At 42.8% G+C, this 461,373-nt stretch carries 385 protein-coding genes, 1 tRNA gene, 1 other RNA gene, 2 pseudogenes and 3 riboswitches (2 of these 392 only partly in view); of the genes and pseudogenes, 205 read left to right on the top strand and 184 right to left on the bottom strand.

The features are described 5' to 3' along the window. Positions 1-1,210: the 5' portion of an outer membrane beta-barrel protein gene (locus INP83_RS13470; RefSeq protein ID WP_370630620.1), read on the bottom strand. It extends 989 nt beyond the left edge of the window; 1,210 of the gene's 2,199 nt are visible here — the first part of the coding sequence; it begins with the start codon at positions 1,208-1,210; its stop codon lies beyond the left edge, outside the window. 178 nt (positions 1,211-1,388) lie between these two features. Here INP83_RS13470 and INP83_RS21410 point away from each other — a divergent pair, with 178 nt between their 5' ends. Then, positions 1,389-1,517, top strand: coding sequence for a hypothetical protein (locus INP83_RS21410; RefSeq protein WP_370630621.1), 129 nt, complete (start codon positions 1,389-1,391; stop codon positions 1,515-1,517). Here the strand turns inward: INP83_RS21410 and INP83_RS21415 are convergent. Further along, a pseudogene (locus INP83_RS21415) lies at positions 1,484-1,759 on the bottom strand (carboxypeptidase regulatory-like domain-containing protein); the annotation flags it as partial. The gene INP83_RS21410 and the pseudogene INP83_RS21415 sit on opposite strands and share 34 nt — an antisense overlap. 209 nt (positions 1,760-1,968) lie before the next feature. Between INP83_RS21415 and INP83_RS13475 the strand changes: the two are divergent. The 18 genes from INP83_RS13475 (at position 1,969) to INP83_RS13560 (ending at position 21,704) form a co-directional block, all read left to right on the top strand. Beyond that, positions 1,969-3,048, top strand: coding sequence for a fatty acid desaturase (locus INP83_RS13475; RefSeq protein ID WP_146272112.1), 1,080 nt, complete (start codon positions 1,969-1,971; stop codon positions 3,046-3,048). Positions 3,049-3,181: 133 nt separating this feature from the next. After that, positions 3,182-4,717: a DUF5050 domain-containing protein gene (locus INP83_RS13480; protein ID WP_219124652.1), complete on the top strand. Its 1,536-nt coding sequence runs from the start codon at positions 3,182-3,184 to the stop codon at positions 4,715-4,717. Positions 4,718-4,740: 23 nt separating this feature from the next. Continuing rightward, positions 4,741-5,655: a TIM barrel protein gene (locus INP83_RS13485; protein WP_219124653.1), complete on the top strand. Its 915-nt coding sequence runs from the start codon at positions 4,741-4,743 to the stop codon at positions 5,653-5,655. Between the two features lie 74 nt (positions 5,656-5,729). After that, entirely contained in the window at positions 5,730-6,284 is a 555-nt protein-coding gene (locus INP83_RS13490) for a gluconate 2-dehydrogenase subunit 3 family protein (protein ID WP_146272115.1), read from the top strand. A 2-nt stretch (positions 6,285-6,286) separates the two neighbouring features. Then, the gene (locus tag INP83_RS13495) at positions 6,287-8,005 is read left to right on the top strand and encodes a GMC oxidoreductase (protein WP_219124654.1); all 1,719 of its coding nucleotides are present in this window, start codon (positions 6,287-6,289) and stop codon (positions 8,003-8,005) included. Between the two features lie 185 nt (positions 8,006-8,190). Next, entirely contained in the window at positions 8,191-9,870 is a 1,680-nt protein-coding gene (locus INP83_RS13500) for a GMC oxidoreductase (protein ID WP_146272117.1), read from the top strand. Between the two features lie 24 nt (positions 9,871-9,894). After that, a complete protein-coding gene (locus INP83_RS13505) occupies positions 9,895-11,325 on the top strand; it encodes a Gfo/Idh/MocA family protein (protein WP_146272118.1) in 1,431 nt (476 codons plus the stop codon). Positions 11,326-11,370: 45 nt separating this feature from the next. After that, positions 11,371-11,943, top strand: coding sequence for a gluconate 2-dehydrogenase subunit 3 family protein (locus tag INP83_RS13510; RefSeq protein WP_219124655.1), 573 nt, complete (start codon positions 11,371-11,373; stop codon positions 11,941-11,943). A 123-nt stretch (positions 11,944-12,066) separates the two neighbouring features. Then, positions 12,067-13,233: a Gfo/Idh/MocA family protein gene (locus INP83_RS13515; protein ID WP_219124656.1), complete on the top strand. Its 1,167-nt coding sequence runs from the start codon at positions 12,067-12,069 to the stop codon at positions 13,231-13,233. A 4-nt stretch (positions 13,234-13,237) separates the two neighbouring features. After that, positions 13,238-14,290, top strand: coding sequence for a sugar phosphate isomerase/epimerase (locus tag INP83_RS13520; RefSeq protein ID WP_219124657.1), 1,053 nt, complete (start codon positions 13,238-13,240; stop codon positions 14,288-14,290). Between the two features lie 31 nt (positions 14,291-14,321). Next, the gene (locus tag INP83_RS13525) at positions 14,322-14,759 is read left to right on the top strand and encodes a c-type cytochrome (RefSeq protein ID WP_219124658.1); all 438 of its coding nucleotides are present in this window, start codon (positions 14,322-14,324) and stop codon (positions 14,757-14,759) included. 40 nt (positions 14,760-14,799) lie between these two features. After that, positions 14,800-16,053 carry a nucleoside permease gene (locus INP83_RS13530; protein ID WP_146272121.1) on the top strand — a complete coding sequence of 418 codons (1,254 nt, stop codon included), beginning with the start codon at positions 14,800-14,802 and terminating at the stop codon, positions 16,051-16,053. Positions 16,054-16,057: 4 nt separating this feature from the next. Next, positions 16,058-16,942, top strand: a complete 885-nt coding sequence (locus INP83_RS13535; RefSeq protein ID WP_219124659.1) for a hydroxypyruvate isomerase family protein — start codon at positions 16,058-16,060, stop codon at positions 16,940-16,942. Positions 16,943-16,996: 54 nt separating this feature from the next. Beyond that, complete coding sequence (locus INP83_RS13540) at positions 16,997-17,875, top strand: sugar phosphate isomerase/epimerase (protein WP_219124660.1); 879 nt, start codon at positions 16,997-16,999, stop codon at positions 17,873-17,875. 20 nt (positions 17,876-17,895) lie between these two features. Then, positions 17,896-18,666, top strand: a complete 771-nt coding sequence (locus INP83_RS13545; RefSeq protein WP_219124661.1) for a DUF1080 domain-containing protein — start codon at positions 17,896-17,898, stop codon at positions 18,664-18,666. 190 nt (positions 18,667-18,856) lie between these two features. Next, entirely contained in the window at positions 18,857-19,594 is a 738-nt protein-coding gene (locus INP83_RS13550; protein ID WP_255563155.1) for an NIPSNAP family protein, read from the top strand. A 12-nt stretch (positions 19,595-19,606) separates the two neighbouring features. Then, the gene (locus INP83_RS13555; protein WP_146272126.1) at positions 19,607-21,052 is read left to right on the top strand and encodes an NAD(P)/FAD-dependent oxidoreductase; all 1,446 of its coding nucleotides are present in this window, start codon (positions 19,607-19,609) and stop codon (positions 21,050-21,052) included. Between the two features lie 61 nt (positions 21,053-21,113). Further along, positions 21,114-21,704 carry a TMEM175 family protein gene (locus tag INP83_RS13560; protein ID WP_219124662.1) on the top strand — a complete coding sequence of 197 codons (591 nt, stop codon included), beginning with the start codon at positions 21,114-21,116 and terminating at the stop codon, positions 21,702-21,704. On the opposite strand, the gene INP83_RS13565 is transcribed toward INP83_RS13560, so the two are convergent. Further along, positions 21,701-22,348 carry a YceH family protein gene (locus tag INP83_RS13565; RefSeq protein WP_219124663.1) on the bottom strand — a complete coding sequence of 216 codons (648 nt, stop codon included), beginning with the start codon at positions 22,346-22,348 and terminating at the stop codon, positions 21,701-21,703. The genes INP83_RS13560 and INP83_RS13565 overlap by 4 nt on opposite strands. A gap of 46 nt (positions 22,349-22,394) precedes the next feature. On the opposite strand from INP83_RS13565, the gene INP83_RS13570 reads away from it, so the two are divergent. Both INP83_RS13570 and INP83_RS13575 read left to right on the top strand, forming a co-directional pair. Next, the gene (locus INP83_RS13570) at positions 22,395-23,210 is read left to right on the top strand and encodes an SDR family oxidoreductase (RefSeq protein ID WP_146272129.1); all 816 of its coding nucleotides are present in this window, start codon (positions 22,395-22,397) and stop codon (positions 23,208-23,210) included. 22 nt (positions 23,211-23,232) lie between these two features. Beyond that, positions 23,233-23,622, top strand: coding sequence for a hypothetical protein (locus INP83_RS13575; RefSeq protein WP_219124664.1), 390 nt, complete (start codon positions 23,233-23,235; stop codon positions 23,620-23,622). Between the two features lie 57 nt (positions 23,623-23,679). Here INP83_RS13575 and INP83_RS13580 read toward each other — a convergent pair whose 3' ends face one another. From INP83_RS13580 to INP83_RS13605, 6 genes are all read right to left on the bottom strand, one after another. Further along, positions 23,680-24,072, bottom strand: a complete 393-nt coding sequence (locus INP83_RS13580) for a group III truncated hemoglobin (protein WP_219124665.1) — start codon at positions 24,070-24,072, stop codon at positions 23,680-23,682. 72 nt (positions 24,073-24,144) lie between these two features. Next, positions 24,145-24,888, bottom strand: a complete 744-nt coding sequence (locus INP83_RS13585) for a DUF1080 domain-containing protein (protein ID WP_219124666.1) — start codon at positions 24,886-24,888, stop codon at positions 24,145-24,147. A 12-nt stretch (positions 24,889-24,900) separates the two neighbouring features. Continuing rightward, a complete protein-coding gene (locus tag INP83_RS13590; protein ID WP_219124667.1) occupies positions 24,901-26,625 on the bottom strand; it encodes a GMC oxidoreductase in 1,725 nt (574 codons plus the stop codon). 416 nt (positions 26,626-27,041) lie between these two features. Beyond that, on the bottom strand, positions 27,042-27,773 hold the full coding sequence (locus INP83_RS13595) for a 6-phosphogluconolactonase (protein WP_219124668.1): 732 nt from the start codon (positions 27,771-27,773) through the stop codon (positions 27,042-27,044). A gap of 4 nt (positions 27,774-27,777) precedes the next feature. Further along, on the bottom strand, positions 27,778-28,869 hold the full coding sequence (locus INP83_RS13600) for a Gfo/Idh/MocA family protein (RefSeq protein WP_219124669.1): 1,092 nt from the start codon (positions 28,867-28,869) through the stop codon (positions 27,778-27,780). A gap of 10 nt (positions 28,870-28,879) precedes the next feature. Then, positions 28,880-29,566, bottom strand: coding sequence for a GDSL-type esterase/lipase family protein (locus tag INP83_RS13605; RefSeq protein WP_219124670.1), 687 nt, complete (start codon positions 29,564-29,566; stop codon positions 28,880-28,882). A gap of 502 nt (positions 29,567-30,068) precedes the next feature. Here INP83_RS13605 and INP83_RS13610 point away from each other — a divergent pair. From INP83_RS13610 to INP83_RS13675, 14 genes are all read left to right on the top strand, one after another. After that, positions 30,069-30,506, top strand: a complete 438-nt coding sequence (locus INP83_RS13610; RefSeq protein WP_146272136.1) for a MerC domain-containing protein — start codon at positions 30,069-30,071, stop codon at positions 30,504-30,506. A gap of 25 nt (positions 30,507-30,531) precedes the next feature. After that, positions 30,532-30,981, top strand: a complete 450-nt coding sequence (locus tag INP83_RS13615; RefSeq protein WP_219124671.1) for a Fur family transcriptional regulator — start codon at positions 30,532-30,534, stop codon at positions 30,979-30,981. Positions 30,982-31,108: 127 nt separating this feature from the next. Then, the gene (locus INP83_RS13620) at positions 31,109-31,927 is read left to right on the top strand and encodes an N-acetylmuramoyl-L-alanine amidase (RefSeq protein ID WP_219124672.1); all 819 of its coding nucleotides are present in this window, start codon (positions 31,109-31,111) and stop codon (positions 31,925-31,927) included. A gap of 110 nt (positions 31,928-32,037) precedes the next feature. Next, entirely contained in the window at positions 32,038-32,736 is a 699-nt protein-coding gene (locus INP83_RS13625) for an HAD family hydrolase (protein WP_219124673.1), read from the top strand. 14 nt (positions 32,737-32,750) lie between these two features. Next, a complete protein-coding gene (locus INP83_RS13630; protein ID WP_146272140.1) occupies positions 32,751-33,599 on the top strand; it encodes a phosphoribosyltransferase family protein in 849 nt (282 codons plus the stop codon). Further along, entirely contained in the window at positions 33,589-34,143 is a 555-nt protein-coding gene (locus INP83_RS13635; RefSeq protein ID WP_146272141.1) for a TerD family protein, read from the top strand. Before INP83_RS13630 ends, INP83_RS13635 begins: the two co-directional genes overlap by 11 nt. A gap of 19 nt (positions 34,144-34,162) precedes the next feature. After that, positions 34,163-34,777 carry a TerD family protein gene (locus INP83_RS13640; protein ID WP_146272142.1) on the top strand — a complete coding sequence of 205 codons (615 nt, stop codon included), beginning with the start codon at positions 34,163-34,165 and terminating at the stop codon, positions 34,775-34,777. Positions 34,778-34,889: 112 nt separating this feature from the next. Continuing rightward, entirely contained in the window at positions 34,890-36,029 is a 1,140-nt protein-coding gene (locus INP83_RS13645; protein ID WP_146272143.1) for a toxic anion resistance protein, read from the top strand. A 7-nt stretch (positions 36,030-36,036) separates the two neighbouring features. Further along, entirely contained in the window at positions 36,037-36,999 is a 963-nt protein-coding gene (locus INP83_RS13650) for a hypothetical protein (protein ID WP_219124674.1), read from the top strand. Positions 37,000-37,007: 8 nt separating this feature from the next. Continuing rightward, positions 37,008-37,835 (top strand): DUF475 domain-containing protein, encoded by an 828-nt coding sequence (locus tag INP83_RS13655; RefSeq protein ID WP_219124675.1) that lies wholly within the window; start codon positions 37,008-37,010, stop codon positions 37,833-37,835. Positions 37,836-37,839: 4 nt separating this feature from the next. Beyond that, a complete protein-coding gene (locus INP83_RS13660; RefSeq protein ID WP_219124676.1) occupies positions 37,840-38,322 on the top strand; it encodes a phosphatidylglycerophosphatase A in 483 nt (160 codons plus the stop codon). Between the two features lie 82 nt (positions 38,323-38,404). Beyond that, on the top strand, positions 38,405-39,682 hold the full coding sequence (locus INP83_RS13665; protein ID WP_255563156.1) for a sensor histidine kinase: 1,278 nt from the start codon (positions 38,405-38,407) through the stop codon (positions 39,680-39,682). Between the two features lie 64 nt (positions 39,683-39,746). Continuing rightward, positions 39,747-40,127 (top strand): response regulator, encoded by a 381-nt coding sequence (locus INP83_RS13670; RefSeq protein WP_219124678.1) that lies wholly within the window; start codon positions 39,747-39,749, stop codon positions 40,125-40,127. Further along, complete coding sequence (locus tag INP83_RS13675) at positions 40,127-41,173, top strand: adenylate/guanylate cyclase domain-containing protein (protein ID WP_219124679.1); 1,047 nt, start codon at positions 40,127-40,129, stop codon at positions 41,171-41,173. Before INP83_RS13670 ends, INP83_RS13675 begins: the two co-directional genes overlap by 1 nt. Before the next feature lie 104 nt (positions 41,174-41,277). On the opposite strand, the gene INP83_RS13680 is transcribed toward INP83_RS13675, so the two are convergent. Next, the gene (locus INP83_RS13680) at positions 41,278-42,738 is read right to left on the bottom strand and encodes a YitT family protein (RefSeq protein ID WP_219124680.1); all 1,461 of its coding nucleotides are present in this window, start codon (positions 42,736-42,738) and stop codon (positions 41,278-41,280) included. Between the two features lie 171 nt (positions 42,739-42,909). Between INP83_RS13680 and INP83_RS13685 the strand changes: the two genes are divergently transcribed. The 8 genes from INP83_RS13685 to INP83_RS13720 all read left to right on the top strand — a co-directional run bounded on the left by INP83_RS13685 (position 42,910) and on the right by INP83_RS13720 (position 55,273). Next, positions 42,910-43,941: an LLM class flavin-dependent oxidoreductase gene (locus INP83_RS13685; RefSeq protein ID WP_219124681.1), complete on the top strand. Its 1,032-nt coding sequence runs from the start codon at positions 42,910-42,912 to the stop codon at positions 43,939-43,941. Positions 43,942-44,094: 153 nt separating this feature from the next. Next, positions 44,095-45,471 (top strand): serine/threonine-protein kinase, encoded by a 1,377-nt coding sequence (locus INP83_RS13690; RefSeq protein ID WP_219124682.1) that lies wholly within the window; start codon positions 44,095-44,097, stop codon positions 45,469-45,471. A 118-nt stretch (positions 45,472-45,589) separates the two neighbouring features. Beyond that, the gene (locus INP83_RS13695; protein ID WP_146272153.1) at positions 45,590-46,552 is read left to right on the top strand and encodes a hypothetical protein; all 963 of its coding nucleotides are present in this window, start codon (positions 45,590-45,592) and stop codon (positions 46,550-46,552) included. 94 nt (positions 46,553-46,646) lie between these two features. Further along, complete coding sequence (locus INP83_RS13700) at positions 46,647-48,107, top strand: PP2C family serine/threonine-protein phosphatase (RefSeq protein WP_219124683.1); 1,461 nt, start codon at positions 46,647-46,649, stop codon at positions 48,105-48,107. Continuing rightward, positions 48,094-52,164: an FtsW/RodA/SpoVE family cell cycle protein gene (locus INP83_RS13705; RefSeq protein ID WP_219124684.1), complete on the top strand. Its 4,071-nt coding sequence runs from the start codon at positions 48,094-48,096 to the stop codon at positions 52,162-52,164. Before INP83_RS13700 ends, INP83_RS13705 begins: the two co-directional genes overlap by 14 nt. A gap of 154 nt (positions 52,165-52,318) precedes the next feature. Further along, the gene (locus INP83_RS13710) at positions 52,319-53,110 is read left to right on the top strand and encodes an FHA domain-containing protein (RefSeq protein WP_219124685.1); all 792 of its coding nucleotides are present in this window, start codon (positions 52,319-52,321) and stop codon (positions 53,108-53,110) included. After that, entirely contained in the window at positions 53,103-54,503 is a 1,401-nt protein-coding gene (locus INP83_RS13715; protein ID WP_219124686.1) for a serine/threonine-protein kinase, read from the top strand. Before INP83_RS13710 ends, INP83_RS13715 begins: the two co-directional genes overlap by 8 nt. A 17-nt stretch (positions 54,504-54,520) precedes the next feature. Beyond that, a complete protein-coding gene (locus INP83_RS13720) occupies positions 54,521-55,273 on the top strand; it encodes a ThuA domain-containing protein (protein ID WP_219124687.1) in 753 nt (250 codons plus the stop codon). A gap of 81 nt (positions 55,274-55,354) precedes the next feature. Here the strand turns inward: INP83_RS13720 and INP83_RS13725 are convergent, their stop codons facing one another. After that, positions 55,355-56,509: a hypothetical protein gene (locus tag INP83_RS13725; RefSeq protein WP_219124688.1), complete on the bottom strand. Its 1,155-nt coding sequence runs from the start codon at positions 56,507-56,509 to the stop codon at positions 55,355-55,357. Positions 56,510-56,818: 309 nt separating this feature from the next. Between INP83_RS13725 and INP83_RS13730 the strand changes: the two genes are divergently transcribed. Further along, positions 56,819-57,262, top strand: coding sequence for a hypothetical protein (locus INP83_RS13730; protein ID WP_219124689.1), 444 nt, complete (start codon positions 56,819-56,821; stop codon positions 57,260-57,262). Positions 57,263-57,340: 78 nt separating this feature from the next. Here INP83_RS13730 and INP83_RS13735 read toward each other — a convergent pair whose 3' ends face one another. From INP83_RS13735 to INP83_RS13750, 4 genes are read right to left on the bottom strand one after another with little or no spacing between them, the layout of a single operon-like run. Continuing rightward, positions 57,341-58,642: an MFS transporter gene (locus INP83_RS13735; RefSeq protein ID WP_219124690.1), complete on the bottom strand. Its 1,302-nt coding sequence runs from the start codon at positions 58,640-58,642 to the stop codon at positions 57,341-57,343. Between the two features lie 14 nt (positions 58,643-58,656). Beyond that, complete coding sequence (locus INP83_RS13740; protein ID WP_219124691.1) at positions 58,657-59,319, bottom strand: bifunctional 4-hydroxy-2-oxoglutarate aldolase/2-dehydro-3-deoxy-phosphogluconate aldolase; 663 nt, start codon at positions 59,317-59,319, stop codon at positions 58,657-58,659. Then, positions 59,309-60,328: a sugar kinase gene (locus tag INP83_RS13745; RefSeq protein WP_219124692.1), complete on the bottom strand. Its 1,020-nt coding sequence runs from the start codon at positions 60,326-60,328 to the stop codon at positions 59,309-59,311. Before INP83_RS13745 ends, INP83_RS13740 begins: the two co-directional genes overlap by 11 nt. An 11-nt stretch (positions 60,329-60,339) precedes the next feature. Next, positions 60,340-61,155, bottom strand: a complete 816-nt coding sequence (locus tag INP83_RS13750) for an SDR family oxidoreductase (RefSeq protein ID WP_219124693.1) — start codon at positions 61,153-61,155, stop codon at positions 60,340-60,342. Between the two features lie 156 nt (positions 61,156-61,311). On the opposite strand from INP83_RS13750, the gene uxuA reads away from it, so the two are divergent. Beyond that, positions 61,312-62,499 (top strand): mannonate dehydratase, encoded by a 1,188-nt coding sequence (gene uxuA / locus INP83_RS13755; RefSeq protein ID WP_219124694.1) that lies wholly within the window; start codon positions 61,312-61,314, stop codon positions 62,497-62,499. Positions 62,500-62,638: 139 nt separating this feature from the next. Here uxuA and INP83_RS13760 read toward each other — a convergent pair whose 3' ends face one another. After that, positions 62,639-62,830, bottom strand: coding sequence for a hypothetical protein (locus tag INP83_RS13760; protein WP_146272166.1), 192 nt, complete (start codon positions 62,828-62,830; stop codon positions 62,639-62,641). An 80-nt stretch (positions 62,831-62,910) separates the two neighbouring features. Between INP83_RS13760 and INP83_RS13765 the strand changes: the two genes are divergently transcribed. Beyond that, the gene (locus INP83_RS13765; protein ID WP_146272167.1) at positions 62,911-65,058 is read left to right on the top strand and encodes a GH92 family glycosyl hydrolase; all 2,148 of its coding nucleotides are present in this window, start codon (positions 62,911-62,913) and stop codon (positions 65,056-65,058) included. Positions 65,059-65,487: 429 nt separating this feature from the next. Further along, positions 65,488-66,381 (top strand): glycoside hydrolase family 25 protein, encoded by an 894-nt coding sequence (locus INP83_RS13770; protein WP_219124695.1) that lies wholly within the window; start codon positions 65,488-65,490, stop codon positions 66,379-66,381. Between the two features lie 20 nt (positions 66,382-66,401). On the opposite strand, the gene INP83_RS13775 is transcribed toward INP83_RS13770, so the two are convergent. Further along, complete coding sequence (locus INP83_RS13775) at positions 66,402-66,674, bottom strand: CHC2 zinc finger domain-containing protein (RefSeq protein WP_219124696.1); 273 nt, start codon at positions 66,672-66,674, stop codon at positions 66,402-66,404. Positions 66,675-66,991: 317 nt separating this feature from the next. Between INP83_RS13775 and INP83_RS13780 the strand changes: the two genes are divergently transcribed. Next, positions 66,992-67,393, top strand: coding sequence for a response regulator (locus INP83_RS13780; protein WP_219124697.1), 402 nt, complete (start codon positions 66,992-66,994; stop codon positions 67,391-67,393). A 103-nt stretch (positions 67,394-67,496) separates the two neighbouring features. Here INP83_RS13780 and INP83_RS13785 read toward each other — a convergent pair whose 3' ends face one another. Together INP83_RS13785 and INP83_RS13790 are read right to left on the bottom strand one after the other, a co-directional pair. After that, entirely contained in the window at positions 67,497-68,072 is a 576-nt protein-coding gene (locus tag INP83_RS13785) for a TlpA disulfide reductase family protein (protein WP_219124698.1), read from the bottom strand. Positions 68,073-68,117: 45 nt separating this feature from the next. Continuing rightward, entirely contained in the window at positions 68,118-69,020 is a 903-nt protein-coding gene (locus INP83_RS13790; RefSeq protein WP_219124699.1) for a metallophosphoesterase, read from the bottom strand. 105 nt (positions 69,021-69,125) lie between these two features. Between INP83_RS13790 and INP83_RS13795 the strand changes: the two genes are divergently transcribed. The 4 genes from INP83_RS13795 (at position 69,126) to INP83_RS13810 (ending at position 73,902) form a co-directional block, all read left to right on the top strand. Beyond that, positions 69,126-69,623: a DUF4385 domain-containing protein gene (locus tag INP83_RS13795; RefSeq protein ID WP_255563157.1), complete on the top strand. Its 498-nt coding sequence runs from the start codon at positions 69,126-69,128 to the stop codon at positions 69,621-69,623. Positions 69,624-69,735: 112 nt separating this feature from the next. Then, positions 69,736-71,049, top strand: coding sequence for a paraquat-inducible protein A (locus INP83_RS13800; protein WP_255563158.1), 1,314 nt, complete (start codon positions 69,736-69,738; stop codon positions 71,047-71,049). Between the two features lie 16 nt (positions 71,050-71,065). Next, complete coding sequence (locus INP83_RS13805) at positions 71,066-72,406, top strand: paraquat-inducible protein A (RefSeq protein WP_219124700.1); 1,341 nt, start codon at positions 71,066-71,068, stop codon at positions 72,404-72,406. A 161-nt stretch (positions 72,407-72,567) separates the two neighbouring features. Next, a complete protein-coding gene (locus INP83_RS13810) occupies positions 72,568-73,902 on the top strand; it encodes a putative sensor domain DACNV-containing protein (RefSeq protein ID WP_219124701.1) in 1,335 nt (444 codons plus the stop codon). 11 nt (positions 73,903-73,913) lie between these two features. Here the strand turns inward: INP83_RS13810 and INP83_RS13815 are convergent, their stop codons facing one another. Together INP83_RS13815 and INP83_RS13820 are read right to left on the bottom strand one after the other, a co-directional pair. After that, positions 73,914-75,167, bottom strand: coding sequence for an arsenic transporter (locus tag INP83_RS13815; protein ID WP_219124702.1), 1,254 nt, complete (start codon positions 75,165-75,167; stop codon positions 73,914-73,916). Positions 75,168-75,169: 2 nt separating this feature from the next. Next, entirely contained in the window at positions 75,170-76,414 is a 1,245-nt protein-coding gene (locus INP83_RS13820) for an MFS transporter (protein ID WP_219124703.1), read from the bottom strand. Between the two features lie 311 nt (positions 76,415-76,725). Between INP83_RS13820 and INP83_RS13825 the strand changes: the two genes are divergently transcribed. From INP83_RS13825 to INP83_RS13835, 3 genes are all read left to right on the top strand, one after another. Next, on the top strand, positions 76,726-77,442 hold the full coding sequence (locus INP83_RS13825) for a LytTR family DNA-binding domain-containing protein (RefSeq protein ID WP_219124704.1): 717 nt from the start codon (positions 76,726-76,728) through the stop codon (positions 77,440-77,442). Positions 77,443-77,547: 105 nt separating this feature from the next. Next, positions 77,548-78,003 (top strand): hypothetical protein, encoded by a 456-nt coding sequence (locus tag INP83_RS13830; RefSeq protein WP_219124705.1) that lies wholly within the window; start codon positions 77,548-77,550, stop codon positions 78,001-78,003. Between the two features lie 28 nt (positions 78,004-78,031). Beyond that, on the top strand, positions 78,032-79,684 hold the full coding sequence (locus INP83_RS13835) for a HAMP domain-containing sensor histidine kinase (RefSeq protein WP_219124706.1): 1,653 nt from the start codon (positions 78,032-78,034) through the stop codon (positions 79,682-79,684). Positions 79,685-79,703: 19 nt separating this feature from the next. On the opposite strand, the gene INP83_RS13840 is transcribed toward INP83_RS13835, so the two are convergent. From INP83_RS13840 to INP83_RS13850, 3 genes are all read right to left on the bottom strand, one after another. Beyond that, positions 79,704-80,468, bottom strand: coding sequence for a copper homeostasis protein CutC (locus INP83_RS13840; protein WP_219124707.1), 765 nt, complete (start codon positions 80,466-80,468; stop codon positions 79,704-79,706). A 67-nt stretch (positions 80,469-80,535) separates the two neighbouring features. After that, a complete protein-coding gene (locus INP83_RS13845; RefSeq protein ID WP_219124708.1) occupies positions 80,536-81,555 on the bottom strand; it encodes a N(4)-(beta-N-acetylglucosaminyl)-L-asparaginase in 1,020 nt (339 codons plus the stop codon). A 100-nt stretch (positions 81,556-81,655) separates the two neighbouring features. Beyond that, positions 81,656-82,090 (bottom strand): DUF2007 domain-containing protein, encoded by a 435-nt coding sequence (locus INP83_RS13850; RefSeq protein WP_219124709.1) that lies wholly within the window; start codon positions 82,088-82,090, stop codon positions 81,656-81,658. A 51-nt stretch (positions 82,091-82,141) separates the two neighbouring features. On the opposite strand from INP83_RS13850, the gene INP83_RS13855 reads away from it, so the two are divergent. Together INP83_RS13855 and INP83_RS13860 are read left to right on the top strand one after the other, a co-directional pair. Continuing rightward, on the top strand, positions 82,142-83,098 hold the full coding sequence (locus INP83_RS13855) for a YafY family protein (RefSeq protein WP_146272184.1): 957 nt from the start codon (positions 82,142-82,144) through the stop codon (positions 83,096-83,098). A gap of 266 nt (positions 83,099-83,364) precedes the next feature. Further along, the gene (locus INP83_RS13860) at positions 83,365-83,790 is read left to right on the top strand and encodes an SRPBCC domain-containing protein (protein WP_219124710.1); all 426 of its coding nucleotides are present in this window, start codon (positions 83,365-83,367) and stop codon (positions 83,788-83,790) included. 11 nt (positions 83,791-83,801) lie between these two features. On the opposite strand, the gene INP83_RS13865 is transcribed toward INP83_RS13860, so the two are convergent. Then, positions 83,802-85,136 (bottom strand): dihydroorotase, encoded by a 1,335-nt coding sequence (locus INP83_RS13865; RefSeq protein WP_219124711.1) that lies wholly within the window; start codon positions 85,134-85,136, stop codon positions 83,802-83,804. 145 nt (positions 85,137-85,281) lie between these two features. Here INP83_RS13865 and INP83_RS13870 point away from each other — a divergent pair, with 145 nt between their 5' ends. From INP83_RS13870 to INP83_RS13905, 8 genes are all read left to right on the top strand, one after another. Further along, positions 85,282-86,643 carry a DEAD/DEAH box helicase gene (locus INP83_RS13870; RefSeq protein ID WP_219124712.1) on the top strand — a complete coding sequence of 454 codons (1,362 nt, stop codon included), beginning with the start codon at positions 85,282-85,284 and terminating at the stop codon, positions 86,641-86,643. Beyond that, positions 86,609-86,917 carry a hypothetical protein gene (locus INP83_RS13875; RefSeq protein ID WP_146272188.1) on the top strand — a complete coding sequence of 103 codons (309 nt, stop codon included), beginning with the start codon at positions 86,609-86,611 and terminating at the stop codon, positions 86,915-86,917. The genes INP83_RS13870 and INP83_RS13875 overlap by 35 nt, the downstream gene beginning before the upstream one ends. A 10-nt stretch (positions 86,918-86,927) precedes the next feature. Continuing rightward, positions 86,928-87,257 (top strand): gliding motility protein GldC, encoded by a 330-nt coding sequence (gene gldC / locus INP83_RS13880; protein WP_146272189.1) that lies wholly within the window; start codon positions 86,928-86,930, stop codon positions 87,255-87,257. 22 nt (positions 87,258-87,279) lie between these two features. Next, a complete protein-coding gene (locus INP83_RS13885) occupies positions 87,280-87,702 on the top strand; it encodes a hypothetical protein (protein ID WP_219124713.1) in 423 nt (140 codons plus the stop codon). A gap of 88 nt (positions 87,703-87,790) precedes the next feature. Next, a complete protein-coding gene (locus INP83_RS13890; RefSeq protein WP_219124714.1) occupies positions 87,791-91,231 on the top strand; it encodes a response regulator in 3,441 nt (1,146 codons plus the stop codon). 2 nt (positions 91,232-91,233) lie between these two features. Beyond that, positions 91,234-92,070, top strand: coding sequence for a protein-glutamate O-methyltransferase CheR (locus tag INP83_RS13895; RefSeq protein WP_146272192.1), 837 nt, complete (start codon positions 91,234-91,236; stop codon positions 92,068-92,070). Continuing rightward, positions 92,060-92,668, top strand: coding sequence for a chemotaxis protein CheB (locus INP83_RS13900; protein WP_219124715.1), 609 nt, complete (start codon positions 92,060-92,062; stop codon positions 92,666-92,668). Before INP83_RS13895 ends, INP83_RS13900 begins: the two co-directional genes overlap by 11 nt. Next, on the top strand, positions 92,669-94,618 hold the full coding sequence (locus INP83_RS13905) for a response regulator (RefSeq protein WP_219124716.1): 1,950 nt from the start codon (positions 92,669-92,671) through the stop codon (positions 94,616-94,618). On the opposite strand, the gene INP83_RS13910 is transcribed toward INP83_RS13905, so the two are convergent. Beyond that, entirely contained in the window at positions 94,602-95,090 is a 489-nt protein-coding gene (locus INP83_RS13910) for a methylated-DNA--[protein]-cysteine S-methyltransferase (RefSeq protein WP_219124717.1), read from the bottom strand. The two genes, INP83_RS13905 and INP83_RS13910, sit on opposite strands and share 17 nt — an antisense overlap. Positions 95,091-95,094: 4 nt before the next feature. Continuing rightward, the gene (locus INP83_RS13915; protein ID WP_219124718.1) at positions 95,095-95,904 is read right to left on the bottom strand and encodes an SDR family oxidoreductase; all 810 of its coding nucleotides are present in this window, start codon (positions 95,902-95,904) and stop codon (positions 95,095-95,097) included. Positions 95,905-96,016: 112 nt separating this feature from the next. On the opposite strand from INP83_RS13915, the gene INP83_RS13920 reads away from it, so the two are divergent. The 13 genes from INP83_RS13920 (at position 96,017) to INP83_RS13980 (ending at position 113,120) form a co-directional block, all read left to right on the top strand. Beyond that, positions 96,017-96,700 carry a heme exporter protein CcmB gene (locus tag INP83_RS13920; RefSeq protein WP_219124719.1) on the top strand — a complete coding sequence of 228 codons (684 nt, stop codon included), beginning with the start codon at positions 96,017-96,019 and terminating at the stop codon, positions 96,698-96,700. Between the two features lie 32 nt (positions 96,701-96,732). After that, positions 96,733-97,881: a carboxypeptidase-like regulatory domain-containing protein gene (locus tag INP83_RS13925; RefSeq protein WP_219124720.1), complete on the top strand. Its 1,149-nt coding sequence runs from the start codon at positions 96,733-96,735 to the stop codon at positions 97,879-97,881. 229 nt (positions 97,882-98,110) lie between these two features. Next, positions 98,111-98,788, top strand: a complete 678-nt coding sequence (locus INP83_RS13930; protein ID WP_219124721.1) for a cytochrome c biogenesis protein — start codon at positions 98,111-98,113, stop codon at positions 98,786-98,788. Position 98,789: 1 nt separating this feature from the next. Further along, complete coding sequence (locus INP83_RS13935) at positions 98,790-98,999, top strand: CcmD family protein (protein ID WP_219124722.1); 210 nt, start codon at positions 98,790-98,792, stop codon at positions 98,997-98,999. A 159-nt stretch (positions 99,000-99,158) separates the two neighbouring features. Next, entirely contained in the window at positions 99,159-100,595 is a 1,437-nt protein-coding gene (locus tag INP83_RS13940; RefSeq protein WP_146272200.1) for a Glu/Leu/Phe/Val dehydrogenase, read from the top strand. Between the two features lie 190 nt (positions 100,596-100,785). Beyond that, positions 100,786-102,420 carry a cell wall metabolism sensor histidine kinase WalK gene (locus tag INP83_RS13945; protein WP_219124723.1) on the top strand — a complete coding sequence of 545 codons (1,635 nt, stop codon included), beginning with the start codon at positions 100,786-100,788 and terminating at the stop codon, positions 102,418-102,420. Continuing rightward, a complete protein-coding gene (locus tag INP83_RS13950) occupies positions 102,413-103,102 on the top strand; it encodes a response regulator transcription factor (RefSeq protein ID WP_219124724.1) in 690 nt (229 codons plus the stop codon). The genes INP83_RS13945 and INP83_RS13950 overlap by 8 nt, the downstream gene beginning before the upstream one ends. Before the next feature lie 152 nt (positions 103,103-103,254). Next, positions 103,255-103,665: a cytochrome c maturation protein CcmE gene (locus INP83_RS13955; RefSeq protein WP_146272203.1), complete on the top strand. Its 411-nt coding sequence runs from the start codon at positions 103,255-103,257 to the stop codon at positions 103,663-103,665. Between the two features lie 10 nt (positions 103,666-103,675). Continuing rightward, complete coding sequence (ccsA, locus tag INP83_RS13960) at positions 103,676-106,174, top strand: cytochrome c biogenesis protein CcsA (RefSeq protein ID WP_219124725.1); 2,499 nt, start codon at positions 103,676-103,678, stop codon at positions 106,172-106,174. A gap of 250 nt (positions 106,175-106,424) precedes the next feature. Continuing rightward, on the top strand, positions 106,425-107,846 hold the full coding sequence (locus INP83_RS13965; RefSeq protein ID WP_219124726.1) for a hypothetical protein: 1,422 nt from the start codon (positions 106,425-106,427) through the stop codon (positions 107,844-107,846). A 440-nt stretch (positions 107,847-108,286) separates the two neighbouring features. Continuing rightward, positions 108,287-109,276: an IS110 family transposase gene (locus INP83_RS13970; protein ID WP_219124727.1), complete on the top strand. Its 990-nt coding sequence runs from the start codon at positions 108,287-108,289 to the stop codon at positions 109,274-109,276. 190 nt (positions 109,277-109,466) lie between these two features. Next, a complete protein-coding gene (gene mutS / locus INP83_RS13975) occupies positions 109,467-112,076 on the top strand; it encodes a DNA mismatch repair protein MutS (RefSeq protein ID WP_219124728.1) in 2,610 nt (869 codons plus the stop codon). Between the two features lie 72 nt (positions 112,077-112,148). Next, positions 112,149-113,120, top strand: coding sequence for a DUF1080 domain-containing protein (locus INP83_RS13980; protein WP_219124729.1), 972 nt, complete (start codon positions 112,149-112,151; stop codon positions 113,118-113,120). Positions 113,121-113,233: 113 nt separating this feature from the next. Here the strand turns inward: INP83_RS13980 and INP83_RS13985 are convergent, their stop codons facing one another. Both INP83_RS13985 and INP83_RS13990 read right to left on the bottom strand, forming a co-directional pair. Beyond that, positions 113,234-113,425 (bottom strand): hypothetical protein, encoded by a 192-nt coding sequence (locus INP83_RS13985; RefSeq protein ID WP_255563159.1) that lies wholly within the window; start codon positions 113,423-113,425, stop codon positions 113,234-113,236. Between the two features lie 214 nt (positions 113,426-113,639). After that, the gene (locus INP83_RS13990) at positions 113,640-119,261 is read right to left on the bottom strand and encodes an alpha-2-macroglobulin (protein ID WP_219124730.1); all 5,622 of its coding nucleotides are present in this window, start codon (positions 119,259-119,261) and stop codon (positions 113,640-113,642) included. 97 nt (positions 119,262-119,358) lie between these two features. Between INP83_RS13990 and INP83_RS13995 the strand changes: the two genes are divergently transcribed. Further along, positions 119,359-119,751 carry a VOC family protein gene (locus tag INP83_RS13995; RefSeq protein ID WP_219124731.1) on the top strand — a complete coding sequence of 131 codons (393 nt, stop codon included), beginning with the start codon at positions 119,359-119,361 and terminating at the stop codon, positions 119,749-119,751. On the opposite strand, the gene INP83_RS14000 is transcribed toward INP83_RS13995, so the two are convergent. The 10 genes from INP83_RS14000 to INP83_RS14045 all read right to left on the bottom strand — a co-directional run bounded on the left by INP83_RS14000 (position 119,748) and on the right by INP83_RS14045 (position 131,669). Beyond that, positions 119,748-122,390: an amino acid adenylation domain-containing protein gene (locus tag INP83_RS14000; RefSeq protein ID WP_219124732.1), complete on the bottom strand. Its 2,643-nt coding sequence runs from the start codon at positions 122,388-122,390 to the stop codon at positions 119,748-119,750. The two genes, INP83_RS13995 and INP83_RS14000, sit on opposite strands and share 4 nt — an antisense overlap. 94 nt (positions 122,391-122,484) lie before the next feature. Further along, positions 122,485-123,672, bottom strand: coding sequence for a glycosyltransferase family 2 protein (locus INP83_RS14005; protein WP_219124733.1), 1,188 nt, complete (start codon positions 123,670-123,672; stop codon positions 122,485-122,487). 11 nt (positions 123,673-123,683) lie between these two features. Beyond that, positions 123,684-125,030 (bottom strand): lipopolysaccharide biosynthesis protein, encoded by a 1,347-nt coding sequence (locus INP83_RS14010; RefSeq protein WP_219124734.1) that lies wholly within the window; start codon positions 125,028-125,030, stop codon positions 123,684-123,686. Positions 125,031-125,045: 15 nt separating this feature from the next. Further along, complete coding sequence (locus INP83_RS21295) at positions 125,046-125,660, bottom strand: DapH/DapD/GlmU-related protein (RefSeq protein WP_146272214.1); 615 nt, start codon at positions 125,658-125,660, stop codon at positions 125,046-125,048. Positions 125,661-125,672: 12 nt separating this feature from the next. After that, the gene (locus tag INP83_RS14020; protein ID WP_219124735.1) at positions 125,673-127,172 is read right to left on the bottom strand and encodes an O-antigen ligase; all 1,500 of its coding nucleotides are present in this window, start codon (positions 127,170-127,172) and stop codon (positions 125,673-125,675) included. Positions 127,173-127,183: 11 nt separating this feature from the next. Next, positions 127,184-127,333 carry a hypothetical protein gene (locus INP83_RS14025; protein ID WP_219124736.1) on the bottom strand — a complete coding sequence of 50 codons (150 nt, stop codon included), beginning with the start codon at positions 127,331-127,333 and terminating at the stop codon, positions 127,184-127,186. A gap of 36 nt (positions 127,334-127,369) precedes the next feature. After that, positions 127,370-129,520: a Wzz/FepE/Etk N-terminal domain-containing protein gene (locus INP83_RS14030; protein WP_219124737.1), complete on the bottom strand. Its 2,151-nt coding sequence runs from the start codon at positions 129,518-129,520 to the stop codon at positions 127,370-127,372. Continuing rightward, positions 129,520-130,203: a TolC family protein gene (locus INP83_RS14035; RefSeq protein ID WP_219124738.1), complete on the bottom strand. Its 684-nt coding sequence runs from the start codon at positions 130,201-130,203 to the stop codon at positions 129,520-129,522. Before INP83_RS14035 ends, INP83_RS14030 begins: the two co-directional genes overlap by 1 nt. A 4-nt stretch (positions 130,204-130,207) precedes the next feature. Further along, entirely contained in the window at positions 130,208-131,302 is a 1,095-nt protein-coding gene (locus INP83_RS14040; RefSeq protein ID WP_219124739.1) for a sugar transferase, read from the bottom strand. Beyond that, complete coding sequence (locus INP83_RS14045) at positions 131,280-131,669, bottom strand: two-component system response regulator (RefSeq protein WP_146272219.1); 390 nt, start codon at positions 131,667-131,669, stop codon at positions 131,280-131,282. The genes INP83_RS14040 and INP83_RS14045 overlap by 23 nt, the downstream gene beginning before the upstream one ends. A 295-nt stretch (positions 131,670-131,964) precedes the next feature. Between INP83_RS14045 and INP83_RS14050 the strand changes: the two genes are divergently transcribed. Beyond that, complete coding sequence (locus INP83_RS14050) at positions 131,965-133,458, top strand: gluconokinase (protein ID WP_219124740.1); 1,494 nt, start codon at positions 131,965-131,967, stop codon at positions 133,456-133,458. Here the strand turns inward: INP83_RS14050 and INP83_RS14055 are convergent. From INP83_RS14055 to INP83_RS14075, 5 genes are all read right to left on the bottom strand, one after another. Further along, positions 133,453-133,857 carry a hypothetical protein gene (locus INP83_RS14055; protein WP_219124741.1) on the bottom strand — a complete coding sequence of 135 codons (405 nt, stop codon included), beginning with the start codon at positions 133,855-133,857 and terminating at the stop codon, positions 133,453-133,455. The genes INP83_RS14050 and INP83_RS14055 overlap by 6 nt on opposite strands. A 71-nt stretch (positions 133,858-133,928) precedes the next feature. After that, positions 133,929-136,319 (bottom strand): type I DNA topoisomerase, encoded by a 2,391-nt coding sequence (gene topA, locus INP83_RS14060; RefSeq protein ID WP_219124742.1) that lies wholly within the window; start codon positions 136,317-136,319, stop codon positions 133,929-133,931. 253 nt (positions 136,320-136,572) lie between these two features. Further along, positions 136,573-137,661, bottom strand: a complete 1,089-nt coding sequence (mnmA, locus tag INP83_RS14065) for a tRNA 2-thiouridine(34) synthase MnmA (RefSeq protein ID WP_219124743.1) — start codon at positions 137,659-137,661, stop codon at positions 136,573-136,575. Positions 137,662-137,770: 109 nt separating this feature from the next. Continuing rightward, entirely contained in the window at positions 137,771-138,427 is a 657-nt protein-coding gene (locus tag INP83_RS14070) for a TIGR02117 family protein (protein WP_219127690.1), read from the bottom strand. 68 nt (positions 138,428-138,495) lie between these two features. After that, a complete protein-coding gene (locus tag INP83_RS14075) occupies positions 138,496-138,876 on the bottom strand; it encodes a helix-turn-helix domain-containing protein (RefSeq protein ID WP_219124744.1) in 381 nt (126 codons plus the stop codon). Positions 138,877-138,985: 109 nt separating this feature from the next. Here INP83_RS14075 and INP83_RS14080 point away from each other — a divergent pair, with 109 nt between their 5' ends. Continuing rightward, positions 138,986-139,582: an FMN-dependent NADH-azoreductase gene (locus INP83_RS14080; protein ID WP_219124745.1), complete on the top strand. Its 597-nt coding sequence runs from the start codon at positions 138,986-138,988 to the stop codon at positions 139,580-139,582. Positions 139,583-139,614: 32 nt separating this feature from the next. Here INP83_RS14080 and INP83_RS14085 read toward each other — a convergent pair whose 3' ends face one another. After that, positions 139,615-140,862, bottom strand: coding sequence for a glutamate-5-semialdehyde dehydrogenase (locus tag INP83_RS14085; protein ID WP_219124746.1), 1,248 nt, complete (start codon positions 140,860-140,862; stop codon positions 139,615-139,617). Between the two features lie 3 nt (positions 140,863-140,865). Beyond that, positions 140,866-141,945, bottom strand: a complete 1,080-nt coding sequence (proB, locus tag INP83_RS14090; protein WP_219124747.1) for a glutamate 5-kinase — start codon at positions 141,943-141,945, stop codon at positions 140,866-140,868. A gap of 296 nt (positions 141,946-142,241) precedes the next feature. Here proB and INP83_RS14095 point away from each other — a divergent pair, with 296 nt between their 5' ends. Further along, positions 142,242-145,187: a TonB-dependent receptor gene (locus INP83_RS14095; RefSeq protein ID WP_219124748.1), complete on the top strand. Its 2,946-nt coding sequence runs from the start codon at positions 142,242-142,244 to the stop codon at positions 145,185-145,187. 192 nt (positions 145,188-145,379) lie between these two features. Next, the gene (locus INP83_RS14100; RefSeq protein WP_219124749.1) at positions 145,380-145,961 is read left to right on the top strand and encodes a hypothetical protein; all 582 of its coding nucleotides are present in this window, start codon (positions 145,380-145,382) and stop codon (positions 145,959-145,961) included. Between the two features lie 99 nt (positions 145,962-146,060). Here the strand turns inward: INP83_RS14100 and INP83_RS14105 are convergent, their stop codons facing one another. The 11 genes from INP83_RS14105 to INP83_RS14155 all read right to left on the bottom strand — a co-directional run bounded on the left by INP83_RS14105 (position 146,061) and on the right by INP83_RS14155 (position 156,267). Next, the gene (locus tag INP83_RS14105) at positions 146,061-147,311 is read right to left on the bottom strand and encodes a sulfate adenylyltransferase subunit 1 (protein ID WP_219124750.1); all 1,251 of its coding nucleotides are present in this window, start codon (positions 147,309-147,311) and stop codon (positions 146,061-146,063) included. A gap of 164 nt (positions 147,312-147,475) precedes the next feature. Beyond that, positions 147,476-148,381 (bottom strand): sulfate adenylyltransferase subunit CysD, encoded by a 906-nt coding sequence (gene cysD, locus INP83_RS14110; RefSeq protein WP_146272231.1) that lies wholly within the window; start codon positions 148,379-148,381, stop codon positions 147,476-147,478. Further along, positions 148,378-149,097 carry a phosphoadenylyl-sulfate reductase gene (locus INP83_RS14115; protein ID WP_255563160.1) on the bottom strand — a complete coding sequence of 240 codons (720 nt, stop codon included), beginning with the start codon at positions 149,095-149,097 and terminating at the stop codon, positions 148,378-148,380. Before INP83_RS14115 ends, cysD begins: the two co-directional genes overlap by 4 nt. A gap of 2 nt (positions 149,098-149,099) precedes the next feature. Next, positions 149,100-150,611: a TSUP family transporter gene (locus INP83_RS14120; RefSeq protein ID WP_146272232.1), complete on the bottom strand. Its 1,512-nt coding sequence runs from the start codon at positions 150,609-150,611 to the stop codon at positions 149,100-149,102. Further along, complete coding sequence (gene cobA / locus INP83_RS14125) at positions 150,589-151,374, bottom strand: uroporphyrinogen-III C-methyltransferase (RefSeq protein ID WP_146272233.1); 786 nt, start codon at positions 151,372-151,374, stop codon at positions 150,589-150,591. Before cobA ends, INP83_RS14120 begins: the two co-directional genes overlap by 23 nt. Beyond that, entirely contained in the window at positions 151,371-153,464 is a 2,094-nt protein-coding gene (locus INP83_RS14130) for a HEPN domain-containing protein (protein ID WP_146272234.1), read from the bottom strand. Before INP83_RS14130 ends, cobA begins: the two co-directional genes overlap by 4 nt. Before the next feature lie 400 nt (positions 153,465-153,864). Further along, positions 153,865-154,253: RNase P RNA component class A (gene rnpB / locus INP83_RS14135), an RNA gene on the bottom strand. A 55-nt stretch (positions 154,254-154,308) separates the two neighbouring features. Next, positions 154,309-154,731 carry a cytochrome c gene (locus tag INP83_RS14140; RefSeq protein WP_219124751.1) on the bottom strand — a complete coding sequence of 141 codons (423 nt, stop codon included), beginning with the start codon at positions 154,729-154,731 and terminating at the stop codon, positions 154,309-154,311. Further along, entirely contained in the window at positions 154,728-155,384 is a 657-nt protein-coding gene (locus tag INP83_RS14145) for an SCO family protein (RefSeq protein ID WP_219124752.1), read from the bottom strand. The genes INP83_RS14140 and INP83_RS14145 overlap by 4 nt, the downstream gene beginning before the upstream one ends. After that, a complete protein-coding gene (locus INP83_RS14150; RefSeq protein ID WP_219124753.1) occupies positions 155,381-155,791 on the bottom strand; it encodes a hypothetical protein in 411 nt (136 codons plus the stop codon). The genes INP83_RS14145 and INP83_RS14150 overlap by 4 nt, the downstream gene beginning before the upstream one ends. Next, on the bottom strand, positions 155,788-156,267 hold the full coding sequence (locus INP83_RS14155; protein WP_219124754.1) for a DinB family protein: 480 nt from the start codon (positions 156,265-156,267) through the stop codon (positions 155,788-155,790). Before INP83_RS14155 ends, INP83_RS14150 begins: the two co-directional genes overlap by 4 nt. 323 nt (positions 156,268-156,590) lie before the next feature. On the opposite strand from INP83_RS14155, the gene INP83_RS14160 reads away from it, so the two are divergent. Then, positions 156,591-157,946 carry a GH1 family beta-glucosidase gene (locus INP83_RS14160; RefSeq protein ID WP_219124755.1) on the top strand — a complete coding sequence of 452 codons (1,356 nt, stop codon included), beginning with the start codon at positions 156,591-156,593 and terminating at the stop codon, positions 157,944-157,946. Here the strand turns inward: INP83_RS14160 and INP83_RS14165 are convergent. Together INP83_RS14165 and INP83_RS14170 are read right to left on the bottom strand one after the other, a co-directional pair. Next, positions 157,914-160,055: an ATP-binding protein gene (locus INP83_RS14165; protein ID WP_219124756.1), complete on the bottom strand. Its 2,142-nt coding sequence runs from the start codon at positions 160,053-160,055 to the stop codon at positions 157,914-157,916. The genes INP83_RS14160 and INP83_RS14165 overlap by 33 nt on opposite strands. Before the next feature lie 85 nt (positions 160,056-160,140). Continuing rightward, positions 160,141-161,322, bottom strand: a complete 1,182-nt coding sequence (locus INP83_RS14170; protein WP_219124757.1) for an acyl-CoA dehydrogenase family protein — start codon at positions 161,320-161,322, stop codon at positions 160,141-160,143. Positions 161,323-161,506: 184 nt separating this feature from the next. Here INP83_RS14170 and folB point away from each other — a divergent pair, with 184 nt between their 5' ends. Both folB and INP83_RS14180 read left to right on the top strand, forming a co-directional pair. Then, positions 161,507-161,863 carry a dihydroneopterin aldolase gene (gene folB / locus INP83_RS14175; protein WP_219124758.1) on the top strand — a complete coding sequence of 119 codons (357 nt, stop codon included), beginning with the start codon at positions 161,507-161,509 and terminating at the stop codon, positions 161,861-161,863. Positions 161,864-161,869: 6 nt separating this feature from the next. After that, entirely contained in the window at positions 161,870-163,267 is a 1,398-nt protein-coding gene (locus INP83_RS14180; RefSeq protein WP_219124759.1) for an FAD-binding oxidoreductase, read from the top strand. Positions 163,268-163,295: 28 nt separating this feature from the next. Here the strand turns inward: INP83_RS14180 and INP83_RS14185 are convergent, their stop codons facing one another. Next, the gene (locus INP83_RS14185; protein WP_219124760.1) at positions 163,296-163,742 is read right to left on the bottom strand and encodes a thioesterase family protein; all 447 of its coding nucleotides are present in this window, start codon (positions 163,740-163,742) and stop codon (positions 163,296-163,298) included. A gap of 137 nt (positions 163,743-163,879) precedes the next feature. Between INP83_RS14185 and INP83_RS14190 the strand changes: the two genes are divergently transcribed. Both INP83_RS14190 and INP83_RS14195 read left to right on the top strand, forming a co-directional pair. Further along, positions 163,880-164,305 (top strand): Hsp20/alpha crystallin family protein, encoded by a 426-nt coding sequence (locus INP83_RS14190; RefSeq protein ID WP_219124761.1) that lies wholly within the window; start codon positions 163,880-163,882, stop codon positions 164,303-164,305. A gap of 130 nt (positions 164,306-164,435) precedes the next feature. Then, positions 164,436-165,152, top strand: a complete 717-nt coding sequence (locus INP83_RS14195) for a hypothetical protein (protein WP_219124762.1) — start codon at positions 164,436-164,438, stop codon at positions 165,150-165,152. A gap of 21 nt (positions 165,153-165,173) precedes the next feature. On the opposite strand, the gene INP83_RS14200 is transcribed toward INP83_RS14195, so the two are convergent. After that, positions 165,174-165,665 (bottom strand): YajQ family cyclic di-GMP-binding protein, encoded by a 492-nt coding sequence (locus tag INP83_RS14200; RefSeq protein ID WP_146271542.1) that lies wholly within the window; start codon positions 165,663-165,665, stop codon positions 165,174-165,176. A gap of 142 nt (positions 165,666-165,807) precedes the next feature. Between INP83_RS14200 and ppk1 the strand changes: the two genes are divergently transcribed. The 3 genes from ppk1 to INP83_RS14215 all read left to right on the top strand — a co-directional run bounded on the left by ppk1 (position 165,808) and on the right by INP83_RS14215 (position 169,474). Further along, a complete protein-coding gene (gene ppk1 / locus INP83_RS14205; RefSeq protein ID WP_146271540.1) occupies positions 165,808-167,862 on the top strand; it encodes a polyphosphate kinase 1 in 2,055 nt (684 codons plus the stop codon). Continuing rightward, the gene (locus INP83_RS14210; RefSeq protein WP_219124763.1) at positions 167,859-168,746 is read left to right on the top strand and encodes a rod shape-determining protein; all 888 of its coding nucleotides are present in this window, start codon (positions 167,859-167,861) and stop codon (positions 168,744-168,746) included. The genes ppk1 and INP83_RS14210 overlap by 4 nt, the downstream gene beginning before the upstream one ends. A gap of 164 nt (positions 168,747-168,910) precedes the next feature. Next, a complete protein-coding gene (locus INP83_RS14215; RefSeq protein ID WP_186458752.1) occupies positions 168,911-169,474 on the top strand; it encodes a UbiX family flavin prenyltransferase in 564 nt (187 codons plus the stop codon). A gap of 15 nt (positions 169,475-169,489) precedes the next feature. Here INP83_RS14215 and INP83_RS14220 read toward each other — a convergent pair whose 3' ends face one another. Together INP83_RS14220 and arr are read right to left on the bottom strand one after the other, a co-directional pair. Continuing rightward, entirely contained in the window at positions 169,490-171,934 is a 2,445-nt protein-coding gene (locus INP83_RS14220) for a bifunctional YncE family protein/alkaline phosphatase family protein (protein WP_219124764.1), read from the bottom strand. A gap of 112 nt (positions 171,935-172,046) precedes the next feature. Further along, complete coding sequence (arr, locus tag INP83_RS21420) at positions 172,047-172,445, bottom strand: NAD(+)--rifampin ADP-ribosyltransferase (RefSeq protein WP_370630622.1); 399 nt, start codon at positions 172,443-172,445, stop codon at positions 172,047-172,049. A 767-nt stretch (positions 172,446-173,212) separates the two neighbouring features. Here arr and INP83_RS14230 point away from each other — a divergent pair. Next, entirely contained in the window at positions 173,213-175,867 is a 2,655-nt protein-coding gene (locus INP83_RS14230; RefSeq protein WP_219124766.1) for a DUF5695 domain-containing protein, read from the top strand. Between the two features lie 69 nt (positions 175,868-175,936). On the opposite strand, the gene INP83_RS14235 is transcribed toward INP83_RS14230, so the two are convergent. The 6 genes from INP83_RS14235 to INP83_RS14260 all read right to left on the bottom strand — a co-directional run bounded on the left by INP83_RS14235 (position 175,937) and on the right by INP83_RS14260 (position 181,618). Continuing rightward, the gene (locus INP83_RS14235; RefSeq protein WP_219124767.1) at positions 175,937-176,563 is read right to left on the bottom strand and encodes a carbonic anhydrase; all 627 of its coding nucleotides are present in this window, start codon (positions 176,561-176,563) and stop codon (positions 175,937-175,939) included. Positions 176,564-176,724: 161 nt separating this feature from the next. After that, positions 176,725-177,837, bottom strand: a complete 1,113-nt coding sequence (locus INP83_RS14240; RefSeq protein ID WP_219124768.1) for a metallophosphoesterase — start codon at positions 177,835-177,837, stop codon at positions 176,725-176,727. A gap of 173 nt (positions 177,838-178,010) precedes the next feature. Continuing rightward, positions 178,011-179,333 (bottom strand): ATP-binding protein, encoded by a 1,323-nt coding sequence (locus INP83_RS14245; RefSeq protein WP_219124769.1) that lies wholly within the window; start codon positions 179,331-179,333, stop codon positions 178,011-178,013. Positions 179,334-179,345: 12 nt separating this feature from the next. After that, a complete protein-coding gene (locus tag INP83_RS14250) occupies positions 179,346-180,029 on the bottom strand; it encodes a response regulator transcription factor (protein ID WP_219124770.1) in 684 nt (227 codons plus the stop codon). Beyond that, positions 180,026-180,766: a hypothetical protein gene (locus INP83_RS14255; RefSeq protein WP_219124771.1), complete on the bottom strand. Its 741-nt coding sequence runs from the start codon at positions 180,764-180,766 to the stop codon at positions 180,026-180,028. Before INP83_RS14255 ends, INP83_RS14250 begins: the two co-directional genes overlap by 4 nt. A gap of 108 nt (positions 180,767-180,874) precedes the next feature. Further along, positions 180,875-181,618: a hypothetical protein gene (locus tag INP83_RS14260; RefSeq protein WP_219124772.1), complete on the bottom strand. Its 744-nt coding sequence runs from the start codon at positions 181,616-181,618 to the stop codon at positions 180,875-180,877. A gap of 198 nt (positions 181,619-181,816) precedes the next feature. Between INP83_RS14260 and INP83_RS14265 the strand changes: the two genes are divergently transcribed. From INP83_RS14265 to INP83_RS14295, 7 genes are all read left to right on the top strand, one after another. Beyond that, positions 181,817-182,830: a mechanosensitive ion channel family protein gene (locus tag INP83_RS14265; protein ID WP_219124773.1), complete on the top strand. Its 1,014-nt coding sequence runs from the start codon at positions 181,817-181,819 to the stop codon at positions 182,828-182,830. A gap of 75 nt (positions 182,831-182,905) precedes the next feature. Then, positions 182,906-183,637, top strand: a complete 732-nt coding sequence (locus tag INP83_RS14270; protein WP_219124774.1) for a response regulator transcription factor — start codon at positions 182,906-182,908, stop codon at positions 183,635-183,637. Between the two features lie 219 nt (positions 183,638-183,856). Continuing rightward, a complete protein-coding gene (locus INP83_RS14275; RefSeq protein WP_219124775.1) occupies positions 183,857-185,152 on the top strand; it encodes a TolC family protein in 1,296 nt (431 codons plus the stop codon). Between the two features lie 26 nt (positions 185,153-185,178). Next, positions 185,179-186,279, top strand: a complete 1,101-nt coding sequence (locus INP83_RS14280; RefSeq protein ID WP_219124776.1) for an efflux RND transporter periplasmic adaptor subunit — start codon at positions 185,179-185,181, stop codon at positions 186,277-186,279. Positions 186,280-186,301: 22 nt separating this feature from the next. After that, positions 186,302-189,454 (top strand): efflux RND transporter permease subunit, encoded by a 3,153-nt coding sequence (locus INP83_RS14285; protein WP_219124777.1) that lies wholly within the window; start codon positions 186,302-186,304, stop codon positions 189,452-189,454. A 156-nt stretch (positions 189,455-189,610) separates the two neighbouring features. After that, the gene (locus INP83_RS14290; protein ID WP_219124778.1) at positions 189,611-190,495 is read left to right on the top strand and encodes a bestrophin family protein; all 885 of its coding nucleotides are present in this window, start codon (positions 189,611-189,613) and stop codon (positions 190,493-190,495) included. 156 nt (positions 190,496-190,651) lie between these two features. Continuing rightward, on the top strand, positions 190,652-192,835 hold the full coding sequence (locus INP83_RS14295; RefSeq protein WP_219124779.1) for an alpha-galactosidase: 2,184 nt from the start codon (positions 190,652-190,654) through the stop codon (positions 192,833-192,835). Positions 192,836-192,957: 122 nt separating this feature from the next. On the opposite strand, the gene INP83_RS14300 is transcribed toward INP83_RS14295, so the two are convergent. From INP83_RS14300 to INP83_RS14315, 4 genes are read right to left on the bottom strand one after another with little or no spacing between them, the layout of a single operon-like run. Further along, positions 192,958-193,923, bottom strand: a complete 966-nt coding sequence (locus INP83_RS14300) for a DUF5007 domain-containing protein (RefSeq protein ID WP_219127692.1) — start codon at positions 193,921-193,923, stop codon at positions 192,958-192,960. A 37-nt stretch (positions 193,924-193,960) separates the two neighbouring features. Then, positions 193,961-194,659, bottom strand: a complete 699-nt coding sequence (locus INP83_RS14305; protein WP_219124780.1) for a hypothetical protein — start codon at positions 194,657-194,659, stop codon at positions 193,961-193,963. Positions 194,660-194,709: 50 nt separating this feature from the next. Continuing rightward, positions 194,710-196,233: a RagB/SusD family nutrient uptake outer membrane protein gene (locus tag INP83_RS14310; RefSeq protein ID WP_219124781.1), complete on the bottom strand. Its 1,524-nt coding sequence runs from the start codon at positions 196,231-196,233 to the stop codon at positions 194,710-194,712. A gap of 57 nt (positions 196,234-196,290) precedes the next feature. Further along, positions 196,291-199,488: a SusC/RagA family TonB-linked outer membrane protein gene (locus tag INP83_RS14315; RefSeq protein ID WP_219124782.1), complete on the bottom strand. Its 3,198-nt coding sequence runs from the start codon at positions 199,486-199,488 to the stop codon at positions 196,291-196,293. Between the two features lie 262 nt (positions 199,489-199,750). On the opposite strand from INP83_RS14315, the gene INP83_RS14320 reads away from it, so the two are divergent. From INP83_RS14320 to INP83_RS14375, 12 genes are all read left to right on the top strand, one after another. Beyond that, positions 199,751-202,090, top strand: a complete 2,340-nt coding sequence (locus tag INP83_RS14320; protein ID WP_219124783.1) for a TIM-barrel domain-containing protein — start codon at positions 199,751-199,753, stop codon at positions 202,088-202,090. Further along, entirely contained in the window at positions 202,090-203,142 is a 1,053-nt protein-coding gene (locus tag INP83_RS14325) for a glycoside hydrolase family 43 protein (RefSeq protein WP_219124784.1), read from the top strand. Before INP83_RS14320 ends, INP83_RS14325 begins: the two co-directional genes overlap by 1 nt. 2 nt (positions 203,143-203,144) lie before the next feature. After that, on the top strand, positions 203,145-204,143 hold the full coding sequence (locus INP83_RS14330; protein WP_219124785.1) for a glycoside hydrolase family 43 protein: 999 nt from the start codon (positions 203,145-203,147) through the stop codon (positions 204,141-204,143). Between the two features lie 77 nt (positions 204,144-204,220). Next, a complete protein-coding gene (locus INP83_RS14335) occupies positions 204,221-206,041 on the top strand; it encodes a sensor histidine kinase KdpD (protein ID WP_219124786.1) in 1,821 nt (606 codons plus the stop codon). A gap of 139 nt (positions 206,042-206,180) precedes the next feature. Further along, the gene (galA, locus tag INP83_RS14340) at positions 206,181-208,598 is read left to right on the top strand and encodes a beta-galactosidase GalA (protein ID WP_219124787.1); all 2,418 of its coding nucleotides are present in this window, start codon (positions 206,181-206,183) and stop codon (positions 208,596-208,598) included. Positions 208,599-208,609: 11 nt separating this feature from the next. After that, complete coding sequence (locus INP83_RS14345) at positions 208,610-210,127, top strand: glycoside hydrolase (protein WP_219124788.1); 1,518 nt, start codon at positions 208,610-208,612, stop codon at positions 210,125-210,127. Between the two features lie 433 nt (positions 210,128-210,560). Next, positions 210,561-214,532 (top strand): hybrid sensor histidine kinase/response regulator transcription factor, encoded by a 3,972-nt coding sequence (locus tag INP83_RS14350; protein ID WP_219124789.1) that lies wholly within the window; start codon positions 210,561-210,563, stop codon positions 214,530-214,532. A 44-nt stretch (positions 214,533-214,576) separates the two neighbouring features. After that, positions 214,577-215,407, top strand: a complete 831-nt coding sequence (locus INP83_RS14355) for a family 16 glycosylhydrolase (protein ID WP_219124790.1) — start codon at positions 214,577-214,579, stop codon at positions 215,405-215,407. Between the two features lie 421 nt (positions 215,408-215,828). Further along, positions 215,829-219,017 carry a TonB-dependent receptor gene (locus tag INP83_RS14360; protein ID WP_219124791.1) on the top strand — a complete coding sequence of 1,063 codons (3,189 nt, stop codon included), beginning with the start codon at positions 215,829-215,831 and terminating at the stop codon, positions 219,015-219,017. 8 nt (positions 219,018-219,025) lie between these two features. Next, on the top strand, positions 219,026-220,723 hold the full coding sequence (locus tag INP83_RS14365) for a RagB/SusD family nutrient uptake outer membrane protein (RefSeq protein ID WP_219124792.1): 1,698 nt from the start codon (positions 219,026-219,028) through the stop codon (positions 220,721-220,723). Positions 220,724-220,893: 170 nt separating this feature from the next. Further along, positions 220,894-224,232, top strand: a complete 3,339-nt coding sequence (locus tag INP83_RS14370) for a VCBS repeat-containing protein (RefSeq protein ID WP_219124793.1) — start codon at positions 220,894-220,896, stop codon at positions 224,230-224,232. Then, complete coding sequence (locus INP83_RS14375) at positions 224,233-225,546, top strand: vanadium-dependent haloperoxidase (RefSeq protein WP_219124794.1); 1,314 nt, start codon at positions 224,233-224,235, stop codon at positions 225,544-225,546. A gap of 16 nt (positions 225,547-225,562) precedes the next feature. On the opposite strand, the gene INP83_RS14380 is transcribed toward INP83_RS14375, so the two are convergent. Beyond that, positions 225,563-226,444, bottom strand: coding sequence for an AraC family transcriptional regulator (locus tag INP83_RS14380; RefSeq protein ID WP_219124795.1), 882 nt, complete (start codon positions 226,442-226,444; stop codon positions 225,563-225,565). 218 nt (positions 226,445-226,662) lie between these two features. On the opposite strand from INP83_RS14380, the gene INP83_RS14385 reads away from it, so the two are divergent. From INP83_RS14385 to INP83_RS14395, 3 genes are all read left to right on the top strand, one after another. Further along, positions 226,663-228,297 (top strand): alpha-L-fucosidase, encoded by a 1,635-nt coding sequence (locus INP83_RS14385; RefSeq protein ID WP_219124796.1) that lies wholly within the window; start codon positions 226,663-226,665, stop codon positions 228,295-228,297. 75 nt (positions 228,298-228,372) lie between these two features. After that, positions 228,373-229,389: a zinc-binding alcohol dehydrogenase family protein gene (locus INP83_RS14390; protein ID WP_219124797.1), complete on the top strand. Its 1,017-nt coding sequence runs from the start codon at positions 228,373-228,375 to the stop codon at positions 229,387-229,389. Between the two features lie 53 nt (positions 229,390-229,442). After that, entirely contained in the window at positions 229,443-231,905 is a 2,463-nt protein-coding gene (locus INP83_RS14395) for a glycoside hydrolase N-terminal domain-containing protein (protein WP_255563161.1), read from the top strand. A gap of 5 nt (positions 231,906-231,910) precedes the next feature. Here the strand turns inward: INP83_RS14395 and INP83_RS14400 are convergent, their stop codons facing one another. Together INP83_RS14400 and fbp are read right to left on the bottom strand one after the other, a co-directional pair. Continuing rightward, positions 231,911-232,252, bottom strand: a complete 342-nt coding sequence (locus tag INP83_RS14400; RefSeq protein ID WP_219124798.1) for a nuclear transport factor 2 family protein — start codon at positions 232,250-232,252, stop codon at positions 231,911-231,913. A gap of 82 nt (positions 232,253-232,334) precedes the next feature. Continuing rightward, complete coding sequence (gene fbp, locus INP83_RS14405; RefSeq protein ID WP_219124799.1) at positions 232,335-233,402, bottom strand: class 1 fructose-bisphosphatase; 1,068 nt, start codon at positions 233,400-233,402, stop codon at positions 232,335-232,337. A 173-nt stretch (positions 233,403-233,575) separates the two neighbouring features. Between fbp and INP83_RS14410 the strand changes: the two genes are divergently transcribed. Further along, positions 233,576-237,277, top strand: coding sequence for an ATP-binding protein (locus INP83_RS14410; RefSeq protein WP_219124800.1), 3,702 nt, complete (start codon positions 233,576-233,578; stop codon positions 237,275-237,277). Between the two features lie 267 nt (positions 237,278-237,544). Here the strand turns inward: INP83_RS14410 and INP83_RS14415 are convergent, their stop codons facing one another. After that, positions 237,545-238,666 carry a PAS domain-containing protein gene (locus tag INP83_RS14415; protein ID WP_219124801.1) on the bottom strand — a complete coding sequence of 374 codons (1,122 nt, stop codon included), beginning with the start codon at positions 238,664-238,666 and terminating at the stop codon, positions 237,545-237,547. Positions 238,667-238,771: 105 nt separating this feature from the next. On the opposite strand from INP83_RS14415, the gene INP83_RS14420 reads away from it, so the two are divergent. Continuing rightward, positions 238,772-240,868: a HAMP domain-containing sensor histidine kinase gene (locus tag INP83_RS14420; protein WP_219124802.1), complete on the top strand. Its 2,097-nt coding sequence runs from the start codon at positions 238,772-238,774 to the stop codon at positions 240,866-240,868. A 104-nt stretch (positions 240,869-240,972) separates the two neighbouring features. On the opposite strand, the gene INP83_RS14425 is transcribed toward INP83_RS14420, so the two are convergent. Further along, positions 240,973-241,524, bottom strand: a complete 552-nt coding sequence (locus tag INP83_RS14425) for a ferritin-like domain-containing protein (RefSeq protein WP_219124803.1) — start codon at positions 241,522-241,524, stop codon at positions 240,973-240,975. Between the two features lie 191 nt (positions 241,525-241,715). Further along, the gene (locus tag INP83_RS14430; protein WP_219124804.1) at positions 241,716-242,192 is read right to left on the bottom strand and encodes a hypothetical protein; all 477 of its coding nucleotides are present in this window, start codon (positions 242,190-242,192) and stop codon (positions 241,716-241,718) included. 157 nt (positions 242,193-242,349) lie between these two features. On the opposite strand from INP83_RS14430, the gene INP83_RS14435 reads away from it, so the two are divergent. Beyond that, positions 242,350-243,972 carry a PAS domain S-box protein gene (locus INP83_RS14435; protein WP_146271472.1) on the top strand — a complete coding sequence of 541 codons (1,623 nt, stop codon included), beginning with the start codon at positions 242,350-242,352 and terminating at the stop codon, positions 243,970-243,972. 13 nt (positions 243,973-243,985) lie between these two features. On the opposite strand, the gene INP83_RS14440 is transcribed toward INP83_RS14435, so the two are convergent. After that, positions 243,986-244,285 (bottom strand): hypothetical protein, encoded by a 300-nt coding sequence (locus INP83_RS14440; RefSeq protein ID WP_146271470.1) that lies wholly within the window; start codon positions 244,283-244,285, stop codon positions 243,986-243,988. Positions 244,286-244,926: 641 nt separating this feature from the next. Here INP83_RS14440 and INP83_RS14445 point away from each other — a divergent pair. From INP83_RS14445 to INP83_RS14460, 4 genes are read left to right on the top strand one after another with little or no spacing between them, the layout of a single operon-like run. Continuing rightward, positions 244,927-245,901, top strand: a complete 975-nt coding sequence (locus INP83_RS14445; protein WP_146271468.1) for a glycosyltransferase — start codon at positions 244,927-244,929, stop codon at positions 245,899-245,901. Further along, the gene (locus tag INP83_RS14450) at positions 245,898-247,172 is read left to right on the top strand and encodes a glycosyltransferase family 1 protein (protein ID WP_146271466.1); all 1,275 of its coding nucleotides are present in this window, start codon (positions 245,898-245,900) and stop codon (positions 247,170-247,172) included. Before INP83_RS14445 ends, INP83_RS14450 begins: the two co-directional genes overlap by 4 nt. After that, the gene (locus tag INP83_RS14455) at positions 247,172-247,753 is read left to right on the top strand and encodes an HAD-IIIA family hydrolase (protein WP_219124805.1); all 582 of its coding nucleotides are present in this window, start codon (positions 247,172-247,174) and stop codon (positions 247,751-247,753) included. Before INP83_RS14450 ends, INP83_RS14455 begins: the two co-directional genes overlap by 1 nt. Beyond that, positions 247,734-248,864, top strand: coding sequence for a glycosyltransferase family 9 protein (locus tag INP83_RS14460; RefSeq protein WP_219124806.1), 1,131 nt, complete (start codon positions 247,734-247,736; stop codon positions 248,862-248,864). The genes INP83_RS14455 and INP83_RS14460 overlap by 20 nt, the downstream gene beginning before the upstream one ends. Here INP83_RS14460 and INP83_RS14465 read toward each other — a convergent pair. Genes INP83_RS14465 through INP83_RS14475 form a run of 3 tightly spaced genes read right to left on the bottom strand, consistent with a single transcriptional unit; the run spans position 248,791 to position 252,477 of the window. Continuing rightward, positions 248,791-249,783, bottom strand: a complete 993-nt coding sequence (locus INP83_RS14465) for a glycosyltransferase family 9 protein (protein ID WP_219124807.1) — start codon at positions 249,781-249,783, stop codon at positions 248,791-248,793. The two genes, INP83_RS14460 and INP83_RS14465, sit on opposite strands and share 74 nt — an antisense overlap. A gap of 5 nt (positions 249,784-249,788) precedes the next feature. Then, positions 249,789-250,697, bottom strand: a complete 909-nt coding sequence (locus tag INP83_RS14470; RefSeq protein ID WP_255563162.1) for a glycosyltransferase family 2 protein — start codon at positions 250,695-250,697, stop codon at positions 249,789-249,791. Between the two features lie 4 nt (positions 250,698-250,701). After that, positions 250,702-252,477: a carbamoyltransferase C-terminal domain-containing protein gene (locus INP83_RS14475; RefSeq protein ID WP_219124809.1), complete on the bottom strand. Its 1,776-nt coding sequence runs from the start codon at positions 252,475-252,477 to the stop codon at positions 250,702-250,704. Positions 252,478-252,657: 180 nt separating this feature from the next. Between INP83_RS14475 and INP83_RS14480 the strand changes: the two genes are divergently transcribed. Continuing rightward, positions 252,658-253,821 carry a zinc-dependent alcohol dehydrogenase gene (locus INP83_RS14480; RefSeq protein ID WP_219124810.1) on the top strand — a complete coding sequence of 388 codons (1,164 nt, stop codon included), beginning with the start codon at positions 252,658-252,660 and terminating at the stop codon, positions 253,819-253,821. 30 nt (positions 253,822-253,851) lie between these two features. After that, a complete protein-coding gene (locus INP83_RS14485; protein WP_219124811.1) occupies positions 253,852-254,850 on the top strand; it encodes an SDR family oxidoreductase in 999 nt (332 codons plus the stop codon). Positions 254,851-254,922: 72 nt separating this feature from the next. Here INP83_RS14485 and metE read toward each other — a convergent pair whose 3' ends face one another. Continuing rightward, the gene (metE, locus tag INP83_RS14490; RefSeq protein WP_219124812.1) at positions 254,923-257,229 is read right to left on the bottom strand and encodes a 5-methyltetrahydropteroyltriglutamate--homocysteine S-methyltransferase; all 2,307 of its coding nucleotides are present in this window, start codon (positions 257,227-257,229) and stop codon (positions 254,923-254,925) included. Between the two features lie 150 nt (positions 257,230-257,379). Further along, positions 257,380-257,572: riboswitch (cobalamin riboswitch) on the bottom strand. Positions 257,573-257,718: 146 nt separating this feature from the next. Between metE and INP83_RS14495 the strand changes: the two genes are divergently transcribed. Then, complete coding sequence (locus INP83_RS14495) at positions 257,719-258,195, top strand: Lrp/AsnC family transcriptional regulator (protein WP_219124813.1); 477 nt, start codon at positions 257,719-257,721, stop codon at positions 258,193-258,195. Between the two features lies 1 nt (position 258,196). Further along, the gene (locus INP83_RS14500) at positions 258,197-258,634 is read left to right on the top strand and encodes a DUF4395 domain-containing protein (RefSeq protein ID WP_219124814.1); all 438 of its coding nucleotides are present in this window, start codon (positions 258,197-258,199) and stop codon (positions 258,632-258,634) included. A 9-nt stretch (positions 258,635-258,643) separates the two neighbouring features. Here the strand turns inward: INP83_RS14500 and xrtY are convergent, their stop codons facing one another. Continuing rightward, entirely contained in the window at positions 258,644-259,240 is a 597-nt protein-coding gene (xrtY, locus tag INP83_RS14505) for an exosortase Y (protein ID WP_370630571.1), read from the bottom strand. 185 nt (positions 259,241-259,425) lie between these two features. Here xrtY and INP83_RS14510 point away from each other — a divergent pair, with 185 nt between their 5' ends. From INP83_RS14510 to INP83_RS14535, 6 genes are all read left to right on the top strand, one after another. Beyond that, positions 259,426-260,019: a TetR/AcrR family transcriptional regulator gene (locus INP83_RS14510; protein ID WP_219124816.1), complete on the top strand. Its 594-nt coding sequence runs from the start codon at positions 259,426-259,428 to the stop codon at positions 260,017-260,019. 67 nt (positions 260,020-260,086) lie between these two features. Next, complete coding sequence (locus tag INP83_RS14515) at positions 260,087-261,250, top strand: efflux RND transporter periplasmic adaptor subunit (protein WP_255563163.1); 1,164 nt, start codon at positions 260,087-260,089, stop codon at positions 261,248-261,250. 45 nt (positions 261,251-261,295) lie between these two features. Next, entirely contained in the window at positions 261,296-264,448 is a 3,153-nt protein-coding gene (locus INP83_RS14520; protein ID WP_146271437.1) for an efflux RND transporter permease subunit, read from the top strand. 33 nt (positions 264,449-264,481) lie between these two features. Then, entirely contained in the window at positions 264,482-265,894 is a 1,413-nt protein-coding gene (locus INP83_RS14525; protein ID WP_219124818.1) for an efflux transporter outer membrane subunit, read from the top strand. A gap of 135 nt (positions 265,895-266,029) precedes the next feature. Next, positions 266,030-267,463, top strand: coding sequence for an amino acid permease (locus tag INP83_RS14530; RefSeq protein ID WP_219124819.1), 1,434 nt, complete (start codon positions 266,030-266,032; stop codon positions 267,461-267,463). A 118-nt stretch (positions 267,464-267,581) separates the two neighbouring features. Then, on the top strand, positions 267,582-268,028 hold the full coding sequence (locus INP83_RS14535; protein ID WP_219124820.1) for a BLUF domain-containing protein: 447 nt from the start codon (positions 267,582-267,584) through the stop codon (positions 268,026-268,028). Between the two features lie 6 nt (positions 268,029-268,034). Here INP83_RS14535 and msrA read toward each other — a convergent pair whose 3' ends face one another. Then, entirely contained in the window at positions 268,035-268,529 is a 495-nt protein-coding gene (msrA, locus tag INP83_RS14540) for a peptide-methionine (S)-S-oxide reductase MsrA (protein WP_219124821.1), read from the bottom strand. A gap of 135 nt (positions 268,530-268,664) precedes the next feature. Further along, positions 268,665-269,195: an ankyrin repeat domain-containing protein gene (locus tag INP83_RS14545; RefSeq protein ID WP_219124822.1), complete on the bottom strand. Its 531-nt coding sequence runs from the start codon at positions 269,193-269,195 to the stop codon at positions 268,665-268,667. A gap of 360 nt (positions 269,196-269,555) precedes the next feature. Here INP83_RS14545 and INP83_RS14550 point away from each other — a divergent pair, with 360 nt between their 5' ends. Next, positions 269,556-270,017 carry a hypothetical protein gene (locus tag INP83_RS14550; RefSeq protein WP_219124823.1) on the top strand — a complete coding sequence of 154 codons (462 nt, stop codon included), beginning with the start codon at positions 269,556-269,558 and terminating at the stop codon, positions 270,015-270,017. 7 nt (positions 270,018-270,024) lie between these two features. On the opposite strand, the gene INP83_RS14555 is transcribed toward INP83_RS14550, so the two are convergent. Genes INP83_RS14555 through INP83_RS14565 form a run of 3 tightly spaced genes read right to left on the bottom strand, consistent with a single transcriptional unit; the run spans position 270,025 to position 273,483 of the window. Beyond that, entirely contained in the window at positions 270,025-271,557 is a 1,533-nt protein-coding gene (locus INP83_RS14555; protein ID WP_219124824.1) for an FAD-dependent oxidoreductase, read from the bottom strand. A gap of 41 nt (positions 271,558-271,598) precedes the next feature. Then, complete coding sequence (locus tag INP83_RS14560; protein ID WP_219124825.1) at positions 271,599-272,420, bottom strand: helix-turn-helix domain-containing protein; 822 nt, start codon at positions 272,418-272,420, stop codon at positions 271,599-271,601. Between the two features lie 37 nt (positions 272,421-272,457). Beyond that, the gene (locus INP83_RS14565) at positions 272,458-273,483 is read right to left on the bottom strand and encodes an LLM class flavin-dependent oxidoreductase (RefSeq protein ID WP_219124826.1); all 1,026 of its coding nucleotides are present in this window, start codon (positions 273,481-273,483) and stop codon (positions 272,458-272,460) included. 128 nt (positions 273,484-273,611) lie between these two features. On the opposite strand from INP83_RS14565, the gene INP83_RS14570 reads away from it, so the two are divergent. Further along, complete coding sequence (locus INP83_RS14570) at positions 273,612-274,082, top strand: nucleoside triphosphate pyrophosphohydrolase family protein (RefSeq protein WP_219124827.1); 471 nt, start codon at positions 273,612-273,614, stop codon at positions 274,080-274,082. On the opposite strand, the gene INP83_RS14575 is transcribed toward INP83_RS14570, so the two are convergent. Both INP83_RS14575 and INP83_RS14580 read right to left on the bottom strand, forming a co-directional pair. Further along, complete coding sequence (locus INP83_RS14575) at positions 274,069-274,668, bottom strand: DUF1543 domain-containing protein (protein ID WP_219124828.1); 600 nt, start codon at positions 274,666-274,668, stop codon at positions 274,069-274,071. The genes INP83_RS14570 and INP83_RS14575 overlap by 14 nt on opposite strands. Next, positions 274,646-276,373, bottom strand: coding sequence for an FAD/NAD(P)-binding protein (locus INP83_RS14580; protein WP_219124829.1), 1,728 nt, complete (start codon positions 276,371-276,373; stop codon positions 274,646-274,648). The genes INP83_RS14575 and INP83_RS14580 overlap by 23 nt, the downstream gene beginning before the upstream one ends. A gap of 60 nt (positions 276,374-276,433) precedes the next feature. Between INP83_RS14580 and INP83_RS14585 the strand changes: the two genes are divergently transcribed. Continuing rightward, a complete protein-coding gene (locus tag INP83_RS14585) occupies positions 276,434-276,850 on the top strand; it encodes a DUF1801 domain-containing protein (RefSeq protein ID WP_219124830.1) in 417 nt (138 codons plus the stop codon). A 312-nt stretch (positions 276,851-277,162) separates the two neighbouring features. Then, positions 277,163-277,236, top strand: a tRNA-Pro gene (locus tag INP83_RS14590). Positions 277,237-277,305: 69 nt separating this feature from the next. Here INP83_RS14590 and INP83_RS14595 read toward each other — a convergent pair. The 7 genes from INP83_RS14595 to INP83_RS14625 all read right to left on the bottom strand — a co-directional run bounded on the left by INP83_RS14595 (position 277,306) and on the right by INP83_RS14625 (position 287,733). Then, positions 277,306-279,729, bottom strand: coding sequence for an ABC transporter permease (locus tag INP83_RS14595; protein ID WP_219124831.1), 2,424 nt, complete (start codon positions 279,727-279,729; stop codon positions 277,306-277,308). A gap of 74 nt (positions 279,730-279,803) precedes the next feature. Beyond that, a complete protein-coding gene (locus INP83_RS14600) occupies positions 279,804-280,418 on the bottom strand; it encodes an SOS response-associated peptidase (protein ID WP_219124832.1) in 615 nt (204 codons plus the stop codon). Positions 280,419-280,486: 68 nt separating this feature from the next. Further along, positions 280,487-281,755: a Y-family DNA polymerase gene (locus INP83_RS14605; protein WP_219124833.1), complete on the bottom strand. Its 1,269-nt coding sequence runs from the start codon at positions 281,753-281,755 to the stop codon at positions 280,487-280,489. Further along, on the bottom strand, positions 281,724-282,158 hold the full coding sequence (locus INP83_RS14610; RefSeq protein ID WP_146271405.1) for a LexA family transcriptional regulator: 435 nt from the start codon (positions 282,156-282,158) through the stop codon (positions 281,724-281,726). The genes INP83_RS14605 and INP83_RS14610 overlap by 32 nt, the downstream gene beginning before the upstream one ends. A 100-nt stretch (positions 282,159-282,258) precedes the next feature. Further along, positions 282,259-285,477, bottom strand: coding sequence for an error-prone DNA polymerase (locus tag INP83_RS14615; RefSeq protein ID WP_219124834.1), 3,219 nt, complete (start codon positions 285,475-285,477; stop codon positions 282,259-282,261). 10 nt (positions 285,478-285,487) lie between these two features. Continuing rightward, positions 285,488-286,993 carry a DNA polymerase Y family protein gene (locus tag INP83_RS14620; RefSeq protein WP_219124835.1) on the bottom strand — a complete coding sequence of 502 codons (1,506 nt, stop codon included), beginning with the start codon at positions 286,991-286,993 and terminating at the stop codon, positions 285,488-285,490. 2 nt (positions 286,994-286,995) lie between these two features. After that, complete coding sequence (locus INP83_RS14625; RefSeq protein WP_219124836.1) at positions 286,996-287,733, bottom strand: ImuA family protein; 738 nt, start codon at positions 287,731-287,733, stop codon at positions 286,996-286,998. Positions 287,734-287,799: 66 nt separating this feature from the next. On the opposite strand from INP83_RS14625, the gene INP83_RS14630 reads away from it, so the two are divergent. Next, positions 287,800-288,072: a hypothetical protein gene (locus INP83_RS14630; RefSeq protein WP_219124837.1), complete on the top strand. Its 273-nt coding sequence runs from the start codon at positions 287,800-287,802 to the stop codon at positions 288,070-288,072. A gap of 121 nt (positions 288,073-288,193) precedes the next feature. After that, a complete protein-coding gene (locus INP83_RS14635; RefSeq protein WP_219124838.1) occupies positions 288,194-288,511 on the top strand; it encodes a hypothetical protein in 318 nt (105 codons plus the stop codon). 1 nt (position 288,512) lies between these two features. Here INP83_RS14635 and INP83_RS14640 read toward each other — a convergent pair whose 3' ends face one another. From INP83_RS14640 to tam, 6 genes are all read right to left on the bottom strand, one after another. Then, positions 288,513-289,166: a response regulator transcription factor gene (locus tag INP83_RS14640; RefSeq protein ID WP_146271394.1), complete on the bottom strand. Its 654-nt coding sequence runs from the start codon at positions 289,164-289,166 to the stop codon at positions 288,513-288,515. Then, entirely contained in the window at positions 289,147-289,824 is a 678-nt protein-coding gene (locus INP83_RS14645; protein WP_219124839.1) for a sensor histidine kinase, read from the bottom strand. The genes INP83_RS14640 and INP83_RS14645 overlap by 20 nt, the downstream gene beginning before the upstream one ends. A 101-nt stretch (positions 289,825-289,925) precedes the next feature. Continuing rightward, on the bottom strand, positions 289,926-290,585 hold the full coding sequence (locus INP83_RS14650; RefSeq protein WP_219124840.1) for a hypothetical protein: 660 nt from the start codon (positions 290,583-290,585) through the stop codon (positions 289,926-289,928). Between the two features lie 8 nt (positions 290,586-290,593). Continuing rightward, the gene (locus INP83_RS14655; protein WP_219124841.1) at positions 290,594-291,181 is read right to left on the bottom strand and encodes a hypothetical protein; all 588 of its coding nucleotides are present in this window, start codon (positions 291,179-291,181) and stop codon (positions 290,594-290,596) included. Positions 291,182-291,293: 112 nt separating this feature from the next. After that, complete coding sequence (locus INP83_RS14660; RefSeq protein WP_219124842.1) at positions 291,294-292,496, bottom strand: MFS transporter; 1,203 nt, start codon at positions 292,494-292,496, stop codon at positions 291,294-291,296. An 82-nt stretch (positions 292,497-292,578) separates the two neighbouring features. After that, complete coding sequence (gene tam / locus INP83_RS14665) at positions 292,579-293,364, bottom strand: trans-aconitate 2-methyltransferase (protein ID WP_219124843.1); 786 nt, start codon at positions 293,362-293,364, stop codon at positions 292,579-292,581. A gap of 96 nt (positions 293,365-293,460) precedes the next feature. On the opposite strand from tam, the gene INP83_RS14670 reads away from it, so the two are divergent. Continuing rightward, positions 293,461-293,691, top strand: coding sequence for a hypothetical protein (locus tag INP83_RS14670; protein ID WP_219124844.1), 231 nt, complete (start codon positions 293,461-293,463; stop codon positions 293,689-293,691). 11 nt (positions 293,692-293,702) lie between these two features. On the opposite strand, the gene INP83_RS14675 is transcribed toward INP83_RS14670, so the two are convergent. Continuing rightward, on the bottom strand, positions 293,703-294,404 hold the full coding sequence (locus INP83_RS14675) for an SGNH/GDSL hydrolase family protein (protein WP_219124845.1): 702 nt from the start codon (positions 294,402-294,404) through the stop codon (positions 293,703-293,705). Here INP83_RS14675 and INP83_RS14680 point away from each other — a divergent pair. Further along, complete coding sequence (locus INP83_RS14680; protein WP_219124846.1) at positions 294,403-294,717, top strand: hypothetical protein; 315 nt, start codon at positions 294,403-294,405, stop codon at positions 294,715-294,717. The genes INP83_RS14675 and INP83_RS14680 overlap by 2 nt on opposite strands. A 124-nt stretch (positions 294,718-294,841) precedes the next feature. After that, positions 294,842-296,752 (top strand): glycoside hydrolase family 127 protein, encoded by a 1,911-nt coding sequence (locus tag INP83_RS14685; protein ID WP_219124847.1) that lies wholly within the window; start codon positions 294,842-294,844, stop codon positions 296,750-296,752. Between the two features lie 6 nt (positions 296,753-296,758). Here the strand turns inward: INP83_RS14685 and INP83_RS14690 are convergent, their stop codons facing one another. Beyond that, positions 296,759-297,169 carry a thioesterase family protein gene (locus INP83_RS14690; protein ID WP_146271370.1) on the bottom strand — a complete coding sequence of 137 codons (411 nt, stop codon included), beginning with the start codon at positions 297,167-297,169 and terminating at the stop codon, positions 296,759-296,761. An 86-nt stretch (positions 297,170-297,255) separates the two neighbouring features. Further along, positions 297,256-298,680, bottom strand: a complete 1,425-nt coding sequence (locus INP83_RS14695; protein WP_219124848.1) for an MATE family efflux transporter — start codon at positions 298,678-298,680, stop codon at positions 297,256-297,258. Positions 298,681-298,982: 302 nt separating this feature from the next. Between INP83_RS14695 and rpsO the strand changes: the two genes are divergently transcribed. The 3 genes from rpsO (at position 298,983) to INP83_RS14710 (ending at position 301,948) form a co-directional block, all read left to right on the top strand. Continuing rightward, positions 298,983-299,261: a 30S ribosomal protein S15 gene (gene rpsO, locus INP83_RS14700; RefSeq protein WP_146271366.1), complete on the top strand. Its 279-nt coding sequence runs from the start codon at positions 298,983-298,985 to the stop codon at positions 299,259-299,261. A gap of 128 nt (positions 299,262-299,389) precedes the next feature. Further along, the gene (pnp, locus tag INP83_RS14705) at positions 299,390-301,531 is read left to right on the top strand and encodes a polyribonucleotide nucleotidyltransferase (protein ID WP_219124849.1); all 2,142 of its coding nucleotides are present in this window, start codon (positions 299,390-299,392) and stop codon (positions 301,529-301,531) included. A 147-nt stretch (positions 301,532-301,678) separates the two neighbouring features. Further along, a complete protein-coding gene (locus INP83_RS14710) occupies positions 301,679-301,948 on the top strand; it encodes a hypothetical protein (RefSeq protein WP_146271362.1) in 270 nt (89 codons plus the stop codon). Positions 301,949-302,011: 63 nt separating this feature from the next. On the opposite strand, the gene INP83_RS14715 is transcribed toward INP83_RS14710, so the two are convergent. The 3 genes from INP83_RS14715 to INP83_RS14725 are packed head-to-tail and all read right to left on the bottom strand — an operon-like array spanning position 302,012 to position 304,459. Further along, the gene (locus tag INP83_RS14715) at positions 302,012-302,653 is read right to left on the bottom strand and encodes a uridine kinase (protein WP_219124850.1); all 642 of its coding nucleotides are present in this window, start codon (positions 302,651-302,653) and stop codon (positions 302,012-302,014) included. After that, positions 302,646-303,677 (bottom strand): LysM peptidoglycan-binding domain-containing protein, encoded by a 1,032-nt coding sequence (locus tag INP83_RS14720; RefSeq protein ID WP_219124851.1) that lies wholly within the window; start codon positions 303,675-303,677, stop codon positions 302,646-302,648. Before INP83_RS14720 ends, INP83_RS14715 begins: the two co-directional genes overlap by 8 nt. A gap of 20 nt (positions 303,678-303,697) precedes the next feature. Beyond that, positions 303,698-304,459 carry a DUF4905 domain-containing protein gene (locus tag INP83_RS14725; RefSeq protein WP_219124852.1) on the bottom strand — a complete coding sequence of 254 codons (762 nt, stop codon included), beginning with the start codon at positions 304,457-304,459 and terminating at the stop codon, positions 303,698-303,700. Positions 304,460-304,556: 97 nt separating this feature from the next. On the opposite strand from INP83_RS14725, the gene INP83_RS14730 reads away from it, so the two are divergent. Continuing rightward, a complete protein-coding gene (locus tag INP83_RS14730; RefSeq protein WP_219124853.1) occupies positions 304,557-305,036 on the top strand; it encodes a Dps family protein in 480 nt (159 codons plus the stop codon). A gap of 130 nt (positions 305,037-305,166) precedes the next feature. Here the strand turns inward: INP83_RS14730 and INP83_RS14735 are convergent, their stop codons facing one another. Further along, positions 305,167-306,624 carry an OmpP1/FadL family transporter gene (locus INP83_RS14735; RefSeq protein WP_219124854.1) on the bottom strand — a complete coding sequence of 486 codons (1,458 nt, stop codon included), beginning with the start codon at positions 306,622-306,624 and terminating at the stop codon, positions 305,167-305,169. Positions 306,625-306,648: 24 nt separating this feature from the next. Next, complete coding sequence (locus INP83_RS21300) at positions 306,649-307,557, bottom strand: hypothetical protein (RefSeq protein ID WP_146271350.1); 909 nt, start codon at positions 307,555-307,557, stop codon at positions 306,649-306,651. Between the two features lie 103 nt (positions 307,558-307,660). Between INP83_RS21300 and proS the strand changes: the two genes are divergently transcribed. The 5 genes from proS (at position 307,661) to INP83_RS14765 (ending at position 312,097) form a co-directional block, all read left to right on the top strand. Next, positions 307,661-309,133: a proline--tRNA ligase gene (gene proS, locus INP83_RS14745; RefSeq protein WP_146271348.1), complete on the top strand. Its 1,473-nt coding sequence runs from the start codon at positions 307,661-307,663 to the stop codon at positions 309,131-309,133. Positions 309,134-309,214: 81 nt separating this feature from the next. After that, positions 309,215-310,354: a cystathionine gamma-synthase gene (locus INP83_RS14750; protein WP_219124855.1), complete on the top strand. Its 1,140-nt coding sequence runs from the start codon at positions 309,215-309,217 to the stop codon at positions 310,352-310,354. 86 nt (positions 310,355-310,440) lie between these two features. After that, positions 310,441-310,761, top strand: coding sequence for a hypothetical protein (locus INP83_RS14755; RefSeq protein WP_219124856.1), 321 nt, complete (start codon positions 310,441-310,443; stop codon positions 310,759-310,761). A gap of 83 nt (positions 310,762-310,844) precedes the next feature. Beyond that, positions 310,845-311,705, top strand: a complete 861-nt coding sequence (locus tag INP83_RS14760) for a TIGR02757 family protein (RefSeq protein WP_219124857.1) — start codon at positions 310,845-310,847, stop codon at positions 311,703-311,705. A gap of 32 nt (positions 311,706-311,737) precedes the next feature. Continuing rightward, the gene (locus INP83_RS14765) at positions 311,738-312,097 is read left to right on the top strand and encodes a DUF5655 domain-containing protein (protein WP_219124858.1); all 360 of its coding nucleotides are present in this window, start codon (positions 311,738-311,740) and stop codon (positions 312,095-312,097) included. A gap of 61 nt (positions 312,098-312,158) precedes the next feature. Here INP83_RS14765 and INP83_RS14770 read toward each other — a convergent pair whose 3' ends face one another. From INP83_RS14770 to INP83_RS14780, 3 genes are all read right to left on the bottom strand, one after another. Next, positions 312,159-313,694 carry a DUF4394 domain-containing protein gene (locus tag INP83_RS14770; RefSeq protein ID WP_219124859.1) on the bottom strand — a complete coding sequence of 512 codons (1,536 nt, stop codon included), beginning with the start codon at positions 313,692-313,694 and terminating at the stop codon, positions 312,159-312,161. Between the two features lie 65 nt (positions 313,695-313,759). Next, positions 313,760-314,089, bottom strand: coding sequence for a hypothetical protein (locus INP83_RS14775; RefSeq protein WP_219124860.1), 330 nt, complete (start codon positions 314,087-314,089; stop codon positions 313,760-313,762). A gap of 98 nt (positions 314,090-314,187) precedes the next feature. Further along, a complete protein-coding gene (locus INP83_RS14780; protein WP_219127695.1) occupies positions 314,188-315,246 on the bottom strand; it encodes a nucleoid-associated protein in 1,059 nt (352 codons plus the stop codon). A gap of 155 nt (positions 315,247-315,401) precedes the next feature. On the opposite strand from INP83_RS14780, the gene mnmE reads away from it, so the two are divergent. Next, positions 315,402-316,766 (top strand): tRNA uridine-5-carboxymethylaminomethyl(34) synthesis GTPase MnmE, encoded by a 1,365-nt coding sequence (gene mnmE / locus INP83_RS14785; RefSeq protein ID WP_219124861.1) that lies wholly within the window; start codon positions 315,402-315,404, stop codon positions 316,764-316,766. Positions 316,767-316,907: 141 nt separating this feature from the next. On the opposite strand, the gene INP83_RS14790 is transcribed toward mnmE, so the two are convergent. Beyond that, positions 316,908-317,459, bottom strand: coding sequence for a NifU family protein (locus tag INP83_RS14790; RefSeq protein ID WP_146271332.1), 552 nt, complete (start codon positions 317,457-317,459; stop codon positions 316,908-316,910). A gap of 172 nt (positions 317,460-317,631) precedes the next feature. Then, the gene (gene purB / locus INP83_RS14795) at positions 317,632-318,975 is read right to left on the bottom strand and encodes an adenylosuccinate lyase (protein ID WP_219124862.1); all 1,344 of its coding nucleotides are present in this window, start codon (positions 318,973-318,975) and stop codon (positions 317,632-317,634) included. A gap of 114 nt (positions 318,976-319,089) precedes the next feature. Between purB and INP83_RS14800 the strand changes: the two genes are divergently transcribed. From INP83_RS14800 to INP83_RS14815, 4 genes are all read left to right on the top strand, one after another. Next, complete coding sequence (locus tag INP83_RS14800; RefSeq protein WP_219124863.1) at positions 319,090-319,719, top strand: TetR/AcrR family transcriptional regulator; 630 nt, start codon at positions 319,090-319,092, stop codon at positions 319,717-319,719. A gap of 84 nt (positions 319,720-319,803) precedes the next feature. Further along, a complete protein-coding gene (locus INP83_RS14805) occupies positions 319,804-321,150 on the top strand; it encodes a TolC family protein (protein ID WP_219124864.1) in 1,347 nt (448 codons plus the stop codon). Between the two features lie 32 nt (positions 321,151-321,182). Continuing rightward, entirely contained in the window at positions 321,183-322,286 is a 1,104-nt protein-coding gene (locus INP83_RS14810) for an efflux RND transporter periplasmic adaptor subunit (protein WP_219124865.1), read from the top strand. Positions 322,287-322,309: 23 nt separating this feature from the next. After that, the gene (locus tag INP83_RS14815; RefSeq protein ID WP_219124866.1) at positions 322,310-325,720 is read left to right on the top strand and encodes an efflux RND transporter permease subunit; all 3,411 of its coding nucleotides are present in this window, start codon (positions 322,310-322,312) and stop codon (positions 325,718-325,720) included. A gap of 70 nt (positions 325,721-325,790) precedes the next feature. Here the strand turns inward: INP83_RS14815 and INP83_RS14820 are convergent, their stop codons facing one another. Then, positions 325,791-326,327: a hypothetical protein gene (locus INP83_RS14820; protein WP_219124867.1), complete on the bottom strand. Its 537-nt coding sequence runs from the start codon at positions 326,325-326,327 to the stop codon at positions 325,791-325,793. A gap of 100 nt (positions 326,328-326,427) precedes the next feature. Here INP83_RS14820 and INP83_RS14825 point away from each other — a divergent pair, with 100 nt between their 5' ends. Next, entirely contained in the window at positions 326,428-326,913 is a 486-nt protein-coding gene (locus INP83_RS14825; protein ID WP_219124868.1) for a DUF4126 family protein, read from the top strand. Between the two features lie 107 nt (positions 326,914-327,020). After that, on the top strand, positions 327,021-327,641 hold the full coding sequence (locus INP83_RS14830) for a TetR/AcrR family transcriptional regulator (RefSeq protein ID WP_219124869.1): 621 nt from the start codon (positions 327,021-327,023) through the stop codon (positions 327,639-327,641). Here INP83_RS14830 and INP83_RS14835 read toward each other — a convergent pair. From INP83_RS14835 to INP83_RS14855, 5 genes are all read right to left on the bottom strand, one after another. Next, positions 327,638-328,048 carry an OsmC family protein gene (locus INP83_RS14835; protein WP_219124870.1) on the bottom strand — a complete coding sequence of 137 codons (411 nt, stop codon included), beginning with the start codon at positions 328,046-328,048 and terminating at the stop codon, positions 327,638-327,640. The genes INP83_RS14830 and INP83_RS14835 overlap by 4 nt on opposite strands. Before the next feature lie 5 nt (positions 328,049-328,053). Then, on the bottom strand, positions 328,054-328,515 hold the full coding sequence (locus INP83_RS14840) for a hypothetical protein (protein ID WP_219124871.1): 462 nt from the start codon (positions 328,513-328,515) through the stop codon (positions 328,054-328,056). A 26-nt stretch (positions 328,516-328,541) separates the two neighbouring features. Next, positions 328,542-329,585 (bottom strand): PorP/SprF family type IX secretion system membrane protein, encoded by a 1,044-nt coding sequence (locus tag INP83_RS14845; RefSeq protein WP_219124872.1) that lies wholly within the window; start codon positions 329,583-329,585, stop codon positions 328,542-328,544. Beyond that, positions 329,585-333,970 (bottom strand): PKD domain-containing protein, encoded by a 4,386-nt coding sequence (locus INP83_RS14850; protein ID WP_219124873.1) that lies wholly within the window; start codon positions 333,968-333,970, stop codon positions 329,585-329,587. The genes INP83_RS14845 and INP83_RS14850 overlap by 1 nt, the downstream gene beginning before the upstream one ends. 209 nt (positions 333,971-334,179) lie before the next feature. Next, complete coding sequence (locus tag INP83_RS14855; RefSeq protein WP_146271306.1) at positions 334,180-335,418, bottom strand: nucleoside recognition domain-containing protein; 1,239 nt, start codon at positions 335,416-335,418, stop codon at positions 334,180-334,182. Between the two features lie 77 nt (positions 335,419-335,495). Here INP83_RS14855 and INP83_RS14860 point away from each other — a divergent pair, with 77 nt between their 5' ends. The 3 genes from INP83_RS14860 to INP83_RS14870 all read left to right on the top strand — a co-directional run bounded on the left by INP83_RS14860 (position 335,496) and on the right by INP83_RS14870 (position 338,116). Further along, positions 335,496-335,930 (top strand): DinB family protein, encoded by a 435-nt coding sequence (locus INP83_RS14860; RefSeq protein WP_146271304.1) that lies wholly within the window; start codon positions 335,496-335,498, stop codon positions 335,928-335,930. Positions 335,931-335,992: 62 nt separating this feature from the next. Continuing rightward, on the top strand, positions 335,993-336,421 hold the full coding sequence (locus INP83_RS14865; protein WP_146271301.1) for an OsmC family protein: 429 nt from the start codon (positions 335,993-335,995) through the stop codon (positions 336,419-336,421). A gap of 336 nt (positions 336,422-336,757) precedes the next feature. Continuing rightward, on the top strand, positions 336,758-338,116 hold the full coding sequence (locus INP83_RS14870; RefSeq protein WP_146271299.1) for an OmpA family protein: 1,359 nt from the start codon (positions 336,758-336,760) through the stop codon (positions 338,114-338,116). Positions 338,117-338,188: 72 nt separating this feature from the next. Here INP83_RS14870 and INP83_RS14875 read toward each other — a convergent pair whose 3' ends face one another. Then, the gene (locus INP83_RS14875) at positions 338,189-338,569 is read right to left on the bottom strand and encodes an SRPBCC domain-containing protein (RefSeq protein ID WP_219124874.1); all 381 of its coding nucleotides are present in this window, start codon (positions 338,567-338,569) and stop codon (positions 338,189-338,191) included. Between the two features lie 34 nt (positions 338,570-338,603). Next, complete coding sequence (locus INP83_RS14880; protein WP_219124875.1) at positions 338,604-339,188, bottom strand: acetate uptake transporter; 585 nt, start codon at positions 339,186-339,188, stop codon at positions 338,604-338,606. Positions 339,189-339,286: 98 nt separating this feature from the next. Here INP83_RS14880 and gpmA point away from each other — a divergent pair. Continuing rightward, positions 339,287-339,999, top strand: a pseudogene (gene gpmA, locus INP83_RS14885) (2,3-diphosphoglycerate-dependent phosphoglycerate mutase). 83 nt (positions 340,000-340,082) lie between these two features. Here gpmA and INP83_RS14890 read toward each other — a convergent pair. Further along, on the bottom strand, positions 340,083-342,878 hold the full coding sequence (locus tag INP83_RS14890) for a prolyl oligopeptidase family serine peptidase (RefSeq protein ID WP_219124876.1): 2,796 nt from the start codon (positions 342,876-342,878) through the stop codon (positions 340,083-340,085). 141 nt (positions 342,879-343,019) lie between these two features. Between INP83_RS14890 and INP83_RS14895 the strand changes: the two genes are divergently transcribed. Further along, the gene (locus INP83_RS14895; protein ID WP_219124877.1) at positions 343,020-344,585 is read left to right on the top strand and encodes a PAS domain-containing sensor histidine kinase; all 1,566 of its coding nucleotides are present in this window, start codon (positions 343,020-343,022) and stop codon (positions 344,583-344,585) included. Here the strand turns inward: INP83_RS14895 and INP83_RS14900 are convergent. Next, positions 344,582-344,932 carry a hypothetical protein gene (locus INP83_RS14900; protein WP_219124878.1) on the bottom strand — a complete coding sequence of 117 codons (351 nt, stop codon included), beginning with the start codon at positions 344,930-344,932 and terminating at the stop codon, positions 344,582-344,584. The genes INP83_RS14895 and INP83_RS14900 overlap by 4 nt on opposite strands. A 171-nt stretch (positions 344,933-345,103) precedes the next feature. After that, positions 345,104-346,207, bottom strand: a complete 1,104-nt coding sequence (lepB, locus tag INP83_RS14905; protein WP_219124879.1) for a signal peptidase I — start codon at positions 346,205-346,207, stop codon at positions 345,104-345,106. A gap of 116 nt (positions 346,208-346,323) precedes the next feature. Here lepB and INP83_RS14910 point away from each other — a divergent pair, with 116 nt between their 5' ends. Further along, entirely contained in the window at positions 346,324-347,952 is a 1,629-nt protein-coding gene (locus INP83_RS14910) for a hypothetical protein (protein ID WP_219124880.1), read from the top strand. Between the two features lie 5 nt (positions 347,953-347,957). Here INP83_RS14910 and INP83_RS14915 read toward each other — a convergent pair whose 3' ends face one another. Both INP83_RS14915 and INP83_RS14920 read right to left on the bottom strand, forming a co-directional pair. After that, complete coding sequence (locus INP83_RS14915; protein ID WP_219124881.1) at positions 347,958-348,698, bottom strand: heavy-metal-associated domain-containing protein; 741 nt, start codon at positions 348,696-348,698, stop codon at positions 347,958-347,960. A 78-nt stretch (positions 348,699-348,776) separates the two neighbouring features. After that, positions 348,777-349,337 carry an AraC family transcriptional regulator gene (locus INP83_RS14920; protein WP_219124882.1) on the bottom strand — a complete coding sequence of 187 codons (561 nt, stop codon included), beginning with the start codon at positions 349,335-349,337 and terminating at the stop codon, positions 348,777-348,779. Between the two features lie 89 nt (positions 349,338-349,426). On the opposite strand from INP83_RS14920, the gene INP83_RS14925 reads away from it, so the two are divergent. Next, the gene (locus tag INP83_RS14925) at positions 349,427-350,272 is read left to right on the top strand and encodes a phytanoyl-CoA dioxygenase family protein (RefSeq protein WP_219124883.1); all 846 of its coding nucleotides are present in this window, start codon (positions 349,427-349,429) and stop codon (positions 350,270-350,272) included. Positions 350,273-350,314: 42 nt separating this feature from the next. On the opposite strand, the gene INP83_RS14930 is transcribed toward INP83_RS14925, so the two are convergent. The 4 genes from INP83_RS14930 to INP83_RS14945 form a co-directional block, all read right to left on the bottom strand. Continuing rightward, positions 350,315-350,626, bottom strand: a complete 312-nt coding sequence (locus INP83_RS14930; RefSeq protein WP_219124884.1) for a TfoX/Sxy family protein — start codon at positions 350,624-350,626, stop codon at positions 350,315-350,317. A gap of 1 nt (position 350,627) precedes the next feature. Next, positions 350,628-353,663, bottom strand: a complete 3,036-nt coding sequence (locus INP83_RS14935) for a GH92 family glycosyl hydrolase (RefSeq protein ID WP_219124885.1) — start codon at positions 353,661-353,663, stop codon at positions 350,628-350,630. 71 nt (positions 353,664-353,734) lie between these two features. Continuing rightward, positions 353,735-354,514 (bottom strand): amidohydrolase, encoded by a 780-nt coding sequence (locus INP83_RS14940; protein WP_219124886.1) that lies wholly within the window; start codon positions 354,512-354,514, stop codon positions 353,735-353,737. A gap of 47 nt (positions 354,515-354,561) precedes the next feature. Next, positions 354,562-355,707: a methionine aminotransferase gene (locus INP83_RS14945; RefSeq protein ID WP_219124887.1), complete on the bottom strand. Its 1,146-nt coding sequence runs from the start codon at positions 355,705-355,707 to the stop codon at positions 354,562-354,564. A 209-nt stretch (positions 355,708-355,916) separates the two neighbouring features. Between INP83_RS14945 and INP83_RS14950 the strand changes: the two genes are divergently transcribed. Beyond that, positions 355,917-356,477, top strand: a complete 561-nt coding sequence (locus INP83_RS14950; RefSeq protein WP_219124888.1) for a DUF6252 family protein — start codon at positions 355,917-355,919, stop codon at positions 356,475-356,477. Here INP83_RS14950 and INP83_RS14955 read toward each other — a convergent pair whose 3' ends face one another. Beyond that, positions 356,478-357,281, bottom strand: coding sequence for a helix-turn-helix transcriptional regulator (locus INP83_RS14955; protein ID WP_219124889.1), 804 nt, complete (start codon positions 357,279-357,281; stop codon positions 356,478-356,480). It lies immediately after the preceding gene. 261 nt (positions 357,282-357,542) lie between these two features. Between INP83_RS14955 and INP83_RS14960 the strand changes: the two genes are divergently transcribed. From INP83_RS14960 to INP83_RS14980, 5 genes are all read left to right on the top strand, one after another. Next, positions 357,543-359,624 carry a TonB-dependent siderophore receptor gene (locus INP83_RS14960; protein ID WP_219124890.1) on the top strand — a complete coding sequence of 694 codons (2,082 nt, stop codon included), beginning with the start codon at positions 357,543-357,545 and terminating at the stop codon, positions 359,622-359,624. Between the two features lie 19 nt (positions 359,625-359,643). Beyond that, positions 359,644-360,267, top strand: a complete 624-nt coding sequence (locus INP83_RS14965; protein ID WP_219124891.1) for an HmuY family protein — start codon at positions 359,644-359,646, stop codon at positions 360,265-360,267. A gap of 157 nt (positions 360,268-360,424) precedes the next feature. Further along, positions 360,425-360,676, top strand: coding sequence for a hypothetical protein (locus tag INP83_RS14970; protein ID WP_146271585.1), 252 nt, complete (start codon positions 360,425-360,427; stop codon positions 360,674-360,676). A 152-nt stretch (positions 360,677-360,828) separates the two neighbouring features. Beyond that, positions 360,829-361,011 carry a hypothetical protein gene (locus INP83_RS14975; RefSeq protein ID WP_219124892.1) on the top strand — a complete coding sequence of 61 codons (183 nt, stop codon included), beginning with the start codon at positions 360,829-360,831 and terminating at the stop codon, positions 361,009-361,011. Between the two features lie 82 nt (positions 361,012-361,093). Beyond that, complete coding sequence (locus INP83_RS14980) at positions 361,094-361,801, top strand: DUF92 domain-containing protein (protein ID WP_219124893.1); 708 nt, start codon at positions 361,094-361,096, stop codon at positions 361,799-361,801. Here the strand turns inward: INP83_RS14980 and INP83_RS14985 are convergent, their stop codons facing one another. The 4 genes from INP83_RS14985 to INP83_RS15000 form a co-directional block, all read right to left on the bottom strand. Continuing rightward, the gene (locus INP83_RS14985; protein WP_219124894.1) at positions 361,802-363,058 is read right to left on the bottom strand and encodes an aspartate kinase; all 1,257 of its coding nucleotides are present in this window, start codon (positions 363,056-363,058) and stop codon (positions 361,802-361,804) included. Further along, positions 363,059-363,871: a DUF3298 and DUF4163 domain-containing protein gene (locus INP83_RS14990; RefSeq protein WP_219124895.1), complete on the bottom strand. Its 813-nt coding sequence runs from the start codon at positions 363,869-363,871 to the stop codon at positions 363,059-363,061. Continuing rightward, positions 363,868-364,338 (bottom strand): GNAT family N-acetyltransferase, encoded by a 471-nt coding sequence (locus INP83_RS14995; protein ID WP_219124896.1) that lies wholly within the window; start codon positions 364,336-364,338, stop codon positions 363,868-363,870. Before INP83_RS14995 ends, INP83_RS14990 begins: the two co-directional genes overlap by 4 nt. 91 nt (positions 364,339-364,429) lie before the next feature. Further along, positions 364,430-365,110 carry a YggS family pyridoxal phosphate-dependent enzyme gene (locus tag INP83_RS15000; RefSeq protein ID WP_219124897.1) on the bottom strand — a complete coding sequence of 227 codons (681 nt, stop codon included), beginning with the start codon at positions 365,108-365,110 and terminating at the stop codon, positions 364,430-364,432. Between the two features lie 41 nt (positions 365,111-365,151). Between INP83_RS15000 and INP83_RS15005 the strand changes: the two genes are divergently transcribed. Genes INP83_RS15005 through INP83_RS15015 form a run of 3 tightly spaced genes read left to right on the top strand, consistent with a single transcriptional unit; the run spans position 365,152 to position 368,968 of the window. Then, complete coding sequence (locus INP83_RS15005) at positions 365,152-365,553, top strand: DUF4296 domain-containing protein (protein ID WP_219124898.1); 402 nt, start codon at positions 365,152-365,154, stop codon at positions 365,551-365,553. Beyond that, positions 365,534-367,894 carry an endonuclease MutS2 gene (locus INP83_RS15010; RefSeq protein ID WP_219124899.1) on the top strand — a complete coding sequence of 787 codons (2,361 nt, stop codon included), beginning with the start codon at positions 365,534-365,536 and terminating at the stop codon, positions 367,892-367,894. Before INP83_RS15005 ends, INP83_RS15010 begins: the two co-directional genes overlap by 20 nt. Before the next feature lie 6 nt (positions 367,895-367,900). After that, positions 367,901-368,968, top strand: coding sequence for a GDSL-type esterase/lipase family protein (locus tag INP83_RS15015; protein ID WP_219124900.1), 1,068 nt, complete (start codon positions 367,901-367,903; stop codon positions 368,966-368,968). A 124-nt stretch (positions 368,969-369,092) separates the two neighbouring features. On the opposite strand, the gene INP83_RS15020 is transcribed toward INP83_RS15015, so the two are convergent. After that, positions 369,093-369,647 (bottom strand): hypothetical protein, encoded by a 555-nt coding sequence (locus INP83_RS15020; RefSeq protein WP_219124901.1) that lies wholly within the window; start codon positions 369,645-369,647, stop codon positions 369,093-369,095. 224 nt (positions 369,648-369,871) lie between these two features. Here INP83_RS15020 and INP83_RS15025 point away from each other — a divergent pair, with 224 nt between their 5' ends. The 9 genes from INP83_RS15025 to rplT all read left to right on the top strand — a co-directional run bounded on the left by INP83_RS15025 (position 369,872) and on the right by rplT (position 377,787). Beyond that, a complete protein-coding gene (locus tag INP83_RS15025) occupies positions 369,872-370,567 on the top strand; it encodes a CoA transferase subunit A (protein ID WP_219124902.1) in 696 nt (231 codons plus the stop codon). A gap of 128 nt (positions 370,568-370,695) precedes the next feature. Then, positions 370,696-371,352 (top strand): 3-oxoacid CoA-transferase subunit B, encoded by a 657-nt coding sequence (locus tag INP83_RS15030; RefSeq protein ID WP_219124903.1) that lies wholly within the window; start codon positions 370,696-370,698, stop codon positions 371,350-371,352. A gap of 82 nt (positions 371,353-371,434) precedes the next feature. Then, positions 371,435-372,085, top strand: a complete 651-nt coding sequence (rpe, locus tag INP83_RS15035; protein WP_219124904.1) for a ribulose-phosphate 3-epimerase — start codon at positions 371,435-371,437, stop codon at positions 372,083-372,085. 176 nt (positions 372,086-372,261) lie between these two features. After that, on the top strand, positions 372,262-373,329 hold the full coding sequence (gene serC / locus INP83_RS15040; RefSeq protein WP_219124905.1) for a 3-phosphoserine/phosphohydroxythreonine transaminase: 1,068 nt from the start codon (positions 372,262-372,264) through the stop codon (positions 373,327-373,329). Positions 373,330-373,419: 90 nt separating this feature from the next. After that, a complete protein-coding gene (locus INP83_RS15045; protein WP_219124906.1) occupies positions 373,420-374,370 on the top strand; it encodes a D-2-hydroxyacid dehydrogenase in 951 nt (316 codons plus the stop codon). A gap of 205 nt (positions 374,371-374,575) precedes the next feature. Continuing rightward, complete coding sequence (gene thrS, locus INP83_RS15050) at positions 374,576-376,501, top strand: threonine--tRNA ligase (RefSeq protein ID WP_219124907.1); 1,926 nt, start codon at positions 374,576-374,578, stop codon at positions 376,499-376,501. Between the two features lies 1 nt (position 376,502). After that, a complete protein-coding gene (infC, locus tag INP83_RS15055; RefSeq protein WP_146271231.1) occupies positions 376,503-377,069 on the top strand; it encodes a translation initiation factor IF-3 in 567 nt (188 codons plus the stop codon). Positions 377,070-377,164: 95 nt separating this feature from the next. After that, positions 377,165-377,365: a 50S ribosomal protein L35 gene (gene rpmI, locus INP83_RS15060; RefSeq protein ID WP_090525627.1), complete on the top strand. Its 201-nt coding sequence runs from the start codon at positions 377,165-377,167 to the stop codon at positions 377,363-377,365. Between the two features lie 77 nt (positions 377,366-377,442). Continuing rightward, the gene (gene rplT, locus INP83_RS15065; protein WP_117381412.1) at positions 377,443-377,787 is read left to right on the top strand and encodes a 50S ribosomal protein L20; all 345 of its coding nucleotides are present in this window, start codon (positions 377,443-377,445) and stop codon (positions 377,785-377,787) included. 61 nt (positions 377,788-377,848) lie between these two features. On the opposite strand, the gene INP83_RS15070 is transcribed toward rplT, so the two are convergent. After that, positions 377,849-378,727, bottom strand: coding sequence for an SRPBCC family protein (locus INP83_RS15070; protein ID WP_219124908.1), 879 nt, complete (start codon positions 378,725-378,727; stop codon positions 377,849-377,851). Between the two features lie 110 nt (positions 378,728-378,837). Next, positions 378,838-379,039, top strand: a riboswitch (cobalamin riboswitch). Between the two features lie 94 nt (positions 379,040-379,133). On the opposite strand from INP83_RS15070, the gene INP83_RS15075 reads away from it, so the two are divergent. The 4 genes from INP83_RS15075 to INP83_RS15090 all read left to right on the top strand — a co-directional run bounded on the left by INP83_RS15075 (position 379,134) and on the right by INP83_RS15090 (position 383,717). After that, the gene (locus INP83_RS15075; RefSeq protein ID WP_219124909.1) at positions 379,134-381,146 is read left to right on the top strand and encodes a TonB-dependent siderophore receptor; all 2,013 of its coding nucleotides are present in this window, start codon (positions 379,134-379,136) and stop codon (positions 381,144-381,146) included. 10 nt (positions 381,147-381,156) lie between these two features. After that, the gene (locus INP83_RS15080; RefSeq protein WP_219124910.1) at positions 381,157-382,254 is read left to right on the top strand and encodes a DUF5074 domain-containing protein; all 1,098 of its coding nucleotides are present in this window, start codon (positions 381,157-381,159) and stop codon (positions 382,252-382,254) included. 51 nt (positions 382,255-382,305) lie between these two features. Next, a complete protein-coding gene (locus INP83_RS15085; protein WP_219124911.1) occupies positions 382,306-382,872 on the top strand; it encodes a DUF6580 family putative transport protein in 567 nt (188 codons plus the stop codon). A 155-nt stretch (positions 382,873-383,027) separates the two neighbouring features. Then, complete coding sequence (locus INP83_RS15090; RefSeq protein WP_219124912.1) at positions 383,028-383,717, top strand: NAD-dependent deacylase; 690 nt, start codon at positions 383,028-383,030, stop codon at positions 383,715-383,717. Between the two features lie 242 nt (positions 383,718-383,959). Here the strand turns inward: INP83_RS15090 and INP83_RS15095 are convergent, their stop codons facing one another. Both INP83_RS15095 and INP83_RS15100 read right to left on the bottom strand, forming a co-directional pair. Then, entirely contained in the window at positions 383,960-384,208 is a 249-nt protein-coding gene (locus INP83_RS15095; protein WP_219124913.1) for a hypothetical protein, read from the bottom strand. Continuing rightward, the gene (locus INP83_RS15100; protein ID WP_219124914.1) at positions 384,205-384,915 is read right to left on the bottom strand and encodes a DUF3291 domain-containing protein; all 711 of its coding nucleotides are present in this window, start codon (positions 384,913-384,915) and stop codon (positions 384,205-384,207) included. The genes INP83_RS15095 and INP83_RS15100 overlap by 4 nt, the downstream gene beginning before the upstream one ends. Positions 384,916-384,989: 74 nt before the next feature. Here INP83_RS15100 and INP83_RS15105 point away from each other — a divergent pair, with 74 nt between their 5' ends. The 6 genes from INP83_RS15105 to INP83_RS15130 all read left to right on the top strand — a co-directional run bounded on the left by INP83_RS15105 (position 384,990) and on the right by INP83_RS15130 (position 389,614). Then, complete coding sequence (locus INP83_RS15105; RefSeq protein WP_219124915.1) at positions 384,990-385,472, top strand: GAF domain-containing protein; 483 nt, start codon at positions 384,990-384,992, stop codon at positions 385,470-385,472. Beyond that, positions 385,465-386,118, top strand: coding sequence for an alpha/beta hydrolase (locus tag INP83_RS15110; protein WP_219124916.1), 654 nt, complete (start codon positions 385,465-385,467; stop codon positions 386,116-386,118). Before INP83_RS15105 ends, INP83_RS15110 begins: the two co-directional genes overlap by 8 nt. Beyond that, positions 386,115-386,717 (top strand): DNA-3-methyladenine glycosylase, encoded by a 603-nt coding sequence (locus INP83_RS15115; RefSeq protein WP_219124917.1) that lies wholly within the window; start codon positions 386,115-386,117, stop codon positions 386,715-386,717. Before INP83_RS15110 ends, INP83_RS15115 begins: the two co-directional genes overlap by 4 nt. A gap of 46 nt (positions 386,718-386,763) precedes the next feature. Next, positions 386,764-387,267, top strand: a complete 504-nt coding sequence (locus tag INP83_RS15120; RefSeq protein WP_146271210.1) for a pyridoxamine 5'-phosphate oxidase family protein — start codon at positions 386,764-386,766, stop codon at positions 387,265-387,267. 97 nt (positions 387,268-387,364) lie between these two features. Next, the gene (gene kynU / locus INP83_RS15125; RefSeq protein WP_219124918.1) at positions 387,365-388,654 is read left to right on the top strand and encodes a kynureninase; all 1,290 of its coding nucleotides are present in this window, start codon (positions 387,365-387,367) and stop codon (positions 388,652-388,654) included. A 57-nt stretch (positions 388,655-388,711) separates the two neighbouring features. Next, on the top strand, positions 388,712-389,614 hold the full coding sequence (locus INP83_RS15130) for a histone deacetylase (RefSeq protein ID WP_219124919.1): 903 nt from the start codon (positions 388,712-388,714) through the stop codon (positions 389,612-389,614). Here the strand turns inward: INP83_RS15130 and INP83_RS15135 are convergent. From INP83_RS15135 to INP83_RS15150, 4 genes are read right to left on the bottom strand one after another with little or no spacing between them, the layout of a single operon-like run. Further along, on the bottom strand, positions 389,603-390,979 hold the full coding sequence (locus tag INP83_RS15135; protein ID WP_219124920.1) for an MATE family efflux transporter: 1,377 nt from the start codon (positions 390,977-390,979) through the stop codon (positions 389,603-389,605). The genes INP83_RS15130 and INP83_RS15135 overlap by 12 nt on opposite strands. A 46-nt stretch (positions 390,980-391,025) precedes the next feature. Beyond that, complete coding sequence (locus INP83_RS15140) at positions 391,026-391,649, bottom strand: helix-turn-helix domain-containing protein (RefSeq protein ID WP_219124921.1); 624 nt, start codon at positions 391,647-391,649, stop codon at positions 391,026-391,028. A gap of 14 nt (positions 391,650-391,663) precedes the next feature. Beyond that, a complete protein-coding gene (locus INP83_RS15145) occupies positions 391,664-392,110 on the bottom strand; it encodes a GNAT family N-acetyltransferase (protein WP_219124922.1) in 447 nt (148 codons plus the stop codon). After that, a complete protein-coding gene (locus INP83_RS15150; RefSeq protein ID WP_255563164.1) occupies positions 392,110-392,553 on the bottom strand; it encodes a DUF4442 domain-containing protein in 444 nt (147 codons plus the stop codon). Before INP83_RS15150 ends, INP83_RS15145 begins: the two co-directional genes overlap by 1 nt. A gap of 103 nt (positions 392,554-392,656) precedes the next feature. Between INP83_RS15150 and INP83_RS15155 the strand changes: the two genes are divergently transcribed. Continuing rightward, the gene (locus tag INP83_RS15155) at positions 392,657-392,974 is read left to right on the top strand and encodes a hypothetical protein (RefSeq protein ID WP_146271196.1); all 318 of its coding nucleotides are present in this window, start codon (positions 392,657-392,659) and stop codon (positions 392,972-392,974) included. 92 nt (positions 392,975-393,066) lie between these two features. On the opposite strand, the gene INP83_RS15160 is transcribed toward INP83_RS15155, so the two are convergent. The 3 genes from INP83_RS15160 to gyrA are packed head-to-tail and all read right to left on the bottom strand — an operon-like array spanning position 393,067 to position 398,208. Beyond that, positions 393,067-394,395: a lipopolysaccharide assembly protein LapB gene (locus INP83_RS15160; protein ID WP_219124924.1), complete on the bottom strand. Its 1,329-nt coding sequence runs from the start codon at positions 394,393-394,395 to the stop codon at positions 393,067-393,069. A 60-nt stretch (positions 394,396-394,455) separates the two neighbouring features. Beyond that, positions 394,456-395,562 carry a lipopolysaccharide assembly protein LapB gene (locus tag INP83_RS15165; protein ID WP_219124925.1) on the bottom strand — a complete coding sequence of 369 codons (1,107 nt, stop codon included), beginning with the start codon at positions 395,560-395,562 and terminating at the stop codon, positions 394,456-394,458. A 3-nt stretch (positions 395,563-395,565) separates the two neighbouring features. Beyond that, a complete protein-coding gene (gene gyrA, locus INP83_RS15170) occupies positions 395,566-398,208 on the bottom strand; it encodes a DNA gyrase subunit A (RefSeq protein WP_219124926.1) in 2,643 nt (880 codons plus the stop codon). A 175-nt stretch (positions 398,209-398,383) separates the two neighbouring features. On the opposite strand from gyrA, the gene INP83_RS15175 reads away from it, so the two are divergent. Then, positions 398,384-399,403 carry a TlpA disulfide reductase family protein gene (locus tag INP83_RS15175; protein WP_219124927.1) on the top strand — a complete coding sequence of 340 codons (1,020 nt, stop codon included), beginning with the start codon at positions 398,384-398,386 and terminating at the stop codon, positions 399,401-399,403. A gap of 101 nt (positions 399,404-399,504) precedes the next feature. On the opposite strand, the gene INP83_RS15180 is transcribed toward INP83_RS15175, so the two are convergent. The 9 genes from INP83_RS15180 to mqnE form a co-directional block, all read right to left on the bottom strand. Continuing rightward, entirely contained in the window at positions 399,505-399,900 is a 396-nt protein-coding gene (locus tag INP83_RS15180; protein ID WP_219124928.1) for a hypothetical protein, read from the bottom strand. After that, complete coding sequence (hemF, locus tag INP83_RS15185) at positions 399,901-400,812, bottom strand: oxygen-dependent coproporphyrinogen oxidase (RefSeq protein WP_219124929.1); 912 nt, start codon at positions 400,810-400,812, stop codon at positions 399,901-399,903. It lies immediately after the preceding gene. Positions 400,813-400,944: 132 nt separating this feature from the next. Continuing rightward, a complete protein-coding gene (locus INP83_RS15190; RefSeq protein ID WP_219124930.1) occupies positions 400,945-402,189 on the bottom strand; it encodes an MFS transporter in 1,245 nt (414 codons plus the stop codon). Between the two features lie 111 nt (positions 402,190-402,300). After that, positions 402,301-402,498, bottom strand: a complete 198-nt coding sequence (locus INP83_RS15195) for a cold-shock protein (protein ID WP_146271183.1) — start codon at positions 402,496-402,498, stop codon at positions 402,301-402,303. 197 nt (positions 402,499-402,695) lie between these two features. Continuing rightward, the gene (locus tag INP83_RS15200) at positions 402,696-403,166 is read right to left on the bottom strand and encodes a hypothetical protein (protein ID WP_146271181.1); all 471 of its coding nucleotides are present in this window, start codon (positions 403,164-403,166) and stop codon (positions 402,696-402,698) included. Positions 403,167-403,416: 250 nt separating this feature from the next. After that, positions 403,417-404,223, bottom strand: coding sequence for an SDR family oxidoreductase (locus INP83_RS15205; RefSeq protein ID WP_219124931.1), 807 nt, complete (start codon positions 404,221-404,223; stop codon positions 403,417-403,419). Between the two features lie 50 nt (positions 404,224-404,273). Continuing rightward, positions 404,274-405,017 carry a menaquinone biosynthetic enzyme MqnA/MqnD family protein gene (locus INP83_RS15210; RefSeq protein ID WP_219124932.1) on the bottom strand — a complete coding sequence of 248 codons (744 nt, stop codon included), beginning with the start codon at positions 405,015-405,017 and terminating at the stop codon, positions 404,274-404,276. 10 nt (positions 405,018-405,027) lie between these two features. After that, the gene (locus tag INP83_RS15215; protein WP_219124933.1) at positions 405,028-405,654 is read right to left on the bottom strand and encodes a histidine phosphatase family protein; all 627 of its coding nucleotides are present in this window, start codon (positions 405,652-405,654) and stop codon (positions 405,028-405,030) included. Positions 405,655-405,738: 84 nt separating this feature from the next. After that, complete coding sequence (gene mqnE / locus INP83_RS15220; protein WP_219124934.1) at positions 405,739-406,932, bottom strand: aminofutalosine synthase MqnE; 1,194 nt, start codon at positions 406,930-406,932, stop codon at positions 405,739-405,741. Between the two features lie 193 nt (positions 406,933-407,125). Between mqnE and INP83_RS15225 the strand changes: the two genes are divergently transcribed. The 5 genes from INP83_RS15225 (at position 407,126) to INP83_RS15245 (ending at position 413,733) form a co-directional block, all read left to right on the top strand. Further along, positions 407,126-408,241 carry a PLP-dependent aspartate aminotransferase family protein gene (locus INP83_RS15225; RefSeq protein ID WP_219124935.1) on the top strand — a complete coding sequence of 372 codons (1,116 nt, stop codon included), beginning with the start codon at positions 407,126-407,128 and terminating at the stop codon, positions 408,239-408,241. Between the two features lie 131 nt (positions 408,242-408,372). After that, positions 408,373-408,485, top strand: a riboswitch (SAM riboswitch). 234 nt (positions 408,486-408,719) lie between these two features. Then, on the top strand, positions 408,720-410,033 hold the full coding sequence (locus INP83_RS15230) for an O-acetylhomoserine aminocarboxypropyltransferase/cysteine synthase family protein (protein ID WP_219124936.1): 1,314 nt from the start codon (positions 408,720-408,722) through the stop codon (positions 410,031-410,033). A gap of 88 nt (positions 410,034-410,121) precedes the next feature. Further along, positions 410,122-411,177 (top strand): homoserine O-acetyltransferase, encoded by a 1,056-nt coding sequence (metX, locus tag INP83_RS15235; RefSeq protein ID WP_219124937.1) that lies wholly within the window; start codon positions 410,122-410,124, stop codon positions 411,175-411,177. Then, entirely contained in the window at positions 411,177-412,412 is a 1,236-nt protein-coding gene (locus tag INP83_RS15240) for a homoserine dehydrogenase (protein ID WP_219124938.1), read from the top strand. The genes metX and INP83_RS15240 overlap by 1 nt, the downstream gene beginning before the upstream one ends. A 109-nt stretch (positions 412,413-412,521) precedes the next feature. Then, on the top strand, positions 412,522-413,733 hold the full coding sequence (locus INP83_RS15245) for a glycosyltransferase family 87 protein (RefSeq protein ID WP_219124939.1): 1,212 nt from the start codon (positions 412,522-412,524) through the stop codon (positions 413,731-413,733). A 70-nt stretch (positions 413,734-413,803) separates the two neighbouring features. On the opposite strand, the gene INP83_RS15250 is transcribed toward INP83_RS15245, so the two are convergent. From INP83_RS15250 to INP83_RS15260, 3 genes are read right to left on the bottom strand one after another with little or no spacing between them, the layout of a single operon-like run. Beyond that, positions 413,804-415,342 (bottom strand): dihydrolipoamide acetyltransferase family protein, encoded by a 1,539-nt coding sequence (locus tag INP83_RS15250; protein WP_219124940.1) that lies wholly within the window; start codon positions 415,340-415,342, stop codon positions 413,804-413,806. 44 nt (positions 415,343-415,386) lie between these two features. Then, positions 415,387-416,634 (bottom strand): competence/damage-inducible protein A, encoded by a 1,248-nt coding sequence (locus INP83_RS15255; protein ID WP_146271161.1) that lies wholly within the window; start codon positions 416,632-416,634, stop codon positions 415,387-415,389. 1 nt (position 416,635) lies between these two features. Further along, positions 416,636-419,326, bottom strand: a complete 2,691-nt coding sequence (locus tag INP83_RS15260; protein ID WP_255563165.1) for a putative LPS assembly protein LptD — start codon at positions 419,324-419,326, stop codon at positions 416,636-416,638. Positions 419,327-419,429: 103 nt separating this feature from the next. On the opposite strand from INP83_RS15260, the gene INP83_RS15265 reads away from it, so the two are divergent. Next, positions 419,430-420,356, top strand: coding sequence for an N-acetylmuramoyl-L-alanine amidase (locus INP83_RS15265; protein WP_219124942.1), 927 nt, complete (start codon positions 419,430-419,432; stop codon positions 420,354-420,356). Positions 420,357-420,379: 23 nt separating this feature from the next. Further along, positions 420,380-421,324 carry an MlaD family protein gene (locus tag INP83_RS15270; protein WP_219124943.1) on the top strand — a complete coding sequence of 315 codons (945 nt, stop codon included), beginning with the start codon at positions 420,380-420,382 and terminating at the stop codon, positions 421,322-421,324. Positions 421,325-421,431: 107 nt separating this feature from the next. On the opposite strand, the gene INP83_RS15275 is transcribed toward INP83_RS15270, so the two are convergent. The 4 genes from INP83_RS15275 to INP83_RS15290 all read right to left on the bottom strand — a co-directional run bounded on the left by INP83_RS15275 (position 421,432) and on the right by INP83_RS15290 (position 424,798). Then, positions 421,432-422,349: a ribonuclease Z gene (locus INP83_RS15275; RefSeq protein WP_219124944.1), complete on the bottom strand. Its 918-nt coding sequence runs from the start codon at positions 422,347-422,349 to the stop codon at positions 421,432-421,434. A gap of 19 nt (positions 422,350-422,368) precedes the next feature. Continuing rightward, the gene (locus INP83_RS15280; RefSeq protein WP_146271151.1) at positions 422,369-422,746 is read right to left on the bottom strand and encodes an STAS domain-containing protein; all 378 of its coding nucleotides are present in this window, start codon (positions 422,744-422,746) and stop codon (positions 422,369-422,371) included. 54 nt (positions 422,747-422,800) lie between these two features. Further along, positions 422,801-423,745 carry a phosphoribosylaminoimidazolesuccinocarboxamide synthase gene (locus INP83_RS15285; RefSeq protein ID WP_146271149.1) on the bottom strand — a complete coding sequence of 315 codons (945 nt, stop codon included), beginning with the start codon at positions 423,743-423,745 and terminating at the stop codon, positions 422,801-422,803. A gap of 87 nt (positions 423,746-423,832) precedes the next feature. Then, on the bottom strand, positions 423,833-424,798 hold the full coding sequence (locus INP83_RS15290; RefSeq protein WP_219124945.1) for a PhoH family protein: 966 nt from the start codon (positions 424,796-424,798) through the stop codon (positions 423,833-423,835). 103 nt (positions 424,799-424,901) lie between these two features. Between INP83_RS15290 and INP83_RS15295 the strand changes: the two genes are divergently transcribed. After that, positions 424,902-425,678 (top strand): S-adenosyl-l-methionine hydroxide adenosyltransferase family protein, encoded by a 777-nt coding sequence (locus INP83_RS15295; RefSeq protein ID WP_146271145.1) that lies wholly within the window; start codon positions 424,902-424,904, stop codon positions 425,676-425,678. On the opposite strand, the gene INP83_RS15300 is transcribed toward INP83_RS15295, so the two are convergent. Continuing rightward, on the bottom strand, positions 425,662-425,871 hold the full coding sequence (locus tag INP83_RS15300) for a hypothetical protein (protein ID WP_219124946.1): 210 nt from the start codon (positions 425,869-425,871) through the stop codon (positions 425,662-425,664). The genes INP83_RS15295 and INP83_RS15300 overlap by 17 nt on opposite strands. 161 nt (positions 425,872-426,032) lie before the next feature. Between INP83_RS15300 and INP83_RS15305 the strand changes: the two genes are divergently transcribed. The 3 genes from INP83_RS15305 to INP83_RS15315 all read left to right on the top strand — a co-directional run bounded on the left by INP83_RS15305 (position 426,033) and on the right by INP83_RS15315 (position 430,014). Further along, positions 426,033-426,572, top strand: coding sequence for a hypothetical protein (locus INP83_RS15305; RefSeq protein WP_219124947.1), 540 nt, complete (start codon positions 426,033-426,035; stop codon positions 426,570-426,572). Between the two features lie 31 nt (positions 426,573-426,603). Further along, positions 426,604-428,436 (top strand): ABC transporter ATP-binding protein, encoded by a 1,833-nt coding sequence (locus INP83_RS15310; protein WP_219124948.1) that lies wholly within the window; start codon positions 426,604-426,606, stop codon positions 428,434-428,436. Positions 428,437-428,616: 180 nt separating this feature from the next. Then, positions 428,617-430,014 carry an MBL fold metallo-hydrolase gene (locus tag INP83_RS15315; protein WP_219124949.1) on the top strand — a complete coding sequence of 466 codons (1,398 nt, stop codon included), beginning with the start codon at positions 428,617-428,619 and terminating at the stop codon, positions 430,012-430,014. Positions 430,015-430,022: 8 nt separating this feature from the next. Here INP83_RS15315 and INP83_RS15320 read toward each other — a convergent pair whose 3' ends face one another. The 16 genes from INP83_RS15320 to INP83_RS15395 form a co-directional block, all read right to left on the bottom strand. Further along, entirely contained in the window at positions 430,023-430,838 is an 816-nt protein-coding gene (locus tag INP83_RS15320; protein ID WP_219124950.1) for an SDR family oxidoreductase, read from the bottom strand. Then, the gene (locus tag INP83_RS15325) at positions 430,822-431,661 is read right to left on the bottom strand and encodes a glycosyltransferase family 2 protein (RefSeq protein ID WP_219124951.1); all 840 of its coding nucleotides are present in this window, start codon (positions 431,659-431,661) and stop codon (positions 430,822-430,824) included. The genes INP83_RS15320 and INP83_RS15325 overlap by 17 nt, the downstream gene beginning before the upstream one ends. A 5-nt stretch (positions 431,662-431,666) precedes the next feature. Continuing rightward, on the bottom strand, positions 431,667-432,281 hold the full coding sequence (gene recR / locus INP83_RS15330; RefSeq protein ID WP_219124952.1) for a recombination mediator RecR: 615 nt from the start codon (positions 432,279-432,281) through the stop codon (positions 431,667-431,669). A gap of 41 nt (positions 432,282-432,322) precedes the next feature. Continuing rightward, a complete protein-coding gene (locus tag INP83_RS15335) occupies positions 432,323-434,686 on the bottom strand; it encodes an ABC transporter permease (protein ID WP_219124953.1) in 2,364 nt (787 codons plus the stop codon). A 123-nt stretch (positions 434,687-434,809) separates the two neighbouring features. After that, the gene (locus INP83_RS15340) at positions 434,810-437,266 is read right to left on the bottom strand and encodes an ABC transporter permease (RefSeq protein ID WP_219124954.1); all 2,457 of its coding nucleotides are present in this window, start codon (positions 437,264-437,266) and stop codon (positions 434,810-434,812) included. A 28-nt stretch (positions 437,267-437,294) separates the two neighbouring features. Beyond that, positions 437,295-439,715 carry an ABC transporter permease gene (locus INP83_RS15345; RefSeq protein WP_219124955.1) on the bottom strand — a complete coding sequence of 807 codons (2,421 nt, stop codon included), beginning with the start codon at positions 439,713-439,715 and terminating at the stop codon, positions 437,295-437,297. A 39-nt stretch (positions 439,716-439,754) separates the two neighbouring features. After that, the gene (locus INP83_RS15350; RefSeq protein WP_219124956.1) at positions 439,755-442,169 is read right to left on the bottom strand and encodes an ABC transporter permease; all 2,415 of its coding nucleotides are present in this window, start codon (positions 442,167-442,169) and stop codon (positions 439,755-439,757) included. A gap of 205 nt (positions 442,170-442,374) precedes the next feature. Further along, positions 442,375-444,744 carry an ABC transporter permease gene (locus INP83_RS15355; RefSeq protein ID WP_219124957.1) on the bottom strand — a complete coding sequence of 790 codons (2,370 nt, stop codon included), beginning with the start codon at positions 444,742-444,744 and terminating at the stop codon, positions 442,375-442,377. 36 nt (positions 444,745-444,780) lie between these two features. Then, positions 444,781-445,809, bottom strand: coding sequence for a DUF4097 domain-containing protein (locus INP83_RS15360; RefSeq protein ID WP_219124958.1), 1,029 nt, complete (start codon positions 445,807-445,809; stop codon positions 444,781-444,783). Positions 445,810-445,879: 70 nt separating this feature from the next. Then, positions 445,880-448,270 carry an ABC transporter permease gene (locus INP83_RS15365; protein WP_219124959.1) on the bottom strand — a complete coding sequence of 797 codons (2,391 nt, stop codon included), beginning with the start codon at positions 448,268-448,270 and terminating at the stop codon, positions 445,880-445,882. A gap of 189 nt (positions 448,271-448,459) precedes the next feature. After that, positions 448,460-450,865, bottom strand: coding sequence for an ABC transporter permease (locus INP83_RS15370; protein WP_219124960.1), 2,406 nt, complete (start codon positions 450,863-450,865; stop codon positions 448,460-448,462). Between the two features lie 55 nt (positions 450,866-450,920). Continuing rightward, positions 450,921-453,311: an ABC transporter permease gene (locus tag INP83_RS15375; protein WP_219124961.1), complete on the bottom strand. Its 2,391-nt coding sequence runs from the start codon at positions 453,309-453,311 to the stop codon at positions 450,921-450,923. A 67-nt stretch (positions 453,312-453,378) separates the two neighbouring features. After that, positions 453,379-455,745, bottom strand: a complete 2,367-nt coding sequence (locus INP83_RS15380; protein ID WP_219124962.1) for an ABC transporter permease — start codon at positions 455,743-455,745, stop codon at positions 453,379-453,381. Positions 455,746-455,812: 67 nt separating this feature from the next. Continuing rightward, positions 455,813-458,245: an ABC transporter permease gene (locus INP83_RS15385; protein WP_219124963.1), complete on the bottom strand. Its 2,433-nt coding sequence runs from the start codon at positions 458,243-458,245 to the stop codon at positions 455,813-455,815. 184 nt (positions 458,246-458,429) lie between these two features. After that, positions 458,430-459,107 carry an ABC transporter ATP-binding protein gene (locus INP83_RS15390; RefSeq protein WP_219124964.1) on the bottom strand — a complete coding sequence of 226 codons (678 nt, stop codon included), beginning with the start codon at positions 459,105-459,107 and terminating at the stop codon, positions 458,430-458,432. Positions 459,108-459,234: 127 nt separating this feature from the next. After that, positions 459,235-460,488: an efflux RND transporter periplasmic adaptor subunit gene (locus INP83_RS15395; protein WP_146271105.1), complete on the bottom strand. Its 1,254-nt coding sequence runs from the start codon at positions 460,486-460,488 to the stop codon at positions 459,235-459,237. Positions 460,489-460,766: 278 nt separating this feature from the next. Between INP83_RS15395 and INP83_RS15400 the strand changes: the two genes are divergently transcribed. Next, a protein-coding gene (locus tag INP83_RS15400; RefSeq protein ID WP_219124965.1) for a sigma-54 dependent transcriptional regulator crosses the window boundary here: on the top strand, positions 460,767-461,373 show its 5' portion. The gene runs 749 nt beyond the window's last position; 607 of the gene's 1,356 nt are visible here — the first part of the coding sequence; it begins with the start codon at positions 460,767-460,769; its stop codon lies beyond the right edge, outside the window.

A 461,373-nucleotide genomic window follows, 5' to 3' on the forward strand; every position in this document is an offset into this window, starting at 1 on the left:
ACGTGTTGGTTGTAGTAGTGAAATTATGTGACTCGCCTGTAAGTGTAGCGGGTTGTACCGCCATCCCTATGGTATAATTATACTTAGTTTTTACACCTCGTAAATTAAGCCCAAATTTATTAGTAGTGAATTGGTAATTGTAAAGCGTGCTTAAACTATCTACGTAAGTTTGCGTACCGGTTTGCGGGTCTATGCGATAGTTATAGCGGTTATTATCTGTATTGTTGCGGCTAAAAGCATAATTGCCTTCTAAAAAAGTAGTTTTACCCAACGGCTCAATGTAGCTTAAATTAACAACCACCCTTGAGCTTTGATTATCAGTATTTATCTGCTGAAACAACGGTGTTACAATAGTATCCTGCCTGGTGGTATACTGGTCACTAAGGCCCTGGTCTGTTTTAGAAAAACTTAGACTGGTGTTGATGCTGAAGTTGCGGCCCTTCTTTTTAAACTTGTGATTATACAAAACGCTAACACCGCCATTGGGCGATTTAGCATTGGTGAGTGCAAGTTCATTACCGTTTATTACCCTGCCATTACGGGTGTTGGTAAATACATCGGTAGTATTATCGTTAGAGCTGCTGTAAAAGAAATTTGGATTTATCTTTAGGTAGTTGGCTGTATCAATCCGATATTCGATATTGAAATCAAACCTGTGGTTAACGGTGTTGTTGCGGCCAATAGTGTTATCATCGTTTAACAAGGCACCACTCTGAAAAAGGTTTTGCGTTTGCGAAGTGTTGGTGATCAGCCTGTCGCGGTCAGAAAAACTGTAGCTACCATAAGCGGTAACTTTTTTGCCCCACTCATCGCGGTAATTAAAGCCTAAAGAGCGGTTTGTAGTAACACCGTTTGCTGTGCTAACGCCGCCTGAAGAACCGCCGCCGCCTGCACGACCACCGCTGCCGCCCTGCGCACCTAAATTAAATGAATTGGTATTGGTGTTATTCCAGGTACCAATTACCGATACTTGTCGATCTTCCTTAAAAGCGTTGGCTGATAATCGGGCAAGATAGCGGTCATCATTACCCGCACCAACCGTGGCCTGGCCAAACTTGCCGGTTCGCTTGCCTTTTTGGATAGTGATGTTCAATATTTTATCAGGGTCTCCTGTTTTAATGCCGGTTAAATTTGCCTGGTCACCGTAATCATCAATAACCTGTATGTTCTCAACAATATTGGCAGGCAGGTTTTGCGTTGCCGTTTGCACATCTCCACTAAAATAATCTTTACCGTTTACCCGTACTTTGGTTACTTGCTTGCCATGCGCCGTAACATTTCCATCTTTATCTACTGAAACGCCCGGCAATTTTTTCAAAACATCCTCAACCGGCGAACCTTCACGTACCTTGTAAGCCGACGCTTTGTATTCAACTGTATCTTCTTTAATGGTGATCGGGTTTACAGCTACAATATTAACCGCCTGCAAAAAGTTAAGCTGTACTTTAAGTTTGATGGGGTCCAACACCACCGGTCCTGTAGCGTTATCCATTACATACTTACGAGTAATTGTTTGATAACCAATTCCACTAATAGTTACACTGAAGTTTTTGCTGCCAACCGTAGGGAAATTAAATTTGCCATTTACATCACTTACCGTCGCTACGCTGTCTTTACCTGCTTTTAACTTAACAGTGACACCGGGTACTGCACCCAAACTATCTATAACGCCACCCATCACTGCACGCGGAACTTCCTTCTGGGCAAAGGTTTTTGTAGTAATAAAACATATTGCCAACAGCAGTAGGTATTTGAACATAGTAATAATTGTAGGTTTTGATTTTACATGACATAATAGATTTGCGGAAGTTTAACAGATCGCGCAATGTCATACAATTGTTGCAATTAGGTAGACATTTTTATGACAATTTAATTATTTATTAAAAATTTTAAAGCTATTTGAAAACTAAACCATATCTTCCATCCGTATATCCCTATAACCCCAATTAATTAACTAATCCCAATTTAATGGCTTTTATACATGATGTGCTCGAAGCACCATCTTACGGTTGGAAAAACGCTGATGGCGAATTGTCAAAACCCACTCAGAAACAACTCCTCCGGGAATTTTTATCGCGGATAAACATTTTTAAGGATAAAAAAAATTGGTTGTCGTTCACCGCGTGGATGATGGTTGTCGCATTATCACCTTTTTTATACTTCTTCATATTCGAGTATTTTAGTGTATCCAGATTGATCATTGCTTTTGTATACAGCATGATGGTGATGGGTACACATGGCACCATTTGGTACCACCGGTACTGTACGCATGGCGCTTATAAATTTCGCAACAATTTCTGGCGTTTTGTTACGCAAAACTTAACGCTTAAGATTATTCCTGAGGAGATCTATGCCATTTCTCACCATGTGCATCACGCCCTTTCAGATACTCCCGGTGATCCTTATAACGCACAAGGTGGTTTTTTATATTGCTTTCTGGCTGATGCAAATCACCAACCCGTAAATCGCAACCTTACAGAGAAGCATTTTGAGCGTTGTATCAAATTAATGAAACACACCGGTGTAACAACCAATACCTACAAGCAGTACCAAAAATGGGGCTCTATAGCTAATCCGCTACATATGATAGTTGGCGTAATAGCCAATTGGGCATTTTGGTTTGCAGTGTTTTATTTGTTAGGAGGTATCGGTTTGGTTTGTGCGATATTTGGTGCAGCAGGTGTTTGGGCAGTAGGTGTACGTACATTTAATTACGAAGGCCACGGCAAAGGCGATGATAAACGCCGCGAAGGTGTAGACTATAACACGAAGGATATGTCTATTAACCAGGTATGGCCTGGTATTGTAGCTGGCGAATGGCACAATAACCATCATTTATACCCTAAGAGCGCACGTTCTGGTTTCAAACCGTACCAGGTAGATAGCGCGTGGTATTATATTAAATTTATGAGCCTTATAGGCGCTGTAACTCATTACCATGATGCTAAGGCCCAATTTTATAAAGATTATGTCAGGCCTGATATAAAGGCTATTGTTGAGCCTGCTTATTGTCCCCTTACCGGTGAGAAGTTACTGCTGACTGAATAGACACTTAATCTGAAATATTATACAAAAAAGCACGCCTTTAAAGCGTGCTTTTTTGTATAAAAAAATGTTTAAGCGCTTTTTTATCAAATGAAATGATAACTTAGTAAATCCAATTTATTAAGCCCAATAGCTAATGTCATCTTCAAAGGTTTACTTACTTGCGGTAACGCTGGTGAACATACTTGTTGCTACAAGTGTTTTTGCACAGCCGGCACCTGGTGTTTTCCAGGGAAGTACAAACGTTGGCTCGCCTAAACGTAAAGGTACTGTTGTTTATCAAACTGCCTTACAGCAATATAAAGTAAGCGGTGCGGGTGACAATATGTGGTTTGGTAAAGATGAATTACATTTTGTTTGGAGACAGGTAAAGGGAGATTTTATCCTCAGAACAAACGTCTCATTCTTAGGCAAAGGAGCCGAAGCTCATCGTAAAATGGGTTTAATGGTTCGTAGTTCGCTTAAGCCTGCTTCCGCACATGCAAGTGCGGTAGTGCATGGCGATGGTCTCACCTCACTTCAGTATCGAAAATTAGATGGCGATAGCACCCGCGAACAGAAACTAACGGTGACTGGCGCAGATGTTATACAATTAGAGAGAAGAGGCAACACCTACACCATGTCGGCCACCCGTAATGGCAATGTATTTGGTGCCGATGAAAAGGTTGAACTTAACCTTGGCGATGAGGTTTATGTGGGGCTGTTTGTATGCTCGCATAATGCAAACGTAACAGAAACGGCAGTTTTTAATAATGTGAGAATTGTTAAGCCGGCACCGGCTGATATGGTGGCATACAAGCAATATCTGGGCAGCAACATCGAGGTCTTAGATCTCAACACCAAAAATAGCCGCGTGGTTTATCAATCGCCAAAATCGCTGCAGGCACCTAACTGGACAGTAGATAACAAGTCGCTAATTTATAACAGTGAGGGCACGCTTTACAAATTTGATATTGCAACAAGTACCCCCAGGGCGCTGAACACCGATCCTGCCAAAAATAACAACAACGATCATGTGCTATCTTTCGACGGGAAGTGGCTAACTATCAGTAGTAACGATGGTGCCTCATCAATAGGTTATGTGGTGCCCACTAATGGGGGCAAGGCCCGCCGAGTAACACAGTTGGGCAAGGGAGCATCATACATGCATGGCTGGTCGCCCGATGGTAAATACCTGGTTTTTTGCGGCGAACGTAATAAAGAATTTGACGTGTACCGCATACCTGTTACCGGCGGCACAGAAGAGCGGCTCACCACCACACCAGGATTGGACGATGGCCCCGAGTATACTCCGGATGGCAAATACATCTACTTTAACTCCGTGCGAAGCGGCCAGATGCAGATATGGCGAATGAAAGCTGATGGCTCAGAGCAAACACAGATAACTAATGACGATTACAATAACTGGTTCCCGCATGTTTCGCCAGACGGGAAATGGATCGTATTTATTACCTTCCTTAAAAATGAAGTTGCACCCGGCGACCATCCATTTTACAAACACGTTTACATCCGTAAAATGCCTGTAAGCGGTGGCCCGGTTACAGTGATGGCCTATTTGTACGGCGGGCAGGGCACAATCAATACGCCTTCATGGTCTCCTGATAGCAAGCGGATAGCTTTTGTAAGCAATACCGATCTGCTGTTCCCAGTTTATCCCATCAGTAAAAATTGAACAATCAACTAATCTCTAATAACATGACATCATCCAGAAGGACTTTCTTAAAAAACAGCGCCGTAGCCGTAGCAGCAACAGCACTGATGCCGAAAAACCTTTTTGCCGAACCCGCAAAAATGCAGCGGGTAGGTTTACAGCTTTATTCTGTTCGCGATGCAATGAGCAAGGAACCGCTGCCAACGTTAAAAAAACTGGCGGATATGGGTTACACGCAAGTGGAACATGCCAATTACATAGATCGTAAGTTTTACGGCTGGAGTGCCAAGGATTTTAAAAAAGTGCTGGACGATCTTGGCCTGCAAATGCCAAGCGGCCACACGGTAATGTTGCCGAGCCACTGGGATCCTGCTACCAATGATTTTACCGATGCGTGGAAAGCAACTGTTGAAGATGCAGCCTACATGGGCCAAAAGTTTGTGATAAGCCCATGGATGGACGAGAAGGTAAGGCATGATACAGAGCTGTTAAAACGTACCATGGATCAGTTTAACAAAAGCGGTGAACTGTGCCAGAAGTACAACATGAAGTTTGGTTATCATAATCATGATTTTGAGTTTACCACCATGGTAGGTGATATACGCTTGTTCGATTACATTATGCAAAACACCGATCCGGATAAGGTTTCGCAACAATTAGATATTGGTAACATGTATGGCCGTGAGAATAATGCAATCTCCCTGCTTCAAAAATATCCCGGCCGCTTCGTTTCTATGCACGTTAAGGACGAGATCAAAAGCGCCACCAAAACAGAAGGAACAGGTTATGAAAGCACCATTTTAGGTAAGGGCGTATTACCGGTAAAGGAAACTTTGAAGGTAGCCAAAAACATAGGCGGAACGGTTTATCTGATCATTGAGCAGGAGAGCTATCAGGGTATCGATCCGTTAGAGTGTGTAAAAATTGATTTACAAACCATGAAAAAATGGGGATATTAAGGAGTAAACGCTACCTTAAAGCCCTGAAACCATATCAGTCACAATTATAAACGCTAATTACATTGAACTTAGATATGAACCGGCGCGCGGCTATCCGTAATATGGCTCTGATATTAGGAGGTGCCATTGTATTGCCATCATGTTTGCATGATGACAAAGGGAAAGCGATAGTTGAACTCGAACGCCTTAAAATAGATGCTGAGCAGGAAAAGCTGGTTAACAGCCTTACCCAAACCATTTTACCAAAAACAGATACCCCCGGCGCTGCCGAATTGGGCATTAACCTGTTTGTATTTAAAATGATGGATGATTGCGCAAGCAAAGAGCAGCAGGCAGATTTTATAACAGGCCTTAAAACCTTTGCTGATGAGGCTAAAAACCAAATGAACAAAGCTTTCGCCGATGGTACCGACCAGGAGCGCACTGCTTTTGTACAATCGGTTGAAAAGCAAAGCACAGACAAAAACTTTAAGGACGATGGCAAACTGATGGCCTTTTATCAAATGGTAAAGGGGCAAACCATATTTGGCTACACCACCTCAAAGTTTTTTATGACCAAGCAAGTGGTTTATGAACTGGTACCCGGCAGGTACAACGCAATGTACCCTGCAAGCAAAGCAACAGCATAGTAATGGCAAACTTAAATATAGATACCATAAAAGAGCGTACGTTCGATGCCATTGTTATAGGCTCGGGTATGAGTGGCGGTTGGGCTGCCAAAGAGTTTACTGGTAAAGGCCTTAAAACTTTGGTTTTAGAACGTGGCCGCGATGTAAAGCATTTAAAGGATTATCCAACCACTAATCTGTACCCATGGGAGTTTCCGCACCATGGCGTTGTACCAAACGAAATACAAAAAGCTAACCCCATAGTTAACCGTTGTTATGCTTTTGGTGAGGATGCTATGCATTTTTTTGTAAAGGATGCCGAGCACCCTTATGTGCAGGAAAAACCCTTCGATTGGATCCGCGGGTATCAAACCGGTGGTAAATCACTATTGTGGGCACGCCAAACCCAGCGCTGGAGTGATTTTGACTTTGAAGGCCCTGCGCGCGATGGTTTTGCTGTAGACTGGCCTATTCGTTACGCGGATATTGCGCCATGGTATAGCTACGTAGAAAAGTTTGCAGGCATATCAGGTAACCGCGATGGCCTGGCAGAATTACCTGATGGTGAATTTTTGCCGGCTTTCCCGTTAAATGCGGTTGAAACCTATTTTAGCAATCACCTTAAAAAGAACTACAAAGGCAGGCACGTAATAAGTGCACGATGTGCGCATTTATCAAAACCCAACCAGATCCACTTGGATCAGGGTCGTGGTCAATGCCAGGAGCGTACACTTTGCCAGCGCGGTTGCCCGTTCGGTGGATATTTCAGTGCAAATTCATCAACCATACCCTGGGCATTAAAAACCGGCTTGTGTACGTTAAGGCCGCATTCTGTTGTTGAGTCTATCATTTATGATGACAAGAAAGGCAAAGCTACGGGTGTGCGTGTTATTGATGCGCAAACCAAAGAAGCCATAGAGTACTATGCACCGGTAATATTTGTAAATGCCGCAGCATTAAATAGTAACCTGATATTGCTTAATTCCAGATCAAGCCGTTTCCCTAACGGTTTGGGAAATGATAGTGGTACGCTGGGTAAATATGTGGCATTCCACAACTATTCGGCACACATTAATGCAGAATATGATGGTGCTAAGGAATGGACCACAGATGGTCGTAACCCCGCTGGTGGTGGTTACATACCACGCTTCAGGAATCTGCATAAACAAGAAACAAATTATCTAAGAGGTTATGCGGCCGGCTTTTATGCTTACCGCGGCCGCCTGCAGAGCGGTGAAGGCATAGGTGAGGACTTAAAGAAAAACCTGGTTAACAAAGAACTTGGCGGCTGGCAGGTTGGTTCGCACATGATGGGCGAGACCATCCCTAAAGAAAGTAATTACGTTGCGTTAGATAAAAGCCTTAAAGATCCGTGGGGAATCCCGCAATTGAAGATCTCGGTAGATTACGACGACAACGACGAAAAAATGAAGAAGGACTACATCGAGCAGATGACAGAAATGTTTACCTCGGCAGGGTTCAAAAATATAAGACCCGGGACGGATCATCGCGCGCCTGGTTTAGATATCCACGAAATGGGAGGGGTACGTATGGGTAAAGACCCTAAAACGTCAATGCTTGATAAATGGCATCGTTTGCATGCTTGCCCTAACGTATACGTAACAGATGGTGCCAGCATGACCTCAACATCATGCCAGAATCCGTCTCTTACTTATATGGCTTTTACCGCACGCGCAGTAGACCATGCAGTAGGAGAGATGAAGAAGGGAAATCTTTCTTAGTCAGCAGTTGCCAGCAGGCAGTTTACAGGGTTAAAATGACTGCTGCAAACTGCAAACCAAAAACTGCAAACTAACAGATGTAATGTGTGAAAAAAACACAATGGATAATGCTTGTAAAATTAATTTTATTCATACATTAGGCGAGACAACCAATTGTTAAAACTAAAATAAACGCTATACTTATTATGTCTAATAACACTTATGACGCGATAGTCATTGGTTCAGGTATCTCCGGCGGCTGGGCCGCCAAGGAACTGACTGAGAAGGGTTTAAAAACCATCATGTTGGAGCGTGGTAAAAACATAGAACACATTAAAGACTATGTTAATGCCAATAAGGCACCATGGGAATTTGAACACCGTGGCGGTCGCACGCAAAAAATGATAGAGGATTATCCCGTACTAAAACGCGATTACCCTCTGAATGAAACCAACCTTGACTATTGGACCAACGAGAAAGAAAGCCCGTACGTTGAAATCAAGCGTTTCGACTGGTTCCGTGGCTATCACGTAGGTGGTCGTTCGTTAATGTGGGGCAGGCAATCATACCGCTGGCACGATACCGACTTTGAAGCAAACGCAAAAGATGGTATCGGTACAGACTGGCCTATCCGTTACAAAGACCTGCATGACTGGTATGGTTACGCAGAGCGTTTTGCCGGTATCTCTGGTAATAAAGATGGCGTTCCAATTCTTCCGGATGGTGATTTTATGCCGCCCATGGAGATGAATGTTATTGAGAAAGACGTTCAAAAACGTTTCAAGGATTTTTATAAAGACGCAAGGCACTTCATCATTGGCCGTACAGCCAATATCACCGTGCCGCATAATAACCGTACAAATTGCCAGTACCGTAACAAATGCTGGTTAGGTTGTCCGTTTGGTGCGTACTTCAGCACGCAATCTGCTACTTTACCTGCAGCTATGGCAACCGGTAATTTAACCGTACGCCCATGGTCAATTGTAACTAAGATCCTTTATGATAAAGACACCAAAAAAGCTAAAGGTGTTGAGATATTGGATGCTGAAACCAATAAAACTTACCAGTACTTCGCTAAGATCGTTTTCGTTAACGCATCTGCACTAAACAGTGCATGGGTGTTAATGAACTCTGCTACCGATGTTTGGGAAGGTGGTTTGGGCAGCAGCAGCGGCCAGCTTGGTCATAACCTGATGGATCACCACTTAGGTGTTGGTGCGGGTGGCCGTATCGAAGGCTTTGAAGACAAATACTACTTTGGCCGTCGTGCTAATGGTATCTATATCCCTCGTTACCGTAACTTAAACGGCGAGAAACGCGATTATATCCGCGGATTTGGTTACCAGGGTGGCGGCAGTCGCCAAAACTGGAGCCGCGACATTGCAGAGCTCAATATCGGTGGTGCATTTAAAGATGCATTATCAGAACCAGGCAGCTGGAACTTTGGTATGGGTGGTTTCGGTGAAACGCTTCCTTATCACGAGAACCGCGTATTCCTGGACAAAGAGAAAAAAGACAAGTGGGGTTTACCTGTATTGGCAATTGACGCTGAGTGTAAGGATAACGAGCGCAAAATGCGCATCGATATGATGAACGATGCGAAAGAGATGCTTGAGAACGCAGGTGTTAAAGACGTACAGACTTATACAACTGAGCCGGTATTAGGCCGTGGTATCCACGAAATGGGTACCGCACGTATGGGCCGCGATCCAAAATCATCGGTTCTTAACGAATGGAACCAGGTTTGGGATGCCAAAAACGTATTTGTTACAGATGGTGCTGCAATGGCATCAGCTGCTTGCCAAAACCCATCGCTTACATACATGGCACTTACAGCACGCGCTGCAAACCATGCCGTTGAAGAGCTTAAAAAGGGTAATATTTAATACAGTATTGAAATTCGACTACCAATGACTGAAAAAAAAGAAACAACTACGAACAGCGCCTCGAGAAGGGATTTCCTTAAATCCACATCAGTGGCTGCTGCCGGTTTAATGATCGTACCACGCCACGTGCTGGGCGGCAAAGGCTTTACCGCACCAAGCGATATGCTCAATGTTGCCGGTATTGGTGCTGGCGGTAAAGGTGAAAGTGACATTGCTAATTTTGCAAAAAGCGGTAAAGCAAATATTGCTTATCTGTGTGACGTCGACGACCGCCAGGCTGCAAAGTCAAGGGCATCGTTCCCTAAAGCCAAATACGTTAAAGACTGGCGCGAGCTTTTAGAAAAAGATCATAAGAATTTCGATGCTGTATCAGTATCTACCCCAGATCACAATCATGCTATCATAGCATACCATGCCATGCAATTGGGTAAACACGTTTACGTGCAAAAACCACTAACGCATGATATCTGGGAAGCACGTTTGCTGACCGAGGCTGCTAAAAAATTTAAGGTAGTTACTCAAATGGGTAACCAGGGTGCATCAAACGATGGTACCCGCTTAATGGCAGAGTGGTATGATGCAGGACTTATTGGTGATGTAGATACTATTTACTGCTGGACAAACCGCCCAGTATGGCCACAAGGTATTAAATGGCCTGATCCAAGCCAGAACATCCCTAAAGAGCTTGACTGGAATCTTTGGTTAGGTACTGCACCTCACAAAGATTATGTTGAGAAATTGGTTCCGTTCAACTGGCGCGGCTGGTGGGATTACGGCACAGGTGCATTAGGCGATATGGGTTGCCACCTTGTTGAAGCTCCGTTCCGCGTATTAGGTTTACAGTATGTTAAAGACGTACAGGCCAGCGTGGGTAGCGTTTATGTAGATTCCTTTAGAAAAGGTAGCTTCCCTGAGAGCTGCCCGCCATCAAGCCATATTACGTTAACTTTCCCTAAAACTGCCAAAACCAAAGGTGATGTTACGCTTCACTGGATGGACGGCGGTATACAGCCGGAGCGACCTGACGAGCTTGGCCCTAACGAAAAATGGGGTGGCGAAGAAGGTAACGGTACCTTGTTCATTGGTAGTAAAGGTAAAATGTACGCAAGCACTTATTCTGATGCGGCTACCCTGCTACCAAAAGAACGCACCAAGGATGCGAAAGCGCCTCAGAAATACAAACGTGTTCCTGGTGGTGCAAATGGTCACTATGCACAGTGGGTAGAGGCAGCTATAGCCGGTTATGGTAAAATGGAAGTAAGTTCTCCATTTGAAGTTGCAGGCCCGCTTACCGAGGCTTTGCTGATGGCTAACCTTGCGGTTCGTGGTCATGACCTTAAAGGTGGCGCGTTCAAATACACATGGGATAACAAAGCCATGAAGGTTACCAACTTTGACGATGTTAACCAGTACGTTAAACGCCAGTACCCTGCGGGTTTTGAGCTAAAAGCGTAATAATTAATACAATTAAAAACATTAACTCATTAATTCTATAAAACAATGAATAGAAGAGACGCGATAAGCAGAGTGGGTTTGATACTGGGCGGTGCCGTTATCGGAGCCGAGTTCTTCGTGTCAGGCTGTAAGTCAGGCGGATCGGTAAATACCGACGACCTGTTTAATGCAGATACTACGGCCTACATGGATGAAATAGCAGAAACCATTTTGCCTGAAACCTCAACCCCGGGTGCTAAAGCAGCAAAAGTGGGTGCATTTATGGCCGTTATGGTACGCGATTGTTATACCGATGACGACCAAAAGATCTTCAAAAAAGGTTTAAAAGACCTTAATGATGCATCAAGCAAAAAGTACAACAAAAGCTTCATGGAGGCCGATGCAAAACAACGTACAGAATTGCTTACCCAGTTAGACAAAGAGGCTAAGGATTACAACAAAAATAAAAAGCCTGAAGATCCTAACCATTACTTCAGCATGATCAAACAGCTTACACTGTTGGGTTACTTTACCTCAGAGCCGGGCGCAACAAAGGCGCTTAGATATGTACCTGTACCGGGCAAATACATTGGCGATTATCCATACAAAAAAGGTGATAAGGCCTGGGCTTTATCATAAAAAATACGTTTACATTTGAACATCAACCGCTCCGTAAAAAATACGGAGCGGTTTTTACACATTTATCTAATCTTAAAACAAAGGTAAATCCGGGCTTGTTCCGATTTATACTTTACAGCTATTATGAGTAACAGAAAATTACGCATGGGCATGATAGGCGGTGGCAAGGATGCATTTATAGGTGCTATCCACCGTATAGCTGCCAACATGGATGGTCAGGTTGAGCTGGTTTGTGGTGCCTTAAGTATGCACCCAGATGTTGCGCAGGAAAGTGGCCGTATGCTTTTTTTACCCGAAGAACGCACTTATAACACTTACGATGAAATGTTCAAAGCCGAAGCACAACGCCCGGCCGATGATCGTATGGATTTTGTAACCATTGTTACGCCAAACTTTGCACACTTTGCTCCGGCAATGCAGGCTTTAGAAAATGGCTTTAACGTGGTGATCGAAAAACCTATCACTTTTACGCTTGAGGAAGCTAAACAACTTAAAGCAAAAGTAGAGGAAACAGGATTGATGCTATTGCTTACCCACACCTATGCCGGATACCCGATGGTGAAGGAAGCCCGCGAAATTGTAAAAAGCGGCGCTTTAGGTAAAGTAAGAAAAATATATGTTGAGTATTTGCAAGGCTGGTTAAGCCGCCTTTCAGAACGTGAAGGTAACGCTCAGGCTTCGTGGCGCACCGACCCATCTAAATCTGGTAAAGCCGGCGCAATGGGTGATATTGGTACACACGCAGCTCACCTGGCAGAGTTTATTTCCGGCCAAAAGATCAGTGAACTTAGTGCAGCACTAAACATCGTGGTTGATGGCCGTATGCTTGATGATGACGGCGCAGTGTTGCTTCGTTTTGACGGGGGCGCTACAGGCACACTTACTGCATCTCAAATTGCAGCAGGTGAGGAAAACGCTTTAAAGATCCGTGTGTACGGAGAAAATGGCGGCCTTGAGTGGAACCAGATGGAGCCAAACACATTAATTGTTAGATGGCTGGATAAACCTGCTGAAATATTACGTGCAGGTGCCGGTTACACTGGTCATTTATCAGCTTCGGCTACTTCAAACTGCCGTACTCCCGGAGGTCATCCGGAAGGATACCTTGAAGCATTTGGTAACCTTTATCGCAACTTCGCTTCGGCGCTAAGCGCTAAGATAGAAGGCCGCCAAGTTCCTGAGTGGATCGATTTCCCATCTGTAGATGATGGTATCCGCGGTATGGCATTTATAAATAATGTGGTTGCCTCAAACGAGAGCAACGAAAAATGGACCAAATACACAATCTAAAGGCATGAATACCATTAAAGGACCGGCTATTTTCTTAGCCCAGTTTATTGGTGATACCGCACCTTTTAATGATCTGAAATCTATTTGCCGATGGGCTGCCGGATTGGGTTACAAAGGTGTACAATTGCCAACAAACGACCTTCGTTTTATAGATGTACAAAAAGCGGCAGATAGTAAAACTTATGCCGACGAGATAAAAGGCATTGTTGCAGAAGCCGGCTTGGAGATAACCGAGCTTTCTACGCACTTGCAAGGACAGTTGGTAGCCGTTAATCCGGCTTACGACACGCTGTTCGATGCATTTGCACCCGATGCTTACAAAAACAATCCTGCTAAAAGGCAGGAGTGGGCGGTATCGCAGGTTAAGGCTGCCGCAAAGGCTTCACAAAACCTGGGCTTAAATGCATCAGTAACCTTTAGTGGCGCATTAATATGGCATATGGTTTACCCTTGGCCGCAACGCCCGGCAGGATTGGTAGAGACAGCCTTTGCTGAGCTTGCTAAACGTTGGGAACCTATCCTTAATTATTACGATGAGCATGGAATCGATCTTTGCTACGAGATACATCCCGGAGAAGACCTGCACGATGGTGTAAGCTACGAGCGTTTCTTGGAGAATGTGAATAATCACAAACGTGCCTGCTTGCTTTACGATCCATCGCACTTCGTATTACAGGCAATGGATTACCTGGAGTATATCGATATATACCACGAACGCATTAAAATGTTCCACGTTAAGGATGCTGAATTTAACCCGACAGGCCGCCAGGGAGTTTATGGTGGTTATTCCAACTGGGTTGAGCGTGCAGGTCGTTTCCGCTCACTTGGAGACGGACAAGTTGATTTTAAATCAGTATTCAGCAAATTAACACAATACGATTACAAAGGATGGGCTGTTTTAGAGTGGGAGTGTGCCCTGAAACATCCTGAAGATGGTGCAAGAGAAGGTGCACAGTTCATCAAAGACCATATCATCCGGGTAACCGATAAAGCTTTCGATGATTTTGCAGCATCCGGCAGCGACGAAGCTTTTAACAAATCACTAATTGGACTATAACACATATTAACTAATAACATAAAAACGCATCATGAAAAAAGTATTCTTTATATTAGGTATCAGCGTAGCTTTCTTAACAGCTTGCGGTGGTAGCAGCAACAAACCGGCAGACACAGACAGCGCTTCGTCAAGCAATAACAGCGCTGTAGCGCAACAATCAAATGCCGCTAATGACACATCGGTAAATAAAATAGGTACTGATAAAAACAGCGGTACCACAGGCAATAAAGGCGAAGAGCTTATGGCCGCTGCAGACTGTAACACCTGCCATAACGCGCAAAGCAAAGTTATTGGCCCTGCATTGGTTGATATCGCCAAAAAGTACAAAGAAAGCGACGTTGATATGCTTGCAAAAAAAGTAATATCAGGCGGTAGTGGTAACTGGGGTACAGTACCAATGACAGCTCACCCTGACCTTTCTTTAGATGATGCTAAGGCAATGGTTAAATACATTTTAACAGTAAAATAAGTACTGACTAAAACCTAACTAATTTAAATCAATACTAATTATGACCGTAACTACACGTGTTAAGTTATCAACCATGATGTTCCTGGAGTTTTTCATCTGGGGAGCATGGTTTGTAACAATGGGAACGTACCTTGGCAAAACCTTAAACGCCACGGGCGTGCAAAATGGTAATGCTTATGCAACACAATCATGGGGCGCTATTATTGCACCGTTCGTGATTGGGCTAATTGCTGACAGATTTTTTTCTGCGCAAAAAGTTTTGGGTATACTGCATTTAACCGGTGCAGCCTTGTTGTACTACATTACCACCCAAACAAATTTTGAGGGCTTTTTCCCAATAATTTTTGCTTACATGGTTGTGTATATGCCTACACTGGCATTGGTTAACTCGGTATCGTTCAGGCAAATGCAAAATCCAAGTAAAGAGTTTCCACCGATACGTGTGTTTGGTACTTTAGGTTGGATCATCGCCGGTTTGGTTATTGGATGGTTGGGCTGGGAGCAAAGCAACTCGCTTGTCCTTACCTTTAAAATGGCTGCTGCGGCATCGTTGATTTTAGGTTTATTGAGCTTTACGTTGCCTGCAACTCCGCCTGCTAAAAAAGGACAAAAAGCAAGCCTTGGCGATATATTGGGTTTAGATTCTTTAGGTTTATTAAAGAACCGGTCATACTTAACATTCTTCCTGGCATCTGTTGCTATATGTGTGCCTTTGGCATTTTACTATAACTTCACCAATCCGTTCTTAAATGAGGTTGGCATGAAAGCGGCGGCAGGTGTGCAGTCGCTGGGCCAGGTGTCAGAGTTCTTGTTTATGGCTTTGATGCCGTTGTTCTTCGTACGCCTTGGCGTTAAAAAAATGCTTGCGGTGGGTATGCTGGCATGGGTTATCCGATACATCTTCTTTGCTTACGGCAATGTAGAATCTAATTACTGGATGCTGATTGCAGGTATAGTAATGCATGGTATCTGTTATGATTTCTTCTTTGTAACGGGTCAGATTTATACTGATAATCTTGCCGGTGAGAAATTTAAAAGCGCGGCACAAGGCTTTATAACACTTGCAACTTATGGTGTGGGTATGTTAATGGGATCTTACATTTCGGGCCCGGTTGTTGACAAATACAAATTAACAGAAACATCACACAACTGGACAAGCATCTGGCTAATTCCGGCTGCTATTGCGGGGGTGGTATTCCTGCTGTTTATCATATTCTTTAAGGATACTAATCAAATACAAACCAAACCGGGTTTGGATATTGAAGAGCCGGGACTTGGCCGTGCAGATATATAATACAATGGCAGGTACAAACAGAAGAACAGCTATTAAGGGCATACTTGCCGGTACAGCTGCAATAGGAGTGGGCGGTGTATTATCGTCATACAAACCCGATAGTAAAGAATATATGAGCGATAAACTCAAAGGCAACATTAACCACGCGGTTTGCCGCTGGTGTTATGATGGCATATCTGTTGAGGATCTTTGCAAAGCAGCTAAAGATATCGGCATAAAAGGTATTGACCTGGTTGGCCCATCTGATTGGCCGACGCTTAAAAAATATGGTCTTACTTCATCAATGTGTAATGGGGCTGAGATAAACCTTACTGATGGTTTTGGTGATACGCAATTTCATGCACAGCTTCATAAGCAATACAGTGAAATGATACCTAAGGTGGCAGCCGCAGGATATAAAAACCTGATTTGCTTTAGCGGTAGCCGTCGCGGAAAAACAGATGAAGAAGGGTGGAAAAATTGTGTTGAAGGCCTTAAGCCGATGGTAAAACTTGCCGAGCAACACGGTGTAGTTTTAGTGATGGAATTGCTGAACAGCAAGATAGATCATAAAGATTACCAGTGCGACCATACCGCATGGGGGGCTGAACTTTGCAAACGCTTAGGATCAGAGAACTTTAAACTGCTATATGATATTTACCATATGCAGATAGATGAAGGCGATGTTATCCGCACCATTCGTCAATATCATCAGTACATTGCGCATTACCACACCGGTGGCGTTCCCGGCCGTAACGAGATAGACGAAACACAGGAATTATACTATCCGGCAATTATGCGGGCTGTGCTTGAAGTAGGCCACAAAGGCTTTGTAGCACAAGAGTTTATCCCTAAACAAAAAGACAAAATTGCATCGCTTAGAAAAGCTGTGCACATTTGCGATGTTTAAACTATTGCCGTTGTAGAGCGTCTATAACGGCAATTTTACTTTTATAAATACATTATGACTACTACCAGAAGAACTTTCTTAGCGCAAGCCGGTTTGGCTGCGGCAGGCATTATGCTTGCACCAAAACTGGCTTCGGCAAAAAGCCCAAACGGCATAGGCATACAGCTTTATTCCCTGCGCGACCAATTACCTAAAGATGTTAAAGGCGTTATTGTTGCTGTAGCAAAAGCCGGATATAAAGAGGTTGAAACCTTTGGTTACTCTAAACAAAATGGCTTTTGGGGATTAACCGCAAAAGAGTTTTCCGCATTGTTGAAACAGAACGGTTTGAAAAGCCCAAGCGGTCACTATGGCCTTGATGAGTACTTTAGTACCGGTAAAATGGATGAATTTGACAGCTACATTGAAGCTGCAAAAATTTTAGGCCAGACTTACATTGTGGTGCCAAGCCTTAACGGAGACCTCATTAAAACTGCAGCCGATTTTAAATCAATTGCAGCCAAAATGAATCAAGCCGCTACCATCTGCAAAAAACACGGTTTAAAACTGGGTTACCATAACCACAACTTTGAGTGGAAGGAAGTAGAAGGAACTACTTTTTATGATACAATATTGAAGTATACCGACCCAAAATTGGTAGCCATGGAAATGGATATTTATTGGGTGGTTCGTGCCGGTAAAGATCCTATCGAGATATTCAAAAAACATCCGGGACGTTTTGCAATGGTGCACATCAAGGATATGGACAAATCTAATCATGATCTGAATACGGAAATAGGCACTGGCGCAATTGATTTTAAAAAGATCCTTGGTCAGGCAAAATTAGCCGGTATAAAACATTACATTGTTGAGCAGGAAAACTTTACCAACATTGACCCTTATGTAAGTATTGCCAAAAGTGCATCTTACCTTAAAACTAAACTCTATTTGTAACGGCACCAATTAACTAAAAAATGAAACATAAACTGATTTTAACTGCTTTGCTTTGCGGAGGCTTTTATATGGCTAACGCGCAAAACGCAAAACCCGAGGATACTGAAAAATGGGAACCTGTACCACCGGTTGTAAAGCCTGGTAAAGTTGCAGGAGAGGCACCATCAGATGCCATTATACTTTTCAACGGCAAAACCGGGCTTTCTGAATGGGTAGACGTAGCCAGCGGAGATGCTGCCAAATGGGATGTAAAAGGTGATGTATTAACCGTTAACAAGAAATACGGCAACATCGAAACCAAAAAGAAATTTGGTAACTATCAGTTACACATAGAGTGGAAAGTACCTTCAAATATTGAAGGTACCGGCCAGGCACGTGGTAACAGCGGCGTATTCCTTGCATCAATAGGCAAAGGCGATGACGGTTACGAGTTGCAGGTGTTAGATTCTTACAATAACAAAACCTACGTTAACGGTATGGCTGGCAGTATATACAAGCAATTTATCCCGTTAGCTAACCCAACAACCCCCCCGGGCACCTGGAACGTTTATGACGTGATCTGGACTGCTCCAACCTTTGACGGTGACCAATTAAAAACGCCTGCGCGTGTTACTGTTATATTCAACGGTGTTTTGGTGGAGAATAACGTTGAATTAATGGGCCCTACACAATACATCGGCAAGCCTGGTTACAGAAAACCACATGGCGATAGCCCAATTAAATTACAAGCTCACGGCGACAAAAGCGAACCGCTTAGCTTCCGTAATATTTGGGTGAGAGAAATTAAATAAGCCATTTAAGAATACGTAAAAAGCTTGCCTTAGGCAGGCTTTTTTTGTTTATGGAGCGTTGCATCAATTTACCGCTTATACGTGCCTCTGCGATGGGATTATTTGCGTAATTTAGCATAACCACAATTTTATGTATAACATTCAATCTATATCACAGCGGTTGTTGTGCTTTCTATCACTCATCGTTTTTATGGTTATTATCAAGCCGTCACAAGCCCAAACCATCAAAGGCGATTACTACCAGATAAAGATATATCACTATAAGTCGCCACAGCAAGAAGCGGTACTCGATGCTTATCTGCAAAAGAGCTTTCTGCCAGTGATGCACAAAAAGGGCATTAAAAATATCGGCATCTTTAAGCCTGTTGAAAAAGATACTGCTGACAGGAAGATTTACATACTTGTGCCGTATGCTTCATGGAAGGATGTTGAGCCGGATAATGTATCGGCAAGCAAACCTGCTATTTCATCGACTGATAACAAAGAATACGTTACCGCAGCGTATAACAACGCACCGTACTCGCGTATCGAAACTATTTTGCTTAGTCCGTTTATTACACGCCCGCATTTGATGTTGCCCAAATTAACCGGAGAACGTTCAAAACGGGTGTATGAGCTGCGCAGTTACGAAAGCCCAACAGAAGCTTACCACCATAACAAAGTTAAGATGTTCAACAGTGGCGAAACAGACATTTTTGAGCGCTTAGGCTTTAATCCGGTTTTTTACGGCAGTGTTATTGCAGGCAGTAGAATGCCTAACCTGATGTATTTAACAACATTTGATGATAAACAAAGTAGGGACGAGCATTGGAAAGCTTTTGATGCAGATGCGCAATGGAAAGGGCTGATAAGTGATGCTCAGTATAAGAACAATGTATCAAAGGCAGACATTATTTTTCTTTATCCTACCGCTTACTCCGACTATTGATAACAACAGCCTATGGCGCTTGAGAAACGCGATTACGATGCAATTGTAGTGGGCAGTGGCCCGAACGGCCTTGCGGCTGCCATACTGATGCAGCAGCAAGGGTTATCGGTATTACTGCTTGAAGCGAAGGACACCATTGGTGGCGGCCTGCGTACAAAAGAGCTTACGTTGCCGGGCTTTAAGCACGATGTATGCTCTGCAATTCATCCGCTTGCGGTCGCCTCCCCGTTTTTTAAAACGCTGCCTTTGGCAGATCATGGCCTGGAATATATCTACCCGGAGATAGATGCCGCTCACCCGCTGGAGCAACACAACACAGCAATTTTATGTCGCGACATTGAGCGTACAGCCAAGCAATTGGGAGCTGATGAAAATGCCTATTTAAAGCTCGTGAAGCCTGTGACTAAGAACTGGCCACTGATAGATGCTGATGTACTTGGTCCGTTGCACATGCCTAAGCATCCGCTGGCATTGGCGTCTTTCGGGTTAGATGCGCTTAAACCGGTCACTATGCTGGCAAAGCAATTTAAAACTAAACAAGCTAAAGCATTATTGGCCGGCATGGCCGCTCATAGCATGCAACCGCTAACCAACGCGGCTACTGCTGCCATAACACTTGTGCTAATGGCCACCGGGCATTTGCAAGGCTGGCCGCTACCTAAGGGTGGATCACAAAGTATAGCTGATGCCTTGGCAGGATATTTTACTTCGATAGGCGGTAAGATAGAGACCAATACTTACATTACATCTTTAGACCAACTACCCTCAGCGCATGCTGTATTATTTGATGTAACACCGAAGCAATTACTGCAGATAGCCGGGCATAAATTTTCCGCGCTATATAAATGGCAACTTAAGCGATATCGTTATGGTATGGGTGCTTTTAAAGTTGATTTTGCCTTAAGTGAACAAATTCCATTTATTCCTGAAGCCTGCCTTAAGGCCGGAACGGTACACCTCGGCAACACGCTTAACGAGATACGTGACGCCGAGCAGCAAACCTGGAACGGCAAACATCCCGATAAACCCTTCGTATTGCTGGCCCAACAAAGCCTATTCGATAATACCCGCGCCCCCGACGGCAAGCACACCGCCTGGGCCTATTGCCACGTTCCCAACGGCTCAACCAAAAATATGACGGACGCAATTGAGAAGCAGATAGAGCGCTATGCGCCGGGCTTTAGGGATACCATCCTTGCTAAGCATACCTTCAACACTGTCGAACTGGAAGAATACAATCCCAACTATATTGGCGGTGATATTAATGGGGGAGTTATCGATCTTGGTCAGTTGTTTACACGGCCTGCCATACGTTTGTCGCCCTACAGAACTTCTGAGAAAGGATTATACATCTGCTCTGCCTCAACACCTCCGGGTGGAGGGGTGCATGGCATGTGCGGTTATAATGCCGCCAAAAAAGCGCTTAAAGATGTGTTCGGCATAGCGGTAACGCTTTAGAGTTTTTTGCCTTTGCAAAGCACTCTGCCTAAACGTATATTTAACTTCAATTGATCACAGTATGGGTAAAGGTCGTTTAGAGGCATTTAGCGATGGCGTTTTTGCTATTATCATCACCATTATGGTGCTTGAACTTAAAGTGCCGCATCACGCGGAGTGGAGCGATATGATACATTTATCGCCAGTGTTTCTAAGCTACGTTCTTAGTTTTGTGTATGTTGGTATTTATTGGAACAACCATCACCATCTTTTACACGCAACAAAATCAGTGACCGGTGGCATCTTATGGGCTAATCTTTTCCTGTTGTTTTGGTTGTCACTTGTTCCGTTTGTTACAGATTGGATGGGCGAAAACCACTTTGCACAGGTACCGGTAATATGCTACGGCATTGTACTTATTATGTGCGGCGTGGCTTACAGCATATTGGTGCGTTTGCTTATCAAACATCATGGTGAGGAATCATTACTGGGACATGCCATGGGCAGTGATATGAAAGGTAAACTATCCGTAGGCATATACGGAGTGGCTATCGCATTGTCATTCGTCCATCCATGGTGGGCGGCTGGCCTGTATGGTGCGGTTGCGCTTATTTGGTTGATTCCTGATAGAAGGATCGAGCGTAAATTGAGCCGTAGTGAAACTTCCGTTTAAGATAGTTCCTTCATTAATTTATCAAAGGCTTCTTTCAGTTCGGCGAAATCAGTTTCCAGCTTACTTAAGCGTTCTTCGAGATCGTTGTTCGATGTGCGGCGCTGAGGCTCGTCGAATGCATCATCTTCAGGAACGGATCCGCCTAAAAGGTGTCGGTAACGCACTTCCTTTTGCCCCGGTCGTTTTGGCATCTGCTCTATAAACGGGAGGTCGCCTCCGGCTAATTTCTCCAGCATTTCCGTTACTTCATCCAGATTTTCAAACTCATACAAACGTCCAGAATTGGTATTGATCTCGCCGGGTGTTTGCGGTCCGCGAAGGATAAGCAAACAGATAACAGCCACTTCTGATGGGACAACCGGGAAAACGATACCAAAATTATGTTTGTACTTAATTACCCTACTTGAGCCACCAGTAGCGGTAGATACCAGGCCTTTACGTTTCGATGTGTCTAAAGCCAAAGCAACGGTTTGTTCGTCATACTCTACTACAGGCTTGCGTGCAGTTTTTTGGTTGCAGGCTGCAGTTAAGCCGTTGATGGTCATGGGGTAATAATCGGGCGTTATCTTGCTTTTTTCCATTAGCGAGCCTAATACCCTCAGTTCTGTGTCGTTTAGTACAGGTAAAGTTTGCGGCGTATCCATAGGGCAAATATATTGTTTGCATTTGTATTATCTTTAAGCCGCTATTATGACAATAAGTATTTTAGGATGCGGTTGGTACGGGTTGCCACTTGCAAAGGCTCTGGTCAACGACGGGTACAAAATTAAAGGCAGTACCACATCTGCCAATAAAGTTGAACAATTGGCTAACGCAGGTATTAAGCCCTTCGTGTTGGATCTATCGACTGATCAATCTACCTTTCCCGATGAGTTTTTTGATACCGATATTTTAATAATTGCTATCCCGCCTAAAACCCGGTCCGGGGAAGGGCAGGAGTACTTAGCTAAAATGGAGAAGGTAGTGGAGAGCATCATTAAACATCAAATAAGCAAAGTTATCCTGATCAGCTCCACAGGTGTTTATGCTGATATGAACAAGATGGTAAACGAGGATATACCCCCGGATCCCGATACCGAATCCGGCAAAATTCTATTAAATGCAGAGGCACTGTTCCAGCAGCGAATTAGCTTTAAAACAACCGTCATCCGTTTCGGCGGGCTGGTAGGGCCAGGCCGGCATCCCGGAAGGTTCTTTGCAGGCAAGCAGGGGGTTGCCAACGGATTGGCACCTGTAAATCTGATACATTTAGATGATTGTATAGGCATTACTAAAACCATCATTAGCAAAAATGCCTACGAGTGTACCTTTAATGCGGTTGCCCCGCATCACCCAACCCGTGCAGATTTCTATACCCAAGCTGCTGAGCAAGGCGGTTTAGCATTGCCAGGTTTTATTTTAAAACTTGATAGATGGAAAATAGTGGAAAGCATGAACGTGCCGGAAATATTGAATTACCAGTACGACGCAAATAATTGGTACACAGCCCTTGATCATAAATTTTAATATCCCTTCAATATCAATAAGCATGTCACAATACGTCATTCCGCTCAAGTACCGTAAGATGGAGAACCTCCATATCGTGTTCTGGCTTTTTAAGGATATTGGCTGGTGTATGATATGGAAGCCGATTGGTATTATTATGATCATCCCTACGTTGATGATATCCATTGTGATAGCCTGGCGCACAAGAGAACTGATGTCTGAACTTTGCCATAATCTGGCCATTACTTTCTGGATAAGTGCTAACTCATACTGGATGATCAGTGAGTTTATGGGTTTTGATCACATTACCATTAGCGGATGGTTCACTTATAAGCATTTGGCCTTGATCCCATTTCTGCTTGGTGTTTTTTGCCTGGCATTTTATTATGCCATCTGGCAGCCTCGCCATCCGGATGAGATAGAGACGATGTGAGTAGATAGGTATTTGTGTTTGTAGAGCGGGGAAACGAGAGCCGGAGCGGGCTTCGTTTTACACAATATTAAAAGGATTATTCCTCAGATAAGCAAGTTTACTTTGAAACATAGCAGCCATTTTATTAGCGCGCCATTTGGCTTCCGCGGCTTTATCACCGTTAAATAATTCATCAACTGTTCTTGTAAATAGAGCCAGCCATTGATTAAAATGCTTTTCATCGATAGGCAACTGGGCATGTGGAGGAAAGGGACGACCGCCATAAGTGTATTCTTCCAGCAGAACGGTTTGCCAAAAGCGATACATCTTATCCAAGTGCTCGGGCCAGTTATCTTTTATCCGCTCGTTAAAAATGAGCCCTAACAAATTATCTTTTTGGATCCGCTCGTAGAAGGTATCAACCAAAAGTTTGATATCTATAAGCGTTAAAATATCCTCCTTGCCTTGCATGCACCAAAGTTAAGGATTAGTAGTTGCCAAAAATGTGACGGCTGTCACAAACATCCAATAAAAGCCCTGGCCTTATAGTTTTTTGATCTCAACATTTCTGAACCAAACATCTGCGCCGTGGTCTTGTAACGCGATATGGCCTTTCTTAAAAGTGCCGAAACCCGGCCATTCCTTGAATTTGCTTGCCGCTATCATCTTCTTCCAATTGTCATCCCACATGTTGGTAGATAACACTTTCTCATCATTAACCAGGATTTCCAGTTTGCCATCATTGGCTATCACTTCGGTTTTGTTCCATTCGCCCGCTGGTTTAACTACCTCTTTTGAAATCGACATCAGATCGTACAGGTCGCCTGCACGATGCTTGATCAGTTTGCCGTCTTCATTTTCCTTATTGTCAGCTATTTGTGTTTCCGGGCCGGTTTGCCATGGATATTTGTATTTGCTAGTATCTTCATGTACGTAAAACATGATGCCGCTGTTGCCCGCACGCGATATTTTCCATTCTACCTTAAGGTCAAAGTTCGCGTACTCTTCATTGGTGATAATGTCGCCGCCGCCGTTGGTTTGCCAATCAGCTTTTTTAGAAGCATCAAGGTGAAGGACACCGTCCCTTAACTGCCACGCTTTTCCCACGCCCGTTTTACCGTAGGTGTGCCAGTTGCTCATGCTGCTATCGATGAGTAAAGGCTCAAATGCGGTTTTGGTGGTTTCTGCTTTGACCAGTGCTGTCGTGTCACCTGCGGTTTTCTTATCTGCCGATTGACAGGCAGCCAATGCCATTATTACAATTGATAAGTAGGCTAATTTTTTCATGTGAGATAGATTTTAAAGTTTACCTGCTTTAACCTGCTCTGCAGCGTAGTTAGCTGCGCGTGCGGTTAATGCCATGTATAAAATTGAAGGGCTTTGATTACCAGTACTGGTCATGCAAGCTCCATCGGTAACAAAAACGTTTTGGCAAAGGTGCAACTGGTTCCATTGGTTTAGCAGTGAGGTTTTAGGATCTTTACCCATACGTACGCCACCCATCTCATGAATATCCAGGCCTGGTGCCTGTTTGTTGTTATTTGTTTCGATATTTTTTACGCCGGCTTTCTCAAACATCGCGGCCGTTTCTTTAAGGAAATCATCCGTCATTTTATCATCGTTAGGGTGGTAGGCGACTGAAGTAACCAATAGCGGAATACCCCACTGGTCTCTTTCGGTATCGCTTAAACGAACGTGATTTTCTTCAACAGGTACGGTTTCGCCCTGTAGATAAGCGAATACATGCCAGCCGCCGGGTTCAGACAGGTTGTCTTTATAAGCGGAGCCAATGTGTTCACCCGGAATATCTTTTGCATGCTGATCGCGATAGGCATTCAGGAATGTAGTATAGCCGCCGTAATAATCCGTCTCGCGTTTATGCAGGTTTTTGTAATTCACTAATATTAAGTCGGTAGGATTGCGGCCGAAATAATATTTATCCTCATAACCGTCCAGGGTGCCGCTTACCGATGCTCTGTAATTGTGAAATGCAACATATTTACCCAACAACCCATTATCGTTACCTAACCCATTGGGAAAACGTTTTGATTTTGAATTAAGGAGGATAAGATTAGTGTTCAGTGCTGAGGCATTCATAAAGATCACCTTTGCCTTAAAATCGATGGTCTCTTTGGTTTGGGCATCTATAACCCTTACACCCGATGCTTTGCCTGTTTGCTCGTCATAAATAATAGAATGAACAACAGAGTGCGGACGTATAGTTAAATTCCCGGTTTTGGCCGCCCAGGGCAGGGTAGAGCTTACCGAACTGAAATAACCGCCAAAAGGACAGCCACGCATACACATATTACGCGCCTGGCACTTACCCCGGCCCTGATCCAGGTGGATCTGTTTAGGCTCGGTTAGATGCGCCCAACGGGCATGCACCAAATGCCTGTTAAAGTTTTGCTTGATGTTGTCTCGCATAAATTTTAGCGGCGCACTCATTTCAAACGGTGGTAAAAATTCACCATCAGGCATTGCCTCTAAGCCGTCTTTATTTCCGCAGATTCCAATGAATTTTTCAACGTGAGAATACCATGGGTCTACATCTTTGTAGCCGATAGGCCACTCAATACCGTACCCAAAACGATGTGGGGCGGTAAATTCAAAATCGCTCCAGCGTTGCGTAGCGCGGCCCCAAGTAAGCGACTTACCTCCAACCTGGTACCCACGGATCCAGTCAAAGGGCTTTTCCTGTACATAAGGATGGTCTGCATCTTTGATGAAAAAGTGGTCGCAATCGTCGCCATAGCCGGCAGCTTTGGTGATCAATGGATTTTCTTTAAGCTGTTTCAAACTTACCCGGCCGCGGTATGGAAACTCCCATGGCGCTTTCGTAGCAGTAGGATAATCCTTAATGTGTTTAACATCCCTGCCGCGTTCTAACACCAGCGTTTTGAGGCCTTTTTCGCAAAGTTCTTTTGCAGCCCATCCACCACTAATTCCGGATCCAATAACTATAGCATCGAAAGTTTGCGCAGCAGAAGTTGCCGCAGTATTTTCAGGCGTATCAGTAAGCATTTTGTAGTTTATAATTGGTAACTAAAGATGCGATTAAAAATCAAGAAGTACTAATTACGTCACGCCGAATTTACATGGGCTGTGCTCCAAGCAAGTATTGCTGTGCCCTTATACTTATAAACGCACAAGGCCAAAATTGCTTTGGTCGCTTTCGCCCGAAGCCTTTTTGCTGACGCGGGATAAAAGAAATGCACGGACAGAACGTAATCGAATAAGGCGACATAGTGTAACGTGCGGTAGCACAGGCATTGCTAAAGCATAGCCATTGTAGCGCGTTGCCGTGGTCGCGAGTTTTCTTTGGTTACTTTCTTTTGCGGAAAAAGAAAGTAACATCCACTAACAATCATACCACTCACTGCCTTTCCTAACGAAGAACCGCCTTTGAGATTGCTTCGTACCTCGCAATGAAATGGTCCTTATACTTTTATCAACTTAGTTGCCACTTCCTCATCCAACAAAACAACCGCGTTATCCAGTGTTTGCAGGATAGATGCGGGCACAGCTGTACTTACTTCGCCTTGCAGGCTTTTGGCAATAATATCAGCTTTTTTAGCGCCCGAGGCAATTAATATGGCTTTGCCGGCTTCTGCCAGGTGCTGTAAGCCCAGTGTAATGCCACCGGTTAAGGGCGTAGCTTTATCGAAATATTTCTGACCAACCTCAACAGTTACCGGATCCAGTTCTGAACGGTGTGCGTAGAGGTTAAACGGTGTGCCGGGCTCATTTAAACCAAGGTGGCCGTTCATACCTATACCCACCATCATCACACCAATGCCGCCTTTGGAAGCGATAAATGTATTCATACGATCACATTCGGCTTCAAGGTCGTCAGCTTTGGCATTAAATAAGGTGACATTGGTGAGCTTCGTGTTTAGCTTATCAAAAAAAGTATTTTTGAGATAATATTTGCAGCTTCCTTTATCATTCTCATCCATGCCAACCCATTCGTCAAGGCCAACGATAGAAGCTTTCGTCAGATCTATGCGGCCATCATTAGCCCAGCTAACCAAATAATTTAGGGTTCCTGTTGGAGAATCGCCTGAAGGAAAAACTAATACCGACTCCGGTTTTTCTGCCAATTGACTTGCAACCAGTTCGGCTGCTGCTTTTGACATTTCGTCGTAATTGCTATATATTTTTACTTCCATGTTGTTAGTGTTGTAAAGGGTTTAACCATAGATCTACCGGTTTTTCTATTTTGGCGTGGTAGGGCAGGGCTACCTTTTTCCCTGACCCGGCAGAGGAATAAGCGGCATAAATAATTTCCAGAACTGCTCGGCCGTCCTCTCCGGTCACTACCGGTAGTTTGTCTTCACGCACGCACTCTATAAAGTGTTTTAATTCCTGCGGGTAACCCTGGTTAAATGCTTCTTCAAAAATAGTGAACGTCCAGCCTGCAGAGCTGTCGACCTTTTCCATGGCATAGCCGTAGCCATCTTTACTGTATGTAAGCGCAGAATTACCCATAAACAGATCGGCATAAATAACACCGCCGGTGCCGTATATTTCGCAACGGTCGTCCATGCCGCCATGCTTCGCCCAGCTGCTTTCCGCAACGCAGGTAACGCCGTTCTCAAACTCCACTATCACTACCGCATTGTCTTCGCCTTTTGTGCGGCCTTTATGTAAAACGGTGCTCATAGTGGCGTAAACGTCTTTCACCTTGGCATGATTCAACACCCAGCGAAACCAGCCTAAAGCGTGGCAACCCATATCCATCAATACGCCGCCGCCGGCCAGGTCAATATCATAAAACCAATCTGTATGTGGGCCGGAGTGTTTCTCGGCTTGCTTTAGCATGTAAACTTCGCCAACGGCACCCTCGGTAACCAAGCTGCGGGCACGCTCGTATTTCGGCGCAAAGCAAAGCTCTTCTGCATACATCAGTTTTACGTTATTCTCTTTGCAAACCGCTATCATTTCATCGGCTTGTTCAATGGTAACGGCCAATGGTTTTTCGATGATGATATGCTTTTTGGCTTTTGCTGCTTTAATGCAAACCTCGGCGTGCAGGTAATTGGGTACGCAAATGTCGATCACTTCGGCATCGGTTTCGGCCAGTAGCTGGTCAACATCATTGAACCAGGTTGCAATATGATATTTCTCGGCAAAGGCCTTAGCTTTATCCAGGTTACGGGCATAAACGGCTACAACCTCGGCCTCCGGCACAAAGCGGTGGTACGATTCCAGGTGAATGTCTGAGATAAAGCCTGCGCCAATGATGGCTACTTTAGTTCTGTTCATAAGTAAGATGTTATAAATATTTCATTTTTTTGAGATATGCCACCCAAACCTTGTAGGCATCCTGGTTAAGGTGCAAACCTTCAAGCGTATAACGGTTATCAAGCAACCCGTTTTTATCGGTAAAAAGCGGTGCTAAATTAACCCATGTAAAATTAAGTTCTTTTGCTTTCGCTTTCAGAAGGTTATTTACGGCCGATACATGAGCGCCCTTATCATAATGCTGCGGGAAATTAGCGTGGGTAGGATTTACCGGCAATATACTTTGCACGTAAATGCGTGTTTGCGGGCTTGTATTGTGCACACGTTCAATTATCTTAAAATAGTTATCAGCAATCACCGCATCCGGGATATCTTTACCAATATCATTAATGCCAAACAAGATGAATAGCTTATTGGGCTGGCGTGCAATGATATCATCCACGCGTTTTAGTGCCCCGAAGGTGATATCGCCACCGATACCGCGATTAACGGTGGTTGTATCGCCGGTGAGACTTCCCCAATTACCCATTTCGGTAATGCTGTCGCCAAAGAATATGACGTTAGCCTTTTTTACCGGCTGGGCAGCAAATATTTTTAGCCTATCGGTAGTATGGTCGGGAATAAAGGGTATAGTATCAAATAAATTTTGATTTGTAGGCCGTTGCTGGGCCTTTGCAAAAACCGGGATGGCTAATAGCAGCAATAAAAACTTCTTCATGAAAAAATAATTGGCAGCTAAATGTACAAAAAGCTGACCGCTGATTTTATTGATTTTGGTATTAAGATGATTTTTTACTCACCCCGCGACACTTCGTGCGCGACCCTCTCTTAGCTACGCGAAAAGAGGGTGAGGAAGAGAAGGCAAAATACAAGCTCCCCCTCTTTGCGAAGCAGAGAGGGGTTGGGGGTGAGTCGCTCTGCGAATTACTCACCCCGCGGCACTTCGTGCGCGACCCTCTCTTCGCTGCGCAAAAATAGGGAGAGGAAAAGAGAAGCTAAACCACCATGTCATTTCGAGCGAGCAGAAGGGTAGGGTAAAGCTTGGGGGCGACGAGAAATCTTCTACATTTACATGAGCAGGTGTAAGTATAGTATATAGAAGATCTTTCTACGGCGTAGTTCGTTCGAAATTACACTGTAGATAACGAGAGTATCCATTCCTGACAAAATCTAAACAAATCTAAATGTAATAATGTTGCATTTATATTTATCTTTGTAGCATGTTATCACCCCGTAAAGCCTTAAAGCTGGACAATATTGGTATGACCGCCTCTACACTTTGTGCTATACATTGTGCGGCGGTGCCGGTGTTTTTTACCAGTTTGCCTTTGTTAGGGTTGGAGTTTTTGGCCAACCCATGGGTGGAGTGGAGCATGATACTGTTTGCGCTGTTTATAGGCGTATGGTCTATAGGTGGGGAGTACAAGAACCATCGCAACGCTTTGCCTTTAGCAATGTTGGTTTTGGGTTTTATACTTGTTATTGGCGGTCATTTGTTAATACACAACTGGGTTGAAGCCGTAGTAGTGCCCGTTGGCGGCTTATTGATAGCCACCGCACATTTTATTAACTACAAACTGGCCGGTACATGCAATGCCGGCAACAGCTTCCTGCACCTTAAACACTCACACAAACACGATAATAAGCAAGCTGCTTAACTGAATTTTACCTAAATTTGGAGAAATGGCACAGACTAAGAATTTTCGTTTTGAGGAACTGCTGGACAAGCACCATCTAAAAAAAACCGGTGCGCGTTTACGGGTGCTTTCTATGATGTATTCAAAAAACACGGCTACTTCGCAGCCCGATCTGGAGAGTGTGATGAGTGATATTGACCGCGTTACTCTTTACCGTATCCTTAATGTGTTTGAAGAAAAAGGCATCATCCATAAGGTTTTCGATTTAAACGGTACAGCCAATTATGCCGTTTGCCACGCAGATTGTGGCGAAAATCATCATCATGATGAGCACCTGCATTTTAACTGTACCAATTGTAAAAACGTTTATTGTCTCGATGATCTGCACATGCCACGTTTAAATTTACCGGAAGGCTTTAAGGCTGATAGCTTTACGCTTTATGCATCGGGTTTGTGTCCTAAGTGCAGTAAAAAAAGCGCCGTTACCATTAATTAATGCAATACGGAGATTTCTTTTATTAATCCCTTTTACAATCTAATCGTCAAAATCAACAATAGCAAACTTTTATTTGCGTTTGCAGTTTGATAGTGTGGCTGATAAATTTGTGTTCCTGATTAATCTAATGCGACAAAAATACACGAGGCTGATCTGTGGTGTCAGCGTTTTATGTTTATATATCCTGTTTTGTTCTTTTACCCCTGCAGATACTATTGTTACGGGAGGTTATAAAATTAAGAACATTATCATTGATGCTGGCCACGGTGGTAAGGATGCCGGCGCCCGCGGACAGTATTCTTATGAAAAGAACGTCACGCTTTCCATCGCCAAAAAGCTGGACGCTGCAATCCATGCTCAACTGCCAGATCTCACTACTGTACTTACGCGAAGCGATGATACTTTTATCGAACTTCGCCGGCGATCGACTATTGCCAATCAGTCAAAAGGTAACCTTTTTATTTCCATCCATTGTAACTCATCTGCAGAGGGCACAGCTTATCGCGCGCACAAGCAAAGCGGGGTAATGGTGCTGGTTTATGGTTTGCATCGTGCCAAAGAGCAGGCAGAAGCCATGCGCGAGAACGCCTCTATTTTTGAAGAAAAGAACTACCAGCAAAATTACCAGGCACTTGATGACAGCGACCCTGCTAATGCAATTATCCTGGATGCCTTTACTAAAAAATACCGCAAACAAAGCATTATGTTTGGCGATTACCTGATGCGGGAGTTCACCGATACTGACGGGCGTGCTGCATTAGGTGTACGCGAGCAGGGTGTTTACGTACTGGCTAACAGCGCTATGCCGTCCGTATTAATAGAAACCGGTTTTATCAATAACCCTGATGAAGAAGAATATCTGAACTCTGATGAGGGGCAAACGGCCATAGTGCAATCTATTATCCGCTCCATTACAACATACCGCAACGTGTTAAGTAGCAGGTAAGCTATTAATATAAATTTCATTTTAAGTTATTAAGCTAATAAGCATTATTTTATATCTTGGGGTCTTGTTAAGCCTGTAAAAAGGCTTTTTACTGACACCTATTAAATCTAATGCCTTATTTTCAGCACTATTCGTTCGACTTGTGGTTAACGCTCATAAAATCAGACCCAAGGTTTAAGCCCGAGCGCGCTAAATATTTCCACCAACATTTTAATAAGGCAGATAAGTCTGTTGACGAGATAGCAACAATATTTCGGCAGGTTGACTTGATGTGCAATGCCGTGAACGAGAAGAGCGGTAAAAATATCGATGCCGACGAGATGTATCTGATGGTCATCCACCTGATCAATGGCGATAGACTTGATATTGATGAAGTGGATTATCAGCAACTGCATAACGATATGGAAGCGTTGCTTTTCAAATATCCCTCACAATTATATAGCGATGTAACATTTGAAGCCCTGCAAACTCTAAAAGAAAAAAGCGGAGCAACTTTTAGTTTGTTGAGCAACACAGGATACATCACCGGTAAAACATTGCGTAAGGTGCTTGCACTTTACCAACTGGATACTTTTTTTGATTTTCAGCTTTACTCTGATGAGGCAGGCATGTCAAAACCCAACCCTGAATTTTTTGAGGTTATGCTAAAGAATATCGACATCTGTAATATGGGTAAAGACATCCCGCGCAGCGGTATTTTGCATGTTGGTGATAACCCCAAGAATGATGTGGCCGCAGCCGAAGCAATGGGTTTAAAAGCAGCATTGATCAATTCCAATCAGCAAACAATTTTGAGTCTTGTTGGCTAATATATCTCACACCTATGAAAGCATTAACCTATTCATTACACCATATCAATAGCGAAACTCATTTCGGTTTCGAGGCGGCAGATTACAGTCGCTTTAAGTTTGGCGATGGCACGGTATCGCGCGATTTTGGCGTGGCGCTGGCCAACGGTTTTATTGAAGAGCATCTGGCGCGAGCCGAAAATATAAAACAGTTGGTGGTGATCTCCAGTCCGTATTCGTTTATCCCAACGGCTACTTTTGCCATGAAGAACTGGTTTGTATACACACTCAACCACTGGCTGGCAGAGAATGACTTACCCGTTGTTCAGGAAACCAAAGTACACCGCACCATCACCTATAAAGAAGATTACGGCGAGCTGGATGCAGAGCAACGGATGAAGTTGATAGGCAATGATAGCTTTCATATAGATAAGGCTTTTCTGGAAGGCAAGACATTGATTTTTCTGGATGATATCCGCATCACGGGTAGCCACGAGCGTATGATCATGAAAATGGTGGATGCTTACGGCTTAAAGAATGACATCTACATGCTTTACTTTGCCGAACTGGTGAACAGCAATATCCACCCTAATATTGAGAACTACCTCAACTACCACCAGGTAAAGTCAATATTTGACCTGCACAAGATCATTAACGATAGCAGTTTTTGCATCAACACAAGGTTGGTTAAGTATATCCTCAACTACGAGCATGACAAGTTCAGGGTATTTATTGAAGACCAATCGACAGCGTTTTTGGATGAGTTGTACAACATGGCTTTAGGCAATGGCTATCATACTATTGAAGCCTATCAGCAAAACCTTGGCTTTATAAAAAAACTTTTACTTTTAGATAATTATAAACTCGTACAATATGGCAATTAATCTGCAAAAGGGGCAGCGCGAAGCTATTGACGCTCCCAAATTCACTATAGGCCTGGGCTGGGACACCAATGCGTCGTCAACAGGCTCGGCTTTCGACTTAGATGCATCTGTATTTATCATGGGCGACAATAAGAAGTTGATAGCCGATGAGTATTTTGTTTTTTATAACAACTTAAAAAGCCCTGATGAAGCCGTTGAGCACACAGGCGATAACCTTACGGGCGCCGGTGACGGTGATGATGAGCAGATCAAAATAGATCTAACTAAAATTGATTCCCGCGTTACCGAGATCTGCATTGTGGTAACCATCCACGAGGCCGAGAGCCGCAGGCAGAATTTTGGGCAAGTGCGTAACTCGTTCGTTCGTATTTTTGACCCGGTTACCAATGCCGATATTCTGAAATATGAATTGGAAGAAGACTTTTCGATAGAGACTGCAGTTGAATTTGGCCGCATCTACAAACGCGATGGCAAATGGAAATTTGAAGCAGTTGGCGCAGGCATGAAAGGTGGCCTGCAGGATTACTTAAACAAATATAACTAATACCTTAAAACATAATATTATGGCAATTAACTTGCAAAAAGGTCAGCGTATATCGTTAGAAAAAGAGAATGGCAACAAACTGCAAAACGTTTGTGTAGGCATTAACTGGGGCGCTATTGAAAAGAAAGGTCTGTTTGGTTTTGGCTCAACAAAAGAAGCAGTTGACCTTGACGCCAGTTGCGCACTGTTTGATGAAAATAAGAAACTGATAGATGTGGTTTACTTTGGTCACCTAAAGTCAAAAGACGGCGCAATACGCCACAGCGGTGATGACCTCACCGGCGATATGGGGGGTGATGACGGTTTGGATAATGAGGTAATTACGGTCGACCTGGGCGCTTTAGACCCGGCTGTAAAACACGTAGCCTTTGTATTAAATAGCTTCCGTGGTCATGATTTTGGTACCATTCCGTTCGCTTCTATCCGCATTTATGAAGGCACGCCTAAACGCGTTAACGAAGTGTTTGCAAAATATGACATTGCCCATGATGCAACCTTTAAAGGCCATGTGTCAATGGTAATGGGTATCTTCTACCAAAAGAACGGCGAATGGAAGTTCAATGCTCTTGGCGAACCAACCAAAGACCGCAAACTGGAAGAAACCGTAAATACTGTAATGCGAAATTTTTTGTAAAGAAAATAAAAATGCCTCACCTAAATCCTCTCCAAAGGAGAGGACTTTACAAAAGAGTTTGACAACCCTCTCCTTTGGAGAGGGAAGGGTGAGGCCTAAACCCAAAACAACCATGGAAACCAACTCAATTAACGACGGAGCTGAACTTACTAACCCTGCGCCAACACCCGCGCCGGGTAATGCAGCTACTCCGGTTAAATTAGATAAAGATGGTAATGTTGATCTATCCAACATTACTACTGCAGAAGTTGCCAAATACGGCGAGAAAAGCAAAGACTTAAATCCGTCTGATGTAAATTCTATCCTGAATTATGGCTCAGATCTTCAGCAGAACATGGAGCGTTATAGCAATAGCTTCCTGTCATCAGTACGCACATTTGACGCCGGCGAAGTAGGCACGCTGATAACCGATCTGCTGCACGAATTGAACTACATTGATGTTGATGAGCTTGACCAAAATGCTTTCGTCCGAGTATTATCGCGTATCCCGCTGATCCGCACTTTGGTAATGGATACAAAAAAGATCTTCGCCAAGTATGACCTTGTGGTGAACAACGTAGATAAGATCGTCAATAAAATAAAGGCCGGCAGGGTAAACTCGTTGAAAGATAATGCATCGTTGCAAACCATGTTTGATAACAATGTGGATTACATTAAGCAAATGGAAGAACTGATCATAGCCGGTCAGTTGAAGTATAACGAGTTGAATGAGAAACTGGCAGTTATGGATGGCAATCCGTCAGGATACCAGGATTACGAAATTGCCGATCTGCGCGATTATGTTAACCGCCTGGATAAACGCCTGGCCGATCTGAAGGTTGTACGTTTTATTATGCTGCAGTCTTTAGCACAGATCCGCGTGGTGCAAAACAACAATACCACTATTGCCGAAAAAGCGCAGTCAATTGTATCAACCACTATCCCAGTTTGGAAAAATCAGCTTACCTTAGCAGTTGCGCTAAACAGGCAAAAGGCCAATGTGGAGATGCAGAAAAAGGTATCAGATACCACCAATACCATTTTGCAGAAAAACGCTGAATTGTTGAAGCAGAACAGTATTGATGTAGCCAGGGAAAATGAGAAAACCGTGGTTTCATTAGATACGCTGAAACGCACAACATCATCATTGATCGAAACCCTTAATGAGGTTAAACGTATCCATGATGAGGGTACACAAAACAGGAAGGTGCTGAATACTGAACTGCAGAATTTAGAGACCGAGCTGAAGAAGAACGTGACGAATACACGTTAACGTAAATATGGATGAGAACAGGTTAAATATATTAAATGCGTCTACCCGGATAATCAGCAAACTACAGCTGCTTTCGGTTTTTTTCAATAACGATATCATTTATAAGATTTACCTGCGCACGCAAGTGCTTCACCAGCTTTTTCAAACCAACCCCGAACTTGACATTAATCAACTGGAGATGTTTCATCTCCAGTTTACTCAAAGCCTGATAGACCTGCTGAAAACAATAAAAAAAGGCAATGAGGCTAACGCCGACCTGCTGCTCGACGAGGTTGCCCTCAACAATCAGCTTATCGAGCAAATGGAAGATTCGGCTTATACCGAACATACATTTGTAAATGATAAGCAAAGGCAGGCGCTAAAGATGAGCCAGTCGTTACGGAAGTTGTTCAAGGTATTGTCTGATAATCTATCAGATTATCCGTTTACAGGCAATATCAACAAATTCAGTTTACACTATTCTGCCGATTACTTTTTTAATGTATCAACAGAATTGGTTTATGATCTGCTGGCTTACACACCCGCAGAGGTTTACAGCAACGAGTATGCAACCATCGGGCGTAAACTAATGGGCACGCTTTGCAAGTATGATTTCAAGATAGAGTTTTACTGCGGCCTGCGTGCCAATGACCTGGTACTGGAGGTATATAAGTTTGCTGATGTGAACAGGCATTTTATATTTTCGCCATTAAACAATGTGTTACTTTTTTGCGATGTGTCCAAACTGGGTAACCTCGATCTCAAAAACACTGTAAGCAAACGTGAACGGATGATGCGCGAACTGCGGGATAAAAACATACAGCTAACAGGAAAAGCCGGTTTAATAAAAACCAACCTGCCGGATAACATCGCAGCGTTGCTGGCAGATAATTATAAAAAAATAGCTGACGTGAATTTCCTTGAGCATATTAATGCTTTTGACGTTCAGGCTAATATTTTGAAAACCATGTTAAATACAGACATTATTTAAACCCCCAAATGGATATTTTACACACGCTGCTTGGCGACGATATAAAGGCCGGCCTGCTTATCATTCTTAACCTTATTGTTATCGAAAGTCTTTTATCGGTAGATAATGCTGCTGTGCTGGCTACCATGGTGCTCGATCTGCCCAAAGAGCAACGCGCAAGGGCTTTGCGCTATGGTATTATCGGAGCTTATGTGCTGCGTGGTTTGTGTTTATTTTTAGCCGCATGGCTGGTAGAGATCTGGTGGTTAAAACCGTTGGGTGGCTTGTACCTGCTTTACCTGGCCTTCGATTATTTTAAAGGCAAGGCCTCTAAGAAGAATGATACAGAGGATGAAGGCGAAGAATCTGTTGACAAGAACAAGAACTGGCTGTATAAATCAACCGTTGGTTTAATAGGCAATTTTTGGGCAACCGTGGCGCTTGTAGAGTTAATGGACTTAGCTTTCTCGATCGATAACGTTTTTGCAGCTGTAGCTTTTACAGATCATAAATTTTTGATCTACACAGGGGTGTTTATAGGTATACTGGCTATGCGTTTTGTAGCACAGGCGTTTGTGAAACTGATGGAAAAATTCAGTTTTCTGGAAACCATTGCCTTTATCGTTATAGGTGTTTTAGGTATCAAGTTAACGGCATCGTTATATGTACATTTTTATCCGGAATCTACGGTAGGTAAATTCCTGGAGAGTGAAATAGCTGATGCCGCAGTGTCTATCTTCACGGTAGCGGTATTTATCATTCCGGTGCTCACTTCTGTCTTTTTTAATTTCCCTAAAAAGAGTTTAAAGGAGCCTGAGGTTGCAGAGGAAGCTGAGCATGTAACCGATAAAAAGTAATTGGATGAACAAGCTAATTGCATCTATTTTTGGCATTGGTTACGTTAAAGGTGGCGGTACGTTGGCCGCTTTGGTCACCTGCCCGTTCATTTACCTGTTATGGCTGCAGTCCTGGGCGGTAAACCCTATATGGCTGGTATTAGCAACCGTTATTGTAACGCTTTTAGGTATATATGTAGGCAACAAGGTAGAGCCTTTTTGGGGTAAGGACAGTTATCGCGTAGTTATAGATGAGGTAGCGGGAATGATGGTGACCATGCTCTTTGTTCCTGCCAATATTTATTACCTTTTAATAGGCTTTGTATTGTTCCGCTTCTTCGATATTTTAAAGCCTTTGGGTATCCGTAAAATGGAAGCCTTAAAAGGTGGTACGGGAGTAATGATGGATGATGTGCTGGCAGGCGTTTATGGCAATATTGTTCTGCAGGTGATCGTGCATTTCTTACATCTGCATGGAAATGCTTCGTTAGATTTAAACATTAGGTAATTGAGTATAAATAAATAGTTACCTTAGGTTAAATTTAAACCGCACTATGTACGCTTTTCCATTTATTGCTATTTTCTTATTAATGATACGGCTTCGTAAGTCGTTGAAGTTTACAGATTATTTTTATAAATGGAATTTAAAGTTAAACCTCATAGGTTGGGGCGCGCTCGGCCTGATGATCGTTCTTGGCAGTAGCGGCATAAATGATGAAGTAGCTGGCATTATTGGGGCGGTTTCTTTAGCCGGAGTGTTATATTATCTTCATAAAGAACCAATATTTAAACCTTATGGTGTTCTCCTAAGGGCGCACTATCCTTTGGTTGTTGTAGCTCCTATAGTTGAACTGGTTTATCTTATAAGCGAAAGTTTTTACGATAAATATGATGATTTCTTTCAGTGTGCTTACGCCGTAGCCTTCGGTTACATTTATGTGAAAATAGCTACATCCAAAAAGCAATTGGATGAAATTGCCCGGATCAACCTTCGGAAAAATGAGCTGGAAGCTATGGTTGCTGAGCGTACTGCAGAAATAACCAACCAACGCAATGCGCTTGAAGAAACGGTAAAAGAGCTGAAAGCAACGCAAGCTCAATTGATCCAGCAGGAAAAACTGGCTTCGTTGGGTGAACTTACCGCAGGGATAGCTCATGAGATACAAAATCCACTGAACTTTGTAAATAATTTCTCGGAAGTAAGTATGGAACTTATAGACGAGATGGAAGCCGAAATTGCCAAAGGCGATATGGAAGAAGCGAATGCGATAGCTGCCGACATAAAGCAAAACCTGGAGAAGATACGCCACCACGGTAAACGGGCGGATGGCATTGTGAAAGGGATGTTGCAACATAGTCGCGCCAGCAGCAATATTAAAGAGCCAACCAACCTTAATACCATTGCTGATGAATATTTCCGGTTGGCCTATCATGGTTTAAGGGCAAAAGACAAATCATTTAATGCTGAATTGGTGAGCAACTTTGATGAGCACTTGCCTTTGGTAAATATGGTATCGCAGGATGTTGGCCGCGTTTTACTGAATATGTTCACTAATGCGTTCTACGCGGTGCATCAAAAACAAAAAACTGTAGGTGGGGATTTCAAACCGAAGGTAGAGGTCTCTACAAAGGTGTTGCCTGGAAACAATGTAGAGATTATCGTTCGCGATAACGGTACCGGTATACCCGATGCTATCAAAGATAAGATCATGCAGCCGTTTTTTACCACTAAGCCGGCAGGTGAGGGTACAGGTTTAGGCCTTTCATTAAGCTACGATATAATCGTGAAGGCGCATAAAGGCACTATCAACATAAACAGTAAAGAGGGCGAAGGCTCGGAGTTTATTATTACACTGCCAGTTGCCTGATCTTGATCAGCCGTTCATTAATTCGATTAAACAGCAATTATCTTAAATCAATAGTTACTTTCGCATGAAGATATTAGTAGTAGACGACGAGGAGGATGTGCAGCCGTTGTTTTTGCAGCGTTTCAGGAAAGAGATCCGCAATAATGAAATAGAACTTGACTTTGCCCATTCCGGCGAGGAAGCGCTTGAATACCTGAAAGAGAAACATTCTGAAGTTGTGCTAATCCTTTCAGATATCAACATGCCAGGCATGAGTGGTATAGAATTGTTGGGACATATCCGTGAAGATTTCCCTATGCCGCCTCCACCGGTTGTGATGATGGTTACTGCCTACGGCGATGAGGAAAATTACAAGAAGGCAATGGAGAAAGGGGCGAATGATTTTCTCACAAAACCGCTTGATTTCAATTTGTTAAAAGAGAAACTAAAAACAATTAGCGAGTAATGGCTAAGATACTGGTAGTAGATGACGAAGCAGACCTGGAAGTGCTGGTAAAACAGAAGTTTAGGCGCAAGATAAGGGAGAGTGAATACGAGTTTATCTTTGCGCAGAACGGGGCCGAAGCGCTTGAGCGTATAAAAGAACACCCTGATCTGGACATTATCCTTTCTGACATCAATATGCCGGTGATGGACGGCTTAACGCTGCTATCGCGCCTGCCGGAAGCTAACCCTACATTAAAGGCTGTTGTTGTATCTGCCTACGGCGACATGCAGAACATTCGCACCGCCATGAACCGTGGTGCGTTCGATTTTATTATGAAGCCGGTGGATTTTGATGATCTTGACCTTACCATGCAAAAGACCATTACGCACGTACGTCAGCTGCAGGAAACCCTTAAAGCTATCAAGGAAAATAACATCCTGAAGATGTACGTAGATGAAAACGTGCTCAATTTTATGACCCATAAGGAGGCCGAAAACAGCCTCATGAAAAATGAGTTGCTTGAGGCCACTGTAATGTTCGTAGATGTTTGCGGCTTTACTGCCATTACTGAGCACGTTGCAGCAAATACCGTGGTAAACCTGCTGAATGGCCTGTTTGATAAAATTGTAAAGGAGATCATTAATCAAGGCGGCCACGTAGATAAATTTATGGGTGATGCTATTATGGCCGTATTTCGTGGAGAATATCATTTAGATAGGGCAATTGATACTGCCTTAGCCGTTAAGCAGCAATTAGCCAACGAGGCTGAAATAGATGCAGGCAACGGTAAGGTTTTCAAACCTGAAATATCGGTAGGCATCAACTCGGGCGAGATGGTATCTGGTAACATTGGCTCGGCATCCTTAAAACGACTTGATTATACCGTGATAGGCGACTCTGTAAATCTTGCCCAACGCCTGCAAGGCATTGCCAAAGCCGGCCAGATCATTATCACTGAAGCCGTGTATGAAAAGGCCAAGGAATCTTTCCACTGCAAAGAAAACGGGGAATTTATGCTAAAAAATAAGGCTTTGCCGGTAAATACTTTTGAGGTGGTGGAATAGGGTATTGAGTCAAAAGGCGAAATTAAAAAGTCAAAATTATCCCGTACGTCGCAATTACGCTTAGACTTTAGAGTTTAGATCTTAGCTTTTAGAATTCCTCAACATTAGTGTCTCGCTCTTCTCTTTAAAACACCACCAGCAGCTTCTTTAATGATACTGGTGAAGATAAAAGCCTTAGGATCGATATCGTGCACCATGTCCTTAAGTCGGCGTAGCTCCAGGCGGGTAACAACGGTGAACACGATATCCACGGGATGGTGAACATCAAAGTTTTCTTTCAAAAACCCACGCTCACCTTTATAAATGGTGATGCCGCGGCCCAACTGCATAACCAGCATTTCCTTTATAGCCTGGTTTTGGCCGGATATGATAGTAACGCCGGTGTATTCCTCCAAGCCTTCAATAACGAAGTTGATCATCCGCGATGCGGTGAAATAGGTGATAATAGAATATAACGAGGTGGTAAAGCCAACCTCAAAAGCCGCTATCAGGAAAATGATGATATTAATACCTAAAATGATCTCGCTGATAGTGAAACTGATGCGCTTACCAGTATAAAGGGCCAATACTTCAATACCATCGAGGGCGCAACCTCCGCGGATAGCCAACCCGATACCTGTACCCATAAAAACGCCACCGAATATAGATACCAGCAATTTATCGGATGTGATCTTATCTGGATAGGGAATATAAAGGATACAAAGGGCCAGGCCTATAATAGCCAAAAGTGTACGTATGGCAAAAGTTTTATTCACCTGGAACATCCCCATAACAATAAAAGGGATATTAGCCAGGATGATAACGTAGGCTATGTTAACGTGGTAAAGTTCGTGTATTAATAGAGAGATACCCGTTACACCACCGTCAAAAAAAGCATTGGGGATCAAAAAGCTTTTAAGGGCAAAACCACAGAACAGGATACCTGCAATGGTGTAAATTGTGTCGGTAATGATTGATTTAGCAGTTGGCGCTGTACTCATTTCGGCAATAGGTGTTTGGTTTTGTAAAGCTCTTAAATTTTCTTGTTTTTTCGGCTCCTTGTTTTCAACAGATGCTTTGGTGAAATAACGGTGCTGCGTGAGAAAGGTAATTTGCAATGTATCCCACGCTTTTTTATCGTTTATGCCACCTATCGCCTTCATCTCCAGGTAAAGTTTATTACCTGTGCTAATGAAATCCTCGCGGCCTAAATAATCCAGGTCAGCATCACAAATAATTTCTTCCAAATGGTTTTTGGGCTGTTGAGGCAATTGTGTTGCCATGATGATGGCACAGATACGGTCTATCTCCTCACTGGTATAACCGAAATTTAGTAGAGCATCCCGCGCTATATCGCATGAAGCTTTCTCGTGATCTTTAATTTGGTTAAGGTAACCGCTGTCATGATACAAAGCTGCAACTAACAATAAACGCTTATCTATTTCACTTAACTTTTCTTTTTCGGCAATGCTGGCAGCAGCGTTGTAGACATCCAGCGTATGATCAATATTGTGATAGTGAAAATGCGCCGGCAGCTCAGTTTTGAGTCGGTTTACAATGTGCTGTCCCTCCGGGCTGTTGATCATGTTGCTAAGATATTAAATACTCCATGGATTTTGATTAACATAACCCGCTTTGTCACCACTATGTCCCAGTGTACCCGCAACGTCATATAACATTAAAAGCAGTCCTACGGTGCTTTATTCACCGTAAATTTGTGGTAGGCATGTTTGAGACTTGCCATCAGGACATTAATTATGATTACAAAAAAATTATCTGACATAAAATATTCTATTCTTGATTTGGCACCTGTGGTGCAGGGTGGCACACCCGGTACCAGTTTCAAATCAAGTCTTGAGGTTGCACAGTTAGCCGAAAAGGTTGGCTATACGCGCTATTGGTTTGCCGAACATCATAACATGATCAGTGTGGCAAGTTCTGCAACCTCTATATTGATAGGCTATGTTGCCGGCGGTACTTCAAAGATCCGTGTAGGATCCGGCGGTATCATGTTACCTAATCATGCGCCATTGATCATAGCCGAGCAATTCGGTACGCTTGAGTCACTTTATCCCGGCAGGATAGATCTTGGCCTTGGCCGTGCGCCTGGAACTGATCAGCTTACAGCTTTAGCTATCCGTGGCGAAAATTTTAATGCGGTACAAAATTTCCCTAAAGATATTTTAAGGTTGCAAACATTCTTTTCTGCTGATAACGCGAACAGCAAGGTAAGGGCCAACCCGGGCGAGGGCTTGGATATCCCTATCTGGGTACTGGGCTCAAGCACTGATAGTGCCAAGGTTGCCGCAGCTATGGGTTTACCTTATGCTTTTGCCAGCCATTTTGCACCAACTTATTTCAGGGAAGCGATAACGATCTACCGGGATAATTTCCGACCGTCTGATCACCTTAAAGAACCATACGTGATCTCATGCATTAATGTGATCGCTGCAGATACCGACCCGGAAGCCGAGCGCCTGGCAACATCCATGAAACAAATGTTTTTAGGCGTTGTAACAGGCCGCAGACAGTTGCTTCCACCGCCCGTAAAAGACATGGATGCTATATGGTCGCCATACGAAGAGGAGGCCGTAATGCAAATGCTGGCTTACTCGTTTGTTGGCAGTGCGGAGACAATAAAAGATAAGCTGGGAAGTTTTATTGAAGAGACTGGTGTTGATGAGGTAATGGCAACTTCGCCCATATTTGATCATCAATCGCGCATGTATTCAGTAAAGTTATTTGCCGATGTTATTCGTAAATCGGCATATGCGCCTTTAAACCAGTAGGTTTAAATGTGTTGTGTTGCCCGTTGCTTGCAAAAGCAACGGGCTTTTTGGTGGGTTAAATTTTAATCCATTTAAAATTATCACAACAAAATGGTGTGATAAAATGTACATTAGTCTGTAAATTGCCATTACCTATACGGAAAATATCTATCCATGAGCAAAGTTTTTACCATAACCGAAGGACTTGAAAATTTAGGTGCCATGAGCACAGGCGGACAGGGTTCCGTTTATAAAGGCCGGCGTATGGGGCCTGTGCTTACCGCTATTAAGTTGATGCCAACGCCGATACTTAATGAGAGCGATGACGACCGCAATTACCGCAATTTTAAAAACGAGGTTACCAAACTGCAAAAGGTAAACGAGGAGCCTAACCCCAATGTGGTGAAGATACTTAGCTGGGGGCTTACCGATAGCGGATCTTTCCCTTTTATAGAGATGGAGTACATAGATGGCCCCGATCTGTGTGAATTGTTGAAAGAGCCTCATGATAAAATATTTATGCTTAAGGAGGCCATCCGCGTGGCCGACCAGCTTTCAAGCGCTCTTGCACATTGCCATAGGATTGGGGTAAAGCATGGCGATGTAAAAAGCAACAACGTAAAATATAACGTACATACCGGCAACTACGTGCTCTTGGATTTTGGCCTTGCCGTGATGACCGAGGAGCAGCGCCGTACAAGCATCAGGCATGCCGGTGCCGTGGAGTTTATGGCACCAGAGCAGCACGAAGGTAAGATGCTGCTGGAGACCGATATCTATAGCTACGGCATCATACTTTATGAGTTGCTTACCGGCGAGGTGCCTTTCCCATCAAAAGGGCATGGCGATAGCGCACGTAACCAGGTGATGCTGGCACACATCGAATCGCCTGTTCCTGATCTGCTGAATGCACGCCGCGCCGCCTTGCCTGCATCCTGGAGCGATGAGAAAAAGGCGCAGGAGATGCAGGTACCGCAGTGGTTGCTAAAAATTATTGATAAATGCTTGCAGAAAGATCCGGATAAGCGGTTCAAGAACGGCACAGAATTGCATGACGCCATCATACGTGGTAGTTTGTCTGCTGCAGATAGCCACGATTTCAACGGTGGCCTAAGCAATGCCGCCCTACGCAGCGAGAATGAACGTTTGCATAACCTTTTGTTGCAATACCAGCAAACCGGCCCACCACCTCAACCGGCTTATGAAGAGCCGGTAGACGATGAATCGCGCGTGTCGCTTTCCAAGCCATACTATTATACGTTAATAGTATTAATAGTGTTGTTTATGGGTTTTTCAGTCTATGCAACTTTCCTTAAAAAGCAGGGGCAAAGCAAGCAAGCAAGTGAAGATACGATACAAAACAAGCCCGACACAGGCGGTGTTGATTACGGTTCAAAGTATCCGCAAAGCCAAAGTGCCCAGCCAGATACGATGCCGGCTAAGCGAGATACCCCGGTTGTAAGAAAGCCGGTTACAGAACCACAAAGGCTATCAACAGACAGCGTAAACAATCAGCAGCAGGATACCATCGTAACACAGCCCGAACAGTAAAACATCTGTTTACTAAATGTGTTCAATGAAACTATAGCAAAATATTAAAGATCGACAAGTTTTTTCAACGGCTTGTTCATCTTTTAAATTTCGACTTTTAACTTTTGAATTAACCTTAATGGCATCTACACCTAACTTTTGGCAACGCATTGGTATACAAGATTGGTTTCTTACTAACGAGACCACCGAAAAGGCTAAGGCAAACGCCCTCACGCCAGATACTGTTTACAGCTACATCGTAGAAAAATTTAGGGAATCTATTAAACAGCTATCATTTGCTGATAGGGTGGTGTTTTATCATGAGTTCATCATCAGCTTTAACCCTGATGATTACAAAGAATTTATTGCTGATAAACAAGGCATATTCGGCCTCATAGTTCAGGAAACGGTAGAGAAGTTCTACGAGATATTAAAAGAGTACCGTGATGCAGGCAAAACGGTAAAGCCATCCGGCTCTAAATGGGTTTTCAGGCTAGTATCGCACCCGGATTATGCCCGCGGCGATAAAGGTTTTATTGGCAAGCTGCTACCTGATAATAATGAGCCAATTAAAGAGCAGAACCTGCGGGTAACTTTCATACCCCGTCAAACCGGTATTGCCCAAACTTTTGATGTTAGCCAGGATGTGCTAAAAGGCTTTAATTATTACAGCGAGGGTTATTTTGAAATACCTTACGAGGATAACCTGCAAGCTGCTGAAGAAGAGAAAAAAGCATCTACCAAGTCGCCAAAAGATAGCATTGCCAAACTGGAAACTATCATTCCCGATCAGCAATTTGCCGGTAAAAAAGTTGAATACCTGATGAAAGACGATGAGATCATTGTATCAGGCAGCGAGGAGACGCGCGAAGACTCAAACATATTCACCATACCGTCTGATTGGGTTAATGCCCCGCATTTGCAGCTTAAATATAACCGTTCTGATGGTAAATTTTACCTGGCATCATTCGGAGAGATGACCACACTTAATGAGGTTAAAGTAGAGCGAAGTGACATTAACTCGCCCAAATGGGTTGAGTTACCGGTTAACTCGCGCATGCTGCTTAACGGCATTATAGGTTTAAACCTGTTTAAAGCATAATCAATGTCACAAATATTATCCATAGGCTTATTGGTAATTGGCGGGCTAATGCTGCTCACCCACTTTGCTGATATTAAAAGATCAGGTAAACGCAATGGCTGAAAACTATTTTGGACAAACCGATACCGGCAGGGTACGCAGCAACAATGAAGATACATTTGTTGCCCGCAAAGTAATGCATGACAAGTATGTGCTTGCTGCAGTAATTGATGGCGTTGGCGGATACAATGGCGGCGAAGTTGCTGCCGAGATTGCGCAGACCGTTTTTACAGAACAGCTTAGTAAGCCACAGGCCAATATCATCGAAGGAATGATTGAGGCCTTTAAGCAGGCAAGCCGGGATATAGCTGCAAAAAAAGCGGAAGATAAAGCGTTGGAAAGCATGGCTTGCGTAGCCACAATGGCCATAGCGGATATCGAAAATAACCGCTTTTATTATGCTCACGTAGGGGATACCCGTTTATACCTGCTGCGAGATCAATCGTTAGTCAAAATATCAAAAGACCACTCTTTTGTTGGGTTTTTAGAGGATAGCGGCAGGCTGACTGAAGATGCCGCCATGAACCACCCAAAGCGTAATGAGATAAATAAAGCCTTAGGCTTTAGCAACCAGGTAGAGACAGATGATAGCTTTGTTGAAACCGGCGATTCTCCATTTTTGCCGGGGGATCTGCTTTTGCTTTGCAGCGATGGCCTAACCGATCTGGTAGACAAAGAGGGTATTTTATCGATACTAACTTTAAACGTCTCCTTACAGGAAAAAGCTCGTGAGCTTATCGCCACTGCCAATAACAACGGCGGGCGCGATAATGTAACCGTTGTTTTAGTTCATAATGATAAACCTCGATATCAGCCCCAGGCAGTGGCGCCGGTAACCAACCAGGTAAAACGAGCAGAGGAGCCCGAGGAGAATAAAGAAAGAACAAACCAGGAAGCTATTAAACCATCCACAAAAAATACTGAACCTCAGATGCGTAAAAGCGGAAACAGCGGGTTAACCGTAATATTAGGGCTATTGTGCCTGTTGTTTTTAGGAAGCACAGTTTGGCTGTTTATAAAAGGGCAAACACCTGCAAAGGTAACAAAGCCAATTGCCGATACCGCAAAGCTGCGTAATGATAACGAAGTGAAGCTACAAGATGCCATAGATGCCTTTAAAGGTGATACACTTGTATTAACCGATACGGCTTTTAAACAACCGGTAATGTTAACCGATACCTTGCACATAGATCAGGATACGCTTTATTTAAAAACCAAGGGCAATTTTGTTGTGCAGCGCGATACGGCTTACCATGGCCCTGCATTGGCTTTAGGCGGCAAAGCCAAAGTTATTGTAATTGAGAACCTTAAGTTTAAAGACTTTGATGTGGCAGTTGAATTTGCTAATAACGGCTTGTCTTTAGTGAACGTGCAGTTCAGCAATTGCCGTTTGCCGGTGCGCAATAACTATGTGTTTGCCCAGGACAAAAACATCACGGAAAGTTTCCCTATGATCATTACAAACACCAATACTGCTAAACCTAAAACCACTGCAAAAGCAAATGGAGGCAGATAAAGTGCAACAACCCGGCCGGTGGACCGAGCGCATTTTCATTGTTCTGTTAACGGCATTATTTGTATGTCTTTTCCTCCGTTTACACACCGTTTTGCAAACCCGCTTTACTGATGTAGATCAACGCTTGCAAGACGGCACCATGATAAACCTTAACGCCGGCGACCCTGCAGGTCAGCTCAAGCGCCTGCTTACCAAAGGCTATTACTTTGAGGATAAAAAGGATATTGACCTTATTACTGCAACTGTTGCAAACGCTACCGATAACCATTTGCAGATTGATAATATTGGTGAGCTTAATAAACGCAAATATTTTATTGTTGCCGATGATGCCTTTGCACAGGGTGGCAAATCTTTTAAAAGCAGGGTAGAAGCTTCAAGGGCTTTACTGGGATACACCGGCGCGGATTCGTTGTTATTTGTAAGCGAGAAATCTAACCCAAGGCAGGTGCCTCAAAGTACCGATCTTGAGATGGGCAGCGGAACTATCGCTGCAAACATCGTAAGTAAAGAACAACCCGTTGACGGTGTATTGGTACGGCTGCAGATGATATTGCCGAAAGATAGTATTTACAACGATGAGGAAATAGAAGAAGTAAAACGCACTCGTGAGAATGGTAATGGTTTCACTAAAGTGTTTACACCAGATAGCGCCGGCAGGCCGCACTTACAGGAATTGATTGCCTACGCCCGCACCAATGAGCAAGGCGTTGCGCAGTTTACGCATCTGCCAAACGGCAAAGCGTTTAAAGTATTGCCTTTGCAGCCCGGTTACCAGTTTGGCACATCGCAGGGTGTGCAGGAACTGGATGATGATGCCACTTTCACTTTTAACCAGCAGCCGCACACCATTCGCTTGTTCTCAACCCGCGATTTTAATATTCTTAAAAAAGAAAAATCGTTAACCATACGTACTGTTGACGATTTTAATCACTGGTTTTATATCATAGTCGGCAGCTTTTTAGGTGCCTTTTTGGTGGTGCACATTGTATTGTCAATAGGCTTCAGGAGTGCCGATCAACTGATCCTGCCGGTTATCATGACTTTGACGGGATTATCATTTATTACCTTACTCAGTTTACAGGATCCTCTCCGCGACCGTTTCCTGGCTAAGGATATGCTATTCTACTTAGGCATTGGGTTGGTTGCCATGTTGGTGATGCTGTTTTTCAGCCTTCGCCGTTTTACACCCGATTCATGGGTGTATCGCATTTTGGTATTTAAACAGAACAGGGCGGCAGCAAACGGCTGGCCTTGGGTAGCCTTAGCGGCAACCTTACTGGCGCTTACCATCAAGTTTGGTACCGGGCCCGAGGGTAGCGGCGTAAAGGTTAACTTATTTGGGTTTCAACCGAGCGAGATCGTAAAATATTTGATCATCCTGTTCCTGGCCGGTTTCTTTGCGGCCAACGAAAAGCTCATCAGCGAGTACACAAGTTGGAACAAACGCTGGCAGTTTTTCTCTTTCGCGCTGATAGCCATACTGGTAACGTTGTTCCTGTTCCTTATCCTGGGCGACCTTGGGCCGGCAATGGTGGTACTTTTTACGTTTATTGTTTTGTTCTCGTTTTCGCGCGGCGATTTCATGTTCATGGCGATAGCCGTTGTGCTGTATGTGCTGGTAAGCTGGTTTGTAAAAAACGTTTGGCTTGCCGCGCTTATTACCGCTGCTGCAGTTTCGTTAATGATGCTGTTCAACCGCCGATCGTTAAGCGAATCGGCCATTATGGTGCTGGTTATCATGGCAGCGTTTGTTACGATAGACCAAGTGCCTTTATTAGGTAAGTTATTCCCTGGTCCGGTACAACGTCTGGTAGACCGTAAAGCCATTTGGCAGGATGCCTGGAATAACGAAGTTTATGGTGGCGACCAGGTAGCGAACGGGCTTTGGGCTATGTCCAGCGGTGGTGTTGCAGGTCAGGGCGTGGGCGAAGGCTTTGCCAAAACTATCCCTGAGGCGCATACCGATATGATATTACCATCTATGAGCGAAGAGTTCGGGTGGACGGGCATGACCTGTATTTTCATCCTTTTCCTGCTCTACCTGCATCGATCAATCATCATCGGCCGGCGAACGGGTACACCATTTTTGTTTTACTTGTGTGCGGGCATAGGGGTATCAACCTTTGTGCAGTTCTTGCTAATTGCAGGTGGTTCCACAGGAGCGTTACCGCTATCCGGCGTATCGTTGCCGTTTGAAAGTTACGGTGGTTCGTCATTGGTGGCTAACTTGCTGGCATCAGGATTTTTACTATCGGCTTCAAAGGTTAGAGGTACGCCTGTGCAAATGAATTATATTTCACAGCAACAGGACAAAAACCTGGTTCCGGCACTTATGGCAGCCTTAAGTGGTGTGGTGCTGTTGTCGGTTAGTGTATCAAGATATTCATTCAATAACAAAAAATGGGTGGTTAAGCCATCATTGGTGGCCGATAAAAGCGGCGCAAGGATGTTTAGCTACAACCCGCGCATTGCCATATTAATGAACCGACTGGAGGCCGGTAACCTTTATGATCGTGATGGCGTTCTATTGGCAACCAGCGATCCTAACCTGGTGAAGCAACAGCATCGTAAATTGGTGCTTGCCGGTGCGGCTGATTACAATATTGATTCGGCTATGCACAAGCGTTTGGATAGGTATTATCCTTTTGATGATAAAATGTTCTTTTGGATAGGCGATGCCAACACCGGCGTTTTCAACGGCAGCCCTAATGGCTACTTCGCGGAGTATGAACATGCTGCAGAACTGCGAGGTTTCCAAATGCCTACTGAGAAATTTAACGTAACCGCTAACCGGTATCGGGAAGATAGGTTCCTGGCAAGGGGCGTTAAGGAAATGACAGTTGTAAAACGAGATTACAGCGCCATTGCGCCTTTATTACTTGCGGGCATTAATAGTAAGGAAGTAGAAGCCTTTAAAAAGCGAAACCGCGATGTTAGGCTTACCATGGATGCGCAATTGCAAACCGAAATAGAAAATTCAATAGCACAGGATACATCGTTACTGGATAACCGGGTATCGGTAGTGGTAATGGAATCCAATACTGGGGATGTGCTTACTTCGGCCACTTACCCATTACCACCTGTACACGATTGGGAAAAGCTGACCATGAGCTATGCCGACCAAAATCAACTCGCCGGCTGGATGACCACACAAGATCTTGGTTTTACTTTGGCAACGCAACCCGGTTCAACGGCAAAGCTGGCAACTTCTATTGCATCGTTCAATAAACTGGGTATGGCCGCGGCTAACCGCAAATTTAACGTGGCAAGCTATGAGCGTATCCGTACCAAAGGTTTGGAGCCCGATGAAACCGGTGTAATTACGTTGGAGCGTGCTGTTGCAAAATCAAACAACGTTTACTTCATCAAGCTGGCTAACGAGGAGCACCTGCAGGAAAATATGGCAACTGTTTATCTAAAAACCGGAATGTTCTTACGCGGCGTTGGTGGTTATTATTACGGCCGCGATAAAGAGAATGCTCAGCAGGAAGAAAAGTGGCGCGAGCTTTGGCGTAAAACGGAGTTCAATACCAAGCCGAGATACAATCCAAATAACATTCGTAAAACAAGGGCCAAAGGTATCTCCGGTATGGCCTGGGGTCAGGGCGAGTTGATAGCTACGCCTGCCGCTGTTGCACGCATGGCTGCCGGTATTGCCAATAATGGCACCATGCCGCAAAACCGTTATGTACTTAAAGTAAGCGATTCTGCAACGCAGGTAAAACCGGGTGTTAAGCTGATAAACGATCCTCGCTATGCAGAGCTGATGCGCCATTACATGATAGAACAAAGCGCTCCTAAGGTATATACGCTGGGCCTTGCGGTTGCCGGTAAAACCGGTACGCCGGAGCGCGTCTGGAAAGGCGAGCAGATAAACGATGGCTGGTACGTATTCTTCGCGCCCAAGGCAAACGGAACTGGTAATATGGTAGTTTGCGTGAGGATAGAATCAACCAAGGGGTCGTCTGATGCGGTAAAACTTGCAGGGCGGCATGTAATACCGTTCCTGAAAGAAAAAGGCTACATTAAAAGTATTACAGACCAAACAACTGAATAATGCGTTGGTTTATGGTAGTAAGTGCAATGCCGTATGCCAGTGCGGGGCTTAATGATGGTAGAAGTAAACGTTAAGCCGTTATTTTATTAGCGAGATATTTAGGATTAAGGTCAGTAAAGCACTTAAATTTAGATACATTACTTTACAGGATAGGATGTTCAATTTTTTTAAAAGCGATAAGTCGGATCGGCCGTCTGATGTTAAAGGTATACGGTACGAACTGCTTCAATTTATTAAACAGGAGTTGCAGAAGGCAGAAGGTGGCGAAGGTGGTAACATCCGCGGCTTAAACTTGTACATCAACGCCCCTGCGGCAGATAAATCGCTTTACGAGGCTGCGGTGCATACCGAAGAACCGGAAGTTTTTAAAGACGAAGTACAGCGGATTGCCGATGACTATGCAGTAAACCTTCCTCAGAACTGGCAACTGGATGTGATATTTGACGAGGAACTGCCGGCAGAAGTGGTGCCCGCTAAAACTGTAGACGCTGCATTTTTTATTAAAACCGGCAGCAACTTCATCAAACAATCTGCCTCTGCCTACATTCGCGTTTTGGGTGGAGAGGCGGAACAGAAAGCGTATCACATCCAATCCGGTAAAGACAAGATCAATATCGGCAGGGATAAAAAAGCACAGGCCGATGACGGCTTTTTCCGCACCAACCACATTGCATTCCCCAGTGATGCAGCCGATGAGGCTAACAAGTATGTAAGTCGCCAGCATGCACACATCGAGTGGAGCGATGAGGCCGGGAAGTTTTATATTTATGCAGATGAGGGTGGTATCCCGCCGAGGAATAAAATAAAGATCCGTTCAGAAAAAAGCGAGGACGTGATCAAACTAAGCTCTACCCATATTGGTCATCAATTGCTGGAAGGCGACCAAATCATTTTAGGTCAGTCAGCAGTTTTGGAGTTTAGCTATCAACCAGCAGGCAATGAGTAAAATATTTACCATAACCGAAGGATTAGAGAACCTGGGTGCGTTACGCACAGGCGGGCAGGGATCGGTATATAAAGGCCGGCGCATGGGGCCAATGATCACCGCGGTGAAGATATTACCCACGCCTGTTTATGCAGAAAACACCGAAGACCGCAACTACCGCAACTTTATTAACGAGGTTGGCAAACTGCAGAAGGTTAATGAGGTGCCTAATCCTAATGTGGTTAAAATCTTGAGCTCGGGGATAACCGAGAGCGGATCGTTGCCATATATTGAGATGGAGTATATTGATGGCCCCGATCTATGTGATCTGCTCCAACCACCTAACGATCGCGTATTTACCATCAAAGAAACTATTCGCCTTGCTTATCAGTTGGCTGGGGCTTTGGCACATTGCCATAAGATAGGCATCAAGCATGGCGATGTTAAAAGCAATAACGTTAAATACAATGCCCAAACAGGCAATTACATACTGATAGATTTTGGTTTGGCCATCCTTACCGATGAGGAGCGCCGTACCAGCATCAGGCATGCCGGGGCTATAGAATTTATGGCACCAGAGCAAACAGATGGCATGATGTTGCCGCAATCTGATGTTTATGCTTATGGTATCATCTTATACGAAATGCTCACTGGCACTGTGCCGTTCCCACTTACGGGTGACGGTGAAACCGCCCGCAACAACGTGCGCATGGCCCACCTTGAATCACCTGTGCCAGATCTGCGCATTATGCGTCAGAACAATCTGCCCCGTACCTGGACAGAAGAAAAGCGCGACCAGGAAATGCAGTTGCCACGCTGGTTGTTGGCCATTATAGATAAGTGCCTGCAAAAGCAACCCGAAGACCGTTACGCAAGTGGTGTTGAATTGTTGGATGCTGTTGTTGAAGCCAATTTCTCCGGAGAAAGTAAAGCTGGCAACGCTGCGATACTTGCTGAGAATGAACGACTAAGAAAACTTGTTGAACAGTTTGAGAAAGAGGACGCGGAAAAGAACCGCCAACTGGCCGCACTGCAAACCCTTGCAAAAGAAACCGGCGCTCATTTTAACGGTAACAAAGGTATGTACGAGCGTAATCGGGCAACCGTTATCATGCCCCGCAAAACGCTTGGCGCTATTATAACCGTCGGGCTGATATTCGTAGCTATATCATTATATGCATTCTTCAGGAGTCCTGCCGGTAACAGCAATGTAGTGTACGTACCCGCTGTAAACTATTTGCGGCCACCGTATGTACCTAAACAGTATAATTATGATAGTGTTGCCCATGCCCGACAAGCCCTGCTTGCATCTAAAAAAAGAGTTTGGAAAGCTAAAAAAGTCTGGGCTGATTCTGTAAAGGTGGCACCACCGGTCAAGAAGAAAAAACGTAAGAAGTTCCTGGGGATTTTCTGATACTACAATACTTTAAGATGAGATCACTGTTTTTATCGTGCTTGTTTTTGATGAATTTCGCATGTTTTGCGCAACACAAATCTTTCAAAGTACTGGCAATTTATGAGAACGGTGGTCATCACGTTGAATACTCTAAAAGAGCAAGGGTGTGGCTAAACCAACTTGCTGCCAAACGTGGTTTTACGGTTGATTACATCGAGAATACCAATAACATTGATTCTGCTTATCTCAGCCAGTATAAACTATTTATCCAGTTAGATTATCCGCCTTACGGTTGGAAGGAGAAAGCGGTAAAGACTTTTGAACAGTACATTAATAGCGGCAGGGGAGGTTGGATAGGTTTTCATCACGCTACGCTATTGGGGGAGTTTGACGGGTTCCCGATGTGGGAGTGGTTTTACCACTTTATGGGCGATATTAAGTTCAAAGATTACATCGCCACTTTCGCGTCCGGCGAGGTCAAGGTCGAGGACAGGCAACATCCGGTAATGCGCGGCATCCCCGCTAACTTCTTAATAAAACAGGAGGAGTGGTATACTTACGATAAAAGCCCACGGCCAAATGTTAAGGTACTTGCCAGCGTTGATGAGCGTACTTATCAACCTAACGGCAATATCAAAATGGGCGATCACCCGGTTGTATGGACAAACCCTAAGTACAAAGCCCGGAATGTTTACATTTTTATGGGACATTCGCCCAGGTTGTTTGATAATCCGGCTTACACCAAATTGTTCACCAATGCCATTTTCTGGGCGGTTGGAGGGAAGTAATAAGTCTTGAATTTAAAGTCCTAAGTCTTTTTATTAACAATTACTAAACTTCACTTCGGACTTTCGGCTAAGGTTTTAGACTTATTTTTCCGTTACGGAAGTGTTTAAGCTTTTGAATAAAGTAGTAACAGGTTGTTTATCGGTAGTGCCATAACCTCCCTGCAGAATGCTTTGGCCGGTTACTCCGGGATTATTGCCATGCCCCATAAACCATTTACCATCCGTATTGCTGATGCTGATGCCGGCTACACCTGCCGCCTGCAGTGAAAAATCGGTGCAGTTGTTATAACTCAGGTGGTAATCCACGTCATTGTATTCTTTAGTGAGCTTCAGGATCTTTTCAAAACTTTTCCTGGAAATAAACTTCCCGATGATCTCATCCCATTTGTGTCCCGCATCATTTTTGAATTGCGACGACGTTGACGGGAACCAGGGTGTTGCGGAGAATAAATGGTCTTTTTTAGGGTAAAAACCAAATGAGCATGAAACGTAAGTAGAATCTGTGTTGTATTTGATCAATGTAATATAGGTATGCCCGGTATAAGCCAGTACGTGCACTTTCTTTTTGCCCGGCGAAGGCTGCTTTACATGAAAAAGCAGTGCATAGGCCACCGCTTGTTTCCCATCGTTAAACGTACCCGAAATATTTTCGTAAGTGGTTCTTTTTGATTTATCACTCCGAACCTGCAGGCTTTGAACGTATGCTAAGGAATCGTCTTTGGTGTTGATCGGCAGATCAGTGTTTTGGCTGGTATCTATTTCCAGGCTGTCTACAGCAGCGGCTTCCTCATTGTCTTTCAGCTTTTTATCCTTCTGTAACGTTTTAAAGAAGCACTTCATCGCCAGGGGATAAAGTTTCAATCTTGCGAAAAGGTTTGCAAACTTGAACAGCGTTTTATTTCGCGCTTCATTACCTGCAGCGTTGTTATCACCTATCTCAAGCTGTTTCAGATAATCCATCAATTGCCTGCGGTCTCTGGAATTATTAAGACTTACAGATACCTTTTTTTGCAGGGAGTTTTCATTAACATCATCAAAAATGCTCGACAACTTTGCTGCTTTAGATGCTGTAAAAGCTTGCTCGTCAATATAAGATGAGTTAGCAGATAGTGAGTCAATAGCATTGTCCTTGTAAGGTAGGGATGCTGACAATTGCGCACTGGCGGTTGCTGTGCTAAAAGCCAGTGCGACAAGAACTGAAATTTTTAGAAGCGATAAACGTATACGATCAATCATAGTAAATTGCCATTGATAAGGTGAACGCATAGGCGTAGGGGATCCTATCAGAAACAATAGCAGAGCGCTTTTTTTAGCCGCCGGATGAGATAAAGATAACAACTAACAATTGTGAAATACGCCAATGTGGAATATTTCACACTTTTTAACATTTAGAAGACTTAGTTATAACCGCCTGTTCTTAATTGCTCAATGATTAAAAATTTAATCATAATATTATTTTTTGATTAAATATTATCTTTAGATTTATGTAATTGCCGTCAATAAAGTTCTTGCGTCCTCATTTTTAACCAATTAAACATTATTTTTATGAAAAGGAACCTTATGTTATCATCGCTGATAGCTGTTATGCTATTTGCTTTACCTTCATTTACTCCTGTTGACACTAAACCTCCTCTGAAGAAGGCTGCTAAGAGAAATGCAGCATCTTTACAGCAAGATTTCCCCGCATGTGGGGCTGTGCTCAACATTCATGTTACATCTTTTTCAGCCTATTCAATAACCATAGAATGGAACCCAAGTTCAGCCAGTTCTTATGGTATCGGTGGGTATTGGAACACAACCGGTCCAAGCCTGCCACCACCGAGCGGTACCACTTATACTAATAGCTTAACGCTTGCAATTCCATCTTCAGCAACAGGTGGCAGGGTAGCTATATTAGCAAAATGTGCAGACGGCAGCACTTCTACCGCCGCTGATTTTTCACATGGGGTGTTGTTTGATAAAAACTCACTTACCTGGAGCACTTTTTAAGTTATTGTTATAGACGGTAAACAAACAGGGCCCGCTAATGGCGGGCCCTGTTGTTAGATATAAATAGGTGACGGTTCTTTAAATATTTAGGATTATTCTTTTAGGCTTAGCATTTAAAAAATGCATCAACAACCAGGCAACAATATAAGCACAAGCACAGATGGTGAAAAGTATATTATAACCGGCAGTGATATTTCCTGATGCTTTTGCCGCGTCAAGTATCCAGCCGATAAAAAATGGGAACAAAATTCCGCCTACCGAACCCGCCATACCACCGATGCCAATAACTGAACTTACTGCGTTTTTAGGGAAAATATCTGATGCAGTGGTGTAAATATTTGCGCTCCATGCCTGGTGGGCTGCTGCAGCTAAACTGATAAGGGCTACCGATTGCCAAATATTGGTAGCATACCTGGCGGTAAAGATGGGAACTACGCAAAGCGCAAAAATAAACATAGCGGTTTTGCGTGCCCTAAATACAGGCATACCTTTTTTAATGAACCATGACGATAGGTAACCACCGCCAATGCTGCCCACAGTCGTCGCCGTGTAGATTAGGATGAGCGGTAATGTGGGTTTCTTTAGATCGAGGTTAAAGGTGCTTGAGAAATAGGAGGGTAACCAGAACAGGAAAAAGTACCACATTGGGTCTGTTAAAAATTTTCCTATCACAAGCGTCCACGTTTGTCTAACGCTGAATAAACTTGTCCAGGCAATTTTCTTTTCAACTAATTTACTTTCTGCGGTTTCTTCTTCAGCATCGCTATTGATGTATTCAAGTTCAGCATTATTAACCTTTTTGTGGCGGGAAGGTATCTCGTAATATATCCACCAGAATATCAGCCACACGAAACCTACAGCACCTGTGATGATAAATGCCATTTGCCAGCCATAAACACCCAGTATCCACGGAACCATAATAGGAGCCACTACTGCGCCAATATTAGCGCCGGAATTAAATATGCCGGTTGCAAAGGCCCTTTCTTTTTTGGGGAACCATTCTGCAATAGATTTTACCGCTGCCGGAAAGTTGCCGCTTTCGCCGGCACCAAGGGCCGCACGCACCACACCAAAGCCAAATGTGCCTTTCACCAACGCATGCGCCATTGCTGCAACGCTCCAAACGATGAGCGACAAACTGTATCCCAGTTTTGTCCCAAGCTTATCTATAAAAGCACCGACCGCTAACAGCCCAACAGCATAAGCAGCCTGGAAAGCCATCACTATATCGCTGTAATCTTTCTCAGACCAATTGAATTGCTTCTCAAGCGTGGGCTTAAGTAAGCCGATGACCTGCCTGTCGAGATAATTAATGGTTGTGGCAAAAAATAGCAGCACAACCACCGTCCAGCGGTAGTTAGTTTTTTGTGTTTGGCCCATGATGTAAGGTTGCGTTACCTTGCTCCTTTAACCAGTTCTAAAGCGTGCAGGGTATCGGTATATAATTGGTTATAATTCTTCTCATTTAACAGTTGCGGGCTTATCAGTTTACTACCCATCCCAACCGCTACAACACCAGCTTTAAACCACGAAGAAATGTTTTCGGCACTCATATCAACACCGCCTGTAGGCATCATCTTAACACCGGGGAATAGTTCCTTTACTGATGATACAAAGCCCGGCCCCAAAACATTTGCAGGAAATAATTTCACAAACGAAACATCATAATAACGGGCAACTTTGTCTATTTCAGTAGGTGTCATACAACCCGGTATCCACAAATAATTATTCGTGATAGCTAAATGACCCACTTCTTCTGCAACCACCGGCGATATAAAAAAATCAGCTCCGGCAAAGGCGTAATCATCAAAGTCCTGCGGAGTTTTAATGGTGCCTATCCCCAATATGAGGTCTTGTAGTTCTGTTTGCTGCAACTGTTTTAAGGCTTTAAAGTTCTCCAGTGCAGCCTCACCTCTGTTGGTGTATTCAATAACCCGTATGCCTGCTTTGTAAAGTGTTCTTACCACATCTAAACTTACCTGCTTATCGGCATGATAAAAAAGGGGCAACATGCCTTGTGTGATTATAGCATCAGTAATTTCCTGTTTAGATTTCATACCGGATAGTGTTTATTATATCGTCAACGGTGCTTGTTGTAGCATCGCCTTCAATAAAAAGCTTTGCAAATGCCGCTGCGGTTGCAAAGTCTAAGGTTTCCTTATAAGTCGATTGATTATAAATGCCGTATATCAAACCGGCCATAAAGCAATCGCCGCTGCCAACTTTGTCAATTACGTTATCGGCATTGTAGGTTGCAGAGCTGTGAAATTCGCCATCGGCATAAATGGATGTGTAGTAGTTGATGCCATCCTGTTGATCAAACCGGAAGGTATTGGCTACCACCTTGCACTTAGGAAATGCTTTGATTACATCTTCAGATGAACGTAAACCCTCCTTAAGATAGATACTTTTCTGCCCCGACTCGTGGATGTCGCCTAAAACGGGTATGCCTAAAAGTTTTTCCGCAGCCCACACATTACCCATTATCAGATCGCAATATTTAGCGAGTTGCGGCATCACCTCAATAGGTTGCTTGCCATATTGCCAAAGCTTAGCCCGGTAGTTAAGATCAACAGATATGTAAATACCTCGTTCAGACGCAGTTTTAAGCGCTTCTTCACACAGCTCTGTTGCTTCCTGGCTTAGCGCAGGGCAAATAGCGCTGAAATGAAACCAGCTAACATCCTGCAGAATCTCATCCCAATTAACATTCCCAACGTTCAGTTTAGCGAAGGACGAGCCGGCACGGTCGTATATCACGGCATCGTGCTTCATATCCTTGCCTTTGGTCAGGTAAAAAGTACCCAAACGACCATCACTTTTTGAAATGGCGGTAATATCGATGCCCCGCTTTTGCAGGTAAGTGAGTAACTGATCGGTAAGGCCATTGTCTGGCAAGGCGGTAAAGTATTTAACGGGTATGTTCCATATAGCGAGTGCTGTAGCAACATTAAGCTCCGCACCACCAACATGGAAAGGCATGGTGTTAGTGGCTAACCATTGTCCGTCCGCGTCAGGGCAAAACCTGAGCAATAACTCGCCGAATGTTAAGACTTTCCCCGTCATAAAACCAATTATTAAACTCCGCTAAAAATCGAGAAACCACCATCAACGCATATCATGGAGCCCGTTACAAATGCCGATGCATCGCTAAGCAACCATACCAAAGCGCCTATCAACTCATCCGGATGGCCAAACCTTTTAAAAGGTGTTTTACGGATCACTGATTCGCCTCTGGAGGTATAGCCGCCATCAGGCGTGGTCAACAAGTTACGGTTTTGTTCAGTGAGGAAAAATCCTGGAGCCAGGGCATTCATGCGGATAGCATCGCCATAACGGTTGGCCAGTTCAACGGCGAACCACTCAGTGTAGCAGTCAACGGCTGCTTTACCCATATTATAACCCAATACCTTGGTAACAGCCTGTTTTGAATTCATGGAAGATATATTGACTATGCTGCCTTTGCCTGTTTGTGCGATGGCCTCACCAAATATCTGCGTAGGGAGGATGGTGCCCCAAAGATTAATATCCAGCACTTTTTTCATGCCATCGATATTCATCTTAAAAATATCTTCATCAGGCTGTATAACGCCTGCGGGCATATTGCCGCCTGCGCCATTAACCAGGCCATCTATGCGGCCAAATTTATCTAATATCTGCGTTTTGGCTTGTGTAAGCGCTGCTTCATCAAGCGCATCTGCAATGAGGGCGATAGCTTTGCCGCCTTTTGCATTAATAGCTGCAGCACGCTCGTCGGCAACCTGTTTATTGCGGCCCAGGACGCCAACTGCACCACCTGCTTCAACAATGCCGTTAATAAAAGCGTTGCCTAAAATGCCGGTGCCGCCGGTAACTATTATAACTTTCCCGTCAAGCGAAAATGAATTGTTCATAGGTGTATTGGCTTATACGATGCTTAACCGTTTGGTAAGGTTATAATGCCTTAGGATGGCAATGTAGTATAATGCAGGCTAAAATGAAAAAGCAAACAGATTTTTGTTCAATTTTTTCGATGATGCATATGAGTAATTAATTTTGTTATTTACGGTATGAGTTTAGAACAAACCTGGCGCTGGTACGGCCCTCATGATGCGGTTTCTTTAAGTGATGTTAAACAGGCAGGGGCAACCGGTGTGGTTACTGCTTTGCACCATATCCCTAACGGAGAAGTTTGGCCTGTAGCTGAAATACTTAAGCGTAAGAACGAGATAGAAGCCGCCGGTTTAACATGGTCGGTAGTGGAGAGTGTGCCGGTGCATGAGGATATCAAAAAGCGCACAGGACAATTTGAACGCTACATCGAAAATTACAAACAATCACTGCTTAACCTGGGGCAGTGCGGTATCGATATCGTTTGTTACAATTTTATGCCTGTTCTGGATTGGACGCGTACCGATCTGGAGTATCGCATGCCCGATGGTTCTACAGCCTTACGGTTTGATATGAGCCATTTTGCGGCTTTTGATATCCATATATTAAAGCGGCCAAACGCTGCCACAAGCTATCCAGAAGCCATCCGGGAATGCGCTCAAAGATATTTTGATGAATTAAGCGAAGAAGGAAAAAGGCTCGTCAGCAAAAATATCATTGCCGGGCTGCCGGGGGCAGAGGAAGGCTATACTTTAGAACAGTTTTTGAAAGTACTGGCCGCTTATGATGGTATTGACGCCGCTACGCTGAAATCCAATCTTTTCTACTTTTTAAAGCAGGTGATCCCCGCTGCGGAGCAGGCAGGGGTGTTGATGTGCATCCACCCGGATGACCCGCCTTACAATATATTGGGAATGCCCCGAGTAGTGAGCAACCAGCAGGATATAATTGACATTTATAACGCGGTAGATAGCCGCCACAACGGACTCACCTTTTGCACCGGTTCGTTCGGTGTAATTGAAAGTAACGACTTACCCGCTATGGTAAAGCGCCTGGCTGATCGCATACACTTTATACATTTGCGCAGCACCAAACGCGATGAATTTGGCAATTTTTACGAAGCAGATCACCTTGCCGGGGATGTAGATATGTATGAGGTGATGAAAGCTTTACTTGAAGAACGAAAGAAACGCATTACGGAAGGTCGTAAGGATACGCGCATGCCCTTCAGGCCCGATCATGGGCACAAGATGCTGGACGACCTCCACAAGACCACCAATCCGGGTTACTCTGCTATCGGTAGACTGCGCGGGCTGGCAGAGCTGAGAGGTTTGGAATTGGGTATTAAAAGAGCTTTTGATCTGTAATACAGTATTTTATGTGATTTTACCCAATAAGCGTTCACGTTCACGGCATGAACACTTGTGAACACCGTGAACACTGGTGAACGCTGATAGACTCGAACCGTCCTGAAAAAAGTTTACAGATCAACTTTTGTCAGTGCTTTTACCCGGGATGCACAGTGCCATCGTCCCGGTCTTTATTTGGCTCGGGTATGATCTCGGATGGTATATCATCGGGCGCTTCCTTAGGTATCTCAGGCGTTTTCGGGTCTCCGGGCCGGGTTATTTCCGGGCCTTCAATGTGCGCCGGCATCTCCTCGGGTTCGTTCGGTATGGTTTTGTGCTGTTTGCTCATATTAATAAAATCAACTATTAAGGCAATTGTTTTTGGGGGATAACTGTCTTTTAAACATCTTACTATTATAAACCTTTATAATGAGAAACAGTACTACCTTAAAATTGGCGGTGGCCCTGCTGCTAACGTCTGCAACAACTTTGAAGGCACAGCAAAGAAAACTTAGTTCGTATGTAAATACCTTCATTGGCACCGCGCCTATGAACGACCCTAAAATATTGGGCTACGAATTACCTAAAGACTGGCGCTCATGGGCTGGCTTAACTTTCCCCGGCAGTGCATTGCCAAATGCCATGGTACAATTGAGCCCTATTACCCAATACGGATCAGGTGCAGGTTACCAATATGAGGACGATACCATTTTAGGCTTTACCCATACAAATAAAGGCCATTGGAACCTTTGCAACGTGCCACTGATGCCTGTTAGCGGTAAAGGCGGCAAATTTAGCTCTCACTTTAGCCATCAAAAAGAAAGTGCTTCGCCGGGGTTTTATCGGGTTTATCTTAATGATCAAAAAGTAAACGTGAGCCTTACATCAACCTTACGTGCCGGCTTTCACCGTTACGAGTTTGACAGCAATACAGACCGAAGTATATTATTTGACCTTGCTAAAGCCAACAACAGGGTTAACGATTGGAAAATAGAGCAAGTTGGTAATGCCCTGCAAGGCTACCAGAACGTTGGCGAAGTGATCTACTTTTACGCCGTTGTAAACAGTAAGATAGATAGCGTAGAGAAACGCAACGAAGGCAAGCGTGATGGTTATGCCCTGGCACACATCAGCAACCAAAGCAAAGGGCCCGTTGAGGTTAAAATAGGTCTATCGTTTGTGAGCATGGCTAACGCTAAGCTAAACCTGGAGCAAGAGTTAGGCAACAAAACGTTTGAGCAGGTGCGTACAGATGCCGCCAACATCTGGGAAAATACCTTAGCCAAAATACAAGTTAAAGGGGGAGAGGAAAAAGATAGGCGTATGTTTTATTCATCGCTGTACCGCTCACTGCTGTGGCCTTGTTTAAGAAGTGATGCTAACGGCGAGTACACCGATGTTAAAAAGCAAGTAGTGAAAGGCGATTTCCGTTACTATACAGATCCGTCGCTTTGGGATACTTATCGTAACAAGGATGTTTTGTTGGGGTTGCTTTTTCCAAAGGTTACTACGGATGTGATCAAATCCCTTAAAGATCATGGCGATAAAACGGGCTTTATCCCCACCTTTTTCCATGGCGACCATGCTGCATCATCTATCGCAGGTGCTTACCTGCGCGGCATAACCGATTTTGATATCAAAGATACTTACCGCTTGTTGCTGCGTAATGCTAACATCGAGGGCGGTACACGTCCGTTCATCAGCGAGTATATCAAGAACGGATACATTGCCGAACCGGAGCAGCCAAACCCTAACGTTGAGACAAAAGGAAAAGCATCCGTATCAAAAACCCTGGAGTATGCTTATGATGATTATTCCGTTGCGCAATTGGCCAAGGCTTTAGGCGATACGGCTAATTACCGCATACTAATGGCCCGCTCTAAAAACTACAAAAATGTGTTTGATAAGCGCGTAAACTTTATGCGCGGCAGGCAGCCAAACGGCGAGTGGATCCAAAACTTCAATCCGCAATACCCGTATTATGAATACATGTTCCGCGAGGCTAATGCCTGGCAGGTTTCATTCTATGCACCGCATGATATGCCCGGCCTGGTAGAACTTTACGGAGGTAAAAAGAAATTTGAGGCTAAATTGGATTCACTGTTCACCGTACCATGGAACCCCGAGTACAAAGCCCGTAACGTAGAGACCATGATAGGCCAGTACTGCCAGGGAAACCAACCAGATCATGAAGCGCCGTTTGCCTATTACTTCGTAGGCAAACCGGAGAAATCTCAACGAAAGCTGGATTACATCATGAAAAATCTTTACGGCATCGGTAAAGAAGGTTTGGAATTGAGCGGAATGGATGATGCAGGTGAGATGTCGTCATGGTACGTGCTAACCTCATTGGGTTTATACACCTTTTCTGCAACTGATCCGCAATATCTGGTTACCGTTCCGTTATTTGATGAAGTGAAATGGACAACAAGCAACGGCAAAGTGCTCACCATAAAAAAACCGGGCAAAAGCCGCAACCTAAAAGACATTAAAGTTAACGGTAAATCCATCAAAGGCTACTTTGTACCCCATAGCCTGTTTAAAACAGGTGGTACAATTGAAGTGGTAACAAGGTAAGGCAGGCGAGGATAATGTAGATAGCAGCGGTAATTGGGGATTCCCTCCCTTGGGAGGGGGTAAGGATGGGGTTAGCCACGCAATGAAACCCCTCCCTGCCTTTACGCATTAGCCGCCGCACCCCTCCCAAGGGAGGGAATAGTGCTGCATTTGATTTGTACTGTGTAAATAACATATATCTTCTGAAAATGATATATCCAAGATCGCCAGTTGCTGTGGTATTGAATTTTCATTCCCTCCTTGGGGAGGGGTGGGCAGGTACGTGCGTGAAAAGCAGGGAGGGGTTTCTACAAGCGAATAAGCCCCTCCCTGCCATTGCTACAATCAACATACCCCACCCAAGGGAGGAAATTTAAACTTTAAGCTAAAGCTGCTCAACTTTGTAACTTTAATAGGTTTAAACTCCATCCGCACGCCCTATATTTGCACGTGCCTGCTCCTCAAAAAAGAACACCCGCTAAAAAAACTTCGCCGGTAAAGCGTAAACCTGTAAGCCGTAAAAAGAAAAAAAGCCAGGGTGGTTATGCTTATCTTAAGTGGTATATCGCAGTGCTGGCATTTGCAATTTTGTTCTCGCCGTTTTACTATGGTTACGTGTTTAAGCTATTCTCATCTACCTGGCGCTGGTTTGAGGATCTGGGTACGCCAGCATCGGGCCGGGTTTACAAAAGCTTCGGCATAGCCATACCCGAGGGTTACAGCATACATGGGATTGATGTTTCGTACGCACAGGGCAAGATAGATTGGCAAAAGGTGAGCACTATGCGTGAGGATGGAGTAAGCGTGCGTTTTGCGTTCATCAAAGCAACAGAAGGATTACTGACCGTAGACCCTTATTTTAAACGTAACTGGCGCGAGGCGGCTAAAGTGGGGATGCGCTGCGGCGCTTATCATTTCTTTCGCCCTAAAAAAAATGGCCTGTGGCAGGCGCGTTTCTTTTTGCAGAATGTACAGGTTGAAAGCGGCGACCTGCCGCCAGTGGTTGATATTGAACGGCTTGATGGCAAATCGCCGGAGGCTATGCGCAAAGAGCTTAAGGATTATGTTTTGTTCATAGAATCAAAAACTGGCGTTCAGCCCCTTATCTACACAGGCATTAGTTTTTATAACGATTACCTGCGCGGGCATTTTGATGATTACCCGCTTTGGATAGCACATTACAACCAGCCAAAATTAAAAGTGCTCGGCAATGCAAACTGGCGCTTTTGGCAACACTCTGAAACCGGCCATATTAACGGCATAGGCCACACGGTTGATTTCGACGTGTTTAAAGGCGATAGTTTATCGCTGCAAAAAATGCTGGTTAAAAAAGAGAAAGATTAAGCCCAAAGCTTAGCCGATCCTTAATAAGCCATCTTTTCTTTCGGGAAACTTTTTTGGGCAAGCTTGCCTACAATTTCATTACGGCTCTTACCTTCAAGGTGCATTAAAAATTCTATTGGTCCGCCTTCAACGCCGCAGCCAAAGCATTTAAAAACGTTACTTGCAGGTATCACCATTAACGATGTGGTTTCATCTTTATGGAAAGGGCAGCGTCCTTTTAAAGCCTTGCGGCTTTGTTGTAAAAGCACGTGTTTAGAGACAATTTCTACCAGGTTCAGCTTATCAGTCATCATTAAAAATTGATGCCCAAACATACTAAAGACGCTTTTTTTTGGCAACAGCATTTTGGAAAATGATTTGTGCATGATAAACGCCAGGTATGCCTGTTTTTCTATTGAGAAGATGGTTTAATTAAAACAATAACCTGGGCTACTTGGTTTTATTGGGAATAAAAAGTAAAAAGGCATTTGTAAGGCCACTGATAGTAGTCCGAAAAGTTTCACAACTACTGAGCTCAGCGTTGGCTTACATCGCCTTCTCGCCAAAAACCTGTTAATACAGGTATTATGATTGTAAACCGGTATTTAAATTTAAGTGTTAAGGGAAAGTAATGGGTAAGAGGATATTGATAATTGATAATGACCACGATGTGCTGGACGTTATTCAGGAAGCTCTGAGTTATGAGGGGTATGATACTGTAACGTTGATTGACAGTGATGGTTACGAGCAAACACTTGCTAAAGAACAATTCGATATTGTTATCATAGATTACTTATTGGAAGGAATAAACGGTGGAGATATCTGCCACCAGATCAAATCGGCTGATGCGTCTAAACACATTCCGGTGATCATCATGTCGGCTTATCCCAAAGTGCTTCAGTCGCTTGGCGACTATGGCTGCGACAAATTTATGCCAAAACCTTTTGATCTTACGGAGTTAATAGATGTAACTAACCAACTGGTGAACAGCCGCTCGGGTAAGCATACTGAAGCACTGCACGAGCCGGAATAACCTGATAACAAAATTTTTGTTGAGCCAGGTGATTCTTGGTTTATCTTGTTTTGCCGGAAAGCGACTTAACCGCAGATCAATTTACGTCATCAGCTAAATATGATCATTTTGCATTCGCCAGCTGCTTTATATACTTTGCAAATTTATCATCGCTGTAATCGGCCATACCCTCGTGCCTGAAAACCATTTTGCCGGTTTTATCAAACACAACGGTAGTTGGCAGTGCACTGCCCAATATATTATCGGGTACATAAGAATTTGCCTGTGCCAGCGGTAAACCATAGCCATGTTTTTGAATAAAAGGTATGGATTTTCCAAAATTATGGTCGGCATCTATCATCAGGAAAATAATGTTGGTATCAGCCTTTAACTGCTCATGCAACTGATCGATAGCCGGCATTTCTGCAATACACGGAGGGCACCAGGTAGCCCAAAAGTTGATGAAAATTACCTTACCTTTAAAATCGGTCAGTTCCCTTTTTTTCCTGTCCGGATATTCAATGCTAATAGCAGGTAGCCCTGCAGTGTTTCCGGTTTGCTTAATATCCGGGCTAAAAAGCCCTATCTTCATCAAGCCTCTTATCACCAATATCTTAACGGGCGGTACAAACAATATAGCCAAAAGCAGGCTTGCAAATATAGCGTTGTATAGATACTTAACGCTCTTTTTCTTCTCCATATAATAGGGGTACTATTATACCCACAAACGTAGCAAAATGGAGTATTAGTATATTATGTATTTTTCTTTAAAGCTGCCATCGGCATAAAGGTCTATCAGCCCATAACCCGGAAGGGTTTCGCGGCGGTTACCTTCCCACCATGCGCCGCTCACTGCACCATCACAAATGTAGGTTATATTGTTATAAACCAGTTTTTCGCGCAGATGAATGTGCCCGCTGAGGCAAAGCTTAACGTTTGGATGTTTATAAAACAGCGAAATGATCTTAGCTGTATCGGTATGCATATCACCACCAAGCATCACCCATTTGTTCACCACATGATCATCGATCAGGTTAGTTGCCGTTAATATCGGGATGTGCGACATCACCAGCACCGGCATTTTTGCATCGGTTTGCTGCAGTTCACTCTCCAGCCAATTAAACTGCTCGTCGCCTAACTTACCAATGTACCAGGTGCCATCAATATCCAGGTGTACGCTATCTAAAATGATAAACTTCCAACCGTTTTGAATAAAGCTGTAATAAGGTTTTGTAAGCTGCAACTGGGCCATGGCATATTGCTTACCATACACAGACAGATCTTTTTTATCTTCCTGCCACCAAATGTCGTGGTTGCCAAGGCAGTACTTAACAGGCAGGCTGCAATTATTTTGGATGATGCCTTTATATAGTTTCCACTGCGCGTCGATAGTGCTGAGCTGCTCCTTATTCATGTCAAAAACTATATCGCCGCCGTTCAGGATCAGGTCAACCTTCGGTGTTTGTTTCTGCAGGTGATGCAGGCATCGCGCAAACTTAGCAGGTGCGCCAAACTGGTCTTTCAAATGCACATCGGTGATATGAGCTATGCGCATTACCGGTTTTGCGGTACTGTTGATATTTGCTTTTGCTAATGCGGGTGCTAATAAACCCGCGCCTATTGACTTGAGTGCTATTCTTCTGTCCATACCGCAAGGTAGCTTATGTGTATTAATTAGGCGTTAAGGGGCTTGTTGGATTTTACGTGATCTCTTTCGGAGCGAGTGTTAATTATCAGATGAACTTTTAACGTAGTGATACGTTCCCACATCATGCCACGCCCAAGCTATCTTGATTTTGATAATAACAGCTATCCATGGAAGCCTGACGTAGATTACCGGAAGCACCCGGAAATATACAGGGTAGGCAAGGGAGAACAAGGTGTTTTAATATGCGAACCTTACAAAAGCGAAATAGGGAAATACTGGCGATTCAAGACACCTGAGATAGCCCGCGAAAGCAGTGATAAGATATTTGAACTGTTTGAACAATACCTTGCCAAAGGCGACTTTGTTGGCGCAGATATGAGTCGTAAATATTTGCAAATGGGTTACACCCGCGCCCGGAGGTACGCAAACTACAAAGGCGGCAAAAAATATGATGCCGACCACAACTACCAGCAATTAGAACGGGGAACAGGTGAAACCGCGAAAGCAGAAGCCGCTAAGATATTTTACGACAAATGGAAAGCCGCCGAAGCGAATGAAAGCTATACCATACAAAAACGGGATTGGAAAAAGAAATACGGTTGAAGGCTCATAAACGTCGATCTATCCGCATAAAAAGAGTGAGGTTATGCTTAACTACTAAAACATTTAATCTTTTATAAAGTTATCAACCAAAAACCTGCTAATCTTCATTAACTTGAAAACGCAAACCTCAAAACAAAAAACGCTTTATAACCTCCTGCTTATATTCGGGTTGGCTGCATTGCTTTGTGTTGAGGGTTATGCCGGTTGGCGCCTGCACGAACTCTCAAAACAGCAGGAAGAAATTAAAACAGATTACTCAAACGTTAATAACATTACGCTTGGCCTATTCTCAGTAGACCAATGGAAGGACGACATAAAAGGCATCATCAACCACCAGGTGAGGCATTTTGAGATGACCAAACAACAGCGTAAAGATCTGCAGAAAGAGGTTGAGCAGATCATTATGGCGTTGATCAACAAGGCAGAGGGTATCCTCAACCGTCCGCCTAAATCATTGGGTGGCAAGCTTAAAAAGTTTGCAATAAAAACCTTTGTAAATACTGATGACATTAAAGCCCAGGTGCCGGCTTTCGCCAAGAAAATAATTTCCCAGGCTGATAATCCTAACAATAAAAAACAGCTAAGCAAGCTGGCATTGGGCAAAGTTGCCGTACTTGAGCAGAGCGCTTATGTAGATAGCACACTTTCTGTTAAGGATTCTATCATGAACGTGGCTTTCAAAAAATATCATGTAAAGAGTCAGGATATTCTCAACAAAAAGCTAAACACATCTTTAAGCGAGATAAGAACACGGATGTATAACTATTCATTCGTGATGTTGGGCTGTGTGATATTTGTGTTGTTATTGTGGTGGTTGCTACGTAAACGCACCGAACTGCATGTGGCATTGTTCATCATGTCGTTACTGTTTGCATTTATCTTATTAGGTGTAGGCCTTACTGCGTCAATGTTAGAAGTAGATGCCCGGATAGGCTCGCTGGATTTTGTGCTGTTGGGCGAACATGTGACATTTAAAGACCAGGTGCTGTTCTTCCAAAGTAAAAGTATATTGGATGTGGTAGAGGTGCTGGTAAAACAACCCAAGCCCGATTCTATAGCAGTGGGTATCCTCATCCTTGTTTTCAGTATCCTGTTCCCGGTAATGAAATTATCTTCAACAGGGATACACTTGCTCAGCAAAAAGAAAATTGCCGAGAACAGGTTTATCAAATACTTTGCTTTCCAATCTGGGAAGTGGAGTATGGCCGATGTTATCGTGATCGCTATTTTGATGGTATTTATCGGACTGAACGGTTTGCTGCAAAGCCAGTTAGCTATGCTGGATATCCAGAGTGAGCCGCTTACCATCATCACCACAAATAATACCGCTTTGCAACCAGGCTACATCATATTCATCAGCTTTGTTGTTTACGGTTTGATACTATCAACCATATTGAAATTTATAACACCGCACGACGCGCATTAACTTATTATAATTACGAATGACCAACGCTAAACATATTTCTGCTGACAGCAAAAGGGCTAACATCCTGCTTGCTGCCGGGCTTATATTGCTTTTAGCGGTAGAGGTTTTTTGTGGCTATTGGGTTGATGTACTGTCTAAACGCCAGGAACAGCTTAAAGAGGATTACAGCGCTATCAATAATATCACGTTCGGGATTTTCTCAGTTGATCAATGGCGCGATAAGATTGTAGGGGTGGTGGATAGCCAGGTTACCGAGTACAAAATGACCCGGAAACAAAAGCAGCAAATGCAGGCCGCAGTTGAAAAGCAATTGAACGGACTGGTAACATCTACCGTTGCTGAGTTTAATAAGCCGCAAAAATCATTGGGCGGTAAACTTAAAAAGCTGGCTTTTAACGCGGTTGTAGATGTTGACGACATCCGTGCGCAGGTGCCGGGCTTCGCGCGAACCATTGTTACCAAAGTAAACAGTCCCACCAGCACAAAAAGATTAAAAGGAATAGTTACAAGCAAAATAGGCCAGCTAAGCCGTCAAACTTATGATAGCACAGCCGAAGCGCATACTACCCTAACTAAATTCATGTTCCGCAAATACCGGGTAACAAATGTGGAGCAATTTAACAAACAGTTAGATAAAGAGGCCAAGGAAATGACGGCTTTGATATACCGGTATGCATATGCCATGTTTGGCTGCGTGGTATTTGCATTGCTGTTGTGGTGGTTGTTGCGTAACGCTGTCCATCTCAGGACTACTTTGTTTGTGCTATCGTTGTGTATAGCATTTGTGCTGCTTGCGGTTGGGGTAACGGCTTCTATCATAGAAGTAGATGCGCGGATAAGTTCGCTTGATTTTATGTTGCTTGGCGAGAAGATAGGCTTTACCAACCAGGTGCTGTTTTACCAAAACAAAAGTATCATGGAGATCATTTGGGTGCTGCTTAGCCAGCCTAAACCCGATGCCATTGCAGTGGGTATTTTGCTGTTATTATTTGTTGTTATCCTTCCGGTGCTTATATTAATTGCAACAGGTATGTATGTGTCAGGTAATCAGCGTTTGTCTGAAAATAAAGTGGTACGCTACCTTGCGCTCGAGTCGGGAAAGTGGAATATTGCGGATGTAATGGTGGTAGGTATCCTCATGACCTATATTGGTCTTAACGGCATTCTACAAAGTCAGTTATCAGGACTTAACATGCACAGCGCTTCTTATAACGTAAGTACTGTTAACCAAACCGGTTTGCAGCCGGGTTATTTGATATTTGTGGCATACGTTGTTTATGAAACGGTGCTCAAACAAATATTAAAGCGCATTACCGGCAAAACAACTGTGCCACGTGCTCAAGCAACTGAAGCGTAATTTTCTCCGGTCTTCCGCTGTTGCATGCTGCGTAAAATTACAAGCCCGAACAATTAAGTTTTACAACTGTTAAAAAATGCTGTTATAACTATCGAGGGTAATTACTACCTTAACCGATGCTGCCTGTATCCGGCGCAAATTTTAATATCTTAATTATGCCAATGGCAAACGCGAAACCTAAAGACCTGGCCCTGCACGTGATGGAGAAGCTGCGGCACAGTAAATTAGCGCTGCCTGTACCAACACTATCCGTGCTCGAAGATCTTTTTGAGTGCGTTTTCTTTGCCAGCATGCGAACAGAGGAAAGTGATCTTGTAAAAGTGACTGTTACGCTGATCGATCCCAATAATCCCGATCCCCGCCCGCCTAAAAACCCAGTTGCCGAACGCTGGAGTGTAATAAAGTTTGATAAACGCACCGAGTTTACTGTTAAAAATATTGTAAAGCTATCAAAGGCAGCAGACCCGTCTACCACTTCACTTGCCGTTTATTACGATGATAGCGGTAAACTGTACATCTGGGGGATGATAGACCAAATGCTGCATTATCAGAGCTTTTTAAATTACGAATCTGATTTTGGCTCCGAGCAGCCCGGTATTTTCCAGGTTTTGGTTAATGATATAGGGACGCTTGATGTGATGTTTGATTATGAGTTGCTGGCAACACTTAAACAAAACATTTTAATAGCCAGGTATCTGGATGTTTTCACCATCGGGCCGGTATCCAAGATATTAAAAGATAACGCGGGGCATTTAAAGGATGATCTTAAAACCTTTTTGGCAGAGAGCCATGCGGCAGAAGATTTTGAAGATTGGGAGACCTTTGCCAATGGCTTATGGATCCAAACCCTATCGCGTTTGTTGTTACGGGTGCAAAACTATCACCACGGTGGCGGCATACTGATAACCGATAGTGAAGAGGATATCGACCTGAAATACAAGGTGCATTACGATAGACTAAAGATCGCTATCAGCAAGTTTGCCCGCGAAACCGTAAATAATTACGTGGCAGAAACGCTGATAGATGAACATTTGGAAGCCGGGAAAAGGTCTGTTGCCAAAGAGCACTATCAGGAAGAATCGCGCTCGTTGTTTTGCAGGCAACAAATAGCCGATGAGATAAAGGGCTGCATCGCTTTCCTGGCATCGCATACCTGTGTGGATGGGGTGCTGGTGTTTGATCGCGATATGGTATCAAAGGGCTTTGGCGGTGTGCTCAAATCCAAAAAAATGCCCAGGAAGATCTATGTGTCGCCTACGGCCACTGCAACGCCTAAATCACTTATTCCGGCAGACCCTAATCACTTTGGCACACGCCACAGGTCAATGATAGGCTACTGCTGGAATCATCCGGGCAGCCTGGGCCTGGTAGTTTCGCAAGATGGTGACATCAGGGCGTTTTACCGCATAGAGGAAAAGCTCATCATGTGGGAAAACATCAAAACGCAGCAATTTTTAAAGAGCCGCAAACTCAAGGTTAGTGCCATTAAACGTTGATTTTATCGTATTTAAAAGCTGATGTAAGGCAACAGCAATAACACGGCTATCAGCGGTATCAGCATTACAAATACACCATACTTTAAAAATTGCATAGCAGTAACGTTGATGTTTTCACGTCGTAAGGCGTTAAGCCATAAAATGGTGGCAAGCGAACCGGTTACAGATAAGTTTGGCCCAAGGTCGATGCCTATCAATATCGCCTTACGGATCAGATCTGATATATGAGACATCTGCGAGATCTCACCGGCAATTAAACCGGCAGGCAGGTTATTCACCAAATTACAGGCTACGGCTAAACCACTACCGGTCAAGAAAGATGCAGTTTTATCGTGTCCGGCGGCATTGCCAAACATCGCGTCAGCAAGCATATGTGTTACACCGGTTTGCGTAAGTGCTTCTACTATAACAAAAAGCCCTGCAACCAACGCCAGCACCCCCCACGAAACCTGTTTCAAAAAAACACCCATCGATTTTTTTGAAGTAATGCTGATGAGGACGGTACATAATAAACCGGTGATAAAGGTTGGCCAGCCTAATTGAATATCCAGCGCAGAACAGGTTAATAAAACAACAATGGTTAATATGATGCCGTAAAGTGCAAGTTTACCTGTTTTGCTAAGCACAGGTTGGGGTAGGTCAGATTCAAAAGTTTCTTTCAGTGATTTATTCTGCAGCCTTTTAAGCACCACGTAAGTAAGTACGATAACCACGATTGACGGCAGCAAGAAATGCCCCAGCCAGGTTAACAGCGATGGCAGTTCTTTTTGATAGATAACCAGGTTGGCAGGGTTTGATATCGGAAGCAGGAAAGACGCAGCATTTGCAACAAAGGCGCAAATAAGCAAATAGGGCAGGTTATTTTTAACACCCGCAGCCTGGCACGATGCAATAACCGCCGGCGTAAGCACAACTGCCGTGGCATCGTTGGAGAGTAAAGCGGTAACAACCGTACCGGCTACAAATATAAGCAGGAACAGTCGCTCAGCGGATCCTCGGGAGGCCCTTACCGTATAAGAAGCTATCCAGTCGAAAAGTTTTTCTTCACGGGCGGCTTCAGACAAAAGCATCATCCCGCTAAGGAAAAGATAAACGTCAGTGCCTTTGCCAACGCCTGTTGTTACGGTTTTAAACGAGATCAAACCAGTGATAAACAATATCAAAGCGCCGGCTACTGCCCAAACCGCTTCCGGAAGTTTAAAAGGCCTGATGATAACGCCGGCAATTGCAACTATTGAAATTGCCCAAATGATGTAATGGTTCATGTTTATGAAATACAATCGTTATCACAAGCTTTACGCAATTGTGTGCGGTAAGCCAACCAAATAACTATCGAAACTACGGCAAACAGGCCCAATATCATAAACGCCGGTTTAAAGCCTGTTTCCTGGGCCAGCCACCCGCCAATAGCCGGGCTTAGTGCCGCTCCTACGCCCTGCACCGTCATCACCGCGCCCTGGCCAACGTTTATACGCCCGGTGCCATTGAGTATGCGCGCCACCAGGCCGGGGACGGCAACACTTTGCAAACCGGCCCCAATACCATCAAGCATTTGAACAGGGTAAAGCCCGATATGATAATTCAGGTAGGATGCTATCAGTCCCCTGACGGGCAATGCCAGGAAGGACAGAAATATTACCAGCCAGTAGCCTTGTTTATCAGCCATTTTCATGGCAACAATTGATGCGCCTATCATTACCAGTTGCGCTATCACAATGGTCATGGCCACAAACATAGAGGCATTGCCGTTATTCTGGCTTGCCGCCCCCAAGCCGTATAAGGGCAGCATAGCACCATTACCAAGGTGGAAACAGGCCAATGCCGCGGCAAGTAATAACAGTGGTTTGCATTCAAACAACGCTTTAAACTGGCTTGCTTTATCACCCTCGTCGCCATTTTTTATGCCACGTGCGGCGCGGTCATCAATGGACTTAGATGGGATGGTGCACACGATAATTATGGACATTACACCAAAAGCAGCCGATAGGTAGAAGATGGCATGCATCCCATAAAGCATTCCCAATAAACCTGATAAACCTGCTCCAACCATGTTACCGGCATGGTTCCAGGCCTGGTTACGGCCATTTTGCCGGTTAAAGCCTTTTTGTTTTACAATGCCCAAAGTTATGGCCATTACAGCCGGTACTATTGCGGCACCTGCAATGGCTGTTGCAACCTGCGATAGGCCTACTATCCAGAAATCCTGCGATAGCAGTATGACTGCCGATGCCAGCACCGTACATACGCCGGGAATAATAACGTAGAGCTTTTTCTTCTTAGTCTGATCGATAAGAGCACCCGCAGGGATGGTAACCAGCACACCGGCTATGCCGCCGAGGCTCATTACGGTGCCTATGGCCCCGCTTTTCCATTGGTGTGCAAGCAGGAAAATACCCAAAAATGGGCCTATCCCGGCCTGCATATCGGCCATAAAAAAATTGAGCGCCTCTAATAATGCGCCAACGTTGGTTTTTTTAGCGCGTGTGGGGTTATGAACGGCTACTGATGACATACTGTGATCTTTAAAAACCAAATAACCGTCAGAGTAACATAAAAGTTGCAGAAATTTGAAATATAGCTATTAGCTATTAAATTCTGCATAAAAAGGGCAGATGTGAACGTCACACCTGCCCGGGATGTTATAGTAGTGAGGGGTATACACCAGACAAACTTTCGTTTATCATCAGCAAAAATAGAGCGGTTAATACCGTTAGAACAGGGTATTCGCCGGAGAGCTTATGACGAACGACAGAATCCACACCTTGGCCGACGAGTTCTCCACCAACTATTGCGGTACATTGTATACAATTGTATTTTAGCCTGATGGAACAAACGCTGAACTGCCTGGTGGTAGATGATGATAAAGAAGTAAACGCCTACGTATGTGATATGGTAAGGCAAACAGCTTTCCTGCATCTGGCCGGCAGTTTTTACAGCGCAGATGAAGCTTTGCCTACCCTCAGCAATGGTGGTATTGCTCTTCTTATTTTGGATATCAATCTGCCGGGTATTGATGGCGTTACCTTTGCCGGTATGCTCAAGAACGGCAGTGCAGGCACTATTCCAAAGGTGATATTGATAAGCGGTTCTAAAGAATATGCATTAGACGGCTACAAAGTTGATGCGATCGATTATCTGGTAAAGCCGTTCCAATACCCGGATTTTTACAAGGCCGCAACCAAAGCATTATCAATTTCCAAAGCAGTTAAACCTGCCGAAGCGTTAACCGACCATCTTTTCTTAAAAGTTGAGCATGCCCTGGTAAGAGTTGGTATTGCTGATATACTCTACGTGGAAAGTTTTAAAGATTATATTAAAGTTTTCACTACAACCGGGATGATCACCGCTTTATCCACCCTTAAATCCATCGAAGATAAATTGACACCGCACGGATTTATCCGTATCCACCGCTCGTTTATCATCAACCCTGCAAAAGTAGAGTCTATACAGCACATGACAGTTAAGATCGGGAACACAACTATACCGGTTACCGAGCAATACCGTGATGCTTTCCGCAAGCATTTTGAAGAATGGCTTTAACGTTTTCGGGGTGTATTTCGTCGTTCATGCTTGGGTTTCCGTCGAACAGGTTTTGTTAATTTTTCCCGCTGATGTTCATTTGAGTAAATTTTAAAATGAACAACTATGAAAAAGATTATTACTGCAACTTTAGCAATGGTGTTTTCTGTAGCCTGTTATGCCGGTAACGGTGAACTTTATGCTAAAAACGATTCGGCTAAGCTTAATCAGCAGATACTTAAATTAAACAAAAAGCTTACAGACCTTCAGCAGGAACTCGCTAAGATACAAGAGCGACTACCTGAAGAACAGGCAGCAGCCGAGGAAGCTTCTGTAAAATCTAACAAGGCTCAGGAAAAAAATCGCAAAGCAGCCGTGTACGCAGTTGGTGGTGATGCCGGCGATGCAAAAAAGGCTGCCAAAGCCGCTAAAAAAGCTGCCAACGAAACCAGCGATGCAGAAGATGCAGCTGAAAAGGTAGAGAAAGATCAAAAAAAAATAAAAGACCTTAACGAGGATATCGAAAAGTTAAAAGCCAAGCTGGATGAGGCACAGAAAAGCACAGATGCAAACCTTAATTAGGTTATGCCTGTTGTAATGCCATCTAAGCATGGCAACAACACGTGGTAACATCGGCGGCTTAATAAACCGTGTGGTATTTATATTCTTACTGTTCAGCTTAATTGTTACGGTTGGCTCATTTATTTTGCGCCATACCATAACAGTTAAGCTGGATAGTTTAAGCGCACAGCTAAAACAGCCTTCTTCAAACTCCCGGATAAGTGCTCTATTGCTTGATCTCGACCTGGCGGAGAACAGCTTTCAAAAGGCAAGCAGTACTGGTGACGTTGGTCAGCTGCAGGATTATCACAACAAAACAACTGCTATCTTCAAAGAGATATCTGCGATTATTGACAGGTATCAAAAAGGCCAAAAAACAGATCTGCCGCAAAGCAGTATGCGGTTAGCCAAGATATTGCAGGATAAGATGCAGTTAACGGCGCAGGTTTTTGAGCTGCGCAAAAGTTTTGATTCACTGGTTAAGGTAACTACCGTAGATAAATTACGCGGTAAACCTGTTGTAATTGCCCGCACCCGTACCAAAGAAAGTAAAATTGATTCAATTGTTTCTACACACAAGGAAACAACCAATAAAAGCCTTTTAAAACGATTAAGAGAGGCGTTTCAGCCTACGCAATCTGTTAAAGTTATCACACTTAAGCAAAAATCAAATACTACAACCAGTATTGCGGGTAAGGATGCAAGCGGACTACTTACCGAGTTGAGTTCACAATACGGTCGCATTGCCCAGTCAGCCCAGGCATTGGTTTTAGCTAATCTGAACCTGTTAACAGGTTTAAGGCATTTGATAACCCAACTGGATGATATTGACCGGATGGCCTATCAGCAAAATCGCGAGGCTACGTTAAAGGCTTATTCATCTGCTGCCCGTGATCTAAACACCTTTTCGGGCGTGGCAACTGTTGCCATGCTTGTATTTATTTTTATGCTTTTCATCTACGTGCGTCGTGCTGCCTGGGCAGAACGTCGGTTGTTAGTTGAAAGCAAGAGGGCCGTAAAGCTGGCCAGCCAAAAATCGGAGATACTGGCTATCATGAGCCACGAGATCAGGAATAAGCTTATGGCTATAAACGGCAGCGTTTTCACACTTAAACGCACCGAGCTAACCACGCAGCAGGAGCAGCGGATCAATAACATCAACCTGGCATCAGGCTTAATTTTAGAAACGGTTAACAACGTGCTGGATGTAAGCAAGCTGGAGCAGGGCTATGCACAAACCCGTAAAAGCGGCCCTTTTGTACCCGGTGATGCCATTGCAGATGCGGTTGATGCCATGCGCTTTATGGCAGAAAACAAAGGACTCCAACTTTCTTTTAATCAGCAGGATGGTGTGTTTGCAACCGTTAACGGTGATGGTTTTAAATTGAAACAGGTAATGCTGAACCTGCTTAGTAACGCCTTAAAGTATACTGAAAAAGGAGGCATTACAGTTAATAGCCAATTAACTAAAGAACTTGTCTTAAACGTAGAAGTAAAAGACACCGGGGCAGGCATCCCGCAGGAGGAGCAGGCAAAACTATTTACACCTTACTACCAGGCTGCGGGCCACAAACCAGGCACCGGACTTGGCTTATACCTCTGCAGAGAAATGATACGAAACCAGGGCGGCGAGATCAGTCTCACCAGCACTTATGGCGAGGGAACGACGATAAGTTTTTCAATACCTTATCAGGGAGATTGAAGGATATACATATTTTAGGTTACCTATTCGCTTCTTCTAATATTTTTTTTACCCGTTCAACGCTGGTAAGGTCAAGGCTAAATTCGTCACTCATGCCTTCGCTCATCAGAATATGGTCGTTTTTGTATTGCATGCCGCCCTGTACTTTAGCACGGGCAGATGAATGCACTTCTGTAATGTTAGTGTAATGCACCAAATCGGCAACGTTGCCTTCAGTCACGCCGCTGCCGGCCATAATGCTGATGCGGCCCGCTGCCCGCTCAACCAGGTGAGCAATAGTGCTGGCACCTTCCATTGCGGTAGTTTTACCACCGGATGTAAGGATGCGCTCGCAGCCTATCTCGATTATATCCTCCAGTGCCTTAAAATGATCGTTACACATGTCAAAAGCACGGTGGAAGGTAACGCCCAGTCCCCATTGCTTGGCAAAGCGTACCAGTTCGGCGCAGCGTTCTTTGTCGATACTGCCATCGGCCTTAAGCATACCTATCACAACACCATCGCAGCCCGCTTCAACACAATTGCGGATATCGGCCTGCATTATCTCGTACTCCAGGTCGTTATATAAAAAATCACCACGGCGGGGCCTTATCAATACATAAAGTTTGATGTGCAGATGTTTACGGGCTAAGAGTATTTGCCCGGCAGATGGGGTAGTGCCACCTTCTGCAAGGTTTTCACAAAGTTCCACGCGTATAGCGCCGCCATCCTGTGCGGCAATTGCCGATTGCGCTGAGTTGGCACATACTTCAAGATTAACTTTGTGGGAGTATTCTGTTGTCATAAGGTAAAGATGTTGGAGTGGATAAGACGACCATCCACCACTGAATCATCAAAAATACAAATTGTATTTACTTGCCGTCTTTATAAAAATATTTTCCGGGGATCAGGGTATCCTGTTTATTACTGTCGCAAACAGCGAAAGAAAAACCATCCTGCAGGGCATACGCACCATATTCACCCTTTTTGTTTATAGCAAGGAAACCTACCTGGATCTGTTTAGCGATTTCCGGCTTCTTTTTAATGATACGTTGTACCGCCTCTTTACATGCATCCTCCGGCGAAAGGCCCTGGCGCATTAGTTCAACCACCAAAAAGCTGCCCACATTCCGGATAACCTCTTCACCAACGCCCGTAGACGTGGCACCGCCAACTTCGTTATCTATATATAAACCCGCACCAATGATGGGGCTGTCGCCAACCCGGCCGTGCATTTTAAACGCCATACCGCTTGTTGTACATGCACCACCAATGTTGCCTTTTGCATCAAGCGCAAGCATACCAATAGTATCATGATTGTACTTGCTGCCCTGGCGGCTTTGCTGGTTCTCAATATTCATCACCGGCGAATATTTTGCAGTTTTAAGCCATTTTTTCCAGGCTGCGCGAGACTCGGGCGTTAATAATTTTTCGGGTTTAATGCCTTGCTCAATGGCAAACTGGCGCGCGCCATCGCCCACCAACATCACGTGCGGCGTTTTATCCATTACCAACCGAGCTACAGAAATAGGGTGCGCAATGTCTTCCATCGCCGCAACAGAACCGCAGTTACCGTTCTCGTCCATAATACAGGCATCAAGGGTTACAAAACCGTCACGGTCCGGGTAACCTGCGCGGCCAACGGTATGGTTTTTCATATCGGCTTCAGGGATGCGAACACCTGCCTCAACCGCGTCTACCGCGCGGCCGCCTTTTTCTAATACCTTCCACGCCGCCTTGTTAGCTGCAATACCAAAATCCCACGTTGAAATTACAATGGGAAACTTTTTCTCTGCTGTTTTGTATAAATTTTTTGCAATTGCTGATCTGGAAATAGCAGCCACAGAAGCAGTTGCTGCAGAAAGTTTTAAAAATTTACGGCGATTATACATAGGTTAAATATAGCAAACCTAAACAAAGGGTACATAATGTATCAGGTTTGATACATGAAATTTAACTCGCAATAACGCCGAAAATAACAGCGGATAACTATTAGTCAAATTCGCGCTGGCAATTGTAGCAATACCATTCGCTCTTCCCTTTAAATGATAGCAAACCGGATAGGGTTGAAATCAGGCCCGAAATACCTGTTGTTGTATCATCAGCCAAACGATGTTTAACATTAGTAGAGGCACAATACGGGCAGGCAACCGCGTTATCTTCTTCATCTATTTCAACATGGTCCTGCTCATGCAGGTCGCCCTCATCTGCAAGTATAGCCCGGCAGCGCTCCAGATCACGTTCAAATATTTTAAGTTTTATACCGCCCACGGCTGTATTGTAGAAGGGGTTGGCAGCAATAACGTTCTCATCAGCAATAAAGCATGGAATGCCGGCATCCTCTAAGCGCGTACGCACAATATGGGCCAGCATGGGGTCGTAGTAGCTTTCAAATGTTATGATATTATCCTCGGTAGATTGTGCCATAATTAATCAACATTTTTACTAAGATACGGTGTTTTTTATTTAATTTGAGGCATGAACCGCATCGACCGTATATCTGCTATTTTAATACAACTGCAATCGCGCAGGGTAGTGAAAGCCAGCGATATTGCCGAAAGGTTTGGTATAAGTTTGCGTACGGTTTACCGCGACGTGCGTTCGTTAGAAGAAGCCGGCGTGCCCGTTATAGGTGAAGCGGGCGTAGGTTACTCGCTGGTTGATGGTTACAGGCTGCCGCCAATTATGTTTACCCGCGAAGAAGCAACCGCTTTTCTTACTGCAGAAAAGTTTGTTGAGCAGATGACGGATGCATCGACTGCGGCGCAGCATCGCTCCGCTATGTACAAAATAAGGGCTATCCTCAAAACATCTGAAAAAGACCTTTTGGACAGCATGGAAGGTAATATCGAGGTTTTTAAAAGTACGGTACAACGTAAGATAGAGAACCAGGATCACATCCAAACCATCCTTAACGGTATCATAAGCAAAACGGTGCTTTGTATAGAATACCTGGCCGGTTACACGCAAGTAAAGACCAAACGCGAGATCGAGCCAATCGGGATATTTTATCTCGATAGTTTCTGGCACCTGATAGCCTGGTGCCGCATGCGTAAAGATTACCGCGATTTCAGACTCGACAGGATACAATCATTAACGGAAATGCCTGATAAATTTGAAGGCAAACATCCAACACTTAAGGATTACATCGCCCAAACGGCATCAGAGCATAAATTAGAAACGGTAATAATGCGGGTTGATAAAAAAACCATGCCGTATCTGAGTTATCAAAAATATTATAATGGCTTCGTATCAGAAAAGGACGCCGGGGAGCAGACAGAAATGACTTTCCTTACAAACTCAATCGAAGGCTTTGCCCGCTGGTACATGATGTTTGGCGACTCGGCAGATATTGTTAGTCCACCGTATTTAAGGGATAGGGTTGGGGAGTTGCTGGATGCTGTGAGTAAGAGGGCTGGGGGAGTGGCGGTGTAGGGAGACTATTTGTTTTGAACCTCGATTAACCTGATCAAATGATGTCGTAATTACAAGCCGTGTCATTGCGAGGAGCTACAGCGACGTAGCAATCTCATAGGCAAGATCGGTGTGCTTGTGCTATAAGACTGCCATGCTATCGCTCGCAATGACATGATCTTTTACTTTTAATTTTGACTTTAACTTCAATACCCTCCTGACATACAGTTGTCATCACACACCATTTCTTTGCTGTAATGTTATATTAAAACTAAACATATCAAAAAATGGAAAAGCTCACATTAATAACCAGTATCAGTATTAATGCGCAGCAAGCCGAGGTTTGGAAAGGACTGACCGATCCTGAAATTGTAAAACAGTACTTCTTTGGCACCACCGTAAACTCCGACTGGAAACCCGGTAGCTCCATCACCTTCAGCGGCGAGTGGGAAGGCAAAGCTTATCAAGATAAGGGCACCATAAAAGAAATTGAACCCGGTAAATATGTAAAGTACACTTACTGGAGCAGCATGAGCGGCACGGAAGATAAGCCGGAGAACTACGCCGATGTAAGCTATTCGCTGGATGAAAACGACGGCGTTACAACGCTAATCTTAACGCAGGATAATATAAAAGACGAAGCATCTAGAAAGCATTCTGAAGAGAACTGGCAAATGGTATTAGGCGGATTAAAGAAAATATTAGAAAAATAACATTACCACCATCAGCGGACGAAGCTTAATCGTTGTCCGCTTTTTTCATTGCTGAAACTGCCGTTCTCGTAAGCCAGGTTACCCGATACAATGGTGCTCACCACCTGCGAGCGGAAAGTAGCTTCCTCAAACGGTGACCAGCCGCATTTGTAAAGGATGTTGCCTTTGTTTACCTGCCATGGTTTGTTCAGGTTAACCAAAACCAGATCTGCCCAGTAGCCTTCGCGTACAAAGCCGCGTTTCTCTACCTGGAATATGGTGGCCACGTTATGCGCCATCTTTTCAGCTATTTGCGCGAGGGTAATTTTACCGTGGTGATAAAGCTCCAGCATGGCTACAAGCGCATGCTGCACCAGCGGCCCGCCGGATGGGGCCTGTAAGTAGTTTTGTTCCTTTTCGGCAAGTGTATGGGGGGCATGGTCGGTGGCAATTACATCTATTCGGCCGTCAAGCACTGCTTTCAAGATCTCATCGCGGTCAGCCGCCGTTTTCACTGCCGGGTTCCATTTGATGAAATTGCCCTTGGTCTCATAATCTGCATCGCTGAACCACATGTGGTGAATGCAGGCTTCGGCAGTGATGCGTTTTTCTGCAAGCGGAATATCATTGCTAAATAAATGAGTCTCCTTACCGGTAGATATGTGCAGGATGTGTAAACGTGTATTGTGTTTTTTAGCCAGTTCTACCGCCATCGATGATGATAGGTAGCAAGCTTCCTCACTACGGATAATAGGGTGGTAACGCACAGGTATGTCATCGCCCATCAATTCCTTATAATGGGCCAAATTGCGCCTAATGGTTGCCTCATCCTCGCAGTGGGTAGCAATTAGCATGGGCGAATTGGCAAACAAATTCTCCAGTGTGGTGCGGTTATCCACAAGCATATTACCGGTTGAGGAGCCCATGAAAACCTTTACACCGCAAACGTTTTTAATATCCGTCTTTAAAACTTCGTCAAGGTTATCGTTAGAGGCACCCATAAAAAATGAGTAGTTAGCTAACGAATCTTTTGCACCTATCTGGTATTTCTCCTCAAGCAGTTCTTGTGTAAGCGTGTTAGGTACGGTGTTAGGCATCTCCATAAAAGAAGTGATGCCACCTGCAACTGCCGCCCGCGATTCTGTATAGATATTCCCCTTATGCGTTAATCCCGGCTCGCGAAAATGCACCTGGTCATCAATCGCGCCGGGGAACAGATGCAAGCCTTCCGCATTGATTTCGCGGTCGGCAATGATATTGATACTGCTGTCAACGCGTTCAATAACACCGTCTTTAACCAGCACATCGCCGGTAAATTCTTTGCCTTCGTTAACTATAGTAGCTGCTTTGATGAGGATGGATGACATGGCGGTAAAAATAGTGATTAGTGGGTAAAAATTAGAGATTAGTTGCTTTGTGATTAGAGATTAGTAGGTGATCACTCTACGCTTTCAACTAATCTCTAATCTCCAACCTCTAATTAACTAAACCCAAAACCTTATCTTTGCGCCCATGGCAGAAACTTTTGATGATTTTAAATTTAACCGGCAGATATTAAATGCCATTGCCGATGCCGGTTACACACAGCCAACCCCCATACAGCAAAAAGCAATCCCGCCGATATTGAACGGGCAGGACGTGATGGGCATAGCACAAACAGGTACCGGTAAAACTGCGGCCTACGTGTTGCCATTGCTGATGAAATTGAAGTATGCCCAAGGCGAAAACCCGCGTGCACTTATCGTATCGCCCACGCGGGAACTTGCCATGCAGATAGAGGAGAATATCCGCACGTTTGCAGCCAATACAGACCTGCGTACGGTGGTATTATATGGTGGTTTGGGCCCAAAAACACAGATCGAACAAGTTAATAAAGGTGTGGATATTATTGTGGCTACACCCGGCCGCTTCCTGGATATTTACATTGCCGGCCATATTGTTACAAAACAGTTGCAAACCCTTGTGCTTGATGAGGCTGATAAAATGATGGATATGGGCTTTATGCCGCAGATAAACCGCATTTTAGAAGTTGTGCCTGTTAAACGACAGAACCTGCTTTTTTCTGCAACCATGAGCGATAAAGTGCATAGTTTGGCAGGTAATTTTTTGGAGTTCCCTACAGTAATTGAGGTAACCCCGCAGGCTACGGCCGCAGAAACCGTGGAGCAGCAGTTATACCAGGTTCCCAATATTAAAACCAAAATAAACCTGTTAAAGACCTTGTTGGACAGAGAAGATGATATCAAAAAACTCATCATCTTTTGTAAAACAAGGGTAGTGGCCGAAGATGTTTTTAAATTTCTTGCACGTAAGTTTGGCGAGGCGGAGGTAAAAGTGTTACACGCCAATAAGGGGCAAAACACCAGGATAAATTCCATCAATTCTTTTAAGAACGATGAGGTAAAGATATTGGTTGCTACCGACGTTGCATCGCGCGGCATTGACGTAAGCGACGTAAGTCACGTGATAAACTTTGATGTACCCGTGGTAATAGAGGATTATGTGCATAGGATAGGTCGTACAGGCAGGGCCTATAATAAGGGTGTTGCAATCACATTTGCTACACCATCTGAACAGTATTATCTAAATAAGATACAAAAGCTTATTCGCCAGATCATCCCTGTGCTTGAAATACCTGCGGAAGTATTTATAGAAGAAACCCCTTACCAGGAGCGACAGGACCAGGCACGTGAGATAGATCTGCAAAAACGTAAAGAAGACCCTGACTTTAAGGGAGCCTTCCATGAAAAGAAATCAGCCAATCAGCACAAGAAATTTGATGCCGAAAAAGCAAAACGAAACCCTAACCATCCAAGTAATAAAAAACCATCTAAACAAAATGGCGGAGCAAAACGATCAGGCCGGAAACGTTAACCAGCAACGCAAATTCAGGATAAGTCCTCTGAATTTCGCTACGGCTTTTTTCTTTATTGCAGCAGGTTATTTGTTTTTTACCGGCGCCAAAATTACGGGTATGCCAAGCGGAAACTGGGGCACTACAGTAGCGTGGATCTTTATCCTGTTCGGAGTTGTTGTGTCATTTTTAGATCTTATTTTCCGCAATTTCTTTACGATAACCAAAAACCTGTGGATTGTAGAGCTAAGCTTTATAACTTTGGTGCTGATAATTTTTTTCCTTGTTAAATAGTACTTTATAAATGAAAACCGCTGAAATAAAGCTGACCGTTACACTTGACGATAATAACGTGCCTGAGAAAATTGTATGGACCTCAACAGACTCAAAAGGTGAGGATGCCGTACCGGTGAAAGCCCTGATGCTTTCTGTTTGGGACCCCAGCTATAAAAACACCATGAAGATTGATTTGTGGACCAAAGAAATGCCCGTTGATGAGATGAAGCGCTTTTTCTACGAAACGCTGCAAACCATGGGCGATACCTTTTTACGTGCAACCGGCGAGCAGAATATTGTAGAAGACCTGCGTGATTACTGCGCCCACTTTGCAGAAAAAATGGAAATAACCAGGTAAGAAAAATTCCTTTTATCACCCTATGCGACCTTCATCACTTGTAGCCATGCTGGGCTTTCTTACTTTGATAGTGGCCACCTTTTGTCCGCTGTTAAGACCTTTCCACTTATTTAACATGAACGTTTACAAGCTTAACCAACCCTACGGAATGGTGCTGATGCTTGTAGGGGTAATTGGTGTTTTGTGTACAGTACTAAACCAGGTTAACGTTACCCGTATAGCTGCCTGGGCGGCAATTATTTTAGTAACATTGCTTTTTATTGCCGCTGTTTTTAAAGTTAAAACCACTTTCAGCTTTATTCCGTTTAAAGGCGTAAGCGGATTTCTGGCAAAGCAGATAGCATTTAAGTGGGGCTGGTATGTGTTATTTGCAGGTGCTTTGCTTTCTCTGGTTGGTGCAGTTTTAACCAAAAAACCTGTTAATCTGCAACAGTTTAACCAATAATACCACCTCTCTGTTTATTACATCAAACCGTATATAAGGCGTGTAATTTTTTAACATATTTGTAGCAATATAAACCACTATCTACACTATGCTCAAGCTTTCCTTTCGTAACCAGGTAATGTTAGGCTTTGGTATATCCATCCTGCTTGTATTATTGGTTGGCACACTATCCTTTAAAAGCATCAAACAGCTTGAGGACGACACCGTATGGGTTAACCACACGCAAAAGGTTATTAAAACCTCTAATGAAGTTTTACAGCTTTTAATTGACGGTGAAACCGGCATGCGCGGTTACGGCGCTACGGCAAATAAAACCTTCTTAGACCCTTACAACGCTGCTGTACCTAAAATTACCGAGAACCTTTACCAGTTAAGTAACCTGGTTTCAGATAACGCAGCCCAGGCACGGCGGATAGATTCTTTAAAAGATCTGGTGAACCGCCAGTTGCTGGTGTTGAAAACCAATATAGACACCCGTGAGAAAATGGGCCTGGAGTATATGGTAGCCAACAAGATGTTTTTAGGCGGCAAGCAGAACATGGATAGCATCCGCGATATCAGCAACCGGCTGGTTGTATCTGAGAACACACTGCTCGATCAGCGTAAAGCTGCTTCAGAAAAAGCGTCGGCACAAGCTATACAGATAATCTTGGTTGGCTGCTGCTTGTTTTTAGCCATCGTAATAGTAATGTTCTATTACATACAAGGCACTTTTAAAAGGCAAAAAAGGGTTGAGGAAGAAGTAAGACTTGCTAACATTGAGTTAGAAAAGGTATTAAAAGAGAACGAAGATAAAAATTGGCTGCTTACCGGCATTGGTATCTTAAACGATAAGATGCAGGGCCAGCAAATTGAGAAAGAACTATCGGAGAACGTACTTACCGAGTTGAGCCGTTATGCCGAAGCCTTTAGTGGCACCATATATTTGTACAATGATGGCACAGAAACCCTTGATCTGTACGCGTCTTATGCATTTGCAAATCCCGCGGAGATCAAACAAACTATCCGCATCTCAGAAGGCTGGATAGGCCAGGCGGCTAAAGATGAAAAAGCAGCTGTAATAAAGGGCAAGCTCAATGATAGCCTGCAACTAACCAGCTCAATAGTTAAGGATGAGCACATTGAGACCTTTATTGTGCCTTTTTTATTCGATAAAAAATTAAAGGGTGTTTTTGAGCTTGCTTTCCGCGGCGAGGTATCTGCGCAGGTAAAAGAATACATTGAGCGTGTATCTAACGATGTAGCAGTTGCTGTTAACACTGCACAGGCCCGCACTATTATGCACGATCTGTTTGAAGAGACCCAACAACAGGCAGAAGAATTGGAAGCCCAGCAGGAAGAGATGCGCGTAACCAACGAAGAGCTGATGAACAAAACAGAAATGTTGCAGGCATCAGAAGAAGAGTTGCGCGTACAGCAGGAAGAACTGCGTACCATCAATGCCGAACTGGAGGAAAAAGCCAGTTTGCTTGAAGAAAAGAACCAGGCAATAGAAGAGGCGCGCCAGTCGATAACGCAGAAGGCGACCGAATTGGAAACCACAGGCCGTTACAAGTCGGAGTTTTTGGCCAACATGAGCCACGAGTTGCGTACCCCGCTAAATAGTATCCTAGTATTGGCGCGCATACTTAAAGATAATAAACCGGCTAATTTATCGGAAGACCAGATCAAGTATGCAAGCGTTATTTTTAACGCCGGTAACGATCTGTTGACCCTCATCAATGATATTCTCGATCTTTCTAAGATAGAATCAGGCAAGCTGGATATGCAAACAGAGGTTACCAACATTACCGATATCTTATCGGATATGCAATCGTTGTTTGCCGAGGTGGCGCTTAATAAAAATATCAAGTTCACTACCAGCTCTTCCGGCGTGCCACCAAGCATCTTAACAGATAAGGTACGTGTTGAACAGGTGATCAAAAACTTACTTTCAAACGCATTTAAGTTTACACCGGAGAGCGGCTCAATTAGCGTAAGCGCTGTTGCGGGCCCAAGGCCAAATACGGTTTCATTTAAAATAAAAGATACAGGTATAGGAATCCCTGCAGATAAGCAGCGTATAATTTTCGAGGCATTTCAGCAGGCAGATGGTTCTACCAGTCGTAAATACGGGGGTACCGGTCTTGGCCTGTCTATCAGCAGGGAATTGGCTACCTTATTAGGCGGCGACATTACCCTGAGCAGTGAGCCGGGGTTGGGTAGCGAGTTTATACTTACCCTGCCGTTTGAGGCCCACTTTGAGAACCAGGAAGATGATGTAGTGCCAACGGTTGAAACTTACCAGCCGGCGCCTCAAAACTTTCTTCAATCTGTTCCGAAAAAAGAAGCAGACCCTTCCCATGAGCCGTTTGTGATAATAGTTGAAGACGACCCGAATTTTGCAGTTATTCTTCAGGATTATGCCCGCGATCATGGTTTTAAATCAGTAATGATCAACGAGGGAACCGATGCGGTTGAAGCCATTAAAGAACAACAGCCAGATGCCGTTATACTGGATATTATGCTGCCGGGCAAAGATGGCTGGCAAATATTGAAAGAACTGAAACAGGACGAACAAACGCTGCACATACCGGTGCATTTGATGTCGGCTGGTGAAGCGGCTGCTAATCGTGTACGTAAAGAGGGTGCTATCAGCTTCCTTAAAAAACCGGTTAATACCGAAACCCTTGATAAACTGTTTGGCGATATCATGGCGCGAAACGGTACAAGATTTACCCAAATATTACTGGTTGAAGACCACAAGGCGCAAAGCCAGGCGCTTAAAGACCTGATGCAAAGCCAGGGAATCACGGTAGATCAGGCCTTTGACGGTGAGTCGGCATTCCGCATGCTACATGAGCATGATTACCAGTGCGTGATACTTGACCTTAACCTGCCTGATATCTCAGGGCTTGATCTTTTGGACAAAATTAAAGAGGTTGATAAGTTCGCATCGTTGCCGGTTATCATCAATACGGCAATGGAATTGGATAAAACTTCAGTAAATCGCTTAATGCAGTATGCAAATGCGATGGTTGTTAAAACAAGTAAGTCATCTGATAGGTTAATAGATGAAGTTAACCTGTTCTTAAACAAAATTAGCGAAAACACCCCACAAGCAACAAATAATACACAGCCGAAACAGAAAATGATAACGAAAGGGAAAGACGCGATTAAGGGTAAAAAGGTACTGATTGTTGATGACGATATGCGCAACATATTTGCCCTTAGCAGTGCACTTGAAAGCTACGACCTGGTAGTTGAGATAGCGAACGATGGCGAGGAAGCCTTAACTAAGCTTGAGGAAGTGACCGATATTGATATTGTGCTGATGGATATCATGATGCCTAAAATGGATGGCTACGAAGCCACCAGGCAAATACGCAAACAAGCCAAGTGGACAAAGCTGCCGGTTATTGCGTTAACAGCTAAGGCCATGAAAGATGACCGCGAAAAATGTATTGCTGCCGGTGCTAATGATTATATCACTAAACCGGTTGATATGGACAGGCTCATATCGTTAATGCAATTGTGGTTGGATAGTTAGTTATGAATATATCTGTTTCTAAAGAGACTATAACAGACGCACAGCTAAAAGAACTGATAGATATTGTTAAAAAGATTCACGGTTTTGATTTTAGCGATTACACGGAAGCGTCGTTTAAGCGCCGCATCGGTCGTATATTGATGCTGAAGAAACTGGCTTTCTATGATCTTAAGCATTTGCTTATTAACGATCCTCCCTTTTTTCAGGAATTTTTAGAGGAGATAACCGTAAACGTAACAGAGATGTTCCGTGATCCGGCTTTTTACAAAGCTTTACGGAGCCAGGTTGTTCCATACCTGTCAACTTACCAGCATGTAAAGATCTGGTGCGCGGGCTGCTCATCTGGCGAGGAGGCGTATTCGCTGGCTATTCTTCTGAAAGAGGAGAACTTGCTAAAGCGATCATTCATCTACGGAACTGATGTAAATACTGAAGTACTTAATGAAGCAAAGAAGGGGATCTACAGCTTACGCAAGATCAAAAGCTATGCAGAAAATTATGTGTTTACCGGTTTGCCGGGATCGTTAACAGATCATTTTACTATTGCTTACGATGCAGCAGCTATACAGAGTGAGTTAAAGCAAAATACCTTGTTTTCTGTACACAACCTGATATCCGACACCGTTTTCAACGAGTTTCAGATGATCAGCTGCCGTAACGTTTTTATTTACTTTGAAACAGAATTGCAGCACCGTATACTCGAGCTGTTTTACAACAGCCTTTGTCCGCTGGGTTACCTTTGCCTGGGTAATAAGGAAACTATCCGCTCAGATGCTTTCCGCAAGAAATTTAAAGTGATCAACCAAAAGGAAAATATCTACCAAAAAATTGGCGCTTGATGCTCACATAAAACAACGATGGCTTAGCTCGCAAATACTGCTTTTAGGTGGTTCCGCGGGCTCTTTTAAGTTGTTTTTTAAACTGGTGAAGGTATTGCCGGAGAGCTTTGATAAAACGGTGATTATCATTATTCACCGTAAAAAAAATTTTTATTCAGAGATAGAAAAACTGTTTGCCGAGAATAGTCGTATGTTCTTACGCGAGATAAGCGATAAAGAACCCATACAGGCCAACACCATATACATAGCCCCGGCAAATTATCACTCACTTGTTGAAAAAGATGGCTTTTTCAGTTTAGATGTATCTGAAGCAGTTTGGTACTCAAAGCCTTCCATTGATGTGACTTTTGAAAGCGTTGCAGAGGTTTACAGAGATAGCGTAACAGCTATTTTGTTCTCAGGCGCTAACCAGGATGGGGCAGAGGGTTTACTTAAATTGCGGCGAAGCGGGGCATTAACCATTGCACAAGACCCCGCAGATGCAGAAATGACGGAAATGCCGCAGGCCGCTATTGACATGCATGCTGCGGAATACGTGTTATCTTTTGAAGATATATTTGAGCTTTTACAAACACCACCTGATACCCAACATAATTAGATGACTCCCATTAATATCCTTATTGTCGACGACAGAGAGGAAAATATAGTAACTCTTGAGGCATTGCTTAAACGCGATGATATCAAGTTATTTACAACCACCTCTCCAAACGAGGCTTTAAAAATAGCCTGGGAGAACCAGATCTGTATAGCCCTTGTAGACGTGCAAATGCCGGAGATGGATGGCTTTGAGTTGGTGGAAATGCTAAAGTCTAACCCGCGTACTAAAGATATCCTGGTGATCTTTGTTACAGCTATTTCCAAAGAATCTAAATATGTTGTTAAAGGCTTTGGCGCAGGCGCTGTAGATTACCTATACAAACCGCTTGATCCGTACGTAACTTCAGCCAAGGTTGATGCATTTATACAGCTTTCGCGCAGCCAGGAAGAGATCAAACAAAAAAACGAGCAATTACAAAACATGGCGCTTGTAGTTAAAAACAGTGCCGATATCATCTGTTCTATAAATGCCGACAGTTTACGCATTGAAACCATAAACCAGGCTGTTGAGACGATACTGGGTCATAAGCCGGAAGAGGTATTAGATAAAAGCATAGTCGATTTTGCAATTGAAAGTGAACAATCTGCTTTCAGAAAAAAATTAGGTGAGATCATAAGAGAGAATCAACCTTTCTCAGTAATGGAATTTCAGTTCAGCACCTTTAATAAAAGCGTGATCTGGACAGAATGCCGCGTTTCTTACCGCGGGCGGACAATATTTATGAACATCAGTGATGTATCGCCCCAAAAAAGTTATGAGCAACAGCTTATCAAATCAAAGGAAGCTGCTGAATATGGCAAAAAAATTAAAGAAACGTTTTTAGCCAATATGAGCCATGAGTTGCGCACACCGGTAAATGGTATCATAGGGCTGACCAACCTGCTAAAAAAAACAAATATTGACGAGCAGCAAGAAAACCTGTTAACCATGATGGAAACATCTTCGCGTTCGCTGCTCGGGGTTATCAACGATGTACTCGATCTTTCAAAAATTGAGGCAGGTAAGTTTAGCATTGTGCGTACACCTAATAATGTAAGGGCGCTTGTAAACAGCGTTTACGGCTTACTTAAATACCAGGCCGACGAGAAGGATATCGAATTTACCAAGGAAATTGATAACGATGTGCCCGAAATGCTGCAGTTAGATTCGTTAAGGCTGAACCAGATACTAATGAACCTGCTGAGCAACGCGCTTAAATTTACCGATAGAGGTTACGTAAAGCTCAAGGTATCCGTTCTGCAAAAAATAGATGATAGCCGTGTTAAATTGAAATTTAGCATTGAAGACACCGGTATAGGCATCCCGGCATCAAGGTTAACAAAGATATTTGAATCATTTGAGCAGGCAGAGGATGATACTTCAAGCAAATATGGCGGTACCGGCTTAGGGCTTACCATTGTAAAAAAACTTGTAGAGCTTAAAGGCGGGGAACTAACCGTAAGCAGTAAATTAGGCGAAGGTAGTGTGTTTAATTTTACAAACTGGTTTAACATAGCACATGAGAGCAATACGCCAAAGCCTGTAAAAGTGGGCAGAAAGCTTGCACCGTTTGTGAACACGCGTGTTTTGGTAGCCGAAGATAACATGATAAACCAGTTTATGGTAACCAAAATGCTTAAAGACTGGAGTGTTGAATTTGAGGTTGCCGATAACGGATACAAAGCTCTTGAAAAACTAAAAGAACAGGATTTTGACCTCGTGTTGATGGATACCCACATGCCGGGATTAAACGGCTATCAGGCGGCCCGCGCCATACGTATGGATTTTGAGGAGCCTAAAAGGAGCGTACCTATTATTTCATTATCAGCATCAGCGTTTGAGCATGAGCAGGTAGAAGCTATATCCTCGGGCATGAACGATGTGCTGCCAAAACCATTTGAGGCGCACGAGCTTCACGATAAAATGATCAGGCTTTTAAAAAAAAGGATTAAGCCTAAAATGCCAGCGTAGTCTGGCCTACGCCAAGTGTTTTAGCCTCGTGCTCTAACAACCACTTTTTACGCCATAAGCCTCCGGCATAACCCGTAAGGCTTCCGTTGCTGCCTAAAACGCGGTGACAAGGCACAAGTATCCATAAATTATTACGCCCGTTGGCTGCTGCTATTGCCCTTATGCCTAAAGGGTTGTTCATTTTTTGCGATTGTTGGCTGTAAGTTATGGTGCTGCCGTAAGGTATGCGCTGCAACTCCTGCCAAACGGCTTGCTGGAAATCTGATCCCGGCTGTTTCAGTGGGAGGTCAAACGCCTTTCGGCTGCCTGCAAAGTACTCCTCAAGCTGTGTTATGGCTTGTTTAAGTACGGCAACATCTGTAGTTGTAGGCTTAAGATCTTCCTCATCACGAATAGATACCTTTGTAATAAAGCCATCCTCTTCAACGATATTTGTGATACCTAAGGGCGACAAATAGTAAACCTCTGCCATGATCTTATTGCTGTTCGCTTTTTAATAACGATTTGAGATAAACCTTGCTCATACGGCCGCCGATAAATTTTGCAGGTAAGAACTTCATAAACACCTTCCCTAAACGATTCATAAGCCCCGGCACGTAGCTGAACTTGCGGGTAACGAAAGCGTTTATAGCCTCTTTAGCGGCTTGTTGCACCGGCATTAACCAGCCCTGTAATTCGCCAAATTCGGCACCATGGGTCATTTCGGTAGCGATGCCGCCGGGAGCAAATACGGTTATCGAAAAGTTTGGATTGGTCAACTCGTTATACAGGGCGTTACCAAATGCATTAATAAAAGCCTTGGTAGCCGAATATGCGGTTTGATACGGTACAGGGAAAAAACCGGCCATGCTTGATACCAGCATTAAGCCACCTTCTTGTTTGCTTGTTTCAAAGTGGCTTACCAGAGCGTTAGCCATACGCACTACACCAATAACATTGGTTTTTAGGATAGATTCAAACTGATCCCACGGCAGCTGGCTGTGTCGCCCAAAGTAGGTGACACCGGCATTTAGGATTGCGCCATACAAGTCTCCATTAGCAAGGGATTCGGCAACTACGTGGTCTGCGCCTTCAATGGTGGATAGATCGGCAACTACAACTTTAACTTTTACACCTGCTGTTTTTTCCAGTTCAGCTTTAAGTTGTTCCAGTTTGTCTGCCCGGCGAGCGGCAATAACTAAATTGGCTTTGTGCAGGGTTGCAAGTTGCCTGGCCATTTCCTGCCCAAGCCCCGATGATGCACCCGTAACCAATACCCATTTGTTATTTAACCGCAAATTATTCATGTTGCTAAGGTAGCTGTTTGAGTCGAAAGTCCTAAGTCAAATACTTGGTCAATCTTTTGTGACTTAATACTCAAAGCTTTCGACTTCGGACTTAACTTATTAAATTCGCGACATGAAACTGGCGGGGCAAACTATTGAGCTGTTAAAGAAGGAGATCATCCTTGAGTGGCGTTCTAAATACGCCTTCAACGGCATCCTGCTTTATATTGTCTCCACGGTATTTGTATGCTACATCTCTTTCAATTTAAATCCTGGTTTTAAGCAAACACCTGGCTATCCCATTGTATGGAATATCCTGTTCTGGATCATCATGCTATTTGCATCAGTTAATGCCATTGCCAAAAGCTTTCTGCAGGAGAGCAAGGCCCGGTTGCTGTATTATTATACCATTGCTCACCCGCAAGCCATAATTCTTTCCAAAACTATTTACAACACACTGCTCATGTCGCTGCTTAGTGTGCTGGCATTGGTAGTGTACCTGTTGTTTTTTCCTAATAAGGTAGATGATATGCTGTATTACTTTATTACCGTGCTGTTGGGTAGTATGAGTTTTTCTACCGTATTTACCATGATCTCTGCAATAGCTTCTAAAGCAGGCAATAACGGTACGCTGATGGCGATATTAAGTTTCCCAGTTGTGATACCTGTTATATTGCTTTTGGTTAAAGTAAGCAAAGCCGCCATGGATGGAATAGACCGCAGCCTTAGCCTCAATAATATTGGTGTATTGCTGGCAATAAATGTGATAGTAATTGCGTCATCCCTCATATTGTTTCCCTTTTTATGGCGCGATTAATCTTTCGCTTAGCTTTTAGCATTTTATTGATATTGCCTTTTACAATTAAGGCTCAAAATGGTGTAATTACTGGTAAAGTAACAGCACAGGGCGGTACCAATCCGGTTGCCAAAGCAAGCGTATTTTTAAATAATGCCTCATACGGCACTGCTACTGCCGATGATGGCACATTTGCGCTCCGCGGCGTAAAACCAGGCCAATATGATCTGGTAGTGTCTGTGTTAGGTTTCGAGGAATATACCCAAAAGGTTCAGGTGAATAACAATACGCTTGATCTGAAGATAAGCCTTACGCCCAAAGTAATGATGATGCGGGAGGTAGTGATTACCTCCAACGCCGACTGGAAAAAGAACTACGAACAGTTTAAAAAAGAATTTATTGGTAATGATGATGCGGCCCGCCAATGTAAAGTGGCTAATCCGCGGATACTTAATTTATCCTACACCCGTAAAACGCAAACGCTTGAGGCATCTACCGATGAGTTCTTGGAGGTTGAGAACTATGCATTAGGCTATAAGGTGAAATTTCTGTTGGCCGATTTTAGTAGTAACAATATCTCCGGCATCATCAGTTACGCAGGCAAAGCGCTGTTTGAAGATCTGCCGGGCAGCGCAGAACAAAAGAAAAAATGGAAGGCCAGGCGCGACGAAGCATATTACGGATCGGCAAGGCACTTCTATAGATCTTTATACAAGGACCGTTTGCAACAGGAGGGCTTCGAGGTATACGATCTAATGCGTAGTCCCGACCCTAACCGCGCCCCAGAATGGTTGATCAAAAAGAAGATCAAACAGTTCAACGGCTTTAAACGCGATTCGGCGATGTTTTGGATAAACATGGAAAATATGCCCAAATGGTACCAGGAACATTTAACCAGACCAAACTTAGCTGCAAGTGCTGTGCTGCGAAAGACTGAGCAAGATGGTATCTACGTAATTACTTTTCCTCACTACTTATACGTGATGTACACTAAACGCTTTGAAAAGGATAACTTTAAAGATGTATACCGGCCGCTGGATATGCCTAACTACGAAGCCAGTATCATTACCCTCAGCGGAAACTTTGCTGCCTTTGATATGAATGGCACCGTTGTGGCCAATGCCCCTTTGGTGGAGGGCACCTGGTCAAAATCAAAACTCGCCGCCATGCTGCCGGTACATTATGAACCGTCAGATAAATAGATCAGAGATTAGGATTGCCTGATGCGGTATCGTGGCAAAATTTTTAACTAATCTCTTATCTTCAATCTCTAATCTCTAAAACGGATCTGTACTATCATTCTCTCAACACAAAACCCTAATCAACACAACTTTTTCAACTCCTATGCTTGCATAGTATAACATTACTAATTATGACGGAGAGGATATAATTGGATACATCTTATTGCTACCTTTGCCGCATATTTTTGATATGAAGTTTATATACAAAACCTGGTGGAAGGTGCTGGCCGTTGTGCTGGTGTTCTACACACTCATATCCGGTATGCTTTTCCAGGTGCCACGCCTGGATATCCTGCATGAAACTATACGCAATCTTTACTTTCACGTACCTATGTGGATGGCTATGCTTACGGCGCTGGTTTTATCAGTGTTCTTTAGCGTTTTATACCTGCGTACAGGCAAAGAGGAACACGACCTTGCAGCAGTTGAATGCGTAAACACAGGTATGATATTTTACGGACTGGGCCTGGTAACCGGCATGCTTTGGGCAAAATACACCTGGGGCGAGTTCTGGAGCGGGGACCCGAAGCAAAACAGCGCGGCCATTGCATTCTTATTGTATTGCGCTTACCTGGTGTTGCGTAATTCTATTGACGAAGAACAGACGCGCGCTAAGATCTCTGCCATCTATAACATATTTGCTTTCCCGGTAATGATCGTTTTGCTGTTTGTATTACCCCGCATGACAGATTCGCTGCATCCCGGTGGTGCGGGCGGTAACCCGGGCTTTAACAAATACGACCTGGATAGTCACATGCGTTTGGTGCTTTATCCGGCATTTATCGGCTGGAGCTTATTGTCACTTTGGATAGCCACTATCCGTTACCGTATCCGTTTAATTGAACATAAAAAGAACGCCATCAACTAAAATGAAGAAACTTTTAACCCTGATAGTAATGATGTTAAGCTTTGTCGCCGTAAATGCCCAGGGCGGCAAAACTGTTGAAATGGCTGATGTATTACGCAGCTCAGGTAAAATATACGTAGTGGTTGCTACCATAGCCATTGTATTCGTCGGTTTGGCGATATACCTGTTTGCAATTGACAGGCGCTTAAAAAAAATCGAGAAAGAAAATTAAATCAAAAAGCCTTACAGCATTGTTTAAATGATGTTTTCGCTTGCCGCCGGGCAAGGTGTAAATAAAACACCATCTTTCTAACAGTTGCGATATTGGTAAAAAATATACCAAATTTGGGCACTTTTTTAAGAAATTAATAATTATACCAAAAATCTAAATATGAGCACGAATAACCCGACTGCGAACCAGGAAACGCATTTCTTTGGCGATGTTTGTAAAAACTTCGATCACGCAGCGCAATTCACCAAGCACGATGCCGGTTTATTAGACCAGATCAAATCATGTAACAGCGTTTATCGCTTCCGCTTCCCAATACGTAAAGGCAATGGCTTTGAAGTTATAGATGCATGGCGCGTTGAGCACTCTCATCATCAATCACCAACCAAAGGCGGTATCCGCTACAGCGAAATGGTGAACGAAGATGAGGTAATGGCACTTGCAGCACTAATGACTTACAAGTGTGCTATCGTTAACGTTCCATTTGGCGGCGCTAAGGGTGGTATCAAGATCAATCCAAAAAATTACACTGTTGGCGAATTGGAAAATATTACCCGCCGTTACACAGTGGAATTGATAAAGAAGAATTTTATTGGCCCAAGCATTGACGTACCTGCACCGGATTACGGATCGGGCGAACGCGAAATGAGCTGGATAGCCGATACGTATGCAACCATGAATCCTGGTCAGCTAGATGCCCTTGGCGCTGTAACAGGTAAACCAATTGCTTTACACGGTATTGCCGGCAGGAGAGAAGCTACCGGTCGTGGTGTGGCTATTGCGGTTCGCGAGTGTGTTAGTGTTGCCGAGGATATGGATAAGTTGGGTTTAACAACGGGTTTATCAGGCAAAAAAATAATTGTACAGGGTTTAGGTAACGTAGGTTACTACTCGGCTAAATTCTTGTCAGAGTTTGGTGCTCTTATCGTAGGTATCTGCGAGTTTGAAGGTGCCGTTTACAACGAGGACGGTTTAGATGTTGAGGCAGTTTTCCAACACCGCAAATCAAGCGGATCGATCTTAGGTTACGCAGGTGCTAAACAAGAGTTTAAAAACACCATGGAAGGCTTAGAGCAACCATGCGATATTCTTGTACCGGCTGCTTTGGAAAACCAGATCACTGAAGCAAACATCCGTAACATTAAAGCGAAAATTATTGCTGAGGGTGCAAACGGCCCTACGTCACCTGAGGCTGAAGCGATATTTTACCAAAACGGTGGTATGATCATCCCGGATATGTATGCCAACGCAGGCGGTGTAACCGTATCATACTTTGAGTGGTTAAAGAACCTTAGCCACGTAGCGTTTGGCCGCATGAACCGCCGTTTTGAGGAAAACTCTAACCTTAACCTCGTAAACATGGTTGAGGGTATTACGGGTATCGCCTTAACGCCTATTCAGCGTGCTACTATTGTTAAAGGTGCATCAGAGCTGGAACTGGTAAATTCGGGTTTAGAAGACACCATGATCCGCTCATACCACGAGATCCGCGAGATCTACAAAAGCAATCCGGATATTGGCACCCTGCGTAATGCAGCCATGGTTGGCGCTATCAACAAAATTGCGGTATCATACCAAAACCTTGGCGTGTGGCCGTGATTTATTGTTATAAAGATTAGGGATTGGAGATTAGGTTCTCTTTTGAATACAAAAGCGGCAGAAATGCCGCTTTTTTTGTTTCAAGAGGTTTCTCTTATTTAACCAACCTTATTTTATGTTAACGTATGTTAACAGATAAGAGCGCTTGCGGGCTTGTAAATTACCTTTATCTTAATCAACCGCAAATTATATGAAACGGAAACTAAAGATAGTAATGGTATTGGCTGCAATTGCGCTCACAGGTATCATTATATTTCAGGCTTATTGGAGTATTAACGCTTACAAGCTTAACAAGCAGCAATTTGACCGCGATATCAACACAGCCATGCAGCGGGCAATGGATAGCTGTAAAAAAGACTACTTTGATTCTATACGTAAGGTAATGGTGTATCGCCTGTCTGATACCGCCATTCATATTAAGCTTGATACGATAATAGAAAGGGACATTGCGCATCCAAGTTTAAATATTATGGTATCTGATAAGTATACATCCTTTGGACAGCCATATCATATGCTACTGGGTGCTTATGATTTCTACCGCCGCAAACTCCCACACAAGGCAACTACTCCCGAGATATTAACAGAAATGTCTTTCTATGTGCCTTCTTTTTTAGATAGGATAGAAATGCTGTTATCTATGCAAGATATAGCAAGCCATTTTGGGGAACTACAGGGCTTTTTGCAAAAACATAAAAATGAAGAGCCAAGCGATAGCCTCATGGCCCATAACCAAATAATTAAGCACGGGGTGTATGAGCTTCCACCAAATTTTAGGCAGGCTGATAGCCTCAAAATAGCAAAATATTACCGTGCAGAGCTTAACAAATTGCATCCAAAGGTGAGCTTTAAACTAAGTATCTCAGATAAACCGATTCCTGCCAAAACTGCCGACCCACATCATGTGAATGATCTTAGATACAGCGAAACAGATGAGGTAAATTACAAATATCACGGCTTCCTGTTTTTGCAGCATAGTTCTAAAAATCAGCTTTTTGTGAGGGCGGTGTTTGACAGGGCGCAGGCGGGCCTGCTAAAAGAAATGTTAGCCCCACTGTTATTTTCGGCTTTGTTAATTGTGTTCACTATTTTCTGCTTTATTTACATCATCAGAACTATCATTAACCAGAAACGGTTGACGGAGCTAAAGGATGATTTTATTAATAACATGACGCACGAGCTGAAAACACCTATTGCAACCATATCTGTAGCGATAGAGGGGATGCAAAAGTACAATGCGCTGGAAGATCCTGATAAAACAGCGCGCTACCTGCAAACTTGTCGTAACGAGCTCGGCAGGCTTAACGATCTGGTGAATAAAGTGCTTAATATAGCAGCTTTTGAAAGCCATGATATCCCGTTAAATAAAGAATGGACAGACATCGACGGATTGATGAGCGATCTTGTTAATTCTGAAACGCTTAAGGCCGACAAACAAGTTGACATCAGTTTTGAAAATACAGTTGGTGTAAAGAGCGTATTTGCTGATAAACTGCATCTGCGAAATATCCTTGCTAACCTTATCGACAACGCTGTAAAATATTGTGCCGAGCCTGTTGTAATAAGGATCATTCTTTCAAAAATTGGCAACTATGCAGAGTTTATTGTAAAAGATAACGGCATAGGTATACCTGCCGAACATTTGGGGCAAATATTCGATAAATTCCATCGCGTGCCATCCGGTAATGTACACAATATAAAGGGTACAGGGCTTGGACTAAACTATGTAAAACACATGGTAGAAGCGCACGGTGGCAAAGTTGATGTAAAAAGTGTTATTGGAAACGGTACATCGGTTAGTTTTACTTTACCTTTAAGTAATGACTAATACCTGCGTATTGTTAGCCGAAGATGAGTTAGCCCTGGCGCATATTGTACGCGAAAGCCTGGAAGAAAGCGGGTTTGCGGTTACACTATGCGCCAACGGCGAGCAAGCGCTGAAAAGCTATCAAAGCACTAATTACGATATTTTGGTGCTTGATGTAATGATGCCCAAAATGGATGGCTTTGAAGTCGCTCGTAAAGTGAGGGCAACGGATAGCACAACACCTATCATTTTTCTTACTGCACGCTCGCAGCCAAAGGATGTGGTTGCAGGTTTTGAGAGTGGCGCTAATGACTATCTTAAAAAACCGTTCAGCGTTGAGGAACTGGTAGTGCGTATAAAGGTATTGCTAAGCACCAATCGCATTTTACCTAAGCTCAGATCGGCACAGGAGACTTACGCTATCAACAATATTTCGTTCTCGCCAAACAAAAATATGCTTCAGCATGGAGTAACTACTATACAACTTACCGCCCGTGAGAGCGATATTTTAAAAATACTTTGCAAACACCAATACGAGGTTATCCCGCGCAAGGGACTGCTTGACGCTTTATGGGGAGATGACAGTTTCTTTAATGCCCGCAGCTTAGACGTGTTTATCACCCGGTTACGTACTCACCTTAAGGTAGATCCGCAGGTGCAGATCATCAACGTAAGAGGAGTGGGGTATAAGCTGGTGTGGTAACAACTGCGAACCAAATTACTTATGCCTAAACCTTATCACATTTTACCTATGCAATCTATAACAATTCTAAATAAGCAATATCCCTTGTAATAAACATTATTAGCTTTGCGTTTTGTATTTTTGCAAAACTGTTCTGTGCAGTTGTATAAACAATGAAAAAAAGCGCAATCTTCGGTATAGTAACTATTGCTATTGCGATAGCTGTTATCATAAGCACCTATTCAAACACAAGTACTTACGGCTCTTTTAACGATGCCCGTAAAGCTGACGCTGAACTACATGTTGTAGGCCATCTTAACAAAACCAAAGCTTTGTATTATGATGCTACTAAAGATGCTAACTACTTTTCTTTCTATATGAAAGATAATAAAGGTGAGGAGTGTAAGGTAGTGTTCAGTGGTACCAAACCACAGGATTTTGAACGTTCGGAACAAATTGTACTGACCGGTTCTATGAAAGGCAAAGAGTTTCATGCCTCAAAGATCCTGATGAAATGCCCTTCTAAATATACCGACGATAAATTGAACGTTGCTGAGTCTAAAACGCAAAGCGCCAGCATATAAATAGTTTTTAATGGAGATAGCTTATCAGGGCGAACACCTTTTTCCGGGTAGTTTAGGCCAGTTTTTTATTGTACTTGCATTCGGTTCAGCACTTTTTTCATTCATCTGCTATTACTTTGCCACCACCGAAACTGCTGCCAACAGCGATAAATCGTGGTTGCGCATGGGGCGGATAGGCTACTGGTTAAACACCGTATCTATCATCGGTATGGGTGTTTGTTTGTTCTACATTCTTTACAACCATTATTTCGAGTACCATTACGCCTGGTCGTACACTTCTAAAACCTTACCTACCTATTATTTAATTTCCGGTTTTTGGAACGGGCAGGAGGGTGGCTTCTTGCTATGGATGTTTTGGGGAGCGGTTTTAGGTAATGTACTAATATGGCGCGCCAAAAGTTGGGAAAAGCCGACTATGGCTATCATGGCGCTATCGCAAGCGGTTTTAGGTACCATGATATTAGGCCTGCAGATAGGCAGTGCCCACATTGGCAGCTCACCGTTTTTATTGCTGCGCGATGCCATGGCCGATGCACCGATATTTAAAAACGCTAACTATCTCGATTTTATAAAAGACGGCAAGGGCATGAACCCTTCGCTTCAAAACTACTGGATGATCATCCACCCGCCGGTGTTGTTCCTTGGCGTGGCGTCTTTGGTAGTGCCGTTTGCATTTGCAGTCGCTGGCTTATGGCAAAAACGTTTTAAGGAGTGGGTTCCGGCTGCAATACCTTACGCTTTGTTTGCCTGTATGATATTGGGCACAGGTGTTATTATGGGTTCTTTCTGGGCTTATGAATCATTGAATTTTGATGGCTTCTGGGCTTGGGATCCGGTAGAGAATGCATCTATCTTTCCTTGGTTAATTATGGTGGCCGCGGTACACGTACTTATCGTATTTAAAAACAGTGGTCATTCATATTTTACGGCAGCATTTTTAACACTGCTTGCTTTCGTTATCGAATGGTATTCATCGTTCCTGGCACGTAGTGGTGTGCTGGGTGAAACATCTGTACACGCATTTACCGACCTTGGCCTGTTCTGGCAGTTGGTTATCGGTATGGCTATATTCTTCATCATAATGGTTTACCTGCTGGTAAGCCGCTGGAAAGAAATGCCCATCACCAAAAAGGATGAGGACACTTATTCGCGCGAGTTCTGGATGTTTGTAGGTGCGGTATTCCTTTGCCTATCATGCCTGCAATTGGTGGTAGTAACATCACTGCCGGTTTGGAACCTGATGTTTGGCACCAAATGGGCGCCGCCAACAGAATCTATCAAACAATACAACGTTTTTCAGGGATCATTTGCCGTGGTGATCGCATTGCTTACAGGTATCACGCAGTTCCTTAAATACAAGAAAACCGATATAACGCGCTTCTTTATTACTACCGGCGTTTACCTCGTATTTGCTGCGTTGGTAGCTGCGTTAATTATCTATGCAACCGGGCTGTATAAACTTAGCTTCGTGTTCTGGCTGGTGATGTTTGCATCGTTGTATAGTGTTTTTGCTAATGGTAAAATACTGTCTGACGCGTTTAAAGGTAAATACAAACTTGCCGGGTCTGCCGTATCACACATCGGTTTTGGTTTACTTTTGGTAGGCGCGCTGATAGCTGCAGGTACTAAAAAAGTAGTATCTATAAACGAACAGGGCGAAGAGCACATTGCCGAATCTTACAAAGAGGAGAATCCAAAGGAAAACCTGCTGCTTTACCTTAATCAGCCTATCAAAATGGGCGAGTATAACGTAACCTTTAAAGGTGATACCATAGAAGGCGCTCAGCACTTGTTCAATATCGATTATGAACGAGTGAAAGATGGTAAGGTGACTGAGAAATTCAGATTGAGGCCAAACGTAATACAATCTCAAGGTGGTATGTCGTCATCTCCGGATACCAAGCATTACCTGTTCCGCGATTTATACACGCACATCACCATGACCAACGTGATAAGTGCCGAACCTAAGCAGGAAGAAAACCACGCCGACCATCCCGAGGCCGACGATGATAAAAACTACGATGCACCGGTTGCCCATGAGGTAGCCGTTGGTGATACCATCCCGTACCGCGATGGCAAGATCATACTAAAAAGCCTGAACAAACAGGTAAAAGTTAAGGACATCCCGCTAAGTGATAAAGATGTTGCCGTTGGCGCACAGCTTGAAGTTATAACGCAGGGGAAAACCTACACAACAGAACCGGTTTACCTGATAAAAGGTCGTAATGTTTTCGATTTCGGTAAAAAACTGGAAGAAGCTGGTTTAAAGCTGCGTTTCTCAAAGATCATCCCGGATAAAGGCAAAGTTGAAATTATGGTTTACCAACAGCCTGAAAGCAAGAAGAAATTTATTGTAATGAAGGCCGTTGAGTTCCCTTACATCAACTTTTTGTGGGCGGGTACCATTATCATGGTCATCGGGTTCTTTATGTCGATATTAAGAAGGAATAAAGAACTGAAACCTGCTTTAGCAGAAGTCAAAAGTCAAAAGTCAGAAGTCAAAAGATAAGGCCAATAAAACAATATTTTACGGAGAGCACAAAGGAATTACCTTTGTGCTCTTTGCGTTTTATATGGTAATTTACGCTGATAGAGATTGCTTTAGTGTAGCTACCATCTGTGATCAAATGGTCGGAGCGGATGAACATTCTACAAGAATGGTAAGTATACTCATCAAAGCATTGCGTTCTGTAACAATTTACAAACACCTGTAAAAACTGCTTGGCAAACATTAAATTAGGGTTACCAATACCCTTTACATGCTTAGCCTAAAAAAATTACTTAGCGCATCTATATTGTTGTTGCCACTATTTACAAATGCCCAGGAAAAATCACCTCTGATTACAGGTAATGTAAATATTTCAATAAAAAAAGGCACTATTGCCTGCGACCTCATAGTGACCGACCTGCCAGATGTAAAAGATTACGTCATCAGGCTTAATTCAGGTATGAACATCCATTACTTTAAAGACCTGAAACGAAGCAAACAGCCTTTGTACTACGATATGGATACCAAAGACAGTATCCAGTCTGACGAGACCAAGGCGTATTACCTGCACGAGAACACGGGTAACCCGGCGCGTTATCTGCCTGAGGAACTGGAGATAAAATATGCGGGCATGTACCCTGTAATTGCTGATTCGCTGAGCGGTTACATGGGCCAGGACTGGCGGGGCAACATAGCCTTTAACGGTTACTCGGTAAGGGCCGAAGGAATGCAGGCGGCGTGGTACCCTGTATTGTATGATAAAGCTACAAGAACCCGTTACGCAGAAGTAAAGTACAATATCAACATTACCTGTAACGATTGCAGCCTGCTTTTTTTGAACGGCAGCCAGCCGGTGAGAGGGACAAAAGGTAGCTTTAAAAGCGATGCCACGCAAGAGATGTCTATGTACTGTGGCGACGTTAAGGCAAAGCAAAATAAAGGTGTATGGCTTATCAATTCGGATATGACCGCGCAGCAGGAGCAGAAGTTATTTGATCTGGCGGGTTCCTACCAATCGTACTACACTAAAAACTTTGGCACACCTTTTAAAGGCAATCTTGCTTTCGTACAAACCACACCCGTGGCTGATTCCGCACAATGGGCTTTTTCTTTTTTTTCGGCACCCACAACTTTTAACGTAGGAGCCGGGCGGTATGGCCTGCATGCTATGTTTGATGATAAAAACAGCGGTATGCCTAAAAAGACCATGGCGCACGAACTGGCGCATTATTACTTTGGTACATTGTTAAAGCCCGGCAATGAGTTTGGCCATGCCATTGAAGAAGGCTTTGCCGAGTACTTAGCGTTTAATCTTACTAAGCATTTAGAGGGTGAAGCCGTGTACAATGAAAATCTGCAGAACAAGGTACACAGTCTTAAATATCTGCATAAATATCAACCATTTTCAAAAGTAGTGTCTGATAAAGATTACGGCAACCGCGAATATTACCTGTACTATTACACGCCGGTGTTACTTTTAGCTATCGAAAAAGAAATGGGTGAACCAGTGATGTGGAAATGGCTTAAAGCCATGGTAGCCACCGGTTCAGACCACGCAGATTACAGCCTGATGCTTAATACTTTCCGCACCGCCGTAACGGATAAAGACCTGCAGGAGAAGATCATTAAGAAGTATTTTACATCTGATGATGCATTGAAGAATGCCTATGAGGTGTTGGGGGTGAAAGAGTAGGTGCATTTTCCCGCTTAGGCACGTAGTGCCATGCCTCTTAGCCCACACAAGTCCGCCATCGTTCTGCCAGCTTTCACCCAAAGCTTTTTTGCTGACAAGAAAAGTCAAAGCAGTTACATACCGACACCGAACACTGCGGCATAGTGTAACGTGCGGATAGCACAGGCGCTGTAGAAGTACTGACTTTGTAGCGCGTTACCGTAGCCGCGAGTTTTCTTTTTGGTACTTTTTCCCTTAGACTTGTTTATTATTCATAAATAGTAACCAGAGCAGCAGGATGTTCTTATGTGACTTTTTAAGGCGTGCATGCCTATCAAAAGATTGAAGACCCTGCTGCTTACTGAACACATTTTCAAATAGAAATTGAGGTGTGATTACCTATTATCAGGGAATTGAAATACGTTCAGTACCGGTTACAGATGATTATCAAAAATAAAGTTATGAACTATTTTGCAGGAATTGATGTATCCAAGGCCACATTAGATGTGACGTTGTTGAGTTCAGAGGGATGTAAGTTGTACAGTAAATTCAGTAACAACACCAAAGGTTATAAGCAACTGCTGAAGTGGGTAAACCTGGAAAAGATGTTGCCCGAACAAACGCTTTTTTGTATGGAGAACACTGGTTTGTACAGCCGTCCGCTGATGATTTACCTGTTTGGCCTCGGTTACAAGGTCTGGGTTGTGATGCCCGTTGAGATAAAGCGGTCGATCGGCCTGCAAAGAGGCAAGAACGATAAAGTAGATTCAGTACGTATTGCTTCTTATGCAGCTAAACACCATAGCGAAGCGGACACCGAACAACCATCAGAGATGATCTATAAGTTGAAAGACTGGCTCTCATTCAGGGACCGGCTTATTAAGCAAAAGCAACAATTGCAACAGCCGGTAAATGAGTTTGCGGATATGGGACTTACTGCACAGGCGAAAGAAATGAAACGCGTTCTGCAACCGGCTATCAACAGCATCGATACAAGCATCCGAAAAGCAGAGGCGATCATAAGAAAACTGATCAGCATTCAGGGTGATATGAAGCGAGTGTATGACCTGATGTTATCTGTACCCGGTGTAGGTGCAATAACAGCTTGGTATTTACTCGCCTATAGTAACGGAATGAGGAATTTTACCAACGCTAAACAACTGGCCTGTTATTGCGGTGTGGCCCCGTTTGAACATTCTTCGGGCACTTCAGTGAAAGCAAGGACAAGGGTCAGCATGATGGCTAACAAACAACTAAAATCATTATTGCATCTGGGAGCATTGACCATAGTTAAAAACAAAAATTGCGAAATGTACCAATACTATCAAAGGAAAGTGAAAGAAGGAAAAAACAAAATGAGCGTCATCAATGCACTGCGGAATAAAATATTACAGCGTATTGTTTCTGTGATAAATAAAGATCTACCATACAGCTCGAAAATTGCTGCATAAGAATTTGTTTTTATCATAGAAATCTTTTGAGAGAAAAGAAAGTTACATCCACTGACAACTCTTTACTCACTGCCATTCCTAACGAAGAACCAAATACCACTCAATATTCCACACGCATTCTACTTTTCCACAATCCGCTTTATCAGCAGGCAATAAATTAAATTAGCGGATTAATAAAAGCGAGGACAAATTGGCTAAGAGCGATACCAAAGAAACGCCGTTAATGCAGCAATACAACGCCATAAAGGCGAAATATCCCGGTGCATTATTGCTTTTTCGTGTGGGTGATTTTTATGAGACCTTTGGAGCCGATGCCATCAAGGCTTCGGGTATTTTGGGTATTACGCTTACCCGCCGCGCCAATGGTGCTGCATCGCATATAGAGCTGGCCGGTTTTCCGCACCACTCGCTTGAAACTTACTTGCCCAAGCTGGTTCGCGCAGGACAGCGCGTGGCTATTTGTGATCAGTTAGAAGATCCAAAATCTGTTAAAGGCATTGTTAAACGCGGTGTTACCGAACTGGTTACCCCCGGCGTGGCGGTTAGCGATAATATCCTGCAGCAGAAGAGCAACAACTACCTTGCTTCGTTATACTTCGAAAAAAACACCATCGGTATTGCGCTGATAGACATTTCTACAGGGGAATTTTTAACCGCCCAGGGTAACAGCAATTACATTGATAAATTGTTGCAAAGCTATTCGCCGAGCGAAGTGATATTCCCCAAAAGCCGTAAAGGGGATTTCAACGGTTATTTCGGCGACCGCTTTTACACTTACATGCTGGATGAGTGGCCTTACAGCGGCGATTATGCCAATGAAACCTTGCTCAAACACTTTGGTGTAAAATCACTTAAAGGGTTCGGAATCGACAAGCTGGGTTTAGGCATTGTTGCTGCCGGTGTGGCGCTGCATTACCTTAACGAAACTGAGCATCGCAACCTGCAGCACATATCAGCCATCAGCCGTATCGAGGAAGACCGTTATTTATGGTTGGATAGGTTCAGTATCCGCAACCTTGAACTGGTGGGTTCTGCAAATGAGAACGCTACAACCTTGGTTGATGTATTGGATAACACCTGTTCGCCTATGGGCGCACGCATGTTGCGCAGGTGGATTGTGATGCCCCTTAAGGAAATAAAGCCGATACAAGACAGACTGGGCGTTGTAGAATACCTGATTGCTGAAGAAGAACTGCGCGAAGAACTGCAAAATCAGATCCGCCAGATCGGTGATCTGGAAAGGCTGATCTCAAAGATCGGTTTGCAAAAGGCCAATCCACGCGAGGTTTGCCAGCTTAAAAAGGCATTACTGGCAATTGAAAGCATTAAGAAAACGGCAGAATCATCATTAAGTGAGCCGCTCAAAGCAATAGGCGACCAGCTGAATCCATGCACGTCGATTTGTGAGAAAATAGCGCGCGAACTGCACCCCGAACCACCGGTAATGATGGTAAAGGGCATGGTGATGAATGACGGCATCAGTGAAGAACTGGACCGTTTGCGTAAGATCGCTTTTGGGGGTAAGGGATATTTACTGGAGATACAAAAACGCGAGGCAGAGGCAACCGGCATCCCATCACTCAAGGTATCGTTCAATAATGTGTTTGGCTATTACCTTGAGGTTACCCACAGTCATCGCGATAAGGTGCCTGCGGATTGGATCCGTAAGCAAACGCTGGTCAACGCCGAGCGTTACATTACGCCGGAATTAAAGGAATACGAAGAACAAATATTAGGTGCCGAAGAGAAGATCCTGGCTTTGGAAACCAAGCTGTATAACGATCTGCTTTATACGCTTGCCGAATACATCAAACCTATACAACTTAACGCCTCATTGATTGCCCGTTTGGATGTATTACTGAACTTTGCCACCATCTCCATCAAAAATTACTACGTTAAACCAAACGTGAACGATAGCCGTGTGCTGGATATTAAAGGCGGCCGCCACCCGGTAATAGAAAAGAATTTGCCTTTGGGCGAGGAATATATCACTAATGATGTTTTCCTTGATTCAGAATCGCAGCAGATCATCATTATCACGGGCCCTAACATGGCGGGTAAGTCGGCATTGTTAAGGCAAACCGGCCTTATTGTGCTTATGGCGCAAATGGGTTGCTTTGTGCCGGCTAAGGCTGCATCGGTTGGTTTGGTTGATAAAATATTTACCCGCGTGGGTGCATCGGATAACCTTTCATCAGGCGAATCAACCTTTATGGTGGAAATGAATGAAACGGCCAGCATCCTCAACAACTTAAGCGACAGGAGCTTGATCCTTTTGGATGAGATAGGCAGGGGTACTTCAACATACGATGGTATTTCCATTGCATGGGCCATTGCCGAGTTCTTACATAATCATCCCGCTGCAAAAGCAAAAACACTTTTTGCTACGCACTACCACGAGTTAAACGAGCTGAGCAACAGCTTCAATCGCATTAAAAATTATAACGTTTCGGTAAAGGAAGTTGGACAGCAGATCATCTTCTTGCGTAAACTGGTACCTGGCGGCAGTGAGCACAGTTTCGGTATCCACGTGGCCAAACTTGCAGGTATGCCACAGAAAGTATTAAGTCGCGCCAATGAGATATTGAAGAAGCTGGAGAACGAGCGTACCGGCGGCGAGCACATTAAAGAAAGCATTCGTAAAGTGCAAAAGCAGGCCGTGCAAATGCAAATGTTCTCGATAGATGACCCGGTATTGGTAAAGATCCGTGATACGCTGAACAACCTCGATGTAAATACCCTAACCCCGGTTGAAGCGTTGATGAAGCTTGATGAGATACAACGGTTGATAAAGAGTTAGATAGCTGCATGATGCTTTACCAGCGACGTGATTATGAAATAATTCGTAGCTTTAAAATCTTAACCACCAATTATGAATAAACAATCACGTATACACAAACTTATCAGTCGTGCAGCTATACTTGCATTGGCTGTGTTTTCTTTGCTACAAAGCGCATCTGCGCAGGAGATGAAAAAAGATCCTGACGTTATTGGTCGCTGGGATATCACCATGGAGAAAGATGGCAAATCACAACCATCATGGTTAGAGGTTCAAAAATCAGGTACGCATACACTTATCGGTCGCTTTACTTACGCTTTCGGCAGCGCCAGGCCAATATCTGAGGTGAAATTGGCAAATGGCAAATACAGCTTTTCCATCCCGCCGCAGTGGGAGCCGGGAGACCGCAATATGGATTTTGAGTTCGAGGCTGCCGGTAATTCTATAAAAGGTACCATGATTTACACCGATGGCAAAAGCTACAGCTTTACAGGCGTACGTGCACCTGCCATGCTGCCAACCAAGGCACCGGTTTGGGGCAAACCCATAAAGGTGTTCAATGGTAAAAATACAAAGGGTTGGCATACTGATGGCAGGCCAAACCAATGGATAGTAGAGAATGGCATCCTCCGCAGTAAAAAATCGGGGGCCAACCTGATAACCGATCAAAAGTTCAAGGATTTTAAACTACACATTGAGTTCCGTTACGAGAAAGGAAGTAACAGCGGTGTTTACTTGCGCGGACGTTACGAAACACAGGTAATAGACACCAAAACCGGCGAGCCTGAGCCACTGATGAATCAATTTAGCTCTATCTACGGCTTTATGCAGCCAAACCGGATGATGGCTAAAAACGCTGGCGAATGGCAGTCGTACGACATTACTTTGGTTGGCCGTGTGGTTACCATTGTAGCTAACGGACAAGAAGTAATTTGCCGGCAGGTTATCCCAGGCATTACCGGCGGCGCGCTTGACAGCAACGAAGGCGACCCAGGCCCACTTCTACTACAAGGCGACCATGGCCCAATCGATTACAGGAATATTGTGATAACACCGGCTAAGTAATTAATTACTTTTTTTATAATAGAACAGGCCTTGCAAACTGCAAGGCCTCTTCTATGAGTATATGTCATTGCGAGCGATAGTGTGGCAATCTCATAGAAGAGAAATAACGTGCTCTAATCACACCAGTCATCACTCAGATCTTTCCAATTAGGGTTATCGTTACCGACCAAGGCAATTTTCTTTTTTCTTGATCCGGCTTTTATTTGTTTTTTTCTTGCAATCGCATCATCAATCCATTGAAAAGTTTCAAAGTATACTAATTTATTGCACTGATATTTTGCGCTAAAACCAGCATTGGTTTTCAACTTATGTTCTAATACACGATTTTTAGATTACTTGTAACGCCAGTATACAAAACATTATTAGACGTATTAGTAACTATATAAAAGCAATACTGGTTAATATATACGTTGCAACTTGTCCTTTAAGGTTGCCGCGCTATCGCTCACAATGACAAACTCTGATATATTCATTTTGACAACGCTTTCTCCAATTAACTAATCTCCCATATCCAATACATCACTTCACTACCTCAACCCATTTGCCCTGTATCAGTGCATTTATGTTGTGGTCATACATCGCCTCGGTGTATGCTGCGGGCAGGTAATATTTACCTGCGTAAGCAGCATTAAGCATTACGTAGTAACCCACTTCCTTATCTTCTGGGAGGCTAAAATAAGTGTTTACCCTGTCATCACGGATGTCGCGGTAATCTGATGGCGAGGATTTAAACGATTCGTCATTATTGAGCATACGGCTGTTCAATATCTCCCAGCCTGATGGGAATATCTGCGTAAGCGCCATGTTATCGTAACGGCCACGTTTGCCCGGATTTTTGATGGTCACCTGCGCAACAAAATCAGTCCCTTGTTTCAAAGAGGTTGGGTCAATGAGTTTACCTGCTAAAGAGAAGTAGGCCACTTTCATATCCAGCACATCAGGATTTACGTAAGTTTTTACATCCTGGCCGGATGACGGCTGCCCTTGCTGTATAAGCCTTATATAAAGCCGGTTATTGCCGGTATTCTTTAATGAGAATTTACCACCGTTCGCTGCAAGATCCTGCTGCCATATGTAAGATTTAGCATTGACATTTCCTTTACTATTACCCGCATCATAATTGAATTGCACCTTGCCGCCATTTTTGTTAACGCCGCAGTACTGCGCTATAGCAATAAGCGAATAGGCAGTGGTTTGGGTGCTATACCAGCTATCTTGTGATAGTTTGGCTGCTACCGTCCGTACCAAACCCGCTGCGCGTTGCTGCTGCCCAAGCAGGGTAAGGGTTTCTAATATCATAGCCTCATCGCGCAGGTCGCTGCCGTAGGTGCCGTACATACTGTTATATGGTTTAACGGTAGTTGGCAGCCTGGCTATCAGCCGTAAGGCAACCTCCGGCTGGCCAGCCAGTTTGTAAGCTGCCGCGAGCCTCCAGCGGCCTTCAGGACTTAGGTAATTGTATTCCCTTAATCGGTTCATGGCGCCTAACTCCGGCGAGCCCGCTAAAGCCAGCAGGTATAGTCGGTAGGCTTGCACCAAGTCGGTGTAATAGTAACCGCCATGTATATTGTTATTTGGGTTTGGCGACCAGTCAACTGCTTTTTGTTTTTGGTAGCGTTTCCAGTCGTCCAGCATACCCGATGGCAGACTGTATCCTTTGGTTTGGGCCAGTATCAGGAAGTGGCCGGCATAATTTGTTCCCCATTCATCGGCATTGCCGCCATCAGGCCAGTAGCTTAAACCACCACCCGCGACGCGGAAGCCATTTAACCGAGCAATAGTAGATTTAATGTTACGCTCCGTTTCCGCTTTTTGGCGAGGCGTAAGATCAAGCAAGTCATTTAGATACAACTGCGGGAAACCTGATGAAGTTGTTTGCTCAACACAACCATGCGGATAGGTGATGAGGTAGTTAAGGCGTTTAGCCAGGTTAAGTGATGGTATGCTCGATACCTCCAAAGTGGCCTTATTGGTGCCATTGATACCGATAGCATTATAGATGGCACCGTAAGCAGCACCCGGTGTAAGTTCCTTTTCAAAAATACGCGTTACCGGCGGGTTTGGGTTTCGTACGTTCAACTCCACATCGTATGCGGCAGTTTCTCCGCCTGCTTTCGCAATTATCTTCACCCTGCCAACACCAACAAAATCTTTAACGTCGAGATCAAATGTTACCAGTTGGTCGCCGGGTTTGGCAAATCTTACCGTTTTAATGTTATTACCGGCTAAGTTGCTGAATGCGTTGGATTGTACCTGAACGGTAACCGTTTTAATATTGGTCTCCATCGCAAAGACAGTAACCGGCAATTGTATCTTTTCTGACGGACCCAACACACGCGGAAGCGTTGCCAGTATCATCAGCGGTTTTTTAACGGCTACCGCTTTTTCTGCAGAGCCATAAGCACCGCCATGGCCGGCAATAACCATTGCTTTAACCGACCCTACATATTGCGGCAGCGTAAATTTAGTAGTTTGTTTATCGCCCGCCCCTAAATGGAATGGCCCCAGGAATTTTACAACCGGTTTAAACCGGTTTACCGTAACATCCTTTTTAACGCCGTTTGTACCATCACCACCAATACTTAAAATACGCTCCAAACCGCCGCCAAAGGCACCAATAACGTAATCAAACAGGTCCCAGGTTTTAACGCCTAAAGCTTCACGCGCGTAGAATGCTTCATGTGGGTCGGGGGTTTTGTAATTAGTGATGTCGAGCAAACCTTCATCAACAATAGCGATTGTGTAGGTCATTTCCTTACCATTTGCTTCCGATACTGTAATGGTAGACGGTGTTTCCGGCCGTATCTTATCAGGCATGCTGATTACAGGTTTCAGTACGGTTGTAGGGTCATCAACCACCAATGGGATCGCACCGTACATACGGATAGGCAAGTCGTTAACAGTTTGCGCATGGCGCTGCAGCAATGTAACGTTAACGAATACGTTTGGCGCCATGGTTTCGTCTATCTTAAAGCTATACCGGGTTTCGCCTTTTTTGGTATCTATCCAGGTTGTTTTAAGCACCTTGCTGCCATTTTCAAAACTAATTAAAGCCCTGCCGTCGCCACCTGTAGGTATAGTGAGGGTAGCCTCTTCGCCCACTTTATAGTTTGGCTTATCTGAAGTGAACGATAGCATTGCCGCCTCGGTAGGGTCGGTGTTTTGCAAACGTTCAGACCAGTTTGGCCAGTCTGCATAGATGATCTTGCCGGTTGAGTGACCAGTCTGAGGATCTTTAATACGGATGAGGTAACGGCCCCAATCAGCTTTATTGATCCGTAGGTTCCATTTACCTCTGCCGTTGTTTAACTGTACATTATCTGTTTTAACAAGCTTGTTATAACGGTCTTGTGTAAAGTTGCTCAGTTCGTTACCGTTTTCGTCCCACCACCAGCGCCATTGTATCTTGTATAGTTCAACGTCAACATTGCGGCTGCCTGCTAATGGCGAACCGTTCACATCAACATCAGCTATGTCTATCTGGTGGTCTTTATCGGTTACCAGCATCCCGCTTAGGTCGGTGCCTTTAGGCGTCTTTATACCCACGTAGCCGCTGTACACGTTGTAAGGCATGGTGGCTTGCTGTATGCTGAAGTTACCGCCAGCCTCAAAAACTTTCACCACAAAATTCGCGCGCAATTGGCCGGGAGCTTGCTTCTCAACATTAATGTCCGGATTTACCTGCGCTACGCCGTTCTCGTTAAGCTTACCATCAAAAACCGTTTGAGTTTGGGTGTTGAACGCCAGTGTGGGATCATCAAAGTTGTAATCTTCAAACCCTTTAAAGTTTGTTTTTTGGGATGACAGGAATGCATCAACCTTAGCTTTAAGGTTTTGCGCGGCACCACCAAAAAGCCATTGAGCGCTTAGCGTACCGTTAATACCATCGTTCTTAGTTAGCTCTTTAACATTGCCAAAGTCCAGCTTTATCTTAAGCCTGTTAGGCATGATGGTTTCTACCTTAATGTTCTTTTGGAAAGATGCGCCGCCCACTTTTACCACAGCGTTCCAATTACCGGTAAGCGAGCTGGTTTCAGTAGCAGTATGAAAACTGTAAAAACCATCCACAGAACTGGTACGGGTTATTTTCTTGTAGAGTTGCCCGCTCGGGTTGTACAACTCAAACTCCACAGGATGGTCTGCAGGCAGGGTTTTAAGTTTATCTTCCAGGATAAAGGATACAAAGATTGAATCGCCGGGACGCCAAACGCCGCGTTCGCCGTAGATAAACCCTTTAAGGCCATTCTGTACCTGTTCGCCACCTACGTTGAAACGGGAGAGTGGGAGAGAGCTTCCGTCGTCAAGCTTTAGATAACCGCGTTCGTTACCCTTTTTGGCAACCAGCAGGTATGGTTTACGCTTAAGGTCGAAAGTGGCCATGCCATCGCCGTCTGATTTTGATTTAAGGATAAGTTGTCTTTGGTAATCCAGCAGTTCCAGATCAACGCCACTCATTGGTTCGGCACTCAGGATGTTGGTTACCGCAACCGTCATGGTGTTATCGTTCCCGCGCTTGGCTATCAAACCAATATTGGATGCAATGATATTACGCGTAGCCCAACGGTTTTTGGTGAAGTATGATTCGGTACATGGGTCGTCACGGTCTTCCCAGCTATAGCCTTCGGGGTAATAGTTATCATAGCGTTGCCAAAAATCGTCGTCCTCGTCATTTACCCGGCCTGTGTTGTTGCCGCCGTATTCGCCACCTTCATAGTCGTCTCCGTAACCGTTATCATTACTTTTAGCGACTACCTTTCCTGCGGCGCAGTTGTAAAGCGAATATTCCTTTCTAAAACCGATGATCACACGATAAATGGCCCCGGGTTCTGCACGCATCAGCTGGTCAACATCCAGCATAAAGCGGTTCTTTTTGGTAAGGTTAAGGCCTTTGTCTACATCAAGCCTGATGGTCTTTTGTACGATGGGTTTACCCACCTGCCTTAGCTCTACACCACCATCAAAGCCATTGCTTTGAAAGTACTGCGGAACGTTATTCTCGTAGATCTTAACAATGCTAACGTCAACTGCGTTCAGGTTCACCGCCTCAAAAGGCATCATTAACTTACCTGAGTCGGGGAGGATAACCCCTTTGCCGGGGATTATCACCTGCGGCAAACGATTCTCAAAGAACACGTTGGCCGTGTAAGCCTTTTTTATCTTTTGGTGATTAATGCTGTAAATGCCCTCGTTTACAAATACATTGTAGTTACCCTGCAAACGCTCGGGCGCATAAACCTTAACCACGCTGCCGTCAATAGTGTATGCGGCATCAGCTACATTGGTAATGCCTACAAGGCCATTCAATTCCTGGCCGACTAAAATTGGGTCAGAGAACTGCACGGATACATACTGGTCGTTATCCTGCACGGCACGCACTTCCAATACTTTAAAGTCGCCTTTGGCAGGTACCTCATAATCCAGCTTTCCTTTCTTGTCAATATCCAAAGCATCTCCATCCCAATTGAGTGCGAGGGGAATTGCACTTTCGGTACGTGTAATATTATCAACAGTAAATTGGTGTGATTTTGCCAAACCGTTGTGCTGCCAGCTGATTTTTGTAGCAGTTGGATAATTAACCTTTACCAGTTTCTCAACTTTGGCTGGGTCTTCTACGTCAGCAGTTTGTATGGTGCCTATCAGCTTCATCTTGTCGGTAGATGTAGATGTAGCAGAGCGAAGGCCAGCGAAAGAAATGGTAAAATCTGGCTTTACTGTTTGGAAGTTGAATTTGAAATGTTCAAAGCCGTTTTCAACTTTTACTACCTTACCTAACTCAAAATCAACTGCATAATCTTCGTTAGCGTCAAGTGCCTCGGCAGGCCTGAATTCGATGGTCCTGTCGTCTACCCAATAAGCTTTACCTTTTACAGATGGAGAAAAGTCAAAAATATCATTCTTAAGTTCTTCATTCTGCGCATGTGCTACCTGCACCTCGCCAGAAAGTTTTATGCGGATGGTGCTTTTTTTGGAGATAACGCCTGTGGTGTACGATTGTATATATTTGCTAAAAGCTGCATCAACCTTTTGATTTTGGTGCTTATGCCGACGCGCGAAAAAGATAACCAGTGCTATTAAAATTAGGGAAACTGCTATAATAACCTGCCCTCTGCGGGAGCTGACAAGTCTAACAAGGTTTTTCATATAGGGTAAGGTAAATTGCCATGAATTTAAAACTTTTAAGAGTTCAAAGCAATTTTAGCCGTATATTTTTGAAACAAATTTAATCCGCTAAAACATCATGGAAAACAATTTTAAGGCGCATATTTTACCAACCCTCACCGTGAATAATGCCTTGGTTGCAATAGCGTTTTACCAACAGGCATTTGGTGCAAAGGTATTAACCAGCAATACGGCAGAAGGCCACACGGTGGGTGTGTTGGCAGTAAATGAGGCACTGTTTGTTGTTGCGGATGAATCACCCAAAAACGGCGCGATAGGGCCTGATAAACAGACCGGCGTTAGCGTGAGGATCGGCTTAATGGTATTCGATCCTGATGCTGTAGCCAAACAAGCTGTTGACGCAGGTATAACTACAGTTTACCCGGTTGCTGATCAGGATTACGGATACCGGCTCGGGCATTTCATCGACCCATTTGGCCATCACTGGGAAATCGGTAAGCCGCTTTTTTAACCTTTGGTGTTTTCGCCTATTGCTGCCTTGTCTAAGCATTTTTGCAGGGCCTGCGCAAATTCCTGGTCATTTGGTGGCGCAAAAATAGTGTTGTGCTCACCGGGAATATCATGTACGTTAACTCCTTTGAGGGCATAGGGTTTCCAACCCAGGAACTCCGAATCTGCCATGTAGAATGTTTTTTTTCGCGCCCTGAAGAGTTCAATTGCAATGTTAACCGGTGTTAACAGATAGTTTTTTTGTGCAGTTAGGCTGCGCTCGTGAATATCATTTGTATAAGCATCAAAGCCTTTCTTATCCTGAGTTTTTGACGGAAATATTTTTTTCCACGCTTTGTCAATTCTTCTGCCGATCTCGCGGCTTTTATATTCGATCGTACGCTTAGGGTCTTCAAAAAACAGCACAGGTGTGTATGCTATTTGCTTTATCAGCAACCACGTATTATCAACAAAGCGCTTAAGTGGCGAATCAAGTTTTTGAGTTTGATCTGCATAAGTATCAAACATAGCCAGCATCCGCACATCCTTTCCCATAGCCAACATTTGTTTAGCCATCTCATATGCTATCAGCCCACCTAAAGAATAACCTGCAACTGCGTAGGGCCCAACAGGGTCATGGTTGATGATCTCGTCAACGTAATTGGCGGCTATCTCTTCCATAACATCCAGCGGCTCGTCAACACCGTTAAGCCCTTTAGCCTGCAAGCCGTAAACGGGTTGCTCTTCGTCCATGTTCATAGCCAGGGCGTTGAATAGTAACACATTCAGGCCCGCGCCGTGTACAATATAAAGCGGCATTTTGCTACCCTTCGGTTTAATTGGCACTAAAGATTCCCATGTAATGGCAGATGCGTCAATCTCCAATCTTGCGGCAAGTTTCTCTACCGTTGAGTATTCAAAAAGTGTTGCAAGCGGTAAACGTTTCCCTGTTTCTTTTTCAAGGCGAGCCATTATCTTAACAGCTATTAGCGAACGGCCGCCCAACTGGAAAAAATTATCAAACGCGCTCACTTTCTCCAAGCCCATCAACTCTTCCCATATATCGGCAACCAGTTTTTCGTTGCTGGTGCGTGGGGCAACATAATCTCCCTCTCGGGTTATCTGGCTGTAGTCAGGTTTGGGCAGCGCTTTGCGGTCTATTTTTCCGTTAGGGGTGGATGGGATGGTGTCTAACAATACGTAATCATCAGGTACCATATATTCAGGTAACACATCTAATAATGCTTTGTCCCAATTGTTTAGGGTTGCTTTATCAGGTGCGCCTGATCCTCCGGATTTTAATACGATGTAAGCAACCAGGCGCGGTATACCGGGTGTATCTTCGCGGGCTATCACGACAGCCTGCTTGATATCTTCCTGTTTGCCAAGGTTATGTTCAATTTCGCCAAGCTCAATTCGATAACCGCGAACTTTAACCTGGTGGTCTATGCGGCCAAGATAAACAATGTCGCCATCGGGTTTTATTTTGGCAAGGTCTCCGGTACGGTAAATTTTTTCACCCGGCGTAAAGGGGTTATCGATAAAGCGTTCGGCGTTCAGTTCCGGGCGGTTAAGATATCCCAAAGCTACACCAACGCCACCGATGTAGATCTCGCCGATCTCACCATCTACAAGATCATTTTTTTCTTCATCAAGGATGTAAACCTGCGTGTTATCAACCGGCCAGCCTATGGTAATGTCGTTAGCATCAGTGATATGCTTGATGATAGAGTAGATGGTGGTCTCGGTAGGGCCATACAAATTCCAAACCTCTTTACTGCGCGGGATCAACCGCTCGGCAAGGTCTTTTGCCAAAGCTTCGCCACCGGTAAATACCTTAAGCGGTAAGTATTCTTCCCAGCCTACCTCAAGCATCATGCGCCAGGTGTAGGGGGTTGCCTGTAATATAGTTATGCCTTGCGTGCGCACTATATCCAACAAGGCACGGCCATCTTTAGCAGTAATAGAATCAGCCAAAACGATCTCTGCACCAACAGAAAGCGGCAAATAAAGATCTATACCGGCGATATCAAAAGATATGGTAGCAACAGCGAGCATACGGTCTGTTGCAGTAATACCGGGCTGTTTTTGAAAGCTTAGCATTACATTCACCAAACTGTGATGGAATATCTGCACGCCTTTTGGCTTACCGGTAGAGCCTGATGTATAAAGTATATAAGCAAGGTCTTCGCCGCTTACCGTTCTTTCAGGTTCATTATCGGCGTAGTCTTCCGAAGCCTCAAGGGCATCTTCTATTAGCACTTCGCGGGTATTGGATGCAAAATGCCCACTATATTTTTGCGAAGTAAGTAAAATGCTCGCCGATGAATCGTCAAGCATAAATTCAATGCGGTCTTTTGGATATTCAGGGTCGAGGGGGACGTAAATACTGCCCGCTTTTAAAATGGCCAATAGTGATATCACCATCTCTGCAGACCTATCGAGCGCCAGGCCGATAACAATACCTTTGCCTGCGCCCTTATTGAGTAACTCGCGGGTTAGGCGGTTCACAATTTGGTTGAGCTCTTGATAAGTATAGCTAACCTGGTGAAAGGTTAGCGCAACATGATCAGGATAGCGGTTTACACTATCTGTAAAAAGATCAAAAAGTGCTTTTTCTTTCGGATAGGCGGTTGAAGTACTGTTTAAGTCTGCTCCCATATTTAGATAACCCTGTACAACTGTGCAATTTTAAATACTCAAAAGCGGGGAAAAAAGTTCCCGCCTTAACTCACATATCGCATTAACCGCGCAATTATTTAGCTTGCGGATTATGCGGCGTATGAATAAATTTCTTGTTAGCGCCTTTAAGTTTAAATAACAAAGCCAGCATTGTAAAGAAGATCAGGGGTATCCTCATTACCGCTCCCAGTAATTTGCTGTTAAAGAACTCTGCAGGTACTGCAACTAATATACCAATGTAACAGCAAACGGTAGCGGTAAGCCAAAGCTGCCAGCTTGGGCCAATGCCGGGCAACACCAACGATATTATCAGCATAAACGGCATCAGGCCCAGCATCAGTATACGGGGGAGTATAGCGGTTTGGTATATCTCGTTAAAATAATCAACATTGCCGTTTTTAAATAGCTCTGTTAAGCCGGTTGCGCCGTAAGTTTTAAGTAGGTTGAACTGCGCCGATAACCAACGGCGGCGTTGCTTCTTAAATACTTCCGGGTTGCTTACCTTTTCGTCATAGATGTATGCTTTATCGGCGTAACTTACATGTATTTTCTGGCGTGTAAGCACAAGGCCCATTTCTTTATCAAAGCCGCCAACAGCATCTATTTGTGCCATTGTTTCCTTAAAAAGCTTAAATTCCAGCACCATGCCCGATCCGATAATGGCTGCCGATAGTTTAAATACCTGCTGGGCCTTGCGGAAGATATGGTTGTTTATCTCTTCGCTAATTGCATCTAATATAGCCACTGGCGTTTCAGTGTTCTTGGCTACGCGATGTCCTTGTATCACACGGTTGCCATCATGTAAATAGTTGTTGATCTGGTGCAGGTAATCCGGCGCTGCAATGTTATCGATATCAAAAACCACGGCAGCATCAAAATCTTCATGGGTGGCTGCAATGGCGGCATGCAGGGCCTTTGATTTAGTACTGCTCTCAAACACAACTTCAACCACTTGTAAAGGCATGGCCTTAAGCTTCTCGACTGTTTCAGGCTGCATGGAGTCAGCAATAACACATACGTGAAACTTATCTTTAGGATAATCGATTGTTAAAGCCTGCGCTGCAGAATTAAGAATGATCTCATCCTCTTTGTAGGCACAAATGTAAATAATGAATTTGCTGAGCCCTTTAGCCGGCGGTGGTGGCTTTATTTTAATTAGCTTGCCTAATACTGAAAAAACAAACAGGTACAAGCTGTAGATACCCAAATAGATGAATATGAGGGTGAAAATTATTGATAATATTGTGATGAGGATACCCATATAAAAGCTTGCTATTGTACGCTGTTATGTTCCGGTTTTGATTTTTCAAGAAAGTTGCTGACAACTCTTTTGATTTCCTGAACACCTAAACTAAAAATATCTTTGACGGTAAATTTAAGATGTTTTTTTAATGCCCAATAACCAAATATCACTCCTGAGAAGAATGTGAAAAGCGATGCTACTGCAACTGCATACAAGCTGTGAAATAACCAGATCCCAATAAAATCACCGGCCACGTTCACTATCAGCATTATAATAACCTTAAGCATGTTAAGATGCGGCTTGTTGATGATATCAAGCGTTACGCCAAAGAAGCGATCGATAGGCATCAGCATAACATAACACATAAATAACCTGAAGATATTTACCGCTTCGGTTTCATGATACTTGGTGCCAAAAAGTATTTCAATAACAATTTTAGCTAACAAAAATGCAGCAATGGCAATAGGTATCAGGGTAACGGTAAGCATGCCTGCATAACGCTTCATAATACTGGCTACTTCGCCTTCCTTCCCTTTGTGCACAGCGGCAGAAAGTTCTGGCAGTGCAACGGCTACACCGGCACGCATGGGTATCTCAAATATCTCCATTAACCTCTGCGGGATATAATACACCGCCAGCAGGGCAGGGTTAAACATTAGTTTAATTATAAAGGTATCAGAGCTGCGCAGCAAGTAAGAACTAATTGAAGTGCCCACGCTAAACTTACCAAAGTGTGCCAGCTTACTCGCAGTTTCCTTTGTTCGGAAACGCAATGTTTTGATCTTAGACCAGCCATTTAAAACTGTGAATACCGATGTGATTGCACTGGCAGCAAAATAGCCATAAACAGCAGTTTGAAAGTTAATTTTGTGCAAAAGGATCAACGTCACAATGAAAATAAAGAAGAGGCCCTGGTTAATTACCTGTAGCAACAGCATCCGGCCAAATTTTTCCTCGGCCTGGAGTAAATAGGAAGCTATAGCGCCCGGAAGTGTGCTTAAATAAATAATGCCAAACCATTGTATAGTTGTTTCGGTATCCGGGCTTTTGCTGCGGTATATAAAGTAAACTACAGCATCTATGGTAACAAAAACCAGCGTTTGCATAATGCCCACATACCATGCAGAGCCCGCCACCTCTGCAGCTGTTTTTTTACTGGTGCCTGCATAAAACTTAATAAGGGAGGTTTGTACAAAGCCGTTCCTGAATGTATCTGCCAGTAGGATGGTTATAAGCAGGAAGATGTAATTACCAAATTCCGGAGCGGTTAGGTTATGCGCCATTAGCGATAGCACCAGCATACCAATTACAGGCATAGCGGCACTGGTTGCCAATGAAATGGTATGTTTGTTAACGAGCTTCCTTAAATCGGGCATATGTAGGTTATACGGCTAAACTCTGTCCCAGTTGCCGGTTTCAAAATTATATTTTTTAATAACTTTTGCGGGGTTGCCCAACGCAACGCAGTACTCGGGGATATCTTTAGTTACTACGCTGCCTGCACCTATAACAGCATGCTTACCGATAGTTACACCTGCTGTAATAACGCAGTTTGATCCTATCCATACTTCGTCGCAAACGGTTATTTGTTTGGTGATCACTTTTTGAAGACGGATGGGGGTATTCACATCTTCAAAACCATGGTTTAACCCAGAAAGGGTGATATTTTGTGCCAGTGTTACATAATTGCCTAATGTAACCGGCCCAATGAGTGTATTACGCAAGCCTATTCCTGTGTGGTGGCCAATGATTATATCTCCAACGCCATTATTGATAACGCTGAAGCTTTCTACCACACTGTATTCGCCCATTGAAAATTTGTTGAAAGGGAAAACATCAAGGCGCGCGCTAAAACTAACTTTTGAGTGCTTACCCCTGTGATGGAAGAACGGCGTTACAAACCACCGCACCCAAAGCCGCGGCGTGGCACGCCCGGGCACCACTATCATCCAATGGACGATCTTTTTTAAGCGTGGGTTTGATTTAACGGTTGATAATAATGACATCTTCTCTGCTTATCAGGCGTTTAATTGGGTCGATTGGTTAACGCTTTTTTCACGTTCTTGTTTATCTAAACGTAAAGTAACGCTTAGCAACGCGCAGGCAAGATAGAATAAAATATTGGATGGATATTGAACTAAAGCTTGCTGTGGATAGTTGCCAATATTAAACACAAAGATAATGAGTACCATAGCCAGGCAATACATTTTTAGCTCAGGATCTTTAATGAGGTAGTAGTTATTGATACCTGTTTTAAGTATCACAAACATCAGCGCACAAAATAGCAGCAAACCTACATAACCCATTTCAACAGCAACGCGTACGTAACCGCTATCAGGCGGGAATTTTGCCAGGAATGAATTTGGCGCAAAACGGCGCCCCCAGATACCAACAGATCCCAAACCACCACCAATAGGATGGGAAAGGATATAAGGTTTTATCTTACGCTGATTCTCTGCCCGTACATTAAATGAAGCGTCGTCTGAAGGGCGAAAAGCCGTTTGGAAACGTTTGATGAATTGATTGGATGTAGGCATAAAAATAAGCGCACCTAAAACAAGCGCTGCAGCGCCTACCATCATCAATATCTTTTTATTATAGTTCATAACGGCCAGCAAAGCTAATGCCGCCGGAGGAAGAACGAAAGCGCCACGGGTACCCGAATAAAGCATCACAAGGAAAAAGAATGGGATGCTTAGACCCAATACAACCTTTTTCCAGGTTTTGATTTTGGTGAATAACAAGCACAGGCATAGTAGTGCAGCTACCACCATGTTGTAAGCGAACGTCACCGGGTCCGGAAATATGGCCACCTTGCGAAGGTGCCCGTTAATATAAAGGAAGCTTAAACGCAGTGGGTCTTGTGCATACCAGGCTTTCTCCATCGGAAGCAAGCCAATGTTTTCCTGCTGGAAACCCGATAAGGCTGAAAGGAACGCCAGTATCAGCCATAACTTGAAAAGGAATTTGATGGTCTTCTTAGTGCGTATCTGATATAAAAAGATAAAATACATCAGCATGATAAATGCTACGGTACGCACTGTGTAGATCCACGCCAGGATGGATGGTGATGCCGGGTTAATGGCTTCGAAAAAGTTGTAGGCAAGCCAGGCCAGGATCCAGTAACTGATAGGATTTTGAAAATGGCTCCAGTCGCGGTCATATTTAAATTTCAGCAGGAAACCTAAGATGAGCAAATAGGTAAGAATATCCAGCACGATACCCGTAGGCGTTTCTGGCGGCAAGGGCTCAGAAATATAATTCATAAAAAATGCCAGTACCATAAACACCGCAATGCCAAATATTGGATACGCAATAATGGCTAAAACCAATGGCACGCCTATGATCAATGCAAGGATAGCCCCGGCTGCAATGATGCCCCCAAAAGCTATAGCCACTGCAATAAGCGCAGCCACGGGTAAAAACACAAGGATCATGGTAGGCGTGCTTAATTCGCCTGTTACCAATTTGCGGTAAAAGCTTATGACCGAGTTACTTTTTTGCGCCTGATTAAGCATTGGCAAGTAATTTAGAAGAACAAAATTTTAGCTGCCCAAATAAACACACCCACAAATGCAAGCCAAATGGCAGCCTTGCGGCTGCGTTGCTGTAGCGGTTTGAGTTCTGCAAACTCGTCGCACGCTTCTTTTTGCTCAACTATTTTTGGTTCTATCCTCATCTCGGGGTCGCCGTCGTAAAAATTAAGCAGCTTGCTCTAAAATTTTTCTATATCGGGGCTGGTCTTATTCAACACCCAACCTGCAAATTTCGCATTCAAGTTACGCAGGTATTCAACATCGGCTTGTTGCGCTTTATTAATACCCTTGTTGGCCTCGTATATGGCAATCACCTTGTTTGCAAATAATATCCACTCTTTAGATTTATTTAAAGATGATAGCGGCGGCGTTTCAATAATAATGATATCATACTTCATCTTCAGCTCATTGAAACGGGTTCTGATGAAATTTTCGTCGCTTAGTTCTAAAAGTGTAATATCTCCACCGTGCGTACCCATTACATTGGTGGTAACCGCAATCGAATTATAGTTATCCGGATTGTTCTTGAAATAATCCTCAACAAAAACTTTCGGCTGTATAGCTTCGGTAAGGCTTGGGTGGTCAAAGTTGCCGTCAATCAACAACACCTTTTTATTGATCATGGCGTAGGAGTAAGCCAAACTGGTACCCACTACTGATTTACCCTCGTGGTTAATTAAGCTGGTAACTGCTAAGATCTTATCGCCTTTAAGTTCCTGATCTATCTCAAATCTTAATGATCTCGTTAATTCTTTAAATAGCCGCATACGTTCGCGGTTCTCTACATCCCAAAGCTTGCGAAGGTCTAAAGTGCCCTCAATTGTGTTCAAATGGCCAAGTAGTGGTAAATGGGTGCGCTTAACCAGGTCGGCAGGCTGTTTAATGGTATCATCAAAGAACCAGCCTATGAACAAAACTATAACGCAAATAGCAAAGGCTACCACGCCTGCAACGGCGGTAAGCAACAATTTTTTAGATGGCTCGGCAGCATCCGGCATAGCTGGTTCAACTTGTCTCAACTTTATTGAGAAGGTAGATTGCAGGTTGGTTTGGTTATATTTATTCAATATATCCAGGTATTCCTTGCTGGCAATATCTATATCGTAGTTATAATTTTTAACAGTAGCATCAAAAGGAACCAGGCGATTGAATTTAGCGTTCAGTTCATCCAAACTTTTATTGATAGCCCTGATACTTGACTGCGCCATATCACGGTTTATCTCAAGAGTAATTTTTTGGCGTACCAACTCATCTTTGGCGGTGAGCGGACTGCTGATGTACTTATCAGACGTTTGATTGATCTGTGCTGTTAATTTTGCCTGTAACGAATCTAACGCAACTTTAAGCTTAGGATCGAAACCACTGCGCACGTAGCGGTCATTAAGGATATGTAACTGATCCTGCGTGTTGGTAACGGCCTGATTGTATTTGCTTACGGTAGATTCAATATAACCACGATCTGCAGGCGTAAATTTGGCATTTAACTGTCTTATAGCGCCATTGTTTGATGCTACATCTTTTTCTGCCTGTTGCTTGCGATCGTTAAAAACTATTATCTGGTCAAATATCGATTTTGACTGCTCGTCCAGGTTAAGGATGCCGTTCTTAATCTTGTATTCACGCAGCTCTTCTGTTTTTTTGTTAAGCGTTGCGCGTTTCTCATCGAGTTGTTTAAGCAGATAGTTTACAGCATCTGTTTCATTCTTACGCACCGTGTGAGTGTAGTAATCGATAAACTGCGTACAAAGCACGTTCACAACAAATGCTGATAATTGCGGATTTTCAGATTCATAACTTACCGTAATAAAATCCGAATCCTCATCGCGGTTTATTGACAGGTCTTTCCTGAGCGAACGCTCGTCATATTTCATGGAGCGTAGCAACTCATTCAAACCGTTCTCATCTCGGTTATAGTAGGAGAGAGCTTCGCGTTTTTCAAATTTTTCTTTAAAAACCTGTATAGCATGCGCACGCGCAGAGGGGTTCATGCTCTTATAAAGCTTGCTTTCCGGCTTAAACTGGCTACTGCTGGTCAGGTCGTGCAGCATCAATTGGTATGATACCTGGTTAATGAGCGTTTTTAGCTTCATTATCTCAACCAGGTTACTAAACTCATGAGCGATAGATTGCTCCTTTGACGATGCGTTAGGGTCGTTATCCAATAGCTGGCGCGATTGATCTACGATACCTGTAGCTATCTGTGAAGTAGAGATATATTTATCCGGAAGATTTTTTAAAGCAAAAAAGGCAATTGCAACTGTAACTATTGGGATAACGATAAGCAGGAGCCGGCGTTTCCAAAGCAATTTAAAAAAGTTACCTAACTCCATTATTTAACGTCTTCTAATTTAACACCCAGGTACTCTTCCAAATTGGTTTTGGCAGTAAGCACATTCAATTCTGTAATTACCTTGAATGAGTTTTGATTGTACAAACTGGTCAATGCTTCATTATAATCATGAAAGGTAGTTTCGCCCTTCTGGAAAGTGTACTTTAATTGTTTAACCGCTATTTCACCATCAGTAACAGCGCGCGAACGGTTGCGCAGATCTGCCTGCGCCTCTAAGTACGCAAAGTATAAACGCTTTACGGTAGCTTCGAGCGTTAAATTATACTGCTGCTGCTGATAAAGCGCTATGTTATAGGTTTCGTGCGCGGCTTTGGTTGCAAATGGTTTTGAAAGCAGCGTACCAATGTTTACAGAAATACTGATCTGGTAACCGTTAAAGAAGGTAGGGTTCACCAGGTTAAGTGAGTTACGCGGGCTATAAATATAAGAAGCTGTAAATGCATCAAACCAGGCCATTTTTGACTGGGTAAGTAAAGCTTTTGATGAATTTACGGTTGCCTGCCTAACCTTAATTTCTGGATAGTTGCGCTTAGCGGTAGCTATTAATTTGTCGAGATAAGAATAGTTAACGTCTGATAAAAAAGATTCCTGCTGCGCGTTAACACGCGTAAAGGAAAGGGATAATAAAAGTAATAGGCTTAAAAACGTAACTTTTCTTTTCATAGGGTTATACTTTCTCTTTTTGGAACAAGGCAGGTACCGTACCTGCAATTATTTTAAGATCAAGCCATAAAGAGTACTTCTGTGCATAAAAATTATCGAGCTTTTTGCGTTCGCGTTCGCTCATGTCTTCCTTACCACGTTTGCTTATCTGCCATAGGCCCGTTAACCCGGCCGGGCCTAAAAACCGCATAGACCACTCGTTTGACGTAAGCATTTCTGCTTCATATACCGGTAGGGGCCTATTACCAACTACAGACATATCACCTTTAATAATGTTTATCAATTGTGGTAATTCGTCTAAACTGCTACTCCGCAAAAAACTGCCTAATTTAGTAATCCGAGGGTCATTCTTAAACTTTACAAACGCTGCTTTGTTTGCACCGCTTTCTTCGGCAGCATATTGGTTATGCTCCTCGGCCATTTTTGCAAGCAACTGATCGGCATCAGTACGCATACTGCGGAACTTGTAAAAATCAAAAACCTTGTAACCGGTACCAACTCGTTTGCTTTTGTAAAATATAGGTCCTTTCGAATCCAATTTGATCAGGATAGCGACTATCAACATTATTGGCGACAGGCAGATCAGCATTCCCCAGGCAATTACCAAGTCGAGCAAGCGTTTACCAACCGGCATCTTATAACTGGTATCAACCTCTTTTGAGAGCTCAAGCAGGCGTGGTTTTATCAGCTTAAACCTTACCAGAAAATTCAGGCGCTCGCGCAGATCTGATGTTGCAAAAGGGTAGGTGTAAAAATCATGCAATTTCATGCGCATGGCTTTCTGTACCTGCTCTTTATTCTTTTTGGTAGACAGCATTACGATGATCAGACCATTCATCAGCATGTTTTTACGCAAACGCTCTACAAGGGCAAAGCATTCTTCGTCTTTATCCACCTCAACCAAAATTATTTCCGGAATGGTGAGTAGAGATTGTTCGCCAAGGTAAGTTTCCAGTTTCTGAACGGTATCACTATAGGTAATGCTGAATGAATTGCCAAGATCTGCTGCGATAAGTTCTTTAAGTTCCAAACCGGCATAAGCAACTCTTACCTGCGAGCTGGAATTTTGATTCCAATCAGTTGATGTCTGCGGCGTCATAAACTTGTAATGCTTGATTAATGGCGTTCTTTAATTCAGTTGGATTAAAGGGTTTATGCATATATGCATCAACTTTAAATGGCATTTTGGCAACCTGTTCGTCAAGGTCATGTGCTGCTGAGAGCATAATTACCGGAATATCGCGATAAAAGCCGCTTATTTTAACATTCTTGAGAAAAGACTGGCCGTCAAAATAAGGCATTTGCAGGTCAGATATGATCAGTTTGGGCATGTTCCCGTCCTCAAGCCAGCTAAAGGCCTCAATGCCGTTGTTTTTAACCACAATTTCGTAGTCTTTAGACAGTATGAAGTTGAGCAGTTTAAGTATGCTCAGGTCGTCATCAACAATCAGTAAAGTTTTTTTCATACCAACTCTAATGGTGGATTTATTGCTATAAAGATGAATTTTTTATACAACATGCCCTAAAATATTGTACCAAATATCAGGGGGGATGATAACTGATAACGTTCAATCGGTTATAACACAGTCCACTACGGGAAAATTTTAGCTGTGATTACTTTTTTAAAAGTAAGTTAAATATCTGATAGTGGATTAAATTCCGCAAATCGGGATTTAAATTGTTAAAAAATATCTTCAATGTGGAATAATTTAGGGTGGTTGTATTAAGTTTACGGAGGGTTTAAAATAAGGTTTCGTACGCATGCAAAAATATTATTTAGGGGTAGATCTGGGTACTGGCAGCGCAAAAGCAGTGGCAATTGATGCTGATGGGAATACACTGGCCACTGCCCAGGATCATTACAATTTTTTGCAGCCCCAACCAGGATACGCCGAGCAAGATCCCGAACTGATATGGCAGGCGTTTTTAAGCTGCCTGCAGCAAATTGATGATAAACTGAAAGAAACGCCTGCTGCCATAAGTTTCAGCAGCGCTATGCATAGCATAATGGCGGTTGATATAAACGGAAAGCCTTTGGTGAATGCGATGCTATGGTCTGATGCCCGCAGCGGCGCTATAGCAGAGGAACTTAGAGCAGGTGAGCATGCCCAGGAGCTTTATAAACATACAGGTACGGCTATTTATGCCATGTCGCCATTGTGCAAGATCATGTGGCTTAAACAACATGAGCCGGACATTTTTGCAAAAACGCACAAGTTTATTTCTATAAAGGAATACATCTGGTTTAAGCTTTTTGGCGTTTACGAGGTGGATCAATCTATAGCATCCAGCACAGGTATGTTTGACATTATTGATCTGAAATGGTACGCGCCGGCACTGCAAATAGCCGGCATTAACACCGGGAAGCTATCAACCCCGGTTGAAACAACCTATAGCCGTAAGCTTACAAACAACACCAGCATTAAAGGTTTGAGTTCTGAAACTTTAATATTTACCGGCGCCAGTGATGGCTGTTGCGCAAACTTAGGTGGTAACGCGATAAATGCGGGAGTGGGAGCGTTGACCATTGGTACCAGTGGGGCAGTTAGGGTAGGCAGCGACCGCCCCATTTATAACTTTAAGGCAATGACGTTTAACTACCTGCTTAAAGCCAACACATTTATTTGTGGCGGTGCCGTAAATAACGGAGGTGGGGCAGTTAACTGGCTGTTGCAAAATTTTCTAAAAAACGATCTTAACGAAGAAAATTACAAAGGGTTTTTTAACCAGGTGGAAAGCATTGCACCAGGAAGTGAGGGCTTGCTATTTCTGCCGTATTTGTACGCCGAGCGTACACCGGTTTGGGATGCAAAAAGTTCGGCCTCATTTATCAATATCAGCGCTAAGCACCAGCAAGCACATTTTTTACGCGCAGGTTTAGAAGGAATATGCTTTGCCTTAAATGATGTATTAAACGCGGTAGAGCAAGGCGGCGGATTAGTAAATGAACTGGTTATCAGCGGTGGTTTTATAGCTTCGCCGGTTTGGGTGCAGATGCTTGCGGATATTACGGGTAAGCGTTTGTTGATCCTGCAGTCAGATGATTCATCTGCTATCGGGGCTATTTACCTGGCCATGGAAACTATGGGTATAGCTATTGAAGCAATTATGCAAAAAGAAACAGGTACCCGTACTGTGATAAGTCCGAACCTTGAGATACATGCCAGGTATAAACAGATCTTTGTTGTTTATCAAGGATTATATGGCACAATCAAGGAATCGGTGCATCATTTGCACAGCATTGCTACACTATGATATCATAACACCAGGCTTGTTCACTAATGGCAACTTAATGAAGTTGCCATCCACGATACTCTCCGGCAAAAAGATAAATTTCTTGTCGAATATCTCACGGCCTATATAATAGCTTACCCAATACTCATTTGCCAAACCGAAGGTTTGCTCGTCGATCGGTTCTATCAATTTGTAAGAGTTAGCTTCGATACGGGGAAAGGAATGCCTTAATACAGATGTTTTAACCTGCTCGCCATCCTTTTCGCCATAACCTTTAGAGGTGATCAAAACATTTTCGATAGCCTCATTTTTCAGATTAACGATATAAACATACCATGTTTTAGCTTCAACGCTTTCGCTTTCAAGTGCCACAACAACAGCTATGTCTTTTACGATATTAGGAGGAAGGTCTTTGATCATGTTTGAGTTGTAAGTTTAAAAGGTTGTGAAATCGAAAATTAGATCCTGCAGCTCCACAACCTTTTAACATTTTACTTCTTTTTCTTTACTGCCGCTTTCTTAGCCGGTGCTTTGGCTGCTGCCTTTGCAGGCGCAGCTTTACCGAAACGGCCCTTTTTAGGTGTTGCCGGTGTGGCGTCAGCCAAGGCTTTACACTCTTCGTATGTCAACGATTTTGGGTCTTTATCTTTGGGTATCTTAACGTTTAATTTACCAAATTCGATGTAAGGGCCCCATCGACCGTTCAATACTTTAACTTCAGGGTCTTCATCAAAGGTTTTGATGAGTTTTTCAGCGTCTTTTTTACGCTTGTCTTCAATCAGTTGTATCGCCTGTTCCTCAGTAACATCCAGCGGATCGATCTCTTTTGGTAACGATACAAAGGCTCCGTTATGGCTGATGTAAGGCCCAAACCTACCGATGGCTACCTTCATTACTTTGCCTTCGTATTCCCCCACAGCTTTTGGAAGCTTGAATAACTCAAGTGCTTCTTCAAGCTTAATGGTTTCAATACTTTGGCCGGTTCGTAAGCTTGCATAAAGGGGCTTTTCGGCATTGTCGTCAGTAGCGGTTTCGCCAATTTGTACAAACGGGCCAAACCTGCCTATGCGTACAGATACCTTTTTTCCATTCTCAGGGTGAATACCTAATTCGCGCTCGCCGGTGGCTTTATCCGCAGTAGCGATGGTGCTCTCTACGTCTTTATGAAATGGATCATAGAAGGTGCGGATCATCTTCGTCCAGTCCTTAAGGCCCTGGGCTATTTCATCAAATTGTTTCTCAACACTGGCAGTGAAGTTAAAGTCAACAATACCGTTGAAGTGTTGTACCAGGAAATCGTTCACAACCGCACCAATGTCGGTAGGGAAGAGCTTGCCTTTTTCCGCACCGGTGTTCTCGGTTTTGGTTTCCTTGTTTATGTTCCCGTTTTTCAACGTCAGCACCTGGTAGTTGCGCTGGCGGCCCTCACGTTCTTCCTTCACTACGTAACCGCGGTTCTGAATAGTAGAAATGGTAGGGGCGTAGGTTGATGGTCGGCCGATGCCCAGTTCTTCCAGTTTCTTTACCAGGCTTGCCTCGGTGTAGCGGGCAGGCGGGCGCGAGAATCTTTCGGTAGCGCTTAATTCCTGCAACTCCAGCAACTGGCCTTTTGCCAACGGAGGCAATATTGCATTATCGCTTTCAGTATTTTGGTTGTCGTCTTCTTCGTCGTTACTTTCCAGGTAAACTTTCAGGAAGCCGTCAAATTTCATTACTTCGCCATTGGCAACCAATTCGTCTTTACGGGTAGAAATGCCAATACGTGCAACGGTTTTCTCAAACTGCGCCTCGCTCATTTGCGATGCTATGGCACGTTTCCAGATCAGTTCATACAGGCGCTTCTCATTACTTTCTCCATCAATAGTATGATTATTAAAGTATGTAGGGCGAATGGCTTCGTGAGCTTCTTGCGCACTGGCATTTTTGGTTTTGTATTTTCTAAGCTGATGGTATTTATCTCCATAAGCTGAAGTGATCTCGTTTTCAGCAGCGCTTAAAGCAGTATCGCTTAGGTTCACGGAATCAGTACGCATATAGGTGATATATCCTGACTCGTACAAACGCTGTGCAACCTGCATGGTACGTGCTACCGAATAACCCAGCTTGCGGCTGGCTTCCTGCTGTAAGGTGGAGGTGGTAAACGGTGCAGCCGGCGAACGTTTTGTTGGCCTTGTATCTAAAGAGTTCACATTAAATGCAGCGTTAGCGCAATCCTGTAAGAACTTTTCGGCATCTTCCTGTTTGCTGAAACGTTCTGGTAGTTCTGCCTTAAATGCATTGCGGCCTTTATCAAAAATGGCAACGATCTTATAAGCAGCTTCGCTTTTAAACCTGTTTATTTCGCGTTCGCGCTCTACTATCAAGCGTACGGCTACTGATTGTACACGGCCGGCAGACAGCGATGGTTTAACTTTCTTCCATAAAACCGGCGAAAGTTCAAAGCCTACAAGTCTATCCAGCACACGTCGGGCCTGTTGCGCATTTACCAGGTTGTAATCTATCTTACGTGGATTATCAATAGCACGTAAAATAGCCGGTTTGGTTATTTCATGGAATACAATGCGTTTGGTGGCAGGCTCTTTTAGCCCCAATGTCTCAAACAAGTGCCATGATATTGCTTCTCCCTCGCGGTCCTCATCGGATGCGAGCCATACCATGTCGGCTTCCTTAGCTAATTTCTTTAACTCGCTAACTACCTGCTTTTTATCTGCAGGTACCTCATATTTTTGTTGAAAATTATTGTCAATATCTATGGCGTCCTCAGACTTCACCAGATCGCGGATGTGGCCGTAGCTCGACTTCACCGTAAAGTCCTTTCCAAGGTAACCTTCGATGGTTTTGGCTTTTGCCGGGGATTCAACTATGAGTAGATTTTTCGCCATTAAACACTAATATTTTTTGCAAAGAAAACATAAAGTAATAGAAACGCAAATTGTTTATCAGGTTTAAAAGTTCACAACATCCGTTAAAAAGTTGCGATGTTGTAATGTTGTAAGGCTTTTCAGCAAGAAAAGTTTTTATTTTTTGGAGTTGAAAAGTTTCAATGTTGTAAAGTTGAAGTATTGAAAAGTTATCAAACGCAAGAGGTACCGGTTGGAAACAACATTCCAACCTTTAAACTTTAAAACAAAACTGTTACAGCAAAAAGCCACCACCAAGCAGGTCGTTTCCTTCGTAGAATACTGCCGACTGGCCAGGGGCAATGCCCGACACCATATGATCAAACGATACCTTCATGTGGTCGCCTATCTGTAATATCTTACTTTCGGCACCTGTATCCTTGTAGCGGATCTTGGTTACCGCAGCAAGTGGTTCGGTAATGCTTTCGTATTTAATGAGATTAAGATTACGTACCCACGCTTCTTTACGTTGCAATTCATCTGCAGTACCTAATACAACAGTGTTGGTATCAGCCTGTATCTGTGTAACAAACATAGGCTGACCTAAAGCTATACCTAAGCCTTTACGTTGCCCAATGGTGTAATAAGGGTAACCCTGATGTTTACCTACAATGGTACCATCTGTCAACACAAAATTTCCCTGACCTATTCGATCGTCAAGGTCTTGCACCTTGTGACGTAAAAAGGCACGATAATCATTATCGGGCACAAAACAAATCTCGTAACTTTCACTTTTGCCGGCGAGCTCCAATTGTCCCATGTCGACCGCCATCTGGCGTATCTCGGGCTTAGAAAAGCTACCCAGCGGGAATTTGGTACGAGCAAGGTTCTCCTGCGATACGCCCCAAAGCACGTATGACTGATCTTTATTTTCGTCTTTACCTTTTGATATCACATAGCGGCCATTATCCTGCTGGCGGATATTGGCATAATGGCCTGTTGCAATAAATTCGCAATCAAGTTTATCGGCGCGTTTTAACAATGCTTCCCATTTGATATGGGTATTGCAAAGCACGCAGGGGTTAGGGGTACGGCCTGCAAGATATTCGTCAACAAAGTTATCGATCACAAAATCGCCAAACTCGTTACGGATATCCAATATATAATGCGGGAAGCCATAACCAACGGCTAAGGCACGGGCGTCATTGATACTATCCAGACTGCAGCATCCGGTTTCTTTTGAACTACCGCCACTTGCGGCATAGTCCCAGGTTTTCATGGTAAGGCCTATCACCTCATAGCCCTGCTCGTGCAGCATAACTGCTGCTACAGAACTATCAACACCGCCGCTCATGGCCACCAGGATTCTACCGTGCTTACTCATAATAGCTGCAAAGATAAGCTTTACTTGTGTATAATGCCTGTGGGTAAGGTCAGTAAAGGGTAAAATGGTGGGTGGTGAGTAATCTGTATTGAATAACGGTTAGATGAGATCAGTACTTTTTAAAGATAGGCTTATCCATTGGCGTCCATAAACATGCTTTTTGCCCGCAAGCCTTTAATGCATTGTTTGCCCATGTGTTGCAGGTGTAAAAGAGGTTATACCTTCTATGGGCTTCGTAGAAGGCATCTGTGTCGCCGTAGTTGGCAGTAGTTTTTATATCGATGTAGTTGCCTGCGCTGTCGGTCTTAAAACTTTGGCTGATGTACGCTACTAATCTTTTGTGTTGCTCTTTTGTGAGGGTGATCTTTTTGCAGGATGCATCTTCCGTTAGGTTATTGTAGAAGGTAGCATGTATGGCCGAGGTACTTAAACCGGTTGCTGCCTTAAAAGCCACGCTGAATTTGAGCTGGGCCCAGGTGGGCGTGTTAAGATAAAAGCCCTTATCTCCCCATCCAAAAGCTACTAATCTTGCAGTCGTATCCGGTTTACGCACATTTTTAAATTCAACTTTTTTACTCCAATCTGCCGCGTCGCTTTCAACCGGTACAACAACATCGGTGTGTACACCATTGGTGAGGATGTAAATGTCGACGTTTTTTGTGTCGGATGTGTTTTCTGCTGGTGTGCTGATAGCAGATAAGCCAAACGCCGCTATTAAGTAAAGGGCAATAAACCCAATGAAACACAGCAGGGTACGAAGTGTTATTTAATGAGCTTTCTCATGTGAGAATTGGTACGCTTAATACCAATTGTTGTTTAAGGTAACCCAATAAATCAGGCAGGCTCTTTACCATCCTTTTTCATATGTTCTATTATTCTGGCGCGGTGTTGTGTACCCCATTCGCGTAAACTGTCTATTATAGGGTTAAGCGTTGCAGCGTACGGTGTTATTTCATAAGAAACAGTCACGGGAACGGTATTAAAAACTTTGCGCTCTACAAACTCGTTCATTTCCAGCTCGCGTAATTCTTTGGATAAAACCTTGGGTGTTATATCTACTAACGAACGCTGTAATTCGTTAAAGCGCATAGGGCCATCGCGCAGCAAAACGATCACCTGTATCTTCCATTTGCCGCTTAGCACGTAAAGCGTATCTCTGATGGCGTTGAGTGCGCCGTTACATTCTGAAGTGATATGTTTTACTCCTGTCGACATATCCACAAAGCTAATAACTATCCACAAGGATACTGCTATCCTTTGGGATAGTAATATCTTTTTAATAGCGGCTATATTTAGGTTTGCATGGTAATTAAATACTCAGAAAATGAAAATACTACATTTAATATCAAGCCCGCGCGGCAACGAATCGTACAGCATTAAATTGGGTAACGCCATTGTTGAAAAACTTTTGGCAGCCAATCCCGGCAGCAGCGTGAAAACGCATGACCTGGTTAACAAACCTTTCCCTCACCTGGAAGAGGCGCACCTTGCATCTTTCTTTACACCGGCCGAACAACATACACCAGAGCTTGCCGAAGCAATAAAGCACTCAGATGAAGCTTTACAAGAATTATTTGAGGCCGATGTTTTGGTGATCGGCGCACCTATGTACAACTTTAGTATCCCATCAAGCCTAAAAGCCTGGATCGATCATATAGTACGTGCGCAAAAAACTTTTAAATATGGCGAAAACGGCCCGATTGGTTTAGTTGAAGGCAAACGTGTATACGTAGCCATATCATCAGGCGGTGTTTATTCTGAAGGTAACCTTAAAGCGATTGATTTTATAGAGCCATACATCAAAACGGTATTCGGCTTTTTAGGTATGACCAATATCAGTTTCCATCGTGCAGAAGGGTTGAAGATCCCCGGCCTGCAAGAAACCGCGCTTGAAAAAGGTATAGCTTCTGTTGAAGTATAAAACGAAAGAGCGGGATCATACTCCCGCTCTTTTTAGTTTTGCCTTATCTGCCCGTTTCCTTTAACTATCCATTTGTAACTGGTAAGTTCCTGCAAGCCCATAGGCCCGCGGGCATGGAGTTTTTGGGTGCTGATACCTATTTCGGCACCCAAGCCGAACTGGGCACCATCGGTAAACGCTGTTGACGTATTTACATAAACTGCAGCTGCATCCACACGGTTAAGGAAGGTTTCGATGTTAAGCTCGTCTTCCGATATGATTGCTTCACTGTGTTTTGAACTGTGCTGGGCAATGTGCTGTAATGCTTCTTCAAGCGTATCTACTGTTTTAATGGCCATCCTCATAGATAAAAATTCGGTGCCAAAATGCGAGGCTTGTGCTAAATTAAGCAGATCGGCAGGGTAGTGGCCATCCAGTGTTTCAAATGCGCGTTTATCTGCAAATAATTCTACGCCTTTTTTAGCTAAGGGTTCGGCAATATGTATAAGGTCGCCCAGGCGTTTACTGTTGATGATGAGACAATCCAACGCATTGCAAACACTTACGCGACGGGTTTTGGCATTCTCGATAATGGGAATAGCTTTATTCAGATCACCGGTTTCGTCAATGTAAGTATGAACAATACCGGCACCGGTTTCTATTACGGGCACCTTGCTGTTATTCCGCACAAAATCGATAAGCGATTGGCTGCCACGAGGTATTAACACATCTACATAACCAATAGCGTTAAATAAAGCTTCAGTAGCGGCGCGGTCTGCAGGGAGCAGGGTTGCAGCATTAACATCAATATTGTTGGCTTTAAGCACACTATGTATAATGCTGATGATAGCCAGGTTAGAAAACTCGGCATCGCTGCCACCTTTTAATATTGAAGTATTGCCGGTTTTAAAACACAGTGCAAACACATCAAAAGTAACATTTGGCCTTGCCTCGTAAATTACCCCAACTACGCCGAGCGGCACACTTACTTTTTTGATAAGCAAGCCGTTAGATAAAGTATTATCAAGTAAAATCTTACCCAAAGGGTTTGGCAAACCGGCCACGTTCTCAATATCGGCAGCTATGCTTTTGATCCGCTCTTCCGTTAGTTTAAGGCGGTCATATTTAGGATCGGCAGCGTTCATACGATCAAGGTCTTTTTGGTTTTCCTGTAGCAAAAGGGGTGTTTCCTCAATGGCTGCCTTTGCCACATCTTTAAGTACTTTATTAATAATCTCTGCAGTAAGCGCTGCTTTGCGAGATGCTGCTACTGCCTGATCAAAATATTGTTGGTATGCCATGTTTTAACTCTGTAAATAAAGGTAATCGTAATGTACAAGGGCGCGCTGGTTCTTTTGTCCGGCATATTCACGGGCTTTTTCAGATCCATATTCGGCCAGGCCCAAGCCAATTACCTTTTTGTTCTCGTCGATAATTTTTATGATCTCACCCTTTTTAAAATCAGCAACAATATCAGTTACGCCAACCGGTAGTAAGCTGGAAGCTTTATTGGATGTAAGTGCCGTTTTAGCTCCTTCGTTAACCTGTACAACGCCTTTAGCGGAGTTCTCAGAGTGCGCTATCCATTTCTTTTTGCCCGATGCAATTTTAGCGGGAACGAAGCGCGTATGTTCTATTTTATTCTCCAGTACATCTAAAAGCACATTAAGGCTGGTACCATTAGCTATGTGAACAGCAATGCCCAATTGCGCAACTTTATGAGCTATGGTTGATTTTGTTATCATCCCGCCACGGCCAAACTGTGATTTGCCCGAGCTTACAAATGATGCAAAATCAAGTCCGCCGTTTGTTATCTCGGTGATAACGGATGAGCCGGGCAGTTTAGGGTCGCCGGTGTAAATGCCGTTAACGTTGGTTAGCACGATGAGCGCCTGGGCGTTCAGCATAGAGGCCAGCAGGCCCGCCAGTTCATCGTTATCGGTAAACATCAGTTCGGTTACCGATACCACATCGTTTTCGTTAATAACCGGGATAACCTGGTGCTGTAACAATATCTCCAGGCAGTTGCGCATGTTAAGATAATGCAGCCTGTCCCGAAAATCCTCTTTGGTCACCAATACCTGCGAGCAGAGCATATCATACTTTTCAAACAGGGCAGAGTAGGTGTTAATCAATTTTACCTGGCCTATAGAAGCCAGCAACTGGCGAATGGCCACAGCATCTGATCTCTCAGAAACACTGATCAAACTACGGCCGGATGCTACTGCGCCGGAGGATACCAATATTACCTCGATACCTTGCTTTTTTATTGTCGCTATCTGGTCTACCAGATGTGCTATCCTGTCGGTATCAGGCAAGCCATCAGGGCGGGTTAATACGTTTGAACCAATTTTTATAATGATGCGGCGATAGGAGAAGGACATTAAAGTATATTAATTTAGTAGACAATTATACGCATTTGAAGCTAAATAATCTACATTTTGCTATTTGCTGATTGACAGGAAGATAAATTTTATGAAAGTTTTTTTGGATGCTATCAAACAATTAATATTTTTGTCGAGTAATTCTATAGACAATGTATTATTTATACCCCGTATCATTAAACTTTAAAAGAAACATGCAGCCCTCAACTGCATGCTGTTGCTGCTGCTGTTAAACCTACCCGGCACGGCGCCAACCTGTTCACATTTTTTCAACTAAACTCAATGCAACCTATTTCATGAAATCTTTTAAAAGTTTAATAAAACTTATCGTACTTTTTTTAGTCCTTGTCCCGGGCCTGGCCTCGGCGCAACTTAACGGCAGTTATATCTTAAGCGGCCAGGTTAAAGATGATCATGGCCAGCCACTTGTAGGTACCACAGTATCTATTAAAGGCACAGATAACAAAACATCAACAGATAGCACCGGTAAATTCTCACTAACTACCCAAGCAAAATTCCCTTATACTTTAATATTCAGTGCAGTAGGTTATCATTCACAAGAGTTTACCATTCGTAATGTAAATAGCAATGTAAACGTTCAACTTACCACGCAATCTTTATTAATCAACGAGGTGGTGGTTACTGCATCACGCCGCGAGGAGAAGTTATTAAGATCACCTGTAGCCATCGAGAAATTGAGCATAACAGCTTTGAAGCAGTCGCCTGGCCCAAGTTTTTACGATGCTTTAGAGAACGTTAAAGGCGTGCAGATGACCACAACCAGCATCACGCTTAAGGTACCCAATACACGCGGTTTTAACAGCCCCAACAACTTCAGATTTATGCAACTGGTGGATGGTGTGGATATGCAGTCGGCAACTTTGGGCGTACCGCTGGGTAACGCCATTGGCCCAACTGAGCTGGATATTGCCAGTTTAGAGATAACGCCGGGCGCTGCTGCTGCGCTTTACGGTACCAATGCAATCAACGGTTTATCAAACTTATTTACCAAAGATCCTTTTAAAACGCAGGGCTTGAGTTTTTACCATCGTACGGGTGTGAACCACGTAGATAATATAGGCGTGAACGCGAGCACTATTAATGAAACTGCTATCCGCTTTGCTAAAGCGTGGAATAATAAGTTCGCGTTCAAAGTAAACGCCAGCTATTTAACCGGTACTGATTGGCAATCAAACACCCGCCTGGATCAAAACCCAGGCAATCTAAAAACAGCTAACCCTGCTTATCCGGAACTAACCGGCGTTAACAACGCTGCTTATGACGGGTGGAATAAATATGGTGATGATGCATTGGCGGGAAGTAACACCGTATCTATAAAGGGTATCGTGGTTGATGGTGTTGCGAGGCCTAACCTTACTGTTGCCCGTACAGGTTATAACGAGGTTGACTTGGTTGACCCTAAGGTTACCAACCTTAAACTGGATGGAACATTAGCTTATAAGTTTAATCCCGATCTGCAATTATCATATACTTACCGCTACGGCCGTATGGACGGCGTTTTTCAACGCGGTAACAAAATATCACTGAATGGTGCAACTGTACAAAACCATAAAATAGAACTAAAAGGTAAAGAGTTTTTGGTGCGTGCGTACGAGTCTATCGAAAATACCGGTAACTCATTCAACGTAAAACCGCTGGCCGATAACCTTGACCTTAACCATGCCAGCAATAGTGCATGGGCTACAACTTATAAAAACGCTCTAACTAACTACGCTAATGCAAACGGCGGACTGACCTCTGCTAACCTCGCGGCTGCCACACAGGCAGCGCGTGCAGCCGCGGATGCCGGGAGGGTGGAGCCCGGCACCCCGGCTTTTGATGCACTACGTAAAACCATCATAGGCATCAATAATTGGGATATTAAATCGAGCCTTATACCTGATGCGCCGGTTACCGGTGGCGCTGCTTTTGTGCAAAAAAGCCATTTATATAACGCCGAAGCACAGTACGACTTGAGTAACAGGATCAAATTTGTTGACCTTCTGGTAGGAGCCGATGTACGTGTTTATTCTATCATCCCTGATGGTAATAATTTCGTTGATTTTAGCCGCTCAATTGCTGACCGTAACAAGCCACTGGCCGATGGCAGCTTTGGCGATAACGTGATCTACAAAAAATACGGCGCTTTTGCGCAGGCAACAAAGACATTCTTTGATGAAAAGTTGAAATTATTTGGTTCGTTACGATACGACTATAACCCATACTTTGATCCTAAGTTTACACCGCGTTTGGCTGCTGTTTATTCACCTAATGCTAACCACAACTTTCGTTTTACGTTCCAGAATGGTTACCGTTTCCCATCGTTATTTGAGGCATTATCTTATGTGAATAATGGCCGCGTTAAACGCGTCGGCAGTTTGGAGTTTATCAACGAAGGCTTGGGTTACCTGAATAACAGCTACACGCAGCAATCGGTTACTGCATTCAACGCGGCAGTAAAAGCGCAGTCAGCATCAGGCGATGATGCTACGGCTTTAAAGAACAGAAACCTGCTACAAGTTGCCGACCTGCCAAAAGCCCGCCCCGAACAGATCACATCCTTTGAAGTTGGCTACAAGGGTGTTTTATTTGATAACAAAGTTTTTCTTGATATTGATGCCTATGCTAATCGTTACAATGGTTTCCTTGGCCAGGTGCAGGTATTTGTACCGAACGGAGCAACCGTTGGCAGCGATGCCGCTGTATTAGCCATGCTGGATATTAACCGCGACCCTACAACGGCTACAGCGAACAACGCAGCCAGCCAGGGCCAGAGCCGTTATCGTGTGTACACTAACGCTAAGAACATCTATAACAACTATGGTTCATCAGCAGGTTTAAGCTGGAACTTTTATCAGCGCTACACAGTATCAGGTAATGTTAGCTTCAACAAACTGAAAGCACAGACAGCATCAGACATATTCGTTACCGGCTTTAACACGCCTGAATGGAGCGGTAATTTTTCCTTCGGTAACCGCGAAGTGGTTAAGAATTTTGGTTTCAATGTAGTGTACAAATGGCAGCAATCATACCTGTGGGAGAGCCCGTTGGTTACGGGCCAGGTACCTGCCGTCGGTACCGTGGATGCACAGGTTACCCTGCGTGTGCCGGTTTATTATGCTACGTTTAAAATTGGAGCCAGCAACGTATTTAACAAACGCTACATACAATATGCAGGCGGCCCAACCATCGGGGGCATTTACTATGCCTCGGTTACGCTGGATGGCTTGCTGAGTAAGTAGACAGTGGTTAATAGGTAATAGATCATAGTTCATGGTAAGATTTGCACTGAACAATGATGGATGAACCATGCGACATAAAGATCCTATTGTTTTTTAGGTATAATTTAGTTTTTCTCAAAAGCGGGCGGGCGAGCTGCCCGCTTTTTTTGTTTATGGAAGATATTATCTTTGGTAAACCTTGCGTGCCTTATCATGTTCAAAAGCAAACTTCTTTTTTTCTCCGTTTTAATATTTCTTATTATCAACACCCTCTATTTCTGGGAAGGGGCTTTGGGTGGTTTCAATATGTTATTATGGCTATTTTTAGTAATAGCGTTTGTCGTTTTATTTTTCGATGCTTTACGTCAGCTTTATTTTGCAGTTAAAGAGAACTTTAAAAATAAGCAGCGATTATATAAGGCCGGTTTGGTGTTGCTATTTTTAGCACTTATCGCTTTGCGACCATTCGGGATAATAAACTATAGCGATTTTGAAAGTAAGAGTGTATTAGTTGCAGGCAGAGAGGGAGTGGCAAATTGCACAACAACATTAATGCTGAAACAGAATGGCCGGTTCAAAATGAGAAGTATCTGTTTTGGTATAGATGATGAAATTGGTTTCTATACGATTAACAAGGATACGATCAAGTTCAGTAATCCATCATCTCGCAACACTGATAGATATGATTATGCTGTTTTAGACAGCACAAAAAGGAATCTGATATTCAAGAAAGGTAATAAAGTTGTACCGCCAACAATTCTTGCCGTTGTCCATAACGAGACCGAACTCCGCTAAATTATTTGTCGGCAAACGGCCAACAAAAAGCCCTGCACAAGTTGCACCTCATGCAGGGTTAGATTCACTTAATTGAGTATAATAATCGGTTAAATTATTCTATTCTACAGACTGCCTAAGCATCAATGCGCCGACAGTTACATTGGTGCGGCTATCAATAATGACAGCGCCACCGTTTGCTTTATTTTCCTGGTAAGGATCAAAAGCCAGAGGTTCGGCGGTTTTGATCACCACTCTGCCAATGTCGTTCAGTTTAAAATCTTCGTCAAAATCTTTTTCAAGCGTGTTAATGTTCACCTTGTGTATTACTTCGCGGATTTTGCAGCGTACGGTTTTGGTGTTATGCTGCACCAGGTAGGTGAGGGAAGTATCCAGTCCGCGGATATCCATCCAGCAAAGGTCAGCTTCTATAACGCTGCTAAGCTGCGGCTCGCCGGCGCTGTTCACAATCGTATCACCACGACTGATATCGATATTGTCTTTTAGATGCACCGTTACCGACATACCCGCTAAAGCTTCGGCAGGTTGGGTATCATATAACTCTATCTTTGAAATAGTTGAGGTAAAGCCGGATGGCAGAATGGTAACCTTATCATTTACTTTAAACGATCCGCTTGATACACGGCCGGCGTAACCGCGATAATCGTGCAGTTCGTCGGTTTGCGGGCGTACCACCCACTGCACAGGCAGGCGGGCATGGGTTGAAGTGTTATCCCTGTTGATCTCCACGTTCTCTAAATGGTGTAGTAGGCTATCGCCTTTATACCAGCTTATAGCAGTTGATGGATAAACAATATTATCACCCTTCAAAGCACTTACTGGTATGAAGGTCACATCCGCTATATTCAGTTTGGCAGCTATTTTTTGATAGTCAGCAACGATATTACTGAAAACATCCTCGCTGTAATCCACCATATCCATTTTGTTGACGGCAATAACTACTTTTTGGATCTGCAGCAGCGATACCAGGAACGAGTGGCGGGTAGTTTGCTCAACTACTCCTCTACGCGCATCTATCAATATAATAGCCAAGTCGGCATTACTGGCACCGGTAACCATGTTGCGGGTGTACTGGATATGACCGGGAGCATCAGCTATAATGAACTTTCGTTTATCGGTCTCAAAGTATTTGTAGGCCACATCAATGGTGATACCCTGCTCGCGCTCAGCTTTAAGGCCGTCGGTTAAAATCGCAAGGTCAATGGTGCCGTCGTCGTTTTTACGGTTTGATGCGTGCAGAGCTTCCAGTTGGTCGGCCAATATAGCATCACTATCATAAAGTAATCTGCCTATCAATGTGCTCTTGCCATCATCAACACTACCTGCCGTTATAAATTTTAGTATATCCATTTAGTTTATTTTCATTCCCCTCTGGAGAGGGGTTAGGGGTGTGTTATTCGCTTTAAATTACACACCTCATCAATGTCATTGCTATTTGTTCTTTTGGGCAACCCCTCTCGAGAGGGGAATGAATTATCCAAAGCCTTTACCTTTCGCCTTTCAGCCTTTTACCTTTAAAAGTACCCGCCTTTTTTGCGATCTTCCATGGCCGCTTCGCTCACTTTATCGTCCATGCGGGCACCACGTTCGCTTATTTTTGAATCGGCTATCTCATTGATGATATCGTCGATCTCGAAAGCATAAGATTCAACAGCCGCGGTACAGGTCATGTCACCTACGGTGCGGAAGCGTACGTTTTTGCGTTCAATCACGTCATCATCATCCATATTCAGGAATGGAGATGCCGCCATCAACTGACCGTTACGCGTAATGCAATCGCGCTGGTGCGCAAAGTAGATGGTTGGTAAAGGAATATTCTCTCTGCGGATATAATTCCATACATCCAGCTCCGTCCAGTTACTTATCGGGAATACCCGTACGTTCTCGCCTTTGTGGATCTTACCGTTATAAATATTCCAAAGCTCGGGGCGCTGGCGTTTGGGGTCCCACTGGCCAAACTCATCACGTACCGAAAAGATACGTTCTTTTGCGCGGGCTTTTTCCTCATCGCGGCGGGCACCGCCAATACAGGCATCGAAACCATTTTTGGCAATGGTATCAAGTAGCGTTACAGTTTGCAAAGCATTACGGCTTGCGTTCTTGCCTTTTTGCTCAATCACCTTACCTTCATCAATACTATCCTGTACATGACCAACAATCAGCTTTTCGCCAATGCGGGCAATCATTTCATCGCGGTACTGGATGGTTTCTTCAAAATTGTGCCCGGTATCAATATGTACCAGGGGGAACGGAAACTTACCCGGCCTGAACGCTTTTAAAGCCAAATGCACCAGGGTAATAGAATCCTTACCACCCGAAAACAACAAAGCAGGTTTTTCAAACTGCCCTGCAACTTCGCGCAAGATATATATGGCCTCTGCCTCTAATTCGTCAAGGTAATCTAACCGGTTCGTACTCATTCTTTAAGATCGTTTAATTGTGTTGCATGTAGTCCGCACTCTTTTTTGCTTTGGTCTTCCCACCACCAGCGCCCGGCCCGGAAATCTTCGCCGGGTTGTACCGCCCGTGTGCAGGGCTGGCAGCCTATGCTTGGGAAACCCCTGTCATGCAATGTATTATAAGGAACATTGTATTGTTTAATATATGCTTTTACATCGTCTAAAGTCCAGCTGAAGATAGGGTGGAACTTAATAATCTGGTTACCTTCGTCCCATTCCACATTGCTCATATCCTCACGGTTGGCAGACTGCTCCGCACGTATGCCGGTTATCCAGCACTGATTGCCTCTTAAAGCACGGTGTAACGGCTCTATTTTACGGATACCGCAGCACTCCTTACGGTTAGCTACCGATTCATAAAAGCTGCTCGGCCCTTTGGCATCAACCATGGCTTCCAGTTTATTGTTATCAGGATAGTAAGCATATATGGGTTGGCCGTACATCTCCATCGTACGGTTCCACACGTAATAGGTTTCCGGGAACAAACGGCCGGTTTCCAATGTGAAAACCTTTATGGGAATGTCATTAGCGAATATCATGTGCGATATCACCTGGTCTTCCCATCCAAAACTGGTAGAGAAAACTATCTCGCCGGGGAAAAGCGCAGCCAAAGCCTGCAGGGCCGCTACCGGATCTTTTTCCTTTACCAATCGTGATATGTAAGTAGTATCTGCCACTATTAGAATGTCTTCAATAAAAAGTTAATAATACTGCGGACGCTGATTGCAACCACAATAATCGACACCGCCATCATAATGGCCTTTGCCGATATTTTGTTTGAGATCTTGGCTGCCACAGGCGAAGCTAATGCGCTGCCGATAACTAAGCCTGCAACGGCATCCCAATGCGCGCTTTTAAGCATAGTAATGAAGGTTAATGAACCCATCAATGCGATAAAGAAGCGCGACAACTTAACAGTGCCTAAAGAAAAACGTGGATGACGGCCGCCTGCTATTAACGTTGATAATACAATGGAGCCCCAGCCGCCGCCGCCAACGGCATCAATAAAACCACCCCCTAAACCCAAAAGCGATATTCGTTTTATCTTACTCTCGGTACGTTTCTTTTTAAGGCTCAATGCTTTTCTGAATATCACAATACCTAATATCAGCGTGTAAACTGATACTGCCGGTTTGGTGTACATGGCGTAATGCTCTAACGACGATAGCAGGTAAGCCCCGGTTACCGCACCAATAATGCCCGGAAGCAATAAGAGCTTAAATAACTTCCAGTTTACATTGCCCATGCGGTAGTGCATCCAGCCTGCAATACCATTGCTCATGATCTCGGATAAGTGTACACCCATACTTGCCGAAGCAGGAGGGATGCCCATCGATAATGAAAATGTGGTTGAGGTAACACCGTAAGACATGCCAATGGCGCCATCTATTAAAGCGAAAACGAATCCCGCGCCCAAAAAGTAGTAAAACATTGGGGAGATGTTCTCCACGTATGCCTGAAATTGCGGGTCTTTAAACCAAACGGCTGCAATAGTTATTAGCAGGAAAGAAACAAATGTTGCCCACACGATGAGCTTTAGCCTCGCGTTACTCGGGGCTTTTTTAGGGCCAAGCAATACGGCGGTAACGCGGTTAAGCTCTTTTACTTTGTAGGTAAAATCTCCGCTTAAATTATTGCGGATATCGTGCATTTGCTGTAGGGTGGTATCAAGTTCTTCAGGCAAAGCTTCAGATAACACTTCTCGCAGGCGTTTGGCAATTGTCGGCGATTTTCCGTTGGTTGATATAGCCAGTTTCAGATCACCTTTTTGTACGATGGAACCTAAGTAGAAATCGCACAGTTCGGGCTTATCAGCCACGTTGATAAGCAATTTTCGGTCATGTGCCGATTGGCGTACGTATTTGTTCAGTTCGCTGTCATCGGTAGCCGCTATCACAATATCAGCACTATCCAGATCGGCATCCTCAAAGGCTTTTTGGATGATCTTAACGTTGTGGTGCAGTGTGGCGAGGTCTGTTACCTGTGGCAGCACTTCTTTAGCAACAATGGTAACAGCAGCAACGGGGCAATTTAACAGCAGGGCGGTAAGTTTTTCCAAACCTACCTTGCCCGCGCCAACAAGCACGGTGTGCAGGTGCTCCAACTTCAAAAACACGGGAAACAACTGGTTTCCCTGCGGCTTTTGATGCGGGCGCGGCGCCAGTTTATTATCCTGCGGTAACAACGTCATAAACTTCTTTTACCAATTTATATTGAGGATGCAATGCTACCACCTCGCCAAATACTATCAGGGCTGGTGAGGCAAGTCCTTTTTCAGTTACTAAAGCAGCAATTGTATCAACTGTGCCTACGGCAACCTTTTCGTCGGCTGTGGTGCCGCTTTGTATTACGGCCGCGGGTAAAGCGCCTTTACCTTCCGCTTTAAATAATTCTGCTATTTCTGTTAATTTATGCAAGCCCATCAGTATTACTACCGTGGCATTGCTTTTTGCTGCCTGGTAAATATCAGCAGAGATACGGCCTGCAGTTGTGGTGCCTGTTATTACCCAAAAGCTTTCACTTAAGCCACGATGGGTAACAGGGATGCCCTGCAAACCAGGTACCCCTATAGAGCTTGAAATGCCCGGCACAACCTGCGTAGGGATATTGTACTTAGCAGCAAACTCCAATTCCTCATGGCCCCGACCAAATACAAAAGGATCACCGCCTTTAAGGCGTACCACATGGCCGTAGTTTAAAGCGTAATCAACCATTAGTTGGTTAATGTTATCCTGAGGAAAACTATGGTCGCCGGAGCGTTTACCCACATATACCTTTACACAAGCGGAAGGGGCAAGCTCTAAAAGTTCTTCGTTCACCAATGCATCGTACAAAACCACATCTGCTGTTTGCAGTGCCTTTATGCCTTTTAGCGTTATCAGTTCGGCATCCCCGGGGCCTGCGCCAACAAGCGTGATACGTGGTTCTTTTATATAGTTGTTGTTTAATATCATGATTGTAATACAGCCTCTCTCTTGTTTTTAACTGCCTCTAAAAATTTGGTTGCCTGTGCCTTGTAAGCGGTAGCAAATTCTTCAGAAGGTTCATTTTTGTTGATCTGCAGCACTAATTCGCTAAAGGTTGTAGCTAATGGCAATTCGCCGGTTTCTACATAATTGGCATCAAACTCTTTGATGATACCTGCCTGCGTGCTGGTGTTTATGTTTTTGTCAAGCAACAGCGCTTTTGCCGAGCTGATAAACGTGTTGTATGAGTGATAAATAGCATCGGCCCATAATCCTTTTGTGTAAGCACCGTTTGCCCAGCCTAACTTTTCGTCCGCTTCATAAAGTAAGGTAGCAACCAGGTCAATGATCACGCCCGCACATTCACCTACACCAATGGCAGTTGCAAAAGTTTCCTGGTGGCCCCAGTCAACAAACTCGTCGTCGGTAAGAGTTGTAAGGTCGGCCAGTGGTTTTAACAGGCGGTAGAAGTAATCTTTACCTTGTCGATCATAGTAACCGTGGTAAGTTTCATCTTCTATCGATTGTGCTTTATAGTCATCCAGTAGCGTACGTAAAACATCAGTAGCGCGTTTTGACGGTACTTTTATCACGCGCTCTGCTGCGCGACCTAAGCCATCACCAACGGTGCCACCACCAAGCATTACCTGTACCGATGGTAATACGCGTGCACCTGCTTTTAACGAGCTGCCGTGGAAACCGATGTGCGCCAAACCATGCTGACCGCAACTGTTCATACAGCCGCTTATTTTAATTTTTATTTCCCTGTTGTAGATAAAATCCTCGTATTCACTGAATATCAGGTCTTCCAGTACTTTGGCCATTGTCATGCTGTTACTGATGCCCAGGTTACAGGTATCAGTGCCGGGGCAGGTAGTTACATCGGCAACGCTGTCAAAACCGGGAGCAGCCATGTCTAAGGCGTGTAAACCTGCATATAATGCTTTTAAGTTTTCCTTGCGGACGAATTTTAACAGCAAGCCCTGATTCTGCGTAATGCGGATCTCATCGGCCACGTAAGGTTTTACAGCTTCTACAAATTTGCGGGCCTCAGGGGTATGTATATCGCCAACCGGCACTTTTACATACACGCCATAAAAGCCTGTTTGCTTCTGTTCGAAAACGTTAGTCGCCAGCCACTGCTCATACCGCAAAGGATTTTCAATGGTTGCGTTTACCGGAGCGATAGGCCCGGGAATGGCAGGCTGAGGTACCGCATCACGGTTGATAGGGTAGCTCTTAACTTTAAGCGCCAGATGCTCCTCTTTAGCTAAACGTAACACTTCATCCAAGCCCAGTTTTTGTACCAGGTATTTTAAACGTGCTTTATTACGGTTATTGCGCTCGCCATAACGGTCAAACACGCGTATAATTGCTTCTGTATAAGGTATCAATTGATCCTCAGGTAAAAACTCTTCTACCACGCTGGCCAGAAAAGGCTGCGCGCCGAGGCCGCCGCCCAAGTTGATTTTAAAGCCACGCTCGCCTTTATCATTCAATTTTGGTATAAAACCCAGATCATGAATATAGGAGAAAGCGGTATCAGCATCACTTGATGAAAATGAGATCTTAAATTTACGGCCCATTTCCTGGCAGATGGGGTTCCGTAAAAAGTATTCGAACACTGCGTGTGCATAAGGCGATACATCAAATGGCTCCAGCGGGTCGATACCGGCGTTAGGAGATGACGTAACGTTACGTACAGTATTGCCACACGCTTCGCGCAGGGTGATATCATCACGCTCCAGCTCGGCCCACAGTTGCGGCGTACGATCAAGACTAACATAGTGTATCTGGATATCCTGGCGGGTAGTGAGGTGCAGGTTACCGCTGCCGTACTCGTCTGCTATGTCAGCAATCTTTAGCAATTGCTTAAAGGTAACCTTGCCAAACGGCAGCTTGATACGCACCATTTGCACGCCTGGCTGTCGCTGGCCGTATACACCACGGGCCAAACGCAGACTGCGAAATTTTTCATCGTGGATCTTCCCTTCGCGAAACGCGCGGATCTTACGCTCCAGGTCAATAATGTCCTGCTCAACTATAGGGTTCTCCAGTTCGGTCCTGAAGCTCTGCATATCGGTACGTGTTTAGTTTTCTCTTAAAAAAAAGCCCCTTCTGCTGTGGCTGAAGAGGCGAATATTCTTTATTTACACTTTCACAGCCACGACTTTTTTACCTGCATACAGCAGAAAATCAGTGTGTTGTGGCATGTGTTGAATATTGTTGTCATCTTTATAGTTCCAAATATATATATAGTATAGGGAATTAGTAGAATTTATTTGAATTTTTATCTCAAACGTATTGCGTGGCAATCACAGATATACAGAGGCGCTCTGTAAGAAGGGCATTGCCGAGCCGTAATCGCCCCTGGTAATTTACTGACAGGATTGTGTCAGTGTTCACGAGTGTTCACGCATGTTCACGGCGTGAACGTGAACACTGGGTAAACAAAAAATCCCCTCGAAAGGGGATCTTTACAGCAGCAAATCTGTAAGCCGGGTTCTGTGTCTCCTTGCGGAGATTTCTATCATTAATCTACGCATACCGTTGCCGGCACGCTTTATCAACCTACCCATTCTGACGACCCTTGCGGGTACGGAAGCGAGCAGCTTCACTTTCAGAACCTATTTGGTTTTTCAACTCCTGAGGTTTACCGCGATCCCGGTCGCCCGGAAAAGCCGTGAGCTCTTACCTCACGTTTTCACCCTTACCACCATCCGATAGCTATCGGGACAGGGCGGTATATTCTCTGTGGCACTTGCTGTCGCCGGCTGCCGGCGCCTTCCCGTTAGGAAGCAGGATGCTCTGTGTTGCCCGGACTTTCCTCCCCGGTACAAGCCCGGAGCGATAGAACGTTTTGCAAGTACAAAGATAAGTTTTAAGTTGGAAGTCTGAAGCCCGGAAGTCGGTTTGATCGTGTTAAGGGCAGGAGGTTAGGTCTTTCTCCACCATATCTACCGTAACCGTGCCATGCTTATTTCCAAATGAGTTGGTTACAAACGTGAGTACCTTTGCAATTTCAATCGGCGCAAGGTCGGTATTGGCAGGCATTGAGCCCTCGTATGCTTTACTGTTAATGGTTAATACCTGTTCGGTAATGCCGTTGCGTACAATGCAGGCAAGGTGGTTTTTATTTTTTTTAAGATATGCGGTATCTGTTAACGGCGGTATCAGGCTGGTTAACCCTTCGCCGTTGTTGCCATGGCAATTCTGGCACTTTTGTTTATAGATGTTTGCGCCGCCGGTGAAATAACGCTTATAATCCTGGTCGGCATCACTTTGGCAGGCCGCCATCGAAACTATTAACAATAAAATAATACCACCTATCAGCCTAAGTTTCATTGCGCAATTTCTGTATTCACTTCAGCGCGGAGGGTTTTGATGTCGTTGATCATTTTGGCCACCTCTTCTTCCTTGGTACCATCGTAATAACCACGAATACGGTGCTGCTTATCAACTAAAACAAACCAGCCTTGGTGTACGTAACCGCCGGGTGTACCATCGTCCTGGCTCATAGCTACCAAATAGTGTTTCTGGCCAAGCTCGTAAGTATCCTCTTTTTTTCCTTGCAATAACCACCAGCTGTCTCCCTTTATACCAAGCTTGTCAGCATATTTTTTTAGAACCGTAACGCTATCGTGTTTGGGGTCTATTGTATGCGAGATAATTTTAAAATCGGGTACGTTCTTAAAATCTTCATAAACCTTAAGCATATTACGATGCATGATAGGGCAGATAGACGGGCAGGTAGTAAAAAAGAAATCTGCTACATAAATATCGCCCTTAAGACTGTTTTGAGTTATGGTGTCGCCATATTGGTTCACAAACTTAAAATCGGGAATGGTCTGATAAACAGTGTCTACTGCCTCTTTACCATTAACCGTTTTGGTAACTGCCTGGCGCTGGCCAAGTATTGGCAATTTGCTTTGCTCGCCTTTAAAGTTGCAGGCAGCAAGGGTAAGGAGTAGGAAAAGGGCACCCGCTAAGTTTTTCATTTCTTTTTATTTTGTTTGATGAAAGTATCAGCTTCTTTCACTGATCCATTAAGATTACTGTCTAAAGCGGAGATCTGCTTTTTCTGATCAGTTAAATAGGTTATTATTTCACTATGGCTTTTGCCTTTGTTCTCTGCATCAAAGTTATGCATCCAGGTTTCCATACGTGAGTCAACACTGTCAAGTTTACCTTTCAAGTCATTAGCTTTTTTAGTTACTTCAGCAGATATACTATCCTTTATCAAGGTGTCCAACTTCATTTTATTGATCATCACCAACTCATCTTTGGCCATTACGCGGTCATGAATGGTTATTACCTCATTTAAAAGGTCTTTTTCCTGTTGTTGTTTATCAGCACACCCAAACAGGGTGGCGCTCAAAATTGCAGCGGCAAATATTTTTTTCATTTTGTGCTAAGTATAGATGCTTTTTGTGTTCGTATGTAGTGGATGTAATCGGTGGCCGGCAACTCGACGTTAATTGTCTTTAATAGCTGACCTACTTGTGCACGGTGATGCGTGCCGTGGTTGGTAACATGCGACAGAATATCGATCAGTGGATCGTTGAATGGAACCCCCGAAAGATTTTTATAGCTGATAATGCTTTCAAAATCAGCGCTTTGCAAACTGTTGATATAGTTGGACCAATCCTTAAAATTTTTATCGTTAATGTCAGACAGTGCAGCTGCGTTACCCGGTGCCCAAAGTTTTATATTTCCTAACGGCTTTTGAGTACATCTGCTAAGCCAGATCTCTTGGGCAGTGAAAATATGTGCCATCAGATCAACTGCTTTGCCCTGTAAGCCGGTGCTAAGCAAAAGATCTATCATTTGCTTGTTGCAATAATGGTCGTAATTGAGCAAACAGATAAAATGGTCTTTCATCGGCAGCAAATGTAATCAACGTTGGTGCAATAGTAAAGTGCAGCTGTCATATTGAAGTATTATTTAGCCGATGAACTTAAGATGAGCTATTTACAATTACATAACATGAACAACATTATAATTACACATTGCCTGATTAAATTTGAGTAACAACAAATTCACTTGTTATGAAACTTGTAAAAAAATTAAAAGCGGCTGTTAGCCATTTTCGCGAATGGTTATTTCTAAGAGGTATGAAATCCTCTTTTATGCACTAATTTTTGTTAACGTTTCTTTTATACGATTATAATATACATTTTGGGCCAACACTCGGGCTCAAATAAATGGATACTGAACACTCTTTTTCCTCTTTGAACAGATCTCTTTTCGGTGATGATTTTGCCTGGGGCGTATCAACCGCAGCGCTGCAAATAGAAGGCTCTTGCGATGTTGATGGTAAAAGTGCGTCAATATGGGATACTTTTAGCTTAAAAAGAGGCAAAATACTTAATGGCGATAAGCCAACACACGCCTGCGACTTTTATAAAGAATACCAACGGGATATTGATCTGGTAAAGCAGCTTAATATCCCCAATTTTAGATTTTCAATTGCCTGGAGCAGAATTTTACCTAACGGTACCGGAGAGGTAAACCAGGTCGGGGTAGCGCATTATAACCAGGTTATTGATTACTGCCTGCAGCAAGGTATAGAGCCTTGGGTTACCATTTATCATTGGGACCTTCCGCAAATACTTGAAGATAATGGCGGATGGACAAACCGCAAAATAGTTAACTGGTTCAGCAATTTTGTTACCGTTTGTGCCCAAAATTTTGGCGACCGTGTTAGACACTGGATGGTAATGAACGAGCCTGCTGTTTTTACAGGTGCCGGTTATTTTTTGGGGATACACGCCCCGGGAAGAACCGGGTTGCGAAATTTTTTACCGGCCATACATCACGTGGTGCTCAGCATTGTTGCCGGGGCAAAAATACTGCGTGAACTTTGCCCGGATGCGCAGATAGGTAATACATTTTCATGCTCGTACATTGAACCTTACGCAGATAAACCCAGGCATATTGCCGCTGCCAAACGCGCTGATGCACTGATCAACCGGCTTTACATTGAGCCGCTACTCGGATTAGGTTACCCAACCGACGAAGTTAAAGCTCTCAAAGGCATTAATAAATACATATTGCCGGGAGACGAAGCCAATATGAGCTTTGATTTTGATTTTATAGGTGTACAGAATTATACGCGCGAGATTGTTAAGTACTCATTTTTTACGCCTTACATTGGCGCCAGTTTGGTAAAGGCACAGGATAGGGGTGTTGAACTTACCGAAATGAAGTGGGAGGTTTACCCGCCTTGCATTTATGAGATGATCAAAAAGTTTAACGCTTATCCGCAGATCAAAAAACTCATCATCACCGAAAATGGTGCCGCATTCCCTGATGTAGTGTTTAATAATGAAGTAGATGATCAGCGGAGAGTTACTTACCTGCAAACACACTTGCAACAGGTTTTAAAAGCTAAGCAAGAGGGCTACAACGTTGAGGGGTATTTTGTATGGACGCTTACAGATAACTTTGAGTGGGCAGAGGGTTATCACCCAAGGTTTGGTTTAGTTTATATCGATTTTGAGACACAGCATCGCATTATTAAAAACTCAGGCCGTTGGTTCGCTCAGTTCCTGGGCTGAGTTTTTTTTAACACCGGTATTTGCCAGAGGCAGGCTGATAAAAAAAGTTGTACCGTTTGCTTCATCGCTTTCAAACCATATCTTACCATGGTGTTTTTCCATGATCTGTTTACAGATAGAAAGACCTAAGCCAAAAGACTTTTCGCCCGCAGTACCCGGCCTTTGGGCACTGGTAAACATATTAAAGATCTGGTCTTTGAGATTATTTGGAATACCTATACCATTATCTTTTACGGCAATAACTATCTTATGCTCAAACTCTGCTGCTTTTACTTGTATGGTAGCGCCGGTTGGGCTAAACTTAATGGCGTTGGTAATTAAGTTACTTACAACACGCCATATTTTTTCGCGGCTTACAGACAGCTCTATCTGCTTGTCTAAAGGCTCAAATAAAATTTCCTGCCCTTTTTCGGCGGCTTTAAAACGAAGTAACTCCACACTGTTGTTTAACAGTCCATTTATCTCTGTTGGTTCGGGGTTAAGTTCAACGGAGTTGATATTGGCAGCCTCTAAAATCTCATTTATTAATTCTAAGGAGTTAAGTGAGGTTTCTTTCACAAGTTTTATCATCTCTTTCTGCTCATCATTATACTCCTCTTCGGCCATAATGGTTGTCAAAGAGGCAATACCGCCTATAGGATTACGCAGGTCGTGCGCAACTGCCCGTAAAATTCTGTCCTTTTCCTGGCTGCTGGTATTTAACTCGTTAAGCGCTTTTTCCAAGTGATAGTTTTGCTGGTTTATCTGCTTGTTAAGCTCGTTTATCGTTTTAACTTCCTGGCGGCTACGCTTAAAGTTTCGATAAACTAAAAAGACGATAATGAGTGCCATCAAACCGATAAATATACTTACGTACAGATAGATCTTCTGAATTTTGCCACTTGTGCTTAGCTTATCTATTTCATGCTGTTTCTCATAGTTGGCCAACTGCTGGTTCACATCGCTCTCCATCAATGAGCTTGAACGCTTAGCTATAGAATCCTTAAGCAGGTTATATCGCTGTATGTGGTCTATCGCTTGTCTAAGATTATTTTTTTGCAGGTAGTAGTTCCCTAATAAACGATGGTAGTCTGCTTCGACATCTGCATTTGCAACGGTATCGAGTTGTGTGCGAACATCACCCAGCAATGCTATTAATGAATCGGGCCTGTGCATGTCCAGATAGATCTGGCCGAGTTTGATCTCGGATAGTTCTGCATCACGGTTGTCAAAATTAGGCTGTATGTTTATAGCAATACTTTTCTTAAGTAGCTCAACAGCGTTATCATACTGCCTGGTTTGCATGTAAAGCTCAGCTTTATTACCGTAAACTACACCCCGTGCCCGCTCAAGATCCCGCTTCCTGTCAGGGAAGTTTTTAACGTTAGCATCTATTAAAGATAGTGTAGCGTTGAAATATTTTAATGCACTGTCGGCCTCGTTATTGTGTTTATAACTTAAGCCAATATTGTCCAACAATTCCTGCCGACGGTAAAAGCCCGGAAAACCACGGTCTATGGTGCGGCTTTCTGCAACTGTGCTGTTGTAACTGTCTTTAAAATAATTTGCGGCCAGTTTATACCTGTTTTTTTTGTACATGATCATACCCATGCGGTAAGTATAGTCACCTATGGCTGCAAGGTTCAAATAATTTTTACCGGTAAGGTATCCCTGATAATAAGATTGATAAGCTTCAGAATATTGCTTAAGCTCGAAAAATGAATCGCCGCGTGCAAAATTAGCTTCGGCATAATTGCGCGAATATTGTTGCGGATTTACGCTTTTGTTGGCCATGGCCATCATGCTGTCTGCATACACCAATGCCTGGTCAAAATCTTTAATTACCTGTTGGTTGTAAACGTATTTAAAAGAGTAGTACCTGAAACGGTCGTTTAAGGTTGGATGATTTAAATTTGCAAATGCCGAGTCGAGGTACCGATAACCCTGATCGAGCTGGTTATGGCCAAGCTTAAATTCAGTTTCTTTTTGTATACGTAAAAATTCTTTTGAATACTCGCCTCTATCTTTCTGTTCTGATGGTTTACCGCACGACGAGAGCGCTATGACCACCAACAGCAGCCAATGATGAAGTATAGGGTTTCTAAGCGTGTTGACGGATAGTGTCGTCAAGTTTTTAAATAGTTAGCGGTATCAACAAATATAAACTTATAAAGGTAAATTCACCACTTATAGCTATATTTTATTTGATTTACAACTATTTAAATGCGTTTTCACCTGTAATATCCATCCCGGTTATCAAAAGGTGGATGTCATGCGTGCCCTCATACGTAATAACCGATTCAAGGTTGGCCATATGGCGCATTATAGGATACTCGCCGGTGATACCCATGCCACCAAGCATTTGCCGGGCCTCGCGGGCTATATTGATAGCCACTTCAACGCTATTGCGTTTTGCCATAGATATTTGTGCAGCCGTTGCTCTGTTATCATTTTTTAATGTTGCAAGGCGCCAAACAAGTAACTGGCCTTTGGTTATCTCGGTAATCATTTCGGCCAGTTTTTTTTGCTGTAACTGGAAACCTGCTATCGGCCTGCCAAACTGCATGCGTTCTTTTGAATAGTGCAGGGCTGTGTCGTAGCAATCCATTGCAGCGCCCAGGGCACCCCATGCAATACCGTAACGCGCCTGGTTTAAGCATCCTAAGGGCCCTTTAAGTCCTGATACGTTCGGCAGTAGGTTTTCTTTCGGGACTTTGACGTTGTCGAAAACCAATTCACCGGTTGCCGATGCGCGAAGAGACCATTTATTATGCGTTTCGGGAGTGCTAAAGCCTTCCATACCGCGCTCAACTATCAGCCCGCGTATTTTACCTTCTTCGTCTTTAGCCCAAACAATGGCAATATCAGCAAATGGTGCGTTTGAGATCCACATTTTAGCGCCATTTAAAATATAATGGTCGCCGGCATCTTTAATATTGGTAACCATACCACCGGGGTTTGATCCGTGGTCCGGTTCTGTTAATCCAAAGCAACCCATCAATTCGCCGGAAGCAAGTTTGGGTAAGTATTTGTGTTTTTGTTCTTCGCTGCCATACGCGTAAATTGGATACATCACCAATGATCCTTGTACAGATGCGGTAGAGCGTATGCCCGAATCGCCACGCTCTATCTCCTGCATGATAATACCATAGGCCATATAATCTAAACCGGCACCACCGTATTCAACAGGTATTGTTGGGCCAAAGGCGCCAATTTCGGCCAAGCCTTTCAGCAGATGCTTTGGAAATTCGGCACGCTGGGCGTAATCCTCAATTACCGGACTAACCTCTTTCTTTACCCATTCGCGCACGCTGGCACGGATCAGTTTATGCTCATTGCTAAGTAATTCATCTAACAAAAAATAATCGGGCGCTTCGTACAGATCGGTCCTAGCCATAGCAGTAGATAATTGGTTATCCAAATATAGGAAATTTGGACTCACCCGCGGCACTTCGTGTGCGACCCTCTCTTCGGTACGCAAAAAGAGGGTGAGAAGAGAAAAGAATTATATCATTCACGCTTTCCGAAGGAGAGAGGGGCAGGGTGAGTAAACTTCAACATAATCCATTATTTTTGGCCGCATGATAAAAGTAGCTTTAGAAGGCATAGAGGTTTTTGCTTACCATGGTTTTTATCCGGAAGAGCAAAAGATAGGCACCAGATTTCTGATAGATGTTTATGTAACCTTTGAGCAAAAAGGCACTTTTGCAGACGATACTTTAAACCATACCGTTAATTACGAGGAGCTTTACGCCATTATAAGAGAAGAAATGGCAAATACTCGCAAAGTAATTGAAAATGTTGCTGAAGCGATATTGAAACGGATAATGGATGCATTCTCATTTATCGATTTTGCAGAAATAGTTATCAAAAAACAAAACCCGCCTTTTAATGGGCCAATAAAGCAATCGGTTATTAGCTTGAGTTACCAAAAATAAACACAAATGGATTTTAATAAGATCACCGAAGACATACTTGCCCGATTTAAAGCTATCGTTGGCGAAAGCGCCGTGGTAACCGCCAAAGAGGAAGTTTCAAATTACAGTCATGACGAAACGGAGGACCTGATTTATTACCCCGAGGTAGTAGTGAAACCGCAAACCGCTGAACATATCTCAGGTTTGCTTAAAATTTGTAATGATGCTTTAGTACCGGTAACCGTAAGGGGTGCTGGCACCGGTTTGGCTGGTGGTGCTTTACCTGTTAAAGGTGGCTTATTGATATCAATGGAGCGTTTTGATAACATCATTGAGATTGATGAGCAAAACCTGCAAGCAACGGTAGAACCAGGAGTTATTACGGAAGTTTTTATGAACGCAGTTGCCGAAAAAGACTTGCTTTACCCGGTTGACCCGGCAAGTAAGGGCAGTTGCTTTATTGGTGGAAATGTGGCCAACTGCAGCGGTGGGCCGCGTGTGGTAAAATATGGTACCATACGCGAGTATGTGCTTAACCTTGAGGTAGTATTGCCAAATGGCGATATGATATGGACTGGTGCGAATACGCTCAAATATGCATCGGGTTATAACCTTACGCAATTGATGATAGGGTCGGAAGGGACGTTGGGCGTGGTTACCAAAATAGTTACCAAACTGATACCCCGCCCAACGCAGGATGTGTTGATGTTAGCTTCATTTCCTACAAACGAAGATGCGTGTGCGGCTGTATCTGCGATATTCAGAGCAGGCGTCATCCCCTCGGCACTTGAATTTATGGAACGCCGCGGAATGGAATGGGTGATTGAGCATGACGGTATCGCATTCGATTTAAAAGATGGCATAGGTGCATTCCTGCTGATCGAAGTCGACGGCAGCAACCAGGATGTGATCTTTGGCGATTGCGAAGTGATAAACGGCGTATTGGAAGCTCACAATTGTGCTGATGTGTTATTTGCAGATTCCGCAGCGCAGAAAGAGGAATTGTGGCGCATTCGAAGAACCATGGCGGTTTCCGTTAAATCAAATTCTGTTTACAAAGAAGAAGATACTGTAGTGCCACGCGCGGCGTTGCCTCAGCTGATAAAGGGCATTAAAGAAATAGGTGCAAAATACGGTTTTGAGTCTGTTTGCTACGGCCATGCAGGCGACGGCAACCTGCATGTAAATATCGTTAAAGCCGGCATGAGCGATGAGGACTGGAATAACAAACTTAAAGATGGTATCACTGAAATATTTAAGCTAACCGTTTCTTTAGGTGGTACACTTTCCGGTGAGCACGGTATAGGCTTGGTGCAAAAGGATTATATGCCTTTGAAGTACAGCGACACGCATTTCCTTATTTGGAAAGGCATTAAGCAAGTATTTGACCCTAACGGGATATTGAACCCGGGGAAGATATTTTAGATTTCAGATTTGCACATCTCCATATCAGTTAATTGGTATTCAATATTAACCTCGGTTCATCGTAATCTATCATTTTTTGCCTCCCCTCGGCGGGGATTGGAGTCGATTTGCCGGCTGCATAATCATAACTAATGCAAACTGTTTTGCAAGTAGTGCAAATTTCTTCGCCACTATCTGTTTGCTTTACCAATACATGCATCACATCAAAACTGCTGTTACCTATGCGTACCACGCGCACATAACATGATATGTTGTCATCTATGGTTACCGGCTTAAGATAATTGATCTCCGACCGGCCAATGATAATACCATGGTTGCGAATATTCCACCCAGCGACATCTTTCCAGTAGTTGATCCTTGCCAACTCAAAAAAAGTGAGGTATACGGCGTTGTTCACATGCCCCACTGCATCAATATCTGAAAAGCGGATGGTGATAGGTGTTTTATATCGGTAATCTGATAATTTTTCAGCCATAAATAGACATTTTGTCTGTAATAAATTCAGTAATAGGACTTTTTGTCGTTATAAACGGTGATGAAAGCCGTTGGTACGCCAGTTGATTTAGGAGTATACGAAGTTAATAAAACAAAATTTTAAGGAGATATAAAACCATGACATTAGTTAAATTCAACAACGGAGTAAAAAACAATTTCAGCGACGCTTTCGAAACATTGTTTAACGATTCATTTATCGCTGATAGATTAGTAACCCGCGTGCCAGCAGTTAACATCGCTGAAAACGACAGCGAGTTCCACATCGAGTTAGCTGTTCCGGGTTTGAAAAAAGAAGATTTCAAGATCAGCCTTGACAAAAACGTGCTTTCAATTTCTGCAGAAAAGAAATCTGAAACCACTGATGAAGCAAAAAAATACAGCAAACGCGAGTACAGCTACAGCTCGTTTGTAAGGTCATTTACCTTACCTGAAACTGTTGACTACTCAAAAATTGAAGCTGATTATACCGACGGTATATTAAAGTTAACCGTTGCAAAAAGAGAAGATGCTAAATATCAATCGAGAGAAATAGCTATTAAATAAGCTTGCTCTTATTGAAATAAGAATTTGTTTTCATAGAAAAGTTGGTTTAGTTAAAAGGCTGCCTCAGTAATGGGGCGGCCTTTTTTATTCAATACCTATTTGCTAATATCGCTTAAAAAAGATCTATGCTATGGAAAAAGAATTATTGAAACAGGTAAAGATCCTTAAGGTATATTCAGCCGTATTAACGCTGGTTGTGTTGGCGGGTATATTTTTCAGCTTTACCTACGTTGCAGGCAATGCCAAGTTTAAAGTGATAGACGTAGAACGTATTAACATTGTAGAAAAAACCGGCCAATTGCGCATGGTGATCAGTAATCAGGAACGCCAGCATCCCGGCATTGTAGATGGTAAAGTATTACCAAAACGCCGGCGCGAACCGGGGATGATATTTTTTAATACCGATGGAGATGAGTGTGGTGGCTTGGTTTACGATGGTACTAAAAAGTCTGCAGGCTTTGCACTCTCGATAGATAAATACCAGAACGACCAGATCATGCAATTGCAGTATAACGATGATACCGAGAACGGAAAATCGGCCAAGAGTTACGGCCTTAGGTTTTGGGACAGACCTGATAACTTCACAGCGGGGCAATTAAATACTAAATATGACTCGCTCAAGAATTTACATAATGAGGGTGTGCTTAAAGCGAGCATGCAAAAAATGCGCGAAGAAGGGTTAGTAGGGCAAGACAGGATGTTTGTTGGCAAAAACAGCGATAACGAAGTTGGCTTGTTTATCAAAGACAAAAAAGGCAAGCCCCGCATCTATCTATATATAGATAACAATAACCAGGTAATATTCAAAGCTTTGGATGAAAAAGGACAGCCGATCAATTTTAGGTAAGGTCATCAACATGAGGAACCATTAGTTCCTCATGTTGATATATTGTAGCGGCTGGCCAAAATCTTCGCCACGGCAAAGGCTTATAACAGCTTGCAGGTCATCTATTTTTTTTGCAGTTACCCGCACCTGGTCGTCCATAATGGCGGCTTGCACTTTAAGGCCACTATCTTTTATCTTTTTAACTACCTTTTTAGCAGCTTCTTTATCAAGGCCTTCCTTTATCTTGATCTCTTTACGTATCATGTTACCTGATGCCTGTTGTTCGTCACCAAAGTCAAGTGCTTTAGGGTCTAGGTTTTGTTTCATCATGCGGCTTATAATGCTGTCTTCTATTGCTTTAAGTCGCATATCATTCTCGGTAACTACGGTTACCACATTGGTTTTCTTATCCAATTCAACCGTGCTTTTTGAGTCGTTAAAATCGTAACGGTTAAGGATCTCTTTTTTGGCAACATTGATGGCGTTGTCAAGTGTTTGTCCGTCAACTTTACTTACTATATCAAATGAAGGCATGTGTATTGAGTTTATATTAAAACAAAGGTACGTTTTTAAACGCGGTATCGCTATTTTGTGCTGCTGCTTAACAAACACATCAAGTGCTAATTAGTTAATATTAACTTAACAAATAAATCCACAGTTTTGCAGGTATAGCCTTATGGATATCAAGAACGCTCCTCTAGTTAACAGGGAAATAAGCTGGTTGTATTTTAATGACAGGGTTTTGCAGGAAGCTGCAGATCCTACCGTGCCGCTTATAGAGCGTATAAAGTTTTTGGCAATATTTTCATCCAACCTGGATGAGTTCTATCGCGTAAGGGTAGCCACCCTTACCAGGCTTGCTAATTTAAACGAGCGTTCAAAGGAAATTTTAGGATACAACCCCAAAAAATTACTCGGGCAGATCAAAAATCTTGTAGTAAAACAAGAGAAAAAGTTTAACAACCTCTACGAGAATATCATTGTAAAGCAGTTAGCCGAGGAAAAGATATTTCTGTTGAATGATAAGCAGTTGAACGTAACCCGTGGTGAGTTTGTGAAAAGCTTTTTCAGGGAGAGGCTACTGTCGACGCTGGTGCCCATTATGCTTGATGACACGCTACCCATGCCGGAGCTGCGCGACAGGGCTATTTACTTTTTTGTACGGTTAACTAAAAATAAGAAATCAAGGTTTGCGCTCATCGAGTTCCCTGATAATCTTTCGCGTTTTCTTGTACTGCCGGAGACCAATAATTTAAAATTCATCATTTTGCTTGATGATATCATCAGGTACAGCTTGGAGGATATCTTTTTTATTTTTGAGCATGATTCTATAGAGGCTTACTCATTGCAGCTCACCCGCGATGCAGAACTTGACCTGGACAAGGAGGTAAGCGTGAAGTTTGTTGACGCGCTTTCAAAAAGCCTGCAAAAACGCCGTAAAGGCAAGCCAATGCGTCTGCTGTACGATAGCGAGATGCCACCCGAAATGGTTGGCTATCTGGTTAGGAAAATGAAGCTTGAAAAATCGAGCCTTATCCCTGGTAACCGCTATCACAATTTTAAAAACTTCATTGCTTTTCCAACGGTTGGCAGGCCCGATCTTGAGTACAAAAAAAACCAGGCATTACCTGTGGATAGCCTTTCGTTTGGTAAAAGCCTGATGGGCATGATCGCCAAAAAGGATTATTTGATCAGTACACCATATCAGTCTTTTGATTACATCATCCACTTCTTGCGTGAGGCCGCTATTGATCCTAAAGTAAAAGAGATCAGTATAACGGTTTATCGCCTGGCCGAGAATTCAAAGATCATCCATGCACTTATCAACGCTGCTAAAAACGGCAAAAAGGTAACGTGCCTTGTTGAACTTCGTGCACGTTTTGACGAGCAGAACAATATTTACTGGAGCAACCGCCTGGAAGAAGAGGGCGTAACGGTGTTGTATGGCATCGATGGATATAAGGTGCACTCAAAAATTTGCCTGGTAACGCGTATGGAGAAAGGCAAACCGATGCGTTATGCCTGCTTATCTACCGGGAATTTCAATGAAAAAACAGCGGCCATTTACGCAGACCATACCATACTCACAGCAGATAAAAAGATCACGACAGATCTGGTAGCAATTTTCAGGGCTTTGAGTAGGGGTGTACTGCCTAAAGGATTAAAGACACTTATCGTATCGCCCATTGATTCGCGCCCGGCAATTTATAAGCTTATTGATAATGAGATAAAGATTGCTAAAAGCGGTAAGCGCGCTTACATGATCTTAAAAATGAATAGCCTTGCCGACGAGCAAATGATACTAAAACTTTACCAGGCAAGCACTGCCGGGGTTAAGATACGATTGATTGTACGTGGGATGTGTTGTTTAATACCCGGCATAAAAGGCTACAGCGAAAATATTGAAGTGATCAGCATTGTAGATAAATACCTTGAGCACGCGCGTGTACATATTTACGGCAATGGTGGCAAAGAATTGATATACCTTACCAGTGCCGATTTTATGACACGCAACATTGAGAACCGTGTTGAGGTAGGTTTCCCGGTACTGGATGAAGACCTGCGCCGCGAGATACGCGACATTATTGACATACAACTAAGCGATAACACAAAGGCCCGCGATATTACCGGCAGCAATGTTAACCGCTATCATAAAACACAGGCAGAGGTGTTAACCCGCGCACAGATCGATATTTACTCCTATTTAAAGAATAAAAATTTAACAAGTTGAGATACGCAGCAATTGATGTAGGGTCTAATGCAGTAAGGTTACTGATAGCCGAAATTATAGAGAACAACGGTTCGGTATCGTTTAAAAAGAATACGCTTATCCGCGTGCCGGTGCGTTTGGGTGATGATGCATTTTTGGCCAAAAATTTATCAGACAGAAAAACGGATGACCTGGTAAAATCTATGGTGGCTTTTCGAAACCTGATGGATGTTTATCGTGTAAGTGATTACATGGCCTGCGGAACATCGGCCATGCGCGAGGCACAGAACGGTGCCGAGGTGGTGCAAAGGATAAAAGACCAGGCTAATATAGATCTGCAAATAGTACATGGCGAAGCGGAGGCAAAGATCATTTACGCCAGCCATGCGGAGCTCAACATCGATAAAACAAAAAATTACCTATACATTGACGTAGGTGGTGGCAGTACGGAGCTTTCATTGTTCAGCAATGGCGAATTGGTAGCATCGCAATCATTTAATTTGGGTACTATCCGTATACTCGATAACCAGGACAGAGACGAGACCTGGAACGAGATGAAGGATTTTATCCGCGAACATACCCGCGCTTACAAAAATATTTTTGGTATTGGCACAGGTGGCAACATCAACAAATTATATCGCCTTTCGCAGGAGAAAGATGGTGTTCCTATGAGTTACGTTAAACTGCGTGCTTTGTATAATTACCTTAATTCTTTTTCGCTGAAAGACCGCATCAACGTGCTTGGTTTAAACCAGGATAGGGCAGACGTCATCATACCGGCCTGTGAGATCTATCTTACTGTGCTTAAGTGTGCTAACATAAAAACCATATATGTGCCAACGGTTGGTATGGTTGATGGGATCATTCAAACACTCATTGAGAAAAATAATTTAACACGTAGTTGAAATTATTTTAACAAATTATTTTAAAATAATTAAAACAGTTATTACATTTGTATTGCCCGCTCAAAGGGCATGTTTTTCATAGGTAGATGTAGGGTCGAGTACGAGTTATTCGACCCTTTTTTGTGCCTCTAACTTTTCTTCCGTTTATTTGTAGCCTATACATCATGAAAAGAAAAATTGTAGTTGCGGTTACAGGTGCCAGCGGATCTATTTACGCCAAATTATTGCTTGATAAGTTGCAGCAATTGCAGAACCAGATAGAAGAGGTGGGTATTGTGATGAGCGATAACGCCAAGCAAGTTTGGGAGTTTGAATTAGATGATGCAGCACATGGCAATTATCCTTTTAAATATTACGCTAAAAATGATTTTATGGCGCCGTTTGCATCAGGTTCAGCAAAGTTTGATACCATGGTAGTAGTTCCATGCTCAATGGGCACAATGGGGCGGATTGCTTCCGGCGTATCTGATGACCTGGTAACCCGTGCTGCCGATGTGATCTTAAAAGAGCGTCGCAAACTGATCTTGGTAGCCCGCGATACGCCACTTAATTTGATTCATATCCGCAACATGGCCACGGTTACCGAAGCAGGAGGCATCATTTGCCCGGCCATACCATCATATTACAGCAAACCCCAAACCATTGAAGATTTGGCCATGACTGTTGTAAACCGTGTAATAGATCTGATTGGATTAGAGAATGACAGCTACAGGTGGAAGGGGATATAAATTAGCTTGCTGACTTTAATCGTCATCCTCTTCTTTTTTCTTTTCCAGAATAACAAAAGCACTGCGTTTTGGTGCCGGCATTATTGAGTTTTCACCCTTTACGTATTTCCATACCACCTCATTTAATTCAAGGTCTGGCGCTGCATCTTCTTTAGCAAGATTGAACACCGCTGAACGGCGGCTGCTTTCATTATCTGCAATGTTGCGTTGCTCAAGGTCAACCTGTGCGTCTTTAGCTTTGTAAGGCGTAAGATCGGGCTTGGCTGTAAAACATTCATATAATGGCATCGCAGCAGCATCATACTGGCTCATTGGCGGTAGCCCTAATATCAACTCGATTGTACGCAGTACCCCCGATGTTGAGTACATGCTATGAATAACTGCATTGCGTTTTACATAAGGGCTTACCACATACACGGGCGAACGATGGGCATCGACATGGTCGGGACCGTTTTGTGCATCATCTTCCAGAATAAATACTGCGGATTCCTTCCAGATCGGGCTCTCAGAAAGGTGCTGTATAAAGCGACCTACAGCAAGGTCATTATCAGCAACGGCGGCTGTAGGAGAGTAGGCTCCCTTGCGTTGACCGCTGGTATGGTCGTTACCTAAACGTACGCTGTTAAAACGCGGCACTGCATTTATCCTCAGTAACGAGTCGAAATCGTGTTCCCAGATAGCCTCGCGTGTAATGTCCTTTATCTTCAAATCAAAATCCGGCGACTGCAGACAAAAGTGGCCCTCCAAGGCTTTTATGTTGGCTTTAGGTTTCTCACCGCCACTGGCAAACTCTCCGTAGGTACGATAGCTTACGCCTGCACGTTTGCAGTAATCCCATATAAAACCATCACGCGGATAAGCTGCTTTTCGCGTGCCTTCAAAATCATAAGCGCCGCCCCGCCCGCCATAACTCGTAGGCCAGGTTTTTTCTACGAAATCGGTAGCATAAGCTGCCATGCTCCAATTATGGCCATCAGCGCTTACTTCGGCGTCTACATAAAAATTATCCATCAATGCAAATTCGCTGGCTATAGCATGCAGATTGGGTGTTGTTTTCTTACCAAAGATACAAAGCGAGCTATCGCCATTACCCTGCGGCATATCACCAAGTACCTGGTCATAAGTTCGGTTTTCTTTGATGATGTAAAAAACGTATTTGATAGGCGATTTTTCTCCAACACGTCGAGGGATGGGGTTTCCTGTTTCGCCCGCTGCAACCGCAGCTTTCTTAATGGTGAATGCTGCGTTAGCGTAAACCTGTTTGGTATAGGCTTTCAACTTTATTTCATTGGGGACATCTATAAATGATAATGTGCCTTTAAACAAACCGCCAATATATTGTTCCCTGCTATTAATAGCGCCCCGCTGATAGCCGCTATTATCCAATTTAAGCAAAGGTTGCGGGCCTTTAGGGTTAGCCATAGAGGTGAATCCCTTGCCATTGCTCACCAGAATTTTATTGCCAAGCATTTTTACGTTACTAGGGTACCAGCCTACCGGAATAAATCCGCGGCTTTGGCTGCTGCCGGGTTTAGAGACATCGAATACGGCAAGGCAATTGTTATCTGCATTGGCTATGTACAGCGTTTTTTCATTAGCCGATAGCGCGAAACCGTTGGTTGTAGAACCTGTAAGTGTAGTTGGATAAAGTGAGGTGGAAATCGTTTTTAAGATTTTATGGTTGGTGGTGTTGATGATACTCACCGAGTTATCATTGGCATTAGCTACAAACAGCAGCGTGCCTTTTTTATTAAGAAGCAGCTCGTTGGGATGACTGCCGGTGTTAATTTTAGTAAGAGATCGGGTAGCAATATTGTAAATGCCTACTTTATCGTCACCCCAAAGAGAAACATAAAGCGTTTTTTCATCTGGTGAGAGTATACAGCTATATGCTTCGGCGCCGAGTTTTATTTTGCTGGTAATTGTTTTTTTTATGGGATCAATAGCGTATAAGGCACTATCTTCTTTAGTGACCGTGTATAGTTGCGTATTACTTTTATTAACAGCTATACCGGTTGGGCATATTTTATTTTTTGGCCATGCATCGCCTAACCTGATAGTATCAGGCGTATTTAATTTGTTATCTGCTATCTCGAATTTTAAGATCACGTTATCGTTACCCCCTGAGGCGTAAAGGGTGCATTCATCGCGTGTAAAAGCAATACCGTACCATGATTTGCCAAGTACTTTGCTATCGTACTGTTTTTGCCCTTTGGGGTCTATCAGTTGCAGTGATTGCGTACTTTGGCCGTTGTTTGTGACAGCGAGATATCTTCCTGATGACGATAGCTGCATATTCAACGGCAGATCCCCAAGTGGGAGCGAAGTCCCTGCGGGACTTAATTTCCAACCGTTTGGAAGTAGAACCTGGCCGGTGTTTTCAATTTTGCCTGGCGTTTGCGCCAAGGCATTAACAGTAAACAAAAAAGCTGAGGCAAAGCATAGGAAGATGCGTTTCATAATAACACGTTATTCTTCAAATTTATGCTAATGATTTTAATGATGTATAGGCTTAACGAAAACTTAATACAGGGTTATTGTTTGTGTACACCAAATGGCCAACAATAGGTTATCAATTTATGATCTCGCCTTTGCTATTGGCAAGTTTTTCGCGCCAATGTTTTATTTGCTCAGGTGTTAGCTGTTGCCAATTGGTTAATTCTCCGGTAATTTTCAGCGGTTGTGTTGTACGATATGATCGGGTAGGGTTGCCCGGGAATTTTTTGTTGGTCACGTTCGGGTCGTCTTCAAAACTTCCGGAAGGTTCAACGATGTAAACGCGTTGATCACCGTTTCCATTGGCCAGGGCAGCAGCAAGGCCTGCGCCATTTACCACCGCAGTAAAATAAACGTGGTTCATCACCAGTTCGGCGTGGTAATTAGATAAACGGCCTGCTATTAAAAAATCACCAATTTTAAGATTTGCTCTTGTACCATGATAGAAAGGCCCTTTATCAGAAGGCTCAATAATTGAAGCAGAAGCTAATTTACGATGTTTGTTTGCTTCATCAGTATTGCCAAGAGATTCATAGCACTCAGCCATTTTTGTATATAGTAATGGTAACGCAGCTTTTACAGCATCATTATCGATTGCTGCAGCCAGCTGTAAAGCTGTTCCATACCACTTTAACCTGTCTTCAATACCCGTTTCAACACGGGCAACAAACCATGCACCAAGAAATTTTTCGAAGTCGTTGGTTGCATCATTCCATACTTGTTTATAAACTTTTCCGGCCGCTTTCAGGTCGCCTGTATCTTCCAGTTGCATCCCCTGTATGCAAAGTTGAATAATGGGATCGTAAGGGTTAAAATCCATAATTTGCAATTAAAAATCAGATTGTTATCCCCCGAAAATAAAATACACATTCTTTAAAAAAGCAAGTTTACAGGTATATATTTTTCGGCGTACTATCGTGGTTTTTTGTACGTTATCACTGCAAAAGCCACTCTCCATATATCCTTATTTTCTTATCCATCAAAAAGCTCAAACTATTTTCGGTTAACTCTTGGTCAGCGAATTATATAAAGAATTATTATTGTTATATTTACACTAATAATAGGATGCAAATATTATTCTCTTTTTGGTTTAAGGAGTAATATTTACCATTGTGTTTAATTGTTAATATAACAATTAATGTCTTTATTCAGCCCTTTTTCATCAATTAATACGCTAAGCCCATGAATACCCCTTGTAACTGCATCAAAAGGCTCGGTTTCACAATCGTTCTCTTTTTAACGATGTTTAGTATTAGCTACTCACAATCCTGGAAAGCTATTGCGGCAAAGCCATCAACACTGATGGTCAATGGCGGTATTGATATTTATAAAACAGATAAATTTATACTCAAGCTGGTAAGTGCTTCTCAAACTGTTGCGGCATTGTCTCCGGCGGCAGACAGCAGCTTTGATTTTACTCCCGGCGAACGACTTAAGCAAAGAGATAAGGACAGCCTTTACTATTTAGGCGATATTAAGTTGCGGATAAGACCGGCCCGCCAAACAGCCTGGCAAAGTTATTCTACAGCTTATGCAAGAAAGCCCGTCCAAAAGCTCGCAACCGGCATAGGAATTATTGCTGCTGCAGACCTTTCAGCCACATTGCCACCAGATATGCCTGTCAAGGTAAAGCGGTATTGGCAATCAGATAAAGACAATCTCGTTTTACGTTTTACGCTCACCAATACATCTTCTACTGATCTTGAGATCGGGTCCGTTGGTATACCGATGATATTTAATAATATTCTTGAAGGTAAAACGCTTGAGCAGGCACACGCCACTAACGTTTTCTCCGACCCATACATTGGCGCAGATGCAGGCTATATACAGGTTAATCACTTGCATGGTCGGGATGCGAGCCTGTTGGTGATACCGCAGCAAAATGCGCCGCTTGAGGCTTATAGTCCTTTAAGCGATGATCTTACTCCAAAAGGTATCACCTTCGAGGGTTTCCACGAATGGATGATATGTTCAAAAGCCTATGCTGACAATGAATGGAAAGGTGTTGAACAATGGAACGCACCAAAATCGTTTACACTGGCTAAGGGGGCTTCGCGCAGTATTGCAATTAAATTTGTATTAGCCCAATCTATCAGGGAGATAGAAACCGAATTGGTACACCAGCACCGGCCGCTTGCCGTTGGCGTACCGGGATATGTTTTGCCGATGAATGAGACCGGGAAGTTGTTTGTCAAATATTTGGAGAAGATTAAAAACATCAGCGTTTATCCGGAAGGCGCAGCAACAGTTAATCCCGCCGGCAAAACCGCCAAAGGGTATTTAAAATACGACGTTTCGGGGAAATTATGGGGGAGGGCGCGTGTAAGTATTGTTTATGCTGACAACACCCTACAAACCATTAATTACAAAATTATAAATCCCCAGGCGCAAGCAGTTGCAGATCTCGGCGCTTTTTTAACTACCAAACAATGGTACACCGACCCTAAAGACCCTTTTAAGCGTTCACCAGCGGTAATGAATTATGATTACGAGACCGGGAAGATATTAACCCAGGAACGCCGTGCCTGGTTTGCAGGGCTTAGCGATGAGGCAGGTGCAGGCAGCTGGCTTGCTGCCTTTATGAAACAGCTTTTAAAGCTTGATGTAAAAGAAATTGAAAAACTTAAACAGTTTGCAAACGAGACTTTGTGGGGTAAATTACAACTAAGCAGCGGGCCTCAGCAATATGGCGTAAGAAAGAGCTTGTTTTATTATCAGCCGGATATTTTCCCTGCCGGGACTTATGACAAGAACATTGTTTACAAAGGCTGGGAGGCATGGCCGAAGAAAGAGGCAGACCAGGTCACCCGCTCTTACAACTACCCGCACGTAGCTGCAGCTCACTGGGTTTTATACCGTTTGGCAAGGTATCATCATATTGCAGGTATAGATTGGAATACCAGTTTGGATAGAGCATACAATACCGCAATAGCCATGGTAAAGCTTGCCCCTGATTATGCTGAATTTGGCCAGATGGAGGGTTCTGTTTTCCTTTTTATCCTAAAAGATCTACAACATGAAGGCAAAAAGGAAATGGCTGCCACACTCGAAGCAGAAATGAATAAAAGGGCACTGCACTGGAAAACGCTTAAATATCCATTTGGTAGCGAAATGCCCTGGGATTCTACCGGCCAGGAAGAAGTTTACATGTGGTCGAGCTATTTTGGCATGGCAGATAAAGCTGATGTTACCCTCAATGCTATCTTAGCCTATGTGCCGGCGGTTCCCCATTGGGGTTACAACGGCAGCGCGAGGCGATACTGGGACTTTGTGTTTGGTGGTAAACTTGCCCGCATAGAAAGGCAACTGCACCATTACGGATCAGCGTTAAATTCTATTCCATTACTAACCGCGTACCGTAAAACACCACAGGATTTTTATCTGCTGCGCACAGGGTACGCCGGTAATGTGGGCGCTTTAGCAAACATCACGAAAGATGGTTTCGGCCCGGCTGCTTTCCATTCCTATCCATCTACGCTGAAGATAGATGGGTACGCCAGCGACTATGGCCCCGGTTTTTATGGTTATGCTGTTAACTCCGGGACCTACATTGTAAAACACCCCGAATTTGGCTGGGTTGCTTTTGGTGGAAACGTAACAGAAAGCGATGGTTGGATAAGTACTGAGGTAACATGCGCCGGCCAGAACAGGGTGTTCTTTGCCCCAGCGTCTTTGTGGCTTACAACTGCGGCCGGCAATATAACCTATGTGGATTATCAGCCTAAAACCGGAATGTTGCGAATTAAATTAACCGGTTCAACGTATTTGAATATTGATAATCCAAATAATGCAATCTCAGGTATGGTACCAAATCAAAGCAAACGAAAGGATGGTTATTATTTTATTCCTGCAGATAAGAGGAATAATGCCGAAGTAATATTGAAGCTAAAAAGGTAAACGCGTTACACTGCCATAAGTGACAAAAAGTGAAAAGGCTTGCGACAATCGCAAGCCTTTTTTTAAGTATTAATCTAACCGGTAGATCTCCATTATATTTTCAAGTGCTTTTATGAAATCGATCTCAAGGTCAATTAATTTACCGGAATGAATATCGAATACCCAACCATGTACAGTTAGGTTACGTTCGGTTCTTGCTTTTTGTACCTCGGCAGTTTTGATAACATTAATGCATTGCTCTTCTACGTTAAGCTCAACTAATCTTTTATAGCGTGCTTCCTCGTCGGTAATGGCGTTTAATTCGTCTCTGTGTGTACGGTACACATCACGTATGTTCCTCAACCATGGATTTAAAATACCAAGGTCGGCAGATTTCATAGCTGCCTGTACACCGCCACAATAATAGTGACCGCAAACAACAATGTGATTTACCTTTAAGTGCATAACTGCATAGTTAATTACAGACATTACACCCAGATCTGTATTCGGAACCATGTTGGCGATGTTTCTTAACACAAACACCTCACCCGGTGCAACCCCCATTAGTTCTTCGGCTGTAACACGGCTATCAGAACAGCCGATATAAAGAATATCAGGAGTTTGGCCTTTAGATAAATTATTAAAATAGTCGGGTTGAACGTTTAATTTTTTCTGAACCCACTCTTCGTTATTTTTAAAGATCTTTGAAATATCCATAGGTTAAAAATTTGATGGAACTTACGTTTAATTGTTTGTTGAGTAATTGATGCAAGGTAGAAAAAACTTGAGAAATCTGTTACGTTCCGATTACTCCGTATGTCACAACAAGCTATATTAGATTCTTGTTTTAAGGCGACTTGCAGAAAACACCAATCAAATTATTTATCAGGTTTCGCGTTGCTGTTAGGCCCGAGCTGCGTGCCCATTAAGCCATTTTCAGGCCATGCACCAATAGTATCAGCATCGCTGCCGTCTTTCTTACGGACTGGTAGTTGATAACTTGCCGTAGCCGGCTGCAAAGACCATTTTCCAGGCCTACCGGTAACATCAGTTGCAGTTATTTCTAAAGAGAATGCGTTTTGGTTTGCGTTAATTGATGCTTGCCATAGGTTACCTGTGTTAGTTAACTTAATTGATTCACCTGAACCCACATTACATTCAACTTCTTTTATTGCTTTGGCACCAAGCGTTGTTACAATCATTTCAAATTCGTCACCAACCAATTGTTCTGAATCATTTAGTAAGCGCTTGTCAACCGGCCAGTTCACCAAAACCATCGGAAAGGGATCGATTAAGTTTTTAAACATCCAGCTCACGGCTCCATTGTATACAGAAATTACTGAATAGCCAACCGGCCCTTCCTCGATCTGCCCGGTTGACCGGGTTGCCGTAAATATGGTTTCTCCATTATTGGCGACTTCATTGTAATGGGTATGGCCCATATCTACCAACGTTACTTTATGTTCATCAAGCAACTTGTTGAGTTTTTGCTGTTCTTCGGCTTCTTTCAAATCAGATGGAAAAGTATGCATGAAAACCAGTTTTGTTTCGCCCGCTTGGCCGGCTTTTGTTAGTTCCTGCTCCAGCCAACTAAATTGCTTTTCACCTAACCTGAAATCGGGGCCGCCGCTTCCGTTGCCGCATACATCTATAAAAATGCACCTGTTGCCTTTATGTACTTTTGAAAAGGGCAGTTTCTCAGTCAATGGCATTTGATAAAAGTTAGCAAGACTGCCCTGCTCCATATCATGATCTCCGGCCAAAATGTAAACCGGCACGCTCAGCATTTTTAATGCTGCCGCCACCAGGTTATATTGTTCGGGTTTTCCATTATCAGCGTTATCGCCGGGCAAAACAACAAAGTCTATTTGATCTTTCAACTCCGTTTCTATCTGGGCAACAATGGAGAGCATGTCAACGTAGTTTTGCTCTTTAGCTTTTGTAATGTGAAGGTCGCCTATATGGGCGAAAATTAGTGGGGTATTATTCATAACAACGGTTTAATCGGCAATTATTTTGATATATCGCAACGGTAAACAAAGCATGTTTCCAAGCGTCAATTTTCAACAGGACTGCGTGCCTTTTTGTTCCTTGTAAATGAACAATTAATCGAATTTTAATTTTCAAGGTATCTTATCTTACCGCAACAGGTAAAAGTAGAGAGTTAAACAATCGGAACTTGTACCACAGCTTTAAAATGGAAATCACTGCTGTCCACATTTAGAGTTCCACCATGCAATAGGGTAATCTCTTTCACTAACCAAAGGCCTATGCCAGATCCATTGGCGCGAAGATCTTCGCGATGAAAAGCCTTTTGCAGATCTGCTGTAGGCAGGCTTGCTTCTTTTATGGCATTTGTAAACGTGATCTCGATGATTTTTTTCTCTGACGGTTGTCTGATAGTGCAATTTATCTCGGTGTTAGGGATGGCATATTTTAATGCGTTTTCCAGCAGATTTAAAAGCAGAATGTTGAGCTTATCCTGATCGGCAGATATCGTAAAGCTCTCCATATCCTTATCAAAATTAACAACAGGTTTAAGTGCTTTTTGCTTAAATAGCGGCTGTAATTTATTAAATAGTCTTAGGACGACTGCAGAAAGATCAGTAGGTTCTTTGTAAAGCGTAATGCCACTATTTTTTAATTGACTTATCAATAAAAATTCCTGTACAACCTGCTGTAACCTGTCAATCTCTACCAACTGGCTTTTTAACAACTCTACAACCGTATTGTCAAGACCCGGAGTGAGTAATTGAACTTCAATTTCCGCACGCATTATAGCAAGTGGTGTTTTAAGCTCATGAGAGGCAGATGCAAAAAAAGCCTGTTGCTGCTGCAGCGATTCGTCAATCCTAACCAGCATGGTATTGATAGTTTCGGTAAGTTCCTGCAATTCGTCATTGGTTTGCTTTACCGGTATCACATCACGCAACTTGTTGGTATTGATCTTCTGCGCGGCGTTGATTATCTTTTGTACCGGTTGAAGCAAATAGAAGGATAGTATGTAGGCAATAAGACCGGCTAATAACACGCTTATCAAACTGCAAACAAGCAACAGCCAAAGCAGGTACTGCAGGTTATTGTTCAGTGTTTCTGCACTGCGCACCAGCACTATTTCCGCCGGGTTGTCCTGATTGCTGCTTGTAACGTAAGCCACCCTCATGCCAAGGGTATCGGTAACTCCCGTCTTATGCGGCGTTTTAATTTTCTTGATAATACCAGGCGATTCAAATACTGTAACGGGCTTTCCATCCGCATGATAAAGCACACGTATATAAGTATTATTATCAGGCAGTGGAATTATAACCGGAGAAATATCTGTTTTATCCAGCAATGTTTTGGCGCGTGATAGCAAATAAGCATTATTGTCGCTAATGATAAGGCTTTTTATCTGCTTGTAGCAATATAGATTAAAGGACGAACTGAGCACGATAAAGATGATGCTGAACGCTATGGTAATTTTTAACTTGATCCCAAATTGCCGCATCAACATCATAAATTATCCCTTTGTAACATCGCCTTTTAATACGTAACCTCTGCCAATAACTGTGTATATCAACTCCTGGTGATAGCCCCGGTCCATTTTCTTTCTAAGCTGGTATAAATGCACTTCAACAATGTTGCTGCCGGGGTCAAAATTCATGTCCCAAACTTTTTCAAGTATCTGCGATTTTGTTACCACTTTATTTGGGTTGGAGAGGAGAAATTCTAACAGCGCAAACTCCCGGTTACTAAGCAACACTTGTTTCCCGGCCCTGTAAACTTCTCTGCTTAGCAGATCCACTTTGAGGTCTGCAACCTGCAGTTTTAATGAATCCTGTACTAAGGTGCGTCGTTGAACGGTGCGCACCCTGGCTAACAACTCATCAAGGTCAAAAGGTTTTTTTAAATAATCTATGGCACCCAGGTCAAGCCCCTGTATCACATGCTCGGTGTCATTTAGTGCACTTAGTATAATAACAGGTGCCTGATTATTAAAACTCCGCAGGTTTTTTAATACTTCAAAGCCATTAAGGGTAGGCAACATCAGGTCCAATAAAATAAGATCATAGCTACCCACCATTGCTGTTTCAAGGCCTTTACTGCCATCTGCAACATGGTCGCAGGTATGGCCGGCATGTTTCAAACCTTCGGTAACAAATCCGGCTAATTTAGGCTCATCTTCAACTAATAATATTTTCATCTAACCAGATATGTTTTGTTATCGATACTAATACTTAAGACAATGTAAACCTTATCATGATTTACATTTATAAAGCCTTGATCGTCAAGACGATGCACAGCTATCAGATCAAATTGCTTGCTTTGCTTTATCAACGATGAAATATTATCAACAAGGCCCGGCTTAAAATGGAATAACAAATTGTTTTTTCTTAAAGCTACGATGCCTCCATATTTATCAGTTAGCACAACAGGACTGCTTAATTTAAATTGTTCTGTATTATGATTTGGAACATCGGGCGGTGGCGGAATATCTTTTAACAAATCACTTTTCCCGGTTATGTTGTTTTTTATTGCTATCAACTGATAACCTACTTCCTCATCATTTGGGTGCATTGCATAAGTTACCGTTACAGAGTCGCCGATCTGGGCAGTTTGCGTAATAGCCTTTGCCATGTGCGGGCGAAAATCAAATGTTTTAACACCTGCCGGTGACGTTTTTATTTGAATAGCGTTGATATCCAAATGAGGGTTTGACCTGTACGACTCCACCACACCGGCAAGTGATCTTATTCTATCCATCATTTTAGGTTTGGGAGGGCCATCGTGCAGAGGCGGTTTGGGTAACCATGGGATTGGGAGCTTTATTAAAAGCCAGATGATAACCAACAACAACAAAACAATAACAACCAGTAACGGGCGGTTATTGCCTGCTGCAAAAAGCTTACTGCCTGATCGATCTGTTTGCTCCTCTTTCATTAAGCATCAACTGAAAGTAATTCTCAGGTAACAGAAAAATGTAAAAGAGGTTCTTAAACTGCCCAATAAAAAGGAGAGAAGATCAATTGACCTTCTCTCTCTTAAAAATTAGCGAACCAAATATGTTTGCCCGTTTACTTCAAGCGTTTGTGCTCGCACAATGGTAGGGGCACCTGAAGCCAATACCACACCCGATGGCGGCGTATCTTTGAAACCTGTGACTTTCACTTTGTCGCCGGCTTTTAAAGACGACTGTAATTGTTCAACTGCAGGCGGAGGAAGTTCTATTTGTAGATTGTTGCCCAAGGTGATTGCTCGTATGGCACCGCCCTGGTCTCTTTTAAAATCCCTGATGCTACCTGTAAAAGTTGCAGCTGCTTCTGCTACCGGCTGAACAGGTAGTGCGGGTGGCGTATCTGTTAATTGTTTTCCACCCGCAGAAACGCTTACCAGTTGAAAAGCATTTACACCATCCGGGCCATTTTCTGTAAAGCCTTTTACCGAAACCGATTCGCCTTTGCCTGCGGCACTCATTAACTGTTTGCCCATATGTTCAGGAAACCTGACCGTTACTGATTGTCCACCGGTTTGCATTGTAAAGCTATTGTAAGCATAGCGGTCGTTGGTTTGGTATGCAGTAATCTTTCCTGTTAAGGTAGTTAAGGTGCGCAATCCAAAAGCACGACCCGGGCCTGCATCTGGTCTGCCTGGAGGCGGCGGAGGTAATTGGCCGGGGCCACCAGCCGGTGGTGCAGGAAAATTCCTGTTTGCTGGCGCTACTTGTGCAAATGCCATGCTGGTCATTAAAGCTAAACTGGCTGTAACGGCTATCTTTTTGATTTGATTTTTCATATTCTTTGTTTTTGATTTGAATTAATTTATAATCCAAAATTAACCCTGCGGGCTGAAGAGGGTATGAAAAGCAAATTAATTTAAATTCATACGAAAGCTTGGTATCTTACAATTCGATTTTTTGATTCTGCCCTCGATTTTATAAAACCAATTTTATATTTTACTGCGTAATTAATAAAAAGATAACCTGCCCCTAACATGGAGATCAAAGACCAGCAAGGTACGCCCGAACAGAAAGCCGCACTAAGAAAACTTCACAATGAAGAAGCTAAAAAGCTCAAGATCAGTGGTTATATCATAGGGGCGGTAGCCTGCATAGTGACATCTTTTCTGGTAAGGCTTAAGGCTTTCGACTTCATAGGTAATTATCATAGCTTATTAGATAACATATTGTATGCGGCTGCGCTAAGTTTTGGCATACTTATCTTATCAAGGGTTATCCAAACGCAAATAGCTAAAGGCTCATTAGAAAAAGGGTTATTGTACAACCTTATTCAGTTTACCCGGCTGGTTACATTCATTGTTATTATCTTTATTTTCATATCCTTTTTAAACGCTAACTGGTACACTGCTGCGGTATCCCTGGGTTTAATATCGCTATTGTTGGGTTTTGCCTTGCAAACGCCCATAGCATCGTTAATAGGTTGGTTTTATATTGTAATGCGTGGCCCCTTTAAAGTTGGTGACCGTATACAGGTAGGTAGCTTTAACGGCGATGTTGTTGAGATAAATTTCCTCGACACAACCCTTTGGGAATTCTCAGGCAACTTAATGACCAGCGACCTGCCAAGCGGAAGGCTGATACGTTTCCCCAATAGCCTTATTTTTCAAAACCAGGTATATAACTACTCATGGCAGCGCTACCCTTTGGTGTGGAACGAAATATCATTTTACATTACTTACAAAAGCGACCTGGATTGGGTAGAAAATGTTGTAAGGAGAACATGCCTTGATCAATTAGATAAAAAAACCAAGGAGCATGTACAGGACATGCGCGACCTGATATCAGATACACCTGTAGACGATATAGATATTAAAGAGTTTCCTTTCGTTAATTTCCGGATACACGAGAATAACTGGGTAGAGGTAGTATTGATCTATATTGTTGATCCCAAACAGTCTTCTCAATTGCGCAGCAATATTGTTAAGGCCGTAATTGCCGAACTCAACGCTAACCCCGAAAAGGTTTCTTTTGCCCCGGAAGGCAGTTGATCTTTCATAACACAGGTAAATATAAACGGGGCGGTTCAGAATTAGAATTTTCTAATACTGAATTAGAATCCTTTAATGCAGTACAAACGCATTTTACTGCCGCTTACTTTTGCCAAAAAGTTCATGAAAATTCTACTGCTCGAAGGCGACCCAAGAACGGCAACTATTATAAAAAATAGTTTGGCCGAGCATACTTATGAAGTTACTCATTTAACAGATGGTACGCTGGACGAAACCGCTGCCGCGAGCAGGAATTTTGACCTTGTTATACTTGATATTGTATTGCCCCACATAAGTGGTTTAGAACTGTGTAAACGCATCCGCAAGGAAAAGAATAAGGTGAAGATACTGATCTTAAGCGCGCTTAGCGGTGTTGAAGACAGGGTTAAAGGATTGAATTGCGGTGCCGATGATTATCTGGGAAAACCTTTCCATTTTAGTGAACTACTTGCCCGTATCGGGGCGCTTACCCGTAAGTTTGATGACGATGAGGAAACTGAGCAATCTTCATCGGTTATATCGTTGGCAGATCTGACACTTGATGTTCAGTTTAAAACGGTAACAAGGGCGGGTAAAGTTATTCCTTTAACTTTAAAGGAGTTTAAATTATTAAGCACACTTCTTTCTAATAAGAATCGCGTTTTATCCCGCGAGCACATAGCGAAAGAAGTTTGGGGCCACTGCCTCGAAAATCAAACCAACCTGATAGATGTATATATTAATTACCTGCGTACTAAAATAGATAGGGGATTTTCTAAACAGCTTATCTATACCATGATAGGTGCGGGTTACGTGATCAAAGATTAAAAACCTGATAATCGCGGTTCATAGCTGCCCTAATATAGTCAGTAATTTAATTGCGGTTACACTGTTAACTTGCAACAAAGTCGCCTTTTTATTGAATTTTAATTCTATTTTCAGCTTTAAGATTACGAAATTTCTAATCGCTATTTAATTCTAATCTAACCTTGTTCCAATACCGCCAATATAGCTTTGGTCAATGAATTTAATACCCCAATTTACCATATGAATAGATCGGTCATCAAAATTATCCTGCTGTCTACAGGGTTATTCAGTCTATCGATAAAAACATACGCCTTAGCGGCGCTACCACAAACCGAACCCGTTGCAGATACTTTAAAATTAACTATTAAAGATGCTGAGAATCGCCTGTTGCAAAACAATTTGCAATTCCTGGCTCAAAAATACAATGTAAACATCGCTGAAGCACAGGTCATTACGGCTAAGCTTTTTCCAAATCCTGATTTTAGCTTTACCAACGGTATTCATGCTACACAAGTCGCCAATGCGGCAAGCCAGCAATCTGCTACTTTATCGCAATTGATACAAACTGCGGGGAAACGCAATAACAGCATTCAACTGGCTAAAATAGGTGTAACCCAAAGTAAATACCAGCTGTTTGATCTGCTGCGTACACTTAGGTATACACTTAGAACAGACTTTTACAGCATTTACTATCAGCAGCAATCGGCCAGGGTTTACCAGGAAGAGATCAATTCGCTTGCGAAAACATTAGAAGTTTTCAAGCAGCAATATGCGGCAGGCAACATCGCTCAGAAAGAAGTGCTTCGTATTCAATCACAGCTTTATTCATTACAAGGCGAATACAGCAACTTGCTTACCAATATCGATACTACCGCATCAGAATTTAAATTGCTTATCAGGGCAAACCCGTATCAGTCTGTGGTGCCCGTTATAGATGATATGGGTATCGATCAGCAAAAGCTTGCATCAGTGCCGTATCAGCAGATGATAGATTCCGCAAACGTAAACAGGTATGATCTGAGGCTTGCAAAATCGCAGGTTGATTACAATAATATCAATCTTAAGCTGCAGAAAAGTATGGCCGTACCCGATTTTAGCTTATCTGTAAACTATGATAAGCTGGGCAGTTACGGTAACAACTTTATTGGTGCGGGTATCGAGTTTAACCTGCCGTTTTTCAACCGTAATCAGGGCGGTATAAAACAGGCCAGGTTGGCCATATCGCAAAGCCAATTGCAATTGCAATCGCAAACGGACGCTGTACAAAGCCAATTAAGCACTTATTACAGGTTGGCACAAAGGCAGGAACAGCTTTCAAACAGTATTGATCCATCTTTTGATAAGAACTTTACTCGTCTTATTAAAGGCGTTTTTGATAACTACCAGAAACGCAATATCAGTTTGCTGGAGTTTTTAGATTTCTACGATTCTTACAAGAACACCACCCTGCAGATCAATAATTTAAAGCAGGCAAGGATGGCCTCTTTAGAGCAACTTAATTACGTTACCGGAACCCCATTTTTTAATAACAAATGATCACGTTTAACACCCCTATAACTTATATGAAACAGCGTTTCAACCTGCGGGCAATGTATGTTCCTGCTGCCTTTTCACTGCTTTTATTGAGCGCTTGCACCAGCCATAAAGATAACACCGACGAACGCCAGCCCTACGTAATACCAGATTCATTGGCGCGCACACTTAAGGTTGATACGGCAACAACATCAAACGTAACCGATGCCTTGAAATTTAACGGCATGGTTGATTTTGATGCCGATAAAGTAGCCAACATTTATCCTTTGGTTAGTGGTACTGCCAGCGGTATCACCGTTATGCCGGGAGACTATGTTAAAGCAGGCCAGGTACTTGGCACCGTTAGCAGTAGCGAGATGGCTAATTTTTCTTCATCTTTAGTTAATGCCGAAGCACAGGTAACAGTAGCCAAAAAGCAACTGGATCAGCAGAAGCAACTTTATAATAGCGGCCTTGCATCGCAGGTTGATATTACAACAGCACAAGCCAACTATACTGAGGCTGAAGCAGCACTGATTGCTGCAAAACGCGTGTTAAGCGTAAATGGCAACAATACAAATGGTAAATACCTGATCAAAACACCGGTACCGGGCTTTGTAGTTCAAAAGAATGTGAACAACGGCACCAATATCCGTACGGATAATAACGCCCCTTTATTTGTGGTATCAGATCTCCAAAGTGTATGGGTGCAGGCAAACGTTTACGAGGAGAACATCAGCAAAGTACACAACGGGGATACGGCAGAAGTTTCTACAGTAGCTTACCCTGATAAAGTTTTTAAAGGTGTAGTTAATCGCGTAATGAACGTTTTAGACCCAACCACAAAGGTAATGAAGATCAGGGTGGTGCTTAATAACCCAGGGTATTTATTAAAGCCGCAAATGTTTGCAACGGTAGCTATCAATAATACTGAATCGCAACAGGCCACAACCGTAGCCAGCAGCGCTTTAATTTTTGATCATAGCCAATACTATGTGATTGTTCTGCACCCTAATAATAAACCGGAGTTGAGAGGGGTTGATGTGATCAGCATTAATGGCAGCAAGGCCTATATCCGTAGTGGTGTTAAACCTGGCGACAGGCTTGTTGCATCTGACGCGATACTGATATACGGTTCGTTAAATAGTTAATTCCCAATCTAAGTATATTCATATGAACAAGATGTTAAAGGGAATTATCGGATTTTCCCTCAAAAATAGATACCTCATTATTTCGCTTGCAGGGTTGCTTGTGGTGGTTGGTTTAATCACATTCAGTCAGATGCCGATAGAAGCCTTCCCTGACGTGACCAATACAGAGATAGACGTTATAACTCAATGGCAGGGGCAAAGTGCAGAGGAGGTTGAGAAACTGGTTACCATTCCGCTGGAGATAGCACTTAACCCTGTTCAGCAAAAGGTAAGCTTAAGATCATCAACCATATTTGGCTTAAGTTACATCAAGATCATTTTTGATGATGATGTGAAAGACCCCGCTGCCCGGGCCCAGGTGATGAACCTGTTGCAAAATGCAAATTTGCCTAATGGTGTACAACCCTCTGTGCAGCCACCGGTTGGCCCAACCGGCGAGATATTCCGGTATACGCTTAAAAGTTCTGTGCGTGATGTAAGAGAACTTAAAACCTTACAGGATTGGGTGATCGATAGAAGATTGAGAGCCATACCGGGCATAGGCGATATCAACGCGTTTGGCGGTAAAACCAAAACTTACGAGATAACAGTTGATCCTAAGAAAATAACCAATATCGGCATTACGCCGCTTGATGTTTTCACGGCTGTACAAAAAACGAATATCAACGTAGGTGGAGATATGATCGTTCAAAACCACCAGGCCTTTGCCGTACGCGGTATAGGGTTGTTAAACGACATCAACGATATCAAAAACATCATTGTAACCAATAATAATGGAGTGCCGGTTCTGGTAAAAGATGTAGCTGATGTACAAATATCTAACCTGCCAAGGCTTGGTTGGGTAGGCCGCAGCGATGCAATTGACAGCCCGGATGGTAAACGTAAGGTCGTAAATGATGATGATGCTGTTGAGGCGATCATCGTGATGCGTAAAGGCGAAAACCCAACCAAAGTAGTTGCTGCGCTTAAAAAAGAGATAGATCATCTAAATAACGATGTTTTGCCTGCTGATACCAAGATAGTTCCATACTATGACCGTACTAATCTTATCAACTATGCAACACACACCGTATTACATAACCTGATAGAAGGTATTTTATTGGTAACGCTGCTTGTATCGCTATTTATGTTTAACTGGCGCACAACGCTTATCGTATCCATCATCATACCCCTGGCGCTGTTATTCGCTTTCATCTGCCTGCATTTAATGGGTATGTCGGCCAACCTGCTTTCATTAGGCGCAGTCGATTTCGGTATCATCATAGATGGCGCCGTGGTAATGGTAGAGGGGATGTTTGTATATCTTGAACATCGATCGACATTGCTTGGCACCGAGCGGTTTAATAAACGCTTCAAATCAGGCATTATCAAGAACCAGGGTGCAATATTGGGTAAGGCTATCTTTTTTGCCAAACTTATTATCATCACTGGCCTGCTGCCAATATTTGCTTTCCAAAAGGTAGAGGGCAAACTATTTTCACCGTTAGCTTACACTTTAGGTTTTGCTTTGCTGGGTGCGCTGATAACTACGCTTACGCTTGTGCCGGTATTGATCAGTATGCTTTTGCGTAAAAATATCCATGAAAAGCACAACCCTATTGTACATGGACTTACCAAATTTATGCTTTCAGGCTATGTAAAAGCTTTTAAACGCAAAGAAATTGTGGTAACTGCATCTCTTATTGCCATGGTTGTTGGTTTGTTCTCGTTCTCTTTTTTAGGTTCGGAGTTCTTACCGGAATTGAACGAGGGTTCCATTTGGTTGAGGGTACAGTTGCCGTATAGCGTTTCGCTTGATCAGTCTGTAGCGGTATCTAAACAGGTGAGGCAGATATTAATGACCTTCCCCGAAGTAAAATATGCAGTATCGCAAACCGGCCGACCAGATAATGGTACCGATGTGGCAGGTTTCTATAATAACGAGTTTGACGTTATTATGTATCCGGAGGAGGATTGGAAATCTAAGGTCTCCAAAGAGGAACTGATAGACCAGATGCATAAGAAACTGGGAGTTATACCCGGCGCGGATCTCAACTTCTCGCAGCCTATCAGCGATAACGTGGAGGAGGCCGTTTCAGGCGTAAAAGGCTCCATCGTTGTGAAAGTTTATGGCGATTCGCTGAATTATATGGAGAACCGCGTAAATAGCATTTATAAAGTTTTGAGAACCGTTAGGGGTATCGAGGACCTCGGCGTACTTAAAAGCATTGGTTTGCCTGAGCTTGATATACACCTGGATCAGCAAAAGATGGCGCAATATGGCGTTAGTACTGCCGATGCAAACTCCGTTATAGCAATGGCAATAGGCGGGGAGGCTGCATCAACGCTTTACGAGGGCGTACGCACCTTTGATATACGCGTGAGGTTCCCGGAAGCATTCAGAAAAACACCTGACGATATTGGAAATTTACTTGTGCCCACCATGAGTGGCGCTAAAGTGTCGATCAATGAGATCGCTGAGATATCACAAAAGACCGGGCCCTGTCTTATCTTCAGGGATGGAAATGAGCGTTACGCTACGGTTAAATTTTCGGTGCGGGGCCGCGATATGGGTAGTACCATTGCCGAAGCACAGAAAAAGGTATCTAAACAGGTGCAGGTTAAACGCGGATACCGCGTAGAGTGGCAGGGCGATTTTGAGAACCAGCAGCGTGCAACAAAACGCCTTACTCAGGTTGTACCTATCAGCTTAGCGTTGATTCTGTTGCTGCTGTTCATCATGTTCGGCAACATTAAGGATGCTGCACTGGTGTTCTTAAACGTACCCTTTGCCATAGTAGGCGGTATTTTAGCTTTATTAATAACGGGCACTAACTTCAGTATATCTGCGGGTATAGGATTTATCGCGCTGTTTGGTATTTGTATCCAGGACGGTGTGCTATTGATAACAGTGTTTAAGCAAAACCTGGAGAACCTGCATATTGGAGACCAGGCTTTGTACAATGCCATTAAAATGGGGGTACACTCGCGTATCCGCCCGGTTATGATGACGGCGATGATGGCAGCAATAGGTTTATTCCCTGCGGCAATTTCACATGGTATCGGTTCAGAAAGCTCCAGGCCGTTAGCAAGGGTAGTTATAGGCGGTATCTTGTGTGCAATGATGTTTAGCCTTTGGGTGTTCCCGCTGATATTTGGCTGGGCATATCGCAAAGTTGACCCTACTACAAGATAAAGACATCTAAAGAAGTATATACCCTATCTACTATAAGTGCGAAGCTTCGATGGTTAATAGCCATCGGAGCTTTTTTAGTTTTTACCTATCCAAACTAAATTTGGCACTTGTTGTTTCTGTTTTGATTTAAACGTAAACTGCAACCCTACATCATTTATGTTACTGAATAAACAGATCTCGATCATTTACTTTCTGAAACTTATCAAATGGGATATTTTTGCCATTTTTTTATATGCCTGTCTTGTAGGTGCCTTAGATTATTTTTCCTTTTTTAAAGATCTTTCTATTCCGTTCAGTATATCTGCTATGGTAGGTACGCTGCTTTCTTTATTACTTGCGTTTAGGGTTGCACAGTCTTACGAACGCTGGTGGGAAGCGCGCATCATTTGGGGCGCTATAGTTAATGATAGCCGTACGCTAATAAGACAATTGATCCAATTTTTGCCGCAGGTCGCCGAAAAAAACAATATTGTTAAGGAATTTGCTGTGCGGCAATCAGTTTGGTGCTACGCACTTACAGAAGCGCTGAGGAAATGCCCATCAGATAAGGTTGAGCAATACATTAACGAGATAGGAAAGGATAGTCAAAATCGCCCCAATCTTTTACTAAGCATCCATGCCGAACGTTTGGCCGATGTAAGTGAGCAGTATGATCTTAATGCTAATAAACAAGTTCAATTGGATAATACCATTCAACGTCTTACCGATTCGATGGGAAAATGCGAGCGCATCAAAAACACCATATTTCCAAGGGCTTATAGCGTATTGATACATTTTTTAATATACGTGCTTACTACTATTTTCCCGTTTGGGTTAGACGATCATCATTGGATAATAGAAATTGCCCTGGCTACCGCCGTACCGGTTCTATTTATAACAATTGAAAGAACAGCAATACTGATGCAGGACCCTTTTGAGAATAAACCTACTGATACACCGATGAATGCATTATCGGCGACTATAGAGCGTAATCTTTACGAAATGTCGCGGTTACCTGCTCCTGAGCAAAAGCCCCAACCGGATACTTTTTACATGATGTAGTCTAAGCCAATAACAATACTCTTCACACAGCCATTGAACTTCAAATTCAATGGCTGTGTTTGTTTTGTTGAAACACGGCAACTTGCTAAATTGCATAACAACGATCTTAATCATTGTATCCATAAAGCTCTCAAACTCGGTAACCATCCTAAGCATATGAAAAAACGCATACTCTTCTTAATGCCGTTCATCTTAATATCAGTCAATCGATCCTTAGCGCAAAAATTAACCATCCCAATTGAAACAGCTCATAACGCAGTTGTACTTCAGGTTACTGCTAAGAATGATCTGGTTCAAGCATATTTTGGGGAAAGGCTTAATACCCCAGGTGAATACTCGCAAATAAAGGAAGCACGCACGTCAGATTATACCGGCCTTTATCAATCTGCATATACACCTTCCGGCTCACGTAATTTATTGGAACCTACTATTAGTATCCAACATGCCGATGGCAATCAATCGTTAGATCTGCGGTACTTAAGTCATAAAGTAGATAAGCTATCAGCAGATGTTACACTTACTTCAGTTGTACTTAAAGATCCTGTTTATAAGGTAGTTGTGACCCTGTATTATAAAGCTTATATAAAAGACGACGTAGTTGAACAATGGAGCGTTATTCGCCACCAGGAGAAGGGGGAGATCACCTTGCAAAAATTCGCGTCAGCAAATCTTAACCTGAGCAGCAAGGCTTATTGGTTAAGGCAATATCATGGCGATTGGGCAAAAGAAATGCGCCCGGAAGAAACTCAATTAACCCACGGTATCAAAACCCTGGATAGCAAGTTGGGTACCCGTGCTAATTTATTTATGCCATCAATGTTTATGGTATCGCTTAATAAGCCCGCTACCGAGGACGAAGGCAAAGTGATGATGGCGGCTTTGGAATGGAGCGGCAACTTCCGTACAGACCTTGAACTCGACCCGGACGATAACCTGCGCATCATATCGGGCATCAACAATTATGCATCAGCCTATAAATTAAAACCCAATGTTGATTTTACTACCCCGGCTTTTGTGTACACCTTCTCATCAAAAGGGAAGGGTGTGGCCAGCCGAAACTTGCACAACTGGGCGCGCAATTATAAATTAATGAATGGTAAAGGCGACAGGTTAACTTTGCTAAACAACTGGGAGTCTACCTATTTTGACTTTAACGAACAGAAACTTTTTGGTCTGCTTAAAGATACGAAGGCCCTTGGGGTAGATCTGTTTCTGCTTGATGATGGTTGGTTCGCCAATAAGTTTCCACGTAATGATGATCATGCCGGCTTAGGCGATTGGGAAGAAAACCGAAAGAAACTGCCTAACGGTATTGCCTCAATTGCGAGGGAAGCAGATAAAGAAGGAGTTAAGTTTGGAATATGGATAGAGCCGGAAATGGTAAACCCTAAAAGCGCACAGTACGGTAAGCACCCTGATTGGGTGATCAAACAACCAAAGCGGGATGAGTATTATTTTCGTAACCAGTTGGTGTTGGATCTTACCAACCCTGCCGTACAGGATTTTGTGTTTAAGGTTGTTGATTCATTGTTCATTAAAGATCCCAAGTTAGCTTATATCAAATGGGATTGTAACGCGGTAATTTATAATGCTTATTCGGTTCATTTAAAAAGTCAGCAATCGCAATTATATGTTGATTATGTTAGGGGCTTATATACCGTTTTACAACGTATCCGTAAGAAATACCCTGATGTACCAATGATGTTATGCTCTGGCGGGGGCGGCCGTGTCGATTATGGCGCCCTGCAATATTTTACAGAGTTTTGGCCAAGTGACAATACTGATCCTTTAGAACGGATTTACATACAATGGGAATATTCTTATTTCTACCCAGCGATAACCAGCTCCAACCACGTTACAGATTGGGGCAAGCAATCATTAAAATACCGTGTAGATGTAGCTATGATGGGTAAATTGGGTTTCGATATTGTGATAACTAAGCTTAGCCCGCAGGATATGCAACTCGCCAAAGATGCTGTTGTGAATTACAATGGCGTCAAATCTATCATCTGGCACGGAGATCAGTATCGCTTGTCTGATCCGCAAACAGATCCGGTGGCTTGTGTCATTTATGTAGATACTACTAAAGCATCAGCCGTTGTTTTCGACTATTTGGTCAGCAATCGTTATGATGCGGCACCAAGGTCACGCATGTTGCTAAAAGGGCTTGATCCGGCTAAAAACTACGCCATTAAAGAAATCAACGTTTATCCGGGTAAAAAAGGAAGATTTAATGGTGAAAGCATTTACAGTGGCGATTTTTTAATGAAGGTGGGTATCGATCCCGAAATAGACCCAAGCCGTAGTAGCGTGGTGCTTAAGATCGACGAGGCGAAATAATAATAAATGTACGGTATTAAAAAGCAAAAGACCTCCCAATTTAACGGGAGGCCTTTGCCAACTATAACTGATTACTAACACTGTTTTACTTTGATGGTCGGTTAAAACAGCATTTTTACTTATTATTTTTTTGTCGCGTCGGTAAACCTGATTTCTACAATATATGTACCTTCAAGTTTCAATTGCCACGACCATCTTGGGTTTATGGAGAAACCCACATTAGTAGGGAAATTGTCAATTTTGGCATATGTACTTGGTATACGATAGTACATTAAAAAGCCCCAATCGGTAGTTGGTGTAACATACTTTGTTAAAGGGAAAGGTGCGATCTCAAAATCACAGATCATTGCTGTATCGGTTACAATAACCGGATTAAACTTAGCGTAGTTTTCAAAAGTTGGTCTGTCGCCGCGTTTGATGATCTCGCCGGCTTTAGGGTTAAATGCACGCCCGTTTTTATCAGACATTTTTAAGATCACACGCGCGCCGTCGTTACTTATTTTTCTGCAACTGATTAATGGCGTCTTCATGGGCGTAACAGCACCTGTTACGTCGTTGAATCCGTTAGCCACGTTATCAGTAACTACAAACAGGTCATCGGTAGACGGGTCTACCACATTTATGGTAGCAAGGTCTTTGAATAGCTTGGTGCCTGTTGGGTTAGTCATTTGCACATCAAACTTATATTGACCTAACGGTAAATTTGCCGACGCTTTATTAAAAGTAAGCTGGCCGCTGGTTTCGTTGAAAGACATCGGCAGTGCATCAATCGTCTCACGCTTTTTGTTCAGCAAAGCTACAGTAGTATCCGTTTCTGCAACAAAAGATTGCCCCGTCTTAAACACTGTTATTTTGTAAGTTTTGGTGAACTCGGCCGGCGCTGCAGAACCATCAGCTTTACGCAAATTGAGTAACTTGAAGGTATAAGGCGGTGTAGAACCATCTGCATTTATGCGGTCTGACTGATAAAGTATTAATCCCCGCTTAGCGTACAGATTGTTGTCTTTGTAGCGAATGTTATCGCTTTGGAAACCGTTTTGTATTTTCTTACAGGCTGTAAGGGCAATAACCGCAGCTAATAATATGATATATCTTTTTTCATTTTTTTACGATTAAGTATACTTTTTAATTACCTAATGGCTGTGCGTTAAAGAAGAGTCTGTGATAACCATTAAGTACATGCACGATACCCGTCTTTGTGATTATGCCTGATGTTTGCACATCGGCAGACAGATCTTTTTGATTATCAGGTATAGCATCGGGGTTTGCTTCCTGGTCATCACGGGTACCCCGCACTTTTACATAGTTGACGTAATCAACATGATCAAGATAACTGTTGTAATCAAATGTGCGCCTAAATTTTATAAGATACTGCACATTTGGAATGGGGCCAAGTAAGCTGTTATACAATTTACCGGTAACAGTTATCTGATCTCGATTGATCTGCCCCTGGAACATGTATGTTTTAAGTGAATCGCTTAGCTCCTGGGCAGGTATATCTTTGATACCAAAGTCAAAGTTTTCGTCACCTGTTTGTATAGCCACCTGGTTCTTTTTGGCCGCTACGTACGGTTCTATACTGTAATTTGTAGTTGCAAAAAAGGTAATGTTACCGTTTACCACGTCTTTTAAGCCTGCCCGGTCAATCACTTTTACAAGTGAATCAAATTGCGGGTTAGATTTTAGGTAGTCATAAGTGGTCATGTTCACAAAAGCTTTACTTGTGCCGCCATCATTCTTGTAGCTATCCTTTTTACATCCGCTAAAAGCTATTATTGATATCAATACAGCCGTTAACATTATTATGGTTTTGTTATTATTCATTTTGTTTCTCTTTGTAAATTAATTCTGATGAATTAGTTAAAAAAGGGTTATTAAACCTTACCTAACCAATAAGTTGTTTGTTTAAGGAATGGGTTTTGTCTAAACAATGCAGGGTCAACCGGCCAATAGAAACCTTCCTGTCTGAAACGGCTTAATGTTAACCAGTCTACCACATCGGCATAACGGCGGGTACGAAGCAGGTCGTAAAACAAATGGCCTTCCAGATACATTTCCCGGCTGCGCTCAACAATATATTCGTCCATTACGTCACTTGCTGTTTCGCTTGCATCTACCAACGTTGGGTTAACATTATGCCTTTTTCTTGAAGCATTGATGATTGTACGCGCGGTGGCAACGTCGCCTTTGTACAAGGCTATCTCAGCTTTTAATAAAACCATATCGCTAAGGCGGAAAATAACCATGTTGTTACTCAAATAAGCATCAAGTTTTTGCGCAGGGTTGCGGTAAACCACGTTTGAATATTTTAAACAAATCGGCTTTTCAGGATTACTAACGTCAAAGTTCTTCTTGTATCTAACATCTAAAGAATCATTGTCAGCAAAGTTTTGCGATAAATAACGAGGAACTGTGAAATATCTTGGATTGGTGCCGAAGTTATTTACATATGTGTTATTTAAAAAATTTAAACCTATGCCGGAAGCTGATCCTTCGAGTGTATTTTCACTCATGTTTATCTCAAAAATGCTTTCAGATGAACGGCCGATAAAAATACTTTTGTAGTTCACCGTATCAGTTAAGGTGTAACCGCCTTTAGCAATCAAAGTATTGATAGTGGTATCAGCACTATTTACATCTGTTAAATTTGGTGAGTCACTTGCTACATTCGCCATTGTTGCTCTCCATAGATACAGATGCGCTAACAAAGCATACACTGATCCTTTATTAGCCATTACGTGTGCATCTCCTTGATCTGTGTAACCCCAGGCAAGCATATTTATGGCATTGTGGCAATCAGTTTCAATTTGCTTCATCACGTCTGCTTTTGGGGTTCTTGGCAACTGAGGTGCATTGATGGGATCGTCATAAGCCGTCAAAACTAAAGGAACATCGCCCCAAACACGTGTCATCATAAAATAGCTTAACGCACGTATAAATAGCGCCTGCCCAACTATATTGTTACGAAATGCTGTAGGGTTGTCAACATCTTTAAGTTGTGCATCCGTCATTTTAGAAACGTTTGCAATAACCACGTTTGACATTGCAATTGTTTTGTAATACAAAGTATAATTACCCAATGTATTAAGGTTGTACTGAAAAGTAAAGTCGCCGGTTTGTATGCCTTCCAACCCATCTCCATTGTATTGTATGGTGAATAAGTTTTTAGCTATGGCATCACCATACATATAGTAACGGATGTTCTTGTCCATCATGGCGGTTCTTAACAAACCGTAGTTGCCGGCAATAGCGCTGCGTGCATTTGCAGCGGTCTTCCAAAAAGCTTCCTGATAAGTAGAGTTTTTAGGCTCTTGCTCAAGTAGTTTTTTACAGGAGAATAAGCTTGTTGCTGTTAAGAGCATCAAACCTGAAATGATATATAGATTTATCTTTTTCATATAGTGTTTTTTAACGTCAGTTGAAATCTTTTTTCTCTAAATTTTACAACTAATCACTTACAACTGCAACTCAAGGCCTACTGTATATTTCTTAGGGATCGGGTAACCTGCACCGTTATATTCGCCGTATGGGTTTACAGCTTCTGCATCCGGTAATCTTTTCGATTGCTGGAACATAAACACGTTATCGGCAATAGCAAATACCTTCAATTTATTTATCTTGAGTTTTCTTAACACGTTTGGAGAAAACGTATAACCAAGGTTTACGCTCTTTACACGGAAGTAACCTCCTTTTTCAAGGAAAAAGGTTTGAGCACCTGTATAATAATAGCGATATGTACCCAAGTCATATTTAGCATACTGTGCGTTATCACCAGGATTCTTCCAGATGTTAATTTTGCTTAGATCAGGAGTTGATGTGCTTGCAAAATTATAAACAGGATTGGCGTCTGTTGAGTTGGAAAAACGATCAGATTCGAAGAGATTCAGTACATCTCTGTCGAACGTGAATGTACAAAATACCCCTAAAGACCAATTTTTGTAGGTGAAGTTATTTGTCCAACCGCCGGTGTACTTAGGGTTAGGGTCGCCACTCGGCTTTTTATCGGGGTTTATACCGTCGTTGAATATGTCAATAAAGCCATCACCATCTAAGTCCGCAAGATAAAAATCACCTGCTTGGTAGGTACCGTTGCTGTTTTTGTAAAGTTCACCGGTGTAAGGATTGACCGGTATATCGCTTGTTTTTGAAAATACTCCTTTAGTTTGATAAAGGTAGAAAGCGTTGATCGGGCTTCCAATAGAAAGGATATGCGATTTATCAAAACGGTCACCGTTCATTACCAGGTCTCTACCGCCGTTAGGCAGGCTCATGATCTGATTTTTATTGTAAGATACGTTTAACCTGGTAAACCAGCGGAAATTGCCCTGAAACGGATTGGCAGATACGGAAAGTTCCACACCGGCATTTCGTACACCTATTGAATTGGTAAGTGCATAATCATAACCTGTGGTTACAGGAAGGTTTACGCTAAAAAGCTGTAATGACGATTGCTTATTGTATACGTCAAACTGGAACGCGAATTTACCATTCTGTATCTCGATATCTGTACCAATGTTCCATTGCATCGAGCGCTCCCAGCTTAAACCCTTTTGTGCGGCACCGTTAACAAAGTTTGGGGTTATTGCGCTTACACCATTGTATGAAGTTGCGCCCGGGCCTATAACAATATTGTTATTGTCTTTGATAACATCATTGCCGGCGAATGGTACAGAGTTTACCGTATAAAGGTTGTACTGCAAGTAGTTAGATTCCGGTAAGCTACCAGAGGTACCTAAACTTGCCCTTAACTTTAACAAGGTGAAGGGATTGCTATCCCAATTCTTTAAAAACTTCTCTTCAGATATCAACCATCCTACTGATGCAGAAGGAAAGAAGCCCCACTTGTTGTTTGCACCAAAACGTGATGAACCATCAGTACGGGCGCTAACAGACAGCAGATACTTGCCATCATAATCATAAGCCAGACGCCCGTAATAAGAAAGCAAACCATATGCTTGATAATCTGATAAGCCTATGTTTTTAGATTGTTGAAAGCCTTGCACCACCTGGATATTATCAGATGCACCATTATAGCCATACGCTGAGGTATACTGGTATTGATTGTACAATATATCCTGGCCCGCAACCGCGCTAAAGTTGTGTTTGCCAAACTGATTATTGTAGTTTAAAAAGTTTGATAGTGAGATGTTTACACCATTGTCAGCAAAGCTATAAGCCGAATTACCCTGCCCGTTGTTGAGCAAAGTACCTCTGCTAAGATCTCTGCGTGCAGTATTTAATAAGTAAGAGCTTTGTGAATTTAACGTTAAATGCTTGTTTACGTTGTATGACAAGTTTAAGTTCATGGTAAGCTGGTTGCTTACGTTACGGTCGAGATTTTGGTCGTAGCCGCCCAGGTAATAAGCTTTTTTATCATCGTCGAGCGTTAGTAATGATGATGGCATATTGCCTGCACCCAAACTTATAGGGCTGCTATTGTCGCCATTACCACGGGCCCGGTCTGATCTTGAAAAAGCAAACACCGGGTTGATCATCAGCTTTTTATTTAATGCCCAACTGGTTAAATTTAAGCGGGTAGAAAGGCGTTTAAAACCAGTTGCTTTAATAATACCATCCTCGTCATAATAACCGCCGCTAAATCTATATACTGTACCGTCTGCGTTACCGCCGCTTATACTTAGGTCACCGTTTGATATTCTGCCGGTTTGGTAAAATAAATTTTGCCAATCAGTGTTGCCGTTGTAAGCGGGGTTCAAACTATCAGTTAAAATGTAAGGCAACTGTGTTTTTTGAGCGTAGTTTAACTGGCGATTAAGTACATCCAATTTTTGTCTGCGCTCTGCAGCTCCTAATGTCACATCGCGCAGTTTTGGCCTTTGAGTAATACCAGTGTAAGCGTTAATGTAGATACGAGGCTCACCACTTAAACCCTTTTTGGTAGTAATTAGGATTACGCCGTTTGCTGCTCTCGAACCGTAGATGGCCGCGGCAGAAGCATCTTTAAGAACATCGATAGATTCAATGTCATTAGGGTTAATACCTGCAAGGTAGTTTGTACCCGTACCAACGCCCGGGCCCACATACTCTTCGTTAGGTTGCGGTACACCATCAACCACGTAAAGCGGCGAATTAACCACATTGTACACGTCGTAACCACGGCTAACTAAAGAATTACCGCGGACTGATACAGTTGGTGCCACGCCAGGCTGGCCGCTAAAGTTCTGCACGTTTACGCCTGAGACACGGCCTTGCAAAAGTTGGTCAAAACTGGCCGCTGGGATCTCGGCAAGTTCTTTTGCAGAGATACTGGAGATAGCTGCAGTAGTTTTTTTTCGGGCAATTTTTTGATAACCGATGAGTACAACCTCCTTTAGTCCGGTTACATCATCCTGCAGAGTGAAATTTAGTACGGTGCGGCCTGTAACAGGTAACGATTGGCTGCCAAAACCAATCATTGTGGCAGTAACAACGGCGTTGTTTGAGCTCACCGTAAGCGAGAACTTACCTTGCGCATTTGTCACAGTTCCATTTTTTGTGCCTTTTTCCACTACGGAAACGCCCGGCAATGGCAAATTTGATTTGTCTACCACCGTTCCTGAAATCTTAGACTGCGCCAGTGATACCCTGGGTATACTTGCGAGCAGAATTAAAATAATTAGGGGGTAGTAATAGTTAGTAAAGTTTAGCTTCATAAAAAATTACGTTTAGTTTGTAACAATTTTATGATAATTCTAAACTATTGTTTGATATGATATTATCCTATATGAGCTTAATATTAACGAGTTAAATGTTAAAGTGACAATCATATTGTTAATAATTATCAAAATATGCTATTTAGCAATAGCTTTGACAAACCAGTAAGGGCAACAAAGCCGCAATTGAAACGTTGTCAGCTTCCCAAATGTAACTATAGTGTATTGCTAAAGCATTTATAAACCTTAAAACTTTGAAACAGTGAGAAGAGAAATTTTGACCAGTGTGTTACTTATACTGCTCCGTGTAAGTGTGCTATCTGCTCAGCACAAAATCCAAAATACGCAAAATGTAAAGGTTACTATTGGTAACACTGAAGTTCAGGTTCAATTCTATTCCCCATCAGTAGTACATATTGTTAAAGTTCCGGTGAACGATCCATATGAACATAAAAGCCTGGTGATTAACAAAATACCTGATAGGGTATCCGTGATAGTAAAAAGGCAGGGTGGTTTACTTACTATGATCTCAAAAGTATTGACGGTTACTCTTAATGAGAAGAATGGACGGGTTAACTTTTTCGATAAAAAGGGTAATCATTTGCTTACCGATAGTGTAACGACGTTTAGGCCTAAGGATGATGCCGGTAAGCCTTCGTATACTGTAAAGGGGGCGTTTATTTTAAATAAAACAGAACCAATTTACGGGATAGGGCAGGTAATGGATAATAAGTTTAACAGGCGCGGAGCTTCTTATCAGATGAAGAATGAAAACACCTTTACTTACTCCCCATATTTTATGTCTGTTAAGGGCTATGGTGTGTATTGGGATAATTATTCTGTTTCTAATTTCTCTGATAAGCCAGGCGAACTTGCCTTTGAAAGTTTAGGGCAGTGTGCCGACTATTATTTTATGTACGGCGGTAATGCAGACGGAGTGATAAAGCGGATCCGTTCGTTATCGGGCAAAGCGCCAATGCTGCCTTTATGGGCTTATGGCTTTTTCCAAAGTCGTGAACGTTACAAAACGCAGGATGAAAGTTTAGATGTGCTGAAAAAATACCGGGAGTTGCACGTGCCCATTGATGTTATTATACAGGATTGGCGCTACTGGCCTGAATATAAAGGTACAGACAGTGCGTGGAATTCACAACTGTTTGATCCTGAGCGTTTCCCGCAACCAAAGCAGTGGGCTGATGAGATCCATAAGCTTCATGCCAAACTGATGATAGTTACCTGGCCGGGATTTGGCCCCAAAACCGACCAGCGAAAAGAGCTGGATAGCAAAAAAATGATCATCAACTTTGATACCTGGCCGCCAAACAGCGGTGCGAGGCCTTATGATGTTTACAATCCGGCTGCACTTGATATCTACTGGAAATATCTGAACAAAAGGATATTCAGCTACATAGGTAACGATGGCTGGTGGTTGGATTCAACCGAACCTGATCATATCAACGTAAAGGACTCAGATTTTGACCTGCCTACTCATTTAGGATCGTACCGAAGCGTAAAGAATGCATTTTCTTTGATGCATAATGGTGGCATTGCCACGCATCAAAAGGAAACATTAAAAAGCAAGCGAGTTGTATTATTAACCCGTTCCGGCTTTATTGGGCAGCAGCGATATGGCTCCAATACATGGAGCGGTGACGTTCCATCAAGTTGGGAAATGCTGCAGAAGCAAATACCGGCAGCATTAAATTATAGTTTGATGGGCATACCTAATTGGAACAGCGACATCGGTGGTTTTTTTGCAGGTGGGTGGGTTAAAGGCGGCGGCGCTAAAAATCCGGGTTTTCAGGAGCTTTATTTACGTTGGATGCAGTTTGGTGCTTTTTGCCCGATGATGCGCTCGCATGGTACGGATGTGCCTCGAGAGATATACAACTTTGGAAATCCGGGCGATTGGTGTTTTGACGGCCAGCAGAAAATGATAAACCTGCGCTATCGATTACTGCCTTACAACTACAGTACTGCCTGGGACGTGTCAAAAAATGATGGCACATTTATGCGCCCGCTGGTTATGGATTTTGCTGCGGACGGTAAAACGCATGAGATTGGTAATGAGTATATGTTTGGGCGTTCGTTGTTGGTAAGCCCTGTTACAAAGCCAGATGTAAAAACTTGGCCGGTTTATTTGCCAAAAGGTGCAGACTGGTTAGACTTTTGGATAGGTGAGAGAGTTGCCGGTGGGCAAACTATCGATAAGGAGGTGCCAAAAGATATCATTCCCATTTTCGTAAAGGCTGGTACAATATTACCTTGGGGTCCTTCTGTGCAATATTCGGGCGAAAAATCTTGGGATGATCTCGAATTTCGTATCTATCCGGGTGCTGATGGAAGCTTCACTTTATATGAAGATGAAAAAGACAATTACGATTATGAAAAAGGTTTGTATAGCACCATTGACTTTAAGTGGAACGATTTAAAAAGGGAGCTTACCATTGCGGCTCGAAAAGGTAAGTTTCCCGGCATGATAGCCATACGCAAATTTAGAATAGCTATCGTTAAACCCAGTGAGAACACTGGCATGGATGCCAATAATATCTTCAAGACAATTGATTACGATGGTAGGGAAATAAATATTAAAGTTAAGTAATGATCAAGAAATTATCGTTTGGCCTTACTTTGTTTTTGCTTACAATAACAGTATTTGCTCAAGGTCAAAAAAAAAACAAGGTTAGCAAGTTCCCAAAGTTTGATGGTTACCTGTTTGCTTATTTTGAGGGCTCAGGCCCTGGCGAATTACAGGAGCAGCTACGGTTTGCTACAAGTGTTGATGCGATACATTGGAAGGCTTTAAACAATAATCAACCTGTTATCCCATCGGCACAGATATCGGCAACGGGCGGAATCCGCGATCCGCATATATTACGCGGCCAAAATGATGAGAGCTTTTACCTGGTGGCCACAGATATGTTTACCGTTAAAAATGGGTGGGGACATAATCCGGGTATTGTGATGCTTCGATCGGATAATCTTATAGACTGGTCTCATGGCGTAGTTGACCTTCACAAGTCGTATCCTCAGCAATTCCCAGATGTGCAATGGGTATGGGCGCCTCAAACTATCTACGATCCGGTAGCGAAAAAATATTTGGTTTATTTTACGGTGAAATTGAAAAATAGTCCAGCGCTTGATTTTTATTGCGCGTACGCAAATAAGGATCTCAACGGGTTTGAAAATGTGCCAAAACTGATGTTTAAAGCAAAGTATGGTGCCATTGATGGCGATATTATTCTGAAGGACGGAATCTACCATTTCTTTTACAAGGGAAACACCAAAGATGCCGACGGTAAAGAAATAGCCAATGGTATACAACAGGCGACAAGTAAAAGCCTGCGAGGACCGTGGGTTGAAGATTTTAAATACATTGATGCTTATTCGGCTAAACATATTGTGGTTGAAGGCTCAGGCGTATTTAAATTAAACGACGAGGATAGTTACATACTGATGTATGATCTTTATGCAAACCAGCGCTATGAATTTCAAAGCAGCAGAGACCTTTTTAACTTTACCCAAACACCAGAGTCGTTTACAAAGGATTTTAATCCCCGGCATGGCACTGTCATGAGTATCGCCAAACAGGAAGCTCAATTACTTAATAAAAAATGGGGTGGGGTACAGTCAGAACTGCTTAAAAACAATTGATTATGAATAAATTAATTGATCGTGTAAAGCAATTACGAATTGTCGCCATTTTACTTGTAACGTTTTGCTTTAATGATCAAGCCTCGGCGCAACAAACTTCCGATTCAATCTATCATTTTGTATCATCAGGCAATCCGGTTATCAGGCATAAGTATACGGCAGACCCAGCAGCACTTGTGCAGGGTGATACCTTGTGGCTTTTTACAGGTCATGACTTTGCCGGCGGCCAAAGCAATTATAAAATGAAAGATTGGTGTGTTTTTTCGACCACCGATTTAAAACATTGGACAGAATATCCGATGCCGTTAAAGATCACTGATTTTAAGTGGGATAAAAGCGGTGATGCTTACGCCGCGCAGGCAATAAAAAGGAATGGTAAATACTACTGGTACATCAGCACCAACGGGTCGGGCATAGGTGTAGCGGTTGCAGACAAGCCCCAGGGCCCTTATCGAGATGCTATCGGCAAACCACTGCTTACTAACGCTGATTGTTTTGCATCAAAGCATTACTGGACTTGCATAGACCCTACAGTGATGATTGATGATGATGGACAGGCGTGGCTTTTTTGGGGGAACGGCGTTTGCTATTACGCAAAGCTGAAAAAGAACATGGTGGAGATTGATGGCAAGGTGGGTAAAATCGATTTTCCGGGATTTAAGTTTGAAGAAGCTCCATGGTTACATAAATATAAGGGCAAATATTATTTATCATACGCATCAGGATTGCCTGAGAAAACCGCCTACGCTATTGCTGATAAACCTGATGGACCTTACCGTTATGCTGGCCTATTAAACGAATTGGCAGGGAATTGCGGAACAAACCATCAGGCTATTATCCAATTCAAAAACAAGTGGTATTTTATTTATCATAACGGTGGATTAGAACGCGATGGCGGTAGCTTTAGCAGATCCGTTTGTATTGACAGATTGTACTACAATGCGGATGGCACCATCAGAAAGGTCGTTATGACGAGTGAGAGTGTACCTCCTGCAAAGTGAATTTGAAAGATATTTTCCATGTAGATTTTAATACAACTTATAAGAGTCCTTCAACCTAAATCTATTATATTAGTGATGTGCGTAATTACCTTATTTCAAGATGTATCATATTAGGCGCTTTGCTTAGCGCTGAGACCGGTTTCGCTCAGAACCGCGATGTTGAGCTTATGCGCAAACAATTGCTTGGTGCTAAAGACTCGGCAAAATATCTCGATACGTATAATCAGCTTGGTTTTCTTTTACATTTAAATAGTGCCGATAGCACTTTTATCTATGGTGTGCAGGGCCTTGCTATGGCCAGCCGTCAGCATAACGATAAGGCTATTGCGCAATCTTATTCTAATATAGCTGCAGGTTTATTACTTAAGGGGCTGTATAGCCAGGCCTTATCAAGTTACGCTGCGTCCTACGGCGTTTCGGCCAAATTGAAAGACACCGCAAACATGATGCAGTCGCTAATGAATCAGGCTTTAGCGTATGACTTTTTAGGAGACAGTACAAAGCGCGTGGAGTTTTCGCGCAGGTCTTTGGCGCTTGCTGCAAGTATCCCAAGGGATTCTGTAACAAGCATGACCTATGTGAACTATGCCGCCATGAACCCCGGATTGAGCGCAGACTCTATCAGTTTATTACTGAATAAAGCTGTTGGCGTCGCCAAGATATTTCATGATGAACGCGTGTTTCTGGCAATTGACCAACAAAATGCAGACAGGTTTTTAAACTTAAATCAACCTCAAAAGGCGGGACCGATAATAGACAGGATACTTATTACTGCTAAGCGCAAAGGCTGGGATTACCATTACCTTGAAGGACTTGGATTAAAAGCCCGATATTACACCTCAAAGGGAGATATAGACAGTGCAATTAACATATATTTCAAAATAGCAGACCTTGCCAGGAAAAACGGAGTCTCGTTTTGGGAAACAGAAGTACAGCGCGAACTGATAAAGGCTTACGATGCTAAAAAGGATATTGCAAAGTCTTTATACTACCATCGTTTACTTGTTAAAGCTTTAGAAGAAAAAGCTAATGCTAACGAAAAATTTGTTGGTGATTATTTGAAATATGCTGCAGCGCAGACAGATATTCAAACCCTGGAAGCTATTAATGCCGCGAAAAATAAGCGGATCATCTGGTTAACCGGCATTATAGTAATTGGCTTGATCTTGCTTATTGTTCTCATATGGCAATTTAAGCGTTCAAAGGCTTACAGTGTAAGGTTGGCAGCAGATAGCGAGTTTAAAGGGAGATTGATATCCGTTTTAGCGCATGATTTCAGATCCCCGTTAAGTACCACTTTGGGCCTCGTGGAACTGTTACGTGATAATACGCTCGACAGCGACACCAGGCAGCAACTTTACGATGAGCTTGAGCGTGATACAAGGCAAGTGCTTTTAACTTTCGATAACTTACTTGTGTGGGTAAAAGAACAGTCGGCAGGTTATCGTTTTAAGGCTGTTGAAGTAAATCTAAAGGAAATTTGGCTATCGGCAGAACAGTTCTTTAGCCGTGCGATTCTCGCTAATGATCTTAAAATAATCATCAACATAAATCCTACAGTTAACCTGTTAACAGACAGAGAGATATTACAATTTGTTAACCGCAATTTACTTCATAATGCAATAAAGCATTCGCCGGCTGGTGGCAACATAACTGTTGATATGTTTGACGAAGGAAAATTTGTAAGGATTGCAGTTACAGACCAAGGGCCGGGAATGGATGAGGCCCGTGTAAAAAAGCTGTTTGCCTTTGGCCGTCCTGATAACGGAAACCCTAAAGGTGGTGCTGGTATGGCCATGACCATCGCCAGAGACTTGATTGAAAAACTTGGCGGTAGTATCTGGGTAGAAAGTAAGCCAGGCAACGGAACGAGTTTTTATTACAGGCTTAAAAAATAACCTCTTTAGTTAAAAGCATGCTATGTTGGGATAATATCCTACAAGTCTGTTATCGGCTTTTAGCTTAATTTTACCCAATTCATTGATTGCATAATGTCCTTAAACGGTTAATATCGCAACATCTACATTTACATCATAAATGAAAATCTTTAAAATCACCATTATCCTTTGTTTGCTTGGATCATTAACTTTATTTGCCCAGGCAATTAAGACGCGTACCCATACCAATTTTGATGAAGGCTGGAAGTTTGCCCTTGGCCATGCTACCGATTATACCCGCGATTTTAATTACGGTAATGGTAACAATCTTTTTGCTAAATCCGGCGAGTCGGCAGGTACAGCCATAGCAATTGATTTTAACGACAAGCAGTGGACCAACATAAGGCTTCCGCATGATTGGGTGGTTGGCTTACCATTCAAATATATTAAGAACGATGATATTGATTCTCACGGTTACAAACCGGTTGGGATGCTTTTCCCTGAAAATAGCATTGGCTGGTACCGCAAATCATTTGACATAGCGTCAGTTGACTCAGGTAAGCGCTTTGAGATCCAGTTTGACGGAATTTATCGCGATAGCAAAATATGGCTTAATGGGTATTACATAGGCGGCCATTTTAGCGGCTACAATAGCGTTACGTTTGATATCACAGACTTTATAAGGTTTGGAAAAAAGAACGTGCTGGTTGTGAGGGCTGATGCAACTGAATTTGAAGGCTGGTTTTACGAAGGCGGTGGCATTTACAGACATACCTGGCTGAATACTTATGACAACCTGCATTTTAAAAGTAACGGCGGCGTTTTCGCACATGCCGCAGTTGAAGATAAAGATGCCCGTGTAACCATAGAAACCAATATTGAAAATAGGGGTATTAAGGGAGCCACAGCAACGGTTTACAATTATGTAACTGACAGAAACGGCAAGGTGCTGGCCAAAGGTAAAGAGATGCCCCTTGACCTGGCAGTACGCAAGGATATTAAGATAAGCGATAATATCCTGTTACGGAACGCTCATTTATGGGATCTAAACGATCCTTATTTATACAAAGCAGTTTCGGTTATTAAACAAAATGGCCGCACAATTGATAGTATGCAAACACGTTTTGGTGTACGCACTTTTACTTTTGATAGCAAGACTGGATTTGCCCTAAACGGCAGGAAAATGAAAATTCAGGGTGTTAGCTGCCATCAGGATCATGCTGGTGTAGGTTCGGCACTGCCGGATGAATTGCAGTTCTACCGTATAAAACTGCTAAAAGAGATGGGCGTTAATGCTTATCGAGCTACACACAATCCGCCAACACCTGAACTTTTGGATGCCTGCGATAGCCTGGGTATGCTGGTTATGGACGAGACACGTTTGCTCAACAGTGGTAAGGAGTACGAAGACCAGTTTCGTGATTTGATACTGCGCGACCGCAATCACGCAAGCGTTTTTTCATGGTCGATAGGTAACGAAGAGTATGTTACACAACATACCGACATAGGTAAACGAATCGCCCAAAACCAAGTATTGTTGCAGCAAGAGCTCGATCCAACGCGTATCAGTACTTACGCCGCTAATATGGGTAACTACTTTAAAGGTGCAAACGAAGTAATACCCGTTAGGGGCTTTAACTATAATTTAGGGGGCTTAGACGGCTATCATGCTGCGCACCCCGATCAGCCCATCATCGGTACCGAGGTGGCCAGTACGGTAACCACCCGCAGCATTTTTACCAAGGATACGGTTCGTGCATACGTTCCTGATTATGATCTTACCTTCCCTTCATGGGCCAGTACTGCCGAAACTTGGTGGAAGATAACGCAAGACCGGCCATGGTTTATGGGAGGTTTTGCATGGACTGGTTTTGACTATCGCGGCGAACCAACGCCTTATCGCTGGCCAAACGTTAACTCACACTTTGGTATCATGGATATGTGTGGTTTTCCTAAAACAGTTTACTACTATTACCAAGCCTGGTGGACAGATAAAGACGTGTTGCATATAGCGCCGCACTGGAACTGGAAAGGCAAAGAGGGGCAGCCAATTGAGGTTTGGGTAAATAGCAATGCCGACGATGTTGAACTTAAACTAAATGGCAAAAGCTTAGGCAAAAAAGATATGCCACGTAACGGCCACCTTATATGGACTATTAATTACCAGCCTGGTGTGCTCAGTGCTATCGCTCATAAAAAAGGCCGTGTAATAAAAGCTAAAGTTGAAACAACCTTATCGCCAGTTAGCATAAAATTGATTCCATCAAAGATCAAGCTTATGCATGATGGCCAGGATGCCGTAATTGTAAACGTGATAGCCTTAGATGCAAAGGGAAGGGAAGTGCCGGATGCTGCAAACATGGTTCAGTTTGATATGCAAGGTAGCGCAGAAATTATTGGGGTGGGTAACGGCGACCCAAGCAGTCATGAGGCAGATAAATGTAGCGATGGACAGTGGCAAAGAAGCTTGTTCGGCGGGAAAGCGCAGGTTATAATCCGTTCGCTTAAGTCAAATGGTAAAATTACACTGAAAGGTTTTTCATCGGGTTTAAAAGCTGATGAAGTAACTTTTCAATAACAAGCGATTTTATGACTGAGAAGTTGATCTCGAGAAGGCTAATTTTTATAATATTTTGCTTTTCTGCAGCATCAAGTTTAGGGCAATCTAAAGTGATAACGCTAAATATTGACCCTTCCGAGCAGTACCAGGTTATAGATAATTTTGGCGCGTCTGATGCGTGGGCCTGCCAGTTTGTGGGGCAGTGGCCGGATGTACAGCGTAATAAAATTGCCGATCTGCTTTTTAGCAATGACACCACTGGTAACGGCCAGCCAAAAGGTATAGCCCTATCGCTTTGGCGATTTAACATTGGTGCAGGTACCGCAGAACAGGAAGCCAAAAGTGAAATACCTGACGAATGGCACCGTGCCGAATGCTTTGCCGATAGCAATGGCAATTACAACTGGCGTAAACAAGCTGGCCAACAATGGTTCCTAAAGGCTGCCAAGACAAGGGGTGTTCAGCAATTTCTTGCATTTAATAATAGTCCGCCGGTTTGGTTAACCCGAAATGGCAGGGGTTTTGCCGATACCGGCCGCACTAACATCGCAACCGATAAGTATCCGGCATATGCTAAATTCTTATCTGCTGTAATATCTGGATTAAAGAAAAGTGCAGGGGTGAAATTTGATTATATAAGCCCCGTTAATGAGCCTCAATGGAAATGGAGTGATAATAAGCAGGAGGGAAGCCCTTTTAATAACCAGGAGATCGCAGTTTTGGCCCGGGAGATTGATAAAGAATTTATAAAAAATAAAATCACCACAAAATTAGCCGTTGCCGAGGCCGGAAGCATTCAATACATTTATCAAGGTAGCAGTAAAAATAAAGGCAATCAGGCAGAAGACTTTTTTGCCCAAGGCTCTGAAAATTATATCGGCAACTTGCCATCTATGGCAAACCTCATCAGTGCGCACAGTTACTTTACCACATCACCCTATGAGCGCTCGGTTAAAGATCGCGAGGCTCTTGCCGGTAAGATTGCTACAGTTCCTGGTCTAAAATTTTGGCAATCGGAGTATTGCATATTAGGTGATAACGACGGTGAAATCAAAGGCAATGGTCGCGATCTGGGCATGACCGCGGCACTTTACATGGCCCGCGTTATCAATACAGACCTAACAGTTGCAAATGCCACCGCATGGCAATGGTGGACTGCCATATCGCCTTATGATTATAAAGACGGATTGGTTTATATAGATAAAAACAAAACCGGCGGCGCTTTCTACGACAGCAAAATGCTTTGGGTGCTGGGGAATTACAGTCGCTTCGTACACCCGGGTTTTAAGCGCGTAGCTGCGGACATCGGTACCGGCATTCAAAATGTTTACCTGTCAGCTTACATTAAGGGTAAGCAACTGGTTTGTGTAGTGATTAACAACAGTTCAAAAGATGCTACTTTTAGCTGTATGGCTGGCGGTAGAGAGATGGTTGTTAGGCGAACGTATACAACTTCTGCAAGTGGTAATCTCAAACCAGGTTATGCTAAAAGTGTGGTAACCATACCGGCACAATCGGTTGTTACTTTGTTAGGAAGAATCAAGTGATATACAAAATAGCGGCGTTTATCATAAATAATTCGGTGTAAGCTACGGCTATTTTTTGCCTGCGACTGAGCACATATCATAAAATAAGTGTATTTACTGACACAAATCCGGCAACGGAAATAAAGTCCATCATATCAAAATTTTTAAGGCAAAAGTCGATGTATTGACTTTTGGAAGTTTGTCGGTACCCCAAAAAATCATTTCAAAGTTTTGCGGGTGCTAAAAATAATTTTATTATTAATTGTTTATATAACAATTAATATACTATCTTTAGTGATATGATAGTTGATCGGTAATATCCGATCCTATCTGTAAACCAATATAAACACTCTTTATTGATCAAACTTTGACTGCCAGAAGAATCTTTCTGTTGCCTCTTGCTGCGGCACTTTGCGTTTTGTTGGCGTGTAGCCAACCGGCGCTCTGTCAGTCTATGCACTACCTGGGCATTGAACAGGGATTATCTAATAACTCGGTAACAAGCATTTATAAAGATCCACATGGCTTTGTATGGATCGGTACCAATGATGGCTTAAACCGCTATGACGGTAGTTCGGTGCGGGTATACAGAAACGTTTGGAGTGATGGTCATTCGCTGATTGATAACCATATTAACAAATTAGCCGGTTATGGTAACAAAATTTTTGTTGGTACGCAAAAAGGCTTGGTTTGTTATAATTACGATATCTCTGGTTTTGAAGATGTAGGTTTTAAATCTGCTAACGGCAAAATCACCGCAATAACCGGTAATGTTAATGCTTTGCAAATTGATAGCGCAGGTAATCTGTACATAGGCACTGATGATCAGGGCCTGTTTGTGCGTAGCAAAAACTCAGGCATCTGCACTAAAATTCAATTAAATGCAGATAACCATGCATTTACGGTGCAGGCCGTAGCTGTTGGTAGGGATAACAGAATTTGGGTTTTAGTGAGAGACCGTGGTTTATTCTGCTTACAGAAAAATAAGTTAACGCTAATTGATGAAACTATAAAATACGCCAATTGCTTAACTGCCGATACTGGAAATAAAGTTTGGATAGGTACAGATAACGATCTGTTTTTTTATGATGGTAAATTACAACGACTTGTAAAAGCGCCTTTTAATGGAAAGCTAAACAGCGATAAAATTATTGATGTTAAAATAGATAAGTCTGGCGATATGTGGATCGCTACCAATGGCGGCGGTATTAACATTGTAAAGCCAAAGGGAGACGTTGTACAGCAAATTGTTAGTGAACGCAACAACAATTTAATTGTACGCAGCGATGCTGTAAGTGCTATCTACGAGGATAATGAATCGACAAAATGGATTGCTACGTTAAGAGGTGGGCTTTATACAGTTGATAGTCAGCCTAACAAATTTAGACTTATTGCTAACGACCCGTTCAATAAAAACAGCTTAGTCAACAATTTTGTACTGTCGTTTTGCGAGGATGAACATAATAATATCTGGATAGGTACGGATGGTGGCGGCCTCAGCTATTGGAATAGGAAGAAAAATCTATTTACTAATTACAAAACCGATAAAACCAATCAATCGTCATTAAGGAGCAATTTTGTGGTAAGCATTGTGAAAGATGCCGATAACCAAATATGGGTGGGACTTTTCAATGGGGGGATTGATCGTTTTGATAAAGCAACCGGCCGGTTTGTACACTATGATTGTTTTAATACAGCAACGGGTGCTTTAGACAGAAACCTGTGGAAGTTATATGTAGATCATCACAATCATATATGGGCCGGCACTACCCGAGGCGGAGCACTTTATCTGTACGACAAAATTAAAGACAAGTTTGAGCTGTTTGACGCTAAGCTACTTAATATCCACGCTTTTTATGAGGATCATAACGGCACATTATGGGCTGGTGATTATAAAAATCTTATTAAGATAGACATTAAGAACAAGCATCATCAATTTATCGATGTAAAGAAAGCTGTCCGGTCCATAACAGAGGATAAAGAGCACTACTTATGGCTGGGTACCGAAGGAGGGGGCTTAATTAAGTTTGACGTTGGTAACCAAAAGCTACAACGTTTTACAGAAGCAAGCGGACTGCAAAGTAACTCTATCCTTAACGTACTTACCGATGATGGTGATAACATCTGGGCTAATTCCTACAATGGCTTAATTCAGTTTGAGCGAACAAAGCAATCCTTTAAAAATTACAGTGCAAGTGATGGTTTGCAGATAAATCAGTTTAACTACAATGCAGCTCTCAGGCTAACCAGTGGCGAGTTGGTTTTTGGAGGCATTAAAGGGTTCAGTATTTTTCGCCCCGATAGCCTGAGCGTTGTATCTCATGGCCCGCAGTTAAAATTAACCGGTTTTAAAATAAATAACAGATCGATCGAAAATGATTCTTTTTACACCAAAGGGGTTGGGTTTATTGATTTAAAAAAAATAACGTTACCCTACAACGATGCCACTCTTGCGATCAGTTACACTACTCCGGAATATAGTTATCCCGATAAAGTAAAATATGAATACATATTAGAAGGTTGGGATCATCGTTGGAATGAGGTTGGAAATGCAAAGACTGCCTATTACTCTCGCCTGAACGAAGGTGATTACACTTTTAAAATTAAAGCAACCAACACGGATGGAAGCTGGAGCAATAAGCAATTGCAGTTACAAATAATAGTGATGCCGCCATGGTACCGTACCTGGTGGGCGTATTTAGCTTATTTGTCTGTTGCAAGCTTTGCTGTTTATTGGATATGGCGGTACCGTACAAAACAAGCTGACTTTAAATATGAGATCCGTTTAGCCAATTTGAATACCGAAAGGGAAAAGGAGTTGAACGAAAAGAAGCTTGCTTTTTTTACAAATGTTTCCCACGAATTCCGCACACCATTAACGTTGATCATTAATCCGATTAAAGACCTGTTACATCAACCAACTGGCCATTCTGATGAGTTAAACACGATTTACCGTAATGCAAGGCGCCTACTTGGACTTGTTGACCAGTTGTTACTATTTAGAAAGGCCGAAAGTGTTAACGATTCTCTCAACCTCGCAGATTTGCATATTTCTACGTTGTGCCACGATGTTTACCTTTGTTTTGTTCAGCATGCAAAAAGCAGGCAGATCAACTACCAGTATTTCTGCGATAGTGACGAGACTATTATAAAGGCTGACCGCGAGAAGATTGAGATCGCAGTATTCAATCTGGTATCCAACGCGCTCAAATTTACGCCAAACGGAGGTGAAGTTATGCTCTACCTTACCAAAGGCGAACGAACGATTGAATTGAAGGTAGTCGATACAGGATGTGGAGTATCTCCCGAGGAGGGCAAGCGCATTTTTGACAAGTTCTACCAGGTTAAAGATAACACAGCGAGAAAAGGCTTTGGTATTGGCTTGCATCTGGTGAAAAACTTTGTTGAAAGCCATAACGGGACAATTAATTATTTTAATAACCAAACTACAGGCGCCACTTTTGTGATGCACTTGCCTTACAAAGAGGATTTAAACGATTATTCAACTCATGTCATAAAAGATGACGAACAAGATTTATCAAATCTTTTAAATGATGTTGACGGACTGATAAATTGGCAACAACCAGTTGATGAACCGGTCACAAACCTTCCGTTACTTATTTCTGATAAACAATCCGTTTTAATAATAGACGATAACGCGGGCTTAAGGTCGTACATCCGTAAAATATTTCACGAAGATTTTAATGTTCACGAATCTGAGAATGCTGAAAACGGGTTAGAGGCCATCAAACGCCGTATGCCTGATGTCGTGATATGTGATATCAATATGGAAGGAATCTCAGGTATTGAACTATGCGCTATTATAAAGCAGGATTCGTCATTAAGTCATATACCGGTGATATTGCTTACGGGAGACCCCGACCCTGAAAGCAGATTAAAGGGGATTGAAGTAGGCGCTATCGATTTTGTGAGTAAGCCTTTTGATAAAGACCTCCTTGTGGCGCGCGTACAGGGGATCTTAAAAGATAGATTAGATCTTCAAAAATACTTCTACAATGAGATAACACTAAAAGAAAATACGCGCAGTATTTCTGAGCATCATCGCGAGTTTCTTTACAAGATAATCGCAATTATAGAAGAACACATTATTGACCCCGATTTTGAGGTTAAAAGTATTGCTGATGAGATGGGCATAAGCTATTCAAGTCTGTTCAAAACTATTAAATCTATCACCGGACAATCTGTCAATGGGTTTGTACGCTTTGTAAAACTCCGAAAAGCTGCTGAAATGATGATTGATACTGAATGTAACGTTAATGAAGCAGCACTAAATACCGGCTTTAACGATATCAAATATTTTAGGGAACAATTTATCAAGCAATTCGGGATCAAGCCTTCAGAATTTATAAAACAGCACCGCGCTGCATTCCATAAAAAATATTCTGTAGAAAAGGCAATTGTTTAGGTTAAATTATCTGATTGCGACAATCTTAATTATAATTAATTAATATGATTTTTAGTCGTTTAACAGTCGCTTTGTTACTTGTAGCAGCAAACAACGCCTTTTGCCAATCAACTTCTAAAGATTACAAACTTGTTTGGGCAGATGAATTCAACAAGCCGGGTTTAGTAGATTCTACAAACTGGCGTTTTGAGGAGGAATTTAAACGCAACCATGAAGATCAATGGTATCAAAAAGAGAATGCTATTTGTGAAAATGGGCTACTGGTTATTACAGCAAACAGGGTAGATCTTCCAAATCCCGACTACAAAGTGGGTGATAGCGATTGGCGGGCCAAGCGAAAAAGAATAGAATACACTTCCGCAAGCTTAAATACAGCTGGATTGCACAGTTGGAAGTACGGCAGGTTTGTGATGCGCGCGCGGGTAAGTACTGCAGATGGTGTTTGGCCGGCCTTTTGGACGCTCGGTGTTAAAGGTGAATGGCCATCAAATGGTGAGATTGACATTATGGAGTACTACCAAGGCATGCTTTTGGCCAATATTGCCACTGGCACCACCAAACAATATTCGCCAAAATGGTTCAGTGTTAAAAAGCCTTTAACTTCGTTTGCAGATCCTGATTGGAGTAAAAAATTTCATGTCTGGAGAATGGATTGGGACGAAAGTAAAATAAGCCTCTATGTAGATGATCAGCTCTTGAATTGTAAAGAGTTGAAAGACCTTCCGAATCAAGATGGTTCAGGTATTAACCCTTTCAAACAGCCACATTACATCTTACTAAACCTTGCCATTGGTGGTGATAATGGTGGTAATCCTGCCGCCACAACCTTTCCTCAACGTTACGAGATTGACTACGTTAGAGTTTATCAACGCTAATAATTATCGTACCGATACTACGCGCTTTTACCAAAGCATTTAAAAAATTTTTAAAATTTAACCGCCTGCTACATTGATAGCTGATTTTAGGCGTGTTTTTGCTTAAAAATTAAGATTTACCCCCCTTAAAATTGCTGTTTTACCCCCCTTATCTTAATGTGATTTCCCTTTAATTCGTAGAAACCAATTAAAAAACAGCTTTAATTTTCATTGATTTTTAAAGTCTTTAAACCGGCTGATCATGTTTACAGGGGTTTTTCCTCTAACTAAGATCTGCTAAGTATTGGAAACAGATAACAAAACCAATCAACTAATTATATCACCTAAAATCACGGCCAAACAATGAACAGAACTTAGCATTAGATCTCCGCAATTCATTATCAAATTATGAGCTAATATCTAAATCATTACAACACTAATTATGGAATATATTTTACCCAAAAGTTTATTCTTACAGCGCAAATTTAAACCACTGGTATTACTGTTTGCTGCAATGCTTATCGTAACCATCCCCGGTTATGCAAGTAACAATCGCTTTTTTGAAAAAGCTGATAAAACAAAACAAAATTTACCCCCTATAAAAGGTAAGGTAATTGATAAAACAACCGGAGAAACCGTTATAGGTGCCACAATACTTATAAAGGGTACAGACCAGGGTACAGTTACCGATGTTAACGGTATGTTTAGCCTTAATGTACCGGACGGAGCAACTTTGGTTGTATCGTATGTAGGCTATGAAACGTCTACAATTGTGTTGGGCGGACAAACATCCTTAACCATTAGCTTACAGCCCTCTGGAAAAAATCTTAATGAGGTTATTGTGGTAGGTTATGGTACCCAAAAGAAAACATCAACTACAGCAGCGGTATCTACTATCAAAGCGAATGAGATTGCCAAAAAGCCCGTAGTAAATTTAACAAACAGCCTTGTAGGCCGTGCTTCGGGTTTAATTATTACACAAAGCAGTGGCGAGCCAGGCTATGATGGTTCAAACATCCAGATCAGGGGTATAGGTTCTACGGGCGGTAGTGCGCCTTTACTGATAGTTGATGGTGTGCCTCGCGATTTTAGCAGGCTCGACCCCGCAACCGTTGAAAATATATCGATCCTAAAAGATGCTGCGGCAGTTGCACCTTATGGTGTTGCGGGTGCCAATGGTGTTATTTTAGTAACCACAAAAAGGGGTAAAACCGGTAAGCCTACGCTTACTTACAACGGCTATTATGGTGTCCAAAACCCAACTAAGGTTCCAAAATTTGTAGGTTCTTATCAATACGCGTTACTGCGCAATGAGGCAAATGCTAATGATGGTCAACCAGCGGCATACACTGCTGATGATATCCAGAAATTTAAAGATGGCTCAGACCCTGACGGTCACCCGGATGGGCACCCTTTGGATGATATTATTATCCCTAACAGGCCTATCATGTATCATAACTTAACCTTATCAGGTGGTTCTGAAATTATCAAGTATTTTGCCGCTTTAGGTTACAACCGCCAAGACGGTATGTGGAGAACCACATATTTGGATAAATACAACGGATCTTTAAACATTACCGCTAACGCTACCAGTACAACAGTTGTATCGTTGGCTGTTAATAGCTATGTAGAAGATCAGCACTTCCCATCTCAAAGTGCAGCTACAATAATAGGGCAAGCACAGCGGCAGGCGCCAACAACACCTGTATATTACAGCAATGGCTTGTGGTCTGGTTACATTGGTCAGTCGCTTATCGGAGAGATCTACCATAGCGGCTATCAATTAAATGAGAACACAGCAATGCTTTCTCAATTTTCGATAGATCAAAAACTCCCTGTTACAGGCTTAAGTCTTAAAGGTGTGGTAAGTTATGATAGCGGCCCCGATCCGCTGTTTGGTAATCAAACATCATTTCAGCGTACTTATGCCACACCGATTCCTTTTTATAACGTCGACGTAACCACCACGCCTTATACCTACAAACAGGGTATACAAGGTAACTCCAAGGCAACATTTACTGAAAGTTACAGTCAAAATCATTCACTTACCCTTCAGGGATTATTGACCTATCAAAGAAAATTCGGTAAGAGTGATGTCAGCGCCCTGGCAGTCGTAGAAAGCCGCAGGGTTAAATACTCAACATTCAGCGCTACCAAATACAACTATAATTTGGATATAGATGAGCTGGATTTTGGTGGTCCTGCTGCGGCTGATGCAGTAAACTCAGGTTCATCAACAGGTCAAAAACAATTGGGTTATGTATACCGCTTGGGATATACTTACGATAATAAGTATCTGTTTGAGGCATCAGGCCGTTACGATGGTAGCTATTTATTTGCACCGGGCAACAGGTTTGGTTTCTTTCCGGCATTTTCTGCAGGTTGGAGATTATCTGAAGAAAAGTTTTTTAAGGATAATGTTACTTGGGTTGATAACTTAAAAATAAGAGGTTCATGGGGTCAATCAGGCGCTTATCCAAGAATAGCTGGAAATATAGCTACCTATCAGTATTTAGATCCATATAACCCTTACGCCAACTCAGGCGTAATAAACGGCAGCGCAACTCAAGGTATTTATGAAAGCTTGCAGGGCAACCCCAATATCACCTGGGAAAAGGCAAACAAAACTGATGTTGGTTTCGAAGCAACTTTGTGGAAGGGAGCACTTAGCATCGAGGCAGATTATTTTTACGAAAAACGATCTAACATGCTGGTTAGCATCGGTAATACCTTACCGGGCGAGTATGGATTGGCTACCGGACTTGTTAATGGTGGTATTATGAGTAACCATGGTGTTGATATTACCCTGCAAAGCGGTCACAGCTTCTCTAACGGTTTAAGGCTGGATGTTAGGGGTACCTTTACATTTGCGCGCAACAAACTGTTACAGGTTTACGAAAACAGCGCTACAGCAAATAACCCTAATAGAAGGCAAACCGGCCGCCCAATTGGTACACCTTTTGGTTACCAGGCACTTGGCTACTTTAAGGCCAGCGACTTTAACACTGATGGTTCTCTTAAAGCCGGTGTGCCTGTTCCAAGCTTTGGCCCCGTTAAACCTGGGGATATCCAATACGCGGATCTGAGTGGCCCTAACGGAGTGCCTGATGGTAAAATAGATGCTAACGACCAAACCGTTATCGGTCACCCGCAAACACCTGAGATTATTTATGGTTTGGAGCCACGTATCTCATATAAAAACTTTGATCTGGATGTTTTAATACAGGGTTCAGGCAATAGCGACATCGGTATCAACAACTATTTTGCCTTTCCGTTTAACGCATCTGGTTCGGCTTCTCAGTTAGTATATGATGATCACTGGACACCATCTAACCCAAATGCACTGTATCCACGCGTTACAGGTACGCCTACTTCAAACAATACTCAATTTTCAAGCTGGTTCATGAGAAACATCTCTTACATCCGCTTGCGCAGTTTTGAATTGGGGTATACATTCTCTAATAAGTTGTTAAAGAATAAAATGCAATCGCTCAGAGTTTATGCCGCCGGGCAAAATGTTTTCACCTGGACACCTGGTACAAGAGAGATCATAGATCCTGAAAACAGCGGCGGTAATATAAATTATTATCAACAAAGGGTATTGTCGATAGGTGTAAACGCAACTTTTTAATATAAGATATGAAAGCAATGAAATATAAAAATATAAAACGTAGATGCATTTTTGCACTTGGTGCCATTGTTGTGAGTTTGGGTGCGTGTAAAAAGGATGGTTTCTTGGATGTCCCTAACAAGCAGACATTAAACAATCAATCTACCTTTGCATCCCAAAACAATGCCGACCTTTTTATAAACGACATATACAATCAGTTGCCTGATGGCAACAACGATTACCAAGCTTTAGACCAGTATGCCGATAATAGCTTTTGCGGTGCAGCATGGGAAAACGGACAAGCAACCGTTAGAGCCGGATCTATAAATCCGAGCAACGTACCAACCGGTCCGGGCGGTATGTGGGATTGGAAAGGTACCTACACTAAGATAAGAAAATGTAATGTTTTCTTAAAAGAGGCAGCTACCAACAAAGCTAACTATTCCGACACTTGGTACCAGCAACGTGTGGCAGAAGTAACTTATCTAAGAGCCTATTTTTACTCTTTGTTATTTACCAGCTACGGTGGTGTGCCAATTATCACTGTGCCTTTAGATAACCGAGATGGCAGCGACATTTTCGGAGCAAGGGCCTCTATAGATCAAACATTAGCATTTATTGAGGCTGATTGCGATGCTGCTGCTGCTGTGTTACCCGCAAAGGCGTCAGAGACTGGCCGTGCATCAAAGGGATCCGCACTTGCACTAAAAGGATGGGTTGAGCTATTTGCTGCAAGCCCACTGGTAAATACAGGTAACGATGCCTCGAAATGGGCAAAGGCAGCGAGTACAAACAAGCAATTGATAGATTTGGGTACGTACAGTTTATTTAATACTACCGCAACATCTTATGCAGACCAGTTCCTGGGCCCAAACAACTGGAACTCGGAAACTATTTTTGCTCGCGGTTATGCAACAGGCCCGGCGAAGGGTAGCCATCGCGAAGGTTACTTAGGCCCGGTATATGTAAATGGTGTACAACAATCATGGGGTAACCTTGCACCAACTCAGGGCCTGGTTGACGATTATGCCATGGATAATGGTTTGCCTATTAGCGATCCGGCATCAGGTTATAACCCTCAAAAACCTTATGAAAAACGTGAGCCGCGTTTTTATCAATCTATATTGTATGACGGCTCATCATGGCAGGGCGATATCTTTAAGTCAAGAATAGGGGGTAGTAACCAGATTGACCTTGGTTCAACAAGCGATATCAGCAACACCGGTTACAACGCCCGTAAAACCCTTGATGAATCTATTACAGGCCAAACCAGTATCAACCTGGCGCCAAGTTTCGCTAACTACATTATCTTCCGTTACGCCGAGGTATTGTTGAGTTATGCGGAAGCCCAAAATGAGGCAGTTGGCCCTGATAATACCGTATATGATGCTGTAAACAAGGTACGTGCACGTTCTGCCTTACCTGCAGTCAAAAGCGGGTTGAGTAAAGATCAGATGCGCGACTACATCAGGCGTGAAAGACGTATCGAGCTTGCTTTTGAGGATAAGCGTTGGTTTGATATCCGCAGGTGGAAAATTACAACCGGTACAAATGGTGTGTTAACATCAGCAGTGTACGGTATGAAGATAGAACCATCGGGAGGAAGTTTAACCTATACGCCGGTTAAGATATTCACAAACTTGTTTTTCGATTATCAAAACTGGATGCCTATTCCGCAAGATGTAATGGATCAAAATAAAAAGCTGGTGCAAAATCCAGGCTATTAGTGTTAAGTTGATTAATAAAGTCACACTTTGGGTACAAGCCCGGGTGTGGCTTTTTTAGTTTTAACTTGTTTTAATGTGCTATTTCTGCATTATATTTATTGAGTGAATTAACCTAAGCCTATAGGTTAATTTAAAATTGCTGTTGACCACAACCCTAATTATTTAAACAATTGGATTTCCTGAATCTAAAATTGCTGCGTTATTCACCTTTGGCACTGGCCATTTTTTTATTGGCGGCTTGTTCCGAACATGCTGATAACAACGGTGCCGCCAATCAAGACCCTTTATTTAAACTTTTACCAGAACAGCAAACTCACATAGGTTTCGCTAATACACTTACCGAGGGCTTAAACACCAACGTGTTAATGTATGAGTACTTTTACAACGGGGGCGGGGTAGCTGTCGGTGACGTCAACGACGACGGAAAACAGGATATTTACTTTACCGGTAACATGACGGACAACAAATTGTACTTAAATCAGGGTGCAATGCAGTTTAACGATGTGACTTCAATTGCAGAAGTTGCCGGCCGCCCCGGTCCATGGAAAACAGGTGTGACCATGGCCGATGTTAATGGCGATGGCAAGTTGGATATTTACGTTTCTTACTCGGGGAAAATTTCTGCTGAAAAACGCAGAAGCCAGCTTTTCATAAATCAAGGGAACGATAGTGAGGGAATTCCACATTTTAAAGATGAGGCAAGCCGTTTTGGCTTAGATTTTCCGTCGTTTAGTACGCAAGCCTATTTCTTTGATTACGACAGGGACGGTGACCTGGATATGCTTATAGTTAACCATAATCCTGCAAGGATCAGCAGCCTGGATGATATTACCGTAAGTAACCTGATGAAGCAATCAGATGAACAGGCGGGTATCCGTTTACTTCAAAACGATAAGAATTTTTTTAAGGATGTTACGGCTACTTCGGGTATTATCAACACCTCTTTATCTTACGGTTTAGGTGCCGGTATTGCCGACCTCAACGGAGACGGCTGGCCTGATATTTATGTTTCTAACGATTATAATGTTCCTGATCGCTTGTACATAAACAAGCATAACGGCAAGTTTGATGATCAATTGCAAAGCAGTATAGGCCACACCTCATTTTATTCTATGGGTAATGATGTTGCTGACATCAATAATGATCTTAAACCGGACATCTATACACTGGATATGCTACCGGAAGATAATCGCAGGCAAAAACTACTTTTTGGTGCAGATAATTACGAATCTTTTGCGCTCAACCTACGGGTGGGGTTCTATTATCAGTATATGCGTAATATGCTCCACCTCAACAATGGCGACGGGACTTATAGCGAAATAGGCCAGCTTGCAGGTATTTCTAATACTGACTGGAGCTGGGCACCCCTTTTTGCGGATTATGATAATGATGGTTGGAAAGATCTATTTGTATCTAACGGCTACACCCGCGACTACACAAATTTGGATTTCCTTAAGTATATGGGAGACAACCTAAGGGACAGACGTGTAATGCGTCAGGATCTGCTCAACATTGTCAATCAGATGCCTTCGTCTGAAGTAAAAAGCTATTTTTTTAAAAACAATAGCGATCTCACCTTTTCTAATACCAGCCAAGCTTGGGGCATTAATCAGCCAGCCAACAGCAATGGCGCTGCCTATGTTGATCTGGATAACGATGGCGACCTCGACCTTGTAGTTAACAATATCAACAAACCGGCTTTTATTTACGAGAACCAGGCTGGTAAACAAAGCAAAAATCACTACTTAGATATTAGTCTGAAAGGTAAGCCGGGCAACACACAAGGTATAGGCGCTAAAGCGATCATCTACAGTGAAGGAAAATCACAATATCTCGAGCAGATGCCTACACGAGGTTTTCAGTCGAGCGTTTCGCCCGTTCTGCACTTCGGCTTTGGTAAGGTTAATAAGATAGATTCATTAAGGATAACCTGGCAGAGCGGATACACCAATTTATATAAAGATATTCCTGCGGATAAATTATTAACGGTTACCGAGGAGGAGGCAAAAACTAAATTTATTCCGTTACCTGTATCAAAACCTCTATTTCAACAAGTAAGCTCTCCAATTAAGTTCACTCAAAAATCCGCCACAGATAACGACTTTAAACGGCAGCCGTTGTTGACAAATCCATTATCATACTCAGGCCCGTGTATAGAGAAAGGAGATGTCAACGGAGACGGATTGGAAGATGTGTTCATAGGAGGTGCTAATGGGCAGGAGGCTGCTCTTTATCTACAAAACAAACACGGCGGTTTTATTCAAAAAACTGAATCTGCCTTTGCAGCAGATAATAAATATACCGATGCAGCAGCTGCGTTTTTTGATGCTAATGGCGATGGTTATCCCGATCTTTACGTGGCATCAGGCGGCTATGCAGGTGTTAATGAGAGCGACCCATTATTACAGGATAGGCTTTATTTAAATGATGGGAAGGGTAATTTCACCAAGGCTGCAAATGCCCTACCTAAAATGTTGGTGAGTAAAGGGTGCGTTAAAGCAGCCGATATAAATGGCGATGGTTATATAGATCTATTTGTAGGTGGCCGGGTAATACCTGGTCGTTATCCGGAAATGCCCGATAGTTATTTGTTGCTGAACGACGGTAAGGGGCATTTTACTGATGCGACAGCTACCTACAATGCAAGCCTCAAGAAGATAGGCATGGTTACCGACGCAGCATGGGCTGATATGAACCATGATGGAAAGCCAGACCTTATTTTAGCCGGTGAATGGATGCCTATTACCGTGTTCTTAAATTTAAATGGAAAGCTAATCGATGCCACGGAAAAATATCTTGGTAAAAAATACTCCGGCTGGTGGAATTGTTTAAAGGTGCAAGACATTAATCATGATGGCCAACCGGATATAGTTGCTGGCAATCTTGGTTTAAATACGCAATGCAAAGCCTCATATAAAGAACCTGCTGAATTGTATTACAAAGATTTTGATGACAACGGTTCTGTCGATCCTATTCTTTGCTTTTACATCCAGCACAAAAGTTATCCTTACGTAAGTCGCGATGAATTGCTGGATCAATTGAGTGTTATGCGTGGCCGTTTTCCGGATTATAAAAGTTATGCTGATGCCACTATCGATAAGATCTTCACACCAGAGGAGATGAAAGGTGCTGGCAAGCTCACAGCAAATTATTTAGGAAATGCCTGCTTTATGAGCGATAAAAGCGGAAAGCTTAAGCCGTTGGCGTTACCTGCCGAAACACAATTTGCGCCGGTGTTTGCTATTAACGTTTTCGATTACAACCATGATGGGATAGAGGATATGCTGCTGTGTGGCAACATTACTCATGAACGCCTGCGGTTTGGTAAGTATGATGCTAATTATGGTGTGCTTCTAAAGGGCGATACAAAAGGTGGTTATACTTACATCCGGCAACAACAATCCGGCTTTAAGATCAAAGGCGACGTCCGTAGCATATTACAATTGAACAACCTGCTCTTGTTTGGTTTAAGCGAAGGAGAGTTGAAAGCTTACAAACCTCTTAAGTAAATGAAGAAGTTTTATCCGATCATATTTATTATAGCTATAAGTCTTGGCGCTTGCCATTCCCGCAATTCAGCAAAACTTAGTAATAAAGACGTTTCAAAGGTTATCGAACAGATGACTGATGTAATGATCCATGATGTAACTAATCCGCCCTTAGCAGCCCGCTTTTATGCTTATACCTGCCTGGCCGGTTACGAAGTTGTTAATGAAAATGATAAAGCAGTACCAAGTATGCATGGTAAACTTAATGGCTATCCTTTAATACAAAAGCCCAAGAGAATATCAGGTTACGACTATCGCTTAGCTGCTGTTCTGGCTATGTTAAAAACTGCGCAAAAGTTACAGCCATCTGGCACTACAATACTGGTCAAGTACGAACAAACCGTTCTGGATTCGTGCAAGAAAGTGGGATTTAGTTCTGAAGCCATAGATAGCTCAGCAAGCTATGCTCAAAGGATAAGCAAGCAGATACTTGCATATGCCAAGGCAGACAAATACAATCGGATAAGTAATTATAAGCGCTATCAGGAATCAGCAGGTGATGGCGATTGGAAAGCCACACCTCCGGCATATATGAACCCTGTAGAGCCTTATTTTAATACGATAAGGCCTTTCACGCTTGATTCTGCGTCGCAATTTTTACCTGTCCCGCCAATTCCGTTCTCAACAAATAAATCATCTCAGTTTTATAAATATCTGCAAATGAGTTATGCCAAAAGCGGTAAAGGCCTAACAGATGAAGAACAGGCCGTAGCCAATTTTTGGGATTGTAATCCTTTTGCAGTTCAAAATGATGGCCACATGCTCATAGGTCTCAAAAAGATCTCGCCGGGTGCACATTGGATGGGTATTGCTGGACTGGCTTGTGAAATGAAGAAGTTTGATTTTGAGAAAACGCTCGAGGTTTATACCATGATCGCAATAGGCCTTACAGATAGCTTTATCTGCTGCTGGGATGATAAATACCGCACTAATAGGATAAGACCGGAGACTGCGATCAGAAAATATATAGACCCAAACTGGAAGCCGTTATTGCAAACGCCCCCTTTCCCGGAATATATAAGCGGGCATTCAGTAGTGTCTACGTCCTCCGCTGTAATTTTAACGCATTACTTCGGTGATAATTTCCATTTTACCGATAACGTGGAACGAAAATACGGCATACCACCAAGAAAATTCTCATCGTTTAAACAGGCTGCCAGGGAGGCTGCAATATCCCGTTATTGGGGAGGGATCCATTTTATGGATGCTATTGATAACGGCACTATACAAGGAAACCAAGTTGGGATGTGGGTTTTGCGCAAAATCAAAGGCTAAAGTTGATTGAATGAAACTATAACTCAAATAGGTTTGATTGATTTACATAGCTTTTGGGCGTTATCCCGGTAACTTTTTTAAATATTTTAGAGAAATAAAACACGTTTTTAAAGCCGGTATGAGCAGCTACCTGTGCTAAGGTCATCTGAGTAGTAAGCATTAGGTATTGCGCTCGTTCTATCCGTTTGCTGTTTATGTAGCTTATTGGCCGTTCGCCGGTATGTTTTTGAAACAAGCGCGAGAAATAATCTGTATTTTGATTTGCTCTTTTGGCCAGCTCAATTGCAGAAAGCTCCTGATCTAAATTTAACTGAATATAGCTCATAGCGTCGAGTATCTTGGCGGGGATGCCCGTATCATGTTTGTTTTTGAGTAAACCCTGTTTCAAAAATCTGGATACAAACTGTAAGATGATGCCCTGCGTTTCTAAAAATGTCGAGATATTTTGCTGATGGTTTAGCTGCTGATATTCCTTATAAAAGATGATCTTCTCATAAATCCTTGGATTATCAGAACGGTTGATGCCCCGGCCGGGATTTATTTCTAAAAGTCTTTTGATATTAATTACATCTATGTCGTTAGCCTGTACTTTCATCACCATCCTGTTGTTTGAAAACAGGGAGATGCCATCAGACGATTCTTCAAAAAACTGAACGAAATACTGGCTTAAATAGTTGGGGCAACTGAGGTTGCATAATGTAAAGCTTGGAATAAGGTATAGGTATCCCGGCTCCAGTTGCAGCCTATTCCCAAGATCAGAAATTTCACCTTCACCTGCATCAATATAATATATTCTATAATAAGGACTTATCACATTTTTGTAATTCCACTTATTACTTAATTCCGTATGGTCTACATTTAGAAGCGAGAAGTTATATTTTAGGAAACGTTTTAACATTGCACTATTTTTCGAAGTGGGAAATTAAGATTTTCTCCCCAGCAGAAGTCGGTTTTGTATAAACAAAAGTCTTGTAACGCACGCTATCTGTGCCGGTGAGATGCTAAATTTGATTATTAGCATTAGGCTCAGATCTGATGTAACACCAATTATAACTAATAGCTGTGCGTTACGATAGTGCTATCGCTTATTACGCATGCTTTAATTACTCAACTGATATGCAAAGAAGAACATTGCTGAAAAATATGTTAGTCGGTTTATCGTCTGCTTACTTCACAAAAAGTTACGCAGGTCGTGTTTTGAAAGCGCCTTACGCTCCGGAACGGTTTAAGCCTACGTGGTCGTCCTTACAGCAATACCAGGTGCCCGAGTGGTTTCGTGATGCAAAGTTTGGTATGTGGGCGCATTGGGGGCCACAATGCCAACCAGAGTATGGCGATTGGTATGCACGTGAGATGTATATGGAAGGAAGTCACAAATACAAATATCATGTTCAAAAGTATGGTCATCCTTCAAAATTTGGTTTTAAAGACGTGATCAACGATTGGAAAGCGGAAAAATGGGATCCGGAAGAACTGGTGAGCCTTTACAAAAATGCCGGAGCTAAGTATTTTATGGCATTGGCCAACCATCATGACAACTTTGATCTTTGGGATAGCAGTTATCAAAAGTGGAATTCGGTACGCATGGGTCCAAAGAAAGATATTATTGGCGGTTGGGCTAAGGCTGCAAAAAATAATGGATTGCGTTTTGGGGTATCGGTACATGCAGCGCATACCTGGAGCTGGATGGAAACGGCCCAGCGTGCAGATAAAGAAGGGCCTTATGCCGGGGTACCATACGATGGTAAAGTTACAAAGGCAGAGGGTGCCGGAAAGTGGTGGAATGGCGAAGATCCTCAGCAACTTTACGCCCAAAACCATCCGCTAAGTAAAAACAGCGAAGATAACGGCATGATCCACAGCCAATGGGCATGGGGTAATGGCGTGTCAATGCCATCTAAAGCATACTGTGATAAATTTTTGAACCGCACAATTGAATTGATAGATAAATACGGGCCTGATGTTATTTATTTTGATGACACGGTATTACCGTTATACCCAATTAGTGATGCCGGGCTTAAGATTGCCGCGCATATGTATAACACAAGTATAAAGAAACACGGTAAGCTTGAAGCCGTAATTTTTGGAAAGATACTGGATGAGCAACAACGGAAATGTTTGGTTTGGGATATAGAGCGCGGCCAAACAAATTCTATAGAACCACTACCATATCAAACCGATACCTGTATAGGTGCCTGGCATTACGATAGGCCGATATATGATCGTAACGAATACAAAGATGCCAAAACCGTCATTCAAATGCTTTTAGATATTGTGAGCAAGAACGGTAACCTGATGTTAAACATCCCTGTCCGCGGAAACGGAACGATTGATGAGAAGGAGCGAATAGTAGTTGAGGGCATTACCAAGTGGATGAAAGTAAATAGTGAGTGTATATACAGTACCCGCCCGTGGAAAGTGTTTGGTGAGGGGCCGGCAATAGAGTCGTCCGCTCCTTTAAATGCGCAGGGCTTTAATGAGGGAAAGAACAGGCCTTACACGTCTGCCGATTTCCGTTTTACCAAAAAAGGCAATGTGCTTTACGCTGCTATGCTTGATAAACCTGCGGAAGGAAAGGCGGTTATTAAAAGTCTTGCAGTAACTAATTCCGGCAGGGTTGAAAGAGTAGGTTTGTTAGGAAGCAATAATAACCTTGAGTTTAAACAAACTGCCGAGGGTTTAGAAGTTTCACTTCCAACTACGGATTCACAAGTAGCTTATGTATTTAAAATACAGGGTGATATGACTTAATATGTAAACTTGCACATTATCATTACTTAACTGGTTTAATTGTAAATGCCGGTTATCATTGTATATTTAAAACATATGAAAGTACTTGTTTGCGAGGCGCCCGGTGAGTTATCGTATGCTGAAAAAGACCTCCCAGTTCTCAACAAAGAAGAAGCGCTTATCCAAATAAAACGTGTAGGCATTTGCGGTACCGATCTGCATGCTTATGAGGGTACACAACCGTACTTTACTTACCCGCGTACTTTGGGGCATGAGTTAGCCGGAGAAATTGTAGATGCGAATGGGGCCGATGGATTTCAGAAGGGAGATAATGTAACCATCATTCCATACTTTAATTGTGGTAAGTGCATAGCCTGCCGGGGCGATAAACCAAATTGTTGTGTATCAATGCAGGTATGCGGTGTACATGTTGACGGCGGTATGGTTGAATATTTGAAAGTACCGCACTATGCGCTTGTTGGTGATAGGAAGTTAAGTTTAGAACAGCTTGCTTTGGTAGAACCACTTGCCATAGGCGCCCATGGTATTCGCAGAGCTAACGTTCAGCCAGGCGAATATGTGTTGGTAATAGGCGCCGGGCCAATAGGTTTAGGTGTTATGGAATTTGCAAGAATTGCGGGTGGCAATGTGATCGCTTTAGATATCAATCAATCGCGTTTGGATTTTTGCAAAGAACGTTTGAACGTAACGCATACCATAAATGCACTTGAGGCCGATGTGGTTGCGGAGTTGAACCGGATAACTAATAGTGATATGCCAACCGTTGTGATAGATTGCACAGGGAGTTTAAAGGCGATAAACAATGGTTTTAATTATCTTGCACATGGCGGCAAGTATGTATTAGTGGGGCTTCAAAAGGGCGAGATATACTTTAGTCACCCGGAATTTCATAAGCGCGAGGCAACGTTGATGAGCAGTAGAAATGCTACCCGAGCTGATTTTGAACATGTGATCAACGCTTTGAAAAAAGGACTTATCGATCCAATAAATTATATAACGCACCGTGTTGCTTTTGATCACGTTAAAACAGAATTTAAAAACTGGCTGGATCCCGCGAATGGTGTAATTAAAGCGATGGTAGAGATAGCGTGAGTTCAAGTAGAGCTTCTTAAGTGATTGAAAGTCAAATTTTAATGTTAAAATAAATGATTCGATTATACAAAACCAAAATCCCCCTGTTAACATTATTCATCATATTAGTGGGCATGTGTGCCAAAGCGCAGGACAACCTCACGCTTTGGTATAACAAGCCTGCCAAGCTATGGACGGAAGCTTTGCCTGTAGGTAATGGGAGATTAGGCGCCATGATATTTGGCGATCCTGCAAAAGAATTACTCCAGCTTAACGAGGCTACTTTCTGGAGCGGCGGGCCGGTAACCAATAATGTTAATCCGGGCGGTGCTAAAGCACTTGCCAAAACCCGTGAGGCTTTAAATAATGAAGATTATAGCCTCGCCAACAAAGAAGTTACCGGTTTGCAGGGTGTTTACACGCAGTCTTATTTACCGTTGGCTGATATTAATCTGCAGCAGGAAATAGGAAATGCTAACTATCAGCAATACAGGAGATCGCTATCCATCGATAAAAGTATTGCAACCGTGACCTTTAACGCCGACGGCGTGAATTATAAAAGGGAGGTAATTGCTACATTCCCCGGCAAAGCGATAGTGGTACATTTTACTGCCGATAAACCGGCCAGCATCAATTTTAAGGTTGCGCTAAGCAGTCAGGTTAAATATTCTGTTGGCGCAGTAGGACAAAACTCATTGCTCTTAAAAGTAAAAGCACCCTCACAGGTTGACCCTAACTATGTAACCTATAATAAAGAGCCGATAAAATACGGCGATAGTACAAACTGCAAAGGTATGCGTGCTGCTGTGCAGATAAAGGCTGTTAACAAGGGTGGCTCAGTAAACTCCGACAACGACGCTTTGGTGGTAAAAAATGCCGACGAAGTAACCTTATTTATTTGCGCCGCCACAAGTTTTAATGGTTTTGACAAGTGCCCCGATAGCGAAGGCAAAGACGAATTGAAGCTTTGCAATAATGATATACAAAATGTTATAAAACAGAGTTGGACGAAGCTTTACAATGAACATCTTAAAGATTATAAGCAATTTTTCTATCGTGTAAGGCTTGATCTTGGTAGGTCGCCGGCGTATCAGTCTCAATTGCCAACTGATGAGCGATTGCTGGCGTTTAGTAAGGGGACCAAAGACCCGGAGTTTGAGTCTTTATTTTTTCAGTATGGCCGGTATTTGCTTATCAGTTCATCAAGGCCAGGTGGCCCGCCTGCCAACTTGCAAGGTATCTGGAACAACTTACTGCGCGCCCCCTGGAGCTCAAATTACACCATTAACATCAATACTCAGATGAACTATTGGCCCGCAGCCATAACCAATTTGCAGGAAATGGAGTATCCGCTTTTCGATTTCATAAAAGAATTAGCTGTAACCGGTACTCGCACAGCAAAAGATTTTTACAATATGCGTGGCTGGGTAGCCCATCACAATACAGACATATGGGCCATAAGCAACCCTGTTGGTGATTTTGGCAAAGGCGACCCTAAATGGGCTAATTGGTACATGGGTGCACCATGGCTTTGCCGCCACTTGTTTGAGCATTATCTATTTACTAAAGATGAAGCGTTTTTAAAGAAAGCTTACCCTATCATGAAAGGTGCAGCCGAGTTTTTGTCCGACTTTTTGGTTGAAGACAAGAATGGCAACCTGGTTACGTCGCCATCGTTTTCACCGGAGAATGATTTTATAGATGGTAAAGGGAAAGAAGGCAATACCTCCATTGCTACTACAATGGATATGTCTATTATACGTGATCATTTTAGGAATTGCATTGAGGCATCAGAAGCTTTAAATATGGATGTTACTTTCCGCAATATGCTTAAAGCCAAGCTGGCAAAACTTTACCCATTGCACGTAGGTCACAAAGGTAACCTGCAGGAATGGTACAAAGACTGGGAAGATGTTGACCCACATCACCGGCATGTTAGTCAGCTATTCGGTTTGCACCCTGGCCGGGAAATATCACCTCTAACAACGCCCGATTTTGCTGCCGCTGCCAAGAAAACGCTTGAGTTACGAGGCGATGCAGGTACTGGTTGGAGTTTGGCTTGGAAAATTAACTTTTGGTCACGGCTGCTCGATGGTGACCATGCCTACAAATTGCTTCGAGATCTGATGCGCGATCTGAGCATATCAAAAGGAGGCGGCCTTTATCCAAACCTATTTGATGCTCATCCACCATTCCAAATAGATGGAAATTTTGGTGCAACATCAGGCATAACAGAAATGTTGCTGCAAAGCCAACTGGGAGAGGTGCAATTGCTGCCAGCGTTACCAACGGCCTGGCAAACCGGGGCTGTAACAGGATTAAAAGCAAGAGGGGCTTTTACCATCGCCATCAACTGGCAAAAAGGCACTTTAAAATCGGCTGTAATCACAGCCGAAAAAGGCGGCAAATGCATTTTGCGCACAGCCAAACCCATCAAGATAGCTGGCTTGTCAGTAAGATCGATAGCATCTAAAGGCGGCTTTGTAACATCGTTTGCAACGTTAAAAGGGACGAGTTACCAAATTGCCGCTATGTAAAGTGCTTACACGGGTAAAACATAGGCGCGTACTTCGGCCATTTTACCATCTCTAAATTTCCATATATCACAGTACCTGTATTTTATCAGGTTGCCATCGCTGTTTTTCAGGCTGATGTTTCCTGCAGCTACAACAAAGTCTCCGTCAGCTATCAACGACTCAGTATCAAAAACGGGTGGTTCTACATAAGCCTCCGCCATGTAATTGCGTACTGCTTCTTTACCGTTCAGCACACGGTCGCCAACAAAGTCCCAAACAGTATCATCAGTACAGAAATCTAAAAAACCTTCGTTATCACCTGCTATTACCAGCGCGTTCGCTTTTATTAAAATATTTTTGTTCTCCATATTAATTCAGATAGTATTATTCAAAATTAGTCTTTTAGAAAGCTGAATAAATCATACTAAAATCATAAAGGAACAATCTGTCCTAATCCGGAAAGTAAGTGTAATCAAGTACAGGTTGCTCAGGTATAGAAACCTCTTTGGCCCGTTCATTTTCAGACTGCATAAAGTTCTCTGCGATGATCACCATATTTTTAGAGCCAATAAAAATAGGGGAGCGCTGGTGTAACTGGCTTACTTCAATATCCAATATTCTTTGCTTACCATCAGTTGCCCGCCCGCCGGCTTGTTCAACAATAAAAGCCATAGGATTACACTCATAAACCAGGCGCAGTTTACCTGAGGGGGCATTGGCCGTAACCGGATAGATGAAAATTCCGCCCTTGATGAGGTTACGATGCAGATCCGCCACCATGGAACCGATGTACCTCGAAATATATGGTCTGTGAGAAGAGGTGTCTTCTTCCTGACAATATTTGATAAAGCGTTTTACACCTTGTGGAAAGTGAACGTAATTACCTTCGTTAATGGAGTAAATTCGTCCTTCAACGGGTATCTGCATGTTTGGATGCGATAAACAAAATTCGCCTATGGATGGGTCCAAAGTAAAGCCGTTAACGCCCTTGCCCGTAGTGTAAACCAACATGGTAGATGATCCGTAGATAACGTAACCGGCTGCAACCTGTGCGCTGCCTTTTTGGCAAACATCCGCAAGGCCGGCGGGGGCATTAATATCAATTTTACGATAGATGCTGAAAATGGAGCCCACGGCAACGTTTACATCTATATTCGATGACCCATCAAGCGGGTCAATGGCCACAACGTATTTGGCGTTCCCCCCAGATGGGCTGTTTAAATAGATAATGTCTTCAGTTTCTTCGGAAGCTACGATGCAGCATTCGCCGCCGCTGGTAAGTGCCGATATAAATTGCTCGTTGGCAAAAATATCAAGCTTTTGCTGCTCTTCACCCTGAATGTTAACAGTGTTGGCATGGCCCAAAATATCCATCAGGCCGGCTTTATTTACCTCCCGGTTTACAATTTTTGCAGCAATGCCAATATCACGCAATAATCTCGATAGTTCGCCTTTGGCGTATGGGAAATCTGCCTGTTTTTCAATGATGAATTGTCCTAATGTTTTAGCCTGGTTCATAGCGGTAGCGTTTGCAACCAACTTAGGAATTGCAAATGGCAGGACACAAGCGAGCATCGATCGGTATTTATCAGCTCATCTCCGCATGTTTCTTTAAAAGAACATTTGCCAAATTATCTTACATTTACAAGGGCATATCTAAACCCGTATGCTTTAATGATAGTTACCAATAAATGATTGCCGATATAACTGAAAGCACCGAACAATTTCTCTCCGGCGGTGGCGAAATGGGTAAGCTCATTCGTACGATGGACTGGTCAAAAACCGCACTTGGCCCTGTTGAGAACTGGCCTCAAAGTTTGCGTACATCTGTTAGCCTTTGTTTATCATCCACGTTCCCTATTTTGATTGCCTGGGGGCCCGATACCATCCAAATTTACAATGATAGTTACCGGCCCATTTGTGGCGCTAAACACCCCGAATCAATGGGGCAAAACTTTAGGATATGTTGGGAAACTGCCTTGCCGGTAGTTGGCGATGCATTTAGCCGCGGTGAGCAAGGCGAAGGTACTTACATCAATGACCAGCGCATGTTTCTTGATCGTTATGGTTACCTTGAAGAATCATGGATGACTTTCTCTTTCGCGCCCATACGTGATGAAACAGGCGGCGTAGGCGGCATATTTCACCCGATTACTGAAACTACTGTAAAGATGCTTAGCGGTCGCAGAATGCAAACCCTTCGCGATCTGGGTGCTGCATTAAGTAAAGCCAAAAACATACAAGATATAGGTAACATAACAGCAGCGCATTACAGTGATTATGAACTTGATATACCGTTCCTGCTTGTTTATCAGCTTGATCATGAAACAAATATCGTCAAGCTTACATCTTCAGCCGGTGTAGAGTCGGGGTCTTTATTAGCGCCTGAATCAGCCACCTTAGAAAACAGTGACTTGGGCTGGCCGTTTGAAGATGCCGCAAAGTTAGGCGAAATGCAGGAGGTAAAAGACCTGCAGAGCAAATTTGGCGACTGCAATTGTGGCCCTTATCCGGAAGCGCCACATACGGCTATGGTGCTCCCGCTTAAAATATCAGGCCAGGATGATGCATTTGGTTTCATAGTGGCAGGTGTAAGCTCAAGGCGCGCCTTGGATACTGATTACAGGAATTTTTACGATCAGCTATTAAATACTTATAACACAGCAGTTTCTAATGTTTATGCTTACGAGCAGGAACAAAAACGCGCCGAAGCCCTCGCCGAAATAGACCGATCGAAAACAGCATTCTTTAGTAACGTAAGCCACGAGTTTCGTACGCCGCTCACGTTAATGCTTGGCCCGTTAGAGGACCTGCTTGGTAAACAAAACATTGGTGATGAGATAAAAGCGCCGCTTGAATCTACGCATCGTAATGCGCTGCGTCTTTTGAAGTTGGTGAATAACCTGCTGGATTATAGTAAGGTAGAAGCAGGCCGTGCTCAGGCTGCCTATCAGCAATTAGATCTTGCTGAACTAACGGCCGATTTGGCCAGTAGCTTCCGTTCTATTATTGAGAAAGCGGGCATGCAATTGGTTGTCAATACAGGAGATAGAAAACTGCCTGCTTATGTTGACAGGCAAATGTGGGAGAAGATCATGCTTAACCTGCTATCTAACGCTTTCAAATATACCCTTGCCGGTAATATAACCGTAACGCTTAAACAAATTGGAAATGAGGCCATATTATCTGTAGAAGATACCGGTGTGGGCATCCCTGAAAAAGAACTGCCTCACATGTTTGAGCGCTTCCACAGGGTTGAGAGCTCTGCCGGCCGCACGCATGAAGGTACTGGCATTGGTTTGTCACTTGTGCATGAACTGGTTCATTTGCACGGCGGGGATATAAGGCTAACCAGTACTGAAGGTGTAGGTACTACTTTTACCGTGAAGATTCCTCTGGGTAAGGAGCACTTGCCGCAAGCAAACGTTATAGACAAAGCGAAAGATATCGATTCCTCGGCTTTAAAAGGCGCTTTTTTACAGGAGGCTTTCAACTTGCTGCAAGTAGAAACCCAGTCGCAATTTGACGGTGATAATGCAAAAGAAAATATTACAACGCATCAGGATTTTACAGATACCAAAGATACCCTGATATTGGTTGTTGACGATAACGCCGATATGCGCGGCTATCTTAACCGTTTGCTTGAAACATATTTTACTGTTGCTTTAGCTGTTAACGGCAAAGATGCCTTGCAAAAGATCCATGAGCTTAAACCCGATCTTGTATTAAGTGATATGATGATGCCGGTGATGGACGGGAAAACGATGCTTGAGCATATTCGTAATTCTGCCGAAACGCTGCGCATGCCTGTAATATTTCTATCAGCCCGTGCGGGTGAAGAGGCAAGGATAGACGGGTTGGAGGCCGGTGCAGATGACTACCTGGTTAAGCCATTCTCGGCAGCAGAATTGCTGACTAAGGTGAGGGCGCAGATAAAGATCAGCAAAACCCGTGGCTTTGCCGAACAGCAGTTGCGTGATCTGTTAACCGAAGCGCCTGTTGCTATAGCAATTTATCGCACCCCAATGCATATTATCGAGTTTGCCAATAACCGCATGCTTGAATATTGGGGATTAACTTCTGAGGCCGCCTTTGGAGTGCCGATATTGGTTGCCCTGCCTGAGTTAGAAGAGCAAGGTTTTGGTTCTGTGATGGACAAGGTTTATCAAACAGGTGAAAGGTTTATATCCGGGGAGATACAGGTAATCCTGACTAAATTTGGCCGTAAAGAAGAAAGTTTTATAAATCTTACTATCGAGGCATTGCGTGATGATCATGGTCAGATCACGGGCATGATAGCGGTTGCTGCAGATGTTTCCGAACAGGTAATGTCAAGAAAAGAGCTTGAAAAGGCTACTGATACTTTGAAGATGGCGATGGATGCGGCTAATCTTGGTACCTGGCGAACCGATTGGGGGCAGGACACCTTACATGTTTCAGATATTGCAAGGAATATTCACGGCATTCCGCTGGATAAGCAGCTATCGTTTATTGAAACTGTAGAGATGATCGTACCTGAGCATCGTGCAAGGGTGTTACAGTCAATAGAGAACGCTGTTAAAGCTAAAGGCCGTTTTAGCGAAGACTACCAGATCATCCCTGCTGATGGTGGTAAACCTAAATGGCTTAATACCACCGGTAAGGTAGAATTGGATAATTATGGTGAAGTTATAGGTGTTATTGGTACCATTTTAGATATTACTGAATCTAAAGAGGATAGCCAGCGTAAAGATGACTTTATTGGTATGGTTAGCCATGAATTAAAAACGCCGCTTACGTCGCTAAGCGGATACTCGCAATTACTGCACATGCACGCTGCTAAAAAAGAGGATGTGTTTGCTAAGGAGAAACTTGAAAAAGTGGCGGTGCAGATCAGGAAAATGAATAGACTGATCACCGGGTTCCTTAACGTATCAAGATTTGATGCCGGTAAAATAGACTTAAATAAAGAATCATTTGATCTGAATGGATTGATAAGCGAAGTAATTGAAGATATCAACGGCATCATGATAACACATGTAATATTATTTGATGCCGATACTACCATCAATTTAAATGCGGACAAGGATAAGATGAATTCGGTGTTTTTTAACCTACTGAGTAATGCTATCAAATATTCGCCTAAAGCTAAACAGGTTTACGTTAAAACTTTTACTGCCGGAGACCGGGCCTTTATAAGCATCAAAGACGAGGGTATGGGCATCAGGAAGGATGAGCAGGATAAGTTGTTTGACAGGTATTATCGTGTAGAAAGCAACCAAATGAGGCATATAGCCGGCTTTGGCATAGGGCTTTACCTAAGTGCCGAGATAGTGAAACGGCACGGTGGCCGCATTACTGTTAGCAGCGAAATTGGCCAGGGCGCAACGTTTGAAGTAAGCCTGCCATTGTAATAGATTATTTACAAAATTGTTATATTAAGCAATTATTAAATTGCTTAATGCTTCAAACTTTTCTTTAATATAAATCGTAAGTTGTGTATCAGCATAGCTGAAAATTGTGCAAAATGGCTTATCCCGCGATGGGATAAGCCATTTTAACTTTAGAAACGGCCCGTGGACTTCAAAATTTAGTCAAAATCTTTCCCGCTCATTTTCGTTAAACTACCTGGGCTTTCCTGGTGTTGCGTTTAGCTAAATCTGCAATATTACTTGGAAGTGTTAATCGCTATTTTTCTCACGCTCTTCTTCCAGTAATTGATTAACTTCTGCCAGTTGCTCATTGGTAGCATGTAACTCTTCGTTCATAGACTGTAATTCTTCGTTGGCAGCTGTTAATTCTTCATTAGTAGTTTCGAGTTCTTCCTGTTGGTGCTGAAGCAGTTGTTTAGCTTTAACAATCTCCGTAACATCATTAACAGTAATCAGCACTGATTCAACTTTGTCATTTACATCAAAAAGCGGGTCATAGCTGAAATCGGCAAAGCGGGTTTCCTGTTTTCCGTTTTCTTTGATAATTAGTACCGCTTCTTCTAAAGATGTAACCTGGTTGCCGTTGCCTAACACTTGTTTAGCTCTTTTAACAAAAGGTTGCCCTTCAAACTCCGGTACAGCAGTAAGTATAGATTTACCCATCACATCATTTTCAACCCGCCCCCATAATTTCAAAAGCGATTGGTTTATTATTTCAATAGTCAGATCATCGCCTTTTAAGATACAAAGGCCGGTTGGTGTGTTGGCTATGATGCGATTTAGGCGATATTCGCTATCTGATAATTCCTTTGTGCGGCGGGTTATTTTATTTTCAGTTTCAGAACGTTCGGACGATAGCTCATCCTGTGTAACTCTTAATGCATGTTCAGATACCTGCAGTTCCTTCTCAGATTGCTGCTGCTGTATTAGCATTGCAGCCTCGTTTCGTCTGCTTTCTAATATATTAGCCTGGTCTTCAACATGGATAGTTACATTGTGTGTAGTACAGGTAATATAAACTATGCTGTTATTCTCATCAATAATAGGATATAGTTCAACCTGCCACCAACGCGGTGAAGAACCGGCGCCACCCATTAGATCAAAACGAAATATAGGTAATTTGATCTCGGCAGAATGACGCAGAACATCTTCAAGGCCTTGCTTTAATTTTTCTGCAGAGAAACTCCCGGCAGCATCGGCCTTAAAAAAATCCCATACGCTACGTCCTTTAAGCTGCTCTTCTTTGTAGCCCGTAGCTTGCTCATAAGCTGAATTAATAGATACTACGGTGAATGTAGGATGGTCTGGTTTTAAAATTATACGCGGTTCAGCCAATTGATCAAACAGCGCGCGAAACAGGTATTCCGTCAAATGTATTGAGTTGAAAATTACTTTCTTTTATATTCAGCAGCGGCAATTATGCTATAGTAAATATTCGTTATAAAATATCGTCTAAGAGAAATGTAAAAATAATACTTGTATTCTACACTACCAAACCTGGGCCGTACTTACAAAAACAATGTAGTTGTAAGTTATTACAAATTGGTTTCTTTAAAACCAACATTTTATCCCATTTTGCAGACCATGACCGATTATGCGGAACTCCTAAAACAACTCCAATTACAAGTTGATTCTTTGCAGGGGGAAAACCTTGAGCTTAAGCGCAGTCAAAGAAAGGAAATTGACAGCAGGGATATTAATGATGCTGCCAGCGAAATGCTGCGCATTAACCAGTTACGTTATCGTACAATTTTTGAGAATTCTTTACTCGGTAATAAGATCATCGGTTCAGATCTCAAAATTTTGCAAGTGAACCAAGCCCTCGTAGATATGCTGGGCTATCAGTCTAAAAATGAAATCACCGGTAAAATTATAATTGAATTTGCACATCCCGATTATGCGGGCGATTGGCAGATATTGCAACAAAGACTTTGGAGTAAACGTTTACCTTCATTTAATTTAGAGACCCGTTTGGTTAAAAAAAATGGTGAAAGCATTTGGGTAAATGTGATTTCAATGCTTTTTAGGGATGGTAATGACATGCTTGGTTTTACTACTATTGAAGATATTAGTGATCGCCGGTCGGAATTTGATGTGCTTCGGATGCGCGAGGAAAATTTCAGGACCATTACCAACATCATTCCACAACAGGTGTTTACGGCCGCACCCAACGGTAAGCTTGTTTTTGTGAATAAACAAGTTTGCGATTATCTTGGTAAGACTGATGCCGAGATCATACAAAAAGGATGGGATGAGTCAATTCATCCGGAAGATGTTGAAAAATGTAGAGCGGCATGGTCAACATCGGTACAAAGCGGCAAAGATTTCACTATTGAATTTAGGCTGAAGAATGAACAAGACGATTATCGTTGGTTCCTGGGGCGTGCCACCGCTTTGCGCAACGATGAAGATAGTATAACACTTTGGTTAGGCACAAATACAGATATACAAGCGCAAAAGGATAATGAGCATCGCAAAGATGAGTTTTTGAGTATTGTAAGCCATGAACTTAGAACGCCTTTAACAAGCATTAAACTTTATAACCAGCTTTCTCAAAAAAATGGTTCGCCCGAAAAACAAGCAGAGTTTACTTCGAAATCCAAATCTCACATAATAAGGCTTGAGCGTTTAATTACGGATCTGCTTGATGTTTCGCGTATCAATGCAGGGAAAATGACCTATAATATCGAAACATTCGATTTTGACAAGTTGATAAAGGAAACGGTGGATTCTCTACAATTACTAAATAACAACCACGAGTTGGTTGTTCAGGAGTGTGACCCCATAGAGATAAAAGGCGATAAGCACAGGATAGAACAAGTCTTAAATAATCTGATCTTAAATGCTATCAAATATTCGCCGGATGCAACACAAGTTATTATTAATAGCAAGGTAATTAGTGATTCTATAATTGTGTCTATACAAGATTTTGGTATAGGCATAAAAGAGAAAGACCTAACCAGATTGTTTGACCGATACTACCGGGTAGATAATTCGTCCATGCGATTTGATGGATTAGGAATGGGACTGTACATAAGCGCAGAGATATTAAAACGCCATAATGGTAGCTTGTGGATAGAAAGCGAACCGGGAAAAGGATCAACATTTAACTTCTTGCTTCCTATTAACGGCGAACGTAATTTGACTGTTGTAGACACAGATAACAAAACCTTTTACAGCGCTAACTTTATTGAAGTAAGATACAACGAAGAAAAGGGTTGGTTAGAAACCGAGTGGCTGGGCTATCAAAACCTCGAATCCGTTAAAAAAGGTTGTATGGCCATCCTGGAAATGGTTAAAGCTGCTAAATACACACAGATATTAAATGATAATACATTGGTGAGAGGCAACTGGTCTGAAGCTGCCGACTGGGGAGCATCTTTTTGGTTCCCGGCTTTGCGTGAAGCGGGTTTAAAGCAATTTGCCTGGATTTATTCGCCCAGTGCATTTAGCCGTCTCGCAGCCGACAGAAGCGTGCAAACAGATCTTGGTGATTTTCAAACGCATTTTTTTACCGACAAAGAATCTGCTGAGGAATGGTTGGGAAGACAAAAAATGTTTGATCGGGTTTAAGTATCAGTTATTGAGAAAATGTTCAGAACAGAAGAAGTGCTAAGTCTAAGTCGTTGTAGATAAAAAAGCGCCACAACATAATTGCTGCGGCGCTTGAATTTAGCTTAGTTAGTTTCTTGTAAAGCGGCTTCGTTGATAGCCCCCGCTGCTTGCGTCAGCAATTGGTCTGCCTGTTTCTCTTCTTCTAAAGTTTGTTGCAATAATTCAACTGCATCAGTAAAGCCAAGCGTGCCTGCTAAAGCGCAAAGAGTACCGTATGATGCTATTTCATAGTGCTCTACCTTTTGCGCTGCCGAAATAATTGCAACATCTCTAACCTCCGTACCCTTTTCGGTCTCTTTCATCAACTCATCAGCTTCTTTTAAAAGTCCGTCCATGGCTTCGCATTTTACAGCTTTAGCTTTTTCTCCGATAGATTCAAATACCTGCTCAAGGCGAACAACCTGATTCTCGGTTTGGGTTAAATGTTCCTGAATGGTGTTTTTCAACTCATCAGAGGTAGCGTTTTTCATCATCTTGGGTAATGCTTTCACCAAGTGTTGCTCTGCCCAATAGATATCTTTTAATTCGTCAATAAATAGTTCTTTAAGGGCGCTCTCCGCTTCAGGTTTGCGGCCGCTTAATTGCTTTTCAGCAGCTTTAGTTTTCGTAGGCATGGTAGTAAATGTTTAAAATTTATAATTAATAACGGCGAGTTGATTACTAACCCGTTATAAACTTTAAACCTTAAAGCTCTAAATAAGTTTCAAATATTTTATAAATAAGAAACAAAATAAGTTAAAAGTAAAATATTCAATACCAAAGTCCCACCTCATTCAAAGCATAGACAGTACATCAATGGATGATGTTAAGAAATAACAGCTGATTGAAAGTTCTCCTTTAGAAAATCTAACGGGCCGTTAAGGATGTTTGTATCGTAAAGTTCGGTCTCTGCCAGAAATTCCGGCGAAAGCTGGTGAGAAAGTATTTCGTTGATCTTTTCGTTTTCACGCATCATACAATCTGATAGGTTCAAATAATCGTAAAGATGTATGTGCTGTAGCCCAAGGTCAGGTTGTAATACGCGGTTAAAAATACTGTCCAATAGATTTAGCACTGGCTCTACAGCTTCCGCAGAGTCGGTTTCACCTGATGCTACAATAACATCGCGCATAAGTATTGCTTTAGCACGTAGTTGGAAAATAGCTCTATCTAATAAAGCTTCAAGCTCGGGCTTAATGTGGTGGATCTTTAATTCTTCTAAACGCTCTATCAATAGCGAAGCAATATAATAGCTTCTGTTTACGAATGAAATGTAATTTTCTCTGCCCGACTTGTTTTCCATTTTAATGGTGCCTTTTAGCACTAACGTGCTAATACAGGCAAAGTTATATAAGATGTGTAAACAAATATATATATTATTGAATATTAAAGGTTGAGCGGTAACCTTATTATTCCCAAAAGCGTTAAATTGCTTAGCCTTTTGATGATAACCTAAATAAATGTTCGCACATTATCTTGAACCGCTTAAGCGTGAAATACTGTCCGCCGCTAATATTGGCAAGATAAGGTTAACCGACTGTTCCTTACTGGCAAAGAGTATCTTTAGGCAAACCGGCCTTAAGATAAGCGATCTTACACTACAGCGTATGTTTGGTTTTTTAGAGGGAAAATTTGAACCTTCTTTGTACTCACTAACAGCCTGCGCTCAATTCTGCGGATTTACAACGTGGAATGAATTTCAGAACAAGGTTGATGAAAGCAATATAGAGGTGGCTAAACCTAAGCCCAATATTGATGAGTCGCTTGTTACTGTGATCATGAATATGGATAATCCGTTGGTTATTGTGAGCACCGATGCTCCGGATTTTACTATTTTAACTTACAATAAGGCGTTTGAAAGGTCAACCTTTCTAACTAAGCGGGACGTGCGTGGAAAAAGCTGGTGGGAGGCCTTTAAACCGGAAGATGCCGGCGGCTACGGGCCTACACAATTATTGCAAGCATTTCATGATGCGGTGTATAGAAATGAACCGGTAAAATTAGAGCAGGTACACTACAACATTCCAACTAAGCTTTCTGTAACAACGGAAATAAATTGGTGGAATGTTAGGGTACAGCCTATAAAGTATGATGGGGTTGTAAACTATCTGGTAATACAAGTTGATGATGTTACGGACAAAATTCTTGACCAGAATGCGATAGAACAAGCCATATTTAAAGAACTTACACAAGCCGAAGAACTCGCGGTTACTAATGTAAAGTTGAACAAGGTGATAGAACGGCTTGAAGAAAGCCACCAGGAGTTGTTTCAAACAAAGCAACAACTCGAAGGCTGGGTTTTTGAGCGTACTAAGAAACTTTTTGAAAGCGAAGACAGACATCGGAAATTAATAGATAACGCACCTGTTGCTATCGCTGTTCTTAAAGGAAAAGAGCATATTATTGAGACCGCCAATAAAAAAATACTTGAATATTGGCACAGGGACAAAGATGTTGTTGGCCGATCTCTTGGTAAAACGTTTCCTGATTTAGTAGAACAGGGGTTTATAGCTATTCTGGACGACGTACATTCAACCGGTGTCGCTTATGTGAATCCCGAACTGCGCGTGATCGTAAATTTCGAAGGAAGAACTTTTGCAAAGTATTTTGACATGATCTACCAACCCATCCGTCACCAAGAAGGTATAACAGACAGTATTTTCATCGTTGCGTTTGATATTACGGAGCAGGTGAATGCCCGTAAGGCACTTGAAGAATCAGAATCGCTGTTGAACATGGCAGTAAATGCCGCAAACTTTGGTATATGGTCCTTGAATATCAATAGCCGTGCAATAGTCTCCAATACGATCTTTAAGCAGTTATTAGGATGGCAGCACGACCATGAAATGAGCTACGAAGAAGCGTTGGGGTTGATTAATGAACCGTATTTAACAAAGGTGGCTGATGCAGTAGAGCAGGTGATTGCCGATGAAGGTTTACTTCACGTTACTTATCAAACCAAACGCTTTGATAGTGGTAGCGTAATCTGGATGAATGTTATTGGCCGTGTAACTTCAAACTTGGTAGGGGAAAGGGTGCTCTCAGGCATTATCAGAGAAGTAGAGCAACCGATTGCAAATTAATGATGCTTATTTCTTAATTAAAATTGTTAGGCAGGTAGGAACTGCTCAGATAATTAAGCGGCTTAATTTCCTTTGTGGTTATCATCCATCGCAATAACAAGGGTGCAAGCGTCATTATTGCAGCCTCAAACTCCGCCTTCAACTTACTTGAATTAACTTTGGTCCAAAGCGTGGTGCCGCTAATTTTTTGTAATAGTATGAAATGCTCGTCCGGTCTAATTATAAGACAATAAATACCGTCGTTCTCAGTTTCGTGGTAAAATGAAACTTCAAAGGGATAGTGTTTATCAAGCTTAAGTTTTAGGTCGTCCATATAGCTTTTTGGAATATTTACGAAACGTCGCTATTAACAGATTTTAAAAATCAGTTAAAATTTCACTTTTTTTTTCATTTAACAGTAGACCTATCTGACACACGCCATGCCGCGTTTCTAAACGTTATAAATAGCTATCCTTTTGCCAGGTTTTTCGTGGACACTGCCTCATCTCAGTAGCCTTTGGGTTTATTTTATCAGCTTACAGGCTTTTGCCCTGCTGTAACGGGTATAATCACCGTTATAGTAATGGAGTTATTTCAGCATTAAGCTTTCCCACGACTGATTGATCTTAAGTTAAAACTAAACTTCCTGTAATGGGAAGGATAATAGCTGCAATTGCTTCCCACCATGACGAGCGCAATTTCCAGGCATCCCTCAAAATTTTACTTTGGAAATAAAAAAAAGGGTTTGATGTAAACGAGCGTTCTATTAATGCCTATTGTTAAGAGAAACATACAACATGTAGTTTTAACAGACAGTTTTTAAAAGAGCCAATACATTAAATTACATTTTGGCTAATTGTTATTCTATTTGATTTATAGGTAAATAAAATTATTATTATTAATATATAAATTTATTTAGTAGTTAAATTTATTGTGGCGTTCGGTTTGGTTACTTTATGGCACAAACACCCACACATGCAAAACAAACTAAAGGTATTTACGTGGCACATCCACGGCAGTTATCTGTTCTATCTATCTCAGGGAAATTACGATATATATATTCCCACAAAACCAGAAAAAACAGAAGGTTACTACGGTAGGGGCGAAACCTTTCCTTTCGGAAACAATGTGATAGAAATACCCGCCGAGGAAGTAAAGCATCAGACGTTCGATTGCATAGTATATCAAACTAACAACAATTATTTGACCGACCAATACGAGATACTTTCAGAGGAACAACGCAAGCTGCCTCGTATATACATAGAGCACGACCCGCCGCGCCAGCATCCAACCGATACCAAACATGTGGTAGATGACCCCAAAGTTACGCTGGTGCACGTTACACATTTCAACCGTTTAATGTGGGATAGTAACAACACGCCGACACGTGTAATTGAACACGGCGTTACGGATAGCGGTGTTGTTTACAAAGGTGATTTAGATAAAGGCATTGTAGTGATCAATAACCTGCCGGCGCGTGGCCGCCTGTTAGGTTACGATATATTTATGAATGTTCGTAAACATGTACCGCTTGATTTGGTGGGCATGGGTACAGGAGACCTTGGACTTGGTGAGGTGCTGCATCCGCAGCTGCCCGAATTTCAAAGCCGTTACCGTTTCTTTTTCAACCCGATCAGATATACCAGCCTTGGACTGGCCATTTGCGAAGCCATGATGATGGGCATCCCTGTTATAGGTTTAGCTACAACAGAGCTATCAGCGGTGATAGAAAATGGTGTATCAGGTTTTATCCATACAGATGTGGATTACCTGGTAGAGAAAATGAAACTTTTAATAAGAGAGCCGGAACTGGCCCTCGAAATAGGTAATAATGGCAGAAAGGTAGCTATGCAGCGCTTTAACATTGAGCGTTTTGCCAACGATTGGGAACAACTTTTTAACGAAGTGACCAATACTCACGTACCCGAAGTCCTAATCACAGCATCATGAAATATCAAACGAAAAGGATCGCAATGATAAGCGATCATGCTTCGCCGCTTGCAAATCTTGGCGGAGTTGACACCGGTGGGCAAAATGTTTATGTTGCCCAATTAGCCAGGCAATTGGCAATACAGGGCTACCTGGTTGATGTGTTTACACGTAAAGATGACGCTAATTTGCCGGATGTTGTTAACTGGGTTAACGGTGTACGCGTGATTAATATAGAAGCCGGTCCGGTGGCTAATGTACCCAAAGAGGAACTTTTACCTTATATGAAAGTCTTCAAGGTCAATATGCTTAAGTTCATCAGGGTTGAGGGAATAGAATATACGCTGGTGCATGCAAACTTCTTTATGTCGGCATTGGTAGCCATGGGGATTAAACAACAATTAGGCGTACCATTTGTGGTTACGTTTCATGCACTTGGGCATGTAAGACGCATTCATCAAAATGATGCCGATAAATTTCCTGTTGAGCGTTTAGCCATCGAAGAACAGGCTGTGAAAATGGCCGACCAAATTATAGCAGAGTGCCCGCAGGATAAAGAAGATCTCATTAATTACTATAACGCTAATGAAGACAAAATTTCAATTATACCGTGCGGGTTTAGTCACAATGAGTTTTCGCCTATGGATAAGCAGTGTGCACGCAGGATATTAGGCTTGCCACAAGATGAGCATATCATATTGCAGCTGGGCCGCATGGTGCCGCGCAAAGGCGTTGACAATGTTATTGAAGCGTTGGCCGGCGTAAAAACTAAAAATAAGCAGGTTAGGCTGCTGATTGTTGGCGGAGAATGTGAAAAACTGGAAGAAGAAACCTGCCCTGAGTATGCGAGGCTGCTAAACGTTGCCCGGAAACATGGTGTTATCGAGCAGGTAATATTTGCAGGCCGCAAAAATCGAGACAGGCTTAGATATTATTATGCTGCCGCTGATATTTTTATCACTACACCATGGTACGAGCCGTTTGGAATTACGCCACTGGAGGCCATGGCCTGCGGAACGCCGGTGATAGGATCCAACGTTGGCGGTATAAAATACAGTATTAAAGATGGCGAAACTGGTGTATTAGTAGAGCCTCATAATCCGCAGCAGTTAGCGCAGGCTTTAAACGAACTGCTTAGCGATGAGATGCTGCTTAGTGATATGAGTGAGAATGCAATTGAACATGTTAATTGCTATTTCACCTGGGAAGACGTTGCCAATATGCTTAAGAAGGTTTACCGAAACATTGCACCGGTTACACGTTTAGTTCAAAAACAATCGCAGGCTGCTTAATGAAGAATAAAGCAATCTTTCTGGATAAAGATGGCACGCTGATCCCTGATATCCCTTATAATGTCGATTCGCAATTGATAACCCTTCAGGCAGATGCTATTGAAGGGTTGAAGCGGTTACAAGCCGCTGATTATCTGTTTATTGTTGTGTCCAACCAATCCGGCGTAGCGCGTGGCATTTTCGAGGAGAACATGTTAGAAGGAGTGGAGCAACGAATACGGCAAATGTTATCAGCGCAAGGTATTGAACTAATCGCTTTTTACTATTGTCCGCATCATCCCAAAGGTATTGTCCCTGGTTTTAACACCGATTGTAACTGCCGTAAACCCGAGCCGGGCATGCTATTCACCGCAGCAGTGGAACACCATATCGATCTGGGAGCTTCATGGATGATAGGAGACATCCTTAACGATGTCGAAGCAGGTAACCGCGCTGGCTGTAACACGGTTTTAATAGATAACGGTAATGAAACGGAATGGGTATCCGGCCATCACCGGGTGCCGACAGTAATTGCCAAATCAATTGATGAGGCTGCGATACTGATGTTAAAATCAAACCAACATGAATTGGCAGGGCTGTAAGAACATCCTCTGCATCCGCCCGGACAACATGGGCGACTTGATCATGTCCGGGCCCGCTATTCGTGCGCTTAAGAAAAGCTTTGGTGCTCGTATAACCTTGCTTACCTCAATAATGGCTAAAGGTATTACGCTGATGATGCCCGAGATTGACGAAGTAATGGTGTATGATGTGCCTTGGGTTAAGACTGCAGAAATCGAGGACACAAAAGCGTTCTATGACGTAATTGCCGATATTAAAAATAAAAACTTCGATGCTGCGGTTGTTTTTACCGTTTATAGCCAAAACCCGCAACCTACGGCTATGCTTGCTTACCTGGCAGGCGTACCTCAAATATTAGCATACTGCCGGGAAAATCCATATCAACTCATTAATAATTGGGTGCCCGATAAAGAACCTTATGAGCTTATAAAACATCAGGTTAAGCGCGATCTTGATCTGGTAGCTGCGGTGGGCGCTTACATTGACGATGATGATTTAAGCCTGGATGTAGATAATGATCTATGGCCGGCTATCAGTAACCGAATAAGTAAGCTTGGTGTGGATTTAGCGAAGCCCTGGCTATTGATTCATCCCGGTGTAAGCGAGTCAAAGCGGGAATATCCATTTGAGCTTTGGGTTGAGGCGGGTAAAAGGTTAGTGAATGATGGCTATCAACTTATTGTTACGGGCGCCGCGAGCGAAAAGCAATTCGCCGAACACTTAGCAGACGGGATAGGGACGGGTTGCTACTCCGCAGCAGGATTATTTCCTCTGAATGAGTTTGCTTGTTTGGTTAAACATTCACCTTTGCTGGTGTCTGTAAATACCGGCACCATCCATATAGCAGCTGCAGTTAGTACGCCTGTGGTTGTGCTTTATGCGCAAACCAATCCGCAGCACACGCCCTGGAAAGTGCCGCATGTAGTTTTACCATTTGCAGTGCCTGTTCAAATGCGCAGTCGCAATGAGGTTATAGGGTATGTAGACAGAAAATTATATGATCGCCCGGTGCCAATGCCGAATGCAGGCGATATATCAAATGCTGTTACACACTTGCTTAATCCGCAAGACTTACCAGTTCAACCGTCTCCCGGAATACCAGATGAAAATCCGGGGATTGCAGCCAGTTGATGGTGCGATGAACGCGCGTATCCAAGGGTCCCCACCTATGAGGTTCACCATCCATACTGATCACAATGCTTGGTGTTTTGAACGCAGATGCGATATGCGAGACACCCGTGCAATTAGATATAAGCATTGCAGCGTTTTGTATCAATACACCAACTGCCCCCATTGAAGTTTTGCCTGCTGTGTTAATAGGCTCATGCCTCATAAGGCTTATCACCTCATCAATAATACCACCTTCCTCTTTTGTGCCGGTAAGTACCGCTTTGTATCCTTCGTCTATACAGTAATCAGCCAAGGTAGCAAAATATTTCACCGGCCATTGGCGGTAGCTTCCCCTTGAGCCGGGATGGATGCAAACATATGTTTTAGGTTCAATATCTAACTGCAAAGCATCTAACGCGTCGTAATCCGCGGTTGTCAACGGATACTCTAACTCATTGCCTTGTGATTCAATGCCAAGGAATTCCATCAGGCGGATATGCCGGTCAATCTCGTGGCCCTCGTTAGGGTAAGTCATAAATAAGCCGTTGTCAGGTGCATAATGCCCATCGATTTTGTAACCTGCTGTGTATTTCGCGCCGAATAGCTCAACCATTGGATTAACTACAGAGCCATTACCCTGCATTTGTATCGCAAGATCAAATTTTTCATCCTGCACTTCTTTTAAAAAACCGGTAAACGCAGCTTTATCAAGTTCCTGTTCAGGCAAACCGGGATAGCCGGGAAAATGAATGAAGTTATCAAAATACTGATTAAATCTTTCAGTAAGCGATTTACCCCAAGGCAAACCAATCAAAGTGATCTGTGCATTTGGGTAAGCATTTCGTAAAGCTCTCAACGCGGGTATAACACAAAGCATATCACCCAATTGAAGGGCGCGGAATATTGCTATCTTCTTTATTTCGAAGGGAGGAATTTTCATATTGATCAGATAAATAAAACGCGATATTTAATTGCTCCATACCATTGCCAAAAAACCGAGGCAAATGGGATAATAATTGATGTATAAACCATTTCTACAACATGGCTCACGGCCAGGCTGGTATTTTTTAATCTTTTATAAGTGAGCAATGCAGTTAACCCGGCCCATCCAGCGAAACCCACGGTGAATAGGGTGTGATGTTGGGTGATCCATCCGGCTATCATCATTAAAAAAGCTGCGATAATGCAATAGTAAAATACCGGCGTTTTTTGGCGGATAAGTCTATCGTACAAGTCCTGGTGCTTTTTATAAAGCAAAGCATTATACATCGTCTTTTTCTGTTCCTTAATGCTCACGCCCCAGGGGGATGCCCGTACCGGGTGCACAACAATTGCGCTGTCAACCTTGGTTATTGGGACGTTATTATAAATGAATTTAAAATGCAGGTCGCTGTCTTCTCGCCAGGCAATTTCAAATTCTTCATCAAAGCCGCCAGCCTTTATCAGTGCTTTTTTTGTACAGGCGCAGTTAGCGGTAATAAATTCTGCTGTTTGCAGGTGCGCAGTGTTTTGCTCATGATCGGTAGGTCGGCCGCTTATGGGCACAATTACTCTTCCGGTTATTGCAATTTCCTTTTGCGGATCACAGTGGGCAACTATTTGTTGCAGCCAATGTGCATTAGGCAGGCAGTCGTCGTCAGTAAAGGCAATGATGCTGCCTTTGGCATTTAACCACCCGTAGTTACGCGCACCTGCGGGTCCTTTTTTTTGAGGGAGTGGCAGGTACTTTATCTGTGGATGATCGTAAAGCGACCATTGGTTTATAACAGCTTTTGTTGGTTCATCAGGCCCGTCACTTACCACAATTATCTCGTAGTGATGCCTGTCAAACTTTTGCTGAAGCAACGCCTTCAAACAATTAGCTAAGAGCTTCGGCCGCTGATATGTCGGTATTATTATAGATACGGTTACCATTTTCTTTTTCAATAACAAATGACGCAATGACCAATGCATCAAACGGGGACGACCAAAAACATTCTACCGCATCGCGTGGCGTGCAAACTATCGGTTTGCCCAGGGTGTTAAATGAAGTATTCACTAACACCGGCACCCCTGTTTTGCGTTCAAAGGCTTTTAGCAAGTCGTAGTAATCTTTATGCTGTTGTTGGTTAATGGTTTGGATGCGGGCAGTTCCGTCTGTGTGCCTTACAGCTGGTATCTGATCAGCCTTCTCTTCGTTAACATCATAAACAAAGAGCATGAATGGGGAGTACTCTGCATTGTTAAACCATTCGCCAGCTTTTTCCTGTAATACAACTGGCGCCACCGGGCGAAAGTCTTCGCGGTCTTTTACCTCATTCAACCTCGCCTGCATGGCCGGATTGATAGGTGATGCTAATATAGAGCGGCTGCCCAAAGCACGCGGACCAAATTCCATGCGTCCCTGGTACCAGCCAATGATCTTGTCCTGCGCCAATAGCTCGGCAGTTTCTTCTGCAATATTCGCAAGTTTGCGGTATGGCAACTTCCAAAGCTTTAATTGCTTTTCAATTTCAGAATCGCTGTACTGCGGCCCCCAATAGCAGTGATCCATCACAAAAGATTTTTCATCGCTTTTGCGTTGTTGTGCATCAACCCATAGCGCTGCACCAAGCGCGGTACCATCATCGCCGGATGCAGGCTGTACCCAAATGTTTTTAAAGAAACCTTTGTCGCGGATGCGTGCGTTTGCGACGCAGTTTAGTGCTACGCCACCGGCAAGGCAAAGATTTTCTTCCTTGGTCTCTTCATGTAGCCAGGCGGTAAGCTCAAGCATGGCTTCTTCTAAAACCAGTTGCAGCGAGTGCGCTACGTTAAAATGGTGCTTAGTGAATTCCTCGTGGCGTAAGCGTTTCGGGCCAAAACGCTCAGTTAAGTTTTGATTGTCGATGGTATACTGTCCGTTAGCGCCCATCTGCACTATCTCACGGAAATCGTTTACAAACTCCGGCTTGCCGTAAGAAGCTAAAGCCATCACCTTGTATTCATCGCTTGAGTGCAGAAAACCGAGGTGAGTGGTGACATCCTCATACAATAATCCTAACGAATGCGGCATATTTACCTGGCCTATCCTGTCCAACTGCTGGCCGCGGCCAATATTATATGTTGTGGTTGCCTGTTCACCACGGCCATCAACCGTCATTACGGCTGAGGTTTTAAACGGTGAGCAATTGAATGCACTTGCAGCATGCGAAATATGATGCTCCACAAAATGCCATTTATCACGACCAATATTACATCCTGTAAAGCGCAATTGTAAGTGATGCGGCCAGCCATCCCTGAGTTGTGCTGGTGCATTTATAATTGATGAAAGGAATAACGGTTCCCAAGGATTGGCAAAGTCATCGTTCAGGTGCGAACGGCCCTCTTCAAAAGGAATCTCAATGGTTTCTTTACCACGGTAATTTTCACCTATTAGCAAATAAGGATCAAATGAATATGCTATATTATCTATTTCGTTGATATGAATGCCTGCAACCTTTAAGCAATAATCTATTGCGTGGAATGGAAGTTCCCAGGTTGAAAATGGTACTGGGCGTTTGCCATGTTTGTAATGGGTAAAACGTTCTTCTTCTGTGGCGGCAAGCAAAATGCCATCTTTTAATAAACATGCCGCAGAATCATGGAAAGCTGCATTAACTCCAAGTGTATACATTCAGGTAGATATAAGTGCTTTTTAAGCCTCCAAATGCATAGTGTATTTGGTACGCAGTCAATTAAGAACATAATGAATTATGTTAAGTTTTAAATAAATAAATTTTCTTAAAATGATAATTAATTAAAACTATAAAGAATTACAAGGTTTTGTAATTACTGAAAACTTAAAGAAAAAATTATGAAAGCAGCCGTATTTCACAAACCTGGCGACATCAGATACGATACCGTTGAGGATCCGAGAATTGAGGACTCCCGTGATGTTATCCTCCGCGTTACATCTACAGCTATTTGCGGCTCCGACTTGCATATCCTAAGCGGCGGTGTGCCGCAAAAAGAACCTATGGTAATGGGGCATGAGTTTATGGGCATTGTTGAGGAAGTAGGCAGCTCCATTACCAATCTTAAACGCGGTGATAGGGTGGTAGTACCTTTCCCTATTGCTTGCGGGCATTGTTTTTTCTGCCAGCATGATGCATCACCTGCTTGCGAAAATTCAAACTATAAACATTATGGCCCAGACGGCGACATGCTCGATCAGAAAGGTGCTGCCTTATTCGGATATACCGACCTGTATGGAGGTTACTCGGGTGGGCAGGCAGAGTATGTGAGAGTTCCTTATGCAGACATTAGTCCGAGGGTAGTGCCTGATAACCTAAGTGACGAGCAGGTGCTTTTCTTGACGGATATATTTCCTACGGGATGGTCGGCAATTGACTGGGCCGCACTTAAGGGCGGCGAGGTTGTTGCCATTTTCGGCTCAGGTCCGGTAGGCTTAATGGCACAAAAGGCTGCATGGATAAACGGCGCAAGCAGGGTTATTGCTATTGATCCGCTTGATTACCGTTTAGAACGTGCACGGGCGGTTAACAAAGTTGAAACCCTGAACCCGCACAACGTTGATGTTGTTGAAGCAATTAGGGAAATGACAGGCGGCCGCGGTGCAGATGTATGCGTAGATGCTGTAGGTTTTGAACCTGAACGCAGCATTGTAGATAAAGCAAAGGCCCTTATCAATTTTGAAGTAGGCAGTATGAAAGTATTGGACCTTGCGTTCAAAGCTGTTCGTCGTATGGGTACCGTATCAGTAGTAGGCGTATATGGTTCTACTTACGATAACTTCCCTTTCCATCGCTTGTTTGATAAAGGCATCACCCTTAAAATGGGACAAGCACCGGTGATAAATTACGTAGATCACCTGATCAACCTGGTTAAACAAGAGAAAGTTGTTCTGGATGATATTATCTCGCACACGATGCCTTTAAGCGAGGTTACCAAAGGTTATGATATGTTCCAGAAGAAAGAGGACGACTGTGTTAAAGTGGTTTTAAAGCCATGGGAATAAACAAATAATAGAAAGCATATTTACATAACAATGTCTAACGAAAACAAAATGACCCGGCGACAAGCGGTTGCCGGTTTAGGAACCACATTGGCGGCTGTTGTTGCAGCCCCGGCATTAGGTAACACTACAAATAATACGATGGAAGCAAAACCACTTGAAGATCCCACAACAAAGTATCCTAAACCACCTTTTATGGAGCAGAGCCAACCATGGCCAGGCTTAGCGAGCAAAATGAACCCAAGACCTGATCATGGCGAAACAAGCTACAAAGGTTCGGGCAGATTAAAGGGTCGCAAGGCGCTAATTACCGGTGGTGACTCAGGGATGGGCCGTGCTGCTGCTATAGCTTATGCCCGCGAGGGTGCTGATGTTGCAATAAACTACCTGCCCGCAGAAGAGCAGGATGCGCAGGAAGTGATCGCCTTGATGAAAAAAGAGGGTGTAAAAGCTGTTGCTATCCCGGGCGATCTGAGGGATGAGAATTTTTGTAAACGAATGGTTGATGAAGCCGTAAAACAATTAGGCGGATTGGATATCCTGGTGAACAACGCAGCCCGCCAGCAAACCCGTAAAACCATCCTTGATGTTAGCAGCGAGGATTTTGATGCTACGATGAAGACCAATATCTATGCGCCGTTCTGGACTATTAAAGCCGCAATGCCGCATTTAAAGCCGGGTTCGGCAATTATTGGTACCACTTCAGAGCAGGCCTATGATCCATCACCGGATCTATATGATTATGCGCAAACCAAAGCTGCCACCATGAACTACGTTAAATCTTTAGCTAAACAGTTGGCGCCAAAAGGTATACGCGTAAACGGCGTTGCTCCCGGACCGATATGGACTCCGTTGCAAGTAAGTGGCGGTGCTACTATGGAAAAACTGAAACAGTTTGGCGGCCAAACGCCAATGGGCAGGCCCGGTCAACCGGCAGAGCTTGCATCAATATATGTACAATTAGCTGCAGCCGATGCAAGTTATGCAACTGGCCAGGTTTATGGCTCAGCAGGTGGCGGTGGCCAGCCATAATTAATTTTAGGTGTGTTTTCTGCTCAATAAAATAGCTGCGTACTTAATTGTGCGCAGCTATTTGCTTTTGATTTAAGCGGTGATCTCGGTACTTATTTTCAACCGTGCCTCGCGAGCAGCTGCAACCATATTTGCGATCGCGGCTTTGGTTTCGGGCCATTTGCGGGTTTTAAGTCCACAGTCTGGGTTTACCCAAAGGTTTTTCGGAGGCAAAAGTTCCGCAGCTTTGGTAAGCAACGCTACCATTTCTTCGGCAGTAGGCACGCGCGGCGAATGTATATCGTATATACCGGGGCCAATCTCATTCGGATAATCAAAACTGGCAAAGGCTTGCAGTAATTCCATTTGCGAGCGCGATGTTTCAATGGTGATCACATCTGCATCCATTTGGGCGATATGTTCGATAATGTTGTTAAACTCGCTGTAGCACATATGGGTGTGTATCTGCGTTTCATCCTTAACACCACTGGCTGTTATCTTAAAGGCTTTTACTGCCCAGTTAAGATAATGCCGATGCTTTGCTTTACGCAAGGGCAAACCTTCGCGTATGGCGGCCTCATCGATTTGTATAATGCCAATGCCTGCTTTCTCCAAAGCCAGAACTTCATCGTGGATAGCCAAAGCGATCTGGTAGGCGGTGGTCTCGCGTTCCTGATCATCCCTAACGAAAGACCATTGTAATATCGTGACAGGCCCTGTAAGCATTCCCTTCATTAATTTTTTAGTTTGCTGGGCTGCAAATGTTATCCATTTAACGGTCATATCTGCAGGGCGACTAACATCACCATAAATTACTGGCGGCTTAACGCAGCGGCTGCCATAGCTTTGTACCCAGCCATTTTTTGTAAACAGGAAACCATCCAACTGCTCACCAAAGTATTCTACCATGTCGTTACGCTCAAACTCGCCATGCACCAGCACATCTAATCCAACTTCTTCCTGCCAGCGTATCACGTCAATGGTTGCTTGTTTAAGTGCCTGTTCATACTCATCTTCGGTTATTTCGGCTTTCTTAAAACGGGCACGTAATTGCCTGATATCATCTGTTTGTGGGAATGAGCCGATTGTTGTTGTAGGTAGGGTAGGCAAAGCAAAACGTTGTCGTTGTATGTGCTGCCTGGTCACAAAGTCGCTCGCTCTGTCAATGTCTACGTTTGTTATAGCTGCAACGCGTTCTGCCACTTTAGGGTTGTTCACCCTGTTCGAGTTACGGCGGCTTTTTATGGCCTCAGTATTTGCCACTAAAAGTTCAGTATTACCTTTGGTTATCAGTTTCAATTCACGTACCTCGTCTAATTTTTGCTTTGCAAAGGCCATCCAGCTTTTGGCTTCTGGATCTAAGGCAGTTTCCAGCTCAAGATCAACCGGGCTGTGCAAAAGAGAGCAAGAAGGGGCTATGATCAACCTGTCGTCTCCTATCTTTTCAATGGCATTTTTTATGAAGCTTAATGAGCGTTCATAGTCGTTCTTCCAAACGTTGCGGCCATCTACTAACCCTAATGATAACTGAAGTCCGGCTGGGATAGCTTCAAGTACATCTTCCAGCTGTTCAGGAGCACGCACGAGGTCAATGTGGAGAGCAGCAATAGGCAGGTTCACGGCCAAATGAGTATTCTCCAGCAAGCCCTCAAAGTAAGTTGCCACCATTATTTTTACGTCGCTTACACGGTTAGCAATGTATCGGTAGGCGAAGTTTAAGGCATCTTTTTCTTTATCGGAAAGATCAAGCGATAATATCGGTTCGTCCAATTGTATCCAGGTAGCACCCTGTTGTTTAAGTCGGTTTATAATTTCCACGTAAACAGTTACAAGGTCCTTCATCAGATCTATACGATCGAAACCTTCCTGCTTTTCTTTACCAACAAATAAATAGCTTACAGGACCTAATAGTACAGGTTTGGCTTTGTTGCCAAGCAAGTGCCTGGCCTCGGCAAACTCTCCAAATATCTTTTCAGAGAAGATGCCGAACTTTTGCTTTGCCTTATATTCCGGTACAATGTAATGATAGTTTGTATCAAGCCATTTGGTCATTTCCATAGCGGTAATATCCAGGCCGTTTTGCTGATAACCACGTGCCATGGCGAAATACAGGTCTGTCTCCGTGTTTCCTTTGATCTGCGAGAGAACAGGGGCATATCGCTCGGGGATATTGCCGAGCAAAAGGCTCATATCTAAAACCTGGTCGTAATAGCTAAAGTCGTTGCAGGGTATCAGGTCTATTCCTGCCTGTAGTTGGGTATTCCAATTTTCTTCTCGGATGCTGCGCCCCAACTGGTGCAATTCCTTAAGGGTGATCTTGCCGGCCCAATAGTTTTCGCAGGCTTTTTTTAGTTGACGATGACTACCAATACGCGGATAGCCTAAATTTTGCGTAAGCATTTTCAATAAGTTAATGATGAAAAAATAAATGCTGCAGACAAAGCTTTATAACGCAAAACGGCAGGATAGGGCAGGCAAAACACTTATCGATAACGGGAGTTTACCGAGGTAATATTATGCGAAGACCTTTTTGCCTTATTCCGCGAAAGCATTTGTCTATCCGGTAGAGGCAGGTATCCTGGCTTGTAACATCTTTACCGCCCTTCCCAACAGCAATAGCAGTCAGTGAGCATCAATTGGTAAAAACTTTTTGGTTACTTACAGTTGCGCGACAGCCCGTGATTTACACACGGTTCCCTTTTAATCCCGGCGTTTGCCGGAAACCATTATCGGTTAATAAAGAACTATGAATTGATTAAACAAAACGGTGTAAAGCTAAATACAAGGTTTTAATTACTGAAAAATGTAATTAAATAAGTGTTAAAGAATAAAAATTTTAGATTTGTCAGTAAAATAATCTTTAAATAAATTATTTAGCTAACGTTAGCCGTGAAATATTCTTCAAATGAACCATTAGACGATATTGATATACAGTTGTTAAAACACCTTGGACAGGACTCCAACATAGCAACAAAAGACCTTGCGGCCAAAGTGAACCTTTCACCTTCGCCGGTTTTTGAGCGTTTAAAACGATTGGAAGCGTCTGGTTATATTAAAAAATATATTGCCGTGCTTGATGCCGAGAAGTTAAATTATGGCCTGATGATATTTTGCAACATCAAATTAAAGCAACACGACAAGGCTATAGGCAGCGATTTTGTGAAAGACGTTATGCAACTTAAGGAAGTAGTTGAGTGCTATAATATATCAGGCGATTATGATTTTCTACTTAAGGTTTATGCGCGAGACATGAAGCACTATCAGGATTTTGTTTTTAATAAATTAGGTTCTGTTAAAAGTATTGGCAGTACGCATAGTACATTTGTAATGTGCGAAAACAAAAATACGCACAACATAAATCTATAATATGCAAAAGTTAGAGTGCCCCATTGATGGGGTAAGGATAGATGAAACACGGGTTAGACTGATAGCTTTCTTTGTTGTTGCCTTTGCCATAGCAATCATTTTTACAGCAAACCCGGTAGTAGCGGGTGTATTATTTCTCGACTTTTTGCTCCGAAGCCTTAACTATGGCAAGTACAGTCCACTTAATATTTTGGCCGGGAGCATTGCGACTTCCCTTAAGCTCAAGAGCCGGTTTGTTGACCGCGGGCCAAAGCGTTTTGCAGCCTTGATGGGTACTGTAATATCAGGACTTTTGTTTGTGGGGTTGATGTTCGGCTTTAAGCCGCAGTCACAAATTATCGCCGGTTTGCTGGTGGTTTTTGCAAGTCTTGAGTCTTTTGCGGGGATTTGCGCCGGCTGCTACATTTACACATGGACCAAACAACTCAGGCCGAGGTAATACCTCCATTTAAATTGTAGTGGAAGTTAATACAATTGTATGCCTCCTTATCCAAAAGTATAATATTAAAAATATCACTATGTAAATGGTGATATTAAAGATCTCGTGGTGGTAGGTAAAGTACTGCTGTTGGTTTGGATAAACTTTGAGTAACAATGCTAATCCGCTTATTCTAAACACGTTCAAAACGTAAACCGTAAGCACTGTAAATATTAATAACTTACCCTTAGCTTTCCATTCTGCAGGGAATGCAACGCAGAAAGCAATCAGGAAACTCATTACGCCAAGCCCAAGGCAATCGTAATTTACCATCAGTATAGGGCCATCAATAATCATTAATTCTGTAGCGTTGTGATATGCTATAAATCCGAAAGCCTTGATGATCCAGGTGCTTGGTATAATGAGGATGTTTCTAAGCCCTTGTATATAATTAAAATGTTCCGCAACAAATGGATGATAAAAACGACCGCCAGGCGAAGTAGCGCTAAACATAAATTTGTTGCCCTCGCTCAAAAAAAAATAAACTAAAAAAAGTTTAGCTACAAAGATCAACGCAATCTTGTTTCCCCTTTTTTTTCTTTCGGACACTGTTGATTGATTATCCATCAGGTGCGTAAATCCAATTTCATTTGAAGTGTTAAAACTAATACCACTATTTGTTAAATACAACTCGGACTACGCTTTCTTTTAAATTCGTTAATTGTACCTATCAAAGCTCAATCCGTCATCAACATGCCATTTTGTATTTGAAATTTTTGTTTAATTTAAATGTTTAACATTTTTGTCAAACAATGACGACGCGAGATACAGGTACTGAACAACTTATTAAAGACACTGCGAAACAGGTTTTCTTTAAAGAAGGCCGTTTGCATGCTACTACCCAAGACATAGCTGATGCTGCCGGTGTTAACAGAACATTGGTCAATTATTATTTCCGGTCAAGAGACGAATTAATAAGGCAAGTTTACGAAGAGGGTATGGACGATATGGATAATCGCTTGTCGCAGATAATGGAAAGCGATATTCCTTTCAGGGAGAAGATTGAAAGTTTTATTGATGTTTTTATGGCAGATTCTATGGAGTATCCCTATCAGGAAACTTTTTTGATAACCGAGATGAACACCAACAGCAATTTGCATAACAAACCGGATATGAATCTGAAAGTTGAAAATTTTTCAGCGCAGATTCAGAAAGAGATAGATGATGGTCGCTTACCAAAAATGGATCCTATTCATTTTGCAATGAACATGTTTTCGCTGATGATCTACCCGCTTATCATGAGGCCGCTATACAAGCAGCTTTATAACCTCACCGATGAACAGTTTACCAAGCTTATGCTGGAGCGTAAAGACATTACCTGCAAAATGCTTTTTGGCAAGCAGTAACAAAATAAAATCTAAACAATCAAACAGATTACTCACAAACATGCACTCACATACATCCAAAATCACCATGAAAGCAAAAGCTTCGATACTTGCCGGCATAAGTTCGGCAGTGCTGCTATTAGCTGCTTGTGGCGGCAACCAGCAGGGGCAGCCCGGCGCCGGCGCGCAACCACCTCAAAGTTTCCCGGTATTTAAAGTAGAACAAAAAGATGCTACCATTAACACAGATTATCCCGCAACGCTGCAAGGGCAGCAAAATATCGAGATCCGTCCGAAGATCGACGGTTACATCGAAAAGATCTACATTGACGAAGGTAGCGTGGTTAAAAAGGGTCAGCTGTTATTTACTATAAACGCACCGCAGTACGCGCAGGAGGTTAACACAGCGGCGGCAGCAATCAGCAGCGCAGAGGCAGATGTTAATGCTGCGCAGTTACAAGTTAACAAAACTCGCCCGCTGGTAGAAAAAGACATCATCAGCAAGTTCGAATTGGAATCAGCAGAGCTAACACTTCAGTCGCGCAGAGCAGCGCTGAAACAGGCCAGGGCAACGTTGGCTAATGCAAAAACCAATATATCTTACACACAGGTTACAAGCCCTGTAAATGGCGTGGTTGGCGCAATACCCTACAAATTAGGAAGCCTGATCAATAGCAACACGGCTGAACCACTCACCACCGTATCAAATATCGGTAAGATATATGCTTATTTCGCGCTTAATGAAAAACAATTGCTTGATTTTTCAAGACAGTACAAAGGTTCATCTCTCGATGTTAAACTAAAACAATTGCCGCCGGTGACACTGATACTTGCAGATGGTACGGAATATCCTGAAAAAGGTAAGGTTGAAACTGCCAACGGATTGATCAATACTGCTACAGGTTCATCGCAGCTACGGGCTACGTTTGATAATCCTGTAAGGCTTATCCGCAGTGGTGGTAGCGCGGTTGTGCGCATACCGCAGCCAATTAAAGGCGGCTTACTGGTTCCGCAAAAATCAACTTATGAATTGCAAGGCAAACGATTTGTTTACGTAGTGGATAACAGCGGCAAAGCAAAATCAACCGAGATCAAAACTATGGATGCTCCGTCGGGCCAGTACTTTGTAGTAACTGATGGGCTTAAGGACGGTGAAACGGTTGTATTTGATGGCCTTGCCAACATGCACGATGGTATGGTAATTAAACCTGATACCAAAGCCGGCGAAGGTGCCTACAACGATCTGAAATAGTTTTTTACGCAACTGTGGGATCTTCCGCAGCACAACAAAATATTTATGTTACGTAAATTTATTGAACGGCCGGTATTATCTACCGTTATATCGGTCATCATAGTAATATTGGGTATAATAGGCCTAACATCGCTGCCTATTTCTGAATATCCTGAAATTGCACCCCCGACCGTACAGGTTTCAGCAGCATACAATGGTGCAAACGCCGATGTGGTAATGAATAGCGTTATTGTTCCGTTGGAGGAACAGATAAACGGTGTGGAGAACATGACCTACATGACCTCTAAAGCCGGTAACGATGGTTCTGCTACAATTACTGTATATTTCAAATTGGGTACCAACCCCGATCTGGCGGCTGTGAACGTGCAGAATCGGGTTTCAAAGGCTACACCTTTATTACCAGCCGAAGTTACTAAGGCAGGTGTCACCACCAGTAAGCAACAGAGCAGCATGGTGATGGTGTTTGCCCTTAAAAGTTCCAACAAATCATACGATCAAACTTTCTTGCAAAACTACGCCAACATTAACGTGGTGCCGCTGGTAAAACGTATCAACGGCGTGGGCGATGCATCAGCATTTGGTACGCAGGATTATTCTATGCGCATTTGGTTAAAACCTGATGTGATGGCCACTTATGGTTTAATACCAAGTGATGTTAGCAACGCGCTTGCTGAGCAGAACATTGAAGCTGCACCCGGTAAACTGGGTGAAAATAGTAACCAATCTTTTGAGTATGTTTTGAAATACAAAGGCCGTTTGAAAAAGCCTGTGGAGTTTGAGAACATCATCATTCGTTCGGCCAAAGGCGGCCAACTGCTTCGTCTGAAAGATGTTGCAAGGGTTGAGCTCGGGTCACTTACTTACAACAGTGAAACGGTAACTAACGGCGAGCCATCTATAGCTTTAGCCGTTTACCAATCGGCCGGTTCAAACGCTTATGAAATGATCAAGGAAGTACAGCAAACGTTGGACAACGCTGCCAAAAGCTTCCCGCAAGGTGTAAGTGTTTACACCATATTCAGCGCGAACGAATTTCTGGATGTGTCGATCGAAAAGGTAATCCATACGCTGATCGAAGCATTCATCCTGGTTTTCATTGTAGTATTTGTCTTCCTGCAGGATTTCCGCTCTACTTTGATACCGGCTATTGCAGTGCCGGTGGCCATTGTGGGGACATTTTTCTTCTTAAAGCTATTCGGCTTTACCATTAACCTGCTTACACTGTTTGCGCTGGTGCTGGCTATTGGTATCGTGGTGGATGATGCCATCGTGGTGGTTGAGGCGGTGCACGCTAAGCTGGATAAAGGTGCAAGATCGGCACGGAAAGCAACGATAACCGCCATGAATGAGATAAGCGGGGCCGTGATTTCCATAACGCTGGTAATGGCCGCAGTGTTCATCCCGGTATCGTTTATAACAGGGTCATCGGGGGTCTTTTACAAACAGTTTGGTTTAACGCTTGCTATATCTATCATCATATCGGCAGTTAACGCGCTAACGCTTAGTCCGGCGCTATGTGCATTGTTGTTAAAACCTCACAATGAAGGCGAACATAAAACAGGTTTACTAAATCGTTTCTATGGTGCATTCAACACAGCTTTTGATGCTGTTACAGAGAAATATAAACGTTCAGTAAGCTTTTTATCTGTTAAGAAATGGATAGCGGTATTAGGTATTGCTGTATTTGCCGGTTTGTTTTGGTTTTTGCTGAAGACCACACCAAGCGGTTTCGTACCAGATGAGGACCAAAGCTTTATTATGGCCGATATCAGTCTGCCACCTGCTTCTTCTTTAGAGCGAACAATTGCAGTAGCCGAGAAAGTTACAAGTGTGGTGCGTTCCCTTCCCGAGGTAGAATCAGTCACCCGCATTGGTGGCGTTGGGTTATTGAGCGGTGCAGGTGGTTCATACGGTATCTTGTTTATCAAATTAAAGCCTTGGGGCGAACGGGAAGGTAAAGAACATACTGTAAGCGCGGTTACCGGCAAAATGTTTGGTATGACGGCTGGTATTAAGGAAGCAAAGATCATCTTTTTTGCGCCGCCATCTTTACAGGGTTTTGGTAACAGCAGCGGTTTTGAAGTGGAATTGCAAGACCGTACAGGCGGCACCATAGATGATTTTGTGGGCGTAAATGGGAAATTTCTTGCAGCACTTAATCAGCGCCCGGAAATACAATATGGCACCACTTTCTTTAACACCAACTTCCCCCAATATAAAGTTGATGTGAACGTTGCAAAATGTAAGGATGCCAACATTGGTGTTGATGTAGTATTAGGCACATTGCAGGGTTACTTTGGTGGCTTGTACGCCTCAAACTTTAATGAGTTTGGTAAACAATACCGCGTAATGATACAGGCTGATGCGGCTTATCGCGCAACACCTGAGAGTCTCAACCAAATCTACGTGCGCAACAATGATGGCGTTATGGCGCCAATAACCGAGTTTGTTAGCTTGCAAAAAGTTTACGGGCCGGAATCGATCAGCCGTTTTAACTTATTTACTTCTATCAGCATAACAGGTGCACCAAAACCGGGTTACAGTACCGGTGATGCCATAAAGGCTGTGCAGGAAGTTGCTGCGAAAACGTTGCCGACAGGTTATGGTTATGAATTTTCAGGCTTAAGCCGTGAAGAGATATCGAGCGGAAGCCAGACACTTTTCATTTTTGGTCTGTGTTTGATATTTGTTTACTTCCTTTTGAGTGCACAGTACGAAAGTTACATCCTGCCTTTCGCGGTATTGTTATCGCTACCGGTTGGTTTGGCCGGTGCATTTGTTTTTGCTAAAATATTTGGTGTACAAAACAATATCTATCTACAGATCACGCTCATCATGCTCATCGGCTTGCTGGCTAAGAATGCCATCCTGATCGTGGAATTTGCCGTAATGCGACGCCGTAGTGGATTAAGTATAGTTGAGGCAGCGGTTGAAGGTGCCGTGGCACGTTTACGACCAATTTTGATGACGTCCTTTGCATTTATCCTGGGCCTTGTGCCTTTGATGCTGGCCAGTGGTGCAGGTGCAGAGGGTAACCGCTCTATTGGTACAGGTGCGGTAGGCGGCATGCTTATCGGTACGGTGTTCGGGGTATTCGTAATCCCTACGCTATTTGTCATTTTCCAAACCTTACAGGAGCGCATCAGCTCTAAACGTGTAGAGGAAGATGACGACGAGGAAGATATTGAACTGGCTTAATTTATTTGCAGATAAACAAAGATTACAACAAAAATGAAAACATATAAATGGCCTGTATTTGCTATGCTTTGGGTAACGATGATCATATCATCATGTGTTACTAAAAAGTATCAGCGGCCAAACCTAAATACTCAAACAGATAGGTTGTACCGTGATACCACAATTACGGACACAACATCGATTGCAACGATGCCAATCGAGCAGCTTTTTGCTGATGTTGAATTGCAAAACCTGATAAAGGAAGGCTTGCAAAATAATCTCGACCTTAAAACTGCCATGCAACGCATTAATGAGGCTTACGCAACCGTGCAACAAACTAAGGCTGCTTTGTTCCCAAGTTTATCTGCCAATGCACAGATCACGCGGACTAAAACTTCGTTGGCAAGTTTAAACTTTCCGCCGGAATTTGCCAGCTCGTTCATATTGACAACTACCACACATCAATTGGGCTTAAGCTCAAGCTGGGAGGCTGATATATGGGGTAAGCTAAGCAGTGCTAAGCGCTCTGCATTGGCTAATTTTTTTGCAAGTGACGCAGGCAAGCGTGCAGTACAAACACAACTAATAGCGAACATTGCCAATAATTATTATGCGCTATTAGCATTAGATAAACAACTGGCCATTACGCAGCAAACTCTCAAAAACCGCATTAACGATGTGGAGACAATGAAAGCGTTAAAAGAAAGCGCAATAGTTAACGGTGCCGCTGTAGTACAGAGTGAAGCTAACCGCTACGCCGCAGAAGTTACCATACCCGATCTTAAACGCAGCATCCGTGAAACGGAAAATGCGTTAAGTATATTGCTTGCCCGTACGCCTGGTACTATTAAACGCGGTTCGCTTGATGAGCAAAAACCTTACACCAATATGCAGGTAGGCGTACCGTCACAATTGTTAAAAAACAGACCGGATGTACAACAGGCAGAATTTGCTTTCCGGGCGGCCTTTGAGACTACAAACGCTGCTAAAGCATATTTTTATCCTTCGTTAACGATTACGGCGCAGGGTGGCGTGTCGTCATTGCTTATTAAAAACCTGTTCAGTAATTCCATCTTTTACAATATTATAGGTGGTTTAACGCAGCCGATATTTGCAAGGGGTGAGAACAAAGCACGTTTGCGTACCGCAAAAGCACAACAGGAAGAAGCATTTTATGCATTCCAGCAAAGTATATTAACTGCAGGCTCTGAGGTTTCAAACGCTTTATATGAATACGAAACCGCGGTTGAGAAACAAAACTCGCGCACGCAACAACTGGCAGCATTACAAAAGGCGGTAGATTATACAAAAGAGTTATTACGCTATAGTTCGGCCACAAATTATACCGATGTATTAACCTCCGAACAAAGTTTGCTGTCTGCGCAGTTGAGTGGTGTTAACGATAAACTGCAGCAATTGCAAGCCGTTGTTAATTTATACCGCTCACTTGGTGGTGGCTGGAGATAATTTCTATAACCGATACAACAAAAACCCCGCTGCGCACTTAAAACGCAGCGGGTTTTTTGTTAACGAAAACGCCTTGCCAAGGTCAAATTTGAATTTAAAGTATAAAATGCAGGCAGCGTTACGCATTTTTGCACGATGCGTATTAAACCGATAAGCGTACTTCTTAAGGAATCATCAGAAAATAACGAAAACACACTTAAGCGGTCTTTGGGGCCGATTAATCTTATTCTAATAGGGATAGGTATTATTATAGGTGCTGGTTTATTTTCACTAACGGGTATAGCGGCTGGCCAACACTCTGGGCCTGCCGTAACCATTTCTTTTGTGATAGCAGCATTAGGTTGTACGTTTGCTGCGCTATGCTATGCAGAGTTTTCTGCCATGATACCTGTTGCAGGTAGTGCGTACACATATTCATACGCCACAATGGGCGAATTATTTGCCTGGATAATAGGGTGGGACCTGGTGCTGGAATATTCGGTAGGTGCAGCAACAGTGGCCATTAGTTGGTCGCAGTACTTAATAAAATTCCTGTCCTGGTTTGATCTTTATCTGCCACAGCAACTAACCATGTCTCCATTTGAAAGCGTTAAAGGTGTGAATGGTGAAATAATAAGCGGCATAATTAATTTACCTGCCCTGCTTATCGTTATCCTGGTTACCAGCATCATTATCAGGGGCACAAAAGGCTCAGCAATGGTGAATGCCATCATTGTTACGCTTAAGGTGGGGGTTGTGCTGGTGTTCATAGCTGTAGGATGGTCTTTCATCAATCGACAGAACTATCATCCTTATATCCCGCAAAATACCGGTGTTTGGGGCGAGTATGGCTGGTCGGGTGTCTTACGAGGCGCCGGTTTAGTGTTTTTTGTATTTATTGGCTTTGATGCGGTGTCTACTGCCGCGCAGGAAGCTAAAAACCCGCAACGTAACATGCCCATGGGTATTATCGGGTCGCTTGTGGTGTGTACAATTTTGTTTGTGATCTTCGCCCATGTAATGACCGGATTGGCTAACTATAAAGAGTTTATAGGCTCAGGCGCGCCGGTAGCTATTGCCATTGAAAAAACCGGTTTTCCCTGGTTAAGTAAAGCGGTAGTTTTAGCTATCCTTATCGGCTATACATCTGTGATATTGGTTGATCTGTTAGGGCAATCAAGGGTTTTCTTCTCCATGTCGAAAGATGGCTTACTGCCAAAGGTGTTCTCAGAGGTTCACCATAAATTTCGCACGCCATGGAAATCCAATATCGTATTATGCGCCTTCATTGCTGTTTTTGCCGCATTTGTTCCTATAAGAGTAGTAGGCGAGATGACCAGTATCGGCACTTTGTTAGCTTTTGTGATGGTTTGCGCTGGTGTGCTTGTTATGCGAAAAAAGCAACCCGATGTATTTAGGCCATTTAAAACCCCGCTGGTGCCACTCGTGCCAATATTGGGCATCCTTACCTGTTTAGCTATGATGACCTTTTTGCCCGGCGATACCTGGTTAAGATTGATCATTTGGCTGGCTATAGGATTGGTTATTTACTTTTTTTATGGCAGGAAGCATAGTCGCCTCGCAAAGTAAACATCCAATTTACTGTAAAACACACTCCTTTAAGGAATAATATTCAATTACACATAGTCTGCCTAATAATTGTTAAAACAATTATTGGTTTTAGAAGTATTTGATAAAAAAACCACGTATGCTGCATTACCTGATTTACATGAGCCATGCTACCCAACCCATGAGCGATAATAACCTGGATGAGATACTTGCAACAGCTGTAAAAAACAACATTGAAAAGGATATAACCGGTATGTTAGTTTTTATAGACGAGCAAAGCGCGTTTAGTGATCACGGAAGATTTATCCAGGTATTAGAAGGTAGCGAGGAAACTGTTAAAGATATTTACAAAACAATATCTAAAGACGATAGGCATAACCAGATAACTGAATTATTCAGCTATCCTATTAAACAAAGAAATTTTCCTGATTGGATTATGGGTTTTAAGCGGGTTAGCGACACGTCCTCAGTGCCGGATGAGCTAAATAAATGGTTTGACCCAGATCACTTTCCTAAAGAAATGAACAAAGAAGGTGTGAATATTCCACTTACCTATCTCCGTTCATTTTATGATATCCACAAGTAATACATTTTAGTTTGCAAGCTTCCATTCTGGGCGCTCGTAGTGACAGGTATACCCGTAAGGATGTTTTTGAAGATAATCCTGATGCTCATCTTCGGCATCCCAAAAATCGCCTGCAGGCTCAACTTCTGTAACTATCTTACCTGGCCATACACCAGATGCATCCATTTCTGCTATCAGTTGTTGGGCAGTTTGTTTCTGCGTCTCATCCAGATAGTAAATTGCAGAACGGTATGATGTACCGATGTCATTACCCTGACGGTTTTTTGTTGTCGGGTTATGTATCTGGAAAAAATATTCCAGCAATTTACGGTAGGAAAGTATTTGAGGGTCAAAAGTGATCGCTATGCCTTCGGTGTGTGTGCCGTGATGGCGGTAGGTTGCATTAGGTACGTCACCGCCTGTATATCCAACACGTGTAGATTGCACGCCCGGTAGATGCCTTATTAACTCTTCAACGCCCCAGAAACATCCGCCTGCCAATATTGCTTTTTCAGTTGCCATAAATCAAATTTTGTTGTCACTAACTGTAATGCCAAATCCGTACCAATTAACTGATCCGGATTTATACTGGCCTTTATGGCAGCTATTCAAAATCAAAAAGGGAAAGCCTAACAGGCTGTCCCTTTTTCGTATAATTTATTTTCCTCCGGTTGTTAAGATGGAGACCATACCGCCATTGTTTTGTTCGTTAGCGTAATCAACAGCTTTTTTATGCTGTTTGTCCTGCGTATTGGCATCGGCACCACTGTTCACCAAAAGGTTAACGGCTTCTTTATTACCGGCTTTAGCGGCTACTATTAATGCTGTTTCTCCCATACCATTCTTCACTGATAATTTTGGATAGTGCTGAACAAGTAAGTTTAAAATCTCATCATCAGCTGTCCGCGCAGCGGCTATCATTACAGGTGTATTGCCATTTTTATCTTTAACATCGACATTTGCGTTGCGTTGCAGTAACAGTATCACTACACGTTCCTGTCCGCTTTTAACGGCGCTTAGTAAAGGCGTTTCGCCATTGCTGTCTCTGGCCTCAATATCGGCACCTTTGTAAAGTAAATGTTTTACCGCAAGAACATCGCGCTCATTAATAGCTGTAAATAAATTCTGAGAAAACGCAGTTGCCGTGCAAAGCAGGGGGAGAACTACCAAAGCAAGTTTTTTGATCATTGTGTATTTTATATGGAATTTCCTGAACTATACGATAAAGCGCCACTGTTAGTTTATGCATATTTATAGCGTCAGGTTTTAGCCGAGAGGGACGAAAAACAATCTTTCTAATCCCGAAATAAAAGTGGCGTCTTGAAGTCTGAGATGCATGTTGGTTAATTTTAAAACAACATGATTTCCTTAGTAGAAAATAAACCTTTGATTTACTAATGACACTACGATGACATTCATAGAGCACTCACCAAGTTTTAAAAAAGAAATAATGCACAAAAACATGCGTTTTCTTTTTCAATCGAAGTGAAAATTTGGCACGGTGTTTTATAATCACTGTCGAAAACGTTGAAATAATTTGGTACGTCTATGAAAAAAATATTGCTCGCTACCTTGTTAGCAGCATCGCTTTTTGCCTGTAAGAAAATAACAACAAATGATCCTGCTCCTGCAAACGGAGGTAACGATGACGCTGCAAAATACCCGCTGATGTTGGCCTCAAAATGGCAGCAAACTGCAGATACCACCAGGTTGATCGATAGCAACACCGTTGTAAACACCAATGGAAAATTGGTAACCGATGTGTATTATCAATTTAATATAAATGGTACGGGTGAACAGATAAACGCCAACAGCAAAACAGACCTTACCTACATTTTAAATGAAAAAAACATCATTATAACCCTGGCACCCGGCCAAAGCCAGCAGATGATACGGCCCGGAACTATCCGCTTGCTTAATGCCAACACATTATGCCTGTTTTTTGATGATATTAATGCAAACGGTGCAAGCAAATCAACACAGGTAATGTGGTTTAAAAAGGTAAACTAAATGGTAGTCAAAAGCTGATTAATTGATTTGATGAAAGCACTCTTTTAAATTCATCAACGTCCGCATTCTTATTTGTACTCCAGGCTACAAAACCATCTGGTCTGATAAGAAGGGCCTTAAGGCCAAATGTTTCAGTAGTTGTCGATTCGATGTATTTGATCCATTCATTGTCGGCAATACTTTTTAATGCATCATTATGCTCGAACGCTAAGATTGTCCATAACGCATCAGCCATCTTGTCGTTAATGGTTGTGCCATCGCTAAGCTTGAAAGCCGGTACGCTGTAACCCAACAGTGGGTGATCACCGCCAAGGTCATAGCGCATGTTTACCCCAGATATTCGGCCGGCGAAATATGTTGCCCCATCGCTGGTGTCCATCAGATCGCGAACGATGGCGTTGATGGCACGTGAACTCGGATCGGGCTTCATGATAGCTACCTGTGCCCGGGACCAGTCGAGCACCTTGGCGCCGATTGGATAGCGCTCGTTAAAATAAGTATTAAGCAGTTCGTCTGACGCGTGGCCGTTTATTACCGCGGCAAGTTTCCAGCCTAAATTCATGCCATCGCCTATGCCAAGGTTAAGCCCTTGCCCGCCGAGCGGTGCGTGGATGTGTGCAGCATCTCCTGCTAATAGTACCCTGCCTTTGCGGTAAGTGGTAGCTTGCCTTGCACGGTCTGTCCAGGTAGTAGCTGTATGTAATTTGTTTATTGTAACATCTGCGCCGTAAATTTTTCGGAGGACAGCCTGCAGATGTTCGCGTGTGACCGGCTGGTTTGAATTGTGAAAAGCGCCGCCATCAAAGTCCTGCATAATGAGGTAATCCTTTTGCGATAAAAGGTACATGCCCTTTTCGTTAGTGATACCGCCGGTATGCAATTTTTCAGGATCGGCAATATCAACTTTAGCCGAATAGCCGGTAAACTCGGGCTCGGTACCGGCAAATTCAATCCCGGCGGCTTTTCTTACAATGCTGCGGCTGCCATCGCAACCCACAAGCCATTGTGACGTGAATGTAGTTTCTCCTGCTTGAACAATAATCATTTCGGGATTTTTAGTAAACCCCGTTATGTGCAAGCCGTTCATTATTTCGACGCCTAATTCTGTTGCGCGTTTTAAAAGCACAGTCTCGATCTCTTCCATAGAGGTGAATAAACTGGTATCAAGGGCATCGGGCAGGCGATATTTCCATTGCGATGCATCTATTTTTGCGCGATTGATAGGTATTCTGGCGAAGTGACCTAAACCGGGTGCTTTTTCGCCGGGCTTGGGATTGCTATTGATGTGTGGGGTTTTAAATTGCTTGTGTAATTCCATCTGTTGAAGTAGTCCCCTTCGGTATAATGCTTCAATGGAAACCGAATTTAATCCGCGTAATCCAAATGGTAATTGCTTATGCACTGAACATGATCCGGCGTTTTTCTCAAGTACGAGAACACTGCATTTAGCGAGCGCCAACTCGCAAGCCAGGAATAAGCCCACCGGCCCGCCGCCGGCTATAATAACATCGTAAGTATGATTGCTTTGTGTATTTATCATTTTGTTTTAATTGATACACAAAGGTGACAAGCGCCGAGATCTCAGGATTGTACAAATGCGACAAAATCGTCGCCGTAACTTTCTTGCCGTAATTTAGCTTTTCGGGTAAATGCGGCGGGTGTAGTGCCGCTGTAACGCTTAAATTCTCTGGTTAGGTGGCCCTGATCGGCGTAGCCGACCTCATTGGCAAGTTGAGCCAGATTTACCTTAGGTTCGCTCCATAGCCTGTTGCGAACCTGCTCAAAGCGCATCAGTCCGGCTACATCTTTTACAGTGTGGCCGGTGGCCTGCTTAAATTTACGTTCAAGGGTACGTACCGTTGCATGCGCAGCTTCCGCTACTGAACTGACGCCCACGCTTCCTTTGTTTTCAGTAAGGGAGTTTCCGGCTTTAAACAAGGTTGCATCAGTAGCACGCACAGATACATGATAATTTAAAAAGAAACTTTTTAACGTATCTATGGCTCTTTCGGGCTCGTTATTCTCTACAAACTTTTCAATTACAGTATATAAAGCAGTAATGGGGTGATTAAATTGCTTTACAGAATCTTTTCCCACAGGTAATTCTAAAAGATCGAACACTGTCCACGGGTAACATCTTACGCCAATAACCTGCATGCGCCCCTTAACGCGAAATATCAATGGCTGATTGAGTAAGCCTACCATAAAGGGAGAGGGCATTGGTTTGGACAAGCCGCTGGTATCAAGCAAACTCATCTCACTAAACTGAAAGATTATTTCGGCATAGCCATCAGGTACAACTTCAAAATCAGCATAGCCATCGCCAAAATCCTTGTCGGTATACCAAAAGCATTTAATGGCCTCTTTTAATTCTGTGGGCGACTCATATTCCTGATGAAACATTCCGTAAGATACAACCTTGCTTTTACTTAACGCAACATTAAGCTTTAGCTGCCTTAACAAGCGGGATAACCTTAGTGCCTATTAACTCTATTGAATGCATCAGTTGCAAGTGAGTTAAGCCCGCGTTGTCCATTTGAAATGTAAAACGTTCTACGCCGCCCAGCGCTTCGCTGTGATGCAACAGTTTCTCGGCCACGCGTTCCGGGCCACCAACAACAAGCACGCCCTCGGGGGCAATAAGGCTATCAAACTGGTAACGTGTTACCGGCGGCCAGCCGCGCTCACGTCCAAGCTTAGTCCACAATTCAGCATAACCGGGATAGTATTCTTCAACCGCTTTTTCGTCGTTATCAGCTACAAAGCCGGGCGAATGCAGGCCAACGGTTAATTCGTTTGGTTTGTAACCTGCACGGGCACCCGCTTCCCGATAAAGATCAACCAGCGGACGGAAACGTGAGGTGTTGCCGCCAATAATTGCAACCATCAGCGGTAGCCCCAAAGCACCTGCTCTTGCAAACGATTCCGGCGTGCCGCCAACCCCCAGCCATACAGGGAGTTTCTTTTGCAACGGACGTGGGTATACTGGCAAGTTATTAATGGGCGCACGGAACTTACCGCGCCATGTTACAAACTCCTCATCACGGATCTGCAATAAAAGATCAAGCTTTTCGCGGAAAAGCGCATCATAGTCGTCAAGGTCAAAACCAAATAGGGGATAGGCTTCTATAGATGAACCACGGCCGACAACTAATTCAGCTCGGCCTTTAGATATCAGGTCTAAAGTGGCAAAACTTTGAAAAACCCTAACCGGATCGGCCGCACTTAGAACGGTAACCGCACTTGTAAGGCGTATTTTTTTTGTCTTGGCTGCTGCAGCTGCAAGAATAACAGCTGTTGCCGAATCCAAAAACTCTTTTTTGTGATGTTCGCCAATGCCAAAAACATCGAGCCCAACCTGGTCGGCCAGCTCAATACGTTCAAGCAATTGTTCCATAGCAACAACCGGTGTTAATTCATTTGATCCGTAAAGTGCCGATGCGAAACTATCGATGCCTATTTCCATACTACAATTTCAATAATTAGATGTTAAAACATGCAATTTTATTGTCATATCCGCAAGCGTGTGATTTTTTCCACATCAAAATAAATTGAGGACATATTTTATACATTTGAAAGCACAATACAATTATCATGCAGGAACCACAAGCATTAAACCAGGTAGCCGAGTTTCACCGTACTTTTAAACACCCAATTTTAGAAAGCCCGGCCATCCCGGATAAAAAACGCTGCGACTTACGTGTTGCCCTGCTTGCCGAAGAAGTTAAAGAATTGCAAGAAGCGGTAAACGATAACAACCTGGTTGAAATAGCTGATGCCCTGGCCGATATACAATATGTTTTGGCCGGTGCGATATTGGAGTTTGGTTTAGCAGACAAGTTCAAAAAGATTTTTGACGAAGTGCACCGCTCAAACATGAGCAAAGCCTGTAAGTCTGAAGAAGAAGCCAACTCAACCATCGCGCACTACAAAGCAAAGGACGGCAGTGAATCATACGCTTTGCAAGAGGAGGAGCGCTTTTTGGTTTATCGTACTGCTGATAACAAAACGCTTAAATCAGTTAACTACTCGCCTGCTGATCTGAAGAGTATTATTGAGCGTTAAGGATCTTATCCAGCTTAAAATAACCTAACTGTACCTCATCTTCGGGCGGGTTTGCATTTGGTGTGATGTTGATCTGAAATTTTGCCTTTTGATGAGGTGCAAGAATATCTTCTATACGGTATATCTCATCTACATCAATGCCATATTTATCATCTACGTGTGCGTTTGCGCCATTACCGTTGGCAATACTGTTGGTTTTAAAGAAGATGGTCTTTTTTGCTTCCTGCGTAGCTGTACCCTTATCAGGATGCACACTGAGCAGGGTGTAGTGCTGTTCAACCAAGTCGGTGTCTTTGTAGCCGCCCAGATTAATGAAGAATAACTTATTTTCCTGTTCAGCCTGCTGCTCTGCTGCTCTTTCTGTAATATTAATACCGTAGCCGTTCACGCTGTTCACTTCGCGCCAGCCATCAATATGCAGGCTCTTTCCGGCCTCCGGCCAAAAAGCTTTTATTTCCGGAATGAGTTCCTTTAATGAAGTTGCTATCCCGAAAAAAAAGTCGTGCTGTTCAACATTACGAGCAGGGGCTTTTGAGCCCAGTAGCAGCATGAATAATTTATAGTTAATAGATGGTTGCTGGTTCATCTTTAAAAATACTTTTTACGATAATTTCTGATGCAGCCTCGCCAAAGTCAAGGCCCGAATAATCCGGATTGAAGCCGCCAATATACGGAACCGACATCACATAAATACGATCGTTTAAAGCTCCGTAATCATCAATTGCTTCAAAGGTGTCGTTGATTGTAATGCCCGGAACGTTGAGATAATAATTGCCCTTACCATCGGTTTGGGCCTTATCGTTACCATCATTCATGGCTTGCAAGCCTTCATCACTGCTTTTGAACTTTACACGAGCCGGAGTAATCACACGGTTCTCTCTTAAAGATGCGAACGGAAACTGTTCAAAGTTCAGATGTTTTTGCCCCGTGGCATCTACGTAAGTTTTGTAATACTGCTTATTTTTTTTGCCTTTATCGTCTGTGTAATAATAGGTTGCGCCTTCCGTGCCCGGTTCTACGTAGCTGTCATCCCCAACAGAGATCAGATCCAATAAGCCCGCATTATGTAATGCCATCAACTCCTCTACAGAGCTTTGTGGAATGAAGGCAATCACAACGGATATCAATGGCATTAAGGTTTTCTGCAGGCGAAGCATATCTTCGGCCGAGAAGTATTTGGCCGGATAATTCATCGCGAAGCTAAGTATAGCCAGCATCTCCTTCCAGTAAACAGAGCGCCGTTGCTCTATAGATGCTTCAGCTTCATCGTATTCTATCTTTAGCAACTTAAATGGATCCATGCTTTCGCGGAGGCTCATCATCTTATCCACAAATTGTTCCATGTTCATGTCCTTTATCTCATCGTAAAAAGCAGGACGCTTCTTTTTGAGGGGAAGCTTAAAATCGTGCTCAAAAACATAATCTAACGATAAGAAACCACTGTTACCTTCCCGGTGAGCTTTTATTTGCTCGGGTGTTAAGGTATCTGTCTTTGAAAGATGAGGATCTTCAAGGTGAAAGCGTACAGCCGGCAACAATCCATTGCGCGAATGCATCACAATTCTAAAGCCTTCACTATCGGGATTAAGCTTGTAAGTAATTAAGCCGTTCTCACCCTTACCGTACGCCCCGTTGTGGCGCGATAGCGTGCGTATGGCATCTATTGCTGTTAACGAAGAGCCTTTTACAGCAACCGGATGATCGAGCTTTAAAGCCAGTTTTTTAGGCGGATAAGGCGAATCAAAAAAGCCGGGTATTTTTTCTTCATCTTTTTTTGGCCAGTTATGCCCAGTGCATATTACAACAGTATCGAAAACCAGTTTCTCGTCATTATTAACAACTACAGTAACCATTTCCTGTTCTGGATGGTCTATAATGTCTGTCACACAGCAACCGTATCTCACCTCATGCTTAATTTGTTTATCTTTAGCTTGTTGTAGCAATAGTTTAAACTGGGCGTTTAAATATTGACCGAACAGCAGCCGTGGTAATACTTTGTAATCATTAAACTTAGATGGGTTGATGTGGTATTTATCCAGCGTATCCTTAGATATTGTTTTTACCCAATCGCTGATGCCGGTAACAATTTCCGGTATCTCGTTGCCGGATACGTTGGTTACATGCTCGTCATTAGCGCCATCGTGAGAATAGGGCATACCAGCACCCAGTTGCTGGTTTTTCTCGAAAACGGTTATGGAGATATCGGTGTGACCGCTCTCAACCAAACGTTTAAATACGAATAAGCTGCTTGGACCACCGCCCAGGATAGCTATTTGCTTAATTATCTTCAATTAATAAAAAATATCTTAGAAATTAAATTATCAACTACCTAAACAACTTATTGTTTTAAAATGGCACAAAACAAAACTATCCCAACAGCAATATGCGTAGAAGACTTTTTGAACGCTATTGGTGATACAGCCAAACGCGATGATGCGTTTAAGCTTTTGGCCCTATTAAAGGATGAGACAACGTTGCAGCCCAAACTGTGGGGAACGGCCATTGTTGGTTTTGGTAGTTACCATTACAAATATGAAAGCGGGAGAGAAGGTGACGCGCCGCTTGTTGGTTTCTCGCCGCGGAGTAAGGAGTTTGCAATTTATTTGGCAGCCGAATTTGCTGATAAGGAAAAGTTGTTACAACAGCTTGGCAGACACAAGACGGGCATAAGTTGCCTTTACATCAAAAAGCTGGCGTATATTGATGAAAAGATTTTAAAGAAAATGGTAAACAATTCCGTAAGCCATCTTAAAACGGTTTACGATTAAAAAATAAGCCACACATCAATTGTTGATATGTGGCTTTGTCGGAAGATCACATTCCCCCTATTTTATTAGTATGACCGTCCGTGCTGTACCAGGCTTTAGTGCCGTGCGATATTGTAAAATTGCAAGCAAAAGTTCAACTCATCAATACCGCAAATGCGGTATAATGCTTTAGTTAGGAAAAGCCACGATGATGTTAAATAAAAATTAAGTTGATGCAAATGAATTGGTTAGGTGCCGCTTTAATAAAATTTGAAAAAAAAGTTTGCAAGGGTAGGTAAAAAAGCTACTTTTGCAATCCCAAACGAGAACAAACGGGATGTAGCGTAGCCCGGTATCGCGCCACATTTGGGATGTGGAGGCCGCAGGTTCGAATCCTGCCATCCCGACAAAAAGCGATATCAAGTATCAAAAACCCTGTACCAAAGTGCAGGGTTTTTTGTTTTATATGGTTGTCGTTATTCGTCCCTAAGTGTTTTTACCGGATTGGTTAGTGCTGCTTTGTAGGTAAGATAAGCTGTAGCCAAAAACGATATCAACATTAATACAAGTATAGGCAGTACAAATTGCCACCATGTAAGCTGCACTTTAAACGCATAACCCTGCAGCCATTGGTATATCAATAGTACCGCTGCTGGTATTGCTACTAAACTGGCGGCAATGACTAATTTAAGCAGATCGGCGGCAAGTAACCTGACAATACTTTGAGCGGATGCCCCTAATACTTTGCGTACACCAATTTCTTTTTTACGCCTCGCAGTAGCATAAGCGGTTAAGCCAAACAGGCCCAGGCAAGCGATGACCACAGCTATAGCCGAAAACAGCATGAATACCTGACCAAAATGTACATCCTGTTCATATTGCCTTGCGTAAAAATCATCAAGAAAGAATTGGTCGAACGAAGACTCGGGAAAGAATTGCGCCCAAAGGTCACTAAGTTGCCGTGATGTGGATTTTGCCTTGGATTGGTCGATCTCGAAGGAGATATATTTTAATGGCACCCAAGTCAATTTAGGATCCATAAATAATACGGTTGCCGCGTAGCCTTCTTTTAAGGATTGTTGATGAAAATCTTTTACAACACCAATAACCTCGTTAGGCTCTTTGTCTAATGACTCTATCCATATTTTTTTACCAACTGCGTCTTGAGCAGAACTGAACCCAAATCGCTTTACCGCTTCCTGGTTTAGGATCACTTTGGTAGAATCGGTTGTGAAGCCTCTATCAAATGCACGACCCGCAATTAGCTGCGGTTTGTAGAGCTTCATAAAGTCAAAATCGACCCGCAGCATCTCATACAGCCTTTCTGTTGATTTAGGCGTGCCATAGCGCCGGCATGCTGCCCCCATACCTACTTGCCTGCCCGGAACAGCGCCTGAAACCGTAGCCTGACGCACGCCTGTAATGTTCAAAGCATTGTTTTTAAAATCGTTTACCTTTTGAATGTAGTTATTGGTATTGGCCGGGGCCTTCACCACTAAGGTTTGCTTCAGGTTTATGCCAGTATCTTCGGTATTCATATAAATAACCTGCCTGTAAACTGCCACTGTACCTGCTAATAATAGCAGCGATGAAGCAAATTGGAAAAACACCATTCCCTTACGTAGCCAGGTTCCTGTTTTAGAAAGTGCAAAACGGCCTTTTAGCACTTTAACCGGCTTTAACTTTGATAGTATAATAGCTGGATAAAGACCTGAGAGAATAATACTTGCAACAAAGGCTACGCAAACCTTTACAACCAATTCGCCATCTATCAGCAAACTAAAAGTCTGCGTATCGCCGGATATATTTTTAAAGAGCAAGCTGATCGCGCCTACTAACAATACAGAGAAAGTAAGCGATATAATGTTTACTATAAAGGATTCCAGGAAAAACTGAAATACCAGCTGGCTGGTGTGTGCACCACTAACTTTCCTGATACCGACCTCACGCGCACGATCTACCGATTTTGTAGTTGCCAGGTTGATATAATTAATACAGGCAATCAGTAAGATGATATAGGCCATTACGCTAAGAAAGCCAACAGCCTGTCGATTACCCTTTGCTTCCATCTCGTACGGTTTGGCAGCGTTTAAATGAATGTTTTTTAGCGGTACCAATTCAACACCCCAGCTTAGTTCCTTTAATGGCTCGGCTGTTTTAAAGCGTTCCGCCACGGCCGGGAATTTTTGTGCTACGGCTGAGGGGTCAACACCCGGCTTCAATTTTAGAAATGTGTAATTCTCATGCTGATACCAAAATTCTTTTATCCAGTTAGGCGCCGTTGCCCAAGAAACGAGCATATTAAACTGCAAAGTAGAATTAGCCGGCAGATCTTTAAATACACCTGTTACCAGGCAATGATAAGTCTCGAAACGAGATGATAGCTCCAACCTTTTGCCCACGGCTTGTTGAGGATCACTGAAATACTTTTTGGCTTCGGCTTCAGAAATCACCACGGTGTTCACCTCTTTCAGTGCCGAATTTTCATCTCCCTTAAGTAAGGGTAATTTAAAAAATGATAAAAAGTTGCTATCTGCAAAGCACACCTTTTGCTCACGATATTTTGTATCACCATACCTCACTACGCGCTCATTGCCATTCCAACTTATCCGAGCATAGCTGGCAATGCCCGGAATGTTATCATACATGGCTTTTGCATAACCATTACTTGCAGTAGACCAGGCATCGGTAAGTTCGCCTTGTTTATAAAAACGGCTTTCAGCACGATATATATGATCAGCGCCCGGATACATGGTATCGAAGCTCTTTTCATACTGTACGTATGCGCTTATAGCAATAAACGCCGCCAGCCCTAAACTAAGGCCAACCACATTGATAAAGGTATATGAGATGTTTTTAATTAGGTTGCGATAAGTCACCAATAGCAGATTGCGTAACATAGAAAAGGTGTTTTCGCTAATCTACAATAATTCAGTATTTTCTGATAAATAAGCTATCGAGCAAATAGAAAATCTCATTCATCGCTATGCTCTTTTTCTATGGTGATCCGTAAGTGATCAGAAGGGCAGGGGTGTTTGCGCAGGAAATCTACACGTTGTTCGGCGGTATAGTTGCCATTTATCCAGGTCTTGATGTCGCCGCGTTCCAATATGGCTGGCATACGGTCATGGATCTCAGCCATAGCCGAATTTGGTGGCATGGTGATCATGGCGAAAGTTGGCAGCAGGATGCTGGTTTTGATATCGAACCAGATATCCCATAAGCCTGCAATATAAAAAGGCTTGCCATCCTTGCGTTCTATACGGTATTTGCGTTGCTGCTCGCGGTTATATTCAAAAAAAGCTTGTATGCGTATTACACAATGCCTCTTGCCCGCAATGTCTTTCCACATAGGCACTACGAATAAAGATTCGATACGCGCATGCTTGTTCTTGCTGTGTATGCGGTCATCATCAGCGTTCAGCAAACCCCATCTAAATTGCTGCACCTTATCAGGTATGGCATCAGTAACTACAGGTAGCATAGAACCTGGATTACCCGCGCTATTACTTTTGGGCGCATATGATGCGCCGTCGCGTTTAATAATTTTGATGTCTTTTTGTTCACCAATCTCTACGTGTCCGCACATAAAACTAATTTTATTAGTTCAAAGCTAATAAAATTAGTAATTAATAACAAATTTTAATTTGAAGTAAATCAGCGTGTAGTGACAATGTCTTGCCAGTCGGTGGTGTATTGTTTGCTCAGGAACTCTTGCTTCATTACCCATTTTTTTTCGTAACCCTCCGTAGCAATTCGCAGTGTACCGCGACCATATCTTAGATTCAGATCGTCCATTAGACTGGCTAAACGCTGTTCGCGCTCACTTTCGTAATCTGAATAGAGATTGTATTGTACCTCGCCCGCAGGTATAACGCCGGTTGCCCGCACGCCTGTTTTAAGGTAATTGTAACCGGGTTGCCATATAGCTTTTAATGCTTGTATGCAAATACGTGTAAATTCGTGCGCACTATTTGCTGCAAATGGTATTTTGACGGTAATGCTTGGATAGTGCTGATCGTGCTTTACGTTATGCTTATTGGTACGCAGGTAAACGGTGATGTTAAGCGCCATACTTTTTTGCTGCCTTAACTTTAATGAAACAGTGGCTGCGTGCATGGCAACGGCTTCCTCAATAGCTTCTAACCGGGTTTGGTAACTGTTAAAGCTTTGGCTGGATTCGATACCTTTCGAACGCTCCGCTACATCACGGATCACGTTGCAGGGCTTTCCCCAAAGTTCCTGATGCAAGCGCCAGCCCTGCACAGTCATGTGCTGGCGTACCCAGTCGGCCTTTCGGTTCCGGAAGTCGGCAGCTGTTACAATGCCATTAGCCACCAGTTTATGGTAATAGGCATGGCCAACGCCCCAAACATCTTCAATAGGGAAATTAGAAACAACTTGCTCTATCTTTTCCGGTGTATCAAGCACCAGGTAATCGCGCTTTTGTTTTTTAGCTGCCTTGTTGGCCAGTTTAGCCAGGCTTAAAGTTGGGCCAACACCAATGGTTATGGGTAGGCCGGTATCATGCATCACGTTTTTACTAATAGCTTGTGCATGCCGTTCCAAATCGAGACCGTAAATATCGCCAAGTGCCATAAATGCCTCGTCTATGCTATAAACCATCAGCATGTAAGTGTAACGTGCCAAATTATTCATCAAACGGGCACTCATATCGGCATACAGTGGATAGTTGCTGCTGAATATGATGGCATTATGTTCGGCTAAATTCTTTCGAACCATAAATTCCGCATCGGCCATTTTAATGCCCATTTCCTTGGCTTCGTTACTGCGGGCAATGACGCAGCCATCGTTATTGCTCAGCACTACAATAACACGCCCCTTTAATTCGGGTTTAAAAAGTGTTTCACAGCCTACATAACAGTTATTAATATCAACATGCGCAAACACCCCGGTACCTCCCAACTTTTAATTCGGCCGGTAGCAGCGGGTTCAGGTTAAGCGTAACCACACCCCAGCACGTCCAGTGTTCTGTATTCGCTATCTCAATGGTATTAGCGAGCGTATCTGCCCGCAATAATAATTTATCTGCAACAGGATAAAATTCCCGTGTGTAAAAGTTTCCTTCATGAAAAAATACTACGATACTTCCTTTCACGGGTTTCAGGCTGCGGTCGATCACCAGGATATTATCAGGCATAATGTGATAGGATTTCATGGCTTCAGAACCCATCCGCATAAAGTAAGTATTATCAGGGTCCATAACGGTGATATCGGTTATATCAAGCGGTGGCTCCTCGTACGACAACATAGGAAGCCTAAACCCCAGCACATCTCTTTTTGCAACTTGTTTCCTTATACGCAGCATTTTGATTACTAATATTTTTAGCAAAATAAGAATTTTTCAGCCAAAGCTGCAAGTTTGTTGAAAAGTGGTTAGCCCGAATATTCTGCCCGGTTGTAAGTATTTAATGAAAATTACGGCCTTTGTGTAAGATGCTTTCCACAGACATATCACGCTTTTGCGGTACGGGCGAAACTGTTTCATCAGCGCGTGATAGGGTAACCTCAGGGAAATCGTCGCCCTTTTGAGTAAGCTTGCTTAGCAGGTTATTAAGATTAAAGCAACGTTTAACAACAACGTGTATCACCTGGCCTTCTATTTGTACTTGTCCCTCAACCATTAGTAAGCGGGCTTGCAGTATCTCGCGGCGGTATTTATTAAACATTTTTTCCCATACCACCAGGTTGGTAAAACCGGTTTCGTCTTTTATGGTGATAAACAGCACTCCCTTTGCAGTACCCGGCCGTTGCCTAACGGTAATAATGCCCGCTGTTTTTAGCCGGTCGCCGTTTTTAAGCTCTTTTATTTTTGCGGTAGGGGTTACGCCAAGCATATCTAACTGGTAACGTATAAAGCTTACCGGGTGCGCTTTTAAGGATAAGCCTGTAACAGCAATGTCCTGAACCACATGCTCTGATTTCGACATCAGCGGCAGGCTTATCTGGCGCTCCTTTGTGCTCTCCGATGGCTGGTTGCCAAACAAGGCTAACGGTTTATCATTTAAAGCGGCAATTTCCCACAAAGCCTGGCGGCGGTTTAAATTGAGTGAATCAAAAGCATCAGCATCAGCTAATACCTTAATAGCGTCTGTTGGGATGCCGGCATTACTTAGCTGACTAATGCTTTTGTAGCCCATGCCGCGGTTAGTGGTAAGCACCTGCATATCCTGTAAAGATAAACCCTTTACCTGCCTGAAACCCAGTCGTAAAGCATGGTATTCGCCATCTATTTCTTCAAGTATATTATCCCATTCTGAGTAGTTGATATCTACAGGGCGTACCACAACATTATGCTCGCGTGCATCATCTACAATTTCTGCCGGCTGGTAAAAACCCATGGGCTGACTATTAAGCAAGGCTGCTGCAAAAACATCCGGGTAATGGCATTTTAAATATGACGATATGTATACCAGATGCGCAAATGATGCTGCATGGCTCTCTGGGAAACCATAGCTACCAAAGCCTTCTAACTGCTTAAAAACCCTGCGGGCAAAGTCTTCTTCATAGCCTTTTTTTACCATGCCTTCTACCAGTTTATCCCGAAAAGCGCTTACTTGTCCTTTGGCTTTGAAAGTTGCCATACTTCGTCGTAACTGATCGGCCTCAGCAGGGGTAAAGCCCGCTGCTACGATGGCTATTTCCATTGCCTGTTCCTGAAAGAGAGGGACTCCTTTCGTTCGTCCTAAGATTTCTTTTAGTTCATCTGAGGGATAAATTTCAGGATCTATCTTATCTCTTCTACGTAAATAAGGATGCACCATGTCGCCTTGGATAGGGCCGGGGCGTACAATGGCAACCTCAACAACCAGGTCGTAAAACACGCGCGGCTTTAACCTGGGCAGCATTGACATTTGTGCCCGGCTTTCAATCTGGAAAACGCCTATGGTATCGGCTTTGCATATCATATCGTAAACAACAGGATCATCCTGCTCTACGCTTTCTAAAGTGTAATGTTTGTGATAGTGGAGCTGCAGCATATCAAACGCTTTACGGATACAAGTTAGCATACCTAAAGCCAGCACGTCTACTTTAAGAATGCCCAAAGCTTCCAGGTCGTCCTTATCCCATTCCAATTGGGTTCGGTTATCCATGCGGGCATTCATCACCGGGCAAATATCTGAGAGCTTGTTTTGTGTGATTACAAAGCCGCCAGTGTGCTGCCCCAACTGCCGCGGAAAACCCATTAACTGACTGGTGAGCGCCAAAACCTTTGCAATGTGGGGATCATCCGGATTGATGCCCTGGGCAACAAGGCGGTCGCGGTCAAAGCCCTCCTCGGCCCAGCTCCAGATGGTGCCGCCGAGGCGCTTAATGGTATCTTCTGATAACCCCATTGCTTTGCCAACATCGCGCAGTGCACCTTTATGGCGTTCCTGGGTTACAGTAGCCACGATGGCTGCATGTTCGCGACCGTACGTGTTATATATCCATTGCATGATCTCCTCCCGGCGCTCGTGCTCAAAATCAACATCAACATCCGGCCATTCTTCACGCGAGTCTGACATAAAACGTGAGAACAGTAATTTTTGCTTAAGCGGATTTACCGGTGTGATACCTAAGCAATAGCAAACCGTACAATTAGCTGCAGAACCACGGCCCTGATGTAAAATATTCAGTTCTTCGGCTTTCTGAGTGTATTCGTAAACTCTTAGGAAGTAGGGGGCAAGCTTGCGGCGTGCAAAAAAAGCTAACTCAAAATCTATCTGCTTATTTATTTCCGGTGGAATGTGATCGCCAAATCGCTTGTGCGCACCATTCATGGTATGTTCGCGCAGGTGCTCATCTGCGGTACGTCCATCGGGGCTTCGCCACTCTGGCTCGAGGTATTTTAGTTCATCTAATGAGAAATGACAGGCATTGGCAATTTCCTGTGTGCGCTCAATAGCATCAGGGTAAAGCGAAAAAAGCCTTTCTATTTCTTCAACAGGTTTCAGGTAGCGTTCAGCATTGGACAGCAAACGGAAACCCGCATTGCTGATGGTACATTTCTCTCGTACGCAGGTTTGTATATCCTGCAGTTCACGACGGGCGGGTTCATGATAATGCACATCATTGGTAGCCACTATGGGCACGCCTGTTTTTTTGATGCGGTGTAAACGCTTCCTGTCGTGCCCGTTGTATAAGCGGCTGGCTGCTATATATAATTCGGAACCGAATATTTTTTTATAAACGGCCAGGTTGCGTTTAAAATCATCATCAAAATCAAAACTATCATTCAGTTTTTCGGGTGGGATAACAATGAATTTAATACCCTTTTTGTGTTCGTAAACATCGTTCTTGTATAGCTCGCATTTACCTTTTTCTGTACGCAGGTTGCCTAATGACAATAGGGCGCAAAGCCTGCCCCAGGCACTAACATCGGTAGGGTAGGCCAGCAGGCTCGGGCCGTCTATCAGATCCAATCGGCATGCGGGAATGAAACCTATTTCATTTTTATCACTCTTAATTTGCTGGTGTGCACGCACAATTCCCGCAACGCTGTTACGGTCTGTAATAGCAATTTTAGTATAGCCTAACTCTTTGGCCCGTGCAGCAAATTCCTCGGGGTGTGAGCCGCCCAGCATAAAGGTAAAGTTGCTTGTGATCTGCAACTCCGCATACTTGGTTTTAACTTCTTCTTCCATCTAATACCCATTATGCAAAAAAACCATGCAGGTACCACCGTGTATCACCACCCTGGTGATGCCCGGAACGGAATACCCAGTACCTGCAACCTTTTTCATCCTCTATCATGTAATAATCCCGGTGTTTGTGCCTGTCGGCATGTTGCCACCATTCGGGTTCGATGCGTTCGGCATCGTCGGCTTTTTTGATGATGTGCTTTTGCCCCTTCCACACAAAATGTTTGGGTGGGTCATCCGGCAGCAGGGCCATCACTTCAATACGTTGCGGATACTTTAAAAGGAGCGAAGGGCGGGGCCTGCCATTGTTCCAATCCATCTCAGGCTGATCTGTTAGTGATAAGGCCTGTTTTATAGATCTTTCAGGCCAGTAGCTGGCTTGCGGCAGGTATCGATGAATGTTTTGTGCACCTATTTTATTGCCAATACGGTCTAACAAGCCTGCAAGGGCATCGGTTGATTCATCGCTGCCTTCAAGCAGCCATAAGTTTTCCTGCTTGTGTTCAACTTCTTCTACCTTAAAGGCATCAAGTGTAAACAGTTCAATCCCCAAAGCTGGTTCAATGTTTGGGATTTTTAACGCGAATAATTTAAGCAGATGGGCAGCATTGTTCGATGGCTTATTTGTACCAATCACTGTTTCTGTTAAATGTCCGTCAACACGGTAGCCTTTTAAAACAGCTTTGCGTAAACCATTTCCTTCGCTACTTAACCGTTCGCACATCATTTTCAATAACGTATTGATCGCTTTTTCAATCACTTCTGCTGTACGTATGGGCTCTAAGAATGGTAACCGCACATGATAAGCCTCAACCGGGTGGATGTATTGCAAAGGCTCATCAACATTACCTAAAGCCTGATGCAGCCTTAACAGAAAACTGTTTCCAAATCTTCTGCGTAAGGCAGAACGCTCATGCCCCATTAACTGTCCTACTGTAAAAAATCCAAGTTTATATAGCAAGTCAACAGTTTCTGATTCAATACGTAAAGCCTCGGGTGGTAAAGTCAGTAAAGCTTGTTGGTGCTCTTGAGTTGTTATAATAGGCTTTTGTTTACCATAACGTGCAACCGCCCAGGCAAGGCCAACTGTATCTGCCATAGCTCCACGCACATCATACCCTTTTGTTATCAGTGTTTTTATTAATGATCTGAGGTAATCCTTTTCGCTGCCCCACAAATGCGTGCAGCCGGTAATATCCAAGAGCAACCCATCAGCATCTACAGCAATAAGGGGCGAATAACGTATACACCAGGCAGCTGCTTTTTTTAATATTTCTTCAGCTTTGCCGGGTTCGGCATCCAGCACCTTCAGATCGGGCACTACGGCACGTGCATCTGCAGCGGCCATGCCCGTGCTAATGCCATAGCTTTCGGTTAAATGGTTTGCGGCTTTTACAATCAGCCGGTTTTTTTCGGGTGCAACCAGTATGAAAGGTACATCCTTTAACTCCGGCTGCCGAAGCGTAAGCCAATCCGTTAATAAATGACGGAACCAAAGTGAAACATAGCGCCTGCCCATAATTAACCAACCTGTAATTGTACATCAGTGTATTCAATTTGTGGTTCCTGTTCGGTTCCCCAGGTAAAGCCCTGATCGCTCCAGCTTAGTTGCCAGGTGCCGGGCAACCCGTTACGAACCCTTAGCAACTGTACCTCCCAGCACGGAAACCCCACACCGGGCAGATCGCCTTCTGTTTGGCTGGGTAATGGCGTTACCTGCCAGCGGGAAACACAAGTAGTAGTGCTTAGCTTTTGCAAATTGCTGCGCATAACAAAACCGGTAACCTTACTGGCCTCAACCACCAATTGTAACCGCCGCGACTGTGCAAAGCTTAAATCATTCACTTCGGCAACAACGGCGGCAATGCCTTCGCATTTAAGTGCTTCTTCCATAGCCCAAAGTGTATCGCGTTCGCGCTGGGTATCTACAAATACCAATCGGTGTGCCGCTACCCCAAATTGATGGGATGATGCAGGGAAGAATTTTCTGCCGGTACTTATCCATATACAAGCTCCGCCGTTTTTCATCAGTACAGATAAGATACCCATCATTAATCCGCTTGTAGCCGCTGCCTGTTCTTGTTGCGCACAAAGCATTTCATGAATGTTGCCCGTAGGGAATACTCCATTAGGAAAAGCAGTTTCAACAGGCCCTAAACCAATCCCCTTTTGCTCACCTACAGCAGGCGAGACAAAGCCCTGCCATCCAAGTATGTCTTTCTGCAAGCGTTCGATGATATTTTGGCGGGCCTCTGTCATATATTTACAATTGTAAAATTGCTAATATTTTTAGTATTTATAAAATCTTTTTTTGATTTTTGTTTGATGACGAAAAATATTACGCTCGAGCGAGAAGCCCGTGCCTGGTTAAAACGCCACAACGGCGCGGATGAGATCATTAATATTGTGCCTGCAATGGAAGAATATTATGCAGTAAAAACTTATCATTTGTACACTGCTTATGAAGCCCAACCTGATTTTTTAGGAAGTATTTTATTTGATGCCGATAACAATTGGATCTATAACGGCGGTGACCTTAGTGTAAACGAGCAGGAACAACTGGCTGGTTTTATTGTTAACTACGAGGAACGACTGTAGACCTCAGCAAAACTAAAATAGAATGTTAAGTATCTTGTTAATGCTTAACATAATGATAATATGGATTTAACCTTATCTTAGTTTAGCTTTGGTGCAGATAATCAAATAGATACTATCATATATGAAGGACAAACTAAAACCCCTTATCAAAGAAGCTAAAAAAACCGCACAACGTGCTATACATCAGCACTTAGCCGTACAGTTAAAAGAGATCACTTCAAAATTTGGTGAAGGCTCAAAAAAACTTGATAAAAAGATAGAAAAAGAGGCAAAAAAGCTTGCCCGCAAATTTGCCAAAGATATCAAGATCAACAAAGAAGGTTTATTGAAAGACAACACCGTTGTTAAAGCGCCTGAGGCTGTAGCACCTAAAGCTGAAGCCCCGGCTAAACCGGCCCCCAAAAAAGTTGCAGTAAAGCCGGCAGCTGAACCGCAATAAGCTAAAGCTTTATCAATTCGTTCTTTAAAGCCGATATCACCAGGCCGGTTCTTGATTTTACATTAAACTTCTGGAACAAAGCCTCTCGATAATTATCAATAGTGTGCGGACTAAGGTGCATCATATCGGCAATTTGTTTGTAGGTATAATCAGAACAACACAGCTCCAAAAACTTTAATTCGTTTGCACTTAGGCCGGCGTTTTGAGTTTTTTGAGGCTGGTTGTTTTGTATGTTACGTAACAACTTACCTGATACCAGTTCATTAATATAAAAAGACTGCCTTGCTATACCTCTTATAGCACTTATGAGGTCGCCGGTTTTTGATTGCTTAAGCATGTAACCGCCTGCACCGCTTTTAAGCATACCTATAATAGGTTTATCCTCTTCAAACATACTCAGCGCCAGTACATTTACATCAGGGTGGTTCTCTTTTAACCATTTGGTAGTATCATAGCCATCCATTATGGGCATGGTTATATCCATCAATATCACCTCGGGTAAAGGATGGTTACAAAGCTTATTTATCATATCTGCACCGTTTTCCGCATCAAACAGCACATTTACCTCGTTAGATTCCGAAAGCAATTTAGCAAGCCCTTGTCTGAACAAGGTATGATCATCTACTATGGCGATGTTAATTTTTGAGTTTTCCATTGGTTGTGGGTTGTTGTGGTATTTTGATAATGATGCTTGAGCCTTTAGCCGGCGAGGAAGTGATGTTGGCTGAGCCTTGGAGCATGGCGCTGCGTTTAACAATGTTATGTAAACCCATCCCGCTTTTGCGGATAAGCGCTTCATCAACGTTAAAACCTATACCGTTATCAGTTATTTGTAAGGTGCAGAGATCGTAAGTTTGGTTTAGATCAATGTTTATCTCTGTGGCTTTTGCATGCTGTATTATGTTGTTGATGATCTCCTGGAAGAGCCTGAATAAGATGGTGGCCTTTACCGCGTCAAGATCTATAACTTCTTTGTTGTAGCTGTAGTTGATCTTAAACTTATCCGACCGCCGCAGCCATTCCAGTTCAAAATCAATTGCTGCAGCTAATCCCCGGCTCACAATTTCTTCGCCATGCAACAAGCGCGAAAGGGCTTTAACCTCTTTTATCGACCGCATGGTAAGGTCTTCAACCAATGCCAGTTTCTCTGCTGCGCCCGGGCTATCGTTAAGATCTACCGAGCTCAGTGTTATGGTGGTGAGGCTTAGTAACTGGCCAATATTATCATGCAGGTCATAAGCAACAGTTTTTAACGTTTGCTCTTGTACTTCCATTTGGGTTTTCAATAACTCGGTTTCAAATGTTTTCTGCATGGTAAGAGTATCTTCCTGATGCTTGCGCTTACGCCGGTTGTACGACAGTACATACAGTATTAGGAACAAGGGAGCAATAAGAAATATAACAGAAGTTAAACCTATGAGAAAGATAACTTCCTTTGACGATATCTGCATATAAAAGCGTATGACCAGCAGGCATACATAATTACATCTAACACGTTGTAAATGATATACCTGATTGAGTTATTGTAAGTGATGGACTCATATTCGGCAAGATAGTCCATAAAAATGTTGCATGCCGTGCTGCCGAAGTAAAAGAACAAAGCGCCGTTTACCCACCAGAACGAGGCCGAATAAAGAAGCGGCTCAAACTTTTCGTCACGTAGTTTCAAATAGTAGAAATACAAGCTGGCCAAAACAAATACCACCGACATGATAGAAGCCGTTGCAGAGGTAAATCCTTTAAAATTGTTGTGGAGCATCTCTGATAGGAAGATAAGCATAAAAATGCCGTACCATACATAGAGCCATTTTATATGGTAGTTGTAGGGCCGATAGAGGTGGTAAAAAAAATAACTCGTAAAGCCGCACTCAAATAACAAGTAAACATTATAAACCGGGTAGTTGCGGATTTGCAAAAACTCACGCATATAGATACCGGTAACTTCTGTTACGCATGTCAGCAATAAAAAGGCAATAAGCATTTTCCAGGTAGTGCTTTTGTCTTTCCACAGAAAAACAAAAGCAACCAGGAAGCAAATAAACTCTGATGCAGTGTTAACGCTGATAAACTTCAATGTATGGTTTATTTTATGAGTGTAGCACCAATTGTATTACAATCTCTCGGTGGTGGGCATATTTCGCCGCGATTTTCGGGTGGATTTCCAACAATAAAACCTCGGGGCGGTGTGTTGGCGGTAGGCTTATCAGTATAGTAGTCGCGGTGAAACTTTTGACCAACTTTATTGGTGCTGTCCTTGGTAGATACCATCACCAGTGTATTTCTGTTCCAATAAATACGGTCGGGTTTATGGCCGCCGGTAAATCTTTCACTGTAAACGCTGTCATAAGCAGCAAGATAAAAGCGTATGCCATCGCCACCTTCGCTTTTTACTTTATTGGCCAGTTTCTGTAGCCTGTCTGCGCTAAACCATATGGCACGTGTGTCTGGCAGTTTTTTTACTTTAGATAAATTACTCTCAGAATAAACCGAATCTATATATCCCGCACGTTTCTCGTAATTTTTCACATATTTTTTTGCCAATTCATAAGTAATACTATCAGGATCGGCATAATTGGTATTGGCGTTAAGATCTGCATGTTGGTTTTGGCAGGAGCCCAAGGCGAGGGATGCAATAGCTGCTGTCAATAAGGTTTTCTTATAAGTGATCATAGTCTGGATTAAGGGTTCACCGAAGGTAGACAAATATCAGTTGATGTAATTGCCTTTTTTTGCCTTAAAGTATTTTAAAAAAAGCTGATTTTACCCTGTCAGCAAGCTATGGTCAGATCTCGCTTTCAATTATAACAGGCTGTAAACGTTTGATTTTTGTCTTATGCCTCAAACCCATATAAATTAAAGCGATAGTGGCTACTATACCACTGGCGTACATAATTGCAGGCACCATACTAATTACATCCTGATAAAACCAACCCGAGATCAAAGCGCCCAAACCAATACCGGCTTCGAGAGAAATATACATGGTTGCCATAGCTTTACCCCGATGATCGGGAAGGCTCATATCAACCGTCCAGGCGTTTAGGGCAGGGGAAAGGATGCCTGTTGCAACGCCATAAACTACACCGCCGAGCATAAGCCCCGTTACGGTTTTAGCAAAGCCGATGATAGATAAAGATATTACAAGTAAAACCAGCCCAGTGTTGATAACCGATATGCGTCCGTACTTGTCAGATACTTTACCGGCTACAAACCTTATAAGCAAAGAGGCAATGGTGAATACCATAAAAAATAAGCCTTTATTAACGATACCGAGGTGTTGGCTCCAATCCGGGATCACGGTAAGGATTGCGCCGTAGGCTACGTAAGACAGCAAGGTAACAACGGCAGTGGGAAGCACCTCAACGGCGATAATGTCCTTGCGGGATATCTTCAATATTGATAGGCTGAAAGGGCGTTTATCTTTCAGCGTTTCCTTCATGTTCATCAATATAGCGATAGACATCAGCGCAAAAAAAGATGATACGTAAAATAGCACGTTAAGCGAAAAATATAAACTTATGGTGCTCCCAATAGCAGGGCCAACAGCCAAGCCGGTGCTAAAGCAAATACCATGAAAACCTAATGCTTCACCCCAACGCTCGCGTGGTACTATGTCAGCTACATAAGCCGCGGTCGCAGTAGGCTTAAAACCGGTTGAAAAGCCATGCAGCAAACGCAAAAATAAAAAGCCAGCTACTGTGCTGAGTATAGGGTACAAAAAGCCACAAATAAAACAAACGATGGAGCCGACAGCCATTACCGGCACTCGGCCAAGGGTATCAGTTAATCGCCCGCTAAAAGGTCGGGATATGCCTGCAGTAAGCGTAAATAGCGCAATGATCAAACCTTTATGTTCGGCACCGCCCAGTCTGCTTAAATAAGCAGGCAATTCCGGAATGAGCATATTAAAGCTGCACGAAAATAAAAACGAGCTTAAGCAAACCAGTGCAAAATGGAGATTATAAATGGGGTGTACCGGTTTGGCCATAGAACTTACTTAGCGTTTGCAAGTGTAAGAAAAGTGAGCTTTAAAAACGCGTATGAGTTTTAAACACGATGGTTAAGCGCACTTATTTAATTGCCACAATAAATAAACGTGGATAAGGCAGCAACACGGTACCATCTGCTTGAGCGGGGTATTCTTTAGCTATCTGCTGTTGATATTCTTCCAAAAACTCCTGTTGTTCATCAGCTTCCAAAGCGTCAAGATATGGACGTAACCCGGTGCTTTTTACCATTTCAACAATTCCGGCGGCCCCGGTTTTAATTGGATGAAAGTATGTTGTACGCCAAATATCAACTGATTCTACTTTGCCATGTAACAGACTGAAATACCAATCAGGAGATTGCCGGTCAAGGCGCTTTGGGGCTGCAGTCAGTTTTTCTGCCCATGGGCCTTTTGCTGCAACTTGCCTCATTAAGCGATGGGTAGGTTCTGCAAAGTTATCAGGTACCTGTATAGCAAGTGTGCCACCAGGATTAAGCCGGTTAAGCAATGCAGGCAGGATAGTGGCGTGGTCTGGTACCCATTGTAAAACAGCGTTGGATAATATTACATCGAAAGGCCCTTTATTTTCCCAGGTGGCTACATCCGCAATATCAAACTGTACCTCAGGCAGGCGCTTGCGGGCAGCTTCAATCATATTGGCAGAGCTATCCATGCCGATGATCTTAGCATCAGGGAATTTTTGTTTAAGTAACTCTGTAGAGTTTCCGGGCCCGCAACCTACATCTGCGGCTATTTTTATAGCGTTAGTTTGTATACGATTAAGCAGATCATAAATAGGGCGGTTCCGTTCGGCCTCGTACTTACTGTACAAATCTGCCGACCAAGTGTCGTTGCTGTGATTACTCATGTTACTATAATGAACAAGTCGTGCTTTGATTAAGTTTAAAAAAATTAACTGAAACGATTAGGAATTATCGAAACGGATGGCTAACTTACTTGTCCCATGAATTTAAACGAAAGAAACCCTCAATTGGGCTTCCGTAGCGCAGACGGCGCTATAGTACCCCTTGCCGAGCTGAATGTAAACAGCTTGCCTTATATCGGACTAACATCCGTTCAATTGTATCATCTTTTAGAACAAAAGATCAGCCGGGAACATTACGAAGAGTGTGCCCTTATACGTGATGAATTATTGCGCCGCACCGTTAAGATCAAACAAAAAAGGCAGCCGTAGCTGCCTGTATATTATTTAAGTTTTTTAGGTTTTTCGCTTAGTGCTTTAGCGATAACCGGCTGCACCGCTTTTTCCATAATGGCATAACCATCTTTGTTGGGGTGTACACCGTCGTTACCTAATTCGGCGCGTAATCCATCGCGGTCGTCTTTCATTAGGCTGTGGTAATCCAAGTAGTAAAAGCCGTTCTTTTGTGCAAACTCTTTGAGCATGCTGTTCAGCGTGATGATTTTTTCCGCAGGCTGCAAACCTGTTTTCCATGGGTAATCAAAAACTGGTAAAATTGAGCATATCACCACCTTTATTTTGTAGGTAGCTGCCAGTTGCGCCATAGTTTGTATGTTGCCGAATATCTGTTCGAGCGTTGCCGGCCCGGTGTTACCTGCTATATCATTAGTACCCGCTAATATAGTAACCACTGCTGGTTTAAGATCAATCACATCCTGCCTGAAACGCAGAACCATCTGAGGTGTGGTTTGTCCGCTTATGCCCCGGTCAATATAATTTTTGTTTGCCTCAAAAAAATCAGGATCAACCCTTTTCCAGCCTTCGGTGATCGAGTTACCCATAAATACTACCCGGTTGCCGGGATTAACCTCGGCCATAACCTTGGCATTTTCTTGTTGGTATTTGGCCAGGTTTGGCCAGTCTTGCGCTACGGAACGTTTGTTTATAAAAGCGAACAGTGCCAAGACTAAAAGTGTTTTTTTCATGGTAATAATTGATATTGTCAAAAATGGTATAAAAATTGTTTATTGTTGGATATTATTCTTAATAATTGTGAGCACTCAGGATTTTCATCAGCATATAGAGCGGCTTAAAGCCCAAACAGATAAATTGAAAGATACATTGTCTGCTTTTCATGCCAATTATACTACACTTCAGTTTGGAATGAATCGTTTGCAAAACGAACTAAAGAGGTCGAGAGAAGAATTTGAGCAAATGACCTATAATACTGAGTTGCCAATTGCACCGGTTATTCAAATGAAAACTCCAAATGAAGATGATCAACAACTTACTGCATAATTAAACTGCAAAATATACAAGCCGCCTGTTTACAGGCGGCTTTTTTTGTGCTTGTTATTGTATTTTAATTAGTTCTTAAATTTTTATATTTGGTGACCAATTATTATTTGTCTAAATTACATTTATGCAATTATTAAGTAAATTACTGTATAGTATAGCCATTGCTGTATTAGTATCAGGGAAATTAACGGGGCAGTCGTTAAAGATGCAATCGGTTAGTTTTGCCAAAGTGAATATCACTGATAATTTTTGGGCACCGCGTATAAAAACCGTCAGTACGGTAACTATTCCGGTTTGTATTGAGCAAACGGAAATAAAAACGCCCCGCATCCGTAACTTTGAAAAAGTTGCACACAAACAGGGCGAAAAACACGAAGGTATTTACTATGATGACTCTGATGTTTACAAAGCTTTAGAGGCAATAGCGTATTCACTAAAAAATCATCCGGATCCAAAGTTAGAAGCTAAAGCAGATGATTGGATAGATAAGATCGCTGCTGCACAACAGCCCGATGGCTATTTAAATACGTATTACACCTTGCGCAATATGGATGGCCGCTGGACGGACATGGAAAAGCATGAAGACTATAATGCCGGCCATTTGATTGAGGCTGCCATAGCTTATTACAATACCACTGGTAAACGCAAGTTGCTGGATGTGGCTACACGTGTAGCTGATAATATCGACAGCACCTTTAGGCAACAGAACAGGCATTGGGTATCGGGCCACGAAGAGATAGAGCTTGCGCTTGTGAAACTATACCATGCTACCGGGAAGGTGAAATACCTTGATTTGGCTGATTGGTATCTGCAGCAACGTGGCCACGGCTATGGCAAAGGCATGATATGGGACAGGAAAGATATGGGTGTAAAATATGCCCAGGATGACGTGCCTGTTAAAGATCAGAAACAGATAGAAGGGCATGCCGTACGTGCCATGTACTTATACACGGGCGCAGCAGATGTAGGTGCCGCAAAAAGCGACCCTGGTTATATGAACGCCATGCAAAACGTTTGGCAGGATGTGGTTTACCGAAACATGTACATTACTGGCGGCATAGGTTCATCAGGTAATAATGAGGGCTTTACAATAGATTATGATCTGCCTAATGCAGATGCTTACTGCGAAACTTGCGCTTCGGTAGGGATGGTTTTATGGAACGAGCGTATGAACCTGCTTACCGGGAATGCAAAATACATAGATGTGCTTGAACGCAGTTTATACAACGGTGCGCTGGATGGCCTGTCATTAAGTGGCGATCATTTCTTTTACGAAAACGTTTTACAGGCCAACGGTAACCACACCCGCAAAGAATGGTTCGGTACGGCATGCTGCCCGTCAAATGTTGCAAGGCTGGTAGAATCGTTAGGTAATTACATTTATGCTGCAAATGATAATGCTGTTTGGGTGAATCTTTTTGTCGGCAGTAATACCACCGTTCCGCTAAAAAACGGTAATGTGCAGATAAGCCAGCAGACAGAGTACCCATGGAAAGGTTTGGTCAACATTAGGGTTTCTCCTGATAAACGTACACAGTTCCCACTTTACGTACGTATACCGGGCTGGGCTACTGACAAACCTGTGCCGGGCGAAACTTATAAATATGCTAAAGTTACAAACAAACCGGTTACGCTTAAACTTAACGGCAGGCCAATAAAATTTACGATAAGTAACGGCTACGCAGTGATAAACAATACCTGGAAAAAAGGTGATGTAGTAAGCCTTGACCTGCCGATGCAGGTAAATCAGATAACAGCTATTGACAGTATCAAGGACGCAAGAAACAAAGTAGCCCTGCAACGCGGGCCGTTAGTTTATTGTGTAGAACGGTCGGACAAGATCAACAATCCTGCAGATATAACTATCCCTAAAAATGCTGTCTTTACCTCCGCCTATAATAAAGATTTGTTGGGTGGCATAGTAGAATTAAAAACAAACCTGCCAGGCAAAGGAACCCTGACGGCAATACCATATTACAGCTGGGATAATCGTGGTAAATCTGATATGATGGTTTGGTTGCCGGTGGGAGAGTGATAATTATTATATCCCGTAATGCTCAATCACATCTTCAGGTACCTTTATACCGCGGCCTGTTTTAATGTCGATCATTACATAATCGAAATAACCGTCGCAGCAAACTTTGCCGGTAGCTTTGCTGGTTAGGGTGAAGGCAACCCGACAGCCTTTATCATTAACGCTTTCTATGCCTGTACGCACTTTAAAGTATTCGCCCATGGTAAGGGCGCGTTTGTAGTCAACATGAGCGGTACGGACTACCCAGCCAAAGCCGCGTTCCATAAATTTTTCCATGCCCATTCCATAGCAGGTTTCCATTTGCTCATAACGTGCAGCCAGCACATAATCAAAATACTTGCTGTTATGCACATGCTGAAACATATCTATATCATCGGGGCGTACACGGTGTTCGGTCTCAAAAGTGCTGTATGGCATTAATTCAAAAGTTAGAATTCAAAAGTAAAAAGTAAAATCGGGAGTTGTTGTTTTAATTGGAGGCATTGTTAAGATAGCGTGTGCTGTTAAACCCGCTTGCTTTTCCATTTACCTCTCTTAAATAAGATGTAAGCTGCAATGGTTAAACCTATCTCTGAGACCGGCAACGATATGAAAACCCCTGTTGGCCCCATGGCAAAATATTTTGAAAGTAAGTACGCAAGCGGTATCTGAAAAAGCCAAAATGTAAAAAAGTTTATTTTGGTAGGTGTCCAGGTGTCGCCGGCGCCGTTGAATGCACTGGTGAAAACCATACCCATACCGTAAATGATGAAAGCGCCGCTAATGATCTTCAATGCTTTTGCTGCAACGCTTTTAACTTCTTCATCTTCGGTAAAAAAGGAAGCAAACAAATGGCCGCAGGTGAGGAATAATACAGTTACCACACCCAGGAAAACTGCCGTGTACCTAATGGTTTGAAAAACGGATTGCTCGGCACGGTCAACTCGCCCAGCACCGAGGTTTTGACCAACCAGTGTAGCTGCAGCATTGCTTAATCCCCAAGCAGGCAGCATAAAGAACATCATCAACCTGAGAGCCGTCTGATAACCGGCCGAGCCTTTGTCGCCGCCGGTTGTGGCAACAAGTTCAGCCAAAAATATCCAGCTGCAACTGGCTATGATGAACTGTAATATACCCGGTGCGGCAACTTTAATTATGGCTTTTATCTGATCCCAGTCCGGCACCAGATAGCTTATCCTCACGGTAAGTGCATTTTTGTTGTTGAACAAATTATAAACCTGATACAATACCCCTAAACTGCGGCCAACTGTAGTGGCTATTGCTGCGCCTGTTAAACCAAAAGCAGGTATAGGCCCTAAGCCTCTGATAAAAATAGGGCAGAGGATGATGTTGGCTATATTGGCTATCCATAGGCTGCGCATGGCAATGGCGGCATTTCCGGCTCCACGGAAAATACCGTTTATCAGAAAAAGCAAAACGATAATTAGGCTTCCACCCATCATGATTCGCACAAAGTTTTGCCCATGGTTGGCAGTTTCTGGTGAGGCCCCCATCAACAACAATAAGTCTCTGCCATGGAGCAGGCCAATTATGCTGATGACTATGTTTACGATAACAGCTATCACTACTGTTTGCATACCGGCTTTTGATGCTGCCTCCGGATTTTTTTCGCCTATGCGACGGGCAACCACGGCAGTTGCTGCCATACTTAAACCAATAGCTAAAGAGTAAATAACTGTAAGTACAGATTCTGTTAAGCCAACCGTTTGTATAGCCAGGCTGCTGTTTGGGAGATGGCCAACAAAATAAAGATCGACCAGTGCAAAAACAGATTCCATGGCCATCTCCAGCATCATGGGGATGGCTAACAATACGATAGCCCGTTTGATGGTGATAGAGGTAAGGTCAACATGTTCGCCCTTTAGCGACTGTTTAAGTATCGTGAAAAAAGAATATGCCTTGCCTTTGGCGGCATTTATTGGTGACATAGTTTAAGCCTGATTATCGTTTGAGTGAATAAATATAAGCTTTACGGCGCAAAGCAGTAAAATATAACTCAGGCAAAATTAACCGGAAAGTTTTGACCGGAGCAGTATGATAAGGACATATTAAAGGGCTGATTGCGACAAATGCTAAGTAAAAGTTCAAAAGTGAAACTCTAAAATATTCCTGATTTATAGAGAGATACCTTAAATCAATCTTTTGAATTTTGAATTTTTACTTTTGACTTAAAAGCTTATCTTTGCACCACAATTAACAAAAGTATACACGCTTTAATATTATTCAGGTAATGTATTTAAGTAAAGAAGCAAAGGCTGAGATCTTTGCAAAACATGGTAAAGGCTCAACTGATACAGGTTCTGCCGAAGGTCAGGTAGCATTATTCACTACCCGTATTGCACATTTAACCGGTCACTTGAAAAACAACAAAAAAGATTTTTCAACCCAGTTATCACTACAAAAAATGGTAGGTAAACGCCGTGCATTATTGGCATACCTTTACAACAAAGACATTGAAAGATATCGTGCTATCATCAAAGCGCTACAGCTTAGGGATATCATCAAATAACTTTTACAAGTTTTTAATAAAAAGCCGTCCGCATGTTAGGATGGCTTTTTTAATTTAGCATCTTATTATACACACATAAAAAACCGGTTTGCTCCTGAAGATGAAAAGCAAGCCACAACACAAAAAAGATGAGTTTAAACGTAATTAAAAAGGTTATTGATTTAGGTGACGGTCGCACCATTGAGATCGAGACCGGTAAATTGGCCAAACAAGCTGATGGTTCTGTAGTAGTTAAAATGGGTGATACCATGTTATTGGCTACGGTAGTATCATCTCCAGAGGCAAAAGAAGGTGTCGATTTCCTTCCGCTATCTGTAGACTACCAGGAGAAATACGCCTCTACAGGCCGTATCCCCGGTGGTTTTTTACGCCGCGAGGCACGTTTATCAGACTACGAGGTTTTGATCTCTCGTTTGGTTGACCGCGCGTTGCGCCCGATGTTCCCTGAAGATTATCATGCCGATACGCAGGTAATGATCAGCCTGATCAGCGCTGATAAAGATATTATGCCTGATGCGCTTGCTGGTTTAGCTGCATCAGCAGCGCTTGCTGTTTCTGATATTCCATTTAATGGCCCAATATCAGAAGTGCGTGTTGCTAAAATTGATGGCCAGTTGGTTATTAATCCTACTCTTAGCCAATTAGCTAACGCTACCCTTGAGTTTATTGTTGCCGGTAACGAGCACGATATCAACATGGTGGAAGGCGAGAGTGCTGAGATACAGGAAGAAGAACTGGTTGAAGCAATTAAATTTGCGCATACAGCAATTAAAATTCAGTGCTTAGCACAAAAAGAGTTAACTATTGAGGTTGGTAAAACCGAAAAACGCGTTTACAGACACGAGCACAGCAATGATGAGCTTGAAAAAGCCATCTACGCTGCTACTTATGATAAGGTTTATGCTACCGCAGGTGAAGCATCTGCAAAGGATGAGCGCGCAGCTAAATTCAAAGCTATCCGTGATGAATACATAGAAAGCTTGGGCGAAATAGATGACATCACTAAATCATTAGCAAAAAAATACTATCACGATGTGGAGTATGATGCTATCCGTAACCTGGTGTTGGACGAAGGCAAACGCCTTGACGGCCGTAGCACTACCCAGATTCGCCCTATATGGAGCGAAGTAGGTTACTTACCATCGGCACACGGGTCTGCAGTATTTACGCGTGGCGAAACTCAATCGCTTACTACCGTTACATTGGGTGCTAAAGACGATGAGCAAATGATCGATGGTGCTTTCATCAACGGTTATCAAAAATTCTTGTTACACTATAACTTCCCTGGTTTCTCAACCGGTGAGGTGCGCCCTAACAGGGGTGCGGGCCGTCGCGAAATCGGTCACGGTAACTTGGCTATGCGTTCATTAAAACGTGTATTGCCGTCAGGTGACGAGAACCCATACACTATCCGTGTTGTATCTGATATTTTGGAATCAAACGGTTCTTCATCAATGGCTACGGTTTGTGCCGGTACATTAGCTTTGATGGATGCAGGTGTTAAAATAACCAACCCGGTATCTGGTATTGCAATGGGTTTGATCACCAATGAAATGGGTACAAAATATGCTATCCTGTCAGATATTTTAGGTGATGAAGACCACTTAGGTGATATGGACTTCAAAGTAACCGGTACTAAAAACGGTATTGTTGCCGTACAAATGGACCTTAAGATCAAAGGTCTGTCATACGAAGTATTAAGCAACGCACTTAACCAGGCTAAAGACGGCCGTTTGCACATCCTCGGCGAGATGGCTAAAACCATGTCTGCTCCGCGCGAAGATTACAAACCACATGCTCCACGCATCGTATCTATCAAGATCGATAAAGAGTTTATTGGTGCAGTTATCGGGCCCGGTGGTAAAATTATACAAGAAATGCAACGCGAAACCGGCGCAACTATCTCTATCGAGGAAGTTAACAACGTTGGTATCGTTCAAATATTTGCCGATAATAAAGCCGCAATTGACGCTGCGTTAACCCGCATCCGTAACATTGCCGCTAAACCGGAAGTGGGCGAAATATACGAAGGTAAAGTAAAATCAATTATGCCTTTTGGTGCATTTGTTGAGATTATGCCTGGTAAAGACGGTTTGTTACACATCTCTGAGATCGATCACAAACGTTTCGAAAGCATGGACGGTATCTTCCAGGTTGGCGACGAAGTGCGTGTAAAATTACTTGATGTTGATAAGCAAGGTAAATTGAAATTGTCACGCAAGGCATTATTGCCAAAGCCGGAACAAAATAAACCTGCTGAGAACAAATAATATCATTTTCAAAACAAGAAAACCCTCTTAATGAGGGTTTTCTTGTTTTTGGAATGGAAATTTGAAATTTTTTAAAACAAAATTATCGCTTTGCTGGTTTCCCGTTATTAAGGATAATTGTGGATTTAGCCGGGCCCTAATTTGAAAATGTCATCTACTACTAACGACCCTTTAGATTTTCTCAGTAATGCGAAGGGGATGCCAGCCGGTGAACAAACCGACCTGATCCAAAAGCTCCTGTACGAAATCATCAGGGTTAAGGAACTTATCGCTTACTACGACTCCATTCCAAATGGTGCAGGGCAGCTCGGCTCCTCTATTTTGAATGAGTTGGTGACCGAGGCCTATAATTCATTAGTTAACTACGATACCGTACTAATGAAAAAATACTATGATCTGTTGCTGAATTGCGACTGATTTTTAATGAGTGAAGGATTGAATTGGTGAATTTCAATCAATAATTCTATACTTCAGTAATTATTAAACTTCCCCAAACACCTTCTCGCGTAACTCGTCTGAAATTTCGTCCGTTATTTTGATGATATCTGCCGCTTCCTGTGTGTTGTTGATCACTATTTTATCGCAGCTTTCACGATAGGGTAGCAGGTACTCTCTGTAAGAAGGCACTACGTGGTTTACCCATTTGTAGTACGCATCTTCATTGGAGTAGCCACGTTCTAAAAGGTCTCGTTTAAGGCGGCGCTGCAGGGCTACTTCTTCGTCGGCATCAATAAAGATGGTCATATCCAACACCTCAGCTATTTTTTTAAAATGGAGGATAAATAACCCTTCCACCATAATAATAGGTGCAGGTTTGATCTCCAAAAGCTTCTTGGGCGCGTCAGGATTGTTAAAGGTGTATTCTTCCTTAGTGAACGATTCTCCATTCAAAAGTTTGAAAATATCGCTCTCAAAATGCTCATGATCTATAGTTGATGGCAGATCGAAGTTGTATAGCTTATTTTCCTCTTTGGTCATGGTATGCCCAACGGGGAAATAATAATCATCCTGCGATACCAGGCACACTTCATCAGCTGTAAAGTGTTCCAGAAAGCATTTTAAAAAGAAAGTTTTACCGGATCCGCTTCCGCCGGCAATGCCAATAACATAAGGTTTATTCATTTGGAGTACCGTAGCTGATATTTACCTGGAAACGTTTGTCTAAAGCGCCTAAAGCTGATGCGACATTTTTAGTCATCACCACAATTGCATCACGGGTTGATTCGCTATCAGTAAAGCGGCCTACAACCTTTGCAAAGGTAACCTTACCATTCATAGGGTTGGTAATGCGCATCACAGTGCCAATAGGGGCTGTGCGGTGCAGTATAAGTTTTTTATTAGGATCAAGGCTGGTATCATCTATCCAGGTAGCTACACCTTTTTCATTTTTTTCGAACAAACCGTATTTAGAGGAGATATGCCTGTTAAGGCTGTCAGCAGCTATGGTGCTGCTGTCGCCCCTGCTGATATCCTGGTGAGCAACCGGCGTGGCAGTTGCATCTTGTTGAGCCTGTGCTGGCTGTACGCCATTAGGCACTAATAAAACCTGGCCTGGCGTTAGGTTGGTATTACTCAGCTTGTTAAGGCTGGTAATAGCATCTACTGTTGTGCCGAAGCGTTTGGCGATAGAGTAAAGGGTTTCATGCGCCGATACCTTGTACTGCTGCTGTGTTGCTGCTGGTTGTTGCGGTACAGTTTGCTGTTGCTGAACAGGCGCTGGCTGTTGTGCGTTTACAGGTGATGTTTTGGCTTCCTCCTTTTTTACCGGGGTTTGCGGCTGTTGCTGCACGGGGTTTGTAACAGGAGGGGTGGTTACTGGCTTCGCCTGGGATTTTGCCTGTGCCTGTTGCTCTGTTTTTGGGGCAGGGCCTGTACTCTCTACAATTGAGCGCTCTGTTGGCACTTTAATAATATGTCCAATTTGCAGGCTGGAGTTATTATTAAATTGTTGTATCACCTTGGGGCTAACGCCATAGCGGCGACCGATCGAATAGTAATTGTCTTTTGGATCAAGCTTATGCAGGATCACTTTTTTACCATTATTATTTTCAACACCTATCGAATCTGCAGGCATCGTAGCGGCAAAAGTTGCAGCTGAAATAACCATTAGCGAAGATGATATAAGCAGTTTTTTCAATATCCTCATAAATTAGTGTCCCCGGTAATTTATAGTTGCACGGCCATTAATCGGGCCTTATCTTTTATATAAACCAGGGTGTTGTTATGTACTACAAACGCCTCCGGTTGTAATTTTTGTATGTTGCTGTTCAACAAATCTTGATAAACAATTTGCTGATCCATCATAACATACAAGTGCTGTTGCAGCACATCGCTTTTTAGCGAGTGCAAAGATATAATTATATACCCATTATGGCTGATGTAATGTACCATATTTCCGTACGGCTGCTCAGGTAATATGCCCGGCAACATATCCTGTTCGGCAACCATCTCGGGTATGACGATGTTATTTGCTAAAGGTTTATCCACTTCAGCCGAGAAGTTTTTAAGTACGAGTCCGTTATTTACAGAAATCAACTCCAATTTTTTAGGTTGAATATTGGCATTATAAACGGCCGGGCCATTAGTAGTAAGATGATCGAATATCAAACTATAGTTTGCCCAACGCTCTTTCCCGGTTTTGGCGTCTATCGCTATCAAGCCCTTATGTTCAGGACTGCTTTGGTGTTTATAATAATGTAGCAGTATTACGCCGCTATAAGCAGCTTCTATACCGGTAAGCCACCGTTCTGGCAAGGTGAAGTTTGAGAAGTAACATTGCCCATTTTGTAGATCAAACGAGGCAAAGCTGACTTGCTTATCCAACTCATTCCTTATTTCAAGTGCAAGCACGTTGTTTCCTTCATCGATCTCCATCCGCCAGATGTGACCTTCAAATAGGTGCGATATAAACGGTTGTAGCAGTGTCATTATACGTTGCAAATATGCCCATTAATATTAAAACCTGGTACATTTGATAAACAATGCCTAATGGAGGCTGTTATCACAAAAACTAAAAAAACAAACAATGGACGCTGAAAAAATAAGCCTTGAAGAAGGTAAAGTAAAACCGGTTGTAGATCATTTAAATGACCTGTTAGCCAATTATCACATACATTATCAAAAACTACGTGGCTGCCACTGGAATATTAAAGGAAACAATTTTTTTACCCTGCATTTAAAGTTTGAGGAGCTATACACAGATGCGCTTACTACCATTGACGAGTTAGCAGAGCGTATCTTAACACTCGGCAAGCCGCCTTACAGCACCTTTAACGATTACATATCAAAATCGAGCATCAAAGAAATTAATACCATTGGTATGAAAGATACCGCTATGGTTAAAGCTTTAATTGAAGATATGGCGACATTGATTAAAATGGAGCGTGAAATTTTAGATGTAACTGCTGATGCAGGCGATGATGGTACCAATGATATGGTAAACCGTTTTATGCAGTTTAAAGAAAAAAATACCTGGATGCTTCGTTCCTTCGTTAACGAGGATTAAGGCGAATCCCCCCAACCCCCTGAAGGGGGAGCTTTTGAAAAGCATAATTAAAAAGAAGAAGCCCGTCTAAAGTATAGACGGGCTTCTTCTTTTAACAAAATATTCTGCTATCCCTACAGGGAGCTGCGTGCTAAAAGCGGTACCCCAAAGTTAAATAACCGTTATTATTTGAGTTACGAAGTAATGCATAAGGGCTTGCTGTACCAAGGTCATATGCAAACTGCGTGCGGTCGCCTGATGAATGGGTGTAAGTAGCATCAACATAATAACTGCCAAAACGGAAGCCTAAACCGCCGCTAACGGTTTTTATATCAGATGCAATGCTTTTATCCTTGTTAGGGCTACCCATGATACCATAACCACCACGAATAGATAAGAAATTGGTCGCTCTTATTTCGGCACCAACTCGTGCATTTACGGTAGAACGATAAATGCTTTTGATATCTGGATTGTCTATTACGTCAGCGTTGTAGCTGTCGTTGCTGCTCAAATGTGCAGATGCATAATCGATGTATTCGACGTCACCTGTAATAAAACCTATGTTCTTAATAAATACTGCGGCGCCACCGGCAGCTTTCCATGGTGTACGCAGGTTATAATTTAAATTATAGTTACCTGAATTGCCTTCCAATGCCTGGCCGTTATTAATGGTAGAAGAAATGCCTTCTTGAAATGAATCGTCAATATTGTAGAAGGTTGGAGAAGTAATGTTAACACCTAACCTGACACTTTCCACCGGTTTGTAAATTGCGCCTAACCGCGCTGAAAAACCAGTACCACGAGTTATTTGACTTTGTGAATAAGCAGATGTGTAAGCATTACTTGTGCCATTAATAGTTCCGTCTTCATAAAAAGTGTTATAAGCGTTATAACGGAGATCAGAAAAACTTAACGCCAAACCTAAGTATAGTTTGTTGCTATAATTAGCGCCTATGGAAAAATCCACTGATGACAATCCACCTTGTTTTTCAGAATAATATTCCTGGCCAACAGCGCCGGGAGCAGAGTTACTCACGTAAGGCGCAGTGCCCGTCCTCCCGATAAGGCCCTGTGCAAGTGCCATTCCACCCAATGTACCTTGATCTGTACCAAAATTATTAGCCTGGCCGGCAAAATAATCATTTATAGTATTATTTGCATTTGAACCCGCATAACGGAAATTACCATACAAATCATTTGTGCGGCCGTAACCAACGCCATAATTAACGCTAAGCCAACCCTTGGTTTTATCAGCACCCCGTGCTTTGGTCAGAGGATTGTATATGACTACACCTGCATGTGCCAGATTAAATGTATTTTTATTATCGGTGGCGCCTTGCCCAAAGTAAGTTGATTTAGTTTTTGCGCCATCTAATTCCGGCGTTACACTAATTTCAGATCGGGTAAAAAAGCCTAAACCCGCAGGGTTGCCTGTTAGATTGCTCAAGTCACCACCTAAGGCTGTACCGGCGTTACCCACCGCTTTCACACGAGAAGTTGATCCCGGTTGGCCAGTAGAAAATCTGATAGCATCTTGCGAATATTGCGCAAACGTATTTTCTGTAAAAGCTACTATAGCAATTACGCTAAGGATATATTTAAGTTTCATAAAATGAATAAGGTTGATGTGTTTTTAGTTTCTAACCGGTCTACCGCCGCCGCCGCCTCTCATGGAGCCACCGCCACCGCCACCGCCAAAACTGCTCGGCGAAGGAGTAGGAGCTGGTCGTTGAATTTGCTCTGGTTGGTAAGTTGGGCGTTCACCTCGTGTCGGGCGCATGCTACCATTATTGTTGCCAAAACCTGGTCTTGCCGAGCCACCCATACCGCCACCCCTTGCGCCGCGCATACCTCGCTCAGGTATATATCCTATACCATTTGAGTAACCACCGCTGCTTCCAACCGGGCGGGCATTGTAACCCCCAAATGCACTTCTGCTGGCGTTATAACCTGTACCGCCGCCTGCTGTTCCGTTACCTCTGTACGGTCTTGCGTTGCCTCTGTTAAATGCAGAGTATCCGCCCCAGTAGCCTCCGCCTCCATAGCCGTATCCGGTTCCCCAGAAAGAGTAGGGGGAGTAAAATCCGCCGTAACCCCACGGGCCGCCCCAGCCATAGCCCCATGGCGAACCCCAGCCATATCCTCCCCAGCCAAAACCTGCATTCCATCCAAGTCCGTAGCCGCCCCACGGGCCGCCCCAACCGTAATTTAAGCCAAGCCCAAAGCCGCTGCCATAATAAGGATAACCGTAGCCATAGCCCCAATAGCCTGTATCATAATAGCCGAATGGTGAAAAATAACTGAAACGGTTTATACGCGATGCATAATTATCGTAATAAAAATAATCGTCATCGTCATTATATTCATCGTTATTAGCAACCTCTTGTTGGTAGGCAGTATATTCTGGCGCCTCAACAGCTGTGGCCTTTGAATAGTACATATCATCCCCATTTTGGGTGTTAGAAGCTGTCTTATTAACAGAGCAGGAATTCAGCGCAATTGCGCCGATTGCGATAATTCCCAGGACAAGGTTCCGTTTCATATAGTGGAGTATAAAAGTTCGGTTCAAATAAACGTATAAATTTATAAATTTGGCACCTGCTAAATGTTAAAATCAGGTCAAATACTATTCCAAAAGTAAATATATGAGCAAAGGTGTCATCAGCAAAGACGAAGATTATTCGCAATGGTTTAACGACTTAATAATTAAATCTGACATGGCCGAGTATTCGCCCGTGAGAGGATGTATGATCATTAAGCCGTACGGCTATTCTATATGGGAAAAAATACAGGCGACGCTCGACAAAATGTTTAAGGATACCGGGCACGTAAATGCCTATTTCCCGTTGCTCATTCCTAAGTCTTTCTTCTCAAAAGAGGCCAGCCACGTAGAGGGCTTCGCTAAAGAATGTGCTGTTGTAACACATTACAGGCTCAAGAACGATGGCGATGGTAATATTATTGTTGATGAGGAAGCAAAATTAGAGGAAGAGCTTATTATCCGCCCTACGTCAGAAACCATTATATGGAACACCTATCGTGGCTGGATACAAAGTTACCGCGATCTGCCTATCCTTGTTAACCAATGGGCCAACGTAATGCGCTGGGAAATGCGAACCCGCTTGTTTCTGCGTACCAGCGAGTTTTTATGGCAGGAAGGCCATACTGCTCACGCTACTGCAGAAGAAGCTATTGCTGAAACTGAGCAAATGCTTGAGGTGTATGCTGAGTTCGCTGAAAATTTTATGGCATTGCCCGTTGTGCGCGGCCGTAAAACACCCAATGAGCGTTTTGCCGGTGCTTTAGATACTTATTGTATCGAGGCTTTAATGCAGGATGGTAAAGCGCTTCAGGCGGGTACCTCTCACTTCCTGGGACAAAACTTCGCCAAAGCTTTTGATGTGAAGTTTACCAATAAAGAGAACGTACAGGATTACGTATGGGCAACCTCATGGGGGGTATCAACCCGTTTAATAGGTGCATTGATCATGTCGCACTCTGATGATGCCGGTTTAGTATTACCTCCGAAATTAGCTCCAATACAGGTAGTAGTGGTGCCTATTTACAAACACGATGAGGAATTGGCTAACATCACCACATTTGTAAATTCGCTTAAGAAAGAGCTGGTTGCTAAAGGCATCTCTATCAAATTTGACAATCGCGATACGCATCGACCGGGCGCCAAATTCGCAGAATATGAACTTAAAGGTGTACCGTTACGCGTTGCTATCGGCAGCCGCGATATGCAGAACGGAACAGTTGAGCTTGCCCGCCGTGACACCAAAACTAAGGAAACCGTTGCTCAAGAGGGCTTAGCTGCAAAAATTGAAGCTTTATTAGAGGAAATTCAAGCCAATATTTATAACAAGGCTGCAGATTTCCGTACTGAAAATACTGTTGATGTAAACGATTACGAAGAGTTTAAACGTTTGTTAGATGAAAAGCCCGGCTTTTTATCCGCCCATTGGGATGGCACTGCCGAAACTGAGCAACTTATAAAAGATGAAACTAAGGCTACAATACGTTGTATACCTTTGAACAATAAGCAGGAAAAGGGTACTTGTATCCGTACCGGCAAGCCGTCTACACAGCGGGTGCTATTTGCAAGGGCTTATTAATTGGCAAATAGTTTATGGTTGATAGTTCATAGTAACTTGACAAGCCATGAACCATTATCTATGAACTATCAACTTTGAAAAATGAAATTCGCGACTAAAGCAATACACGCAGGGCAGGAGCCCGATCCAACTACCGGTGCTATAATGACGCCGATATACCAGACATCAACCTACTGGCAAAAATCGCCGGGGGATAATAAAGGTTATGAGTACTCGCGCGGAACAAATCCAACCCGTAAGGCTTTGGAAGATTGCCTTGCAGCTTTGGAAAATGCTAAATACGGTTTGGCATTCTCAAGCGGAATGGGCGCCACTGATGCAGTAATGAAGCTGCTTAAGCCTGGCGATGAGGTAATCACCGGTAACGACCTTTATGGCGGGTCATACCGTATCTTCACAAAGGTTTATGCTAACTACGGTATTAAGTTTCACTTACTTGATCTTAAAGATCCGGACATAATTAAAAAATATGTCAACGATAAAACCCGCCTGGTTTGGATAGAAACACCTACTAACCCAACTATGCAGGTTGTGGATATTGAGGCGGTAGGTAAGATAGCCAAAGCAAGCAATTTGCTTTTTGTGGTTGATAATACCTTTGCATCGCCATACCTGCAAAACCCTATTGATTTTGGTGCCGACATTGTAATGCACTCTGTTACCAAATACATTGGTGGCCACAGCGATGTGGTAATGGGCGCGTTGATGATGAATGACGAGGAGCTTTACAAACAGCTTTGGTTTATTTATAACGCCTGTGGTGCTACCCCTGGGCCAATGGACAGCTTCTTAGTGTTGCGTGGTATTAAAACGCTGCACCTGCGTATGAAAGCACATTGCGAGAACGGCCGGCAGGTTGCTGAGTTCCTGAAGGATCACCCACGTGTTGAGAAAATTTATTGGCCGGGTTTTCCGGATTCGCCGAACCATGAAGTGGCTAAAAACCAAATGCGCGACTTCGGCGGTATGATCTCTATCGTATTAAAGGATGCCGATCTGCAGGAGACTTTCCGCGTTGCTTCATCATTTAAAGTGTTTTCTCTGGCTGAATCTTTAGGTGGGGTCGAATCCCTTATCAACCACCCTGTGAGCATGACCCACGGATCTATCCCTAAAGCTGAGCGCGACAAAGCAGGTGTGGTAGACAACCTGCTGCGTTTGAGCGTTGGTGTGGAGGATATTGAAGACCTCTTAGAAGATTTGAAACAAGCTTTAGCTTAATTATCAAGGCGATATATAATAATTGAATTACGGCACTAAACCATTGTGGCTGGCGGCCATCTTATGTGATATAAACCACATAAACCATGACCCTGAAAATCACATTAAAAGTATTAGTGCTCTTCGTAATTATTTCGTTTTCTTCTTGCGCAATGTTTGATCCTATTGCAAAGGTTAACCTTAACTCTTTAAAATTGGGGATGACCAAAGAGGAAGTGAGGGCAACAATAAAGAAAAGGCCTGATAATATCATTGCAGCCAAAAGAGACGCCGAAACCGAAAACCTGATAGAAGTTGTGCAGTATACACAGGAAGTAGACCCGGTAGGCACTTATTGGTTGTATTTTGAAAACAATAAGCTTACCAAATGGGAGAAAGCTACTAAATGGCGACAACCCGAAATATAAACCAGGTTGCCTGGTAGGATCTAAACAGCCGGCACAGCAAGAGATTTCTTGTTGTCCCGGCTTTTGTTTTCTCGATCGAATTTATGAGTGAAAATTTAAAGTCTTTTCTCGAAGAAAAAGTAGCGCAATATAACCGCCCCGAGTTTATAGCGAACGACCCGATAGTGATTCCGCATCTGTTCAGCAAGAAACAGGATATCGAGATCATGGGATTTTGGGCGGCAACACTTGCCTGGGGGCAGCGCGTCACCATTATCAAGAAATGCAAGGAACTGATCGAGTTAATGGATGGCGCACCTTATGATTTTATCATCAACCATGAAGAACCAGATCTAAAAAAACTGCTTCATTTTAAGCACCGTACATTTAATGATATTGATACACTGTATTTCATATCATTTTTTCGATGGCATTATGAGCGATTTGATAGTTTAGAAGATGCATTTGTGCCTGCCGATAAACCTGTCATTCTGGATGATAATAAAGCATCTGTTCATGAACAGATGCTTCGTTCCACTCAGCATGATAAAACTGAAAAGATTGAAAGATATCTCAATCATTTCCGTTCCTATTTCTTCTCTCTACCCGACTATCCGCATCGCACAAAAAAGCACGTTTCCTCGCCATCACAAAAGTCGACCTGCAAGCGATTGAATATGTTTCTACGATGGATGGTACGAAAGGATAATGCAGGCGTTGATTTTGGTATCTGGCAAAAGCTTACGCCCGCCGACCTGATATGCCCCTGCGACCTGCATGTTGACCGCGTAGCCCGCAAGCTAAAACTCATCACCCGCAAACAAAACGATTGGCAAACGGCCGTTGAATTAACAGAACAATTACGCCAGTTGGATACGACAGACCCTGTTAAATATGATTTTGCACTGTTCGGCCTTGGTATTGAAGAACGCTGGGGAATTGAGGGTGTTTTACCGGAGTTGTAGCCAAAAGTACAAACTCATGCTATGTTTGTATAATGGCATCAGAAGAATATCAACTATCAAACTTTACCAATGGTAAGAGCGAAATTACGCTTACGCTTTTTGATTACCTCATTAAAGAGTTTGTAAAAGTCGGCTCTATAGAAGTTGTGCCGTTAAAAAGTATGATCGCAATTGATAACGGCCATAAACGCATTGCATGGGTACCGCAGTTGGGCAAAAACTTCGTACATATAGTTTTCCCGTTTAAACAAGAGTATTCGGATAATCTTTGCTTTCAGAAAATAGCACAGGTGCCGGGGCAACAGCAATACAATCATCATTTAAGGATATTTACAACTGATGATGTAAATGAAGAAGTTAAAAAGTTTATCAAACTTGCTTATCAACAATAGCATAACTAAAAAAGTCCCGCGTTACACAACGCGGGACTTGATCAAATACAAGGCTTTAAGCTTAAAAGCCCAAGCCTAATGCAAAGCCTTTAACATCCCCGGCAAGCGTAGCACCTGCTGTAGCTGCTCCGGTAGTCAAATTTATTGTATAAACTTTTGTTACCCCATTTACGGTCAGCAAAGCATAAGCTGTTCCGCTTGTTCCACCAATGTCAAAACCATTACTTGCTGATGCAGTTATGCCCAAAGGCCCAACTGGTACCAATGTACCAGAGTTTGGTGGATCTTGTTTATAAAGCATATTGGTTTGAGTGTCTATATCAAACAATGTTGTAGTAGCAGTACCGGCAAAATTGTTGGTATAGGCCGCAGCACTTACAGATGGCGTACCTGGTGATAAAACACCATCTACCGCTGCTATAGCGCCGTTGTCAGGGTTAACCCTAAGATTTTGGCCGGTGTTACTCACAATGCGTATCCTGTCTACTGCCGGGTTAAAGTCAAATCCAAACTGCGCTCCTGAAAGCAGGGTAGTAAAAGGCACCGTGCCAATTGCCGTTGCTGCGCCTGATGAAGTGTTGATCGTATATAATCTGCTGGTACTGCCCAAAGCATAAAGCTGACCGTTAACAGGTCTAAAATCAATACCAAGCACACTTTCTGATGTCGCCATACCAGTGATTGCTTTTGTTACAGGAACTGGGTTGCTTGGATTAAAAATTACGAGCTGATTGGTTGAGCTAATTGCGTAAGCTACCGGCTGGGTTGGTATAGCTATTCCTCTGATAGATGCAGCAAAATCATTTTTTATTTTAGTTGCCTTCCCATTTTCCAGGTTAATACTGTAGAGACTCCATTTATTATTGCTGGAGAGGGTTGCGAGGGCATTTTTCCCATCAGGGCTTATATCGAAACCGCCGGTCTGCTGTACATCAGTACCAAGTTTACCAACTTCAACAAGGGTGCCGTCGTTAGGCGGGTCTTGCTTGTATAACTTATCATTGGTCGGATCAATTACATATAGTATCGTACTTGAGGAGCCTGCCTGATTGCCGGTGTAGCCAGCTGCCGTTACAGTAGCACCGGCTGCCCCATTTATCTTACCATCTGTTGCAGCAGCCAAACCTGTTTCAGGATTTAACCTGAGATTTTGACCAGTATTGGTTACTACGCGAATTCTGTCAACCGTTGGATTAAAATCAAAGCCCGCAGTAGTTCCCTCAAGTGCCGGAGTAAAGGGCGTTGTTCCAATAGCTCTTGCTGCTGCAGTTTCAGTGTTGATAACGTATATGCGGCTGGTGCTTCCCAAACCATAAAGTTGACCTGTAGCGGGCCTAAAATCAATTGCAAGTATGTTTTCACCAGATTGCAAGCCGCTTATTGGTGTTTGTTTGGTGATTGTGGATACGTTTTTTGCATTCACAGCCAATAATTGGTTATCTGTAGTGATTGCAAAAAAAGCAAGGTCAGGGCCGGTTATTTGATCATCAACCGGGTCTACATTAACTCGATCCTTTTTACAAGATGCGGATAAAATGATGATGATTGCTGAGCATAGTAAACTCAGTCTTTTTGAATAAAGATTAAATATTTTCATGTTAGATATATCTTAATAATTTACGATGTAAGTAGCCGACAAGGCGGACTTTAAGGGATAGTAAATTAGAATATATCCGGAGGCGGAATGGTAATAGAATTGAAATAAGAGGTTTTATAATTATTGTTGTAGGCAGTAAGATGTACGAGCTGAATACCCGATATAACAGGAGAGCAGTAAGCTTTGACCATGCCAAAGAAATTTTCCTTTTCTGACGTAGTTTGCTCTGCCTTTTTTTCAGTGGAATCTTCTTGTGAACCGGTAGAAAATTCTTTTACAAAGGGTTTAAGATGTAACGCTAAAGGGGCTACAACTTTGCAGCTGATGGCAGCAATTATAATGATGCCAAGAGCAATCCTTAAAAGTAAGTAGCGATCATTTAGTGTAGTTATCACGTACCATTATTAAGCCTAAATGCTTTACATAAATACGCTTATTGGTATTGCCCAGTTTTAACAAGCCAATTAATAATCACAACCATTGGTTGTTGTGATTAAGCCTCCTGATTAAAAAATACTTTATAATAATTCATGGCTTTGCCATCGTCAAAGCCTTTCTCAATCAGATCTTTATTGCCATGTATGTAAATATGGAAGTTTTTATCCAGCTTCAAAACGCTCTTGTAAACACGTGCTTGTTTTTTAACGGCATTGTCGGATATCTCAAAGGTGTCGGCAATTTTGGTATCAAATTCTTCTTCGTAGCTATTTTTGAATGTCTTAAATGACTCAATAGCTTCAGGGTTGCTGATCACTTCGTCTGCAAATTCGTCCAAATCAAATGTTTCCTTTTCTTTAAAGTACTTCATTGATCGGTTAAGCAGATCTATTTTATCTGCCTTGGTCATTTCAAATTCTTCGTCGAGCTTATTGGTCACGAAGTTTTTATAAACCCCCAATGCATTGCTGGTTTGGTTAAAGCTATCGTTACGGATCTTTAACTGCAGGAATTCGTCTTTCCAGTACACGGCTGCGTCTTGTCCTCCGGTGGCTTTATCTACCACAACCACTTTGTAGCCGTTTTCTTTCTCTACGTTAAAGATCAATACGCCTTTATCCAGCTTATTGATGTTGATTGCATCCTGCTCATAATCAACGGCAAAACCGCCTTTATCGGGATATACTTTTAAATAGGTTTCTTTGTTCTCTGATTTAAAAATGCCAATGGCATCGAGTAATTCGCCTTCTATCTGCACGTTGTTAAAGTACACTACATAGAGCTCACCGCCCTTAATATTAGGGTGCGTGCTTGAGGCGTACAGGTGTTTCGCCATTTGCTCAGATACCTCATGAAACTTTCCCTTATCATCAAAAACAGCAGTGGTAAAATGGTGGACCTCATTAAGAGCCAAATCGTCACTGCTATGCATAAGGTGGTAAACTTCGTTTGCTTTCTCAAAAGGCTTTAGAAAATATTGAAGCAGTAGCGGGCCTATCACATCATCTTTAAGTTCCAACGGCTGGGGCGAGAGCGCGTACATTTCGCCTTGTGATTGATTGCCAACATGATGAACGGAGATTATACCGAGCGAAGCTTCAAAAAAGGTTACCATAGTGATGCGAAGGTAGATATTTGTCATTGAGTCATTGAAGTCATCGAGTCATTATTTTTAAACATCACTGACAGGAATATGACTTAGGAACATTGCGCCGAAATAACGATTTTTGCACGGGTAATACGGTAGTGACCAAATGACCCATTGATCCAATGACTCAAACAGAAGATACCATAGCTGCCCTTGCAACGCCCAGCGGCCCAGGTGCCATAGGCGTTATTCGCTTATCAGGCCCTGAAGCAATTACAATTGCCAATAGTGTATTTAAAGGGAAAGACTTAACCAAGCAAGCTACCCATACACTGCACTACGGTAGTATTATTGATGGCGAAGTGATATTGGATGAGGTGGTGGTTTCACTTTTTGTTGGCCCAAAATCCTACACGCGTGAAAACGTTGTTGAAATATCTTGCCATGGTTCTAACTTTATTATTGAATCGATAATTAAGCTCCTGATAAAAAGAGGGGCGAGGGCAGCCAAGGCAGGTGAGTTCACCTTAAGAGCTTTTTTAAATGGCCAGTTGGACCTTTCGCAAGCGGAAGCCGTTGCTGATCTTATTGCTTCAAATTCAAAAGCTTCGCAACAGATTGCTTTGCAGCAATTAAGAGGTGGTTTCAGTAACCAGTTAGCCCAGTTAAGAGAGCAACTTGTGCAGTTTGCTTCGTTGATCGAGCTGGAATTAGACTTTGCTGAAGAAGACGTTGAGTTTGCAAATCGCGATCAATTAAAGCAATTGATCTACACAATAAATAAAATCATCAGTGATCTTATACAGTCCTTTGAGCTTGGTAACGCTATCAAAAATGGCGTAAATACAGTAATAGCCGGCAGGCCAAATGCAGGTAAATCTACTCTATTAAACGCGCTTTTGAACGAAGAGCGCGCCATAGTAAGCCATATAGCTGGTACTACAAGAGATACGATAGAAGAGGTGCTGAACATCAACGGTATAAATTTCAGATTGATAGATACTGCCGGGATACGTGAGGCCACAGACACTATCGAGCAGATTGGTGTTCAAAGAACAATGGAAAAGATCAGTCAATCGGCTTTACTAATATACGTTTTTGACGCTGCAGAAATCAGTATTGATGAATTAAACAATGATCTCGAGCGTTTAAGGAAGCCAGGTGTTGAAATGCTGGTAGTAGCTAACAAAGCAGACCTTTTGAACGACGAACAGTTATTAAGCTTACCACATACAGACAGAGCAATAGTGATTTCTGCAAAGGAAAAACAGCAGATAGATGAGCTCAAGAACAAGATCTACAACGCCGCCATTAAAGAACAACTAACGGGTCATGAAACACTTGTAACCAATATACGCCACTTAGAGGCCCTTCAAAAAACGCAGGAATCATTGACGAGGGTTCTGGACGGCATGGAAAACGTCACTTCCGATTTCCTATCAATGGACATCAAGCAAGCCCTGCACTACCTCGGCGAAATAACCGGCGCCGTTACCACAGATGATTTATTGGAGAATATATTTAGTAAGTTTTGTATCGGTAAGTAACCAAATATACATGCTTTATTTTTCCAGATACCATGATGATATGTTACTCCAGATATAATATTAAAGCAAGTTTAACTTTTCTAAAATTGCCTTGAGGAAAGTTAAACTTGTTTTACTAAATAATAATATCTGCCTAAGCTACTAAAGCGCCTCTGAAACCACTTCAGTAACTTCTGGCACCATACGTTTTAATAAGTTCTCAATACCTGCTTTTAGCGTAACAGTTGATGATGGGCAACCGCTGCATGAACCACGAAGTTCAACAGTAACTACGCCTTCGTCAAATGAGCGGTAAGCGATAGCGCCACCATCTTGCTCTACGGCCGGTCGGACGTAATCGTTTAATATCTGCTGAATTTTAATTTCGGTTTCGGTACCTTCAAATTCAACGTTGGTATCCTGCTCAACCTCCTGTACTTTGTACTCTGCTTCAACAGCGCCTTTAACAAACTCTTTGAGGATAGGTTGAATATCATCCCAATCGGCACCTTCCGTTTTGGTTACGGTTACAAAGTTGCTGGCAAAGAATACGCCGTTGACAAAGTTAAACTTGTACAGCTCCTTAGCAAAAGGCGACTTTTCCGCACTTTCTTTGGTAGGATAGTCAACACTGCCGTTGATCAGCAACTTGTTCACAATGAACTTCATGGTTGCCGGGTTCGGAGTAGCTTCGGTATATACGTTGATATTCATCTTTTCTAATTTATAAGTAGAACAAATATAAACAGGCTTTTGGTTTAAGCATCCATACAATTGGCTTTTGACCTGTGAATGACGATGCTTCGATGTGCAAATATGCAGATTTCAGATGTGCAGATTTAAAATCTTCCTATCATCTCATATCTGCACATTTTAAATCTGCACATCATATCCCCGTATAATTTTGTGGCGTGATCTGTTTTAGTTCCCGCTTAACATTGTCGCTGATGTTTAAGGTGTCCACAAATTCTGAAATGGTTTGTGCGTTAACTTGTGTGTTGGTACGGGTAAGCTCTTTTAAAGCCTCATAAGGATTAGGATAGCCTTCGCGGCGCAAAATAGTCTGTATGGCCTCTGCAACTACTGCCCAATTAGCTTCTAAGCTTGCATTAATAGCGGCTTCGTTAAGTAATAATTTGTTCAGTCCGCGCAGAGTTGATTTAAAGGCGATCAAGCTATGCGCCACAGGTACGCCAATATTCCGCAGAACGGTCGAGTCGGTAAGGTCACGTTGTAAACGGGATATAGGCAACTTTGCCGCCAAGTGTTCAAACAAGGCATTGGCAATACCAAGATTACCCTCACTGTTCTCAAAATCTATCGGGTTAACTTTGTGTGGCATGGCAGATGAACCAACTTCGCCGGCCTTTATCTTCTGCTTAAAGAAGTTCATGCTGATATAGGTCCATATATCACGATCAAGATCTATGATGATATTATTGATGCGTTTCATGGCATCGCATTGCGCGGCAAAATTATCATAGTGTTCTATTTGCGTGGTATATTGCGAACGATCAAGACCTAAAATATCATTGATAAAGTGATTACCAAAAGCTTTCCAATCCACCTGAGGATAAGCCACTTGATGTGCATTGAAATTACCAGTTGCTCCGCCAAACTTAGCACCATGCGGAACTGCTTTCAGTTGCTCAGCCTGTTTTTCCAGTCGCTCAACAAATACCTGTAGCTCTTTTCCTAAACGGGTAGGTGATGCGGGTTGGCCATGTGTATGGGCCAGCATAGGTATATTGGCCCACTCGGCAGCATAGTCCTTCAATTTAGCTATCAGTGAATTTATCTCAGGGAGATAAACTTCTTGCAGCGCAGCTTTAAATGAGTATGGTATGGCAGTATTGTTAATATCCTGGGATGTTAATCCGAAATGGATAAACTCTTTAAATTCTTCCAGGCCAAGTTTATCAAATTCTTTTTTGATGAAGTACTCAACGGCTTTTACATCGTGGTTAGTGGTTTTCTCAATTTCCTTAATAACGACTGCATCCTGTTCTGAAAAATTTTTATAGATATCTCGTAACTTTTCGCTCTTGCTTTTATCAAAACTTTCTAGCTGTGGTAATTGCTGCTCGCAAAGTGCTATAAAATATTCAACCTCAATAAAAACACGGTATTTGATGAGGGCAAATTCAGAGAAGTAAGCTGCAAGTGATGATGTTGAGTTACGGTACCTACCGTCGATAGGAGATATGGCAGTTAGGGAATTTAAATCCATTGAGTGATTTTTTTGCAAAGATAGACAATTGTGGAAAAGAGGCGATTGTAATACGGAAGTAAATTGAGGTGGAAACTTTGAAATCTAAAAATGTTTCCATAGTTTTGACTCGAAATGTCAAACGGTCAAATCGATAGAATAATTTTAGGTGCCGAAGAGCTTTTTTTGCAAGCTGGTATTCGAAGCGTTACTATGGACGACATAGCCCGCCATTTAGGTATGTCAAAAAAGACGATCTACCATTTTTTTAAAGACAAGAATGATATGGTAATGGCACTGGTTAAGAAAAAGCTTCGCGAAGATGAATGCCAGATAGTAGATATCATTAACAATTCATCAAACGTAATTGAAGAGATGATGAACATGATGAAGGCCTCTGAAGAGATCTTTAGCCGCATTAATCCCATAGTTGTACATGATATGCAAAAGTATCACCCGGATTCGTGGGCGGAATTTCAGCGGTTTAAATCAGAGGTATTGGTGCAAACATTGGAGCAACTTTTACTAAAAGGCATAGAACAGGGTTTCATCAGGCCTGACATTGATGTGAAGATAATGGCTAAAATGCGTGTTAACCAGGTTGAGATGGGCTTCAACAATGCAATATTCCCGGTGTCACAATTTAGCCCATGGAAGGTGCAATACCAAATGCTTGAACACTTTAACTACGGCATTTGTACGCTAAAGGGGCATGAGATGCTTGATAGGTACAAAACAGCACACAATGAAAAAAAGGCGAGTTGACTTAAATGATGCTGACATACCGCTGTCAATAATTACGCTTGCTTTGCTTAACAGAAACAAACAACAAACTACCATACACACACAATGAAACGATTACTCACCCTAATGATGTGCTTAATAGCGGCTGTTAAAGGCTACTCGCAAACGCAGCCAGGGCCGCAGGCATACAACTTTTCCGTACAGGAAGCGGTTGACTATGCCATTGCTCATAAAGACTCGGTTGTAAATGCACGACTGGACATAACCAGCGCTGATTACCGCGTTAAAGAAATAATTGGCCAAGGCTTGCCGCAAATAAGCGGCCAGGCAACCTTTCAGGATTATTTAAAGGTACCTACAACATTGCTACCAGGCGAATTTTTTGGGCAGCCGGCGGGCACTTTTATACCTGTTAAATTTGGTGTAAAGTACCAGTCTAACCTTGCCGCAAGCGCCAGCCAATTGCTGTTTGACCCCAGCTATATAATTGGTTTGCAAAGTAGAAAAACCTACAAGGAGCTTTACAACCGTGCTTACACACGTACCAAAATAGACGTGATAGCAAACGTTACCAAGGCATATTACCAGGTATTGGTAAGTAATGAGCAAATAAAACTATTGGATGCTAACATTGCCCAGCTTAAACAACAGGTTGACCAAACCACTGCTCAAAACAAACAGGGCTTTGTAGAGAAGATAGATGTAGATAGGATTGCTGTACAGTACAATAACCTTGTAACTAACCGCGAAAATACGCTGAGGCTGCTTGCCCTTAATTACCAGTTGTTAAAATTTCAAATAGGCATGCCTATAGAACTTAACCTTACGCTTAAAGACAAGCTTACGGATATCAATATGGATGCTGATGTAGCACAAATAGCAGGTGATACAACATTTTATAAAAAACGTATCGAGTATGGCTTATTGGAAACTAACCTTAAGCTTAGCCAGTTTGATCTTAGACGCCAGAAAGCACAGTTTTTACCTACTTTATCTGCTAATGCAAGCTATGCCTTATCGTACCAAAACAATAGTTTTCGCAACCTATATACAACAAGCTTTCCGTCATCATATGTTGGTTTAACGCTGAATGTTCCAATTTTTAGTGGTTTCCAAAGAACTAACAGGGTTAAACAATCGGAGATAACGGTGCAAAAAAATCAGAACAACCTTAACAGCCTTAAAAATGCTTTAGGATTACAGGCAGAGCAAGCTAAAGTTGTTTACTTTAACGGCCTGCAATCGCTAAATAATCAAAAGCGCAACCAGGAGCTGGCGCGTGAGGTTCTACGGGTTGCCAAGATAAAATATCAGCAGGGCGTAGGCTCAAGCATCGAGGTCACCCAAGCTCAAACAGAGCTCGAAAATGCCGACAATTCTTACGTGCAAAGTCTTTATGATGCCTTGGTAAGCAAAGTAGACCTTGATAAAGCTTACGGCAGAATACAATAACACAAACTATATCACTCATATAAAAACTCAACATGAAAAAATATTTATACATACCGGCCCTTGTAGTACTGGCAGCATGCTCAAACAAGCCGAAAGATAAAAAAGCGGAACTGGCCGACCTGCAAAAACAACAGCAGGATATTAACGCTAAAATAACCAAGCTGCAGGCGGAAGTTGGTGGTAACGATTCTACCAAAACTACCGAGGTAGGAGTGGTAGACGTTAAAAGCGGAACATTTACTAACTACGTGCAAATACAAGGTAAAATTGACGCGCAGGATAACGTAACAGCCTACCCCCAATCGCCCGGTACAATAACCGGTATTTATGTTAAGGCGGGACAGCACGTCTCTAAAGGCCAATTATTAGTGCAGTTAGACAATAGTGTTTTAAGACAAAATATTGCCCAGTCTGAAGCGCAGGTTAGTTTAAATCAAACCCTTTACAACCGCCAAAAAGCCTTATGGGATCAAAAGATCGGTACCGAAGTACAATTCTTACAACAACAGACTAATTTACAAGCCAGCAAAAAAGCTTTGTCGGCTTTACGTGAGCAGGCAGCCATGTACCGCATTGTATCGCCTATAAACGGCACTATTGACCAAATGGACCTTAAACTTGGCCAGGTTGCGCAACCGGGCCAAACAGGTATTCGCATTGTAAATGCTGATATATTAAAAGTTAAGGCAGATGTTCCTGAATCATACTCGGGCAGTGTGCAAACAGGCAATAAAGTAAATGTTGTTGTACCTGATGCAAACGACTCATTGACGACAAACATTACATTTGCTGCTAAAGCGATTGACCCAACATCACGTAGCTTCGCGGTTGAAGTAAAGTTACCCCAGCGCAAAACGCTTCGCCCTAACATGACGGCTATTTTGAAAATAGCAGATTATTCAAAAGCGAATGCGATCACGGTGCCGGTTAAAGCTATCCAACGCTCTGAAGAAGGTGATTATGTATATGTAAATGCCAACGGTGTTGCCAAACGTACAGCTATAAAAGCAGGTGTAACCTATGGTGGCGTTACAGAAATACTAACAGGCCTTAAAGCAGGTGACCAGGTAGTTACCGAAGGCGCTGCCGATATTGAAGACGGCGACAAAATAAAGGCCTCTAAATCTGCTATTTAAACCTCACCTTATCTATAACAGATATGAAAGATATTAAAAAAGAATTTGCGCCCTCGAGTTGGGCCATAGATAATAAGACGGCTATATACGTGTTGATGTTCCTGATAACGGTCTTAGGCCTTATCAGTTATAACAACCTACCAAAGGAAAACTTCCCTGATATTGCACAGTCAAAAGTGTTCGTTACTACTACATGGGCAGGGCAATCTGCAGAAAACGTAGAAAACCTGGTTACCCGCCAATTAGAGAAACAGCTTAAATCGCTAAAAGGCTTAAAAAAAGTAACATCCAATTCGGTACAAAACGTCTCAATTATTACCTGCGAATTTCAGGCTAATATAAAGATCAAGGACGCCAAAATAGATGTTAAAGATGCTGTTGATAAAGCAAAACAAGATCTTCCGCAGAATGATAATAATTTTAAAGAGCCAGTAATATCCGATATCAACGTTGCAGATCTTCCGATCCTTTACATTAACATATCCGGCGATTACAGCCTAAAAAAACTGAAGGAATATGCCGATCTGCTAAAAGACGAAATAGAAGGTTACCGCGAAATATCAAAAGTTGATGAAGTTGGTGCATTGACACCCGAGATCCAGGTAAATGTGGATCTGAATAAAATGGCTTCAGCGCAGGTTACATTCACCGACATTACAAGTGCAATTGGCAAGGAGAATATTCTTTCATCTGCCGGTACCATTAAAACTGATGGAATACGCAGAAGTATTGATATAAAGAAAGATTTTAAAAACGCGGATGAGGTTGCTGCCATGATTATCCGTAATCCAAAAGGACAGGCGATTTATCTGCGTGATATAGCGGAGGTTAAAGATTCTTTTTTAGAGCAGGAGAGTTACGCACGTTTAAAGACGCCTAACAGCAACGTTTTTAAAAATGTAATTACGCTTAACGTTAGTAAAAGGGCGGGAGAAAACCTGATTGAAGCATCAGACAAGATAAATGCTTTGATTAAGGAAAAGCAAAAAGATGTTTTCCCTAAAGGGCTTAACATCACTGTTACCGGCGATCAGAGTGATAAAACAAGAACTACGCTTAATGATCTTATCAATACCATTGTTATTGGTTTTATTTTGGTAACGGTGATCCTGATGTTCTTTATGGGAACCACCAACGCCATCTTTGTGGCATTATCAGTTCCGTTATCATGTTTTATTGCCTTCCTGATAATGCCGGCTATAGGCTTTACACTTAACATGATCGTGCTGTTCTCATTCCTGCTGGCGCTGGGTATTGTGGTAGATGATGCCATTGTGGTAATAGAGAATACACACCGTATTTTTGCAAATGGTAAGGTGCCGATAAAAGAAGCAGCTAAGATGGCAGCGGGTGAGGTATTCTTACCAGTGTTCTCAGGTACCATGACAACGCTTGCACCATTTGTGCCCTTAGCTTTTTGGAATAGTTTGATCGGTCACTTTATGTTCTTCCTGCCTATAACGTTGATCATTACTTTATTGGCATCGTTAGTAGTTGCTTACATCATGAACCCGGTTTTTGCCGTAGATTTCATGAAACCTCATCACGATGGTGAACATGATAACCCTAAGTTTGATAAGGCAACAAAACGCGCTTTAATATGGTTAGTGGCGGCAACCGTCATCGGCTATCTTATCAATTTCGGCTTCGGTAACTTTATGGTGCTGATCATTGTATTGTATCTGCTTAACCATTTCTTCCTGCTGAAAGTGATAGACCGTTTTCAAAAGAATGGATGGCCGAAGTTTCAGAATTGGTATGCAAAATGGCTGGAACGCGCGGTTAAGCGCCCGGTAACTATGCTGGTTGGTACTTTCGGTTTATTCATTGTAGCTATTATTTTAACAGCGGTGTTAGGTAAAACACCTGAGTTTTTCCCGGCGGGCGACCCTAACTTTGCCTACGTCTATATCACCATGCCGATAGGTACTGACCAAGCAACCACCAATCAGGTAACTGAAAATATCGAAAAAAAGGTAGCCAAGGTAGTAGAACCTGATAAAGACATTGTTTCATCCATAATTTCAAACGTTACCAAAGGTGTTACCGACCCAACAGATGAAGACCAGGGCGATTACCAAAACAAAGGTAAAGTAACCGTAGCATTTGTGGAGTTTGGGAAACGGAATGGAAAAGATACCAAAGAGATATTAAAAAAGATTCGCAGCTCAGTGCAGGGTATACCGGGTGCCAAAATATCGGTTGCACAGGAAAATAGCGGCCCGCCGGTACAAAAAGATATCAGTATAGAGATAGCGGGTGACAACCTCGATTCGCTTGTAAAAACAGGCAACCGCTTGAAAGCATATCTGGAAAAACAAAACATCGCTGGTATTGAAAACCTCATAGCTGATGTGCAGAACGATAAGCCGGAAATCGTATTCGATATAGATAGAGAGCGAGCAAACCGTGAAGGTATTTTGACCGGTCAGATCACTAATGATCTGGTTACAGCGATATACGGAATGAAAGCCGCTGACTTTAGGAATACTAAAGAAGACGATTATAAAATAATGGTACGTGCAAAAGAGAATCAACGCAGCAATATTGACGAAATACGAAACATGAAGGAAACTTACCGCGATCTGGCAACCGGTGGGGCAATAAGGCAAGTACCAATTTCAGCTTTTAGCGATGTACGCTATACCAATACTTACAGTAATATTAAACGTAAACAGCAACGCAGGGTGCTAACATTGGGCTCAAACGTAATAAAGCCTTATAACGCTAATGATGTTAACACACAGATAACCCGTGCAATTGCCAACTTCAAAAAAGCAGATGATATACAGATAAAACAAGGTGGTGGGCAGGAAGACCAGGCTGAGGCCGTTGGCTTCCTGGGTGGCGCATTACTTACATCATTCGGTTTGATATTGATCATCTTGATGGTACAATTTAATTCGATAGGTAAAACGCTTATCATCATCAGCGAGATCTTCTTTAGTATCATAGGTGTATTGCTGGGTACTGCACTTTTTGGGATGACCATGGCCATTGTAATGACCGGCGTAGGTATCATAGCCCTTGCAGGTGTAGTGGTGCGTAACGGTATCTTGCTGGTAGAGTTTACGGATATGCTGATAGAACAAGGCGCCAGCCTGCACGATGCTGTTGTTGAAGCGGGACACACGCGTATGACGCCGGTATTATTAACTGCTACTGCCGCTATATTAGGCTTAATACCTTTGGCAGTAGGTTTCAATATCGACTTTGTGGGCTTGTTTACTCACTTTGAACCGCATATTCACTTTGGTGGTGATAACGTTGCTTTCTGGGGACCTTTGGCTTGGACAATGATCTTTGGTTTAGGTTTTGCAACCATCATCACACTAATATTGGTACCATGTATGTACATTATCAGAGTTAATCTTAAAAACTATTTCTTTGGCAAAAAGAAAGAGGAGAAGAAACCTGAATTTGTTGTAGAATAAGCCAAATCAACAATTCCATATAAGTAAAGAGCCGCACCGTAATTGGTGCGGCTCTTTCATTTTGTACTTATTATTTAAACTTTGCTATCAGCGTTTTTAAGTCATTAGCAACCTTGCGCAGTTTGCGTTCGCGGCGGCTGCCGGCATCAAGTGCATCGTAAACCAAACCGGCGGCAAGTGCATAAACGCCGTGGTGCAGCGCGTCAATGGCAATTTCTTTTGGTTCTTGCTCATCAATTGATTTTGCTGCGTTGTGTTTTGGCAGCATAATTAAGGCTGTACCCCAAACCGCGCCAAAATGAATAAGGGTAGCGGGCAGTCCTTTTAAACCGGTAAGGCCGATCAACCCACGCGCAACTCCCCAGGCCGTACCGTAACTCCAATGTATCTCCTGGTTCAGCTTAGGTTTTTCTTCCGGCGAAGCAGGGGCAATCCCGGCAGTTTCTTTAGCCACTTTAACTGGCGCGTTACTGCTTTCGCGTTTTGTGATCTTCATTTCAATCATCTGCGACAGTGTCATGGCTGCAGTTGCGGCCAATCCGGCTAATAAACCCCTGCCTATCGCACTCCCCAATGCACCTAAGGCATTATCTTCATGTATTTTCATAATAGTAGTTTAAGTTATAACGTGCCGCTTTAATTGTTGATTTAAATATTTTAACAAACACAATAAATCTTTTCAATGTTGTAACTGCAAAATCAAAACGATGAGTTTATCAGTAGCCAAAACATATAGCAGGGCAGCAGGCTTAGGAGTTATAGCCGGCATGCGTTCAATGTATGCACCTGCGGTATTGTCGCATATATACAGCAGGCACCCGTCACCGAGTATTGAGAATTCTCCATTAAAATTTATCCAGGCAATGCCGACATCAAAAGTATTTAAGGTGTTGGCTGCAGGGGAGCTGATTGGAGACAAACTGCCTTTTGCGCAAGATCGCATCGCAACACCCGGATTAACCGGACGTATATTATTTGGTGCGCTATGCGGCGCTACGGTATTTAAGGGCGAAAATAGAAATGTTGTTATCGGCGGTTTGGTGGGCGGTTTAGCCGCATTGGGATCAACATTTGGATGCTTTTTCCTGCGTAAAAGTATCGGTTCAAAAAACAAGATCGCTGATCCAGTTGTGGGCGTATGCGAAGATGCAATCACAGTTGCAGCCGGTATAGCAATTGTTAAAAACTTATAAGTTTTAACATATAAAAATCATATTTAGCGTCAGGTTGACACATTTATCATTGGTTTTAAATAATTTTGTTGAACACCAATTAAAAATAGTCAATAGAATTTACCTAAATGAATTCAACAACAATAGATCAACAGGATATAAAACGTGAGAAAATATTAGATGCTGCTTATCAGCGCTTTCTTCATTATGGTTACGCCAAAACTACCATGAATGAGATAGCTGGTGACCTGTCTATGTCAAAAGCGCTGTTGTACTATTACTTTCCTGATAAGAGTGAGTTATACATGGCTGTTATGCGCAAGCTGGCAGCAGATTATTTGACAAGGTTGGAAGAAAAGATAGGTCAGTTTAAAAACCTGAAAGATGCCTTCTTATACCAGGTAAATACTCATCATGATTTCATTGTAACCAACTTCAACTTCTTTGACTATTTCCGGGTTAATGAACAAAACCTGCCTGATACCATCTGGAACATTATTGGAGATATACGTAACGCTGAAATAAGGTTACTTACTGCAGCCATACAAACTGAAATTGAGAAGGGCAACCTGCAGCATGTTGAAAGCCCTGTTGAAATTGTAGAAGTTTTCCTTGATGCATTGCATGGCATCAAAGTAGGCGGATCATTACCTCACAAACAGCACAAATTTCCTGCTAAGGAACATCTTGACGAGATACATAACAAGCGCCTGCTACTGATAGAGATATTTGTTAATGGTATGCGTTAATTACTGATCTCTGTATTGACAGTCACATTGCCCACAAGTATTTTATGTATAGGGCAGGCGTCAGCAATGGTAATAAGCCGTTTTATCTGCTCCGCCGTTAACTCTCCGCTAAATTTGAGTTTGCTATCTATAAAGGTACCATCTGGTGTCTTAAACATTTCAAGATCTATACTGATCTCGTCAACTATCCACATTTTCCGGTCGATATACATTCTTAATGTAATTGCCGTACAACTTGCCAAACTTGCCAGTAACAAATTAAAAGGAGACATAGAGGTATTACCACCACCCAGTTCTACGGGTTCATCAACCACAATGCTATGGCCATCGCTGGTAACTATTGTTTGATATTTAGCGTGCGTTATTTTTGCGTTTGCGGTTACTATCAGCTCTTTCGTTTCTTCCATAGTGATCAATTATCCTGATCAAGGCTTATCATGTTCCAATTACCTATTTGAGAACCTAAACCGCCTTTGTATTTTAACACGATAGTGAAGTGTGTTGTTTGGTTTTCCCCGCTGTCAAACTTAATGGTGTAAGATGATTTTATAACATAAACAGAATCAGACTGCTTGGCAAATTTATAGCTGTCATCAGCAAAGCGTGCATTTGTAGATCGCACGGTTGGGATAATAAACTGCCTTGCAATTTTGTAAGCAGTATCACTATCAGGAAGGCCTTTAAACATGCCGGTATCTGATAGCGCAAATTTGGCTAACAAAAAACCGAAAACTAAAATAGCAACTGCAATAAGCCAGGCTGCCGTTTTTGCCGATTTTTTCTTAACAGATTTGTCTTTTAAATAATCTCTTGAAGGCGGTGCTTCGCGTCTCTGTGGGTTTATCCTCGGCGACGGCGGAGGGGTATGTCTCATAATTTATGAATAATAGGGTATAAGATTTAGTAAAAATTGTAGCATCTGCTGGCACCATAGAATTTTTGTTCGCCGCGTTCACGGGATGGCAGGGTGGTTTCATAACCTATGCTACCTTCGCTTGTGCCGCTTGTGTTGCCGTAATTTAGGCCGCCAGCAGGCACATCATGGCTCACGCCAAAACGGAGCTTTTCGCCGCCTTCCCGATTAATGAACAGGTCAAATATTAATGATACTACAAATGCATTTGGCCCACCTGCACCGGCAGTGCGGTACCAGGCACCTACGTTTATGCTTTTGCGTTTGTATTGCAAACCTGCGTTTACAGACTGCGCGGTACCTTGTTTATAAAATATAACGGAAGGGATGAGATATGATTTGTCTTCATCATCAAGATTATCGTCTTGTGTTAAATTATAACGATAACTGGCGTGGCCTGTAAACCTAACCGGCAGCTTTGACGGCGTGCCCGTAAAAGATTGGTTAGGAGTGTTGAGGTGTTGCCCCGCCAAACCTATATTGAAATTTTTAAGCGTAAGGTTGATACCTGCTCCCGCGTCAAAAAAGAAACGATTGTTAAAGTCAGGTCTGTCGGCACCGGAAGTTGAACCAGGGATGTAACCCAGATTAGGGTCTATCTGATCGCCAAAAACCAGTTTGCTAAAATCTACCGAACGATTTGTAACCCCTGCCTGTAAGCCGAACGACAGCACATAATCCTGCGAGCCCACGCTGTATGAATATATACCCGCAATATTGTTTTTATTTAAAAAGGCTGTTCCCTCACTGCTGCGGGTAAATATCAAGCCGATGCCGCCCCCAAAACGCGGTACATTGTAGTCTATCGAGGCAGTTAAATACTGGAGGTTACCGGGTACCGAAGTATATTGGTTACGGTAGATCAGGTTCATGCGCAGGTCACCTTCAAACTGTCCGTTCAGGGCCGGATTGAGATATAAAGGTGAATTAAAGAATTGCGAATACATATGATCTTGAGCCAATAATTTGCCCGGGAACATTGAAATGAAAACTATCACCCAAAATCGATAAAGCACTAAATCCTTTTTCATTATCTTATTAAATGTATTACGCCTGTGCGTTTTGGCAATGATCCGTTAAGGGAATTACCTTTCCAATCTGAACCGTCGCTAAACCTGGCCGTAGCCTGCCATATATAAACTCCTTGCGGTACAGGCTGGCCTTTCCATGTTCCGTCCCAACCATTAACAGGCGAGCCGTTACCGTCAAGTGCGGTTGTTTGCCAAATCAACTGCCCCCAATTGTTAAATATCTGCAGGTTCCATTCCCTTAGTTTTTGCCCTTTGGCTTTAAAGGTTCTTAACTCTTCCACGCTTGATGCCGGTTGGAAAGCATTAGGCAGGAAGAGCTCTCCGAGGAACTTGATGGTAATTTGTCGTGTAGTTTGCTGTTCACAGCCTGCCGGAGATTTAGCTATAAGCGTAACCGTGTACGGCGAGTTCACATAATCATAAGAGTGATCCATCGGTTTAAAGCTCGATTCATCAGGAGTTCCATCACCGAATTTCCAGGTATAGGTAAATGTTGTTGCAGGCACGCCATCTGCAGATGGCGTAGTGTTTACAAAAGTTACCTTGTTATTAACATCTACAGTATAAGTAAATGACGGTTTTGGAAGCGAGTATACGTTTATCCCGACCTTGTCAGATTCGGGGGCAGTACCACATCCGGCGTTTGTAGCCTTAATCGTGAAATAGTACGCGCCAGGGTTGGCAAAAGTATAGGTAATGTTGCCGGTATTAGTTTTTGGTATTGTGGTGGCTACTGTTCCGTCTGCATTGTAAACGGTATATAAAAAAGAGCTACCCCCGGTTGACGTATTGATCAAGGTGATGCTTTGCCCAACACAGACCGAAGTGGGGCTGCCTTGTATTTGCATCCCTGAGGTTAATCCTCCGGGAGATACAGGTACTTCTAACTTCGCTGATTGGGCGCTTATACCACAACTATTGGTTGCTATCATAAACACCTGCCATGTTGCGGCACGGTTTATAGTTTGCGTAGCAAATACAGCGTCAGACTTATCATTATTTGTTTTAACGATGCTTTCTTTTAACACGTTGTTTTCATCAACAAGCCTAAACTCATATTTGCTGTTAGTACCCGGAGAAAGATTTCTTACTGTCAGCGTTAGTACTCCGCAACCGCCTGCACCTTGTTGCTTTTGTATTCCTGCTATAGGGGTTTCGGGGCTTAACGTAATAGTTTTTGTAACGGGTGGCCTGTTAATACAATTGCCAATTATACTTAGCGATACCGTGTATTGTTTATCCAAGCCATTTCCATCTACTTGGAATGAATGCTTCGGATTTACTTCGGTAGAGGTGGGAGAACCGTCCCCAAAGTCCCATAAAAAGTTAATGCCGGTTGTTACGGTTGAAGTATTAGTAAATTGAACAGGGCCCGTGCCACAAGCCTGAGCATCGACCGTAAAAGATGCGGTAACATCCGGATTTACCCTCACAATCACATCGTCAGATTTATCTCCACAAGGTGATAAACCTTTAATGGTCCATCTAAATGTGTATGTGTTGCCCGCTGCAAGGCCGGTTACATCAGTATTATACTTGGCGGCATTTGCAAAGGTAACCGGCGGCCCGGATACCTGTGTCCATTCTCCAACAAACGTCCCCGGATCGTTACCTTGTAAAGTGTAAGCTGTGGTAGCACATAAACCTGTAGGATCGGCACCGGCGTTGGCGGCTGGTGTTGTAGGTGTTACAGTTATTGTAGCCGGTGCAGAGTTTGCAATGCCACAACTTCCGCTTGTTAACCGCGCCCTGAAAACAGTTGTTTGAGTAAGATTGACGTAATTATAGGTCGGGCTTGTTTGTAATGGCGTTATATCAGTCCAGTTTGTACCGCCATCTGCAGATTGCTGCCATACTATATTACCCAAGTATCCTGCTAACGTTACTTTCCCCGAATTCCCCTCGGCACAAACCGTAGTTTGGTCTGCAGTAGCTGTACCGCCGATAGCCTGGGGATAAACGGTAAGCGTTAGCGCAAATGGTGTACCGGAGCAACCATTTGTAAATGGCGTTATGGTATAAGTTACTGTAGCATTACTGTTGCTGGTGTTGGTTATCAGGTCGTTGATGGTGTTTCCGCTACCGGTTGCACCAAAGCCGGTTGCAGTACCACTTGTCAGTGCTGCCGTCCATGAAAAATCTGTTGCAGTTGCCGATGTTATCGTGTATTTAAAATTCACTCCGCTGCATATTCCATCTGTTGCTAAGCTTGTTACAGTAGCCTTTTTAATTATTTGTACCACAACGTTTTTTGACACTGTACCGCAGGCGCCACCCAACGATGTGGTGACAGTGTAGGTTAGCACAACCTGCCCGGCGGCAATGTCTGCTGCTGATGGTGTATAGCTTGTAAACGTTGCATTCTTATCTGCAAAAGTGCCACCTGAGGCTGTTGACCATTCTATTTTGGTGACAATACCGCCAACGCCGGGAGAGCCAGTGACACTGGCTGCATTACCCTCACAAATAGGAGACGTGGCTGTTGCTGTTACGGTAGGACCCTGCGCAACCGTTATTTCCTGAGTAGATGTTGATGTACCGCAATTGTTTTGATGTGTAACGGTTACTATGTAGTTTCCAACAGTTGGAAAAATGATCTGCGGATATTGGGTATGGCTATCGCTGCCGATTGCAAACGTAGCGCCGTTGTTAAGCGTCCAGGTGTAAGTTGTGCCATCGGGTTGAGCGGTGCCCGTCAAAATGGTTTTAGTATCGCCAGCGCTTGGATCGAAACTGACGGGCGAATTTACTGTGCATATTGTGGTGTTTGGAGATAGGGTGGCAATAGGAGTATCATTCACAACTATGGTTTTAACCGGCCCCTGAACAGTACCACAGCTTGGAGTTGTAATATCTAACCTGAATTGATAAACACCTATTTGTGTAAAGTTTAAAGTTGGTGTTTTAAGCGCTGCATTAAAAGTTACACCCGCAGGCCCCGATACTTTTACCCAGTTATACGTTGTGCTGGTATTGCAGATTTCATCCACAACTGAAGTACTTACCGGCGTTATCGATCCGGAACTAAGGCAGGCTTGTGTTGGAAGATCAAAATTTGGAATGGGGGCATCCTGTACGCAAATGTTTTCCGAAGCGTCTACAGCAGTACATAAACCCGTATTGTTTTGTAACCGGAGGGTGACCTTGTGAACACCATGAGTTGTAAAGGTATAAATAAACGGATCGTTTAGGTTTTTATTGAAAGCTACTGCAACATCATCAACAAGCCAGGTGTATTGCGCATTTTGATTTTGGCATTGCAGGCTGGTACTGTTGGGATCCATACCCGGTTCTGATGTATTATCAAATTTCACCGGGGTGTTGGTACATGCTGCTACCGGGTAACTAAAACGGTTAGTAGGTGGGCTTAATATTTTCGCATACGCGGAGGATGGCGTTACGGTTGTAGAACAGTAGGGATTTACCGGCGTTATATCTACCTTAAATACGTTTATATTCTGATTGTCCGGCTTATTACCGCAAGAAGACCGTGTGTAGGTATGAGATAATACACCATTATCAGCCACCAATTGGCAATAGGTATAAACACTTGTAGTGCCGTCGCCCCAGCTGACTTTATAAGTCATTCCGGGATAGTTATATCTGATGCCGTTGTTAGCGCCTGCATCAATAGTAACGGTAAAGTTTGCTACAGATGATGCGCCGAGACAGTAGACGTTATCGCCGCTGCCTCCAAGATTACGGAAAACTATATTATTGATCAGCGAATAAGCTTTTGTACCAACAGTGCCTCCGTTTACAGCCTTTACAACAACCGTATAATTACTTGCCTTGGCATTAAAGTTAGTTGGAAATGATTGATTTGTCGCCTCTACGGCTTTGTCAAATTCGTTTATGAAGGTACCGGTAACCATAGAACCGGTAGTAGAATTATTGATAAACGAATAAGGCGTTATCCCTGGCGAACCTACACAAGTACCAAAAACTTCGGGATCTGAACCGAGCGTTTGTGATGATGTGGCAGCTATAACACCGGCAGAGGTGTTGATCGAGAACGGTGCCGATATCGTACTCGTAACCGCAGGAATTGTTGATACTACTTTAACGCGGTAGCCTGCACCAGCAAGGGTTCCTGTTGGGATGATACCATTTACAAAGGTTGCGTAAAAACCGGTATAACTCCCGATCTGCACCTGTGAGCCAAAGTTACCCGAGGCATCCGATAAATAAAGCTTGAATACGTTGGTTGGTAAATTGATGCAGCCGGAGGTATTGTCAATAGTAATTGGCGCTGCAATAGTTGAGCCTTGCCCATACGGGCCCGGATCTACTGCGCCTATTGTTATAGTTTGTGCTTGTAAATTTTGCCAACTAACAAGCAACGCAAAAACAATGAATAAATTTTTGGTAAAATTTTTGCCCATCAAGCGTCCGTCAATAATCAATTCGTTTAAACCAGGGCGTATAACATATATGTTACACGGGCTTTTATACGCACGGTGCCGCCATACGGTTGCATGATAAAAAAGATTATCAGTTGATCACCTGATTACAAGGGAAATGTGCATGACAACTTACACGTAATAGGTTGATAGTTAAGCGTTGCAAAGAACCTTCAAGCACACTAAGCCGACTATCCAAAGAAAAGATAAGAAACAAAAATTGCTGTTATCACACCGGCAAGATCTGCCAGCAGGCCTGCCGGTATAGCATATCGTGATTTTTTGATACCAACGGAACCGAAATAAAGCGCCACAATATAAAAAGTAGTATCTGCCGAACCGTTGAATACCGAACCAAGTCTACCTGCAAAGCTATCCGGCCCGTAGGTTTGCATGGTACTGATCATCATGGCCTTTGAGCCTGAACCACTTAAGGGCTTCATATAGGCAACAGGTAGCGCATCTACAAAACGCGTGTCGAGGTGCATTTGTACCGCAGCCCATTTTACGCCGCTGTTGAGATAATCAAGTGCGCCACTGGTACGTAGCACGCTTATGGCAACCAGCATGGCAACCAGGTATGGGATGATCTTGATGGTAACATCGAAACCGGATTTTGCGCCATCTATAAAGCTCTCAAATACATTTACCTTTTTACGCATCGCGCCGATAATAAATATCACCGGGATGGCAAAAAGTAAAAAATTGCTGCTCACTTTTGATACCGTGGTAATCTGCGACTTATCGAGCTGTGTAGTAAAAAACCAAACCAGCCCGCCAACAAATAACGTTAAACCGCCAAGCCAGGCAATCACCACCTTATCAAACAAGTTTATTTTTTGCCAGATAGCAACAGCGATCATCCCTACAACTGTAGCTACGTAAGTAGCTATAATGCAAGGCAGTAAAACATCAGCTGGGTCTTTAGCATGAAGTATAAACCGCTGAGCGATAATGGTTACCGGCAACAATTGCAAACCGGACGTATGCAGTACCAAAAACATGATCTGCGCATTAGATGCGGTATCTTTGTTGGGGTTAAGTTCCTGCAAACTTCCCATGGCTTTTAAACCCAGCGGAGTTGCAGCGTTATCTAAACCCAATAAATTAGCTGAGAAGTTCATCATCATTTGGCCGGTTGCAGGGTGATTGCGCGGAACCTCAGGAAACAAACGGCTTAAAAACGGCCCAACAACGCGCGACAAAAAGTTGATGGCACCTGCGCGTTCGCCAATATTGAGGATACCCAGCCAAAGTATCATGTTACCTGCAAGTGGCAAGGCAATATCCATTACCGATGCCTTTGAGCTATCAAACATGCCATCTACCAATAGCTTAAATGCATCAGTATCGCCAAAGAAAACCATTTTGATAAAGGCGATAACAAAGGCAATAATGAAGAAAGCTATCCAGATATAATTTAAGGCCATGATAAATGTTTACAGGGATGAAGATAATCTATTTTGAATAATTAACCGCTTTTAGCAGATTTATACACTGAAATTATATGGAAGACAAAGCCTTTGAATTAGAAAATGCCGTAAATGATTTTGTAGATGCGAAGGCAGAAATCGTTGATTGGGATAATATTGTAAATATGGGGAAGTGGAACAACAAAGAAATTTTGGGTCATTTGATAGATAGTGCAAACGTGAACCTTCAGCGTTTTGTAAGGGCAACCTATGAAGACGGATTTAAGCTTATTTATCATCAGGATGAGTGGGTTGCAGCACAATACTATAGCGAGGCAAGTTCAAAAGACCTCATACAGCTATGGAAGCACCTTAATTATCAAATTGCCAGGGTACTTAAACATTATCCTCCTGAAAGGAGAGTTGCTCTGTGCGATACCGGTAAACACGGAGTCAATTTACATACTGTTGAATTTTTGGCAGCAGATTACATCGAGCACCTGCAGCATCATCTTTATCAAATAAGCTAATGAGTTGCTTTGTGGTAGGTTTTTGAATAAAAGCTTAACTTAGCGCAATAAAAACATTACATATGCCTACTATAAATCTTTCCCGGGTTAGCGGCGATTTTGGTTTTGAAGCCACCGACGAATATGGCCATACCGTAAAAATGGACAGCAGTACAGAAAGCGGAGGCAAGGATTATGGCGTACGCCCAATGCAAATGTTGTTGATGGGTTTGGGCGGATGCAGCGCTATTGATGTGATCACCATATTGAAGAAACAGCGCCAGGATGTTGTTGATTACAAGATGGTTATCAAGGGTGACCGCGAGGCCGGCAAAGAACCGTCATTGTGGGAAGATATTGATCTCGAATTTCATTTATATGGTACTGTTGATGAGGACAAGGCAAAAAAAGCCATTGAACTTTCTTTAGACAAATACTGCTCGGTAGCTGCTACTTTATATAAAGCCGGTGCTGATATTAAATGGGAAGTGATCATCCACCCTGCATCATAGGCAGTTTCGCTCTTCTAATATTCAATATAAATTGTTTCTTTTTTCTGATTTCAAGTGTGTTTAAAACATAGATAGTTTAGGTATTGCATACCTTTTTTGTATAGTTTTAAGGTCACACAAAAGCGATAAAGCTAAAAGTTGTAAGAAGTCGACTTTTGTGCAGGTGTATAATGCAGACATGTGTTAGTGTCAAATCAGCGTTTAAACGCGTAATCAGCTAAACATACTGGTAGTTCAAACTGCTATCACTGCTTAAAAAAACTCTGATGGCATTAATGTTGCCCTTGCCGGAGTAACCTTGAGTGCATTTTCTCAGGAAACCTAAAAACGAGCAACATGAAAACACATCTAAAAAAAGCATCCCTACTGATGACAGGTTTGATGGTTGGCGGAAAATTATTTGCCCAATCGCCAGACACAATGGCAACTAACAAAAATTATGTACAACCATTTTCAGGCGACGGCGCGTTCCGCACGTGGTCTATTGGTGTAAATGGTGGTTTACTTACACCATACACGATCTTTGGTCCTAATGGAAGTCAGGATTTTAGAAACCCAACAAGTCAATTAGGTTATGGCGCTTACATTAAAAAACAAATTTTACCAGCGTTCGGTATCCAGGCCGATTTCTTTAGAGGTAAAGTAAGTGGCGAAAACGGCCAACCGGGAACGCCGGCTGCATTTGAAACCAAGTTAAATTATGCAGCGAGTTTAAGTGCCAATATCACCCTTGCTAATATTAACTGGATGCATCACCAAAGCGCAATCCGCCCATATGTTACAGCAGGCTGGGGTATGATGGGTTACAAACCTGTTTTAAATCCTGATGGCGGTTCTCCTGTTAATTTTAAAAGCAATGACGAGAGCATAACCGAATATTTTATTCCTGTTGGTTTAGGTCTTAAAATTGGTTTAGGATCGGGCGTTAACCTTGATTTGGGTTACAACGTTAATTTTGTTGGCTCTGATAATTTCGATGGCAACAAAACCGGATCAACTAATGATAGGTTCTCTTATGCGCACATCGGTTTAGAGTTCGCTTTAGGTGGCGGCAGAAAACCGGAGTTAGCTTCCTACAACCCGGTTAATTCTATGCGTACAGAGTACTTATGGAAAAATGCGCAAACCAAGCAAATGCTACAAGCACAAATTGATGCTGAAAAAGCAAATAGTGCACAGCTAAGAAGTGATTTAGATGCAACTAAAGCAGATTTGGCTAAACTAACCACAGATAGCGATGGCGACGGTGTAGTTGATGTAAACGACAAATGCCCTAACACACCTGCAGGTACTGCGGTGGATGGTTCTGGTTGTCCGTTGGCTAAACCGGTAGTAGTTGTAACAGAAGAAGACCGCCGTGTAGTTAACGAAGCGATCAAAAATCTCGAGTTCGACTTAGGTAAAGCTACCATTCGCGCTAAATCATACCCAAGTCTGGAGAGAGTAGCCCGCCTATTGGTTGATAAAAACTTTAGCTTGAAATTAGCAGGTCATACTGATAACACCGGTTCTAAAGACTTAAACATGCGTTTATCTAAAGACCGTGCAGAATCTGTTAAAACATTCCTTGTTGAAAAAGGTGCTAATCCATCTCGTATCGAGGCTACAGGTTACGGTCAAACTCAACCTATTGCAAGTAACAAAACTGCAGCAGGTCGTCAGAAAAACCGCCGTGTAGAGTTCACTCTTTACTAATCAACAATACTGTTAAATAGGAAAGCCGCTCTTCAATAAAGAGCGGCTTTCTTATTTAAAAGAGCATTGGAATTAAAACGAGAAAAAGTCTTCTAATCCGCCCATATAGGTTTCGTTCCAGCCCTCCGTAATATCATCGTAGGCCTCATCAGGGATGTTTGTATGTCTTAGTTCAACAGATGTACCATGTTTATCGGGGTGAAGTTTAATGGTTACGATCGACTCCTCCGGCTGGCCATCGAAGTACCATTGTTGAACAATTTTTTTGTTCTGTTCAAATTCCAGGTTTTTGCCAACGATCGCACCTTCCCAAAGAGAAAATTCAGTTCCGGGCTCGTCTGACATCTCCGCAGATTCCCCCGTCCATAATTGAATAGTTAGAGGGTTTGTCAACGCCATGTACAGTTCTTCGGGTGTGGCAGGTATAACGTAATATTTTTTGTAATCTTTCACTTGCGCAAGTTAGCAAGAAAACAATTAAACGATGCTATTTTGCCCCGATTGGTAAAACGGTTCGGCCATATACTTCATTTAGTACGTTGGCAATACCGGTGTAAATGGCAGATAGTCCGCATATTATTCCTTCAAAGCCTGCAAAATGCTTTACGGTTTCGTTTCCGCTGGCATCGCCCCAAACCAATAAGAAAAAAAGAATTGTCAATGATGCAAAGACAAACTGTAATGCCCTGCTCAATTTAAGCGTGCCAAAAAATAAGCATAAAGTGAAAACTCCCCATATTGACAGGTAAGCGCACATTGCTGTTTCTGATGGTTTTGGTGCCCAACCAAGTTTAGGCATCACAATCAAGCCTACTAATGACAACCAGAAAAAACCATAAGATGTAAAAGCTGTTAAACCGAATGTATTGTTCTTTTTAACTTCAACGATGCCGGCTATTATTTGAGCGAGGCCTCCGTAAAATATGCCCATTGCCAGTATCATAGCATTCATGTCAAAAAATCCTGCGTTATGGATGTTCAACAAAACGGTGGTGAGACCAAATGCGCAAAGCCCCAAAGGAGCAGGATTGGCAATTTCATTTTTGACGGCGACAGGTGTGGTTGGTATCATAATAATTAAGGTTAAATTGGTTTATAATGCAATCTAAACAAAATCAATTAACAAACATAGCGTTTTAAGCATTACTAAAACGTGTTAGCAAAAATAATATGGCGCAAGAAGAAATACAGAAATTGGTGCTGTTACGCCACGGAGAAAGCATTTACAACCTGGAAAACCGCTTTACCGGTTGGACAGATGTAGACCTATCCGCAAACGGCTTACAGCAAGCCATAGAAGCCGGTAAGCTACTTGCTGAAAAAGGTTATACGTTTGATATCGGTTTTACATCTGTACTAAAACGAAGTATCAAAACCATGCATTTTGCCTTGGAGCAAATGGATAATCTTTGGATACCTGTTCATAAATCATGGCGTTTAAATGAGCGTTTTTATGGTGCGCTGCAGGGCTTAAACAAAGATGAAACTGTTGCGAATATGGAGAAGAGCAGGTACATAAATGGCGTCGCTTTCCGCATGAGCACCCGCCTGCTATTACCGAGCAGGATGAACGCTTTCCCGGCCATTACTTGCGCTACCGTGACCTAACATACCGCGAATTACCATTAACAGAGAATTTAAGTGAAACCATGGTGCGAGCATTGCCGTTCTGGCATGAAAGCATTGTGCCGGCAATTCGCGAAAACAAAAAGGTGATCATTTGCGCGCACGGCAATAGCTTAAGGGCACTGGTGCAATACATTGAAAACCTTAGTGATGATGATGTTGCAAAGCTGGATATTCCAACAGCAACTCCATTAATTTACGAATTGGACGAAAGGCTAAATTGCATCAGGCATTATTACCTGGATAGTGAGGGGTGAGTGGTCAATATGAGGGAGGGGGAAGGATGTGTCTTTGTGATTAAATTTCAATCACTCCCAATTCAATGTTGACCACTCACTAATTAATACCCTAATCCCCAGTCCTTACCCTTATCAACTGCAGGCACGCCTTTATCCATCCAAACCGGCATTGGTTCACCTTTTAAGTAATGATCAAAAAACTGTGCTTCTCGTATAGTAATGTCTTTGCGGTTTTGACGTTTTACGAGGTTGTGGGCCTCATCATTGTACTGCAGAAGCCACACCGGCTTACCTAAACGGCGAAGGGCAGTAAACATTTCTATACCCTGGTACCACGGCACAGCGCCATCGGCATCGTTGCTCATGATAACAACAGGCGTTTTAACTTTGGGTAATTGAAATAATGGTGAGTTTTCAATGTACAGTTCCGGCTTATCCCAAAGGGTAGCGCCAATGCGGCTTTGTGTTTTTTCATACTGAAACTGCCTGTTAACACCGCTTTCCCAGCGGATGCCACCGTACGCAGAGGTCATGTTGGCAACGGGCGCCCCTGCCCAGGCCGCTGCATACATATTGGTTTGAGTAATGAGGTAGGCGACCTGGTAGCCACCCCAGCTTTGCCCTTGTATGCCTATGTGACTGCCATCAACCCAAGGGTTTTTCTTTAATGCTTCGACACCTGAGTTGATGTAATCCACGGCTGATGCTCCGGGATGCCCCGCTTCATAACTAATATCAGGCGCAAAAACCAGATAGCCGTTACTTACAAACCAGCTAATAGGTAACCTTGAAGGGGTAGGCGCAGGTGGAATATAGTTATACAAACCATCTGTAAGCTTTTCATAAAAATAAGCAATTAGCGAGTAACGTTTTGACGGATCAAAATTTTCAGGCTTGTATAAAATACCTCTGGATTTATGTCCTTTCGGCGTAGTCCATTCCACCAATTCGGCAGTGCCCCAATTATATTTTGTTTGCTGCGGATTAATATCGCTGAGCTTCACCTCCTGCTTTAGATTGCCGGAAACGTAAAGGTCTGGTGATTTTGTGTAGCTTTCCTTTGTATAGATAAATACATCGGCATCTTTAGCTTTTAAAAGATCGCTGTATTTCATGGCTTCCATGGTTACTAATTTGGGCTCACCTTCGCCTGCTATAGGTTTGGTATAGTAACCCCATCGTTTTGTTTTATCGTCCTGGGCAATCAACCATAATGTAGATTTGGTTGGGATGAATTTCTCTTCCGGGTCGGCGGGGTTGTACCTGAATTCAATTTTATTGCGCCTGCCTATTGCATCTGTAAAGTTGTTGGCGCGGCCGGTAGCAGGGTCAATCTTCCAAATGTCGTACCTGTCGTAGATCAGAACGTGCTTGTCCCTGGCTTCCCAACCCGCAACGCCGTATGATGAAGGATCATCCGGTACATCATTTTCTTCATCTCCAAGTTTGGTGGTAATGGCAGATGTGATATTTTTTTTCTTGCCGGTGTTCACATCGTAAGTGAACCACTTTTGCATCCCACTATCAAACCAAAGCACAAAGTTGCCGTCAGGTGAAATACTATAACGCGCTTTAAGTCTGTCATTGATCCTTTGTCGCTGGCCGGTAGTGGTATTTATGAGGTAAGCTATCTGCTGTGAGCCACCTTCCCATTGCGATTGTACACGGGCGCCGGTATCTGTAAGGCCCAAAGCAAAGGGTGCATCCTTATTATTATCAGCCAGGATAATATCGCGCACACCGACATCGCCCAGCTGTATCACTTTACGTGAAGCTTCTTTTACATTAATAACCGCCTGATAGCTGCGTTTCAGATCGCGCTGGAGGTTTTTTAGTTGCTGCGGCTGCAGGTAATCATCTTTATAATTCCAGACATCTAAACGGGCATGTTCAAAATCCACGAGTGTAGTATCTACAGGTTTAGGAATTGGGGCAGTACCAAAAAACAGCTTAGCGCCACTCTTGCTAAATTGAATGCGGGCATCACCACTTACCGACCATTTCAGAGGCATGCCGGCGCTGCCTTCCGCAGCAATTACAACGGCGCTATCCTTTCCCTGGCTGTAATAATAAAGTTTAAATGGCTTCACCTGAGCCTTCTCGGGATTTTTCTCCGCAGCAAAGGCTAATTGCTTACCATCATCATCAAATGCTATGCTTTTATAATTGCCTTTACCTGTGCTCAACAGCTTTACTACATTATGATCAACATCGTAGATGAACAAACCGGACTGAACACTTTTATTTTTCTTAGGAGCAGTTACCGAGTAGGCAAGCCATTTACCATTTTTACTAAGTTGGAAGTCACTCACGTTTTGAAACAGACGTGTTTTACCGTTAGGTAATTGTTTCACGGTAAGTTCTGCGCCTTCTTTAACAGGTGGCGCGATAGTATTAGCTATTGCTTTTTTTGAAGTATCGGATGTAGCCGGTTTCTTCAACGTATCGGCAGGAGATAGGAAAGCTATTACTGCCGACTTTTCTGCTATTTTGAAAGTTTTAATAGCATGAATTTTTTGAATCCTACCGTCTGCAAGCGACATGATACCCAAAGTATCCTTTGGGAACTCAGCCGGCTTTTTCTTTTTGATCTTTGCCTGCCTTACATCTTTATAAAAGGGACGTATTAAAAAAACAGCATATTTACTGTCTGATGTGAACCGTACGGTGTCGGCCCTTGCTATGCTTGTTTTTTTCTTACCATTGCTGTTTACTACATTTAGTGTTGCATCACCTTCCTGTGGCTTAATCACAAAAGCAACCCATTTGCCATTATCGCTTATACGCTGGGCTGTTATGTTCTGCCATCCATCAAATACGTTAAAATCGAGCGGCTTTTTTTGAGAGTAAGAATAGAATGGAATTATCGCTAAGGCTAAGAGTAGAAGTTTCTTCATGCTATGGTATTGCTGCTTAAATATCAAAAAATTAAATTTACGCCCCGAATTGAAATGAAAAAGTTACAGTTAGTGGATAAATGATTTTATCTAAAACATTTACTTAGCTTTACAATTTAACCATAAACAATTTACATCTACATGCCTGAGAAAACGATCCCGCAGCCACTTTATCATAAATATCTGGAGGGTGGTGGCGAGATGGGAGAACGGATCCGCACATTTGATTGGTCTGCTACTACTTTAGGAACGCCTGATACCTGGCCGCAAAGCTTGTTGCTTACAGTAAGCACAATGCTACGTTCCCGTTTCCCGATGTTCTTGTTTTGGGGTAGACATCATATCCAATTTTACAACGACGCCTACCGGCCAAGTTTGGGGGCATCAGGTAAACACCCGTCGGCTTTGGGTCGTAGTGGCAAAGAAAGCTGGCAGGAAATATGGTCGGCAGTTGAACCGCAGATCGAGCGCTCCCTGCATGGCGAATCGACTTACAGCGAAAATGAGCTGGTACCGATGTTTAGGGATGGCAAGATCGATGAAGTTTACTGGACCTACAGTTACAGCCCCGTAATAACAGAAGATGGTACATCGGGCGGTGCATTGGTAATATGCCATGAGACCACTACAAACGTAAAGGCATTAAAGACCATAGATGAAACGGCAACTCAATTGCAATTTGCTATTGAGGCAGCAGAACTGGGCACTTGGGAACTTGACCCTAAAACCAATAGGTTCGTAGCCAATAAGCGTGTAGCTGATTGGTTTGGCTTGCCGCATACCCCGGAAATTGCTTTATCCAGCGCAATTGAAGCCATCGTGCCCGAAGATAGGGAGCGCGTTAGCAACGCTATCATCGATACTATGAAACCTGGCTCTGACGGTAATTATGATATTTCTTATACCGTTAACAGTTTGCAGTCTGGTGAGCGGAGGGTAGTGCGGGCTAAAGGCAAGGTGATCTTTGATCAGGATGGTGAAGCCACCCGGTTTAGCGGAACCTTGCAGGATATTACGGATGATGTAGAAATTGAAAAGCGTAAAGATGAGTTCATCAGCGTTGCCAGTCACGAATTAAAAACGCCTATCACATCATTAAATGCATCGTTACAAATTTTGCAGAAGCTGGTTAAAACAGAGCCTGTATCTGATAAATTTAAAACCTTTACTGCAAAGGCAGGCAATAACTTGAATAAGCTTGTACATCTGTTAGACGACTTGCTCAATGTTACCAAGATACAGCAGGGGCAACTGGCGCTAAGCAAAAACAGATTTAACCTTTCTGAATTGGTTAGAGACAGTTGTGACCATATCAGTCAAGGCAGTGATCATGAGATATCTATTAACGGTACTGATGAATTGTTTGTTTATGCCGATTACCGCCGTATTGACCAGGTACTGGTAAACTTTGTTGGCAACGCTATAAAATATTCGCCACAATCAAAAAAGATAGATATTACCCTTGAGCAGGTAGGTAGCGATGCAAGAGTGATTGTAAAGGATTACGGCATCGGTATTAACCCTGAGAAATTGCCTCATTTGTTTGACAGGTACTACCGTGTTGATGCGCTTGGTCACCAATTTTCGGGCCTGGGCCTTGGTTTGTACATCAGTTCAGACATTATCAAACGCCATGATGGGAATATAGGAGTAGAGAGCCAGTGGGGTGAGGGGAGCCAGTTTTGGTTTACCCTACCGATAGATTAGTAGGAGCTGGGAAAATTAACAAAAGATGCTTGCTGCTCTTCGCCAAATAAACGTTTAAAAACGGACTTTATTTTTGCCAATAGCTTGTTGAAAAAGCCTGATGGTTGTACTGTGTTGCGTGGATTTAGGTTTTCATCTCTGCCTGGAAAATCTTGTGTAGCCATTTCCTCAAGCACAAAACGTCTAACGCCTGCATCCCGGTTTATGATCTCATCCATTTCAGCAAGGTCTTTTAATGTGGTTTGTCCGTTCTTGTGCTTTGTCCACAAAATCTCAAACCGCTCCTGCGATAAAGTACGCCTTATAATATACCTTGTTTCTTTCATGCTTTGGTATGTATTACCCATGCATCAAAGTAAATGCCATTATTATAAATATTTAATAATCAATACCTTACATATATATAACAATTTGTATTGCGCGGAATTGTTACACTAAATTGTTCGCTATTGGACGCCCGCTTACGGCATAAAAAAACAGCATTGATGAGTCAATGCTGTTTTTTTATGAGTGTTATTTTAGTAAGATTTAATCCCTTTAAATATCCTGTTCCAACGTATGTGGTTTAATCCGCTGCCGGCACTGTCTGTACTCATCCATACAACTTTTGCCTTACCAACAATATGATCTTCAGGCACAAAACCCCAATAGCGCGAATCTTCAGAGTTGTGGCGGTTATCGCCCATCATCCAGTAGTAATCCATTTTAAAGGTATAGCTATCTGCAGGCTTGCCATTGATAACTATATTATTGCCGTTTCTTTCAATTTTATTATGCTCATAAGCTTCAATAGCATGGCTGTAAAGTGCCATGGTAGAATCATTCAGTTTAATGGTCATACCTCGCTTGGGAAGGGTCAAAGGGCCAAAATTATCCTGGCTCCATTTGAATCTTTCGTTATGGGGAAAGATCTGTGCATTGTATTCTCCTGCGGGCTCTATAACCTCTTTTATCGCTTTTATATTGGAGTAACTCTTTAATTCAGCTAAACTTGCCGGTGGTATGATCATCTCATAAAGGCTTGGGCTGTATTGCAATCTGACATCTATTTTAAGATTAATGATCATATCCGGGTTAAGGTCTGTTCCGTCTGTTGTCACCATGTATGATGTTTGGCCTTCAGGTGCAAGCGGTTCATATTTTCCGTTTGCGTATACTTTGCCATTTTTTATTTCAATAACGTCGCCGGCAATACCAACGCAGCGCTTGATAAAGTGCGCGCGCATATCTACCGGGCGGGGTACAACCTCACCAGGATAATTGAAAACAACTGCATCACCTCTTTCTACATTGCCTAAACCCGGTAAGCGGTGGTAACCCAGCTGCCAGCCGTCCCAATACGTTTTTACTTTGCCGTCAAAAATGGTCGACTCCAGAAAGGGGATAGATATCGGCGTCATGGGCATGCGCGCACCGTAAGCGATCTTACTTACAAAGAGATAGTCGCCGGTAAGCAAACTACCTTCCATTGATGCTGATGGTATCGCATACGCCGAGAACAGCAAACAGCGAATAATGGTAGAGGCAACAACTGCAAAAACAATGGCGTCAACCCATTCTCGGAAAACGCTTTTACGCGGTTTATCAGGTGCTTTTTTTCTCGAAAAAAATTTCCAGTTCATATGGCTGCAATTTAGATTTAAGAATGCGTAGTTTTTAGAGCGCAGCAAAGCTAATTTGTTACAAACTTTTGTATGATTATTTTATACCTTGAGCGCTCAAACATTTGCCAAATATTATGCTAAGACGCAACTTCATTAAACTGTCATCAACAGTTTTAGCAGCAACACTTTACAGCCGTATTACTTACGCAACCGCAGGTGGCGTACAACTTGTTAATGACCCTGATGAAGTTTGGGCAATGGCAGATGGCGATTGGTTTATGCTTAAACGCCGGGGAAATGAGTTCTCGGATAAAGGGATAACTATAGAGATCAGATCAAACAGCAATTCAAAAGGTGTTTATATTCAATCACCAACTGCTGATCTGAAAGGTGTGCGTTTGGTTTGGCAATATCAAACCAAGCAATACGGCAAAGTACTTGGCGACCACTGGGAACGTTCTTACGGCGACTTAGGCTGGAAAGCCCCTGATGCTGATACAAAAAACCCGTGGTATGTAATGCTGCATGATGATAAGCAAACTGCAGGTTTTGGCGTAAAAACAGGATGCAACACCATTTGCTGGTGGGGTATTAAGTCCGATACAATAGAGTTGACCTTAGATACCCAATCCGGGGGTGAAGGTGTTAAGTTGGGTAATCGTAAATTACATGGTGCAGATATTGTTACAACGATAAGCCGTGTCGGCGAGAACGCGTTTGCTACCACAACCCGTTTCTGCAAAATGATGTGCGAGCGCCCTCGTTTACCAAAACAGCCTGTATACGGTATAAATGACTGGTATTTTGCTTATGGTAATAATTCGCAAAAATTTATAAATGACTTTACTAAAGCCATGTCTGAATTTGCCGCGAGTGGTAACAAGCCATTCTCTGTGATTGACGATGGCTGGGAGCAGGCTGATGATTTCTCAAAACATAATGAGAAATTTGAGGACATGGCTAAAATGGCTGGCGAAATAAAAGTTATGGGTATGCGCCCCGGCTTATGGACAAGGCCATTGATAGCCCGCTTAGATACCCCTAAAAGCAGATTGGCACCAGCGATAAAAAACCGCGACGATGTGAAATCGCCGATTTTAGACCCATCGATACAGGAAAACATTGAGCAGATTAAACATAACATATCCTTGTACCGCCAATGGGGTTATGAAATGGTGAAGCACGATTTTAGCTCATGGGACATATTTGGCAGGTGGGGGATGCAAATGGGAAAAGACCTTACACAACCGGGTTGGCACTTTGCCGATCAAACTAAAACCAATGCGGAGATCATCCTGAATATGTACAGGGCTATCCGGGAAAGTGCCGGTAATATGTACCTCATCGGTTGTAATACCATGAGCCATTTATCGGCCGGTTTGTTTGAGCTGAACCGAATTGGTGATGACACCAGCGGCAAAGAGTGGGAGCGTACCCGTAAAATGGGCGTTAATACGCTGGCATACAGGCTGCCACAGAACAATACCTTTTACGCCGCTGATGGTGATTGTGTGGGTATAACCAAAGATGTTGCCTGGAACAGGACCAAGCAATGGCTGCAATTAGTGGCGCAAAGCGGATCGCCTTTATTTATTTCTGCTGATCCATCTTTCCTGAATGCCGAACACAAAGTTGCTATCAGGAAAGCTTTTGCGGAGGCGGCTAAACCGCAGCCTGTTGGTGAACCCCTCGATTGGATGGAAACCAACCAACCCACCAAATGGAAGCTTGACGGGAAGGTTGTTACATTTGATTGGAGCTAAACAGCTTATACCGTAAGCGCCAGCATTACAGCGCTCATTGCTATCATCAAACCGTCTTCGATAATGGTTATAGTGCTCATGGGCAGGTTAAACACTGATCCTAAACAAGCGCATTTGATCGCTCTTTTATTGAACACGCTTTGCAGTACACCGATGATGCTGACAACCATCACAATTAGTGTAACTAAATTGGTCATAAAGGGATTAAAATTTATAGTATAGGCCACTCCCAAACCCAGCTCTACAAATACGTATACATAACCCCAGGCGCGTACCTTTTTAGCAACAATATCGTACATGGCATAGCTATCGGCAAACGAGGAAACATCCAGCATCTTAAAAAATGAAAAGATGAGGAAAAAACCGCCCATAAAAATGCGCATACCCATCATCCAGTCGCCGCCGTTTGTTGCGGTGATGAGTATTGATAAGCCGGTAATATAAGCGAATATCAAAAGCACAGGTTTGTAGGTTTGCACAAATGATCTCTTGTCTGCCTCACCTGTAAAAATTGGGGCAGCAGCCGGTTTATGCGTGCTTACTTCTGTAAGCGTGTACTTAGGATAATCCGCCAGCGCGGCTTTTAATTCAGCTGCATCTACAAGGCGCGACATGGTAACATCTCCCGTTCCTTTTTCAAGATCAATATTAACATCAGTTACGCCCGGCACCTTGCCAAGCAGCGTTTGTACTTTATACTGGCAGCCGGCACAGGTCATGCCGGTTATATTATAGGTATGTGTCATCTTTAATCATTTTATGATACAAAGATACCTAACCAGTTATTGCAGGCATTACATAATTACAGGAAAGGTTTATAACTTTTACAGGTCCTCAATATTGCGGCGTTTATTCTCCTTTAGTGAACGATAAAAAGAAGGAGTGAGGCCGGTCTGCTTTTTAAATTGCGAGGATAAATGCGCCACGCTGCTGTATCCTAATTCATTAGCAATTTGTGATAAAGTAAGTTCATCATACATGATCAGCTCCTTAACTTTTTCAATCTTTTGGGCAATAAAGTATTTCTCAATGGTGCCACCTTCAATCTCCGAAAAAAGATTACTGAGGTAACCGTAATCTAATTTCAGCTTGTCTGCAAGATATGTGGAGAGATTGACGCCGCGCAATCCATCACCGTGGTGGATGAGACCGACGATGATATTTTTAATTTGTTCTATGATGCGGCCTCTGCGATCATCTATCAATTCAAAACCCAGATGCTTCAGGTTTTCATTGAGCTCCGTTAAGGTTGCCTCCGATGGGTCGCCGGCAATATCAACTTCGCCCAACTCAATTGATAGAGGTTTTAATCCTGCCTTTTCAAGCTCGGCCGTCACCGCCATTTTACAACGGCTGCACACCATATTTTTAATAAAGATTTTCATTGATACCTGCTAAATTAAATATTTAGCTATTGCATGGTTAGGCTTAACGTTTTTTGTTGCTTAAATTTACTTACCAATTATTTACTGCTATGCAAAACCAACCTGCATTTACAGCTCAGGAACTTAATGCCTATCAGAGCGATGGTTACCTTATTATCCGTAACTTTTGTTTACCGGAAGAGACCGACAGGCTTTATAGTACTGCGTTGAACGATAACGCCATGAGCAAAAATGCTTTAGATCTGAACGATCAAAGCGGTAAGAAAACGCGCCTTTCGCTTTGGTTTACGCCGGGTAATGATGTATTTGGATATTTGACCAGAAGTGAAAAAATGGTTAACCGCGTTGCGGAGTTGTTAGATGGCGATGCGCCGGTCTGTCATTTCCACCTTAAGCTGATGCAAAAAGAGCCGCGGGTTGGCGGCGCGTGGGAATGGCACCAGGATTATGGCTATTGGTACAAAAATCAATTTATGTTTCCTGATCAGCTGATGAGCGTGATGGTTGCGCTGACGGCTGCAAATAAAGATAATGGATGTTTGCAGGTGATCAAAGGCTCGCACAAATTAGGCCGTGTTAATCACGGTTTTGCAGGTGAGCAGGTAGGTGCCGATATGGTGATGGTGAACAACGCGCTGCAGACTATGCCAATTGTGTACTGTGAATTACAGCCCGGTGATGCGTTGTTCTTTCACAGCAACCTTTTGCACCGCTCTGAAGCAAACTTATCAGATGCGCCGCGCTGGAGCATTATTTCTTGTTACTCGCTGCGAAGTAACTTGGCCTATGCAGAAACGTCTACTTCGTGGAAAACGCCGATAGATGTGGTACCAGATGGCGCTGTACTGAACTGGCAGGCAGAATCATTATCTAATAACGACTTTCTCACAAAAGAAAACGATCCGGCACTTAAAGAAACAGGATGGGAGAAGTAGCTTGAAAGCCTTCAATGATCATTTCTTAGATGCCTTTGCTATTTAGTTGAAGGCCAGCGACAGCTTGATCCAGTGATCAAAATCGGCGGGCCTTATCCACGCCGGTTCTTCTACGTAGATATAATCTTTCATAACGCGCCCGCCATGTTTCATGATGCTTACGGCATTTTGTTCTGCAGCATCTTCTGCAACTGCTGCACCAACGCGGCACATCATGTGGTTATCTTTAACGCAGATACACATTTTATAATCAACCATAAAGCAAACGCCGCCGAACATAGCTTTCTCTTCTACTGTTGGTAACTCCATCAATGCCTCGCGTACCCTGTTTAAAAGAGCTTCGTTACATGCCATGCTATTCTACAGTTATCTTATCGGCAAAAATGTATGAGGGGCTGCCATTGCTTTCATGCCACTCAGGCAGTGGGCCAAACTGTTTAGCTATCACCTTAATGTATCGCGAATTTTTACCGATAGGCGCAGTATATTCCTGCGTTTGCGGTTCAAGGCTATCGGGTGCAATTTTCGTGTTTACACCGGCAGCAAGCTTGTAATTTCTGCCATCATCAGACAACCAGTATTCAACAGTCTTGGGGAAAATGATCCACGAGGGGCTGTCCTGCAAAGCACTAAAGCTCACTTGCTTTACCGGCTTAACTTTGCCCATGTCTAAAACCACCTCAACATCTTTACCCTGGTAGCCCTGCCAGTTACCTATGCGCCAGTTGGCTGTACCGTGTATACCGTTGATAAGCGTTTCATCGCCTTGCGCCGCGTAGTTTGGCAAGTACTTATTAATTATGCTAATGCTGATGTCACTGCGGATCTTTTTGAAATTAGCCTCATCAACAAAGCTGCTTTTGTCATCTTTAATGGCAACTGCTTTTATAGTGGTTGTTACGGCAACCGGAACTGGCTTGGTATAAAGCGTTGATTGCGCAGTAGGGTTACTGCCGTCGGTTGTGTAATATAGCTTGGCATCAGCGTCCGCGCATCCTATTTCAACAGTAATGGGTTGTTTAAATGTTTTGCTACCGGTGATATATGGGTTGGGCACTATAAGTTCGTCCGTGATCTTAGATGTTGGTTTTTCCAGATCCTGCATAAAAAGCTTATTGGCAAGCGTACCGCTGAATACTTCAAAATCTCCACCTCTGGTAAGGTCATCATAATTTAGATAGAGCTTGCTATAAGACTTTTTATTAAGGTTCATACCTTGTATATACAGGTTATTCCTGTTTACAATTGCGCCGGGATTGCTGATGGTAAACGTTTTGCCGCTTTCCAAGTTAAGCACTATTTTCTCAAACTGCGGCAAGGTTATCTGAAATTGATTTTGGCCGGGCATTACATTATACAAGCCCAATGAGCTCATCACATACCAGGCCGACATCTGACCGCAATCCTCGTTGCCTGACAGGCCATCTGGCTGGGCGCTGTATTGCTCGCGCAAGATCCTGTTTACATAGTACTGAGTTTTGTAAGATGCGTTGGTAAAGTTGTACAGGTAGGCGATATGGTGACTTGGCTCATTACCGTGTGCATACTGTCCGATCAGGCCGGTAACATCATCCTGCTGGCGCCCGCTGAGTTTTGAGCTGGTGGTAAAGAGCTCGTCAAGTTTACCTTCCAATTTATCGGCACCACCTAAACTTTTTGCCAGACCCTCAACATCCTGCGGAACCAGGAAGCTGTACTGCCAGGCGTTGCCTTCTGTGTAATTATTGTTGATCTCAGTTGGTTCAAAGGGCGCATACCAGCCACCATTTTCGCGAGCCTGCATAAAGCCGTTTTGATTGTTATGGATGTTCTTCCAATATTGAGCACGCTTGATGTATGTTTTATAATCATCGGGCTTGTTCAGCATTTTTGCCATTTGGGCAATACACCAGTCGTCAATAGCGTAATCCAGGGTTTTGGCTGCCGATTCATGTTCAACGTCAGACTGTACAGCACCAGTTTGTACATAATTATCAATGCCAAATTGTTTGCGGTTAACAGCCGCCTTCATTGCGGTAAATGCTTCTTCCGCGTTAAAATCGCGGATGCCCTTTGCGTAGGCGTCAACAATAACCGGGATACTGTGGTTACCCACCATACAGTAAGTTTCCGTTGAAGCCAAAGGCCATATCGGCAATACACCGCCTTGTTCGTAAACCGCTAAAAATGTTTTGATAAAATCCAGCGTTCGCTTGCGGTCAATAATGTTCAGCAATGGGTTCTCTGCACGGTAAGTATCCCATAACGAGAACGCGGTGTAGTAATTAAACCCTTCAGCTTTGTGGGTTTTGTTATCCAGGCCACGGTACTGGCCATCTACATCGCTGTATAAGCTTGGTGCCGAAAAGCAGTGGTACAATGCAGTGTAAAACATTACCTGTTTCTCTTTGGCATAATTTACTTGAGGTTGCTGCTTTTTTGTCCTGGCTGTTGGCCTGTTGTAGCCATAAGGACTATAGCCACTCGCCATTTCATTTTGTGATGCTGTAGACGGTGCGCCACCTTCAACCTGTATCTTGTTCAATTCATCATTCCAGGCCAGTTTTGCAGCTTTAACTACTTTTTTAAAATCGAAGTCGCTTACTTCGGTATCAAGGTTTTTTAACGCACCCTCTGTGCTCACCGATGAGATGCCCACTTTGGAGATCACGCTACCGGGATCATCAAAGCGGATGAACATTTTTATATTCTTGCCTTCAACCTTACTTTTACCTTTCTGCAATTCATCATTTAATGCAATGCTATAACTTTTAAAAGGCTTGGAGAACTTTGCGTAAAAGTAAACATGCTGATCTGTAGCCCATGATTTTGATCTGCGGAATCCGCGTATCTCATGATCGTTAACCACCTCTATCCACGAGTCTAATACCTCATCGCGGTGTTTAAGATCTATGATGATGTTGCCTTCTTTGGCGCCATTGTAATCATATTTATGCACACCTGCATGTGCGGTTGCTGTTAGCTCAACCTCAATGTTATATTTATCAAGCAGTGTATGATAATACCCGGGAGATGCATTCTCATTTTTCTTTTTAAAGCCGGAGCGGTAATCGGTATTCTTAAATTGTGGTTCGCCGGTGGTAGGCATAAACAGCACATCGCAAAGATCGGGGATGCCAGTACCGCTAAGGTGAGTATGCGAAAAGCCGTAAACAACAGTATCGGTATAGTGATAACCGGAACAACCATCCCAACCTTCTAAGCGTGTATCCGGGCTTAACTGCACCATACCGAATGGCAGCACTGCACCCGGGTAAGTATGCCCGTGACCGCCTGTGCCTATAAACGGATCAACAAACTTAGCAAGATCTAACTTTTTCTTTTGTGCAAACGATGCAGATGCAAGGAACAGGCCTGTTAACAGCAGCGCCCCACGAAAAACAAGTTTCATTCAACAGGATTTTAAACCTGCAAATTACAAGTTTAAGGTGCTAAAATTAATATTGAGGAATAAAAACTTGATCAGTCTATCTCAAAACGGTCTGCATCTTTTAAGAAAGGTAATGCACGGCGGGCTTTCTTCACCTCGTCTCCGATAATGGAGAAGGTGTAAACGTCTTCCTCATCGCGTTTATAATAAACCACGTTACCGTTTGGATCTATACAGGTTGAATCGCCTGAATGGTAAACTTCATTACCATCGTGCCCAACACGATTAACTCCGATAACATAAGATTGATTTTCAACAGCGCGGGCTGGAATCAATGTACGCCAGTGCAAAGCGCGTTTCTCAGGCCAATTGGCAACAATAATGAGCAGGTCGTATTCGTTTTCCGGCGTGTTGCGCAAAAAAACAGGGAAGCGAAGATCATAACAAATAACCGGACAAATACGCCAGCCGTTAAGCTCTACTATCAGTTTTTCTTTTCCGGCGGTATAAGTGTTATGTTCTTTGCCTAAGGCAAATAGATGACGTTTGTCGTAATTTTCGTAAGTGCCATCAGGCCGCATCCATATGAGGCGGTTATAATATTTTTCGTCTTCCTTTATGATCAAACTACCGGTAACTACCGCATCAAATTTCTCAGCCGTTTTTTTCATCCACTGCATGGTTTTGCCATCCATGGGTTCGGCCAGCTCAGGGGCATTCATAGTAAACCCGGTGTTAAACATCTCCGGCAGGACAATGAGATTTGTTTTCTCGCGGATATTGGATAACCTGAGAGATATGTTCTGAAGGTTTTTATCAATGTTTTCCCAAAACAGGTATCCCTGGTAAACGGTGATCTTTAAGTTATCCATAGATTGTTTTATTTGATATAAAGTTAAACGTAAAGTTTTACATCAGGTTAAACCTTCAATAGTCTATCAACGGCAATATCAAGCGTTTCTTGTTTTTTGGCAAAACAAAAACGGAGTACGTGCCTGTCCAGGCCCTTACGGTAAAATGCCGAAACCGGTATGGCAGCTACGCCAATCTCTTTTGTTAAGCGTACCGCAAAATCAACGTCTTTTTCATCGGTAATGGCATCATATGTTACCGATTGAAAGTAGGCACCCGCACATGGTAAAAGTTTAAAACGTGTTTGTTCCAAACCTTGCCTGAAGTGATCGCGCTTTTGCTGAAAAAAGCCTGGCAGGGTTAAATAATGATCCTCATTTTTTAAATACTCTGCTAAAGCATGTTGCATCGGTGTGTTTACACTGAACACTAAAAATTGGTGGATCTTGCGAAACTCCTGCATTAGGTTAGCAGGGGCGAGGCAGTAACCCATTTTCCAGCCTGTAGCATGGAACGTTTTACCGAATGATGCGATGATCAGGCTCCTGTCGCGCAGTTCAGGGTAACGGGCCATACTCAAATGCTCCTGGCCATCAAACACCAAATGCTCGTAAACTTCATCGCTTAAGATCAAGATATCCTGATTTTTGACCAATGCCGTAAGTTCGTCGATATCCTGCTTACTCAGAATGGTCGCCGTAGGGTTATGTGGCGAGTTTAGAATGATCATCCTGGTTTTGTTGGTGATCAGTCTTTTTACCATATCCCATGGAATCCGGTAGTCCGGCGGTTCTAATTCGAGTGATTTTACCACGCCACCCATCAATTTAACTGCAGGAGCATAGCAATCGTAGGCGGGCTCAAACATAATAACCTCGTCGTTGGGGTGAATAACTGCACTTATTGCCGTAAATACCGCCTGTGTTGCACCGGCTGTAACCGTTATTTCGGTATCCGGGTTGTATGTGGCAGCGTAAAGCTTTTCTGTTTTGATGGCTATTTGCTCTCTTAACACAGGAAGCCCGGCCATTGGGGCATACTGGTTATGCCCGGCCACCATGGCTTTGTTAACCAATTCGATCAGCTCCGGAGAACAGGAATAATCAGGAAACCCTTGCGACAAATTGATGGCATCGTGTTCAGCCGCGAGTGCCGACATGGTGGTAAAAATGTTTGTACCCGTTTGGGGTAATTTAGAAATCACAGGTATCATACGGCGGCTAAAATAACGGTATTTGTTGTTAAGGGTATGCTTTTTTTGAAATTAATGGGCATTCGGTAAACCACCGTTCCTGTGCGGCTGATTATATAATTTATTTCGATTGTACCATTTATGATACAAAAGCCTCAAATGTTAAAGAGTGTAAAATATCCTGCGGAAACCATCGTTTCGCAATAAATTAGCCCCAAAATAACTTAACAATGAACCGGAAATACCGCATCCCTGTAATCGCAATTCTATCATTTTCATTATTCAGCTGTAAAAAAAGCAGCACATCAGAAACAGTCACGCCAACACCGGTTTTACAAGCAACAATAGGCGGCAGTACCTGGACGCCTGATACGATTTCGGCTACCATTACTTACAATACAACCGCTAAGACTAAAACATTCCACTTTACCGGTACACAAGCGCAAAAGCAGATCGATATCAGCATACAGGATGTTAGCCCGGTAAATAACCAAAACTTTACAGGCGGCAGCTATCTGCCTGATGCTAACGGAATAAACACCTTTATTTATTCCACCCAAATAAAAAACAGCAGCGGTGCGTATGTATTTGCACCTTATGGTGTGATCAAACCCGGCGATGGAAATGTTACGGTGACCGCCTTAGATTCGGCAGGCAAAACTATCAGCGGGACTTTTTACTTTAACGCTTCAAAAAATAATTACGACAGTAATGGCAACATAATTTCTGCAGACCTGGTAGGTGTAAGCGGCGGTAGTTTTAAAATTCCGTACCAGTTTATTCGCCAATAATTACAATGGCTTATTGACATTTGACCTTGTAACCTGACTGGGTAAAAAACTGAACTTCTTTTTAAACGCAGCGGTGAAGTGGTGCGCATTTTTATAGCCTACAAGTTCGGCTACTTCACCAACTGTTTTGCCGGCCTGCAAGTAATTGTAGGCCGTTTCCATTCGCAGCTCGTTAAGGTAACCAAATACGGTTTGGCCAAACAGCGCTTTAAATCCTTTTTTTAGTTTAAAATCATTAAGTCCGGTTCGGCGTGCAAGGTCTATCAATGAACATGGTGTTTGCAAATTGGCCGCTACGGTTTGCCTGGCTTCATTTAGGCGTTTAACATCTTCCTCGCTGAAAGCATCCGTTGTTTTATCATCATTGGTTTGATGAAGCTGCATAGACAGCAGTTCTAATATTTTTGCTTCAATTAATATCCGGCGAATGTAATCAGGTTTGCCGTCATCCATAATGTCCATCAATATGGGTTGCATCCGTGTATTCAGAAAACTGCCATGCGCCAAGAGGTGAATGTTGCTGCTGTGATATGAAATGCCTTCAATGATCTTAGGGCTCAATAACTGCTGCATAAACTTGTCTGTTAGGGCAATCAGCATTATCTGTCCGGATGTATCAATCCTTATCTCTCTCTTAAATTCGAGGCAATTCAAAGTGTAATAATTGCCGGCGATCAATTTTAATCTCTTATTATCGCAAAAATCAACTTCCAGATCTCCGCTTAATATAAACGCCAATATCCAGTGGTATTTTTCAGGCTTTATAACCAGCTTGCATTCAGTTGAAATTTCAATTTCCAGCATACAAACGGAAACCCCGTTGAAGCACAGCTGCTTAGTATCACACGATCCCCAATCAGCAATTATACCCTTTTGGAATTGCTGAAAATCATTGTTCCTGATATCGTCTTGACATCCAATTTTAAGAATTTGTATTGATGACGCGGCTGACGTAAAGGTTAGATGCATAAAATCCGTTTCGCGTTGTTTTCAATCCGTTTGGCGTTACCCACCAAAGCAACGATACTGCAAATTTGCATCATTATTTATAATTAGTCTAAATAAATGAAACTTATTTTTATCTACCTGATATTTTTCTCTGCGAATGCAATTGCGCAACAGGCGGATACTGCTCATATCGACACATCTAAGAAATTAAAAGAAGTAGTAGTGACAGCCACACGTACAAACAAAAACCTGATGCAGGTGCCGATGCCGGTTTCCACTATTACCGCCAAAGAAATAAGGAACCGTGGCATGGTGCGCCTGAATGAGATACTGGCAGAACAAACCGGTTTAAGTGTACTGCCCGACGCTCATGGGCAGGGGATACAGCTACAGGGCTTTAATTCTGATTATACCATGATCATGCTTGATGGCCTGCCGCTGATAGGCCGTACTACAGGTATCCTGGACCTAAGCCGCATAACAGCGAACAACATTGATAAGATAGAAATTGTGAAAGGGCCTGTATCGTCACTCTATGGCAGCGAGGCCATGGCCGGAGTGATCAATATCATATCGGCAACACCACCCAAAGGTGCTTCTGGTAGTGTGAGTGCCCGGTACGGTACCAATAAAAATGCAGATATATCGCTGAATGGGGGTTATGCCAATTCAAGATTATCGCTATCGGGCTTTGTTAACCGTAACAGCAGCAGCGGCTATTCGTTACAACCACAGTCCGGCAGTGCAACAGTGTTTCCGTTTTACAATTATACCTTAAATGGAAGGCTGGGATACAAGTTTAGCAATGCTACCAGGATCACCGTTCAGTTACGCAATTATAATAGCACTGCTGATAATAACTTTTTAGTGGACAACAATCGAATAAGCGGTGACGGCAAGGAAAAAAACCTGACAGCCAGTGCGGGTCTTACTCATAAGTTTACAGATGCGTTTACAGGTGACGTAAGGCTTTACCATACCAGCTACAATACAAAGTCATTGCTGATCAATCAGGCTGATGGCTCGATTTACGACCAAACATTTTTCGACCAGAATTTTAACCGTGCAGAATTGCAGGGCGATTATAAGCTATTACAGAGTTTGCGGATCACGGCAGGCGCAGGCGCACAAAACGAAAGTGTTTTGGCAACACGCTACAATGATAAAAAGACATTTAACTCGGGTTACCTGTATGGCCAGGCCGATTGGACACCGATTGAAAAATTAAACGTAATTGCTGGCGGCCGGTACGATACACATAGTGTTTACAGAAATCAGTTTAGCCCTAAACTGGCAGCAAGTTACAGGTTTACGGAAAATTTTACTGTTCTTGCCTCAACAGGCAAAGGCTACAAAGCGCCGGATTTCAGGCAGTTATACCTCAATTTTACCAATGCAGTAGTTGGTTACAGTGTGTTTGGTTATGAAGAAGCAGCCAGCGAACTGAAAAAGCTGCAGGATGCCGGGCAGATCCAAAGCGTATTGATAGACCCATCGACCTTACAACGATTGAACGCCGAGAGTTCTACTGCCTACAATTTCGGCTTTCGCTATAAACCTATGTCGGGCTTAATGTGGACTGCAAACGCGTTCCGGAATAATATCCGCGACCTGATAGATTCGCAACCAATAGCCATTAAAAATAATGGACAATCTGTTTTCTCTTACTTCAATATCCATAATGTTTACACGCAAGGGGTAGAAACTGATTTGAGTTATCAATTTCTAAAACACTGGACGGTTGCCGGCGGGTTCCAATACCTGCAAGCTTATGACCAAAGCGTGCTCGATCGTATAAAACAAGGAAAAGTTTTTGGTATAGACCCCGCAACTCGCGAAACCATAAAGGTTACCCGCAGTATGTATGCTGGTTTGCTCAATCGGTCGCGCTACATGGCTAACGCACGCGTTGCCTACGAAGATGAAAAGATGGGCATCATTACCTCTTTAAGGGCGATCTACCGTGGCAGGTACGGCTTCTCGGATCTGGACGGCAATGGCATAGTGAACCGCCCGGATGAATATGTTAAGGGATACGTGCTGTTCAATGCCTCCGTATCCAAATTTTTCATGAGGAACCAACTACGCGTACAGGTAACAGCAGATAATATCGGCAATTACAAAAATCCTACTGCCATAAGCAACTTACCCGGCCGGTTACTTTACGCCGGTATCACTTACAACTTTAACAAAAGCTAAATACATAACACTTATACACATGAATAAACTTAAAACCCTTTCATTAGTAATCTTCGGTTTCGTAGCAATTGCAAATACATCATGCACCAAGGATAATTCATCGCCTGAACCTGCAAAAGCAGCAACCTTAACCGTAAATACCGTAACCGATCTTGACGGCAGCAAGGGCGATGTTTACTACCGCTTAAGCGATAATAAACAAGCTACCGCTGATGATGTGACGGCCGGTAAATGGGATCTTAAATTCTCAACCACCAGCATCTATGTAAACAGCGGATCGTCAGGCTCCGGCAATGTGCAGGCACAGGTTGTTGACAATACATTTGACGGTTTAACAACAGCACCAACATCCGGCTACAAAACAGATGCTACGGGCGCAAAAGCAGTTAATGGCTGGTATTTATACACGGCTACTAATTCCGTTCCCAACCATGCAATCCTGCCTGTAGCCGGTAAGATCATCGTGATCAAAACTTCAACAGGTAATTATGCCAAGCTTGAAATGAAAAGCTGCTACAAAGGTAACCCGGATGTTACCACAGCAGCCTTTGCCGATTTCACCACTCGTGAATCTGTAACACCGTCAAGATTCTACACTTTTAAATTCGCTTACCAGGCAGATGGTAGCGCTAAATTGAATTAACAATTGGTTAGTTAATAGAAAGTCCTGTTTACCCGCGGCTTTTGAGCGTTTGCCGCGGGTATTACAGGCACAATATCAAAACATTTACGCTTATGTGCGAAACCATCATCCTTACCCAAAAGGCGCTACAGTTATCAGCCATTGCCCTGATTGTGGCATGTTAAATATCTGGCATCATAATCTGCTGCTTTGCTTTTCGCCTTCACAGTTTAATTCGTTTCAGCAGTTTACCAATGATATGAGTTTTGAAGACCGGAGTTTTCCGTTTCCGGATGGATCTGAAAGAGTTGTCTTGTGTACGCCAAACCGGGATATCAACTTTGTTTTCACCAGGGAGGAATGGGACGACTTTAATTCGGCCATGGTGGAAAGCTTGTACCTATTGGAGATACATGCATTGCTGGTTTAGTTAATGGGTAGTAGTGATTAGCTATTAGCAGTCTAAATTTTCACACTTATCTAACATACCTAATCTCTAATCACCTAAAGCATCTCGGCACCATTGTTGCATTTCATCATATAGAAGTGCATTTAGCCTTCCCGAATTAAATACAATCGATTATGAAAACTCAGGATCTGAAAAACAACAGCAATGGCCATCAGGGTAATCCTACTGCCGACCGTTCGTTTAACAACGCAAGAGAAGTACAAAAATCAAAAGGTATCAGCAATGGCGGCGGCCAGCGCTCCGACCAAACATCAAGCAAAGACAGTGCGCATAAGCCGCAAAAGAAGCAGGATTAATATTTTAATCAAATAAGATGCCCCGGTTAAGTCGGGGCATTTTTGTTAATAGGCTTTTGGCTTATTTGCTTAATTTTGATTGATGCCCCTGAATACAATTGTCTTCCTGATCATACTTATAATTGCAGTAGTTGTAGTTTACAAGACAAAAAAGCTTACTGCTAATGGAGCTATAGCCGGCGGGTTAACAGCAATTCTGATCTACATTGGCGCAGGCATGGCCGGGATAACAGAACTGGCTGCTTTTTTCATCTTAGCTACTTTAGCAACTGCCCATAAAAAGCAATTAAAGAGTAATTTACCCAACGAATACCATCAGCAAAAACGTAATTTATGGCAGGTAGTCGCCAATGGTGGAATTGCTGCGGTATGCGGCGTATTTGCATTTTTATTTCCTTCTAATGCTAAAGTTTTTCAAATGATGATGGCTGGTTCTCTTGCTTCGGCAACAGCAGATACGCTTTCCTCAGAATTAGGTTCTGTTTACGGTAAACGCTTCTACAACATTCTAACCTCAAAACCCGACGAAAGAGGCAAAGACGGCGTCATCAGTCTTGAAGGTACGCTGATCGGAGTAGTAGGTTCAGCGGTTATAGCTTTGATCTATGTTGCTTACTTTGGTTTCAGCAATGCTTTTTATTTGATTACCGTTGCCGGGGTAAGTGGTAATTTTATTGATTCCATTCTTGGCGCTACTTTAGAGCGCAGAGGCAGTATCGGTAACAACACTGTTAATGCTATCAATACATTTGCAGCTGCGATTATCGTTTGGCTGCTCTATCAGCTTTAATTATTTGACCACTACCTGTGCCGTATGTCGGCTGGTTTGTTTCACCAGGACAGATTGACCGGCGGTAACATCCTGCAAAGCAACATCTGTATAATGCCTTAAAGTAATTAACTTTAAATCATTGTTATACTTCACTTTAAAGTTTTGTTTTAAAGTACTTAAAAGTCGTTCAAAACGCTCCGGGATGTGATCTATACAAGCGCTAAAACTTAACGCCGAGGTTTGCATCATATTCACTTTTACCTGGTGTTTAGCAAAGGCTGCAAAAATTTCGCTTAGATGGCTTTCTGAGATAAAAGAGTAATCGGCAGCAGAAATGGATATCAAAACCTGGTTATTCTTTAAGATGATAACCGGTTTCTCAAATTTATTTACGGCGCCTTCCTTAATAACAGTTCCGGCAGCTGTCGGTTCCATAAACGGTTTTACCAGCAGCGGGATATTTGCGTTCTGTAATGGCTTAATGGTTTTAGGGTGTATAACACTCGCACCATAGTAAGTCATCTCTATCGCTTCCTGGTAGCTTAGTTCTTCAAATTTCACAGTGTCAGCGAACAGCTTAGGATCGGCATTTAAAATACCCGGTACGTCCTTCCAGGTAGTAACAGATCCTGCACCCAGGCAACTTGCAAATATGGAGGCTGTGTAATCAGAACCTTCTCGACCAAGTGTAGTGGTAAAGTTTTCAGAAGTGCCGCCCAGGAAACCCTGTGTAACTACAATGCTTTTTGATAATAGGGCGGGAATATCTTTTTGAATGCTGCTGCAGGTTTTGTCCCAGTCAACCACACCCTCGCGGTAAGTGTTATCAGTATGGATATATCCACGTACGTCGATCCATTTACTGGAAAAGTTTTGGTGGTTGAACCAGGCGTTTACTATCCGGGTTGATACAAGTTCGCCGATGGAAACAATTTGGTCGTAGATAAAATCGTAATCATCATGCGGCTCGTCCTCGATCATCCAGTCTATCTCAACAAAGGTGTTTGCTACTTCGTCAAAAACAGGATGATGATCGCCAAAAAGTTCATGTAATATCTGGTAATGATAGTCCTTTATCTCTTCAAAAACGGTATGCACATCGTCGTTGCCGTCGAAATAAGCACGGGTAAGTTTTTCTAAAGCGTTGGTGGTTTTGCCCATCGCCGAAACCACTACCAGCAATTGCTCATTTCTGTAGTTGCTAATTACCTTACCGAGATTAATAACACCCTGCGCGTCTTTAACAGATGCACCGCCGAACTTAAATACAAGCATTTATTTTACGTATTGACTAACAGCGGAATTTGGCCGCAATATATTTTTGATAGAAGGATAAGGAATGATTAATTCGGTTTGGCCTGCAGCAAAAGGTTTAATCTCGTAAGGATTGTAAACAAACCTCAGCCCAATTGGCGTTAGCGAAAAGTTATCGTTCAGCGCGAATTTGTTGTCCTTAAAAAAGTAATCTCGCGCAAGGGAAGAGGTATCGCTCAGCTTTTCATCTTTGCGGAATATACCTTCGGCTACCTTGGTTAGCTCAGGATATTTGCCATCGGCAATAATATTGTTAAGCATAATCTTTTTGCCGGCCTTAGGGTTCCAGTTGATAAAGCCTGTAAAAGTTGAACCATGTGCGCCGCCTTGGTAATTAAAGCCACCGTACTCAAGCGTAATCAAAGCAGAATCCTGCATCAGCACCTTGGCGTAGCTATCCATGGTGTAAAACATATCCCTTGATGGCTCTTTCTTTTTATAGTCAAGATAGCTTTGGATAAATTTTTTGGCCATTACAGTTAAATTTGTATCAGGCTTGCTATCGTCCATGATCACCAACTGAGCAATTTTCTTTACAATAGTATCGTTCAGCATCGGCATATTTTTGAATACCGGGTAATTGATGTTCACTACCGTACAGGCGCTATCTGCCTTTTCACCGCAATCGGGTGCACGCTCGTGAATTTTCTGGTAATTGTAAACCAGCGTATCGGTAAAAATGTCGTGTTTCTCTTTTTTGGCCTCGGTACCAAACTGGCAGGCTGCAAAGCCAAGCATAAAGGCAAATAGGGCAGGTGTAGCAATGTTTTTCATAGGTTAGCAACTTGTTGTTTTGACAACGATGCATTGATCCATCCGGCATCAAGATCGGCACCATATTTTTTATAAAAATTAATAGCAGGCTCGTTCCAGTCAAGCACTTGCCAAACCATGCCGCTAAACCCAAGCTCCCTTACTTCCTGAAACAACCTGTCAAACAGCAACTTACCTAATCCCTTACCACGATGCTCCTCGGTTACTATCAGATCTTCAAGATAAAGCCGGTTCCCTTTCCAGGTAGAATAGCGTACATAATACAAGGCAAAAGCAACAACTAAGCCATCAATTTCAATAACAAAAGCTTTCCATACTGGTTTTGCTCCAAACCCGGCTTCTTCAAATTCTTTAAGCGTAACGGTAACTTCATCGGGCGCACGCTCAAATAAAGCCAGCTCTTTTATAAGTTCCATTAAACGGGGGCAATCTTCTTTTACAGCTACACGGAGATTAAATTCTGTCATTGGGTCAACGGGTCATTAAAAAATCACTCTGCAATTCAATAAATTCTTTCTATTCTAAAATTCGAGTTCAGAAATTCTGTAAATCCTGATCTCAGACGGCTTTTTTAGCCCTGTTTCCAAATATGGTGCTACCCAGGCGCACCATGTTGCTGCCCTGTTCAATAGCTAATTTGTAATCAGATGACATTCCCATTGATACCGTGTCAAAGGTTTCGTCCTTCCTGAAAAAGCTGGTTTTAACGCCATCAAAGAAAGTTTTTAGCTCGTAATATTCTTCTTTTATTTGTTTTTCGTTATCAGTATTGGTAGCAATACCCATTAGCCCGCGTATACGGATATTCCTTAAAGCAGCAAATTCCTCGCTACGTAACATCTCAATGGCCTCGTCAAAACCTAAGCCGAATTTGGTTTCCTCATCGGCAATGTAAACCTGCAGCAGGCAGTCAATCACCCTGTTTGCCTTGGCAGCGTGTTTGTTTATCTCCTGCAGCAATTTAATGCTGTCAACAGATTGTATCATGCTTATAAAAGGCGCAATATATTTTACTTTGTTGGTTTGCAGGTGACCGATGATGTGCCACTCTATGTCGGCAGGGAGTTGAGGCTGTTTTTCAACCAGTTCCTGCACAATGTTTTCACCAAATAAACGCTGGCCTGCATCATAAGCTTCTTGTATATCCGTTATGGGTTTGGTTTTTGAAACTGCTAACAATGTCACACCTATTTGCTCGGTCTCTTTTTTTAGGTTCCTTATATTATCTGCAATGCTCATTAATGCGTAAATTTGTGTTTAAAACGCCGCTAAATTACAGAATGCAGAAATATATAACCTTGTTTTTTTCAGTATTGCTATTTGCTGCATGTAAACAGGCTGCAACACCGCCGCCTGATGTTGTAGCAGAACCGCAAATGGTTAATCTGTTAACCGAATTACATTTAACTGATGGCGAACTATATACCGTTACGCCCGTAGCAGACACGCTTTATAAATACGGTAGAGAAAAATATATTGCAGTATTTAAAAAACATCACATCAGCGAAAAACAGTTTGACGACAGCTACAAATATTATACGCAAGACCCTGAAAAGATACAGGGCATATATGAAAAAGTTGATAAGGTGCTAAAGGCAAAACTCGACTCGATTACAAAAGCCGGGAAAAAGCCCGGTGCTACCCAACAAAAGCCTCAAATTAATGCTGTACCCCAAGAATAGCGCAGATAAACTTGGTTTTACCGAGATAAAAGAACTTATAAAAGCGCACTGCCTGAGCACCATGGGGCAAGACATGGTGAACAAGATACAGGTGATGACTAATTACGACCTGATCCTGAAATTTTTAAATCAGGCAAACGAGTTTAAGAATATACTGCAGAATGATGATGCACTGCCCATCAATCATTTTTATGATATAAAATCGCTCGCCAACAAAGCTAAAATAGAAGGCGCCTTTTTATCTGAAGAAGAATTTTTCCAGGTACAGGCATCACTTAACACTGTTTTTGCAGTGATAGCCTATTTTAATGAGCGGGAAGGTGTTTACCCTAACCTGGAAGCACTGTTTGAGCATTTGCCCATTGAGAAAGCCATTATCCGCAAGATAGACCAGGTGATAGATCCTAAGGGCAAGATTCGTCATAATGCATCACGGGAGCTGATGGAAATTACATCAGGTATTGCCAAGGCAGAGCAGGAAGCGCGCAAAAAGATAGACCAGGTGTTTAAGCAGGCATCAGCCAACAACTGGACGGCCGATGGTTCGCTTACCGTACGTGATGGCCGTTTATGTATCCCTTTACTTGCCGAAAATAAGCGTAAGCTCAAAGGTTTTATCCATGACGAATCTGCTTCGGGCCAAACGGTTTATATGGAGCCGGAGGAGGTGTTCTCGCTCAATAACCTCATCCGCGATCTGGAATTTGAGCGCCGCCGCGAGATCATCAAGATACTCACTGCCTTAACAGATGAGCTGAGGCCTTATGTACCTTTGCTATTATCTTACCATGGGTTATTAACCAAACTTGATTTTGTGCGGGCCAAAGCATTGTTTGCCATTGAGATTGAAGCAGAAATGCCGAAATTGGTTAACGAAGGAAAATTTCGCCTGTTAAATGCAAGGCATCCGTTGTTGTTCCTCAATTTTAAAAAGGAGCAAAAATTGGTAGTACCACTCAATGTTGCTATAGACGATAGTACGCGGATAATCGTTGTATCAGGCCCTAACGCGGGAGGCAAATCTGTTTGTATGAAAACGGTTGGCCTGCTTCAGATGATGGTGCAGGCAGGTTTGCTGATACCGGCGAGCGCGGATAGTGTAGCTGGCGTGTTCAAACAATTGTTTGTTGACATAGGTGACGATCAATCTATAGAAAGCGACCTGAGTACTTACAGCGCTCATCTTTCTAAAATGAAAAAGTTTGTGGAAGATGCCAACGGCAAAACCATGATACTGATAGATGAGTTTGGTACCGGCACCGATCCACAGTTTGGTGGCCCCATTGCCGAAGCTGTTTTAGAAGCTTTAAATAACAAAAAGGTGCGGGGGATGGTAACAACCCACTACTCTAATCTTAAGATATTTGCCAGCAATACCGAGGGGATAGAGAATGCATCAATGTTATTTAACAATACCGAAATGCAGCCGCTTTACATGCTTGAGGTAGGCAAACCCGGTAGTTCTTATGCCTTTGAGATAGCGCAGAAAATTGGCCTGCCTCAAAATGTGCTTAACCTGGCCAAAAACAAAATAAGCGCCGGGCAAAAAAAGGTTGATAGCTTACTGGTTGACCTTGAGCGTGAGAAAAAGGAAATATTTGATACCAAACTAAAGCTGGATAAACAGCAGCGACGTGTGAATACCTTATTGGCAGAGAATGAGGAGTTAAAATCCTTTTTAGATGAGAACCGCAAGAACCTCTTGCGCGAAGCGAAGCAGGAAGCAAAAACCATCATACTTAACGCAAACAAACTTGTTGAAAATACCATTGCCGAAATTAAAAGCAGCAATGCCGATAAGGAGGTAACACGCTCCCTTCGAGAAAATCTTAATAATGAGGTAAAGAAAAACACCGTTAAGGTTGAAAGCCCTGCGAAGGCCGCTGCCACGGATGAAGAAATTAAACCCGGGAACTGGGTAAAACTGATCGATGGTGACACTACCGGCCAGGTAATGGAAGTAATAAAAGACAACGTGGTAATAGCAATGGGCGACTTGCGTACCGTGGTAAAAAAGAAGCGGGTTGAAAAAGTTACCCGTGCATCAGTACCTAAAGAGATCCGTCGCGGCAATAATCAAACAGGCGATATGGCCAGTTTTAGTCCTGAGATTGATGTAAGGGGTATGCGTACCGAGGATGCCTTGCATGCCATTGAAAAGCTTTTTGACCGCGCATTGATGATGGGCTTTAATAATCTTAAGATTCTGCACGGCAAAGGCGATGGTATCTTACGTAAAATGATACGACAGTATCTTAAAAAGTATGAGCAGGTAGATAGGATGGAGGATGAGCATGCAGACAGGGGCGGGGATGGTATCACATATGTGTATTTAAAATAAGTAGCGATGAAAAAGTTGAGCTTAATTTTTTTACTGACTTTGGTTTTTGCAGACTACGTTGCAAAAGCCCAAAATATTGTCAACTTCAAAGACTCCAAGATCTTTTATATGGGTCGCACATCAGTAAGAGATACATCGGCTGAGCTGTCATGGACGGCCGCTGCCATCATAGTCAACTTTAACGGTACGGCTGTAAAAGCAACCTTGAATGATGAGAAGGGCCTCAATTACTACAACGTTGTTGTAGACGATAAGGTTGTTCAGGTGATTAAACTTAAGCAAGGCAAAAACGAATACGTTTTGGCTGCCGGGTTACCTGCAGGCGAACATAAACTTGAATTATTCAAACGTACAGAGTACGACTGGGGCCGCACCTGGTTTTATGGGTTCAATATAGATGGCAAACTGCTTGCGCCGCCAACTTATAAGCACCGTATTGAATACTATGGCGATTCTATAACCTGTGGCATGGCAGACGAAGATACTTCGGGCAAAGACCGCGGTGACAATGATTATGAGAATGGCTACGCCAGTTATGCCAACGTAGCTGCCCGGTATTTCAATGTCGATATGCACTGTATCTCTAAAAGCGGTATTGGCATCGTGATCAGCTGGTTTGATTATGTGATGCCCAACATTTACGATAAGATTTATGCACACGGCGATGAGAAATGGGATTTCAGTACGTACACGCCCGAGATCGTTGTTGTTAATCTCTTCCAGAATGATTCGTGGTTGACCAAAGCCAAAGACAACGAGCAATTTAAAAAGCAGTTTGGGAGCACGCCGCCCACACCGGAATTTATCATAAGCCACTATCAGGCATTTATTAAAAACATCCGTGCTAAATATCCTAAAGCCAAAATAGTATGTGCATTGGGTTCAATGGACGCAACTAAAGAAGGCTCGCCATGGCCGGGCTACATAGAGAAAGCTGTTGCCGGGTTAAATGACAAAGGGGTATACACTCATTTTTTTGCGTTTAAAAATACGCCAGGCCACCCAAGCGTTGCAGAACAAAAAGCAATGGGCGAAGATCTGATAGCCTATATTAAGACCACTTTTAAATGGTAAAAATAGAAATGTCATTCTGAGGGACAAGAACCTTTTAGCGTGCAATACCGCTTAATAGATTCTTCGCTGTCGCTCAGAATGACATTTAGTTTCATGCGAGTGAGTTATCTAACTTCTCACAAAATTATTCCCCAACTTTTTGCTGATCAGGTAATTCGCGGTTGCCGGCTATGTCACCATCGGCATTTACGCCGGTTTGGGAACCGTCATTATCTGCGGTACCTTCCTGGTAGCTAAGGTTCTGTTCGTTTTTATTTTCGTCTCCCTCTTGGTTACTTTCTTCTGTACCTTGCTCTGTGGCACTGTTTTCTTCGTTAGATTGCCCGGTCGGTACTGCTCCTGAAGCTTCCGTAAAGTTCGATTGGCCTAATTGATTAGGATCCTTAAAGTTGTTAAATTCAGGATGCTCTTCGGCAGGTTCGGTACGTTTAAAATAATCGTTGCTATACCCGGCGTTGCGTGATGGGTTATTTGCATCATCTCCTGATGGCGTGTTGCTGTCGTCACCGAAGCTTTGTCCGCCATATCCCTGGCCTTCCATTGCTGGTTTGTTAGCTTCTTTTTCTTCGCTGCCGAACATAAAGGCTTCACGGCGCAGATCTTTTTCCTCTAAATTATCATCGTCCTCAACACGGTAAGCATTTGGCTGCTGGTTGTCGTTGCTATTATTAAGTTCCATTTTGTTTATAGATTGATGTATAGTAATAAGGTTTGAATTTTTTAATTGTTTGCAGTATTTAACTCAAAGTAAATAAATAGAAGCTTAAGGCGGTGTTCATGAGCGTTCACGATGTTCACAAGTGTTCATGCTGTGAACGTGAACAAAACACATATATAAAAAGTTATTATGCATGCATAGTATTTGTTTGAAAAAACTACATTTGCCAATAATCAATTATAAACATGAATAAAGTTGTCAGTGGTGCCCAGGAAGCCATTAACGATATTAAAGACGGTATGACCTTGATGCTGGGCGGCTTCGGTTTATGCGGCCTGCCGGAGAAAACCATCCTTGCTCTGGCTGCAAGCGGCATTAAAAACCTTACCTGCATATCTAACAACGCCGGTATAGATGATTTTGGCATAGGTTTGTTACTGCGTAATAGGCAAGTTAAAAAGATGATATCATCATACGTTGGGGAGAATGCTGAGTTTGAACGTCAATTACTTAGTGGCGAACTTGAGGTAGAACTCATCCCCCAAGGAACTTTGGCAACCCGCTGTATGGCAGCCGGCTATGGCATGCCTGCCATATTTACGCCTGCAGGTATTGGCACCGAAGTAGCCGAGGGCAAAGAGGTGCGCAACTTTAATGGAAAAGATTACCTGATGGAAATGGCCTTTGATGCTGATTTTGCCATTGTTAAAGCCTGGAAGGGAGATACCATGGGGAACCTCGTGTACCGCTCAACAGCCCGCAATTTTAATCCTGTTATGGCTATGGCAGGTAAAGTAACCATCGCCGAAGTGGAAGAATTGGTTGAACCCGGAGAATTAGACCCCGACCATATACATACCCCCGGCATCTACGTGCACCGTATATTTAAAGGTGAGAATTACGAGAAAAGAATAGAGCAAAGAACAGTAAGAAAACCGTAACACCAACGCGTCATTGCGAGGTACGAAGCAATCTTAAAGGATAAGGACTTTGAACCGACTATGAGATTGCCGCGTCGCTGATGCTCCTCGCAATGACGTATCTTATAATTTAATAAGCTAATAGACCTATGTTAGATAAAGAAGGCATTGCTAAACGCATAGCAAAAGAAGTTAAAGACGGCTACTACGTTAACCTGGGTATTGGCATACCAACGCTGGTAGCTAATCATATCCCTGAGCACATTGATGTAGTGCTGCAATCTGAGAACGGTTTATTAGGCATGGGGCCTTTCCCGTTCGAGGGTGAAGAAGATCCGGATACCATCAATGCCGGTAAACAAACCATAACCAAACTACCCGGTTCTGCGGTCTTCGATTCGGCCATGAGTTTTGGCATGATACGGGCTAAGAAAGTCAACCTTACTATTCTTGGTGCCATGGAGGTTTCTGAGAACGGCGACATTGCCAACTGGAAAATCCCTGGTAAAATGGTAAAGGGAATGGGAGGGGCTATGGACCTGGTGGCCTCGGCCGAGAACATTATTGTGGCCATGCAGCACGTTAATAAGGCAGGCGAATCAAAACTTTTGCCCAATTGCACCTTGCCCTTAACCGGTATTAAATGCGTTAAAAAAATAGTGACCGAATTGGCTGTATTGGATGTTATGCCTGATGGAGGATTCAAACTCCTGGAACGCGCTCCCGGCGTTTCCGTTGAGGAGATCAAAAACGCAACCGCAGGCAAGCTTCTAATTGATGGAGATGTGCCGGAAATGGTAATATAGTTTTCAGTTAACCGTGGGCAGTTTAACATCGCTAACTGCAAACTTTTAACTGCAAACTTTAAAATATCCCTATATTTACCGCATGCACCATTTGATAGCGCCTTCTTTATTAGCTTCCGATTTTGCAAACCTGCAAAGAGATATCGAACTGGTAAATGCCAGTGAGGCCGATTGGTTTCATGTGGATGTAATGGACGGTATGTTTGTGCCAAACATCTCTTTCGGGTTCCCGGTGATAAAGGCTATTAAAAAGCATGCTCAAAAACCGCTGGATGTTCATTTGATGATCGTTGACCCGGATAGATATCTAAAGGATTTTAAAGAAGCCGGGGCTGATAGCATTACAGTGCATTACGAGGCTTGTCCGCATTTACATCGTACCGTTCAGGTTATCAAACAATTAGGCTGCAAAGCTTCGGTAGCTATCAATCCTGCAACGCCCGTTGCTAATTTGGTAGATATTATCGCCGACCTGGATATGGTTTTGGTCATGTCGGTAAATCCCGGTTTCGGTGGCCAAAAATTTATTGAACATACTTATACCAAAATCGCACAGGTTAAAACACTCGCTGCAAATGCAAATCCCAATCTTAAAATAGAGGTTGATGGTGGTGTTGATATCGGTAACGCAGCCAAGCTGGTTGAGGCAGGCGCAAGTGTGTTGGTAGCAGGTAGTTCAGTGTTCTCCGCAAGTGATCCATCACTGGCTATATCCCAACTTAAGCATTTATAGCCGCCCTCTGCTAAATTTTTCGGCGTACATTTTTGTTCACATACTCATTAAAACCACTATTTGATGATTGTTGCGATATTTTAAAAAAATGTAAAAAAAGTCTATAATTTTTGTCGAATTAGCTACCTTAGGCGCGTCTTAGTACAAACTTAATAAACCAACATAATAAATTAGTTATGAAATATAATTTCGGTGCCGGACCCGGCATATTGCCTCAGGAAGTATTCAAACAGGCAGCAGCGGCTGTACTTGATTTCAACGGAACAGGTTTATCCTTACTGGAGATATCGCACCGCTCACCGGAATTTGAAGAAGTGCTGAATGAAGCTGTTGCGTTAGTAAAAGAACTATTTAACGTACCCGAAGGTTATTCGGTACTATTTTTACAAGGCGGTGCAAGCACCCAGTTTGCATTAGCACCTAATAACTTATTGCCTGAAGGCGGTAAAGCTGCTTATCTTGATACCGGCGTTTGGGCAAGCAAAGCGCTAAAAGAAGCGAAATTCTTTGGTAATGTTGAAGTAGTGGCTTCCTCAAAAGAAAGCAATTACACATACATCCCTAAAGATTATACCATACCAACTGATGCGGCTTATTTCCACATCACATCAAACAATACCATTTACGGCACGCAGTTGCATGAGTTTCCTAAGTCGCCTGTACCTATGGTTTGCGATATGTCATCAGACATTTTTAGCCGCGAGGTAAACGTTGCCGATTTTGGTTTGATCTACGCGGGTGCACAAAAAAACATGGGGCCTGCAGGTGTAACTTTGGTAATTGTTAAAGATGATATTTTAGGCAAAACTGATCGTAAGATACCTGCAATGTATAACTACCAGGTGCAGATAGAAGGTGGCTCAATGTACAATACGCCGCCATGTTTTGCCATTTACGTATCTATGCTAACGCTAAAGTGGTTAAAATCAAAAGGCGGCGTACCTGCCATCGAGAAAGAAAACAACGAAAAAGCGCGTGTATTATACGAAGAGATTGACCGCAACCCGCTATTTAAAGCTGTTGCAGCACCTGAAGACCGTTCCCGCATGAACGTTTGCTTTGTGATGGAGAACGCAGAACTGGAAAAACCCTTCTTGAAATTATGTGACAAAAAAGGTATCGTAGGTATCAAAGGTCACAGAAGTGTGGGCGGTTTTCGTGCTTCTATCTACAATGCATTGCCAATCACCAGCGTTTACGTGCTGATTGATGCCATGCGCGAGTTTGCTGAAAAGAATAAATAAATAGCTCATTAGTTCACTGGTTCAATTGTTCATTGGTAAAATGAGCAGACCAATGAACTGATGACAAATGAACTAACGAACACTAATAAGATGATCAAAATATTAGCTAATGACGGTATCGATCCGATAGGTAAAAAAATGCTTGAGGATGCCGGTTTTGTAGTGGATACCAATAACATTCCGCAGGACGAGTTACCTACACGCTTACAGGAGTACGACGCCATTACGGTGCGTAGTGCTACCAAAGTGCGTAAAGCATTAATTGACGTTTGTCCGGGCCTTAAACTGATAGGTCGCGGTGGCGTTGGTGTAGATAACATCGATGTTGATTACGCGAAAGAAAAAGGTATAGGTGTTTATAACACCCCTGCATCTTCATCGCTTTCAGTTGCCGAACTTGTTTTTGGACACCTGTTTGGAGGTGTACGTTTCCTGCAGGATAGCAATCGCAAAATGCCGGTAGACGGCGCTACAAAATTTAACGACCTTAAAAAAGCTTATGCCAAAGGTGTTGAGCTGCGCGGCAAAACTCTGGGTATTCTTGGTTTTGGCCGTATCGGTCGCGAGGTAGCCAAAATTGCTATCGGTGTAGGTATGGAAGTTTTAGCGTTCGACGTATTTCCGTTTAACCCTGAGGTTGAAGTTGTTTTAGGGGGTGGTTATGTTGCCAAAGTAGCCGTTAAAACTGCAACCAAAGAAGAGATCATCGCTAATGCTGACTTCATTACCCTGCACACGCCATTTGTTGATAAAGCACTTATTGCTGCAGCTGAATTTGAGCAAATGAAAAAAGGTGTTGGTTTGGTAAATTGTTCACGCGGTGGCCTAATTGATGAAACCGACTTGATTGCAGCTTTAGACAGCGGTAAAGTTTCATTTGCTGCGCTTGATGTTTTCGATAACGAGCCAACCCCTCGTCAGGATATCTTGTCTCACCCTAAGATCTCGCTTACGCCGCACATCGGTGCTGCTACCAATGAGGCGCAAGAACGTATAGGCGTTGAGCTGGCAAGTTTAATTATTCAGCATTTTAAAGGATAATCTCTATAAACTTATATTTACAAGGCCCTTGCATTTGCATGGGCCTTTGTTGTTATTTATCGTTTGATATTAGCTCTTCTTCGAAATGCTATAATTTACACCGGCAGTATAAATAAAATTATATTTTTGCAGCAATTGAAAAGATCGCGGTAGTATGTGATCTTATGTTTAATATTTATTTATAATATTTAAATCATAGTTGTAGATGATTAACATTACACTTCCTGATGGTTCCGTTCGTGAATACGACAAAGGAATCACCTCTATGCAGATAGCCTTGTCTATCTCTGAAGGCTTAGCACGTAACGTATTAGCTGCCGAAGTAAACGGCGAAGTTTGGGACGCCAGCCGTCCTATTGAAGCAGATTCGACCATAAAATTATTGACCTGGAATGATGCCAAAGGTAAAGCCACCTACTGGCACTCATCGGCTCACTTAATGGCGGAGGCGCTTGAAGCACTTTACCCAGGTACAAAATTCGGTATCGGTCCGGCCATTGAAACCGGGTTTTACTATGATGTTGACTTTGGCGACATTCAATTCTCGTCAGACGATTTCAAAAAGATCGAAGACAAGATGATAGAGCTTGCAAAAACTAAAAGCGATTACATTCGCAAACCGGTAAGCAAAGCTGATGCTATTGAATACTTTACTGAAAAAGGCGATGAGTATAAACTCGACCTGATAAAAGACCTTGCAGACGGCTCTATAACTTTATACAGCCAGGGTAACTTTACCGACCTTTGTCGCGGACCGCACATCCCTAATACCGGCCATATCAAAGCCGTTAAATTGATGAGCATGGGTGGCGCATACTGGCGTGGTGATGAAAGCCGTAAACAGCTTACCCGTATCTATGGTGTAACGTTCCCTAAAGCCAGCGAGCTTGCAGATTATGTACACCTGATTGAGGAAGCAAAAAAACGCGATCACCGTAAATTGGGTAAAGAACTTGAGCTTTTTGCTTTCAGCGAAAAGGTAGGTATGGGTTTACCGTTGTGGTTGCCTAAAGGTGCTGCCCTGCGTGAGCGTTTAACCCGCTTTATGCAAAATGCGCAGGTTAAAGCCGGTTATGAGCAGGTTATCACACCGCATATCGGTCATAAAAACCTGTACATCACTTCCGGACACTACGAGAAATATGGTGCGGATTCATTCCAGCCAATAAAAACACCTCAGGAAGGAGAGGAGTTCTTGCTAAAACCGATGAACTGCCCTCATCACTGTGAGATATATAAAACAAAACCGCGCTCTTACAAAGACCTTCCGGTTCGTTTTGCTGAGTTTGGTACCGTTTACCGTTACGAACAAAGCGGCGAGTTGCATGGCTTAACCCGCGTACGTGGCTTTACTCAGGATGATGCGCACTTGTTTTGCCGCCCTGACCAGGTTAAGGATGAGTTTAAGAAGGTTATAGACTTGGTGCTTTACACATTTGGTGCTTTAGGTTTTGATAACTACACTGCACAGATATCGTTACGCGACCCTGATAACAAAGCTAAATACATTGGCAGCGATGAGACCTGGGCACTGGCCGAAGCGGCTATTATTGAAGCTGCTGAAGAGAAAGACCTGCCAACCGTAGTTGAATATGGTGAAGCTGCTTTCTACGGCCCTAAGCTTGATTTTATGGTAAAAGATGCCCTTGGCCGTAAATGGCAATTGGGTACCATACAGGTAGATTACAACCTGCCAGAACGCTTTGAGCTGGAATACACAGGCAGTGACAATCAAAAGCACCGCCCGGTAATGATCCACCGCGCGCCGTTTGGTTCGTTGGAGCGTTTTGTGGCGGTGTTGATAGAGCACTGTGCAGGTAATTTCCCGTTATGGTTATCTCCGGAGCAATTTACCATTTTGCCTATCTCAGAAAAGTATGAGGATTATGCAAAAAAACTTTCAGATGAGTTAAAAAATTCTGATATTTGCGGGCTCATTGACTTTAGAGACGAGAAAATCGGTCGCAAAATACGCGATGCTGAAGTCAAAAAGATCCCTTACATGCTTATTGTAGGCGAAAAAGAGGCTGCCGAGGGGCTTGTTTCTGTTCGTAAACATGGTGTGGGTGATCTGGGTAGCATGAGCATTGAAGAATTTAAACAACAAATAATTAAAGAAATAACAGTATAACTTGGCATTAAACAGACCTTTCAATAGAGGACCAAGGCCTCCTTTTAAGAAAAAAGAAGCCGAACATAATATCAACCAATTCATCAAAGCGCCTGAAGTGCGCCTTGTAGGCGATAACATTGAGCAGGGTGTGTACTCATTACGAGATGCACTTGCACTTGCACAAGAACAGGAACTTGACCTGGTTGAGATATCTCCAAACGCTAATCCACCGGTTTGTAAGATAACTGACTACAATAAGTTTATCTACGAGCAAAAGAAGAAGCTTAAAGAGATCAAAAGCAATGCCAAGCAAACGGTTATTAAGGAGATCCGCTTCGGACCGAACACTGATGACCATGACTTTGATTTTAAATTAAAGCATGCCACCAAGTTTTTGGAATCGGGCGAGAAGGTTAGGGCTTACGTTCACTTTAAAGGCCGTGCAATTGTTTACAAAGAACAAGGTGAGATATTATTGCTTCGTTTTGCACAGGCACTTGAAGAAGTTGGTAAAGTAGAACAGTTGCCAAAGCTTGAGGGTAAGCGAATGTTTTTAACAGTAGCACCTAAGGCAGCAAAGAAATAAAAATTACAAATGTGCGGAAGCGCGAAAGTGCAGACGTGCAGATGAAAATAAAACGCTGAGATAGCGTAAACATCTAAAACAAATAAATAACAGTTATGCCAAAAATGAAAACCAATTCCAGTGCTAAAAAGCGCTTTAAGCTTACTGGAACCGGTAAAATTGCCAGAAAAAACGCATACAAAAGCCACATCTTAACCAAGATGTCGACAAAACGTAAGCGTGCCCTTGGTCAGACAAGTTTAGTATCTGATGCTGACATGGGTAACGTAAAACGCATGCTTTGTATCGGCAAGTAATTAATTAATTTTTAACCAGGTATTAGAGTCAAAAGCTTCCCCACCACAGGAACACTCACTACCAAAAAGAAAACAAAATGCCACGTTCAGTTAACGCAGTAGCGTCGAGAAGACGCAGGAAAAGAATCATGAACCTCGCCAAAGGTTATTGGGGTTCACGCAGTAAAGTTTACACTGTTGCTAAAAACACAGTTGAAAAAGGTTTACAATACGCTTACCGCGACCGTAAAACCAAAAAACGCGAATTCAGAGCTCTTTGGATTCAACGTATCAACGCCGGTGCCCGTCAGCACGGTATCTCTTACTCTCAGTTAATGGGTAAGTTAGCCGCTAAAGAAATTGGTTTAAACCGCAAGGTATTAGCTGATTTAGCGATGAACAATCCGGATGCTTTCAAAGCAATTGTTGACGCTGTAAAGTAATTTTAGCACAACGCATAAGAAAGCCCCTGCCAAACGGCAGGGGCTTTTCTGTTTATAGCGTTTACAATCCTACGCTTGGCGCACCGTTGCCCGGCTTACCATCCAGATCATCAAAATGAGACTGATGTTTGTCAGAATTTGTGTATTCTGGCTCATCTGTAATTGTCTCTTCAATAATGATGGCTACGGGTTGATCATATCCTTGCTCAGGATAACTTTGATCTGATGCTATGCCGCCATCTATATCCATGTATTGTTTAAAGTTACGGATATCATTATCAACCAGGTTTTTAAATACCGGGTTTAAAATGTGGGCAATACTGCCACCAAAGCCACCGGCTGGTGGGCGGTAAGATATTACTACATCTATCAGTGTACCATCGCCATCCGGGCTGTCCTGAAAGGTAACCTTCCCTGCATTATCTATCATGGAATCGGGTAAGGAGCTCCAACCGATGCTGTAACCCGGCTCATCCTTAACAATTTCTGCATCCCAGCTTACGTGTGCCGAACCAATTGGCAGCTTAAGCACCCAATGTGATCTGGTTTCGCTGATGATATCTACGCTCTCCAAATGCTTCATAAACAATGGTAGGTTATCCAGCTTGCGCCAAAAATCATATACTTCCTGGCGTGGCTTATTCACCATATAAGATGAGCGTATGTTAATATTAACCGGCTCAAGTGAGTTACGGCCCATTGCAGAGTATAGGTCGCAATGGCCGGTAACACCCCGGTTAAGTAAATAACCGCCTGCACCTAATTTTATAATACTGCTAAACGGACTTTTGAATATTCCTTTAAGGCCGCTTAGGGCAAGTTTGGCACCTGCTGCTATAGATAACGTACGCTCGGCCTGGGAGAGATTGATGCTTTCAGATCGACGCTCGATATCGGCCGTTGTTTCTCTCCATCTATTTGGTGCTGTTAATGTTGTCATAATGTTTCTGTTATAGATTTATAACCATCATAACCATGCCAAATTTTGCTTTATTATCAAATATTTTAACCAGCTTGATTTTAAGAATTTGGGTTTAGATGTCAAATCACTACATTTGCCACGCTTTAGGTGTTAATGCTGCAAATGCGGTATTAAATTAAAAGGGAATACGGTGTAAATCCGTAACTGTCCCGCAGCTGTAAGCTCCGTTAACCAATGTCCAAGTTATTGTCACTGTTTGCCAGCCGGCGAATGGGAAGGCAGGATGGAGGGGAGCAAGTCAGAATACCTGCCTTAGCGTAATATTATTCATGGCTTTCGCGGATTGAAGCATGGAAGCGATTTTCCGGTAATTTATATTGCTGGGTTTTCTCATCTATATCCTACGCTGCCATGATCGTTAGTTATGAAAGGCAGCAAATTTCACCGGAGTGTTTTTTTAAAGGCTATACTTGTACCAGTATTTACGCTGCCTGCAATAATAGTTTTTGGGCAGACAGATACCAGCCGTACGCTTCATGAAGTTTCTGTTAACGCAAACAAGGCACTTGTAGTACCATCAATAACGCCGGTTCAGCAGATCAACAGCCAGGATTTTATAAAATCAGGTTCGTTCAACGTAGCAGATGCCGTTAGGACTTTAAGCGGGGTTAACATAAAAGATTACGGCGGGATAGGCGGGATAAAAACAATATCAGTACGAGGATTAGGCGCAGGACACACCGCAGTGTTTTACGACGGCCTGCAACTCAACGATGCCGAGACCGGACAAATAGATCTGAGCAAACTCAGCCTGATCAATATACGCTCTATAACATTTTATAACGGCCAGCCTGATAACTTGTTACAACCAGCAAGGGCGTTTGCCGCAGCAAGTGTGCTGAGTTTGCAAACTGTACCTGCCCAATTAGGTAAAGAGAAGGCTTATGAAATAACAGCAGGTGTAAAGGGCGGCAGTTTTGGTCTTTTTAATCCTTATGTTCTCTATCAACAAAGATTAAGCAAGCGTTGGACAGCAGTTGTGACCAACAACTACATCAACGCAAACGGACGTTATAAATTTGACACGCCGAATGATGGCAGCGATACCCTTTCAACGAGGCATAACAGCCAGGTAAGATCACTACAAACAGACGCAGCATTGTACTGGAATAAAAATGATAGCAGCCTGTTTAGTGTACATGCTAATTTTTATAACGCCAAACGAGGCTTGCCTGGTGCCGTGGTATTCTACACCGAGTCGCCCGGAGAAAAGCTGGATAATGATGATATATTCCTGCAAGCTTCTTACAAACACATCTGGAAGAACAGTTTGCAATTATTGTTAAACAGCAAGGTTTCGCAATTAAAGGCCCGCTATCTCGATTCGCCTTACTTTAATACGCAGGGTTATATTCTACAGCATTACAAACAGCGCGAAGCTTACCAGTCGGCAGCACTATCTTACAACCTAACCAACAATTGGGCTGTATATTACGCTGTTGATGGTTCTTACACCAAAGTAGATGCTGATGTCTACAAGTATGCCTACCCATCTCGGTTCACGCTACTAAACGCGTTGGCAAGTAAGTTAAAGTTTAACAGGTGGGAACTTGCCGGTAATTTACTGCACACTTACATTAACGAAAAGGTTGAAAGAGGCAAGGCCCTCCAGCAATCGCCGGTGTTATCGCCAACGCTTATATTAGGGGTTCAACCCTTTGCTTCTAAAGAGCTTAAGCTTCGGGCCTTTTACAAAAACATCTTTAGGGCACCAACGCTTGATGAGCTTTACTATTTTGCCTTTGTCGATCGCGTTATCAAACCGGAGTTTGTAAATCAGTACGACCTGGGAGCTACTTACAACAAAGATCTGAATGGGCTGCTTAGCTACGTTTTTCTTAGTACAGACGTTTATTACAACAACGTGCGCGACAAGATCATCGGCATACCCAGTGCTAACCCGGCTGTTTTTTCTTTTAGCAACATTGGCAGAGTGGATGTTAAAGGGCTGGATTTTGGTTTAAAGACTTCCACACGAAATTTTGGCAGCTGGAGTTTATCATTAACAGCAAATTATACTTATCAGCAAGCGCTTGATGTTACCGACCCTGCATTAAGTACTTATCTGCAGCAAATAGCTTATACCCCCAAACATACGCTGGCATTAAATACCGGCATAAATTTCAAAAAGCTGGGTATTTACTACAATCAGATAATCTCATCTAAAAGGAATTACAACGGCGATAATGATCCGGAACATGATGTGCCTGGATATGCCGTTGGTGACGCTTCAATACTTTATAATACGAGCTTTGAGTATTTGCCTTTGCGGCTTTCTGTAGAGGCAAACAACATCTTTGATAAATATTACGCGATCATCCAGAGCTATCCCATGCCTGGTCGCTCGTATCGTTTAACCATGCAAATAACAATTTAAATATATCAACATGAACAAACTTCAAATTAAAGGTTTAATCGCAATAGCAGCACTCGCCTCGGTGTTCTCATCGTGCCGTAAGGATAGGATAACGCCAGATCCTGTAGATCCGGTTGCACCGGCAAACGGCATTTATATATTGAACGAAGGGAATTTTAGCCGTAACAATAGCTCCCTTAGCTTTTTTAGCATCGCATCGCAAACTACAACGCCCGACATTTTTAAAACTGTTAATGGTCGTGGTTTGGGTGATACGGGTAACGATGCCAAAATTTACGGTTCCAAAATGTACATTGCAGTTAATGTTTCAAGTACCATTGAGGTAGTTGACGCAAAAACTGCAAAATCAATCAAACAAATAAAGCTGACCAATGGAGGTGTTGACAGGCAACCACGTAGCATCGTATTCAATAAAAACAAAGCTTTTATCTCCTCTTATGATGGCACAGTGTCTGTTTTAGATACAGCAAGCCTTACCGTAGATAAATACATTACCGTAGGCCGTAACCCAGAAGAGATGGTTATATCGAATGGGAAATTATATGTAGCTAACTCCGGCGGTTTAGATTATGCTAATCCCGATAAAACAGTTTCTGTCATTGATTTAACTACACTTACCGAAATAAAGAAAGTAGATATTACAAGTACTAATCCTATAAATATTGCTGCCGATAATTATGGCGATATTTACGTATTGGCTTACGGTACCGACTATCCATCAAAACCTAAATTGATCATCATCGATAACAAAACCGATGCGGTGAAAACTTCTAAAGATATCGATGCGGGTTATGGCACATCATTCATAGTAGTAGGCGATAACGCATATTACATTACTGATGCAGGTAAAATTGCTGTGTATAATGTGAAGACTGAAGTAACAAAATCAGAAAACTTCATCACTGATGGCACCATCTTTAAAGCACCGTACGCTTTAGCAGTAGATCCTGTTACTCAGCAGATTTACGTTACAGATGCTATTGACTATTCATCAAACGGAAGATTGTACACTTTTAACGATGCTGGTAAAAACCAGGACGTTAATAAAAAAGGTTATGTAATGGATACCGGCATTAACCCTGGTACAATTGTTTTACTCAGCAAATAGCTCTTTTATTTACACTGCTTATTAGGTAAATTTGCGCAACAATAAGTTTATATGTTAAACCAAAACAACAATACACGTAACGTAGTACTAATAACCATGGTGCTGGCTGCCATAGCAATGCGCCTGGTAAACATGCAGTTTCCGGCTTTAAGTAATTTTACCCCGGTAGGTGCTGTGGCCTTATTTGGTGGTGCTTACTTTACAGATAAATGGAAAGCATACATGGTACCGCTTGTGGCCCTTTTTGTAAGCGATATCATTATTAATTACCTGTATGCCGGTAAGTTTACATTTTACAGCAGTTCACTGTTTATGTATGCTTGCTTTATGCTGATGGTTTGGGTAGGTACATTCGTTAAAAACGTTACTGCACTCAATGTTATTGCTGCATCCATAGTTTCTGTATTGATACACTGGCTGGTGATGGATCTTCCGTTCGTGTACGGCATGCCTAACACCTGGACTAATTACGGAACCTTGTTGGTAAGAGCTATTTATCCATTTGAAACCAATATGCTGATAGGTGATGCCATCTATGGTGCGATCTTATTCGGTGGTTTTGAGTTGGCTAAGAGCAGGTACAACGTTTTGCGCACCGAGCGCCAATTAGCTTTGTAATAAGCATTATTAACAATATTTAAAAGCGGTTAGGTATCTAACCGCTTTTTTTATATCTGAACTCTAATTTGAAGATTTATTGGATTGAGAGAATTATTGACTCTAACCTTTAAATTCTTTTAATTCCATAAATTCGGGTTCAGACATTCTAATTTATGAAAAGAGTAGTAGTGCTCACCGGTGCCGGGATAAGCGCCGAGAGTGGCTTAAAAACGTTCAGGGACAGCGATGGTCTATGGGAGGGTTACAACGTTGAGGATGTTGCCACACCCGAAGCCTGGGCTCGCAACCCGGAACTGGTACAACAATTTTACAATGAACGACGGAAATCGGTCTTAGAAGCGGAGCCAAATGCTGCGCATTTCGCCCTGGCAAAGTTGCAGGATAGTTATGACGTGCAGATCATCACACAAAATATAGATGACTTGCATGAACGCGCCGGGTCCAAAAACGTGCTACACCTTCATGGCATCATAACAAGGTCGCAAAGCAGCATCGATCCTAAGCGTACTTACCCTATAGATGGTTGGGAGATAAAAATGGGGGAGACCTGCGAATTGGGTTCGCAGTTACGTGCGCATGTGGTTTGGTTTGGAGAAGCCGTACCTATGATTGAACCCGCGGCTGTACTTTGTTCCCAGGCAGACATCTTTATTTTAGTTGGAACTTCTTTGGCCGTATACCCCGCTGCCGGATTGATCAATTATGTACCGCGAACGGTTACAAAATACATCATCGATCCAAACATTCCAACAGTGGCTAATAGATCTATTGTAGAAATGCCCTTCAAAGCAACTATAGGTATGCCAATGCTGGTAGATAATTTATTAACTAACGAAAGCTAAATTTAGCTTTTTTTATCTTTTTTTGAAGACCAAATTAAATTCTTAAAAGGGTTCAAAATAATATTAAAATTCTTATTGTCAGAAATTTAAATCAACTATCTCAAGTTGATTTGTTTATATCGAAAGACTCCAATTGATGAAAAAAAATTCTATACTTAAAACGCCACCAAATTAAATTTGGTGGCGTTTTGAAATAAATTATAAGATATTAATATACAGTATTTTATATTTACTTATATCAATCAATAATTGTATCGATAATAAGCCTCTTGATAGTCCTTACCCATTTCGCAAAAGCGTGCCGAAACCTTGGAGAGAAAAGCCTCATCAAGTATTTCAAACACTGAATTTACACCGTCGGTCAGATCCATCTCGGGCACTTTGTATGTTTGCTCCAATGTACCTTGTTCCATTTTTACAATAAACTTTTGGTTCATACTCATAATGGTGATCTTAAAATCCGGATGAGGTAATTCTGCTACAACTCTCATTTATCTTTAGTATTTAAAATGGCGTCTAATGGATCTTTCCCATTAATGCTGCCAATGCTTTCCAATATCTTAAAGCGAGCGAATAACTCCTCGCTATACCAGTCCTCGCTTCTTGTTTTTTTGATCACCTCGGCGTGTTCTTTACTGCCGTAGGCAAAGGCTTTCATTTGCGCTGCGCTTTCCCAAACCGAGAAAGTTGCCTGCCTGTATACAGGCGCTTCACCAACACCAATTGAGGTGATGTATCCGGGCGCTCCTGTCATCAGGTTGGCTACTTCATCAACGTGCGACCAGAAATTTTTCAACCTTGAGGTTCGTATAGTGGCCCGTGTAAGCACACCAACAGGCCCTTCTATATCTTTTACGTTGGCTTTGCCAAATGGCTCTTTACCGTCCCATTTGCCGTGGCTTTGCAAAGGTCGGCAAAGTATTGTCCATTGTTCTTTGGCGAGCGTTCTCCACCATCTGCTCACCCATGATCTGGCTGCAAAGCGGTCATAAGCCTCACGATCCTCCCAAACAGCCAACAAGCCCCATTGCTGCCAGTCGGGCTGCAGGTCAAACGTTCCGTTGCGACCGGTGCCTAATAGTTTCCAAAATGTACAGCCATCTTGTAACATCATCGGCAGCCGGTGCAATGCCATGGCAAACAATGCGAATGGTACAAACAGCTTACGGTAACGGACTATAGTTAAACTAATGATCATGTAACCGCGAATTAAAAAATTAAATATGAGATTTAGCTTATTTACTTTCAGCGCAGTGTAATTACTTTTGCCACATGGCAGAAGATCTTAAAATAACCACTTCCGAAAATAAAGAGGAGCAATACCGTTCGCTCATTCCGCAGATAGAAGCATTATTATTTGGCGAAACCGACCTGATAGCTAATCTCGCTAACGTAGCTGCAGCGCTTAAGGAGCAATTTAAATGGTTTTGGGTAGGGTTTTACCTTGTAAAGAATGACCAATTGGTTTTGGGTCCTTTCCAGGGGCCTGTAGCCTGCACACGTATTGCAAAAGAAAAAGGTGTTTGCGGTACATCCTGGGCCAAAGCCGAGACGCTGATAGTGCCCGATGTTGAAGCGTTCCCCGGTCACATTGCCTGCAGTTCTTTGTCACGTTCTGAGATCGTTCTACCCCTCATATATGAAGGCGCTGTAATTGGCGTGTTGGATGTAGATAGTGAGGAATTAAGCGCTTTTAATGAAACCGATGCTAAATATTTGCAGGAAGTTATTAACCTCATAAAATTTAATGCCTAAAGTATTTTTGATAGCGGGCTTGGGGGCAGATAGTAGGATATTTACGCATATTTTACTTCCCAACAATTATGAAAAAATCGGCATTCAACCATTGAATCCTCGAAGAGCGGATACTTTAAATGATGTTGCACAACATGTTATTAATCAATATAATATAACAGTTGATGATGTAGTAATTGGTGATTCCCTCGGTGGCATTATCGCAGTTGAAATTGGCAAGCTGATGCCTATTAGAAAGCTCATACTCACGTCGACAATAAAAACAAGTAGCGAGGAGCCATGGTATTTTAAGATACTAAGAAAGCTTCCTGTTTATGATATAACGCCCGCCCGATTATTTACTAAACTTGGCGCTTTCGTAAAACCGATGCTTAGGCATTTAAGTGATGAAGATGCATTATTGATCAAGAGTATGCTTGCCGATTCTTCTCCTTCATTTTTAAAATGGGGAGCGCAAGCAGCGCTGCATTGGCGCAACGATGTTATCCCTCCCAATCTCCATCACATCATTGGTGATAAAGACCTTGTGTTTCCTTGCAAAAACATTAAAAATCCTACCGCCGTTATTAAAGGCGGCACGCATATCATGGTATTTGATAGAGCTAATGAAATTAACACCCTGCTTGCCGATATCCTTAAGGCATGAAACTACCCCAACTGTACTATAAAAGCCCCAATGTTGTAGCCCTAAGTCGCGACTTATTGGGCAAGTATCTTTACACCTGTATAAATGGTGAGCTAACCGGCGGCTATATTGTTGAAACAGAAGCTTATGCTGGGGCTATTGATAAGGCTTCTCATGCTTATGACGGGCGCTTTACACCACGCACATCTACCATGTTTAAAGCTGGTGGCATAATTTATGTTTACCTCTGCTACGGTATACATGAAATGCTGAACATCGTCAGTTCATCAGAAGGAGAACCGCACGCTATCCTGATACGTGCTATTAACCCAACTGATGGGATAGAGACAATGCTTCAAAGGCGTAATATGGCACAGTTGAAGCCTAATATCACCAAAGGGCCGGGGTCTGTTGCAAAAGCAATGGGTATCTCGAGGAAAATAAATGGTGAAAGCCTGCAGGGTGATCTCATTTGGATAGAAGACCGTGGTTTAGCTTTTGCTGATGACGAAGTTGCCGCTGCACCGCGCATTGGTGTGGATTACGCCGGTGAAGGTGCATTTCTGCCATACCGTTTTTTTGTAAAACAAAATATTTACGTGAGCAAGCCCAACAAATAACAACTTAGCTGGTTATTTGCTCACCTACTAAAACAGAAAACACACTATGAGCAGCGATTGGTCAAGAACAGAAGGCCTTGATTACCTAAGAGACAAGGTTAAAGAAATTAAAACAGCAATGTTAACCACTTACAGCGAGGAACACGGCTTTAGCAGCCGCCCTATGGGTACAGCAGACATTGATGGTGACGGAAACATTTGGTTTTTTACCAATGAGTATTCACCTAAAGTAAGTGAGATATCGATGGAGAACACCGTATCTCTTACATATTCTGATGTTGAAAATCATACTTACCTGAGCATTGTTGGTGAAGCAAAAGTTGAGGACGATAAAGCTAAAATGAAAGAGCTTTGGAACCCGTTTGTACAGGCTTTCTTTCCGGAAGGTTTGGATGATCCGAAATTGACCTTACTGAAAGTTATCCCTAACGACGCTGAGTATTGGGATAGCAGCAGCAGCCGCATGGTAGTGCTTTTCAACATGCTTAAAGCCAGGTTAACCGGCAAACAATATGACGAAGGCAAACACGGTAAAGTAGATCTTAATTAAGGTATTTCTTATTCTTTGTATAAAACCACAGCAATTAATGTTGTGGTTTTTTTATGCCGCTACTTTCCATCAAATTATTATTGCCTAATATTGAATTATGATTTACCAGGATACAATTGAATTTGCACAATTACAGGATGAACAGGATGAATTGAGAAGTTTTCGCGATGAGTTTCTGTTTCCAAAGTATAACGGAGAGAAGGCAATTTACCTTTGCGGTAATTCATTGGGATTGCAGCCACGTGCTGCAGGTGAATACATTAAACAGCAATTGGTTAATTGGGAGGCTTATGCGGTGGAAGGGTGGTTTATGGGAAACGAGCCCTGGCTCGATTATCATAAAGCTTTACTTCCTTCACTTTCCGGCCTGCTGGGTGCTAACGAAAATGAAATAACTGTCATGAATTCACTTACAGTTAATCTTCATTTGCTGATGGTAAGCTTCTATAAACCAACAAATAAAAAGTTTAAGATATTGATGGAAGCCGGCGCATTCCCGTCAGACCAATATGCCGTTGAAAGCCAGGTTCGTTTTCATGGATATGACCCAAAAGACGCCATAATTGAGGTTGCACCAAGAAATGGTGAAGTGACTTTGCGAACAGAGGATATCATTGCCCAAATAGAAGATAATGCTGATGAAATCGCTTTGGTGCTATTCAGCGGGATCAACTACTACACAGGGCAGCTTTTTAATATGGAAGCCATTGCAAAGGCCGGTCATAAAGCAGGGGCAATGGTTGGGTTTGATCTTGCCCATGCTGCTGGTAATGTTCCGCTAAAACTGCATGAATGGGGGGCCGATTTTGCATCATGGTGTTCATACAAGTACATGAACTCGGGGCCTGGTGGTATTAGTGGTGCATTTGTGCATGAGAAGCATTTTGGCAATGACAAGCTGGATAGATTTGCCGGATGGTGGGGTTATCGCCGCGATAAACAATTTCTGATGCAACCAGGCTTTGATGCTGAGATCGGTGCACAAGGATGGAACGTAAGTACCAGCCCGATTGTACTGATGGCCATGCACAAGGCATCATTAGATATTTTTGAAAGGGCAGGAGGCATTCAGAAACTCCGCGCAAAAGGCGACAAGCTAACAGGTTACCTGGAATACATGATCGCGCAGATCAATCAAAAGCTGGGCGAAGAAGTTTATCGCATCATCACGCCTCAAGATCAAAACCAACGTGGTAGCCAGCTTTCAGTAGTTTGCAAACGAAACGCCCGGGCGACCTTTGATTATCTTGTGGCTAACGGTGTTATAGGCGACTGGCGCGAACCTGACGTTATCCGCATAAGTCCCGTTCCACTTTATAATTCTTTCACAGATGTTTATTTAGCCGCTAAAGCGCTTTTTAAGGCTATCAGCGCTACCGGATACTAAGGTCAGGTATCTTACAACCCTAATAAAACAATCAGTCTTAAAGGTTATTTAATAAGAATGCTTAAAATAGCTTTCGACCCGATATATGCGCATCCGCTACCGGAGGGACATCGTTTCCCGATGTTGAAGTATGAACTGATACCCGGTCAGTTAATACGTGAGGGACTTATATCGGAGGACAATCTTTTTTCGCCGACAGCCGTTCCCGACGATGTTATCTTATTAACACATGATGCTAATTACTGGCATCAACTGCGAGACCTTATATTGCCGCCAAAAGAGCAAAGACGCATCGGTTTTCCGTTGACTGAACAACTTATTGAGCGTGAACGACGCATAGCGCAAGGCACCATTAATGGTTGCTACTTCGCAAGGCAATACGGCGTAGCCTTCAACGTGGCTGGCGGAACGCACCATGCGGGAACTAATTGGGGTGAAGGTTTTTGTATGCTGAATGACCAGGCAATTGCGGCTAACTACTTATTGGATAAAGGGTTATGTAAATCTATTTTAATAATTGATTTAGATGTTCACCAGGGTAACGGTACTGCTCAAATATTCGAGAATGAGCCGAGGGTCTTCACATTCTCAATGCATGGCGATAAGAACTTTCCTTTCAGGAAGGAACGATCAGATCTGGATATACCCCTGGAAGATGGTATTAAAGATGATGCATACCTTTCTTTACTCAAGGATACGCTGCCTGGATTGATCAGCAAACACAACCCGGACTTTATTTTTTACCTATCAGGTGTTGATGTGCTGTCGTCTGATAAATTGGGCAAATTATCGCTCAGCAAAGAAGCTTGTAAGGAGCGTGATCGGTTTGTATTATCAATATGCAAAAATAACGGTATTCCTGTTCAGGTAAGTATGGGCGGAGGTTACTCTCCACAAATTAAAGACATTGTTGAAGCTCACTGCAACACCTACCGTGTGGCGATGGAACTATATTTTTAGATCATTAACTATAACGATCTGTTGCTTTTTACTGATAGATTGAAACCTGAGGAAAAGCATAATAGATGATGCCGCTAACCCGCAAACCAATCCATACCAAACACCTGTAACGCCAATTTTTAGATGGATGCCGAGCAGGTAGGCCACGGGTAAACCGATGATCCAATAGGATATAAAGGTGATTATGGTTGGCTTATTTACATCGCCCATACCACGGAGTATACCCAGGCCAACCACTTGTGTACCATCAAATAGTTGAAAGAACGCCGCAACCACAAGTAGCTGTGCTGCAATAGCGATAACATTTCTATCTGTAGTGTAGATCCACGGCAGCCATTGATTACAAATAGTAAATATCAGTGCTGTGATGCACATGAAAACGATAACAATATGATAATTTGATATAGCTGATAATCGTAACTCGCGGTGTTTGCCGGCTCCAAAATAATTTCCTGATCTTACTGCCGCAGCCGATGATATGCCGCTGGCCATCATGTAGGTCATACTGGCTAATGATATCGCTATCTGATGCGCAGCCTGCGGAATAGAGCCAATGGTGCCAATAAGGATAGATGCCCCGCCAAAAGCGCTCAGCTCAAAGGTAGCTTGCAAGGCTACCGGCATCCCGATCTTAAGCAATTGCTTCATTCGCTGCCAATGCACATTTTTTAAAGCAAACTCTGTTAGGTATTTTTTAAAAGCCGGGGAACGGAAAACATAAATACCCATAGCAATCGCCATCAGGCAACGGTCAACGAGTGTACTATAGCCAACTCCCCGGATGCCCATGGGCGTTATACCAAACATTCCCTTAACCAAAATAATCCCCACCAAAATATTAAGTACATTACCTACAATAGTGATATACATCGCCTGTTTGGTGAAGCCGAGACCTTGAGCAAACTGCTTAAATGCATCAAATATCATTAGCGGAACCATTGACAAACTCAGCAGGAATAAAAACGGTTTTGCCTGCGCTACCACTGCCGGCGATTGATCCAGATGTGTGATAAACAAAGACATTACTGTATACACAGCAGCGAAAAGTACAAAACTGGTAAGTATATTAAGTATTAAACTATTGCTTAACAATCTGCCGCACTCTGCAAAGTTCTTACGGCCATTGTGCTGTGCTATAAGCGGCGTAATGCCGTAACTTATACCCAAACCAATAGCCAGTGGAACCAGGAACGTACTAATGGATAATGATACGCCGGCAAGTGCATTTGTGCCTGCAAACTGGCCAACGATGATAGTATCAGACAATTGCACAAGCGTGTGGCCAACCTGAGAAAGCACAACCGGTAGAGCGAGCCCTAAACTATCGCGATAATAAGAATGATATTTTTGGTAAAAACTGTTCATGGCCAGCAAATGAAGAGCCGGCAAAGGTAAGCAATAAGCCGCTAAACTACATGGCTGTGTAGAACTCTTCCTTTTCTGTAGTATGTACTGCAAGTACGCCTGACAGCACCAGGTCTACGAGGATACGCTGTGCACGCCTGCGGCCTATATTTAACAGGGTGCAAAATTCCTTTACGGTAATACGTTCTTTTTGGTCGAGATGCTCAAGCAAAGCTTTTTCTTTAGACGAGTATTCTATCAGTACACCTTTCTCATCAGCACCACGGCGAAGCACATCCACAACAACCTTGCTTGCTAACACGCTCTTATCTTTAATCCTGATGTAAACCCACCATTTGCCATCTTCGGCAAGCGCATAATGGGGTTTTTCCCTGCTTTCAGGAATGTCTACCATCAGTATGATCTTATCATCATAATATACTTCCTCGAAGATCGGGTCAAGAGCCGGACGGCAATAGAAATGCGCGGCCTTGGTAATCATGTAACGCTCTTCCGTCTCATCTTTAACGCCTTTTATGGTACCATCATCAAGAACACCAATGAGTAAACGGCCGCCAATGTTGTTAGCATAAGAAACCATTGTTTTTGCTATCTTTTCGCAGCTTGTTATGGTTTTCTTAAAGTCGAGTTTTACGCCTTCACCCTCAAGTATCTGTCTCTTTAAGTTCATTTCAGTTCTTTTCTTTAGTATGGCGTAAATATCTCCATCCAGCGCTCGGCGCGAGTTATCTGCTCAAAACCGAATTGCTTGTACAAACCATGCGCATCAAGCGTAGCAAGCACAAAGCGACGTAAACCCTGCAGATCGGGATGCAAAGTGATGGTTTGTATCAACCACTTTGACAGGCCTATATTGCGATAAGGTTCTAATATAAATACATCACAAAGGTAAGCAAACGTCGCCTTATCACTTATCACACGCGCAAAGCCTGCCATCTTATTATCTTTATAAACGCCGAAACAAAGAGAATTGTCTATAGCCTTCTTCAGTTTTTCGGGCGGTATTCCTTTTGCCCAATACGATTCGCCATCAAGGTAATTAAATATTGCATTAAAATCCAGTAGCGAGTTGTCTGTTGATATCTGATAACCTTTATAAATAAATTGGCTATCGTTCATGTATACCGGCATTATTGATCAAGGGTTTTAAAGTTTAGGTCGCGTATATAAACCTCGTTGCTGAGCGAGGCGCAAATCTCGTTTTTACTGTTCAAAATTTCTACGATAAACGACTTTTCGTATTTACCACAAAGTTGTAGTTGCTGTATTGCGTCGTTTATATATTCATCAGTTAAAGTAACGCTAAAATGTAAAGTTGTATTTGCCGGTTTCAAAAAATTAATTTGAGACGACTTCGACCATATCCGGAGTTTTCTTTCGCTGGATTGCAGAACCCTGTCAAATAACACCGGCAAAAATGGATCTGCAGCTGCAAATATCGTCCCGCCGAATATTGTCCCGTTATAATTTTTGTTCAGAATACTTTTGAAAACCTTAACTTCTACGCCCCTGAAGTCTTTATAAAAGCGCTTTACCCAAACACGTTGAAATAGTAGGGGAGGATAAATCCTCATAAGCCATTTGAGCATCGTTTCTGAAACAACCATCGTTGATAAATATCGAAAAAAATCGCTTTTTTAAAACGTAACGCTCCAAAATGTGGAAATTAAATTGAGCATGTATTCTAAAAAAATCAAAAAACATTTAAACAATAAGGCAGTACTTTGGTTATTAAAGCTGTTACAAAAAAGATTTAACCTACATTTTAATTTTATATCCATGAAAAAACAAATTTTCGCTTTTGCAGCAACTGCAATGATTATCGGTTCGGTTGTGACGGGTTGTAGCTCAGAAAAAGCTACTAATGGTTCTGATAGCACCGCAACAGACTCAACAGCAACTATGACCAAACCAGCAGGAACTGATACTACCAAGGCATCTGATACTATGAAAACAGATACCATGAAAAAAGATACAACTAAAAAGCCGATGTAATTGAATTACATCTCTAAAAAAAGCTCAAATCAGTAATGGTTTGAGCTTTTTATTTATTTGAGATTTGGTCAATTTCTATTTATTAGTATCAATTACTTATTTATTATAATTAATATTATGTTAAGTAATATCTTTAAAAGAAGGCCTGCTTTTACAGGCCCTCTCTTTACTTTTTGTAATGCTTTGATTTGTGCAGCTACTTTGGCTGCGTTTGCCTCATCGCGTTTACCTTTATAATAAGTCATTAAACCATTAAGTGCGTCTTCAGATTTTGGATTAAGTTCCACTGCTTTTAACACGTAAGGTTTAGCCATATCAAACATTGCGTTTGCTTTGGCAACTTGAGCGGTATACTCTTTTTGCTTGTTGGCTGGCAATTTATTAGCAGCATTGTAAGTGTCAATTGCCGGCGAAAGGTAAACAAACCCAAGATTTAGATTAGCTTCAAAAGAATTAGGATTTAAATCTAATACTTTTTTATACATCTCCGCAGCTTTATCAGAGTATTGCTTTTTCTCAGCTTCCATAGTAGCTTTAGCAGCCGGCGCAGCTTTAGCAATTTTTGCAGCAGTGTAAGAATCAGCAACTTGACCGTATGCTATACCTGCGTAATAATATAGATCCTTGTTTTTAGGATCGGCAGCTATAGCATTATTAAGTTTTTCAATAATCTCTTTCTGTTTGCCTTGTCTTAATGCCAGGTCAATTTGGTATGCCCTTAATTTCCCTTGTTTAGGAAATTTCCCTAAACCCTCATCAATTGCTTTAATTGCACCTGCGGTATCTTTTGCAAGTAAATAAGCGTTAACCATGTCAGAATAAGTGCTATCGGCTTTTGAGTATTTTGTAGCAAGCAATTTGCTGTAATTTGTAGCTGCTTCAGGATATTTTTTAGCGTTATAAGCCGCCATTGCCGTATAAAGCATGGCAGTGGTGTCTTCCGGATTCATACTACGGAAGTAATCGAATGATTTATAAGCATCGTCAAATTTGCCGGCGTTAAACTCCTTCGCTCCCTTGTTAGCTTGGTAGCGGCCAAGAATATTCTTAGCGTCATCTATCCATTTTTTATTTTCGCCTTTTTTATCAAGGTCTTCCGCCTTTTTTAGAGCCTCACTTGCGGTATTGAAATATGGCAATGCGGTTTCAGGGGCATTTTGATCGCTTGATTCAACTAATGCTGCGTAAACTGATGCCTTTACAGCCCAGGTTAAGGGCATAGTTGCAGTTTTTTCATTTGCTGCAGCTTTATCAATTGCTTCCTGCGCCTTTGTTAACGATGGTTTAGCCAACGTTGGCTGGCTTTTAAGTCCCTGGTATTTATCAAGTTCAGATTGCGCCGTACTCAACTCGCCTTTTTGAGCGAAAGTTGCCGTGGAAATAAGGCCTAATATGCCTATCATTAAAAATTTAATCTTCATTTTTACTGTTTTAGATTGGTAATGAGTGTGTTGCGACTTAAAGTCGCGTTTATCAGGTTACTAATTTATTTGTTCAAGGCGGTTGTTAACCCGCTCCAACTGTGACTGGTTACCGGTTTTTGCATAAGCAAGGGAAAGCACTTCTAAACAATTTTTATCTCTTGGCGACATCTCGTTTGCCTTCTCTAACCATAAAATGGCATTGGTAATATTTCTGTTGCCATCATCTTTCTTAATTGTGCTTTCTTTCAAATACATCAATCCTAAGTTAAAAACAGGGTCGTATGCATTTCCATTAAGTTCTATAGTACGAAGATATAAAGACTCTGCTTTGTCGAATTGGTTTAAGTGATCATAGCAGTTAGCTGCTACAAATGTAATATCAGAGTTGTTAGGATTGTTATCAATAAGTTGCGGCAACAATGGCTCTAAAGATTTATAATCGCGATTGTTATTGTATATATTGGCTTCGTCCTGCAAAAGTTGCTTGCTATTGGGCAACAATCTCCTACCCTTTTTAACAATCTGCAATGCCTTTGCGGTATCACCGAGAGACTTATAAATTGACGACGCTGTTTCCAGGTATTCAAGCTTTGTGCTGTCGGTATTGATCAGATTATCATAATACTTAGCAGCATCCTGCAAGTTGCCTTGTTTATTATTAGCGTAAGCCAAGTAAACATTGATATTTTTTTGACCGGGTGCATATTTCTTAGCATTCTGAAATGCAATTGCAGCATTTTTGAAATCCTTACTCTGGCTTAAGGTAAATCCCTTGCGTACATAAGCGTTTGAAAGGCACCTGCGAGAATAATCCATCTCTGCCTGGTAATTGAAGATCTTACTTTTTGCAGCAAATTTTTCGTACAAGGCTGCTGTCTTATCCAAAAAATTATCAGACTGATTAAGCTTGTTAGTAGAATCAAGCTGGAGTATACTTGAGTATACGATTAACCTGTAAACATTTTTTTGAATGTCGTTGGAGTCCTTTTTGGTGACTACTAAGCTATCTGCTGATTTTTTAGCGCGAGATAAATAAGCCAGATCTGCCTTTTGTTTGAAAAAAGCAAGATTGTTTACCACGCTCTTTAATGCCTCTGTTTGCCCAAAAGCGAAAGAAGTGATAAACAATCCAATTATCAGTAACCCTAACTTGCTTTTTTGCATAAGCTATTCCGTTTGGTCATCCTCGGTAGCGGCATCGTCTGCGTTACCTTCGTCAATTTTTGTATCTTGTTTTATATCCAGTTCTTCGGTACCTGCGTCAATATCAGCGTCAGTGGTCTCTGCAATTTCCTTATCTGCTATTGCTTCTGCAACTACCGCTTCATCAAGCTCCTCATCCTCTACGTGTGCAACAGTTGCTACTGAAGCTATCTCATCGTTGCCTTTCAAGGTTATCAACCTCACCCCTTGCGTAGCTCTTCCCATCGTGCGGAGTTCTGCAATAGCCATGCGAATGATGATACCCGATTTATTGATGATCATCAGATCTTCTGTATCAGTAACACCTTTTATGGCAACAAGGTTTCCGGTTTTTTCAGTAATGTTAAGAGTTTTAACCCCTTTACCACCACGGTTAGTAACGCGGTAATCCTCAATGTCAGTACGTTTACCATAACCTTTTTCTGATACTACCAATACAGTTGTTTCGGCGTCATTGATACTTATCATACCAACAACCTCATCGTTATTACTATCCAGGCTTATACCACGTACACCTGTCGCGGTGCGCCCCATTGGCCTTACCGTGGATTCATTGAAGCGGATAGCACGGCCACTTTGTAGCGCCATTACAATTTCGCTTGTGCCGGTGGTTAAAGTTGCCTCAAGCAGTGAGTCGCCATCGTTGATGTTGATAGCATTGATACCGTTTGCACGCGGGCGTGAGTAAGCTTCTAAAGATGTTTTTTTGATAACACCTTTTTTGGTACACATGATAATGAAGTTGTTCTCCAGGTACTCCCTGTCTTTCAACGATTTTAATTTGATGTATGCCTTTATCTTTTCCTCTTTAGGGATATTGATGATGTTTTGTATAGCACGGCCTTTTGAAGTGCGAGTACCTTCAGGAATCTCAAACACACGCAACCAGAAACATTGACCGCTCTCTGTAAAGAACAGCATGTAATTGTGGTTTGATGCGATCAACAGGTGTTCTATAAAGTCTGCATCACGGCTATTGCTGCCTAATGAGCCTTTACCACCCCTGCCCTGACGGCGATACTCTGTCAACGACGTGCGCTTGATATAACCCTCATGTGAAATGGTGATAACAACATCCTCATCCTCAATAAAGTCTTCGGTTTGCATTTCTGCAGACGAGTGAACGATCTTGGTTCTGCGTTCATCACCGTATTTCTCTTGTATCTCGGCAAGCTCTGTTTTGATGATACCCATCCGCAGGCCTTCGTCAGCTAAAACAGATTTTAGATATTCTATCTGCTTCATCAATGCATCATATTCATCGCGGATCTTATCGCGCTCCAGGCCGGTTAAACGGCGAAGCGTCATATCCAGGATAGCACGTGCTTGTATATCGCTTAAACCAAATTGCGTCATCAAGCCTTCACGTGCTTCATCTGGCGTACCCGATGCACGAATAAGTTTAATAACCTCGTCAAGGTGGTCAAGCGCTATCAGTAAACCTTCTAAAATATGTGCGCGTTTTTCAGCCTCGGCAAGTTCAAACTTGGTGCGGCGTATAACAACCTCATGCCTGTGCTCAACAAAATGGTGAATCAGATCTCTCAGGTTCAGCAGCATTGGGCGGCCGTTAACCAGCGCAATGTTGTTTACACTGAAAGAAGTTTGCAGTGCAGTATATTTATAAAGGTTATTTAAAACTATGGAAGCATTTGCATCGCGTTTTATCTCGTAAACCACGCGGATACCCTGGCGGTTAGATTCATCGCGGATAGCAGAGATACCTTCAATTTTTTTCTCGTTTACCAATTCGGCTGTACGCTCTATCATCAGCGCCTTGTTCACCTGGTAAGGTACATCGCTAACAATAATACGCTCACGATCATTATTGTAAGTTTCTATCTCGGCAGTTGCGCGGATAACTATACGGCCGCGGCCAGTCTCTAATGCAGCACGCGGGCCTTCAAAACCGTAGATGATACCTCCGGTAGGGAAATCGGGGCCTTTAACGTGTTTAATAAGTTCTTCAACCTGTATATCCCGGTTATCGATATAAGCCAGCGTGGCATCGATAACCTCGTTAAGGTTATGTGGTGCCATATTGGTTGCCATACCTACTGCAATACCTGATGCACCATTAACCAAGAGGTTAGGGAATTTTGCAGGCAGTACAGTTGGCTCTTGCAATGAGTCGTCAAAGTTCAGTTGGAAATCGATCGTATCTTTGTTGATATCGGCCAGCATCTCTTCTGCTATTTTCTGAAGCTTTGCTTCTGTGTAACGCATTGCTGCCGGCTGGTCGCCATCTATCGATCCGTAGTTACCCTGTCCTTCAACAAATGGGTAGCGTAAGCTCCAGTCTTGCGCCATACGTACCATGGCATCATATACAGAAGTATCGCCATGCGGGTGATACTTACCTAAAACCTCACCCACTATACGAGCTGATTTTTTGTATGGTTTGTTGTTGCTAAGGCCCAGGTCAAGCATGCCGAAAAGTACGCGCCTGTGTACTGGTTTTAAGCCGTCGCGCACATCGGGTAATGCCCTTGATACGATAACAGACATTGAATAGTCAATGTATGCAGATCGCATCTGTTCATCAATATTTATCGGGATTATTCGGTCTTCTTTATGTGAGTTCTCGTTTTCTAAATCTTCAGCCATTTTTAAGTTTTCTGTAGACAGTTTTGGCGCTCTATAAAATAGGTTTATTTGTAACTAAAGCGACCTGCGAAGATAACAAATTATACAGAGAAAAGTGGTTTTTTTACTAACATTCTGCATGTTTTTAACACCGGCACCTGCTTTAATTTACTACATTTAGGTAAGCTTTATCACCATGAAAAAACTCACCCGAAATCTGCTTACAACTATCACTCTTTTCGTTATGCCATTAACCAGCATTGCGCAAACTACCATCACTTTAACAATTAAAAATTCAATTAAGATAGATAGCGTAAGCATGGACGATGTTAGTAATACTGAGCATTACAACTTGCCTTACAAAGACACGCTTAGATTTAATTTCAGGAAACGCGAGATCGATTGTTATAACATAAAGTATTACGTAAAAAATAAAAGATACAAAGAGCAACTTTGGTTAGATGCCGGAAAGGTGATTGTTAATGCGCACTTAACCGATACAGCTAAGTTTGTGATAGACACAGTACTAAATTCTCCGTTTTATTATCACAAGCGGAACTTTCTTAAAAATGTTGCCGTGTTGCGTAAAGACAGCGCAGCTTTTAACGCTGCCGTGATGACAGAGTTACAGAGCTACCTCGAAAAAACATGGTCGATGTATCTGGCTGTTGATTACATCAACTACAACCAAAATTCAAAGAGTAATCTTGTAGAGTTAAAAACGGTTTTAGCTAACCAAAAAAAGGATCTTAGTTGGTTTATGTTTCATCAAATCGCAGTTTCGAAATTAACTGAGTTGTTGAAGGATAGAAATTTTTATATCGCCGATTTCGCTTTCGTCAACAGGCAGGGTAAAGCTACCTCAATTAAATTAGAAGACCACGACTATTACCTGATTGATTTTTGGTTTTTAGACTGCCCGCCTTGCAGGCGTGATCACATGTGGATAAGCGAAAATCTTGACAAAATATCGGCACGAAAAATAAAAATAATAAGCATTAGCACAGATGAAAAAAAACATCTGCCTGAGTGGAACCAATATCTTAGCCAGCATAAATATGACTGGGATAATTATCTGCAGGCGCGCAACAAAACGCTAACCACGCATTTAGGTATAAGCGATTATCCAAGCTATGTTTTATTGAACAGCAAAGGGGAAATCATAAGAACAGCAAACACTGTTGCTGATGCATTAAAACCTTTCGAAATAAATTAAACCGACGTGATCTGCACTGAGGCGTGCTGCCGGATATGGATATCGTTATATCGACGAGTTTTTGTATCTGACGTACTTTAGCAGCTGAGGTTACACGGAATTTAATGCACCCTTTTCCAATACTCTTCTACAACCGTTCCGTTAGGCAGTTTTCCGTTGAAGATTAGGGTATCGTTACGAATGTTAAAATGATACCTGAGTGTAACATTTAGCCATTTAGATGGCTGTGCGCTGTAGGTTTGTGTTTCAAAACAGCTATCGAGCTGTAGTTTGTAATCACCTGTTTCATAAGTGAGCGGTTGGGCATCTTTTTCAATGTAAGTACCTGCATAGTGCTCAGCGTTATATTGCCTGCGTAAGGTGTATTCTGTAGAAGGTGCAGCAGGCTTTCCGTTGTAGATACCTCCGCTATATTCCCACCTGCCCGATAACCCACCATCAACTTTAAATGATGCTAAACCTACTAAGATCAAAAAAGATAAGAAAAGCTTTTTCATTTAAACCCAATTAATACCCTTTTTTAAAAAACCTTGTGTTTTTTCTTCTTCACTACCGGCTTGTGGCTGAAAATTGTAAAGCCATTTGGCGGTGGGCGGCAAACTCATCAATATAGATTCAATACGCCCATTTGTTTCCAAACCGAATTTAGTCCCCGCGTCATAAACCAGGTTAAATTCTGCGTAGCGGCTGCGGCGCTGGTATTGCCAAAGTTGTTGTTCTTCTGTAAATGGCTTATTGCGGTTTCGATTTACCAACTCTATGTAAGTTGGGGCGAAGGTACGACCAACCGCTTTGGAAAATTCAAAAACTTGTTCCCATGTGATATCGTCTGTAGCCACTAAGCGATCATAAAAGATGCCTCCAATACCCCTTGTTTCGTTACGGTGCTTGATACAGAAATAATCATCGGCCCAAACTTTAAAGCGATGATAAAAATCTGCATGAAACTTGTCGCAGGTATCTTTCAATTGCTGATGGAAAAATTTCGCATCATCCTCAAACACATAGTGCGGCGTAAGATCAATGCCCCCGCCAAACCAGCGTACGGGTTTACTATTATTATGAAAGGAAGATGGCATCTCAAAATACCGGATATTCATATGTATGATGGGTACCAGCGGATGATTGGGGTGAATAACGATGGAAACACCTGTGGCAAAAAAGTCGTCCTGCTCTACATTCAGCGCTTTTTTTACCGTATGTGGCAGTTGTCCGTGTACGGCCGAGAAATTTACGCCGCCTTTTTCAAAGATGTTACCGTCCTGGATAACACGTGTGCGGCCTCCGCCCCCACCGTCCCGCTCCCAAATCTCTTGCTCAAATGTAGCTTTGCCGTCAGTGGCCTCAAGTGCGGCACATATCTCGTCCTGTATCTGCTGGTAATCGGCGGCTATTTGTTCCTTTGTCATTAATGAGTGAATTAACGAAATATTGAATTAGTGAATGATTAAGGAAGGCCAAAGTTAAACAAAGTAAACAAAAGTGTTGACCAGGCTCCTAATTGAGGACCGCAGAACAATTCTTTCTCGCTTATTTCAACGTTAGTTCACTCCTGCATCTTCCTCTATATAATTCAAATCCTTGCCAAATGTTTCTTTCAATTGACTTAGGGAAAAAAGAGCGATAACGGTAAGTACTATCATCATGATATAACCTGCATTTATTTGCCCAAAATTACCCTTAAGCGCATTAAATGCCAGTGTTATAGGAATTAACGAACCTCTTACAAAGTTAGGTACGGTTGTGGTTACGGTTGCCCGTATGTTGGTGCCAAATTGTTCAGCAGCAATGGTTACAAACGTAGCCCAATATCCAACGGAACAACCCATGATAAAGCATACCCAAATGAATCTGTCGTGGGTAATACCTTCAGATCTTAGATAAATTATGGCTGCTACTGTTGACAGTACATGGAAAACCGCCATAGTTACCTTACGGGACTTAAGCACCTGCGCTAAAAGCCCTGCAAAAATATCGCCGATAGAAATACCGATGTAAGTGTAAAAAATGCCCTCGCCTGCGCTTAAAACATCTTTGGCATGCAACGCTTTGCCAAACTCGGGACTAAAGCTTACCAGCACACCTACAACGTACCAAAGCGGTGCGCCTATGAGTATACAGTACAGGTATTTTTTAAAACGGCCAAAGTTAGTGAACAGCATAAAGAAATTGCCTTTAGAAGCTTTGCTCTCCTGTACATCCTGGTACATACCTGACTCAAATGTGCCGATACGCATGAACAATAGCAGGATGCCCAAACCACCACCAACCATGTAGGCACTTTGCCATCCGTGTTTTGCAACAGCATAGGCTGCTGCGGCTCCAAACAGGCCTATAACAGCCACTATCATGGTGCCGTAACCGCGTTTCTCTTTACTTAGCGTTTCGGTTACAAGTGTAATGCCGGCACCAAGCTCACCTGCCAGGCCAATACCTGCAATAAAGCGTATCGCGGCATACATCGGCACATTGGCAACAAATGCATTGGCAAAATTGGCTATAGAGTAAAGTAGTATTGAGCCAAACAAAACTTTAATACGGCCCATCTTATCCCCTACAACACCCCATATAATACCGCCAAGTAGAAGCCCCGCCATTTGTACGTTGATGATCAATTGGCCCTGAGTGGTTATCTGTGCTTCGCTTAAACCAAGATCGGTAAGGCTTGGTACACGTACGATAGAAAATACCAGAAGGTCATATATATCAACAAAGTATCCAAGGGAGGCAACCAATACCAATAGTATGGCGTTGCGTGTAAGTTTAGACTGTTCGGGTTGTGTCATCTAAGCAGATAATTGATAAGCTAAGGTAATTATTGTAAACAAGCACGCAAATAAGCGTCAACAAAAAACCCCTGTTAACAGGGGCAATATCATCATTAGGTTTATGTAGGATTATACTTTTTTAACTTTTACTGCTTGCAAACCTTTACGACCTTCTTCTTCTTCATACTCTACATCGTCATTGTCTTTTATTGCGTTTACGCCGCCCTGTACATCTTTAAAGTGTACAAAAAGATCTTTACCGTCTTCGGTTATGATAAAGCCATAACCTTTTTGGGTATTAAACCATTTTACTTTTCCAGTTTTCATAATTGTTTGATTTATTAATTGCGTTAAGATTAGTAAGTAGATCAAACTGAATAAGTAGCTTATAATCAATGTAGAAATACAACTATCTATATCAAATATAACAAAAAATTAATATCAAATAAATAAATATTTCATGGCGGAAATGCAAAAAGCCACCTGTGTACACAGATGGCTTTTTGCTATGTTGAGAGCTTGAATTATTTAACTTTTTGGAAGAAGCTTACACCGCTACCAGGAACAACTTTAAGTAATACTTCGTCGTTATCACCTGCAACGTCTACGAAATAAACAAGTGGATCAACGTTCTCGTCGTTCTCTAATTTGATAACTTCTTTAGCGAAGTAACCTTGATATTTTTTTGAGATCTCTTTTTGAGCAGAAACCGGAAGCGCATTGTATTGTACGGTTTGTGTAGTACCCATCAATTCGCCACGTTGGTTGTAGAAAGCAGATTTTTGTACACCATCAATTGTAAAAGTTGCTTTTTGGAATTTAGGAGTAACTTTCCAGGTGATGTTTTCAGCACCGATAAAATCGTTGTTAAATTTGTTTATAGTTAAATAGCTTACGTTAGCTGCATCATCGTTAGCTTTTGGTGCTTTGTCACCTGCAAAAACGTTCACGCTTAAAAATGCTGCAATTGCTGTAGTTATAAATAATTTTTTCATGGCCGTCTTTTTTAAATTTATACAACAAAAATACACCACAATTGAATAATGTCAAAATAACGGCTAATTTTTATGAGATTTTAATAAAATATAGCAGCTAAAAACAAAAATGTAAAAATTCAGGTCGATACTTAGTGTATTTTTTACAATATGTTAAAGAATTTTGAAAATACTTATTGTAAAAAGTACACTAAGTTAAATCATTGTTAATACTGATCTATTTTCTGACAAAACCCTGACAAAACAACTATCATCCATTATCGGCGAAACCCGGATACAAGGTCATACCACCGTCTGAAAACACTGTTGTGCCCGTAATGTAGTCTGCGTCATCAGATGCCAGCCATGCGGCTAACCTTCCTATATCATCCGGCTGGCCAATACGATTGTATGGAATCAAGGTAAGTAGTTTCTCCAGTGCCTTTGGCGTTTCCCACGCCTCTTTATTTATAGGCGTTTGAATAGCCCCCGGGCCTATGCCTACTACGCGGATCTTTTGGGGAGCCAGTTCCTGCGCTATGCTTTTCATGAAGAGATTTACACCACCTTTACTTGCGGCATAATTAACGTGCCCTGCCCACGGTATAACCTCATGCACGCTGCTCATGCAAATGATCTTTCCGGCTGCCTTGCTGATGCCTTCCCTTATCCCCTGCTGTATAAATAATTTAGCTGCCTCGCGGGAGCATAAGAACTGGCCGGTAAGATTTATGCTGATAACTGTGTTCCAGTCTTCTAAAGACATATCAACAAACTTGGCATCCTTTTGCAAGCCGGCATTGTTTACCAAAATGTCTAATGAACCAAAAGCATTAAGATGTTGCGCAAACATATTTTGCACATCGTGCTCTTTGCTTACATCTGCCTTAACAGCAATCGCTTTGCTGCCGATGCTTTTTATTTCTTCAACAACTTCGTTAGCGTGTTGCAGGTTATGATTATAGTTAACGGTAACGTTGGCGCCTGCTTCTGCCAGGGCTAATGCAACGCCCTTACCAATACCACTATCACCGCCGGTTACTATTGCCGATTGGCCTTTGAGTTTTTGTATTTCCATCCTGTAAAATAAAGGCGCATGGATGGACTATTGTTTGATGAAACTGAATTTTAAAGTGCCTTTATGTAATCCAGGAACATATAGAGAGCTTTACGCTTGTCTTCCGTTAGGTCAAAATCAAGCTTGTGCATCAGGTAATCTTCCAGGTCAAAATCTGCACGGTGAGGCAGTTGCTTTAACAAGTCTGTACGATGTGCCAATCCATGGCGCAAAGCCTGGTTAAAATCTTTTACAAATTCTTCAGGGATCGGTTTATTAGCTATCCACGCGGCAAATACAAAGGGTAATCCGGTAAATTTCTTCCACTCACCTGCAAGGTCATATACATATTTGTATTGCTCGGCCTTACCGAAAGTGCGGTCGCCTATCAATACAAAAGCGGTTTTATCATCTGCAGGTGAAGCATAATCAGGCGCATTGGTAACCAGTTGCGGTTGTACTTTCCAGTAGTTTTTTAGCAACACCTTTGCAAGGTTATTCGAGCTGCGAGACTCAGGGTCTAACTGAACGGTTTCAACTTCCTCTATAGGACAATTACTAAAAATAAATACCGAGTTGACCGGCCCGTTGGCGCCGATACAGTAATTAGAGATAATGTGCCACTCAGGTAAATTTAAGGTCGCTGCAACAGGAATTAAGCCGATGTCAACTTTTCCATCTATGAGCTTTTGCGCACAATCTGATGGCATATCAAGGCTTAGGTCTATTTGTTCTTTAATTTCTGAGTGTTGCAGTCCGTATAAAAAGGGTTTGGTGTTAGTGTAATTAACAGCCGATATTTTGATCTTGTCCACTATTAAATTCCTATTTCTGTTTTAGATGGAGCGCGTTGTTTGCATCAACAATGGTAAACTTGCTGCCATCATAAGTTAGTTTGTAAAGCACCAGGTTTTGGTGCGGGAAGGTATCCATTTGCGTTAAAGGCTGTTCGGTTAAAATGCACATCAACAAGCGCAGCGCACGCCCATGCATACATATTAAAACGGTTTTTTCCTCAGGATGACTCATGATCACATCCATCGCTTCGCGCTGGCGTATCTCAACTTCATTGGGGCTTTCGCCGCCTTCAAATTTAGAATCGAGTTTACCGTCGAGCCAGTCGCGCATTAAGTTGAGAAACGCAGCTTTACTTTCCGGTGTTGCGGGTTGCCCTTCCTGTACACCCCATGCCAGCTCATCCAATCCGCTCAGTTTCTCAAATGGGATCCCTTTATCAATAAAAGGCTGGATGCTTTGTTGTGTGCGTTTAAGTTTTGATATGTAAATTTTATCAAAAGGAACATCTTTATAAGCAGCGTAAAATTGCTGCGCCTGCAGTTGGCCCTCTTCGTTCAGATCAGTGTCGCGGCCGCGGCCTTGTACAATTCCCAATCTGTTTAACTCGGTTTGCCCGTGGCGTACAATATAAAGTGTTTTTTGAATGTCGTTCATTTGTTCATCAGTTCAGTAGTTCACTGGTAACTCAACAGTTCAAACTTGTTTACTAATAAACCAATGAACCATTGAACCAATTAACTAATTAATAACCGGCAGTTTGTAATAACTTGGTTTTGCCGTTTCCTCAAATTGAAAGTCTTTATAGTCGGTAACTACATTATATAATGTATCACGTTCTATCGGATGGCGGCCAATGTGCTTTATCAGTTCTACCAGTTCCTTAGTACTCATTGCCGGGTGCTGCTCTTCTGCGCCAGCCATTGAATATATTTTGGTGGTATCATCAAGTGTACCGTCAATATCATCTACGCCAAAATTTAGTGATAACTGTGCAGTGGTTCTGCTGATCATTGCCCAATAAGCTTTGATGTGGTCAAAGTTATCAAGGTAGATACGTGCAATAGCATAGTTCCGTAAATCTTCCACAACGGTTGACTCCGGCACATTACTCATCTGGTTATCCTGGTTACGGAACTTAAGCGGAATAAATGTTTGAAAGCCACCCGTACGGTCTTGTAGTTGGCGCAGCTGCTCCATATGGTCAACACGGTGCCAGAACTTTTCAATGTGGCCGTACAGCATGGTTGCGTTTGAACGCATGCCCAATTTATGCCACTCCTCATGTATAGCCAACCATTGGTCGCCGGTACATTTATCTTTAGCAATCAGGTCGCGAACTTCGGGATGGAAGATCTCCGCGCCACCGCCCGGTATCGATTCAAGGCCGGCATCTTTCATCATCTTCATACCCGTAGCGTAATCAATTTTGGCTTTTTTGAAGATGTAATGATATTCAACCGGGGTTAGTGCCTTAACGTGCAGATCTGGCCTGTGGGCCTTTATCCTGCTGAATAATTCGCTGTAAAAAGGAACGTCATACTGTGGCAATACACCGCCTACAATGTGCACTTCGGTAACCGGCTGGTCGTCGTATTTTTTTACGATGTCCAGCATTTCTTCCATAGTGTATTCCCAACCATCGGCGCGTTGTTTCAACAAGCGGGAGTAAGAGCAAAACTTGCAATCGTAAACGCAAAGGTTGGTTGGCTCAATGTGAAAATTACGGTTAAAGTAGGTTTTATCACCGTGCTTTTGTTCGCGTATGTAGTTAGCCAGTACGCCTAAATAACCTAATTCGGCCTTTTCGTAAAGTAGTACTCCCTCATCAAAACTTATACGCTGGTTATGAAGTACCTTCTCGGCTATATCTTTTAGTTCGGGTAAAAGTTGAAGATCATTGATCAACACCCGTAAATTATCTGATACTTCCATGTTGGAAAAATATTTGGGCAAATGTAGTAAAATACCACATTCTATTAACGATTTGTGCGTATCAACAGATGTTTAAACATTCAACTATGACAATGACGTTACATAGGCTTTACAGTGGTAACGATTTTAATTTGTTTTGCCATAATTGCGTTTTTCTTGGTTATTTAGCAAAGTACTGATAACACATACTAGCATGAATATAGAAACCATTGCCATACACGGCGGAAACCACATAGACACTAAAACTAAAGCAGTTGTGCAGCCAATTGTTATGGCTACAACCTTTGAGCGCGATGCCGATGGGGGCTTTTCCTCCGGTTATCAGTACAGTCGCTCAGCTAACCCAAACCGTGATGCGTTAGAAAAGGTTTTGGCGAAGTTAGATCAAGGGGTTGAAGCTGCTGCTTTTTCATCCGGCAACGCGGCGGGTATGGCCGTTTTTCAATCCCTTGAGCCTGGTAGCCACATTATTGCGCCTGATGACATGTACCACGGATTACGCAACCAGCTAAAGCAGCTTTTTGCCGGCATCCTGGAATTTGACTTTGTTGATGTAAATAACGAAGAAACGCTAAGGTCACATATTAAAACAAATACCCGGCTGATATGGGTTGAAACACCATCAAACCCGCTGCTTAAGATCACCGATATAAAAAAGGTGGTTGCCATAGCCCGCGAACACGATATCAAAGTGGTATGTGACAACACCTTTGCAACACCGATATGCCAGCAACCCCTAACACTTGGTGCCGATGTTGTGATGCACTCTACCACCAAATATTTTGGCGGCCATAGCGATCTGATGGGCGGCGCGTTGATCACTGCTGAAAAAACAGATTGGTGGGAAAAGATCCGAAATGTGCAAACCATGGGTGGCGCCATACCCTCTCCAATGGATTGCTACTATTTGGTTCGCAGCATTAAAACGCTTCCGTATCGTGTAAAAGGCCATGTACATAATGCGCAGCTTTTGGCAACTTTCTTAGAAAATCATGCGGCGGTTGAGCAGGTCATGTATCCGGGCTCAACTTCGCACCCGCAGTATAGCGTGGCAAAAGAACAAATGACACTGCCAGGTGCAATGATGTCCTTTACGCTAAAAGGCGGCGAAGAAGAAGCGAAAAAGGTAATCAATTCCTTAAAGATTTTTACGCAGGCAACGAGTTTAGGCGGCGTTGAAAGTTTAATAGAACACCGCGCATCTGTTGAAGGGCCGGATACCAAAACACCATTTAATCTACTGCGGGTCTCTGTTGGTTTAGAGCATATTGATGATCTGATTGCTGATCTGGAGCAGGCTATGGCTTGATTTTCGCACTCACGTAATCTTTATTTTTCAATTATTTAAAAATTTTATTTGGAAGATACTTTCCTATTGCCCTATATTTGAAACAATATTTGGTAGCAATACCATGATCAATTTTCCCTCACACGGATTTTGATTTATAAAGAAGCGGCGAGAGATCAGGCTCTGAGAACCGCTGGCAACCCTGCAAGGTGCAGAAGGTGCCAATTCCTGTCCCGGAAAATAATTTACCCGGGGGATATAAATTAATAGTCATGAAAAGTCTGATTTATTTAGCCCAACAAAACACATCGCAAACCCAATCGGGTACGTTTACTGTATACAACCCTGCTAATGGCTGTATTTGTATGTGTTGCTGCTGCTGTTGATGCAGTACACGTTCCCTTTTTCTGTTTCCTGAAAAATACGTGTCACCCTGCTTAGGATAGTTCTATCCGCACGCCAGTTAATCTCAGTTTAAATCAACTTAAAAAATACTACCATGTCTGCACTAAAATTTGAAACCCTACAATTACACGCCGGTCAGGAAGTAGATCCTACCACCAGGTCACGCGCAGTTCCTTTGTATCAAACCACGTCTTACGTATTTAACAACGCCGAGCATGGTGCCAACCTTTTTGCTTTAAAGGAATTTGGCAACATCTATACCCGTTTGATGAACCCGACAACTGATGTTTTTGAGAAACGCATTGCCGCTCTTGAAGGTGGTGTAGCGGCCTTAGCAACAGCATCAGGCCAGGCGGCTCAGTTCATTGCTTTAAATAATATCCTGCAAGCCGGCGACAACTTTGTTACCTCGCCGTATTTGTATGGAGGCACCTATAACCAGTTTAAGGTAGCTTTTAAACGCCTTGGTATAGAAGTACGTTTTGCCGAGGATGATACCGCCGAAAATCTTGAAAAACACATCGATGCTAAAACCAAAGCCATTTATGTAGAAACAATCGGCAACCCCGGTTTCAACATTCCTGACTTTGATCAAGTAGCGGCATTGGCAAAAAAGCATGATCTGCCGCTGATTGTAGATAATACTTTTGCAGCCGGTGGCTACCTGGTCCGCCCGTTACAACACGGTGCCAACATCGTTGTGGAGTCTACAACCAAATGGATAAATGGCCACGGCACCAGCATTGGGGGTGTAATTGTTGATGGCGGTAATTACAACTGGGGTAACGGTAAATTCCCGCAATTTACCGAGCCGAGCGAAGGCTATCATGGACTGATATTCAATGACGTGTTTGGAATCAATGGCCCTTTTGGTAACATCAACTTCATCATTCGTGCCCGTGTGGAAGGCTTGCGTGATTTTGGCCCTTCGCAATCACCATTCAATTCCTGGTTAAACATCCAAGGACTGGAAACTCTGTCATTAAGAGTACAACGCCATGTAGATAATGCACTTGAGTTAGCTAAATGGTTGGAGCGACATCCGCAAGTAGAAAAAGTGAACTACCCGGGACTGGAATCGTCACCAAACCACACCAACGCTAAAAAATATCTGAAGAATGGCTTTGGCGCTGTGTTGTCTTTTGAAGTAAAAGGCGGGCAGGAAAATGCGTCGGCCGTTATCGATAACCTTAAATTGGTTAGTCATTTAGCTAATGTAGGCGATTCAAAAACATTAATTATACAACCATCAGTAACTACGCACCAACAACTGAGCGATGCCGAGCAGTTATCTGCCGGTGTTACCCCTGCCCTGCTGCGCGTTGCCGTTGGTATTGAACATATAGATGATATTAAAGCCGATTTTGAGCAGGCATTTGTCAAGATCGGTCAGTTAGCATATGCATAAAGACCTTTTAATAGTTTTTTAGTTTTTAAGTGATAGTTGTAGAGAGTGGTTGCCAGGCAGCCGCTCCTCTATAACTGAAAAAGAAGAAATGAGTACACAAACCTTTACTTATACAGGGACTTTCGAACTTGAATCGGGCCGTAAACTACAAGGTATTGAAGTAGGTTACAATACTTACGGTACCCTCAACAAAAACCGGGATAATGTAGTGTGGGTATGCCATGCCCTCACTGCAAATTCCGATGTTTTCGACTGGTGGAAAGGCCTGTTTGGCCCAGAAGACCATTTTAACCCTGATGAATATTTTATTATTTGTGCTAATGTTCTGGGTTCGCCATATGGAACAGTTAACCCGCTAAGCAACAACCCGGCAACCGGTCAACCCTATTTTTTGGCATTTCCGGAATATACCATCAGGGATATTGTAAAAGCTCACCAGTTACTGGCTGACCATTTAGCTATCGATAAGATAGAAATATTATTGGGTGGCTCTTTAGGCGGCCAGCAAGCATTGGAGTGGAGCATTATTGAGCAGGATCGTATCAAGAACCTGATATTGATCGCCACCAATGCCAACCACTCACCATGGGGCATTGCGTTTAACGAATCGCAACGTTTGGCCATCAACGCCGACCGTACCTTCCAGGCAGGTAGTATAGATGGCGGTGCAAAGGGATTAAAAGCAGCCAGAAGTATCGCGCTCCTATCCTACCGTAATTACAAAACTTACGGCATTACTCAACATGAAGACAGCGACGAGATACCCGAGAGCTTTAAAGCAGCAAGCTATCAAAACTACCAGGGACAAAAACTTGTGAACCGTTTTAATGCTTACAGCTACTGGTTTTTGTCAAAAGCGATGGATTCGCACAACGTTGGCCGTGGCCGTGGTGGAGTTGATAAAGCTTTGGGCCTGGTAAAGGCGCGCACTTTGGTAATTGGCATCAAGTCAGACGTATTGTTCCCTATTGAGGAACAGCAATACCTATTCAGGCATATACCTAAATCGGCTTTTGCCGAATTAGACTCGTTTTATGGTCACGATGGTTTCCTGATAGAGACCGAAGACCTTACAAAGGTGATCACATCCTTCCTGAAAACGGATGTAAAGGGAAAAATTATTGAATTACAAAAAATAGCTTAATGAGCAAAAAACTTACCATTGGTCTCTTCGGCTTCGGCGTTGTGGGCCAGGGACTGTACGATATCATCAAAACAAAGAACCTTAACCTGGAGATCGTAAAGATTGCCATCAAAAACCCTGAGAAAGACCGTTCTTTACCAAAAGAGTTATTCACTACAGACAGGGACGATATATTGAACAACCCTGAAATTAATACGGTTGTTGAATTGATAAATGATACTGAGGCGGCCTTTGAGATCGTATCTCGTGCTCTAAGCTCAGGCAAGAACGTGGTTTCGGCAAGTAAAAAAATGATCGCCACTTACCTGGACGAGCTGATAGCCTTGCAGCAAAAGCACGGAACATCGTTGTTATATGAAGGCTCTGTTTGCGGCAGTATCCCTATCATTCGTAACCTGGAAGAGTATTACGATAACGAATTGCTGCATTCCATAAGCGGCATTTTTAATGGCTCATCAAATTACATCCTATCAAAAGGTTTTATAGAAGGGCTTGATTATTCAACAGCCTTAAAGCAAGCGCAAGATCTCGGCTTTGCCGAAACGGACCCAACCATGGATGTTGGCGGTTTTGATGCTAAATACAAACTCATCATTGCCGCTGCGCATGCCTATGGAGTGGTTATAGATCCTAAAGATGTACTGAACGTTGGTATCCAGAATTTATCTGCGAAAGACCTGCAGTATGCACGCGAAAAGAACCTGAAAATTAAGCTGGTGCCGGTTGCTAAAGAACTGGATGACCGCCACGTAACCCTTTTTGTATTACCAAAGTTTGTTACCGAAAGCGAGTTCCTTTACAATGTAGAGCATGAGTACAACGGTGTAACAGTGCAAGCCGCCTTTGCCGATCAGCAATTCTTTTTTGGTAAAGGTGCCGGGGGCCACCCAACCGGTTCAGCGGTACTTTCAGACATTGCAGCCTTGCGATATAACTATGCTTACGAATACAAGAAAGCCAAAGCAGATAATAACCGCTTGCAATTCACCAACAATGTAGATATCAATATCTACCTGCGTTATGATGATGAAGCTTTGGTTGATGCTTTAGAATTTGAACACATCCACGAACGTTTCTACTCAGGCAGTTACAAGTTTGTTATCGGCAAGATCAATCTGCAAAAATTGATCGACAATCAACAGCAAATAGCCGATAGCGGGGCCTTTGTTGCCTTTGCCGACCAGCTATCCGGCGTGAAGCTTGCTAATGCCAAACTGCAGGAAGCAGAAGCATAAATTTTAGATCACTCCTTTAAATTAAAGCCGTTCCGGGAAACCGGGATGGCTTTTTTATTGAAATGATGATTGCAATGAAATGATTAATTTCGCGGCAAGCTTTATATAGATGACCCTTTTAAGAAAAACCCTGTTTAACCGCACCTTTGTGGTGGTGTTGTTGTTCGGCCTGAGTTTGTTTGCTGTAGCAAAAGATATTATCGCCCATCCAGAGAACACCGAAACCACCCATAATAACTATATTATATATAAGCATAACTTTTTAAACCTCATCCATCAGCATACTTTGTTTGGCCCCGAACCGCAATATTATTTTGACCTTAACCACTATGGGCCGGTATTTGGTTTAATAATGGCACCTTTTGCTTTGTTGCCCAACCAAGTAGGCGTTATACTTTGGGTACTTTTTTTAACCTGGGTTACCTATTATGCCATTATAAAACTGCCTTTAAATAATTTCCAAAAAACAATCATTCTTTTGCTTAACGTAAATGCCATGATGGGATCATCCGGTAATGTGCAGGTAAACCCTTTGATCGCTTCATTAGTAATATTCAGCTTTTTACTTATCAGAAACCAAAAGGATTTTTGGGCGGCGTTGATGATCGTTATCGGTACCGCTATTAAACTTTACGGGATAGTCGGGCTTGCGTTCTTCTTCTTTTCAGACAATAAATTGAGGCTGATACTTGGGCTGGTGTTCTGGTCTGTGGTATTGTTTATTTTGCCTATGGCGGTATCATCACCGGGTTACATCATTCAAACTTACAAAGACTGGTTGCCCGATCTGCAAGCAAAAAACGCAGCCAACTTAGTTTCATACCGAGGAAACGTTAGCGTAATGGGGATGATAGCTAAGATCTTTAACGCCCAAGGCATCTCAAACCTGTATACACTTATACCGGCGTTGCTTTTATTCGGCGCATCAATGCTTAGGATAAAATACTGGCGCAATAAGCAATACCAGTTATTGCTGTTAGCATCAGTACTGGTGTTTACGGTAATTTTCAGCACCGGATCTGAGCCTCCAACTTATGTAATTGCTTTTATAGGCTTCGGTATCTGGTACGTAAATCTTAAACGCCCAATTACCGGCTTCGAGCGATTCGTTTTTATTTTTACACTGTTACTGACGGGTTTTGGCGGGTCTGATCTTTTCCCGCCTGATATCCGCAAGAACTATATCGTTAAATATGCTTTAATGGCTTTGCCGGCATTTATACTTTGGCTTAAGATTGTCCATGAAATGCTCACCCGCAAATTTGATGAGGAAACGGAAGAGAATGTTTTACAGCTGAAACCAGTTGCAGCAAATGCTTAAAATAACAAAGGCTTCCTTTCGGGAAGCCTTTTCTGTAGAACTCACAATTTAAATTAACTATATTCCTGTACTATAAACTCCTGTTTGGGTCCCAATTTTCAAGGTAGTGGGCTACCCTGCTCACAAATGAGCCGCCTAAGGCACCATCAACCACGCGATGGTCATAGGATAAAGAAAGGAACATCATGTGCCTGATGGCTATGGCATCACCTTGCGGAGTTTCAATAACCGCAGGCTTTTTCTTAATAGCACCAACTGCCAGTATAGCCACTTGAGGCTGGTTGATGATTGGCGTACCCATAACGTTACCGAAAGAACCTACGTTGGTTAACGTAAATGTTCCGTCGCGTACATCATCGGGCTGCAACTTATTACCACGTGCACGGTTAGCCAGGTCATTAACCGCCTTTGTTATTCCAAGCAAGCTAAGCTCGTCGGCCTTTTTAATAACCGGCACAATAAGATTACCACTTGGTAAGGCTGTGGCCATGCTAATGTTGATATCCTTTTTCTTGATGATCTGCGTACCGTTAACAGATACGTTGATCATCGGAAAATCTTTGATAGCCTTTACCACAGCTTCAATAAATATAGGGGTAAACGTGATCTTCTCACCTTCGCGTTTTTCAAACGAGTTTTTGATCTTATCGCGCCACATTACCAATTCGGTAACGTCGGCCTCAACAAAAGAGGTTACGTGTGGCGATGTGTGCTTACTATGCACCATGTGCTCAGCAATAAGCTTACGCATGCGGTCCATCTCTATGATCTCGTGCCCTCCGGATACAGAAGTTGCCGGTGCTGATGCCTGCTCAGCTTTTGGCGTTTCGGCCGCTGGTTGAGGTGCTTGGGTTTTCGGCACCTGCTGATGCGGAGAGGCAAAAATAGGCTCAGGCTTTGCTTGAGATGCTTGAGTTTGTTCCGCAGGCACTTGCGGGGCCTCAGGTGCGGTTTGCTGTGCAATAAAATTCTGGGTCGACTGGCTTTTGGCGCCGCGTTGTTGTATGTAATCTAACAGGTCATCCTTGGTAAGGCGCCCTTCGGCACCTGTACCCGCTATACGGTCAAGCTCATCGTTGTTGATACCTTCCTGGATAGCGATATTTTTTACGAGAGGAGAATAGAAACGATTTTCGTATTTGATGCCATCGTTAGCTTTTGGCGCTGTTGCTTCTTTTTGCTCAAGCTGGTCTAATCCAGGTATAGCATTAGCTTGTTGGGCTGCAGCTTCCTCCGCATTATTTTCTTGCGGTGCTTCTGCTTTGTCCGGCTGATGAGTTTCTGATGTTTGTGGTTCTTGAATTGCTTGCGATGCAGGCTGTTCGGCCTCGGCAGGGGCCGGAGCAGCGGCCGTTTCTTCTTCTGCGGCGTCTGTTTCTATTAAAGCTATTACAGATCCAACCTGTACTACATCATCCTCTTTGTAAAGCTGCTCGATCAATTTTCCAGATACCGGAGATGGCACTTCAGAGTCCACCTTATCGGTAGCGATCTCCATAACTGCCTCATCTGCTTCAATATAATCGCCTGGTTTTTTATTCCATTTAATTATTGTTGCCTCTGCAACACTTTCCCCCATTTTCGGCAATAACAATTGGTATTTGGCCATAAGTAAAACTGTATATCAGTGACCAAATTTAGGGAAATGAAAGGTTAAGTTGTAGTTTCTTTTATTAAAGTATTCAACATAAAAAATGCGCTCACGGCACTTCTTTCAATGTTTTGTAAACGCTTGTTACCAAATGTGAATTTCTTTGTCACAGTTTTATTTGCATTTGCCACCGCTATCCATACGGTACCTACGGGCTTCTCTTCAGAACCCCCGCCGGGCCCTGCAATCCCGGTGATTGCAACCGCATAATCAGACTTAAACTGGCGTAATGCACCCTCAACCATTTCAATAACAGTCTGTTCGCTTACCGCGCCAAACTGGTAGAGAGTTTCTTCCTTTACACCAAGGATATGCTGTTTAAGATCATTTGCATAGCTTACCAAGCCGCCCAAATAAACGGCCGATGAGCCTGCATGCTGGGTAAGTAAATGCGATACATATCCGCCGGTACAGCTCTCAGCCAGGCTTAGCGTTAAACCGCGCGAAGCCATCTCATCAAGGATAACCTTTTCTATCGGCTTATCTTCCTGGGCTATCACATTAACACCTACCCGTTCAACAATCTGTGCAGCAAACACATCAATCTCTTTTTTCAGCGCTGCCTCATCTTCACCATCACCACTCAAACGCAGGCGCACCTGCCCCATTTTAGGTAAATAGGCCAGCTTGATATGAGGCGGCAAACTACTTTCAATATCTGATATCTTTTCAGCAAGGTATGATTCTCCCTCGCCGGCCGTCAATATTGTTTTATGGACTATGGATGGCAGTTTTAAGGTTTGTTTCAGTTTTGGCACAACCTGGTCCTGCATCATGTATTGCATCTCAAACGGCACGCCCGGCATTGATACATATATTTTACCATCCTCATTAAACCACATACCCGGTGCAGTACCATTATGGTTCAATATCACCTCGCAATTTTGCGGTACTTGCGCCTGCATACGGTTCACATCAAGCATTGGGCGGTTGTAGCGCTTAAATATATTCAGCACATTGGTTAATGCATCCTCATTTAAAACAAGCGGCACACCAAAGTATTGCGCAAGTGTCTGTTTAGTTATATCGTCTTTGGTTGGGCCAAGGCCACCGGTTATTAAAATAATGTCAACTCGTTCTGCTGCTTCCGCAAAGGCTTTCAAAATGTGTTCCCTGTTATCAGATACTGACGATATCTGTTTAACTCTTATACCCTCGCTGTTTAGCAACTGCGCCATCCAGGCAGAATTGGTATCAACAATCTGTCCTATTAAAATTTCGTCGCCAATGGTAATAATTTCTGCCAGCATATTAGTTAAAGCCCGGGTTGTTGGTGTAATCGCTGCGTTTGCTCAATTTAAGGTCCTGCAAAATGGTTGATTTAACCTTTAAGGTTACATTGTACGATTTATAGAAACCAAAAGGTAACCAGTTGATAGACAGGTCCCAGCAATGCAGGTCGCGGTAAATTGCAAATGATGTTGCATCAGATAGCTTACCTGCCTTTATATCGTAGGTAGTATTGTACTGTATCTTCCATTTTTGCGTAATACTCACATCGCCGCTTATCATCAGGGTATTTGCAGTAGTGGAGCCAGAATAGTTATTAGCGTAGTTGTAACTGTAGTTAAGCGAAATATTCCAGGGTACATTAAAATCGATATAAGCACCGGGGTCACCATTCATAAGTGCTAATCGCTGGGCTTGATCAGCAGACATGGTTTGCATAGATGTTCCCACAGGCATCGGTGCTTTCTTAGGCGAAAAAGACGATGAGTTTAAACTGCTGCTCATGGAGAATGTAAACTGCCTTAGCGTAGGGAACCTACCATCCTGCCAGGTATAACGGTTTATTTGCCTGATATACTTTTGTATCTGGCCACCTGAAATGGAATCGCGAACGAGTGTTACGTAAGGGTCGAAACTACCGCTGAAGCTCAGATTTACTTTTTGGTTCAGAATAGAAGTATGCCCATTAAAGTTGATCGGCGAAAGCTTCAACGAGTCGGCTGCAAAGTTGTAAAAAGTTGAAAAAGTTAAACCCTGCAAAATGGGGATCTTTTTGGGCGTACCCGTTGTATCAGTACTTTTAGGTTTAACCTTTGCCTCAATGGTGTTATCGAGCGAGAAATTAAGACCTGCTTGCTTGCCGGGACTTGGCCCTCCGTAAGGTAAACCATCAAATATGGAATAACGGGTTGCGTAGTAGGGATATGGCACTGTTGCGCTGCTTACTGCCGTGCGATAGTATCCATAGCTTGGATCGCCAAAATCAGGACGGTAGGCAAAACTTATGGACGGCGTGGTAATGTGCCTTATAGCTTGTATATTACCTTTTTTGAACGGAACGGTACCATAAAGTTTAGTGGAGAAACCTGCACTAAAACTATATTCACCAGCGCGGTTAAAACCCGGAACAGTGTCCCTTATTTGATTGACCTGCCCCGCGCTTGAGCCCCTATCCAGTCTTATCCGGGTGCTTTGTAGATACCAGCGCTCGATGTAATTTATACTTGTATTAAATTGGAAAAATTTAGCCAGCGTGGTGTTAAACGCAATAGGAATGGTATGCTGCATACCGTTCTGCAAACGTTTAGTAAATGTGTTTGATTTAAATAGTTCAGATTCCGGGATATTATTCAGTCTGTTGGTTGCCTGCAAGCTGTAACCAACTGTGATTTTTTCATACCACCTTTGATTAACGCTTTCCGGGTTTTTAAACGGACTTAGCGTAGCCATGTTGAAGCTAAGTGTTGGCAATTCCAGGTTAACGGTTTTGGCAGCAAGATCCTGGCTGTGGCCTAAGCTGATATTTAAGTTGAAAGGCGAATTTGCCCAGGTTTTGCCGTAGTTAATACTCGACCGTAAGCTGTTTTGTGTAAGCGCCTGTACGTTAAAATTACTCTGGTTTACGCTATTTGAATAAAATGTTGATGTACCGGCATTTACCGAAGCGCTAAAGGTAGTCCCCGGATTAGCGTTAGGGTCTTGTGAGTGCGTCCAGGTGATATTAAAATCCTTTGCAGCCGGGTCGCCGGGCAGACCATAATTGTGCGAACCATATGCAAGCGTTAAGCTGCCACCGTATTTATAACGTTTTAAATAGCGCGCATTGGTATTGATCTCGTACGAGCCCCTGGAATAAATGGTGGCCATTGTGGTAAGGTCAATATTATCATTGATAGCCATGTAATATCCCAGATTTCGCAGGAAGAAACCTAATTTTTGATCCTCACCAAACGACGGCAAAATAACTCCGGATGACCTTGAGTCGGGTTTTGGGAAAAAACCGAATGGCAAACCTATTGGCAACGGAACACCGGCAATTTCCAGGTAGGCCGGCCCGGATATGATGCGTTTCTTTTCACCGATACCTTTGGTGATCACAATACCGAAGTGTGTGTCAGGATAAGGCAGGTTACAGGTACTGAATATGACATTACGGTACGCAACTTCGTTTTCATTTAAACGTTTTGCCTGCCCGCCAGATATGAAGTTTCCCTCCTGCTCTGATGCCGGGTTCCATATCTTTACCTTTTTGGTTTTATAATCAAACAGCAGGGAGTCTGATGCTACCGGCTTTTCGTTTTTTGACTTTGACAATGGCCTGCCTACATAGCGCTTTGTCCTGGGGTCAATTGCACCCCTGGCAAATATGAGGTGGGTTTTCTCGTTAACACGGATGTATTCGGCATCCAGCTCAAAATCCTCGTAGGTAACGCGTGCCTTACCGTACAGATAAGTGATCTTGTTTTCGTTATCTACAAAGGTGGAATCCTCGGCAACAGATTTTACAATAGACTTTAAACCGCCGGCACCTGGGGTGGTGTCTTGTCTGGTATTAAGCTGCCCTGCCGATGCGCCGGGCCTATTATTTTTATTTTTATTGGCCTTGTCTTTTTTATCGAGCCTAAGCAGGCGCCTGTCTCGTATCGAATCAAGTTTTATAATAGTATCCCTTACAGTTACATTATGATGCCCTCTTTTTGCAGACGCCATCATGTTAACTATTAAAACAAGCGCAAATAGAAAAAAAAGCCTTACTAATTTCAAAATTGATTATGAATACTATTTTTGCACGGTACAGTTAACAGCCCCAAACATAATGAAAAATAAACTATTGAACAGGCTGAAAAATGCTATTTGTAGTGCGCCTGCGCTACTAATTTGCTTATCAGCGTTTTCATTTAATGCTATGGCCTCCGCAGAAAGTCACTTAACCGACACTGTTACCAACGGCTTTAAATTGCGCACAGTAATAGTAGACGCCGGCCACGGCGTTAAGCCAGAGAACGCTCCCAAAGGACACTATTCAAGAGGTGCAGATGGCTCATTTTCTAACGAAAGAAATGTAACGTTAGCCATTGCTTTAAAATTGCAGAAAGCTATAGAAAAAGATATCACCGGTGTAAAAGCAGTTTTAACCCGATCTACAGAAGATGATGTCTCCTTTGAACGCCGGGCCCAGATAGCAAACGAGAACAAGGGAAACCTTTTTATCTCAATCCACTGTAACTCTCTGCCGGATAGGGTTATCCGCGAGCGCGTTGGCGGTACTGCCCGCCGGCCAAAATATCGTACAGTGCGGGTGCCTGATAGATCAGGAAAGGGCACTTTGTTTTTAATATATGCCCTTAAAAGATCTACGGAGGCTGAGAATGAGATAAAGGCCAACCAGGTAGAGGGAGAAAGTGACCTTGGTGATGCCCTTGACCCGGATGATCCGGTGGTTGTGATACTAACAAACGAGTATAAACGGCGTTTTCGCAAGCAAAGTGTAAATATTGCAAACTTAATTAACGATGAGATTGTTCAGGTTGACGGAAGGCGAAGTGAAGGCTTACGCGGACAGAGCATTTATGTGCTTTGCCATGCTGCAATGCCGTCTGTACTGGTTGAGACAGGATACATCAACAACCCGGAGGATGAAGAGTATTTGAATTCTGAAGTCGGGCAAACAGAAATAGTCAACTCGATAGTACGCGCTATTACGAAATACAAAAACCAGATGGAAGGAACTGGTACTAATTAATTTGATACACATCTACCACACACATGAAAATAACTAACGAAACAAAAATAGGTGCACTTACCGCTGTAGCTATAACGATACTGATATTGGGTTACAGCTTCCTTAAAGGCAACGACGTTTTTTCGGGATCCAATAAATTTTACGCCATTTACCGCAGCGTTGAAGGTTTAACCTTGTCTAAACCCATTCTGGTGAACGGTTTCCAGATAGGCCGCGTATCTAAAATGGAATTACAGCCCGATGGCCGTACCATTGTAGAATTTAAAGTTGATAAAAAATACAACGTACCGGATAACACTTTGGCTAAACTTCAAAGTACAGACCTTTTGGGCGGCAAAGCCATAGTTTTCGAATTAGGCAACAGCCCTAAGCCAGCTGAGGATCAGGACACTTTACGGGCCGATATACAAGGCAGCCTTGCAGAAAGCCTGCAGCCTATCCAAAAGAAGGCTGAGGTACTGATCTCAAAGGTAGATTCTGCACTTGCTTCTATCAACCATATCATGAACCCGCGTTTCCAGGCAAATGTTGACCGTAGCTTTGCCAGCATTGCTAACTCCCTGCAAACACTTGAAGGAACCACCAAAAAAATAGATGCGCTTGTTGGTGCACAAACAAGTCACATCAACGGTATCATGACCAACGCCGAGGCTGTGTCCACCAATTTAAAGACAAGTACAGCCAAGCTTAACGGCATCTCTTCTAATTTTGAACGGTTCAGCAATGATCTGGCTAATTCAAATATAAAAGGCACTTTAGACAATGCCAATAAAGCCACCGCTGATCTGAGCGCTACTATGGCCAAAATAAATAGCAACAATGGTTCTTTAGGGTTATTGATGAATGATACCAAGATGTACGATAATCTTAATAGTGCATCTGCAAACCTGAATAACCTGTTTATCGATATCAAAGCCCACCCAAGCCGTTACGTACACTTCTCGGTATTTGGTAAAAAGGGAGATTGATATTAGTTAATTGAAGATTAGATATTAGAGGTTAGGATGAAAATTCTAACCTTTTTTATTTCAGTTCTTAAGACTAATCTTTAATCAACCAATCGCTGGTCACTATTTCATTCACTTATCACAAAAGTCTTCCCTTCTACAGCAAGTTCGGTATTGGTAAAAACGGATTGCGTTTCTTCGAGGATCTCGTTGAGGGTTTTGTAACGTGCAGAGAAATGCCCTATCAATAGCCTTTCTGCTTTTGTGATATTAGCTATCTCGCCGGCCTGCAGTGCAGTAGTATGGTGCGTTTGATTGGCCCTATCCAGCATATCGTGCATAAAGGTTGCTTCATGGTAAAGCAGGGTTGCACCGCTAATCTGCTTAAAGTATTTTTCGTTGTACTTGGTGTCAGATACGTAAGCGTATGATTTTGGCGATGCAGGCGCAGTGGTTATATCATCGTTCTTGTATGTGGTGCCATCGGGTGCTTCGTAATCAGCCCCGCGTTTAATAGCGGTATAATATGGCACGGGTATGCCTATTTCCTCAACGCGTTCTTTGATCAGTTTACGTAAACGTTTTTTCTGTTTAAATAGAAACCCGGTGGTTGGTATCCGATGATCAAGCGGTATGGTTTCTACACACACATCCTGGTTCTCAAATATCAGCGACCTTTGCGTAGCATCAGTAAAAACGTATTCAATATTGTAATTCAGCGTAGTCTCTGAATATCTGAGTTGTATCTCAATGATGTCTTTTAAAGGCTCGGGGCAAAATAACTTAAGCGACTTTTTGCGGCCGTTAAGATGCATTGATGATAATAAACCAACAAGGCCAAGATAATGATCGCCATGAAGATGGCTGATAAAGATATGGTCGATACGGCTTGGTTTAACATCAAACCGCAGCATTTGCTGTTGGGTACCTTCAGCGCAGTCAACCAGGTAAAGCTTATCGTTTACGTTAACTACCTGCGCTGTAGGGTTGCGGTTAAAAATGGGAGTTGCAGAGCTGCTGCCCAGTATCGTTACTTCGAATTTCATACCGGGGAAACAAACTGTACTATTTAACTTCTTTCTTCAATTCGCGCTCTATCTCTTCCATAAAGATCAGGTCGATGCCTTCTTCGCAGGTTGGTACTATTGAAAGTACGCTATCTAATTGCGAAATGGTGATCAATCGAGATACAGCATCATTAAGGCCGCAAAGGATAAATGAACCGGTTGAGTTTTTGCACAACCTATGGCCTACCAGTAAACTGCTTAAGCCCGACGAATCTGCAAACTTAACCTGTGATAGGTCAAGAATGATGTTGCGTTGTCCTTCAGTATTGATCAAGATCAACTCTGATTTTAACTGCGGAGTAACCAACGAGTTCAGCTTTGATTCATTCAACTTAATCATTACGTACTTCTCGTGCTTGTCAACCGTAAATTTCATTTGTATTATATTATGAAGGCTAAGATATGATAATTTTATCGCTTAATAAAAACTTTACATTGACGCTAAAGCATTGCTAATAGCTTTTTCTACCCTGCCAATTACATCAGCCTGGTCGCTTTTTATAAAGCTCTCGCCGGTTATCTGTTCATACAGTTCAATGTACCTTTCGGATATCGAATAAACTATTTCTCTGGTCATTTTAGGCACCTGCTGGCCCTCTTTGCCCTGAAATCCGTTCTCGATTAGCCATTTTCTAACAAACTCCTTTGAAAGTTGTTTTTGAGCTTCTCCATTTGCCTGGCGCTCACGGTAGCCATCAGCATAAAAATAACGTGATGAATCAGGCGTGTGGATCTCATCTATGAGGTAAATGGTGTCTCCTACCTTGCCAAACTCATACTTGGTATCAACCAATATAAGTCCCTGGTCTGCAGCTATTTCCGTTCCTCTCTTAAACAAGGCACGGGTATATTCTTCCAATTGATTGTAGTCAGCTTCGCTTACAACGCCTCGTTTTAAGATTTCTTCACGAGAGATGTCCTCATCATGCCCAACCGCGGCTTTTGTTGTAGGTGTGATGATCGGCTCAGGCAGTATATCGTTTTCCTTTAAGCCCTCCGGCAGTTGTACACCGCAAACTTCTCTTCTGCCTGCAGCATACTCACGAGCAGCATGGCCGGCCAGGTAGCCGCGTATAACCATTTCTACCTTAAACGGCTCGCAAATGCGGCCAATAGTAACGCTTGGGTCCGGCACCGATACCACCCAGTTAGGTACAATGTCTGAAGTAGCTTCTAAAAATTTGGCAGCGATCTGGTTCAACACCTGCCCTTTGTAAGGGATAGGCTCAGGCAGTACCACGTCAAATGCAGAAATGCGATCAGTAACCACCATTGCCAGGTACTGGTCTTTTATCGTATATACATCGCGGACCTTACCTTTATAAAAATTGGTTTGCCCTTCAAAATTAAAATGAGTTTCTTTTATAGCGTTCATGTGTTTCAGTACTGAGTAGCGAGTATCAAGTATCAAGTATTCGAAATTTCTCGATACTTGATACTAATTACCTGATACTAAATAAATCTACTGTATATCCCCGTAAGCTTCCAGGATGCGTTTCACCAGTTTGTGGCGCACAACGTCTTCTCCGCTCAGGTAAACAATATCAATTCCTTTTATGTCGGTTAAAATACGCAGCGCGGTGTATAATCCCGATTGCTGTTTTTTGGGTAAGTCAATCTGTGTTACGTCCCCAGTTACAATAAACTTGGCTGATGGCCCCATACGCGTCAGGAACATCTTTAACTGCATGTCTGTGGCATTTTGTGCCTCATCCAATATCACAAAGCAATTATCAAGCGTACGGCCGCGCATAAATGCTAACGGTGCTATCTCTATGGTACGGTTCTCCAGGTAAAGCTTCAGCTTTTCGGCAGGTATCATATCATCAAGCGCATCGTAAAGCGGGCGCAGGTATGGGTCTATTTTTTCCTTTAAGTCGCCGGGTAAAAAACCAAGGTTCTCCCCTGCCTCAACAGCCGGGCGGGTTAGGATAATGCGTTTGATCTCTTTGTTCTTAAGCGCACGTACCGCCAATGCAACGGCAGTATAGGTTTTACCCGTACCAGCAGGGCCAATAGCAAAAAGTATATCGCTTTTGGCAAGGCTATCAACCATGCGGCGTTGGTTTGGCGTGCGCGCCCTTACCATAATGCCGTTAGGGCCAAAAACAATTACCTCGCTGTTGGCAAACTTATCGGTACCACCTTCGGCTGGGATGGCGGTGTTTGCAGATGGTTTGGCGCCAAGTATCCGTTCTACGTCGTTTACGTTAAGGCTTTCATATTTTTCAACATGCTGCATCAGCGCGTTAAATTTATCCTGAAAAGTGTTTAATTCGTTTTCGTCGCCCAGTACTTTTACCTCACTGCCGCGCGCAACTATTTTAAGCTTAGGATATTGCTTTTTTATGATCTCGAAGTGATCGTTAGATGGGCCCCACAAAACCGCCGGATCTATTTGTTCGATTGATAATTTTAGCTCGTTCAATACTTCGTGTTTTTTGTTCAGTTGCGAAATTTTATGAATTAAAAATTGAATATTTGCACCTTTAATTACTCTACAAGATTAGCAATAAATATTTATAATATTAATGGCAATTATAACATTAACTACTGATTTGGGCGATAAAGATATTTATCAGGCTGCCCTTAAAGGTAGTATTTATAAGTTGCTGCCAACTGTAAATATTGTAGATATTTCTAACAATGTACCGGCCTTTAATGTTCAGCAAGCTGCCTTTATTTTAAAAAATAGTTACCACTACTTTCCGGATGGTACCGTGCACCTTATAGGTATTGATACTGTGTATAGTACGTACACCCGTTACCTGGCCATTGAACACAATAATCACTTTTTTGTGGGGGCCGATAATGGCATCTTCTCGCTGATGTTTGACGATAAGGTTAACGAGGTTGTGGAAATTAACATTATGCAGGATCTCAAGTTCCTGCACTTTCCACTGGCTGATATTTTTGTAAAAGCCGCCTGCCACCTGGCAAACGGCGGATCATTGGCCCAGATAGGTTTGCCGGTGCCGGACGTAGAAAATAAAATGAACCTGCAGCCGGTGATAGAAAAAAACCTGATCAAAGGCGTGGTTATATATATAGACGCTTTCCAGAACGTTATAACCAATATCACCAAAGAGTTTTTTAACCGGGTACAGCAAGGCCGAAGGTTTGTGCTTTACTTTAAACGTAATGAAACCATAAACCAATTAAGCTGGCATTACAATGAAGTACCCGAAGGAGAAAAACTTTGCCTTTTTGGCATTAGCGACCACCTGGAGATCGCCATAAACAAAGGCAACGCCAGCGGCCTGCTTGGCTTAAATCTGGGAGATAGCGTAATTATTGATTTTCAGTAGCGCGCATTGTTTTCCTGTAGGAGGCAAGCCTGTTCAGGGCAATTATTTCCATACCTATACCAACGCCTATCAGCGCCCCTCTGGCAAAATCCGGTAATGTTGCAAACCGGCTAAGAAACAGCGTAAGGGAAATGATCAGCAGCCCGGCCAATAAAAAATAACTGATTTTTTTGGGAAGTGATATAATATTCATGGTCATGAATTTTGATTGGTAGTTATACGCTAAATATACTTATGGTTAGCGAGGTTATGAGAATAAATTGTTTTGTTAAGGCAATAGCCGGTAGGCTTGCCTGGCCTGGATGTGGTGATAATATAATTATTAATTTTGAGTAGTACTTATCCGTTTAGCGTATGAAAAATCTGTTATTCGCCGGCTTTATGCTGTTGTTTGCTGCCGGTATTTTTGCCCAGCCCAATCCGGATTCTGTTGTTTACGTACAGCAACGTAATAAAATAAACGCCATGCTTGCCGATAGGCGTGCAAAGTTTGGTCAGTATGATACCAGCCTTACCAAACGAAGCGGCATTTTTGGTATGCAAACCAAAGGCGATGTAAAGCGATCTAACGAGATATTGATGGATATAGCCGAAACCGATGATGAGATATTTACCGAACTCAAAAAGCTATTCGATTACAACAATAATCAGCTCAAATTCAGCAAGTTTCAACGTCTGCAAACTGAGAATAATTTAAAGGATGCAGAAAAAAGCCGGATAGCGTATTTGAATAGCATCAGCACCTTGCGCCAACAGAACGACAGTTTAAAAGTGAAGGTAAAACAACTGGAAACAGCCGGTCAAAAAAAGCAGGGAATACTGATTGTGGTTAGCGTTATCCTTTTTGCGTCAATTTTAGCACTGTTAATCGTTAAACGGAAAACAAAGGCGTAGTTTTGCCCCTTTGTACACACTAACTTAATACATGGCACGAGGACGACTGAACAGTGGCAGCAAAGCAGAAGCAGAATTACCTAAGGCAAAAATAAATCTGGATAGTTTAAAGCGCATAGCTAAACTTATCTCCTACATCAAACCATATAAAGGGAAATTTATAGCCGGTATCATTTTTCTTTTTATCTCGAGCTTAACGGGTTTGGCATTCCCATCACTATTAGGTGCGTTGATCGATGCGGCGCAAGGCAAACAAAAATATGCTTTCTTACCCCCTACCATCAATGCTATCGGTTTTTTGGCTTTCGGAATCTTGTTTGTACAGGCTTTTGTGTCGTTTTTTAGAGTGGTGTGGTTTGTACAGGTGGCGGAAAAAGCGCTTGCCGATATTCGCCGTGATACCTATTTTAAGCTGATCACCCTTCCGATGGATTTTTTTGCTAACCGCAGGGTTGGTGAATTAAACAGCCGCATCTCTGCCGATCTTTCGCAGATACAGGATACCATGACCACCACCTTTGCCGAAATGATAAGGCAACTGGTTTTATTGGTTGGCGGTATCACTTTTTTAACCATTGTATCCTTTAAATTAACTTTGGCCCTGTTGCTGATGTTACCTGTACTGATAGTAGTAGCTGTATTCTTCGGACGGTTTATCCGCAGCTTATCACGCCAGGCCCAGGACAAACTTGCCGAATCAAACACCATTATCGAAGAGACTTTACAAGGCATCGCCAATGTAAAAGCTTTTGTTAATGAAGCTTTTGAGGCCGGCCGCTACAACAAAAATCTGCGCGAAGTAGTGAAGATAGCCGTTAAAGGTGCAGTATTCCGTGGGTTGTTTGCTTCGTTCATTGTATTCTGTTTATTCGGCGCCATAGTTGGTGTTATCTGGTATGGTTCTGTACTCGTTCATCACCATGAATTATCAGTAGGCAGCCTTACTACTTTCATACTTTACTCCATTTTTGTAGGGGCAGCCATGGGTAGTTTTCCGGAGTTGTATGCCAACATGCAAAAATCGGTTGGTGCCAGCGAACGCGTTTTAGAGATATTGGATGAAAAAGGCGAAGCCGTTTCTATAAATGCCGAAGAAAATGCAATAAAACAATCCATCAACGGCAACCTTGAATTTGACAATGTTGAATTTGCTTATCCATCACGCTCGGAGATAACCGTGTTAAAAGGCATTTCTTTTAACGCCGATGCCGGGCAAAAAGTGGCTATTGTTGGCCCGAGTGGTTCGGGCAAGTCTACTATGGCAGCATTGATACTGCAGTTTTATCATCCGCAAGCAGGCTCGATCAGATTTGATGGTGTTGATGCTGAAAAATATGCCTTAACTGATATTCGCAACCAGGTGGCGATAGTTCCGCAGGATGTATTATTGTTTGGTGGCACTATCGCCGAAAATATTGCGTACGGTAAATTAAATGCTACGCATGACGAGATCATCGCTGCCGCTAAAAAAGCAAATGCAGATAGCTTTATAACAGGTTTCCCAGAGGGATATGAGACGGTTGTGGGCGAACGTGGCGTTAAACTTTCGGGCGGGCAGCGCCAGCGCATTGCCATTGCGCGTGCGTTACTTAAAAATCCTGCCATCCTGATACTGGACGAGGCTACTTCCTCTCTCGACTCTGAATCTGAGCGTTTGGTACAGGAAGCACTTGAAGTATTGATGAAGGGCCGCACCTCTATCATCATTGCACACCGCTTATCAACCATCCGCGAAGCCGATAAAATTATAGTGCTGGAAAAAGGAAATATTGTTGAAAGTGGTAATCATCAGCAACTTATAGCCAATGAACAGGGTTTATACCGTTACCTGAGCCAGTTGCAGTTTGAGACTGCTAAAGGTTGATATGGAAAGCTTTCGCATGCATAGCTGAATACTCCATATTGCTATAATTTGCGTTCACGGTGTTCATAAGTGTTCATGGCGTGAACGTGAACACCAGCGTATTTGCCCAAAACAAAACAGATTAATTATTATTATTGCAACAGACCAGCCCTTTGGGCCTGTTGTTCACCTACTGACTAAATGAAACTAACCATACACGGGTCAGCCCGGCAGGTAACCGGCAGTATGCACTTGCTGCAGGTTGGCCAATATAAAATATTGATCGATTGTGGTCTTGATTACGAAAAAGATCACAATATGCAGGTGAACGAAGATTTCGGCTTCAGGCCCGAGGAGATCGACGTTGTGATACTTACGCATGCCCATATAGACCACTCGGGCAACTTGCCTACGCTTGTGCGTATGGGCTTCAATGGCCAAATACTTTGCACCCCTCCCACGGCTGACCTTACCGAACTGTTGCTGATGGATTCGGTTAACATCTTTTTACAAAAAGCGCAAAAGGGCAACAAACATCGCCGCAGGCATAAACACAGCAGCGGTGGCCCGCAGCCATTGTACCTGCAAAAACATGTGATGGATACTGTTGAGCGCTTTATCACCATTAATTTCAACAAACCATTTAATATAACAGGTGATATTGAGGTAACATTTGTGCCTGCAGGGCATCTGCTTGGGGCCGCAGGTGTGGTGCTTAAGGTAAACGATGAGGGCAAAGAAAAGACAATTGCTTTTACGGGTGATATAGGTCGCAAGGGCTATCCAGTACTTAACGACCCGCAACCACTACCGCAAGTTGATTACATGGTGTCTGAAGCTACCTACGGAGGCCGCAACCATACCAAGGGCAAAGGCGTTCAGGAAACGCTTGAGGAGATCATAGACAAGGTTTGCATCAAAGAGCAAGGGCGATTGATAATTCCTGCATTTAGCATTGGCCGTACGCAGTCATTGGTTTTTGTGCTGAACAAAATCTTCAGCAGCGGTGCACTTCCCCCGGTTAAGATCTTTGTAGATAGCCCTATGGCAAGCCGGGCCACGCAACTTTACCGCAAGCACCACAACCAGGTTAATCCCGAAGCGCAGGAGTTTTACAACACACAAGGTGACGAGTTTGAATTTGACAACCTCACATACGTAGAGACGCTGAAAGACAGCCGACAGGTATCCAATTACTTTGAGCCTTGTATCATCATCTCTTCTGCAGGCATGCTGGAGGGGGGGCGTATACAGGATCACTTGTTTTATAATATACAGAATTACTATTGCACCATTCTGTTTATAGGCTATTGCGCAAAGGGGACATTAGGCTACCGGCTGCTACGCGGCGACCCTATTGTGCATATCAAAGACCGCGACCTGGCCGTTTATGCTACTATCAAACAAACCGACGTGCTTAGCGCCCATGGTGATCATGAAGACCTGGTAAACAATATCAAATCGCAGGATGCTGAGCAATTAAAGGGCATTTACTTGGTACACGGTGAAACGAGTGCAATGCAAGCCTTGTCAGACTCGTTGACAGCAGATGGATATAAGGTGAATATTCCTGAAAAAGGTGTTACTTATGAATTGTAAAGACCAGGTTATTTGATCAAAGCGTCGCGCTCTTTGGAAAACAATTTATAAACCTGTTTATCAACAAAGGAAGGCAGGAATTTGCTTAGAAACACTGTAAGTTTACCCTGAAAAGTTAAGATGAGTGTACGCTTTCTTTGCTCAACGCCGTCTGCTATCTGTTTAGCAACTTCTTCGGAAGTCATCATTTTGTTTTCATTCAAAGTGCTCTCCTGCTGAGAGATACCGTCTTTATTTAGGGCAGTATTACGAATATTAGAGGCAGTGAAGCCGGGGCAGGCAACCATAATGTGCACACCTGTATTAAGGTTCTCAACCCGAAGGGCATCCATAAAACCGTTCATGGCAAATTTCGAGGCCGAGTAGCCCGTACGGCCCGGTAAACCTTTGTACCCTGCAATGGATGATACGGCTACTATACTGCCGCCGGTCTTTGTAACCTCCGGCAATGCGTGTTTGGTGCAATTTATAGTACCCCAAAAGTTAACATCCATTAAGCTTTTTAGTACTTTAAGGTCTGCATCTTTAAAAAGCGCCCGCATAGAAATGCCGGCGTTATTGATCAGAACGTCTATCCTGCCGAATGTCAAAATAGATTGTTTAATAAGTGTTTTGCAGTCTTCTTCGATAGCTACATCGCATTGCACAGCTACAGATCGGTTGTTGTAGCGGCCTTCAATATCCTGCGTAATTTCACAAAGGGTTACAAACTGTCTTGAGCCTAAAACCAGATTAGCGCCGCGTTTGGCAAATTCATAACCCAGAGCTTTACCAATGCCTGATGATCCACCGGTGATGACAACAACCTTATCTTTCAATTTCATATTTCGGGGCAAACATCTGCGGTATGCCAGGAACCTTTATTTCAGGCATTTTAAACAGATATTTGCCGGCGAATATAATCATAGCCCCATAAAATTTACGGATATAATCCAACGTAAATTTGGAAGTTAGTTGTTTGGCAAAATTGAGAATGTATGTGCGCGGGTAGTAGTAATTTTTGTAGCCAGCAAGCCTTAATCGGAATGACAGATCAATATCATGACCGAATTGAATAAACCTTTCATCCAGTTTACCGATCTTGTTCAAAGCAGAACGTCGTAATAACATAAATGCTCCGTTAATCACGTCTACTTCGGTTGTGGCAAACTCATCTTCGTCTATCCAGCGCTCCTCATTTTTATACAGACGCGATTTAGGGAAATATTTAGCTAAACCGGTAATTTTAAGCAATGTGGCCCAGCTGCGACCAAAGCCGGTTCTCGACTCAGGGATAAAGCGGCCTCGAGGTGTCAAAGCACGCACACCAACGGCTCCCGCGTCTGGGTGACCGTCCATAAATTGAACGACTTGTTCTACTGTTTTTTTGCCGCTTATAATATCCGCATTGACCAGTAAAACGTACTCGCCCTTAGCTTTTTCTATACCTAAATTGCGGCTTGCTGCCATACCGATAGATTGTTCATTCACTATCATCGAAACTTCAGGGAAATCTGTCTTAACCATTTCAACCGATTTATCAGTTGATGAATCATCAATTACAATTATTTGATGTTCAATATCTTGACATGCCCTTATTAAAGTAGGCAGGCACTGTTTGAGCAGGCTGCACATGTTGCGGTTAACTACGATGACAGAAAGTTTCATATGCGTTAGGATAATGAATTCTCATACGGAACGCGTGTTACGATAGATCGTCCTAAAGTAATCTCGTCAACGTACTCCAATTCACCTCCAAAAGCTATGCCACGGGCTATAGTAGAGATATTTATATTAAATTGCTTTAAGCGTTTGTGCAAATAAAATATGGTGGTATCGCCTTCCATAGTAGCGCTTAGGGCAAAAATAATTTCATTTATGTTATTTTCTTTAAGTCGCTCAACAAGCGAATCAACCTGCAGGTCAGACGGGCCAATACCGTCCATAGGCGAAATCAGTCCGCCCAATACATGGTAAACACCGTTGTATTGATTGGTGTTCTCGATAGCCATTACATCACGCGTATCTTCTACCACGCATATCAAACCATGATCGCGCCGAGGCGAAGCACATATTTCGCAAATAGCAGTATCAGATATGTTATGGCAGGTTTGACAGAACTGTATCTCGTTACGTAAACGGCTAACCGCACTGCTGAATTTTTGTACCTCTTCCACATCCCTTTTAAGTAAATGCAATACCAGGCGCAAGGCAGTTTTCTGGCCAACGCCGGGCAGTTTTGCAAATTCCGCTACTGCTTCTTCCAACAACTTTGATGAAAAATTCATAACGCGAATTTACGCATTTTAAGCCTTATAGTTAGCCAATGTTATTCGCTTCGCAGATTTTTTACCGGGTTAACCAGCGCTGCTTTTATTGCCTGCCAACTTACTGCGGTGAGGCAGATCATCAAACTTCCAATTAATGTAAGGCCAAAAATATCCAAAGAAATATCAGCATGGTAGGTGTAAGTATTTAACCAACCTTGTATGTAGTACCAGCTGATTGCCGACCCTATAAAAAATGAAATGATGACCAGTTTGATAAATTCCTGGGATAGTTTGAACCATAGATTTGCTACGCTGGCTCCTAAAACCTTTCTTATGCTCAACTCCTTGCGTCGCCGTTCTGCAGAAAATAAAGCCAGCCCAAATAAACCCAAACACGAAATAAATATTGCAAGCGCTGTAAATGTGATGGCCATGGCGCCCAAAATTTTTTCACTTTGGAACTTTTTATCAAAGGCTTCATCGGTAAAAGTATATTCAAACGGATAGTTGGGATTATATTTTTTGTAAATGCGTTCTAATGAAGCTAAACTTTTGGAAACAGGCATGTTTGGGTTAAGGCGTATGCCGATGTTGCCTATCCAGTCTTTTACATAACCGATTATGGTGGGCTGCACAGGTTCATAGGGCGAACCCCAAACAAAGTCTTTAACAACCCCTATAACAGTACGATTGGCACCCATCCATTTTATAGTTTGGCCAATCGGCTGCTTTAATCTCATTAGTTTTACAGCGGCTTCATTTAAAATAACTCCCGTGGTATCAGACGGCCGGGAAATATCAAAATCGTGTCCGTCAATAACTTTAAGCTGATATGTTTGGGTAAAGTGATATGTCGCAGCTATGCAATCAATAGAAATCTTATCCTCTCCAGGTAACTGTCCGGGCCAATTATTTGCCCATGACGCACCTGTTATTTGCGTAATTGGTTCAGATATAACTGCAGCGTCAGTGCCTGCTCCGGAATTGATGACATCATTTCTAAACGACTCAAATTTTCCAAATAAACCACCTTCAATTGGTAACTCTATCAACCCTTTCTTGCTAAACCCAACCGGTTTATTAGCAATAAAAAAGATTTGTTTGTAAATGAACACGCTGCCTAAAATGAGGCAAATTGCAAAAGTAAACTGCAAAACAACTAAAACTTGCCTGGGTGCAATGGCTGCACCCAAAGTATTTATTTTACCTTTTAAGACTTTTACAGGTTTGAATGATGAAAGATATAAAGCTGGATAGCTTCCGGCTAAAGCACCTGTAAAAAAGGTTATCGCAATTGACAAAGTCCAAAACCTGGCATCGCCGTATGGAAAGAACAGAACTACGTGCATGATCCTATTGAAAAAAGGCAACAGCAAGACCATTAAAAGTAAAGCTATTATCAAAGCAATAAAAGCTAAGGCAATAGCTTCCCAAAGAAATTGTTTTACCAGCCCGGATCGCCTCGCTCCTAAAGTCTTGCGAATACCTACTTCGCGGGCCCTTTTTTCTGACCTGGCTGTAGATAAATTCATGAAGTTTATACATGCAACAATCAAAATACTGATAGACAATATTAAAAAAAGCCTCACATACTCTATATTTCCACCAGTACTAACCCCGTTTGTAAAATTCCCGTACAGGTGTAATCTGCTAAATTGATACATGAATAATTCTATATCTTTATCGGGCGGATAATACTGGGCTATTAGGTGTTTAACTTTAAGATTGGCAGTTTGAACAGAGGCCCCACTTTTAAACAAAACATAGGTGAAGTAGGAATAATTATCCCAGCCCGCATCTTTTAACCACGGTTGTTGGTTCATAAATGCTTGCCATGGTATCAACACCTCAAAATCGAAACTTGAATTTCTTGGATTGTCCCTGATAACTGCAGCAACTTTTAATGGAAAGGAATTGTACTGTATTGTTTTACCGACCGGATCCAAGGAACCAAAAAGCGCTGCTGCTGTAGACTGTGTTAATACAACTGAAGATTCATCTGTAAGATGCTTTTTTTTCGTACCATAAACTGCGTTAAAATTGAATATATCGAAGAAAGATGGATCTACAGCAAACGATCTGAATCTAAGCGATTTATTATTGTAAGTCACAAGTACTCTCATCATTTCACTCATCCGCGCGGTTTTTTCTACCTCGGGAATATCCTTTTCCAAAACTGATGCGAGCTGTTGCGTAGTGTAGTTTCTTGTTTTAATTACCCCGTTTGCTGGCTGGTTTTTAAAAACCTGATAAATACGGTCGCTATTTGGATGGAACTTATCAAAGCTAAATTCATTGTAAACATACAGCAGCAACATGAAACTTACTGCCATTCCAACGGCCAAACCACTGATGTTGATGATAGATGATGTTTTGTTGCTAATGATACTTCGCCAGGCAGTCTTCAGGTAAGTTTTGAGCATATAATAAGTTTATACCTGCAATATCTTCATATAAGCTGTTAAATTATAGCTATTTAACATATCTTAACTAAAAAACAAAAGCGGCTTTTAAGGGCCGCTTTATGTTGATTAACAAAAGGCTATTTATTCGCTGCGCAAGCTGCCAATCGGATTTGCTATAGCAGCCTTTATAGTTTGGAAGCTAAGCGTAAACAGTGCTATTAGCAACATCCCTGCGCCGCTTAAGGCAAATATCCACCAGCTGATGCTGGTTCGGTCGGCAAAGTTTTCCATCCATTTGTGCATAGCGTAAAAAGCTATCGGCGTTACCAATACAAAGGCCAGCACAATAAGCAGAACCAATTCGGTTGATAATAGCGTCACTATTTGGGCAACGGTGGCGCCCAATACTTTGCGTACGCCTATTTCCTTTGTGCGAAGGCTGGTAGTATACATGGCAAGGCCAAGCAAACCAAGGCAGCTTATCAGTATTGAAAGGCCTGTTGCCCAAGTCAACAAAGTTGATATCTGTTGTTCGCTTTCATAAAATTTGGCAATGCTTTCATCAAAAAATGCATAGCTAAATTCATCTTCGGGGTAAAGCTCTTTCCAAACCTGCTCCATGCCTGCAATGGCTGTTTTCCATTCCTTGCCTCCTGCAGTTTGCGGTTTTAACGCAATATGCAATACACGGTTACTGAAACGCTGTGGTTCAATAAAAGCCAAAGGTTTAATTTGCGAGCGTAACGATTTCTGGTTAAAATCGTTCATTACACCAACTATCTGCCGTTTTTTGTCATTGTAGTCCAGCGTTATACCAACAGCATCGGCAACATTTTTAAAACCTAACGTTTTTGCATAAGTGGCATTAATTACGGTTGCTTTACCGGTATCGGCGGGTGTAAGATTACGGCCGGCAAGCAATTTTATACCATATATTTTCAGATAATTCTCGTCGCCAAATTTTTGCTGCAGATCGGTTTTTATTTCGGTTTTACCGTTTTTGTAAGTTACCTCGGTTGAGTGCGTGCCCCCGGATAATGGTGCATCTCCCCCTACCGCTATCATTTTTATCTGCGGCATTGAACGTATCTTATTTAAGAAAACCTGCTTTTTGTTGGTTCGGGCACTTTTATAAGGCGTTGTAACAATTAAGATGGCATCTTTTTTAAAGCCAAGATCCTTAGTTAAGGCATAATGAATTTGCTTGCTCACCAGTATGGTAGCCATGATGAAAAATTGCGCTATAACAAATTGGGTAACAGTTAACGATTTGCGCAAAAGGGTTTTGCGGGTATTGCCGGATGTTGGGGCTACCTGCGATTTTAACACAATAACCGGTTTATAATTAGATAAAACCAGCGCCGGGTAAAAGCCCGATAATACGCTTACTACTACAGTTAAGCCTGCAAGGAATAACAAAAGATCAGGTTGTAACAGATCCGGCTTTACACCATTAGGAATAAATGTGCTGAATAACTTCAGGATTAAAGGCGTAAGCGCAACAGAGATGATAACGGCAAACAGGGTCACCAAAAAAGTCTCGCTCATGAATTGCATAATAAGCTGGCTTCTCCCGCTGCCCATAGTTTTGCGGATGCCTATTTCTTTAGCACGTTGTGAGGCCTGTGCTGTAGTCAGATTTATGAAGTTGATACAACCCAATAGCAACAAGAATGCGGCTATTACTAACAAACCATAGAGCGTACTGCGATTGGCCGTACGTGCGCCATCAAACGAATAGTACTTTTGGTCAAAGTGCAGATCATCCAGTTTCTCAAGATCAAATTTGGTGTAATTAGCCTTGTCTGCCTTTTGCGGTGCACGTTTGTTACGTAATACATTTAACTGTTTGATCACGTTTGCAGCAGCCGTATTTTTATCAAGCTTCACAAACAACTGCGATGCCGAATTGGTGCTTCCCCATTCGGTAGGTTGGAAATAACCTTTAAACAGGCTGTCTACATCTGCGGTTTTAAACGAGATAAAATCATGGAAAAGGAAGTCTGTATTACCTTTCAGGTCAGCAACTATACCACTTACATTGGTACGTACCGAATCCTCATAAATTACCTCCCGCCCTATCATGTCCTGGTAGCCCACACACGGAAAATACTTCTTAGCCTGACTTGCGGTTAAAACAACCCGATACGGCGAGTTTAGGGATGTTTTAACATTACCTGCTAACCAATCGTATTTGAACAGGTTGAAATAGCGGCCATCTGCTATTACTATGCCGTTCTCCTTGTTCAGTTTAAACTCTTCTCCTTTGGCGTGAGGTACTTGTACGCGGGCTTCATACAGGGCGTAAAAAGGCGCTGATTTTTCTATACCCGAGATCTCTGTTTTAACAGCTTCGGTTAGTGGCGTACAAACGCCACTATTGTAGCCAACCTCCCCAGAGAATGCATACTCGGTAGTCACACGATAAATTCCATCGTTGCCGCCTGCAAACTTATTAAAGGTAAGATCGTAGTGAACAATAAGGTAAATCACCAGTGACGCACTGATGCCGATAGACAAACCTATCACATTTATAAAAGTGAACAGTTTGTGCTTACGGAAACCTCTTAAAGCGATTTTGAAATAGTTTTTAAGCATTGTGGTAAGGTGAATTAAGGTATTTTAACTATTCGTTTTTTAAGCTTTTAACCGGATTTGCTAAGGCTGCTTTGATAGACTGAATGCTGATAGTTAGGAAAGCTATGATGATTGCCCCAAACCCTGCGACGGCGATAACCCACCACTTAATAGTATCGCGATAGGCAAAACCTTTTAACCACTGCTGCATAGACAGCCATGCCAGTGGTGCAGCTATTAAAATGGCAATGATAACAAGCTTAATAAAGTCTTTAGAAAGCATACCCACAATAGTTGATACGTTCGCACCAAGCACCTTGCGGATACCGATCTCTTTTGTACGCTGTTCTGCAGCATATGCAGCTAACCCAAACAGGCCAAGGCATGCAATAACGATAGCCATTGTGGTGAAAGAGATAAATAACTGCCCCATTCGCTGTTCAGTGCGGTAGGTTGCATCAAATTCGTCATCCATAAACGAGTATTCGAAGGCTGCATTTGGTGCAAAGGAGTGCCACCTTTGTTTCAACTGATTTATAAGACCGGCCATATCACTACTGTTAACTAAAACAGATAATTGACCTGTGCTGTAACCCATACTTAGTACAACAGGCGTAACGTTGTCACGAAGGGAATTGAAATTGAAATCTTTAACTACGCCAATGATGTGCATACGTTTTTGATGTTCACCTTTGCTGTCAACTATTACAAACAGATCTTGGCCCACAGGGTCGTTAAAGCCCAGTTGTTTAACGGCTGCTTCATTTATTACCAGGGATGAAGAGTCAGCAAGTCGCCCCTTCTCAAAATTGCGACCCTCTATGATGTGCATCTTCATAGTAGGTATATAGTTTTCGTCTACAACCCAGCTTTGCGTAGATAATGCGTTTTTTGTGTCACGCATTTCATTTGTAAAGTAAGTTGTACTATTTCGCCAGCCCCCGGTTGGAGTAAAGCCGCTAAGCGATGCGTTTTTAACGCCGGTGATCGTCATCAGTTCATCTTTAAGTACATTAGCATTAGTCAGATCATCTGTATTCTTTATGGTAACTACATGGTTGCGATCAAAACCAAGGTCCTTGTTCTGGATAAACTTGAGCTGGTTGTAGATAATCATTGTGCCGATAATCAAAAAGATCGAGGTCCCAAATTGAAACACCACCAGAAAACTTCGTAAAAAACCGGCTTTAAAGCCCGAAGAAAGTTTTCCTTTCAACACATCTACCGGCTTAAATGCTGACAAAAAGAAAGCCGGATAAGAGCCTGCAATACAGCCAATAACAATGACGCTTAGCAGCGATAATGGTAACAACCAAAGTAACGTATCCTGTGTGATCGTAATCACTTTGCCTGATATTTCGTTAAAATAGGGTAATAATAACCATGCGCCTGCCAAAGCTATAACAGCAGCGAAAAATGTGACGATAATTGACTCTGATAAAAATTGCGCAACAAGATATTTTCTAAGTGACCCTAAAACTTTTCTGACACCTACCTCACGTGCACGATTTGCCGACCTTGCTGTAGATAAGTTCATGAAATTGATGCAGGCAACTATTAAGATAAAAGCAGCAATAGCTAAAAAAATGTAAACGTATTGAATACTACTGTTACCATCCAATTCGCCAACAACATTGGAGTGTAAATGAATATCCTTTAACGCAACTAAATTTAACTTATAAAAATTACCTGCCCTTACAAAGGCATCATAATCCATGCGAATGGCTCCTTGAAGCTGACCACCTGCGCCTTTACGAATTAAAGGCTCAAATTTGCTTTCCAGAGTTCTTAAATTCGTACCTGGTTTAAGTAAAAGGTAAGTGTTAAAGTTATTATTTAACCATGAATCATCTTTGCTTTCCTGTAGATCTGACATGGCCAGGAACAAATCAAAATGAAAATGCGACTGTTTAGGTATATCCTTTATAACGCCGGTTACTTTGTAATTAATGGAATCATTTAATAACAAGGCTTTGCCAACTACATCCTCCTGATTAAAATACTTTCTGGCAATACTTTGAGTTATAACCACCGAATGAGGCTCGCGAAGTGCTGTCTTAGGGTCGCCGAATAACATAGGCAATGTAAAGACATCAAATAATGTAGGGTCAGCAAATATTACGTGGTTCTCGTGTACATTTTGATCACCCTTACGCACTTTATATGAGCCCCATTGCCTAAACCTCGCCGTCGCTTCTACTTCAGGAAAATTTGCGGTAAACGCTGCAGCCAAAGGTGCGGGTGATTGTGCAAATTGCTTGTTCATACCGCCAAACTTGATATTGTCATTTACTCGGTAGATACGATCTAACTTGGTGTTATATTTATCATAACCAAATTCATCCACAACGTACAGCACTATCAGCAAGCATACACACAATCCCAAAGCAAGCCCCAGCACATTGATGATGGTGAATGCCTTATTTTTCTTTAGATTCCTGTATGCTGTTGTTATGTAGTTTTTGAACATAGTAGTAACTGTTAAATTATTGAAATTATGTTTCGATCCCTATTCAGAACGCAAACTTTTGACAGGGTTAGCCAGTGCTGCTTTTATAGTTTGGAAACTTACTGTGATAAAGGCTACACTCAAAGCCATAGCACCTGCAGCAGTAAAAACCCACCATTGTATATCGATACGGTAAGCAAATTCCTGCAGCCATTGGTGCATGGCCAGCCAGGTTAATGGTATGGCTATAACTATAGCCAGTACTACTAATTTTAAAAATTGTGCTGATAACATACCAGTGATACTGCCGGACGATGCCCCCAATACCTTACGTATGCCAATCTCTCTAACTCGCTGGCGGATGGAGAATGCCGACAATCCGAATAAACCCAGGCTCGCTATGATAACGGCAAGTATGGCGAACGATGTAAAGATCTTTCCCGTACGGGTTTCTGCTACATACAAATGGGCAAACTGGTCGTCTAAGAAGTTATAGCTGAACGGGCTTCCCGGATTAAAGCTGTCCCATTGCTGTTTCATGCCGGTTATAAGGCCTTGTACATCGGCAGTTTTTACCCTCACCATCATAGCACCGGTGCTGTGACCATAAAGCATCATCAGCGGCGCAATTTTTTCTTTGGCCGATGAGTAATTGAAATCCTTTACAACACCAACAATATTAAATGCATGCCGGCCTGAACGTACAATGGTGCGGCCTAAAGGATTACCTGTGATGCCCAGATCTTTAACAGCCGTTTCGTTAACAATAACCGATGCGGAATCTGCCGGGTAAGCAGGTAAAAAGTTTCGCCCTACAGCCATTTTCATTTCCATCGTTGGCAAGTAGGTTTCATCAATGTGATAAATATTGGCATGGATCTCGCTGTGTGAGCCATCGCTGGTTGCAGATTTAAGGTATATCTGCGTACCGTCTGATATGCTTACAGGCACATCGCTTGATATAGTTGCATTAACCACGCGATTATCCTGCAGTAGCTTATTCCTGAATGGTTCAAGATTATTTTGCAGGGCGTACGTGTCGTTTAAAACAATAACCTGGTCTTTATCATAACCAAGTTTTTTGTTTTGCATATAATGTAATTGCTGGTACACCACAAAAGTTGCGATGATAAAAGCGGTAGATATTGCAAACTGAAAAACGATGAGCCCGCTTCGCAAAAGGCTGCGGCTGGCTTTGATATCGCCGGTGCCATTGCCCTTTAAAACGCTTAATATTTTGAAGGATGAAATAAAGAACGCCGGGTAAATTCCTGCAAGTATCCCTACTATTAAAGCCACGGCAAATTCTATTAACAGCACAACCGGATTTAAGTAAAACCCAATAGCGATCTGTTTGCCTGATAATTGATTGAAGTATGGCAACAGCAAGTAAACCAATGCTAAAGCAAAAACTGTTGCCAAAGTTGTAAGTAGCACCGATTCTGTTAAAAACTGCGATACCAGACTACTCTTAAGCGAACCCAGAACTTTACGGATACCTACCTCTTTAGACCGTTTTGCTGATGCTGCAGTTGAAAGGTTGGTAAAGTTGATGCACGCAAGCACAAGAATGAATGCTGCCAGCGCTCCAAAGATGTATATATAATTGATATCGCCGTTGGCTTCTTTTTCGTATTTGGTGTGGGAGTGCAGGTGAATATCGGTAATAGGCTGCAGGCTAAACAAAAACGTATTTACTGATTTCTGCGCTTCGGTAATGCTTACGCCCATGTCATGCTGAATTTCGGGCACTACATATTTGGCAACCAATTGCGGAAATTGTTTCTCCAATTTTTTAGGGTCAGTGCCCTTACGCAGTTGCAGGTATGTGTAAAAACCAAGGTTGCTCCAGCTTTGGCGTTGGCCTTCGGTAAACGTAACCATACTTAAAAATGCATCTGCATGGAAGTGAGAGTTATCAGGCACCTTATCAATAACCCCGGTTATTTTAAACGGGTATGTGGCAACTATCAAACTCTTTCCTACCACATCGGTAGTACCAAAGTATTTTTTCGCCATATCCCTGGTTAGCACCATTGATGATGGATCTTTTAAACATGTATTAGGGTCGCCATCAATTAACGGAATTGAGAAGAGCTGCAGAAAGTTGGCATCTGCGCGGGCTATGTTGGTTTCTTTGAATTTCTTACTGCCGTTTTCTACAAATGCAGGTTGGTTGGTTGATAACCTTGAATAAGCCTCGATCTCGGGAAGGGCGTTTTTCATGCCTTCGCCAACGGCATTATCCACAAACGGATAAACATCAGAACTGCCGTTACCAATAGTGGTAAGGTTTACGCGGTAAAGCTGATCTGACTTAGCCGGATATCTATCGTAGGTAAGCTCCTGGTACAGGTAACCGCTTATGAGCATGCAGCAAGCCAGGCCAATGGCCAAACCAAAGGTGTTAATAAATGAGAAGATCCTGTTTTTGGTAAGATTTCTCCATGCAATGGTTAGGTAGTTTTTGATCATGATTATCAATATTGAAAAACAATACCAAATTAATAAAGTATTAACAATCAGTTATTTATAATAAAAAGTATATTATTAGCTGTTCGGTATGGTACAGTGATTGTTCGGTTTTGATACAGTTTGTTTTTTATTCGAAATAAAATGCATAAATAAATAAGGGCCAGGCTATTAACCCGACCCTTTAGTAATTTAAGTTCTTGCTATTTTATTCGCTTCTTAAACTTTTAACCGGGTTGGCCAAAGCGGCTTTCACAGCTTGATAGCTTACCGTCAACACTGCTATAAAAATGGTAATAACGGCTGCCGATACAAACATCCACCAGCTTAGGTTAATGCGGTTCTGGTAGTTCTCCAGCCACTTGTTCATGGCCCAAAACGATAACGGCACGGCTACCACAATGGCTACCGCTACTAATTTTAAAAAGTCTTTTGATAGCAGACCGGCAAGGTTAGCAACACTGGCGCCTAATACCTTACGCACACCAATTTCCTTAATGCGTTGTTCTGCAGCATAAGCTGCAAGGCCGAACAGACCAAGGCATGATATTACAATGGCCAGTCCGCCAAATATATTGGCCAGGGTTGCCAAAAGTTTTTCGTTTGCAAACTTCTGAGCAAAATCGCTGTCTACAAAGTTTACAACCGGCGGGTATGCCGGGTTAAGTGTTTTTAGGGCTTTATTGATGGCTTCAACGTTAGTTGTTATTGTACGTTCCGGTGATAATCGTAAAGCAATAGCGGTACGATAGTTATTAGCATAATGAGTAAACATTGGCCTTGTTTGCTCGTAAGGCGAACCCCAAACAAAGTCCTGGTAAACGCCTACTACGGTCATTTCTGCATCCCCATATTTGATAATGCTGCCGATAGGTTCTTTCAGTTTCATCACCTTTGCAGCCGACTCGTTTATCATGGCGGTTTTACCTGCAGTATCTAAAGGATTACTGCTTGAGAACTGTCGGCCCTTCAATAACTTAACACCGGTAGTTTGAGTAAAGTTATCACCCACCCTAAATACGTCAAACAAAACAGTCTCATCATCGCGCTTGCCGGGCCAGCTTATACCCCAGGTATTGTTACCAGATGATGTAATGCTTGAGGTGAAAACTGTTCCATTTACAATATTGCCTGATGTTTTTAACTGATTGATAAGGATATCTGTTTTTTGTTGCAGATCACCCTCTATCGGTATCTCTACCAGGTTGTTTTTATCAAAGCCTATTGGTTTATCTTGTACATATTTTATTTGCCTGTAAATACAGATGGTGGCAATGATAAGGAATACTGCAAAACCAAATTGTACAACAACCAGCACTTTACGAAGTGATAATGCCGAGGTGCCGCCTTTAAACATCCCCTTTAAAACCTTTATAGGCTCGAAACCCGAAAGGTAGAAAGCGGGATAACTTCCGGCCAATAAACCTGTGAGTACGCCTATACCCAACAATGCGGCCCATGCTTTGGGATCGGTATAAGGCAATTGTAACTTAATGCCCAACAGCGTATTAAAGTATGGTAATGAAATAACAACCAGGACTATCGCGATACAAACTGAGATAAGCGATAAGATCACCGACTCCATGATGAACTGGCTGATCAGCGATCCCCTGCCAGAGCCTATAGCTTTACGGATGCCCACTTCCTTTGCACGCTCCTCAGACCGGGCTGTACTCAGGTTCATGAAGTTAACACAAGCTACCAAAAGGATACAAATTGCAAGTGTGATAAATAAACGGATCTGGCTTATCATACCTCCTACAGCTTTGCCATCTACAAACTCAGAGTATAAGTGAAGTTTAGCAAACGGATATAAAAATAACTGGTTTTTGTTGCCATCATTGTGTCGCTCCACCATGTGCTTCATAATTCCGTTGGCTGCGTTTAAACCTGCAGGATCTTTTAATTTAACAACCGTTCTTGCATAGTTACTGCCCCATCCGCTATTTTTTGCCCAATCGTTGGCTTCATCAAACAGCACCCAGGGCAACACAACATCAAACTTAAAAGTTGAATTTGATGGCACATCCTTAATAACGCCGGTAACCTGCATAGCAGTGGCGTTATTGCGCTTTATCATTTTGTTTAGAGGGTCTTCATCACCAAACAAAGCCTTAGCAACTGATTCGGTAAGCACTACCGAATTGGGTGTTTTAAGCGCTGTCCTGGCATCGCCTTTTATAAAATCATAGGAGAAAATATCAAAGAAGCCATCGTCAGCAAATAACCCCTTCTTTTTAAGGCTCTTGTCTTTATAGGTAAGCAAGCTTTCACCGCTATAATCTACGGTTCTTACAGCCTGTAAAACACCTGGCACCTCACTTTTTATGGTTTCAGCTGCCTGCCTTGGAGAAGCGGAAAAGGTATATATTTTACCGTCACCAGCCTGGTTGTTTTGCACAAGGAAAATCTTATCAAGCTCTTTAAACTGTTTATCGTAATTTAAATGATAGCTTACGTACAGCAGCAACAACAGGCAACTTGCCATACCCAAAGCAAGGCCACCAACATTTAACATCGAGAAGCCTTTGCGTTTGGCAATGTTGCGCCATGCTGTTTTAAAGTAATTCTTGAACATTGTGCTTGTGATTTATAAATACGATTAAGTTGTTTATTATTTTGATGAAACGGTTACACCACCATCACCGTGAACTTCTACAGTGGTGCCGCCACCATTAACTTTGCCTACAACGTCCTCTTTTTCTTTACTTCCCTGGAAATTGCCCGCTACATCAAGGTTTACGCGGTCGCCATGCAGGCTAACGTTCATTGCTGCCTGGCGCGGAACGTTCAGGTCTATATGGCCTGCGCTGGTCTCCAGCTTTACATACCTGCCAAGTTTTACCATTTGTACATGTACGCTGCCGCCACTGGTTGATGCATTTACACTACCGGAGATAGCATTTAAATTAATGCTGCCGCCTGATGTGCTGGTGATCAACTCGCCATCTACATTGTTGCCTCTGATGCTGCCACCGCTGGTTTCGGCATTAACGGTTCCTTTAAGGTTGGCAAGATCAAGGGAGCCACCGCTGGTTTCAAGTTTTATCCTGCCGCTGCAGTTGTTAGCAGTAATGCCACCGCCACTGGTTTCTAAATCGATATTGTTACGGCTGTTACTAACAGAGATGCTACCGCCGCTGGTTTCGCCTTTGATGTTGCCTGTAACATTGGTAATGCTAAGGCTGCCACCGCTGGTCTCAAAGTTTTGGGTACCATTCAGGTTCTCGATACTGATGGTACCGCCGCTGGTGTTTAAGTTAGTAGATGTTTGTGCGTTAACATAAACTTTAAAGCCTATGCTTAATGACCTCCTCCAGTTGATATTATTCTTACGATTTTTGGCGATGGCTTTAAGTTGCCCGTTCTGGATATCTATATCAAGGACGTAATCTTCTTCAAGGCGTTTTTTGATCTCTTCTTTAGAAAGATCTTGATTGTTGTTGCCAACAACAAATACATCAATGTGAGGTTGTTGCTGGCCTGCGCCGGTAACCATTATACTGCCTCCGCTGGTATTCACGATAACATTCTTAATGCCATCATTAGCCAATGAGCGGGTGTAATACGGAGTTTTATAGCTTTGAGCGGATGCTGAAATGACACCTGAAGCCAATAGCAGGAATAGTAAATTCTTTTTCATAATGTGTTTAAGTTTCTTGTATAAGACTGCATCAGCCTAAAATTAGTTGCACGCAGATCATAAAATTTTATTATTCGTTTTTTAAGCTTTTTACCGGGTTGGCCAGAGCTGCTTTAATAGACTGGAAGCTTACGGTGGTAATGGCAATTATCACCACTGACCCACCTGCTACGATAAAGGTTAAAGCACTTACGTTTGCCCTATATGCAAATCCTTGCAGCCATAACCCCGTAGCATACCAGGCGACAGGTAACGATATAGCTATTGAAATTAAAACCAACTTAATGAAAGATGCTGACAGCGTAGTGGTAATATCAGTGATACTTGCGCCCAAAACTTTACGGATGCCAATTTCTTTGATACGCTGTTTTGCCATATAAGCAGATAAACCTAATAAACCCATACATGCTAAAGCGATTGCGATCGCTGCAAAAATGTTAAGTGCATTACCCAGGCGTAATTCAGATTTGTAAAGATTGTTAAAATCATCATCCATAAATCTGTACTCGAAAGGGCGATATGGAACAAGCGCTTTCCATTTACTTTCAAGATTGGCTATGGTTTGCGGGATGTTTTGGCCGCTGATCTTGATGAGTAAGTGGCTACCCCAATCTTCCGGGAATAATACAAGCGGTTTTATGTTATTGTGCAACGACTCGAAGTTGAAATCTTTTACCACGGCTTTAACATAGCCCGGGCGCTGTGAATCAAGAAACATTCTCTTGCCAATTGCTTGCTGGGGCGTCCATCCCAGTTCCCTCGCAGCTGCCTCGTTTAAAATGAAATGGAAGGTATTTTTCTTACTATCTTCGTTAGAGGCATCTTTTACATCCTGCTCCGTTAGATCGGTACCTGCAATTATATGCAAACTGGTGGTCTTTATATATTCCTGGTCAATAGGGTTTGCAGTAACCGCTATCTGCTGGCTCTCCGGCATCTGGTCATTACGCATGTTGTATCCGCCATCAATCTTCACGGGGGCGTCTACGCAGCGCGATACATTTAAAATGTTTTTATCTGCCTTAAATTCGTTCCGCATTACATTTAGTTGGCTATTCATCCTGTACTCGAAAGGAAGTATTATTACCCTTTCGCGCTCGTAACCTAAATTTTTGTTTCGAATGTAAGCCAGTTGCTTCTGGATGATAACAGTTGATGCGATAAGGATAACCGATACAGAAAACTGGAAAACAATAAGTGCTTTTCTGGTAAACTGCCCTGATGCAGTATTTTTGAAAGCGCCCTTTAGCACTTTAACCGGCTGGAAATTGGTAAGAACCAATGCAGGATACAATCCCGCGAAAAAGCTTACTGCCAATACCACTGTAATGGTCGCAACTACAAATGGCGTAGTGAAAAATGCTTTTACCGGTAGTTGCCTGTCGGTTAAGTTATTAAATGCCGGTAAAAGTAAAATAGCTGCAATAAAGCTAATAATAGCCGCAATGACGCAAACGATAACCGATTCTCCAATAAATTGCCAGAACAACTGACTTTTGTCGGCTCCGATCACCTTACGGACACCCACTTCTTTTGCCCGTTCCATCGAGCGCGCGGTGTTGAGATTAACGTAAGTAAAACAACCGATAACCAATATCAGCAGGGCTATAGCCTCCAATACATAAATGTATTTGATGTTGTTATTAGGCTCAAACCCATCATAAGGCGAATGTAGGTGAATACTCTTAAACGGTTCTAAATCGAAGCTTACACTGGCACCCTCTCCTGTCATTTCCTTAGCCATAAATGGTTTTATTTTGGCTTGAAGGGTAGCTATCGAACGTTCGTCCTTTAACAGCAGGTAGGTAGTAAAATTTGCGTTCCAATAGCTGTTCTCCCATTTACCCACATTTAATGACGAAAAGGAAGCAAGGAAATCAAATTTGATCTGCGAGTTTGAAGGACAATCAGCCATTACACCACTTATTTGGTAAGGTATACTATCATTACCTACTTTTAGTGCTTTACCAATTGGATCCTCGTCACCAAAATATCGTTTAGCCGTACTTTGGGTAAGTAACACTTTATGAGATGCATCCAATGCTGTGTTTTTATCCCCTTTTATGAGATCAAAAGAAAAGATCTTGAAAAAAGATGAATCGGCGTACATGAACGATTTTTCTGTAAGCAGTTTGTCTTTATAACCGATAACCAAAGAGGATTTTAACATGCGTACTGCGCTTTCTATCTCCGGAAAATTGCGTTTGAATGTAGGTGCAACCTTAACGCTGGTATAATTTCCCTTTTTGCTTTCGCCTTTACCAAAATTGTACTCCATTATCATACGTACAATGCGGTTGCCTTTTGTTTGCGTGTTGTCGTAGTTAAGCTCGTGCATAATGTAAACGCCTATTAGCAGGCAACTACACAAGCCTATGGTAAGGCCAAAAAGGTTGATAAAAGTGAAACCCTTGTTTTTCCAAAGACCACGAAGCGCAATTTTCAAATAATTCTTGATCATGATATTGATATGTGAGGATGAACATTAATACTAATGCCATTTCCGTAAATTTCTACAAATCAATTTATTACAAAGAGAATAGCATAATACTACCGTACGTATCTGCAACAGTAAGTGTTCGGTTATGATACAAGAGATTAATATCTTAGATGGGGAAAATATCACCTCGTGCTCCAATGCACAACTTATCTATTCCGATCTTAAACTCTTCACAGGGTTGGCCATAGCTGCTTTAATTGTTTGCAGGCCTACTGTTGCAAACGCTATCAGTACTGCAACAAAACCGGCAGCCATAAATATCCACCATTGCATTGATATACGGTAAGCAAAGTTTTGTAGCCACAGGTTCATTAACCAGTAAGCTAATGGCGCCGCAATCACTAACGCTACCAGCACTAAAACCACAAACTCAACGGAAAGCAACGATACAAGGCCAGCTATTGAAGCACCTAATACTTTGCGGATACCAATCTCCTTGCCTCTTTGTTCAGCCGTAAATGCCGCTAAACCAAATAACCCAAGGCATGAGATGATGATGGCAACCACAGCAAAACCCGACATCAATGTAGAAGCTTTAGCATCCTCGCGGTATATTTTATCAAACTCCTGATCGAGGAATTGATAGGAAAATGGTTGATCCGGGAAATTTTGCTTCCAGATACTTTCCATTCTGGCAATAGCTTGCGCTTGTTTATGCGGAGCAACTTTAACAAGGTAGTTTGAACTCCATTGCTGGTCTAACTTAAACACCACCGGAGTTATCTTTGCGTGCATAGATTGAAAATTAAAGTCTTTAACAACGCCTACAACAACACCTGTATCGCCCTGTGCTATAAAACGCTGGCCAACATAAGGTTTGTGTAAATTAAATTGCTTGGCTGCAGTTTCATTGATTATTACGTTGCGTTTATCTACGCTGCCCGGGAAAAACCACCTCCCTGATGTAAAATTAATGTTCACCAATTTGTTGTAATCACCATCAACATTAAAATAAGTTATGCTTGGGTTAAAATCTTTTGGACGGCCTTCCCAATCGGCACTGCCTGAGGAAAAACTACCATTTGATTGTATCGACTCCATGCCAACCAGTGAGGCGCCGTTAACGAATGGTTCTTGCAGAATAGCTTGTTTTAAGGTTGATTTTACAGCTGCTTTTTGATCATCTTTCATACCCTTAAGTAACTTCCATGAAAGATTAAACGACATGATCTGCGAACGATCATAACCCGGATTTTGCGACTGAACAAAAGACAGTTGTTTGTAAATGGTGATAACGCCAATAATTAAAAATATAGAGAATGTAAATTGTAATACCACCAAACCCTTCCTCAACGACGTATCTTTTATTTTCATAACGCTCCCGCCCCTAAACGCACTTAACGGCTTAAAAGACGAAAGCAGCACTGCCGGATAAATGCTGTTAAGTATAATTGTTAAAAGCAAGGTGCCTATCATGATAAGCCACAGATACGCAGAACCTGTTGTTAGCGAAAAATTGCGATTGGTAAAGCTATTGAAAGATGGTAATGCAACACTTACAATAATTACCGTAAGTACAAGCGCCAACACACTTATCACTGCCGACTCTGCAACAAATTGGTTAAATAGGTGACCTCTTCCTGCCCCAACAATCTTTTTGATACTGACCTCTTTGGCTCTAAGGCTGGCCCGTGCAGTGGTTAGGTTTATATAATTTATACAAGCTATGATCAGCAGCAAAGCACCCAGGATAACAAATATGTAAACAACCTTTTTATCGGCATGTACCAATCCCGAATTTTGAAGATCACTCTCAAAGTGCATTGCCTTTAAATTTCTTAAGGTGATATTTAAATTATCGTTCTTATCACGATGTGGCTTGATGATGCTTTTTAGATTTTCTGTAGCATGTTTTATGTTAGTTCCCGGTTTAAATTTGAGGAAGGTGATATATGAGAAATTGCCCCAACTCATATCGTTCTTTTTCTCTTGCGCATCAGCTTGCCTTGCTGCAATGGGTATAAACAGATCAAATTTAAAACTGGAGTTAGCAGGTGCGTCTTTGACAACCGCTTGTACCTGGTAGTTAGCAGAATCAATGCGGATGATTTTACCTACAGGATCCTGATTAGCGAAATACTTTTTTGCCTTGCTTTCTGAAAGAATAATGCTGAATGGATTTTGATTAAATGCTATTGCATTGCCGCTTACGAAGTTGGTTTTAAATACATTAAACCATGATTCGTCTATATATGCAGCATTCTCCTCTTTAAAAAACTCATTATTGATGCTAAGGTACATGGGCTCCCAATGAAATGGAAGCACCCTTGTTACCGCTACAACCTCAGGCATCGTTTTTTTAGCTTCTAACCCTAACTGGTATGGTGCGCTTTCCCATACCCAAGTTTCGTTTTTGCTTATGGCCAGGTGGCTGGTTATCCGGTAAACGTTTTCCGCATCGGGCTGGTCGTCGTCAAAAGTGAATTCGTTGTGCACCCAAATAAAGATGAGCACAGCTGCAGCCATACCAACAGACAAGCCAGCTATGTTAATGAAGCCGGTTGAGCGGTGTTTCCAAAAGCTTCTCCAGGCGGTTTTGAAATAGTTTTTAAGCATCTCTTAAAAAATAAAAGTTCACAAAATGGGCTACTTTCAAAGCAGCCTTAGATCATTATTCGCTTCTTAGGCTTTTTACAGGGTTTGCAAGTGCAGCTTTTATTGATTGCACACTTATGGTGGCAAGCGCCACAGCCGCGGCGGCAAATGCAGCAAACGCGAATACCGCCCATCCTATATTGGTTTTGTAAGCAAAATCCTGCAGCCACTTGTTCATGGCATACCACGCCACAGGTAAACCAATGGCAGTTGATAGGGCAATGAGTATCATAAATTCGCTTGCTAACAGTGTTATTATGCGGGCAACACTTGCGCCCAAAACTTTTCTAATACCTATCTCCCGCGTTTTAACCTGGGCCGAGTAAGTGGCCAAACCGAATAGCCCCAGGCAGGATATTACTATAGCTATAGCGGAAAATATGTTAAAGAGTTGTCCCTGCCTGCTATCATCGCTGTAAATTCTGCGGTAGCTATCATCCAAAAAAGCATAATTGAACGGTACATCATTATTGTATTGCTTCCATATTGCTGTGCTAACCGCAATTGCTCTTTGGGCATTGGCGTTGGTTGTTTTAAGGTAAACTCGCCAGCTGTTTGCCGGGTTATATTGGAAAACCACAGGCTCTATCTTTTTATGCAGGTTTTGGAAGTGAAAATCTTTAACCACCCCTATTATGGTACCATTTATGGTTTGTATCCTCAATCGTTTTCCTATCACATTTCCACTAAGGCCCATTTCCTTCACAGCCGTTTCGTTAATGATAAAATGCGAACTATCTGCAACCACGCCTGTAAAGTTGCTTCCCTGTATCAACTTTATCTTAAAAAAATCGATAAGATTTTTATCACCGTGAATTTGATTGAACCACAGGTTAGATGATTTCGGTTTACCATCCCAATCGTTATTCCCCGTTGAGGAACCGCCAACAACCATATTGCGGCTGGATACCGTTGCAGCCAAAACAGACGGATCTTTCTTCAGTTCATTCATCACCGCATCAGCATGCTTGTGCATATCATCGCGCATGTTAAATGTGATTATATTCTCTTTATCGTAACCTAAATCCTTTGTAAAAACATATTTTAGCTGCTTACCAATGATCAGCGTGCTTACAATAAGCACTACCGATACGCTGAACTGTAATACCACCAATATTCTGCGGAACGCGGCGGTACCAATACCAGCAGTAACCTTTCCTTTTAAAGCCTTTAATGGTTCAAACGAAGAAAGTAACAAAGCCGGGTAAATACTTGATGCCGTTAAGGTGCCGATAAGCGTTATCACCACGCAAGCCCAAACATTAAAACTGGTAATATTTAACGCTATTTGCTTGCCGGAGAACTGGTTGTAATAAGGTAATAATATAAAAATTAATGCAATTGCTACTGCAGCCGCTACGGCGAATAAAAGCGCTGTTTCTACCATAAACTGCATAAACAATTGAAACTTGCCCGCACCGATGATCTTGCGCATGCTTACTTCTTTCGCTCTAAGCATTGATCGTGCGGTTGACAGGTTAACGTAGTTTATGCAAGCTATAACCAATATCATAACAGCAACAATAGCAAACATACGAACCGTTGACATGCCGCCATCCGTACCATCAGCTTGGTAAAGATGCATTTGCGGCAGTGGCTGTGTTAGGTATGGCACGGGGGCATCTTCAGGTTTTTGTCGCTCGTGTATAGCCTGCAGCTCTTTTTCAAGCTTAGCGGCTTTTGTATTTGGTTTAGTAAGTAAATAAGTTTGGAAAGAAAAACTTGACCAATCTGCGTCCATGGATGGTACGGTTGTTTTCCCATCATAGCTGGTTTTGTTCTTGATATAAGCCAGGTAGTTAAACCTCGATAGCGGCAGCATTACACGGTATTGAAAACTGGAATTCTTAGGATAATCAGCAATGACGCCGGTAACGGATACGGGTTCATTTTGCCCGATAATCACTGTCTTGCCGATAGGATCTTCGGTCCCGAAATATTTTTTGGCAGTGCTTTCAGTAATTACAATGGAGTTATTATCAGGAAATGGATTGCGCTTATCTCCCTTTATCAACGGAAAATCAAAAACGGAAAAATAAGATGGATCAGTAAAGCAAAAATTATCCTCGTAAAAAACTTTGTCTTTGTACTTGAACGGTGCATCTCCTACAGCCATAATACGCACGCCATCCTTAACATCCGGCAGTTCGTTTTTGGCAAATGTTGATACCGGGGCAATGATATTACTAAATACCTGTTTGCTTAAACCGGTACCGCCTACAATACCTATTTTATAAATGTTATCAGCTTTAGAATTAAAGCGGTCAAAGCTTAATTCGTCCTGCACCCACAGCAGCATAAAAATACCCACTACTAATCCAACCGTTAAACCGGTAACATTAATGGCTGCATAAAACTTATTGGCTAAGATGTTGCGCCAGGCTGTTTTTAAATAGTTTAATATCATGATACTTAAATGCTAATGAAGTGAAAAACTAAACACCAAACCCTATTTGAGTTAATGGAGCCCTTAATTATTCTGAACGTAAACTCTTAACCGGATTAGCAAGCGCTGCTTTTACAGCTTGTGTGCTAACTGTTAAGATGGAAATAAGCGTAGTAAGCAGTGCGGCTGCTACAAACACCCAAACGCTTATCTCAACCCGGTAGGAGTATTTTTGTAGCCATTGGCTCATGAGATACCATGATATAGGTACCGAAATAGCGAAGGCAATCCCTACCAGTTTTAAAAAGTCTTTTGAAAGCATAGTGGTTACCCGCAATACTGATGCGCCTAAAACTTTGCGTACACCGATCTCTTTAATGCGGTTTTGTGCCATGTAAGTAGCTAAACCAAACAGGCCAAGGCATGAGATAAATACGGTTAGTCCTGCAAATAGAGATGCAAGTGTCCCTATCCGTTGCTCATCCTGAAATTTCTTACCGTAAGCTTCATCTACAAAGTGTGGCTCAAATGGATATTCGGGATTGTACTTTTTGAAAACGCCTTCGGCCAGTTTGAGGCTTTGAGCGGTGCTCAGGTTATCATTTAGTTTAAAGTGTATTACGTTAAACCATGCTGACGGCCCCTGTATAACCATTTGTTTAACCGGGTCGTATGGCGATTGAAGAACAAAATCTTTCACAACGCCTACTACGGTAAGTTTGGTTTTGTTACCGTTGAGCACAATTTGCCCAACCGGGTTTTTAAGCCCCATCACTTTAACCGCGGCCTCGTTCAGCATAATAGCGGTTGAGTCGCCCGGATATTTAGTTATATCTATATCCCTGCCGTCAATTATCTTAAGGCCCATGGTTTTGATGAAATTACCATCGGTGTTAAATACGTTAAAGTCTATTTTATCACCCTCATGTTTGCCCGGCCACGAAAAGTCCCAGGTATCGCTCCAGCCTTCGGTTATTGGTGCACTGGTTTTGGTAACGGCTGCCGCCGCACCGCTGGTAACCAACTCATTACGAATAAGGTTATAATTCTTACTTATTTCCCCGGTCATGAGTGTGTACACCAGTTTATTTTTGGCATAGCCTGTTTCGCGGTTTTGCGCATAATCCAACTGTTCTTTAACAATGATTGTGCTGATTATAAGCACTATAGCAAAAGTGAATTGTGTAACTACTAATATTTTTCGTGGTGAAAAAGTGGCGTTAGCAACTTTAAAGGTTCCCTTTAATACCTTAACCGGCGCAAACGAGGATAGATACAATGCAGGATAACTACCCGCTAATAACCCGGTAAAAACAATGAATCCAGTAAAGATCAACCAAAACGATGGGTTGCTGTACGGAATAAACAACTGCTTCTGTGTAAGGTTGTTAAAGCCTGATAACGAAAGTTGAACTATCAATAGTGCAATTGCTCCTGAAATTAAAGAGATGAGTATTGATTCGCCCATAAATTGAGCTATCAAACTACTTTTACCGGCGCCAACCACCTTGCGTATGCCTACTTCCTTAGCACGCTTTTCGCTTCTGGCAGTACTTAGGTTCATGAAGTTGATACAGGCTATCAGTAATATAAACGCGGCTATAACGCTGAACAGCGTTATTACTTCAATTTTACCGCCCACTTGTTTGCCTTCTTCAAACTTTGAGTAAAGGCGCCATTTTTTTGCCGGATGCACAAAAACGTCAATGTCTTTGATATCTGAATGCGAACGGGTGATATTTTTAACACGTGAGTTAAAGAAATCTTCCGTAACGCCAGGTTTTAAAGTTATATATGTGTTAACATCGTTATTTCCCCAATTGGCAGACTCACTACCTTTATTACTGATCTTATCATAGTATTGCCATGGAAGAAGGTAATCAAACTTGAAACGGGTGTTGTTTGGCAGATCCTTCATAACACCTGTAACAGTAAAATAATCGACACTGTCAATCTTGATGGTTTTGCCCATCGCATCGTCGTTACCGAAAAGTCGTTTGGCTGTAGACTCGGTTAACACAATGTTCTTCATCACCGCAAGCGCCGCTTTAGCGTCACCTTTTATAAGCGGGAAACTGAACATCGTCAGGAAATCGTTATCCACGAAGTTGCCCTGCATCGTTAAATGCTTTTCGCCAACGGTAAATAGAAAACCAGCATCGGTGACCCGTGTTGCCTGATCTACCTGTGGGTAATCCTGTTTAAGAGATTTTCGCATTGGCTCTGGAGTTGTATTCCAACACCATAATTTGCCATCAAAACGCGAGCGGTTATACATGTTGTACAATCGGTCTGCCTTGGTGTGAAACCTATCATAGCTTACCTCGTTTTGTACCCAAAATAAGATAAGTGCTGCGCTGGCCATGCCAACAGCCAAACCCGCAATATTGATAGCCGTGAAACCTTTGTTTTTCATCAGGTTTCGCCATGTGATCTTTAGGTAGTTCTTAAACATATTTTCTATAATTGAGTCATCTGGTCTTTAAGTCAATGCACTGGTGTCAAACAAGTAGCAACGTTGTTTATTGGTCTTTGAGGCTGTTAACCGGGTTTGCCAGTGCAGCTTTTATTGATTGGAAACTGATAGTGACAATCGCTATCAGTAATGCACCTATGCCGGCAGCGGCTATTACCCACCACTGTATATGTATCCGGTAGGCAAAATCCTGAAGCCACTTGTTCATTAGGTACCAGGCCAGTGGTGCAGCTATTACCAGTGCAAGTACAACCAGTTTTACAAAATCTTTAGACAACATCGATACAATAGAGTTTACATCGGCTCCTAAAACCTTGCGGATACCTATCTCTTTTGTACGTTGCTCAGCGGCGTAGGCTGCCAAACCAAATAAGCCGAGGCATGCAATTACAATAGCAAGTGTTGTAAATATGACAAAGATCTCACCCACGCGTTGCTCACTTTTGTAAATGGTGTCAAAATCCTGATCCATGAACGAATAATTGATCTGTAAGCCGGGTGACAGGCTGCTCCATTTAGCTTTTATCTGGCTGATCAGTTGTGGCAGGTTATTAGCACTTAACCTGATACTTAATGCACCGTTGTTTTGGCCAAGCTTTAACACAACCGGCTCTATTTTCTCTCTAAGCGAGTTAAAGTGGAAGTCCTTTACAACACCAACAACATGGTACAGTTTAGTGTTAGCTAATTCGGTTTTACCACCAAGGGACTGATATAATTCTTTATTTACGGCGTTATCATTAAAGCCCAGGAATCTGGCCGCTGCCTCATTGATTATCACGGCAGATGAGTCGGTAGCAATATCTTTGTTGAAATTACGGCCCTGCGCCATTTTCATATCCAGGGTTGGTATCCAATCGGCATCAACATCCCAGGTTTGCGGGAACATTGATTCTTTTTGATTGAGGGAAGCATCTTTGAAAAAGATACGGGTGTTTTTCCATCCGGATGTTGGCAAGAAGCCTGTCATGGTGGTGGCTTTTACGCCCGGCAGGTCTGCTAACTCCTGTTTAAAGATGGATGCCTGGTTACCCAGTTCGAATGCATTTTGAACCACCAAAACCTGGTTACGGTTATAGCCCAGATTTTTGGTTTGGATAAAGTTTAACTGATTATAGATCACCAGCGTGCCAATGATCAAGAGAATAGATACACTAAATTGAAAAACCACCAAAAAACTGCGCAGGAAACTGCTTTTAAAACCGTTTGAAAGCTTTCCTTTTAATACGGCTATAGGTTGGAATGCAGATAGGAAAAAAGCAGGGTAAGATCCAGCTAAGGCACCCACTACTAAAACAATTGCAAGCAGGGAAGGCACAAGCCAGATGACAGTTTGCGCAGTAAGCACTATTTCTTTACCTGCCAGTTGATTGAATAGCGGCAGCAATGCCGCAGCTGAAAATGAAGCTATTACTGTTGCAATCAACGTTACTAAAAGCGATTCGGCCAGGAATTGAAAGATGAGGTTATTGCGAGAAGAGCCTAAGACTTTTCGCACGCCTACTTCGCGTGCACGATTTGCAGAGCGCGCCGTGCTTAGGTTCATGAAATTAACACAAGCTATAAGCAGGATGAATATTGCAATAGCAGAAAATATATAAACGTACTGAACGGTGCTATTTGGCCCAAGTTCGCCGTTACGGGCTGATCTCAAATGGATGTCGTCCAGCGGGGTAAGGTTCATTCTGAAATAGCTTCCGCTCTTTTCAAACTGATCATAACTCATGTGCAGTTCTGACTGCATTTGGGCTCCGCTAAATTTTTGAAGAAACGCAGGGAAGCTTGCTTCTAACTGCTTTGCGTATTTTTTATCTTTCAGTAAAACATAGGTGTTGTAATCGCTGCGTAACCATTCATTTGAACGGCTATCAGGGAAAGATTCAAGCGACACAAAAAAGTCAAAGTTAAAATGCGATTGCTTCGGTACATCTTTGATAACGCCGGTTACTTTAAAGTTCTGTTTATCGTTAAATATGATGGTTTTGCCAACGGCATCAGTGGTGTTGAAATACTTGCGTGCAGTAGTTTCAGTTAAGACAACAGTATTTGGGTCTTTTAAAGCAGTTTTGGGGTCACCACTTATCATGGGCAGTGTAAACACGCTGAATATAGATGCATCTGCAAAGGCGATACGATTTTCTACAACGGTAAGATCCCCTTTTTTTACGTGTGTTGTGCCAGCAGCTTTAATGCGGGTAGCTTCCACAACATAAGGGTATTCAACCTTCATGGTTTTGGCCAGCGGCGGCATGGCTACAGCGTAATCAACCTTGTTATCGCCAAGTTTTAGATCTTCATTTACACGGAAGATACGGTCGTGATTTGTGTTGTAGCGGTCAAAGCTTAGCTCATCTACAACATATAATACAATTAAAAGGCATGATAGCAAGCCAAGTGCTAAACCTAATATGTTGATAGCGGTAAATCCTTTGTTTTTATAAAGGCTTCTGAACGCGGTTTTTATGTAGTTTTTTATCATGATAGATTACTTAGAGGGTTTAAAAAACTAACCCATTTGTTCAACACCGGCAAGTAACTTACATTAGGCGCTTTGTGATAAAAATTGGGCAAATCTCAAGCTAACCCCTCTGCCGGTTCGGGCGGCAGAGGGAGTAAGCAGGAGGCACACTTAACTATATTATTAACTAAAGATCAGTAAGTTATTATACCATGATGTTTTCCATCACGGTTTGTCCGTCTAACAAACGGATGATACGGTGGCTATAACGTGCGTCGTGCTCAGAGTGTGTTACCATGATAATGGTAGTGCCTTGCTCGTTAAGGTCCGTCAAAAGTTCCATTACATCGTTACCATTGCTGCTATCCAGGTTACCGGTAGGCTCATCCGCCAATATCAGTTTTGGTTTGTTAACAACCGCACGGGCAATAGCCACACGTTGCTGTTGACCACCGGATAATTGCTGTGGATAGTGATTACGGCGGTGCATGATCTGCATTTTATCTAACACTTCTTCTACCCTTTTTACGCGTTCTGTCGCGCTTACGCCTGTGTAGATCAAAGGGAGTTCAACGTTTTCAAAAACCGTAAGTTCGTCGATCAGGTTAAAGCTCTGGAATACGAAACCGATGTTGTGTTTGCGCAGGTCGGCACGTTTACGTTCGTTGAAGTGGGCAACTTCAATATCGTTAAAAACGTAGCTGCCTTCATCCGGGTCATCCAGCATGCCCAAAATATTAAGCAGGGTTGATTTACCGCAACCAGATGGGCCCATTATCGCAACAAACTCGCCCGTATCAACGTGCATCGATAGCTTGTTAAGCGCAATGGTCTCTACCTCTTCTGTACGATAGAACTTTTCAAGATTTGTAATTTTTATCATTTGGCCTCCTTAAACCCACCGGCTGGTTAAGGTCGGCGGGTTTGTTGTTAATTGTGATTATGTCTTTTATTTCGTGTTTCTAATTATCAGACGCAGCCTGCGCCAATTTCGTTGCAAAAGAAATCTATCATTCTTTCAGCACCAGTTCCTGGATATCGCCGTAGTTCTCGTAACTCGAGGTGATTACCTTGTCGCCTGGTTTTAAACCTTGCAATACTTCAAAATAATCAGGGTTTTGGCGGCCTATCTGTACATCGGTTTTGTAGGCTGTTTTACCATCCTCACTTACTTTAAAGATCCAGTTACCACCAGTTTGCTGGTAGAAACCACCACGAGGAACAAGTAAGGCGGTTGTTTCGTCGCTCAGCGCAAGACGTATCTGCAGGGTTTGACCTTTGCGGATGCCTTTAGGCACCGTGCCCACAAATTCCATATCAACCTGAAAGCGTCCGTTAGTGATCTGCGAGTAAACCTTTTTAATAGTTAATTTATAAGTTTTATCAGCGAAAACGAAGTCGCCCATTAAGCCATTGTAGATACGTGAAAGATAGTGCTCTTCAACATCAACCCGTACTTTGAAACCGTTTTGTGCGTCTATCTGGCCAAGGTGTTCACCTTTGTTTTTGTTTTGGCCCACTTCGGCATCCATAGAGGTTAATTGTCCGTCTATTGGCGCACGCAGGGTTAAGCTTCCCACTTTTTTCCGCATCAGGGTTAAAGCGTTTTTCATTTGCGCATAATGCTCCTGCGCCTGTTGCTCCTGTTGTTTTGTTAAGCTGGTATCCTGCTTTAATATTTGGGTAGTTAGGCGTTTACGGCGCACCTGGTAGTCATAGTTGTTTTTAGCGGCCTGGTATTCCTGTAACCCTATTGCTTTTTGCTCGTAAAGGCTTTTATCAAGCAAATAAATACGTTCGGCTTCTTTGTAGGCGTTGTCTACATCAGCCATTTGGTTAAGCTTGCTTACCGTATTTTGTTGTGCGTTGTTGTGCGCTATCTGCATTTGTGTCTGCTCGCCAAATACTGCTGATTCTTGTGACGCAAGGCTTAGCTCCTCATCTATGTTGGATAGCTTCAGGATCGGATCGCCTTTTTTAAGCATAGCGCCATCTTCAACATACTTTTCTTCAACCTGCCCACCTTCAACAGCGTCAAGGTATATCGTGGTACGGGGCATCACCACGCCGTTAACCGGAATAAATTCCTGGAAAGGGCCTTTCTTTATCTCACTTATAGTAATGCGTTCTGTATCAACGTTCAATTTGCTTTTACCGGATGTAAAAAATATGCTGCCTGCAACCAGCACCACAACACCGGTGATACCGGCTATGGTCATCAGGCGTTTATTGCTCCACTTCTTTTTTTGTATAACTCTGTCCACGTTGTTTAGATAATGTTTGGCAAGTAAATACAAAATCACATGCCATAAATTAAAGTATTGATTAATAAATACTTATCCATAAATATTAATATTGCACCGTACGCTTCTGTTACAGCAAGTGTTCGGTTATGATACAACGTTAAAAACACCTCTGTAAGGACGCTAACGCGTATCAGGTTGGATTTTCAAGATTATAACCCCATTGCTGTAAATGGTACGATATTTAGCAGTCAAAATACTAAATTGCAGATTAATTTACTGTTGATTTACGCTGAATTATGATACTTAAAAAAGCCAACGTTTTAATTGTTGACGATGACCCGGATGTACTTACCGCTGTTAAACTTTTACTTAAGCCGCTTACACAAGAAATTATAACTGAGAAAAACCCGGAGAACCTGAACTGGTTGCTGCAAAAGAACACCATAGACCTGGTGCTTTTAGACATGAACTTTAACAGCGCTATAAACACCGGCAACGAGGGTATCTATTGGCTGCGTAAAATAAAAGAGTGGAAACCCAACGTTTGCGTGATCATGATAACAGCTTATGGTGATATAGACCTTGCTGTGCGGTCTCTGAAGGAAGGCGCTAACGATTTTGTGGTGAAGCCATGGCATAACGAGAAACTGATTGACACCATTACCGATCTGCTGGATAAAAAAGAAGGTGGTGCTAAAACATCCAAATCTGTAAAAAGCAGCACCGGCCAAACCTCTATCCTTGGCGAATCTGAAGTGATGGAAGATATCTTTCACAAAGTAAATAAGATAGCCCCTACGGATGCAAACATCCTTATTTTGGGAGAGAACGGAACCGGTAAAGATTTGATGGCAAAAGCTATACATGAACGTTCGTTAAGGGCTGATAAGCCTTTTGTAAAGG

It is taken from the genome of Mucilaginibacter sp. 21P (assembly GCF_019331605.1).
GTDB lineage: Bacteria > Bacteroidota > Bacteroidia > Sphingobacteriales > Sphingobacteriaceae > Mucilaginibacter > Mucilaginibacter achroorhodeus.

Coding starts and splice junctions, on each gene's coding strand:
- INP83_RS21410 (WP_370630621.1), top strand. CDS start 1,389: ATGGTGATCGGGTTTACAGCTACAATATTAACCGCCTGCAAAAAGTTA.
- INP83_RS13475 (WP_146272112.1), top strand. CDS start 1,969: ATGGCTTTTATACATGATGTGCTCGAAGCACCATCTTACGGTTGGAAA.
- INP83_RS13480 (WP_219124652.1), top strand. CDS start 3,182: ATGTCATCTTCAAAGGTTTACTTACTTGCGGTAACGCTGGTGAACATA.
- INP83_RS13485 (WP_219124653.1), top strand. CDS start 4,741: ATGACATCATCCAGAAGGACTTTCTTAAAAAACAGCGCCGTAGCCGTA.
- INP83_RS13490 (WP_146272115.1), top strand. CDS start 5,730: ATGAACCGGCGCGCGGCTATCCGTAATATGGCTCTGATATTAGGAGGT.
- INP83_RS13495 (WP_219124654.1), top strand. CDS start 6,287: ATGGCAAACTTAAATATAGATACCATAAAAGAGCGTACGTTCGATGCC.
- INP83_RS13500 (WP_146272117.1), top strand. CDS start 8,191: ATGTCTAATAACACTTATGACGCGATAGTCATTGGTTCAGGTATCTCC.
- INP83_RS13505 (WP_146272118.1), top strand. CDS start 9,895: ATGACTGAAAAAAAAGAAACAACTACGAACAGCGCCTCGAGAAGGGAT.
- INP83_RS13510 (WP_219124655.1), top strand. CDS start 11,371: ATGAATAGAAGAGACGCGATAAGCAGAGTGGGTTTGATACTGGGCGGT.
- INP83_RS13515 (WP_219124656.1), top strand. CDS start 12,067: ATGAGTAACAGAAAATTACGCATGGGCATGATAGGCGGTGGCAAGGAT.
- INP83_RS13520 (WP_219124657.1), top strand. CDS start 13,238: ATGAATACCATTAAAGGACCGGCTATTTTCTTAGCCCAGTTTATTGGT.
- INP83_RS13525 (WP_219124658.1), top strand. CDS start 14,322: ATGAAAAAAGTATTCTTTATATTAGGTATCAGCGTAGCTTTCTTAACA.
- INP83_RS13530 (WP_146272121.1), top strand. CDS start 14,800: ATGACCGTAACTACACGTGTTAAGTTATCAACCATGATGTTCCTGGAG.
- INP83_RS13535 (WP_219124659.1), top strand. CDS start 16,058: ATGGCAGGTACAAACAGAAGAACAGCTATTAAGGGCATACTTGCCGGT.
- INP83_RS13540 (WP_219124660.1), top strand. CDS start 16,997: ATGACTACTACCAGAAGAACTTTCTTAGCGCAAGCCGGTTTGGCTGCG.
- INP83_RS13545 (WP_219124661.1), top strand. CDS start 17,896: ATGAAACATAAACTGATTTTAACTGCTTTGCTTTGCGGAGGCTTTTAT.
- INP83_RS13550 (WP_255563155.1), top strand. CDS start 18,857: ATGGTTATTATCAAGCCGTCACAAGCCCAAACCATCAAAGGCGATTAC.
- INP83_RS13555 (WP_146272126.1), top strand. CDS start 19,607: ATGGCGCTTGAGAAACGCGATTACGATGCAATTGTAGTGGGCAGTGGC.
- INP83_RS13560 (WP_219124662.1), top strand. CDS start 21,114: ATGGGTAAAGGTCGTTTAGAGGCATTTAGCGATGGCGTTTTTGCTATT.
- INP83_RS13565 (WP_219124663.1), bottom strand. CDS start 22,348: ATGGATACGCCGCAAACTTTACCTGTACTAAACGACACAGAACTGAGG.
- INP83_RS13570 (WP_146272129.1), top strand. CDS start 22,395: ATGACAATAAGTATTTTAGGATGCGGTTGGTACGGGTTGCCACTTGCA.
- INP83_RS13575 (WP_219124664.1), top strand. CDS start 23,233: ATGTCACAATACGTCATTCCGCTCAAGTACCGTAAGATGGAGAACCTC.
- INP83_RS13580 (WP_219124665.1), bottom strand. CDS start 24,072: ATGCAAGGCAAGGAGGATATTTTAACGCTTATAGATATCAAACTTTTG.
- INP83_RS13585 (WP_219124666.1), bottom strand. CDS start 24,888: ATGAAAAAATTAGCCTACTTATCAATTGTAATAATGGCATTGGCTGCC.
- INP83_RS13590 (WP_219124667.1), bottom strand. CDS start 26,625: ATGCTTACTGATACGCCTGAAAATACTGCGGCAACTTCTGCTGCGCAA.
- INP83_RS13595 (WP_219124668.1), bottom strand. CDS start 27,773: ATGGAAGTAAAAATATATAGCAATTACGACGAAATGTCAAAAGCAGCA.
- INP83_RS13600 (WP_219124669.1), bottom strand. CDS start 28,869: ATGAACAGAACTAAAGTAGCCATCATTGGCGCAGGCTTTATCTCAGAC.
- INP83_RS13605 (WP_219124670.1), bottom strand. CDS start 29,566: ATGAAGAAGTTTTTATTGCTGCTATTAGCCATCCCGGTTTTTGCAAAG.
- INP83_RS13610 (WP_146272136.1), top strand. CDS start 30,069: ATGTTATCACCCCGTAAAGCCTTAAAGCTGGACAATATTGGTATGACC.
- INP83_RS13615 (WP_219124671.1), top strand. CDS start 30,532: ATGGCACAGACTAAGAATTTTCGTTTTGAGGAACTGCTGGACAAGCAC.
- INP83_RS13620 (WP_219124672.1), top strand. CDS start 31,109: ATGCGACAAAAATACACGAGGCTGATCTGTGGTGTCAGCGTTTTATGT.
- INP83_RS13625 (WP_219124673.1), top strand. CDS start 32,038: ATGCCTTATTTTCAGCACTATTCGTTCGACTTGTGGTTAACGCTCATA.
- INP83_RS13630 (WP_146272140.1), top strand. CDS start 32,751: ATGAAAGCATTAACCTATTCATTACACCATATCAATAGCGAAACTCAT.
- INP83_RS13635 (WP_146272141.1), top strand. CDS start 33,589: ATGGCAATTAATCTGCAAAAGGGGCAGCGCGAAGCTATTGACGCTCCC.
- INP83_RS13640 (WP_146272142.1), top strand. CDS start 34,163: ATGGCAATTAACTTGCAAAAAGGTCAGCGTATATCGTTAGAAAAAGAG.
- INP83_RS13645 (WP_146272143.1), top strand. CDS start 34,890: ATGGAAACCAACTCAATTAACGACGGAGCTGAACTTACTAACCCTGCG.
- INP83_RS13650 (WP_219124674.1), top strand. CDS start 36,037: ATGGATGAGAACAGGTTAAATATATTAAATGCGTCTACCCGGATAATC.
- INP83_RS13655 (WP_219124675.1), top strand. CDS start 37,008: ATGGATATTTTACACACGCTGCTTGGCGACGATATAAAGGCCGGCCTG.
- INP83_RS13660 (WP_219124676.1), top strand. CDS start 37,840: ATGAACAAGCTAATTGCATCTATTTTTGGCATTGGTTACGTTAAAGGT.
- INP83_RS13665 (WP_255563156.1), top strand. CDS start 38,405: ATGATACGGCTTCGTAAGTCGTTGAAGTTTACAGATTATTTTTATAAA.
- INP83_RS13670 (WP_219124678.1), top strand. CDS start 39,747: ATGAAGATATTAGTAGTAGACGACGAGGAGGATGTGCAGCCGTTGTTT.
- INP83_RS13675 (WP_219124679.1), top strand. CDS start 40,127: ATGGCTAAGATACTGGTAGTAGATGACGAAGCAGACCTGGAAGTGCTG.
- INP83_RS13680 (WP_219124680.1), bottom strand. CDS start 42,738: ATGATCAACAGCCCGGAGGGACAGCACATTGTAAACCGACTCAAAACT.
- INP83_RS13685 (WP_219124681.1), top strand. CDS start 42,910: ATGATTACAAAAAAATTATCTGACATAAAATATTCTATTCTTGATTTG.
- INP83_RS13690 (WP_219124682.1), top strand. CDS start 44,095: ATGAGCAAAGTTTTTACCATAACCGAAGGACTTGAAAATTTAGGTGCC.
- INP83_RS13695 (WP_146272153.1), top strand. CDS start 45,590: ATGGCATCTACACCTAACTTTTGGCAACGCATTGGTATACAAGATTGG.
- INP83_RS13700 (WP_219124683.1), top strand. CDS start 46,647: ATGGCTGAAAACTATTTTGGACAAACCGATACCGGCAGGGTACGCAGC.
- INP83_RS13705 (WP_219124684.1), top strand. CDS start 48,094: ATGGAGGCAGATAAAGTGCAACAACCCGGCCGGTGGACCGAGCGCATT.
- INP83_RS13710 (WP_219124685.1), top strand. CDS start 52,319: ATGTTCAATTTTTTTAAAAGCGATAAGTCGGATCGGCCGTCTGATGTT.
- INP83_RS13715 (WP_219124686.1), top strand. CDS start 53,103: ATGAGTAAAATATTTACCATAACCGAAGGATTAGAGAACCTGGGTGCG.
- INP83_RS13720 (WP_219124687.1), top strand. CDS start 54,521: ATGAGATCACTGTTTTTATCGTGCTTGTTTTTGATGAATTTCGCATGT.
- INP83_RS13725 (WP_219124688.1), bottom strand. CDS start 56,509: ATGATTGATCGTATACGTTTATCGCTTCTAAAAATTTCAGTTCTTGTC.
- INP83_RS13730 (WP_219124689.1), top strand. CDS start 56,819: ATGAAAAGGAACCTTATGTTATCATCGCTGATAGCTGTTATGCTATTT.
- INP83_RS13735 (WP_219124690.1), bottom strand. CDS start 58,642: ATGGGCCAAACACAAAAAACTAACTACCGCTGGACGGTGGTTGTGCTG.
- INP83_RS13740 (WP_219124691.1), bottom strand. CDS start 59,319: ATGAAATCTAAACAGGAAATTACTGATGCTATAATCACACAAGGCATG.
- INP83_RS13745 (WP_219124692.1), bottom strand. CDS start 60,328: ATGACGGGGAAAGTCTTAACATTCGGCGAGTTATTGCTCAGGTTTTGC.
- INP83_RS13750 (WP_219124693.1), bottom strand. CDS start 61,155: ATGAACAATTCATTTTCGCTTGACGGGAAAGTTATAATAGTTACCGGC.
- uxuA (WP_219124694.1), top strand. CDS start 61,312: ATGAGTTTAGAACAAACCTGGCGCTGGTACGGCCCTCATGATGCGGTT.
- INP83_RS13760 (WP_146272166.1), bottom strand. CDS start 62,830: ATGAGCAAACAGCACAAAACCATACCGAACGAACCCGAGGAGATGCCG.
- INP83_RS13765 (WP_146272167.1), top strand. CDS start 62,911: ATGAGAAACAGTACTACCTTAAAATTGGCGGTGGCCCTGCTGCTAACG.
- INP83_RS13775 (WP_219124696.1), bottom strand. CDS start 66,674: ATGATGACTGATAAGCTGAACCTGGTAGAAATTGTCTCTAAACACGTG.
- INP83_RS13780 (WP_219124697.1), top strand. CDS start 66,992: ATGGGTAAGAGGATATTGATAATTGATAATGACCACGATGTGCTGGAC.
- INP83_RS13785 (WP_219124698.1), bottom strand. CDS start 68,072: ATGGAGAAGAAAAAGAGCGTTAAGTATCTATACAACGCTATATTTGCA.
- INP83_RS13790 (WP_219124699.1), bottom strand. CDS start 69,020: ATGGACAGAAGAATAGCACTCAAGTCAATAGGCGCGGGTTTATTAGCA.
- INP83_RS13805 (WP_219124700.1), top strand. CDS start 71,066: ATGACCAACGCTAAACATATTTCTGCTGACAGCAAAAGGGCTAACATC.
- INP83_RS13810 (WP_219124701.1), top strand. CDS start 72,568: ATGGCAAACGCGAAACCTAAAGACCTGGCCCTGCACGTGATGGAGAAG.
- INP83_RS13815 (WP_219124702.1), bottom strand. CDS start 75,167: ATGAACCATTACATCATTTGGGCAATTTCAATAGTTGCAATTGCCGGC.
- INP83_RS13820 (WP_219124703.1), bottom strand. CDS start 76,414: ATGTCATCAGTAGCCGTTCATAACCCCACACGCGCTAAAAAAACCAAC.
- INP83_RS13825 (WP_219124704.1), top strand. CDS start 76,726: ATGGAACAAACGCTGAACTGCCTGGTGGTAGATGATGATAAAGAAGTA.
- INP83_RS13830 (WP_219124705.1), top strand. CDS start 77,548: ATGAAAAAGATTATTACTGCAACTTTAGCAATGGTGTTTTCTGTAGCC.
- INP83_RS13835 (WP_219124706.1), top strand. CDS start 78,032: ATGGCAACAACACGTGGTAACATCGGCGGCTTAATAAACCGTGTGGTA.
- INP83_RS13840 (WP_219124707.1), bottom strand. CDS start 80,468: ATGACAACAGAATACTCCCACAAAGTTAATCTTGAAGTATGTGCCAAC.
- INP83_RS13845 (WP_219124708.1), bottom strand. CDS start 81,555: ATGTATAATCGCCGTAAATTTTTAAAACTTTCTGCAGCAACTGCTTCT.
- INP83_RS13850 (WP_219124709.1), bottom strand. CDS start 82,090: ATGGCACAATCTACCGAGGATAATATCATAACATTTGAAAGCTACTAC.
- INP83_RS13855 (WP_146272184.1), top strand. CDS start 82,142: ATGAACCGCATCGACCGTATATCTGCTATTTTAATACAACTGCAATCG.
- INP83_RS13860 (WP_219124710.1), top strand. CDS start 83,365: ATGGAAAAGCTCACATTAATAACCAGTATCAGTATTAATGCGCAGCAA.
- INP83_RS13865 (WP_219124711.1), bottom strand. CDS start 85,136: ATGTCATCCATCCTCATCAAAGCAGCTACTATAGTTAACGAAGGCAAA.
- INP83_RS13870 (WP_219124712.1), top strand. CDS start 85,282: ATGGCAGAAACTTTTGATGATTTTAAATTTAACCGGCAGATATTAAAT.
- INP83_RS13875 (WP_146272188.1), top strand. CDS start 86,609: ATGGCGGAGCAAAACGATCAGGCCGGAAACGTTAACCAGCAACGCAAA.
- gldC (WP_146272189.1), top strand. CDS start 86,928: ATGAAAACCGCTGAAATAAAGCTGACCGTTACACTTGACGATAATAAC.
- INP83_RS13885 (WP_219124713.1), top strand. CDS start 87,280: ATGCGACCTTCATCACTTGTAGCCATGCTGGGCTTTCTTACTTTGATA.
- INP83_RS13890 (WP_219124714.1), top strand. CDS start 87,791: ATGCTCAAGCTTTCCTTTCGTAACCAGGTAATGTTAGGCTTTGGTATA.
- INP83_RS13895 (WP_146272192.1), top strand. CDS start 91,234: ATGAATATATCTGTTTCTAAAGAGACTATAACAGACGCACAGCTAAAA.
- INP83_RS13905 (WP_219124716.1), top strand. CDS start 92,669: ATGACTCCCATTAATATCCTTATTGTCGACGACAGAGAGGAAAATATA.
- INP83_RS13910 (WP_219124717.1), bottom strand. CDS start 95,090: ATGGCAGAGGTTTACTATTTGTCGCCCTTAGGTATCACAAATATCGTT.
- INP83_RS13915 (WP_219124718.1), bottom strand. CDS start 95,904: ATGAATAATTTGCGGTTAAATAACAAATGGGTATTGGTTACGGGTGCA.
- INP83_RS13920 (WP_219124719.1), top strand. CDS start 96,017: ATGAAACTGGCGGGGCAAACTATTGAGCTGTTAAAGAAGGAGATCATC.
- INP83_RS13930 (WP_219124721.1), top strand. CDS start 98,111: ATGAAGTTTATATACAAAACCTGGTGGAAGGTGCTGGCCGTTGTGCTG.
- INP83_RS13935 (WP_219124722.1), top strand. CDS start 98,790: ATGAAGAAACTTTTAACCCTGATAGTAATGATGTTAAGCTTTGTCGCC.
- INP83_RS13940 (WP_146272200.1), top strand. CDS start 99,159: ATGAGCACGAATAACCCGACTGCGAACCAGGAAACGCATTTCTTTGGC.
- INP83_RS13945 (WP_219124723.1), top strand. CDS start 100,786: ATGAAACGGAAACTAAAGATAGTAATGGTATTGGCTGCAATTGCGCTC.
- INP83_RS13950 (WP_219124724.1), top strand. CDS start 102,413: ATGACTAATACCTGCGTATTGTTAGCCGAAGATGAGTTAGCCCTGGCG.
- INP83_RS13955 (WP_146272203.1), top strand. CDS start 103,255: ATGAAAAAAAGCGCAATCTTCGGTATAGTAACTATTGCTATTGCGATA.
- ccsA (WP_219124725.1), top strand. CDS start 103,676: ATGGAGATAGCTTATCAGGGCGAACACCTTTTTCCGGGTAGTTTAGGC.
- INP83_RS13965 (WP_219124726.1), top strand. CDS start 106,425: ATGCTTAGCCTAAAAAAATTACTTAGCGCATCTATATTGTTGTTGCCA.
- INP83_RS13970 (WP_219124727.1), top strand. CDS start 108,287: ATGAACTATTTTGCAGGAATTGATGTATCCAAGGCCACATTAGATGTG.
- INP83_RS13980 (WP_219124729.1), top strand. CDS start 112,149: ATGAATAAACAATCACGTATACACAAACTTATCAGTCGTGCAGCTATA.
- INP83_RS13990 (WP_219124730.1), bottom strand. CDS start 119,261: ATGAAAAACCTTGTTAGACTTGTCAGCTCCCGCAGAGGGCAGGTTATT.
- INP83_RS13995 (WP_219124731.1), top strand. CDS start 119,359: ATGGAAAACAATTTTAAGGCGCATATTTTACCAACCCTCACCGTGAAT.
- INP83_RS14000 (WP_219124732.1), bottom strand. CDS start 122,390: ATGGGAGCAGACTTAAACAGTACTTCAACCGCCTATCCGAAAGAAAAA.
- INP83_RS14005 (WP_219124733.1), bottom strand. CDS start 123,672: ATGGGTATCCTCATCACAATATTATCAATAATTTTCACCCTCATATTC.
- INP83_RS14010 (WP_219124734.1), bottom strand. CDS start 125,030: ATGCCCGATTTAAGGAAGCTCGTTAACAAACATACCATTTCATTGGCA.
- INP83_RS21295 (WP_146272214.1), bottom strand. CDS start 125,660: ATGTCATTATTATCAACCGTTAAATCAAACCCACGCTTAAAAAAGATC.
- INP83_RS14020 (WP_219124735.1), bottom strand. CDS start 127,172: ATGCTTAATCAGGCGCAAAAAAGTAACTCGGTCATAAGCTTTTACCGC.
- INP83_RS14025 (WP_219124736.1), bottom strand. CDS start 127,333: ATGAGGATAGAACCAAAAATAGTTGAGCAAAAAGAAGCGTGCGACGAG.
- INP83_RS14030 (WP_219124737.1), bottom strand. CDS start 129,520: ATGGAGTTAGGTAACTTTTTTAAATTGCTTTGGAAACGCCGGCTCCTG.
- INP83_RS14035 (WP_219124738.1), bottom strand. CDS start 130,203: ATGAAAAGAAAAGTTACGTTTTTAAGCCTATTACTTTTATTATCCCTT.
- INP83_RS14040 (WP_219124739.1), bottom strand. CDS start 131,302: ATGACGCCGCAGACATCAACTGATTGGAATCAAAATTCCAGCTCGCAG.
- INP83_RS14045 (WP_146272219.1), bottom strand. CDS start 131,669: ATGAAAAAAACTTTACTGATTGTTGATGACGACCTGAGCATACTTAAA.
- INP83_RS14050 (WP_219124740.1), top strand. CDS start 131,965: ATGCAAAAATATTATTTAGGGGTAGATCTGGGTACTGGCAGCGCAAAA.
- INP83_RS14055 (WP_219124741.1), bottom strand. CDS start 133,857: ATGATCAAAGACCTTCCTCCTAATATCGTAAAAGACATAGCTGTTGTT.
- topA (WP_219124742.1), bottom strand. CDS start 136,319: ATGGCGAAAAATCTACTCATAGTTGAATCCCCGGCAAAAGCCAAAACC.
- mnmA (WP_219124743.1), bottom strand. CDS start 137,661: ATGAGTAAGCACGGTAGAATCCTGGTGGCCATGAGCGGCGGTGTTGAT.
- INP83_RS14075 (WP_219124744.1), bottom strand. CDS start 138,876: ATGTCGACAGGAGTAAAACATATCACTTCAGAATGTAACGGCGCACTC.
- INP83_RS14080 (WP_219124745.1), top strand. CDS start 138,986: ATGAAAATACTACATTTAATATCAAGCCCGCGCGGCAACGAATCGTAC.
- INP83_RS14085 (WP_219124746.1), bottom strand. CDS start 140,862: ATGGCATACCAACAATATTTTGATCAGGCAGTAGCAGCATCTCGCAAA.
- proB (WP_219124747.1), bottom strand. CDS start 141,945: ATGTCCTTCTCCTATCGCCGCATCATTATAAAAATTGGTTCAAACGTA.
- INP83_RS14095 (WP_219124748.1), top strand. CDS start 142,242: ATGAAATCTTTTAAAAGTTTAATAAAACTTATCGTACTTTTTTTAGTC.
- INP83_RS14100 (WP_219124749.1), top strand. CDS start 145,380: ATGTTCAAAAGCAAACTTCTTTTTTTCTCCGTTTTAATATTTCTTATT.
- INP83_RS14105 (WP_219124750.1), bottom strand. CDS start 147,311: ATGGATATACTAAAATTTATAACGGCAGGTAGTGTTGATGATGGCAAG.
- cysD (WP_146272231.1), bottom strand. CDS start 148,381: ATGAGTACGAACCGGTTAGATTACCTTGACGAATTAGAGGCAGAGGCC.
- INP83_RS14120 (WP_146272232.1), bottom strand. CDS start 150,611: ATGACGTTGTTACCGCAGGATAATAAACTGGCGCCGCGCCCGCATCAA.
- cobA (WP_146272233.1), bottom strand. CDS start 151,374: ATGATATTAAACAACAACTATATAAAAGAACCACGTATCACGCTTGTT.
- INP83_RS14130 (WP_146272234.1), bottom strand. CDS start 153,464: ATGCAGAGCTTCAGGACCGAACTGGAGAACCCTATAGTTGAGCAGGAC.
- INP83_RS14140 (WP_219124751.1), bottom strand. CDS start 154,731: ATGAAACTTAGGCTGATAGGTGGTATTATTTTATTGTTAATAGTTTCG.
- INP83_RS14145 (WP_219124752.1), bottom strand. CDS start 155,384: ATGAAAAACTTAGCGGGTGCCCTTTTCCTACTCCTTACCCTTGCTGCC.
- INP83_RS14150 (WP_219124753.1), bottom strand. CDS start 155,791: ATGAAAAAAATATTTGCCGCTGCAATTTTGAGCGCCACCCTGTTTGGG.
- INP83_RS14155 (WP_219124754.1), bottom strand. CDS start 156,267: ATGAAAGACCATTTTATCTGTTTGCTCAATTACGACCATTATTGCAAC.
- INP83_RS14160 (WP_219124755.1), top strand. CDS start 156,591: ATGGATACTGAACACTCTTTTTCCTCTTTGAACAGATCTCTTTTCGGT.
- INP83_RS14170 (WP_219124757.1), bottom strand. CDS start 161,322: ATGGCTAGGACCGATCTGTACGAAGCGCCCGATTATTTTTTGTTAGAT.
- folB (WP_219124758.1), top strand. CDS start 161,507: ATGATAAAAGTAGCTTTAGAAGGCATAGAGGTTTTTGCTTACCATGGT.
- INP83_RS14180 (WP_219124759.1), top strand. CDS start 161,870: ATGGATTTTAATAAGATCACCGAAGACATACTTGCCCGATTTAAAGCT.
- INP83_RS14185 (WP_219124760.1), bottom strand. CDS start 163,742: ATGGCTGAAAAATTATCAGATTACCGATATAAAACACCTATCACCATC.
- INP83_RS14190 (WP_219124761.1), top strand. CDS start 163,880: ATGACATTAGTTAAATTCAACAACGGAGTAAAAAACAATTTCAGCGAC.
- INP83_RS14195 (WP_219124762.1), top strand. CDS start 164,436: ATGGAAAAAGAATTATTGAAACAGGTAAAGATCCTTAAGGTATATTCA.
- INP83_RS14200 (WP_146271542.1), bottom strand. CDS start 165,665: ATGCCTTCATTTGATATAGTAAGTAAAGTTGACGGACAAACACTTGAC.
- ppk1 (WP_146271540.1), top strand. CDS start 165,808: ATGGATATCAAGAACGCTCCTCTAGTTAACAGGGAAATAAGCTGGTTG.
- INP83_RS14215 (WP_186458752.1), top strand. CDS start 168,911: ATGAAAAGAAAAATTGTAGTTGCGGTTACAGGTGCCAGCGGATCTATT.
- INP83_RS14220 (WP_219124764.1), bottom strand. CDS start 171,934: ATGAAACGCATCTTCCTATGCTTTGCCTCAGCTTTTTTGTTTACTGTT.
- INP83_RS14230 (WP_219124766.1), top strand. CDS start 173,213: ATGTTTAGTATTAGCTACTCACAATCCTGGAAAGCTATTGCGGCAAAG.
- INP83_RS14235 (WP_219124767.1), bottom strand. CDS start 176,563: ATGGATATTTCAAAGATCTTTAAAAATAACGAAGAGTGGGTTCAGAAA.
- INP83_RS14240 (WP_219124768.1), bottom strand. CDS start 177,837: ATGAATAATACCCCACTAATTTTCGCCCATATAGGCGACCTTCACATT.
- INP83_RS14245 (WP_219124769.1), bottom strand. CDS start 179,333: ATGCGGCAATTTGGGATCAAGTTAAAAATTACCATAGCGTTCAGCATC.
- INP83_RS14250 (WP_219124770.1), bottom strand. CDS start 180,029: ATGAAAATATTATTAGTTGAAGATGAGCCTAAATTAGCCGGATTTGTT.
- INP83_RS14255 (WP_219124771.1), bottom strand. CDS start 180,766: ATGAAAGAGGAGCAAACAGATCGATCAGGCAGTAAGCTTTTTGCAGCA.
- INP83_RS14260 (WP_219124772.1), bottom strand. CDS start 181,618: ATGAAAAATCAAATCAAAAAGATAGCCGTTACAGCCAGTTTAGCTTTA.
- INP83_RS14265 (WP_219124773.1), top strand. CDS start 181,817: ATGGAGATCAAAGACCAGCAAGGTACGCCCGAACAGAAAGCCGCACTA.
- INP83_RS14270 (WP_219124774.1), top strand. CDS start 182,906: ATGCAGTACAAACGCATTTTACTGCCGCTTACTTTTGCCAAAAAGTTC.
- INP83_RS14275 (WP_219124775.1), top strand. CDS start 183,857: ATGAATAGATCGGTCATCAAAATTATCCTGCTGTCTACAGGGTTATTC.
- INP83_RS14280 (WP_219124776.1), top strand. CDS start 185,179: ATGAAACAGCGTTTCAACCTGCGGGCAATGTATGTTCCTGCTGCCTTT.
- INP83_RS14285 (WP_219124777.1), top strand. CDS start 186,302: ATGAACAAGATGTTAAAGGGAATTATCGGATTTTCCCTCAAAAATAGA.
- INP83_RS14290 (WP_219124778.1), top strand. CDS start 189,611: ATGTTACTGAATAAACAGATCTCGATCATTTACTTTCTGAAACTTATC.
- INP83_RS14295 (WP_219124779.1), top strand. CDS start 190,652: ATGAAAAAACGCATACTCTTCTTAATGCCGTTCATCTTAATATCAGTC.
- INP83_RS14305 (WP_219124780.1), bottom strand. CDS start 194,659: ATGAATAATAACAAAACCATAATAATGTTAACGGCTGTATTGATATCA.
- INP83_RS14310 (WP_219124781.1), bottom strand. CDS start 196,233: ATGAAAAAGATAAATCTATATATCATTTCAGGTTTGATGCTCTTAACA.
- INP83_RS14315 (WP_219124782.1), bottom strand. CDS start 199,488: ATGAAGCTAAACTTTACTAACTATTACTACCCCCTAATTATTTTAATT.
- INP83_RS14325 (WP_219124784.1), top strand. CDS start 202,090: ATGATCAAGAAATTATCGTTTGGCCTTACTTTGTTTTTGCTTACAATA.
- INP83_RS14330 (WP_219124785.1), top strand. CDS start 203,145: ATGAATAAATTAATTGATCGTGTAAAGCAATTACGAATTGTCGCCATT.
- galA (WP_219124787.1), top strand. CDS start 206,181: ATGAAAATCTTTAAAATCACCATTATCCTTTGTTTGCTTGGATCATTA.
- INP83_RS14345 (WP_219124788.1), top strand. CDS start 208,610: ATGACTGAGAAGTTGATCTCGAGAAGGCTAATTTTTATAATATTTTGC.
- INP83_RS14350 (WP_219124789.1), top strand. CDS start 210,561: ATGCACTACCTGGGCATTGAACAGGGATTATCTAATAACTCGGTAACA.
- INP83_RS14355 (WP_219124790.1), top strand. CDS start 214,577: ATGATTTTTAGTCGTTTAACAGTCGCTTTGTTACTTGTAGCAGCAAAC.
- INP83_RS14360 (WP_219124791.1), top strand. CDS start 215,829: ATGGAATATATTTTACCCAAAAGTTTATTCTTACAGCGCAAATTTAAA.
- INP83_RS14365 (WP_219124792.1), top strand. CDS start 219,026: ATGAAAGCAATGAAATATAAAAATATAAAACGTAGATGCATTTTTGCA.
- INP83_RS14375 (WP_219124794.1), top strand. CDS start 224,233: ATGAAGAAGTTTTATCCGATCATATTTATTATAGCTATAAGTCTTGGC.
- INP83_RS14380 (WP_219124795.1), bottom strand. CDS start 226,444: ATGTTAAAACGTTTCCTAAAATATAACTTCTCGCTTCTAAATGTAGAC.
- INP83_RS14385 (WP_219124796.1), top strand. CDS start 226,663: ATGCAAAGAAGAACATTGCTGAAAAATATGTTAGTCGGTTTATCGTCT.
- INP83_RS14390 (WP_219124797.1), top strand. CDS start 228,373: ATGAAAGTACTTGTTTGCGAGGCGCCCGGTGAGTTATCGTATGCTGAA.
- INP83_RS14395 (WP_255563161.1), top strand. CDS start 229,443: ATGATTCGATTATACAAAACCAAAATCCCCCTGTTAACATTATTCATC.
- INP83_RS14400 (WP_219124798.1), bottom strand. CDS start 232,252: ATGGAGAACAAAAATATTTTAATAAAAGCGAACGCGCTGGTAATAGCA.
- fbp (WP_219124799.1), bottom strand. CDS start 233,402: ATGAACCAGGCTAAAACATTAGGACAATTCATCATTGAAAAACAGGCA.
- INP83_RS14410 (WP_219124800.1), top strand. CDS start 233,576: ATGATTGCCGATATAACTGAAAGCACCGAACAATTTCTCTCCGGCGGT.
- INP83_RS14425 (WP_219124803.1), bottom strand. CDS start 241,524: ATGCCTACGAAAACTAAAGCTGCTGAAAAGCAATTAAGCGGCCGCAAA.
- INP83_RS14430 (WP_219124804.1), bottom strand. CDS start 242,192: ATGGAAAACAAGTCGGGCAGAGAAAATTACATTTCATTCGTAAACAGA.
- INP83_RS14435 (WP_146271472.1), top strand. CDS start 242,350: ATGTTCGCACATTATCTTGAACCGCTTAAGCGTGAAATACTGTCCGCC.
- INP83_RS14440 (WP_146271470.1), bottom strand. CDS start 244,285: ATGGACGACCTAAAACTTAAGCTTGATAAACACTATCCCTTTGAAGTT.
- INP83_RS14445 (WP_146271468.1), top strand. CDS start 244,927: ATGCAAAACAAACTAAAGGTATTTACGTGGCACATCCACGGCAGTTAT.
- INP83_RS14450 (WP_146271466.1), top strand. CDS start 245,898: ATGAAATATCAAACGAAAAGGATCGCAATGATAAGCGATCATGCTTCG.
- INP83_RS14455 (WP_219124805.1), top strand. CDS start 247,172: ATGAAGAATAAAGCAATCTTTCTGGATAAAGATGGCACGCTGATCCCT.
- INP83_RS14460 (WP_219124806.1), top strand. CDS start 247,734: ATGAATTGGCAGGGCTGTAAGAACATCCTCTGCATCCGCCCGGACAAC.
- INP83_RS14465 (WP_219124807.1), bottom strand. CDS start 249,783: ATGAAAATTCCTCCCTTCGAAATAAAGAAGATAGCAATATTCCGCGCC.
- INP83_RS14475 (WP_219124809.1), bottom strand. CDS start 252,477: ATGTATACACTTGGAGTTAATGCAGCTTTCCATGATTCTGCGGCATGT.
- INP83_RS14480 (WP_219124810.1), top strand. CDS start 252,658: ATGAAAGCAGCCGTATTTCACAAACCTGGCGACATCAGATACGATACC.
- INP83_RS14485 (WP_219124811.1), top strand. CDS start 253,852: ATGTCTAACGAAAACAAAATGACCCGGCGACAAGCGGTTGCCGGTTTA.
- metE (WP_219124812.1), bottom strand. CDS start 257,229: ATGCTTACGCAAAATTTAGGCTATCCGCGTATTGGTAGTCATCGTCAA.
- INP83_RS14500 (WP_219124814.1), top strand. CDS start 258,197: ATGCAAAAGTTAGAGTGCCCCATTGATGGGGTAAGGATAGATGAAACA.
- xrtY (WP_370630571.1), bottom strand. CDS start 259,240: ATGGATAATCAATCAACAGTGTCCGAAAGAAAAAAAAGGGGAAACAAG.
- INP83_RS14510 (WP_219124816.1), top strand. CDS start 259,426: ATGACGACGCGAGATACAGGTACTGAACAACTTATTAAAGACACTGCG.
- INP83_RS14515 (WP_255563163.1), top strand. CDS start 260,087: ATGAAAGCAAAAGCTTCGATACTTGCCGGCATAAGTTCGGCAGTGCTG.
- INP83_RS14520 (WP_146271437.1), top strand. CDS start 261,296: ATGTTACGTAAATTTATTGAACGGCCGGTATTATCTACCGTTATATCG.
- INP83_RS14525 (WP_219124818.1), top strand. CDS start 264,482: ATGAAAACATATAAATGGCCTGTATTTGCTATGCTTTGGGTAACGATG.
- INP83_RS14530 (WP_219124819.1), top strand. CDS start 266,030: ATGCGTATTAAACCGATAAGCGTACTTCTTAAGGAATCATCAGAAAAT.
- INP83_RS14535 (WP_219124820.1), top strand. CDS start 267,582: ATGCTGCATTACCTGATTTACATGAGCCATGCTACCCAACCCATGAGC.
- msrA (WP_219124821.1), bottom strand. CDS start 268,529: ATGGCAACTGAAAAAGCAATATTGGCAGGCGGATGTTTCTGGGGCGTT.
- INP83_RS14545 (WP_219124822.1), bottom strand. CDS start 269,195: ATGATCAAAAAACTTGCTTTGGTAGTTCTCCCCCTGCTTTGCACGGCA.
- INP83_RS14550 (WP_219124823.1), top strand. CDS start 269,556: ATGAAAAAAATATTGCTCGCTACCTTGTTAGCAGCATCGCTTTTTGCC.
- INP83_RS14555 (WP_219124824.1), bottom strand. CDS start 271,557: ATGATAAATACACAAAGCAATCATACTTACGATGTTATTATAGCCGGC.
- INP83_RS14560 (WP_219124825.1), bottom strand. CDS start 272,420: ATGTTTCATCAGGAATATGAGTCGCCCACAGAATTAAAAGAGGCCATT.
- INP83_RS14565 (WP_219124826.1), bottom strand. CDS start 273,483: ATGGAAATAGGCATCGATAGTTTCGCATCGGCACTTTACGGATCAAAT.
- INP83_RS14570 (WP_219124827.1), top strand. CDS start 273,612: ATGCAGGAACCACAAGCATTAAACCAGGTAGCCGAGTTTCACCGTACT.
- INP83_RS14575 (WP_219124828.1), bottom strand. CDS start 274,668: ATGAACCAGCAACCATCTATTAACTATAAATTATTCATGCTGCTACTG.
- INP83_RS14585 (WP_219124830.1), top strand. CDS start 276,434: ATGGCACAAAACAAAACTATCCCAACAGCAATATGCGTAGAAGACTTT.
- INP83_RS14595 (WP_219124831.1), bottom strand. CDS start 279,729: ATGTTACGCAATCTGCTATTGGTGACTTATCGCAACCTAATTAAAAAC.
- INP83_RS14600 (WP_219124832.1), bottom strand. CDS start 280,418: ATGTGCGGACACGTAGAGATTGGTGAACAAAAAGACATCAAAATTATT.
- INP83_RS14610 (WP_146271405.1), bottom strand. CDS start 282,158: ATGCTGCGTATAAGGAAACAAGTTGCAAAAAGAGATGTGCTGGGGTTT.
- INP83_RS14615 (WP_219124834.1), bottom strand. CDS start 285,477: ATGGAAGAAGAAGTTAAAACCAAGTATGCGGAGTTGCAGATCACAAGC.
- INP83_RS14620 (WP_219124835.1), bottom strand. CDS start 286,993: ATGGGCAGGCGCTATGTTTCACTTTGGTTCCGTCATTTATTAACGGAT.
- INP83_RS14625 (WP_219124836.1), bottom strand. CDS start 287,733: ATGACAGAGGCCCGCCAAAATATCATCGAACGCTTGCAGAAAGACATA.
- INP83_RS14630 (WP_219124837.1), top strand. CDS start 287,800: ATGACGAAAAATATTACGCTCGAGCGAGAAGCCCGTGCCTGGTTAAAA.
- INP83_RS14635 (WP_219124838.1), top strand. CDS start 288,194: ATGAAGGACAAACTAAAACCCCTTATCAAAGAAGCTAAAAAAACCGCA.
- INP83_RS14640 (WP_146271394.1), bottom strand. CDS start 289,166: ATGGAAAACTCAAAAATTAACATCGCCATAGTAGATGATCATACCTTG.
- INP83_RS14645 (WP_219124839.1), bottom strand. CDS start 289,824: ATGCAGAAAACATTTGAAACCGAGTTATTGAAAACCCAAATGGAAGTA.
- INP83_RS14655 (WP_219124841.1), bottom strand. CDS start 291,181: ATGATCACTTATAAGAAAACCTTATTGACAGCAGCTATTGCATCCCTC.
- INP83_RS14660 (WP_219124842.1), bottom strand. CDS start 292,496: ATGGCCAAACCGGTACACCCCATTTATAATCTCCATTTTGCACTGGTT.
- tam (WP_219124843.1), bottom strand. CDS start 293,364: ATGAGTAATCACAGCAACGACACTTGGTCGGCAGATTTGTACAGTAAG.
- INP83_RS14670 (WP_219124844.1), top strand. CDS start 293,461: ATGAATTTAAACGAAAGAAACCCTCAATTGGGCTTCCGTAGCGCAGAC.
- INP83_RS14680 (WP_219124846.1), top strand. CDS start 294,403: ATGGTAATAATTGATATTGTCAAAAATGGTATAAAAATTGTTTATTGT.
- INP83_RS14675 (WP_219124845.1), bottom strand. CDS start 294,404: ATGAAAAAAACACTTTTAGTCTTGGCACTGTTCGCTTTTATAAACAAA.
- INP83_RS14685 (WP_219124847.1), top strand. CDS start 294,842: ATGCAATTATTAAGTAAATTACTGTATAGTATAGCCATTGCTGTATTA.
- INP83_RS14690 (WP_146271370.1), bottom strand. CDS start 297,169: ATGCCATACAGCACTTTTGAGACCGAACACCGTGTACGCCCCGATGAT.
- INP83_RS14695 (WP_219124848.1), bottom strand. CDS start 298,680: ATGTCACCAATAAATGCCGCCAAAGGCAAGGCATATTCTTTTTTCACG.
- rpsO (WP_146271366.1), top strand. CDS start 298,983: ATGTATTTAAGTAAAGAAGCAAAGGCTGAGATCTTTGCAAAACATGGT.
- pnp (WP_219124849.1), top strand. CDS start 299,390: ATGAGTTTAAACGTAATTAAAAAGGTTATTGATTTAGGTGACGGTCGC.
- INP83_RS14710 (WP_146271362.1), top strand. CDS start 301,679: ATGTCATCTACTACTAACGACCCTTTAGATTTTCTCAGTAATGCGAAG.
- INP83_RS14715 (WP_219124850.1), bottom strand. CDS start 302,653: ATGAATAAACCTTATGTTATTGGCATTGCCGGCGGAAGCGGATCCGGT.
- INP83_RS14720 (WP_219124851.1), bottom strand. CDS start 303,677: ATGAGGATATTGAAAAAACTGCTTATATCATCTTCGCTAATGGTTATT.
- INP83_RS14725 (WP_219124852.1), bottom strand. CDS start 304,459: ATGACACTGCTACAACCGTTTATATCGCACCTATTTGAAGGTCACATC.
- INP83_RS14730 (WP_219124853.1), top strand. CDS start 304,557: ATGGACGCTGAAAAAATAAGCCTTGAAGAAGGTAAAGTAAAACCGGTT.
- INP83_RS14735 (WP_219124854.1), bottom strand. CDS start 306,624: ATGAAACTTAAATATATCCTTAGCGTAATTGCTATAGTAGCTTTTACA.
- INP83_RS21300 (WP_146271350.1), bottom strand. CDS start 307,557: ATGAAACGGAACCTTGTCCTGGGAATTATCGCAATCGGCGCAATTGCG.
- proS (WP_146271348.1), top strand. CDS start 307,661: ATGAGCAAAGGTGTCATCAGCAAAGACGAAGATTATTCGCAATGGTTT.
- INP83_RS14750 (WP_219124855.1), top strand. CDS start 309,215: ATGAAATTCGCGACTAAAGCAATACACGCAGGGCAGGAGCCCGATCCA.
- INP83_RS14755 (WP_219124856.1), top strand. CDS start 310,441: ATGACCCTGAAAATCACATTAAAAGTATTAGTGCTCTTCGTAATTATT.
- INP83_RS14760 (WP_219124857.1), top strand. CDS start 310,845: ATGAGTGAAAATTTAAAGTCTTTTCTCGAAGAAAAAGTAGCGCAATAT.
- INP83_RS14765 (WP_219124858.1), top strand. CDS start 311,738: ATGGCATCAGAAGAATATCAACTATCAAACTTTACCAATGGTAAGAGC.
- INP83_RS14770 (WP_219124859.1), bottom strand. CDS start 313,694: ATGAAAATATTTAATCTTTATTCAAAAAGACTGAGTTTACTATGCTCA.
- INP83_RS14780 (WP_219127695.1), bottom strand. CDS start 315,246: ATGGTAACCTTTTTTGAAGCTTCGCTCGGTATAATCTCCGTTCATCAT.
- mnmE (WP_219124861.1), top strand. CDS start 315,402: ATGACTCAAACAGAAGATACCATAGCTGCCCTTGCAACGCCCAGCGGC.
- INP83_RS14790 (WP_146271332.1), bottom strand. CDS start 317,459: ATGAATATCAACGTATATACCGAAGCTACTCCGAACCCGGCAACCATG.
- purB (WP_219124862.1), bottom strand. CDS start 318,975: ATGGATTTAAATTCCCTAACTGCCATATCTCCTATCGACGGTAGGTAC.
- INP83_RS14800 (WP_219124863.1), top strand. CDS start 319,090: ATGTCAAACGGTCAAATCGATAGAATAATTTTAGGTGCCGAAGAGCTT.
- INP83_RS14805 (WP_219124864.1), top strand. CDS start 319,804: ATGAAACGATTACTCACCCTAATGATGTGCTTAATAGCGGCTGTTAAA.
- INP83_RS14810 (WP_219124865.1), top strand. CDS start 321,183: ATGAAAAAATATTTATACATACCGGCCCTTGTAGTACTGGCAGCATGC.
- INP83_RS14815 (WP_219124866.1), top strand. CDS start 322,310: ATGAAAGATATTAAAAAAGAATTTGCGCCCTCGAGTTGGGCCATAGAT.
- INP83_RS14820 (WP_219124867.1), bottom strand. CDS start 326,327: ATGAAAATACATGAAGATAATGCCTTAGGTGCATTGGGGAGTGCGATA.
- INP83_RS14825 (WP_219124868.1), top strand. CDS start 326,428: ATGAGTTTATCAGTAGCCAAAACATATAGCAGGGCAGCAGGCTTAGGA.
- INP83_RS14830 (WP_219124869.1), top strand. CDS start 327,021: ATGAATTCAACAACAATAGATCAACAGGATATAAAACGTGAGAAAATA.
- INP83_RS14835 (WP_219124870.1), bottom strand. CDS start 328,048: ATGGAAGAAACGAAAGAGCTGATAGTAACCGCAAACGCAAAAATAACG.
- INP83_RS14840 (WP_219124871.1), bottom strand. CDS start 328,515: ATGAGACATACCCCTCCGCCGTCGCCGAGGATAAACCCACAGAGACGC.
- INP83_RS14845 (WP_219124872.1), bottom strand. CDS start 329,585: ATGAAAAAGGATTTAGTGCTTTATCGATTTTGGGTGATAGTTTTCATT.
- INP83_RS14850 (WP_219124873.1), bottom strand. CDS start 333,970: ATGGGCAAAAATTTTACCAAAAATTTATTCATTGTTTTTGCGTTGCTT.
- INP83_RS14855 (WP_146271306.1), bottom strand. CDS start 335,418: ATGGCCTTAAATTATATCTGGATAGCTTTCTTCATTATTGCCTTTGTT.
- INP83_RS14860 (WP_146271304.1), top strand. CDS start 335,496: ATGGAAGACAAAGCCTTTGAATTAGAAAATGCCGTAAATGATTTTGTA.
- INP83_RS14865 (WP_146271301.1), top strand. CDS start 335,993: ATGCCTACTATAAATCTTTCCCGGGTTAGCGGCGATTTTGGTTTTGAA.
- INP83_RS14870 (WP_146271299.1), top strand. CDS start 336,758: ATGAAAACACATCTAAAAAAAGCATCCCTACTGATGACAGGTTTGATG.
- INP83_RS14880 (WP_219124875.1), bottom strand. CDS start 339,188: ATGATACCAACCACACCTGTCGCCGTCAAAAATGAAATTGCCAATCCT.
- INP83_RS14890 (WP_219124876.1), bottom strand. CDS start 342,878: ATGAAGAAACTTCTACTCTTAGCCTTAGCGATAATTCCATTCTATTCT.
- INP83_RS14895 (WP_219124877.1), top strand. CDS start 343,020: ATGCCTGAGAAAACGATCCCGCAGCCACTTTATCATAAATATCTGGAG.
- INP83_RS14900 (WP_219124878.1), bottom strand. CDS start 344,932: ATGGGTAATACATACCAAAGCATGAAAGAAACAAGGTATATTATAAGG.
- lepB (WP_219124879.1), bottom strand. CDS start 346,207: ATGAACTGGAAATTTTTTTCGAGAAAAAAAGCACCTGATAAACCGCGT.
- INP83_RS14910 (WP_219124880.1), top strand. CDS start 346,324: ATGCTAAGACGCAACTTCATTAAACTGTCATCAACAGTTTTAGCAGCA.
- INP83_RS14915 (WP_219124881.1), bottom strand. CDS start 348,698: ATGACACATACCTATAATATAACCGGCATGACCTGTGCCGGCTGCCAG.
- INP83_RS14920 (WP_219124882.1), bottom strand. CDS start 349,337: ATGAAAATCTTTATTAAAAATATGGTGTGCAGCCGTTGTAAAATGGCG.
- INP83_RS14925 (WP_219124883.1), top strand. CDS start 349,427: ATGCAAAACCAACCTGCATTTACAGCTCAGGAACTTAATGCCTATCAG.
- INP83_RS14930 (WP_219124884.1), bottom strand. CDS start 350,626: ATGGCATGTAACGAAGCTCTTTTAAACAGGGTACGCGAGGCATTGATG.
- INP83_RS14935 (WP_219124885.1), bottom strand. CDS start 353,663: ATGAAACTTGTTTTTCGTGGGGCGCTGCTGTTAACAGGCCTGTTCCTT.
- INP83_RS14940 (WP_219124886.1), bottom strand. CDS start 354,514: ATGGATAACTTAAAGATCACCGTTTACCAGGGATACCTGTTTTGGGAA.
- INP83_RS14945 (WP_219124887.1), bottom strand. CDS start 355,707: ATGATACCTGTGATTTCTAAATTACCCCAAACGGGTACAAACATTTTT.
- INP83_RS14950 (WP_219124888.1), top strand. CDS start 355,917: ATGAACCGGAAATACCGCATCCCTGTAATCGCAATTCTATCATTTTCA.
- INP83_RS14955 (WP_219124889.1), bottom strand. CDS start 357,281: ATGCTGGAAATTGAAATTTCAACTGAATGCAAGCTGGTTATAAAGCCT.
- INP83_RS14960 (WP_219124890.1), top strand. CDS start 357,543: ATGAAACTTATTTTTATCTACCTGATATTTTTCTCTGCGAATGCAATT.
- INP83_RS14965 (WP_219124891.1), top strand. CDS start 359,644: ATGAATAAACTTAAAACCCTTTCATTAGTAATCTTCGGTTTCGTAGCA.
- INP83_RS14970 (WP_146271585.1), top strand. CDS start 360,425: ATGTTAAATATCTGGCATCATAATCTGCTGCTTTGCTTTTCGCCTTCA.
- INP83_RS14975 (WP_219124892.1), top strand. CDS start 360,829: ATGAAAACTCAGGATCTGAAAAACAACAGCAATGGCCATCAGGGTAAT.
- INP83_RS14980 (WP_219124893.1), top strand. CDS start 361,094: ATGCCCCTGAATACAATTGTCTTCCTGATCATACTTATAATTGCAGTA.
- INP83_RS14985 (WP_219124894.1), bottom strand. CDS start 363,058: ATGCTTGTATTTAAGTTCGGCGGTGCATCTGTTAAAGACGCGCAGGGT.
- INP83_RS14990 (WP_219124895.1), bottom strand. CDS start 363,871: ATGAAAAACATTGCTACACCTGCCCTATTTGCCTTTATGCTTGGCTTT.
- INP83_RS14995 (WP_219124896.1), bottom strand. CDS start 364,338: ATGACAGAATTTAATCTCCGTGTAGCTGTAAAAGAAGATTGCCCCCGT.
- INP83_RS15000 (WP_219124897.1), bottom strand. CDS start 365,110: ATGAGCATTGCAGATAATATAAGGAACCTAAAAAAAGAGACCGAGCAA.
- INP83_RS15005 (WP_219124898.1), top strand. CDS start 365,152: ATGCAGAAATATATAACCTTGTTTTTTTCAGTATTGCTATTTGCTGCA.
- INP83_RS15010 (WP_219124899.1), top strand. CDS start 365,534: ATGCTGTACCCCAAGAATAGCGCAGATAAACTTGGTTTTACCGAGATA.
- INP83_RS15015 (WP_219124900.1), top strand. CDS start 367,901: ATGAAAAAGTTGAGCTTAATTTTTTTACTGACTTTGGTTTTTGCAGAC.
- INP83_RS15020 (WP_219124901.1), bottom strand. CDS start 369,647: ATGGAACTTAATAATAGCAACGACAACCAGCAGCCAAATGCTTACCGT.
- INP83_RS15025 (WP_219124902.1), top strand. CDS start 369,872: ATGAATAAAGTTGTCAGTGGTGCCCAGGAAGCCATTAACGATATTAAA.
- INP83_RS15030 (WP_219124903.1), top strand. CDS start 370,696: ATGTTAGATAAAGAAGGCATTGCTAAACGCATAGCAAAAGAAGTTAAA.
- rpe (WP_219124904.1), top strand. CDS start 371,435: ATGCACCATTTGATAGCGCCTTCTTTATTAGCTTCCGATTTTGCAAAC.
- serC (WP_219124905.1), top strand. CDS start 372,262: ATGAAATATAATTTCGGTGCCGGACCCGGCATATTGCCTCAGGAAGTA.
- INP83_RS15045 (WP_219124906.1), top strand. CDS start 373,420: ATGATCAAAATATTAGCTAATGACGGTATCGATCCGATAGGTAAAAAA.
- thrS (WP_219124907.1), top strand. CDS start 374,576: ATGATTAACATTACACTTCCTGATGGTTCCGTTCGTGAATACGACAAA.
- rpmI (WP_090525627.1), top strand. CDS start 377,165: ATGCCAAAAATGAAAACCAATTCCAGTGCTAAAAAGCGCTTTAAGCTT.
- rplT (WP_117381412.1), top strand. CDS start 377,443: ATGCCACGTTCAGTTAACGCAGTAGCGTCGAGAAGACGCAGGAAAAGA.
- INP83_RS15070 (WP_219124908.1), bottom strand. CDS start 378,727: ATGACAACATTAACAGCACCAAATAGATGGAGAGAAACAACGGCCGAT.
- INP83_RS15075 (WP_219124909.1), top strand. CDS start 379,134: ATGAAAGGCAGCAAATTTCACCGGAGTGTTTTTTTAAAGGCTATACTT.
- INP83_RS15080 (WP_219124910.1), top strand. CDS start 381,157: ATGAACAAACTTCAAATTAAAGGTTTAATCGCAATAGCAGCACTCGCC.
- INP83_RS15085 (WP_219124911.1), top strand. CDS start 382,306: ATGTTAAACCAAAACAACAATACACGTAACGTAGTACTAATAACCATG.
- INP83_RS15090 (WP_219124912.1), top strand. CDS start 383,028: ATGAAAAGAGTAGTAGTGCTCACCGGTGCCGGGATAAGCGCCGAGAGT.
- INP83_RS15095 (WP_219124913.1), bottom strand. CDS start 384,208: ATGAGAGTTGTAGCAGAATTACCTCATCCGGATTTTAAGATCACCATT.
- INP83_RS15100 (WP_219124914.1), bottom strand. CDS start 384,915: ATGATCATTAGTTTAACTATAGTCCGTTACCGTAAGCTGTTTGTACCA.
- INP83_RS15105 (WP_219124915.1), top strand. CDS start 384,990: ATGGCAGAAGATCTTAAAATAACCACTTCCGAAAATAAAGAGGAGCAA.
- INP83_RS15110 (WP_219124916.1), top strand. CDS start 385,465: ATGCCTAAAGTATTTTTGATAGCGGGCTTGGGGGCAGATAGTAGGATA.
- INP83_RS15115 (WP_219124917.1), top strand. CDS start 386,115: ATGAAACTACCCCAACTGTACTATAAAAGCCCCAATGTTGTAGCCCTA.
- INP83_RS15120 (WP_146271210.1), top strand. CDS start 386,764: ATGAGCAGCGATTGGTCAAGAACAGAAGGCCTTGATTACCTAAGAGAC.
- kynU (WP_219124918.1), top strand. CDS start 387,365: ATGATTTACCAGGATACAATTGAATTTGCACAATTACAGGATGAACAG.
- INP83_RS15130 (WP_219124919.1), top strand. CDS start 388,712: ATGCTTAAAATAGCTTTCGACCCGATATATGCGCATCCGCTACCGGAG.
- INP83_RS15135 (WP_219124920.1), bottom strand. CDS start 390,979: ATGAACAGTTTTTACCAAAAATATCATTCTTATTATCGCGATAGTTTA.
- INP83_RS15140 (WP_219124921.1), bottom strand. CDS start 391,649: ATGAACTTAAAGAGACAGATACTTGAGGGTGAAGGCGTAAAACTCGAC.
- INP83_RS15145 (WP_219124922.1), bottom strand. CDS start 392,110: ATGCCGGTATACATGAACGATAGCCAATTTATTTATAAAGGTTATCAG.
- INP83_RS15150 (WP_255563164.1), bottom strand. CDS start 392,553: ATGAGGATTTATCCTCCCCTACTATTTCAACGTGTTTGGGTAAAGCGC.
- INP83_RS15155 (WP_146271196.1), top strand. CDS start 392,657: ATGTATTCTAAAAAAATCAAAAAACATTTAAACAATAAGGCAGTACTT.
- INP83_RS15160 (WP_219124924.1), bottom strand. CDS start 394,395: ATGAAGATTAAATTTTTAATGATAGGCATATTAGGCCTTATTTCCACG.
- INP83_RS15165 (WP_219124925.1), bottom strand. CDS start 395,562: ATGCAAAAAAGCAAGTTAGGGTTACTGATAATTGGATTGTTTATCACT.
- gyrA (WP_219124926.1), bottom strand. CDS start 398,208: ATGGCTGAAGATTTAGAAAACGAGAACTCACATAAAGAAGACCGAATA.
- INP83_RS15175 (WP_219124927.1), top strand. CDS start 398,384: ATGAAAAAACTCACCCGAAATCTGCTTACAACTATCACTCTTTTCGTT.
- INP83_RS15180 (WP_219124928.1), bottom strand. CDS start 399,900: ATGAAAAAGCTTTTCTTATCTTTTTTGATCTTAGTAGGTTTAGCATCA.
- hemF (WP_219124929.1), bottom strand. CDS start 400,812: ATGACAAAGGAACAAATAGCCGCCGATTACCAGCAGATACAGGACGAG.
- INP83_RS15190 (WP_219124930.1), bottom strand. CDS start 402,189: ATGACACAACCCGAACAGTCTAAACTTACACGCAACGCCATACTATTG.
- INP83_RS15195 (WP_146271183.1), bottom strand. CDS start 402,498: ATGAAAACTGGAAAAGTAAAATGGTTTAATACCCAAAAAGGTTATGGC.
- INP83_RS15200 (WP_146271181.1), bottom strand. CDS start 403,166: ATGAAAAAATTATTTATAACTACAGCAATTGCAGCATTTTTAAGCGTG.
- INP83_RS15205 (WP_219124931.1), bottom strand. CDS start 404,223: ATGGAAATACAAAAACTCAAAGGCCAATCGGCAATAGTAACCGGCGGT.
- INP83_RS15215 (WP_219124933.1), bottom strand. CDS start 405,654: ATGAACGACATTCAAAAAACACTTTATATTGTACGCCACGGGCAAACC.
- mqnE (WP_219124934.1), bottom strand. CDS start 406,932: ATGGAAGTATCAGATAATTTACGGGTGTTGATCAATGATCTTCAACTT.
- INP83_RS15225 (WP_219124935.1), top strand. CDS start 407,126: ATGAATATAGAAACCATTGCCATACACGGCGGAAACCACATAGACACT.
- INP83_RS15230 (WP_219124936.1), top strand. CDS start 408,720: ATGTCTGCACTAAAATTTGAAACCCTACAATTACACGCCGGTCAGGAA.
- metX (WP_219124937.1), top strand. CDS start 410,122: ATGAGTACACAAACCTTTACTTATACAGGGACTTTCGAACTTGAATCG.
- INP83_RS15240 (WP_219124938.1), top strand. CDS start 411,177: ATGAGCAAAAAACTTACCATTGGTCTCTTCGGCTTCGGCGTTGTGGGC.
- INP83_RS15245 (WP_219124939.1), top strand. CDS start 412,522: ATGACCCTTTTAAGAAAAACCCTGTTTAACCGCACCTTTGTGGTGGTG.
- INP83_RS15250 (WP_219124940.1), bottom strand. CDS start 415,342: ATGGCCAAATACCAATTGTTATTGCCGAAAATGGGGGAAAGTGTTGCA.
- INP83_RS15255 (WP_146271161.1), bottom strand. CDS start 416,634: ATGCTGGCAGAAATTATTACCATTGGCGACGAAATTTTAATAGGACAG.
- INP83_RS15260 (WP_255563165.1), bottom strand. CDS start 419,326: ATGATGGCGTCTGCAAAAAGAGGGCATCATAATGTAACTGTAAGGGAT.
- INP83_RS15265 (WP_219124942.1), top strand. CDS start 419,430: ATGAAAAATAAACTATTGAACAGGCTGAAAAATGCTATTTGTAGTGCG.
- INP83_RS15270 (WP_219124943.1), top strand. CDS start 420,380: ATGAAAATAACTAACGAAACAAAAATAGGTGCACTTACCGCTGTAGCT.
- INP83_RS15275 (WP_219124944.1), bottom strand. CDS start 422,349: ATGAAATTCGAAGTAACGATACTGGGCAGCAGCTCTGCAACTCCCATT.
- INP83_RS15280 (WP_146271151.1), bottom strand. CDS start 422,746: ATGAAATTTACGGTTGACAAGCACGAGAAGTACGTAATGATTAAGTTG.
- INP83_RS15285 (WP_146271149.1), bottom strand. CDS start 423,745: ATGAACGCTATAAAAGAAACTCATTTTAATTTTGAAGGGCAAACCAAT.
- INP83_RS15295 (WP_146271145.1), top strand. CDS start 424,902: ATGGCAATTATAACATTAACTACTGATTTGGGCGATAAAGATATTTAT.
- INP83_RS15300 (WP_219124946.1), bottom strand. CDS start 425,871: ATGAATATTATATCACTTCCCAAAAAAATCAGTTATTTTTTATTGGCC.
- INP83_RS15305 (WP_219124947.1), top strand. CDS start 426,033: ATGAAAAATCTGTTATTCGCCGGCTTTATGCTGTTGTTTGCTGCCGGT.
- INP83_RS15310 (WP_219124948.1), top strand. CDS start 426,604: ATGGCACGAGGACGACTGAACAGTGGCAGCAAAGCAGAAGCAGAATTA.
- INP83_RS15315 (WP_219124949.1), top strand. CDS start 428,617: ATGAAACTAACCATACACGGGTCAGCCCGGCAGGTAACCGGCAGTATG.
- INP83_RS15320 (WP_219124950.1), bottom strand. CDS start 430,838: ATGAAATTGAAAGATAAGGTTGTTGTCATCACCGGTGGATCATCAGGC.
- INP83_RS15325 (WP_219124951.1), bottom strand. CDS start 431,661: ATGAAACTTTCTGTCATCGTAGTTAACCGCAACATGTGCAGCCTGCTC.
- recR (WP_219124952.1), bottom strand. CDS start 432,281: ATGAATTTTTCATCAAAGTTGTTGGAAGAAGCAGTAGCGGAATTTGCA.
- INP83_RS15335 (WP_219124953.1), bottom strand. CDS start 434,686: ATGCTCAAAACTTACCTGAAGACTGCCTGGCGAAGTATCATTAGCAAC.
- INP83_RS15340 (WP_219124954.1), bottom strand. CDS start 437,266: ATGCTTAAAAACTATTTCAAAATCGCTTTAAGAGGTTTCCGTAAGCAC.
- INP83_RS15345 (WP_219124955.1), bottom strand. CDS start 439,715: ATGTTCAAAAACTACATAACAACAGCATACAGGAATCTAAAGAAAAAT.
- INP83_RS15350 (WP_219124956.1), bottom strand. CDS start 442,169: ATGATCAAAAACTACCTAACCATTGCATGGAGAAATCTTACCAAAAAC.
- INP83_RS15355 (WP_219124957.1), bottom strand. CDS start 444,744: ATGTTCAAGAATTACTTTAAAACAGCATGGCGCAACATTGCCAAACGC.
- INP83_RS15360 (WP_219124958.1), bottom strand. CDS start 445,809: ATGAAAAAGAATTTACTATTCCTGCTATTGGCTTCAGGTGTCATTTCA.
- INP83_RS15365 (WP_219124959.1), bottom strand. CDS start 448,270: ATGATCAAGAATTATTTGAAAATTGCGCTTCGTGGTCTTTGGAAAAAC.
- INP83_RS15370 (WP_219124960.1), bottom strand. CDS start 450,865: ATGCTTAAAAACTATTTCAAAACCGCCTGGAGAAGCTTTTGGAAACAC.
- INP83_RS15375 (WP_219124961.1), bottom strand. CDS start 453,311: ATGATATTAAACTATTTAAAAACAGCCTGGCGCAACATCTTAGCCAAT.
- INP83_RS15380 (WP_219124962.1), bottom strand. CDS start 455,745: ATGTTTAAGAACTACCTAAAGATCACATGGCGAAACCTGATGAAAAAC.
- INP83_RS15385 (WP_219124963.1), bottom strand. CDS start 458,245: ATGATAAAAAACTACATAAAAACCGCGTTCAGAAGCCTTTATAAAAAC.
- INP83_RS15390 (WP_219124964.1), bottom strand. CDS start 459,107: ATGATAAAAATTACAAATCTTGAAAAGTTCTATCGTACAGAAGAGGTA.